This is a genomic window from Luteibacter flocculans (assembly GCF_023612255.1).
GTDB classification, from domain to species: domain Bacteria; phylum Pseudomonadota; class Gammaproteobacteria; order Xanthomonadales; family Rhodanobacteraceae; genus Luteibacter; species Luteibacter flocculans.
Genome location: NZ_CP063231.1, coordinates 2631397 through 3092769 on the forward strand (window position 1 = coordinate 2631397; position 461373 = coordinate 3092769).

The window sequence follows — 461373 nt, forward strand, 5'->3', positions numbered from 1 at the left end:
CCACAGGAACAGGAAGGCGAAGAGGAATGCCTTGATGAACAGCCAGTGGAAGCCGCCGTGACCGATGAGGCCCCAGGACTCGGGGAACGGCGACAGCCAGCCGCCCATGAACAGGATCGAAGTGAGGAAGCTCACCAGGATCATGTTGGCGTATTCGGCGAGGAAGAAGATCGCGAACGCGGAGCCCGAGTATTCGACGTGGAAGCCCGCGACGATTTCCGACTCGCCTTCCGCCACGTCGAACGGTGCGCGGTTGGTTTCAGCCACGCCCGAGACGAAGTAGATGACGAAGACGGGCAGCAGCGGCAACCAGAACCAGTCGAAGAAATTACCGCTCTGCGCGTTGACGATGGCCGTGAGGTTCAGACTGCCGGTCAGCACGAGCACGCACACGATGGACATGCCCATGGCCAGCTCGTACGAAATGACCTGAGCCGCAGCGCGCATGGCACCGAGCATGGCGTAGCGCGAGTTGGACGACCAGCCGGCGAGGATGATGCCGTACACGCCCATCGAGGTCATCGCGAGCAGGTAGAGCACGCCCGCATTGAGGTTGGCGAGCACGGTTTCCGGACCGAACGGCACCACAGCCCACGCTGCCAGCGCCGGCACGAGGGCCAGCATCGGTGCGAGGTAATAGAGGAACTTGTTCGCGTTGGTCGGAAGGATCACTTCCTTCAGCAGGAGCTTCACCACGTCCGCGAAGGCCTGAAGCAGACCGAGAGGACCGATCTTGTTCGGCCCCATGCGCACGTGCATCCAACCGATGACCTTGCGTTCCCAGTACACGAACATGGCCACCGCGATGATCAGCGGCAGCACGATCGCCACGATGAACAGCACGGGCATCAACAGGTGGTCCCAGAGTTGCTGACCCATGGTTTATGCCTTGCTCAGAGTGATGGCCGCGCCGTACGGAGGCAGCATGGCGGTTTCGGAATGCGCAGCCTCGATCCACGCCGCACCCGTCGGCACGGCGGCATCGATCGCCACCGGCAGCACGGCGTCGCCGATGCGGGCGTTGCCGCCCTCGACGAGGCCCAGCTTGCCGGCGTCGTCCGCGTTGATGCGGATGGCCGGCGCGCGATTCAGCGGATGCGCGTTCAAGGCGCCGGCGCGGCGAAGTACCGCGTCGGCACGATAGATCGGCAGCGTGGCGAGGCGGGAGAAGGACACACCCGACGCACGCGAACCGAGCTGCTGGCGACCGTCGGTCGCACGCTCTGTGATGCCTTCGCGGAGGCCGACGAGATCGTCGAACTCGAAGCCCGGCAGACCAAGCGAGCCACCCAGGGCGCGCAGCACCTTCCAACCCGGACGCGCTTCGCCCGGTGCCTTCGCACCCGCAACCACGGCCTGGGCATTGCCCTCGACGTTCACGAGCGTGGCATCGATTTCCGGCGTGAGGCCGATCGGCAGGATCACATCCGCCGAGTCCTTCAAGGCGTCGCTCGCGTAGGCCGCAAAGGCCACCACGGTCTGCGCCGAGTGCATCGCCTGCAACGCCAGACCACCGTCGGCGAAATCGTGCGGCGGCTCCACGTTGTAGAGCACATAGCCCTTGCGCGGCTGTGCCAGCATGCCGCGCGCGTCGAGGCCACCCGCGCTCGGCAGCACGCCGACGGCGGAGAGGCCCAGCGCATTGGCGCCGACCGGGATCTCGTTGAAGGCAGCACCGGAGGCCTGCGCGATGAAGCGCGCGATGGCACGCAGCCAGGAGGCTTCCGGATGGGTCGCCGCGGCCTGACCGAACACCACCACCGAACCGTCGGAAGACAGCGCCTTGAAGGCGGCGCGGTGGTCGTCCGTGGTCTCGACACCGGCAAAGGCGCCCGCGAGCGTATCCGGTACCGACGCACCGCCTTCGCTGGCGGCCTTCGCCAGCACCAGCAGTTCGTTCACCAGCGCGTGCGGCGCGGCGACCGATTCACCGGCAAGCGGATAATTGAAGTTGAAGTGCGCCGGATTGACGGCGTAGACCTTCGCTCCCTTCTTCACCGCCTGACGGAGGCGGTGATTGAGCAACGGGACTTCGTGGCGCAGGTCCGAACCGACCAGCAGCGCGCTCTTCACCGTCTGGAACGACGCGATAGTCGAAGCGAACGGCTTGGCAAACGCGTTGTCGGCGAAGTCGAGCTGACGCAGACGGTGATCGACGTGCGCGCTGCCGAGGCCGCGTGCGAGGCGAACGAGCAGTTCGCCTTCCTCGTTCGAGGTGGCGCCGTGAACCAGGAAGCCGAGATCGGAACCGGCAACGCTCTTCAGCGCTTCGCGGGCGACCGAGAGGGCATCGTCCCAGGTGGTCGCAGCCCACTGACCGTTGCGCTTGACCATCGGGGTCTTCACGCGGTCGGCAGCGTACAGGCCTTGGTGGCTGTAGCGGTCACGGTCGGACAGCCAGCACTCGTTGATCGTTTCGTTGTCGCGCGGCACCGTGCGCAGCACTTCGCCGCGGCGGGTGTGCAGCCACAGGTTGGAACCGAGCGCATCGTGGTAGCCGATGGACGGACGCGCAATCAGCTCCCAAGCGCGGGCCTGGAACTGGAACGGCTTGTTGGTCAATGCGCCGACCGGGCAGACGTCGATGATGTTGCCCGACAGTTCGCTCTCGATCGTCTTGCCGATGTAGGTACCGATCTCCAGGTTCTCACCGCGGCTCATGCCGCCGAGTTCGTAGGTACCGGCGATTTCGCTGGTGAAGCGCACGCAGCGCGTGCACTGGATGCAGCGGGTCATCTCGGTGGCGACCAGCGGCCCGAGATTCTCGTCGGCCACGGTGCGCTTGCGCTCGTTGAAGCGCGACACTGAGCGGCCGTAACCGAGCGACACGTCCTGCAACTCGCACTCGCCGCCCTGATCGCAGATCGGGCAGTCGAGCGGATGGTTGATGAGCAGGAACTCCATCACGTTGCGCTGCGACTTCAATGCCTTGTCGGAACGCGTGAAGACTTTCATGCCCTCGCCGACCGGCGTGGCGCAGGCCGGTGCCGGCTTCGGCATCTTCTCGATTTCCACCAGGCACATGCGGCAGTTGGCGGCGATCGGGAGCTTGCGGTGATAGCAGAAGCGCGGGATGGGAATACCGACGGCATCGGCCGCCTGGATGATCATCGACCCCTTGGCTACCTGCACCGGAACGCCGTCGATCTCGATATTGACGAGGTCCGGCGCGGCATTGGCTACGGGCTGCGCACTCATGCAGCGACTCCAGTGGTGACCGTGCCAGCGGGACCGTCCACGATGGAACGGCCGTGCTGCACGTAGTATTCGAATTCGTGCCAGAAGTGGTACAGGAAGCCCTGCACCGGCCACGCGGCGGCTTCGCCGAACGCGCAGATGGTGTGTCCTTCGATCTGACCGGCGACGGCCTTCAGGCGGTGCAGGTCATCCTGCGTGCCCTGCCCTTCGACGATGCGCGACAGCACGCGGTACATCCAGCCGGTGCCTTCGCGGCACGGGGTGCACTGGCCGCACGATTCCGCCTTGTAGAAGCGCGAGATGCGATGGCAGGCACGCACCATGCAGGTGGTCTCGTCCATCACGATCACGGCACCGGAACCCAGACCCGAACCCGCCTTCTGCAGCGAGTCGTAATCCATGGTGCATTCCATGATCTTGTCGGCCGGCAGCACCTTCATCGAGGAGCCGCCGGGAATGACCGCCTTCAGCTTGTTGCCGTTGCGCACGCCACCGGCCAGCTGCAGCAGGTCGGCGAACGACGTGCCGAGCTTGATCTCGAAGTTGCCGGGGTTGTTGACGTGACCCGATACCGAAAAGATCTTCGGGCCGCCATTGTTCGGCTTGCCGATGTTGAGGAACCACTCCGCGCCGTTGCGCAGGATGGCCGGCACCGAGGCATAGGTCTCGGTGTTGTTGATGGTGGTCGGACGGCCGTACAGACCGAAGCCCGCCGGGAACGGCGGCTTGAAGCGGGGCTGGCCCTTCTTGCCTTCGAGCGACTCCATCAACGCGGTTTCCTCACCGCAGATGTAGGCACCCGCGCCGAGGGCGTTGTAGATGTCCACGTCGATACCGGAGCCACCGATGTCCTTGCCGAGCAGGCCAGCCGCATAGGCTTCCTTCAGGGCTTCTTCGATGTGCTCGAACGGCTCGTGGTGGAATTCGCCGCGCAGGTAGTTGTAGGCGACCGTCGAGCCCGTGCAATAGCAGGCGATGGCCAGACCTTCGATCACCGCATGCGGGTTGAAGCGCAGGATGTCGCGGTCCTTGCAGGTACCCGGCTCGGATTCATCCGAGTTGCACAGGATGTACTTCTGCCCCGGCGCATTGCGCGGCATGAACGACCACTTCAAACCCGTGGGGAAGCCGGCGCCGCCGCGACCGCGCAGCGAGCTCTTCTTGATCTCTTCGATCAGCGCGGCCGGATCGGGCTTCTCGGCGAGAATCTTGCGCCACGCCTTGTAGCCGTCCACTTTCTCGTAGCTCTCGAGCGCCCAGGGCTTCTCGAAATGCAGGGTCGTGTAGACGACCTGGTGTTCCTGCGGTGCGGGTCCAACCGGACCAGTGGTGCTAGCCATTGCCCTTACCTCACTTCAGACCGTCGAGGATCGCGTCGACCGATTCGGTCGTCAGCTTCTCGTGGTAATGACCGTTGACGACCATCATCGGCGCGCCTGCGCACGCAGCGAGGCATTCCTCTTCCTGCTTGAGATAGATGCGACCGTCCGCCGTGCTTTCGCCGGTACGGATGCCGAGCTTCTTCTCGCAATGGCGCACGATGCCCTCGGCACCGTTCAGCCAGCAGGAAATGTTGGTGCAGATGGCGACGTTGTTGCGTCCGACGGGCGACGTCTCGAACATCGAGTAGAAGCTCGCGACCTCGTAGGCCCAGATCGCGGGCAGGTCGAGATACTTGGCGACCGCCGTGATCAGTTCGTCCGTGAGGTAACCCTGGTTCTGTTCCTGCGCGCCCATCAGCGACTGGATCAACGCCGAGCGCTTGCGATCCGGCGGGAACTTCGAGACCCAGTGGTCGATGTGGGCGCGGGTGTGATCGTTGAGCACGACGAGAGGATCGACGTCCTTGACCTGCTCGAAATGACCGGTGGCTTTCATGATTCAGTTCACTCCGTCGACTTAGCGGTCGACTTCGCCGAAGACGAGATCGTAGGTGCCGATCATCGCGACGACGTCGGCGAGCATGTGGCCCCTCACGATGGCGTCGATCGAGGACAGGTGCGCGAAGCCCGGTGCACGCAGGTGCACGCGGAACGGCTTGTTCGCACCGTCGGACACGAGATAGCAGCCGAATTCGCCCTTCGGCGCTTCCACCGCGGCATAGGTTTCGCCCGGGGGCACGCCGTAGCCTTCGGTGAAGAGCTTGAAGTGGTGAATCAGGGCTTCCATGTCGTTCTTCATCTCTTCACGACTGGGGGGCACGACCTTGTAATTGCGCACCATCACCGGGCCCGGGTTGGCCTTCAGCCATGCCACGCACTGCTGGATGATGCGATTGGACTGGCGCATTTCTTCGATGCGCACGAGGTAACGGTCGTAGCAGTCGCCGTTGACGCCGACCGGAATGTCGAAGTCCATCTTGTCGTACATGGCGTACGGCTGCTTCTTGCGCAGATCCCAGGCGATGCCCGAACCGCGCAGCATGGCGCCGGTCATGCCCCAGGCCTGCGCCTGTTCCGGCGAAACGACGCCGATGCCGACGGTACGCTGCTTCCAGATGCGGTTGTTGGTGAGCAGCGCTTCGTATTCGTCCACGCGCGCCGGGAAGTCGTTGGTGAACTCCGTGAGGTAATCCAGCATCGAGCCTTCGCGCCAGGCGTTGAGGCGCTTCAGGTCACCACCCTTGTGCCAGGGCGACTCGCGGTACTTCGACATCTGCTCCGGCAGATCGCGGTACACGCCACCCGGGCGGTAGTACGTGGCGTGCATGCGCGCGCCCGACACCGCCTCGTACACGTCCATCAATTCCTCGCGCTCACGGAACGCGTAGAGGAAGACGGCCATGGCGCCAAGATCGAGCGCGTTCGAACCCACCCACATAAGGTGGTTCAGGATGCGCGTAATTTCGTCGAACATGGTGCGGATGTACTGCGCACGGATGGGCGCTTCGATACCGAGCAGGTTCTCGATGGCGCGCACATAGGCGTGCTCGTTGCACATCATCGACACGTAGTCGAGACGGTCCATGTAGCCGATGGACTGGTTGAACGGCTTCGACTCGGCCAGCTTTTCCGTACCACGGTGCAGCAGACCCACGTGCGGATCGGCGCGGACGATCGTTTCGCCGTCCATCTCCAGCACGAGGCGCAGCACGCCGTGCGCAGCAGGGTGCTGCGGGCCGAAGTTCATCGTGTAATTGCGAATTTCTTCCACGGCTTAATTCTCCCGCCAGTGGTCGGCGGATTCCGCCCTGGCCTGATCGAGGTCGGCGTCGTTGCGGATCGTGCGAGGCACCAGCACGCGAGGCTCGATCGATACCGGTTCGTACACCACACGCTTCTGCTCGGGGTCGTAGCGGACCTCGACGTTGCCGATCAGCGGGAAATCCTTGCGGAACGGATGGCCGACGAAACCGTAGTCCGTGAGGATGCGACGCAGGTCGGGATGGCCGTCGAAGATGATGCCGAAGAGATCGAAGGCTTCGCGCTCGAACCAGTCGGCGCCCGGCCAGATCGGCGTGATGGACGGTACGACCGGAAACGTGTCGTCTGCGCACGGAACGCGCAGGCGGATGCGCTGATTCAGTTCGATCGACAGCAGGTGGATCACCGCGGCGAAGCGGCGCTGCTGCTCGACGAGGCGCGGACGCTCTTCCCACGTGAAGCGGCCCATGGCCTGCCCCTCCACGCCGCGCGAGAAGCTCTCGCCGTGCGCGGTATCGGTGTCCCACTCGGTCTTGCCGTAACCGAGGTAATCGATACCGCAGACGTCGATGATGGTGCCGAAGCGGAAGCCGGCTTCATCGCGCAAGGCGGTGGCGACGGAAATAAGGTCGCCCGAAGCCACCTCGGCGGTGACTTCGTTGCGCTCGACCTTCACGCTCAGCATGTCGCCGAAGCGCGCGGCGAGCCGTTCGACCAGCGAGGTCTCGTTAGTAACGCTCATGATGCCCTGGCCCTGTTAGCGCGCGATCGTGTGAGTGCGGCGGATCTTCTTCTGCAACTGCAGGATGCCGTGGATCAGCGCTTCGGCCGTCGGCGGGCAACCCGGCACATAGATGTCGACCGGAACGATGCGATCGCACCCGCGCACGACCGAATAGGAATAGTGGTAATAGCCGCCGCCGTTGGCGCACGAGCCCATCGAAATGACCCACTTCGGGTCGGGCATCTGGTCGTAGACCTTGCGCAGCGCCGGAGCCATCTTGTTGACCAGCGTGCCGGCCACGATCATGACGTCCGACTGGCGCGGGCTGGGACGGAAGATCACGCCGTAACGATCGAGGTCCAGGCGCGCCGCACCCGCATGCATCATTTCCACGGCGCAGCAGGCCAGACCGAAGGTCATCGGCCACATGGAACCGGTGCGTGCCCAGTTCATCAGCGCGTCGATGCTGGTGACGCCGAAACCACGGTTGACGACCGGGGCATCGCCATTCGGACGAAGGATGTCGTCGACGAGGTTGAGCGGTTCCGGGTTGTGCATCACCCGGTCGATGCTGGTCATCACTCCCATTCGAGCGCTCCCTTCTTCCAGACGTAAGCGAAACCGACCACGAGCAGCGCGAGGAACAGCGCCATCTCGATCAGCGCGATGGCACCGATCTTGGCGAAGACCACCGCCCACGGGAAAAGGAAGGCGATTTCGAGGTCGAAGATGATGAAGAGGATCGCGATGAGGTAGTAGCGCACGTCGAATTTCATGCGCGCATCCTCGAAGGCTTCGAAGCCGCACTCGTACGGTGCGAGCTTGTCCGCGTCGGGACGCTTCGGACCGGCGAGCATGCCGATCGCCAGGAGGACGATGCCAAGGCCTATGGCGACGGCGATGAACAACAGGACGGGCCAGTATTGGGCAAGCACGATGCTGCGTACCTCCGCGCCTCGCTGGGCGCATCAGTGACCGTCGGCGGGGACGAGCGGTCCGGCTAGTGTCGCCGAAGCTTTTTTCGAATCGATCCAAACGGCCCGACCCGTGTCGGCGCGGCAGGCACGCCAACGACTCCGGATATCCACAATCTCACGTTGGGGAACCGAACTATTGTACCAGTGCGTGCAGGTATGACGACAAGCCTTAATGAGGGAAAAACTGCATCCTCATGGTGCAATCGGCGGCTTTGTCGCCTCGTCGGCTCACGATCGACGCCGGATGCGTCCGACGGTCACATGGTCTGGGTCGGTCGTTCCGAGGACAGCGTGCCGGCCAAAAGGCCCTCGATGCGCTGACGCGCCGCCTCGCTCTCGGGCGATTCGTTGAATTGCACGCCGACGCCGGCAGTGCGGTTGCCCTGGGCCCCCACGGGCGTAATCCAGACCACTTTGCCGGCCACGGAGACGCGCTCGTTCTCGTCGATGAGGGTGACCAGCAGCGCCACTTCGTCGCCCAGGCTGTAGCGCTGCGCGGTGGGCGCAAACAGGCCGCCGGTCTTCAGGTAGGGCATGTACGAGATGTACAGGGAGTTCACGTCCTTGATCTTCAGCGAAAGGATGCCCTGTCGCGGCGATGAGCTGATGGCGGTCATGGACGTCGGATTCCCTGGGTAGATTGCATCCTAGCTAGCCCACGGGCCGTGCGACAAGCCCGACAGGCTCGGGTTCCTGCCCGGCCCACCCGTAGCGGTCGTAGATCCACGGGGTGGAAAGGTCGGCTGTGAGCTTCACGAAGGCGGGGCCCGGCGCATCGCGCAACGGCAGCAACCAGTCGTCGCCGGCCCGCTCGACCGGCGCCTTCCGCCAGAGCCACTCGGCCACGCCATGCCCATCCGCCAGGACGAGTCGCACCCGCGAGCGAGCGAGCGGACCCGGCCGCCATGGCAGGCGAAGCATGCCCTCCCCGGGAGCGAGCGGCGGACGGTCGAAGCGTTCGGGGCGCGAGGCGATCCGGAGCATCCGCTTGCGGCTCAAGGCCATCTGCGTGTGATGTTCCAGCACAGCCTCACACTTCGTGGCCTGCCGCTCGGGGTCGGCGTCCGGCACGAGGAGGTCCTCCTGTGCGGACCGCTCGATGCCGTGGACCATGTAGGTCAGCACGTCCGCCGTGGAGCCCACCGCGGCCAGCGCCAGGCGCGCGAGGACATGCGCGGAGCCGTGATCCGGGTGCGTGTCGCCCAGGTCGGGAATCACCGCCAGATTGGGTCGCGTGCGTTCCAGCACGCGGCGGAACGCCTCCAAGGCCGAGGCGTGGCGCCGACGCAGCGCATCGGTCACCTGCATGTCGTGCCAGCCCAGCGCATGCAGATGGTCGGGGCCGACACCCAGCCGGGCCAGGGCCGCGGCGACCTCGCCCCGACGACGCGCCCCCCAGCGCGCGCGCGCAGCGGCATCGATAACAAGGCGGCGTTCCAGCCAGCGCTGCGGCCACGGGTTGTCGTCGCCATCCGTGAGCAGGAGCACGTCGACGCGTCCACCGGCGGCCAGCGTGCGCTGGATCAACATGCCGGCTGCGAGCGATTCGTCGTCGGGGTGCGGCGCAACGACCAGCAGCCGGGTGCTGCTGTCGATGACGGGATGGCGGGACACGGTGGATTCCTTAGGAGATCGAGACGTCGACTCGATTAAGACCGATAGCGCGATAAAAATGCGTCAACGCCACGCCGCAAGCAGTTCCAGCAGAACGAGGTCAGTGCGCAGCGGCCCCCGTAAGGCGTCGCGTGCACGGTTGGCCTTGGCGTACCAGCCGTCCAGCCCCTCGTCGTCGAGCTGGCTGTCCAGCGGGAGGGTCTGACCCGAGGCGCGGGCCCGCAGTTCATCGGCCGCGGCCTGCGCAGCGAACCAGAGATAGCGGGCCGGGTCGGCGGCTTGCCAGCGCTTGACCACTTCCATCGCATCGCCCCGCCCCGCCGCCAAGGCCTTGAGGTCGTGGCGAACCTCGCCGCGCTGCTTCAGCGCCCCGTCGGTCGCCCAGGTACGGGCCATACCCGGGTTGCCGCCCGCGGCGTCGAGCGCAGCGGGCGCATCGGTCACGCCTTGGGCGCGCAGCCAGTCCAGGGCCACCTCGCGCGAGGGCGGCAGGAAATCGATGCGCTGGCAGCGGCTGCGGATGGTCGCCGGCAGCCTCGCCGGCTCGTCGGCCACCAGGGCCAGCAGCGTGGCGGGCGTTGGCTCTTCGAGCGTCTTCAACAAGGCGTTGGCAGCCGCCGCGTTCATCGCGTCCGCCGGGTCGATGGTGACGACCTGCCAACCGCCGAACTGGCTCGCCATCGACAGGCGCTGCGACAGGTCGCGAATCTGGTCCACCACGATCTCGCTGCGGGTGACGCCGTCCTTGCGCAGGCCGAACGACAGGCCGATAAGGTCCGGATGTGTGCCGGCTGCGACCAGCTCGCAGCTACGGCAGGTGCCGCAGGCCACGCCATCCACGGGGCGCTGGCAGAGCAGTCCCTTGACGAAGGCGGCGAGGAAATCGCGCTTGCCCAGCCCGGCCGGGCCGGCCAGCAGCAATGCGTGAGGCAGCGCGTCGCGCTCACGCCGCGCCTGCAGGCGCGCCCACGCATCGGCGTGCCACGGACGCAGCGTCATGGCGCGTGTCCCGCGAAAAGATGCGCAAGGCTCGCGATCGCCTGGCCCAGCACATCCTCCGGCGCGGCACTGGCGTCGAGCAGCCGGAAGCGTGCGGGTTCGGCCGCCGCACGTGCGCGATACGTGCCGCGCACACGCTCAAAAAAGGCGTCACCTTCCACTTCGATGCGATCGGCCTCGCCACGCCCGGCGGCGCGCGCGCGCCCGGTGCTGACCGGCAGGTCCAGCAGCAGCGTGACATCCGGCTTGAGGCCCGCCGCTGCCCAGCGTTCCAGTTCGGCAATGCGCTCGGCGGGCTGCCCACGGCCGCCGCCCTGATACGCGTAGCTGGCGTCGGTGAAGCGATCGCAGAGCACCCACTGACCGGCAGCCAGCGCAGGCTCGATGACCTGCCGCACCAACTGCGCGCGCGAGGCGAACATCAGCAACAGTTCCGACTCCGCGCACAGTTCGTTGTTGGCAGCGTCGAGCACGACGCCGCGCACGGCCTCCCCTACCGCCGTACCACCTGGCTCGCGGGTGACCACGAGATCCACGCCCTGCGCGCGAAGGTGCGCCTCCAGGCCGCGCAGCAACGTGCTCTTGCCGGCACCTTCGCCGCCTTCGAGGGAGATGAAACGGCCACGCTGGGAGTCGTTCACTTGCATCGCTTCAACTGGTAGCAGGCCACGGCCCGGTTGTGTTCCTCGAGGGTGGACGAGAAGACGTGGCTCCCGTCGCCGCGGGCGACGAAGTAAAGCTCGCTGCCCGCTGCCGGATGCAGCGCCGCCTCGATCGCGGCGCGCCCGGGCAATGCGATCGGTGTCGGAGGCAGACCCGCACGCGTGTACGTATTGTAGGGAGTGTCGGCGGTCAGATCGCTCTTGTGGATGTTGCCCACATAGGCGGCACCCATGCCGTAGATCACGGTGGGATCGGTCTGCAGAAGAATGTGCTGTTGCAGGCGGCGCACGAACACACCCGCGATGCGCGGACGCTCATCCGCCCTGCCCGTCTCCTTCTCCACGATCGACGCGAGGATCAGCGCCTCGTACGGCGTGGCGAGCGGCAGGTCTGGTGCGCGGTTCTTCCAGGCCTCGTCGAGCGTGCGCGACATCGCGACATACGCTCGCTTCAGAATGGCTGAATCGGGATCGCCCTTCACGTACGCATAGGTCTCGGGAAGAAAGCGACCTTCGGGGTGCTCGTCCTCGGCTCCCATGCGCTTCATCAGCGCGGCGTCGTCGAGATCCGCCGTATCGTGGGTGAGCGTGTCTACCGCCGCGAGCGCGCGGCGCAGATCGGCGACCGTCCAGCCATCCACGATGGTGAAGTTGCGCTGCATGACCTTGCCGGCGGCCATGTCGGCGATGAGATCGCGCGGCGACATGCCCGGGCGCAGCGCGTACTCGCCGGCATGCAGGCGACCGGAGGCATGCATCTGCATCACGAGCAGGCGCCAGTAAAGCGGCGAGGCCTGCGAGGCTTTGCGGTTGCGCAGGTCGCGCACGATGTCCTTGAAGGACGCACCGCGCGCCACGTCGATGCTCTGCCCGGTGCCAGCGACAGTCAGCGGTGAGCGCGCGAAACGCGCCCAGTCGAACCACAGCCAGGAACCCGCCGCGATCGCCGCAAGCAACAGCACCAGCAAAATGACACGCCAGAGGGCGATGCCGCGCGCTTTCATCGATCGGAATCCTTGGAACCAGTGGGCAACGGCAGCCCGATCTCACGCCAATGCGCCTGGAGGGCACGGGCGACGGGGCCGGGCTGCCACGAGCGGGTCGCGAAAACCCGAACCGGGAGAATGCCGCGAACGGCGGACGTGAGGAAGACCTCGTCGGCCTCGATCAGCGCTGCCAGCGAAAGGCGCACCTGGGCAACCTCGCGCACGGCGCCCACTTCGGCCCGGGCGACGCCTGCCACCCCGCAACGATCCACCGACGGCGTGACCAGCCGGCCGGCGACAACGGCGAAGAGGTTCGCTGCCGTGGCACAGACGACATGACCCTCGGTATCGAGCATCAGGCCCTCGGCGATGTCCGGGGTGTTCCATTCGGCGCGGGCCAGCACCTGTTCGAGGCGATTCAGGTGCTTCATGCCCGCCAGCGCGGGCTGCACCGCGAGTCGCATGGCACATTGCCGAACGACGATTCCCTCGGCATAAGCGCTCGCATCGAGCACGAGGGACGACACCGTCACGACGACCGTCGGGCGCGCATCGTCAGAAAATGCGTAGCCACGCGCGCCGACGCCGCGGGTGACGGTCACGCGAGCAACGGCATCGTCGAGCCCGTTGGCAAGGCGCAGCACTTCTGCATGGATCGCGGCCATGTCCGGCGGCGATATGCGCAATCGCGCACAGCCCTCCGCAAGACGCTGCGCATGACGCGACCACAACGGCGCGCACCCACCGACCATCCGCAGCGTCTCGAACAGTCCGTCGCCGTAGGTGAATCCACGATCCGCAACGGACACCCGATCCGCATCGACGAAGTCGACCGAGGTGCGCGTGAGGCTCATGCCACGCCGAACACGCGCAGCAAGCCGCGTGCCTTCGCGCGGGTTTCGTCCAGTTCGCGCTCTGGCACGGAGTCGGTGACGATGCCAGCCCCCGCGCGCAGCGACACCGCGTTGCCTTCGACGGCAAAACTGCGAATGAGGATGTTGAGATCCATGTCGCCGCTGTCGTCGAGATAACCGAGCGCACCGGTATACGCACCGCGCGCCTCGCCCTCCAGCGCGCCGATGATCTCCATGCAACGCACCTTCGGGCATCCGGTGATCGTGCCACCCGGGAAGGTCGCAGCAATGACCTGCCCTGGCGTCACGTCGTCGCGCATGCGTCCGCGCACGTTGGAAACGATGTGGTGAACGTGGGCATAGCTCTCCACGACCATGAGCTCATCGACTTCCACGGTGCCCGGCACGCAGACCCGGCCGAGGTCGTTGCGCTCGAGGTCGATCAGCATCACGTGCTCGGCCCGCTCCTTCGGGTGTGCGGTGAGTTCGCGAATGCGCGCCGCATCGTCGTCACCAGCGACGCGCGGCCGCGTGCCCGCAATCGGACGCGTTTGCAGCATGCCGTCGCGCGACGCCACGAGCCGTTCCGGCGACGAGCTGACGACCGCCCAGCCAGGCTGCTGGATAAGACCGGCGAACGGCGCAGGGTTGGCCACACGAAGCGCCAGCATGAGTTGAGCGGGCGTCGGCGCCTCCGCGAAGCGCGCCGTCCAGCGGCGCGAGAGATTCACCTGGAACACGTCACCCGCGCGCAGATGCTCGTGCACACGATGCACGCCTTCGATGAAACGTGCCGGCTCGTCTTCATCCACCGTCAACGGCACGGCGAGCGGTGTCACCGCCATCGACGCGTCGAGGTCCGCAGCCAGCACATCGAGCCAGTGCTCCGCTCCCGCCTCAGCAACGAGAACGGTGCGCTGCTCCAGGTGATCCACGATGGCGGCCGCGGGCGCACGCAGCGCGAACGCGATGGGCGCACTCCCCTTCGCGACGGGAAGACGCAGACTCGGCTCGATCTGCCCGACAAGTTCGTAGGAAAGGTAGACGATCCAGCCGCCGTGGAAAGGCAAGCCGTCTGCCACGCGAGCCTTGCGCCGCGAAGACCACGCGCGATCCAACGCGTCAAGGAAACCACCCGACTGTACGACGCTGTTCTCGTCGCGCGTCAGGCCATCGGCCGAGAGCGTGAGCGACGCCTCGCCAGCGGCGAAGAGGATGTCGAAGCGGCTCTGCGGCGTACCGTTGACGGTGCTGGCGAGCAGCGCGGCATAGCGATCCGGATACGACGCGGCCGGCGCGAGAAGATCGCGCCGGCCGGCCAGGGTTCGCGTGACGAAGGCCAACGCGTCAGACGCGACGGAATGCGAGCGTGCCGTTCGTGCCGCCAAAACCGAACGAGTTGGAGAACACGACGTCGATCTTCGCCTCTTCCGCCTTGTTCGGCACGAGATCCATGCCGAGGGCCGCCACTTCCGGATCGACCTCTTCCAGGTTCATGGTCGGCGGAATGATGCCGTCGCGCAGCGCGAGGATCGAGAAGATCGCTTCCACGCCGCCCGCCGCGCCGAGCAAATGACCCGTCACGGACTTGGTCGAACTGACGGCGAAGCTGCCCTTGCGCGTGGCATGGTCGCCGAACACGCTGCGAATGGCCTTGGCTTCGCCGAGATCGCCCACCGGCGTGGACGTGCCGTGCGCGTTCACGTACTGCACGTCGGACGCGTTCAGGCCGGCGTCGTGCAGCGCGTTGCGCATGGCCAGTTCCGCGCCATCGCCGCTCGGCGCGGTGATGTGGTACGCGTCGCCGCTCATGCCGAAGCCGATGATCTCGGCCAGGATGTTGGCACCGCGCGCCTTGGCGAATTCGTATTCCTCGAGCATCAGCATGCCGGCGCCGTTGGACAGCAGGAAACCATCGCGGCCCACGTCCCACGGACGGCTGGCATGAATGGGATCGTCGTTGCGCGTGGACATCGCCTTGGCCGAGCAGAAGCCCGCCATGGCCGTCGGCGTGGTGGCGAACTCTGCACCGCCAGCAAGCATGGCGTCGGCATCGCCGTACTGGATGAGGCGCATGGCCATGCCGATGTTGTGCGCCGCCGTCGTGCATGCCGAGACGAGGGCGATGTTCGGGCCCTTCATCCCGTGATAAATCGACAGGTTGCCGGCGACCATGTTGATGATCGAACTCGGCACGTAGAACGGCGACACCTTGCGCGGTCCCTTCTCGGCCAACTCGATGGCCGTCGCCTCGATGGTGTGCAGACCACCGATGCCGGCGCCCGCGGCGACGCCGATACGTCCCGCGTTTTCCTCGGTCACCACCAGTCCGGACGCCCGGAACGCATGGGTACCCGCGACGATACCGTAGTGGATGAACGGATCCATCCGCTTGAAGTCCTTCGCGATGGAGCGACGCTCGTCATCCGGCGTGTCGGTGCCGGCGAAATAGGCGTCGACCGGATCGAAGTCACGAACCTCACCGGCAATGCGCGTGGCGTACGCGGTGGCGTCGAAAGCGGTAACAGGGCCGATGCCGCTGTTGCCTTCGACGACGTTCTTCCAGGCGGTGGCGAGATCGTTGCCGACCGGCGAGACGATGCCCATGCCGGTCACTACCACACGTCGCTTAGTCATGCGTTCTCATCCTTCACTTGTTCCGCGCAACCATACGCGGGCGCAGGTTGCGTTAGACGCAAACAAAAACTGCGCCATGACGGCGCAGCTTCCGTGTCGCTCGGAGATCGACGGGAGGCGGCGCCTCCGATCGACAACCAGTCGCTCGATCAGGCCTTGACGTGAGCCTTGACGTAATCGATCGCCTGCTGGACCGTCGTGATCTTCTCGGCTTCCTCGTCCGGGATCTCGCACTCGAACTCTTCCTCGAGCGCCATCACGAGCTCGACCGTGTCCAGCGAATCGGCGCCCAGATCGTCAACGAACGACGCGGTGGTGGTGACTTCCTCTTCCTTGACGCCCAGCTGTTCCACGACGATCTTCTTGACGCGTTCTTCGATGGTGCTCATGTTGCCTTTACCTCCCGAGGGAAAATTCCGGCGGCATTGTAGTGGCTGAGGCCTGAGCCCGCCAACACACACCGCCACGTTGATGACGCCCGGTTTTTCTTAAAGCCGGGCGCGAAATGACGATTGTCTCTCAAAATCGGGCCGGTGGCGACTGCCGCCATGCCCGCCGGTACTGCCCCGATCAGGGCATGTACATGCCGCCGTTCACATGCAGGGTCTCGCCGGTGATGTATTTGGCCGCCGGGGACGCCAGGAACGCCACGGCCTCGGCGATGTCGTTCGCTTCGCCCAGATGGCCCAGCGCAATGCCCGAAAGGAGCGCGGCACGCTGCTCTTCGGGCAGAGCGCGGGTCATGTCGGTATCGATGAAGCCGGGGGCCACCACGTTCACGGTGATGCCACGGGACCCGATCTCACGGGCCAGCGACTTCGAGAACGCGATGATGCCGGCCTTGGCTGCGGCGTAGTTGGCCTGCCCTGGGTTGCCGGTGACGCCCACCACCGAGGCGATGCTGACGATGCGACCCTTGCGCGCCTTCATCATGCCGCGCATCACCGCCTTCGACGTGCGGAACACGGAGGTGAGATTGGTCTCCATGATGGCGCTCCAATCGTCTTCCTTCATACGCATCAGGAGCTGGTCGCGCGTGATGCCAGCATTATTCACGAGAATGGAAACGGCGCCCGTCTGTTTGGCAATGTCGTCGACCAGCGCCTCGATCGCTGACGCATCCGTCACGTTCAGCACGCGGCCGTGACCACCGTGGGCAGCGAGACGCTCGCCGATGGCGTCGGCTCCGGCCTGGCTGGTGGCGGTACCGAACACGGTGGCGCCCAGTGCGGCAAGCTTGTCAGCGATGGCGGCGCCGATACCCCGGCTTGCGCCGGTGACGAGGGCAATCTCGCCCTTCAGGGGATGAGTCATGATAGTTCCTTGCGAGGGAGCGGGGATTCAGGCCTGCAGCGCGGCATCGAGTTCGGCAGGCGTACCGATCGCCTTCGCCTCGATGGACTTGTCGATACGCTTGATGAGGCCAGCGAGCACCTTGCCCGGGCCGCACTCGAGCGCCTGGGTGATGCCGTCGGCAGCGAGCACTTGCACGCATTCCGTCCAGCGAACCGGCAGGTAGAGCTGACGCTGCAAGGCACCACGAATCGCATCCACCGAGTCGTGCACCTTGGCGTCGGCATTCTGCACGACGGGAATCGTCGGCAGGCGCCAGGCAATGGCGGCCATGCGCTCACCGAGCGCATCCGCGGCATCACGCATCAGCATGGAATGAGAGGGCACGGACACGGCCAGCTTCACGGCCTTCTTCACACCGAGCTCGGCGAGGCGCGCGAGCGCGCGATCCACCGCTTCGGCATGACCGGCGATAACCAACTGACCAGGTGAGTTGTAGTTGGCAGGCGCCACGACCTGGCCTTGCGCAACCTCTTCGCAGACCTGGGCGATCTGCGCATCGTCGCCGCCGAGGATGGCGGCCATGGCGCCGACGCCAGGAGGCACGGCCGCCTGCATGAGGCGCCCACGCTCGGCACCCAGTCCGGCGGCATCCTTCAGCGACAGGGCGCCAGCAGCGACCAGCGCGCTGTATTCGCCAAGACTATGGCCCGACAACCGGGCCGGAACGCGACCGCCCTGCTTCGTCCACACGCGCCAGACGGCCACGCTCGCCGCCAACAGGGCGGGCTGCGTGTTTTCCGTGCTGTTGAGCGTTTCCTCGGGCCCGTTCTGGCTGATGTCCCACAGATCGATACCCGCCCCTTCCGAGGCTTCGTCGAAGGTAGCGCGCACCTCCGAATGGACGGCAGCCAGTTCGGCGAGCATCCCGACGGACTGCGAACCCTGACCGGGAAAAACGAAGGCAAGCGAGGCGCTGGTTGAGGTCATGCGTGGCGATTCCGGTACTTCAAACCGCGCATGGTGCCAGCAAGCCGGGGGCTAATGCACCATTCGCAGGCGTGTGGTGCCGGGGATGCTGGGTGATTCCGATGGTGCCGGGGGTACAAGCGGTGTCAGGTGTACGCGTGGTGGCAGGTGTACCCGTGGTGTCAGGTGTACCCGTGGTGTCAGGTGTATCGGTGGTGTCAGGTGTATCGGTGGTGGGAGCCAGCCTGCTGGCGATGGGTGCTCGCGGCAAGCACCCATCGCCAGCAGGCTGGCTCCCATCCGACAAGGCAATCAGTAGCGCGGCGGAGCAACTGTGGGAGCCGCTATGGCGGCGAGGGGAATTCACCTTGCCGCTTCACTGCTCCGCGGGCTTCTCGCCGCTATAGCGGCTCCCACCGTGTCGGTACTTTTCGCCGCTATAGCAGCTCCAACATTTTAATTAGTAGCGCAGCAGCGCCGAGGCCCAGGTGAAACCGCCGCCGAAGGCTTCCAGCAACAGGTTCTGCCCGCGCTGGACCTTGCCCGAACGCACGGCATAGTCGAGCGCCAGCGGCACCGAGCCGGACGAGGTGTTGGCGTGTTTGTCCACCGTGACGATCACCCGATCCATCGACATGTTCAGCCGCTTGGCCGTTGCCTCGATGATGCGCAGATTCGCCTGATGCGGAATCAGCCAGTCGATCTGGTCTTCCGTCATGCCGGCGTCTTCGAGCGTTTCGCCCACCAGCGCATCGAGCGTCTTCACCGCGACCTTGAATACTTCTCGGCCGAGCATGCTGATGCGCACGCCGTGGTTGGGGGCGTCGGAGAAGCCCACCGACACACCCACCGGATTGAACAACAGATGCTTGAAGCCACCATCGGCACGCATGCGCGTGGTGTAGATGCCGGGTTCGTCGGAGGCTTCGAGCACGACGGCACCGGCGCCGTCACCGAACAGAACGCAGCTCTCGCGCTCGGTCCAGTCGACCATGCGCGTAAGCGTCTCGGCACCGATCACCAGCGCCTTTTTCGACTGGCCGCTTCGCATGAACGCATTGGCGACACCTAGCGCGTAGACGAAGCCCGAGCAGGCGGCGTTGACGTCGAAGGCCGCGCAGCCGTTGGCACCCAGGCGGTGCTGCACGAGACAGGCGGTGGACGGAAAAATGAGATCGGGCGTGGTCGTGCCAAGCACGATGAGGTCGATGTCGGTCGCTTTGACACCCGCCGCTTCCAGCGCGCGCTGCGCGGCGAGAAACGCGAGATCGCCAGTGGTTTCACCTTCCGCCGCGATGTGGCGCTCGGTGATACCCGTGCGGGTACGGATCCATTCGTCGCTGGTTTCGACGATCTTTTCGAGGTCGGCGTTCGTCAGCACTTTCTCGGGAAGCGCGCTGCCGGTGCCGATGATGCGGGCGTATTTCAGAACCGTATCCCCATGCAAGGGAGGATTCACCCGGACGGCATGAACCGGCCCGGGGCCGTAACCATGGGAAGCCACAAACGCAAAGCGGCGCGTTACCGCGCCGCCTGCGTCGTGATCATCCCTATGGGAGGGAGATCAGTCTTCGACTTCGACCGCACCGCGGGTGTCGATGACCTTCTTGCCACGGTAGAAGCCGTCCTTCGTCACGTGGTGACGCAGGTGGACTTCGCCGCTCGTCGGGTCGGTCGACAGCTGCACGGTCTTCAGCGCATCGTGCGAACGACGCATGCCGCGGGTGGACGGGGTCTTGCGGCTCTTGGCAACGGCCATGACAAATCTCCAGCGAAATTACTTTATGAGTCCGCGGAGTGCCGCGAACGGGTTTTCAGACTTTTCCTGCGAGGTGGTGTCTTCCTCGTCGGATCCTTTCACGTCGTCGGGCAACTCGTAGTCCGGATTGACCGGAACCAGGGGCAGCGCCAACAGCAGTTCATCCTCGATCGTCGCGACCGGATCGAGCTTGCCGTCCTGTTCGACCAGCAAGGCTTCGTACCCGGGAGGCAGCGACGCTTCTTCGCTTTCCTCGACGATCAATCCGAGACGGGCATCGACTTCCACCGGCATCTGGAAGGGTTCGAGCGAACGCTGGCAAATCAGCGTCAGGTCGGCCTTCGCGCGCACGGCGACATAGGCAATACCGAATTCGTCGCGACCGAAATCCAGAGCGTAGGTTACGTCACCTTCGGTGGACGCAATCACCTCGCCCAGGCGCGAGAACGCCGACACGGGGAGCTGACCCTGGAACGAACGCCGCGCACGAACCTCGCGCCAAGCGTCCACGGACGATGGCAAAGTCACGGACATAATCGGGAAATGGTAGGCATCAACACCCTTGAAGTCAACCGGTTAGGCATGTGAAGGCACCGATGCGGTCATTTTGCGTGGAGCGCCGACTTTCGGGCAGACTCGCAGGCACAGGGCCGGGGTGCGGCGACCTGCCCACGACGGAGAAGAGGCCAGGTGTTTTCCTTTGCATATTATGGGCTTGCCGCGGTGGCTTGCATAGCCGTCGTGTTGTGCACGTGGCTGCTCCGCCACCAGCGGTCGCGGCGACGCCACGGGGCGCTGCAGGATCTCATGGACAACGCCGATCGGCTCGAGACCGATCTCAAGGATTGCCGTGACCGCCTGCAGCGGGCCCACGCCGTCATGTCGGTCAGCCCCGACCTTCCCGCCACAGGTGAGGTGGAGGCCCAGCAGGCCGTCGATTCGGGATTGCGCGCCCTGCTCCAGCAGCGGCTCTGGATTCGCGACCGCGCGCCTGACGCCAGCCAGCGCGAGTTGGACGAAGCAGTGGACGCCCTGGTCCGCGCGCGGCATCAGCTCGAACCCCGGTTGCGCGCGCTGGACGACGCCCAGGCCGCGCTGGACACCGCCGTACGCGAACACATCCACAAGGAATTCTGACCGTGTCACCGCAGGCCACCATCATTCTCGCTTCCACGTCGCATTACCGGGCCGCCCTGCTCCGCCGCCTGCTCGAGCACTTCGAACAGGCGGCGCCCGGCACCGACGAGTTCGCTATCGAGGGCGAGGCACCGGCGGTGCGGGCCGCGCGGCTTGCCGAAGCGAAGGCACGTGCGGTCGCGGCAACGCGACCCGGCGCCGTGGTGATCGGTTCCGACCAGGTCGCCGATCTTGAGGGCACGGTGCTCGACAAGCCCGTGACCGTGCATGCGGCGCACAAGCAGCTCGCCGCCAGTTCCGGGCGCGAGGTGGTCTTTCATACGGCGGTCTGTGTGGTCGATCTGCGTGGCGACGCAACGACGCATGTGGACGAGACGCGGGTGCGCTTCCGCGAGCTTTCCACCGAAGACATCGCGCGCTATGTGGAACGCGAACGCCCGCTGGACTGCGCGGGCAGCTTCAAGTGCGAAGGTCTCGGCATCGCGCTGTTCGAGCGGATCGACAACGAAGACCCGACGGCGTTGATCGGGCTTCCGCTCATCGCTACGGCCCGCCTGCTGCGCCAGGCGGGCGTCGTGCTGCCCTGAGCCTCAGCGCGCACCTGCGTCCAGGGCCTGGATGGTGCGATAGGCGTTCGTCCAGACCACGCAATCATCCGGATTCCCCATCGGGCCACGGCGGCTTCTGGCAGTTGCCTCGTAAAGCGCAAAACGGCGACGCCCATCGAAAGCCTCAACGCGCGCGAGCGGTTGGCTCACGACCACGCGCACGCAGACCGAACCCAGCCATGCCTTGACCTCACGCTCGCGCAGCGCGGTCTCGTCCACAACCAGCAGCACGCGCTGGCCTGCATGCGTCGCGAGCCCCGCTTCGTCGAGCCCCCACGCCGCGAGCTGCGCGGCGCGACCATGTTTCACGTTCAAGGGACTGTCGAGCGAATACACGACGCGCGAACCACCGAGTTCGAAGCGCAGTTCCGCCGCGAGCATGAAGTTGTCGGCAACGAGGATGTCCTCGGGTCCGGCTGCCATCCGTACCGCCGACGCGCTTTCGCGCCAGCCCGTGAAAAGAGACGGGAAAGCCTTCAGGTCGCTGAGTACGGTCGCGCCGTGCGCGGATGCGGCGAGCCCGAGATAGACGAAACCGGTCGCGAGGCCTACCCCGGCCAACGCGAAACCGCCATGAACGATGCGCCGCCACGTAGGGGCCGCATCGCGCAGCAGAGGCGGCAGGATCGCGCAGAGCAGCACGTAGCCCGGCAGCGGCCAGTGTGCGCGGAAACGGATGTCGTCGGCGAACAGCCCAAGCGCGAAATAGCCCACGACGAATGTGCCGGCGATGGCAGCCACTGCATCGAATGGCGGCTGCGACCTCGCGCGCCATGCGCGCCAGAGCGCCCACAGCAGCACGCCCCAGGCGATCGGCGTGCAGGCGATGGCCTGTTCAAGCGGCTGCACGAGCGCGTCCGCATGAAATTGCCACGGGTTCCGCTCCACGAGTTGGAACGCCACGCCGGCGCCACCGGCGGAGACGTTGTAGAGCACGATGGGCAGCAAGCCGAGCGCAGCGATACCCATTGCCAGCCAGAGCCCCGGCCGCCGCCATTGCAGACGTCCGCGAGGCATGACGAGCAGGAATACGAGACCGGCCAGCATCGGCATCGCCGCGCGGTAATGCGTGGCCCACGCGACAGCGAGACCCGTGCCCAGCAGCGCCCAATCGCGCAGGCGATCGCGGTCCAGCGCCGCAAGCAGTCCCTGCGTGGCGAGCAGAATCGCGAAGGTCAGCGGCACGTCGGGCAGCGCCAGCACGCCGAGGCTGCCGACGAGCGGCAGGAGCGACGCGAACGTCGCCGCCTGCCAGCGTTCGACCTCGCCACCGTAGCGCCTGGCGATGGCACCGACTTGCCACGGGATCAGTGCACCGATGAGCAGGAACGGCAGGCGCATGGCGAGCAGGCCGTGGCCGAAGCATCGCTCGGACAACGCGATCAGCCATGCGGTGAGCGGCGGAAGATCGCTATAGCCCCATGCGGGCGAAAGGCTCTCCTGCCAATAGAACGCCTCGTCACCGAAAGGCGACAACGTGCGAGCTATCACGAGCTTGATCGCGAGGGACACCACGAACACGCCGAAGAAGACGCCTCGCCAGGATCGCGCAGGCACGGCTACACTCGAACGCTCACTCATCGGCAGGCCAGGGGGCAGGTGCATCGATCATGTCTGCGACGAATCCACTCCACGATGAAATGCTCCGGCATCGCCTCGATGCAGCGCTTGCCCAGGTCAACGGTGTACTGCTGGGCAAGCCGCGCCAGGTGAAACTGGCCTTTACCTGCCTCATCGCAGGCGGACACCTCCTCCTGGAGGATGTACCGGGCGTGGGCAAGACCACCCTCGCCCACGCGCTGGCCGCCACCTTCGATCTCGAGTTCCAGCGCATTCAGTTCACCAGTGACCTGCTGCCATCGGACATTATCGGGGTCAGCGTGTACGAGCGCGAGACCGGGGAGTTCCGCTTCCATCCCGGCCCGATCTTCACCAGCCTGCTCCTCGCCGACGAGATCAACCGCGCCACACCGAAGTCGCAAAGCGCCCTGCTTGAAGCCATGGCCGAAGGCCAGACCACCGTGGACGGGGTCACGCGCGCATTGCCCAAGCCGTTCTTCGTCGTCGCCACGCAGAACCCGCTGGATCTTGCCGGCACGTTTCCCCTGCCCGACTCGCAGCTCGATCGCTTCATGCTCCGGCTGAGCCTCGACTACCCCGATCCCGCGGCCGAACGCGCGCTGCTGACCGGCGAGGATCGCCGCGCCATGATGGCGACGCTCACGCCTCGGCTCGACATTGCAGCCATCGACCAGTTGCATGCCGCGGCCCAGGCCGTTCGCACGAGCGGTGCCCTGCTCGACTATCTGCAAGCGCTGCTCGCCGCCAGCCGCAAGCACGGCGAGGTGCGCGTCGGCTTGTCGCCGCGCGCCGGCCTTGCGCTGCTCAGTGCATCGCGTGCGTGGGCCCTGCTCAGCGGTCGCGATTACGTCATTCCGGAAGACCTGCAAACGGTGTTCGTTCCTGCGGCCGCGCATCGCCTGGTACCCGCGCGCGGCAGCCAGCGCGAGGCGATCGCGCGGGCGATCCTCGCCGAGACGCCGGTGCCCTGATGTGGGCGCAGGCAACGCGGCTCATCGCTTGGGCGGAGCGGCGACTGCCTTCGTTGACGCGCCTGCGCCAGCGCGAGCCGCTGCCGATCCATCTGCACCGGCGGCGCATATACATCGTGCCGACCGGTTTCGGCGTGGGCTTCTCGGTGCTGCTGGCGGTCATGCTGGTGGGCTCGTTGAACTACGCGAACAACGCGGCCCTGATGCTCACCTGCCAGTTGGGTGCCGCCACGGCGGGCAGCATGCTCGTGGCGTTTCGCGTGCTCAACGGACTCACCATCGGCGGCCTGCGCGCCGGTACCGCGCGCGCTGGCGAACCGATCCACGTAGCGCTCGACGTGAGCGCCAGCCAGCGCGAGCGCATGGCGGTGCGGCTCGACGTCGGCGAGCGCGAGCATGTGTTCGTCGTTCCTGCTGGCGGCACCGTCACGGTGGAGTTCGATCTGCCCACCGACTTTCGCGGCTGGCTGCCGCTGCCGCGCATGCGTCTGCACAGCCGCTGGCCACTGGGCCTGTTCCGCACGTGGAGCTGGCTGCACCCGGACCGCGCCGTGCTCGTCTATCCGCGTCCCGAAGCCTTCGGGCCGGATCCGTTCGAACCGCAGGGGGATGCAGACCGCGGCCGCCCGCGCCCCGGCGACGAACTGGCCGCCCTGCGCGAATACCGTCCGGGCGATCCGCGCCGACAGATCGCCTGGAAGCTCAGCGCGCGCCATCACGGTCTGCTCGTAAAGGATCTGGAGCAACCGGCTCCGCAGGAAGATTGGCGACTCGATTGGGACGGCATGCATGGCCTGGACGACGAGTCGCGCATCGCGCGGCTCGCACGATGGATCGATGAGGCGCGAGAGACCGGTCGCCGCTGGAGCCTCCGCTTGCCCGACGGGTATTTCGACGTGGCCCAAGGCGACGAGCATTATCACCGCTGCATGACCGCGTTGGCTGTACGCCCATGACCGGCGCTCGCCCGTCCTTGCGCGATCGTCCGGATGAGGCCGTGCTGGCCCCGCGCACGTTCGACTTGCTGTGCCTCACCATGGGTTTCGTACTGCTGGTGCATGCGAGCCATCTGCCCCTCTGGCTCACGGGTGCGCTGGCGGTCGTGCTCGCGGCGCGCTGGCGCCAGCGCCGCCTCGGTCATCGCAAGCCGCCGCTCTGGATCAAGCTGCCGCTGGTCGGCTTGCTGCTCGGCGCGGTGATCGTCCAGAACGGCACGCTGTTCGGACGCGAGCCCGGCAGCGCATTCGCCGTGGGTCTGCTCGTGCTCAAGCTGCTGGAAAGCGAACATCGCCGCGATGCGCGGGTGGGTGTCGCCTTCGCCTGCTTCGCGCTCATGAGCGCACTGCTGTTCGATCAAGGCTTGGTCGCCAGCCTCTTCGTCAGCCTGGGTATCGTTCCCGCGCTGGCGACGCTGCGCTCTCTGGAAGCGGTCGATCCGCAGGCCACGTCGTGGAAGCGAGGCTTCGTGCCGGTACTGCTGGCGCTGCTCGCGGCCGTGCCGTTGTCCCTGTTCGCGTTCCTGTTCATTCCTCGGCTGAGCACGCCGCTATGGGGCACGCCACAAAGCGGCCAGGCAATGACCGGGCTGTCGAACCGCCTCTCCCCCGGCACCATGCTCGATCTCATGACCGACGACACGCCGGCCATGCGTCTGACCTTCGACGGACCGCCGCCGCCGAACGAGGCACGTTATTTCCGCGCTTATACGATGCAGTGGTTCGACGGCGAGGGCTGGAGTCCCGGCTCGCGCAGCACCCGGCGCCCGCCATCGACGGCCGACTACGGCAAGCGCGTGAGCTACCAGGCGTCGCTGGAGCCCACGCACGACCGCGTGGTGCCGATGCTCGACCTGGCGACGATGGCACCGGCCGAAACTGTACTGCGGCCGGACCACACGGTACTGGCGAACAAGCGCATCGACGAGGTGATGACCTTCTCGGCACTGGCGGCCACCAGCTACCGCTTCGAGCCCACGCTCGACGACGGCGTGCGGCGCGACAACCTGCAATTGCCCATGGGCGTCGGCTCGCGCGCCCGCGCGCTCGCCGCGTCCTGGTCGCAGCAACATGCCGGTGACCCATCGGCCGTGATCCGCGCCGCGCTTTCGATGTTTCACGGCGACTTCTCCTACACCCTCGCCCCTGCGCCGCTCGGCCGCGACCGCATCGACGACTTCCTGTTCGGCACGCGCGAAGGTTATTGCGAGCACTACGCGTCCGCCTTCACGTTCCTCATGCGCGCGGCCGGCCTGCCCGCCCGTGTGGTTACCGGCTATCAGGGCGGCTACTGGAACACTACGGGCAAATACCTGTTGGTGCGACGCTCCGACGCGCATGCATGGTCGGAGGTATGGCTCGAAGGTCGCGGATGGGTACGTTTCGATCCCACGGCAGCGGTGCGGCCGGAGCGCGTGCACCTGGGCGCCAGCGCGGCCAATGCCGGACACGGCGGCGATGAAGGTCTGTTCGACATGCCCTGGCTGCGCAACCTCCGCGACCGCTGGGACGTGGTCAACCAATGGTGGAACCGCGGCGTTATCGGCTTCGATGCACTCCGTCAGCAAGGATTGCTGCAACCGTTCGGCATCGCCCATGCCGAGGTCACCGACCTGGCGCTGGTCTTTGCGATCGGTTGTGCCTTGCTGGTGGCGGGCGCATTGGCCTGGGCGCTGTTCCAGCGGCGCGAAGGCGACGCACTGGACGCATGGATGCGTCGTCTGCAACGGAAGCTGGCCCGGACGGGCGTGGTGCGGCGCACCGGCGAAGGTCCGAAGCATTTCTTCGCCCGTGCCGCGCGCGCGCTGCCCGGACAAAGAAATGCCTTGGAAAGGTTAAGCGAGCTTTACTTGCGTTTGCGCTACGGGCATGACGAACCGCCGCCTGAACTCGTCACTGAATTCGGACGCGCAGTGAAGGAATTAAAGACGCGCGGCGTGGTCAAATGACGCATGGCTCCGGCCATGCCCGGTATCTCCAGGAGACGTGACATGTCGATGTACAAACCGCTGGCCATCGCCGCGGCGACCCTCGCACTAGGCGCCTGCGCCACCGTGCCTCAGCCGCTGCAGGGCCAGTTCAACGATGTATCCACGGCGGGCGCCCAGCAGGGCGGCGCGCCGGGCGCCAAGGTCCGCTGGGGCGGCGAGATCATCAAGACGGAGCCAGGTCCGCAGCAGACCTGCTTCTTCGTCTTGTCCGAACCGCTCGACAGCGAAGCGCGGCCAACCGCCGGCAAGACTGAAAGCCAGGGCCGCTTCGTGGCCTGCCGCGACGGCTTCTACGATCCGGAGGTCTTTACCCGGGGTCGCGAAATCACCGTGACCGGCACCCTTCGCGGCGCCGTCACGCAGAAGGTCGGCGATTTCGACTATGCCTACCCACGCGTGGAAGCAGACGTGGTCTACCTGTGGCCCAAGCGCGTACCCGTAAACCGCTACCCGCCAGGCTTCTACGACCCGTTCTGGGGCCCGGGCTGGGGTCCGTACGGTTACGGCCCGTGGGGCGACCCGTTCTGGTACCGCCCGCGTACGATCATCGTGCCGCGGCCCGTGTACCACGCGCCGCCCCCGCCCCGCGGCAAGTAGAGGGAATCCGGCACGTCGGTGCTGGCGTTCTAACAAAAGCGCCCCTCGAAAGAGGGGCGCTTTTGTTGCTCGCAACTAAACCGATTCGTTGGCCTCTCGCCGCTATAGCGGCTCCCACAACGGCTATGGCGTTGCAGGAGTCACCCATCGCCAGCGGGCTGGCTCCCACCGCCCATAGAACGGAACTCTGCTCGGTGGGAGCCAGCCTGCTGGCGATGCGAGCTTGCGTCAGTGCCGCATCGCTTCGTAGGCCGCTTGCCGGTGTAGCGGCTTTCGCAATCTCAGCCTGGAGGCCAATGCATCTGGCGGCCGGCAAGAAGGTGTACGTGGATGTGAAACACCGTCTGGCCGCCGTGATCGCGCGTGTTGATGACGGTGCGGTAACCGTCCTTTTCGAAGCCTTCTGCGCGTGCATAAGCGGCAGCGGCGAGCAGCAATTTGCCGAGGAGTTCCGCGTCATCGGGAATGGCATCGTCCAGGGTGGCGATCGGTCGCTTCGGAATGAACAATACGTGCACCGGCGCCTGCGGATTCAGGTCGCGGAAACCCAGCACCTCGGTGTCTTCGTAGACGACATCGGCGGGAATCTCGCGGCGGACGATCTTGGAAAAGATGGTGTCGGTCATCGGAGTCCTAGAGGGATTGGCGGCTGCCGAAGGCATGCGCCAGCGTGCCGCGGTCGACGAATTCCAGTTCTCCGCCCAGCGGTACGCCGTGCGCAAGACGCGTAGCGCGGATGCCGGCGGCGCGGGCGAGCTGGCCGATGTAATGCGCGGTGGCTTCGCCTTCGACGGTGGGATTGGTGGCGATGATCATTTCTTCGACGCCCCCCTCGCCCAGGCGCTCCGCCAGGAGCGGCAGGCCCAGTTCGTCGGGGCCCAGACCATCGAGCGGCGAGAGGCGGCCAAGCAGCACGAAGTAATGGCCGCGGTATCCCGTGGCCTGTTCGATCGCGGCGAGATCCGACGGCGACTCCACGACACAGAGCACGTGGCCATCGCGGCTGGCGCTGGCGCAGAGGCTGCACACCGGCGTCTCGCTGAAGTTGCGGCAGCGGGTGCAGTTGCCCACGTCGCGCATGGCGGATTCCAGCGCGGAGGCCAGACGCAGGCCACCCTGCCGCTCTCGCTCGAGCAGATGGAAGGCCATGCGCTGGGCGCTCTTCGCACCGACGCCCGGCAGGCAGCGCAGGGCGTCGATCAGTTCGCCAAGAAGGCGGGAGCCGTTACTCATGGTGAGGGCGGCGTTCCGTCAGAACGGCATCTTGAAGCCAGGCGGCAGATTGAGCCCGGCGGTAACGCCACCCAGCCGGCTACGGCTGAGTTCGGCGATCTTGTTGACGGCGTCGTTGATGGCGGCGGCGACGAGATCTTCGGCCATTTCCGGATCGTCCGCGAACGCCTGGCGATCGATATGCACCGAGCGCACTTCGTGCCCACCGGACATGGTGACCGTGACCAGACCGCCACCGGCGCTGCCGGTGATTTCCGCCTTGGCGAGTTCTTCCTGCGCGCGCTTCATTTCGTCCTGCATGCGCTGCGCCTGCTGCATGAGCTGACCGATTTGACCTTTCACGTTCCTGGCTCCACGGGTTTGATCGATTGCGGGATGACGCGCGCGTCGAATTCGCGCTTGAGCGTCTGTACGAGCGGATCGGTCTCCATCGAGGCCTCCGCATGAGCTTGCGCATCGCTGAGCGCCTGCGCGCGACGTTCCGCGGGTGTGCCGAGATTGCCGCGATCGGCAACGAAGCGGAAACGCACACGACGCCCGAGAGCGTGCGATACCTTTTCTTCCATCTGGCTGGTCAAGGGCTCCACGGCCAGATGCATGTGCGAGGGCGTGAGTGCGAGCACCATGCTCTCGCCGTCGATCTCACGCAATGAGCAGTTCTGCGCCAGCTGCCCGATGGGGCCGCGCAGGTTCGCTCGCTCGACGATATCGTGCCAATCGGGCAGGCCGTCGGCACCGATGGCAATGGGACGCTGCGGTGCCGGTGCCGGGGCGGGCGTCGGCGCAGCCACGGGCGCCGGTGCCGCTTGCGCAGGTGGTGCTCGGGGGGCCGGCGCAGCAGCCGGTGCCGGCGGTGCCGGACGAGCACGCGGCGCGGCGGACGGTGCCGGCGCGCTCTCACGCACGGTCGAGGCGCCCTGCGCCGCATCGGCGGGGCGGAACGCGTGCATGCGCAACAGCACCATCTCGAAGCCGATGCGCGCATCCGGCGCCATGGGCAGTTCGCGGCGGCCGTTGGTGGCGATCTGGTAGTACAACTGCACGTCTTCGGGGCTCAAGCGTTCGGCGAGGGACGCGAGACCTTCGTCGCTTTCCTCGCCGCGATAACCCGGTACCAGTTGGAGCAACTGGACACGGTGCAGCACGGTGGCGAGATCGTCGAGCACACCGGCAAAGTCCGGCGAGAACGAAGCGATGCGATCGGCTTCCGCCATGAGCGCCGCACCGTCGCCGGTCGCCAGTGCTTCAAGCACGCCTAGCACCTGCCCGCGCTCCACGCTACCAAGCATGGCGCGCACGTCGGCCGCGCGCAGCGCACCACCGCCATAGGCGATGGCCTGATCGAGCAGCGACAAGCCATCGCGCAGCGAGCCGTCGGCGCCGTGGGCGAGTTCACCGATGGCGTCGTCTTCGTACTCTATACCTTCGGCCGCGAGAATGTGCCGCATCTGCCCGGAGATCTGCTCGGGCAGCAGACGCTTCAGATTGAACTTGAGACAACGCGAAAGCACCGTCACCGGCAGCTTCTGCGGGTCGGTGGTCGCGAGCAGGAATTTCACGTGCGGCGGCGGTTCTTCCAGCGTCTTCAGCAGCGCATTGAACGCCGGCTTGGAGAGCATGTGCACCTCGTCGACGAGGTAGACCTTGAACCGCCCGCGCGATGGTGCGTACTGCGCGTTCTCGATCACTTCGCGCACGTCGTCCACACCGGTGTTGCTGGCCGCGTCGATCTCAAGCAGGTCGACGAAACGGCCGGCATCCACCGCCGTGCAGACCGCGCACTCGCCACACGGATCGGCCGATTCGCCACGCTCGCAATTGAGCGACTTGGCGAAGATGCGCGCGATGGTGGTCTTGCCGACGCCACGGGTGCCGGTGAACAGATAGGCATGGTGCATGCGCCCGGAGTCGAGCGCATTGGTGAGCGCTCGAACCACGTGTTCCTGGCCCACCAGCTCTGCGAACTTGCGCGGGCGCCACTTGCGTGCGAGGACCTGATAGGACATGCGTTGTACCTTGGAACGGCCAGGAAGCCCTGGCCCGTTATCGTAAGCGCCATGGCGTCCGTAAAGGTCGCCAAGGTGTCTGCGTCGCGCCGGGAAGAATGGCTCTCTGTCCAAGAGATGCGGGCATCCAGGCGGCCCTTCCAGAGGTCACCCCATCATTCGTCGCTGAGGGCCGGGTCTGTCCGCCGATTGTGCCAAGGAGCGAGGGGTCGCGAAAGCGCGCCCCGAAAAGGCGATGACCCTGCCAGCCACACCCCGGCACCCGAATCGTCCGCTACCGTTGCTTCCTTCCGGACCTGGCGGAGTTTACGGACTATCGTCGCGGGGGGACCGACAGGGTCACCATAAAACGTTGTTTACTGCTCGCTTCGCATCGCGAAAAGCAGGTTACCTAAATTGTTCACGCCGGGCGGGATTGCTCGGGCTTTCCTGCCCTCGCCCCTCCGGGGTCGGCCTGCGGCCGACCGAATTTGTTCCAGACAAATTCGTCGAACCCGCGCGGGTTCAAATCCCGCCCCCCCCACGTCGAGGCTTCGTTAAACGGAGCCGCAGCGTCGGGATGACCACAATCTTGCAACTGGCGGAGAGGGCGGGATTCGAACCCGCGATACGCTATTAACGTATACACACTTTCCAGGCGTGCTCCTTAAACCACTCGGACACCTCTCCGCACTGGTACTTCCTCTTCCCCGGCATCCTGTCCGGCAAAGAAGCGGAAGGATAACGGGACGGGCGAGGTGAAACAAGCGTCGCGACTGGCGCGAGACCGGCTTCGTCAGCCGGCGGTGGGCCGCGGAGGCTGCGGTTCCGGCAGTGCGACGCGGTCTCCCGGGCGCGCGATACGGTAACCACGCGCGACCAGTGCCTCACCGTCCTCGGCGCTGCCGTAGTGGTAAAGCGTCATGCGTTCGCGCAGCCCGGCCGGGTATTCGCGCTCCAGGTCGTCAACGCCGGTATGCGACGGATTGCCGACCAGCCCGCAATCGTGCGCGATCTGCTCCCCGTTGACGGCATGGAGGGCCAGCGCCTCGGGCACGGGACGCGTGTCGCCGGTGAAGACAAAGCTGCCGCGCAAAGCGAGGCCATAGGACGTGCCCTGCACGTGGTGCCGCGTGGGAAACACGTCGAACCAGAGGTCTTCATGCCAGAAGCCGCGCGTGCACGGCACGAGCCGGAACGCCTCCCAGTAATTGACGCCGCCTTCGGCGAGCGCGCCGGGATAGTCCGCCACCCTGCCCTGCAACCATGGCAGCAATCCCGCGTGCAAAAAGACCTTGGTGCGCCCACGCAATGCGTCGTCGAACCACAGCCGGAAGAACAGCCGCTCCATGCCGGCCACGTGATCCATGTGCGTATGCGTGATGTACAGCGCGGACGGTGGCGCGCCGTACGTGTCGGTGAAGCGGTCGAGGGTATCGGGGCCGCAATCCACCAGCAGCAGCGGGCGACCGTCACGCTCCAGCACCACGGCGGAGGAACCCAGCGCCACGGCATGCGCGGCACCGGTGCCAAGGAAACGCAGATCCCAGCTCATGCGTGCAGGCTCCGTTCGTACTGCTCCATCAGGGCCGGCCACCACTCCGCATCGAAGGTGTCGCCAGCGGCATCGCGTGCGCCGAGCTTTATCAGCGAACGCTTCAGGCGAGCCAGGTTCGCGTGGCGCCAGCGCGCCGCGGGCGTGCGCAGACGACCCCGATCGAAATCGATCAGATACAGACCGCTGTCGTTGACCAGTACGTTGTGCGCGTTGAGATCGGCATGCCACGCGCCCTCACGATGAAACCGCGCCACCAGTTCGCCGACCCGCCGCGCGAGCGCCGCATTGAACGCGCCATCGGCCAGGCGCTCGGCCAGCGTGGCGGCGTCGGGGATGCGTGCGGTGATGAGATCGGCCGAATAGCGCATGCCATGGCGCACGAAGCGCGACGCCAGGGGCGGCGGCACGGGCAAGCCACGTCGGCACAGCTCGACCAGCAGGCGGAATTCACGCGCGCTGCGGGTGCGCCGCGCGCCCGTGAACAGATAACGGTCGCCCAGCAGGCGCGCGACCATGCCGCCGCGGCGATAATGGCGAAGCACCGCCTCACCGGCTGGGGTGTCAATGATCGCCACGCCGCCACGACCACCGGGCTGCGAGCGCAAGGCATCGCGCTCGCGCCAGTACTGAGGCGAGAACCAATCGGCGTCGACTTGAGGTATACGGGCCGCGTCGAACAGAATCGTTCCGCCCGCACCCTCCTCCACTCGTTGCTCTGTCATTTGCCGGCCGCCTTCCGCGGCCACCCATCCGGTAACCCGATCGTGCCCAGTCTAACAAGCCGCCCCCTCCCGCCGGGAGATTCCAGCCTCTGCATCCTGCGCACTTCGGCCATCGGCGATGTGACCCATGTTGTTCCGCTTATCCGTACCTTGCAGGAAAAGGCGCCGGATACGCGGCTGACCTGGATCGTCGGCAAGCTCGAACGCCGCCTCGTGGGCGACCTTCCCGGCGTGGAATTCGTGACCTTCGACAAGGCCGCGGGACGTGCAGGGGTGAAGGCCGTGCGCGATGCGCTCACCGGACGCCGCTTCGACGCCCTGCTGCACATGCAGGTGGCGCTCCGCTCGAATTTGCTGAGCCTGGCGGTCAAGGCCGATCGGCGTATCGGCTACGACAAGGCGCGCTCAAAGGATCTGCACGGCCTGTTCGTCAACGAGCGCATCGAAGCGCGCAGCGGCGAGCATGTGTTGGATGCGATGGCGAGCTTCATCGAACCGCTGGGCCTGAAACAGACGGCCGTTCGCTGGGACATTCCCGTGCCCGACGAGGCGCATGCGTGGGCCGCAGAGCAATTGCCTGGCGAGACACCGACCTTGCTGGTCAGCCCGATGTCGAGCCATACCGTGCGCAACTGGCGCGTGGAGCGCTATGCGGCGGTGATCGATCACGCGATGGCGCGCGGCATGCGCGTGGCGCTGGTCGGCGGTCCTTCCGAGGGCGAACGCGCCCTTGCCGACGCGATACTCGCGGCCGTGCGCCAGAAGCCGCTGGACCTGACCGGAAAGGACACGCTCAAGCGCTTCATGGCGTTGCTGGCGCGCAGCGCCATGATCCTCACACCCGACTCCGGCCCGATGCACATGGCAAACGCGGCCGGCGTGAAGGTGCTGGGCCTGCATGCGGCGAGCAATCCGCATCGGTCCGGTCCGTACTCCGACCGCCGCTGGTGCGTGGACAAATATGACGAAGCGTCGCGCAAGTTCCTCGGCAAGCCCGCATCCGAGATTCCCTGGGGCACGAAGATCGAGAAGCCCGGCGTGATGGATCTGGTGCGGGTGGACGAGATGATCGAGCGCTTCGAAGCCTGCGCAACGCACCTCGGCCTTCATCTGGCAGGCTGAGGGACAGCGGCACCGCCACCGCGGCGCCGCTGCCGACGATCAGGCCTGCGGCGCGCGGTAATCCTGATACGACTTTTCTTCGACCAGCGTGGAGCCCAGCTTCAGGTTGATCTCGCGCTTGATCGCCGCGCGCTCGTCGTTCTCGAAGTACACCGAGCGAGCGAGCTGGATGAAGTCGTTGTCGAATTCCTGCGCCTTTTCCTTCAGGCGGATGCGGTCTTCGATGTCCCAAAGACGCTTGTTCACCGCGAGCAGCCGCGCCGTCTCGTCGGCGATATCGGTCTCGGAGGCCTTGTCGTTCTTCCAGGTGGCATCGAGCAATTCGAGCTCGTTGCGCACGTTGGCAAGCTTGGCCTCGTCCGTGATTTCCTGCAGTTTGATCTGGAGGATCGTCATCTTGTCGATGAGTTCGCCGTAGGAAACGGGGGTCTGAATGAGGCTCATGGTCGATCTCCGGTCGGTCAGGCGGCGGAGGTTACCAGCTTTGCCGTGCGGTCGGCGTCGCGTTAGGCCTCAAGCGAAATCAGGCCGAACGCGTCCAGTAGCAAGACCACGTTGAGCCCCAGCACCACCAGGGCGGCGGCGACGGCAGCGATGCTCACCGCAGGTCGGTTGCGGAACGGGCCCATCAGCTCGCTGCGACTGGTGAACCAGACCAGCGCGATCATCGGGAATGGCAACGCAATGCTCAGCGCCACCTGGCTCAGTACCAGCGCCCGCGTGGCATCTACACCCATCAGCACCACGGCAAAGCTCGGCAGCATCGTGACCGAGCGGCGCAGCCACAGGGGGATGTGGAACTCGACGAAGCCCTGCATGATCATCTGCCCCGCCATCGTGCCGACCACGGAGCTGGAAAAGCCCGAGGCGATCAGCGAAACGAGGAAGATGGTCGCGGCGGCGCCGCCCAGCAACGGCACCAGGGTCTGGTAGGCCGTCTCGATCTTCGCCACATCCGGATGGCTTCCATGAAACGCACCGGCCGCCATGACGACCATCGCCAGGTTGATGAGGCCCGCTAAGGACAGCGCGAGAATCACCTCGAGGTTGGACAGGCGGATGATGCGCTGACGCTCGTCGCGGGTCTTCGGTCGCGCGCGCCGCTCGGTCAGCCCCGAGTGCAGAAACAAGGCATGCGGCATGACCGTCGCGCCGATGATGCCGACAGCGATCGCGATGGCGGCGCTGTCCGGCAGACGAGGCACGAAGATCTGCTGACCGAGCGATGCCCAACCGACGGGCGCAATGAACAGCTCGGCGAGATACGACAAGCCCACCACGCCCACCAGCGCACCAATGGTGAGTTCGAGGCGTCGATAGCCCTTGCCTTCCAGCAGCAGCAAGGCGTACGTGACCACCGCGGTGATGCCCATGCCGACCAGCAGCGGCATATGAAAAAGCAGCGCGAGACCGATCGCCCCGCCGAGAAATTCCGCGAGGTCGGTCGCCATCGCCGCGAGTTCGCTCACCACCCACATCACGTAGACCAGCGGCCGGGGCAGATGGGCACGGCATAGCTGGGCAAGGTTGAATCCGGTGACGATGCCGAGCCGCGCAGACAGGCTCTGGAACAGCATCGCGACAAGGTTCGCGAGCACCACCACCCACAGCAAGGCGTACCCGTAGCGTGCGCCGGCCTGGATGTTCGTGGCGAAGTTGCCGGGATCGATGTATGCCACCGACACGACCATGGCGGGCCCGGCAAACGGCAGCAGACCGGCGAAGCCACGGCGGCGCCCATCGAGCACCTCGCGCATGACCGGTTCTTCGGGAAGCTCCGGGGAGACCTTCTGGAGCATGCTCACCACCCCGTGGCGGCGGGGATCGCGCCACTCGCGGTCACCATACTACAGATGCCCTGCGTGGCTGGACGCACGTTTCCGGGGCTCTTCCGGCGGCAATTCCGCGGGTGCGGCCTCGATCTTGACCGCGTGCTCGCTCGGGCGGATCGGCTTGCCGCGTGCTTCCGCCACGCCCCGGGTCAATTCCGCACCCAGGAGGACGATGATCGATGAGTAGTAAGTCCATGTCAGCAGCACGATGAAGGCTCCCGCCGGACCGTACGCACCGCCGACGTTCGAGTATTGGATGTAAAGGCCGATGGCGTACTTGCCCGCCAGGAACAGCACCGTGGTAAGCACCGCACCGATGAGTGCCTCGCTCCAGTCGATCAGCGCGTCCGGCAGCACCTTGTACATGGCACCGAAGGCGGCGATGAACACCAGCACCGAGACGACGTATTCGGCGACGCTCCAGACCGTTGCATCGTCACGGAACAATGCGTGGATGACCGCACTGACAACGAACGACACGATCAACATGAAGGCGATACCGCCCAGCAGCGCGAACGCCCGAGCGCGGGCACGCAGCCATGCGCCCACCGCCTCACCCGGCTTGGCCTTCACCCGCCACACGCGGTCGAGGGTGCCCTGCAACTGTGCGAATACTGCAGAAGCACCGAAGAGCGTCACGCCAATGCCGATCACGCCGGCCAGATCGCCCAGCCGAGGATGCGACTTGGCGCTGGCGATCACGCCGTTCAGGGCCTCCGCAGCGCGGTCGCCCACGACACCCGCTAGCGCCTTGGACAATTCGTCCTGCCAGGCCGGATGCAGCATCGAGACGACCCACACCAGCAGAAGCAGCAACGGCGCGAACGACAGCGCGGCGTAGAAGGACAGCGCCGCCGCGCGGGTCATCAGTTCGTCGTCGCTGAATCCGTCAACCGCCGATACGACCGTTTGCTTGACGGCACCAAAGGCCTTCTTCATTTCGTCTCTCCTTAAGTCCACCACCATCGCGGGCAGCCGATAAAGACGAAGCGCACAGGATGTGAACGGGACAGCAAGAAACCGGAGCGAATGCATCGCGTGGGCCCTAGAATGGCGCGATGGCCTTGAACCTGCTGATCGCCGACGACCACCCCATGTTCCGCGCCGCCTTGCTGCATGCGCTCGCCGAGCCCCTGCGCGGTGGCACGGCACGGGAAGCGGCCAGCCACAGTGCCATGGAGGCGGTGCTCGCCGAGGGCCACCCCATCGACCTGGTCCTGCTCGACCTGACCATGCCCGGGGCGATGGGGTTCTCGTCGTTACTGTGGCTGCGCGGGGAACACCCGGACATTCCCGTGCTGGTCGTCACATCCAACGACCACCCACGCAACGTACGACGCGCACAACAGTTCGGCGCGGCAGGTTTCGTGTCCAAGTCCGCATCGGCCGAGGCGTTGCGCGAGGCCGTCGCCCAGGTGATGGCCGGCGGCACGGCCTTCACGGCCGCCCGTGCGGAGCGCAGCGACGAGGACGCTCGTCTGGCGGCACGTCTGTCACGGCTCACGCCGGCACAGTTTCGTGTGCTCATGCTGATGGCCGAGGGGCTACTCAACAAACAGATCGCGGCCGAACTCGGGCTCGCGGAGAACACGGTGAAGATTCACGTCACCGCCGTGCTGTCCAAGCTGGAGTGCCGATCGCGCACGCAGGCCGCGGTGCTGGTGAAATCGCTCGACGTCGACGAAGGCGTCGACGGTTCGCACCCTGGCTAATCGGACGTCATCAGCAGACGACTCATGACCGCACGCAGGCGCGCCGGGGCCAATGGCTTGATGAGATAGCGCAGCCCGAGGCCACGCGCATGTTCAATGGCCGCCGCGGACGGCGCGACCGATAGCAACACCGTCGGTGGCGAGCGTCCCCAGCGGGCGATCAGCGCCGCGCGCAGTTCGTCGCCGCTCGCACCGTCGAGCGGATCTTCCTGCAACAGGATGGCCGGAGCCTCGTCGGTCTCGGCATGGCGCAGTGCGGCTTCGGCGCTGCCGACGGTGACCACATCGCAGCCCCACGACGACAGCAACGCAGACGTCACCCGCCGCGCCGCCGCATCGCCATCGATAAGCAGCACGCGCTTGCCGCGAAATGGTGAATCGTCCACCCCGTAGTCGGCAGAGCCACTGTGCCCGATGCCTTCGAGGGCGAGCGGCAAGGTGATCGAGAACACACTGCCCCGCCCAGGCCAAGAGCGTACCGTTACCGGCGCGCCGAGCAGACGAGCGATCCGGTCCACGATCGACAGGCCCAGCCCCGCGCCGCGGCGCTCGCGATCCACGCCGTTGTCGAGGCGCAGGAACTCGTCGAAGATCGCCCGCGTCTTGGTCTCGGGAATGCCTATGCCGGTGTCCCAGACCTCGACCCTGGCCTGCCCGTGCTGGCGCCGCACGCCGATGAGCACGCGCCCGCGTGGCGTGTAATGCACGGCATTCGACAGAAAGTTCTGCAGCACGCGACGCAGCAGCAAGGGATCGCTGCGCACCACCACGGTCGTTTCGACCTGGCGGACGTCCAGCCCGCGCGCCTTGCCGAGCACGGCAAACTGCCGCCCCAGTTCCGCAAGCATCGGCCCGAGCAACACCGCGCTGAAACGCGCTTCGACCGCGCCGCCTTCCAGGCGCGACACGTCGAGCAGGCTCGCGAGCATATCGTCCTGCGTATCCAGCGCCGAGCGGATCTGTTCGACCAGTTGGCGTTCCGCGGGTGCCAGCGCGCCATCCGCCAGTGCTCCGATGAACATGCGCGCGGCGTTCAACGGTTGCAGCAAGTCATGCACGGCCGCGGCGACGAAGCGGGTCTTCGAGCGACTCGCGCGCTCGGCTTCGGCCTTCGCCTCGTGCAGATCGCGGGTTCGCTCATCCACGCGCTGTTCGAGGGTGCTCGCCAAGGTGCGCAGTTCACGGGCGGCGGCCTTGTAGGCCGTGATGTCGGCATAGCTCGTGACGAAGCCGCCACCCGGCAAGGGATTGCCGCGAATTTCCAGGATGGTGCCGTCCGGCCGTTCGCGCTCGTACATGTGCGGGCTGCCGGCACGCAGGTAATCGAGACGTCGCTGGATGGCCTCCTCGACGTCGCCCGGTCCCAACAGACCGCGGCGCGCATTGAAGCGAAACAGCGCCTCGATGGGCTGCCCTACCTTCAGCAGCTCGTCGGGAAAGCCGAAGATCTCGCGGTAGCGGGAATTCCAGGCCACGAGACGCAGTTCGCCGTCGATCACGCTGACCCCTTGCGGAAGGTGATCGAGGTTGCTGTGTCCGCCCTGGCTTGCCTCGTGTGCCGCAGCGACGACGCTGTCCTGCGCGGTACGCAGTGCGGCGGCATGGTGCGCCACCATGCGTTCGAGTTCCTCGCGACTGCGCTGCCGCAGGCGCGCGAGGCCGATGCGCTGCTGGATGAACAGGCCGAAGAGGATCAGCGGCAACCAGCCCGCCAGCACAATCAGGGCGGCGTTGCGTCCCGCCTCCCACGCTGGCCGAGCATCGGCCAACAGGTGCAGGGTCCAGCCCTGTCGTGCGAGTGACATCGTGCGCCAGAGCACCTCGTGCGACACCGGCGGCGCATCCACGATGGCGCGCAGCGCACCGTCGCTCAACGTGCCAAGCACGCGCCGTTCCACCGGCATCAGCGTATGTCCGCCGTATTGACGCGTGGCATCGATGGCCGTCATTTCTTGAGGCGCCAACGGCCTAAGCGTGCGATAAAGCCAGCCATCGCGGTTGGCGAGGAAAACCACGCCATGCTCGTCGGCCAGTGCCACGGTATCGTCGCTGAGCGCCCAATCCTCGCGCACCTCGTCGAGCGTGATCTTCAGCACCACCACGCCCAGGTGACGCCCCGCGTCGTCGTCCACGGCGCGCGCAATGAAGTACCCGGGCACGCGCGTCGATACCCCCAAGGCGTAGAACGTGGCGCGACCGTCGCGCATGGCATTGTGGAAATAAGGGCGGAAGCGGTAATCGAGCCCGACGTTGCTTCCTGGCGTATCCCAGTTGTTCGCCGCTATCGCGCGACCATCGCGATCCAGCAGCGTCAATGTGGACGAGTGCACGACGCCGTTGGCCTGCGCGAGCTTCTCGTTCAGCGCCGCCACGGTGCTCGGGGACAAAGGGCCACGCAGGGCCTCGCGCAACTCGGGGTCCAGCGCCAGCACGTCAGGCAGGACCGTGAAGCGGTCGATCAGGCGCCGTACCGCCGACGCGCGCAGGTGCAAGCGGTCCGCTGAGGCATGCGCGATATCCGCCAACTCGCGATGCCAGGCCCACCAGCCGGCCAGGGCCGAGGTGGCGAGCATGGTCGCCGCCAGCAAGGCGATCAGGGCGGGCTTGGGAATACGGAAGAATCGCGTCATCAGGCCGTCAATGGTCGCACAGCCCCAAGGGCCTCTAGCCGGAATGTGTTATGGGCCGGGGAGGCATCGCGGGCTACAACACGACACCGCCTTCGAGGCGACCACCACGTGCCGCCATGTCCTCCCCACGCCCCGAAACCGCCACGCCCTTCTATCGTCAGACCTACGTGCAGGTACTGGTTGCCATCGCGCTCGGCGCGCTGCTGGGCCACTACTCGCCCGCCTTCGCCGAATCGCTGAAGCCGCTCGGTGACGCCTTCATCAAGCTGGTGAAGATGGTCATCGCGCCAGTGATCTTTCTCACCGTGGTCACCGGCATTGCCGGTATGCCCCACCTCAATGCGGTGGGTCGCGTGGTGTTCAAGGCGATGGCCTATTTCCTCGTCTTCTCCACCCTCGCGCTGGTGGTGGGGCTCATCGTCGCCAATGTCGTGCAGCCCGGCGCCGGATTGGACGTGGATGCCGCCACGCTTTCCACGAAGGAGATCGCCAACTACGCCTCCAAGGCGCACGACATGACGCTGACGGGCTTCCTGCTCGACATCATTCCCGATACGGTCGTCGGCGCGTTCACCTCCGGCAACATCCTGCAGGTGCTGCTGTTCGCCGTGTTGTTCGGCATTTCGCTGACCCTCGCAGGCGAGCGCGCGCGCCCCGTGGTGGACTTCTTCGATGCACTGACCACGCCTGTCTTCCGCCTGGTCCACCTGCTGATGAAGGCCGCGCCGATCGGCGCCTTCGGAGCCATTGCCTTCACCATCGGCCGTTACGGCATCGGTTCGTTGTCGAATCTGCTCTATCTGGTCGCCACGTTCTATCTCACCTCGCTGCTGTTCGTGGTGGTGGTGCTCGGCACCATGGCGCGCATCGCCGGGTTTTCCATCTTCCGCCTGCTGCGTTACCTCAAGTCGGAGCTGCTGCTGGTGCTTGGCACGTCCTCGTCGGAGGCAGCACTACCCTCGCTGATGGAGAAGATGGAACGCGCGGGCTGCGACAAGTCTGTGGTGGGTCTCGTGGTGCCCACGGGCTACTCGTTCAATCTCGACGGCACCAACATCTACATGACGCTCGCCGCGCTGTTCATCGCGCAGGCCACGAACACGCCGTTGTCGCTCGGCGAGCAGATCGCGCTTCTGCTGGTGGCGATGGTGAGTTCCAAGGGTGCGGCCGGCGTCACCGGCGCCGGATTCGTGACGCTGGCGGCGACGCTCTCGGTGGTGCCTTCGCTTCCCGTGGCAGGCATGGCATTGATCCTTGGCATCGACCGCTTCATGAGCGAATGCCGTTCGCTGACCAACTTCATCGGCAACGCCGTGGCAACGATCGTGGTGGCTCGCTGGGAAGGCGCACTCGATCGCGGCACGCTGGCAGCGACGCTCGCCGATCGTACCGACGGCGTGCAAACCAGCAACGGCACGAGCCTCAACCACGGCAACGCTACGCCCTGACCACGACGAGACGGACTGCATGACGACAAGGACATCCCTCCCCCGTGCCACGCTTGCCGCAACGTTGCTCGCCGGCACCTCTCCGGTTTGTTTCGCGACGGACGATCCGCCAACGGCCGAATTGCTGACGCGTATCGAACAGCAGGCGGCGAAGATCGATGAACTGACCGCGCGGCTTGCACAACTGGAAAAGTCGATGGCCGCCAACGGCGCCCCGCGTTCGGATAGCGGCATGACCGCGGCCGTGGCCTCGTCGCCTTCTGCGCCCGCAAGGAAGGCGTCCCAGGACCTCGCCGGCAACGTGCGCTGGAAGCGCAGCGACGCCGCGCCAACCTTTGCCAGCGATGACGGCCAACACACCTTCAAGCCGCACGGCCGGTTGCTCATGGATTTCAGTCGCACGCACGGCTCGAGCCACGCGACACGGAACCTCCATGGCTCCGAGGTCGCGAATCTTCGCCTCGGTGGCGAAGGCGCCATCGGCGCGCTGGGCTATCGCATCGAGGCCGAATTCGCCAACGACAGCGTTGCCCTGCAACCGGCTTACCTCAGCTACAACACCACCGTGGCGGGCAACGAGGCGACGTTCTACCTCGGCAACTTCCTCAAGGATCTGGGTACGGAGGGATCGTCCGATCTCGCCCGCGTGCCGTTCCTGCTGCGCAACGCCGCCGTTGCCGTGGCAAGGCCGTTCGTCAGTTACTTCGGCATGGGCACGCAGGTGCGCGTGTACGGCGACCGCTGGCACTACACGCTATCCATCACGGGCAACGCCCCCAAGACGGGCACGTCGGGTAAGTATTCGGAGACGGTGACCTATCTCACGCGTGCGCACATCAACCCGTGGAAGACCAAGAACGGCTTCGTCCACGTCGGCGGATGGTACTACTACGAAAGTCTTGGTGGCGGCGTGTCTTCCATCGACACCACCATGCCGCTTACCGCATTCAATAAGCTTCTTATGGTAAGTGCGGGCCCGGTAGTCGATCCGACACGTGACCGAGGCACCGGCCTCGAACTCGGCGGCGTACATCGCAGTACCTGGGCGATCGCAGAGCATGGCAAGCGCACCATCCACACACGGCACAACGGGCGCGTCCACCGTCAAGGCACGAGCGTCGCGGCCGGCTGGATGATCACTGGGGAAGCGCCCGGATTTTCAAGCCGCTCGGGAAGCTGGAAGGCGGTGAAGGTCGCCAATCCCGTCTCGTCCGGCGGCACGGGCGCGTTCGAAGTAGCCGGCCGCATCGATCACTACGACTTCACCGACGCCCCCGGAGGCGGCACCGGACGAAGCGCCACGATGGCACTCAATTGGTACCTCAACGACTGGTCGCGTCTGATGTTCAATTACATCCGTTGGGAAACGAACAACCGCATCGGCACTATGGCTGGACGCGACGACGGACACTCGCTGGCGCTTCGCGCGGAGGTTCTGCTTTAAGGATGCGAAGGCGTGCTATCGCACGCCCTCGTCGCGCTTGCTCAGGTCGTCCATTTTCTTTTCACCCTCTTCGATCTTCTTGTCGCGTTCCTTGTGGATGGGACGATCCTTGTCAGCGACATAGTTATTGTTGCGATCGCCGGATTGCACGCGGTGCTTACGGTCGTCGTTGACGTTCGGCGTTGTCATGGTCTCTCCAATGGCGGACGTGCCCTTACGTGGCACGCTGAAGAGGCTCGACCCGCCGGCCGTTGCGTACCGTCGCGAAGATGTCACGGCGATCCTCACATCTGGCGCTGATCGCCCTTCTGCGCTCGCCCCGATTGACGATGTCGCCGACAGCCAAGGGGCCAACGCGCGTCGATCATGAGGCCCTTTTGCAGGGGCTAGGCATGGCATCGATCCTTTCGTTACTGGTGATGGCGACCGCGTCGGGTGGCGCGTTTCCCGAGCAAATACCGTCCGCAAGGGCGCCCGTGGTCTACACAAAGGCCTCCCACCACCGCGAACCTCCCGCCCCCGAAGGTCCCTTGCACATCGCGCTTTCCCGGCTGAAAGCGCATGCCGAAGCCGGAGACGGCAACGCCTCGGCTGCCATCCACGCAGGTCTGGCGAAATGCTTCGCGCTGCGCGAGCGCCCATTGACCGACCTCGCGTTCACCTATTGCGGAGGCGTCTCGGACGACGAGGTCAAAGAGGCCGGCTCATGGCTCATGCGTGCCGCCGACCAGGGCAATGAAGCGGCGATGTTCGTGTTCGCTACGACGCGCACGGAAGCGTCGACCCGTGACGCACCGCATACCGAACGCCACCCCACGCCGACGGACGGCCGGCAACATGCCGCAAGGCACCTCTACACCCTGGCAAGCCGATGCCACGTAGATGCCATCGCCGCGCTATACCGCCAACGATTGAAAGGCGGCCCGCTCTTCGCCCAGGATTTGCGTGCTGCGTACGTTCTCCAGCGCGAGCTGCTGGAGTTATATGTCGGACTGATCGCTTCTGGCGAGCAAGCCGCGCTCACCGGGAAGCTATCGGTGAGCGAGCTTAGGGAGGCGCGTGACGAAGCTGAAGCATTTCTCACAGAGCGATGCCGCTGATCCGATGCGCATCACGTCATCTTCTTAGAAAGACGATACCGCGACCTCAATGCCCCGCTTCAGCGGATGCACCTTCCTTGTGGTGCGTACCCAGCCGGTCCACGAGTCCAGCGCTTGCTGCGTTCAATCCGATGACTTCCACGTGCTTGCCCTCCCGGCGGAACTTGAATACCACGCGATCCAAGGCATTGACGGCGGTGAGGTCCCAGAAGTGCGCGTCCGTCACATCCAGACGCACATGACTGATGTCCTCTTCCTTGAAATCAAACAGTTCGCCGAAGGCTTCGGACGAGGCGAAGAAGACCTGGCCGGTGACGGTATAGGTCCGCACGTGACCATCCGATGCCACGGAGCTATCGACATCCAGCGCCTTGCCGACCTTGCGCGCGAAGAAGACGGCCGAAAGCAGCACACCCGTGAGCACACCCTTTGCGAGATCGTGCGTGGCGACCGTCACCGCGACCGTGCCCAGCATCACGACGCTGGATACCGTGGGATGGGTTCGGAGACTCTGGATGGAACGCCAGTTGAAGGTGCTCAGGGAGACCATGATCATCACCGCCACCAGAGCCGCCATGGGAATCTGACGGACCAGAGGCGAACCGAAGACCACAAGCACCAGCAAAAGCGCGCCAGCGACCATGGTGGAAAGGCGACCACGGCCACCAGATTTCACGTTGATTACGGACTGGCCGATCATGGCGCAGCCGGCCATGCCACCGATGAAGCCCGTCACGATGTTCGCGACGCCCTGCCCGATGCATTCGCGATTCTTGTCGCTGCGGGTATCGGTCATGTCGTTGACGATCTGCAACGTCATCATCGATTCGAGCAGACCTACCACCGCAAGCGTCGCTGCCGTCGGCAAGATGATCCTGAGCGTATCGAGAGTCCACGGAATGTCCGGCATCGATAAGCTCGGCAGAGCGTCGGGCAAGGCACCCATGTCGCCCACGCGGTGAATATCCATGTGGAAGTACATCGCCACGCCCGTCAGGACCATGATCGCTACCAGTGGCGACGGAATGGCCTTGGTGACGTACGGAAACAGATAGATGATCGCCAGGCCGGCAGCGGTCATCGGATAGACCAGCCACGGCACACCGATCAATTCAGGCAGTTGGGCCATGAAGATAAGAATGGCCAGTGCGTTGACGAAGCCGGTGATCACAGAGCGGGATACGAAGCGCATCAGCGCACCGAGCTTGAGCGCGCCTGCCACGATCTGGATCAACCCGGTCAGTATCGTGGTGGCAAGCAAGTACGCGAGCCCGTGCTCCTTGACCATGGTCACCATCAACAGCGCCATGGCACCGGTCGCCGCTGAAATCATCGCGGGACGCCCACCAGCAATCGAAATCACCACGGCCATGGAAAACGACGCGTAGAGTCCGACCTTAGGATCGACCCCAGCAATAATGGAAAACGCGATGGCTTCGGGAATGAGAGCGAGCGCCACGACCATGCCGGACAGGATGTCGCCACGCACGTTGCCCAGCCACTGCTGGCGCAGTTGCGAAAAAGAATTCAAGACCATTTCCTCGGAGAGGCAGCAAGCCTCTCACCTAAAGACACACGAATACACCGCTCCTTTAGCAAGGAGTGCGAGCCAGGGCAGCTAGCGTTACGGTGGCGTGGTCAAGGCAGGTCTCAGGGGGAAGCGTTCGCTGATTATAACGTCGTTTTATTGGATCGTGGGCTTGGCCTCCAGAACCGAGCACTTCGCATGCTCCAAGCGTGCGTCATGCGCTTATTGGCGGCTACGACAACCACGCGCTCTGGCGTCTGTCCCCATGGGAAGGCATCGAGGCAAGCGGGCGCAGCGCATCAAGGCGACCTCACATACCAAATCGTATGCTTAGGCGATCGCCCGATGACAAGGTTGTCAGCGCATTACGATTGATCGGCTCCGAGCCTGCCAAATTCGACTTGACTGCGGCAATAGAAAACATCGATGTTCTCTTCCGCAATCGCGGCCATCAGTGCCTCGCAGGTTGGCTCATCGGTGACCACCGAAACCGTCATGGGGCGGTCGGCCATTTCGAAGAAGCCCGCCGAGTGGATCTTTCCCGAGTGCCCGAAGCCCTCCCCTCCCGCGGTCATGGTGCCGCCCGCAGCCCCCAACTTCCGTGCGCGCTGAAGGATCCATTGGGCGACCGTATCGCCGTGGATGGTGCGGTTTTCTTGAGTGAAAAACAGAATCCGATAACCTTTCATCGTGGGGGTCTCCTAAGCGGGGGTAGCAGCAAGATCAGGTGTCTCACACGAAAGTATCAGCACCCGAACTTGCTGAAGTTCGGCCGCATGATCGACCAGGAACGACTCCACGATCTCGCGGCGATCCACCAGTTCCAGACACTGCGGATGGTCCATCGAGACAGCATCCGGATGATGGTGTGACAACCGTTGCCCCTTGAGGTATCCCATTTCTACGTGGTGAAGAATGGCCTGCTCAATGCCAGCCCGCCGCGCCACCTTAAGCAGATGGTGTGCGAGCGCCGGCGCGCTTAGGCGATGCCAAAACCGCGAGCGACTGGCGCGGGCCGAGACAGGAAAATAAAGACGGGCGACAACGAGATCGCGCATGGGCACTCCGCTCATGATTTGGGGACTTCCGTGGGTTGCGTATCGCGCTGGCGACGCCGGTAGGCCGGCAGGTCGCTTAGCCGAAGGTCTTCGGGCAGGTGGCGCAGGTGCTTGGCGCGACCCAGCCGCTGTGCGTGGTAGATGCCGTTGTGCCCCGAAAATAGGTAGCTGGCCACGCAGGCGATGGCTGCAAAAGGAGCGATCGCAGAACCGAAGAGTTCAATGGCCATGACGGTGGTGGCCAAGGGCGTGTTGGCGGCCCCTGCGAAAACGGCCACAAAGCCCAGTGCCGCCAACATGCCGAATGGCAGATGAAGCAACGGGGCGAGGCTGTTGCCCAGAGTGGCGCCAATGAAGAAAAGCGGAGTTACCTCCCCACCCTTGAACCCAGAGCCCAGCGAGGCCGCGGTGTAACCAAACTTGCCAATGCTGTCCCACCACGGCAGCGGATGGTCGAAGGCGGCGACGATGGTGGGGATGCCCAACCCGATGTAGGCCTGGGTGTGAAACAGATAGACCGACCCCGCAATGACGGCGCCGCCGATAAAGGGCCGCAACGGTGGGTAGCCGATCAGCCGCTTCATCCAAGCCCCTACCCGATGGGTCGCTGTAGCAAACAACAAGCCCACCAAGCCAAAAATGATTCCCGCGACGATGACGGAAAGCACCGTCCAGCCCGTCACGGGGGCCACAGAGCCCATGACATATCCAGTGTGATGGACACCCCAGGCCAGGCACACCCGGTCGGCAACGATGGCTGCAATGACGCAGGGAAACAGGGCGTCGTAACGGAGCCGTCCGATGGCCAGGACTTCCAAGCCGAACAGTGCGCCGGCCAGTGGCGTGCCGAAGACAGCGGCGAAGCCGGCGCTCATGCCTGCCATCAACAATACCCTTCGGTCCTCTGGACTGAGCCGAAATGCGGCGGTCAGTTGGTCTGCGAGGGCGCCCCCCATTTGGACCGCGGTCCCTTCGCGGCCTACCGATGCTCCAAATAGGTGAGACATCACCGTACCGATGAAGACCAACGGCACCATGCGCAGAGGAATGACCTTCTTGGGGTCGTGGATCTCGTCAATGATCAGGTTATTGCCGGCCTCGACCGGCTTCCCCAGTCGGAAGTAGACCCAGCCCACGACGAAACCCGCGACTGGCAAGAGCGCCAAAAGCCAGGACGTGGCCTGCCGGGTCCGTGTGGCCCAGTCCAGACTCAGGAGGAACCAGGCAGATGCCGTTCCGGCCAACACCGCGGCAACCATGGCAATCAGCAGCCATTTGCCGATGTAACGGAGGAGTTCCCATTGTTCGAGAGAGCTAAGCGCGCGCATGGAGTATCCAGGTCGGAGGAATCACCTGGGCCGGGCGTAGCACGCGTGCCTACATCCCCGGAAGCCAGGACATGTAGGCATCATCAGCCCCGTTACGGGGCGGTTCGCGGAGGAATGCCATCTCCGTGCCGAGCAGCGTAGGGGCTGACCGAAAGGTCGTCAACTCGGCACGGCAAGCCGCCGGAGCGCCGGTGCCGTAACAAACACGTGGCGCTGGTGGAGTTCTGTCCGCGCTCAATGTGATCAGCACGGACCTGCACGTCAAAAGTTGAAACACGTGGGACCATCATCGCGACGGTGCGACGGGAGATGCCTGATAGTCGGAGCTACGCCGCACAATGATCCGGAATTTCCACATGCCGGATTTTTCCCGATGCGGATGATGGAGTAGACGCATATGCGTGTTGACCTACCCAGAATCTTCAAAACGAAAAACGCCCAGCGATCTGAGATCACCGGGCGTTCGACGACTTGTATCAAGTGGCGGAGAGGGAGGGATTCGAACCCTCGGTACGCTTACACGTACGCCTGATTTCGAGTCAGGTACATTCGACCACTCTGCCACCTCTCCGGGAACGGTCGACGGCGAGGGGTTAGCCTTGCCGGGCCCGCAATGATAGTGGGTCTTCTGTGCCGTGACAACAGGCTTTCTATGGGGCATCCTGCCCGGGCATCGGGCGCCATGGGCGCCCTCTTCCAGCGTTTCGCAAGGCCACCATGATCGAGTTCGGACACGGCACGCATACGGGACTTCGCCGTACGCGCAACGAGGATACCTACTATGCCGATGCCGGCTTGGGGTTGTTCCTGGTCGTGGACGGCATGGGTGGGCATCGCCATGGCGAGGTGGCGTCGGCCACGGCGCGCGATGGCGTGGTGGCTCAGGTCACCGCCGGTCAGTCGCTGGTCGATGCGGTGCAGCGGGTCAACGAGGCATTGATCGCCCGTTCGAGCGGTCAGGCAGCTGCGCGGCCTATGGGCACGACCATCGCCGCCGTACGCATGACCGGTCGCCGCTACGAAGCGGCCTGGGTCGGCGACAGCCGGATCTATCACTGGGATGGCGCGCTGCGACGGCTCTCGCACGACCATTCCATCGTCGAGGCGCTGGTCGAGGCCGGCGAACTGACCGAAGCGCAGGCGCGCATCCATCCGCAACGCAGCGTGCTCACCCAAGCGCTGGGAATCACCGCGCCCGATCAACTGCACATCGGCCTGGCTCGTGGCGAACTCGCACCGGGTGCGCGTCTGCTGCTGTGCACCGATGGTTTGACCGATGAGGTGGACGACAACCGCATCGCTGAGATCGTCGCGCGCAGCGACATCGCAGCGCAGGAGTGCGTGGATCACCTACTGCTGGAAGCACTCGCTGGCAGCGCGCGCGACAACATCACGGCGATCCTGTTGCGCGTCGCCGCCTGAGTTTCAATGCACCAGCTCGGCGTCCGCAGCGCGGGCGTCGTCCGCCGTCAGTTTCCGCCAGATGCTCTGCCCGCCTGCCGACTTGTCGATGGCATCGAGACGTTGCGCGTGTCGTTCGAGTTCCTCGGTCGAGGCGCGCAACACGATCGGTCGCCGCGTGATGACGATGTCGCCCAACACGTTCGCATGGCGATCATCGGCACCGGCATCGAACGCGAAGTCGAGGGCCACCTGGCCCGACGTCATTGCGATATAGACGTCCGCCAGCAACTGCGCGTCGAGCAGGCCGCCGTGCAGATCGCGATGTGCGTTGTCCACGCCCAGTCGCTTGCACAGCGCATCGAGGCTGTTGCGCTGCCCCGGATACATCGCGCGCGCCATCAGCAACGTATCGAGCACGGTGGCGTGATCGGCGATGCGGCCGTATTGCGGGCCGGCCATCTTCAGTTCGGCATCCAGGAAGCCGACGTCGAACGCCGCGTTGTGGATGATGAGTTCGGCACCGCGAATGAATTCGAGGAACTCGTCCACCTTGTCGCGGAAGAACGGCTTGTCGAGCAGGAACGCGTCTTCGATGCCGGTGACGGCGCGCGCACCTTCGTCGATGGCACGCTCGGGATTGAGATACGTGTGGAAGGTACGACCGGTCGGGCGCCGCTCGATCATCTCCACCGCACCGATTTCGATCAGGCGATGGCCGAGGTGTGCCTCGAGACCCGTGGTTTCCGTATCGAGGACGATCTGCCTCATGCCACCTTCCCCTTTGCCTTGTACGCCAGGGCCTGGTCACGCGCGGCGACGTCCACGCGCTCGTTTTCCACGTGGCCGTTGTGACCCTTCACCCATTCCCAGGTCACGGTGTGCGCGGCGGCGGCGGCATCGAGCCGTATCCACAGATCCTGATTCTTGACCGGCTTCTTGTCCGCTGTCTTCCAACCGTTCATGCGCCACTTCGGCACCCATTCCTGCACGCCTTGCATCACGTACTTGGAATCGGTCATGAGGTGTACGTTGCAGCGCCGGTTCAAGGCTTCGAGGGCGGAGATGGCCGCCATCATTTCCATGCGGTTGTTGGTGGTATCGGGCTCGCCACCGGCGATCATTTTTTCGACGCCCTTGGCGCGCAGCAACGCGGCCCAGCCACCCGGGCCAGGGTTGCCCAGGCAGGCGCCATCGGTAAAGGCTTCAACGGTATCGGTCATGGGTACGTCTAGAGAGTTTCGCGGGCATTGCGGCGGGCGCCGGAGGCGAGCGTGCCGGGTATAGGCGACGGCACCACCGCGGCGCGGGGGCGCAAGGGTACCGCTGCCGGGCGTTTTTTGCGCGCCACCAGCAGATAGCCGCCGCCGACCAGGGATTCGCCAGTCGCGGTGCCGCCCGTGCGCGGCCAGGCGCTGCCGACGCGGCGCGGCACCGACAGATCGAACTCGTCGCGCACGAGGCGTTGGCTCCACCACCAGGGCCAGGTCAGCCGCGGGCGCGGGCCACGACTCTGCCGGGCCACCCAGGGCGACCACAGGCCCACGGGGTGGATGCCCGTGATGGCGAGCATGCCGCCCGGCGCCAGCACACGGATCGCCTCGTCCAACAGGTTGTCCTGGCGCGACGTGGTTTCCAGCGCATGGCGCAGCAGCACCACGCCGAAGGCCTCGTCGACGAATGGAAGCGGTTCCAGCCCGCTGGCAATCACATCGCCGCCCAGCGCCTTGCCAGCCACCCTCACCGTGGCCCAGTGGCCGAGCAACGGGATGGCAGGCGGCTCGGCAGGGGCCGAGGTCGTGAGATGCAGCCCGTGGTCTCCTGTGCAGCGAGACAGCAAGGGCGCCAATACCCGCGCTTCATCCGCCAGCAGCTTGCCGACCTGGGGCGTGGTGTAAATGTCGGGTGCGAAGTGAGGCATGCCCACCGAGTGTAGTGTGGTTGAACGGGGGGCGCACCGTTAACGACTAGCTAACGAGCAGCCCGGAACCGGCTGATATAGTCCGGCGCGCCCCGCCCGGTCTTCACACTTTCCCGGCGGCCATTCCACGGGTGTTCGCGCCCCATCGACGTCACGGAGTTCGCCCGATGCATTGGGTCCCCGTCGCGGCCTTGAGCGACAACTACATCTGGCTGGTCGCCGACGACGAGGGCAATGCCTTCGTCGTGGATCCCGGTGAAGCCGCCCCTGTCGAAGCCGCGTTGGCCGAGCGCGGCTGGCGGCTGACGGCGATCCTGCTGACCCACCACCATAACGACCACGTCGGCGGCGTGTCCGAGCTGGTGAGTCGCCACGACGTCGAGGTCTATGCCTCGGCCGATCCGCGCATCCAGCCGAAGAACCAGATCGTCGGCGACGGCGACACGTTCACCCTGGACGCGCCACGCGCGAGCTTCAAGGTCATCGGCGTGCCCGGGCACACCTCCTCGCACATTGCTTATTACGGTGAGGGCTTCCTGTTCTGCGGCGACACGTTGTTCAGCGTCGGCTGCGGTCGCCTCTTCGAAGGCACTCCGGAGCAGATGCTCGCGTCACTGGACCGATTTGCCGACCTGCCGCCGGACACCCTGGTCTGCTGTGCGCACGAATACACCGCGTCCAACATCCGCTTTGCCCTAAGCGTGGAACCCGACAACGACGCCCTGCTGCGTCGCCGGGATGAAGTCGCTGAGCTCCGCGTAGCGGGAGCACCCAGCGTGCCCTCGCGCCTCGCCGACGAATACGCCACCAATCCCTTCCTGCGCGTGGACAGCCCATCGGTCGCTCAGTGGGCCGATCTTCAAGGACACGATCAGGCCGCACGCGTCGCGCGCTTCGCCGCGTTGCGCAAGGCCAAGGACACATTCGCCGCATGAACCTGCCCGCTCGCCGCCTGCTTCCTGCACTCATTTCTTTGTTTCTGACGGCGTGTGCCGGCGGCGTGCCGAAGCCGGTACCGCAGGCGGCAGCCCCCACCGTCGCGCCCGTGGCGCCGGTGGAGGACGTGACGATGGCACCGAAGCTGATGCGCCCCGACCAGCCGGCGGACTTCTGGGCCGACATGCGCGACAGCTTCGCCATGCCGGGCTGCGAAGCCGACCCGCAGGTTCTGGCCTGGGCTCGCATGTATACCCGGCAACCGAATCGCTTCGAGCAGCAGGTGAACGAGGTACTGCCGCTCATCGTCTATGCGCACAAGTCGGCGATGAAGCACAGCGTGGCAGGCGAGTTCGCCCTGCTGCCCTGGGTGGAAAGCCAATATCGGCACGTGCCGGGCGGCAAGAATCGCCCTGCCGGTATGTGGCAGATCATGCCGCAGACCGCGCGCACGCTCGGCCTGCGTGTGGACAAGAATTACGACGAGCGCCTGGACATCACCAAGTCCACCGAGTCGGTGATGAACATGATGCGCCGCTATTACGACGACCTCGGCGACTGGCGCCTGGTCGACGTGGCCTACAACGCGGGCGAGTTCGGGCTGAAGAAGACGATCGACAAGCACGGCGGCCCCAGCGGAGACGACGGCCTGCCCGATGTGCCCATGAAGGCCGGCACGAAGGAACACCTGGTGAAGCTGATGGCGATGGCGTGCATCGTGCGCGATCCCGCCCGCTTCAACGTCAGCCTGCCGCGGCAGGATCGGGAAAACACCTTGCAGGTCGTGACCGTCTCGGGGCCGCAATCGCTCGCGCAGGCCGCGAAGCAGTCGGGCCTGTCGATGAACGACCTGCGCGATTTCAATCCTGCGTATCGCACTACCAAGGGCACCGTCAGTTCGAGCCTGCTGTTGCCGAAGTCGGCCGCCGATCAGTACCGCCTGGGGCCTGTCGATCCGGTGGCTGACGTCGCCGATGCGGATGTAGACGAGGCAGACGCCGACGTCCCGACCAAGACCGGCAAGCGCGGCAAGACCGCCAAGTCGACCAAGAGCGGCAAGACGCCTTCGCGCACGAAGGCTGCCGATGTCGCGAAGGCACCGGTGACGAGCAAGACGAAGGCAGACGACACGAAAGTCGTCATCCACAAGGTCAACAACGGGGAATCGTTGTGGTCGATCGCTCGCCGTCATCAGGTGAGCGTCGAGCAATTGATGAAGTGGAACGACCTGCAGACCCAGGCGGTGAAGCCTGGGCAGGTTCTCAAGCTGACGGCGTCGCGCTGAGTCGCCTTAGAGCTGCACGACGTCCCATTGGACGTCCGGGCTGATGTCCGCTTCGTAGTTCACGCCGTTCGCTTCGAAGCCGAACAGCTTGATGAAGTCGTGCTTGTAGCCCGCGTAGTCGGTCACTTCCCAAAGGTTCTCGGTAGTGACGTTCGGCCACAGCGCCTTGCATTCGCTCTGCACGTCCTCGCGCAGCTCCCAGTCGTCGAGGCGCAGGCGGCCTTCAGCATCGGTCTCGGGTACTGCACCGTCGGCGCGATAGAGGCGATCGTGGAACAGACGGTTGATCTGCTCGATCGTGCCTTCGTGAATGCCCTTGGTCTTCATGATCTTGAAGACCATCGACACGTAGAGCGGAATCACCGGAATCGCGGAGCTGGCCTGGGTGACCACCGACTTCATCACGCCGACATAGGAGCGCAGACCGCTCGCCGCATGGCGCTCGCGCAGCTCCTTCGCCGTACGATCGAGGTGCTGCTTGGCCTGGCCCAGCGTGCCGTGCCAGTAGATCGGCCAGGTGATCTCGGTACCGACGTAGCTGTACGCGATGGTGGTGGCGTTGTCTGCCAGCACGCCCGCCTCGGACAGCGCATCGATCCACAGGGCCCAATCCTCGCCCCCCATGACGGTGACGGTGTCCTTGATTTCCTGCTCCGTCGCCGGATCCACCGTGGCCATGACCACGGCGTCCTTGTTCGTGTCGACGGACGACGCGGTGAACGTCTCGCCGATCGTCTTCAGCGCAGAGCGCACGACTTCACCGGTCTTCGGCAGCTTTCGCACCGGCGACGCCAGCGAATAGACGACGAGATCGACCTTGCCGCCCATCTCGTTGCGGATGATCTCGATGGCCTTGGCGCGCGTCTCATCGGCGAACGCGTCGCCGTTGATCGAGCGGCTGAACAGCCCCTGCTCGCGCGCAAGACGATCAAACGCCGCCGAGTTGTACCAACCTGCCGTACCCGTCTTCGCTTCGCTGGACGGCTTCTCGAAGAACACGCCGAGCGTGGCAGCACCGTGGCCGAACGCCGCGGTGATGCGTGACGCCAGACCGTAGCCAGTAGACGCGCCGATCACCAGCACGCGCTTCGGGCCATCCGCAAACGCGCCGCTGGCACGCGTGATGGCAATCTGTTCTTCGACGTTCTTCGCGCAACCCACCGGATGAGCGGTGGTGCAGATGAAGCCACGGACCTTGGGCTGGATGATCACGGGTCGTTCCTTTGCGAGCGAGACGGTCTTACATGCGGTCCTGCGCGATCTTGATGTCCGCGCGAGCCTTCAACGAGTCGATGTATTCGAGCGCGGCGGCCTGGGCCATGGCGTCCATCATCTGGCCACGCAGCGCGTCGCGCTGAGCCTTCTCGACCTTCGACGGATCGCCTTCCACGACCTTGTCCACCGACACCAGCGCGTAGGTACCGTTGCCGGTCGGCACGGTCGCCCACGACGGCTTGTTGGCGACCGGATGCGGCAGCGTGAATGCCTGCTGCAGAATGGCCGGCGGGACGTCAGTGATGGCGCCGATCTTGTTGCGATCCAGACCCGTGAGGCTGCGTACCGGCGCCTTCGTCAGGCTGGCGATGTCACCGCCCTTGGCGAGCTGCGCGACGAGTTCGTCGGCCTGCTTCTTCGCCAGCGCATCCACGCGCTCGTCGAGGATGCGCTGGCGCACGCTGTCCTTGACGTCTGCCAGCGCCTTCGGCGCGGCCGGATTGTGCTTGGCGAGGTGCATGACCACAGCATCGCCCTTGCCGACCTGAACCAGCGAAGAGTTGTTGCCCTGGTTAAGCACGTCGTCGGCGAACGCGGCCTGCACGAACTTCGGATCGTCCGGAATGCCGGCACCACCGTCACGGCTGAACAGCGGCGAGGTCTTGATCTCGAGACCAAGCTCCTTCGCAGCCGGTTCTAGCGAGCCCGGGTTGCGTTCGGCAAGATCGCCGAGCTGACCGGCGCGCTCGTTGTACAGGCGCTCGCCTTCGTTCTTCGCCCAATCGGCGGCGAGCTGGCTGCGCACTTCGTCGAACGGCTTCGCGTCGCCTTCGCGGGCATCGCGCAGCCAGATGATGTGATAACCCTCTTCCGGCGACAGCACGGGTTCCTTGGTGATTTCGCCCTTCTTCATGCCGAACAGCGCGGTATCGAACGCCGGGTTCGCCACGCCTTTCTCCAGCCAGCCGAGATCGCCGCCACCGCGCTTGGAACCCAGGTCGTCCGAATTCTCGGCGGCGAGCTTGGCGAAGTTCTCGGGCGTGGCTTCCGCCGCGATCTTCTTGGCCTTGTCGAGCGCGGCCTTCTGCTGCTCGGGCGTGGCGTTCTTCGGCACGTTGATGAGGATGTGCGAAGCCTCGCGCTGCTCCGGCTGCGCGTAGCGCTGCTTGAACTTGTCGTAGAACTCGTGAAGCTGCGCGTCGGTCGGTTCGCCGAGCTTGAGGTCGGACTGCTTCACTTCGAGGTACTGCACCGAGACCTGCTCGGGCGTGGTGTAGTCGGCGATGTGCGACTTGTAGAACGCTTCGATCTCCGCGTCGGGCACGTTCGCATCGGTGAGCGACGGTCGCGGGAGTTCTACGAAACGCAGGTCGCGCTGCTGCAGGCGCAGGCGAAAGAACGTATCCACGTCGGCATCGCTCACCAGCGTGGTGTTGGAAATCGCGCTCGGAATGAGCTGCGTGGCAAGCGACGCACGCACCTTGGCCTCGTACATGGCGGGGCTCATGCCCTGCATCGAGAGGATGGCGCGATAGGCCTCCGGGCTGAACTGCCCGTTGACCTGGAAGCCTGGATCGCCACCGATGGCGGCACGCACGCTGGCATCGGAAACGGTGAGACCCAGATCGCTGTTCGCCTGCAGGAGCAACTGCTGGCTGATCATGCCGTCGAGTACGCGCTGCTTGAGCTCAGGCTTTTCGAGGTCTGCGGCCGTGAACGGCGAACGCGGATCCTGCGCGGCCTGCTGGCGCAATTCGTTCAAGCGTTGCTGCCAATCCTGCTGCGAGATCTCGTGATCTCCCACCTTCGCAACGTACGTATCGACGCGCGATACGAAGTACGACTCGATGCCGAAGAACGCGACGGCGAAAACGCAGACGCCGAGCACGATGGCGGCGGGCCAGCCGTGGATCTTGTTACGCAGGGCTTGCAGCATGATGCGACTCGCAGGGTTGCGCCGGTAAAACTCCTTACCGGCGTTAGACAAAGCAAAGGCGCCACGCGGGCGCCTTTGCGGACCAATGGCGGAGTGGACGGGACTCGAACCCGCGACCTCCGGCGTGACAGGCCAGCATTCTAACCGACTGAACTACCACTCCACTTTCCGTTGGTGGGTGCTGAGGGGATCGAACCCCCGACCAGCGCCGTGTAAAGGCGACGCTCTACCGCTGAGCTAAGCACCCCTACGGTAAGACCAGTTAGTTTACGTGATCCTTGAGCGCCTTGCCAGCCGTGAAGGCCGGAACCTTGGACGCCGGGATCTTGATCTCTTCGTTCGTACGCGGGTTGCGGCCGGTACGGGCAGCGCGGCTGCGCACCTTGAACGTACCGAAGCCGACGACGGCGACGTCGTCACCCTTCTTGAGGGCATCCTTCACCGCTTCGATGAGGCCCTGCAGAGCGCGGCCAGCGTCGGCCTTCGACAGTTCGGCCTTTTCGGCGATGGCGTCGATGAGCTCGGATTTGTTCATTACGTAACTCCCTTCAAAGGTAATTCGAATCGCCGGACGGCGATCCTTCACGAGAAGACTTCGGGCTGCTGATGCCGCCCGGGGACAACAAGGCAACCCCGCGATCCAGGGCGCCCTTGCGGCGCGGGCGATGGCGGTGTGGCCTTTATACCAGTGCCCCCCAACCATCGCAATACAAGCAATACCAAGGCTTTCAGCTTGAAGCATGGACTTCGGAGGCTTGCGCGAATGCCGAAAAAGCATTATCGCGAATGCTCCGTGACAGGACGACGAAAACGAAAAGGGCGCACACAAGTGCGCCCTTGTTCGTGTGGTTGAACGATGAACAATCAGTGCGTGAGCGACGGCGAGGCCTTGCCCTTGCGCTTGCCCTGCCCCTTCGGCACCTCGACGACATTGCCGCCGTCAGTTGCTGCCTTCGGCCCCAGCGGGCGTTCGAGAGCGAGGTCGAGCACTTCGTCGATCCACTTCACCGCATGGATGTCGAGCGAGCTGGTGATGTTCTCCGGCAGGTCCACGAGATCCTTCCGGTTTTCTTCCGGAATGATCACTGTGGTGATGCCGCCGCGATGCGCCGCAAGCAGTTTCTCCTTGAGGCCACCGATCGGCAGCACGCGACCACGCAGCGTGATCTCACCCGTCATCGCCACCTCGGAGCGCACCGGCACCTTGGTGAGCGCGGAGACGAGCGCCGTGCACATCGCGATACCCGCGCTCGGACCGTCCTTCGGCGTGGCGCCTTCGGGCACGTGGATGTGGATGTCGAGCTTCTCGTGGAAGTCCGGCTCGATACCCAGGCCCGCTGCGCGTGCGCGCACAACGCTGAGCGCCGCCTGGATCGATTCCTTCATCACATCGCCCAGCTGGCCCGTATGCACCAGCCTGCCTTTACCCGGCACCACCGATGCCTCGATGCTCAGCAGATCGCCGCCCACCTGCGTCCATGCGAGACCGGTAACCAGACCCACCTCGTTCTGCTGTTCCGCACGACCGAAGTCGAAGCGGCGCACGCCGAGGTAATGATCGAGATTGCTACCATCGACGCGAACGTGATCGGGCGCGAGCGCCTTACCCTTGCGCGCCGTCTTGGCAACCTTCGCCTTCGCATGTGCGGGCACGGTACCGAGAGCGATCTCCTTCACCACCTTGCGGCAGATCTTCGAGATTTCGCGCTCGAGATTGCGCACACCGGATTCACGCGTGTAATAGCGCACGATGTCACGCAGCGCATCCTCCGCGATCGCCAGCTCTTCCGCCTTCAGGCCATTGGCCTTGAGCTGTTTCGGCAGCAGGTACTTCTGCGCGATGTTGAGCTTCTCGTCCTCGGTGTAACCGGGGATGCGAATGACTTCCATGCGATCGAGCAGCGGCCCCGGAATATTCAGCGAGTTCGCCGTGGCGATCCACATCACCTCGGAGAGATCGAGATCCACTTCGAGATAGTGATCGTTGAACGCGTTGTTCTGCTCCGGATCGAGCACTTCGAGCAGCGCGGACGACGGATCGCCGCGGAAGTCCATCGACATCTTGTCGATCTCGTCGAGCACGAACAGCGGGTTCTTCGTGCCGACCTTGTTGAGGTTCTGCACGATGCGTCCCGGCATCGAACCGATGTAGGTACGGCGATGGCCGCGGATTTCCGCTTCGTCACGTACGCCGCCCAGGCTCATGCGGACGAACTTGCGATTGGTCGCCTTCGCGATCGACTGGCCGAGCGACGTCTTGCCCACGCCAGGCGGACCGACAAGGCACAGGATCGGGCCCTTCATCGTGTTCACTCGCTGCTGGACCGCGAGGTATTCGAGGATGCGCTCCTTGACCTTCTCCAGGCCAAAGTGATCGGCGTCAAGGGTTTCCTGGGCCAGCGCGAGATCCTTACGAACCTTGCTGCGCTTTTTCCAGGGCACGCCGACGACCCAGTCGAGGTAGTTGCGCACGACCGTCGCTTCGGCAGACATCGGCGACATCTGCTTGAGCTTGTTGAATTCCTGGCGCGCCTTTGCGAGCACGGCCTTGGGCATACCGGCCGCATCGATCTTCTTCTGCAGTTCCTCGATCTCGTTCGCGCCTTCCTCACCCTCACCCAGCTCCTTCTGGATGGCCTTCATCTGCTCGTTGAGGTAGTACTCGCGCTGGCTCTTCTCCATCTGCGACTTGACGCGACCGCGGATGCGCTTCTCGACCTGCTGGAGATCCATTTCGCCATCGACGAGGCCGATCAGCAGTTCGAGACGCTGACCGACGTCAGCGGTTTCGAGCACGCGCTGCTTGTCCGCCATACGCACGGAAAGATGCGCCGCGATGGAGTCGGCAAGCCGCGACGGATCGTCGATGCCCGAGAGCGTGGCGAGGATTTCCGGCGGAAGCTTGCGGCTCTGCTTCACCAGCTGTTCGAACAGCGACACGAGCGAGCGCGACACGACGTCCAGCTCGCGTTCGTTGTTGCTATAGATCGGTTCGATGACGCGTGCGCGGCCGCTCATCATGCCGGCTTCGTCTTCGAAGGCGTCGACCTGCACGCGCGACTGCCCCTCGACCAGCACCTTCACGGTGCCATCGGGCAACTTCAGCAACTGCAGGACACCCGCCAGCGTCCCCACGTTATGCAGGTCGGCAATGGTGGGATCGTCGATGTCGGGGCTCTTCTGCGCCACGAGCAGGATCTGCCGCTCGCCTTCCATGGCCCGCTCCAGCGCGCGCATGGACTTGTCGCGACCCACGAACAGCGGAATGACCATGTGCGGATAGACGACGACGTCTCGCAGAGGCAGGACCGGCAACAGGTCCAGCTCGGATCCGATCGGGGTTTGGCTGCGATTCTTCGCCATGTGCTTGGGGTTTCCCTCGGATGGATGGGGCGCGACTCGACACTGCGCCGGAGCCGCCATACACGTCAAGTGGTGGTTCGCAAAGGACCGATCAAGAGCGCAGCCCCACAAGAAAAAACGGCCCCGGCGTCATGAGACGCCAGGGCCGCCGGAGTCGCTCTTGCGGGACGCAATCAGGCGGCGTCGCCACCCTCGCCCGCGATCCGCTGCTGCTGCAGATTGCCGCGATAGATCAGATACGGCTCAGCCTGACCGTCGATCACGGCGTCGTCGACCACAACCTTGCTGACGTGTTCCAGCGAGGGCAGTTCGAACATCGTGTCGAGCAGCACCTGTTCGAGGATGGTACGCAGGCCGCGTGCGCCGGTCTTGCGCTTGAGCGCGCGACGAGCGATGGCAGACAGCGCCTCGGGGCGGAATTCCAACTCCGCGCCTTCCATGTCGAACAGCTTGCGGAACTGCTTGGTGACGGCGTTCTTCGGCTCGGTGAGGATCTGTACGAGTGCGGCCTCGTCGAGCTCATCGAGCGTGGCAACAACCGGCAGACGACCGACGAATTCCGGAATCAGACCGAAACGGACCAGGTCCGCCGGCTCCACTTCGGAGAGCATCTTGCCGACGTTCTCGGTACGCTCCTTGGAGCGAACCTCGGCGCCGAAGCCGATGCCAGTGGTTTCGGAACGCTGCTGAATCACCTTCTCCAGGCCGGCGAACGCGCCGCCGCAGATGAAGAGGATGTTGCGCGTGTCGACCTGCAGGAACTCCTGCTGCGGATGCTTGCGACCACCCTGCGGCGGCACCGAGGCAAGCGTGCCTTCGATGAGCTTGAGGAGGGCCTGCTGCACGCCTTCGCCGGACACGTCGCGGGTGATCGACGGGTTCTCGCTCTTGCGCGAGATCTTGTCGATTTCGTCGATGTAGACGATGCCGCTCTGCGCCTTCTCGACGTCGTAGTCGCACTTCTGCAGGAGCTTCTGGATGATGTTCTCGACGTCCTCACCCACATAGCCCGCTTCGGTCAGCGTGGTGGCGTCCGCGATGGTAAACGGCACGTTGAGCAGCCGCGCCAGCGTTTCGGCCAGCAGCGTCTTGCCCGAACCGGTCGGACCGATCAGGAGGATGTTCGACTTGCCGAGTTCGACCTCGTCGTTCTTCTGACGCGACTCCATACGCTTGTAGTGGTTGTAGACCGCGACGGACAGCGCCTTCTTGGCGCGCGTCTGGCCGACCACGTACTGGTCGAGCGCTTCCATGATCTCGCGCGGCTTCGGGAGTTGAGTCCGGCCGGAGGCCGCCTTCTCTTCCAGTTCCTCGCGGATGATGTCGTTGCACAGCTCGACGCATTCATCGCAGATGAACACGCTGGGGCCAGCGATCAGCTTGCGCACTTCGTGCTGGCTCTTGCCGCAGAAAGAGCAGTAAAGAATCTTGCCGCCGTCGTTGGAACGGCTCTGCCGCTCGTCGCTCATGCTTTGGGCCCTACTGAGAATCCAGGTGCGCTTTGAGAATAGCACAGCACTCCGCCCCGGGAATCGGGGGCGGAGTGCTGGTTTTCACAAGCGAAAAGTACAATCAAGCTGAACGGACAGTCTCGACCGTGCGCTTGTCGAGCACCGAATCGATCAGGCCATAAGCCTGCGCTTCCGCGCCGCTCATGAAGCGATCACGCTCGGTGTCGCGAGCGATCTCTTCCACCGTCTTGCCGCTGTGGTGGGCGAGGATCGCGTTGAGGCGCTCACGCATCGTGAGGATTTCACGTGCGTGGATCTCGATGTCCGTGGCCTGGCCGGAGATACCGCCCGCCCACGGCTGGTGGATCATGATGCGCGAGTGCGGCAGCGAGTAGCGCTTGCCTGCCGCACCAGCGGCCAGCAGGAGGGCGCCCATCGAGGCGGCCTGGCCGATGCACATCGTGCTGACGTCCGGCTTCACGAACTGCATCGTGTCGTAGATCGCCATGCCCGCGGTGACGGAGCCGCCCGGGCTGTTGATGTACAGGCTGATGTCCTTGTCCGGGTTTTCGGATTCAAGGAACAGGAGCTGCGCGACGATGACATTGGCCATGTAATCGTCGACCGGGCCGACCGCGAAGATCACGCGCTCCTTGAGAAGGCGCGAGTAGATATCGTACGAACGCTCTCCGCGAGAGGTCTGTTCGACGACGATGGGCACCAAGTTGAGGTTCTGGATCGGAGCCATGGACATGCGGTCTCTCCTTCGTATGGGGCCCGGTTATTGCGATGGATCGGCGCTTAGGCGCCGATCGGCCGCATTACCTCGTCGAAGCTCAGTTCCTGGTCGGTGGTCTTGGCGTTGTCCGCCACCCACTCGGCCACCTGATCTTCCATGACGCGGTTCTGCAGTCCCGACATCAGTTGGGGGTCACCGTTATACAGTTCAATGACCTTCTCCGGCTCCTCGTACGTGGAGGCGATGGCGGCCAGCATCTCGTTCATGCGCTTACGGTCCAGGCGCAGCTCGTTCTTGCGGGCGATTTCGCCCATGAGCAGCGCCGCGGTGACGCGCTTGCGGGCAAACGGCAGGGCTTCTTCCACCATCTGCGGGCTCGGCTCCTGGCCGCGCGGCAGGTTACCGGAGGCGAGGCTGCGGGCTTCGGCGTTGGCCATCAGCTCCGGCACATCGAGGTCCGGGTAGGCCGCGGCGAGCTTTTCGGCCACTTCCGCCTTGAGGCGAGCCATGAGCGTCGCCTTGAGCTCGCGCTCGAGGTTGGCGCGGACTTCCTTGCGGAAGGTCTCGATGTCGCCGTCGGCGACGCCGAACATCTTCACGAACTCGGCGTCCACGGTCGGCAGGTTGGGCTCCTGCACCTTCACGATCTTGAAGGTGACCTTGGCGGTCTTGCCGGCCAGATCGGGGTTGCGGAAGTCGGCCGGGAAGGCGACGTCCTGGACCAGGTCTTCGCCCGCGCTACGGCCGGTCAGGGCCTCGTCGAGCGCCTTGAACAGGGTGCCGGAGCCGAGCACGCTGCCAGCGCGCTCCAGGCCTTCGGCCGGGAAGCGGTAATCGCCGGCTTCGGCGGCGTATTCGAACATCACGAAATCGCCGTCCTTGGAGGCGCGCGACACGTCGTCGAAGCTGCGACGCTGGGTGCGCAGGGTTTCGATCATCTTGTCGATGTCGGCGTCCTTCACCTCAGCCTTCGGGCGGGCGATCTCGATCGCGGCGACGTCGATGGCCGGGAATTCCGGCATGACTTCGAAGGTGGCCGTATACGCGATCTCGCCGTTCTCGGCGTTGCCCGTGGTGTCGACAGACGGGTTGGCGATCGGCTGCAGTTTCTCCTGCTGGAACGCGTCGCGCAGCGTACTGCCGATGAGCTCCGACAGCGCTTCGCCACGGACCTGCGCGCCGAAGCGCTGCTTGATCACGTTGGCCGGCACCTTGCCGGGACGGAAGCCCTTCAGGCGCACCGTGCGACCCATTTCCGCGATGCGCTCGCTGACCTGCGTCTCCAGACGCTCAGCCGGGAACTTCACCGTGAGCTTGCGCCCGAGCTTGCCGACATTCTCAACCGAAACCTGCATGACCTCTCCTGAAACCACCACGGACGTGGCGCGATGGCGAACATCCGTCGCCGTAACCGAAACCAAGGGATCCACCGCGAAACCGGGCCGGTCGCCGCGACCTGTTCCCCAGCGGCGAAAAACCCCGCAAATGACTGCCCATTCTACGTTTTGGCCTCCTGCCGCCGCAACCTGCCTCAGCCGGCGCTCCAACGCCTCGGGCCGGCTCCCTCGACAGCCAGCGCGTCCCCCGGATTCGCGAGGCTGCAGGCCGTCAGGGACAGGCAGCCGCAGCCGATGCAGTCGGTCAGCCGATCCTTGAGATTGAGCAACTGGTCGATGCGCGCCTCCAGCTCGTCGCGCCACGCCGCCGACATCTGCGTCCACTCCTCGCGCGTGGGGGTGCGTTCGTGCGGCAGCGTATCGAAGGCCCGCCGGACCGCCCCCAGCGGCATACCCACCCGCTGGGCTACCCGGATGATGGCGAGGCGCCGCAGCACGTCGGCTCCGTAGCGACGCTGGTTGCCTGCCGTGCGGAGGCTGCGAATGAGGCCCTTGCGCTCGTAGAAGTGCAGCGCCGACACGGCGAGGCCCGAGCGTTTCGCCGCTTCTCCGACGGTCAGTTCCCGCATCGCTTGACCTAAATAATGGTTGAGGTTGCATCCTGCATCGGCCTGACCGCCCGCGCAAGCGTGCGACACTCCCCGCCCCGCCAGGAACCCGAATGAACGTGGGAACATCCGACCCGAACCTCCTTGCTTCCCCTGCCACACCGCGGGCCGAGGGGATTCTCGCGCCGCCCTACCGGGCCGCCACCCTGGGCATGGTCGCCCTCATTTCCTTGATCGCCTTCGAGGCATTGGCAGTCACCACCGCCATGCCAACCGTGGCGCGCGAGCTGAACGGTCTCAAGGCCTATGCGCTCGCCTTCGGCGGCGTGCTCGCCACGAGCGTCATCGGCATGGCGCTGTCCGGCCGATGGAGCGATCGACGTGGCCCGGCTCCGGCCATGTGGACGGGCCTTGCCGGTTTTGTGGTCGGCCTACTGCTCGCCGGATTCGCCCGCGACATGCCCACCCTGCTCCTGGGCCGGCTCGTCCAGGGCCTGGGCGCCGGCTGCCTGTCTCCGGCGCTGTATGTGATCGTGGGTCGGCTTTATCCCGAAGCGCTGCGCCCGAAAGTCTTCGCGGCGTTCTCCGCTGGATGGGTGGTACCTGCTCTCATCGGCCCGGCGCTCAGCGGCTTCGTGGTCGAGCACTTCGGCTGGCGCTGGGTCTTTCTGGCCGTGCCACTGCTGGCGATTCCCGCTGCCGCGGGCCTGCGCGGTGCGATGCATAACCTCGGCCCCACGGATCACCAGGCATCGGGCACGGCAAGCCGCATGGGCAACGCCATCGGAGCGTCGCTCGGTGCCTGCCTGCTGTTCGTCGCCGGTCAGGAGCACGGCTGGACGGTAGCCGTCCTGCTGGTGCCGGCGCTGGCATTGCTGTTCGTCTGCGGCAGACGGCTGCTGCCCCCAGGCACGCTACGCGCCGCGCGCGGCCTTCCGGCCGTGGTCGCGCTACGCGGCGTGGCCGCTTCCGCCTTCTTCGGCACCGAGGCCTTCCTGCCGCTGGCCTTCTCCCGCGAGCATGACCTGTCTCCGATGTGGGCCGGTCTGGCAATCAGCGTCGGCGCCATCGGCTGGTTTTCGGGATCGTGGTATCAGGGTCACTACGCGAAGGTCTCGCGGCAGACGCTGCTACGCCGGGGCACGGTCTTGATGGTGTTCGGCTCGATCGCGGCTGCAATGAGCACCTTTCCGTGGATGCCGGTCGCAGCGTCGGTCGCGGGTTGGCTTCTCACCGGGCTCGGCATGGGCATGCTCTACGGCACGGTCGCCGTGCTCGCTCTGTCGATGTCCAGCGAGCATGAGCAAGGCACCAACAGCTCCGCGCTGCAGCTTTGCGAATCGCTCATGGTTGCGACGACGCTCGCCATCGGCGGGTCGTTGTTCGGCGTGTTGCTCGACGTGTCGGCAACGGCTGCGTTCGCGGCGAACTTCGCCATTACGGTGGCGCTCGCCGTGGTGAGCACGATCGTTGCGCGGCGGACGGAGCCGCGTGCGTGAGATGCGCACGTCGTACCGTCAGTGACATTGACGTCTTAGAACGATGGTGCGAGAGGCGGGACTCGAACCCGCACGCCTTGCGGCGTCAGAACCTAAATCTGGTGCGTCTACCAATTCCGCCACTCTCGCGCGCCGTCATTCTAGGGCGCCAGGGTGAACGGGGTCCAGAATCGCGTTTGCATTTGATGCATTCCAGCCTTACGCCTACACGCAAATTCCCCTATCCGAAACAAAAAAAGACCCGGATTTCTCCGGGTCTTTCGAATTGGTGGGCCGTGTAAGATTCGAACTTACGACCAATTGATTAAGAGTCAACTGCTCTACCAACTGAGCTAACGGCCCGTTTGAAACTTGCGTTGTAAGTGGGGTGGACGATGGGACTCGAACCCACGACATCCGGAATCACAATCCGGTACTCTAACCAGCTGAGCTACGCCCACCATAAAACACCATCTGGCGCGCCCGACAGGAATCGAACCTGCAACCGTCGGCTTAGAAGGCCGATGCTCTATCCGGTTGAGCTACAGGCGCAGGCACTGTACGTAGAACGCCAACTGGTCGGGGCAGAGGGATTCGAACCCCCGACATCCAGCTCCCAAAGCTGGCGCTCTACCAGACTGAGCTATACCCCGAAACTTCAAGCACCATCCCGATACTGCTGGGGTGAAGCTTTCAAATGTTACGGGTCAAAGCCAAGCCCGTCAATCCGCATGAACACACCACACTTTCAACTACCGCGACCTTTGCGCTAGCGCATCGGTCTTGCTTAAAGATGGTGCGCCCGGAGAGATTCGAACTCCCGACCACCAAGTTCGTAGCCTGGTACTCTATCCAACTGAGCTACGGGCGCACACTTTAAACCTTTGACCCGGTGACTTTCGCCGCGAAGCGTTGCCGCCGTGTCGAGAAGCGGAATTATTCAGATATCCGGCGTGTGCGTCAACACTTTTTGCATCTTTTTTTTCGCGAATCGGTAACACGACGGTAAATAGCCGTCCGAACGCGGACGCGTGCAGCGATTTCACCGAGGCTGTGCGGACAAAGAAAAGGCGGCACATGGCCGCCCTTCTCTCTTAAAGCTGCGTGGCTGGCTTGCCGACCTTGTCCGGTGCGGAGCCTGCATCACCACGCGGCGGCGGAGGCGGCGTCGGACCCGGCTTCTGCCAGTCGGCCGGCGGACCCGGCTCGCGACCATTCATGATGTCGTCGATCTGACGTGCATCGATGGTCTCGTACTGCAGCAGCGCCTCGGCCATCACGTGCAGCTTGTCGATATTCGTGGTGAGCAGTTCCTTGCTGCGCGCGTAGGCGCGATCGAGGATGGTGCGCACCACTTCGTCGATCTTGCGTGCGGTCTCGTTCGAGACGCTCTTGTGCTGCGTGACGGAGCGACCGATGAAGACCTCGTCTTCTTCCTCGCCGTACGTGACCGGACCGAGCTCGTCGGACAGACCCCACTTCGTCGCCATGTTGCGCGCCATCTTCGTAGCGCGCTCGATGTCGTTGGAGGCCCCGGTGGTGACCTTGTCGTGACCGAAGATGATCTCTTCCGCCACGCGGCCGCCGTACAGCGAGCAGAGCTGCGATTCAATCGCCACCTTGTTCATGCTGTAGCGGTCGCCTTCCGGCAGGTACATCGTCACGCCCAGCGCGCGACCGCGCGGGATGATGGTGACCTTGTAGACCGGATCGTGTTCCGGCACGAGGCGGCCGATGATGGCGTGGCCCGCTTCGTGGTAGGCGGTCAGACGCTTCTCTTCGTCGTTCATCGCCATGGAGCGGCGCTCGGCACCCATGAGGATCTTGTCGCGGGCGCGGTCCATGTGGCTCATGCGCACTTCGCGTGCGTTCTCGCGCGCGGCGAACAGCGCGGCCTCGTTGACGAGGTTCGCGAGGTCGGCACCGGAGAAGCCCGGCGTGCCGCGTGCGATGGTCATGGCATCCACGTCCGAGGACGTAGGCACCTTGCGCATGTGCACTTTAAGGATCTGCTCACGACCCTTGACGTCCGGCAGACCTACGACCACCTGGCGGTCGAAGCGACCGGGGCGCAGCAGCGCCGGGTCGAGCACGTCCGGACGGTTGGTGGCGGCAATGACGATGATGCCTTCGGTACCCTCGAAGCCATCCATTTCCACCAGCAACTGGTTCAGGGTCTGCTCGCGCTCATCGTGACCGCCACCCATGCCGGCGCCGCGATGGCGACCGACGGCGTCGATTTCGTCGATGAAGATGATGCAGGGAGCGTGCTTCTTCGCTTGCTCGAACATGTCGCGTACGCGGCTGGCACCGACGCCGACGAACATTTCGACGAAGTCGGAACCCGAGATCGAGAAGAACGGCACCTTGGCTTCGCCCGCAATCGCCTTGGCGAGCAGCGTCTTGCCGGTACCGGGCGGGCCCACCATCAGCACGCCGCGCGGGATCTTGCCGCCGAGCTTCTGGAACTTGCCCGGATCACGGAGAAACTCGACGAGTTCGCCGACTTCTTCCTTGGCTTCGTCGCAACCGGCGACGTCGCTGAAATTGACCTTGACCTGGTCCTCGCCCTGCAGCTTGGCGCGCGAGCGGCCGAAGCTCATGGCACCGCGACCGCCGGAGCCTGCCTGCATCTGGCGCATGAACCAGATCAGCACAGCCACGAAGATGATGATGGGCAGCCAGTTGAAGAGCAGACCGAGCAGCGAGAAGCCGTTGTCCGCGGGCTCCTGGCGAAGCTCGACGCCCTTGTCGCGCATCTGCTTCACGAGGTCGCTGGTCGACATGCCGACCACCGGCACCACGGTGCGGTAGGCGCTGCCGTCTTTCAGCTTGCCCGTAATGGTCGGGGGAGCCGTCGAGGTGATCGTGCTGCTCGCGACGTTGCCGTTGTCCACCTGTTGCGCGAAGGTCGTGTAGGACATGTCCTGCGACGAACCGGCGTGCGGGTTGAAGGTCTGGAACACGGTTAGCAAGACCACCGCGATGATCAGCCAGAGCAACAGGTTTTTTGCCATCTCATTCATGCGCGGTTCTCGCCAGGTTGCCGGGACGCGGACTTGAGGCCGGTCGCCAGAGCATAGACCTCTCGCGAACGCGCGCGGGAGGCCTTCGGTTTACGCATCGTCACGCGACTGAAGTCCGCGCGCAAGTTCTTGAGGTACTCATCGAATCCCGCCCCCTGGAACAGTTTTACCAGGAACGATCCCCCGGGTTTCAGCCAATCGAGGCTGAACTGCCGGGCGAGGTCGCAAAGGTCCATGGCGCGAATCTGGTCGGCGAGTGCCACACCGGACATATTGGGGGCCATATCGGACAGGACAAGATCGACTTTCTGACCGTCCAGCTTGGCCTCGAGCTCGTGCAGCACCGATTCCTCGCGGAAATCGCCCTGCATGAAATCCACACCGGCCAGCCCGGCCATGGGCAGAATGTCGAGGGCGATGACCTTGCCGGTGTCGCCGAGCCGCTGACGGGCGAGCTGCGACCAGCCGCCGGGTGCGGCGCCCAGGTCGACGATGGTCATGCCCGGCTTGATCAGGCGGTCGCGGTCGATCAGCTCTTCGAGCTTGAAGACCGCGCGGGAGCGCAGCCCCTCTGCCTGGGCACGCTTGACGTAAACGTCGTCGAAATGCTCCCGAAGCCAGCGGGAACTGCTCTTGCTGCGTGACATCGGAGTCCGACCGGCGGGAGAAGTGTTAGGGCCACGCATGATACCCTTTGCCGCCTATCCGCCGCACATCGAACCTGAACGCAATGTCGCTTTCCCCTACACAGCGCCGCTACCTGCGCAGCCTCGCCCACGACCTCCGTCCCGTGATCCTTCTGGGCAACAAGGGCGCCACCGAGGCTGTCGCCAAGGAACTGGGCCAGGCCCTGGACATCCACGAACTGGTCAAGGTGAAGCTTTCCGGGGGCGACAAGGACGAGCGCCAGGAACAGATCGCCTTTCTCACGGGCCAGACCGGCGCCGAAACCGTGCAGGAGATCGGCCACGTGGTCGTCCTCTTCCGCCGTAACGAGCAGGATCCGAAGCTCGCCCTGCCCCGGTAACCCCCATGGAACTCTCGTTCGAACATCCCGGTGAGTACCTCTTCGTGCGCCGCGTCGGCGCCGACACCATCACCATCGTCGATCGCGACTTCCACAAGAGTCTCCTGCTGACCCCCGAGAAGGTGGTCGAGGACTGGAGCGTTACCGACGCCTCCCAGCTCGGCCTCGCCGATATCGAGACGATTGTCGCGCTGGCGCCCGAGCTGGTTCTGCTTGGTACCGGCCAGCGCCAGGTCTTTCCGCCCGCCGAGGTCATGGCGGCCTTTCTTCGCCGTGGGATCGGCATCGAAGCCATGACCAACGGTGCCGCGGCACGTACTTATACGTTGCTGGCCGGCGAAGGCCGGCGCGTCGTGGCGGCGTTCATCCTGCCCTGAGGGCATCCATGCGCATTCTCGTTCTCGGTGCCGGCGGCACAGGCGGCTACTTCGGCGGCCGGATGGCCCAGGCGGGCCTGGACGTCACCTTTCTGGTTCGCCCCGAGCGCGCCAAGGTGCTGGACGACAAGGGCCTGGTCATCCTGAGCCCCTTCGGCGATGCGACTGTGCAGATAAAGCACGTCACAGCGGACACCGTGTCCGAGGCGGGTGCGTTCGACCTCGTGCTGCTGTCCTGCAAGGCCTATGACCTGCACGCCGCGATGGAAGCGATCGATCCCGCGGTGGGCGACGCCACCGTGATCCTGCCCATCCTCAACGGGCTGGCGCACTACCCCATGCTCGACAAACGCTTCGGTCCCGATCGCGTGCTGGGCGGCCTGTGCGTCATCAGTGCGGCGAAGGGCCCGCACGGCGAGATCGTCCACTTCGGCAACGGCGCGTCGGTCACGTTCGGCGAACGCGACGGTCAGCTTCAGGACAACCGCTGCGCGGCCATCGCCGATGTGTTCGCGGCCGCCAAACTCGACCACACGCATTCCAGCGATATCCAGCGGGATCTCTGGGCAAAGTTCTCGTTTCTCGCCACGCTTGCGGCTACCACGTGTCTGTTCCGGGCCAGCGTCGGCGACATCGTCGCGACAGACGACGGGCGCGTGCTTATCGAACGCACCTATGAGGAATGCCTTGCCGTCGCACGGGCGTCAGGGCACGCAGTGCCCGACAACGCACGTGCGTTCGCCTGGAAAACGCTGACCCAGGAGGATTCGCCGCTCACGGCGTCCATGCTGCGCGACCTCGAGTCAGGGCAACGGATCGAATCCGATCACATCATCGGCGACATGCTGAGGCGGGCACGCGATGCCGGTATCGCAGCGCCCCTGCTGGAGGTGGCATTCGCGCACCTGCAGGCGTTCGACGTGCGCCGCGCCCGCGAGTCACGCGCGCCCTAGGCGCGCAGCATCACTTCGACGGCAGATACTGCAACGGATCGACCGGATTGCCGTCGCGGCGAATCTGGAATTGCAGCTCGTCCCGGGTCGCGCCCGTGGAACCCATCTCGGCTACCGTCTGCCCTGCCTTCACCTTCTCGCCTTCCTTCACCAGACGCTTGCGGTTGTGGCCATAGGCCGACAAGAAGCTGTCGCTGTGCTTGATGATGACGAGTTCGCCATAACCCACCAGGCCATTGCCGCTGTAGACGACGACACCGTCGGCGGCCGCGCGCACGGGATCGCCCGCCTTGCCACCTACCTCGATGCCGGGAATGGCGTCGCTCGATGAGAACTTCTTGAGCAGCGCGCCGTCTGCCGGCCAGCGCCAGGTGATGCCGCCCGCACTGCGGGTGGCACCACTGGCGACGATCGGCGTCGAAGCCGGCGGATTTTCGACCGGTGCGGGCGGCTGTGTGGCCGGGGCGCTGGGCGCGGGAGGCGGCGGCACGAGCGATTCGCCCGGCTTGCCGGCCACCACGACCGGGGTGTTGGTCGTCGTCGCGGGAGCCGGCGCCATGGCCACGGCCGACGGTGACGGGGCCGACGCAGGCTCCTTCACCGGCACGACCGGCGAGGGAGCCGGATGCGTGGCAGGTGACACAGGCGCCGCAGCGGCGACCACTGGTGCGACCTGCGTCGCGGCAGGCGCGGCCTTCGTATCGCGGCCCGGCGGCGACAGGCGCAAATCCTGACCCGGCCAGATCGTGTAGGGCGAGGCAATGCCGTTCCAGCTCGCGAGGTCGCGGAAGTCCACCTTGTTGCGGAACGCAATGCTATAGAGCGTGTCGCCCTTCGTGACCCGGTAGCTGCCCCCGGGCGGTGGCGGCGGCGACGGTACGCGCGTGGTCGTGTATGTGCTCCCCGGACTGCGCGTGACGACGACCGAGCTACGGGTGAGGTCGCATCCAGCAAGCACACCCGCAGCCGCCACGACGGCAATCAGGGCAAGCGGACGGATCGTGAGCATCGCGGATCTCCCTTCACGGTCACTCATCGCAACAAGAACCACCAGGCGGCAAGCAGGACGAGGGCTACGATAACAGCCCAACCTATCCACTCGATGTGTTTACGCAGCATCTGTTCGGCGCGTTCACCGAAGATTCGAATCAGCAAGGCAAGCAGCCACACCCGCTTGCCGCGGCCGATCAGCATGCACAGGAGGAACGGCAGGAACGGCACGCCCACGATGCCCGAGGCCCAGGTCACGAACTTCATCGGCACCACGGGCTGCAGCGCCGCCATCGCCAGCACGATGTACAGGCCCAGCGAATGCGCCTGCATGTCCTGGCGCAGGTTCTCCACGCCCTTCTGGATGGGTGCCAGCAGGTGCAGCGATTCGAGCAGCGGCTTCAGCGCCTCGTAGGCGAAGTGACCCAGCGCATAGCCCACCAGCGAGCCGAGCAACGAGAACAGCAGGCTCCAGTTGGCGAAACGGAACGCCTTGCGCGGTTCCGCCAGCATCATCGGCGCCAGCATCACCTCCGGCATGACCGGGAAGATAAAGGCTTCCACGAAGGAAAGCCCGGCCAGGTAGCGGACCGCGTGACGGTGGCGTGCCCAGACGATGGCGCGCTCGTAGAGCGAAGCGAACATCCGCATGCGGCGGGTTTCCTTGAAGAGTTGACTAAACGTGCGGCGGCATCAGCCGATGCCGCCAAGCAAGGGCACGAAGCTCACCGCGCAGAGATCCTCGCGGGTTACCGCACCCTGCTCGTCCTTGCGCAGACGCACCAGCACCTGCTGGCTCGGACTGCCCACCGGCGCCACGAGAACACCGCCGGGCTTGAGCTGATCCAGCAGCCGGGTCGGGATGCGATCGCCGGCAGCCGTAAGGATGATGCCGTCGAATGGGGCATCGGATTCCCAGCCGAGCTTGCCGTCATCGTGCCGCGAGCGCAGGTTTTCGATGCCTAGCTGACGGAAGCGACGGCGTGCCTGACGCAGCAGTTCTTCGATGCGCTCCACGGTGTAGACCGTGGGCACCACGCCTGCGAGCACCGCGGCCTGGTAACCCGAGCCGGTACCGATTTCCAGGACGCGCTCGGGCACCCCGTGCTCGATCAGCGCCTCGGTCATCCGCGCCACGATGTAAGGCTGCGAAATGGTCTGTCCGTGCCCGATCGGGAGCGCGGTGTTCTCGTAGGCACGCGAGTGCAGCGCCTGGTCGATGAAGTGATGGCGAGGCAACTGGCGGATCACTTCGAGCACGCGCTCGTCGCGAATGCCCTCTTCCGCAAGCTTCGCCACAAGCCGATCGCGTGCCCGTTGCGAAGTCATGCCTTCGCCGCGCAACGCGGATGGCGGAAGCGCATGCATGTTCACCATGTCAGGCCGCCTCCTCGCCATTCATTGCCGCCGAGAGCGGCAACATCCAGCCGCTGACCTTTTCCAGCGCCTGCACGCGCGTGAGGTCGGTGTGAATCGGCGTCACGGAAACATAGCCGCGGCGCACGGCATCGAAATCGGTACCAGGGCCGTCGTCGTCGATCTCGCCCGGCGGGCCGATCCACCACATTTCGCGGCCGCGCGGGTCCAGTGCGCGAACGGCGGGCGCCGAGCGGTGGCGCTTGCCCAGGCGCGTGACTTCGAAACCGCGCACGCGCTCCCAGGGCAGATCCGGCACGTTCACGTTGAGAATGGTGTCGGCGGGCAGCGGATCGACGATGAGGCGGCGCATCAGCATGAGCACGGCATGGGCGGCGGTGTCGAAATGCCGGCCGCTGTCGTCGCGCGTGACGAGCGACACGGCTATCGCGGGCAGACCGAGGAAGCGGCCTTCCATCGCGGCGGAGACCGTACCGGAGTAGATAACGTCGTCGCCGAGGTTGGCGCAGTTGTTGATGCCGGAAACGACGATGTCGATCTCATGCGCCAGCAGACCGGACAGCGCCAGATGCACGCAGTCGGTCGGCGTGCCAGCGACCCGGTACGTGCTCGGGTCGAGGCGCTTCACCCGGATCGGCGAATCGAGAGTGAGGGAGTTGCTCGCGCCCGAACGGTCACGGTCCGGTGCCACGACCGTCACCGTGCCGAATTCGGCGAGGCGCTCGGCCAGCACCTGGATGCCAGGAGCCTCCACGCCGTCGTCGTTGCTAACCAGAACTTGCATGCTGATCCAGATCGAAAATCGGGTGCGGCGGCCCCATCGTCATTGAGCCGCCCGACCGGCCAAGTCTACCGGACCGGGCAGCGGGATTCACGGAACCCGGACACGCCCCACAACCAGCCACGCGTAAGCCGCCACATCCAGCAAGGCATCCCGTAGGATGGTGGCATGACGCGACGCCCGCCCAAGGTCAACGAGGACGATAGCCGTCTCTTTCGCGAGGCCATCGGCGACGTGCGCCCCATGCTCGTCACGGAAACGGTGCCGGAGAAGCCACGCCCCGAACCGCATCCGCACATGCGCGATGCCGACGAGGCGGCCGTACCCGCCGAGTTGTTGGTCTTCGACTACGATCCCGCCGATCTGGAGGTGGGCGAAGAACTCTCGTACCTGCGCGACGGCTACCCGCCAAAAGTCTTGAAGCAGCTCAAGCGCGGCCAGTTCAGCATCCAGGCCGATGTCGACCTGCACCAGATGAACGCCGCCGCGGCCCAACTCACCATCGCGGAGTTTCTCGCCGAATGCCGCCACGATGGCCTGCGCTGCGTGCGCATCATCCACGGCAAGGGACTCCGCTCCAAAGCGGGCGGCCCGGTGTTGAAAGGACTTACCGATCGTCTCCTGCGCCGCCGTGACGACGTGGTGGCGTTCGCGTCCGCACGACCCATGCAAGGCGGCACCGGCGCGGTAGTGGTGCTGCTGAAAGCGTGACACCCCGCCACCTTTGTGGGAGCCGCTATAGCGGCGAGAAGCCCCCGAAGCAAAGGTAGGAGCCACCCTGGTGGCGAAAAGCCAACGAAGCGATATAGCCGCGAGGCAAGCTCCCATCGCCAGCAGGCTGGCTCCCACCAGCAAGCTCCCATCGCCATCAGGATGGCTCCCACCGTCAAGCTCGCTCGCGAATGGCTGAGAGAGCCGCTTTCGCAACTACAGCGGGCGGAGGCGGTCAGGTAACGGCCAGTTCGCGGATCACCGTGGTGGCGTATGCGCCGGCCGGCAGGCCGAAGGAAACCTCCAGCGCGTCGCCGTCGAGCCATCGCCAGGCGAACTCGCGCGGTTGCAGGCGCAGCGCGCGGCGCTCCTGATCCATGCGTGCATCGGCGAGGCCCTTGGCAAGATCCTCGTCGCGCGCGGCCACGGCGCGTTCCAAGTCGCCCGCGGCATCGGCGGCGGGCGTTTCGCCGCGTCCCCACAGCGGGCCGGACGGATGAATATCGAAACGGGCCAAGCGCTCAGCCAGCGCATCGGAGAACGGCTCGGGGCCGAACCAGGAACGCGAGCCTTCGAGCGACCAGATCTCACCATCCATCGGCGCATTCCACGTGCCCGAGATAACGCGCTCGGCCAGCACGCCGTTGAAGATGTGCGAGCGCGCGGCCGAAAGCAGGATCGAACGCTTGTCGCGATCGACGCGACGGCCACCGAACATCGCCCTTGCCTGCGCAACGTTGTTGCCACCCAGTCCGAAGCGCTGTTCGCCGAAGTAGTTCGGCACACCATGTTCGGCGATCTGGCGCAGGCGCGTTTCCGCCGCCGCGCGATCGCCGTCGAGTTCGCGCAAGACGAGCACGAAACGATTGCCGCGCAGCGCGCCGCGCTTGATCTTGCGCGAATGCCGGCCGAGGGATTCCACACGCACGTCGGCATGCGGGAACGCGGACCAGTCGGGATCGGCCCGCCCAGGCAACTGCACCGTGAACACCTGGCGGGTGACCGCGTGGCGATCCTTCATGCCTGCGTAACCGACGTTCATCGGAGCGGTACCGGCGAACTTCGCCAGCTCGCGCGCCACCCAGTCGGTGTTCGCTCCGCGCTTTTCCACGCGCAGAAAGGCGTGCTCGCCTGTGCCGTCGGCCTCGTAGCCGAGGATCTCCTCCACGAAGAAGTCTTCGGGCTGGGTACGCAGATGCGCGCGCAGCGGAGGCTCGCCAAAGGCGAAAGGGAGTTCGTTGTCGGTCATGGGGGTACTCAGGGTGTCTCTAAAGCAGGAAGACCGTGGCCAGGCCGAGGAAGATGAAGAAGCCGCCGCTGTCGGTCATCGCCGTGATGAGCACACTGGAGCCAAGGGCCGGATCGCGCCCCATCTTGGTCATCAGCATGGGGATGGCGACGCCCATGAACGCCGCGAGGAGAAGATTCAAGGTCATCGCCGCGGTCATCACCAGCCCGAGCGACGCGCTGCCGTAGAGCAGCCACGCCACGGTACCGATGGCGCCACCCCACACGATGCCGTTGACCAGCGCTACGCCCAGCTCCTTGCGCCAGAGACGTTTCACCTGTGCCACGCCGATCTGTTCCAGCGCCATGGCGCGCACGATCATGGTGATGGTCTGATTGCCCGAGTTGCCGCCGATACCGGCGACGATCGGCATCAGTGTCGCGAGCGCCACCAGCTTTTCGATGGAGTGCTCGAAGAGACCGATCACACGCGACGCAATGAACGCCGTGACCAGATTGATCGCGAGCCACGCCCAGCGATTGCGCACGGATTTCCACACGGAGGCGAAGATATCCTCTTCCTCGCGCAGACCGCCGCGTGACAGCGCCTCGGTCTCGCTCTCCTCGCGGATGAAGTCGAGCATGGCATCGACGGCGATACGGCCGATCAAACGCTGGTGCGCATCGACGACCGGTGCGGTAACGAGGTCGTAGCGCTCGAAGGCCTGCGCCACGTCGTACGCGTCGTCTTCGGGATGGAACGTGTTTACGTCCGGCGCCATGATCTCGCGGACCATCTTCTCCGGCGAGTTCACCAGCAGCCAATGCAACGGAAGGACGCCGGTCAGCACGTTATCGGCGTTGACGACGAACAACTTGTCGGTCTGCGCGGGCAATTCGTCAAAGCGGCGCAGGTAGCGCAATACCACCTCGAGGCTGATGTCCTCGCGGATGGTGACCATGTCGAAGTCCATCAGCGCGCCGACCTGGTCGTCCTCGTAGGACATGGCCGCCTGCACGCGCTCGCGCTCCTGCGCGTCGAGGCTCGCCATCAGCTCAGGCAGCACCTCGGTCGGCAGATCGTCGACGAGGTCGGCGAGTTCGTCGGCATCGAGCGGTTCGACGGCGGCGAGAATCTCGCGATCGTCCATGTCCGCGATCAACGATTCGCGAACGGAGTCGGATACCTCAAGAAGAATGTCGCCGTCGCGATCGGAGCGCACGCGCTGCCAGACCGCGAGGCGGTCGTGCAACGGCAAGGATTCGAGCACGTCGGCGAGGTCCGCCGGGTGCAGTTCGTCGAGACGCACCTGGAGTTCCGCGTCCGTGGCATTCAGCGCGGCGTCGTCGGTCTCAGGCGCGGCGCCCGCGAAGGCAAGCAGACCTTCGCGACGACGCAACAGATCCGTGATCGCCTCCAGCCTGTCGTGCAGGCGAGGCGTAGAGGCGCGCGCTTCGATCTCGCTCATGGGCGCACGACCAGCACCGTGGCGAGCGCGGCGATGCCTTCGCGACGCCCGGTGAAGCCGAGCGTCTCGGTCGTGGTGGCCTTGACGCTGATGCGGTCCAGCTCGACGCCGAGGTCCGTGGCAATCACCTCACGGATGGCCTGCGCGTGCGGGCCGACCTTCGGCGCTTCGCAGATCACCGTGATATCCGCATTGCCGAGCACGTAGCCGCGCTCGGCGAGCATCGCTGCGACGGCGCGAACGAACTGGCGGCTGTCCGCCCCGCGCCAGGTCTCGTCGGACGGCGGGAAATGCTTACCGATGTCGCCCAGCGCCAGCGCGCCGAGCAAGGCGTCGCACAAGGCATGCAGCACCACGTCGCCGTCCGAGTGAGCGAGCACGCCCCTGGCGTGCGGCACGCGCACGCCACCCAGCATCACGTGGTCGCCTTCGCCGAAAGCGTGAACGTCGAATCCCTGGCCGATGCGCACTACCGTGTCCTCCTGAGCAGGAACTCTGCCAACGCGAAATCCGCGGGCGTCGTCACCTTGATGTTGTCTTCCGATCCTTCCACCAGCAGCGGCGATGCGCCTGCCCGTTCCATCGCCATCGCCTCGTCGCCCGGTACGATACCGGCCTCCGCGGCAAGACGAAGTGCACGCATCAGGTCACTCCGGCGGAACATCTGCGGCGTAAACGCCCGCCAGCGACCTTCGCGCGGTTCCGTGGCGACGCTGTGACACTCGGCGTCGGCACGCTTGAGCGTGTCCCGCAAAGGCGCACCCAGCAGACCGCCGCCAACGGGGCCAGCACGTTCGATCAGGCGGGTGATGTCGTCGAGTCGCACGCACGGCCGCGCCGCGTCATGCACCAGCACGAAGTCGTTGTCGCCGACGGAAGCCGGCAAGGCCATCAGTCCGGCGAGCACGGAGTCGCTGCGCTCGCCGCCGCCGATGGCGGTCTTGAGCGGCTTACCGCCGATCGAATCCATGGCACCAAAATGCCGGTCGTCCGCCGCGATCACCACCATGAAACCGGCGATGCGCGGATGCGCGGACAGCCGTTCAAGCGTGTGATCGAGCATCGGCCGGCCGTCGATCAGCTGGTATTGCTTCGGCCGATCGCCGCCCGCCCGGACGCCCTTGCCAGCCGCCGGCAACACGCACCACAGCGCATCCATCACTGGCCGCCGGGAGCGACGGGCGGCGGAGGCGGCGGTACGCTGGTCGCGGCCCCCGGCTCCACCACCTGGTAGAACGTCTCGCCCGGCTTGACGAGACCCAGTTCCTGGCGCGCACGCGCTTCCGTCGCCTGCTCGCCGTGCTTCAGATCCTCGACGTCCGCCGCCAGGGCCTGGTTGCGCTTCTGCAGCAACTCGTTTTCATCGGCCTGTTTCTTGACCGACTCGCGCAGCGAATCGACCTCGGCCATGCCCCCACCGCCGACCCACAGCTTGAGCTGCAGCGCGATGAGGACGATGACGAGGATCAGGCCGATCCAGCGCAGGAGTGCCGCGTTGCTCAAGGCACGACTCAGCCGGGCAGCTTCGAAAGGCTGGGGAATGCGTTGCGGCCGGCGTAGCGGGCCTTGGCACCCAGCGCTTCTTCGATGCGCAGAAGCTGGTTGTACTTGGCCACGCGATCGGTGCGGCACAGCGAACCGGTCTTGATCTGCGTCGCGGTGGTGGCTACGGCGATGTCGGAGATCGTGGTGTCTTCGGTTTCGCCGGAGCGATGCGAGACGATAGCCGCGTACTTCGCGCGATCCGCCATGGCGATGGCTTCCAGCGTCTCGGACAGCGTGCCGATCTGGTTGACCTTGATCAGGATGGCGTTGGCGATCTTCTTTTCGATGCCTTCGGCGAAGATCTTCGGGTTGGTCACGAACAGGTCGTCGCCGACGAGCTGGATGCCTTCGCCGATGGCCTTGGTGAGGTGCGCCCAGCCGGCCCAATCGCCTTCGGCCATGCCGTCCTCGATCGTGACGATCGGGTACTGCTTCGACCACGAGGCCAGCGTGTTCACCCATTGCTCCGGCGTGAACACCTTGCCCTCGCCTTCGAGATCGTACTTGCCGTCCTTGAAGAACTCGGAGCTGGCGACGTCGAGGCCGAGCAGGATGTCGCTGCCGACCTTGTAGCCTGCCTTGTTCACCGCTTCCAGGATCGTGTCGAGCGCTTCGACATTGGACTTGAGGTTCGGGGCGAAGCCGCCTTCGTCACCCACCGCCGTGTTGAGGCCGCGGCCTTTCAGCACCGACTTCAGCGCGTGGAAGATCTCCGCACCGTAACGCAGCGCCTCGGCGAAGCTCGGCGCGCCCACCGGCAGCACCATGAATTCCTGCACGTCGACGTTGTTGTCGGCATGCGCGCCGCCGTTGATGATGTTCATCATCGGCACCGGCAGCGAACCGCCACCATCCACCATCAGGTACTGCCACAACGGCTGCTTGCGCGACGCTGCGACGGCATGGGCCGCGGCCATGGACACACCAAGCAGCGCGTTGGCGCCGAGCTTGCCCTTGTTGTCGGTGCCGTCGAGGGCGATCAACTTCGCATCGAGCCCCTTCTGGTCGGCGGCGTCGAAGCCGTCGAGTGCCTTGGCGATGGTGGTGTTGACGTTCGCCACCGCGTTCTTCACGCCCTTGCCGCCGTAGCGGCTCTTGTCGCCGTCGCGCAGCTCGACTGCCTCGCGCGTGCCCGTGGAGGCGCCGCTGGGTACGGCGGCACGGCCGAACGAACCGTCGGCCAGGGTGACCTCGGCTTCGAGGGTGGGATTGCCGCGGGAATCGAGGATTTCGCGAGCGTGAATGGTGGTGATGGACGTGGTCATGCGCTTCCCGTTACGAGTTGGAATGACTGAAGAAGGTGCCGACCAGCACGAGACCGGCGGTACCGACGAGGATGAATGCATTGAGCCCGAGCCCGATCGCACCGAAGGTGCGACGGCGGTCCTGGCGGCGCACGGCGATGAAGCCGAGGATCAACCCAGCGAGCGACAGCGCCAGAAAGAAACAGAGCACGAGGCCGATGAGCCCGAAGACGAGGAGGTTTTGCCCCGCTTCCCCGGCGCTGACGAGCAGGGCGGAAAACGCGATGCCCGTGAAGACCGCAGCGCCGGAAACCAGGGCGATGGCGAACGACGCGATACCGTGACCGGACTGCGGCATGCGTGCCGCACGTTGGCGCGACACGCCGACGTCGTCGATCCCGTTGTCATCTGTCATCCGGCCCGTCTCCCCGGGAGCCTCGCGGCTCCACTGTTGGGTGCCGGCGCGAAGGGCGCCGGATCCCGTCAATCATACCGTCCCGCGGGAGCGATCAAGCGTGATGGGCGAACCCGCGGCGCTTTACGGCCTGGTCGAGTTCCATCAGGGTCTCGAGCAACTCTTCCATCTGGTCGAGCGGCCAGGCGTTCGGGCCGTCGCTCAGCGCCTTGGACGGATCGGGGTGGGTTTCGGCGAACAGACCGGCGATGCCGACGGCCACTGCCGCGCGGGCCAGCACGGGAACGAATTCGCGCTGGCCGCCGGAGCTGGTGCCCTGCCCGCCCGGCAACTGCACCGAGTGGGTGGCGTCGAAGACCACCGGGCAACCGGTTTCACGCATCACGGCGAGCGAACGCATATCGGATACCAGATTGTTGTAGCCGAAACTGGCACCACGCTCGCAGACCATGATGTCGTGGTTGCCCACGTCGAACGCCTTCTGCACCACGTTCTTCATGTCCCACGGCGCGAGGAACTGGCCCTTCTTGATGTTCACCGGCTTGCCGGCGCGCGCCACGTTCTGGATGAAGTCGGTCTGTCGGGCGAGAAAGGCCGGTGTCTGCAGCACGTCGACAACAGCCGCCACTTCGTTCATCGGCGTGTATTCGTGCACGTCGGTGAGAACCGGCACACCGATCTGCTTCTTCACCGCCTCGAGCACCTTGAGGCCTTCTTCCATACCGGGACCGCGGAAGCTGGAGCCGGACGAACGGTTGGCCTTGTCGAAGCTCGACTTGAAGATGAAGTGGATGCCCAATCGATCGGTGATTTCCTTCAACTTACCGGCGACGTCGAGCTGCAGTTGCATCGACTCGATGACGCAGGGGCCAGCAATGACGAACAGGGGCTGGTCGAGACCGGCTTCGAAACCACAAAGCTTCATGCGGCAGACTCCTCGGAACGGGCGGCCAGTTTTTCGCCGTCACGGACGGCCTTGTATTCGCGCGCGGCACGGACGAATCCGATGAACAGCGGATGCCCTTCGCGCGGCGTGGAGGTGAATTCCGGATGCGCCTGGCAACCGAGGAACCACGGGTGGACCTGGCGCGGCAACTCGACGATTTCCACCAGCAGGTCGTCCATCGACTTGCCCGAGATCACGAGGCCCAGATCCTCGAACGACTGGCGATAGCGATTGTTGAACTCGTAACGATGACGATGGCGCTCGCGCACCACGTCTTCGCCATAGAGTTCGCGGGCGAGCGTACCGGCCTTGAGGCGGCACTCCTGCGCGCCGAGCCGCATGGTGCCGCCGAGATCGGAGCGCTCGGTGCGTATCTCGGTCTCGCCGCTGGCGGTGGTCCACTCGGTGATGAGCGCGATGACCGGGTCCGGCGTGTTGCGATCGTTCTCGCTGGAATCGGCCTGAGTCAGGCCCGCGGTGTTGCGCGCGAACTCGACCACCGCGGCATGCATGCCGTAGCAGATGCCGAAGTACGGCACGCCTGCCTCGCGAGCGAACTGCGCAGCGAGGATCTTGCCTTCGAAACCGCGCTTGCCGAAGCCGCCCGGTACGAGGATCGCGTCGGCGTCGCCGAGCACGGTGCGGGCGCCACGCGCCTCGACGTCTTCGGAATCGACCCAGCGCAGGTTGACCCGCGTGGATTGCTTGATGCCGCCGTGGCGCAGCGCCTCGCCCAGGGACTTATAGGCGTCCTTGTGCTCCACGTACTTGCCGACGATGGCAACGGTGATCTCGTCACGCGGGTGCTCCACGGCTTCCACCGTGCGCTCCCAACTGGACAGGTCGGCCGGGCCGGCATCGAGGCCGAGACGCTTGATGACCAGTTCGTCGAGGCCCTGCTCGTGCAACCACATGGGCAGCTTGTAGATGATGTCGACGTCGATCGTGCTGATGACGGCGTTCTTCGGCACGTTGGTAAAGAGCGCGATCTTGTGACGCTCGCCGTCCGGCAGCGGCTCTTCGCAGCGGCAGAGCAGCACGTCGGGCTGGATACCGATCGAGCGCAACTCCTTCACCGAGTGCTGGGTCGGCTTGGTCTTGATCTCGCCCGCTGCCTTGATATACGGCACCAGGGTAAGGTGCACGAACATGCACTTCTCCGGACCATGCTCGATGCGCAACTGGCGGATGGCCTCCAGGAACGGCAGCGACTCGATGTCGCCGACGGTGCCGCCGATTTCCACCAGCGCCACGTCGAAGCCGCGTGTGGCTTCGTGGATCGAGTGCTTGATCTCGTCGGTGATGTGCGGAATGACCTGCACGGTGGCGCCGAGGTAATCGCCGCGGCGCTCCTTGCGGATCACCGATTCGTAGATCTTGCCGGCCGTGATGGAGTTCTTGCCGGTCAGGCGCGTGCGGACGAAGCGCTCATAGTGGCCCAGGTCGAGGTCCGTCTCCGCACCATCGTCGGTGACGTAGACCTCACCGTGCTGGAAGGGACTCATGGTGCCCGGATCCACGTTGATGTACGGATCGAGCTTCATCATGGTCACGGAAAGACCGCGCGCCTCGAGAATGGAGGCGAGCGACGCCGCCGCGATGCCTTTCCCGAGGGAAGACACCACACCGCCGGTCACGAAAATCAGGGGAGTCATGCGAGCAGCCAGTGCTGGAAATTTGTATTTTACCTAAGCGGCGCGCCGCTCGCGAGTGGCACCTGAACGATACCGCCAGCGGCGATGCGTCGCGGGGCGCTCGCCGGCTCGATCCGGTGCCCAGTCAGCCGCCCGCGCGCTTCCCACCGGCGTTTCTCTCGCTACCATGGGGCGATGAACGCATCCCCGATCGCCTCCCGTCTCCAATCGCTTCGCGCCGCCATGGCCCGCGAAGGTGTCGCCGCCGTCGTCGTCCCCTCGGCCGACCCGCATCTTTCGGAGTACCTGCCGCCGCGCTGGAAGGCCCGCGAGCGCTATTCCGGTTTCACCGGGTCGGCCGGCACGCTGGTCGTCACCACGACCGGGGGTGGCCTATGGACCGATTCCCGCTATTTCTCCCAGGCCGAGGCCGAACTGGCGGGAAGCGGCCTGCCGCTGATGAAACTGAACGTGGCGCACACGCCGGAGCACGTGGCCTGGCTGGCCGACCAGCTGGAAACCGGCGACGTGGTGGCCGTGGCAGGCGACAGCCTCTCCGTGGCCGGCGCGGAGGGCTTGGCGAAAAGGCTGGAGGCCGTCGGCGCCACGCTGCGCACCGACCTCGACCTGCCGAGCGTTGCCTGGGACGACCGCCCCTCCCGCCCGGCGGCGCCCGTGTTCGCGCATGGCGCGCCGTTCGCCACGGTCGAACGTGCCGACAAGCTGCGCCACGTGCGTACGGCGATGCGCAAGGCCGGCGCCACACATCACCTGTTGTCGAGCCTGGACGACATCGCCTGGCTGACCAACCTGCGCGGCGCCGACGTCGAGTACAACCCGGTGTTCCTGGCCCACCTGCTGATCGGCGATGCGGGCGCCACCTTGTTCGTCGACGCGGCCAAGGTGCCTGCCGACGTGAAAGCGGCGCTGGCCGCCGATGGGATCTCGCTGGCCGACTACGCCACCGCCGCGTCCGCGATTGCCGCTCTGCCGGACGAGGCCACGCTGCTGTACGACCCGGCCCGCGTCGTCGTCGCGCTGCTGGAAGGCGTGCCGGCCAGCGTCAAGCATGTTCGGGCGGCGAATCCGTCCACGGCGCAGAAAGCGCGCAAGACCCCGGAAGAACTGGACCACATCCGCGATGCGATGCGGCGCGATGGCGCCGCGCTCGTGCGCGCCTTCCGCCGCATCGAGATCGGCCTCGCCGCTGGTGAGCCACTGAGCGAACTGGACGTGGACACCATCGTCCGCGAGGCGCGTGCGGCACAGACCGGGTTCGTCGGCGAGAGCTTTTCGACCATCGCCGGCTACGAAGCAAACGGCGCGCTGCCCCACTACCGGGCCACCGAAGCGGGCTTCAGCGCGCTTGCCGCGAAGGGGCTGCTGCTGGTGGATTCGGGCGGCCAGTACCTGGGCGGCACCACCGACATCACGCGGATGCTGGCCCTGGGCCCGGTGACGGACGAACAGCGGCGTGACTCCACCCTCGTGCTGAAGGGCATGATCGCGCTGTCCCGCGCTCGCTTCCCCAAGGGTGCCAGCGGCCCGCAACTGGATGCCTTGGCACGGGCGCCGCTGTGGGCCGCCGGTATGGATTTCGGCCACGGCACCGGCCACGGCGTGGGCTACTTCCTCAACGTGCATGAGGGCCCGCACGGCATCCGTCCGCCCGTCGCGGGCGGCGCACTGGTGCCGCTGGAAACCGGCATGATCACGTCGATCGAGCCGGGGCTGTACAAACCGGGCCGTTACGGCATCCGCCATGAGAACCTGGCCGTGGTGACCCAGGCCGACAGCACCGAGTTCGGCGAGTTCTACGCGTTCGAGACCCTGACACTCTGCCCGTTCGACCGGCGCGCACTCGAACCGCGGCTGCTGGAACCGTCCGAGCGCGCGTGGTTGGACGACTACCACGCCACGGTGCGGGCTGCCCTGTCGCCGCTGCTCGATGGCGCCGATCGCGAATGGCTCGAGTGGCACTGCGCGCCGCTGTGATCCCCCTTGCAACGCGCCCCAGCGGTGGAAGCCACCATGCGGCGAGGGAAATTCCGGGTGGGGACTACTTGCCGGTGGGACCACTTGCCAGTGGGGACTACTTGCCGGTGGGAGCCAGCCTGCTGGCGATGGGAGCTTGCCTTGCCGCTACACCGCTTCGTTGGCTTATCGCCACCAGGGTGGCTCCCACCATGCTCTGACTTCGCCACCAGGGTGGCTCCTACCCTCGCTTCGTAGGCTTCTCGCCGCCATGGCGGCTCCCACAATTTCGTGCCGGCCGATCTCACCGCGTGACATGGGATCCAGCCAAACTTGACCGTCTCTTGCCCTCGCCCCATCCTGCCCGGCTACGAACGAGCAACGCATCCGATGAACACTCGCTACAACGCCTCAGACATCGAAGTCCTCAGCGGCCTTGACCCGGTCAAGCGCCGCCCCGGCATGTACACCGACACCTCGCGGCCGAACCATCTGGCCCAGGAAGTCATCGACAACTCCGTGGACGAGGCGCTGGCCGGTCACGCCAAGACGATCGAGGTCACCGTCTTCAACGACGGCTCGGTGGAAGTGAGCGACGATGGCCGCGGCATGCCGGTGGACATCCATCCGGAAGAGAAGGTGCCCGGCGTCGAGCTGATCCTCACGCGCCTGCATGCGGGCGGCAAGTTCTCCAACAAGAACTACGCCTTCTCGGGCGGCTTGCACGGCGTGGGAGTGTCCGTGGTCAACGCGCTTTCCACGCGCGTCGACGTCACGATCCGCCGCGACGGCCAGGAATACCGCATGGCCTTCGCGCATGGCGATCGCGCCAGCGACCTGGAAGTCATCGGCAGCGTGCCGAAGAAGAAGACCGGCACCACGCTGCGCTTCTGGCCTGACCCGAAGTATTTCGATACGCCGAAGATCCTCGTCTCCAAGCTCAAGCACCTGCTGCGCGCGAAGGCCGTGCTCTGCGCGGGCCTGACCGTGCGCTTGACCGAGGAAGGCGGCGAGACCAGCGAGTGGTACTACGAGGACGGCCTGTCCGACTATCTCCGCGGCGAACTGCAGGGCGCGGAAGCATTGCCGTCGGATCTCTTCGTGAAGCATTTCGCGCGCGATACCGACGCGCTGGACGTCGCCCTGGCCTGGTTGCCCGAGGGTGAACTGGTCCAGGAAAGCTACGTCAACCTCATTCCGACGGCGCAGGGGGGCACGCACGTCAACGGCCTGCGTTCGGGCCTGACCAATGCCATCCGTGAATTCTGCGACCTGCGCAACCTGCTTCCGCGCGGCGTGAAGCTGGCGCCCGAAGATGTCTGGGAGCGCCTCGCCTTCGTACTCAGCGTCAAGTTGCAGGACGCGCAGTTCGCCGGGCAGACGAAGGAGCGCCTCTCGTCGCGCCAGGCCGCCGGCATCGTCGAAGGCGTGGTGCACGATGCTTTCAGCCTGTGGCTCAACCAGCACGTGGACCTGGGCGAGAAGATCGCCCAGCTCGCGATCGAGCGCGCAAGCGCGCGTTTGAAGGCCGCGAAGCAGGTCGTTCGCAAGAAGATCACCCAAGGCCCCGCCCTGCCCGGCAAGCTGGCCGACTGCGCCGCCACCGATCTGACGCGTACCGAGCTGTTCCTGGTCGAGGGCGATTCCGCCGGTGGCTCGGCGAAGCAGGCACGCGACAAGGACTTCCAGGCGATCCTCCCGCTGCGCGGCAAGATCCTCAACACCTGGGAAGTCGAATCCGGCGCCGTGCTGGCATCGCAGGAAGTGCACGACCTCGCCGTCGCCATTGGCTGCGACCCCGGCAAGGACGACCTCTCCGGGCTGCGCTACGGCAAGGTCGTCATTCTCGCCGACGCGGATTCGGACGGCCTGCACATCGCCACCCTGCTCTCCGCACTGTTCCTGCGTCATTTCCCGTCGCTCGTCCGCGAGGGCCACGTGTTCGTGGCGATGCCGCCGCTGTTCCGCGTCGACGTGGGCAAGCAGGTGTTCTACTGCCTCGACGAGGAAGAAAAGCGCCTCATGCTCGAAAAGGTGGAGCGCGAGAAGATGAAGGGCGCCGTCAGCGTCACCCGCTTCAAAGGCCTCGGCGAGATGAATCCCGCGCAGCTGCGCGAATCCACCATCCATCCCGACACGCGCCGCCTTGTGCAGCTCACGGTCGACACCGACGACGGCACGCAGAAGCTGATGGACATGCTCCTGGCGAAGAAGCGCGCGGGCGACCGCAAGCAGTGGCTGGAAGACAAGGGCGACCTGGCGACATTGGAAGTCTGAGCGTTCACGGTTCCGGCGTATCAGGCGGCTCCGGGACCGCCTGATCTTCCTTGCGGTAGGTGAACTTCGCGGGTTTTGTGCTCTCGGTGGCGGGCGTCCAGAGGATGACCGGCACCCAGCGTCCCGTCTTTGTTAAAAAACGGCTCTGATCGTTCATTGCGGCTGCACGACGATACGTTTCGGCTTTCTTGGGCGACATCTGCTCAGCGACCGGCAATTTGGCGCCGCAATCGTCGTCTGTATAAAAGCAGTTGGTTCGATAGAAGAACGCCTCGACCGGCATCTTTTCGCCTACGTCTTGCGGCCATGCGGCGATGATCACTTCGTTGCGCGCAAAGATATTCAAGTCTCGGCGAACGTCTACGACCTGCATCCAGGCTTCGGCCGTATCTCGTTGTCTAGAATCCTCAACCCCAAACGCGCACTGATTCTTGTCGTCTTTGAAACCTTTCTTGACCCACTGCCCATCCGAATAGATGCCCTGGTCCTGGCAAATCGTCTGATGTGTCTGACAGCGATCCGGCTTGTCGGTCCATGCATCGCGGGGATAAATGCAGCGCACCATCAGTTGGACGTATCCCTTGCCCTTCGGGTAGGCGAGCCACGGATAAACGACGAACCCGTTCCCCGACGGAAAGTTTTCTGGGAAGTTGGAATCCTGGCGCAGCCATGAGAACGACACGCCGGGTGGCGCGGTGGCGGGGTTTGGTAGCCACGAGTCGTACTCCGGCGAATAGTGGGTCGAACGCATCAGGATGCCCGAGCAGAGAAAGGCTGGACGCTTATGTCCATTCGCAGCCACCCCGCAATAATAGCTCTTATCTCTAAAACGCCTCTGCAGGTTTTCCGCGACCGCCTGGCCCGAGTAATCCTTCGATTGCGGGGACGGCATCGCATGCGATGCGGCGTCCCACGTCGTCAGCGTCAATGACGCGAGCAAAAGCAGCCATTTGAGCGGCGTAGCCATACGCACCCCCATCCGTGGAGAAACGACCATCCTGACAGCCCATCCCAAGGCGCCCGTCACTATCTTGCGCCGACCGCATATGTGATGCGATAGCCCTGAAGACGTAAGCGCAAGCGGCGTATTTGCGGCACGCTTCGCATGCAGGAAGACTTGAGATATTCGCGCGCACCAGCGAACGTTCGAGTGCCGCCGCTATCAACCGATCACTGAAGGATGGCCTGATCCGCGTCCCGATAAGCGAACGTTGCGCGGCCCCCGATCGCCGTGGCCGGCGTCCACGCAATGACAGGTACCCATCGCCCGGCGGTGGCACGGAAGTCCTTCTGGTCCTTGCCTGCGTCCGCAAGTCCGGATGCACTTCCCGTTCTATAGAAGAACGCTTCCAACGGCATGTCCGTGTGGGTGTTCTGTGGCCACTCAGCCACCATGATCTCGTTCCAGGTGAAAATTTGGCGTGCCACGCGCACGTTCACTAGTTGCATCCATGCGAAGGTCGGATCGGGCGCGGCATCACCAGGGGCGATCTTGAAGGCACAACCGTAGCCGCTGGGATACTTGCTCAGCCATTGCTCTGCGGTGATGACGCCTTGCCGATGGCACGGCGTCCTGCATTTATCAGCCAGGCTTCCCGTAGACGCGTTCACCACATATCCACATTCGACGATGAGCTGGTAGAAGTAGGGATCATCGGAATAATAGTGCGGGTAAACGATGAACCCGTTGACAGTAGCCGCCGTGGCGAAGTTGCTGTCCTGACGCAGCCAGGAGAATGACACGCCACCTGCGGAGGTCCCTGGATTGGGAATCCAGGAGTGATAACCCGTAGACCATCGCGTCCCTCGCATAAGAACACCCGAGCAAAGCACGGCGGGGGTATTCGACGGTGCGCAAGCCGTAACGATTTTGTCGTAGCGAGATTGAAGGTGCTCCGCGACTTCTGGCCCCGATTCGGTCGGAGGAACGAGGCGGCGCGCATCCCCGGTGCCCTGATGCGATGGCAGGCAACCCGCCAGAAGTGAGAAGACCACGCTAAAAGCAAATGATCGGGCTATCCGTTGCACGCACCTTCTCCCTTCCTTGGGATGTCGGTTCAAAGCGTGCGTCGCTTTGAGGGTGCCGGCAATATTTCATCGGTTGTAGGCGTCAAGCCCCCCGAAAAAAAGAACCCCGCCGTAGCGGGGTTCGTCACCGCCTGGTCCAGCTGACCGTCGACACCGACGACGGCACGCAGAAACTCATGGACATGCTGCTGGCGAAGAAGCACGCGAGCGATCGCAAGCAGTGGCTCGAGGAAAAGGGCGATCTCGCGACCCTCGAGGTCTGATCGCCACCATCCTCAATTGAGGATGGCCTGGTCGGCGACGTTATAGGTGAACGTCGCACGGGCCGCGCCAACGGTCGGCGTCCAGCGGATGATGGGCACCCAACGGCCGGCCGTAGCCCTAAAGTCCCTTTGATCGGACCGTGCGTCGTTCAATGCACTTCCCACCCCGTTCGTTCGATAGAAAAAGGCTTCGAGCGGCATCCTCGCATGGGTGTTCTGCGCCCATGCGGCGAGGATGATTTCGTTGCGGTCGAAACTGTTTTTCAATTGCCGCACCGTGACCATCTGCGTCCACGCGAACGCCGTGTCCGGCGCACTGGGATTGACGTCGAATGCGCATTGATTGGAATTGTCGGTGTACTTCGCGATCCACTGAAACGCGTTCGTGACCCCGTGCTTCTGGCAAAGACCGGGATGACCGGACGTATTGCAACGATCGGGGGCACCGGTCCACGCATCGAACGGAAATGCGCAACGGACGGTCAGCAGGTCGTAGTTGCCGTCGTCCGCATAGAAACGCGGATAGACGATGAAACCATTATCCGAGGGATAGTTTTCGTCGAAGTCCGAGTCCTGCCTGAGCCAGGAAAACGAGATGCCCCAGGGCGCGGTGTTCGGGTTGGGTATCCAGGAGTGATAGGTGGCCGAATACTCCGTCGATCGCATGAGAATGCCCGAACACAGAAATGCCGGCCGCGTGGCCGAACCGCAATCGTCCAGCTTTGCGTCGAAACGTCTCTGCAGGTGCTCGGCCACCTCAGCCCCAGTCTCCGTCGGTCGCGCCTTCGCCCGGACACCGTCGCCACGCCACGCATCGTGCACGCTACAGGCCGCGAGTAAACACGCCATCGCTACGACAGCGAACGAGCTGAATCTGAAGCCATCCATGGCGCAATCTCCGTTCATTGGTTCTCCGCGATTTAAAACCGGGCGCCTGGCCCGGACGCTCTTCGCTCGTCAGTTGGGGATGACCTGATCGGCCACGCGTTGTACGTGAACGTCGACCTGGCGGTGCACAACACCGCCGGCGTTCCCCGGCAATCGTGCGTCGCATCGTCGTATCGAGATTGCAGATGGGCCGCGAAGATCGGGCCACTTTCTGCGGGCGGCGTCGCACGGCCGCTGCCGTTCGGGTGCAGACGGCCGGTGGCGCATGACGCGAGCAGGCATGCCAGCGCGATGATGACGAGCCATCGGTGCAGGCGGCCATCCATGGCGCCGTCTCCTTGACGAGTAATCCCCGTATCCAGACTGCGCCCGAGTGACGGGAGCTGCCATAGGTCATCGGTTGTAGGAATGCCGACGAAAAAAAGCCCGGCAAGCCGGGCTTTTTTTCAATGCCTCGACATCGAAGGATCAACGACGGCCGCGAATCGCCTCGATCAGGCCGCGCGTGGCACCGTCGAACTGGCCGAGGTCGCCCGCGCTCTTGTCGTTGGCGAGTGAGGGGTAGATCTGCTTGGCGATGACCTTGCCCAGTTCCACGCCCCACTGGTCGAACGCGTTAATGCCCCACAGGTGGCCCAGCATGAACACCTTGTGCTCGTACAACGCGATCAATGCACCCAGCGAATGCGGCGTAAGCGCGTCGAGCATGAACACCGTGCTCGGGCGATCGCCCTTGAAGGTGCGCTGTGCTGCGAGGGTGCGGCGCTCGGCCTCCGTACCCGTCTTCGCCTCGGCGAGCGCCTCGTCGAAGGTCTTGCCCAGCGAGAGCGCGGCGGCTTGTGCAAGCAGGTTCGATAGCAGCACATCGTGGTTCTCGCGCAGCGGATGCGCCGGCTTCACCAGGCCAATGAATTCGAGCGGCACAGTATCGGTGCCCTGATGCAGCGCCTGGAAATACGCGTGCTGGGCATTGGTGCCGATGCTGCCCCACACCACGGGAACCGTGGGCTGCTGCACCTCGCTGCCGTCGTCCGGATGCACGTGCTTGCCCAGGCTCTCCATCTCCAGTTGCTGGAGGTAGGAAGGAAGATCGGCCAGCGAATCGACATACGGCACGACCGCGCGGCTGTTGCGGCCCAGGATGTTGCGATTCCAGACTTCCGCGATGGCCAGGAGCACCGGGAGATTGTCCTGCCACGCCGCGGTACGGAAATGATCGTCGGCCTCGGCGGCACCGGCGAGAAGCTCGCGGAAGCCCTGCATGCCGATGGAGAAGGCGATCGAGGCGCCCACGGCGGACCACAGCGAGAAGCGTCCGCCGACGTAATCCCACATCGGGAGCACCTGCGACGCGCCCCACTTCCGCACCGCCTCGACGTTGGAGCTGACTGCGATGAAATGCCTGGCGGTCTTCTTTTCGTCGCCGTCGTTGGCCTTGAGGATCCAGTTACGGAAAACGCCACCGTTGAGCAGGGTTTCCTGCGTGTTGAAGCTCTTGGAGACGAGGATGACCAGCGTGTGCGCGGGATCGAGCTTCTTCATCAGGTCGGTCGCGGCCTGACCGTCGACGTTCGTGAGGAAGTGGCTGGTAATGCCCTTCACGTGGAACTGTTCCAGCGCATGGACGGCCAGGCGCGGGCCCAGGTCGGATCCGCCGATGCCGATGTTCACCACGTCGGTGACGCCGTCGATCAGGCCGACCGAATGGCCTTCGCCCTTGTGCACGGCATTGACGAGGGCTTCCATCTTGTCGAGCGCGTCCGCGACGTCCTTACGAACGTCGGCCGGCGCCGCAGGATGCCGCGATGCGCCACCGCGAAGTGCGGTATGCAGCACGGCGCGGTCTTCCGAGGTGTTGATGTGCTTGCCTTCGAACATCGCATCGCGCGCGGCTTTCCAGCCGGTGCTTTCGATGTACTCGCCGACCGCATCCAGCGCGGGCACGTCGAGCTTCTGGCGAGAGACGTCGAGAAGGATGGGGCCCATGCGGCGGCGCAGACGCTCTCCGCGGGCCTCGTCTTGAACGAGGTCACGGAGGTGCGTCTTGGCAAGGCGAGAGGCGTGTTCCTCGAACGAGGGCAACGGGACGTGCTTTGATTCCATGGCTTCCACTTGGCTGCAACGGAGGGAAGACGGAATCTTACCGCAGTGCAGCGTAAGCGGATTGTATGTTCCGGGAGTCGGCGGCCACGGGCCGCCTGTAAGTCGGCCGCTGCGCGGCCTGTGAACCGTAAGTAAGAGCTGATCGTCGCGCGCTCTGCTTACTGTTCACTACACGTAGCGCGACTTACAGGCAGGGCGCAGCCCGCCGACTTACGCCGCCTGCTTCGGAATCGCGTGATTCGTGTGCGTGATGATGTTGTTCGAATCGACGTACACGAGGTCGGGCTGGTACTTGGCCAGCTCCGCTTCGGACAGGCCGACGAAAGCGGCAATGATGATCAGGTCGCCGGTCGACACGCGGCGGGCCGCACTGCCGTTCACCGAGATGATGCCCGAGCCCTCTTCCGCACGCAGTGCGTAGGTCACAAAGCGCTCGCCATTGCTGATGTCCCAAGCGTGGATCTGCTCGTATTCGCGAATACCTGCGGCGTCCAGCAGGATGCCGTCGATGGCGATCGACCCTTCGTAGTTCAGCTCGGCGTGAGTCACCGTGGCGCGGTGGATCTTGCACTTGAGCATGTTGAGGTGCATGGCGGTCTCTGGGGTGTTGTTGCAAAAAAACGCCCATTCTAACGGAGGGTGGCCCGTCCGTCGTGAGGGCTGCCTCTGTCGGTGCGCTTTATGGGGGAGACGGCCCGGAAACGCAAGTCCCGGGCCGTGAAGGGATTCAGTCGAACGAGAGGTTGTCGATGAGCCGCGTGCTTCCCAGTCGTGCGGCCACCAGGGCGATCAGGCCCTCGCGATCTTCCTCGCCAGGTTCGGCCAGATCGTCGGCCCGGCGGATCGCCACGTAATCCGGCACGAAGCCAGCCCGCTCCAGGCGTGCCCGGGCGGCCTGCTCCAGAGCCTGCCAGGCATGCCCCTGACGGAACAGCTCGCGCATCTGGACCAGCGTGGCGTGGATCTGTGGCGCGCGGGCACGTTCGGCCGTCGACAGGTACTGGTTGCGGGAGCTCATCGCCAGACCGTCCTCATCGCGCAGGGTCGGTGCGGACATCACCTTCACCGGCAGCGACAGGTCACGGACCATCCGCTCGATCACCTTCAGCTGCTGGAAATCCTTCTGGCCGAACACCGCGAGATCGGGCTGGACGAGGCTGAAGAGCTTGGCGACCACAGTCGCCACGCCATCGAAATGACCCGGTCGGTGGGCGCCTTCCAGTGTCTCGGTGATGACCGGCACGTGGATGCTTACGCTGGCCGCGGCACCGAACGGATACATGGTGCTGACGTCCGGAGCGAAGAGGATGTCGCAGCCCGCTTCGGCGAGCCCTGCCTGATCTTGGGCCAGCGTGCGCGGGTAACGCTCGAAATCCTCGCCCGGACCGAACTGGGTAGGATTGACGAACACGCTCGCGACCACGCGATCGGCGCGCGCACGCGCCAGCTTCAGCAACGAATGATGGCCGGCGTGGAGATTGCCCATGGTCGGCACGAAGCCGACGGTCTGCCCGGCGGTACGCCAGCCCCTGATGGCGGCGCGCAGCGCGGCGGCATCGGTCACGGTCTGCATTGGAATGTCCTCAGGTAAAGCTGTGCTCGACGCTGGGGAAGCGCTTTTCGCGCACGTCGGCAACGTAGGCGCCGATGGCGCCCTGGATGGAATCGCGTCCAGCGAGGAAATCCTTGGAAAAACGGGGTCGCTTGCCCGGGGTAAGGCCCAGCAGGTCGTACACCACCAGCACCTGGCCGTCGCAATCGACGCCTGCGCCGATGCCGATGGTCGGAATGGACAATTCGGCCGTGATGCGCGCGGCCAGCGCGGCCGGCACGCATTCGAGCACGAGCAGATCCGCCCCGGCGGCCTCGACCGCCTTGGCGTCGGCCAGCAGCGCGGCAGCCGCTTGCTCGGTCTTGCCCTGCACCTTATAGCCGCCGAACTTGTTCACGGACTGCGGCGTGAGGCCCAGATGCGCGCAGACCGGAATGTCGCGCTCGGCCAGCGCAGCGATCACTTCGCAGATACGCCCGGCTCCTTCGATCTTCACCATCGCCGCGCCGCCCTCGGCGACGAGGCGGGTCGCGGCGTCCATGGCGGTCGGGACGTCGCGATCGCTCATGAACGGGAGATCGGCCACCAGCAGCGCGGACGACAGACCTCGCGCCACGGCGGCGGTGTGGTAGACCATGGCATCGACCGTCACGGGCAAGGTGCTCGACCGGCCCTGCACCACCATGCCCAGCGAATCGCCCACCAGCGCCACGTCGACACCGGCGGCATCCAGTTGGGCGGCGAAACTCGCATCGTAGGCGGTGAGCATCACGATCTTCCGGCCTTCCGCTTTCATTGCTTTCAGGCCCGGCACGGTCACCGGCTTGCGCGCCGGCGCACTCGTTTTTTCGACGTACACGCTCTTGTCGCCTCATGGGTAGAAAGACGGATTGTCCGCCTACCCGGCCGCTATCTCAAGGAATCCACGGCGCGGCGCGCAGGCGCGCCTCCCAGGCCTCTTCGTCCAGCCCCTGGTCCGCGTCGCTCGGCGCGAGACGGGCAAGCGTTTCCGGGGTCGCTGCCCGCCGGGCGAAGCAGAGGCCGGCATACCGTTCGTACTGGGCGAGCGTGCGCCGGGTGCCCAGCCACGGCACGGTCACAGGCGGCTTGTTGCCCATGCCGAAGGCCGCTTCCACGGCGGCCATGGCGCGCACACCCAGTTGACCGCCGTCCAGGGCGGTTTCACCGCGAGCGCGCGCCAGCGACTGGTCCTCCCAGACTTTCGGCGCACCCTCGCGGCCGTAGTAGTGCCAGAGCACGTGACGGTGGGGATGAAACAGGTCGTAGCCGTGGGTATAGGCACGCACGGCGAGCGTGATCTCTTCGGTATTGAAGTAGTGATCGGGATCGGCCGGCACGTCGCGCACGATGCTGCCGTCGGCAAAGGCGAAACCGCCGCTGAAGAATCGCGCGCGCACAGGACGGGTCGCCGACGGATGGATGGGCGTGGAACGGGTACGGACGACACACAGCCCACCGAAGGCGACGAAATCCATCTGATGGCTTTCCTCGCAGCGTTCCGGCATACGCTCGCCCGGCACATAGGCCGGCGGATGCCCGACCAGCACGGGGCGTGGATAGGCCGAACAACGCAGGTCTTCGAGCATCTCGATCAGGTCACGATCCCAGTGCCGTGCGAAGCGGTGATGAGAATCGATCTGCAGGGAATAATCCTCATCGCAGAAGCCTTGCTGGGCCATCGCCCGCGCCCAACCACAGCCACGCGATTCGTCCATGGCGTAGTCGAACAGCTGGATCGTGGCGCCCCGCCGGCGCAGCGTATGCCGCAGGCGCCCCTTGAAGACGTCGCGGGTCACGCTGAAGCCGCCATCCATGAAACGCGTGGGATCGTCGAAGGTATCGTGCTGCCAGCAAACGCTTACACGCAGTCGCTGCGGGCTGCTCGCCCGTTCGATCATATCGACCAGCGTGGGCAACAGTTCGGCATCCCGGTAGGCGGGAATCTGCACAAAAAGGGTCTTGCGATCCGCTGCGTCCATGCGCTTCCTTGCACTCGCCTTCCTGGCGTCGGAGCGATGCTACGCCGGTGGCGGGAGCCTAAGGAAGCGGTTCGCAGCCCTGCGTACCAAGCGTTTCCAGCAACGCCGACACGGAGCCTTGTCCGGCAACGACATATCCCTCGTCGATATCCGCCAGAGGCAACAGTACGAAGGCGCGCTCGGCCATGCGCGGATGAGGCACATGCAGACGGTCGTCGTGCAGCGTGACGTCGCCGTAGGAAAGCAGGTCGAGATCAAGCACACGGGGCCCCCAACGCTCGCCATCGCGCACGCGGCCGAAGGCACGTTCGGTATCCAGCAATACGTCGAGCAGACCATGCGGCGCGAGGTCGGTCTCGATCCGGATCGCCGCGTTGACGAAATCCGGTTGCGGCACCGGGCCCCAGGGCGGCGTGCGGTAGAACCGCGAGCGCCCCGTGATCCGGATACCCGAGTGCTCCCCGAGTCGAGCGATCGCTGCATCGAGGATCTGCCGGGTCTCGCCGAGATTGCCCCCCAGGCCGATGAAGGCGCGAACGCTCACGCGCCGCCCGAATCGCCCTTGCCGCGCCCGGCAGGCTTACGCCGACGCCGACGCTTGCGCACTGCGGCAGCCGGGGCGGTCGCTTCGTGCGCGGGAACCCCGCCGCCGCCAAGCGCGGCGGCGAGCATCTCGGGCGGCAACTGCTGGGCATGCGCCCACCACTCGCCCAGTTCGCGCATGCCCGGCGATTCGTGCGCACGCAGCAGCAGGAAGTCGAACGCAGCGCGGAACCGGGGATGCGACATCAAGCGAAAAACGCGCTTGCGGTGGATCTGCTCGAAGCGCGGCTGCAGCGCCCAGATTTCTTCCATCGTGAAGGTGAAACGGCGCGGAATCGCGACTCGCTGGCACTGCTCGCCCACCACGTGGACCGCCGCCCGCTGCCAGGCCTCGTTGGCGTCGTAGCCCTGGGCGATCCAGCCCTGCGCCTGATCGCGGACCTCGCCCCACAGGAGCACCGCGTACAGGAAGGCCGGCGTGACGGACTTGCCTTCGGCGATGCGCGCATCGGTATTGGCGAGGCCCTGCTCCACGAGCGCACGCAAGGCGTTGTCGCCGCGTTCGAGCGCACGCGCCGTGGCGGGAAAGAGGAACTTGAGCAGACCGCAGGCCTCAAGCATCTTGAAGCTCTTGAGGCCATGACCGCCAAGGAACAGCTTCAGCGACTCGTCGAACAGGCGTGCCGGTGCCGCTTCGCCCAGCAGGTGCCCGAGGGTGGAGAAAGGCGCCGCCGTCGCGGGATCGATCGTGAAGCCCAGCTTGGCCGCCAGGCGAGCCGCGCGAAGCATGCGTACCGGGTCTTCGCGGTAACGCTGCTCGGGATCGCCGATCAGGCGCATGCTGCGGTCTTCGAGGTCGCGCATGCCGCCGACGTAGTCGCGCACGCTGAAATCGGAGATGTCGTAGTAGAGGGCGTTGACGCGGAAGTCGCGGCGCACCGCATCCTCCTCGATCGTGCCCCATATGTTGTCCCTGACGATGCGCCCGTCGACGATGTGACGGTCGCCCTCGCCCCCTTCCTCCCCCGTGCCGCGGAAGGTGGCGACCTCGATGATTTCCGGGCCGAACACCACATGAGCCAGCCGGAAGCGCCGGCCGATCAGGCGGCAGTTGCGGAACAGCCCCTTTACCTCGTCGGGCGTGGCGTCGGTGGCGACGTCGAAGTCCTTCGGGTGCCCGCCCAGCAGCAGGTCGCGTACCGCCCCGCCGACGAGATACGCGGCAAAACCCGCGTCGTGCAGGCGATAAAGCACGCGCAGCGCGGCCTTGCTGATGTTCTTGCGGGAAATGGAATGCTGTTCACGCGGGATAATGCGCATTACCGGCGGAACGTCACTCCTGGTATCGGGATTCAAGCGGTCGAAGTCCTGGCGGACGCTCCGGCGTCCGTTCAAGTGGCTGCCCCCACCGGCAAGCGGTGTCGGGATGAATGGGTCAAATGTAACGAATTAGACTCAATTCCACGAGCGGCCCGGAAAGCCATTGCCGCCTGCGCGAATTTGGATATACTAGCGCGCTTCGTACTCTCAGTACGACCCGCTCCCTTCGTCTAGTGGTCTAGGACACCGCCCTCTCAAGGCGGGAACACGAGTTCGAACCTCGTAGGGAGCGCCACTTTATCCGGCATCGAACCCTTCGCATGACCTTTGTCGTCACCGATAACTGCATCAAGTGCAAGTACACGGACTGCGTCGAAGTCTGCCCGGTGGACGCCTTCCATGAAGGTCCGAACTTCCTGGTGATCAATCCGGACGAGTGCATCGACTGCACGCTTTGCGAGCCGGAATGCCCGATCAACGCCATCTACCCCGAGGACGACGTTCCCGCGGGTCAGGAGGCGTTCGTTGCGCTGAATGCCGATCTGTCGAAGGACTGGCCGGTGATTACCGAGCGCAAGGATGGCCTGCCCGACGCCAAGGAATGGGAAGGCAAACCGGACAAGCTCAAGCTGCTGCAGCGCTGAGCCCAAACGCTCCGATACATCCAGATCCAGCCAGCATCGCGGCTGCGAACGTATCAATCGATCAAGGAATGGCCTGGTCTTCCGGCCGGTAGACGAACGTCGCCCGATCGCCAGGCGTTCGCGCCATCATCAGGCGTATCACCGGCACCCAGCGCCCCGTCGTGACGTAGAAGTCGCGCTGATAGGCCATGGCACCGGTCGGCCCGTCGTGCCCCGCCACGTAGAAGAACGCTTCGATGGGCAGTTGCGCGCCCTCGCCAAAGCCCCATTCCTCGATGACCAATTCGTTCTGTTCGGCAAACGACTCATCCTTGATCGCGCGCATGGCCGCGAGGACAGCCTCGAAGATCGCCGACGAACCGACGGTACCCGACACCATCGTAAAGCCGCACTGATGGTTGTGCCGCTCGAACTTGTCCGAGACGACGTTGTAGTGAGCTACCCACGCCGCCGCACTGACAATGCCCTGCGCCTGGCAGGGCCCGCTCTGTGTCGGGTACGTTTCATGGGCACCGCATCCGCGACGGTTGCGCTGATCGGTCGCAGCGTCGATGGGAAACGCGCATAGCACTTCCATGTTCCGAAATGGCCTGCCGCCATATTTCAGCACGGGTACCAGCACGAACCCTTGCGCATAACGATGCGCAACCTTCTTGAACTGCGCGTCGCGGCGCATCCAGGAAAACGATATGCCTCCCGGCTTCGGGTTAGACGAGCCCTTGGGGTCCCAGACATGGCCGTCGAATGGATACGCCGTGCTGCGCAGGATCACCCCCGAACAGAGAAACGAAGGCGCCGTGTCGGAGCCTGCACACATCGTCGTCCGCTCGTCGTCGTAACGCGCCTGGATCGCCGCAGCCACCTCACTGCCCCTGGCGTCGCTCTTGTGCTCCACCTCGTGCGCATGGCCCACGTGGAAGCTGCCCAGCAACAGCGCAACGGTTATCCCTATGAGATGGCGCGCCCAGAGCTTCGAGCCTCTTACGACCATGGTCATACCTTCCTGGTAATAAGTGTCTATGCCCGCCATGCGGCGCTTTAAGGTGCGCGTAACTACGGCTGCGGCACCTGTTGATCCTGAGTATTGAACCGAAACGACGCGGCACCCCCGAGGGCCGAAGGCAAGGTCACCTGAATGATCGGCGCCCAGCGATTCGTAACCGACTTGAACTCCGACTGGTTCTGCCTTGCCTCACTCAATCCAGGCGCAGAGCCTGCGAGATAAAAGAACGCTTCGAGAGGGATCCGGGCATCGTCTTGCGCCCACGCACCGATCATGATTTCGTTCTGTAGGTCAAAGCGCTTATTTAGTTGCGACCGGATCTGCCCGATAGACTCAAACGCCTGGGTGGCATTGGGGGTGCCGGGGAGCAGTCCGAACCCGCACTGCTCCCCATAAAAGTTCCGGTGGCCGAACTGCGCTATCCAGGCCGCCGAATTTTGAATACCCTGCGCCTCGCACGGCCCACTGTCAGCGATGCCGACATACGCACCGCACCCGTCCAACTTTCCGGTGGTTCTACCCACCGTTGCGGCATCGTACGGATACGCACAAAGGGCGAAGAGCTGCGTATAGCCATCCGAAGGCGAGTCGGCGTAGTAACGCGGCAGGATGATGAAGCCGTTCGTGTAGCTGAAGGCCAGGCTACTGAAGCCCGCGTCACGCCGAAGCCAGGAGAACGATACGCCCTGTTTTACCGGCGAGCCAGGATTCGGATTCCAGACATAGTAACCGACCCCCCGCCTCGTCGCCCTCATCAGAACCCCGGAGCAAAGCAGCACGGGCTTCGGGTCAGGATCGCCTGGGTATTGCATGCAAGCGCGAAAGGTTTCGTCGTAGCGCTCCTGGAGGTGCCGCGCCACCTCCGCACCGGAAGCACGACCGTACGAGCCATGCGGACGATACCCCTGCCCCGCACACGCCGCGAGAAGAACGACCGCGACAGCGACGCCAAGGGAGCGCCACGCATACATGAGTCGAGCTTTCATCCAACACCTCCCTGTGTCGGCCTGCCTATCGCTCTCTCTACTTCAGCACCGCATCACCAGCATGCACATGCTCAGTGCTTGGCGGAAGGTATAGAGGCGGTCCGCGTCGCGGGCACCGCCTGGTCCTCGGGTAAGTAGCGGAAGTACGCGTCGTTCCCTTCACTCTGCGGCAGAACGATCTGGACGACCGGCACCCAACGCCCTATCACCGCTTTGAAATCTCTCTGATTCGCCATGGCCTCACCGCGCCCTTTCGCGCTTCCGCCGATATAGAAAAAGGATTCCAGCGGCAGGCCAGGATCATCCTTCCGCCACGCACGCAACATGACCTCGTTGTGTAGCTTGTGCAAGTCTGGCCGTTTGAGTTTGGACCTGACTTCCCATCCCTGATAAACGGGCCACACCAGATGGGCATCGAAACTGCACTGACTCCCGTACATGCCACCAGCTCCGTAGCGGGCGATCCACTCATCGGCGTTGGTAATGTTCTGTGCCTGACAAGGTCCGCTGCCAGGGATACCCGGATACGCACCGCATCCATCGTCGCTGCGATTCCATGTCGCTGCGTCATAGGGGAAAAGGCAGAGCGCACTGACCGGGTCGAGACCTGCTTGCCAGGCCTGGTCGGAGGGCAGGAGGGTGAACCCGTTGTCAGAGTCGAACGCGAGGCCACCGAAAGAGCCTCGCTTGTTCAGCCAGGAAAACGACACCGAGTTCTTATTTGGCGAGTCCGGATTGGGATTCCAGACATGAAAGCCCTCTCCGCGCTTCGTGGCACGCATATACACGCCATTGCACGTCAGCCTGGGATTGGTGCCCCCTCCACACTGGATGTCTAGGTTGTTGAAACGCGCCAGCATGTTCGTCACCACCTCGCCCCCCGAAGGGGACGCCGTCACTCCGCCTGAATGGCGAGGCTCCTGGCCTGCACATGCCGCAAAGAAGGCGACCGCTGTCGCCATGGATACGATCCGAAACGCGCGAGCAATCATCGTGTCCATCGCTTACCTCCATGTAAGCCGCATGCAATCTCCGGTGAACCGCAGTCTGGCACCGGGCGAAGCGGCCCGATATCGACCCTCGGTCGTAGGCGACCGCAGACGATATCCGGCACAAGCTGCCGAGGCATCCAATGCACAAAGACTTTTTCTTGGATGCACCCCTCGGCGCGGTCTCGCCCCGGTCAGCTTGTAGTGCGACCAGAGCCGATCGCCTCGTCGCGCAGCTCAGCGCAACGACAAAAAAGGCGACCCTCTTTCGAGGGCCGCCTTTGTCGCATCTCGCCATCCCACGATCTACGTGGGCGTGATGCTCAGTTGATAGATCGCGTTACTTGCTGCCCATCCGCGACTTCAGCGCGTCCACGACACGACGGACGCCATCGGCATCGCCCTGCGCGCGAACTTCGCTGCCGGTGCCGCTCGGCATGACGGACAGCACGACACTGTGCGTGCCGCCCTGCGACGACGGAGCGTCCTTCGCATCCTGATCGGCGTTCTTGCCGCCACCGAACATGCGACGGAACAGGCCCGGACGGCCTTCCGGCTTACCGCGATTTACGGCGATCTGATAACTGTGTGCAGTGTCGTCGTGGCCGACGACCTTGCCCAGGTCGCCCACGCTCAGCAGCTCACCGATGCGGCGGTAGGCGGCGTCGGGGGCATCGGTCAGCACGAAACCGTCGGAGACGGGCGCCGCCGAAGCGTTCCCGTTGGCGTCAGCGCCGGCGCCCACGTCCGGAATCACAAGGGCGGCGCTGGTCGAGGGCGTATCCAAGCCCGGCGGGATTTCCAGGGGAGCTTCCTGCTGGGCCTTCTGCCATTCCTTCGTGGAGCGGAACGCGCCGCAACCGGAAACGACCAGGACGGACAGGAGCAGTGCCGGGACGACCAGCGCGTACGAGGTTTTCTTCATGAACTTTGGGTTCCGTTGGGAAGGTGAGCGTCAGGCGGCAGACGCCAATGGTGCCAGAGCCGCGAGGGTTTCGTGCAGCCTCGCCAGCGCCGGGCCAGATTCCAGCTCGACCAGGGGCAGCCGCGGAGCCGCGGAACCGAGCCCCAGGGCGGCCAGGCCAGCCTTGACCGGGATCGGATTCGGCGCGCAATTCAAGGCATCAATGAGCGGGGCCAGCCGTTCCGCAGCCTGCCGCGTGCGCTGCGCGTCGCCCGATCGGGCGGCGTCGCACAACTCGCGAAAAGCCTTGGGTACCAGGTTGGCCACAACCGAGATAGTCCCCGCGGCGCCGGCCAGCATGGCCTCGGGAGCCGAACCGTCGTCGCCGCTCAGGTAGACGAAATCCGGCCGGATAAGTTCCGCGACGGCGCGGATGCGCTCGGCGTCGCCACGGGCTTCCTTCACGCCGATGATGCCGGGGTGGTCGCGCAGCACAGCCAGGGTCTCCGGAGCGATGTCGCAGCCCGTGCGTGGAGGCACGTTGTACAGAATGACGGGCAGGCCACCCTGATCAGCCACGGCGAGAAAATGCCGGCGCAGGCCCTCCTGCGTGGGGCGCACGTAGAACGGCGCGACGACCAGCGCGGCATCTGCGCCCAGCGCAGCCGCGCGGCGCGTGGTGGCGATGGTTTTTGCGGTGCCCGCCTCGCCGGTGCCGGCGACGACCGGAACACGCCCGCCGACGCGCTGCACCGCGAACGCCAGCAGGCGCTCGTATTCGTCGTGTTCCAGGAAGTGCGACTCGCCGGTCGAGCCAGCCACCACGACGGCCTGGGTCCCGCCTTCCAGTTGCTGGTCCAGCAACCGGCCGAACGCGTCCAGATCGAGGGAACCGTCGGCGGCGAAAGGCGTCGCCAGCGCGGTGATGCTGCCTGAGATATCCAAGGTGAAACCCGTTGTGCAATCAACGCTTCGCATGTTACCGGGGCGTTTCGGGCTAGTCCATTCGGCCCTATCCCCTCCGGCGGGCGTGCCGTGTCTTGCTAGCGTGCGACGGGGCCAAGTAAGCTGCCCCCAAAGCGTTGGTCCCGCGCCCCGCGGGATGCGCCATGGGTAGTCCCGCCTTGAATCGTTCTGCAGCACGCAACGCCGCCACCGATAACCAACTTCTCATTTCGACGCTGTCGCCGGCGCATCGCGCGCCGATCCTCGCGCTGGCCAAGCGGATCGCCGACTCCGGCTGCAATCTCGCCGATGCCCGGGTTTCCACCATCGGCAACGACACCTCGGTGATGCTTTTGGCCGTCGGCGCATGGGATGCGGTGGCGAAGCTGGAGACGTCGCTCGGCAAGCTCGGTCGCGATGAAGAACTGCAGATCGTCCACTACCGCACGACACCGCGCGAACCCACCGCGCACCTGCTGCCTTATCTGGTGGAGGTGATCGCTGCGGATCGCCCGGGGATCCTGGTGAAGATCATCGAGTTCTTCTCGCGGCGGGACATCAGCGTCGAACAACTGTCGTCGATGCGCTACCAGGCGATGCAGACCGGTGCCGAGATGTTCCAGGCGCAGATCACGATCGGCATTCCCGCGGAAACGCACATCGCCGCGCTGCGCGACGATTTCCTCGAACTGTGCGATGGCCTCAACCTCGACGCCATCATGGATCCCGTCAAGTTCTAAAACCGCGAGGAGCAGCGGACGTACGCATGACCGGCAAGAGCATGAAGCTACCGAAACTCGAAGGCACGCTTGGCGACGGCTCCACGCTGTCCCTGTCTTCGCTCCAGGGCCAGTGGGTCGTCGTCTTTTTCTACCCCAAGGACAACACGCCGGGTTGCACTAACGAGGCCCGGGATTTCCGCGACCTCTACGCCGCGTTCAAGGCGCGTAACGCCGAAGTCGTCGGCGTGTCCCGCGACTCCGTCCGTTCGCACGCCAACTTCGCGAAGAAGCACGAGTTGCCCTTTCCTCTGGTCTCCGACGCCGACGAAACCTGGTGCCGTGCGTTCGACGTCATCCACGAGAAGGTGCTCTACGGAAAGCGCTACCTGGGCGTCGTGCGCAGCACCTTCCTGATCGATCCCCGCGGCAAGCTCGCCGCGGAATGGCGCGGCATCAAGATCCCCGGCCACGCGCAGGCCGTATTAGAGAGTGTCCCCGCCGCGTGACGGCTACCGCGTCAAGCGGCACCCTCCCCCCGGTCGTCGCCGCGCGACCGGGTTCCGCAACCTCCGCATGAGGTCACTTCCGCATGACCGGAAGCAAGCGCATCTACGCCCTCGACACCAACGTGCTGCTGCACGATCCGACGTCGTTGTTCCGCTTCGAGGAGCACGACGTCTTCATACCGATGACGGTGCTGGAGGAACTGGACGAAAAGAAGAAAGGTGGCTCGGAAGTTTCGCGCAACGGCCGTCAGGTCAGCCGCTTCATCAACGAACTGATCGAGCGCGGCGGCGGCCAGGGCCTTCGCGACGGTCTGGAACTCAGCAACCCCCAAGGCGTCAAGCTCAAGCGTGGCGCGGTGGGCCGTCTGTTCTTCCAGCAGCGCGCAAGCCACGGTAACGGCAAGGCGGACAATCAGATCCTGGCATCGGTCATCGACCTGCGTGACCAGCATCCGGATCGCCCGGTGATCCTCGTCACCAAGGACATCAACCTCCGGATCAAGGCGTCCATCTACGGCATCACCGCCGAAGACTACGAGAACGACCGCGCGCTGGACGATTTCGCCCTGCTCTTCACGGGCTCGGACGCGCTGCCGGAAGACTTCTGGAGCCGGCATCCGGAGCTCCGTTCCTGGAACGAGCGAGGCCGGACGTTCTACGAGGTGAACGTCCACGAGGACGAGCAGTGGTACCCGAACCAGTGCCTGTACATGCCGGGCGAAAACGACGTGGAGCTGCGCGTGCTGCAAATCTCCGGCGACGAAGATGCACGCAAGGCCCGGCTCGTTCTGCTCGACGACCACACGCATGCGGCCCACAGCGTGTGGGGCATCGCCGCGCGCAACCGCGAGCAGAATTTCGCCCTGAACCTGCTGATGGATCCGGACGTCGACTTCGTGACCCTGCTGGGCACCGCGGGCACGGGCAAGACGCTGCTCGCGCTCGCCGCCGGCCTGGCCCAGGTGATGGACCAGCAGCGCTACCGCGAGATCATCATGACCCGCGCCACCGTGCCGGTCGGCGAAGACATCGGTTTCCTGCCGGGCACGGAAGAGGAAAAAATGACGCCTTGGATGGGCGCGCTGACCGATAACCTCGAAGTGCTCGCCAATCCCGAGGAAGGCGGCTCGTGGGGGCGTCAGGCCACTAACGATCTGCTGGCATCGCGGGTCAAGATCCGTTCGCTGAACTTCATGCGCGGGCGCACGTTCCTGAGTCGCTACCTCATCATCGACGAAGCGCAGAACCTCACGCCCAAGCAGATGAAGACCCTGATCACCCGCGCCGGACCGGGCACGAAGATCATCTGTCTGGGCAACGTGGAACAAATCGACACGCCGTATCTCACGGAGACCACCTCGGGCCTCACCTATGCGGTGGACCGCTTCAAGATGTGGGCGCATTCGGGACACATCACGCTGAAGCGCGGCGAACGGTCGCGCCTGGCGGATTTCGCGTCGGAAGCGCTGTAACCGCTGTAAACAAAGGGGCGCGGGCGCCATGCCCGCCCCCTGGGACATCGTCGGCCGCTGGTCAGAGCAGCGGCTTCGGCTGTGCCGGCTCGGTGGGCCAGGAGTATCCTATGGCCGTTGATACGGCCGCGCTCGAGTGCGGCCATCGAAAGGTTCCCATCGAGTCCCTTCCATGAATTTCCTCGGACCTCGCTTCATCGTTCTGTATGTGCTGATCCTGTTCACGCTGTGCGTGTTGCTGGTGCACCTCCGCGGCCGCTCGCGCCTCCGCTTCGATCGCCAGTTGGTGGATCATTCGGCGATCTTCGCGCCGTACAACCTGTTGATGTACGCGTTTTCCGCTGTACCGGCGCGCCCCATTCTCGACCGCCGCGGGTTTCCGCAGCTCGACCTGCTGCAGAACAACTGGCAGAAAATCCGCGAAGAAGCCCTGCATCTTTTCGACGAGGGCTTTATCCGTTCGGCCGAGAAGCATAACGATGCCTCGTTCAACTCCTTCTTCAAGCAAGGCTGGAAGCGCTTCTATCTGAAGTGGTACGGCGAACCGCTGGCATCCGCGGAAGCGCTCTGCCCGGAGACAGTGAAGCTGCTGAATGCGATCCCGAGCGTGAAGGCGGCGATGTTCGCGTTGCTGCCGCCGGGCAGCAAACTCAACCCGCATCGCGATCCGTTCGCGGGCTCGCTGCGTTATCACCTGGGCCTGATCACACCCAACTCCGACGACTGTCGCATCTTCGTCGACGGCGAGATGCATGCCTGGCGCGATGGCAAGGACGTCGTATTCGACGAGACCTATGTGCACTGGGCGGAGAATCGCACGGACCAGACGCGCGTCATCCTCTTCGCGGACGTGGAGCGCCCGCTGAAGAGCGGACTCATGACGGCGATCAACAAGCGCGTGGGCGCGTTCATGGGGTCGATCACGGCCTCGCCGAACAGCGACGACGGCAAGGAGCAGGTCGGTTTCGTCAATCGCATGTTCGCGCTCAACCAGCGTGGGCGCGAACGCACGCGGCGTTTCAAGAAGGCCAATCCGAAGCTGTTCCGGGTGCTGAAGTACGCAGGCATCGTGGTGATGATTTGGCTCATCTTCCTGGCGCCCTACCCGTTTTTTCGCGGATGAGATCGGGCTGGGGCTAAGTCGCTCGTCGCTCGGCTTCGCCATCGGTGTAGCGCTGGGAGCTTTGAGGGAACGCCATCGGCCGCAGCCCTCGGCGCCTCGGCTTCACCGTCGCTCGGGTAAAGCGGCCACTGCGCGGCCGTGTGTGGCTTATGGCTGCGCCCCACGCGCCCGGATACCGTGCACGCGCCCGGATACCGTGACAAAGCAGCCCCTTGCGGGAGCCGCCTCAGCGCCCTTGCAGGAGCCGCCATGGCGGCGAGGGAATCTTGCCGGTGGGAGCCAGCCTGCTGGCGATGGGAGCTTGCCTCGCTGCTACACCGCTTCGTTGGCGTCTCGCCGCTATAGCGGCTCCCACGGGAAACCAAAAAAAAACGGCATGCCGGAGCATGCCGTTTCGGAAATATACGTTGAAGGGTGCCCGTCAGATCTTGGCGATACCTTCGGGGCGCTTGGCACCCACGAAGTGCTTGGCCCAGTAGGCCTCGTTGAGGCTATCGACGCGTACGGTCTTGCCGGCCGACGGCGAATGGATGAACTGGCCGTTGTCGATGTAGATGCCGACGTGCGAGACGGCCTTGCCGCGGGTGCGGAAGAAGACCAGATCACCCGTCTTCATTTCGTTGCGCTTGACCTTGAGGCCGGCGAGGAACTGGCTGGCCGAGTTGGTCGGAAGGTCGAGGCCGATGCTGTGCATGAACACGTAGCGGACGAAGCCGCTGCAATCGAAACCGGTGGAAGGAGCCCGGCCACCGCGGTGATAACGGATGTCGCGGAGCTTCATGGCGAAGGCGAGAAGCGCCTCGCGGGCATGGCCATCAACGTGACCAGCGAGTTTGTCGGTGGCGGCGGCGACGAGGCTGTCGTCGTCATCCGCGTCGGTGTCGGTATCGGCCGTGGCCGCGAGCGGGGCGTTCGAAGCGGCCTTCGGAGCGGCGATCAGCGAGGTGGCGTCGGGAACCGCTGATTGGGCCAGCGCCGTGGCGGGCGCGAACACCGGAAGATCGGTGAGGAGAAGCGTGGCGGACTGGTCGAGACCTTGTGGAGCCTGGATCGTATCGGCAAAAGCGGGTGTTACGGCGGCGGTACAGCAAGTGGCTAACGCGAGAGCGGTCAGTCGCTTTAAATACATGAGCGGAAAGGCCTATTCATCGTGGAGTTAAGCCGCCGTGAAGGTGAGACGACCGTGAACGAGGGGTGAAGTTACCAAACCGAGTCACCCTTGTTGTTGGCATAAAGTTAAAAACGGCCATTCCTAGGAAACATTCATAGAAGTCGCAGGAAACTGCGGGCTAGAGGCCGAAAACATGAACAAGCTTAGGTACTTGCCTTCACGAATGTGAGGGCCGATGACCTTGTTCGGAGCGAATGAAAGGCATCACGCCTTGTACGAACGTGCCCCGAAGATCGCACTGCCAATGCGCACCTCGGTACTTCCCTCGGCAATCGCCAGTGCGAAGTCGCCACTCATGCCCATGGACAGGCGATCGGCCGAATGGCCAGCCTGACGGGCGGTGTCACGCAGGCGATACAGGCTCTGGAAACAGGCCCGTACGCGGCTTTCGTCCTCGGACGCCTCAGCCAGCGTCATCAGCCCGCGGAGGCGCAGCGAGGAGAACGCCTTCAGTTGATCCAGGAAAGAAAGCAGGTCGTCGGGCGCCAGTCCGTGCTTGGTTTCCTCGGGCGAGGTCTTGACCTGCACCAGCACGTCCAGGCTGCGGCCTTGCGTCTGCAAGGCCTTGTCCAGAGCGACGGCAAGGTCCAGGCGATCGAGCGACTGAACCTCGCTGGCCAAGGCGGCGACCGCCTTGGCCTTGTTGGTCTGCAGGTGGCCGATGACGACCCACGACACGTTCTCGTCGGCGAGTGCCGCGGCTTTCGCCTGGATCTCCTGCACCTTGTTCTCACCGAAGCGTCGCCAGCCCAGGCCGATGGCTTCACGGACGGTGTCGGCACCGAAAGTCTTGCTTACCGGCAGCAGAGCAACCTCGGAAGGGTCGCGCCCCGCACGCACGCAAGCATCGGCGACCGACGCCTGCACGATGGCGAAGCGACCCGCTAGCGTGGCCGGGGCGTCGCTCATGCCTTCGACGCTTCCTGGAAGTGCCGAGCGACGACATCAGCCACGACCATGCTCACCCGCTTGCCGGTGGGAATGTGCAGGAACTCGTTCGGCCCGTGCGCGTTGGAATGCGGGCCGAGCACGCCCGTGATGAGGAACTGCGCCCGCGGGAACTTCTCGCCGAGCATGCCCATGAACGGAATGCTGCCGCCTTCGCCCATGTAGGCCGCCGGCGCGCCGAAATAGTGGTTCGACGCGTCGGCTACGGCCTGCTCCAGCCATGGCGACAATGCGGGCGCGTTCCAGCCGCTGCCGTCCTTCTCGAGGTCGAACGTGACCTTTGCGCCGTACGGCGGATCCTTCTCAAGCAACTCCTTCAGGAAGCGACCCGCTTCCGCGCCCGACAAGGTCGGCGGCACACGCAGGCTGAGCTTCACCGACGTACGTGGCCGCAGGACATTGCCCGCGCTGTCCAGGGGCGGCATGCCGCCGACGCCGGTCACGGCCAACTGCGGGCGCCAGGTCCGGTTGAGCACCAGTTCGGTGAGATCGTCGGTCACCGGCTGCATGCCTTCGACGAACGGAAACTTGTCGTAGACAGCGGTGCCCAGCACCTCGGCGGAGCGACGCGCCTGATCGACGCGCTGCGCCGGAATGTCGACGTACAGTTCCTTCGGCACGATGGTGCCGGTGTGCGGATCTTCGAGACGGCTCAGGAGGTCGCGAAGAATGCGGAAGCTGGAGGGCACCACGCCTGAGGCGTCGCCCGAATGCACGCCCTCTTCCAGCACCTGCACGGTGAGGTTGCCGCCGGTCATGCCGCGCAGGGACGTGGTGAGCCAGAGTTGATCGTAGTTGCCGCAGCCGGAATCGAGGCAGACGACGAGCGCCGGATGCCCGATGCGATCGGCCAGATGATCCACGTAGTACGGGAGGTCGTAGCTACCGGACTCCTCGCACGCCTCGATGAGAATCACGCAGCGCGCATGCGGCACGCCCTGTTCGCGAAGGGCGAGCAACGCAGCGAGCGAGCCGAAGATGGCGTAACCGTCGTCCGCGCCGCCGCGGCCGTAGAGCTTGTCGCCCTTGATGACGGGCGTCCACGGGCCGAGGTCATCGGCCCAGCCGGACATTTCCGGCTGCTTGTCGAGGTGTCCGTAAAGCACCACGGTCTCGTCGGTGCCCTTCCCCTGCACGCCCTGCGCGGGAATGTCGATGTAGATGAGTGGCGTGCGACCTTCCAGTTGCACCACTTCCAGTGACGCGCCTTCGAAGGCACCGAGTTTCGAGCGCGCCCACGACGCCATCAACGTCACGGCCTGATCCATGTAACCGTGCTCTCGCCACTGCGCGTCGAACATCGGCGACTTGTTCGGGATGCGGATGTATTCGACCAGTTGCGGCACGATTTCCGCGTCCCAGAGGCCGCTGACGAAGGAAGAGATGCGGGAGGTATCCATGAGGAAAAGGCTCGTCGGGTCAAAGGCCGATTGTAGCAGCGACGACAGCGACGCCCCTTTCGATGTGGTCCCCGCCGGTTGCGCCGTCACGGCCGTGCCGCACGTGCTTTCCCTCGGCGCGCCGGTTCGCGGACAACCCGCGGACCCGCAGAGTGATCCGGCGTCATTCGACGCATCCTCAAAGGAGACGCTCTTGAAACGCTATCTCATTGCCCTGGCCGGGCTGCTGCTCTCGCCGCTCGCTCTCGCTTCGACGCCGGTGAACATCAATACGGCGGACGCCGCCACGCTCGCGGAGTCGCTCGACGGCGTGGGCCTCGTGAAGGCACAGGCGATCGTCGCGTGGCGCGAGGCGAACGGCGCGTTCGAAAACGCCGACCAGCTTGCGCAGGTCAAAGGCATCGGCGCATCGCTGGTGGACCGCAACCGCGATGCGATCCAGGTCGACGGCGGCAAGACGGTGAAGAAGGCCAAGGCGCCCAAGACCCCGCGCGCCCGCGCCGGTGGCGACGAGGACTGACCGCTCGTACCGTCACCGATCCCCTCAAGCGCGTTCGGCCCCGGCGATCCGCCACCGGCCGCCGAACGCGCTACACTCGCGCCCCATGTCGGGTCGGCACTCGCCCTCCCGTACGTCACAGGGGCTTGATGTCGCAATGATCCTGCCGCGTTACCGCATCGCCGCTTCGGGCATTCCTGGGGCCGGCAAGGGCTTGTTCGTGGACGAGTTCGTGGCCGCCGGGCGCGTCGTAACGGCGCCCGACCAGATCGATCGCACGCATGGCTGGGACGAGATCCTGGCCACCCCCGCCCTCGCCGCCAACCTGTACTCAGCCGCCCGCTGGTTCGAGGACCGCTACACGGTCTCCCCGGAGTGGCCGGACGAGTGCTACGTGAACCACAGCTTCGAGCCCACCGGCCTTTGGCACCTCGGCTTCATCTTCGCCGCGAAAGACCTCCCGCAAGGCACTGAAATTACGGTGGATTACCGTCATCTCCTCGCCCCTGGGCAGGACGAGAGCTTCCAAGACGCGGCGACTGGTGAGAAAATAACCGGCTTGTCCTGGCATGAGAGCCTCGCGCAAAGCACCCGCGCCCTGGCCCGCCTGCTCGGCTGACACCTGGTCACTTCGATGGCAATTGCAGACATTCCCGTCCTGGAAACGCCGCGCCTGCGGCTCACAGCCCTCACCGAACGCCACTTCGACGATTACGCGGCCATGCTCGCGGACGCCGAGAGCACGCGCTGGATCGGCGACGGCCAACCGCTCGACCGGATGAACGCGTGGCGTTCCATGGCGATGCTGCTGGGCCACTGGGCGCTGCGTGGCTGCGGCATGTGGGCCATCGAACTGAAGGACACCGGCGAATTCATCGGCCGCGCCGGCCTGATGAAACCCGAAGGCTGGCCCGACCTGGAACTCGGTTGGATGTTGAAGCCGGAACACCGCCACCACGGGTATGCCACCGAAGCCGGCGAAGCGATCCTCGATTTCGCCTGGAACCAACTGCACGCGCAGCGCGTGATCAGCATGGTGCGCATTGGCAACGAAGCGTCCGACCACGTCGCGGAGCGGCTTGGCGGCGAGCACATCGACAACATCGATTTTCTCGGCGGCGCGACACACCTGTTCGCGTACTACCCGCCACACCGCGAAGTCCGCCGCGCCGGTTGACCGGCGCGCGTTCGCCCAGGCGCTAGAGCGCCGGGGCGAAGTCGGTGCGACGCCGACGCGGATTCACCGCCACCAGACCCGCCAGCGCCAACAGGCGCGCCGTGCGCATCCACGCCAGCACAACCACCCCTAGCTGTACGATCAGAAAGCCGGCCAGCCACCCGCTGCCCACGGCGGTCGTATGCCCGCGCCATGACGCAATCGCCACGGCCAGGACCATGCCCACCAGGGTGATCACGCCATAGACGAACAACGTGGCGAACGGTCGCCTCAGCGCAGCGACAGTACCGCGGCCGAGGGCGCGGAAGGCGGAACGAAGACTGCTGTCCGCCATGAATTGCGCACGCGCCGATTCGACGATCGCCTGGGCTATCACGAAGATCAGCAAGGTTACGGCCAGCGCGGCATGCTGGTAGGTATCCGCACGTACGACACTCAAAGCGGCGTCGACCTTGTCATCCGCGAAGGACGACACGCCATGCGCGAGCGCGATGAAGATGCCATAGGGAATCAGTGACAGGATCGAGAGCCGAAGCATCCGCCCGTACTCAGCGGCACCGCCTTGCAGCAGGCCGCCGAAACCGAGGGCCCGCTGCGCCCGCCCGCTCGCGACCACCATGGCGGCCAGGAACGGTGCCGTCAGCAGGGTGACCAGCGCACCCGCCGCAAAGGCCATGCCTATCCAGCCCTTCCCGCCGCGAAACGCTGCCATCACGTCGGCGAACATGAGCCCGTCGAAATGCGTCGCCCACGCGTCGGCATGCACGCTGTGCCCGAGCAGGTTGTCGAGCAGGCCCCACAGGGGCAAGGCGACGACGAGAGTCGGCAACAGCGTCACAACGATCCACAGGAGCATGAGTCGCCACTGGAGCGCTCCCACGGCGGCCGTGCCGAGTGCAGCGAAAGGCGAGCGTCGTTGATGAGCGTTCATAGCGTCCCCAGAACCGAAAAGAGACCTTGCAGCACGGCGGCCAAATCGGCGGTCCAGCGTTTCGAGGCAGCGTGGTTGGCTTCCACGGTACGGCTGTCGTCGAGCTTGTTGGCATCGAGGTAGATTTTGCGGTCGGGATCGAGCTCGGCGGAGGCGCCCTTCACCGGCTTGGTGAAGGCGAAGCGCGCCCAGCGACGATCATCGTTCCAGCGAACGGTTTCCACCGAGCCGTCCATGAAGGACACCTTGAGGGTCTGCGGGACCGACGCGCCATCACGCCAGACCGTGACCGTCGTTTTCCACGGGAATGGCCCTGTGCCGGGCGCCGCATCCGGATGGGCTTTCTTCCACGCTTCGCGCTGCTTTTCCACGGCCTTGTCGTTGTCGTCGGACGACACCTCTGTCCGACGACCGTCTTTCATCGACACGCCCGCCAGCGGCAGCACTTCCTCGCTGACGATGTCGGTCACGCTGTCGTCGATGCGCGCGGTGCCATATACGTATTGATCGAATACCTGCGCCACGATCTCCGGCTTGCCCGAGGACTCGGCCACGGCTGCCTGAAGGTCGGCGATGGACGGATGGCGGAAATGCCACAGGTCGTAGTAATGACGGAAGGCCTTCTCCATCACCTCCTTGCCGAGGCGTTCTTCCAGATCGTGCATCGCCGTGGCCGTTCGCGAGTACACGGTGGCGTAGTCGGCACTCGACAGGCGATCCCAGGAGTTCTCGCCGAGCGGGTCCGACGGCTTGCGCAGGCGAGCGGTCATGCGTTCGAGCATGAAGGACGGCATCGGCGGCTCCACGCCGAAAAATTTCCAGAACGGCGTGGTCATATAGAGCACCTGCTTGCGCTCGCGCAGCATGCGATCGTCCCAGTACTCGTTCAGACCCTCATCGAGCATCGGTTCCTCGAATTCGTTCGAGGCCAGCAGGCCATAGAAGTAACCGTGACCGAATTCGTGGATGGTGACGAAGTCCAGGAGATATTCGTTCGTCGTCTTCGGCTCAACCTCGCGGTAGCTGTCCGCGGTGAAGAAGGTCGGGTACTCCATGCCGCCCGCTTCGGCCGCATTGAACGGCGGCACCACGGCCGTGAGCGTCTTGTACGGATAAGGACCAAGCGTCGAGGAGAAATATGCCAGCGAATCGATCGACGCCTTCAACACCGGCTTGGCGCTTGCCGCGTACTCGGCGGGATAGAGTACGCGCACCTTGACCCGAGGGCTGCCGGGACCGGTGTACTCGCCGTCGATCGACTGGTATCCGGGTGCTGCCATCCACGCGAAGTCATGCACGTCGGCCTGCACGAAGTGCCAGGTCAGCTCGCTGCCTTCCGGCGCCGGCTCGCCCTGTTGCTCGCCGACCGCACCGATGACGTAGTCGCGCGGTGCGGTGATGCGGACGTCGAACTCGCCGAAGTCCGCGTAGAACTCGCTGTTGAAGTGGAACTCATGCACGTTCCAGCGCGGTTCCGTCGCCCCGCGCTCGCCCGGCAGTTCCAGCACGCCGATCTTCGGGAACCATTGCCCCACGAGGTGGAACGAGCCCACATAGCCCGTGCGCTCGATGACGCGCGGCAACTGGCTGTGAAAATTCATGTCCAGGGTGACGCTGCCACCTGCGGGTACCGGCTGCGCCAGGTCCACGCGCACCACGGTGTGGTCGGTCGCGGGGCCGCCGTCGGGATGCACGTAGTGCCACTTCAACGCAGCGCCGTCCTGCTCGACGTTGCCCAGGTCGATGTAGCCCCACTCGCCCTTCTTCACTTCGGCGATGCCGCGCGAGCCGCCTTGCGATGCGAGCACGCGGCGCTCGCTGAAGAACGTACTGCCCTCGCTTTCGAACGCGTTGAGATAGAGATGGAGAAACACAGCCGACACCGGCCGGTCGCTGCGATTGCGCCAGGTCAGTTGTTGCTGGCCGTCCACCGTGTGCTTGGCCGGGTCAAGGCGCGCCTGGATCCGATAGGACACCACGCGGTCGGACAGCGTGGCTTCGCTGCCGCTACGCGGGCCGCCCCATGCCGTCGGCGCGCTGGGTGTGCGCACGAAGCCCGCACGCGGCGAGGCGAAGGGAGTCTCGCCGGCTGCCGCGGGAGATGCGGCCGCGGGAGGTACTGCCGTGGAAGGGGCTGCCGTGGAGGACGCGGCTGGCGGTGCCGAGGGAGGCGGCGACGCTACCTGCGCCGAGCTGCCGTACGCAAAAAGCAGCGTGCTGGCCGCGACGAAACGAACGATTCTGGCTGCCTTGCGGCGCATCGGTGCATCCTCCCCTTGATGCCGATGAGAGTGCGTTGACGTGGCGGCGCGCCGATATAGGCCAAAGGTCACGCTTCCCCGTCACGCCAGGGCGCGCATGCATTCAGCCGGGGAACGGTCGCTCGCGCATCCACTTGGTGAGGATCCACTTCTCCCCCGAGAGCACGGGTGCCCCACCGTGCAGCGAGAGCAGATCGAGCGAACCGTCCGGCGCGTTGTATTCGAAATACAGCGCCTGCCCTTGCCGGGGTACGTAGCTGAAGTCGATCCGCGGAAAGATGGTCTCGCCGCCTGCTTCCACGTCGTTGAGATACATGATCAACGTGGAGACCCGCTGACCGCCGTTGCGAAGATGCGCCTGACTGCCGGGATCGTCCGGTGGGAAGTAGTCGAAATGCGGAAGGTATTCCGCGGCCGGGCCATAGCGCATGGCTTGCAGTCCTTCGCCGTGTTCCTGATCCAGGTTCATGATCGCCGCGGCACGTGCGTCGATCCGCGCAATCAGTGGCGTCTCGCCGCGGCCGAAGTTGGCGCCCTCGCTGGTGCGGATGTCCTGCACCACACCGACGCCCGTGCCCGGGTTGACCACCTGGGACCGCGCCAGGCGGGTGGTGGCGAGCGCGCGCAAGGCCTCGCATTCGGACGGATCGAGCACGCCATCCAGCACGGCGATCGTGGGGCGTGCCACGCGAACCAACACTCTGACCTGGCGATCTCCCGCATCGAGCACATGGCCGGCACGCAGGTGGCTGCGGAAGGTACTTGGTTCCGGTGCGTTCGACGGCGGCGCCGGGCTGCCGAACAGCGCGTCGGCGATAGCATCGCGCGAGGCGCGCTCGTCGAAGCCGTTCTCCTTCATCGTCGTCAGCAGATCGGGCGCGGCGTATCCCGCGGCGACGGCCTCGGCAAGCCAGCGATGCCAGTCCGGGGTAACCTTGGTGTGCAGGCGGGATCCCATGGCATGGCCTCTGTCGTTCATCGAACTCCCTTTCGCCATGAGGCTCCGATCGGAAGGAATCCTGCATTCATGGCATCGGAGCGTGCGTGTCGCATTCATCCTAAGTCAGTCCAACGCATAGGGGTACCCCAATGTCCGATCACCACGCGCACGGTACGTTCGACGTGTCCATCACACCTGCCGGGGCGCCCGACGAGGGCGAGGGTTCCGTGCTCGGTTCGATGGCGCTCGCCAAGGTGTTCCACGGTGAGTGGGAGGGCACCTCCAAGGGCACGATGCTCACCGCATCCAGCAGCGGCACGCCCGGCTCCGCCGCCTATGTCGCTGTGGAGCGCTTCTCCGGCACTCTCGGTGGCCGGATCGGCAGCTTCGCCCTGGTGCACCGAGGTGTGATGTCCTCCGCGGGCCGTGAGCTCACGATCAGCATCGTTCCCGATTCCGGCACAGGACAGTTGCAAGGCATCGCAGGCCGCCTGTCGATCGACATCGCCAAGGACGGCACGCACCATTACGAGCTCGACTACACCCTGCCTTAAGAACACGCCCTAGGCGTCGTCGCTAGAAAGCAGCCAGGCGAGTTTCCTGGCTTTCGGCAGGCGCTTTACCTCGTACTCCGCGCGCGAGGCGGCCGAACGGTCGGCGAAGGGGCGCGCACCGAGCAGCCTGACTGGCGGATTTGCACGCGTGTACCGAGCGCCCTTCCCCGCCACGTGCGCCGCGTAACGCGCGTCGAGGTCATTGGTGATCCCGGCGTACCAGGCACCATTGCGGCATTCGATGAGATAGACGCACCACATGCGCGAAGTCTAGGCCCTGGCAGCGGCCTCGTCGCCCTCCTACAGTGTCGGCATGACGCCCACCTACGATCTGGCCGTGAATCTGCCGCTGCGAACCGACGTCGCCGCAGCGCTCGGACACGCCGTTGCCAAGACGGCTATCGCCGTGGAAGACCTCGGCTACCCCGATCCGGCCGGCGCGTTGGCAGTGCGCCGATCCATCGCTGGCTGGCTGCGGCGCGTTGGCGGCCACGGCGCGGTCGACCCGTCACGCATCGCATTGACGCTCGGCGCCCGGCATGCGTTGCGCCTGGCGCTCCTGCAGGCGCGCGCGCCGAACGGCGTGCTGCTTGTGGAAGACCATACCTACCAGGGCGTGCGTGCGCTCGCCGACGCCATGGGGCTGCGCTGCGTGGATGTGGGCATGGACGGCCAGGGCATGCGCCCCGATGCGCTTGCCCTGGCAGCGGAGCGCAACGGTGCCACCGTCGTCTACGTCCAGCCCACGCTGCACAACCCCACGACCGCGACCATGCCGTTGTCCCGGCGCATGGACATCGCTGCCGTGGCGGAGGCGCTCGGACTCACCCTGATCGAAGGCGACGTGTACGGTCCACTCGCCTGGCATGGCCGCGATGCCGTGCCGCCGTTTGCGGTGCTGGCGCCCGAGCGCACCCTGCACGCGGGCGGTGTGGGCAAGATCCTCGGGCCGGGGCTACGGGTCGGCTGGCTGCTGCATCCCGATGCACCGACCTGCGCGCTCACCGCCGTCACGATGCAGTGCGAACATGACGGCATACCTACGCTCTGGCCGTCCATCGTCGGCCGCTGGATGGATGACGGCACGGCAGAGGCGCTGTTGGAGACCCTGGCCCTGACGATGGCCGAGCGCAACGCGACGGCACGTCGCATCCTTGGCCCTGAGCTGGTGACCCACGGATCGAGCCTGCATGCCTGGCTACCTTGCGCCGATCCGGTCGCGACGGAGGAACGCCTGCTCGCGCACCGCGTACGCATCGCCGCATCGCGCGGATTCGTGTCTGCCGATCGCCAACCCGCGGGCATTCGCCTTGCGCTAGGCGCCGAAGAGGATTCCGCACGGCTGGAAAAGGCGTTGCGGCTCGTGGCGCAGGTACTCTGACTCAGCGCTTGGCGCCGGCTGCCGTCAGCTTTTCCAGCGCCTTGCCTACGGCAGCGAAAGCGAAGGCACCCGTGACGTGCGTAGCCGCGCCGAGACCGCCACCGCAATCGAGTTTCAAGGCATCGCTGCCCGGAGGCCGCACGCCGCAGACACTGCCGTCCGCCTGGGGGTAGCGCACGTTCTGCAGCGAGTACACCGCCGACACGCCGAAGAACCGATCCGGATTCCGGGGAAAGCCGTGCTCCTGGCGGAGCTTCTTCCGGATCATGCTGAGCATGGCGTCGTGCTCGGTGCGCGACAGGTCGCGAACGCGGATCTGCGTGGGATCGGTGCGCCCGCCCGCCGCACCCACGGTCACCAGCGGCAGCTTGCGCCGCCGGCACCAGACGATGGTCTCGAGCTTCACCTTGAGCGCGTCGCAGGCGTCGATCACCACGTCGTAGTGGCGATCGAGCAGCTCATCGAGCGTGGAGGGCGTGAGGAACCGCTCCATGGCTTCGAGCCTCAAGCTGGGATTGATCGCATGGGCACGCTCAGCGATGACACCGACCTTGGGCTTGCCGTACTGGCCGTCCAGCGCGTGCAACTGGCGATTGGTGTTGGACAGGCAAACATCGTCCCCGTCGATCAGGGTCAGGCGGCCAATGCCGCTGCGAGCGAGGGCCTCGGCGGCCCACGAACCGACGCCACCGACCCCGATGACGCAGACATGGGCCTCGCCAAGGCGGTCCAGGCTGCCACGCCCATAGAGGCGTTCGATACCGGCGAAACGTTCGGCCTGTGCCGTGCTCACGGAATGCTCTGGAGGAAAAGGGTCCGCCGATTGTCTCATATCGACGGAACGCGACCGTGGGCTATGCTGGCGGCATCCGCACACCCGGGCCTCCGCGTGTCTTCCGACCTTTTCACGTCCACGTTATCGCCCATGTCCACCAGCCCGGACAAACCGGCTCGAACCAGCGCTGCCCTCCGCCTGCGGCTCTGGCTGCTGCGAGTGATGTCGCGCTTCGAAAACACGATGTTCCTGCGCACGCGCTATTCGCAGCCGAAGATGGTCGCGATCGGAGTGGTGGGCAGCTTCTGCCTGGCCGTGTATTACCCGGTCTGGGCCTACCTCTTCCCGCAGCCCTACGAAAACCTGCCGATGCGGCTGCTGTGCAGCGCCACCTTCATTCCGCTCGCCCTGCTGCCTTGGTGGCCGCGCAGCCTGCGCGCGCACCTGCCCACCTATTGGTATTTCGCCATGACGGTGGCGATGCCGTTCTTCGTCGGCTATATGACACTGCGCAACGCCACGCCGGCATGGCTGATGACGCACCTCGCCTGCGTCATGCTGCTCATGATGCTTTTCGACATCGCGAGCTTCCTCGTGGTCTTCACCATCGGCAGCATGCTCGCAGGACTCGTGTTCGCCCTGTCCCCGGAAGCCCACCTGCAGACGCGGACGATGCTGGAATACATCCCGCTCCTGCTGTTCGCGATGGTCGGCGGGGCCACCTGCACGGTCTCGGCGAACATGGCGGAACAGTCGCGCATCGATGCCCTGACGGCTGCGTCGAACAACATCGCCCACGAGCTGCGCACCCCTCTGGGCTCGTTGCGTATTGCCGCGCGGGCGGTAGCGCGGTTCATGCCCGACCTCATTCGCAGTCATCGTCTGGCCGAGCGCGAGGGGCTTCCCGTGCCGGACATGCGAGCACAGAACCTGCATGCCCTGGAGCGCAGCATCGGCGTGATGGAACGCGAGGTGACCTATGCGAACACCATCATCGACATGCTCCTGCTTTCGGCACGACCGATCGGCGAGGTACCCCTGACGACGCTGGGGGCGCGCGAGTGCGTCGAGCAGGCGCTTCGACGTTTCCCCTACGGCTCCCGGGCCGAGCGCGACCGCATCACCCTCTCACCCACGGGCGACTTCACCCTGCTGGGCGAAGAGGCATTGGTCGTCCACGTGGTGTTCAATCTCCTGCGCAACGCTCTGTTCCATACCGACCGGGCCGGCAAGGGCGAGATCCAGATCTTCATCGAACCCGACGAAATCGCCAACCGCATCCGCATCTACGACACCGGCCCCGGCATCCCGCCCGACGTCGTCCCGCGCATCTTCAACCGTTTCTATTCCTATGGAAGCGACAGCGCGGGGGCCGGTACGGTCACTGGCCTCGGCATAGGGCTCGCTTTTTGTCACGCGGCGATGGAGCATATGGGCGGTGGCATCGCATGCCGTACCAATCTGGGCGAATTCACCGAGTTCACCCTCTCCTTCCCGCATCCGGAGACCGGGGACCGGCAGTGATGACGTTGAACTCTCAGGGCGATATCCAGCCCTTCCATTTCCCGACCACGACCGTACTCGTCGACGACCACGAGGAGTACCTGGAGGTCGTGCCGCTGCTGCTCGACCCGATGATGCGCGTGCGCACCTTCAGTTCGCCCCGCAGTGCGCTGGCCACGCTGGGCAACAACGGTAGCCGTCCCGTGCCGGGCGGCGGCTGGCTGTACCGCTGGAAGGACCGCCCCTCCGAAACCCAGGAACTGGTCGCGCTGGACATCGATTCCATCCACCGCGTCGTATACGACCCGGAGCGCTTCGCGGAGATCTCGGTGGTCGTGGTCGACCAGGCGATGCCCGAAATGGACGGCATCACCTTCTGCAAGCGCTTGCCGAATCCGCATATTGGCAAGATTCTTCTCACGGGCCGCGCCGATGACGCGACGGCCATCGACGCCTTCAACTCCGGCGTGATCGATCGTTTCATACGAAAGAACGACCCTGCGGCGATCGAAAAGCTGCAGACCGCGATCGCCGAGCTGCAGCATCGCTACTTCGAGCGCGCCAGCGCCTTCGTGGCGGAAACCCTCGCCTTGGGCAACTTCCGTTTCCTTCGCGATCCTGCCTTCCGCGAGGTGCTGCAAGGGGTCACGGCTACCTTCCAGCCGGTGGAATGCTATGTGCACTGCAACCCGACCGGTCTTCTGCTGGTCGACGCCTGGGGCATCGGGCGGTTCCTGCTGGTCCAGACCGACGAGGACCTGCGCACGCACTATGAAATTGCGGCAGATCTCGGTGCGCCAACCGCCGTTCTTGAAGCGTTGAAGCGGGGTTCCGCGCTGCCCTGGTTCAATTCGCGCGACGGCTTCTATCACAAGGGCGTGATCGATCCGGAATCGCAATTGCATCCCGCTACGGCGGTGTCGGGCGAACAGTGGTACTACTACGCACTGATCGACGAGGTGCAGCGCTTCCGCCTGCAACACGTCAAGTCGTACCGTGCATGGCTGCGCGAACAGGACCTGAGCCTCGCCGCGGACAGCCGTTCGCGGTTCCTCTAGACGACCGGCGCCTCCCGCGCCAACGGCAGCAGCACCGTTCCGACCGTCGCCACGCAGCGCGGTCGGTCGTCTGGAAATCGTCTCGTTCGGACCCTACGGTCCGTCATACGTCTCTCTGGTAATGGCCTGAGGCGCGGCGCCCTTCACAGGGCTTCCGGTAAACGCCTCTTCCTGTGATTTCGCGCCTGCCTGGGCGAGGCCGGCGCGTGCCTGTTCGCTTTCTGGTGGCAGGTATGGACTTCGCCCGCCCTCAACCAGAGAGAGAATCCCATGGAAAACGTTTCCATCCTCCACCCGATCGCCAAGGCGCCGGCACTTCCGGATTTCGTTGCACGCAGGGTCGATCGATTTCACAACGAACGCGTCGCCATCGATTGGGGTGGCCGTCACATTTTGCGCGGGCGGCAGCCGGGGCCCGACGCCCTCATGCTCCAAAGCAACGACTATCTCGCCATCGCGGGCCACCGGGAGATCGTGGAGGCCCAGCGTGACGCCCTCGCGGAAGGGGGCCTCGGCATGATGATGTCCGCTCTCTTCCAGCAAGACGACGGTCAGCCGTTGCACCGTGTGGAAGCGGAGCTGGCACGCGCGGTCGGCAGCGAGGACGGCATCCTCGCGCAATCGGGCTTCGCCGCCAACGTGGGCTTGATCCAATCCATCGCGGCCGAACGCGTGCCCGTGTACATCGACGTGCTGGCACACGCCTCGCTGTGGGAGGGCATCCGCAGCGCGGGCGCAAAGGCCGTGTCGGTGCTGCACAACGACCCGGCGCACCTCGAGCGCCAGGTACTGCGCAACGGCCCCGGAGTGATCGTCGTCGATGCCGTGTACAGCACCAACGGAAGTCTGGCCCCGCTGGTCGACATCGCGGACATCGCCCAGGCGCACGGCTGCGTGCTCGTGGTGGACGAGTCCCATTCGCTCGGTACGCACGGTTCGCGTGGGGAGGGGCTGGTGGCCAGTATGGGCCTCAACGACCGCGTACATTTCATCACGGCCAGTCTGGCCAAGGCGTACTGCTCTCGGGCGGGCTTCATCGCGTGCACGACCCGCTTCAAGGACTACTTCGGTTGCGAAGCCTTGCCCGCGATCTTCAGTTCCTCGTTGCTGCCCCACGAGCTGGCCGGGTTGTCGGCGTCGCATCGGGTCATCCAGACCGAGGGTTGGCGGCGGCAGCGGCTGCGCCAGATCACCCGATACGTGCGCGAGGAACTCACGACGCTTGGTTACCCGATCGGCGACGGCACCGAACAGATCGTGGCGTTCGAGGCTGGCCAGGAAATCCTGACGGGGCACGTGCGCGACGTGATGGAACGGCACGGCGTGTTCGGGTCCGTATTCAGCGCACCCGCAACGACGGTCAATCGGTCACTCCTTCGCCTCACTCTTAACGCAGGCATGAGCGACGATGACGTCGAGCGCCTGATCAGTGTGTGCCGGACCGCACGAAGCGAGCTGCAATTGGACGCGTGGAGCGCCACGCGCCGTTCCAGGAGGGACGCGGAGCGCGCACTCGCAACGGCGGAAGTGGCGTGAGCCCGACGGCCGGCGACCCAGGGAGGCTCTGAACAAGTTCTCACAAGCGCCAATCCCTAGCGCAGCGACACCCGGCCACGCAGGATGTCGGCGAACATCACCCAATCGCCCATCAGGCTGTAAACGGGATAGCGAAAGGTCGCCGGCCGGTTCTTCTCGTATACGAAGTGACCGACCCAGGCAAAACCGTAGCCGCCCACCAGCGCAAGCACGAGCCACAGAAACTGACCGGTCGAGACGAGCATGGCGACCGCGAAGAGCACGACCCAACTGCCGACGAAATGCAATCGCCGGCAGCGCGGGTCGGCGTGCTCGCCAAGGTAGTACGGATAGAACTCGCGAAAGCTGGCGAAACGTTCCACGTCGATCTCCGCTCACTCCGGCAAGGGAATCCGCTCGTATTCGTCGCCCGGAACGAGCGGGAACCGGCCCGCCGCCCAATCCGCCTTTGCGGCGTCGATGAGCTCCTGGGAGCTGGCGACGAAATTCCACCACAGATGTCGCTCGCCATCGAGCGGCGCGCCACCGAACAGCATGATCAGCGAGGGTTCCTTCGCCTCGAGTTCCGGGGGTGCGCCGTCATGCGCCACCGCCATGTCCAGGGCGCCCAGCTCCACGTCGCCAAACCGCGCGGCACCCTTCACCACGTACGCGCCCCATTCGGCGTGCTGCTCGGGCATCTGGAGACGCGCGCCGGCTTCGAGACGTGCCTCGACGAAGAACATGGGGGCAAACACGCGAACGGGCGACGTCGCACCGAACGCCTCACCTGCGATCACCACGAGCCGGGCACCGTCGCGCTCCACCTTTGGCAGCTCGGCCGCAGGATGGTGGTGAAACTCCGGCTCGATGCGCTCATGCGAGACAGGCAAAGCCACCCAGACCTGGATGCCGTGCAGGGTCTCGTGATCGTGCCGCGCTTCGGGCGGCGTGCGCTCGGAATGGACGATGCCGCGCCCGGCAGTCATCCAGTTGACGTCGCCGGGGTGGATGTCCACGGCGCTGCCCAGACTGTCGCGGTGACGAATCACCCCGTCGAACAGCCAGGTGACGGTCGCCAGGCCAATATGCGGATGCGGACGGACGTCGAGGCCGGCGTCGTCGTCGAAGGCCACGGGGCCCATCTGATCGAAGAAAACGAAGGGGCCGACGTGGCGGGCCTTCAGGTGCGGCAGCATGCGTCGAACGACGAAACCGCCGCCCAGGTCACGCGTCTTGCCGTCGATAGAAATGGCGGTCATGGCGGGCCTCGATAGTGAAGCGCAAAGCCTACCCGACTGCCGGAGGTACGTCTTGACGGTTCGTCCGCTGGCGCGGGACTGCTCGGGGAGGAAGCGGGGCCGGCGTGCAGTGCCTGGATGAGGCAGCTGCGGATCCCCTCGCCGCCATGGCGGCTCCCACAAGGCCGACCGAGCGCGCGCCCACATACGAGACGACTTGCGCGCCTCGGGTCAGCCGCTCATAAAAACTCCTCCGACGCGTAGCGCCAGAGGAGCCAGGTTTAATCGGGCCGGCCGCCCGCAGGCAGCCGACCTGAATAAATCACTTCGGGACGACGTTGTCCGCCTGCGGACCCTTCTGTCCCTGGGTCACGGTGTATTCCACCTTCTGACCTTCGGCAAGCGACTTGAAGCCGTTGCCCTGGATCGAACGGAAATGCACGAACACGTCCGGACCGCCTTCATCCTGAGTGATGAAGCCAAAGCCCTTAGCGTCGTTGAACCACTTCACAGTACCAGTTGCCATCACACACACCTCTATCCAACACACGAAAACCCGGCTCGCGAGCCGGCGACTTACTGAGCATGCAGGACCGGGGTGAGGCGATGGAGCGCTAAAACTGCTCGCTTACATCGGGTCACTCGCGTGACCGCGCAGACACAGTAGGTCCGATGATAACCACATTTGCCCAAAGTTCTGTAGGGGAAATCTTACATAGGTCGATTTTTTGACGCGGATCACGCGAAATCATGCGCAGAAACGGCGATTTGCCGCAGCCGCGCCACGACTCGTCCAAAACGATGGGCAAAAAAAAGGCCGGGCGTCGCCGCCCGGCCTTCTTCGACAAAGTCAGTTCGGCTGATTAGACCGGCTGAACTTCCTCAGCCTGCAGACCCTTCTGGCCATTCACGACCTTGAAGGAGACCTTCTGGCCTTCCTGCAGGGACTTGAAGCCGTTGCCCTGGATGGCGCGGAAGTGAACGAACACGTCCGGGCCATTGTCACGGGAGATAAAGCCGAAGCCCTTGGCGTCATTGAACCACTTGACGGCGCCGATTTCACGATCCGACATAGAAACACTCCAAAACTATTTACGAATGAAACCAGCAGCTTGGAATAAGCCGCTGCATTACTGGTGTGCAAGGAAACGCGAGGAGCGAAGCGATGTTGCGGATACGTGATCAGCTGCATCGGGTCAACGTAACTCTATGACCCCGGCAAACACAGTCCGGGAACTATACGCGTCAATTCATTAAATAGCGATGGCGGCCGAAACCGTGCCTGACCTCGCTGACATCGATTTCACCCCCGGTGGGCTCATCCTTGCGCCGCGTCGCATCGCCGATGCGACTTTGGCTACCATCCGTTCCACGCTCGCCAAGGGGACCGACGTCCATGAACCAAACCACCATCCGCCTCGTTCCGCTTCTTATCGGCGCGCTGACGCTCGCCGCCTGCTCGGACCATAAGACCAAGCCCGCCGCGGAGCCCACGCGCACCGTGAGCTCCAGCTCGACGAGCACGACGACGGGTTCGACCAAGCCGCGCACGGCGACGACGTCCACGACGACCACCAAGAGCACTCGCTCCGCTGCCGCTCAGGGGGCCTTGCCCGAGAGCACCGGCATCGCCTCGTGCGACGAGTACCTCGCCAGCTACAAGAGCTGCCACCTCGCCGCCGGTATCTACGCCCGTGACCAGATCGACAGCCGCTACGACATGATGCGCACGAGCCTGCTGCGCCAGTCGCAGGACCCGGACATGCGAGATCAGCTCGGCAACCGCTGCACCTCGCTGGCTACCCAGTTGAAGGAAGCGCTGCACGGCAAGTCCTGCGCCGACGTGCCGGCACCGGCTTCTACGCGCTGATCAACGCGCCAGGTGCTTTGTGACGAGTGCGGCCAGCGACCTCGGCTGGCTTCGCTCGATCACTGCGCGCGGCGTGCCATGCCACGCCGCGCATTCGCCGATGGCTTCGGCGATCCCTTCGACCAGAGCCGTTGACGTGGCCACACCGGCCTCCAACCATAGTCCGAGCACCTGGAACAGGCCCCTTTGCCGATGCGCCTTCGCGTCCAGCCGCCCCACCAGACGGCCGCGATGCAGGATGGGCAATACGTAGTAGCCGTAGGTGCGCTTCGCTGCCGGCGTGTAGCACTCGATCGTGTACTCGAAACCGAACAGATCCAGCGCGCGGGCGCGATCCCACACGACCGGATCGAACGGCGAGAGCAGCGTGGTGCGGGTCGCGCGCAGGGCGTTTCGCTGCGCATCCCGCAGCAGGTCTGCATGGTCACGATGGACATACCCTGGCACCTCCCAACCTTCGACGGCCACACGGAGCAACCTGCCGTCGGCCACCATCGGCGCCAACTCGGCATCCGTGACCCTTGGCCGCAGCCGGAAGTAATCCGCTACCCAGCGGGCTTTCGCGATGCCCAGGGCACGCACGCTCTCCGCGATGAAATGCTGGCGTACGGCCGCCTCGTCGAGAATCTCGGCCGAAGGCTGCTCCGGCCAACGCGCGATTACACGTTCCGCAAGGTCATACACACGCTGGAAGCGGTCCCGGCGCGCGACCATCAAGCGCCCGAGCGCGAACCACGCTTCGAGCCAGCGCTTCTCGGGTTTCCAGCCCCACCATCCCTTCGTGGCCGGTCCCTCGCGTTCGAAGTCGGCGGCACGGAGCGGCCCCTCGAGACGGATGCGCTCGAGCAGTGCGTCCATGTCGCTGCGGGCCTCGACATGCATGCGTTCGGCGCTTTTATGCGCCCAGTGACCGGCACGACCCGCCCGGTAATCACGGTGATAGCGGTATTCCGACGCAGGCACGAAGCAGGCCTCGTGCGCCCAGCATTCGGCAATGACGCCCTCGGCAAGCAGTTCGTCGAGCCATTCGTTGCGGTAGGTACCCAGGCGCGAGAACAGCGTCATGTAAGGGCTGCGCGCCACGACGTTGATTGTGTCGATCTGCAGCAGCCCCATGCGCGCGATCGTCGTGCCGACGTCCGGCTTGCGCGCCTTGCGGGTGCCGCGCTTCAAAAGGCCCTGCGCAGCGAGATGCAGCAGTTGCGCCGCCCGTGCGCCAAGACGAAGCACGTCGTCCGTGCAGGGCGTGTCGGATACGCGTGACGGCACGGTGGAAGCCTTATGTCAGTTGGGGCGCCATTAAATCGCTACTTGGTAGCGTCGGCAACGATGTCGCCGCGATCGCGTGTGCGACGCCACCACCACCTTGAAAGGAGGCCTTTCGATGAAGAAGAAAGTAAGCGCCATCGCCATGGGTGCATCGCTGCTGCTTGCCGGCGCGGCGTTCGCGCAAGATGTCCCCGCCTCGCGCCAGGTTCCGCCTCCGCCGCCGGGCGAAGCCACCCCGCCGCCGCCCCCGCCGCCCGGCGCGGTGCCGCCTCCGCCGCCGCCCCCGGCAGGCGCCATGCCGCCTCCGGCGGCCGACGCACCGCCTCCGCCGCCCCCGCCGGGTGAACCCGCGAGCATGGCACCGCCGCCGCCCCCGCCCCCGCCGCCGGCAGGGGAAGCAGGCTCATCCGGCGCCACCATGGCTACGCCGCAGGGTCAGGTCACGGTGAACAGCGGTCCTGCCCCGGCCAAACCGGCCGGTCCCGCGCCTGATTTCGCGACGCTCGCCGGTAAGAAGAGCTACATCACGGAGTCGGAGGCGTCTGCCTATCCGCTGCTCGCCAACGATTTCCAGTACGCGGACGCAAACCGCGATGGAAAAATCTCCAAGAGCGAGTATCAGCGCTGGGTCGCCAAGTCCGGCGCTGCTGGACAGTAAGCATCGCTAAGCGCAGCAGGTGCACACAGAGGGACGCCACCATGGCGTCCCTCTGCTTTTGTACCGCGTCCTTACCGCGCCGCTGCACGTTCTTCACACATGTGAGGCCGTTACACTCCCCGCCTTGCCGGAACAGCCCGGTCAGCAGGGAGTTACACGAGAATGAAGTCCTACCGCGCCCCCAGCGTTGTCGCGCTGGCGTGCCTGCAAGCGGGCGCCGTCTACGCGCAAAACCCCAGTCCGCTGGACATCCGCGCCTGCGCGGGTATCGAAACCGATTCGCAACGGCTGCTTTGCTACGACAAGGCGGTCGGACGCGATCGGCTACCGCAGGCATCGAAAAAGCAGGACCCGGACGCGAACTCGGTAAGCGTCGATCTGGCGACACGCGATTCTCGTGACGTGGCCCGTCCGCTCTCGCTGCTCGACAGCCGCTGGGAACTGTCGCCCGAGTCGAAGCTCGGCACCTTCAACCTGCGCGGCTACAAGCCCACGTACGCCTTGCCGGTGTTCGCGACGACCAAGCAGAACACCACGCCGCACAGTCCGGCTCCCGACCATACGGTCACCACGCCGCAGGAGCTGGACAACGTTGAAGCCAAGTTCCAGATCAGCCTGAAGACCAAGGTCGCGGAAAACCTCTTCGGCGACAACGGCGACGTCTGGGTGGGCTATACCCAGTCCTCGCGCTGGCAGGTCTACAACAAGGAAAACTCGCGCCCGTTCCGCGAGACCAACTACGAGCCCGAGGCCATGCTGGTGTTCAACACCCACTACGAGATTCTCGGGTGGACGGGACGACTGGCCGGGATCGGCATCAATCATCAGTCCAATGGCCGCGCCGATCCGCTGTCACGCAGCTGGAATCGGGTGATCGCCGATGTCGGACTGGAGCGCGAAGGCTGGACCATCATGCTTCGTCCCTGGTGGCGCATCCCTGAAGGCGCCCGGGACGACGACAATCCGGACATCAAGGATTACATGGGCCGGGGCGAGATTCAGATCGTGCACGAAGTGGGGCGGCAGGAATTCGCCCTTACGGCGCGTCACTCATTCCGCGGCGGCGACCGCTCGCATGGCTCGCTGCGCGGCACCTGGAGCTTCCCGCTCGCAGGCAACCTGCGCGGTTACCTGGAAGTCTTCAACGGCTATGGCGAAAGCCTGATCGACTACAACCACCGGGCATCCTATCTGGGCCTCGGCGTCTCGCTGCTGGACTGGTACTAAGACGACGGGGAGCCGCAATGGCGACTCCCCGTCAAACCGCGATCAGTGGTGGTGACCACCCTCGCCGTGCACGTGACCATGCGACAGTTCTTCGTCGGTGGCCTCGCGAACGCCGGTGATTTCGACGGCGAAATGCAGCGTCTGCCCGGCGAGCGGATGGTTGCCGTCGACCGTGACGTTGTCACCCTCGATCTTGCTGATCGTGACGTTGATGGCGCCCTGGTCGTTGCGGCCCTGGAACTGCATGCCTGGCTGGAGATCCTCCACGCCCTGGAACGCCGCGCGCGGCACGACCTGCACCAGTTCCGGATGACGGGGGCCGTAACCTTCCTCCGGCACGACGTCGACCTTGAACTGGTCGCCGACCGAGCGGCCTTCGAGCGCCTTTTCCAGACCCGGCACGATGTGGCCTTCGCCATGGATATAGGCAAGCGGTTCGCGGCCATCGGAGCTGTCGATGACGTTGCCCTGCCCGTCGGTGAGCGTGTAGTGGAAGGAAACGGCGTGGCGATTGGCGATCTGCATGGGATTCTCGCTGTGGGAGGGGTGAAGGAAGACGATGGACGCCCTCCCGGACCCTCAAGGCTAGGCGACCCGTTCCCGTACTGCAAATCACAACGCCTTCGCGATGCTGCGGCGCAACCCGCCGCGCGCCCGCAATCTGCTAGTTTTCCCGCTTTTCCCCCTCCCTCATTCGACCTCGCCGGAGCCGCATGTTCGACTGCATTCTGATCGCCAACCGTGGCGAGATCGCCTGCCGCGTGATCCGGACCTGCCGCCGACTGGGCATCCGCACCGTCGCCGTCTATTCCACCGCCGACGCCGACGCGCAGCACGTCCGCCTTGCCGACGAGGCGTACCCGATCGGCGGCCCGCGCCCCGCGGAATCGTATCTGCGCGGCGACGCCATCATCGAGGTGGCGAAGCGCAGCGGTGCCCAGGCGATCCACCCGGGCTACGGCTTTCTTTCCGAGAACACGGACTTCGCCCGTGCCTGCGCGGCCGCTGGCATCGTCTTCATCGGGCCGCGGCCGGAAAGCATCGATGCGATGGGCTCCAAGGCCGCGGCCAAGGCGCTCATGTCGCAGCACGCCGTGCCACTGGTGCCGGGCTACCACGGCGAAGACCAGGATCCCACGCGGCTCGCCGACGAAGCCGGGCGCACCGGCTTCCCGCTCATGATCAAGGCCGCCGCGGGCGGTGGTGGCAAGGGCATGCGCATCGTGCGCGACGCCGCGGCCTTCGCCGACGCGCTCGCTTCGGCGCAGCGAGAAGCTGCCAACGCCTTCGGCGATACCCGGGTGATCCTGGAGCGGTACGTCGAGCATCCTCGTCATATCGAGTTTCAGGTCTTCGGCGATACCCACGGCAACATCATTCACTTGAACGAACGCGAGTGCTCGGCGCAGCGCCGCTACCAGAAGGTGCTGGAAGAGACGCCCTCGCCGTTCCTCGACGACGAACGCCGCACACGCATGGGTGTCGCCGCCGTGGCCGCGGCGCGTGCCGTGGATTACGTGGGCGCCGGCACGGTCGAGTTCATCGTGGGTCAGGACGGCGAGTTCTTCTTCATGGAGATGAACACGCGACTGCAGGTCGAGCATCCGGTCACCGAGGAAACCTTGGGGCTGGACCTCGTCGAGTGGCAGCTCCGTGTCGCCTCGGGCGAACCGCTGCCGCTGACCCAGGACGCCATACACGCCGTCGGCCATGCGATCGAGGTGCGGCTCTACGCCGAAGATCCCGAAGCGAATTTCCTTCCGGGCTCCGGACGCCTCAGCGCGCTCGCCCTGCCCCCCGTTTCCCGCCACGTGCGACTGGATGGCGGCGTCGTTGCTGGCGATACGGTCACCATCTTCTACGACCCCATGATCGCGAAGCTGATCGTGCACGATCGCGATCGCACGCAAGCGCTGGAGCGTCTGCGCGAAGCGCTGGCGCAGACCGAGATCGTCGGTCCGAAATCGAACGTGGCGTTTCTCGAGCGCCTGGTACGCCATCCGGTGGTGGTCGAAGGTCGCATCGATACGGGCTACCTCGACCGCCACCTCGAGGAATTCCTGGTCGGCGACGCCGAGCCTGGCGATGCCGACTACGCCGCTGCGGCCACCGCGCTGCTGCTGGCCGACGAGGCGTCGCCCCACGTCGTCGAGGCCGATCCGTATTCGCCCTGGGCGGCTGCCGACGCATGGCGCCTTGGGCATCACGGCAAGCGCGTGGTCGCGCTGACCGAGAACGGCCGTCGCCACGAAGTGGATGCACACGGTCACGCCGGCCACTACGTACTGCACCACGAAGGACGCGCATGCACCGTCACCGGGGCGCGCTTCGCCGATGGCGTGCTTTCCGCGCGCTTCGACGATCGGGCACGCCGCGTGCCGCTCGTGCTGCACGGAGACCGGGTGCGCTTGCACGACGAGCAAGGCCGCCGCTGGACCTTCGAGCGCTCGCCCGCCTATGCCTGGGCCAGCGAAGAAGCCGGCGGCGCCCGACAGCTCGCTGCGCCCATGCCTGGGCGCATCGTTCTGGTGCGTGCCCAGCCCGGCGACGTGGTGGCGGAAGGGCAGGAACTGCTGGTCATGGAAGCCATGAAGATGGAACTGGCCTTGAAGGCGCCGCGTGCCGGCACTATCGAGTCGATATCCGCTACCCAAGGCGACTTCGTCGAGGCGGATGCCATCCTCGTCCGCTTCGCCGAAACGACCTGACCTGCGAGTTGCCATGAACGCTTCCCATCACGTACGCATCGTCGAGGTCGGTCCTCGCGACGGACTGCAGAACGAGAAGACGCTGCTGCCCGCGTCGGTGAAGATCGAGCTGATCGATCGCCTCTCGGCGACCGGCCTTACCACCATCGAGGCCACCAGCTTCGTCAGCCCGAAGTGGGTGCCACAGCTTGCGGATGCCGCCGAGGTCTTTCGTGCAATCCACAAGGCGCCGGGCGTGAGCTACCCCGTGCTGGTGCCGAACCTGCAAGGCTACGAACGCGCGCGCGAGGTGGGCGCGTCCGAAGTAGCGGTGTTTACGGCGGCGTCGGAAGCGTTCAACCGCGCCAACATCAACGCCAGCATCGACGAGTCCATCGACCGCTTCCTGCCGGTGCTGGAACGGGCGCGCGCGGATGGCGTCGCGGTGCGCGGCTACGTATCCACCGTACTGGGATGCCCCTACCAGGGTGAGGTCGCCATCGCGGACGTCGTCCGCGTAGCGCGTCGGCTGCACGACCTCGGCTGCCATGAAATCTCGCTGGGTGACACGATCGGCGTCGGCACGCCCGCCAAGGCGCGCGCGATGCTGCGTGCCGTGGCCGACGAGGTGCCGATGGGCGCCCTGGCCGTGCATTTCCACGACACCTACGGGCAGGCGCTGGCGAACATCCTGGCGTGCCTTGAAGAAGGTGTACGTGTGATCGATAGCGCGGTATCCGGTACCGGCGGCTGCCCTTATGCCAAGGGCGCAACGGGCAACGTGGCAAGCGAGGACGTGGTGTACATGCTCCACGGCATGGGCATGAAGACCGGCGTGGATCTCGATCGCCTGGTGGAGACCGGCGCATGGCTCGCCGCGCGCCTGGGCACCCTCACGGCCAGTCGCGTGACGCGCGCCCGCACGGCGGCCTGACCGCCAGCTACGACACACAGCCCGCGCAGCGCAGGCAACGCGCGGCGCGGGCTTCTTTGCCGTTGATATACGTGGCAGCATCCGACCATGCCTGCCGACTTTCTCATCCGCCCCATCGAACCGCGCGACGATGCCGACATCGCCGCGGTGATCCGCCAGGTCATGCCCGAGTTCGGTGCCGACGGGCCTGGCTTCGCCATTCACGACACCGAAGTCGCGACCATGTCGACCGCCTACACGCGTCCCCGCACCGCGTATTTCGTCGTCGAGATGAATGGCCGCGCCGTCGGTGGCGGCGGTATCGCCCCGCTGGAAGGCGGCGACGACGACACCTGCGAACTGCGCAAGATGTATTTCCTGCCCGAGGCACGCGGTACCGGCGCCGCCTCGCAGCTCATGCGTCGCTGCCTCGATGCCGCCCGCCGCGCGGGATTCTCGCGTTGCTACCTCGAGACACTCACCGGCATGGACGCGGCCCAGGCGCTCTACGTGCGTCATGGCTTCACCCGCATCGACGCGCCGATGGGCGGCACCGGCCACTTCGGTTGCAACCGCTTCTACGTGCGCAGCCTCAACGACGGCGACCTGCTCGTCGCCCCCAAGCCGCCGTCGCTGGTGTTCGCCATCGACGATCCCGGTCGCGAGGACGTGCTGCCTCTGATCGAGCAGTTGCATGGATACCTGTCCGAACTCGACAGGCATCTCCCGCCGCCGTCGGTAGGTGTGGAAAGCCTGCGCCAGCCGCATACGACCTTCATGACCGCACGTGTAGATGGCCTGCCGCTGGCATGCGGCGCCAGCGTCGATCACGGCGACTACGTGGAACTGAAATACATGTACGTGTTGCCCGCCTGTCGAGGCATGGGCCTGGGCAAGCAGATGCTCGAAGCGCTCGAACAACAGGCGCGTTCGGCGGGCGGCACGATGGTGAAGCTGGAAACCGGTACGGCGCAGACGGAATCGATCGAGCTGTACGAACGCGCCGGTTACAGACGCTGCCGCGCCTTCGGCGAACATCGCCAGCAACCGGGCAGCATCTTCATGGAGAAGCCGCTGTGATCCGTGTCGCCACGGTGTCCGACGCCGCAGCTTGCCACGCTATCTACGCGCCAGTCGTCGGGACCAGCGCGATCACCTTCGAAACCGCGCCGCCGGGCGACGACGCCATGGCAGAACGCATCCGGACCCGGCTGGCGAACCATCCGTGGCTGGTGTGGGAAGAACAAGGCATCGTGTTGGCCTACGCATATGCCGGCCGCTTCCGCGAACGGGCCGCGTACGACTGGGTCGCGGAGACCTCGATCTACGTGCATGAAGACGCGCGCCGCCGCGGCATCGCCCGCCGGCTGTATGGTGCCCTGCTCGACACGATGGCGATGCAGGGCATCAACCAGGCCGTCGGCGTCATTACCCTGCCCGGCGACGCCAGTGTGGCGATGCACGAAGCCATGGGTTTCGCACCGGCCGGTGTGTGGCCGAAGGCGGGTTACAAACTAGGCCAGTGGTGGGACGTCGGCGTCTGGAGCCGGTTTCTTTCCGAGCCGGTCAACCCGCCGTCCCCGGTCGTCCCCTTCGCCCGGTTGATCGGCACGCCGAACCTGGACGCGCTGCTGGCGCGCGGCTGACACGAGCACGGTCATCGCGGCGCTGCGGAAAGCATCGCTACCCGCCCTCCGCTAAGATGCGCTTCTTTGCCATTCGCACACAGCGGAGTCTTCATGCAGCTCGAAGAAGTCAGGGCCGTCGTCACCGGCGGTGCCTCCGGACTCGGTTATGCCGTCGCGCAACGCCTCGTCGCCGCGGGCGCCAAGGTGGCGCTGTTCGACGTGAACGAGGAGAAGGGCCAGGCCGCGGCAGCGACGCTCGGCGCGAACGCGTCGTTCCAGCGCACGGACGTCACATCCGAGAACGGCGTGGCCGCCAACGTCGCCGCCGCACGCGACGCGATGGGCGGTCTCAACGTGGTGGTGAACTGCGCCGGCATCCTCGGCGCCGGGCGCGTGCTCGGCAAGGAGGGCCCCATGCCGCTCTCGACATTCGCCACGACGGTGATGGTGAACCTCGTCGGCAGCTTCAATGTCGCCAAGGCCGCAGCGCAACTCATGCAGGCCAACCCGGCCGGTGAAGACGGCGAGCGCGGCGCGATCGTGAACACGGCTTCCGTCGCCGCCTACGAAGGCCAGATCGGCCAGGCCGCGTATTCCGCATCGAAGGGTGGCGTGGTCGGCATGACCCTGCCGATGGCGCGCGAGCTGGCTCGCTTCGGTATTCGCGTCAACACGATCGCTCCGGGCATTTTCTGGACACCGATGGTCGATGGCATGCCCGCGCAGGTGCAGGAATCGCTGTCGGCGTCGATCCCGTTTCCGTCGCGCCTCGGCAAGCCCGAGGAATTCGCCGAAACCGTGGCTTTCATCCTCGCCAATCGTTACATCAACGGCGAAACAATCCGTCTCGATGGCGCCGTGCGCCTCGCCCCGAAGTAATCCCCTCAACGACATCGAAGTCGAACCGACATGAAAGCATCCGACATCAAGAAAGGTAACGTCGTGGAACACGACGGTACCGTGTACCAGGTCCGCGACATCGAGCGCAGTGCTCCGACCGCGCGCGGCGGCAACGTGACCTTCCGCTTCACCCTCTATTCGATTCCCGGCAGCCGCAAGTACGACCTCAGCCTCCGTGCGGACGACGATCTGAAGGAAGTCGAGCTGACCCGTCGCCAGGCCAAGTTCTCGTACATGGATGGGGGCAACTTCGTCTTCATGGACGACGAGGATTACACCCAGTACACCCTCGGCCCCGAGGTGATCGGCGACAACGCGGGCTACATCGTGGAAGACATGGAAGGCTATTACGTGCAGGTGATCGACGATGCGCCGGTGGGCTTGCAGGTGCCGACCTCCGTCGTGCTTACGGTGACCGATACGGCACCCGAACTGAAGGGCGCCAGCGCCACGAAGCGGACCAAGCCGGCGACCCTGCAGACCGGCATCGAAGTGCAAGTGCCCGAGTACATCACCACGGGCGAGAAGGTCACCGTGAACACGCTGACCGGCGAATTCGCGGGCCGCGCATCGTGACCGTTCGGACGGAGGCGCTCTTGCGTCTCCGTCCCTCGCTTGCCGTCCAGTCAGCGAGACTGCGGCAGAATATGCGGCTCAGAGAATGAGCCCGCAGACACCATGAACAACGGCTACTCGCTCCGCGCCAGCGTCATCCAGACGCTGCTCCGGACGAAACGACCGGACGTCCCCCTGCGGGTCGCCCTGCGCAATACGGCAGCGGTGGTGCTGCCGCTCGCGCTGGGCATGCTGGCCGGTTACCCGCAGGTGGGCATCGGCATCGCGGCCGGCGCGCTGGATACGATGTTCTCGGATCAGCCCGGCCCTTACCTCCAACGTCTCAATCGACTCTTCCTCGCCGCCCTGGCAGCGGGAACGGCCTCGCTCGTGGGCTTTTTCATCGGCGACTGGGTGTTGCCGATGGCGATCGCCTGCGCGATCTGCGGATTCCTTGGCGGCATGCTCGTCGTCTTCGGCCCGGACATCGCTCGCGTCGGCATGACCAGCATGCTTCTACTGGTTATCACTGCGGCGACACCGAAGGATCTCGGCGGCTCGTTGGCCGGTGGCAGCCTGATCTTCGCGGGCGGCATGCTGCTGGCCGTGTTCTCGATCGCGGCGTGGCCCCTGCAACGCTACCGCCCGGAACGGCAGGCGCTCGCCATCGTGTACCGCGGGCTGGCCGACCTGGCGCGCAAGCCCCACAAGGATGGCGAGGCACCTGGCCTGACCGACGCGATGAACGCGCTGCAGACCACCTTGCTCGGCCGACACCATGCGCGAGGGCGCGCCATGGAGGCTTTCCGCGTGCTGCTCGAACTGGCCGAGCGCATCCGCCTCGAACTCATTGCCATGACCGAGCTGGAGACCCGCCGCGACGGCATGGGCGAGATGTTCCGCAACGACACGGCTCGTGTGCTGGGCGCCGTGGCCGACGCGCTCGACGCCGCCGAGCCGCCCCAACGTGCGGAACGGGCACTGGCAACGTTGCAGGCCAGCGAGCGCGCCCTGCTGGCCGGTGGCGGCACGAGCATGGGCCTCGGCGCACATATCCAGGCGCTCTCCGGCCAGCTTGCCGCCGTGGTGCGCAATGCCAACTGGGCCGGCTCGCGCGGCGAAGAGCGCGCGCAGCGTGCGGAATCCGCGCTGCCGGAAACGCTGCGCAGTGCGTCCGCCCTTTCCACCTTGCGCGCCAACCTCACGCCCGATGCCGTGGCATTCCGCCATGCGGTTCGCTGCGCGGTGGTACTCACCCTTGCCTTCGTCGTCTCGCGGCATTACGCCCTGCCCCATGGCTATTGGCTGCCGATGACCGCTGCCATCGTGCTCCGCCCGGACTTTGCGGCCACCTTCAATTTCGGTCTGCTCCGCGTGGTGGGCACCGTGCTCGGGCTCATGCTCACCACCTTCGTGTTGCGCCTCGCGCCGGACGACGTGTGGGCGCATATCGGCGTAATGGGCGCGCTCTGCGTCGCGTTCCGTTATCTCGCCGGAGCACACTACGGCATCGCCGTGGCGGCGCTGACCGGTACCGTGGTGGTGCTGCTTTCGTTCGAGGGCGTGGACCCGCATGCGGCCATGTCGGATCGCGTCGTCAACACCGCGCTGGGAAGCGGCCTGGCCTTGCTGGCCTACGTGCTGTGGCCGTCCTGGGAGCGCCACCGCGCGCGCACGGCGCTTTCCGAGATGCTGTGTGCGTACGCCGATTACCTCGATGCACTCGTCGCGCCGGCGGACAGCCACGCACGCTACGCGGTTCGGACGGGCACGCGCACGACGCGCACCAACGCGCAGGCCTCCCTGGATCGCATGCGCGCCGAACCCGGTACGCCCGCCGTGCTTCAGGAGCTGGCGGAAACCCTGTACGCGAATGGCAACCGCCTCGCGCGTACTGCGATGGCACTGGAGGCCCTGATCGACGATGGCGAGGTACCGGAAGCCTGGCCCTCCGTCGGCGCCTTCATCCATGAAGCCTCGGTGACGCTGCGCCAGCAAGCGGACGCACTCAATCAGGGCGTTGGCATCGGCATGCCGCAAGGCCTGCGCGAGCACCAGCGCACCGTGGTCGAGGCGGTATCGCGCACCCGGGATCGCGAGCTGGCCGAGGCCGTGGCACGCCTGACGGACCGTCTCACCGACAACGTGGACACGATCGCTCACGTGGTGAATCGTCGCTCGACCGCGCCGGCCTGAGCTTGCTGCAGCGCGAGAGGCTCTGGGCGCGGGGCGGCGCTACACTCGGCCGCATGCTCAAGATCGACACCCACGCGCACATCCTGCCCCGCGACTGGCCCGATCTGGCCACGCGGTACGGCGACGATCGGTTCCCGGTCATGACCCATTCCAGCGGCCACCACCGGATCTACAAGGACGGCAAGTTCTTCCGCGAAGTCTGGGAGTCGGCCTTCGATGCGGAGCACCGCATCGCCGACTACGCGCGCTTCGGTGTGGGCGTTCAGGTGATTTCCACGGTGCCCGTCATGTTCTCGTACTGGGCCAAGGGTCACCAGGCACTCGAACTGCATACGCATCTCAACGACGCCATGGCGGACATATGCCAGGCGCATCCGCGCCACTACGCCGGCATCGGCACGGTGCCGCTGCAAGCTCCCGCACTGGCGATCCGCGAGATGGAACGCTGCATCGATGAGCTGGGGCTGCAAGGCGTGCAGATCGGTTCGCATTGCAACGAGTGGAACCTGGATGCACCCGCGCTATTCCCGTTCTTCGAGGCAGCGGCAGACCTCGGCGCAGCCATCCTCGTGCATCCGTGGGACATGATGGGCGCGGACACGATGCCGAAATACTGGCTGCCATGGCTCGTGGGCATGCCGGCCGAGCAATCGCGCGCCGCCTGCGCGCTGATCTTCGGCGGCGTGCTGGAACGTCTGCCGTCGCTCAAGATCATGCTCGCGCACGGCGGCGGCAGCTTCCCGTATACCATCGGACGCATCGAACACGGGTTCCGCATGCGCCCCGACCTCGTCGCCACGGACAATGCGCGTAACCCGCGGGAATACCTGTCCCGGCTCTACTTCGACTCCTGCGTGCATGACGACGCCGCGCTGCGTTACCTGATCGCCGCGGCCGGCAGCGAGCGGATCATGCTCGGCACCGATTACCCCTTCCCGCTCGGCGAACAGGAGCCGGGCAGCGGCATCGATGCGCTCGGCCTCGACGACGTCTCCCGTGCACGGTTGTTCCATGGCACCGCGCTGGAATGGCTCGGCGTGCCGCTGTCGCGCTTCCAGGCCGTGGCTGCCGTGGCGTGATCTGGCGCACACCGCAAGCGCGATAACCGTTCGCGCCCTGTGCCAGAATGCCGCGGATTGCGCGCCGACGCGCTCCAACAGGGAATCCCACGCCGTGAACCGCCCTCTGCGAGTCCTCCTGACCGCCCTCGTGTTCGCCAGTCCCGCGCTCGGCGCGACAGACGTCTCGATGATGGGAGGCGCCATTCGTTTCCCGGTGCCGGATCAATGGGTGCCGATCATGCAGTCGGAAGGCGAGACGGAAACCCAGGTGTTCCAGGTGCCCGGCTCCAGTGCGGCGGACGCCACCCTGGCCCGTGTTTCCATCACCGCGCAGAAGGTGCCCAACCTCAACGGATTCCAGCAGTTCGCGGGCAACCTTCGCAGCCACGCCACCGGCCTCACGGAATATACGCCGGGCAAGGCGGCAGCGCCGACCGAGAACGTCTACACGGCAAAGGAAGGCGCCGTGACGCTCGCCTATTTCGAACGCTATTTCTACAGCAACGGCTATGCGATCCAGTTGCGTTGCGTACGCCCCGCGAACGACGCGCGTTTCGGCGCCTCCTTCGACAAGGGCTGCGCCGAACTCGCTGCACGCATACCCTCCTGACGGTCGATTCCATGAATGATTTCGAAGCGACGCGCGCCTGGGCCGAAGCCCAGGACGCCGCCGATCCTCTCCGCTCGTTCCGCGACGCCTTCCACATCCCGCCGCACGACGGCGGCGACGCGCTGTATTTCTGCGGCAACTCGCTCGGGCTGCAACCGAAAACCGTGCGCGCCGCGATCGAGGCCGAGTTGGCCGACTGGTCGGAACTGGCGGTGGAAGCGCACTTCCGCGGTCGTTCGCCGTGGATGCATTACCACGAGTACGTGCGCGACGCGATGGCCGAGGTGGTGGGAGCGCAGCCGCACGAAGTCGTGGCGATGAACTCGCTTGGCGTGAATCTGCACCTCATGATGGTCAGCTTCTATCGCCCGACGGCGGAGCGTCCGGCCATCCTCATGGAGGCTGGCGCATTTCCCACCGACCGCTATGCGCTGGAATCGCAGGTCCGCTTCCATGGCTTCGATCCATCGCGCGACCTCGTCGAGATCGCGCCGGACGGCCCTGGCGGCATCTTGTCCTTAGAGGCGATCGAACGCGCCATCGCCGAGCACGGACACCGGGTGGCCTTGATCCTGCTGCCGGGCGTGCAATACCGCACCGGCCAGGTATTCGACCTCGCGCGCATCGTCCAGCTCGGCCACGCGCAGGGTTGCGTGGTCGGTTTCGATCTCGCCCATGCGGTCGGCAATCTCGCTCTCGCGCTGCATGACAGCGGCGCCGACTTCGCCGTGTGGTGTACGTACAAGTACCTCAACGCCGGTCCGGGCGCTGTGGCAGGCGCCTTCGTCCACGAACGACACGCGCGCGCCGAGCTTCCGCGCTTCGCCGGATGGTGGGGCCACGACAAGGCCACGCGCTTCCAAATGGGGCCGCAGTTCGTGCCCACGCCGGGTGCGGACGGTTGGCAGTTGTCGAACCCGCCCATCCTCGCGCTCGCGCCGCTGCGGGCATCGCTGGAGCTGTTCACGCAAGCGGGCATGGCGCGGCTCGCCGCGAAGAGCCGTCGTCTTACCGGCTACCTCGACTGGCTTATCCGCACGCGTCTCGCCGAGACCCTCGACATCGTTACGCCCAACGATCCTGCACAACGCGGCGCGCAGTTGTCCGTCCGCGTACGCGCCGGGCGCGACGCCGGCCGTGCCTTGTTCGCGCATCTCGAACGACATGGCGTGATCGGCGACTGGCGCGAGCCCGACGTGATCCGGTTGTCGCCGACGCCGCTCTACAACCGCTATCTCGATTGCCTCGGTGCCGTGGAAACCATCGCATCCTGGCAGGCGACGTCGGCATGAGCGAGCAGGAACTCTACCCTCTGCCGTACAGCGAGCGCGGCGATGGATTCGCGGTGCAGGCCGTGACGCATTGGCTGCGCATCGCACCCGGACGGGTCCTGCTGGGTCTCAAGGCGGGCGGCCTGCCGGTCGCTCTGCCCGACCGCCCTGCGACGGTCTCGCACGGCGGCATCGTGGCGAAGGTCGATGGTCACCTCACCGCGGTGGACGACGTCAGTAGCGTCTGGCTACGCGACCGCCCCAAGGTGATCGACCAGTACGTCGCCGCACTGCGCACGGTGCTCAAGCACCCACGGTTGCGCCTCGACGGCTACGCCACGCACATCATCTTTACCGGCTCGGTCGAACTTTTCGTCGGATCGCGCATGGACCGCGTGGACCTCGAACTCGACGACGAAGACGGTTCCTTCGCCCGTGCATTGGAACTCCTGCGCGAGGCGCCTCACGACACCCGCACCGCCTTCGCCATGCCGCCCGAACCGGGCATGGGCGCGTACGATGAGCCCCTCTACCTCGCTGGCGAACAAGCGTGGATCGATGGACGACGCGTGCTCATCGAATACTCGCCCGACGAAGGCGGGCGCACGGAAACCGTAGCCCTCGACCGCGATCCGCTCGCCAACGCCATCGAGCGGGCGTGGTACGCCATGATCGCCGTGTCCGAACGCATCCGCAGCGGCTTGGGTCAGATGATGTGACGTGGGATTTGCGTTCAAAAGCGCAGAATGCTTCCACCTGGCAGGCTCTCCAACCTATGCCTACGTAGCTCGGCTCGCTCAAGTACGGACGGTTCGTGGCACGTTAGAACGATGAGCCGGTCGGCAGGCTGCGTACGGATCAATTCGACTAGAACACTTACGGCATCCCGATCCAATCCGACGGTCGGCTCATCGAGAACGATGAAATCCGCGGCGGTTACCAACGCCATATGCAACAGCACACGCTTGCGCCAACCCAAGGACAGGTCGCCAAAGCAAACCTCCGACACCTGATGGAGCCCAAACGGATCGGCGACATCGAGCGGATCGGCTACGCAGCGCGCCCCCTGCAAGGAAAGATAAAGCTGTAAGGCGGACGACACCGTGACGCCCTCGAAGAACGTTGGCTCCGCGGGCACGAAGGCGAGCTGCCTCCGATGCTTCGGGCGCTTGGCAAACATGTCCCTGCCATCGAGTAAAACGCGTCCAGCTGTCGGCGCCAACGTGCCCGACATGATGGACAGCAGCGTGCTCTTGCCGGCGCCATTGTTCCCTTCGATCAGATGCAAGCCGGGTCGCAAGACGGCCGTGGCATCGCGGAGGACACAACGCGACCCATAGCCCTTGCGAACGCCGGCCAGGATCAGCTCGGCCATGCGAGCCTCGCCATGCCTGCAATCAAGGGACTGAATGCAGCAAGCCAGTCGGCGGCCCCGTCCATGCGAAGGTGCCGAAGCACACCGAGCAGGGTTGCACCCCCAACCAATCCCGACAGCAGCACGGCGATGGAAGCGAAACCGCTCGACACGAACATACCAACGAGCAGCACAATCACGGAGGCGAGTATCGTCAAGACAAGCAAGCGCGCCACACATAGCGCATGCAACGAGCGTGTCGTCGAGAGCATCGGCACCAGGCGATGGGTCTCCACGCGGAGAACATCGGCCACGCCACGCAAAACCCACACGATGATGCCAGCCATGCCGCAAAGTACCTCGGGCGCGCTGATGCCGCCCTCGTTAATCCATCGAAAGCTGCACATCGCACATAAGGCGATGAGCAGATAGCGCATTGCCAACCAGGGCTTACCCATCGGTAGCGCGTCCACGATCGCATGACGCCCCAAGACACTCCATCGAGAGGCACCACCATGAATCCACGCCGCGCATCGATGCCTGTAGCGCCATCCCAGCGCGTCGACGATGAAACCTGAGGCAGCGGAGAGAAACAACGCCGCCGCATACCAGGGCAACCGCTCCGGACGACCGACGAGCGCGGCGCCAAACAAAAAAGGAACCAATGGCCATCCTGTAATGACCAGCGGCACCGCGGCATTGATACGAGCGAACGATGGCGACACTACCACCGACAGCGCTACAAAGTGCGTCGTACAGGCTTGAAACGGACGATTCACTCCAACCCAGGTCGACCAGAGAAGCAAGACCAAAAAAAATGCGCCGACACGAAGCCGAATATCGGCGGTATCGTCGCCCATGATGAGAATGGGCGACATGAGTAATTCGGGCACCGACGCAAGAGGAACCAAAACAAACGCAACGGTGAATAGGGTGCGCCTCTGCCTTGCGAAGTAAGCGACGGATCGATACCGATAGGTGAGCCAACTAGCTCTCGCGGCAAGGAGCACTGTCACAGAATTCACTGGCTTATCCCTCTGAACTCGAAGGGAGAGGCTTTCGTCCAAACGAGGTAAAACCCGGGGTCATTGCCCCCATCAAGCGCTTCAACGCCGCCAAGGCGAACTCATCCCACGCATCCCTTCTCGGCGGGCTAGCTAGTAGCTCATTCAAATCGACAATGCGATTGGCACGAAGGGATTCCTTCGCTCCATCCACAAACAGAACCGACAGAAGAAAGTGCATGGAATACGCTGTGAATCGATCGATATCGTCAACGCCGAACGCACGAAACGAAACAGGCATATCCTCCTTTCGATCCGAGCAAACGCCCTGGCACGACTCGAGGTCAATCAATCGCAACGATGATCCGGTCACGACGAAGTTGGATAGCTTGACGTCCCCAAGAACGAACCCCGCGAAGTGCGCCTTGGAAATGATATCGACTGCCTTATCGACCCATGAAACGTCAGATGACAAGGAACTTCTGGCGGCAAACAGGTCTTCACCGCTCAACCTTTCAAGAAGCAGGATTGATGCATCAGCCTCGTCCGAAAATTCGATGACATGAGGCAAGTGCGTGCCCATCCCCCTCGCCGTCATCAACGCATACATCCGTGCCTCATGACGCACGAAATGCGCACCGTCTCGACCATCGGGCAACTCCGCACCATGCCGTAGGCCTAATTTCGCGATGCATTCATCGCCCGAACGAACGTCCGTCGCTATAAAGACTCCTCCTTTTCCGGATCTGCAGATCACCGAACGGACAGGGTATCGAGCCAGCAGCGATGGGCTGTCATGCCTACTTGGAGGTGCTTCCCTATGTCTCACAACATCCCACAGTGCGTACTGGTCCAGAACGTCAATCACTGCCTTCGGGTCATCCCTGTCGTCGACTACGTCGCGACCATCGATCGACAACGTCGTACCGCGATAGGCCCCGTACCTAAGGAAAGCTGGTATCCCCCGCCAAAGCTGCTGAAGTCTGGGAACGACCGGACCGAAGTGCCCACTAACACCGAGCCATTGGCGCAATGCAGTCAAAGCTTCTGCACTGCTTTCCGGGGTCTCAAGGTAGGCAACGAGATTCTTTCCAACCTGCGAAAAGCCGAACAAGCCAATATTGGCTTGGCAGAGATGATCGATGGAACGGAGATACTTGAACGCAATTCCATGGCGAAGGAAGACGGGAGCCGCATTCAGAATCAGACTTATGTAGTTTGCGGGAGTTGCAGACACATAGAGCTTCCAGCCCTGGCTCACCTGTCGTGACGGAGTTCCAACTCCATACCAGTGAGGCGTTTCAGCCCAGTCGACGTCACCAAAGTCGCGTGGCGATGGAAACCGCTCGATAGCCTCAGTCCGCTCGAAAACAACATCAGTGCCTTCCATGGCCGAAGCTCCCTGATAGTGATTAGTGCGCCTTACCCGGCCAGAGAACGGTGGTGAGCGTGATAGTCACGGTAATCGGAAGTACGTTTGCTCCTTTGTCGCCTCCAGCCATGTTCATGGCCTCAAGCGGCGAGGTTGCAAGGACGGGTTGAATCGGTGCGGTATCCGCGATGGATACGCAAACGGCATCTACTTCCCGTTGGACCATGCGGTACATGTCGAACTCCTGTCGGTTAACCCGCTTGCGGACTTGCAAGCGGTCCTGCACGGTAGTCCGGAACAAGAGCACGCCATATCAGTGTTTTCCGACATTCATGTGGGCCGCCTGGGATAGCATCCGCAATAGCTCTCAGCGGCACACCGAAATCAGCTACGCACCACGTCATCGTGACTGACCCGTCGCGCAGGGTATCCAACATCGGGATGTGAACGCGTTGCCATCCCACTAGGGATGACGGACCTGCCCGGTGCCTCGCACGACGAAGCGTTCCACTGTGAGCGCCTCGGCGCCCATGGGGCCGTAGGCGTGCAAGCGCGTTGTGGAAATGCCGATTTCGCTGCCCAGGCCTAGCTCGCCGCCGTCGCTGAAACGCGACGATGCATTCACCATGACGACGGCCGAGCGCAACGCATGGACGAAGCGATCCGCGGCGGCCTCGTCCTGCGTGGCGATGACTTCTGTGTGGTCGGAGCCGTAGCGACGGATGTGCGCGATGGCGGCCTCCAGATCGTCCACCACGCGTACGGCGATGACCAGGTCGAGAAACTCGGCGGCGTAGTCGTCGTCGGTGGCACTGGCGACATCCGGCACGAGCGCGCGTGTCGCGTCATCGCCGCGAATCTCTACCCCAAGCTCGCGCAAGCGTGCGATAGCCGTGGGAAGGAAAACGGCCGCCGCGTCGCGGTGTACCAGCAGGGTCTCCAGCGCATTGCATACGCCCGGCCGACTGGTCTTACCGTCCACGAGCAGGCGCAATGCCATCGAAGGATCCGCCGCACGATCCACGTAGAGATGGCAGACGCCCTTGTAATGCTTGATTACCGGCACGCGCGCGTGCTCCGTCACGAATCGGATCAAGCCTTCGCCGCCGCGAGGGATGGCGAGATCGACGACATCGGTCAACTGCAGCAACTCGACCATCGTCTCGCGGCGCGTATCGTCGATAAGCGTGATCGTGGCCTCGGGCAGCCCTTCCGCCATCAGCGCACGCTGCAATGCTTCGGCGATGGCAGTATTGGAATGCAACGCGTCCGAGCCCCCTCGCAGGATCACGGCGTTGCCGGCCATCAGGCACAGCGCAGCCGCGTCGGCGGTGACGTTGGGTCGGGCCTCATAGATCATGGCGATGACGCCGAGCGGAATGCGCACGCGTTCGACGACGAGGTCGTTGGGCCGCGTCTCACGCCGCGTCACCACACCGACCGGGTCGGGCAGCGTTGCCACGTCGCGAATCGCGACGACTATCTTGGCGATGCGCGGTGCATCGAGGACCAGTCGGTCGAGCATGGCGGCGCTCGTCCCGTTCGCCTTGGCGGCGTCCATGTCGCGCTCATTGGCATCGAGCACATGCGTTGCGGATGCTGCGAGTTCGTCGGCCATACGGTGGAGCAGTCGCCGCTTGCTCGTCGTATCCAGGGCGGCAATCGCCGCCGTCGCGTCACGGGAGGCCAGAGCGCGTTCGCGAAGAGGCGTTGTCATGGTTCTGTTCCCAAAGTAACGAGGTCGTCGCGATGGACGACGGTCTCGCCGTAACTGTAGCCGAGCACGGCTTCGATATCGCGCGTATGCAGACGCGCGATACGGCGAACGTCGCTCGCGGCGTACTGCGCTATACCGCGGGCGAAGACCGTCTGCCCATCGCCGATCTCGATCACGTCGCCGCGTGTAAATTCGCCTTCGGCACCCACGACACCACCGGGAAGCAACGACGCGCCACGCGTCTGCAACGCCTGCGCCGCACCGGCATCGACCAGCACGCGTCCGATCGGAGGCGTATGCCGCAACCAGTATTTGCGCGCGGCCATGCGGCTCTGCGGAGCACGCAACCGTGTGCCGGTGAGCGTGCCGGCAGCGAGCCGCGCCACGCAGGCGGGGTCACGCCCGTCGAACAGCACGGTTTCGATGCCCGCAGCGGCGGCCTTGGTGGCCGCTTCCAGCTTCGTACGCATACCGCCTGTACCCGCCTTGCTCCCTGCCCCACCGGCGGTGGCGAACGAGGACGTGGCAAGCGCTGGTATGTCCTGCACGGGCCGCGCTTGCGCATCCGTTCGGGGATCGGCGGTGAACAATCCGGCGACGTCGGAGGCGATCAGCAGCACATCCGCATCGACGAGCGCGGCGACGATCGCGGCAAGGTTGTCGTTGTCGCCGAGTTTCAACTCGTCGACGGCCACGGTGTCGTTCTCGTTGACGACGGGCACCGTGCCTAGCGCAAGCAACTCGCGAAGCGTAGCGCGCGCGTTGAGATACCGACGACGATGGCGCAGGTCGTCGTGTGTCAGAAGCACCTGCGCCACGGGTACGGAGAGCAGACCCTGCCACAGTGCGACGAGCCGGGTTTGCCCCAGGGCGGCGAGTGCCTGCCGCCCGGGGAGTCCCGTACTGCGATCCGGACGCGCCAGACCGCGGCCGGCCGCGACTGCACCGGACGATACGATCACCACCTCGCGTCCCGCGTCCCGGCTACGCGCAACGAAGCTCGCGAGCGCTTGTGCGTGGACTTCCGTAAGCGCGCCGTCCGGCGTCGTCAGCAAGCTGCTGCCGACCTTGAGCACGGCGCGATGCCACGGAGGCAGCGGCTGTGGCGTGAATCCTTGCGCTTGGTCCATCACCTCTCGCCATCCTCTTCGCCGAAGGGGTCGGCGCCCGCGAAACGTCAGTCCGCCATCGCGGCCAGCCTGTCTCGCAACATGTCCAACATCAGGCCATGCCCTGCGCCGGGCGACGTGCGCGCGGCGAGGCTGGACTCGGGAGTACGCCCCTCACCCGCCGAGGCCGCAGTAGCCGCTGCGGCGCGATAGGCATCGCGGAACGGCACGCCCGCGGCCGCCTGCTCGATCGCCACGTCAGTGGCGTACATCGCCGGCTCGATGGCGGCGCGCATGGTCTCGGCCTTCCACTCCAGGCGCGCGAGCATATCCGGCAGCAGTTCCAGAGCGCCCAGGCCCATGGAGAAACCATGGAACAGCGAGCCCTTCGAAAACTGCAGGTCGCGCTGGTAGCCCGAGGGAAGCGAAAGCAACTGCTCGATCTCGGTGCGCGCGGCAGCCACCGAGGCGTAGCTTGCGCGGAGCAGTTCCACGACGTCGGGATTGCGCTTGTTCGGCATGATCGACGAGCCGGTGGTGTACTCCGGCGGCAGCTTCACGAAGTCGAATTCCGCCGTGGTGAACAGCGAGAGATCCCAAGCGAGGCGGCGCGTATCGAGCAGCGCTGTACCAACGGCATCGAGCGCCGCCATTTCGAACTTGCCACGAGAGAGCTGGGCATAGATCGGCGACACCTGCATACGCGCGAAGCCGAGCGCCGCTGTGGTGTGCGCGCGGTCGAGCGCGATGTTGACGCCATAGCCGGCGGCCGTGCCCAACGGATTGGCATCGATCAGGTCGAGAGCCTGGCGCGCGCGCAGCGTGTTGTCGATGAAAGCCTCGGCGAACGCAGCAAACCACATGCCGGTGGACGAGACCACGGCGCGCTGGATGTGCGTGTAGCCAGGCATCGGCAGCGACTCGCGTTCCGCACGTGCGAGGCAGACTTCGGCCACCTCGCGGCAGAGCGCCTGCAGCGTGCCCAGCTTTTCCTTGAGCCAGAGCCGCGTGGCCACCAGGACCTGATCATTGCGGCTGCGGCCCGTATGCACGCGGCGGCCCGCATCGCCCAGGCGCTCGGTCAGGCGCGCCTCGATCGCCGAGTGCCCATCTTCATAGCGGTCGTCCAGAACGAAACGGCCTTCGGCAAAATCGACGGCGAGCGTATCGAGTTCGCGCAGCAGCGCAGCCTGCTCGTCGGACGAAACGATACCGATATTGGCGAGCCCTTCGACGTGCGCCTTGCTGGCGGTGATGTCGTGCAGGAAGAACTCGCGATCGAGTACGACGTCGTTGCCGGCGAGGAAACGCATGATGCGGGCATCGACGTGCGTGTCGGACTTCTGCCAGAGCGGTTGAGTCATGGGGGCGTCCTTTCTCAGAGCGGGATGGCGGTGAGCTCGTCGAAGCCGAGCGCGCGGTTGACGTTCTGCATCGCCTGGGTGGCGGCGCCTTTGAGCAGGTTATCCAGCGTCGCCACCACAACGACACGACGGCCGTCGGTCGACAAGGCGAAACCACCCACGTCGAGATGATGCCGATGCGCGATCTGGCTCACCCAGGGCGCCTCGTCTACCACGTGGATCAGCTTCTCTTTCGCATAGCGTGCCTCGAACCGGCGCACGATGTCCTCGCGCTTGGCCTGCTTGGCGAGATAGAGGTTGGTAGTCACGGTAAGGCCACGGAAATGCGGCGCCACATGGGGCATGAACTCCACAGGCATCCCGAGGTGCCGGCTGGCTTCCTTCTCATGCATGTGGCCCGTGAGCGCGTAGGGCATGAGGTTATCGCGCAGCTTCTCCGGGTCGTTGCGGTCGGATGGCGTCGTGCCCGCGCCGGAATAACCGGAGACACCGAAGGACACCGGCGGCGCGGCCAGCAGATCCTTGATCGGAGCGATGGAAACCTGGATCGCCGTGGCGTAGCAGCCGGGGTTGCTGATCCGCTTCTCGCCGCGCCAGCGATCCCGGTACAACTCCGGTAGCCCGTAATACCAGCGCTCGTCGAAGCGATAGTCCGCGGAAAGATCCACGATCACGGTCCCGGTACCCGCCTTGTCGATGGCGTCGACATAGGGGGCCGCCTTGCCGTTGGGCAGCGCCAGCACCACCACGTCCACCGCAGTCGCGGCGACGGCGGCCGGGTCGAAGTTGACGAAGGCGAGATCGCCTCGATAGGCATCGCTGTGCGCATCGAGGCGCTGGCCGTCCAGTTCGCGCGACGAAACGAAGGCCAGCTCCAGGTCCGGATGGCCGGCGATGAGCTTGATGAGTTCGGCGCCGGTGTGACCGCGTGCGCCGACGATGCCGATGGTCTTGGTGGCCATGAGCGTTCAGTCCTGCAAGGTGGGTTCGCGGGTGGCGCAATGCGCCACGCAGCGTTCGATGTCGGCAAAACTGTTCAGGCCGTACCAGAACACCTTCCAGCGCGCCTGCTTGAAGCAGCCGTCCGATTCCGCGTAGTAGAAGTGGTTGATCGGGTTACCGTGCCGCGAACGCCAGAACAGCCGGGGGTTCTCGTCGCGCATTACCTGCCACACCGCGCGCCCCAGGCCTTCGCCCTGCGCATCGTCGAGCACGGCGAACTTGTCCAGGTACGCGAAACCCTCTTCCTGGGTCAGCACCATGGCGGCGCGATAGTTTTCCGAAACGTAAAGGCGATACAGCCTGGTCCGCTCGAAGTAATTGCCGACCAGCGCACGACCGAAGCTCGATTCGATCAACTGCTGCATGCGCGGCAGGTCCACGCCGTCCCACGACTCGAAGCGCAACACGCGTTCGCCGCGGCGTACGAGCGTGCCGGAGCCCTTGTGCGTGAACAGTTCCTTCGCCAGTTCGGCGGGGCGCGTGATCGACACCGACGAGGTCAGCGGCAGATCGTCCAGCAGATCCTTGATCTGCTCGATCTTCAAGCGCATGCCGGAATGCAGCCACGGCTGACGCAGAAGTTGCTCGTATTCCGTGGACAGGTTGATCGAATCGATGACCTTGCCGTCACCGTCGAGCAGGCCGCCCGTGCCCGTGAGGAACACGATCTTGTAAGGCTGCAACACGCGTACGAGTTCGTTGGCGGCGAAGTCGGCGTTGATGTTGAGGATCTGACCCGCGTCGGTTTCGCCGAGGCTCGCGATGACCGGAATCGAACCAGCGCGCAAGCTGGCCTCGATCGGCGCGAGGTTGATGTCACGCACACGCCCTACCAGGCCGAACGTACCCTGATCGAGGTAATCGGCAGTGAAGACGCCGGACGGCACGGACGTGGCCCGCGTGTCGGCTTCCTGCAAGGCTTCCACCAGACGAAGGTTCTGCGCCTGGAAGACCCGGCGAACGATCGCCAGGGCTTCGGGCGAAGTCACGCGCAGACCGTTCACGGTCTTCTTCTCGATGCCCGCCGCCGCCAGGTCCTCGTCCAACTGGGGACCGGCGCCATGCAGCACGATAGGCGTGAGGCCCACCTGCTGAAGGAACGCCAGCGACGAGGTGAGATCCGGCAGTTCGTCGCGCAGCACGGCGCCACCGACTTTCACCACGGCAAAGCGAGCGGCATCCAACTGCGAGAAGCGCTTGAGGTACTGCTGGATTTCCCGTGCGCTGCCCATGGAGGACAGCAGCCGGACGATGGTCTTGCGAGTGTTCTTATTAGCGTCCACTGTCGACGATCCGATGGATGACCTTGGCGTAGTCCGCCAGTTGTTCGAGGGCGACCCATTCGTCGGCGCTGTGCGCCTGGGCGATGTCGCCGGGGCCGTAGACAAAGGACGTATAGCCGGCCATGGAGAACAGCGCCGCTTCGGTCCAGAAATCGACGGCATTACCGACCGGGATGCCCAGCTCGTCGGCGAGATCGCGCGCGGCGAGGCGTCGGTTCTCGGCCGTGGCCGTTTCGCCCGCCGGCAGCGAATCGCCGCGGAAGGTCTCGCCGAATTCGATCGGCAACGGCTCCACCAGCGTGCGGAAAGTTTCCAGCAGGCCGTCGGCGTCCATCGAGGGCAGCGGACGGAAGCCGAAACGCACATCCGCCGTCGGCGCGATGACGTTCGCCTTGATGCCGCCCTCGATCTTGCCGATGTTGAAACGCAGGCCGGTCAGGCCGCCGAAGCGCTCGTGCGCCTGCGCCTGCACGTGATCGAGCGCTGCCGCACCCCAGCGAATGGCCTGGTGCAAGGCGCTGTCGGAAGGCTTCTGCTCGCCGGAGGCATGTCCCGCACGGCCCTGGAAACGCATCTGCACGGAATGGATGCCACGATGCGCCAGCACCGCTTCACCGCGCGTGGGTTCGGCGACGATGATCGCCTCGTAGTCGCGTGGCTTCTTCAGGAAACCATCGATGCAGCGTGCGTCGTTGGCCTCTTCGTCCGTGGAAAGCAGAAGGGCCATGTCGCCCTGCGTCGCATTGGCGACCGCCACGAGCGCGGCAGCCGCGCCCTTGATGTCACACGCGCCCAGACCGACCGCGCGATCCTGACCCACGCGCAGCTCGAACGGGCTGGCCGTCCAATGCGGCGAATCGGGCACGGTGTCCAGATGCACGTTGAACAGGTATTTCGGCTTGCCGCGCACGGCGTACAGATTCACGGCACCGGCGCCGAAGTCCGTTACCTGTACGTCAAAACCGGGGAGGTTCGAACGCAGGTAATCGAAGATCCCGTCGGTGCCGATCGTTCGTGGCGGGTTGCGCGTGTCGAAGCCGACGAGCGCGCGCAGATGGTCGAGTGTGTCCTGAAGGAGCTTATCCATGAGCCTGTATCAGTTCCCGTTGGCGCGATCGACTTCGGCCCAGAGCGTGGAGCTCATGCCGTAGAGCTTGATGAAACCTTCCGCCTCGGCCACGCCCCAGTCGGCCGCCTGGGCGTAGGTCGCCTTCGACGACTGCAGGATGTGCTTCGATTCGACCTTCACCGCATACACCGTGCCGCCGCGGGTTTCGATGATGACCTTGCCGTCCACCTTGCGCTGCGTGGAGACGAGGAAGGCTTCGAGATCCGCCTTGATCGGATCATTGAAGAAACCTTCATAGGCGACCTCGGTCCACTTCCGACCGATCTCGGGCTTGAAACGATTCTGCTGCTTCGACAGCACCGTTTCCTCCAGCGCACGGTGTGCCGTGAGCAGCGCGGTCAGTGCCGGCGCCTCGAACACGATGCGGCCCTTGAGACCGATGTTCGTATCGCCCGTGTACATGCTGCGACCAACGCCATACTTGGCGAGTTCGCGGTTGAGGAAGCCGAGGATCTCGGGGCCCGAGGCCGGTTTGCCGTTCAACGAGACGGCCGTGCCCTTCTCGAAGCCGAGTTCGATGCGCAAGGGTTCGGACGGCCATTCGGCACGAGGCGCGCACCAGGCGACCGCGCCCTCTTCCGGAATCTCCCACGCATCGATCTCGCCGCCCGAGATCGTCACACCGAGCACGTTCTCGTTGATCGTGTAGTGCTTGGTCTTGGCCCGCACTTCGAAGCCCTTGTCTTCCAGGTACTTCTGTTCGTACGCACGCACCTGGGTGTGCTCGCGCTGGATCTCGCGGATGGGGGCGACGATCGTGTAATCGCCGAGTGCCTTGACGGTGAGATCGAAACGCACCTGGTCGTTGCCCATGCCAGTGCAGCCGTGCGCGAAGAACTTGGTGCCGAGTTCGTCGCAACGCTCCAGCGAGGCTTTCACGATGAGATAGCGATCGGACACCAGCAGCGGATACTGCCCCTGGTAGAACTCGCCGGCCCAGATCAGCGGGGTGACGAAGCTGTCCCAGATGGCCTGCGCGGCGTCTACCGTGCGATGGGACGCTGCGCCCAGCTCATGAGCGCGCTGCTCGATGTATTCGCGCTCTTCCGCCGAGACGCCGCCCGTGTCCACGAAGACGGTATGCACGGCATAGCCGCGCTCGATCAGGTAGGGGACGCAGAAACTGGTGTCGAGGCCGCCCGAAAAGGCGAGGACGATATCGTTACTGGACATGCTGGCTCCGGAGAAAGTCATGGAATCGAAAGGGGCGAGACGAATCAGAAGCCGAGGCCGGACGGTGCGCCCGACGACTGCGAGATGAGCGAGGCCATGACCGCCTTCTGCACGTGCAGGCGGTTCTCGGCTTCGTCGATGGCGATGCATGCGGGGGAATCCATCACGGCATCGGTGGCCTTGATGTTCCGGCGCAGGGGCAGGCAGTGGCTGAACAACCCGTGGTCGGTCAGCGCCATCTTGGCCTCGTCGACGATGAAATGTCGGTGCGCGTCGCGGATCGCCTTTTCCTCATCCCATCGGCCGAAATACGGAATGGCGCCCCAGCTCTTGGCGTAGACGACGTGCGCGTCGCGGTAGGCCGATTCGATGTCATGCGACACGCGCAGCGATCCGCCGTTCTCGCGTGCGTTGGCTTCGGCGAAATCCATGTAGCGCTGGTCGAGCACATACTCGGGCGTCGGGCACAGCAGTGTCACGTCCATACCCATCTTCGTCGCGATCAGCAGCGCCGAGTTCGCCACAGCGGTGTTAAGCGGCTTCGGATGGTAGGTCCAGGTCAGCACGTACTTGCGGTTCTGCAGGTCGCCGAGGTGCTCCTTCAGAGCGAGCGCGTGGGCAAGCTCCTGGCACGGATGCGTGATCGTCTCCAAGTTGATCACCGGGACCGTGGCGTACTGCGCGAACGCGGCAAGCACCTTGTCCTGGCGGTCCACCGACCAATCGACGAACTTCGGAAAGGCGCGCACGCCGATCATATCCACGTACCGCGAGAGCACCCGAGCGACCTCGGCGATGTGTTCTTCGGTCTCGCCATCCATCACGGCGCCGACCTCGAACTCGATCGGCCATGCGTCCTTACCCGGCGACAGCACTACCGCATGGCCGCCGAGCTGGAAGGCACCGAGCTCGAAGCTCGTGCGCGTGCGCATCGACGAATTGAAGAACAACAGTGCGATCGACTTGCCTGCCAGCTGCTGGCCCTGGGGCGAGCGCTTGAACTCGGCCGCCTGGTCGAGAAGGGCGTCGATCTCGGCGCGGCTGTAGTCCTGGGTGGAAAGGAAATGGCGAACGGTCATGGCGATCCAGATGGGTCGATGGCCCGGAGGCGGTGGAGGAAAGAGAAATCGGAAACGAAAAAACCCGGCACGTGGCCGGGTTTTTTAGTCGGTACGAATGAAACGCGCGCGACAGCCTACCCGGCCGATGGTCCCATGTACGGTCGACGAGCACGCGACGTCATTCCGGCGGCCATACGGGCGCTGGTCAAGACAATCGCGGTGTAAACAGTGTGGGACACGGCTGGGCCTGGAAACGTTGAACCGCGATCATGCCGGGATTTGGTGCGACGCGCAACAAGTCAGGCGGGCGGGGACCACACGGCGCCGGCATGGCCGGAAACGAGAAAGGCCGCGGTCTCCCGCGGCCTTTCCAAGAGCTTCACCGACCGGGTCAGTCGGCCGGCGCGACGCTCACGCGAACACGCAGGCGCTCGCCCGGGTCGTAGTTGAGCCGCGAGACGTAGACCTCGCCGCGATAGCGATATTCCACGTCGTAGCCGGCGATGCGGCGCTGCTCGGAGATCGAGCTGACGTCGCGGCACCGGGTCTCCGTGCCTTCGTAGGTACGGTCGCCGTTGCGGGCAATGCCATTGCCGACCGCGCCGCCGGCCACCGCGCCGACCACGGTAGCGGCCTTGCGGCCGTCGCCCTTGCCGACGGTGTTACCCAGCACGCCACCGACCACGGCGCCGAGAATGGTGCCGGCCGTGCTGTTGCCGCTCGACTCACGGCGGACGACGGGTTGGTCGTAGCACTCCTGGCGAGGCGTTTCGACACGAGCCACACCGTAGACGGGGTCGACCCGCAGGACGTCCGCCCAGCCGAAATGGGTGTTGTCGTCGGGCCCGGGCGGCGGACCGTAACGACCATCCTGCGCCATGGCGCCACTGGCGAAGACCGCGAGAACGAGAGCGGGGATGAACAACAGGCGAGACATGTGGGAGAACCTCCAGCCAGGCGCAAAAGGAGCGCCTACTGGCGTGCATTTCAACAAGTTCACGCTGAATCCACGCTTAGAACGGACGGGTGCGGCAGCGTGCCGCGTGTCAACCGATTCGGCGCATGCGCGTGCGCCGGGATGCGGGCAGGCTTGGTACTATCGGCGACCGGCCGCCCGCCGCGCTCGTCCACGGATTCACGATGCAGATTTCGCTCTACAACACCTTGTCTCGCCGCACGGAAGCGTTCACGCCGCTCGATCCCCAGCGGGTGACGATGTACGTCTGCGGGCCCACCGTCTACAACTACATCCATATCGGCAACGCCCGGCCACCGGTCGTCTTCGACGTGCTGGCCCGGCTCATCCGCCGGCATTACCCAAAGCTGGTTTACGCCCGCAACGTGACCGACGTCGACGACAAGATCAACGCCGCAGCGGCCGCTGCGGGCGTGCCGATCGTGGAGATCACCGACCGCTACGCCAAGGCCTATCGCGAGGACATCGCGCGGCTGGGCGTGGCCCCGCCCGACGTCGAGCCCCACGCCACGGCGCATATTCCGCAGATCATCGCGATGATCGAGCGCCTCATCGCCACGGGCCATGCCTACGAGGCCGAAGGGCATGTGCTCTTCCACGTCGAATCGTTTCCGGCTTACGGCGCACTGTCGGGGCGCGATCCCGACGAGTTGCTCGCCGGTGCGCGGGTCGAGGTCGCGCCGTACAAGCGCAGTCCGGGCGACTTCGTGCTGTGGAAGCCCTCCGATGCCACCCTGCCCGGCTGGGACAGCCCCTGGGGCCGCGGGCGCCCGGGCTGGCACATCGAGTGCTCCGCCATGAGCGAGGCCCACCTCGGCGACACCATCGATATCCATGCCGGCGGGGTCGACCTGACCTTTCCGCACCACGAAAACGAGATTGCCCAGAGCGTCTGCGCCCACGGCGGCAAGCCCTTTGCCCGCTACTGGCTGCACAACGGCATGCTCACGTTCGAGGGGCGCAAGATGTCGAAGTCGATCGGCAACGTGCTCCAGTTGCATGAACTGCTGGAGCGGCATCCAGGTGAGGCTCTGCGCCTGATGCTGCTGCGCGGCCATTATCGGCAACCGCTGGACTGGTCGGACGCCGCAATGACCCAATCCGTACGCACGCTCGACGGCTGGTACGGCGCCCTGCGCGACCTCGCCGACGTGGATGCTGGCGAACCCGTCGTGCCCGCGGCGGTGGAAGCCGCCCTGTGCGACGACCTCAACACGCCGCAGGCTCTGGCCGAGCTGTCCCAGCTTGCCGACGAGGCGCGGCGCGCTCAGGGTGACGCCCGTGCTGCCGCCAAGGCCGCGTTGCTGGGCGGCGGTGCCCTGCTCGGCCTGCTCCAGCAAGATCCCGAAGCGTGGTTCCGGCAGGGCAACCCCGGCGATGCGATCGACGCTGCCGCCATCGAGGCGCTGCTCGAAGAGCGTCGTGCCGCCCGCGCGGCAAAGGATTTTTCACGTTCCGACGCGATCCGCGATCAGTTGAAAGCCCTTGGCATCGCCATCGAGGACAGCGCGCAAGGCACGCGCTGGAGCGTGGTGAAGGCATGACGACCGCACGCGAAGCCACTGCCGCCGAAGCCCAGGCCGCCATCGCGGAGGAGTTCGCCTTCTTCGGCGACTGGACCGAGCGCTACCAATACCTCATCGACCTGGGGCGCCAGTTGCCCGTGTTCCCCGATGAGCGCAAGACCGAGGAAAACCGCGTGCATGGCTGCCAGTCGATGGTCTGGCTGGTGCCCTCGGGCGACGCCTCGAGCATGCACTTCGACGCAGCCAGCGACTCCGCTATCGTCTCCGGCCTCATCGCCCTGGTGCTACGCGTGTATTCCGATCGCTCCGCCCGAGAAATCGTTGAGACCGAGCCGACCTACATTGAGCAGATCGGCCTCGCCAAGCATCTCTCCCCCACCCGCTCCAACGGCCTGGCAGCGATGCTGGTGAAGCTCAAGGCGTACGCAGCAGAAGCGCTGGCGAAGGGCTGAGAGGGGTCGCCCTCGCGGCGAAAACCCAAAAACGCGAGTGGGAGCCACAACCGAAGCGCCGGTGGGAGCCACCCTGGTGGCGAAAAGCCAACGGAGCGGTGTAGCCGCGAGGCAAGCTCCCATCGACAGCAGGCTGGCTCCCACCGACAAGCTGGCTCCTACCAGCAAGCTGGCTCCCGCCCGCAAATTCCCATCGCCGCCTTGCTGGCCTCACCAAACGAAAGAGCCCCGCGTTGCGGGGCTCTTTCGTTACCGGGTGCCGGAAAGAACGATCAGTCGCCCATCTGCTTCTGCAGGTGTTCGCGACGCTCCTGCGCGTCGAGCGACAGCGTGGCGATCGGGCGCGCGTCGAGACGATCGACACCGATCTCCTCGTCGGTCTCCTCGCAGAAGCCGTAGCGGCCTTCCTCGATACGGCGCAGGGCCTTGTCGATCTTGGAGATGAGCTTGCGGTAGCGATCGCGCGTGCGCAGTTCGAGCGAATTCTCGGTCTCGCGCGTGGCGCGCTCGGCCTCGTCGCCGACGTCGCGGACTTCCTCGCGGAGGTTGTCCATCGTCTGGCGCGATTCCTCGACCAGTTGCTCACGCCATTCCTTCAACTTGTTACGGAAATAGGCGAGCTGACGGGGATTCATGTACTCCTCGTCGTCACCCGGCTTGTAGCCCTTCGGGAGGTCAATGACGGTCGAAGCGGGCAGCGCATAGCGGCCGTCTTCGCGCGTGATGCCGTTGTCGGCGGTATGGGAGGCAGTGCTGTTCATGCTTGCTTGAGCGGACTTCTCGTTTCTGGATGGGTTGGTGCCGGCCACCGCGGACGCAGTCCTGGGTGGCGCGGCGGCAACTGCCGATGCCGAACGACCCTTTTCAGGGCTGGCGGCGGGCACGGCGGTTGCGGCTTTCTTGGCGGGTGCAGGCGCCGGGACGGGCGCCGACTTCACCGGTGCCGGCGGCGCTTTCTTCGCAGCGGCCGGCGGCGTTGCTTTCTTGGCGGCGACCGGAGACGCCTTTACGGGCGCCTTTGTGGCCTTCGCCGGAGTTTTCGTGGCGGTTTTTGCCGGTGCCGCCTTGGCAGCCTTCACCGGGGCAGCCTTCGCTGGCGCCTTCTTGGCGGCCGCTTTCGGTGCAGGCTTCGCTGCGGCGTTCTTCGCCGGCGCAGCCGCTTTCTTCGGGGCAGGCTGGGCCGCCGTCTTCGCGGGCGACTTCGCGGTTGTTTTGGTCGACTTCACCCCGGCCACTACCGTCCTGGCCTTCTTCACGTCGCCGGCTCCGCCCTTCTTGGCGGCGCCCTTGGCGGTTGCGGAACTACGAGCGTCTTTCGCCATTTCCTTCACCTCGGTGGCCGTGGCGGCGGGGTGTTATAGCCCAGATGCGTTACCCCAGCAACCTATCTTCTGGGATACTGTGGACTGCTTATGCCGGCGAACACCGACACACAGTGACCCGCCTCCTCCTATTCCTGCTTTCCCTCTACAAACGCTGGCTGAGCCCCCTGCTCGGAGCCCGCTGCCGGTTCCATCCCTCCTGTTCCGATTATGCCCGGGTCGCCATCGCCCGCTTCGGTCCGCTGCGCGGCGGCACGCTCAGTGCGTGGCGCATCCTGCGCTGCCAGCCGCTTTGCGAAGGCGGCCACGATCCCGTACCCGACCAATTCGTCCTGCGCCGCTGCGGCGCTCAAGGAGCACATACCCATGACTGACGCCTGGCTCATCAAGAACGCCGAACTCGTCAACGAAGGCCGACGTTTCACCGCCGACGTCCGCGTCAGCGGCGGAAAAATCGAAACGATCGCGCAAGGCTTGGAAAATCGGCGTGACGAACAGGTCATCGACGCCACCGGCCTGTGGCTGCTGCCGGGCATGATCGACGATCAGGTGCATTTCCGCGAACCCGGCCTCACGCAGAAAGCCGACATCGCCAGCGAATCCCGCGCGTGTGCGGCAGGCGGCATCACCAGCTTCATGGAAATGCCGAATACGAAGCCACCGGCACTGGACCGCGACTCGCTCGAAGCCAAGTACTCGCGCGCTGCCGAAACCTCCGTGGTCAACTACGCGTTCTATCTCGGCGCGAGCAACGACAACCTCGAGGCCATCCGCGCACTCGATCCTAAGAGCGCACCGGGCATCAAGGTCTTCATGGGCGCTTCCACCGGCAACATGCTGGTCGACAACCCGGAAACCCTTGACCACATCTTCCGCGATGCGCCGACACCGATCATCACGCATTGCGAAGACACGCCGATGATCGATGCGAACCTCGCGAAGGCGCACGAAAAGTACGGCGAGGACATCCCCGCCTGGGAACACCCCCATATCCGTTCGCGCGAGGCCTGCATCAAGTCCACGCGCCTCGCGATCTCGCTCGCGAGAAAGCACAACACCCGTCTCCACGTGCTGCACATCTCCACCGCCGACGAGCTCGCCCTGTTCGAACCGGGTCCTATCGAAGGTAAGCGGATCACGGCGGAGACCTGCGTGCACTTCCTGCATTTCGGCGGCAAGGCCGATTACGACGAGAAGGGTTTCCTCATCAAGTGCAACCCGGCGATCAAGGACGAGGCCGATCGCGAGGCGATCATTAAGGCGCTGGCCGAGGGCCGTCTCGACGTCCTCGCCACCGACCACGCGCCGCATCTGCTCGAAGAAAAAGCACAGAAGTACGACAAGGCGCCGTCGGGGCTGCCGCTGGTCCAATTTGCCTTGCAGGCCGCGCTGGAACGCGTGTTTGAGAAAAAGCTCACCCTGGAGCGCGTGGTCGAAACCGTCTGTCACGCGCCGGCAAAGCTGTTCGACGTCGAAAAGCGAGGTTTCCTGCGCGAAGGCTACGCCGCCGATCTCGTACTGGTGGATCCGAAGCGCAAGCACACCGTGACGCGAGAAGAGGTGCTGTCCAAGTGCGGCTGGTCGCCATTCGAAGGCACCACCTTCAGCAGCAGCATCGTCTCCACCTTCGTCAACGGCCAGCGCGTGTGGGATGGCAAGACCGTGGACGGCAACGTACGCGGCCAGCGGCTGGCGTTCGATCGATGAGGCAATGGTTCGGCGCGCTCGGCGCGCTACTGCTCTCCGGCCAGGCGCAGGCGGCTGCCCAGGACCTTCCGACGAGCGTGTCCCAGGGCGCACTCGTGGTCGCGCATGCCAAACCCGGCGCCCGCGTCTTAGTCGACGACAGACCGGTACACGTAGCCCCCGACGGGGTCTACGTCTTCGGCGTGGGGCGTGACGAGAAAGGCCCTGTCGTCGTGACGGTAGGCGACGTGCGACATAACCTCGCCGTCGTCCCGCGCGACTGGCCGATCGAGCGCGTGGAGGGCGTGCCGCCCGGCACGGTGAACCCGCCGCCGGCCGTGGCCGCGCGCATCGAGCGCGAACAGGCAGCGGTCGTCGCTGCACGTTCGCGGGACGACGCCCGGGAAGATTTCGCACATGGCTTCATCTGGCCCGTCACGGGCCGGATCAGCGGCCGCTTCGGCAACCAGCGGATCTACAACGGCGATCCAAAAGCACCGCACTCGGGCATGGACATCGCCGTGCCCGAAGGCACGCCGGTCAAGGCGCCCGCAGACGGTGTAATCACCTTCGCCAACCCCGATCTCTACCTGACCGGCGGTACGGTGCTGCTCGACCACGGCTTCGGGCTGTCGTCCAACTTCCTGCATCTGTCGCGGATCGACGTGAAGGTCGGCCAGCGCGTTCACCAGGGGCAGATCATCGGCGCGGCGGGCAAGACGGGCCGCGCTACGGGCCCGCACCTGCACTGGGGCTTCAACTGGTTCGGTGTGCGCCTCGATCCCCTGCTGCTGCCAGGCATCGAACCCAATTCCTAGGGCCTGTCCAGGGCCTGTAACAGGCCCTGGACGCGAACCGCTTCAGCGCGCCTTGGAAGCGAACGCCACGGCATCGTGCGGATGCAGGCTTTCGTGATGGGCCACGCGCAGGTGGAAATCGGCGATCCGCGGATCGACCTCGAGCGTTTTCTGAATGCGCCGCGCCGCGTCCTCGCAGAACATCAGGTTCTGCCCGTTGGCGAGGGCGAAGGCCTGCTCGTCGGCGCGCTTGACGGCCGTCTGCACGGGCGTACCGAGCGCAGCTTCCACGTTATCGATCATGTCCACGAGGGGAAACACGCCCTCGCCCACGGGACGAACGCGAATGGTGGCGGTGCTGCGCTGCGCATGCGGCGTGGCGACGATGCCCTGCTCCGTACCCAGCCATGCCAGGATCGTCTCCCGATCCAGCGGCTCACCGGCCGCAAAGGTCTTGGCAAAGTTGTCCTGAATCAGCTGCCGTGACAACGCTGCAGAGGCCGGGCACGTCGACGAATAGACCACGTCCGTGGTGATCTCGATGCGGAAGTCGTCACCGTTGAGCGTGGCGTCGATGGTGACCGGGTACGCACGCCAGCCGCTGTTCTCGCTGCGCAACGACTTGCGGCGCACGAGATGCTCGAAGCGGATCGTGATACGCGCGCGATCGGACAGGCCTTCATGCGAGGACAGGAACGACTGCAACAGGCCGCGTACGCCGGCAACCGTCAACGGGGCCGCCGACAAGGCGTCGGAGACCAGCAGATAGAGCCGCGACATGTGAATGCCGCGCGCTTCCGGCTTCTTGAGATCGACGAAGGCACCGACACGCGCGCCGGTCGAGCGGACGTCGCCGTCGCCGGCATCGAACGCCACCGGCATTTCCATGCCGTCCATGCCTACCCAGTCGAGCGTGCCGACGGCCAGGGCATGTTCCTGCGAAGCGACGTCCGGCAGCAGGCGATGGGGAGAATCGTGGATGTACATCAGGGAAAATCCTTGGGACGTGCCGCGGGCGGCTTACCGTGACCACATGGGGGCCCGGGGAGGTGGCTCAATGGTGAGTGCCGGGAAACGGTCCGTTCAGTTGAATCGCTCTGCATGCCGCGCCGCAAGCCATGCCCGGATCGCCGTGGCGGGGCCGGTGCGCGACTGGCGTCGATGCAACTCGGCGAAAGGCTCGCCTGCGCGGGCGGCCGAGCGCGCCGTGGACAGCGAGGTCCGCCCCTCCAATCCGCGGAAGGTGCTAATCGGCTCCCCCTGCGCCAGCGCCTCACGCAGGCCGTCGGCCAGTTCGCCCAGTTGCGCACGCAACGCGTCGCGACGGCTTGGCGAATCGATCTTGAGTTGCGCGCGCGCGAGGCCGTGCCGCGCCAGTCGCGCCATGGGCAAAGGCAGGCGCTCGCGTTCCGCATCGAGCTCGAGCCGCGACAAGGCGAACACCAGATGCGACAGCGTCGCCACGCGAGACGCGGCCTCGGTCGGCGCGTCGGGACCGAACCACCACATGTTCTCGAGGCGCGCCAGCGCGCCGTGCAGCCCTTGCGAGGCCGCGACCTGTGCCGCGAAATCCGACGGCGTGCCCTGCTCCAGTTGCGCCATCGCTGCCAGCACCGGCGCCAGCCAGATGTCCGCGGGAATCGCGCGAGCCCGCTCGCTCGCGAACAGTGCCTGGGTCAACGGATGGCGACCGCCGCTGGCCGGGGCACCGGACAATTCCTCCGCCCACCATTGCAGCTTCGCCGCGGCCACGCTCGGCTCACGGATGCCGTAGGCCGTCGCGACCAGTTCCTGCTCGAAGGCTGCGAGCGCCACGCGCTCGTCGCGCACCGACGGCGCGACGAAACCGAGCGCCACGCGCTGCTGCGGCTGGACCGCCAACCACTTGTCGATGAAGCTCTGGGTAGCGCTGTCGCTCACGCCGCAGCCTCCCTGACGCCCAGCAGCGCGGCAAGATCGTCCGGGTGATCGAGCACGGCATCCGCGCCCCACGCGTCCGGATCGCCGCCATCGAGGTAACCCCAGCGCACCGCCACAGTGAACAGCCCCGCCGCGTTGCCCGCAAGGATGTCGCGACGGTCGTCCCCGACGAACACCGAGCGTGCCGCCTCGCACCCGGCGAGTGCGCACGCGTGCAGCACCGGCGCGGGATCGGGCTTCTTCACCGGCAGCGTGTCACCGGAGACCACCGCTGCCGGCTTCCAGTGCGGCACAGCCTGCGGCAACAGTGCGTCCGTCAGGAATCCAGGCTTGTTGGTGACGATGCCCCAACGGATCGCGGCGTTGTCGAGACCCGCGAGCAGGGCTTCCACGCCATCGAAGGCCACCGTGTGGCGAGCCATCGCCGCCTCGTAGATGGCGAGATAGCGCGGCACGAGCGCCAGCAGCGCCTCCGCGGTGATCTCGGGGAACCCCACGCCGATGATGGCGCGAGAACCACGCGATACCACCGGTCGCACTCGCTCGTACGGCGGCGGGGCGACGCCCTCCTCCGCGCACAGATCGACCAGCGCAGCGTGGAGATCCAGCGCACTGTCGAGCAGCGTGCCGTCGAGGTCGAAGAACACCCCGTCCGGCCGGAACGGCAGGATGCTCATCCCGCTTTCCTCGCCGCCAGCACGTAGTTGACCGCGGTATTGGACGAGAGGCTGGCGTTGCGCGTGAGCGGGTTGTACGCCAGCCCCTTGATGTCTTCCAGTTCGAGGTCGAAGCGACGCAGCATCGTGGCGACTTCGGACGGCTTCAGGAACTGCGCGTAGCGATGCGTGCCCCGCGGCAGCAGACCCATGACGTACTCCGCCCCGACGATCGCGGCACCGAATGCAGCAGGCGTGCGGTTGAGCGTGGACAGGAAGAGCTGGCCACCGGGCTTCAGCATCGCCGAGAGGTCGCGGATCAGCGCCTGCGGGTCGGGCACGTGCTCGATCAGCTCCATGCAGCAGACCACGTCGAACGAGGCAGGCTCGGCCTCGGCCAGTGCCGTCGACGACTGCACGCGGTAATCGACTTGCAGGTTCGACTCGAACAGATGCAGCTTGGCGATCTCGATGAGCTTGTCGCCCAGATCGATCGCCGTGACGTTGGCGCCTGCGCGCGCCAGAGCCTCGCTCAACAGGCCGCCACCGCAGCCGACATCGACCACACGGGCGCCACGCAGGTTTGCGCGGCCCGCCACATAGGCGGCGCGTACGGGGTTCAGGTCATGCAGCGGTCGCGATTCGCCATCGGGATCCCACCAGCGGGCGGCGAGTTTTTCGAAGCGGGCGATTTCTTCCGCGCTGACGTTGGGGTTGGCTTGGGTCTGCATGGTGTTACTCCTTCGCCGCAAAGCGACGCACGCGCCACTCATGGACGGTAAGGGTCGACGATCCGGTGGTGTGCAAGGGATCGCGGTGGGCAAGTTCGGTAGCGGTCGCGAGATCGGCCGCACGCAGCAGATAGGCACCGCCACTGCCATCGGTGAACGGACCGGTGGCGTCCAGCACACCTTGTTCGGTCAGCGCCGCAAGAAACGCCTTGTGCGCCTCGCCAGCCTCTGCCTGGAAATGCGGCGTGCGCATCGCGAGCACAAGGTAGAGGTGCACCGGTTCGCTCATGCGGCATCCCCCGCTGCAATGCGTTCGCGCCACGCGCGCGCCTTGGCGCGGATGGCCGCGGTATCGATATCGACGAGATCGCCATCCGTGAGCTTGCGCCGGCCGTCGATCCACACGTCGCTGACCTGATGCCGCCCCGTGGCATACACCAGCTGCGACGCCACGTGGTACAGCGGCTGCGTTTCGAGCGCATCGAGGCGAACGGCGACGAGATCGGCACGCTTGCCGACCTCGATGGAGCCGACCCGCTCACCGAGACCGATCGCACGAGCGCCATTGAGCGTGGCCGCACGCAGCGCGTAGGCAGCGTCGAAGGCGGCTGCGTCACCCGCCACGGCCTTCGCCAGCAGGGCGGCGGTGCGCATCTCGCCGAACATGTCCAGATCGTTGTTCGAGGCGCAACCGTCGGTGCCGATGCAGACGTTGACGCCGGCCGCGCGCAGCTTCTCGGCGGGGCAGAAGCCCGAGGCGAGCTTGAGATTCGACTCCGGGCAATGCACCACCGACACGCCGGCCTTCGCGCACGCCGCAATCTCCGCGTCGGTCAACTGCGTCATATGCACGGCAACCAGGCGATCGTTGACGATGCCGAGCTTCTGCAGGCGCTGGAACGGACGGATGCCGTCCTTCTCCACCGCCTCTTCCACCTCGTGCGCCGTTTCGTGCGTATGCAGGTGGATGGGAATATCGAGCTGATCGGCAAGCACGCGGATGCGTTCGAAATTTTCGTCCGACACCGTGTACGGCGCATGCGGCACGAACGCCGTGGTAAGCAGCGGCTCGCCACGCAGCGAATCGTGCACTTCCAGCGCGCGGCTGAAGTACTCGTCGGACGTCTTCGCCCACGCGGTGGGAAAGTCGATCACCGGAAGACCGATCACGGCGCGGAAACCCATGGCGCGATAGGTCGCCGCGATCACGTCGGGGAAGAAGTAGTTTTCGTTCGCGCAGGTCGTGCCGCCGCGGATCATCTCCGCCACGGCGAGTTCGACGCCATCACGAATGAAGTCGGGCCCCATCACCCGCCCTTCCGCGGGCCAGATGTGCTCGCGCAACCAGGTCATCAGCGGCAGGTCGTCCGCCAGGCCCCGCAACAGCGTCATGGGGTTGTGTGTGTGCGCGTTGATCAGGCCGGGAATCAGCGCATGCTCCGGCAGTTCCACTCGTTCGCGCGGGGCGTAGAGGGCACGGGCTTCCGCGATGGGCAGGATCGCCACGATCTCGCCGCGGTGGACCGCGACGGCGTGTTCGTCGAGCACCACGGCATGGGGTTCGACGGGCACGACCCAACGGGCCTCAAGGAGCAGATCGATATCGGTAGGGCTGGCGGTCATCGGGGCCTCGGTAGGAAAAGCGGGAGCCTCATGCAAGAGCGGCACGGCCCTCGGAAGTGCTCCGAGGCTGCCGTGCCGCGATATCAGGGCGAAGAGTGGCCTTACTTGACGCGGCTGTCGTACTCGCCCGTGCGGGTGTCGACCTTGATGATCTCGTCCTGGTTGACGAAGAGCGGCACGCGAACCACGGCACCCGTCTCAAGCGTGGCCGGCTTGCCGCCGCCGCCCGAGGTGTCGCCGCGCACGCCCGGATCGGTCTCGACGATCTTCAGCTCGACGAACTTCGGCGCCTGCACGGCGATGATCTGGGTTTCATTGAAGATGGTGATGACGCATTCCTCGTCGCCCTTGAGCCACTTCCACGCGTCGCCCATGGCGGCCAGGTTCGCGCGGTACTGCTCGAAGGTCTCCGAGTGCATGAAGACCCACTCGCGATCGTTGCCGGTGCCCTCGACGTACGAGAACGTGGCGTCGGTATCCGTGGCGTTGGCTTCTTCGTACGAATCGCTCGACTTCAGCGTGAGTTCGGTCGTGCGACCGTCCTTCAAGTTGCGGACGCGAATACGGGTGAACGCCTGGCCCTTGCCCGGCTTGATGAAGTCGGCCTCGGTGATGACCCACGGATCGCCATTGTGAAGGATCTTCTTGCCCGTTTTGACGTCATTGAGGCCAAGACTCGCCATGCGCTTTCTGCTCCAGGGTTAAATCCGCCCCGTGGGCGGCTAAAATAGGGTCCGTCACGGGCATTACGGCCCGATCCAAGGTCCGCAATGATAACCGCAAGCCCCACTCCCCGCCTATCGCCGCCCACCGCAGGCTGGCGCGAGCTCTGGCGGGACGCCATCACGGATGCCGGCGAACTCCTGGCCGCTGTCGGCCTCGCGCATCGCCCCGACCTCCTGCCGCCGGGCGACGAGGGGTTCCCTCTGCGCGTGCCCCGTGGCTTCGTCGCACGGATGCGTCAGGGCGATGCGGCCGACCCCCTGCTGCTCCAGGTGCTGCCACGCGCCCAGGAGGCCGCCACGGCCGACGGCTTTTCCGTGGACGCCGTGGGCGACATGGCCTCGCGCGCCGGCCATGGGGTGCTGCACAAGTACGACGGGCGGGTCCTGCTGATCGCCAGCGGGAGCTGTGCGGTCAATTGCCGCTACTGCTTCCGCCGCCACTTCCCGTACGGCGAGGAAATCGCCGCCGCGGCGCAATGGCGCGAGGCGCTGGCGCACCTGCATGCCGACCACTCCATCCGTGAGGTGATCCTGTCCGGGGGCGACCCCCTGTCGCTCGCCACCCACAAGCTCCAGGAATTAACCCGGGGCCTGGCCGACCTGCCGCATGTGATCCGCCTGCGTATCCATACGCGCCTGCCCATCGTGCTGCCGGAACGCGTGGACGACGCGTTCATCGACTGGCTATCGGCCTTGCCTGTGCAGAAGGTCGTGGTGCTGCATGCCAATCACGCCAACGAGTTCGACGCCGCCGTGGATGCGGCCTGTGCGCGTTTGCGGGCCGCGGGCGCCACGCTGCTCAACCAGTCGGTACTGCTGCGTGGCGTGAACGACGATGTAGACGCGCTGACGGCGCTGTGCGAACGCTCCTTCGCGGCCGGCGTGCTGCCCTACTACCTGCACCAGCTCGACAAGGTGCAGGGCGCAGCGCACTTCGAGATCGACGACGACCGCGCGCTGGAGCTGCTCGAAGGCCTCCGGGGCCGCCTGCCGGGCTACCTGGTCCCCCGTCTGGTCCGTGAATTGCCGGGCGATCCCTCGAAACGTCCCATTGCCGATTTCGCGCGTTAGTATGGGCAACACCCGGCAGACATGAACCTGCCGGGCCGCGCTATGGGGGAGCGGTACGGCCAAGCCGCACCGCGGGATGAGCAAGCGGCAACCGGAACGGCATGAAACACGACAACGTCATCAGGATCCTCTTCATCGAGAACTCGGTCGAAGACGCCGAACTCTTGATCAATGTATTGCGCAACGGCGGCATCGCCGTGCGACCCGCCCGCGCCACCAGTCCGGACGAAATCCAGGCGGCCCTCGGTGACACCGTGCCCGACCTGGTACTGATGAATCCCGGCGTGCCAGGCATCGATCCTGCCGCGGTCATGCGGCAGCTCGACGCCAGCGGCCGCGATCTCTCCCTCATCGCCGTCGTCGACACCCTCGACGACGAAACGATCGCCGACATGTTCGCCAACGGCGTACGCGGCGTCGTGCTGCGTAAGCGCGCCGATCAGGTGCTGACCGTGGTGCAGCGGGAATTCGACGCGCTGTCCACACGCCGGCTCGTTCGCCGCCTCGAAACCTCGCTGCGCGAAACCGAGCGGCGCTGCGACGCGCTGCTCGACTCCTCCCGCGACGCCATCGCCTATGTCCACGAAGGCATGCACGTGCGCGTGAACCAGGCCTACCTCGAAGCCTTCGGCTTTGCCGAGGTCGACGACATCATTGGCCTGCCCATCCTCGATCTCGTTGCCGGCACCCATGCCGACGACTTCAAGAGCACGCTGCGCGGGCTGTCGAAGGGCGACAAGGTACCACCCCCCATGGAACTGCTCGCGCGCCGAGACGACGGCAGCACGTTCAAGGCCATGGTCGAGTTCGCCCACGCGACCTTCGAAGGCGAGGCGTGCCTGCAGATCGTGTTCCGCCAGCAGACCGTAGACCCGGCGCTCGTGGCGCAGTTGCAGCGCGATCCGGTCACCGGCCTGTTCAACCGCGCACACACGCTGGAGTGCATCGACGAGGCCGTGGCCGCTGCCGCGGCCGGTCGCGCCGGGCAGGCGGTGGTGCTGCTCGAACCGGACAACTGGAAGGATCTCGTCGCCAGCGCGGGCATCGGCAACGCCGATCACCTGCTCGCCGCCATCGCGGCGAAGGTCAACGAGTCCATCGACGACGACGACATTGCCGGCGTGCTCGGCGACCACACGCTCGGCCTGGTGCTGTCGCCGCGCGGCGACCTGGAACACGCGGCGCTCACCGAGCGTCTGCGCACCACCATCGCCGAAACCATCTTCGACGCGGGCTCCCGCTCTCTCACCGTTACCGTCACCCTCGGCGGCACGCTGCTCGCCGAGAAGAACGCCAACACGGAAACGGTGCTCGATCAGGCCAGCACCGCGCTGCGTGCGGCACAGAATCAAGGCGGAAACCGCGTCGAACTGCACGATCCGGCGGCGCGCGAAAAGGCCGACGCCGAACGCGAGCAGTACTGGCTGGATCTGGTCCGTCAGGCGCTCTCGGAAGACGGCCTGCGGCTTTACCACCAGCAGATCATCAGCCTGCAGGACGCCGCCGGCGAGTTCTACGAGATCCTTGTCCGCATGCGCGGGCCCAAGGGCGACGTGCTGCCTTCGTACTTCTTCCCGGTCGCCGAACGCAACGGCCTCCTACCTGCGATCGATCGCTGGGTGCTCGGCCATGCCATCGATGCCCTCGCCCACCGCGAGAACGATGGGCTCACGACCACCTACTTCGTAAAGATGACGCTGCAATCGCTGGAAGACCCGGAACTGCTGCCCTGGCTCATCCGCCGGCTACAGACGGCCAACCTGCGTCGCAGCAAGCTGGTCATCGAGATGCCGGAATCGAAGGTACTGACCAGCCTGCGACCGACCCAGGAATTCGTCACCGGGTGGCGCAAGGCGGGTGGCGGCTTCGCCATCGAGCAGTTCGGCTCGGGCCTCAACTCGTTCCAGATGCTGAACCACGTCGAGGCCGACTACCTGAAGATCGACCGCAGCTTCATGACCGACCTGCCGCAGCACCCGGAAAACCAGAAGAAGATCGCCGAGATCTGCAAGGAAAGCCACTCGTCCGGCAAGCAGACCGTCGCCGAATGGGTCGAGGACGCTGTGAGCACGTCGCTGCTGTTCGCCTGCGGCGTGGACTTCATCCAGGGCAACTTCCTGCAGGAACCCGCCAAGGTGCTGGCCGAGGAATACATGCCCGTGTGAGGCCACGGCCTTCTTGTGGGAGCGGCCGCGGCGGCAACGTAGGCTTGCACTGGTGGGAGCCAGCCTGCTGGCGATAGGTGCTTGCCTCGCGGCTACACCGCTTCGTTGGCTTTTCGCCACCAGGGTGGCTCCTATCTTTGCTTCGTAGGTATCGCGCCGCTATATGGCGGCTCCCACAGTGTTTCTTCGGCAACCCCAGAAACAAAAAAAGCCCGCGATCGCTCGCGGGCTTTTTCGTGCACCTTGCAGCGGATTACTCGGCGGCAGCGGCGGCCTTCTTCGCAGCCTTGGCGGCAGCGGCGGCGGCGACGTCTTCCTTGATGCGCGCAGCCTTGCCTTCCAGACCACGCAGGTAGTACAGCTTCGCGCCGCGGACCTTGCCCTTGCGCTTCACTTCGACGGAGTCGATCGAGCGGCTGTGGCTCTGGAACACGCGCTCCACGCCCGTGCCGTGCGAGATCTTGCGCACGGTGAAGGCGGAATGCAGACCGCGGCTGCGCTTGGCGATGACGATGCCCTCGAACGCCTGGACGCGCTCGCGGTTACCTTCCTTCACCTTGACGTTGACGATCACGGTATCGCCAGGACCGAAATCCGGCAGCTGGCGGGTGATCTGCTCGGCTTCGAACTGTTGGAGGAGTTTGTTCATGGCGCACCTGTCAATTTTCATTACGGCGGTCGTTACCGACCGCACCGTTTGGCCGCGTGTACTCACGGCGGAATTCATCCAGCAATGCTCTCGATTCGTCATCGAGCGCACGCTGCGTTAGTAGATCCGGCCGGCGCAGCCAGGTACGACCCAGCGACTGCTTGCGACGCCAGCGGCGTATGGCCGCGTGATCGCCGGAAAGCAGCACCTCCGGCACGCCGCCCCACACATCGTGATGCACGGGACGGGTGTAATGCGGGCAATCCAGCAGACCATCCGAGAAGGAATCCTGCTGGGCGGACTGCGCATCGTTCAACGCGCCTTCCTGTAGACGACCCACCGCATCGATGATCACCGCTGCGCCGAGTTCACCGCCAGACAGCACATAATCGCCGATTGAGAGCTCCTCGTCGACCTCGTGCTCGATCAGGCGTTCGTCCACACCCTCGTAACGTCCGCAAATCAAGGCGATTCGCGGCATGCCTGCCAGCGCTTCCACCTTTTTCTGCGTCAGCCGCGCACCTTGCGGGCTGAGGTAAATCACATGCACCGGTTCCGGTGCCGCCTCACGAATCGCCGCGAGCGCCGCTCGCAGGGGGTCGATCAGCATCACCATGCCGGGTCCGCCGCCAAAGGGGCGACCGTCCACAGTGCGATAATTGTCGGTGGCGAAGTCGCGAGGATTCCAGGTTTCCACCTGCAAAAGCTCGCGCTGCTGCGCCCTTCCGACCACCCCGATCGCAGCCGACTGGCGGACGAAATCGGGAAAAAGCGAAACCACGTCGATACGCATGATCTTCAGGTTTCGCCGTCAGAACTCGGGATCCCAGTCCACTACGATGCGCCCGGCGTCGAAATCGACCGAATGCACGTAAGGGCCCTGGACGAACGGAACCAATCGCTCCCTGTCGCCATCCTTCACCACCATGACGTCGTTGGCGCCGGTGGAAAAGAGATGACTGACCCGACCCAGATGGGCGTTCTCTGTGGTTACGACCTCAAGGCCTTCGAGATCGGTCCAGTAGAACTCACCCGGCGCGGGCGGCGGCAGCTTGTCGCGCGAGACCGTGATCTCGCAGCCGACCAGGGCAGCCGCCTGATCACGATCCTCGATGCCCGGCAGGGTGGCGACGATGCCCTTACCCTGTGCGCGACCGCGGATTCCGTCCATTTCCCGCTCAACGCCCGGCGCGGTCAGCAGCCAGGGCTGGTAGCGGAAGATCTGGATGCGGGGCTCGGTCCAGCTTTCGAGCTTGACCTGTCCCTGCACGCCATGGAGCCCGACAATGCGTCCCACTCGGACGCGCTTACCGGACTCCGTCGACATCAAGCAGCCAGCTTGCCGGCTTCCTTCACCAGGGCACGGACCTTGTCGGTCATCTGCGCACCCTTCGCGATCCAGGCCTCAACCTTGGAGACGTCGAGTTCGAGGCGCTTGTCGTTGCCCGAAGCGACCGGGTTGTAGTAGCCAACGCGTTCGATGTTGCGACCGTCGCGCGGGCTGCGCTGGTCGGTCACGACGACGTGATAAAACGGACGGCCCTTGGCGCCACCGCGCGAAAGACGAATCTTGACCATAAGTTACGAGCTCCAGAATGCCGAAGACCGGCAAGGCGCGCGCGAGAAGCGGGCGCGGTAAAGCCGGACATTGTAGTGAAAATTTCAGGAAATGGAAGGGCTGAGCGTGAACCGTGAAGCGTAAACCGTGAGCTGCCGCCGCGGACGTGGGGACCGCCGCTCCTGCTTACTGTTCACGGCTCACTCCGAGCGTCCTAGCGGCCCGGCGGCAACATGCCGCCCATGCCACCCATCCCCTTCATGGCGCCACGCATCTGGCGCAGCAGGCCCTTGCTGCCGCCCTTGGACAGCTTGGACATCATCTTTTCCATCTGCATGTACTGCTTCAGGAGGCGATTCACGTCGGCCGGCTGGGTGCCAGAGCCGCGCGCCACACGGGCCTTGCGCGAGCCGTTCAGGAGGTCCGGATGGCGGCGCTCCTTCTTGGTCATGGAGCCGATGATGGCGACCATGCGCTTCAGTTCGTTGTCGTTGACCTTGGACTTGACGCTATCCGGAATGCTGGCCATGCCCGGCAGCTTGTCCATGAGACCGGCGAGGCCGCCCATGTTGCTCATCTGCTCGAGCTGGTCGCGCATGTCGTTGAGATCGAACCGCTTGCCCTTGATGACCTTCTCGGCCAGCTTCTGGGCCTTCTCCTGGTCGACCTTGCGCTCGACCTCCTCGACCAGCGACAGCACGTCGCCCATGCCGAGGATGCGCTGGGCCACGCGGTCCGGATGGAACGGCTCGAGCGCGTCGGACTTCTCGCCCGCGCCAAGGAACTTGATCGGCCGGCCGGTGACGTAGCGCACCGAAAGCGCAGCACCGCCGCGCGCATCGCCGTCCGTCTTGGTCAGCACTACGCCGGTAAGCGGCAGCGCATCGGCAAAGGCCTTGGCGACGTTGGCGGCATCCTGGCCCGTCATCGAATCGACGACAAACAGCGTCTCGATGGGATCGAGCGCCCCGTGGAGCGCCTTGATCTCGTCCATCATGGCGGCGTCGACGTGCAGTCGGCCGGCGGTATCCACCAGGAGCACGTCGATGACTTCGCGACGGGCGGCCGCCACGGCAGCCTTGGCGATGTCGACCGGGTTCTGTCCGGCTTCCGACGGGAAGAACGAGACGTCGACCTGCGACGCCAGGGTGCGCAACTGCTCGATCGCAGCCGGACGATAGACGTCGCAGCTCACAACCATGACGCGCTTTTTCTTGCGTTCCTTCAGGAAGCGGGCGAGCTTGCCGACGGTGGTGGTCTTGCCTGCGCCCTGCAGGCCGGCCATGAGCACGACTGCCGGCGGCTGCGCCGCCAGGTTCAGTTCGGTATTGGCCGCCCCCATCAGGGTGGTCAGCTCGTCGCTGACGACCTTGACCAGCGCCTGACCCGGCGACAGGCTCTTCAAGACCTCCTGACCGACGGCGCGAACCTTCACGCGCTCCACCAGCGCCTTCACCACCGGCAAGGCCACGTCGGCCTCGAGCAGGGCGATGCGGACCTCACGCAGGGTTTCGCGGATGTTTTCCTCGGTCAGCCGCCCGCGGCCACGCAGGCGGTTGACGGTGTCGGACAGGCGCTGGCTGAGCGATTCGAACATGGGGATTCGGTCAAGATGCAATAAACCAGGGATTATAGCTGGTCGGGGGCGGGGATGGGAACGAACTGGGGCGGCACGGCCGGCGAGAGCACCAGGGCGCTGGAACGCAGCAACAAGCATCGCCATGGCGAGAGGAGGGTCGCCGGTGGGAGCCAGCCTGCTGGCGATGGGAGCTTGCCTCACCGCGACACCGCTTCGTTGGCTTATCGCCACTAGAGTGGCTCCCACCGGTGATTTGGGTTTTCGCCAGCAGGGTGGATCCACCTAGGCTTCGTTGGCTTCTGACCGCCATGGCAACTCCTACAACGCCTGTTCTCTATGCCACACTGCGCGTCCATGACCGTCACCATCCTGTCCCTGGCCGCCATCGTCTTCTACCTGACCGCTGCCGGCGTCCTCGCCCGGCCGCTCGCGACAGGTGGACAACCGCTTGCGCGCGCCGGCATGGCGCTGGCGACCGTCGCCGCGATTGCGCACGGCGCAGTGCTGCTCTCCGCGCATCGCGGCACGCTCGACCTGCACTTCTTCGCCGCGCTCTCGCTGGTCGCCTGGATCGCCTCTGCGCTCACCATTGTGGTGAACCTTTCGCGCCCCATCGCCGGCCTGGGCATCCTGATCTTTCCGTTGTCGGCGGTGTTCCTGGCCATCGACACCTTCCTCGCCCCGCGCACCGCGCCTGAGGCGATGACCTGGCAGATCGAACTGCACGTCACGATCGCGATCTTGGCCTTTGGCATCCTTTCACTCGCCGCCGCGTTGGCAGTGCTCCTGGCGATTCAGGAACGCGCCTTGCGCCGCAGCCGCTTCGGGCACTGGCTACGCGCCCTACCCCCGCTTACGCTGACGGAAGTGCTGCTGTTCCGCTTGATCGCGGTCGGCTTCGTACTTCTCACCCTGACGCTGGTCACCGGCACGCTGTTTGTCGGCAATCTCTTCAGTCAGCATCTCGTCCACAAGACCGTGCTCTCGATCGCCGCCTGGATCGTCTTCGGCGTGTTGTTGTGGGGCCGCTGGCAATACGGCTGGCGCGGCATCCGCGCGGTGTATCTCACACTGATCGGCATGGGCATCCTGTTGCTCGCGTTCTTCGGTACGAAGGCCGTGCTCGAGCTGATCCTGCACAGAACGCCCTAACCCGGAACGGCGCACCGAGGCGCCATGCGTCTCGCTACGGGACCACGAGTCCAGCGATAAACGCATTTACCCGTTCGGTGTAGTCGGAGTGCAGCCCCAGCGTTCGGTTGATCTCGGCGTGCGAAAGGTCCTGCGGCAACACGTCGACACGTACGCCGAGTCCTGCCGCCTTCTGCGCGAAGCGCCGTGCCTGTGGGCACGCATCGAAACGCTGACGGGAACACACCGCCAATACCGGCAGCGCGCCCGCCCGCAACTGATGATAAGGCGACGCAGCCGTCCATTCGCGCGGATCGTCGCCGAAGGCGCGGTCGTAGAGCCTGGGATGACGCGGAAACTCCATGATCTGCACCACGTCCATCGCGGCACTGTCGAGGGAAACGACACCCCGCGGCCGAACGGCGCCAGCAGCCGTCAGCATGTCGGGATCGGCACCCAGCAAGGCGACCAGGTGCGCGCCTGCCGAGTGCCCCATCAGGACGAATCGATCGCGGTCTGCGCCCCACGACGCGGCCATGCGTTGCGCCGTAGCCAAGGCGCGGGCGACATCCCGAGCCTGCTCCAAGGGTTGAGCCACGGGCAGCATCCGATAGTTCACCGAGACCACGACATAGCCCTTCGGCAACCAGTACGCCACCTTATTGTCGGCCACGCCCGGATTGGACTTGTCGCCGATCACCCAGGCTCCTCCATGCACCATGAAGATCACCGGCGCATGGCGCGGCGACGGCGGCAGATAGACGTCGAAACGCTGCTGAGGGTCGTCGCCATAAGCGACGTCGCGCAGCACCCTTGCCTCGGACCGCGGCGCGTCGTCTTGCGCGGCATGCGCGATACCGCCAAGACCCACGGCGATGCATACCGCAGCGAGAATCCCATGCATTCGTTTCATGCCCATGATGTCTGCCCAATCGGTGGAGTCGTTCAACTTCCGCGCAACACAAGCGTTGCCATCAACCCATGAGGTCGGAGCGGCGCGAGCCGCAGCTCGCCGCCATGCTGTCGCGCGACGCGCTCGACGATCGCCAGCCCCAGGCCGGTACCGCCGCCATCGCCATGCACGAAGGGCTGACGAGCGCGCTCCGCAACCTGCTCGGGTAAGCCCGGGCCGCGGTCGACAACGTCGATGCGCCAGGCATCCTCCTGACGAGAAAGTGCCAACGCGTACGGTGGCGCACCGTGCCGTTGCGCGTTGACGAGCAGGTTGCCCACTGCGCGTAAAAGCGCCATCGGTCTGCCTGTCATCGGCGCGTGGGCAGGCGTGTCGACCTGCCACTCGCCCTCATACGCGCTGATCGCATTGCGACAAAGCACGGCCAGGTCGAGCGGTTCGCTCGCTTCGTCGCGGCCATCTCGCGCGTAAGCAATGAACTGCGAAAGGATGGCGTCGATATCGGCGATATCGCGATGCATGCCGGCGCGCAGTTCCGAGTCGACGCCGGGCACCAGTTCGATCGCGTACTGCAGCCGTGTCAGCGGCGTGCGCAGGTCGTGCGAGATGCCGGCAAGCATCAGTGCGCGTTCCTCGGCGGCCTCGCGTACCTCCTTGCTTGAATCGGCAAGCGCGCGCGCCAGCTCCTCCACTTCCTGCGGCCCCGCCAGAGTCCCCGGCGATGGCGGTTCGCCACGTACGATCGCCGGTGCGGATTGCGCCAGGCGCCGCAACGGCACCACCAGGCGGTGTGCGTAGTACGCCGCCGCGAGCCAGACCAGCACGGCACCCACGATCAACATCAATACCGAAAAGCGCAACACGCGACTGGCGCGCTGATCGAGAGCGAACGACACCCACAAGGCCGGCTGCGTATCGAGCTTCAGCCACACCACGTTCGCCGTTCCGATGCGCCCCAGGCGCGCCTCGCGACCGTGTGTGAGCTGTTGCGGCGCCTGTTCGATCAACTCGCGCATGACCGGCACGGCACGGAGGTCCCGCGATGGCGGCGGCAACTCGCTCACTGCCAGCCCGGCGTCGCGCAAATGGGCCACCACGCGTTCATGGGGCTGGGTGCGTGCCAGTTCCTCGGCGACATCAGCAAAGCCGTCCATCGCTTTCAGCAATTGCACGGCAGCCGGGCGGGTGGTCATCTGCCGCCCCATCGCCACAGCCAACACGGCCGCCCCGAGCAACACCAGCCCGATCACCAGCACGAGTTGCCCGAACACGCTGCGCGGTAGCGGAAGGCGGATCATGCGTTTTCATCCGGCGGCACGTACACGTAACCCACGCCCCACACGGTCTGGAGGATGCGTGGGTTGCGCACGTCGTCTTCCAGCAGCCGGCGAAGGCGAGCGATGGTGACGTCCATGCTGCGTTCGAACGCATCGTGTTCGCGGCCACGTGCGAGGCTCATCAGGCGATCGCGGCTGAGCGGCTGTCGCGGGTGCCGCAGCAGCACCGTCAGCACGGCGAATTCGCCGGAGGTCAAACGCCGCATCTCGCCGTGCTTGCTCAATTCGCGGCGCCCGAGATCCAACCGAAACGGACCGAAACGAACGATGCCACCGTCGGGCTCCGGCGCCCCCGGCGTCGGGCGTGCTCGCCGCAACACCGAGCGGATGCGCGCCAGCAGCTCGCGGGGATTGACGGGCTTGGGCAGGTAGTCGTCGGCACCGATCTCCAGGCCGACGATGCGATCGATCTCGTCGCCCTTGGCCGTGAGCATCACGATCGGCGTGGCGTCGCCCTGACCGCGCAGGCGACGGCAGATATCGAGGCCGTCTTCGCCGGGCAGCATCAAGTCCAGCACGATGAGGTCGTAGTGGCCTCGGTCCAGCGCCTGGCGCATCTGCGCGCCGTCGCCCACACCTTTGACTTCGAAGCTCTGGGATTCCAGGTAGCGCAGCAGCAGGTCGCGCAGGCGAGCGTCATCGTCGACCAGAAGGATGCGGGCAAGGTTTTCGTCCATGGGGCCACTATCGCGGCTGGCCGCGAGCCGGCGCAACGCCCTTTCGGAGCCGTTTGTAAGCAAATGTTTCCGAGGCGCCTGATCGAAACATCTGGTGGCGATGGCGACATACGTTCGGTCCGGGGCGGGATTAGCTTGGCCTCACCGCGAGGATGCCTCGCGCCGACCCGAAGGAGATACCCATGAACAGAACGACCCTGCTGATGGCGACGTTTGTGCTGGCCGGCGCTTCCGTTGTCGCCATTCCCGACGTCTCGGCCCAAGGCCGCGTCCGCGGCCACGCCGTGGTCCACACCGGTGATGGCGGACGTACCGCCGTCACCGGTGCGGCCGCCCGTGGCGATCGCGGTTCCTATGAGCGCGGACACCGTGTGGACAGCGATGGTCAGGGCAATGTCAGTGGCCGCAGCGGCGCGTATGCCGCCGGTGCCGACGGCGGCACTGCGCAGCGCCAAGGCAGCTTCTATCGCAATGCCGACGGGAGCGCCGGTCGCCAGGGCAGTGCCTCGGTCAACGGCCCCAATGGTGGCAACGCGACCACCAGCGGAAGCATCGCGCGCGACGCGTCCGGCAACGTCAACGGCAACCGCAGCACCAGCGCCACCGGCCAGAACGGAAACACCTACAACGGTTCGACCACCGTCCAGAACGGCACGGTTACCCACACCGGCACCTGCACCAACGCGGCAGGCGAGACGATCGCGTGCCGCGGTAACTGATGCCCAACCCTCCCCCAGGCCAGGGATGGCCACCCTTTCAGCCCACGAGGTATCCCATGCCGAAACTTCGCTATGTACTTGCCGCGACGCTGCTCGTCGCCTCCACCTCCTCCTTCGCGCAGAGCGAAGGCGCCGCCCAGGCCAAGCAGGACATGCAGGCACGCCTCAAGGCCGCCGATGCCAACGGCGACGGCGTAATCGATCGCCAGGAAGCCGAAGCCAGCCTGCCGCGTGTCGCCAAGAACTTCGACAAGATCGATACCAACCACGATGGAAAGCTGTCTGCCGCCGAACTCAAGCAGGCCGTCGACGTCGCGCGACAGCGCTTCGGCCGCTGAACGAGCAAGGCGATCACCATGGATACCTCGTCGCTCGGCTTGCTGGTGCTACCGCTGCCGCTACTAGTACTCATCGCCGCCGCCGAAGGTTGGCTGCGACAACGACGCGGACTCGGCCACGATTGGAAAGCCTACTGGGCGTCGCTCGGGGATGCAGCAGGCCGCGTGCTGATCAACGGACTGCTCGGGCCCGGCATTATCGGAGCGTTACTCTATGCAGTATGGCCATGGCGCATCGCCACCTTCACGATGGACCGATGGTGGCATTGGGCCTTGCTCTTCGTGGGCCAGGAGTTCTGCTACTACTGGATGCATCGTGCCGATCACCGCATCCACTGGTTCTGGCTCAATCACTCGGTTCACCACTCGTCGAACCAGTACACGCTGTCGTCTGCCTATCGCCTTGGCTGGACCGGAAAGATCACCGGCGCCACGATCTTCTTCGCACCGCTGGTATGGCTCGGCTTTCCGGTGCCCGTCGTGCTCGCCGCGCTGGCGGTGAATCTGCTGTATCAGTTCTGGTTGCATACGGAACTGGTCGGACGATTGCCGCGACCGATCGAGTTCCTGTTCAACACGCCATCGCACCACCGCGTGCACCATGCCAGCAATCCGGATTACATCGATTGCAACTACGGCGGCGTGTTGATCGTGTTCGACAGGATGTTCGGTTCGTTCCGCAGAGAGCGTGAGGACGAACCGCCTCGGTACGGCTTGGTGAAGCCGATATACAGCCACAACCCCGTCCGCATCGCCTTCCATACCTGGCTACAGATGTTTCGCACCCTGAAATCCGCGCCGACGTGGAAGGAACGCGCGCTGGTGTTGTTCGGGCCACCGCAATAGCGGGTGCTCCGCCGTGCGATGCGCGATTGCGTGCCGTGGCGGCTCACCGCCACGGCCGCGTCGGTATCATTCGCGACTGGCGTCGATCGCCTGTGACAGGCGCTCGACACCGATCACTTCCATCTCGCCCACGCGGCCACGCTTCGGCGCGTTCGCCGCTGGCACCACGGCGCGACGGAAACCGTGCGTGGCCGCTTCTTTCAGGCGTTCTTCGCCGTTGGGCACGGGGCGGATCTCGCCGGACAGACCGACCTCGCCGAAGGCGATGGTCTTTTCGGGCAGCGGACGATCGCGCAAGCTCGACAACACGGCCATGATCACCGGTACATCGGACGCGGTTTCCTGCACACGGATGCCGCCCACCACGTTGACGAACACATCCTGGTCGTATGCCGCCACGCCACCATGCCGATGAAGTACGGCAAGCAGCATCGCGAGACGGTTCTGTTCGAGGCCGAGCACCACGCGGCGCGGATTGCCCAGCGACGACTGGTCCACCAGCGCCTGCACCTCCACCAGCAGCGGGCGGGTGCCTTCGCGCGTGACCATGACCGCACTCCCCGGCGTCGGTCCGGCGTGCGCGGAGAGGAAGATTGCAGAAGGATTGGGCACTTCGCGCAGTCCTTTCTCGGACATGGCGAACACGCCGAGTTCGTTCACCGCACCAAAGCGATTCTTGAACGCGCGCAGCACGCGGAAGCGGCTTCCGGATTCCCCTTCGAAATACAGCACGGCATCGACCATGTGCTCGAGCACGCGCGGACCGGCGATGCCGCCCTCCTTCGTCACGTGACCCACGAGGAAGACCGAGGTGCCGGTCTCCTTCGCAAACCGCGTCAGCTTCGCGGCGGACTCGCGCACCTGACTCACGGAGCCCGGTGCTGCGGTCAGCATTTCCGTCCAGATGGTCTGGATCGAATCGATCACCAGCACGCGCGGCCGCGCCGACGCAGCCTGTTCCAGAATGCGCTCGATGCAGGTCTCGGCCAGCGCATGCAACGGCCCTAATGGAAGATCGAGACGCTGGGCGCGACCGGCCACCTGCCCCAGCGATTCTTCGCCGGTGACGTAGAGGCTCGGCAGGCTGGCGCCCAGCGTGCCCAGCATCTGCAGCAGCAGCGTGGACTTGCCGATCCCGGGGTCGCCACCGATCAGCACCACCGAGCCATCGACCAGACCGCCGCCCAGCACGCGATCGAGCTCGCCGATGCCGGTGTTGGTACGCGCTTCCGCGGTCAGCAGTACCTCCGTGAGCGGCGTGATACGCGGCGCGCCGGCCGCTTCACCCGCATAGCCGCCACGACGCGCGCCGGTCGATACCGCGGCGGGCTTCGCGGGCTGCACGACGAACTCGGATAGCACGTTCCATTCGCCGCACTCGGCACATTGGCCCTGCCATTTGCTGTGCTCGGCGCCGCACTGGGTGCAGACGTAGGCGGTCTTGGCCTTGGCCATCGGGGAGATTCCTGTTGCGAAGGTCGATATATAGCGCGGGCGTGTCGCACAGTGCGATACGCGTCACCGTGGCGCAGCTCAGTTCTCGTCTTCGACGAACAGTACGCGTCGGGTCATGCCGCAGGTGAGGTCGTAGGAGATCGTGCCGGCCGAGGCGGCGACGGCTTCCACCGGCAGGCCCTCGCCCCATAGCGTTACCTTGTCGCCGACGCGGGCGTCGGGCACGCCACGCAGGTCGAGCGTGATGAGGTCCATCGACACGCGCCCCACCAGCGGCGCGAGGCGATCGTTGACCAGCACCGGCGTACCGGCCACGGCGCTGCGCGGATAGCCGTCGCCGTAGCCGATGGCAGCCACACCGACAGGCATGTCTTCGGGGCATTCGTACGTGCCGTTGTAGCCGACCCGCTCGCCCTTCACGAGGTGATTGATCGCCACCAGCCGGGTGGCGAGCGACATGGCGGGGCGAAAGCCGAAATCGATGCCCGAGCGACCCTCGACCACCGAAAGGCCGTACAGCAAACCACCCGTGCGCACCCAGTCGGCGCGTGCATCCGGCCAGCCAAGCAGCGCTGCGGAATTGGACAGCGCGCGGTCCCCCGGCAGATCCGCCGTGGCGTCCTTGAAGCGCGCGATCTGCAAGGCCGTCTCGCGCCCCTCGAATTCCTCCGACGAGGCGAAATGGGTCATGAAACCGATGTCCCGATCGACCGCCGGCATCGCCAGCAAGGCGGCGTGGACCGCGCGCGCGCGTTCGGGCGGAAAACCCAGGCGATGCATGCCCGTGTCGATCTTGAGCCAGACTCTCAGTGGCCCGCGTGCCGGATCGGCGGCCGCCAGCCACGGCAGTTGCACATCGTGATGAATAAGCGCCTCCAGGCGGAGGCGCTGCATTTCGGCGATGTCGAACGGCGTATCGGGTCCGGACAGCACGACGATTCGCTGCCGGTGCCCCGCCGCTCGCAGGCGCAGTCCGTCCGCGATGGCGGCCACGGCAAAGGCCTCGGCGTCCGCGTCCAGCGCACGCGCGACGCGCTCGAGGCCGTGGCCATAGGCATCCGCCTTGACGACGGCCATCACCTTGGCCGCACCCGCCATGGCGCGTACGCGAGCCAGGTTGTGACGCAGCGCGCCGAGGTGGATCGTGGCAACCGTGGTACGGCTCATGGCGTTGGCTGGCGGAAAGTGGCGACCCCACAGTTTATCCGCAACGGCCGGGCAATCGCGTGGCAACGGCATGGCCGACCTCGGCAGGCGTGGCGCGACTACTTCGCGAGATCGAAGTCCGCAGAGGAAACCCAGCCGCGATTGCCGTGCTCGTCCTCCACTTCCCACATGAGACCGATCCTGTCGCCGGTGGGATAGACCGTCATGCCCGGTTCCAGCCCGCGCACGACCTTGCCCTTGCCGCTGGACTGCGCCCACAGGCGCGTTGCGACGGCCACCGTACCGGACTGACGACTGTTCGCCGCGGACGCGTCGCCGGGCATCCCGCCCAACTCGGCCACGAGTTTCGTGTACGCGTCGAGATACGCCATCGTGATGACCTGACCCTGCGTAGTATTCGTGTAGCCGCCGAGACCGGCCGCGCCGAGGCTTTCGCTGCCCCACAGCTGCCCACGCCCGCCGAAGCTGAGGTCGTTCTTTTCACCGTGTCCCTCGACCAGGGCCACCTGCTCCGAGGAGCGCACATCCGTGACCGTCAGCGTGACGTCCGCCGTCTTCGAATCGAACTTGACCGCGCCGGCCACGCGTCCCGCGGTGCCGCCGAGCAGGCTCTGCGCCAGCCCGGAGATGCCGCCACCACCCGCGTCACTGTTGCTGTCCACGAGATCGGGCACGAGCACGTAGTCCGCGGCTTTCACCTGTCCCTTGCCGACGTTGGAGCCTCCACGGAGCTGGCCGCCCGACGCCAGCGCGCGCTCGCGCATGGCCGCATCCATGCCCGCGTTGCGATCGACCAGGGTGAAGCAACCGGACTTTGCGACGAACACCTTGATGAGCTTGGTCGGCGCCGGAAGCTGACGCCCCGACCACCAGTTCTGCGACGCCTCCGGCTCGATGACCGAGAGGGAACCGAGCTTCTTCGCGCATTTGGGAATCTGCGCGACCTTTTCGTCATGCGCCTTGTTCTTCTTGTTGAAGAACGGAAGGCCCGCGGAGACGGGTGTGCAGAACGAAGCGCAGAAAGCCGAGGCTGCCACGAGGGCAACCGCTTTAAGGGAAAAGTCCATGTTGGTGGTTCCTGAAGGGCCCGATTCGTCGTGCCCTCGCGCGCCCGGGCGCATGCGCACGAAGGCCGTCACGCAACGGCCCATGCTAGGTAACGCCAACAGGAACGTCTTTAGGATGTCATCCTAAAATGGGCGAGCGATTTGCCACGCCAGATCGTCAGTGATCGTCGTGCAATGCGTGGTCGATGGCCGTCTGCGCCAGCGGCGCCATCACCGCATACCCCGCCGCGTTCGGGTGCAACCCGTCATCGGTGAGATCTTTCCGCAGCGCGCCTTGCGCGTCGGTCATGGCGTCGTAGTAGTCGATAAAACCCAGACGCTCTCTCGCGGCGTAGGTGCGCATCCATGCGTTCAACGCACGGATGCTCTCGGGCGGTCGACGCGTTGTTTGCTCGGCATCCGCAGCCACCGGCAACAGCGAGGCCAGCACGACGCGGATACCGTGCGCACGGGCCAGCTCCGTCATCGACATGAGATTGTCTTCGATCATCGCCAGCGACGAAGGGCCCGTGTTGCCGGCGATGTCATTGGTACCGGCCAAAATCACGACGACCGATGGTTTCAGCGTGATGACGTCCGCGCGAAAGCGCACGAGCATCTGTGGCGTGGTCTGCCCGCTGATGCCGCGATTGATGTACGGCTTCCCCGGAAAAAAGACACCGGTCGGGCGACCCCAGAAATCGGTGATCGAATCGCCCATGAACACGACACGCCGTTCGCTGGCCTTCGGCGCGGGCAACCGTGCGTTGTCCGCGGCGTAGCGGCCCTGTTCCGCCCAATCGTTGAGCCGCGCTTCGATACCGCTCCGTTGCTCGGCTGTGGGGCGCTCCGGGATCTCGATACGCGTCGTCGCGCCCGCTTGAGTCATGACCATGCAGGCCGCGAAGATCAGGTAACGACGGGTCATGGGGATCCTCTGCCTGGACGATGCAAAACGACGTTGCCAGTACTGCCGCCGATCCTCAGTCGAAGCTGCCGACGTAGGAATCGGGCGCCCAGTTCTCGAACTTGGTGTAGTGACCGAGGAAGGCCAGCTTTACCGTGTCGGTCGGACCGTTTCGCTGCTTGCCGATGATGATCTCGGCCAGGCCTTTGTCCGCCGATTCCTTGTTGTAGTACTCGTCGCGGTAGATGAACATGATCACGTCCGCGTCCTGCTCGATAGCGCCGGATTCGCGCAGGTCGGACATCATCGGCCGCTTGTCGGCACGTTGTTCCAGCGAGCGATTCAACTGCGAGAGCGCAATCACCGGCACGTTCAGTTCCTTGGCCAGCGCCTTCAACCCGCGTGAGATCTCCGAGATTTCCGTGGCGCGGTTTTCCGAATTGCCCGGCACCTGCATGAGCTGCAGGTAGTCGATCACGATCATGCCCAGGCCGTGTTCGCGTTGCAGGCGTCGCGCACGCGAACGCATTTCCACGGGCGACATCGCGGGCGTGTCGTCGATGAAGATCTTGGCGTCGGAAAGCATGGTGATCGCGGAGGTGACGCGCGGCCAGTCTTCTTCCGCGAGATCGCCGTTGCGCAGGTGCTGCGCGTGAACGCGACCGAGCGATGAGATCAGACGGAACGCCAGCTGCGATGCCGACATTTCCATCGAGAACACGGCGACGGCTTTCTTGCCGCGCATCGCCGCGGCTTCGGCGAGGTTCAAGGCAAACGCGGTCTTACCCATCGACGGTCGCGCGGCGATGATGATCAGATCCGACGGCTGCAGGCCCGAGGTGAGTTCGTCGAGGTCGGTGAAGCCCGTGGACAGGCCGGTGAGCTGGCCGCGCTTTTCGTAGCGTTCCGTGAGCATGCGGAAGGCCTCGGCCGTGGCTTCGCGCACGGATACGATGTCCTTCTTGCCACGCGCGCCGGACTCCGCGATGCGGAACACGCGCTGTTCGGCGAGTTCCATCACTTCCTGCACGCTCTTGCCTTCGGGACGGAAGCCGTCCTCGGTGATCAACGTACCGGCGTCGATCAACTGGCGGAGCACCGATTTCTCGCGAACGATGTCGCCGTACGCGGCGATGTTGGCGGCACTGGGCGTGGAGTTCGCCAGTTCCATGAGGTAGGTGGCACCACCGACCATTTCCGCCATTTCATTGGCGACGAACCAATCGCCGAGGGTGATGGCGTCGCAGGGCATGCCCTTGTTGGCGAGCTCGTTGATGGCGCGCCAGATGAGGCGGTGATCACGCCGATAGAAATCGTCGTCGACAAGCTTGTCCGCGACCTTGTCCAGGGAATCCGGCGACAGCATCAGACCACCCAGCACGGCCTGCTCGGCCTCGATGGAATGGGGCGGAATGCGCAATGCGTCGATGGCGGAGGGTTCGCGTCGGCGCTTGCGGTCGCCGCGCTCGCTTCGCTCGGGATTGAAGGACATGGATTACCTCGTGTTGCGGACGGCGCCGACCGGAACGGCGGGCCGTGGAGCGATCATACGCGCACCTGTCTCACCCGTTGAGAGGATAAGTCTGTGGATAACCTGTGCGTATAAACGAAAACGGGCGCCTTGCGGCGCCCGTCCGGATCGCAGGTGACTCGGGCTTACGCGCCGATAACCTTGACCTTGACCGTCTGCTGCACGTCGGCGTGGAGGACGATGACGACCTCGTACTCGCCCACATTGCGGAAGGGGCCTTCGGCCTGAATCACTTCGCTCTTGTCGACTTCGAAGCCCTTGGCGGTCAGCGCTTCGGCGACGTCGCGCGGCGTGACCGAACCGAACAGCTTGCCTTCCGGCGAAGCGTTCACTTCGATCGTGACTTCCGCGCCTTCGAGCTTGGCGGCACGACCCTCGGCACCGGAGAGCTGCTCCTTGGCCTTGGCTTCGTACTCGGCGCGACGAGCTTCGAACGCGGCGAGGTTGTCGGCGGTGGCGCGGGCGGCCTTGCCGGTCGGAAGGAGGAAGTTACGGCCGTAGCCCGGCTTGACGTTGACCTTGTCGCCGAGATTGCCGAGGTTCTTCACCTTCTCAAGAAGGATGAGTTCCATAGGATGTTCCTTTTCGTTAGCACGGAATGGGCCCCGTGCAGCCAGGACGGTTGTCCGAAATATCTTTCACGGCGCGCCCTCCCGGTGAGGAGGGCGCGTGACGATCAGACGTCGTGGTTGTCGGTGTACGGCAGCAGCGAGAGGAAGCGAGCGCGCTTGATCGCGGTCGCCAGCTGACGCTGGTAGCGGGCCTTCGTGCCGGTGATGCGGCTCGGGACGATCTTGCCGTTCTCCGTGACGTACTGGCGGAGGGTGTTGAGATCCTTGTAATCGATCTCCTTCACGCCCTCAGCGGTGAAGCGGCAGAACTTGCGGCGGCGGAAAAACTTGGACATGGCTGTGATCCCCGATTAGTCGTCGCTGTCGCGATCGTTGTCGTTGTCGCGACCGCCACGGCGGTCGTCGCCGTCGCTGTCGTCGTCACGGCGACGCGAACCCTTCTGCTCGTCCTTTTCCTTGCTCTTAAGGATGAAGGACTGCTCGGTGTCGGCCTCGTCGCGACGGATCACGAGGTGGCGCAGGACGGCGTCGTTGAAGCGGAAGCCCGTCTCGAGCTCGTTCAGGACGTTCTGCGAAACCTCGATGTTCAGCATCACGTAGTGAGCCTTGGCGAGGTTCTCGATGGGATAGGCCAGCTGACGACGGCCCCAGTCTTCGAGGCGGTGGATCTTGCCGTTGTCGCCTTCGATCAGCGTCTTGTAACGCTCGATCATGGCGGGCACCTGTTCGCTCTGGTCCGGATGGACCAGGAACACGACTTCATAATGACGCATGGTGGCTCCTTGTGGATGCACCCCTGACGGGGATGGCAGCCTCCCGCGCAGTGGCGGTGAGGCAAGAAGACCCTCCTGAGAGAGGGCCAGCCGCGCATTCTAAGGAGAAACCGGGGTTCAGAGCAAGCCGAGGCGGCTTGTAGGAGCCGCCATGCCGGCTCCCACAACATTAAGCGACCGTGAAGGACTCCCCGCAACCGCATTCACCCGTGGCGTTGGGGTTGTGGAAGACGAACGAGGCGTTGAGCCCCTGACGTTGGAAATCGATCAGGGTGCCGTCCACCAGGGGCAGGCTCTTGGGGTCCACCACCACGCGGATGCCGTCGATGTCGAGCACCCGGTCGTCTTCCGCGATGCGGTCGGCGAGGTCGACGACGTAGCCGAAGCCCGAACAGCCCATGCGCTTGACGGCGAAACGCACGCCGGCAGCCGCGGGGGCCCGATCGAGGAAGGCGCGCATCCGGTCGGAGGCGGCGGAAGTGATCTGAATGGTCATGAAAACGTTTTCTAGCCGTGGTATACCGACGAACGGTGCCGTTCACGCGACCCTTACACTATCATGCGAGGTCGCGTCTTACGCGCCTGACATGCGGCGCCTTTTCTGGAGTTTCAATCGATGACGGTGGTAAGCGTCAAGCAGGCCCTCGCGGGGGGCACGGCAACGGGCGAGCACGAAGTAACGGTTCGCGGCTGGGTACGCACCCTGCGCGAGTCCAAGGGTGGACTCTCCTTCGTGAACGTGAGCGACGGCTCCTGCTTCGCGCCCATCCAGGTCGTCGCCACCGCCGATCTCGCCAATTACGAGACCGAGGTCAAGCACCTCACGGCCGGCGCTGCCGTGATCGCCACCGGCAAGCTCGTGCCCTCGCAGGGCAAAGGCCAGGCCTTCGAGATCCAGGCCACCCGGATCGAGGTCACCGGCTTCGTCGAGAACCCGCTCACCTACCCCATCCAGCCCAAGCAGCACTCGATGGAGTTCCTGCGCGAGGTGGCTCACCTGCGTCCGCGCACGAACCTGTTCGGCGCGGTCACGCGCGTGCGCCACACCATGATGACGGCGATCCACCGGATCCTGACCGAGCAGGGCTTCTTCTGGATCAACACGCCGATCATCACCACCTCCGACGCCGAGGGCGCGGGTGACATGTTCCGCCTGTCCACGCTGGACCTCGCCAACCTGCCGCGCGACGACAAGGGCGGCATCGACTGGCGCAAGGACTTCTTCGGGCGCGAAGCCTTCCTCACGGTGTCCGGCCAGCTCAACGTCGAGGCGTACGCGCTCTCGATGAGCAAGGTCTATACCTTCGGCCCCACCTTCCGCGCCGAGAACTCCAACACCACACGCCATCTGGCTGAGTTCTGGATGGTCGAGCCCGAGGTGGCTTTCGCCGACCTCAACGACAACGCCGATCTCGCGGAGCTGTTCCTGAAGGGCATCTTCAAGGCGGTGCTCGACGAGCGTCCCGACGACATGGCCTTCTTCGCCGAGCGCGTGCAGCCCGACGCGATCACCCGACTGGAAGCCTTCGTCGCCAAGCCGTTCGAGCGGATCGACTACACCGAAGCGGTGTCGATCCTGCAGAAGTCCGGCAAAAAGTTCGAACACCCCGTCGCCTGGGGCATCGACCTGCAGACCGAGCACGAGCGCTACCTGGCCGAGGAACATATCGGTCGCCCCGTGGTCGTCATGAACTACCCCGAACAGATCAAGGCGTTCTACATGCGCCTCAACGACGACGGCAAGACCGTGGCGGCCATGGACGTGCTCGCGCCCGGCATCGGCGAGATCATCGGCGGTGCGCAACGTGAGGAACGCCTCGACTACCTCGACCGACGCATGGACCAGTTCCACCTCGACAAGACCACCTACGACTGGTACCGCGACCTGCGCCGCTATGGCACGGTGCCGCATGCCGGTTTCGGCCTGGGTTTCGAGCGCCTTCTGGTCTACGTCTGTGGTCTGTCCAACATCCGCGACGCCATCCCCTACCCCCGTGCGGCGGGGAGCGCCGAGTTCTAGTACAGCGAAACCATCATGCCCCCTTCCCCGTCCCGTCTTCTTCCGCTCGCCCTCGCGCTCGTCACGCTGGGCGCTTGCCACGCCATCGTGCCGCCGAATCTCCGCCCGCCGGAGAGTCCGACGAACACGGTCGTCATCGCGCGGAAGACGCTCGAAGGGGCCGCACCGTGCTGCGGCAGCTTCGCCGACCTTTCCTATCAGGACATGCTGCCCTGGCAGCCGAAACGGTTCGAGCTGAGCAAGGACAGCCCGGTCGCCAATCTCAACGGCGACCGCAGCTATTTCCTTGCGTTCCGACTGCCCCAGGGCGCGCAGGTGCCGTACACCATCGCGTTCAAGTCGGAACTCAACGGACGCTGGCTCAGTGCCAGCTATCTTTTCGCTCCCACCGTCGTGCTGCTCGACGATGCCTTCCAGCCGCTGCATTCGGAAGATATCTCGCTGTGCGAGTACATCGGTTGGACCAGCGAGACGACCGGTGCCTTCGGCAAGTTCAAGGTGATGGACGACAAGGCACGCTACCTCGTGGTGTACTCGTCGGCGAAGCAGCAGCAGGGCCAGACCTACTGGGAGCAGTCGCCCACCACGTTCTCGGCCGAGGCGCCGGTGAAGATGAACTCCGCAGGCAGCTTCAAGATCCCGCATGGCCCCGATGGCGTGCTGTTCGTCGGCATGCAGAACGACACGTACAAAAAAGCCATCAACAACGCCGTGTGCTCGAAAGCCGAGCAAGGCAACGGCGTGATCTCCACGATCCGCAGCGTGGTCACGACCGACATCCTCGGCGACGATCCGGAACAGAAGAAGAACAAGAGCAAGGAAAAGGGCTCCTGATCCATGCAGATCGCGGTCTACCTCTATCTGCTGCTCCTGCTCGGCGCCGTCGCGTTCTTCCTCCTGCACTTCGTGGCGCAATGGCGTTTTACGAGCCTGCTGCGCAAGCGCTATCCCGACCAGTGGAAGACCATCGTCGAGGCCGACACCGGACGACCCAACGGTATGGCGAACTGGCTGCGCGTGCGTCGTGTGCTGCGCTCGGATGCACCGGCCCTGTTCAATGACGATGACCTCAATCGCTGGCAGCGCGTCTGGCGACTCACGCCCTGGTTTGCATGGCCGTGCTGGTTCGCCGCAATGGCGATACAGTGGTGGGCGATGAAACCGGGCTGACCCGCCCGCCCACCGTTCGAGGGGAGCGCTGCATGGATCTACGTCTCACCGGTCGTCACGCGCTGGTCTGCGGCGCCTCGCAGGGCCTGGGCCGGGCCACGGCCTTCGAACTGGCCGAACTCGGCGCCAGCGTCACCCTGCTCTCGCGTTCCGCCGATGCCCTCGCGGCCCTTGCGGCTGAACTGCCCGCACGCCAACCCGGACAGACGCACAGCCACGTCGTGGCCGACATGCTCGACACCGACGCCTTGGCGGCGACCGTGGGCGAGGTGATCGGAGATCACGCCGTCCACGTGCTGGTGAACAACAGCGGCGGCCCGCCGCCCGGCCCCTTGTGGAATGCAGAGCCGGAGGCCTTCCTCACCGCCTACCGGCAGCACGTCATCGCTGCCCAGGTGCTGACGCAAGCGTGCCTTCCCGGCATGCGCGAGGCCCGATATGGCCGTATCGTCAACATCATTTCAACCTCCGTGAAGGAACCGATCCCGAACCTGGGCGTCTCCAACACGACGCGGGCCGCGATGGCCGGCTGGGCAAAGACCCTCGCGAGCGAAGTGGCGCCCGACGGCATCACCGTCAACAACGTGCTGCCCGGCTACACCCGCACGCCGCGGCTGCAGTCACTGGTGGACGCCAGCGTGAAAGCGGGCCGCACGCGTGAGGAAGTGGAACGCGGGCTGCTTGCCAGCGTGCCCGCCGCACGCTTCGCGGAACCGTCGGAGGTCGCTGCGTTGATCGCGTTTCTCGCCAGCCCGGCGGCGGGTTACATCAACGGCACCAGTATTGCCGTCGACGGTGGCCGCACCCGCGGCCTCAGCTGAGGCCGCCTCATGCACATCCTGGCCAACCTCATCGACGGCCGGCAGCGCGCGCCGCGCGAGGGCCGGTATCTCGACGTTGTCGACCCGGCGCTGGGAAGCCCGTTCGCTCAGTGCCCGGACTCCAGCGGCGACGACGTAAGCGACGCTGTCGCGGCTGCCGCACGCGCGGCGCCCACCTGGGCCGCCTTGCCGGCCGAGGCGAGGGCGCGCTGCCTGTACCGGCTTGCGGACGCGATCGAGGCGCGCCTGGATACCTTCGCCGAAGCGGAATCGCAGGACAGCGGCAAGCCCGTCGCCCTCGCCCGTTCGCTCGACATCCCGCGCGCCATTGCCAATCTGCGTTTCTTCGCCGCAGCTGCCGGCCAATGGAGCAGCGAATCGCACGCCATGGAACACGGTGCGATCAACTACACGCTGCGGCTGCCTCTCGGTGTCGTGGGCTGCATCAGCCCATGGAATCTGCCGCTGTACCTTTTCACGTGGAAGATTGCGCCCGCCCTCGCGGCGGGCAATGCCGTGGTAGCCAAGCCTTCCGAGGTGACGCCGTATACGGCGTGGCTGCTCGGCACACTCGCGGATGAAGCAGGATTTCCTGCGGGCGTCCTCAATATCGTGCATGGCAACGGTCCCGCCGTCGGCGAAGCCATCGTCACGCACACGCAGGTCAAAGCCGTTTCGTTTACCGGTAGCACGCGCACCGGGCTCGCCATCGCTGCGGCGGCAGCGCCCCAGTTGAAGAAGGTGTCACTGGAACTCGGCGGCAAGAACCCCACCATCGTGTTCGACGATTTCGATGTCAGCGACGCATCGATGGCGACGATCGTCCGCTCCGGCTTCGCCAATCAGGGCGAGATCTGTCTCTGCGGGTCGCGTCTGCTGGTGCAGCGATCGATCTATGCGCGCTTTCGCGAGCTTTACCTCGAGCGCGTGCGCGCGCTGCGCGTGGGCGATCCGCGCGACGCCGGCAGCGATCTCGGCGCGCTTGTCTCGCGAGCGCACTTCGACAAGGTCATCGCCTGCATCGAGCGCGCGCGCCGCGAAGGCGGTCATATTCTCACGGGAGGCGAACGGGTGGTGGTCGAGGGCCGCTGTGCCGATGGCTGGTTCGTCGCTCCCACCGTGATCGAAGGCCTGCCGCCGGAAGCTGCCACGAACCAGGAAGAAATCTTCGGCCCGGTAGTCAGCCTCATTCCCTTCGATACCGAAGAGGAAGCCCTCGCCATCGCCAACGGCACGCCTTATGGCCTGGCGGCCTCCGTGTGGACCCGCGACGTGTCGCGCGCGCATCGCTTCGCCGCGCGCCTCGATGTCGGCATCGTCTGGGTCAACTGCTGGATGCTGCGCGATCTGCGAACGCCGTTCGGCGGCACGAAGCAATCGGGCGTCGGTCGCGAAGGCGGCGTCGAGGCCATGCGTTTCTTCACCGAAGCCAGGAACATCTGCATCGATCATGGACACTGACGTCATTCGCGTCGACGGCGCCCCTGCACCCGTGGGCGCCTACCCGCATGCCCGCCGTGTTGGGGCGCTCTTGTTTCTCTCAGGCATCGGCCCGCGAGACCCTGCCACGAATGCCATTCCCGGCAACGTGCTCGATGCGGAAGGCGCGCTGCTTTCCTACGACATCGAGGCGCAGTGCCGGCAGGTCTTCGCCAACGTACGCGCGGTGCTCGAAGGCAGCGGTGCAAGGTTCGAAGACCTGGTCGACGTGACCGTCTACCTGACCGACATGGCGCGCGATTTTCCGATCTATAACCGTCTATATGCAGAAGCGTTCGCGGGCGTCGATGCCTGCCGCACCACGGTGGAGATCAACGCCTTGCCGACGCCGATCGCCATCGAGTTGAAGTGCATCGCCGCACTGGGCTCCTGACGACACGTTGCATGCCATGCGCCGAGCCCGCGGCGTTCAACCTGCGCGGGCGTGATCCAGGCAATGCTGCAGCATCTCGCCAATGAGCACCTGCACGTTGGCTGCCTTCTTCGGCAGATATTCGAATGATTCTTCGTCCATGTAGTTGAGCTGGGCGAGTTCGAGTTGCACGGCATCCACGCCCTGGTCGGGCCGGCCGTAATGGCGCGTGATGTAGCCGCCCTTGAAACGTCCGTTCACCGCGAACGAATAGTCGTCCTGCCTTTCGAGCACGGCCGCGAGCGCGGCCTGCAAACCGGGGGAGCAACTCGCGCCGTCGGCCGTGCCCAGGTTGAGGTCCGGCAGGCGACCTTCGAACAACATGGGCACGTGGCTGCGAATGGAGTGGCCTTCCCACAGCACCACCCGACCGAATTCCTTCCGCAGGCGACCCAACTCGTCGGCCAGCGCGCGGTGATAAGGCCTCCACCAGCGCTTGACCCGATCCCCGATGTCCTCGGCGTCGGGTTCCGCGCCGCCACGGTAGATCGGCTCACCACTGAACTGCACCGTGGGCACGAGACCCGTTTCGCTCTGCCCGGGATACAGCGCGTGTCCATCCGCCGGGCGATTCAGATCGACCACATAGCGCGAGGCGAACGGCTTGATGACGCTGGCGCCCAGACCGCGCGCGAAATCGTAGAGTTCGGCCACGTGCCAGTCGGTGTCCGGTGAGCGCCGCGCGGGGCGCTTCATGCGCGCGGCCAGATCGTCGGGAATGGCGCTGCCGTTATGCGGCAGGCTGATCAGAAGCGGTGCAGTGCCGCGGTGCAGGGTATACGGGCTCATGGCCGCAGTGTAACGCTCAACCGGGCACGCGATCCCCCATCAGCACCATCTCTTCGGCGGAGGTCGGATGGATCGCGAGCGTCGCATCCAGGTCCGCCTTGGTCGCCCCCATCTTGATCGCCACGGCGAAGCCCTGGAGGATTTCGTCCACGCCGGGGCCCAGCATCTGCATGCCGACGATGCGCGACTCTGCGCCCACGCAGATCAGCTTGAACCGTGTGGTCATGGGCCGCCCCGCGAGCGCCAGTTGCATCGGCACGAAGGCCTGCTTGTACAGGTGCACGTCCGCCCCATAGTGCTCGCGCGCCTGCTCCTCCGACATGCCGATGGTGCCGAGCGGCGGGTGCGAAAACACCACGCTGGGAATGTTCTGGTAGTCGAGCTTCGCCTCCGGCTTGCCGCCGAAAAGCCGGTCTGCCAGCTTGCGCCCTGCCGCCACCGCGACCGGCGTGAGCGCCAGCCGCTGGGTCACGTCGCCGACGGCATAGACGCCGGGCACGTTGGTGTTCTGGTAGTCGTCGATCTCGATGTGACCCTCGCTTCCGGTGCGCAGGCCGATGCGGTCGATGTCGAGCGTCGCGGTGTTCGCGTGCCTTCCCACGGCCCATATCAAGGCATCGTAGGGGCCGGGATGGTCGCCTTTGTCACAGTCGAGCAGGAGCATGCCGTCCTTCTCGTGTACGGCCTCGATCTGGCAGGTGTAATGCACGCGGATACCGTGCTGACGCATTTCTTCGCCCAGCCCGTAGGCCATTTCTTCGTCGAAGTCGCTCATGAGGCGACCGCGCACGTACATGTCCACGTCGCTGCCCAGGGCACGCAGCACGCCGGCCAGTTCGACCGCGATATAGCCGCCTCCGACAATGGCCGTGCGCCTCGGGCAGGCGCGCAGGTCGAAGAAACCGTCGGAGGTCATGCCGAGGTCGAAGCCCGGCTTGTCCAGCCGGTTCGGCGCGGACCCGGTGGCGACGATGACGTGGGGTGCGGTCAGTTCGCGCCCACCGGCCAGCACGCGGTCGGGCGCCAGAAAACGGGCCGTTTCGTGCACCAGCGTGACGTGTCCCGTATCGAGCAGTTGCTGGTATTTCCCATGGATACGTTCGATGTACGCCTGACGTCGCTCGATGAAACGGGGCCAGTCGAGGCTGCCGGGCTTGTCGTGGAACCCATAGTCCACGGCGATGTACTGCGCGTCGGCCATTTGCGCGGCGTACCACATCGCCTTCTTCGGCACGCAGCCGACGTTGACGCACGTACCGCCCAGGGCCTTCGGCTCGACGAGCGCGACCTTCGCGCCGTGTTTCGACGCCCGGATCGCCGCCGACAGGCCGCCCGATCCGCCGCCGATCACGATGAGGTCGAAGGTTTCCACGGTCATGCATCGCTCCTGGGTCGGGGAGGCGTCACCGTAACAGAAGGCCATGCGAAGGCCCGGTAGCGCACTCCGCCCATCCAGCTCGTGCGGTTTCCCAGGTATTCCTTGCAAGCCATTGATTTGATAACCTCGACCCGCCGTTCATCGATCGGACTTGCCGATGTTGCCCATCGACCGCCATCCTCGCCCGCTGGCATGGCTTGGCCACCTGACCATCGCCGCGCTGCTCTCGTTGCTTGCCGCCTGCGGCAGCGCCCCGCGCAAGCCATCCACCTCGCAGCAGCGCAACCCCGCCTCCGCCGTGCCGATTGCCAAGAATCTTGGCTGGTCGATGAAACCTGCCGCCGCGCCTCCTGCGGATGCGGCCAACGACGTGCTGTTCCGCGCCATCGGTCTGGTCGGCACTCCTTACCGCTGGGGCGGCAACACCCCGCAAGGTGGCTTCGACTGCAGCGGGCTGATCAACTACATCTATCTGACGTCCACCGGCATGCGCCTGCCGCGCACCTCGGCGGAGATGGCCGCGCTTGACAAGCCCAAGGTGGGTGAAGCGGACCTCGCCAGCGGCGATCTCGTCTTCTTTGGCCGCGGCCACGTGACCCACGTGGGCGTTTATGTGGGCGAGGGTCGTTTCGTCCACGCGCCGAACTCAGGCGGCACGGTACGATTGGACAACCTGGATGGTGCCTACTGGAAGGACAACTTCGTCTACGGACGCCGCGTCCTTAACTGAATGGATGCCAACGCCAGGGGTCACTCAGAATAATTCAATTGCGCGCGATTTAATTGTGTGCTTTCATACATTCAAGGCCGGTGTCGCCGGACCTTCCCTCACCTCACCGAAGGACTCACGACTATGAGCAACATCTCGAAAGTACAGAAGATCCTCTACACCGCCCACGCCAAGGTGTCCGGTGGGCGCGAAGGTCACGCCGAGACCGACGACGGCCTCATCAAGCTCGATCTGCGCCTGCCGAAGGAAATGGGCGGCAACGGTGGCGGCAGCAACCCGGAACAGCTCTTCGCGGTCGGCTACGCCGCCTGCTTCGAAGGCGCTGTGCGCTTCGTCGCCGGCCAGAAGAAGGTCAAGGTCGATGGCGCATCGGTCGCCAGCAGCGTGGGCATCGGTCCGCGCGAAGGCTCCGGCTTTGCGATCCAGGCCAAGCTCGAAGTGACCCTGCCGGGCGTCGATGACGCCACCGCGCAGGAGATCGTGAAGACCGCGCACGAAGACGTCTGCCCGTACTCGCATGCCACGCGCGGCAACATCGACGTGGATATCTCGGTCAACGGCAAGAAGGTCGTGTAATTCACGATCCACAGGCCGGAAACGAAACAAGGCGCCGTGAGGCGCCTTGTTTCGTTTGCACGGAAGGAACGGCAGCTCAGTGGGCGCCGTCACCCTGCGGGTGAGCATGACCGTGGGCGATCTCCTCTTCCGAGGCGTCACGCACCGTCTGCACGTCGACGTGGAAGTTCAAGGTCTTGCCGGCCATCGGATGATTGAGGTCCACATCCACCACGCTGGAGCCGATCTTCTGCACCACCACGACGCGATTGCCGCCTTCCTTGAGCGAAAGCACGGTGCTGTCGCCCGCCTTGAGGCCCTTGCCCTGCTTCGGGAAGTACTTCTTCGGCACGCGCTGGGTCAGGCCTTCCTGGCGCGGGCCGTAGCCCTGCTCCGGGGCGATCTCGACATCGAACGTGTCGCCGACCGACTTGCCTTCCAGACCGGCTTCCAGACCCGGGATGAGCTGGCCGTGGCCGAGCAGGATCCACAACGGCTCGCCGCCCTCGACCGAGCTTTCGACCTTCTCGCCGTCGACGGTGAGCGTGTAGTGGAACGAAACGACCTTGTCCTTGCCAGCCTGCATGTTGGTTTCCAACGGAGGAAAACCGGGGATTTTAGCCGCGGTCGGCCCCGGCGTCACGCGCGGCCCTGTGGCGGCCAAAGCCCACGCCGCGGGCTTCCGGGCCCAGCCAGGTAAGCAACGCCAGCAGCACCGCCACGGCGGCGATCCATGAGGACATCGCAAAGGCGAAATCGCCGCCACGACGCTCCGCCACCCAGGTCTGCGCCGTGGCGGTGATCGCCGCGAGCAGGTTGCCCATCTGGTAGGCGAATCCCGGCAACGTGCCGCGCACGGCGTCGGGCGCCAGCTCATTCAGATGCGTGGGAACCACACCCCAGGCGCCCTGCACCATCACCTGGATAAGGAAGGCACCCAGACCCAGCAGCAGAAGCGAACCCCCGTAGGTCCACAGCGGAATGACCGGTAGCGCGAGCAGCGCGGCAATGATGATTGCGCGGCGCCTGCCGATTCGCTCCGAAAGCGCACCGAAGCTCAGGCCACCGACCAACGCACCGAGATTGAGCAGGGCCGTCAGCAGGAACGCTGTGCTCGACCCCGCGGGGAGCTTCAGCGTCGACTGCACGAACGTCGGATACATATCCTGCGAGCCATGGCTGAACATGTTGAACGCCGCCATCAGCAGCATGAGGTAGACGAACAGCTTCCAGTGCCCGCGCATCGATACGAAGACGCTTTCCCGCGCGTGATGACGACGCGATTTCCACACCGGCGACTCCGGCACCTTGCGGCGGATGTAAAGCACCAGAAGCGCGGGCAGCGCGCCGACGACGAACAGACCGCGCCACCCGATGTGATCCACGAGCAGCCAGTTGACGAGCGCCGCCAAGAAGAAGCCGCAGGGATAACCGCTCTGCAGCAAGCCGGAAACCATGCCACGCGACTTCGCCGGGATGGACTCCATCGCCAGCGACGCGCCAATGCCCCACTCGCCCCCCATGGCGATACCGAACGCAAAGCGCAGGCCGAGCAGCACGGCCAGGCTAGGCGCAAACGCACAGGCCACTTCGAGCACCGAAAACAACACGATGTCGACCATCAACACGGGACGGCGTCCATAGCGATCGGCGAGCCGTCCGAAGATCAACGCACCGATCGGTCTGGCGGCTAGCGTCAGAAACAAACCGTAGGTCACATCCTGTTTCGACGCACCGAACTCGTGTGCCACGGCGAGGATCACAAAGGTCAACAGAAAGTAATCGAACGCGTCGAGCGTCCAGCCTAGAAAACTCGCGACGACGGTGTGCCGCTGCGTGGAATCCAGGTCGCGCAGGGCGGCGGGAAGTTGCATGAGAATTTCCTCAAACTCGGGCCGCGCCGAGGCTAGCACAGCGCTACTATCCGACACGCGCCTCACGGCGCCATAACGCTGCGGCACTACACTGGCCGCCACCACGACACACGGAGGAATCGATGAAGCACTCCCGATCGTTCGTTACATTCGCCCTGCTCGGCACGCTGGTTTCCGGTGCCGCCCTCGCTCACGGCATCGCACCGCAGGATGCATCGGGCGACAGCGGCGCTCCCGCCTTCTCGGACATCAGCAAGGACGGCAAATCCATCAAGCGCAGCGATATCCCCAAGGACGTCGATGCACTGAAGGAACTGCGAGCGCATTTCCCGGAAGCGGACCTCAATCACGATGGGCGCGTCGACAAGAGCGAATACGACGCCTACATCAACAAGAACAGTCAGCGGCCGCAGTCGCAGCAGTAATCGTTCGGCCGGGGCGCATGCGCCCCGGCCATCCTCGCAAGGACAGCCGCCATGATTCCCGATAGCCGCACGAGGCGACGCATCGCCGCCCGGTTCCGCCGTCGCGGCGATCGGATCTACATCCACGGCAAGCTCGCTACCGACCCCGTCTACGCCGCCACCGCTCGCGCGATCGCCGGCCGCCGTCTTCCGCTGCTCGACATCGGCTGCGGTCTGGGACTGCTCGGTCATTACCTGCACTCATGCGGTGCGCTCGACGAATACGTCGGCCTCGACCACGATCAGCGCAAGATCGCCATGGGCCGCGATGCGGCCGAACGCGCCGGTCTCGGCGATGCCATCGCCTTGCGCGAAGCGGACGCCGCCACGCCACAACCCGTACGCGGGCACGTGGCGATGCTCGATGTACTGCATTACCTGCCGCGCGAACGTCAGAGCGAACTGCTTGCCTTTGCGGTGGATCATCTCGCCGACGACGGCGTGCTGGTCCTGCGCAACGTGATCCGCGACGGTTCCTGGCGCTATCGCGCCACGGTGTGGGAAGAAAAATTCATCGAGGCGGTGGGCTGGATTCCAGGCGGCGCGCAGTATTTTCCGACCGAGGACGACATCCGCCAGGTACTGGAACCGCGTGGCATCCACGTCGACTTTCGCCCGCTGTTCGGCCGCACGCCGTACAACAGTTGGTTGATGACGGCTTCGCGCGGGTAGCCGCAGAAAACCAGCCTCGCCGCTTCATTGCTTCGTCGGCTTCTCGCCGCTATAGCGGCTCCCACAGCATCATGTCGACCGGCGAACCTCCTTGTGGGAGCCGCCATGGCGGCGAGGAAAACCGCCCCACCGCATCGTCGGCCCGTCAGCTTCTGACCGCTACAGAGTCTCCAGCCGGTCGGTATCGATTCTGTTGCTCCCCATCGCCAGCAGGCTGGCTCCCACCGGCTCTTGGGGTTATCGCTACTCCCCATCGCCAGCGGGCTGGCTCCCACCGGCTCTTGAGGGTTGTTGCTACTCCCCATCGCCAGCAGGCCGGCTCCCACCGACTCTTGGGGCTTGTTACTACTCCCGATCGCCAGCGGACTGGCTCCCACCGCGGCACTGGTGGGAGCCAGCCTGCTGGCGATAACGGCTCTCGCAGGGCGGCCCCATTGTGCGGCGCAATAAGGTATACTCGGCGGGTCGTGCTGCGCTCCGACTCCCTTGCGGACCCTCGGCGTGGAAAGTTTCCCGCCCGTTCCCCCACCCCCGGACGCGCGCTCGACACCGGCCAGCCTGCTGTCTTCGTCATGGCGAGCGGCCGCCAATCCATAACTCGCAGCGCGGTTCCAGGGAACGCTCGGGTCAAGCAGGAGTTCCTCCATGTCTTTCGATTCGCTGGGCCTTGCGCCCGCGTTGCTGCGTGCGCTTTCCGAAGCCGGTTACGAAAAGCCGACACCCATCCAGGCCGCCGCCATCCCCGAGGTCCTCGCCGGCCACGATCTCATGGCCGCTGCCCAGACCGGCACGGGCAAGACCGCCGCGTTCTCGCTCCCCCTTCTTCATCGCCTGGCGCGTGAAGATCGCACCGAGGGCCGTCGGCCCATCCGCGCGCTGATCCTCACGCCCACCCGCGAACTCGCTGCCCAGGTGCAGGAAAACCTGCGCGACTACGGCAAGTACGTGCGCCTCTCCAGCACCGTGATCTTCGGCGGCGTCGGCATGGGCAATCAGTTGCAGGCACTGCGTCGCGGCGTCGACATCGTCGTCGCCACGCCGGGCCGCCTGATCGACCACATGCAGCAGCGCTCCGTCGATCTGTCGAAGGTCGACATGCTCGTCCTCGACGAGGCCGACCGCATGCTCGACATGGGCTTCCTGCCCGCGCTGAAGCGCATCCTCGCCGCCGTGCCGCGCCAGCGTCAGACGCTGCTGTTCTCGGCCACGTTCGCACCGGAGATCAAGGCGCTGGCGCAGCAGTTCATGCGCGATCCGCACGAAGTGTCCACCACGCCTGCGAATACCGTCGCCAACACCGTGACCCACGTGGTGCATCCGGTGGATGCCGCTGCCAAGCGCGACCTGCTGCTGCACATTCTTGCGCAGGACAGCCGCCGCCAGACGCTGGTGTTCGGTCGTACGAAGCACGGCGCGGACAAGCTCGTGCGTCATCTGGAACAGGCAGGCATTCGTGCCGCCGCGATCCATGGCAACAAGAGCCAGAACGCGCGCACGCGCGCCCTGTCGGACTTCAAGACCGGCCGCGTCACCGTGCTGGTCGCCACCGACATCGCCGCACGCGGCATCGATATCGACCAGTTGCCGGTCGTGATCAACTTCGACCTCCCGATGGTCGCGGAAGACTACGTGCATCGCATCGGTCGTACCGGTCGTGCGGGTGCGGAAGGCCAGGCCATCTCGCTCGTGAGTCACGACGAGTCGGGCCTGCTGCGCGACATCGGCCGCCTGCTCAAGACCGACCTGTCGATCCGCAACATCGAAGGCTTCGAACCCAGCACCCCGCTGCGTCTCGATGCCGGCGCGCCCCGTCCGAAGCAGCAGCAGCGCCAGCCGCGCTCGCAGAGCGGCGGTGGCCAGGGCCGTCCGGGTGGCAGCAGCCAAGGCCGCCAGGGTGGCAACGGTGGCGGTCGCTCGCCGTCGCATCGCCCGCACGGTCATGCCGCCGCAGGCACCGGCGAGAGCACCGGCAGCCACAAGCGTCGTCGCCAGCGTCGCGGCCCGGCCACGAACAAGGCCTGACGGCCTAGCCGCATGGGCGATAGCTGACCCATGCGGCAATCCGGATCATGCGGGGTGGCAGGCCACTCCATCAGGTATCCATTTCGCATGTCCCGCATTCACCGCTACAGCGTCGTCGTGTTGCGCACGGCTTTTGGTGCGCTCTTCACCTTCTCCGGCCTGAATCACATCTTCGGCTTCTGGCAGCCGCCCGAACCGCTGACGATCGCGGGACGCACCTTTATGGCAGGCCTCGAAGCGAGTGGCTTCGTCATGCCGTTGCTCGGCGTGCTGTTCGTCTATGCCGGCGTGGCGTTGATCGCCGCACGCCTCGTGCCGCTGGCCCTGCTTCTGCTGGCCGCCCCCGTGGTGACGATCTTCGGCTATCACTTCGTCACCGAGGGTCACACGCTCGGACCGCACATCCCCTTGCTCGCCGTATACCTGCTGCTGGCATGGGAAGAACGGGCCGCATGGCGTGCGATGTTCGATGCGGAACGGAAGTCGCGCGAACCGGCGGAGCCTGCGCCGCTCAGGCCTGCGTTCTGATCTTCGCGGTGAGGACGTGGTCCTCCCAGACGCCATCGATCTTCAGGTAGCGCTTCGCGTAGCCTTCCTTCTCGAAACCGAGCCGTTCCAGCAGGCGCCCGCTGCGGTCGTTGCGCGGCATGTAGTTCGCCATCACGCGATGAAAATCCAGCGGGCCGAACGCGTAGCGAATGGCGGCGTCCAGCGCCTCGTACATCAGCCCCTGCCCTTCGTGTCGGCGCCCGATACCGTAGCCGAGATGGCACGCCTGGAAGACACCGCGCACCACGTTCGCCAGCGTGAAGCTGGCGATCATCTCGCTGGCATCGGGCGTCAGCACGGCGAAGGGATAGCCCCGATCCGCACGCGCCGCTTCCAGCCCGGCTTCGATGGCCTGCTGGCATCCCGCCAGCGTGTAGTGCGAGTCGCTGCGCAGCGGCTCCCACGGCGCAAGATGCTCGCGGTTTTCCACGCGATAGCGTCGCAGCAGCTCGGCTTCCTCTACGTCGAGCAGGCGGATCACAGCGCGCGCGGTGCGCATGCGGATCGGCTCGCTCATGCGCAGAGGATCTCCGCATGGTGGCGCAGGTGCTCCTCCACGAAGGTCTGGATGAAGTAATAGCTGTGGTCGTACCCGGGGCGCATGCGCAGCGCCAGCGGCTGGCCGGCGTCCTCGCAGGCCGCTTCGAAGCGCTGCGGCTGCAACTGGTTCACGAGAAAGCCATCCGCCTCGCCCTGGTCGATGAGGATGGTGCCCGCGAAGCGTGCGCCGTCGGCGACCAAGGCCGTGGCGTCGTACCGGGCCCAGGCCTTGCGATCGTCGCCGAGGTAGCGCGGAAAAGCCTTCTCGCCCCAGGGCACGCTGGCCGGCGCCACGATGGGCGCGAAGGCCGAGAGGGAGCGGTAGCGGCCGGGATTGCGGAGCGCCAGGGTCAGGGCACCGTGCCCGCCCATGGAATGACCGAAGATGCCTTGCCGGCCCATGTCGAGCGGAAACCGGCCCGCGACGACGCGGGGCAGTTCGTCCACTACGTAGCTGTACATCCGGAAGCGCTCGCGCCATGGCGCCTCGGTGGCATCAAGGTAGAAACCGGCGCCCTCGCCGAACTCCCAGTCGCCCGTGGCACCTTCGATCCCGGTGTCGCGCGGGCTGGTGTCCGGCATGACCAGTGCCAGGCCCAGTTCGGCCGCGACGCGTTGCGCGCCGGCCTTGATCGTGAAGGTCTCCGCCGTGCAGGTCAGCCCAGCGAGGAACCAGAGCACCGGCACGGGGCCCTGCGTGGCCTTCGGCGGCAGGTAGACCGCAAAGCGCATCGGCCCGCCGCAGGCCTCCGACACGTGGGAATAAAAGCCCTGCACACCGCCGAAGCACTGTTGTTCCGAGATGGTTTCCACCGCCGCCATAGGCCTGTCCTGACAAAAAGCTGACTAAAGAGTGTAACGCCGACATGGACCTAGGCCAGGATGCACGGCGAAACGCGCCCATCGCTGCTACAATACGTCTACTGCCCGGCGCCGAATGTCGCCGCCGCGCCCCTCCCGAGGTCGCCATGTCATCCCCCGATACAAATAACGCTCCGGCCCTGCCCGGTTTCAGCGCGCTTGCCCTCGACGCCAACGTCGTGCGCGCGCTGACCGAGGTCGGCTATGAGACCCCCTCCCCCATCCAGGCCGCCACCATCCCGGCGCTGCTCGAAGGCCGCGACGTGATCGGCCAGGCGCAGACCGGTACCGGCAAGACCGCGGCTTTCGCGCTGCCAGTCCTGTCGCGGATCGATCTGCGTGCCGGCAACAAGCCCCAGGCCCTGGTGCTCGCGCCCACGCGCGAACTCGCCATCCAGGTCGCGGAAGCGTTCCAGAAGTACGCCACCTACCTGCCCGGCTTCCAGGTGCTGCCGATCTACGGCGGGCAGAGCTACGGTCCGCAGTTGCAGGGCCTGAAGCGCGGTGCGCAGGTCATCGTCGGTACGCCCGGCCGTGTGATCGACCACCTCGACAAGGGCACGCTCGACCTGTCCGGGCTGCGCTTCATGGTGCTCGACGAGGCCGACGAAATGCTGCGCATGGGCTTCATCGACGACGTCGAGAAGCTGCTGCAGGCGACGCCGGAAGGCCGCCAGGTCGCGCTGTTCTCCGCAACCATGCCGGCACCGATCCGCCGCATCGCGCAGACCTACCTGAAAGACCCTGCCGAAGTCACGATCAAGAACAAGACCACCACGGCGGCGAACATCCGCCAGCGTTACTGGTGGGTCAGCGGCGTGCACAAGCTCGACGCCCTGACGCGCATCCTCGAAGCCGAGAGCTTCGACGCCATGATCGTCTTCGCGCGCACCAAGTCGGCCACCGAAGAACTCGCCAGCAAGCTGCAGGCGCGCGGTTTCGCGGCAGCTGCGATCAACGGCGACATCGCTCAGGCGCAGCGCGAGCGCGTCATCGACCAGTTGAAGACGGGCAAGCTCGACATCCTGATCGCCACGGACGTCGCCGCGCGCGGCCTCGACGTGGAACGCATCAGCCACGTGCTCAACTACGATATCCCGCACGACACCGAGTCGTACGTGCATCGCATCGGCCGCACCGGTCGCGCGGGCCGCAGTGGCGAGGCGATCCTCTTCGTCACGCCGCGCGAGCGCAACCTGCTACGTCAGATCGAGCGCGCCACGCGTCAGCCGATCGAGCAGATGCAGTTGCCCACGATCGAGGCGGTGAACGATACCCGCGTCAACAAGTTCAACGAGCGCATCACCGAAACGCTGGCGACGGGCGATCTCGGCCTGTTCCAGCAATTGGTGGAAAAGTACGAGCAGGAACACAACGTACCGGCGATCGAAATCGCCGCGGCACTCGCGCGCATCGCTCAGGGCGACCAGCCGCTGCTGCTGGAGCCGCCGGCCAAGCGCGAGTACACCGAGCGCCCGCCGCGCGAGTTCGACCGTGAACGCCCTCAGCGCGACTTCGATCGCGAGCGTCCGTCGCGCGACGGCGGCGACTTCAACGATCGCCGTCCCGTGCGCGAAGGCATGCGCCAGCCGCGTCCTCACGTCACCGAGGCCGGCAAGCGCACCTACCGCATCGAAGTCGGCCACGAGCACGGCGTGAAGCCGGGCAACATCGTGGGCGCGATCGCCAATGAAGGCGGCGTGGAAGCCAAGTTCATCGGCCGCGTCAGCATCCGTGACGACTATAGCCTGATCGACCTCCCCGACGGCATGCCCGCGGAGACCTTCAACCACCTGAAGAAGGTGTGGGTCGCCCAGCAGCAGTTGAAGATCCGCGAATGGGACGGCACCGAGTCGCCGCAGAGCGGTGGCGGTGGTAGCGGTGGCGCGCCGCGTCCGCGCGGCAACTTCCGCCCGTCGGGCGGACGTCCGGGCGGTGCCAAACCGCCTCGCAAGAAGCGCGACGCGTAATGACAAAGGCCCCGGAAACGGGGCCTTTGTCATTTTGATCCCCGGCACGAGCGGGAAGGCACGGTTGAGAAGGCAAGGGTGGGAGATCCTATGTTGAGGCGCAAGCGGCAGCGAAGCGTTCGGGGTCGAAGGGCTGACCTTTAGTGAGGATGGCGTGGGCGAGTCGGATGATCTTCCGAGCCAGGATCACGAAGACGGCGGTGGCACTGAGTCCGCGCGCGCGGTAGCGCGCGTAGAGTGCTTGGCCGACCGTATGCCGAGCGAAGGTGGCCGCCGCCATGTAAGTCAGTCGTCGAAATTCCGCCTCGCCCCGCTTGGAGAGCTTACGCGTGCCGCGGTAGCTGCCGGACTCCCGGGGCCGAGGGTCCAAGCCGATATAGGCAATCAGCGCCTCGGCGCCAATGCCTGGCAGGCGCCAGAAAAGGCTCAGCAAGGCCGCACTGCTAAGCGCCCCCACGCCGGGAATGGTGCGCAGCAGTTCGCGTTGTTGTTGGCGCGCCCGATCGGCGGCGACCTGCTCATCGATGAGTCGGTCGATCTGGGCCAGGGCGGCTTTGTACTGCGCCAACAAGGCATCGATAGCGGGCAGCGGCGCGTCCTGGAAACCTAACCGCAGGCTGCCTTGCTGCCTCACCAGCAAGGCCCGTCGCCGCAGCAGCCATTCCAGGCTGGCCGCATGCTCTTCCGGCGCGGTATAGCGTCGTAAATGGTCCTGCTCGCGCTCCAGATAACGGGCAATGACTTGGGCGTCGACCCGATCGGTCTTGGCCCGTCGCCGCAGGCTCTCCGCGTAATGGCGCACGTCCCGCGGATTGAGCAGGTAAATGGCCACCCCCTTGGCCACCGCACGCTGCAACAACGTCTGATGGCAGGCGCCGCTGGCTTCCACGGCCAGCACGCTGCGCGGCGGCAACTCATCCAGCCACGCATCAATGGCCGGCGGGTCGTTGCCGATCCGCCGCGTCTGACCCGGCACTTGGTGGCAAGCCACCGTCAGAGCCGCCTTGTCGATATCGATCCCGAAATGACGTACTGGCTTCATGGTCCCACTCCTCGTAGTCTCAAGGACGGCTGGGGTGAAGCCCATCGACGCGTTAGCTTGTTCATCGGCGATCGGATCGCCAGATCCTTCATCGACGCTCACGATGGGTCGGGATGTCTCTCACTGTCGGTCTCGTTGGTCGAGCCGATACCACTAGCGTCCCTCACCCCAGCCCCTTATCCCTCGCCTTGCCGGCGAGAGAAAGGGGCGGACACAACATACAAGCCACCCTGGTGGCGATAAGCCAACGAAGCGGTGTAGCGGTGAGTCAGATCCCCATCGCCAGCAGGCTGGCTCCCACCGGCAAGCTCCCACCCGCAGGGTCTGATCGCCCTGGACCGGCGCCTACAAAAAATCCGCCGGCGTCAGCGGCTGCATGCCGTGCCTGATTCGCGCCTTGTCGCATTGCGGGCTGGGCTGGCCGTTTTCCCACGCGGGCTGCAGCTCGTGGCAGGGCGACGGGCGTACTGCATAGACGCCGCAATGCGCGGCGACCCCAACCTCACCTACCAGCGACTTGCAGCGCGGTTCGTACGCGTTCGTGCCATGCATCGCCACACGATGCGGATCGAGATGCTCGGTGAGCGCGGCCGGCGTGATGCCGCCGGCCGTGTCGGTCTCCAACCAATGGAACGCCACGCGATACGTCGCGCAGCAGGCGCCGCAGCGCAGGCAAGGATGGAGCATGGTTCAGATCGGTCCCGAGAACGTGTTGCACTTGCCGACATCACCGCTGTCCAGCCCCGTGCGGAACCAATGCACGCGCTGCGCTGATGTGCCATGCGTAAAGGAATCCGGCACCACCCTGCCCTGTGACTGCTCCTGCAAGGCATCGTCGCCAATGGCCGTGGCTGCGTTGATTGCCGATTCGATGTCACCCGGCTGCAGCCAGTGCTGTCGTTGCTGCGAATGATTGGCCCACACGCCTGCGAAGCAATCCGCCTGCAATTCCTGTCGCACGGACAAACCCGTAGCGCCCTCGAGGCGTGCGCCACGCTGACGAGCGTCACTCACCTTGTCGAAGACGCCCACCAGGTTCTGCACGTGATGCCCCACTTCGTGGGCGATGACGTAAGCACGGGCGAAGTCGCCGGCCTCGTGGAAACGCGACTGCATCTCCTGGAAGAAGCCGAGGTCCAGATAGACGCGGTGGTCGCCAGGACAATAGAACGGGCCGACCGCGGACGATGCCGACCCGCATGCGGTGCGGACGCCGTTGCGGAACAGCACCAGCTTCGGTTGTTCGTACTGCTGCCCATTCGCAGCAAAGATCTCGCTCCAGGTGTCCTCGGTTTCGCCGAGGATCGCGCGGACGAAGTCCACCTGCGGATCGTTGGCCGCTGCCTGATGAGGGGCCTGTTGCGTCGACGGCGGCGCCGCCGCGCCAGGGTCGCCCTGGCCCAGCAATGCGGTGGGATCCTTGAAGAAGACCAGACCGAGGATGGCGAGGACGATGATGCCACCGATGCCCAACCCACGGCCACCGAACGACGGACCTCCGCCACCGCCTTGACCGGCGTCTTCCACGTTGTCGCTTCTACGCCCTTTTTGCCAGAGCATGGTTCAACCCCTCACGTTGCGCCCCAAGCGAGACGCTGTAGGCATGTTCGCACAGACCGTTGCCGGTACACTCCGCGGTCGAAGTCGACCCACGGATCACTCATGACCAGCCAACTCCCCGCCGTCGTCACCCTTCTCACCCTGCTCCTCATGTTCGCTACGGTGTGGATGGTAGGCCGTGCCCGTGAACGTTATGGCATCAAGGCGCCTTCGATCTCCGGCGATCCGGCGTTCGAGCGCGCCTGGCGAGTACAGATGAACACGCTGGAAAACGCCGTAATGTTCATCCCGGCCCTATGGCTGGCCGCGCAGTACGTCGATCCCCTCTGGGCCGGCATCGCGGGTCTCGTGTGGCTGGCAGGCCGCGTCTGGTACGCCGCAGCCTACCTTCGCGACCCGGCGCGACGCGGCCCGGGTTACATCGTGTCGATGATCGCCTGGGCGGCACTGATGCTGATGGCCGCGGGCGGCATGGGCATGGCCATCATGGAAAACAACGCCACGCCCGTCGAGGAAGCGGCCGGAACCTGACCGCACGGTTCCCTGTGGGAGCCGCCATGGCGGCGAGGGAAGCGTGCAGGTAGGAACTACTACTTGCCGGTGGGGGGCTACTACTTGCTGGTGGGAGCCAGCCTGCTGGCGATGGGAGCTTGCCGGTGGGAGCCAGCCTGCTGGCGATGTGGCCTTCCTCACCGCTACACCGCTTCGTTGGCTTCTCGCCGCTATAGCGGCTCCCACAACCTTCCTATGGCAGCGTTATTCCTCGTCGCGTTCCAGCGCCAGCACGCGCAGGCGTTGGATACGGGCACCTTCCATGGCCGTGACCTCGAAGGCGAGACCATCGGTTTCGAAGCGGTCGCCGACACTCGGCAGACGACCCAGCTGCTGCAGCACGAAGCCCGCGAGCGTGGCGAAGTTGCCTTCGCCGGCACCCGGCAGTCGATGACCCAGCAGGTGCTCCACACGCCGCACGTCGAGGCTGGCATCGAGCAGCCATGCACCATCTGGCTCGCTCACCGCAGACGGATCGCCCTCGCGGGTTTCGTCGGGGAATTCGCCTGCAATGGTTTCGAGCACGTCGGCCGGCGTGACGAGGCCGAGGATGCTGCCGTACTCGTCCACCACCAGTGCGACCTGTAACGGCGCACGGCGAAATTCGTCGATCAACCGCAACACGCTGAGGGATTCCAGCACCGTGATCGGCTTGCGCACCACGGCGTCGTCGAGCCGGCCGTGATCGTTGAGACTCGCCAACAGATCGCGCGAGGAAACCACACCCACCAGCGCGTCGAGATCGCCGCGCGCCACCAGCATCCAGTGGTGCGAGGACTCGCGGGCCTCGGTAAGCAGAATCGGCAGATCCTCGTCGGGGTCGACCCAGACGATCTCCGTGCGCGGCGTCATGATCGAACGCACGGGACGCTGCGAGAGATCGAGCACGCCCTGGACCATTTCCAGTTCGTCCTTGCCGAAGACGGCGGCCTCGGCCGCTTCCGGCGCAGCCTCGCCCTTGCCGCCCTCGGCCTCGTCGTCCGCGGTACCGCCGAGCAGACGCAGCACGGCCTTGGCCGTGCGATCGCGCATGGCCCGGCCCCCGACCAGCAGCGAACGGCGTCGATTGCGCCGCATGGTCTGGTTGAACACCTCGATCATGATCGAGAAGCCGATCGCGGCGTACAGATACCCCTTGGGAATATGGAACCCGAAACCTTCTGCGATGAGGCTGAAGCCGATCATCAGCAGGAAGGACAGGCAAAGGATGACCACCGTCGGGCGTGCATTGACGAAGGCGGTGAGCGGCTTGCTTGCGGTGATCATCAAGGCCATGGCGATGACCACGCCGACCATCATGATCGAGAGGTGGTCCACCATGCCGACGGCGGTAATGACCGAGTCCAACGAGAACACGGCGTCGAGCACCACGATCTGCGCCACCACCAGCCAGAAACTGGCCCGGCGCCCGGCCTTGCCGTCGTCGTGCTCGGAGGCTTCGAGGCGTTCGTGAAGTTCCAGCGTGGCCTTGAACAGAAGGAACGCGCCGCCGATCAACAGAATGAGGTCACGCCAGGACAGGCTAAAGCCGTTCCATTCGACCAAGGGGCGAGTCAGGGTCACCAGCCAGGACATGGCGGCGAGCAGGCACAGGCGCATGACCAGCGCAAGGCCGAGGCCCAGGAGGCGCGCATGATCGCGCTGCCGGGCATGGAGCTTGTCCGCGAGAATCGCGACGAAGACGAGGTTGTCGATACCGAGCACGATCTCCAGCACGATCAACGTGAGAAGACCCGCCCAGGCTGAAGGGTCGGCTAGCCAGTCGAATGCGAACATGAGTCGGCGCGTCGAGGCGCCCGGTTTCCTCCTTAGGGGCGATCAACTATACAGGGGCGGCGTGACGTTCTGTGTCGGAAGCGTCGTTGCCCCTATCGCGTGCGTCGGCTAGGGTGCCGCATGGCTTACGACGACTCCTTCCCTCCCGCCCTGCCCCGCCCGCTTCGCGCACCGCCCGGCGTCATCGAGACGGTGCTCTGCATCGCGGCGTATTTCGTGATGCAGTTCGCCTTCGGCGGCCTGTTCGGCGGGATCTCGATGCTGATCGCGCGGCACTATCCGGAGCAGGTGCCGGCTGCGCCCGATCGCCTGATCCTGGTGGTCGTGGTTACCCTGCTGTGCTCCGCGAGCCTGACCTTCGCCTTGCTGCTGCGGCGCTGGGGCGTTGGACGTGCCACGGACGCCGGTGCTCAGGGCCTCGGCTTCACGCAGCCCGAGGGCCGTTACGTGGCGATCGGCACCGCGCTGGGCATTGCCGCGCCCGTCCTCGGCGGCCTGCTCACCCAGCTACTGGCCGGCGACCACGAGGTCACCCAGGCGGTCAGCGAGATCGCGGACAACGCCCATCTCGCCATGCGCATCGCCCTCTTGCCCGTGGTCGTTCTGGTGGGGCCCGCGGTCGAGGAACTGCTTTTCCGCGGGGCGCTGCTGTCCATCCTGCGCACACGCCTCGGCGACAACTGGGCCATCGTGCTCTCCGGGGTCATCTTTGGCACGGTCCACCTGCCCGACCTGGGCTGGCTCTGGTACGCCGTGCCCAATCTCATCCTGGTGGGCCTGTTCTGCGCCTGGCTGCGCGTGCGCAGCGGCTCGCTCTGGCCGGCGTTCGTGGCCCACGCAGCGAACAATGCGCTGGCGACCATCGCCTGGTTCACCGCTACCGCAAACCCCTAACGGTCAGAGTCGTTCCAGCGACGCCACGTGGCGGGCCAGCCGCGGGCTTGCATAGCACTGCGAACCCACCGGGATCAGGCCCTGGCTGGCAAACGCCTCGCGGTACCAGCGTGCCGGCCGGCCGATGAAGCCCTGGCGGTCGCCACCCGGATCGTCCTCGCGTGTATAGACCTCAAGGAACGCGAGGCCTTCCACCATCTCGCCGATGCCGATGAGGCCGGCGCGGATCTCCGCTGGCGTGAGGTAATGCAGCACGTCGGTGCAGACGATCAGGTCGAACCGCGTATCGAAACGCAGTTCCGCCAGTTGCCCAAAGCGCGCGTAACCGATATTCCGCGAACGCCCATAGCGGGCCACCGCGTATTCGCTGGCCTCCAGGCCGCGGTAGTCGATGCCGGGGCGCAGGCGCCGCAGCACGGCGCGCCAGGGTGCTTCGCCGCAGCCGACGTCGAGCACGTTACGCACAGGGCGACCAAGATAGAACTCGGCCTGTCCAAGTACCATCGCCACCTTGCGTTGGAGTTCTGCCGGGGAGCGCACCGCGTGCTCGGCACTGCGGTACCACTTGTCGAAGTACGCCTGGTCGTAGGTCTTGGCCATGGGATCGGCTCGAAAAGACCCATGGTAGCCGCTGCCTACACCTCCGGCATACATAGCCCGCCGCAGCATCGTTCGTTAATTGCCCAGGAGACACCCATGCCCCGCATCCACCTCCGCATCACCGGCGACCGCGACATCTTCGACGACGTACTCACCGCCATCCATGGCGTGGACAGGGTCGAGCGGGTCGAAGAGATCGACGACTTCATGAACGATTTCCGCGACGACTCCAGCTCGCAGAACCTGTCCGACGACATGAGTTCGCGTACCTACACCATGGAGATCGAAGTGCCCAACGAGAAGATCGGCGAGCGCGTGCGTGAGATCGCCGAGGAAACCGCGGGCACGCGCGAGGCCGCGATCGAGTTCGTGGATCCGGACGAGAACGAAATCTGATCCGCCGCTAGGGCTGCCACACCTGCCCGTCCGGATCGGAAAGCTGCCGGTCGAGGTAATACGCGGCGCTGACGAACGCCAGATGCGTCAGCGCCTGCGGGAAGTTTCCCAGCGGCTCCGCGCGCAGGCTCAGTTCTTCGGAAAACAGCCCGAGATGATTCGCGTAATGCACGCCGCGCGCCATCATCTCGCGCGCTTCGTGCAGGCGGCCGGCGCGTGCGAGACACTCCACATACCAGAACGTGCATGTGGTGAACGCGCCCTCGCCGCCTTCCAGTCCGTCCGCATTGCGATAGCGGAACACCAGGCCGTCGTCGGCGAGCTGTTCGCCGATCGCATCCAGCGTCGCCAGCCAGACTGGATCGGTGGCTGAGACGAAACGGACCAGAGGCATCATGAGCAACGCGGCGTCGAGATCCCGACCGCCGCGCGACTGCACGAAGTAGCCATGTTCCGGATGGCGATAATGCGTCCAGATGTCGTCGGCGATGAGGTCGCGCTCGTGCGCCCACTCCACCAGCGGCGCGGGTAGCGAGCGCTTGCTCGCCAGACGCACGGCGCGGTCCAGCGCCACCCAGCACATCAGACGCGAATGGAGAAAATGCCGCGGCGCATCGCGAATTTCCCAGATGCCTTCGTCCGGATCGCGCCAATGTGCGCGCACATGTTCCACCAGTCGCTTCACGTGCTCCCAGCCCGCATGACTGATCGCCGTGCCGTACTTGTTGGACAGGTAGATGCTGTCCAACAGTTCGCCGTAGATGTCCAACTGGGTTTGCGAGCGCGCGGCGTTGCCGATGCGAACCGGCTGCGATCCGGCATAGCCGGCCAGATGATCGAGCGTGTCCTCGTCACGAGCGTCCCGCCCATCGAGCGCGTACATCACTTTCAAGGTGGCGTCGTCATCCAGATTCACCATCCGCTCTTCGATCCAGCGCCGAAAGTGCTCCGCCTCGTCGATGTAGCCGAGGCGCATGAAGGCGTAGACGGTGAACGAGGCATCACGAATCCAGGTCGCCCGATAATCCCAGTTGCGCTCGGCGCCGGTGGCTTCCGGCAGTCCGAAGGTCGCGGCCGCCGCGATCGAGCCGTGCCGATGCGAGGTAAGAAGCTTAAGCACCAGCGCGGACCGCTCGACGTATTCGCGCCAGCGACCACGGTAGTTGGACTGTCGGGTCCAATGGCGCCAGGCGTCCGCGGTCGCGTCCAGCGCCGCTTTGCACTCCGCGGCGTCCAGCGGATCGCACTCCTCGTCGCAGAGTACGAACCAGGCTTCCTGGCGCGCGTCCAGCTCGAAGGTCGCTCGCGCCTCGCCGCCGCCCGTCGTCAGCGGCACCGACGCCCCCAGGCGCAGCGCGCTCGCACCGTCTACGAACACCACCGTGTCGCCGTATTCGTTCGCCTGGGGCGCACCGGCAGCGTAGTCGAGGCGCGGGCGGCAGCATGCCTCGATGCGCACTCGGCCGCGCGGCACGCGGACGCGCCGCACCACGCAGCGGGGCACACGCACCTTCGCCTCCGGATGCGGCATGAAGTCCGTCAACTCCACGCTGCCCTGCTCGCTCATCCAGCGAGTGACGAGGATGTTCGTCTCTGGCACGTACAACTGCATGCGTCGCGCGTCATCGAGCGCAGGCGTGATGGAAAACGACCCGCCCGTGTCGGGATCGAGCAGCGCCGCGAACGCGGTGGGGCTGTCCAGGTGCGGCCAGCACATGAAATCGAGGGTGCCGTCGCTGGCGATCAACGCCACCGTGTCGAGATTGCCGATGACGCCGTGCTCGCCGATAGTCCGCCCCGGCACCGGGTTCTCTCGCTGTGGCACGTGCCTCTCCGCCAATCGTCGTGGCGCGGAGAAATGCCACAGGCCGCGTGAAGCCTTCCTCTATTGATGACGGTGAGCTCTAGAACTCCAGGCGATAGGCGATCTTCACGAGGCCCTCGTTCACATCCTTGAGGCTGAAACCCTGGCGGAACTGCGATCCGAGATCGTCGTTGGTGTCGTCCACGTAGCCACCGCGGTTGTAGACGATGTACAGGTCCGACAGCGGCGCGATCTCGTAGCGGTAGCGGATCTGAAAACCGAGGTTAGCCACGCCCAGCGCGTCCACCGACTCGTCGCTCGGTACAGCGCCGCCCGTCGGCGTCACTTCCAGCGCCCGACGCAGCTTCGCCCCCACGGCAAGCGTCTGCAGCTTCACTCGAAGCTCCTGCTTGTTCCCGATGTTCCAGTTCACGCCACTGTCGATCCCGATGGTGCGTCCGTCGAAGGCGCCGACCAGATTGTCGTGCTGCCAGATCAACCAGTTGGGGTCCCACTCGTAGCTTGCGCCAGTGAACACGCTGAACGCATCGGTGATGAAGTACGTCGGCGTGAACTTGAAGTAGTAACCGAGCCGGTGATAGCCGCTGAGCGCATTGCCCTTGACGAACCCTTCGGCTTCCCACGCCCAGCGACCGACGCGCGGACGCTCACGCTCGTAGGTCAACTTGGCCGTCGGTGGCGTATGCAAGGCGTTGCCACCGCGGGTGAGCAGATCGTCGTACGCGGACGTGAACGCATCCAGGCGCCATGTTTCGTTACCACCGTCGCGACGGCGGCTGTCACGCTGGATGCGGAATCGCCGATGCACGGTGACACCGCGCGTGTTGTCGAGCGCCGATATCCGATATCGCCACAGGTGCGAGCTATAGGCCGAATCTTCCGGCAGCCCCGTCACGCGGCGACGCACTTCCCAGTGCAGGTAGGTCATGTCGTTGCGGGGGAGGTAACCGAAATCGTCGATCTCCAGACGGCGACCGAAGTACATCCCGAGCCATTGCTGGCTCCATGTGTCGTCCATCTGCCAATAGGCGATGCTGGTGGCGCCGAGCCCGCTGCTGTCGGCCTGTGGCTGGTCGATCCGGCTACCCACGACGTTGCTCGTGATGGAGAAGACGTCGTTCGGTTGCCAGCGATGATCGAAGCCGAGCACGTTCGCATCGCGGTCGAGATACGGGTGATTCACCCGTGTGGCGAGCATGCCGAAGGTCTGCGAGCCCAGGTTCTGGCTCAGGCGAAATGCGCCGAAGGTGCGGCCCGCGTCGCCTTTTTCCTGCGCGGTGAGAATGCCGTAGTTAGTGGAGCCCACGCTGCCATTCACCTTCACCGCGGCGGCGATATCCGCTGCGCCGTGCCCATCGTCGGATGCGCCTCCCACGCGGCGCGTGTAGACGAGCTGCGAGTCGTCATCGAGCAGGCTGAAATCGAAGATGCCCTGGTTCTCGGAGAAAAACGGGCGCTTGTCCGTGAAGAAGGTTTCCTCGGGCGAGAAGTTCACCACGAGGTCGTCGCTCTCCACCTGGCCGAAATCCGGATTGATCGTGGCGGTGAACTGGGTCTGCCCGTTCGGTTTCCAGAGAATGTCGGCGCCCTGCTCGAACGACGTACCACCGTGAGCGCGATCCACCCTGCCGACGAGATACGGCGTGACCGCGACCAGCGACTGCGAATACGCCGGCAGCTCCACCCGCTGGAAACTCGAAAGAAACCTCCCCTGATCGAAGGCGATGGTCGGCCAGCCCATGCGCTCGCCGGTGCTGCCGACGACGCGATCGAGATACAGCCCGATCGTGCGCACGTCGCCATGCGCCTTCTGCATGGGCGCGATGTACCAGGGGATAAGCAGTTCCACCGAATAGCCATCCGCATCCTCGCTGACGGCGTGGTCCCAGCGGCCATCCCAGTCGTAGCTGAAGTCGGATTCGTTGGTGATGACCTCGTCGGCCACGCCACCCTGCGACTTCACCTCGAAGTCGTAGCCGACGCGGCCGTCGCCATTGAAGTCGACCATCACGTTGATGCGATCGACCAGCGCGCTCTCGTCGCGACGTGCCTGCTGCCGGGAGCGCGGAATGTCCGGCGACTGCGTGGCGCGTATCGCCACCGCAAGACCCTTGGGCGTGGACAACACCCAGGCCTCGGTCGGTTGGCTGCCCGGCTTCCCCGTGAACGGCTGGGTCTGCCGGAAGTCCACGATGTGCTGGGCGCCACGCCATTCCGCGGGGTCGATATGCCCGTCGATCGTCACCTCCGCCTGCACGGGAAGCGCCACGACGGCGCCGAGGACGACGAAAAGGAGTGAACGCAAGCGCATGACGATCCGGGGCGTGAAAACCTGCGGGAAGGATGCCTGCGGAAGCGCAAGGGTTTGCCATGACCCATGGGCCATGCGCAAATTCTCACGATCAGGGCGGGATGCGCCCGGTGCGTTGGCTCAGCCGGTTTCCCTGATGAACTCGACCAGTGCGCGGAGCGTAGCCGGTACGTGGCGTCGGCCGGGGTAGTACAGGCACAGCCGATCGAACGGCGGCGTCCAGTCGTCGAGCACCCGCTTGAGCCGGCCGGCCGCCAATGCCTCGGCGACGTGGAATTCCGCGAGGTAGGCGAGCCCCAGGCCGGCCTCCGCGGCGTCGCGCATCAACGTGGGCTCGTCCAACGTCAGCGTCCCACCTACCTCGACCGCGAGCGCTTCGCCGTGGCGCTCGAATTCCCAGCGATACAGATGCCCGGCCGGCATGCGCGCGCGAATACAGCTATGGCTCGCGAGGTCGTTGGGCGTGCGCGGCGAGCCGCGCTCCGCGAAGTAGCCCGGCGAGCCCACCACCGCGAAACGCACGGGTGGCCCGAACGGGACGGCGATCATGTCGCCGGGCACGACGTCGGCGGTGCGGAAGCCGGCATCGAAGCCCTCGCGCACGATGTCGATCAGGCGGTCCTCGGTCACGAGGTCCAGGCGCACGTCAGGGTGGCGGCGCAGAAAGGGGATGAGCAGTGGCTCCATTACCCAGCGCGCAGCGCCCGCCGACGTATTGATGCGCAGGCTGCCGGAGGGCTCGCCACCATCGTCGCCCGCGCGTTCGATCGCGGCGCGGATGTCCGCCAGCGCCGGGCCCACCTCGTCCACGAAGCGCTCCCCCGCCTCTGTCAGGCGGACGCTGCGGGTGGTCCGGTGGAACAGCCGCGCACCGATGCGCGCTTCCAGCGACGCCACCGCCTGGCTCAACGCCGACGTGGAGAGGCCCAGCGCTGCCGCCGCGGCACGGAAACTGCCGTGGCGTGCCACAGCCACCACGGCTTCCAGTTCGGTCAGGCCCGAGCGCATTGTCCGCCTCTGCTTAATAGGTCATCCAGGTTTGTCCTTCTTATCAAACTAATGGCCCGACCGCATCCTTGGTTGGGTCTCCTCCCACGGAACTCCCTCATGTATTCCATCGACCAGATCTACATCGACGGCGCCTTCGTTCCGCCCCATGGCAGCGAGCGCTTCCCGCTTCACAGCCCTGCGACCGAAGCAGTGATCGGCACCGTACGCCTGGGCGACGAGGAAGATGCCCGTCGGGCCATTGCCGCGGCCAAGCGTGCGTTTCCCGCGTTTTCCCGCACGTCCGTCGACGAGCGCATCGCCCTGCTCCAACGCATGCACGACGCCGTGGCGGCGCGCGAGGACGAGCTCTTCGCCGCGATCGTCGAAGAATACGGCGCTCCCTCATCGCGCAGTCGCTGGATGGCTGCGCACGCCGCCAACGTGTTTCGCGATGCCATCGACACCTTGCGCGAGTTCGACTTCGAACGGCGTATGGGCAGCGCCACCGTGGTGATGCAGCCGGTGGGCGTCGCTGCGCTCATTACGCCTTGGAACAGCAACGCCGGCTTCATCTGCGGCAAGCTCGCCGCCGCCATCGCGGCCGGCTGCACGGCGGTGATCAAACCCAGCGAAATGAGCGCACGACAAACCCAGATCGTCACCAAAGCCCTGCACGAGGCAGGCGCAGCTCCGGGCGTGTTCAACATCGTGACGGGCCGTGGCGATGTGGTCGGCGAGACGTTCGTCACCAGCCCGGACGTCGCGAAGATCTCGTTCACCGGGTCCACGGCGGTCGGCAAGGGCATCGTCAGGGCGAGCGCCGAGACGCTGAAGCGCGTGACGCTCGAACTCGGCGGCAAGTCGCCCAGCGTGATCCTCGACGACGCGGACTTTGCGACCACGGTGCCCCTGGTGATCGCCGCAGGCTTCATGAACAGCGGCCAGGCCTGCATCGCCGGCACGCGCATCCTCGTGCCGCGCTCGCGGATGGGCGAGTTCGAGGCACTGGCCAAGGCGGCGGTTGAAGCCACGGTCTCCGGCGACCCGGCCGATCCACGCACCGAGATCGGACCGATGGTCAGTGCCAAGCAGTGGGAACGCGTGCAGGGCTATATCCGCAAGGGCATCGAGGAAGGCGCCCGACTGCTCGTCGGCGGCGAAGGCCGGCCCGACGGCTACGACCGCGGCTGGCTCGTGCGCCCCACCGTGTTCACCGACGTGCGTAACGACATGACCATCGCCCGCGACGAGATCTTCGGGCCCGTGCTGTCGATCATTGGCTACGACGACGAAGAGGACGCCATCGCGATCGCCAACGACACGGCCTATGGCCTGCAGGCCTATGTGCATTCCACGAACGCAGCACGCGCAGCTCGCGTGGCCGCGCGCATCGACGCCGGCCGGGTCATGGTCAACACGTTGACCCACGATCCCAAGGCGCCGTTCGGCGGCTTCAAGCAATCCGGCCTCGGCCGCGAATACGGACACTTTGGGCTGGAGGCCTATCTGGAGCCGAAGGCGGTGCTGGGGCTCTGATCGAGCTCCTACAACCGGCGTGCGTCTGATAACGTCCCCTGGGTCAATCAGCCCAGGGGATCTCATGCTCGCCCGTACCTGTCTCGCTCTCGCTCTCCTGCTCGCCCTGCCCGCGCTGGCAGACGAAGCGAAGAAATCGCCCACGCCCAAGGAACTGCTGGCGAAGTCCACGTCGGCCGAATGGCGCACGCCCGATCCGCAGAACCTGGTCTACATGGACCTGCCGCAGGGCCGCGTCGTCATCGAACTGGCGCAGGACTGGTCGCCGCTGCATGCCGCGAACATCCGCACCCTGATCCGCGAGCATTATTTCGACGGTACGCAGATCATCCGCGTGCAGGACAACTTCGTCACCCAATGGGGCGACCCCGACGGGGACGACAAGAAAAAGGCGAAGAGCCTCGGCACCGCGAAGGAAACCCTCGCCTCCGAGTTCACCCGCAAGGATGGCAAGCCCTACCCCTTCACGAAGCTGCAGGACGGCGACGTGTACGCGCCCGAGGTCGGATTCTCGGATGGCTTCCCCGTGGCACGTGACGGCAAGGGCGAGGCGTGGATCACACACTGCTACGGCACGGTGGGCGTCGCTCGCGACACCGGTGCCGAGAGCGGCAACGGCAGCTCGCTCTACGCAATCATCGGCCAGGCGCCGCGCAATCTCGACCGCAACCTGGCCGTGGCCGGTAAGGTCATCAAGGGCATGGAGATTCTTTCGGCCTACCCGCGCGGCGGCGAGCCCATGGGGTTCTACGACAAGCCCGGGCAACGCGTGATGATCAAGAGCGTGCGCCTCGCGGCGGACGTACCGGAAGCCGAACGCACGCCGATTCAAGTGCTGCGCACGGACAGCAAGACCTTCGCCGCCGTGGTCGAAGCCAAGCGCAACCGCCGCGACGACTTCTACACCCGCCCCGCCGGCAAGATCGACCTGTGCAACATCAGCGTGCCGGTGCGCGACCCGTCGAAGAAACCCTGATACCTGTTGTGGGAGCCGCTATAGCGGCGAGAAGCCAAAGCACCGGTGGGAACCAGCCTGCTGGCGATAACCCAAAGCACCGATGGGAGCCAGCCTGCTGCGATAACCCAAAGCACCGGTGGGAGCCAGCCTGCTGCGATAACCCAAAGCACCGGTGGGAGCCAGCCTGCTGCGATAACCCAAAGCACCGGTGGGAGCCAGCCTGCTGCGATAACCCAAAGCACCGGTGGGAGCCAGCCTGCTGCGATAACCCAAAGCACCGGTGGGAGCCAGCCTGCTGCGATAACCCAAAGCACCGGTGGGAGCCAGCCTGCTGGCGATAAGCCAACGGAGCGATGAAGCGGCCGAGGCAGATTCCCATCGCCACCAGGGTGGCCGCCACCGGCAAGCTCCATCACCACCAGGCTGCCCCCCCACAACTACCCCGCCGACGCGCCAGCAGGCGCGTCGGCCACAATCGCCTCGCGCAGCGCCCGCAGCTTCTCCTTCAACTTCGCCTCATTGGCCTTGCCCACGCGAATCATGAATTTCTGTCCCACCGACAGTTGCTCATAGTTCGGATCCGCGTACACGTAACCCACTTTCGCTGGAATCAATTGCAGCTTGCCTTTGGGCTCCGGCGCGGCCAGCAAGTGATCGATCACCTCGATCAGGCGGTCGTTGAAATACCCGCCCGTGCCGAGGTCGCGGTAGGCCTGCTGAAACAGCGGGTAGTTGCGCTTGTACCAGGCTGCGGCGGCCTGCGGGTTCATCCGGTCCGCCACGTACATGTAGGTTTCATAGCGATCGAGGTTCTTCTTCGACTCGACGAACATGCCGTCGTCGGACTGCACCTGGAAACGTCCCGTGGGCGTGCGCAACGGCAGCACGTTCATGCCGACCGTCTGCTTCGGCAACGCATCGATGGTGGATACCATGCGCGACACGATGGCGTCCTGGCGCAACAGCGATTTCAGTGCGTCGTCGCTGGTGAGCGCGAGCAAGCCCGCAAGGATGGCGTCGTCGCTCTGGTCCAGCGCCGGGAGCGATGCGGACCCCGCCGACGCGGGATCGACCGGATGCAGCGGAGCCGGCGCGTCGTGCCCGATGGGTTGTGAAGCCGCAGCGGTTGATGCGGCCTCCGCGGCCGGCGCCGTCACCGCGTCCCTCGCTTGCTTCTCGCGATACACGAAGATGCCAACGGCGACGGCAATCGCCACGACCAGCAAACCTGCGACCCATTTCGAACCCGACGACTGACTGCTCAACGTACCGCTCCCGCAACGACCAAGGCCCATGGGACTACGAATGGCGGGTCGAGTTCAAACTAACGCCGATGCAGCGCCCTCATGGGACCACACAATAATGGCCACGACGGGTACGTTGAGAGGGCAAATCAGCGTTTGGCGTAGCCGAATCGCAAGTTTGCTTCCAGCTCCCGTAAATATCGGCGGTGCAAGTTGCGCATTACCGTGAATTAACGGGTTCCGGCGTAAGAAGAACACACGGAGCACTACCACAAGGAAGCGAAAATGAATATCTACATCAAAACGATAACGGGTAAGACCTTTACGCTGGAGGTCGAACCGAGCGACACCATCGAAAATGTCAAACAAAAGATAGCCGATCAGGAAGGTATCGCTGTACCAATTCAGCGGCTCATCTTCGCCGGGAAACTACTCGAAGACCTTCGCACCCTCGCCGACTACAACATCCAGAAAGAAAGCACCCTACACCTAGTCCAGCGCCTAGAGAGTTGAGACATTCCTACCAAAGAGCGTCTCCAGCAAGAGGCGCTCTCTTTGCGGCGACGCGCGTTCGATGCTCAACGCGGCTCGACGCAGGGTCTCACGCACCATCGCTTCGGTTTTTCGGGCGTCTCCCTCCAGCCAGGCACGAAATGCGCCGCAACGCACCGGAAGGCACTCGTGTGCCCAACGCACCTGTCGCAGCATTTTACTATCCGGCAAGAGCGAGGCATCCCGATCCGCGGCAGCGCGCGAAAAAGCGATTTCCGCACGAACGTACAGGATCAGCTCCGCATAGGCTGAGCGAAGTGCGGCGTCCTTTGGCACGGCGGCGTCCAGAGCATGGCCCAGCGCGGCTGCCTCGCGCCATTCGCCGCGCTCTTGATGCAGGACGACCGCGCAATACACGGCATGCACCTCGCTCAGCCTGGCAAAGGCCGCCGCCTCATCCTGTGGCAAGGCGGACAATAGCGTGCCCGAGATCAGCCGCGACAAGGCTCGCATACCGAGCAGGTCCGACTCGGCGGGCGGATGGCGCCACCAGCGCCACGCGATGATGCCGTCGGTGTCCACCACGGCTTTTACGGGAAGCAGATTCACCAACGGCACCGCGCATACGCACAGCGCCACGCATAGCGCGATGGCGGCCTCGTCGCTGCGCACGAAAGCCAGCGCCGCGCCAAGTATCGACAGCAGCAGCACGTTCGCCGCAACACCGCCCAGGGCAAAGACGATGAAGGCGCGACGCCATGGCCTGTCCACGGCCGGCAGGGCCATTACGCTGCCCGTCGGGGTCTTGTGCGCGTAGCGTTTGATCCGGCATCGCCAGCCACGTTGCAGCGGCTCGATCTCCAGCCACCACAGACGCACGCGCAACACCTGCATGCCGAGCTGTCGCGCCGCGACGTAATGGCCGATTTCATGCACCACGATCGAGACGACGAACGCGCCGATGAGCAACAGCAAGGGATGAAACCGGTGTAGCAACCCAAACCCGAGCAGCGCGACGATGAAGGCGAAGATCATGCCCAGATAGAGGTACATCACCACCGTAAAGAACAGCCGCCACGCCGCTGATGGCTGCCACATCGACACCGCCAAACCGTCCTCCGCCATACATCCGCCCCTGCTTGCCCGGCCGTTAGCCTAGCAGCACGGATTGAGCGCAAGCGCGTGCGTCAGCCGCCCACCAGCACCGGCACGGCATCCTCGGTGACGAGACAGGTCCGCGGCGTCGCCGAGGTATCGATGTGCAACACGCCGTCCGGCTTCGGCGCATGATAGTGCAGCTCGCCGGCTACGCACGGCGCGGCCGCAGGCATCACATGAAAGATGGCACGCCATGTGCGCAACGCCATCATGGCCGTGGTGGCATAACCGGGATGCTGACCGTCCGCATGTGTCCACGCCATCTCAGGACGCGTCAACATGAGCTTCCGGCGCGGCTTGGCGATCTCGATGTACGTAGCGTCGCTCGCCTTGGCAATGGCCCTCTCCCCAAATTCCAGCGCTTCGTTCGTCTCTTTGCTGGATTGCCAGGTGCCTAGATAGAACACGCGTGCACCGCTGGCGCGCGCTCTGCGCGACAGCTCTCTGGCCGACTGCATCGCCGGCAAGCTGGCGGCATTGTTCTGCTGGCAGGCTGATGGGCAGAAGGCTTCGCCACCCCGTTCCTGAAGGACCACGTCCGTGTAGCCGCCCTCGGCCAGCGCGCGACTGACCGACGGATTGCCCGTTGCATCCGCCAGCGTGGCGCCGCCACTGGCAATCATGTCGACCTGGATATGTGTCCCCGGTAGCGCAAGAGAGGCAAACGCATTGGGCAGGTCGTTGACATAGGTGAGGCTGTTGCCGATGAAGAGCACGCGACGTACCTGCTCATCGGCCCACGCCGTAGAAACCGTCAACGCGGCCAGGAGAACGACGAGCAAACGTCGACTCACGCGAACGCCTGAACAGGGTTCCCGCTCGAAGCGGTAACCCTGACCATCACATGTTGCGCCGATACTCGCCACCCACGTCGTAGAGCGCGTGGCTGATCTGGCCGAGCGAGTTGTTCTGCACGGCTTCCATCAGTTGCTCGAAGACGTTGCGGCGGTCGCGTGCGGTTTTCTGCAGGACCTTGAGGCTCTCGGGAGCCAGGCTGTTGCGGGCCTTGCCGAAGAGCCGCACGTTGTCGATCTGCTGGCCCTTTTCTTCCTCGGTGGAACGGATCAGCTCGATTTCCGTGGCGATCTCGCCGCCATGGTCCTTCGGCAGGAACGTGTTCACGCCGATGAGCGGCAGCGTACCGTCGTGCTTCAGGTGTTCGTAGTACATCGATTCTTCCTGAATCTTGCCGCGCTGGTACATCGTGTCCATCGCGCCGAGCACGCCGCCGCGCTCGCTGATCGCCTCGAACTCCTTGTACACGGCCTCTTCCACGAGGTCGGTCAGTTCGTCGACGACGAAGCTGCCCTGCCACGGGTTCTCGTTGAAGTTGAGGCCCAGCTCGCGATTGATGATGAGCTGAATCGCCACCGCGCGACGCACGCTTTCCTCGGTCGGCGTGGTGATCGCCTCGTCGTATGCGTTGGTATGCAGGCTGTTGCAGTTGTCGAACAGCGCGTAAAGCGCCTGCAAGGTCGTGCGGATGTCATTGAACTGGATCTCCTGCGCGTGCAGCGAGCGGCCCGACGTCTGGATGTGGTACTTCAGCATCTGGCTGCGCGCACTGGCGCCGTAGCGCTCGCGCATGGCGCGGGCCCAGATGCGGCGGGCCACACGGCCGATCACCGTGTATTCCGGGTCCATGCCGTTGGAGAAGAAGAACGACAGGTTGGGCGCGAAGTCGTCGATCTTCATGCCACGTGCGAGGTAGTACTCGACGATGGTGAAGCCGTTCGACAAGGTGAAGGCCAACTGGCTGATCGGGTTCGCGCCGGCTTCGGCGATGTGGTAGCCGGAGATCGACACCGAGTAGAAATTGCGCACCTTGTGATCGACGAAGTACTGCTGGATGTCGCCCATCATGCGCAAGGCGAATTCAGTGCTGAAGATGCAGGTGTTCTGCGCCTGATCTTCCTTCAGGATGTCCGCCTGCACCGTGCCGCGCACGGTAGCGAGCGTGTACGCCTTGATCCGTGCATAGGTCTCGGCATCGACCACTTCCGCGCCCGACACGCCGAGCAGGCCAAGACCGAGGCCATCGTTACCCTTAGGCAGCTCACCGTGATAGCGCGGACGGTTGCCGTCCGGATACAGCTCGGCGATGCGCTTGTTGGCCGCTTCCCAGCGCGAGGCGTCCTCGTTGAGGTACTTCTCGACGTTCTGGTCGATCGCCGTGTTCATGAACATGGCGAGGATGATCGGCGCGGGGCCGTTGATCGTCATCGACACGGAGGTCGTCGGTGCGGACAGATCGAAGCCGGAGTACAGCTTCTTCATGTCGTCAAGCGTCGCGATGGAGACGCCCGAATTACCGATCTTGCCGTAGATGTCGGGGCGCGGCGCCGGATCTTCGCCGTAGAGCGTGACCGAGTCGAATGCCGTGGACAGGCGTGCTGCGCCACCGCCAAGCGACAAGTAATGGAAACGGCGATTGGTCCGTTCAGGTGTGCCCTCGCCCGCGAACATGCGGGTGGGATCCTCGCCTGCGCGACGATACGGAAACACGCCGCCGGTGTACGGGTAATGCCCCGGAAGGTTCTCACGCATCAGGAACGACAGCAGGTCGCCCCAATCCTTCGTCTTCGGCGGCGACACCTTGGGAATCTTCTGGTGGCTCAGCGATTCGCGGTAGTTCTCCACGCGGATCACCTTGTCACGCACCTGATACTCGTTGAATTCGGCGGTGACCGATTCGAAGCGTGCCGGCCACTCGCGCAGCAGGCCGATGGCCTCGCTCGACAGCTCGCGCACCGCTTCGTTGTAGCGCTGGCGCAAGGTCGCCAGCGAGCGGTCGCCGCTGACGGTAAGCAGGCCGTGATCGTAGAGATCGAGCGCACGCGGCAGCGCCTCGTCGCCGATGTCCTTCAGCGACTCGTAGTAATGCTGCGCTTTGCTGGCCGCCTCGGCCTGCTTCGCGATGGCGCCGTTGACGCCACGCCCCTGCTCCGCGATCTCGGCCAGGTAGCGCACGCGCTGACCGGGAATCAGCACCGTGGCCCGCGGCTCGCGCAGGGTCGTATCGACATCGGGCGTCCACGCCGACTCTGGCAAGGCGAGCTTGTCGCGCAGCAGACGGCACAGGTTGGCGAACATCCAGGTCACACCCGGATCGTTGAACTGACTCGCGATCGTCGGGTACACCGGCACGGCGTCGTCGGCGAGCTGGAACGCCACGCGGTTGCGCTTCCACTGCTTGCGCACGTCGCGCAGGGCATCTTCGGCGCCGCGTTTGTCGAACTTGTTGAGGACCACCAGCTCGGCGAAGTCGAGCATATCGATCTTTTCGAGCTGGCTCGCCGCGCCGTACTCGCTGGTCATCACGTAGACCGGGAAATCGACGAGGTCCACGATCTCCGAATCGCTCTGACCGATACCCGCGGTCTCCACGATCACCAGGTCATAGGCCTGTGACTTGAGGAAATCGATGCAGTCGTGCAGCACGACGGACGTGGCGGCATGCTGGCGGCGCGTCGCCATCGAACGCATGTAGACGCGAGGGCTACGCAGCGAGTTCATGCGGATGCGGTCGCCCAGTAGCGCACCGCCGCTGCGGCGGCGCGTCGGATCGACGGCGAGCACGGCAATGCGCATCTGCGGGAACGCCTGCAGGAAGCGCAGCAGCAGTTCGTCCACGACCGACGACTTGCCCGCACCGCCGGTACCGGTGAGACCCAGCACGGGCGTCTTGCCACCGGCGAGCTTCCACGCCTTGCGCAGACGGGCCAGTTCCTCGTCGCCGAGGCGATCTTCCTCGATAGCGGAGAGCATCGCGCCGATGGATATCTCGTCTTCCACCGAAGCGGTCGGTGGCGCGACAGTGACACGACGGCCTGCGGCTTCGCGCGTGCGGGCCATCACGTCTTCGATCATTTCCGTCAGACCGAGCTTCATGCCGTCGTTCGGGTGGTAGATGCGCTCCACCCCGTACGCCTGCAGTTCCTTGATTTCTTCCGGCGTGATCGTGCCGCCACCGCCGCCGAAAACGCGCACATGGCTCGCGCCGCGCTCGCGCAGCATGTCCACCATGTACTTGAAGTACTCGACATGGCCGCCCTGGTACGACGACAACGCGATGGCATCGGCGTCCTCTTGGAGGGCTGCACGCACCACGTCTTCCACCGAGCGGTTGTGGCCGAGGTGAATCACCTCTGCGCCCTGGCTCTGAATGATCCGCCGCATGATGTTGATGGCGGCATCGTGCCCGTCGAACAGGCTCGCCGCCGTGACAAAGCGCAGCGGCGTTGCCTCCGCGTCCGTGCTGCTGGCGGGAATGTGCTTGGGCTGCGAACTCATGGGAACTCCGGGGAAGACGGCAACGGCGTGGGGAACCCCGGAATTCTACTGCGCGGGCGTCACCGCCCCATGCTGCGGCGCAACGCGAGTGCTCACACGGCCTCGGTGCCTGCGAGGAACGCGAGTGCCGTCTCGATCACCGCATCGTCGTCCACGATGGCGCGGTGACCCAGCCCTTGCGTGATCAGCAGGCGTGCGCCCGGCCAGTGCGCCGCGTACGCGCGTGCTTCTTCCACCGGTACCTCGCGGTCCTGCGCGTCGTGGATGACGAGCAAAGGCTGCCCTCGCCGCGGTGCGTGGTGACGAATGTGCAGCTCGTCGATGGCGATGCCGGTACGCGCGGCCAGCGCGTCGTGCAACGCGGGACGCAAGGCCTCACGAAGACGCACGAAGCGCGCGAAGCGTTGCGTCGCGCCCTGTGGATCGGCCGCGGCCGCAATCAGCACCACCCGCTTCGCTGTCCAGCCGTGATCTAGCGCCAGGGTCACCGCAGCGCCGCCAAGCGAATGGCCGACCACGCCTTCCGCATCCCCGTAGTGGCGTCCCATCGCCTGCACCGTGCGCACGAAGTCCGGCAGCGTGCATAACCCGCCCGTACTGTGTCCATGCGCCGGCTGGTCGAAGGCCACCGCAGCCCAGCCTCGGGCGAGCAGGTGCGGCACCCAGGATTCCCAACGCAGGCCGAGACTCGACCAACCGTGGGCCAGCAACACATAGGGCTGGTTCGCGGGGTCGCCCCATACATAGGTAGCGACAGCGTCGCCGTCCACCTCGACCGTTTCTCGGCGGGCCGACGTCGTCCTCAAGGCATGAGCCGCGCGCTCGCGACTGCTGGGTAGCGGCGTCTGGAAGACGCGCGCCGCATGCGCCACGGTGCGCGCGGGGGCGAACCGGCTACCCATGCGATAGGCGAGACGGAGGCCCAGGAGTGTCGCGACGGTGCGCACGCCGAAACGGCGAGGAGGTTTCATGGAGGCAGACGATGCGCTGATGAGACGGCCCATGGTAGCCGAGGCGTATCCGATGCCACGCCCTTCACGAAGCTGAATCGTCCAGGCGTAGCGAGGTCAACCCGTCGCAAGGCATCGCGTTTTGGCTCGCGAACCGCTCGCGATCGCGGGCTCGCCGAAGGAGGCACACGCCATGACCTTTCCCATCCGCACCCTCGCCGCCCTGGCCGCCGCTGGCCTGGCCTTTGGCGCCGCGACCTATACGCCGCCCGCCGCTGCGCGGGAGTACGTGTCGGTGACCGTCGGCACGCGCCCGCCTCCGCCGCGCTGGGAGCGCGTACCGCCGCCGCGCGCCGGCTATGTCTGGGCGCCGGGCTACTGGAACTGGTACGGCGGTCGCTACGTATGGGTCGGCGGCCACTGGTACGCCGGCCGCCCCGGGTACGTTTATCGCCCGCCCGTGTGGCGCCCTTATGGCCACGGCTGGCGCATCGAGCGTGAGACCTGGTACCGCGACCCGCATTGGCATCGTTGAGTGCGGCTCCCCATCGCTCTGTTGCGCCGCACCCACACGGAGCCCCGCAACGGTTTAAACTAGGCAGCTGACACGACATATCGCCCCCGCCTCCAAGGCCGGGGCGATTTTTTTGGACGGTCACCATCCACCCGGTGGTCCCCACCGCCGGTTTCCACCTAAAGGCGGTGCTGCCGCCGCTTGTCACCGGAGTAACGCGTTCGATGATTTTCGAAACCATCGCCAACACGGGCCACGAAGAAGTCGTCTTCTGCCATAACAAAGACGCCGGCCTGAAGGCCATCATCGCGATCCACAACACCGTGCTTGGTCCGTCGCTGGGCGGCCTGCGCATGTGGCCGTACAAGACCGAGCAGGACGCGGTCAACGATGTGCTCCGCCTGTCGCGCGGCATGACCTACAAGAACGCCGTGGCCGGCCTCAACCTCGGCGGCGGCAAGGCAGTGATCATCGGCGATCCCTCCAAGGACAAGTCCGAAGCGCTGTTCCGCGCCTTCGGCCGCTTCGTGAACTCGCTCAACGGCCGCTACATCACGGCCGAAGACGTCGGCATCGACGTCAACGACATGGAATACGTCTACCGCGAAACCGAATACGTCACCGGCGTGCACCAGGTGCATGGCGGTTCGGGCGATCCGTCGCCGTTCACCGCGTTCGGCACGCTGCAGGGCCTGATGGCCGCGCTGCAGCACAAGCACGGCAATGAAGACGTCGGCAAGTACAGCTACGCCGTGCAGGGCTGCGGCCACGTCGGCAGCGAGTTCATCAAGCTGCTGCGCGAACAGGGCGCCAAGGTATTCGTCACCGACATCAACAAGGACGCCGTGCAGCGCTGCGTCGATGAGCTGGGTTGCGAGGCCGTGGGTCTGGACGAGATCTACGACGTCGACGCCGACGTCTACAGCCCGTGCGCCCTGGGCGGCACGGTCAACGAGCAGACCATCGACCGGATCAAGGCGAAGATCATCTGCGGCGCTGCCAACAACCAGCTCGCCACGGACGCGATCGGCGACGAGCTGGCTCGCCGCGGCATTGTCTACGCCCCGGACTACGCCGTGAACGCCGGTGGCGTGATGAACGTCTCGCTGGAAATCGACGGTTACAACCGCGAGCGCGCCATGCGCATGATGCGCACGATCTACTACAACGTCGGTCGCATCTTCGAGATCGCCGCGCGCGACAGCATCCCGACCTACAAGGCGGCGGACCGCATGGCCGAAGAGCGCATCAGCGCGATCGGCAAGATCCGTTTGCCGCACATGGGCAACGGCGCACCGCGCTTCCAGGGCCGCATGCGCGGGCAGTAATCGCCACGCAGTGGACAACGAAAAGCCGCCGGGAAACCGGCGGCTTTTTCCTTTTTTGCGCCTGGCCTTTTGGCTGATTGACGGTGTATGCGAGTCGGCGCAGCGTGATCTCGGCGTTGCCGTGTTTTGCACCGCCACGGTCATTCATCGAAGGAGCAAAGGCGGTCATGAACAGCGGTGCACGTGAGACGGGTACGGTGAAGTGGTTCAACGATGCGAAGGGCTTTGGCTTCATCTCCAGAGAAAGCGGAACGGATGTATTCGTTCACTTCAGGTCTATCCAGGGGAACGGCTTCAAGAGCCTGGCGGAAGGCGACAAGGTGGAGTTCAAGGTAGTTCAGGGCCAGAAAGGCCTGCAAGCCGAAGATGTCACCAAGGTGAGCTGACCGGGCAGACGCCATCATCCCCAACGGCAAGGGAGGGTGCTGCAATGAGCAAGCGCAAATCGCGAGAGGGAAACGATCTGGGCCAGACGCATGTCCCCCCGGACCAAACGACCTCCTCCGAGCCGACGTTCCGCATGCCTCCCGGCGCCCCGCGCCTGAGGAAAGGCGACCGCGTCGAGTTCGACATCGGACAGGGCGTCGACGGACCGCCCTATGCCATGAACGTGCGGCTGATCGACGACGATTGAGCGGAACGCATTAACGGTCCCCTGCCGCGCTGGGCCGGGTTTCCTCGGGGCATCCCGGCCCCGGCAGGACGTCCGCGGACAACCACTGTCCGGGCGGACGCGCCTCCGTACGCGAGACGCAAATGTGAAGAACCCGTTGCTCGCGATCGTGATCTGTTACACTTTCCGAGCCCGAATGCTCATGTAAGGCTTTGCCTACGCGATGCTTTTGGGTCAGGGGAGTCGCCCGAGGGGGCGGCGACAACCAACGCATTCCGATCACTTCGTCGCCTCGGTGGTGGCGCGTGGCGCCGCTGTCCTTCGGGACGTGGACACGCCCGTCCGGGGATGAAATGGACTTACCGAGCTATGAGCGCGATCCCAGCCGAAACCTTCACCTCCGATGACGTGCTCGCGCGCCTGCGCTCCGTCCTCCATGAGACCTTCGAGATCGACCCTGCCAAGGTCACTCCTGATGCCAATCTGTTCACGGATCTGGAGCTGGACAGCATCGACGCGATCGATCTTGCCATCCAGGTGCAGGACATGACCGGCACCCGGATCAAGCCGGAAGACTTCAAGAGCGTGCGTACGGTAGGCGACGTGGTCGCCACCGTGCAGGCACTGCTCGTTCGCTGAGCGGACCCGTGGGGGGCAGGCCCGGACCGCGCGATGCGGCGCGAACGTTCGCGCCCTGCGCCGTCATACCGGTCTACAACCATGGCCGCACCGTCGGCGCCACGGCGAATGCGCTCGTCACGCACGGCCTTCCCGTGTTCCTGGTGGACGACGGGTCCGACGCAGAGACGCGCGATGCGCTCGACCGCCTGGTCGAAGGACGCGATGACCTGCGCCTGATCCGCCTGCCGGTGAACGGCGGCAAGGGCAAGGCGCTCACCGCGGGCTTCGTCGCGGCGCATGCGGCGGGGTACAGCCACGTGCTGCAGATCGACGCCGACGGACAGCACGACACCAATGACGTGCCTCGCTTTCTCGAGGCCGGCCGAGCCGCACCGAACGCGATGGTCTGTGGCCGACCGATCTACGACGACTCTGTGCCTCGCGCGCGCCTCTATGGCCGCTACCTCACCCACGCGTTCGTCTGGCTGGAGACGCTGTCCTTCGACATCGACGATTCGATGTGCGGTTACCGTCTTTATCCCTTGGACGAGACGCGGGCGGAAATCGCGCGCAAGCCCCTGCCCTCGCGCATGGACTTCGACACCGAGATCGCAGTGCGGCTCTTCTGGCGTGGCGTGCCGGTGCGTAACCTGCCGACCCGGGTCATCTACCCGGAGGACGGCCTTTCGCACTTCCGCATGTGGCGCGACAACGCTCGCATCACCGCCATGCATACGCGACTCGTGCTGGGCATGCTGCCGCGCGTGCCACGCCTGATCGCTCGCAAATTTACGCGGCAAAGAACCAACGCATGAATCGACCCATCGTCTCAAGGGAGCACGCGGCATGAAGCGCGTCGTCGTCACCGGCATCGGCGGCATCACGCCGCTCGGCCACGACTGGGTCACCATCGAGACGCGGCTGCGCCGTTTCCGCAACGCCGTGCGCCGCATGGGCGAATGGGATTACTTCGACAAGCTCAACGGCCGGCTCGGCGTCCCCGTGGACGATTTCTCGCTGCCGCCGCACTGGTCGCGCAAGCACGTGCGCTCCATGGGCCGCGTGGCGCAACTGGCCGTGGCGGCCAGCGAACGCGCACTGGCCGATGCCGGCCTGCTGGGCGACGAGCGCATCGGCGATGGCCGCATGGGCGTGGCCTACGGCTCCTCCGGCGGCAGCATCGAACCGGCGCGTACCGTGGGTCACATGCTGGAAACCGGGTCCATGCAGGGCGTGACCGCCACCAGCTACATCCAGATGATGGCGCACACCACCGCGGTGAACGTCGGCGTGTTCTTCGGCCTCAAGGGCCGTGTCATCACCACGTCCAGCGCATGCACGTCGGGCAGCCAGGCGATCGGCTACGGCTACGAGGCGATCCAGCAGGGCAAGCAGTTGCTCATGCTGTGCGGTGGCGCGGAAGAACTTTCCGGTCCCGGCGCAGCCGTGTTCGACACCTTGTTCGCCACCAGCACGCGCAACGACACGGCGGACCTCACGCCGCGGCCGTTCGACGCCGGACGCGACGGCCTCGTGGTCGGCGAAGGCGCCACCACGCTCGTGCTGGAAGAGTACGAGCACGCCGTGGCGCGTGGCGCGCGCATCCTGGCCGAAGTCGTCGGCTTCGGCACCAATTCCGATGGCGCGCACATCACCCAGCCCACGCGCGAGACGATGGCGGCCGCGATGCGCATGGCGCTCGCCGACGCACATCTGCCCGCCACGGCGATCGGCTACGTCAGCGCGCACGGCACGGCCACCGACCGCGGCGACGTCGCGGAGAGCCACGCCACGGCCGATGTGCTCGGCAGCGGCGTACCGATCAGCTCCATGAAAAGCTACGTAGGCCACACGCTGGGTGCGTGCGGCGCGCTGGAAGCATGGTGGGCTATCGAAATGATGCGCGGCGGCTGGTTCGCGCCGACGATCAACCTCGACACGCCCGATCCCGAATGCGCCGCGCTGGACTATCTCACCGGCGAGGGCCGCGAGATCCGCACCGAGTACGTGATGAGCAACAATTTCGCCTTCGGCGGCATCAACACCTCGCTGGTCTTCAAGGCGTACGCCTGATGCGGCGCGTGGTCGTCACCGGCATGGGCGCGGTGTCCTGCCTCGGTGCAGGCCGGCGCGCGCTGTTCGACGGATTGCGCGCGGGACGCGCGGGTTTTCGTGCCATGCCGGAGTTCACCGCGCTCGGCATGGGTTGCCAGGTCGGCGCGCCGGCCGATATCGCCGAGCTCGAACCACCGCCGCGCAAGCTCCGCCGCTACCTGCCGCAAGCCGGCGAGTTCGCCTGGCACGCCACACGCGAAGCGCTCGCCGAAGCCAGCCTCGATGCGGCACGCGTGCGCGAACGCGACGTGGGCGTGGTGATGGGCGGTGCCGCGGCGCTCAGCGAATACGAGGCAGGCCTCGACATCTTCCACGCGAAGGGCATCGGTCGGCTCTCGCCGTTCATCGTGCCGCGCAGCATGGGGAGCGCCATTACCGCCACGTTGACCCAGGCGTTCGGCTTCGGCGGTCGCGGTTTCACCGTCGGCTCCGCGTGCACCAGTGCCGCTCATGCGATCGGCCAGGCGATGGAATGGATCCAGCTCGGCCGTCAGGAGATCGTCGTCTGCGGCGGCGCGGAGGAACTGCACGACAAGGCCGCCATGTGCTTCGACGTGATGAACGCGCTGTCCACGACGAGCGTCGCGGGCCAGCGGGTGTCCACGCCGTATGCCGCGGATCGCGACGGCATCCTGCTCGGCGGCGGTGCCGGCGTGCTCGTGCTGGAATCGCTGGACCACGCGCTGGCGCGCGGCGCCCACATCCTGGCCGAGATGGCCGGCTACGGCGCAGCCTCCGACCCCGACGGCATGATCAGCCCGGCAGCCGATGGCATGGCCGAGGCGATGCATCAGGCCATCGATCTCGCGGGCGTCCTGCCCGACTACGTGAACACGCATGCGTGTGCCACCGTGGCAGGCGATCTCGCCGAATGGGAGGCGCTGCGCCGCGTGTTCGGCGAGCGCGGCGCACCCGTGCCGCCGATGTCCTCGATCAAGGGCCTGATCGGTCACGCGCCGGCCGCGGCGGGCGCACTCGATGCCATCGCCTCCATCGCCATGCTGACCGAGGGCGTGCTGCTGGGCGGTGCGACGCCGGTTCGGCGCGATCCTGCGTTTGCGGACGCACCACTGATCGAGGGCGAACGCGTCCTTGCCGTCGACACCATCCTGTCCAACACCTTCGGCTTCGGTGGCAGTTGCGCCGCGCTTACCCTCCGCCGTTTCGACGAGCAAGCCACGTGATCGAGCTTTGCATCGACGCATGGCGCGCCTGGGCACCCGGTGTGGAAGACGCCGCCGCCTGGGCCGCCTGGGCGGATGCACCGCACGCCATCGTCGATCACGGCGAACAACCGGCCTGCGATTTCGTCCCGCCGATGCAGCGCCGCCGGCTGAGCCGCCTGGCGCGCATCGTGATGCACACCGCCTGGCCGCTGTGCGACGACGACGAGCAACTGCCCTTCGTGTTCGCCTCCCGCCACGGCGAGACCACCCGCACCTTCGCGATGCTCGACGAGATCGGACGAGGCGCGCCGCTCTCTCCGACGCAGTTCGGCCTGTCCGTCCACAATGCCATTGCAGGCCAATGGTCGATCCTGCGGGGCCAGCGCGGGGAATCGATCGCCCTGGCCGGCGAGGCCGACACGTTCGAACACGCCATCGTCGAGGCCGCCGCCCTGCTGGCGGACGGTGCGCCGTCCGTCCTCGCGGTCATTGCCGAGGAGCGTCCTGCCACCGCCTATGACGGATGGATCGACGACGTACCGTTCTCGTATACGCTGGCGTTGCGGCTGTCGTTGGCCGGGCCCGGCCCGCGCTGGCGGCTGTCGCTGCGCGCCCATGACGGCAGCGCGGCGGGCAACGACCTGCCGCACGCCCTGCGCTTCGTCCGCGCCATGCATCACGGCGCGCCCCTCGACCACCCGTGGAAGACACGACGATGGACCTGGCAGCCGATAGCGTGACCCGCCGCCGCGACGCCTGGGCGTGGCGCTTCGTTTTCACGGCGCTGAGCTTCGCGCTGTTCGGCATCGGTGGCGTGCTGCTTCGTGTGCTGATTCTGCCGGTCGTGCTGCACTGGCCCGGTCCGCCGGCACGTCGGCGCCGCCGCGCGCGACGCACGGTGGGTCGCGCCTTCTGGCTGCATTCGCAGTTCATGTATCGCACTGGCGTACTCGACTACCGTTTCGAAGGGCTCGAACGCCTGGGTCGCCCGGGGCAGATGATCGTCGCCAACCACCCGTCACTCATCGACGTGGTGTTCCTGCTCGGCCACGTGCCCGACGCCAATTGCATCGTCAAGCACAGCCTGTGGAAGAACCCTTGCATGCGCGGACCGGTGACGGTGGCGCAGTACATCAGCAACGACGGCAGCGCCGAGATGCTCGACCGCGCTGCCGAAGTCCTGCGGGAAGGCCAGACGCTGATCGTGTTCCCCGAGGGCACGCGCACCACGCCCGGCGAGCCGCCCGTATTTCACCGTGGTGCCGCGGCCATCGCCGTGCGCGGCGCGCGCGTCATCACGCCGGTCTTCATCACCGTGCGGCCCACGACGCTGACCAAGGCCGAGCCGTGGTATCGCGTGCCGCATCGCCGCGTGCGCATGCATCTGCGCGTCGGCGACGACATTCCAGTGGAGGCCTTCAGCGAAGGCGCTCCCGCGCCGATAGCCTCGCGCCGCATCAACGAACATCTCCACGCGCTCTACGCCAGGGAACTTCAGGCATGACCGATCTCGAACGCGACATCGCCCGCCTCATCATCGATACGCTCGCGCTGGAACATCTCGCCGTCGACGACATCGCCCCGGACCAACCACTGTTCGGCCAGGGCCTGGGGCTGGATTCCGTGGATGCGCTGGAACTGGCGCTGGCGTTGCAGAACCGCTACGGCCTCGCCATCGCGTCGGACTCTCGCGAGGCGCGCCGCCATTTCGAAACCGTGCGCAGCCTCGCCCTTTACGTGCAGGCGAGCGAGTCGTCATGCGCAAGCTGAGCGATCTCATCCTGCTGGTGGTGGGGGTGCTCTACCCCTTCATCGTGTATTTCGGCATGGACCACGTGTCGACGCCGTTGTTCGGCCTGATCCTCGGCGCACTGTGGCTCGTGCGCGCCCCCGCGCTGATGCGCCAGCCGGGCGGACGCTGGATGCTCGGCATCACCCTCGTGTACTGCGCGGTGCTCGCCTTCGGTGGCGAGGAGCATCTGCTGCGCTGGTATCCCAGCCTCATCTGCGCGCTGCTGCTCGCTGCCTTCGGCCTGAGCCTGAAATTCGGTCCGCCGATGATCGAGCGCATCGCGCGTGTCGCCGAGCCCGACCTGCCACCGGTCGCTGTGCGTTACACGCGCCGTGTGACCTGGGTATGGGTGGCGTTCTTCGCCTTGAACGGCACCGTGTCGGGGCTGCTCGCCGCCTGGGGCCCCCTGTCGTGGTGGACGTTCTACAACGGCATCCTGGCCTACTCCGTCATGGGTGTCCTTTTCGTCGGCGAGTGGATCCTGCGCCAGCGCCTGCGGCGGCGGATCAACAAGGCGCCCATGGACGGCGCGGCGACGCGGCTCGCATCGCATCCCTGGGTGGCGGCAGCGGCGGGCGGTTATGCCGGCAAGGTCGGCCCGGGCATGGTGGTGGCGCTCAGTCCCTCGGGCCGAACCGCGCTGCTGCGCCATGGCCACGCGGGCCTGGTGAACGAACTGGGCCAGCACGCCGCAGGCGACGATCCCCTGTCCACCCCGCTGGCGTGGCGTTTCGTGGCGCAACTGCCGGAGCCGGGCGAGACCGATGCGCTGCTGCGCGCGCCCCTGCCGACGGTAGCCACGGTCATCTCCGAGCGGCGGGAGGACGACAGCTACGTCCTCGAATTGATGCTTCCGCTCGATCTCGCCTGCTTCGCCGAACACTTCCCTGATGCGCCGGTGCTCCCGGGGGTGATGCAGATCGGCTGGGCACTCGACTTCGCCGCAGCGCGCCTGGGTACGCCGCGCACGTGCCGCGCCATCGACGCACTGAAGTTCCAGCGCCTGCTGCGACCGGGCGACACGCTGCGCCTGACGCTTCGCCACGATGCCGCGCGCGGTCGACTGCATTTCGCCTATGCCGTGGGGGGTGCACCGGCGTCCTCGGCCCAGCTCCGCCTGGAGACGGCGCATGCCTGACGCCGCAGCGACGGGACACTGGGCCGCGCAGAAGGAACGGGGCAGCTTCGTCGGCATGAAGCTCACCGCCATGGCGATCCGCGTGCTCGGTCGGCGCATCGTGTCGCCGGTCATCGCGCTCGTGGTGCTGTATTTCTTCGCGACCGGACGCGCGGCACGCCGACACGTGGCGGAATACCAGCAACGCCTCGCCGCGTGGAGCGGCCGCAGCGATCTGTTCCCGCGTGTCCGCCCCGTGCTCGCGCAGTACTTCGCCTTCGGCGACTGCATGCTCGACCGCTTCGACGTATGGCGCGGCAAGCTGCGCCTGTCCTCGGTGGACATGGACGATCCGGACGGTGTGCGCGACGCGTTATTGTCGGGCGGGCGCGGGCAGTTGCTGGTGTGTACCCATCTGGGCAACCTCGACGTCTGCCGCGCCATGGCCGAACTGGGCGAAGGCGTGGTGCTGAACGTGCTGATGCACCTGCCCAACGCGGCGCATTTCAATCGGCTGCTCGGCGAATCGGGCGATCGTCGCCTGAACCTCATGCACGTGGGCGACCTCGACACCGCAGCGATGCTCGACCTTGCGCAACGTCTCGATCGCGGCGAATGGATCGCCATCGCGGGCGACCGCGTGCCGGCGCATGGCGGCCGCACCGTCGACGCGCCATTCCTCGGCGCCCCCGCGCCGTTCCCCCAGGGCCCGTGGCTGGTCGCGGCGATGCTGCGCTGCCCGGTCAACCTGGTCTGCTGTCTGAAGTACGGCAAGCGCTACCGCATCCATCTGCGCCGCTTCGACGACGCGGCCACCTGGGAACGTGGCCGTCGCAGCACGATCATCGCGAACGCCGTCAGCCGCTACGCTGCCTGGCTCGGCGACCGCTGTCTGGCCGCACCGCTGCAATGGTTCAACTTCCACGCCTACTGGCACGCTACCCACGGAGCCGCCGATGCGCGCTAAAGGTGTGTACGCCACCGAGATCGATATCGTGGTGCCGTTCTTCGACGTCGATTCGATGGAGGTGGTCTGGCACGGCCACTACGTCAAGTATTTCGAGGTAGCACGCTGCGTCCTGCTGGACGAACTCGGCCATAACTACGTGCGCATGAAGGATGCCGGCTATGTCTGGCCCATCATCGACCTGCAGGTCCGCTACGCACGCGCCGCGCGCTTCGGCCAGGCGCTTCGCGTGCGCGCCGAACTCGTGGAATGGCAGAACCGCTTGAAGATTCACTACACCGTCAGCGATGCCGCGACGGGCGAACGGCTCACGCGCGGCAGCACCGTGCAGGTCGCCGTGAGCCTTGCGAACGGCGAAATGCAACTGGTGTCGCCTGCCGTGTTCGTCGACGACATCGAGCGGCAACTCGCCGCCGTGTCGTCCCTCCCCGCCCCTGGAACCCACGCATGAAGTACGCCAGCGCCACCTACGTCGAGGAAACCCGCATCGGCTTCGTCTTCCTGCGTACGCATACCTGGCAACACCATGTGCTGCGGGTCGCCATCAACGATCTGAAACGCCTCGTCGGCGATCCGTCCGTCAGCGGCGGCACCCTGCTCGACGTGGGTTGCGGTCAGGGTCGCTCCTTCCGCCTGCTGCGCGATGCGTTCGCGCCGCGACGCCTGATCGGCCTCGACGCCGATCCGCACAGCGTGGCGCTGTCAAAGGCGGAGGCGGAGCGCGAAGGCATCGACGCCACGCTGCTACTGGGCGATTGCGCACGCATCGATCTTCCCGACGCGAGCGTCGACGTCCTGTTCTGCCACCAGACGTTCCATCACCTGGTGGAGCAGGAACGTGCGCTGGACGAATTCTGGCGTGTGCTTAAGCCCGGTGGCCTGCTGCTGTTCGCCGAGTCGACCAAGGCGTACATCGACACATGGGTGATCCGCTGGTTCTTCCGCCACCCGATGCACGTGCAGAAAAGCGCCGACGAATACCTGGCGATGCTGCGCCAGCGCGGTTTCGTGTTCGAGCAGGCCAACGTCTCGTTACCGTACCTGTGGTGGAGCCGCGCGAAGGACTTCGGCCTGCTGGAGCGCTGGGGCCTCAAGGCGCCACCGCCGCCCGGCCGGCGCGAAGAAACCCTCGTGAACGTGGCAGCACGCAAGCCGCTCGCCGACGCATGAGCCACGCGTATCTCAACGCGCTCGGCATCGCCTGCTCGCTGGGTGTCGGCAAGGCCGCCGTCGCGGAGGCGCTGTTCGGCGCCGCGACGCACGGTCTGCGCCCCACCGAAGGCTGGGTACCCGGACGTTCCTTGCCTCTGGGCGAGGTCGGCGCCGCTCTGCCGCCGGTGCCGGAAGGCCTCGCGCATCGCGACACACGAAACAACCGCCTGTTGCTGCTCGCCGCGCAAGAAATAGAAGGCGACATTCGCGCCGCCATCGCGCGCTTCGGCGCGGCACGCGTGGCTGTCGTCGTGGGCACGAGCACCACGGGCATCGAAGAGGCCACGGCGCAGATCGCTGCGCGCGCCGTCCATGGTTCCTGGGCGGACGATTACCGTTACAGCGATCAGGAACTCGGCGCACCGGCCGCGTTTCTCGCCGAGTGGCTGGGCGTGGCGGGGCCTTGCTACGGAATCTCTACCGCATGCACGTCGGGCGCACGCGCGCTCATCAGCGCGCGGCGCTTGCTGAAGCTGGACCTGTGCGATGCCGTGATCTGCGGCGGCGCCGATACGCTGTGCCGCCTCGCCACGCATGGCTTCCACGCGCTGGAAGCCACCTCGTCCGAACGGTGCCAGCCGTTCTCCCTGGAGCGCAAAGGCATCAACATCGGCGAGGCGGCGGCCCTGTTCCTGATGACCCGCGACGCCGCGCCGGTCGCCCTCGTCGGCGGCGGCGCCAGCTCGGACGCGTACCATATGTCGTCGCCTGCACCCGATGGACGTGGCGCCAGCGACGCCATGCACCGCGCCCTGGTCATGGCAGGCATCGACCCCGGAACGATCGACTACGTGAACCTGCACGGCACCGCTACCGAGCACAACGACGCCATGGAAAGCCATGCCATGGCGGAAACCTTCGGCCGGGCTGTGCCCTGCTCATCCACCAAGGGGCTCACCGGCCATACGTTGGGAGCGGCAGGCGCGCTCGAAGCGGGATTCTGCTGGCTCGCGCTGCACGACCCGCAGCGACGACTTCCGCCGCATGCGTGGAACGGCGAAGCCGATCCCGCCTTGCCCCCGCTCGCCTTCACCGAAAAGGGGGCGTCGCTGCCTTCGGGCCAGCGTTATCTCATGAGCAACTCCTTCGCGTTCGGTGGCAACAACGCGAGCCTGATCCTGGCGGGTGACGCATGACGCTTTGGCCGATCGAAACGCTGCTGCCGCACGCTGGCACGATGATCCTGCTCGACCGCGTCGTGACCTGGGAGGCGGAACGCATCGTCTGCGAGCGGACCGTGCGGCGTGGCGATGCCTTCGTGGAAGCCGCAGGCTTTCCCGCGTGGGCGGGCGTCGAATTGATGGCCCAGACCATCGCCGCCTGGAATGGCTGCCAGGTGCTTGCCGCCGGCGGTGACATCCGTCCCGGTTTCCTGCTTGGCACGCGCACCTACCGCGCGAACGTGGACGCCTTCCCGCTGGGCGCACGCCTGGTCATAGAAGCTGTGCGCAGCTTCCACGACGACGACGGCATGGGTGGTTTCGCCTGCCGCATCGATGCTCCGGGCATGCATGCCGAGGCGCGCCTCAGCGTCTTCAGCCCGCCTGACCCCTCGCCGTTCCTCGATCCCCGCAACAACCTCGACTCCAACGGAAGCCTTTCATGACCGATACCGTCCTCGTCACCGGTTCCAGCCGCGGCATCGGCCGCGCCATTGCGCTGAACCTCGCCGATGCCGGCTACGACCTCGTCGTGCACTGCCGTTCGCGTCGCGACGAAGCCGAAGCCGTCGTCGCCGAGATCGTGGCGAAGGGCCGCGCCGCGCGCATCGTTCAGTTCGACGTGGCCGATCGCGCCGCGACGGCGGCCGCCCTGGAGGCGGACGTCGCGACGCACGGCGCCTACTACGGCGTGGTCTGCAACGCCGGTCTGACCCGCGACGGCGCGTTCCCCGCGCTCAGCGGGGACGACTGGGATCAGGTATTGCGCACGAATCTCGACGGCTTCTACAACGTGCTGCATCCGCTGGTGATGCCGATGATCCGACGCCGAGCCGTCGGACGCATCGTCTGCATCACCTCCGTGTCCGGACTTGTCGGCAACCGCGGGCAGGTGAACTACAGCGCGTCCAAGGCCGGCGTGATCGGCGCCGCGAAGGCGCTGGCGGTCGAACTTGCGAAGCGCAAGATCACCGTGAACTGCGTGGCCCCCGGCCTCATCGATACCGACATGCTCGAACCCGAAGTGCCGGTGGAGCACATCCTCAAGGCCATTCCCATGGAACGCACGGGAACGCCGGAGGAAGTGGCCGCGGCCGTCCGCTTCCTGCTGAGCGCCGAAGCGGGTTACATCACCCGCCAGGTGCTCGCCGTCAACGGCGGCCTGTGCTGAAAAACGCGGCGAGATAGCCTTCCACGGTGGCGCGCCGCGAAGCGGCGCCGTCATCGCGATAAGCTACATCCATGCGTTTCCTTCATCGCATTGCCCAATCGGATCGTTTCGCCGACGTCGTCCGCGTCTTCCTGGCGCATGCCGGCATCGTCGCCCTGTGCACGTGGCAAGGCGACACCGGGGCCATCGTCCCGGCCCTGCTCGGTGCCATCGCATGCGCGCTGGCCGAAACCGACGACGCCTGGCGCGGCCGGTTGCGTGGCTTGCTCGTCACGCTAGCCTGCTTTGGCGCCGCGGCGACGATCGTCGAGGCCACCATCGGCTCCCCTCTCCTTTTTGCGCTGCTGTTGCCGGTCGGCACGTTCGGCCTCGTGATGCTCGGCGCCGCGAGCGGACGCTACGCGACCATCGCCACGGCGACCCTGATCCTCTCGGTCTATACGATGATCGCCTCGGACGCGGTGCACGCCGGGCAGCATGAAGGACTCGGCACACTCGCGATCCTCGGTGGCGCCGCGTGGTACGGGCTGCTCTCGCTGCTCTGGAGCGCCTTCGCGCCGCAACGGGCGCTGCGCCACGCGCTGGCCCGCCTGTTCGAGTCGCTTGCCGCGCTGATCGACGCCAAGGCCGCGCTGTTCGAACCGGTCCACGACCTCGACCGCGACGCGCTTGCCGTCGAATACTCGCGACGCAACCGGCTCACCGTCGATGCACTGGGCGCCACCCGTGCCGCGCTGCTGGATCGCATCGGTCACCGCCAGCCTCGCGGACGCTCCGCCGCGCGGTTGGCCATGTTCTTCGTGGCGCAGGACATCCACGAACGCATCACCTCGTCGCACTATCCGTACGACGAGATGGCGGAAGCGCTTTATCACAGCGACGTCATGTTCCGTTTCGGCCGCCTGCTTCGCCTGCAGGCCATCGCCTGCCGCGGGCGCGCCGATGCGGTACGCCACGGTGCGCCCACGGGCACGATCGCCTTGCCGCGCGCCGCCCTGGACGACCTGCGCAACGCCGTCGCGCACTGCCGCCGTACCCAGACGTTGGCGCGGACGCTCGATGACGCGCTCACCGCGCTCCTCGACAACATGGAACGGCTGCAGGAAGCCATCGGTGACGAAGGCGCCCTGCGCGAAGGCACCGACGTATCCCTGCAGGACAGCGAGCCGGAGTCCATGCGTGAGGCGTTCGCACGCATTCGCGTCCGCCTCGATCGCCGCTCCATGCATTTCCGCCATGCCATGCGCCTGGCGAGCGGCATGCTCGCCGGCTACCTCGCGATGCGTCTGCTGCATCCCACGCATGGCTACTGGATATTGATGACGACGCTGTTCGTCTGCCAGCCCAGCTACGGCGCAACACGTCGACGCACCTTGCAACGCATCGCCGGCACCACCGCCGGCCTCGTCGTCGGCTGGGCCATGCTGCAATTGTTGCCCGGCGGCGAGTGGCGACTCCCCGTGCTGGTGGCGACCGGCGCGGCGTTCTTCGCTTTCCGCCTGCGGCGCTACACGCTGGCGACCGCCGTCATCACCTTGTTCGTGCTGCTGTGCTTCGATCTTGTCGGCGCAGGCTACGACGCCATCGGGCCGCGGCTGCTCGACACGCTACTGGGCGCTTTCATCGCCATCGCAGCCATTCGTTTCGTGCTGCCGGACTGGCGCGTGCGTCGTCTCGAAGACATCGCCGCAGATGCCCTGCTAGCGTATGCGCACTACCTACGCGCCATCGCGGCGCAGTACGCCAACGGCAGGCAGGATGATCTGCCCTATCGCATCGTGCGCCGCGACGCGCATGCGGCGCAGGCGGCCGTAGCCGGCAACGTGGCGGAACTGCTTGCCGAGCCGGGCCACTCCCGCGAGCGCGGCGAGCAGGCCCTGCGCCTGCTCGCCGCGCTGCAGGCGGGCCTGTCGCATCTGTCGACGCTAGGCGTCCACCGGCGAGCGCTCCCCGCGAACGAATCGGCCGTGGTCGTTGCCCTGTGTTCGGCCGTTGCCGACCGCTTCGACGAGCTCGCGACGCGTGTTCGGCAGGGCGACATGCCCTCGATACCCACAACGCCACTCGCGCTGCCAGAGACCGCCGCGACCGATCCCTCCCCGGCCATGCGGCTCGTCGCCGACCAATGCCTGTTGCTGATCCGCGTGCACGAGAAAGTCGCAGCCCTGTTCGCGCATCCGGTCCGGTGACCCATGTCGATAACTAAGGTATTGAATAGATCGCGCAAACGTCCGGAGACTTTCATGATCAGGCAAACCATCGGCATGACGTTGCTCTGGCTACTGCCGACGATCGTCCTGGCGCAGGGCGTACCCGCCACGCCGAAAGGACCGGAAGCCGGCACCCGAACCCATGTGCAGAACTACAAGGACATGGTTCTCGCGACGTGTATCGCCACGGCGTACAAGAACGATCACGGGGCATCGATGGATGCCGGCAGCAGTGTCAGCGCGCTGCGTGATTGGACCGCTTACGACCTCGAGAAAGCGCCCTCGGCCACCTCGACGCTGGTGCGCGGCTATCTGGCCCGCGATTACCGTAACCCGCTTGCCGAAGACGAAGCACCGGGGGTGCGGTTCGATCTCCTCAAGTGCCTCGACCTCTATCACAGCAAGGCGCTGGATGATCAGGCCAAGGCGCTCGTCATCGACCCTGGCCAGACGTCTCGGGACGACCGCGGGAAGTAACGCCGCCAGCTTTCGCTGCCGCGCGCTGCCTGCTCGGGGCAGCGCGATCGAACGACCTTTGCTGCGTCGCGCCGTGGCTTGGCTGCCGCCGCACGCTACGATGGGCAGCTTTTCTCGCCTTCCGGAGTTCCACGCATGCGCCCGTTTTCCCTTGGTGAAGACCTCGACCTCCTGCGCGAAAGCGTGCACGCCTTCGCCGAGAAGGAAATCGCGCCGCGGGCGGATCGCATCGACCGCGAGAACGTCTTTCCGGAAGACCTCTGGCTGAAGCTCGGCGAGATGGGCCTGCTCGGCGTCACCGTGCCGGAGGAATACGGCGGTTCGGGACTGGGTTTCCTGGCTCACATGGTGGCGATGGAGGAGATCTCCCGCGCCTCTGCCTCGGTGGGTCTGTCCTACGGTGCGCATTCCAACCTCTGCGTGCAGAACATCTATCACAACGGTAACGAGGCGCAGCGGCGCAAGTACCTGCCGAAGCTCACCAGCGGCGAGTGGGTGGGCGCGCTGGCGATGAGCGAACCGGGCGCCGGTTCCGACGTCGTGGGTTCCATGAGCTGCCACGCCGAGCTGGTGGGCGACGTGTGGGTCGCCAACGGCACGAAGATGTGGATCACCAACGGACCCGATGCCGACGTGCTGCTGGTTTACATGCGCACCGCGCCGCGCCCTGCCGGCAGCCGTTGCATGACCGCCTTCATCATCGAAAAGGGCATGAAGGGTTTCTCCACCGCGCAGAAGCTCGACAAGCTCGGCATGCGTGGTTCCAACACCTGTGAACTGGTGTTCGAGAACTGCGAGATTCCCGCCGAGAACATCGTCGGCGAAGTGAACGAGGGCGTGCGCGTGCTGATGGGTGGTCTCGACACCGAACGTCTTGTGCTCTCGGGCGGCCCCATCGGCATCATGCAGGCCGCGGTCGATCTGGTGCTGCCTTATGTGCGCGAGCGCAAGCAGTTCAACGCGCCGATCGGTACCTTCGGCATGATGCAGGCGAAGGTCGCCGACATGTACACCGCGCTGCAGTCGTCGCGTGGTTTTGCCTACATGGTGGCGCAGCAGTTCGACAACGGCGTGAAGTCGCGCATCGATCCGGCAGCGTGCCTGCTCAATGCATCCACCAATGCGGTGAAGGTGGCGCTGGAGGCGATCCAGGCGCTCGGCGGCAACGGCTACATCAACGAGTACCCGGCCGGCCGCCTGCTGCGCGACGCCAAGCTCTACGAGATCGGCGCGGGCACCAACGAGATCCGCCGCATGCTGATCGGCCGCGAACTGTTCCACGGCAAATCCTGATCCGCCGCCGGGTAATGAGGGAGCCGCTATATCGCGGCGCGAAACCTCCGAAGCGAAGGTAGGAGCCACCCTGGTGGCGAAAAGCCAACGAAGCGGTGTAGCGGTGAGGCAAGCTCCCATCGCCAGCAGGCTGGCTCCCACCCGCAAGTCCCAATCGCCAGCAGGCTGGCTCCCACCCGCAGGTTCCCATCGCCCAGATCACCCAATATCAAGGAAACCGAACAGATGTGGGAGCCGCTATAGCGGCGAGAAGCGAACGAAGCGATGAAGCCGAGACCCACACCTCCCGGCTCCCCATCGCCCAACCTCAAGGCAAGTTTTTCCTCGCCGCCGTGGCGGCTCCTACGAGAGCGCCACTCGTTTACCAGGCCATGCGGAACGTGGCGCTTGCGGAACGCGAGTGATCGCGATCGGCGAAGCGCTGATCGACGTCCAGGCCCACCTGCGTGCGCTCGCTCACATCCCAGCCCAACGTCATGCCTGCGGTGCCTGCACGACGCGAAAGCCCGATACCGTCCACCGGCGCCCATTGCGCGATGCCCGTGTAGCGCGCGGAGAACACCTCACCCTTGGTGGCGAAAGCGTTCTGCCAGCCCAGCTTGGCATCGAGATGCAGCTTGCCTGCCGAGGTGAGCCACGACGCGCCGGCGCGCAGGCCGAAACCCGCCTGCCAGCGCGAGGTGGTCTGGCCGTTGGCGCTGAGGCCGAAGCCTTCGCCGCCGGATTCCTGGAACCCGTCACGCCGGATGCTCGCGTACTCCACGTTTGCGAAGGGCGACAGCGAGAACGCACCGACGTCGGTGCGGTAGCCGATCTCACCATAGGCCACGTTGTAGCGGCCGGTGTTGTCGCCACCGGCAAACGACGCCTGGTCACCGAAGCGCAGCAGTCGCTGCGTATTGCCGCGGAAGCTGCCGAAGCCCAGGCGACCGACGCCATACCAGTTCGCACCGCGCGAGCCCGCGTAGAACATGCCTTCGGTGGAACGGCTGCGCTGGCGATCGAACGTGCCGGAAAGCTGGCCGCTGCTCTGCATCTGCGCGACCGCGACGCCCGCAAAGCCGTTGCTGCCGAGACGCACATCGGTACCGGCGAGTCCACCGTCCAGGCTGAAGCCGACGTTGCCAAAACCGCCACGGCTCAAGCCGCCCTGGCCGTTGAACGCCTGCGTCCAGGCGCCACCGGCACCCTGCTGGTCGAGATGCGTCATCAAGGCATCGTTGCCGGCTTCGATGCCTGCCAGCGTCACGGCCGTGCTTGCCGCGTAGAGCTGGCCGGACAGCGATTCGAGCGACGCCTGCGCCACCTGGACGTTCGCCGCCTGCTGGATGCCACCCGCGGCCACGAGCGTACCGGTCGCAAACGACGTGCCGCTGGCCGAAGAAGACGAAAGGCTCTGGTCGATCTGCTGGAACGCGCCGTCGAGACGTTGGGCCGACGATTGCGCCGCTGCCGACTGGCTCATGCTGGTACTCGCGACCTGGCTGACGCTCAGCGTCGTCGTATTGATCCACACCTCGCTGGGCAGGTATTGCAGGGTGGCGTTGAGGAACACGCCGTTCGCCTTGGTCGTCGTAGCGAACGTGCCGGTGATCGACTGCGCACCGACGACCTGCTGGTGCGACGTCGGCACATACCCCGATACGGCACCGGCCACGTAGAAATCGCCTGCGAGCGAAGCGCTGCCGCTGACGATCAGCGGGGCGCCCAGCAACTGCGATAACCGCCCGGTTGACGTTTGCGTGTAATTGCCGTTGACGTGCGTGGTGACGTCGGCGGTCTGCAGAATGGACGAGACGAGGGTGTCGCCGCCGATGTCGCCGTGGACGATCGCCGTGGCGTTGCCCTGCACGGTGAGCGCTGCGGGAATGCCGTGCATCGCCTCCAGCGTCAGGGTCGAACCGACGGTCGTAGCGCCCGTATACGAATTCGTACCGCTTAGCGTGAGGCGGGAATTACCCGTGGCCTGCAGACCGCCAGCGCCGGAGATGTCGTTGGCGAAGGTCAGATTTCCGCCCGTTACGTTGACCTGGAAATCGCCCCAGTCGAACTTTGCCGGGCCGCGGATGGCGCGACCGAGATTGAGACGACCGTAGCCATAGATCGCGTCCGGGCCCGGATCGCCGAGGTCGTCCGCCGTGCCGAGCAGCACCTGGCGTACGTCGTCCAGCGAAAGCGACGGCATCGCCTGCATCACGACCGCCGCCGCACCCGAGACCTGCGGGGCGGCGAACGAGGTGCCCGCGCCGTAGACGAAGGACACCTTGCTGGTGGTCGAATCGGACGACGTGACGATGACGGTGCCCGGCGCTGCCAGGCAGTAGCTCTTGGCGATCCCGCAGCGATTGGAATACGAAGCGATCGTGTCGGTGTGGTCGCTGTCCAGCGCCACGACCGTCAGCCAGCCCTTCGCCAGCGAGGCGTCCAGGCTCGGCAGTGCGGCAACCGTGGACGGATTGGCGTCGGCACTGTTGCCCGCTGCGAAGACGAACAGCGCGGCGCCGGTCTTCGCCGCGCCATAGGCGTTGCTGAAGCTGGCGGTGGTCGCGGTATCGGCGGCATCCCAGTAGAGGCCGCCCCAGGAATTGTTGATGATGCGGGCGCCTGCGCCCACCATCTTCGCGTTGACGTCGCCCAGCGGATCGGCGGAGGTGACCTTGTTGCCTTGGCCCGAGCCGTCGTCGGTGGGCTCCTTGTCAGCGATGATGCGCGCCGAGACGAGCGAGGCATCCGGTGCCACGCCGCCAGTGAACATGCCGACCGGACGACCCGCCGCCACCTGCGCCACGAAGGTGCCATGACCCAGCACGTCGCCTACGCTGAGATTGTTGGTGGAGGGATCGACGTAGTTGTACTGCGGGCCCACGCGGCCAATGAGCGCCGGGTTGGCGGCGTTGATGCCCGAGTCCACGATACCGATAACGACGCCTGCGCCGGTAAAGCCGGCGTCGTGCGCGGCCTGCACATTGGTGGCCGTCAACTGCACGTCCGCGGGCGGCTGCTTGATCGTCGCACCCGACGATGGCGGCGTTTTGGGAATGTTGTACGAGGGGACGTCGTCCTTGGGAATGTTGCTGGACGGCACCGAGGGAATATTGCTCGACGGTACGGAAGGCACGTTCGAACTGCGGACGCCGCCGTTCCCTCCACCGCCGCCACAGGCGGTCAGACCGATACCCACACAGATGGCCAGCGCGAGGTCGCGCCGACGCGGCAGTTGCATCGTATTCATGTTGTCCCCTGACTCGACATCAATGTCATGCCCGCGATCCGTGGGCACCCTGGACCGGATGGTGCCATAAGACCCTACGGGAAAGATCAAGGCGATCGCCAAACCGTGCTCGAGCGCACGCCGGGCCCTGGCGGGACGGGCGGCGCCAGGCCGATCCCGCCACCCCGGGGCTTGGCAGAGCGGCCCATTGCCCCCATTCGGGAGGGCGGCGTGACGCGGCGCAGATTGCCCCGCCCCCAACGCCACTGCGATACTCGACGAGTTTTCCGCCCTCGAAAGGCGGCCATCCGAGTCCTACGGAGTCCCCATGTCCGACATCGTCATCGCGGGCGCGAAGCGCACCGCCATCGGTTCCTTCCTCGGCCAGTTCACCGGCGTCCCCACGCCGAAGCTCGGCTCCGTCGCCATCAAGGCCGCGCTTGAGCACGCCGGGGTCGCTCCCGCCGACGTCAGCGAAGTGATCATGGGCTGCGTGCTGCCGGCCAATCTCGGCCAGGCACCTGCGCGGCAGGCATCGCTCGGCGCGGGTCTGCCGGTGTCCACCGGCTGCACCACCATCAACAAGGTATGCGGATCCGGCATGAAGGCGCTGATGCTGGGCCACGATCTCATCAAGGCCGGCTCGGCCTCGATCGTCGTCGCGGGCGGCATGGAGTCGATGACGAATGCGCCGCACATGGTCAACGCGCGCACCGGCATTCGCTACGGTGACGGCCAACTGGTCGATCACATGGCGTGGGACGGCCTGACCAACCCCTACGACGGCCAGGCCATGGGCGTGTTCGGTGAGCAGTGCGCCGATAAGTATCACTTCACGCGCGAGGAGCAGGACGCCTATGCCATCGCTTCCGTCGAGCGCGCACAGGCCGCGCAGAAGTCGGGCGCGTTCGCCAACGAGATCGTTCCGGTGACCGTCCAGGGTCGCAAGGGCGAGCAGGCGTTCGCCGAAGACGAGCAGCCGGGCCGTTCCGACGTGGCGAAGATTCCCACGCTGCGCGCTGCCTTCCGCAAGGAAAACGGCACGATCACGGCGGCCAGTTCGTCCAGCATTTCCGACGGTGCCGCGGCGCTCGTGCTGCTTTCAGCCGACGAGGCGAAGGCCCGCGGCGTCACTGCCCTCGCGCGCATTGCCGCCCATGCGACGCATTCGCAGGAACCGGAATGGTTCACCACCGCCCCGGTCGGTGCCATCGCCAAGGTCGTCGAAAAGGCCGGATGGAAGATCGAGGACGTGGATCTGTTCGAGGTCAACGAAGCGTTTGCCGTGGTGCCGATGGCGGTCATGCGCGAACTGGGCGTCTCCCACGACAAGCTCAATGTCAACGGCGGCGCCTGCGCCCTGGGCCATCCGATCGGTGCCAGCGGCGCGCGCATTGTCGTCACCCTTCTCAATGCGTTGACGGCGCGTGGGGCAAAAAGGGGTGTCGCCGCGCTGTGCATCGGTGGCGGCGAGGCAACGGCGATCGCCATCGAATTGGTGTGAACCCGACGTCGACAGATATTGATGGATTAATCGTCACGCCATATCCATCGGCTTTAATGCGCCCTGAAGCGAAATGGCACAATGTGTAGCTAAGTATCAACAACTGAGCTATTAATACGCCCGCCTCACGGCATTCCACGGCTAAGGAGAAACACAATGAATTTGACGCGTACCCTTCTCGCCTCTGCGCTCGTCGCGCTTCTGGCAGCTTGCAGCAACGGCGCGCAGGATTCCGCGCAAGACGCCCAGAAGTCGGCCGCCGACGCTCAGCAGCAGGCGGACAAGGCCCAGCAGGCCGCCGACCAGTCGCAGAACGCCGCGACCTCCCAGGCCGCCGACCAGGCTCAGCAGTCCGCTGACCAGGCCAAGGACGCTGCTTCGCAGGCCCAGGCTGCTGCTTCGGCCTCGACCGCTGGCGGCGCTTCGGACGCCACCAAGGACGCTGCTTCCAACGCTGCCGACCAGGCTGACAAGTCTGCCGACCAGGCCAAGGACGCTGCCGACAACGCGAAGAGCGCTGCGGACGACAGCAAGAAGTAAGCCTTCAGGCTCGCTTCCGATGAATGAAAACGGCCACCTTCGGGTGGCCGTTTTTTTATGCGCGCTGCCGCAGCGCAGCGTTTTCGCCGAGGCCCTGCCCGCTATCATGGCCGTTTCGTCATTGCGCGAACGCCCATGCCCATTCTTCCATCGCAGATCGACACCCGTTCCGCCGAGTTCCAGTCGGCCAGCCAGCGCCTGCGCGCGCTGACTGAGGATCTTCGCGAAACGCTGCGCGTGACCGCCGAGGGCGGCGGCGCCAAAGCGCGCGAGAAACACGTCGCGCGCGGCAAGCTCCTTCCACGCGAGCGCATTCGGGCCTTGCTCGATCCGGGCTCTCCGTTTCTCGAACTGGCGCCGTTGGCGGCACATGGGATGTACGACGGTGCAGCACCTGCCGCGGGCATCATCGCCGGTATCGGCCGCGTCATGGGCCAGGAAGTGGTCGTGCTGGCGAACGACGCCACGGTCAAGGGCGGTACGTATTTTCCGATGACCGTGAAAAAGCACCTGCGCGCGCAGGAAGTGGCGATGGAAAACCGCCTTCCCTGCGTGTATCTGGTGGATTCCGGCGGCGCGTTCCTGCCGTTGCAGGACGAAGTCTTCCCCGATCGCGAGCACTTCGGACGAATCTTCTACAACCAGGCGCGCATGAGTGCCCAGGGCATTCCGCAGATCGCCGTGGTGATGGGCTCGTGCACCGCGGGCGGCGCGTACGTGCCGGCCATGAGCGACGAGACGATCATCGTGCGCGAGCAAGGCACCATCTTCCTCGGTGGCCCGCCTCTGGTGAAGGCCGCCACGGGCGAGGTGGTCGATGCCGAAGCCCTGGGTGGTGCGGATGTCCATACATCCGTGTCCGGCGTAGCGGATCATTTCGCTGAGAACGACGTGCATGCGCTGGCCATCGCGCGTGACATCGTCGGCTCGCTCAACCGGGTTAAGCCGCAGCCGCTGGCGTTGCGTCCACCGCGTGAGCCGCGCTTTGCTGCGGAAGAACTCTACGGCGTGATCCCCGAGGACACGCGACGCCCGTTCGACATCCGCGAGGTCATCGCGCGCCTCGTCGACGATTCCGAGTTCCACGAGTTCAAGGCGCGCTACGGCAAGACGCTGGTCACCGGCTTCGCGCACATCCACGGCTATCCGGTGGGTATCGTGGCGAACAACGGCATTCTGTTCGGCGAGTCGGCGCAGAAGGGCGCGCACTTCATCGAACTGTGCAACCAGCGCAATGTTCCGCTGGTGTTCCTGCAGAACATTACGGGCTTCATGGTCGGCCGCAAATACGAGAACGGCGGCATTGCCAAAGACGGCGCAAAGATGGTCACGGCCGTGGCGTGCTCCCACGTGCCCAAGTTCACCGTCGTCATCGGCGGCAGCTTCGGCGCCGGCAATTACGCCATGTGCGGCCGTGCCTATGGTGCCCGGTTCCTCTGGATGTGGCCCAACGCGCGCATCAGCGTGATGGGTGGCGAGCAAGCCGCGTCGGTGCTGGCGACGGTTCGCCGCGATGGCATCGAAGCGGGCGGCGGTACCTGGAGCGCCGAGGGCGAAGAAGCCTTCAAGGCACCGGTACGCGAGCAATACGAGCGGCAGGGCCATCCGTACTACGCCAGCGCGCGGCTCTGGGACGACGGCATCATCGACCCGGCCGATACGCGCCGCGTGCTTGGCCTGGCAATTTCCGCGTCGTTGAATGCACCGATCGAACAGGGCAGGTTCGGCGTCTTCCGTATGTGATCCGGCCATCAGGAATGTGCCCTAAGTCCCTACCCCATCGACATATGCGGCCGCCGTGCTAACCTCGGCGGTCCATGTCCGACCTAGACGACCGCGCCCCTCCCGAGATTTTCACGCCCTCCGGATTGAACCGGTTGGTGCGCGATCTGCTGGAAGACGCCCTGCCCATGGGTGTCTGGATCGAGGGCGAGTTGTCCAACGTGGCCCGGCCCGCCTCGGGCCACGTTTACTTCACCTTGAAGGACGCCAACGCGCAGGTGCGCTGCGCCATGTTCCGCATGGCAGCGTCGCGCCTGCGCTTCCGCCCTACGGATGGCATGCACGTACTGATGCGGGCGAAGGTCGGGCTCTACGAAGCACGCGGCGAATTCCAGCTCGTGGCCGACCATATGGAGCCGGCCGGCGAAGGTGCGTTACAGCGCGAATTCGAGCAGCTGAAGGCCCGGCTCGGTGCGGAAGGCCTTTTCGCTCCCGAGCGCAAGCGCACCCTGCCCCGGTTTCCGCGGCGCATCGGTGTCGTCACCTCCGCCTCGGGCGCGGCCATCCGCGACGTACTTAGCGTGCTTGGTCGCCGTCTCGGCCTCGCAGAGGTCGACGTGCTGCCCGTACCGGTGCAGGGACGGGACGCACCTCCCGCTATCGCGTCGATGCTGCGCCGGGCATCCGCCAGCGGTCGCTACGACGTCTTGCTCGTTACGCGTGGCGGCGGTTCGCTGGAAGACCTCTGGGCCTTCAATGACGAGAGTGTGGCGCGTGCGATCCACGCCAGCGCCGTCCCGGTCGTTTCGGCGGTGGGCCATGAGGTGGATTTCACCATCGCCGATTTCGTGGCCGATCTCCGCGCGGCAACGCCGTCCGCAGCCGCCGAACTCCTGGTTCCCGATGGTGCCGATCTTGTCCGGCAACTGGATCGCCTGCGCCAGCGCATGGCGACACTGACCACGCGGCGACTGCAGGCTGCCGCGCAGCGCGCCGACCATTGGCAGGCCCGGCTCAACGCGCAACGCCCACAAGCCCGCCTCGCGCGCGACGCACAGCGCCTGGAAGGCCTGCGCCGCCGCATCTATGCAAGTGTCGCTCAAGCGAATCACCTGCGACGCGCCCGCCTCGAACGACTGCAGGCCCGCCTCGCCGCGCAGCACCCGAAGCTGAGGCTCACGCCGTCGCGGATTCGCATCGCCGACCTGCGCCAGCGCATGGTCGTGGCGATGTCGCGCCGCGTAGAGCGCGACCGGCTGCGCCTTTCGGAACAAGCGCGCACACTGCACGCGGTGAGCCCTCTCGCCACCCTCGAACGTGGTTACGCCATCGTCTTCGACGAGCGCAACGCCGTGGTGCGTCGCTCGACGGACGTTGCCATCGGCGATCGTCTACGGATCATGCTGGGCAACGGCGAGATCGCGGTTCGCCGGGAAGACTAGCTCGGCTGGCGTACGTATACGGCGAGTGAACGTCTGGACCCTCATGCTTCGTCTCTTGCTTGCCGTACCGAGAACGCCATGCTCGCCAAAAGCTACCCGTACTACCTCGCCAACCGGCCCGTAAAGGCCGGCAAGAAGAAGCTCGACGTCGTCGACAAGTACACCGGCCAGGTTGCATCACGCGTCGCCCTGCCGGACAGTGCCGCACTGGAGCAGGCCATCGCGGCAGCTCACGCGGCTGCCGGTCCGATGAAGCGATTCCGACCGTACGAACGGCAGGCCGTACTCGAACATTGCATCAAGCGCTTCGCACAACGCCGCGACGAGCTGGCCTACGCGCTCTGCGTGGAAGCGGGCAAACCGATCAACGATTCGGTCGGCGAAGTGACGCGCCTGATCGAGACGTTCAAGATCGCCGCCGAGGAAGCCGTGCGCATCAACGGCGAAACGATCAACCTCGAGATCTCGCAGCGATCTGCCGGATACCACGGCTATACGCGCCGCGTTCCGCTGGGACCGGTGGCCTTCATCACACCGTTCAATTTCCCGCTCAACCTCGTGGCGCACAAGGTCGCACCCGCCATCGCAGCGGGATGTCCCTTTGTGTTGAAACCCTCGGAACGCACGCCGCTGGGCGCGCTGATCATTGGCGAGATCCTCGCCGAGACGAATCTACCTGTGGGAGCGTTCTCGATCCTGCCGCTGGACGGTAAGCACGCGGAACCGCTGGTGACCGATCCACGACTGAAATTGCTGTCGTTCACGGGTGGCCTCATCGGTTGGGATCTGAAAGCGCGCGCAGGCCAAAAGAAAGTCACGCTGGAACTCGGCGGCAATGCCGCCTGCATTGTCGACGAGGACCAGGAAGACCGCCTCGACGCAGTCGTGGATCGTCTCGTCTTCGGCGCGTTCTACCAGTCCGGACAGAGCTGCATCAGCGTGCAGCGCATCCTCGTTCACGACGATCTCTACGATGCCCTGCGGCGCAAGCTCGTGGCGAAGGTGAAGACCTTGAAGGCGGGCGATCCAAAGAAGAAATCCACCTTTCTCGGCCCGATGATCGACGAGGCCGCGGCGGAGCGGCTCGAAGGCTGGATCGCCGAGGCGAAGAAGGCCGGCGCACGCGTTCTTTGCGGCGGCGGGCGCAAGGGCTCAATGCTCGAAGCTACCCTGCTCGACAACGTACCGCGCAACGCGACGCTGCAGCGTAAGGAAGCCTTCGGTCCGGTGGCACTGCTCGAACGCTTCATGACGTTCGACGAAGCGATCGCCATCGTCAACGACTCCGATTTCGGCCTGCAGGCCGGCGTGTTCACCAACAACCTCAGCCACGCGATGCGTGCATGGGACGAACTCGAACAGGGCGGCGTCATCGTCAACGACGTTCCGAGCTTCCGCGTGGACAACATGCCCTACGGCGGCGCGAAGTCCTCCGGCATCGGCCGCGAAGGCGTGCGCTATGCCATCGAGGACATGACCGAGACGCGGCTGATGGTGATGCGCGACGTCTAGGGATGCTCCCTAGGCCGGCTTGAGGTCGCCGACCACGGTGGGGATGAGCTCCGACACCGTGGGATGGATGGGCACCGCCCACTGCAAGGTGTCGAGAGAGGCATCGGCGTTCATCATGTCGAGGATGCCGTGGATGGCCTCGTCGCCACCGGTGCCGAGGATGGCTGCACCGAGAATCTTCCTGGTTTCCGCATCCGCCACGATCTTCATGAAGCCGTGGGTTTCGCCTTTTTCCACGGCACGGCCCACGCGCGTCATGGGGCGCTTGGACACAAGCAACGGGCGGCCACTCTTGCGTGCCTGCGTTTCGCTCATGCCGACGCGTCCCAGCGGCGGATCGACGTAAAGCGCGTAGCCAAGGATGCGCTCGCTGACCTTGCGCTTGCCGCCGTCGAGCAGGTTCGCCGCCACGATCTCGTAATCGTTCCAGGCGGTATGCGTGAAGGCACCTTTGCCATTGCAGTCGCCCATCGCCCAGACCCCGTCGGCCGTGGTCGCCAGCGTATCGTCCACCACGATGTAACCATGCTCATCTACCGCGATGCCTGCCTTGTCCAGACCAAGGTCATCCGTGTTCGGCTGCCTGCCTACGGCAAGCAGCACGTGCGTGCCGACGACTTCGGGCTCACCCTCGTTGCAATCGACGCCAACGGCGACGCCACCCGGGTGCTGTGCGAGACGGATGCAGCAGGCGTCGGTACGCACGACGATGCCCTCGGCTTCAAGGAAGGTACGCACCTCGACCGAGACATCCTCGTCTTCGCGCTGGATCAGCCGTGGTCCCTGCTCCACGACGGTCACCTTCGCGCCGAAGCGCCGGTACATCTGCGCAAACTCCAGACCGATGTAGCTGCCGCCGACTACCACGAGGTGCTCGGGAACGGATTCCAGCGGAATGATCGTACTGTTGGTGAGGTAGTCCACCTCGTCGACCCCGGGAAAATCCGGAATGCGCGCACGGCCGCCCACGTTGAGGAACACCTGAGCCGCTTCGAGCGTCTCGCCGTTCACTTCAAGCCGTCGCGGGGCGGTAAAGCGTGCGTGGCCACGAACGAGCGTGAGGCCCGGCATGCTGGCCAGCCAGTCTTCGTTGCCCTTGCGCGAGTCGAGGATCACCTTGCGCGCCCGCGCCGCGATCGTCGGCATGTCGATGGCGATCGGGCCAGTGAGCACCCCATATTCGGCGCCACGCTGGGCCAGCCGGGCCGCGTAGGCGCTTGCGACCAAGGTCTTGGTGGGCTTGCAGCCGGTGTTGACGCAGGTGCCGCCGACCAGGTGCCGCTCGATGATCGCGACCGTCTTGCCCGCGCCCGTGAGGCGGTTCGCCAGGGCCGGCCCGGCCTGCCCAGCCCCCACGATGATGGCGTCGAAGGTACGGGTCATGGCGGGGCTCCGGGCGAGAAAAGTCCGTCCATGCTAGCGAAGCCGGGCGCTGGCGGCTTGCATGAGGTGTTGGAGGAACCGAGCAGCCAGAACTGTGCTTACTGTGCTAACGGAGGGCAATCCGACAGGGGCGGAGGTCCACACACTCCAGAAAAACGGCGGCAGATGGTGACCCCGGCCCGATTCGAACGGGCGACCTTCCCCTTAGGAGGGGGACGCTCTATCCAGCTGAGCTACGGGGCCATGCGATGTCGCTGCACAGGGACGATATTTTGCCCTGCCGAGCGCCCTGGGAATAGTACCGCATCTCCGGATGCACCTTTCGCGCAGATCGGATGATGCGCCGATAGCGGAAGGCGTGGATCTTCGAAAGCTCGTCGCTGCCGAAACAGCGTCACCTACGTCATGCAGCCTATGGGCAAGACCGAGCGATCGGCGCCCAATCGCAGGCAACCATCTCGCCGAAACGACAAGGAAGTCACATGAGCAGCAAGGATTCGAAAGATCAGACGGAAGCGGCGTGGAAGTCGCTCATCTACTTCAGGATCTATAAGGACTTCGCAGGCGAGTCACATTCGACCGCAAGGCTGTTCAACAATACGCGGCAGCAATGCGCGATCAGGATATCGATCATCGCAGCGAACGAATTCGACAGCCCCGTTCAATTGAGCGAGGCCGATCTGCGGACGATCGAACTGATCGAATACATTAGCAATCAGCCTTTGCCGCGCAGCGACGATCTCGCCAACCATCAGGCGTATCAGTACACCTCAAACCAAAGAGACTACGTCTGGGACGAGACGATCATCGCCGAGGCGCAGGACGACGTGCCCGATGCCACTGCACAAATGGCGGTTGAACCTCGCCAGGGCGCGCAGACCATCCAGTTGTTCGTCTCCACGAAAGCGACGTCTCGACTGCAGATTGCCGCTCGCATTCCCCTTCCCGGCGGAGCGGCCTATATATCCACCAATCACCTTGGCTTCGACGACACCGACGGCACCGGCGGCCCCAATAAGCTTTTCAACTCATCGGTCCTCTTGCAGCCCGCCACGTTTCCCACCCTTCCCGCCAGCGAATACGGAGAATTTGCCAGCGACGGCACCCTTCTCCCTTTCGACGTCGGCAACCGGGAAAATTTCTACTGGGCGAAGGAGCACCACATACACGTTCGGTTCAATGGCCGCCTGCTCCCGTTGAAGTCGGTCAGTGCCACGCCAACTGGCTCGGCGGGCTTCGCCGTCTATAAACAAGGCGGTTATTTCGACGACGCGAGATGGGGTATCAGCTACTACGGCCAACCCGGGGCCACTCAGCCGGAACACTTGCCCTTGCCACCGCTCAACAAGGTCGAACAGTACTTCGCGGGCAACCCTTCACGCAAAGCTTCAAAACCTTTGGGTCGGCAAAACAACATCTACTTTCCGCTGGATATGTTCAAGCGATGCGCGGGCCGAATCGAGGGTGCCGCCAGCACACGCGTCGTGGTCGGCCTTATCATGGGCAACCTCAGCGTCAGGTTTCTCAATGCGACTGGCCAGCAAGTGCCGGACAAAACCAATGCAGCGCTGCACATCGTCGACGAGTACGGCAACGCTCATGCTTTGTCGTTGACGTTCGGCACGAAAGCCAATCAGCTCCGGCTCACGGCCGCACGTGCCCACCCAAGCGATGAGATAGACGCGCCGATATCGCCTGAACCTCGCGCCGGCGACTGGTTCCTCCAGCGCATGAATGCCTCCATCGAGCAGACGCGGCTATACCGGAACGGCCGCCAGCAAGCCACGGTGCGGTTGTACGTAGAAGCTGAGCTCGATGGCGTCCTCGTCAAGCTCACCGAGCAAGAGCGACAGAATATCCGCCTGTTCAACTACTACGAAGAGGACACGATGCTGCCGTTCACCGACGATGGCCCGTCCAGCTCGTACAAGGGATGGTCGGCGCAACGCCGACACCGCGGCTACGAGCCACATCCTCTCGCCACGGGAACCGATGCGCGACAGGGCCCGGGTGAAACGCTGACGTTCCACGTTTCCGCAGATGATCTTGCTGCAGAACTCAATACTCTGACGCTCGCATTCGCCGTCAAAGGCGACGATGGCTCCACGTGGCGTTCCAATGGATGGATCACCAGGCCGACCGGCGATCGCTACTTCGCGGCGGCTTTCAACAATGGGTCGCTTACGGTGACCTCCGAACCCCCTCGCCAATACACCGCCGAGAGCTTTCGTCTCGACCGGCGGCCGCTCGCAGGCACGAGCGCAACTCGCAGTAAGGCGAAAAAGTCCGCCGCTCCGATCTTCGACGACATGGTCACGTTGTCGATCGCCGAACCAGGTGGCCAGTTAGTAAACATACGCCAGATGACATGCGCTCCAGCGGGAATGATTCACTGGATCAACAACCTGCCAGTCACATCCAATCCGTGTTTTACGGGCTACGCGTCGCCAGGCGAGTCGCAGGTCCACTGGAATCCCGAGGTGCCGAAGGGATCCCGCCCGCTACCGACACTGTCGTCACCGGAGGCGACCAAGGGAATGATTCTGCTTTGCGGTCGTATCGACATTCCACGCGCCGACCACGCCAACCCGCCGCGCGGACCGATGACCGTCAACCTCATCGACGCGTACGGCAGTTCGCAGACCTGCCGCATCGTATTCCTCGAAGGCACACGGGACGAGCTCGACGTCAGATAGCACCACTTATCAACAGGAAGGCCAAGCCATGATGGACAGGGACGTCCCGCACCCTCTGCAAGAGGGGGACATGTACTCGACCGCGTTTCAGTTCTACAGCCACATCAGTGCAAACGTCGATCCGCGCACGGGCGTGTTCAGCGCCAATGTCGAGCTCACCTCTGGCGAAGGGAACCGTCTGCGAGGACCCAGTTTCCCGTTCCGGCTCTCTTACAGTGCGCTCAGCGACGTCGACGAGGGCTTCGGGTCCGGCTGGCGCATGAGCCTCACCGAGCTCGACACGGCGTTGTCGATGCTTACCCTTTCGAGCGGCGACACTCACAAGGTGAGCGGCCTTCGCCCCGGTGCGCGGGCAAGCTTCCCGGACCGAAAGCTCGAAAGCTGCTCACTGACGATGATCGGCAGCCTTCTTCGGGAAGCCGTGGTGGAACACATCACGGGTGTGACCGAACACCTGGAGGCAAAACGCGGCAGCCCCGACTTTCTGATTCCCAGGCGCATCGTCAACGCCAGCGGCGACAGCTTGCAATTGCATTGGGATTACGTACCCAGCGGCCTTTATGCACTGACTCACATTACCGACGATGAGGGTGAGCTTGTCCTCGCCATCGACCACGCACTACCGGGCGACATCGGCGTAACCATTCCGCTGGGGCATGCCGAACTGACCGTGCGCTTCATCCGTCAGCAGGGCATGCTCAAACGCATCGTCGTCCCGGCGATCGCCGCCTTGAACAGCTTCCCCACCATCGAGGCTGACGAGGTGGTCTGGGAATTCGACTACGAAATCCTCGATGGCATGCCTCTGCTCGCCTCGGTCGTCTATCCCGATGGGATACGCGACACCGTCGATTACGATCGGATGGCGCTGCGACTGCCGACCGGTGCGCCGCGCGAATACATGCCAGCGGTCAGCAGGCGCAGGCGACGCCGTGCCAGCAACCAGGAAGTCATCCAGGAAAGCTCGTACACCTATAACCGCCACAACCAGCACAATTTCTACGGTTACCCGGCGGTGCGCAACTGGGAGAGTGCCCAGGACCAACTGCTGCACTTGATCGGCGCAGACGCATATCAGTACGGCTCTACGGAGACACAGTTCGACAACGGATCGGTGGTGTGTACCATCGCGCGCGACTACGATCAGTACCACCTCATCACGCGTGAACGCACCGTTCGCGGCTCGGTAGTGCAAGATATCGTGACCACCTACGGCGCTAAGCCGGGCACGCCCTTCGAGCAGCAGCCGACAACCTTCCAGCTTCCCCACAAGGTTACGACCAGTCTGTACGAAGCCGGGTCGCCGGAGGTAGAGCAGGCTACCTACGTGCAGAGCACATACGACGACATGGGTAACGTTTTGGTGCTCTACGACAGCGCCAACGACACCACCGAGCGTTCCACGTATTACCCTGCCGAGGGCGAGAACGACGACGACGGCATGGAGCATTGTCCGCCCGATCCGCTGGGCCTCGTACGGCGCCTGAAGAGCCAGTCGACGGAGCCCGGCGAGAAGGGCGGCCCGATCCGCCGCACACACTACCGATATGTACGCGTCCCGGTGAGGCAGAACGCCTTGGCGTGGACGGTCGACCGCACGTACTACATTCAGGCGTGCGACGAAATGAGCGAGGAGGTCGTGGACGGCAATATCGCGACGCTCGTACACAACGAACAGTTTTTCATCGTCGACCATGGTGCCCAGCACGGCAGCCTTCAACGCGAGACGCGCGAACAGGATGGTCTCACAGAGACCCGCGAGTTCACCTACACGTCAGACGATGCAGAGCGCACCGTCACCACGCACACGATCCACACCACGCACGACGGCATCGTCAGCCGGACGAGCGAGACGCTCCATCGCCCGAGTGGCTTGGTGCGAGCCACGCAGGACGCATTGGGCAACCGAGCCGTCTACACCTACGACGCGCTGGGCCGGCGCGTCAGCGAAGTGCTCGACCCCGACAATGACGAATACCGGGTCGAGACCCGTTGGCGGTACCAGTTGACGTTGAGCGAACGCTGGGTCGAGCGCATCGGCATCACCGGACTTCCGCACCGCGTGTGGATGGACGAACAAGGGCGGGTCATGCGCCGTGACGAGCCGCTCCCGAACGGCTCACTGATGACCGTGAACGAACTGGCGTACGACGTGTTCGGTCAGCTCGTTCGCCAAGTGGACAGCGATCGCCTTGCCGACCAGTCGCTGGTGCGCCGCGAGACCCTCTATGCCTATGACGACTGGGGACGTTGCAAGGCCGAGACGGCACCCGATGGCAGCCAGACCATCAGCTCGGTAACGCTCGTCGCCGATGCCGAGGCCGGGCAGGTATTGAAGCGGACAGAACAATGGCAGATCACGCCAGACGGCGCGCGGACAGGCTGGCGTTCCAGCTATCTCGATGCCGCCGGCAGGCAGGTACGCGCCGAAGCGGGCACGTGGTCCGAAACCGGGCTGCGTATACCGCACATCGCAACGCGCTGGGTCTACGACGGTATGGGTCGTTGCATAGCCACGATGGAATCGTTTCCACTGGCGCACACTGGCACGCGCATCGAGCGAATAACGCGACAGGCCTGGGATGCACACGACCGGTTGACGAGTACGGTGCTTCCTGACGGAACGATCGTGACGCGCTACTACGCCCCGGGGCACGAAGACGAGCTGATCGCACGATTGACCGTCACCGCACCGGGCAGCTCAGACGAACAGGTATTGGGAACCCGACTGTGGGATGGCCTCGGTCGGCTGGCCATCGAGCAGGCGGGGAGCTTGCAAACCCGGCATGACTACGTTCCGGGCCAGCTCAGCGCCGCCAGGAAAACGATGCCTGACGGCAGCCAGATTGCAATGAAGTACGACTTGCGCCTGCGAGAGGCGCTGCTTGGTTCCACGCTCACCGACGCGCGACACGCCACGACCTATGCCGTCACCGAGGCGTCGTACAACAAGCGGGCTGGGCTACCCGAGCGCATCCAGACGCCAGGTGGCAGCATGGATATCGGCCTCGACTACCTGGGACGCATGACCGATCAGGTCGTCTCTCTGACGGGCACCACGCCCCGCGAGTGTCACGTCGTCGTGACGCCAGGCGGGCTGGAAACGGAGCGAACCGGTGCAGACGGCATCCGCCGAATGTTCGCTTATGACAGCCTAGGTCGACTGATCGGCGTCGAAGACGAGGACGTATCGATCACACTGGCATACGACGCATTCTCGCGTCTTGAACGCCGTGCCGCGACGTCGGCCGATGGGCGTGCGGTGATCCAGAGTACGGAGTACGACGCGCTGGGCCGCGTGCTCGTCCAGTCCTGGGAACACGTCGCGCCGTCCTCCACCGAGCGATATCGGCTTGCGCTGAGCTGGCGGGCCGACGACAAACTGATCGGTCGCCGCTGGTACCGCAACGACGGTGCCCTGCTGCGCGAGGAAACGATGGACTACGACGATCGCGGTCGTCTCATCGACCATGTCATCGACGCTGCAGAGGCGGGAGAATATCCGCAGGATGAAATGCAGCACCCCTACGTGCGCCAACAGTTCGTGCACGACTGCATCGACAACTTGCTGACGGTAACGACCACACTGCTCGATGGGCGAGTGAACGTCACTACCTATGGCTACGATGCAATCGACATCGATCGGCTGGCCAGCGTAAGCAACAGCCTCGAAGGTTACCCTGGCCATGACATACCGCTTGCGCTCGTGTACGACGCGAACGGTAACCTCGTCGACGACGGCCAGGGCAGGCTCATCGAATGGGATGGCTCCGGCCGACTGATGTCGGTGACCTTGGCAGATCGCACCGTCATTCGCTACACACACGGCCCCGACGGGCGGATCAGCCAGGTACAGACGCCGGGACGAGCGACGTATCGCTATCGCGAAGACGGCGAGATTGCATTCGAAACCGATGCAATGGAAGCGCGTCGCTACATACGCGCAGAGGGCAGCGTCGTCGCCGAAACGCGACTTGCCGCATCCATTCGCGAAGTGCTTCTACTCGGCACCGACCCACAGGGATCGGTGGTGACCGAATCCGGCATGGACTGATCGACGACAAGGACGAAGACACGATGCACACGATCACTGCCATCCCTGTACCGCCACGCGCCTACGCTGCCTACGGGGCTGGCGTTCCCCTGCCCCACGCCCGATCCGCCTTTGCCGGCCAGGTGGCGGAGCCGGATACGGGCTGGTATCTGCTCGGCAACCGACCGTACAGTCCGACGCTCCGCTGTTTCCTGGCACCGGATACGTCGAGTCCTTTCGACAAGGGTGGCGTGCATCGCTATGCCTATTGCAGCGGCGATCCCATCAACCGCATTGATCCCACCGGCGAGGCGTGGACCGACTGGCTCATGGTGGGCATTGCATTGACCTTCGCCGTGGTGGGCACGGTGGTTTCGGCAGGCGCTCTTGCGGGTACGATCGCCGCCGCCGGATCCCTCGCCGCCGCCGCGGCCACCTCGGGCATCGTCGCCACCACGGTGGCCGCTGTCGCCGATGTCGTCGTGCTGTCGGCCACGATCGGCTCGACAGTTACCATGGCCACCCAGGACGCGAAGCTCAATGGCATCTTCGGCTGGGTGTCTCTCGGAGCCGGACTGGTCTCGGGCGCGGCCATGACTGCGGCCGTCAAACAAGGGGCCGAGTTCGGAAGAGGCGTCGGAAAAGCCGCGCAAGCGACCTCCTCCCGAGCCGCGTCATCCGCCGGCGCAGCATCGATGTTTTCGGCACGTGCGATCACCGCCGCTCGCTCGCCCACACGGATCGTGGACGACCTTACGATGCTTGCAACAGCCGCCGCGACGAGGGCCGTGCGAAACGTTACGACGCCAAAGAGCACAAGCGGTCGCGCCATCGTTTCCCTTGGCCGCCAGCTTCAGGCACCCGAACTCCGGAGCGCCGTACAGGGAGTGAGCGATAGCGGCGCACGCAGCGCCACCGTCTACACCGGCACGCCCGGCGCCCGGCGACAACCCGAGCGTGCCGGCGCCGTTATCGGTGCGCGAACGCCCGTGCGCAGCGATCCACACAATCTCGCGCGCCAGAGCAGAACGGCCAGCACAGACGTCAGCGTCGTGGAGACAGACCGCCTGACGCAGGAGCAGACACGACAGCGGTTGAACGAAAGCGGCGTCGCCGTGACCTCTAAAACATTCGGATTGCTCGACACGTCGGTGCTGGCCTCGTTGAACTTCCCCGAAGGCACGTCGAGCGACGCTCGCCGGATACGCGCGAGCATGTGACGAGCGGCGCGGAGTCTGCATGAACATCCCGTCCTCGCACCAAGCGGGCCCACCACGTGCCTATGGTGCTTATGGGGAAGGCCCAACGCTCGATTTGGCGCGGACCGCTTACGCAGGCGAAGTCCTCGAACACGACAGCGGTTGGTATCTACTCGGCGAACGACCTTACGCCCCCTTGCAGCGCCGCTTTCTTGCCACCGATCCAACGAGTCCCTTTGGCGGCGGCGGATTTAACCGCTACGCGTATTGCGTTGGCGATCCGATCAACCGCGTCGATCCGACAGGGAGCGTATCGATCCGCTGGTGGGCCGGGGGCACGGGGGACCGCGTCAGGATGCGCGGCGGCAGCCAGCAGTCCTCCTTGGGTGCCACCACCGGTGCCAGCCTGTCTTTGTCCATCGCCACGCCCGGCATGAGTACGCAGGTTGCCGCTTCCAACATCGACCTCGTGCCCAGCGTCGGCGTAGCCGCAGGATCGCGAGTACAGTCTGCGCGACCGAGCCAAGGCGTCCTCGGACAACTCGCACCGGGCTCGCCATCCTCGGCGAGCACAGCATTGACACCGCCGACACGATCCCTGCACGACGAGCCGTTCTTCGGACGCATGCCCACGATCTCGCACGAGAAGGCCCCGGGGAGGACGAGCCGTCGTGTGACCCAGGTCGTCGGAGACGCCATTCCGCCCGACATGATTGAACAGACCCGCTACGGTACGACGCGGGTCACCGAGGGCTGGATCGGTCTTCCTCACCGCAGGAATCCGGCGAGCACCATCTGGGCATCGGACACCGCCATTGTGGCGACGTACCTGCGCAGATTGATTGGCGAGCTGAGCACGCGCGGGGTCACGCGGGCCAACCTTTTCACGGGTGCGCACGGCGATCCGGAAGGCAAGCGAAACTGGAGTCGCACAACACGCCGTCGGAGAATGCGCGAGTCAGAGTTTTACCTGCACGACCTCAATACGGAAAGTGAGCTGGCCCGGGATAACCATGGCATCGAACTGGACGTCTACGACATGGCGATGATGGACAGGGAGGAATTCAGAGCAACGCTGGCGCAGGGCGGCATTCACATCATTGGCTGTTGCTTCGGCGCGGCAGATAGGGAAGTGATGGCGGCGCTGAATATCTGGCAGCTAACCGTCTACGTGCTGCCTTCATCGAGGCCGCCGACATGATTCCCCGGGCCTACGCTGCGTATGGTGCCGCGCCACGCGTGTCGGCTCGTGCAAGAACACGCTACGCGGGTGCAGTGGAAGAAGCATCCACCGGCTGGTACGTGCTCGACGAGCGTCCTTACGATCCGAAGCTCCGGCGCTTTCTCGCGCCCGATTCCAACAGCCCTTTCGATCGCGGTGGATTGAACCGCTATGCCTATTGCGGCGGCGATCCGATCAGTCGCATCGATCCCACCGGGCGTGCGTGGATGGACTGGCTGCGTCGACACTTCCGCCGTGACGTACCCGTACAAAGCAGTTCCGCCGGACAGGCAGCAAGTGCTTCGAGCGTGGAAGCGGCAGGCATCGCTTCCGGTGCGTCCACGCCGTCGACGGTCACCACGCTGGCTACCGGCGTGCGGAGCATCGTGGAGAACGTGGCGGCGGTCGGCGCGGCGACCCTCGCCGTTGGCGAAAAACTTCCCGATAACAGCGTGCTCGGGCTCCTCAAGGCGGCTTCCGCGCAATCCCTCGGTACCGACCCTCGCGCCAGCTACTACTACATCGGACGTCCACCGGGGCGCCTGTCGACGTACCCTGCAGGAACGCCGCAACAGCGACGGAACATCGTGGAGCAAGACGCGCCAGCTTCCATACGCAAGCTAAACGGTGCGGGCAAACCCGACCTCAAGAGGAGCTGGATCGGAATAGTGCATCCGAACAATCCAAGCAGTGTCGTCTGGGCAGCCGATACGAAGGTCAATTTACACAGCTACACCAAGGTATACCGCGAGCTATTTGATATCGGGTTTCCGGAGCTGACGGTTTATACCGGCACCCATGGGGAAATTGACGGACAAAACTGGAACCCGTGGACGGGTCGGCGACTCGATCCAGAGCCCGAAAGTTTCAATGTCGCTACTCGTCACGCGAATTATTCAAACCTCATTTCCGGCGGGCATAGACGGCTCAACATCGTGGATACCGCCGCGCTAAGTCGTGACGATTTCCAGCAGGCCCTGAGCAGGCGCGGCGTACACGTCATCGGATTCTGCTTCGGCATTGCGGACGAAGTCGTCGCTGAATCGCTGAACCTCAAGACCGTCACTCTTTACGTAAGGAAGACGCCATGAAGCGACCTGCATCGAACCCCACGGGGACACGGCGCTACGGTGCCTATGGCGTGCCGGCCGGTAGCACATCGGCGCGCACAGCGTACGCGGGAAGCGTTATCGAACGCGAGACTGACTGGCACATGCTCGGTGAGCGTCCCTACAGCCCTACATGCCGGAGGTTCTTCGCGCCAGATCCGAGCAGCCCCTTCGATCGCGGCGGCGTTAACCGCTATGCCTATTGCAGCGGCGACCCGATCAACCGCGTCGACCCTACCGGCAACGTATGGGAGCCTTGGTCGCGGGGCCCATTCCGCTTCAACGTCAGTTCGCATGCACCGATCCGCGGCCGCACCGCGCCCACCAGTCCACCGCTGGGCGCGACTGCAGTCACGCCGTCCGCCACGGCCATCGCAGCGACATCCACGGCTGACGTCGCGGGCGTTGCAGCGGCGATCCTGCCCGTTGCCCACCCTGCCGCGGGTCCATCGTCTACCCCGACGCTGGGCCCCACCGTGGGCGCCAGCGCAGCCGCGTCATCTGGTGCGGCGTCCACGCGGAGAGCCACGCCGCGGATAACGTTCATCGGGCAACAACCTTGGTTGAAGCGACGCGCACCGGGTGACATGAAGCCGTCCGAGGTCGTCTACGTAGGCGAGCTGCACATGCCGGCGACGAGAATGAAGATGAAGAAGGATCAAAAATCGCCAGGCACAAGGAAGAGCTGGATCGAGCTGCAACATCCCCAGAACCCGGCGAGCACCACCTGGGTGGTCGACAGCGTGATGAACCTGCTGAGCCTGAAGAAAATCTTCAAGCACCTCAGCAGCCAGGGCGTTGCCACGGCCAACGTTTATCACGGAGCCCATGGCGATTTGGCCGGACGGAACTGGGATCGGCAGACCGGCACACGATTGCTTCAGGTACCGGGAGACGCTGCGTGGGGCAAGGAGGCCCAGTCGCGTGCGGCAGACAACTACTCGATCGCCGTGACCCCAGTGGATATGGGGGGGCTTACCTTCAACGACATGGAAGCCAGGCTAGCCGGCGATGGAGTGCATATCTTGGGTATTTGTTACGGCCTTGCCGACCCTGTTGTGCTCAAGACGTTCAACCTATCTGTCGTGGCCGTCTTCGAACGGGAGTACGCGCGACAGAGTCGACTCTCATGACCGCGCGCAAACGCCCATAACGAGCGCACCGATCCGCCCGAGATATCGCCATACCATTCTATCGCCGCACGTAGCGAAGCACCCCCACGGGTTCGTTCACTCCGGCGGCGCGGTCGGCAGGATGATTCACCCCGTCGAACACCGGCACCTCCGCAAAGTCGAAGGGGCTGATGCCCTCCAGGCACGCCACGTTCACGCCGTACTGCGAAGGGTTCGAACGGCGCTGATGGAATGTGTAGATGCCGCACTTTGAGCAGAAAAAATGCTTCGCGGTGCGCGTGTTGAACTGATAGACGGTCAACGCGTCCTCACCCTGCTCGATCACGATGCCCGACAGCGGTGCCGATACCGCCACCGCGCCACGCATGCGGCAATACGAACAATTACAGCGCCGTGCGGAACGTAGACCGTCACTGAGTTCGACACGAAATTGCACGGCGCCGCAATGGCAGGAGCCACGAGAGGTGGTGATGTCTGGCAGCACGTGAACGCTCCGATGAAGGGTCCGCGCCATTCTACGCGCCCCAAGACGGGCTAATTCCGCCCGTGCCCTCCGTTATGCCCCCGTGCCATAGGAACGGGCATCGCGCCCACGGGCGCGGCGGCGTATCGGCCCACCGAGAGTTTTGGCAGCTCGGCCGGACGCTTCGCGTCGCTGCCAAAGGGGCGCCAGATGCCGTCCGCACCTTCGATGGCAATCCCGGTGCCAACGCCATCCGCGGCGGCCCGGTTCACCGCGGCCTGCAAGGCTTCGAACCGGGACGGAAACCGCCCCACCGGGCGCCCGTCGAGGCGCAAGGTCCACGACGTGCCGTCGTCGGGCTGATAGGTAATCTCGTAGACGCGGGTCATAAGGCGTTCCGCCGCTCGATAAGTTCAAGCACAGCTTGGACTTGCCGGCGTCATTGCCAGGTCGTCGGAGGTCGGGACAGCAGCGACGCCGCCGTGACGTTCGTCCCGCGCCGCACAACGAGTCGTGAAGGCGGTGTTTGCTAGAATCGCCGTTTTATCCGCGCGCCCCGGCATCCCGCCCGGGTGTCCGTCAAAGGAGTTCCCATGTCCGCCAAGATCCTCGCAGCGCTCGGTCTCAACGCCACCGAGTCGGGTACCTACCTCGGCCGCGGCCAGTGGGCCGGTACGAACGACGCCGGCACCATCACACCCGTGAATCCGGCCACCGGTGAGGTCATCGCTACGGTCCAGGCCTCCAGCGCCGCGGATTACGAGACCATCGTGCAGCGCGCGCAGGAAGCCTTCGCGATCTGGCGCACCACCCCCGCGCCGCGCCGCGGCGAAGCGGTGCGCCTGTGTGGCGAGGCCCTGCGCAAGCACAAGGACGCTCTCGGTTCGCTGGTGGCGCTCGAAATGGGCAAGATCAAGCCGGAAGGCGATGGCGAAGTCCAGGAGATGATCGACATCGCCGATTTCGCCGTGGGCCAGAGCCGCATGCTTTACGGCAACACGATGCATTCGGAACGCCCCGGCCACCGCATGTACGAACAGTGGCATCCGGTTGGCCTCGTCGGCATCATCAGTGCGTTCAACTTCCCGGTGGCCGTGTGGAGTTGGAATGCGTTCCTGGCTGCCATCTGCGGTGACATCTGCATCTGGAAGCCGTCGCCGAAGACGCCTCTCTCCGCCATCGCAACCATGAAGATCTGCAACGAAGCCCTGAAGGAAGGCGGTTTCCCGGACATCTTCTTCCTTTTCAACGATGCGGGTAACGAACTGGCACAGACCTTCGTCGACGACAAGCGCATTCCCCTGATCAGCTTCACCGGTTCCACCAAGGTCGGCCGTATGGTCGGCGAGCGCGTGGCGAAGCGCATGGGGCGCAGCCTGCTCGAACTCGGCGGCAACAACGCCATCATTCTCGACAAGTCGGCGGACTTGAAGCTCGCCATCCCCGCCATCGTGTTCGGTGCCGTCGGTACGGCAGGTCAGCGCTGCACGACCACGCGCCGTCTGTTCGTGCATGCGTCGCTGCACGACGCCGTGGTCGACACGCTGGTCAAGGCCTACGGCCAGGTCGAACAGAAGATCGGCGACCCTACCCTTTCCACGACGCTCATGGGTCCGCTGAACAGCCCGGAAGCGGTGCAGGGTTTCCTGAGCGCCATCGAACGCGCGAAGGCTGCTGGCGGCACGGTGCGCACGGGCGGCAAGGCACTCACTGACCGCAAGGGTAACTTCGTGCTGCCGACGATCATCACCGGCCTGCGCAATGGCGATGACGTGGTGCAGACGGAAACCTTCGCGCCGATCCTCTACGTCATGCCGTTCGACACGCTCGACGAAGCGATCGCCGAGCAGAACGCCGTGCCGCAGGGTCTGTCGTCCTCGATCTTTACCCAGGACCTCAAGGCAGCCGAGCAGTATCTGTCTGCTGCGGGTTCGGACTGCGGCATCGCCAACGTGAACATCGGCACTTCGGGTGCCGAGATCGGTGGCGCATTCGGCGGCGAGAAGGAGACCGGCGGTGGTCGCGAGTCCGGTTCGGACGCGTGGAAGGTCTACATGCGCCGCCAGACCAATACCATCAACTACTCCGATTCGCTGCCGCTCGCCCAGGGCATCAAGTTCGAGTTCTGAACCGCCCGGTGATGCCATGACTGACCTGCGCTCCACGGAACGTTTCTCCGATCGCGTCGAGGACTATGTCCGCTATCGCCCGGACTACCCGCGCGCGCTGGTCGACTGGCTGCATGGCCTCGGCGTCCATGCGGACTGGTCCGTCGCGGACATCGGCGCCGGTACGGGCATCTCCAGCAAGCTGTTCCTCGACGCCGGTCACCGCGTGACCGGCGTCGAGCCGAATGCGGCGATGCGCGAGGCCGCGGAACGGTGGCTTGCCGCGGACTCACGCTTTCATGCCGTGAATGGCAGCGCCGAAGCCACCGGACTGCCCGACGGCTCCATCGATCTCGTGATCGCCGGGCAAGCCTTCCACTGGTTCGACACCGAAAAGGTACGCGCAGAATTTACGCGCGTGCTTTCGCCGCGCGGGCTCGTCGCCGTCTTCTGGAACTCGCGCCGCCTCGTGGGTACGCCGTTCCTCGAAGGCTACGAGCGCTTGCTGCACGAATACGGCGTGGACTATGTGGGCGTCGCCGAGCGCTATACCGACGACGACAGCATGGCCCGCTGGTTCGGACGCGGCTACCGCGGCATGGCGTCGTTTCCGCATGGACAGAAACTCGACGAAGAAGCGCTGCGCGGTCGTCTGATGTCTTCGTCATACGCACCCAAGCCGGGCCATCCCAACCACGAGCCGATGCTGCGCGCCTTGCATGAGCTGTTCGAGGCGACACAGGACGGCGGCACCATCGACTTCGACTACGACACCCGCGTCTTTGCGGGTCGCCCGGAACACGCCTGATGTACGAACTGATCCGCCCCCTGCTCTTCGCATTGGATGCAGAGACCGCGCACGGTCTCACGCTCTACGCCTCGGACGTCGCGCAGCGCAGCGGGCTGTCGGGCTTCATTGCGAAGCCGCCCGCGGATCTGCCCGTGCGGGTGTTCGGTATCGACTTCCCTAACCCGGTCGGTCTGGCAGCAGGTTTGGACAAGAACGGCGCCCACCTCGACGGCCTCGCCGCGCTCGGATTCGGCTTCGTCGAGATCGGGACCGTCACGCCGCGGCCACAGGCTGGCAATCCCAAGCCACGCATGTTCCGCCTGCGGCACCATGAAGCCGTCATCAATCGACTGGGCTTCAACAACGACGGTATCGACGCGCTGGTACGCAACGTTGAAAAAGCCACATTCCGCGGCGTGCTCGGCATCAATATCGGCAAGAACAAGGACACGCCCAACGAGCGCGCGATCGACGATTACCTGATCTGCCTCGAACGTGCGTATCCGCTTGCCAGCTACGTCACCGTCAACATCTCATCGCCGAACACTCAAGGTTTACGCGACCTGCAGGAAGAGGAAACGCTGCGCCGCTTCATCGGCACGCTGCGCGAGGCGCAGGAACGCCTCGGTGCGCAGCATGGCAAGCGCAAACCGATGCTGCTCAAGATCGCGCCCGATCTCACCGAAACCGAACTCGACGCCATCGCCGAGGTGCTGCTCGCTTCCGGGATCGACGGCGTCATCTGCACGAATACCACCATCGACCGAGCCGACGTGGCGGGCGATCCGGCCGCGAACGAGACCGGCGGTCTTTCCGGCCGACCTCTGTTCGCGAAGTCCACCGGGGTTCTGCGCGGCATGCGCGCTCGTCTTGAAAACAGACTACCGATCGTTGGCGTAGGCGGCATTCTCGATGGCGACACGGCGGCCGAAAAAATGGCCGCGGGTGCCTCACTGGTACAGGTCTACACCGGGTTGGTCTACCGCGGCCCGGCACTGATCGCCGAGGCGGTCTCGGAAATTCGTCGGCGTGGGATCACGGCATGAACAACGCCCCGGTAGACATGGGCGGGTTCACGCTCGCCAGCGATGCCGCCCTGGGTGGCCGTAATACGCTGCGGGTGGATGCGCGGGCGCGCCTGCTCGCGGAAGTGCGCGACCCGACGAAGATTCCCGAACTGCTGGCCTACCCTGCCGTGAAAGCCGGCAAGGTGCTCGTGCTGGGCGAAGGCAGCAACGTGCTCATCAAGGGCGACTACGACGGCACCGTACTCGCCATGGCAACGCGCGGCGTGGAGACCTTCCAGCGCGACGATCGTGTATTGATCCGAGTCGCTGCCGGCGAACGTTGGGACGACTTCGTGCGCTGGTCGCTGGGCCAGGGCTTTGCCGGTCTGGAAAACCTGATCCTCATTCCGGGCACCGTGGGTGCGTCGCCCATCCAGAACATCGGCGCGTACGGCGTCGAAGTCGCGGAGTTCATCGACACGGTCGAAGCCTGGGATACGCACAAGGGCGAATTCGTGGTGCTCGACAAGGCCGCCTGCGCGTTCTCGTATCGCGATTCCACGTTCAAGCAGCAGGCGGGTCGGTGGATCGTCGTGGCCGTGACGTTCGCCCTTCCGCGCGAAAGACCGCTGTCGCTGGATTACGCAGGCATCCGCGAGGAAGTGGAGAAGATGGGCGTCGCGCGTGCCACGCCCTATCACGTGGCGGAAGCCGTCGTCCGTCTGCGTTCGCGCAAGCTGCCCGACCCGGCCGTGATCGGCAACGCCGGCAGCTTCTTCAAGAACCCCATCGTGCCCATGGCGAAGGCGGAAGCACTCGCGCTGGCGCACCCCGGCCTGCCGGTCTGGCCGCATGCCGGCGGCACAGCCAAGATCTCCGCCGGCTGGCTCATTGAGGCCGCAGGCTTCAAGGGCGAGCGCGATGGCGACGCGGGCATGTCCAACCGACACGCCCTGGTGCTGGTGAACCACGGCAAGGCCACCGGGCCACAGCTGTGGGCCTTCGCGCAGAAGGTCATCGCAGGCGTGCAGTCGACGTTCGGCGTGATCCTGGAGCCGGAGCCGTTGGTCGTTTGAATGGCGGCTTGCCAGGAGATTCCTTTTTCGCGTGCCGGTTCCACTCGACGCCGTATGAGGCGTCCGTTACCGTGACCCTGCCGGTCGTGGGAGTTCGGCCCCATGGAGCAGACCGCTTGTAGCGCTTGCGTGCGATACGTCCCGGCAGACCCCGGCGGACGCGTAGCCGAGCATGAACACGCGAACAGGGAGGTCGCACCGTGGTCTTAGAAGCACATATCTACGACGCTTATGGCAACCGGGCCGGCGCCATCGCGCACGCCCGTGCCGCGTACATCGGAGAAGCGCCGGAAGCGGCCACCGGCCACTACCTGCTGGGCGAGCGCCTGTACGACCCGACGCTTCGCCGATTTCACAATGCCGATTCCCTCAGTCCCTTCGACGAGGGCGGGGTCAACCGCTATGCCTATTGCAGCGGCGATCCGATCAACCGAACGGACCTGAGCGGCAATGCGTGGCGGGGATGGCCGTTCATCCCTCGCAGCCGTCTGAAGGCCGGCGGGGGCGCCGCAGACAACACAATCGTTTCACCTGCCGCACCGGACGCGGCGGTCATCGCCTCCGCTTCGGTGCTGGATGCAAAAATTGTGGCGGGAAGCGTTGCGTCTGGCGCCGCAATCGTCGACCAGGTTTCGGAAGCCATCTTCGGGACGCTGTCGTCGAGTCCCATCGACATCCGATATGCCGGATCGGTTCCACGGCGCGATCAGAACGGCGCTTTTTCCGGCAAACAGCGCGCAGGAAGCACCGACAATATGCGTTATCTGGGCAAGAGCCAGTCTCGTCACAAAGCGCCTGCCAGCAAACCCATTACCGTGATTTCCGACCCACAAGGCCGAGAAGTCTACGCTCACAGAAATGGCCGCCGTTATATCGAACCGAAGTGGCACGAGAGGCATATGAGCCTTGCTCACGGGGGAACCGTCAGCCACTGGTTGGCTGACGCCCCTATTGTCACCACACATGTTCTCGAGCCCTTACAACGAATTTCCGAGGCGACCTCGCAGGGACCCGAAACAAATATCTATGTCTACACTGGGGTTCACGGCGTGGACAACGGCCAAAACTGGGTCAATGGCAAACGGGCTTACAGTGCGCCGCTATCGCCGCCCGATATCCAGACCTTTGACATCTTTCGTAATCAGGTTCTGAACAACCTGGCCCTCCATAGCGAAGACATTTTCGGCATATCGACTCGATCGATGAAGGGTCGAATGCAGCGGCCAGGGTTCCACATACATGCCTACTGTTTTAGCGCGGTCGACTCGTTGGTCACCGATACGCTCAATGTCGACCCAATACCCATCTACCGCATTCCATAGCGAGCACGGTCCATCGTCCGATTTCGCGCCTCGCTTTCCCCGCGTTGCGCACGTCAGTAAAGGTAAGCTGCGACAGTTGAGAGGCGCGTCACGAACCTGCTGTCGTTACGCCGATCCGCAAGGAGGCACGATGCCATGGAACAGAATACCTACGGTGCCTACGGGCAAAGCGCCCCAACGAGCGACCACAGGCGCGCCGCGTACACCGGCGAGATTCGGGAAGACGGCACCGGCTGGTACGTGCTTGGAATGCGCGTGTACGTCCCGGCGATGCGTCGCCTCCTGAGTCCCGACGACACCAGTCCATTCGGCAGCGGCGGCATCAACAGATACGCGTATTGCGGTGGGGATCCCATCGGCAGGAGCGACCCCAGCGGCCGTTCCTGGTGGTCCTGGGTTGCCTCCACGATGGATCGGATCGAACTACCGATCACGACGGCGCGCCGCCCTTCGGGAAGTCACGACGCATTTACGACTCCGAAGTTGGCGGCAACGTTCGTGTTGCGCCCCGAGTCGGCTGCATTGCGCACTTCGATACGAAGGGGCGCTCCGTTGGACGAGCTCGTGGGAGAGATTCGCAGCTACGGAAATGCCCGCGTACCAGTCAGCGGACCAGGCAGTCAACAGACTCGCATGCTCTTCGGCACTGACTTTCCAGGTGTGCAGTGGCCGCGCGTCGGCAAGACCTTATCGGCCACACTATTCACGCCGGACAGGCGCACTATCCATGTCATTACGGGGCCAAGCGCGTTCAGCAACGACCCGACACGCGCAAGCCATGCGGCCCGTGGCGTCACATATCCACACTGGCTCGAACGCACCAACGACAACGGGGGTATTCAGTTCGCTGCCACCACTCCCGTCAATTTGAGCTACATGCGATCCCTGAAAAACTACATCGATGCTGCGCATCCCGGTGTTCCCATCACCATGTTTGCGGGAGCTCATGGTGGCCAGGGCATGAAGGTCTGGGAGAATGGCAGAAGGAAACATCTTGAGCAGCGATTCTTCGACTCGGTCGAAAGGAAAGTCAACGATCTCCGATGGTCGGTCACCTTGGTGAATTACGCTGATGTCAACGCCGAGGATATGCGTAACCACATGCAGTACGGCAAAGGTGTCGGCATTCACTTTACCTGTTACGGTGCTACCGACCATATGCTCATGCAAGCGCTCAATATCACCGACGTGACTTCCCGCTCCCTTTATCCGGTACCCGTCCCCGACGCCCCGTCGCCTTGACGTGAAACGGGCGGCACGCATTCGCAACTTGCGCAACCGGGAGCGGCCGTCGTCTGCGTTAATTGCTACGCACCGTAGCGGCGCGGCTTCGCGGTCCGTTCGCCATCGTGACGCATAGTCAGTCGATCAGGACGCGAGCCGCTTCAGATTGCCGAAATGACGCACCCTACGCTGATCGGCCTATGGTTGTCGCCACGCCAACGATGAAAAGTACATCGAACGGAAGCGAGGAGCGTGTCATGCCAAGGATCGGAATCGTACTTCTTGCCGTCATCGCTATCACGGGATGCATACGGCCCCAGACCCCGCCCACCGGTACGACCGGCAGGCTCGTGTTCTATGCAGGGAACGACGGCCAGGGCAAGGTCGTCTGCACCGTGCCCGTCAAAGACGGCACGTTCCTGAGGTCGACGTTCGCCGAACGGGGCTGCAGCAACGACGAGATCCATTCACTGCGGTACGAAAACGCAAAACAGGATGCCGCGCTCTGGATCTACGACGATGAAAACTGCGGCGACAGCAGCGACAACGCGGTAATCACCTTCACCGCGTCGGCCCCGTCGATCTTGGTGAAAACCTTCGATGAGAGCGGAACGCACAAGGGATATGACATCACCTACTCGCATCCCGACAAAGACAAGGGCGAGGCGTCCTGCTTTATCGTGAACGTGCCCGGGACGGGACCCCAGGCGAACACTGGCTTGGGTAAAGGCGCGAAGGCTGTGGGGTTCGTGAGGTTCTATGAGGGTTATAACGGCTCGCAGGACAATTTCTGTTCGTACACCATCAACACCTTGCCCTATTTTCGCCAGGGCAAGCCCTGCAAGAACGATGAAGCAAAGTCGTTGAAGTACGAGAACGTGCCGGCTGGCAGCACCGTCTACGTCTACGACAATCCAAATTGCGACCAAGGAGACGACTGGGCAGTCATGTCGACGATCCGGTTTGCCAACCCCCGTATCGTCGTGTGGAACTTCGAAGACAACGATCCTGATGACGCGTACGCCATTCGGTACCACAGGCAGGATGGCAATCTCGACGGGAAGGTATCTTGCGTCATCATCGACATCCCGTAACCGCCGGGCAGGTGAGGGGATGCGACGGTCCATCGACCTATGGGTTTCTTGAGGAGCGTGTCATGCCAAGGATCGGAACCGTACTTCTTGCCGTCATCGCGATCGTGGGATGCGTGCGGCCCCCGCCCACCGGTACGACCGGCAGACTCGTGTTCTATGCAGGAAACGACGGCCAGGGCAAGGTCGTCTGCACCGTGCCGGTCAAAGACGGCACGTTCCTGAGGTCGACCTTCGCCGAACGCGCCTGCGGCAACGACGAGATCCATTCGCTGCGGTACGAAAATGCAAAACAGGACGCCGCGCTCTGGATCTATGACCGGCCCGACTGTGGCGATAGCGAAGACAACACGGTGATCACATTCACCGCGTCGGCCCCGTCGGTCGTGGTGAAAACCTTCGACGAGAGCGGGACGCATCAGGGATACGACATCACCTACTCGCATCCCAACGATGTCAAGGGCAAGGCGTCCTGTTTCATCGTGAACGTGCCTGGGACGGGGCCTCAGGCGAACACCGGCCTGGGGAAAGGCGCGAAGGCCGTGGCTTTCGTGAGGTTCTACGAAGGCTACGGCGCCTCACAGAGCAATATCTGTACGTACACCGCCAACACGCTTCCATTCTTCCTGAAAGAGCGTATCTGCAAGAACGATGAGGCAAAGTCGGTAACCTTCGAGAATACGCCGCCGGGCAGCTCCCTCTACGTCCACGACGCCACCAACTACGCAACAAGCGACGATTATTCACACATAGTTACGCTTCGCGAAGCGAGGCCCCGCATCGTCGTATGGTACTTCGAGGTCACGGAAACCAAGCCGGACTACGCCATTCGGTACTACTGGGAAGACGGCAGACTTGACGGGAAGGTCTCCTCCATCATCATCGACCTCCCCAAGCCGCCGGGCAGGTAGCGGTACGCAGCAGGGACAAGGGCTCAACCATGGCAATATCAATCCGACGTTACGACGCGTACGGCAGCCTTGGCCACGTCCCGCGAAAGGCACTCACGGCGTTTGCTGGCAACCGCGTCGAAGAGGAGACCGATTGCTATGCACTGGATAGTCGCACTTACTCTCCCGCCCTACGCCGATTCCTCCGTGCCGACTCCGCCAGCCCTTTTGGCGACGGAGGCCTGAATCGCTACACCTATTGCGGGGGCGATCCCGTCAACCGCGTCGATCCCAGCGGCAGCTCCTGGTGGACGTGGTTGAAGACGCAGTTTTCGCTTCGAGGCTCCGACTTTAACTCGCAGACACCAACAACGTTCGCGCAGACGGTCGTGGCGCAGATGGATACAACGCCGAAGGCAAGGCTGGCCTGGGTCACAGGGGCAGGCGCCGGAAGCACAAAACATGACACTCTCGGCGTGCTGAGAACGGGTTTGGATGCCCGCAGAGGGCGCACCCTATCTTCGCCGCAGCGGGCGAAGCGTCTGCCCTCGAATCAGCCTCGCGCCAGGCGGGTAAATATCCTGAGACCTAACACGAGCCCTCCGCACAGCCGCGGGCACGCGCCGCAAGATAGAGTTCGCATCAAGCCTGCATGGAAGGCCCTCAGCGTCGACAACGGCAAATCCACCCACTGGGTCGTGGACAGTGCCATGCTGCACGACGATATCGATCCTGTGCTGAAAGAGATCGCCAAATTCCAGACTAACCCCGCTGACCCTATCCCTGTCTATATCCTCAGTGGCGTACATAGCCGGCGGGACGGCATGAACTGGCCTGACTACAAGCGTGCGTATCCGCTCGACGAATATGGACTTCGCAAGGAAGAGGAGCGACGCCCTTATTACGCCCACGTCGCACGCAGCGGAAAAAGCACCATCTTTGATAATCTGGCCGGTATCACCGAGCACGAAATGATCGAGAAGCTGCGTCGCCGAGGCCATACCATCCATGCGTACTGCTTCAGTGCCGCGGACGCCGTGGTGATGAACCATTTGCAGGTCGCAGAGGTCACGGTACGCGTGCTGTGACTTGTTAAGGCGCCGTGCCAACCGGAAGGGCGCTTCACCGAGCCCGCCCGCATATCATTCGGGATCAAAGCGATAGTTGGCGGGCCGTGGCACCCACGCCAGGCTGGCTGTCACACATCTGCAAGGCTACGGTCATACGCTCCCCGCCGGGCGGCGTACCATCGGGGCGTCGCAACCCGCGACGAGGATGTTTTTTGGACACGATGACGCCACCCACCGAATCCGCCATTCCCGCCGCCAAATCCCCCAGCAGGCCGCCGGTGCCCGCGGAGACACCGGACGTCGACCTCAACGATCCCAGCCTCTACGTCCATCGCGAGCTGTCGCAGTTGCAGTTCAACATTCGCGTTCTCGACCAGGCGCTGGATGAGTCCAAGCCGCTGATCGAGCGGCTGAAGTTCCTGCTTATCTTCTCGGCGAACATGGACGAGTTCTTCGAGATCCGCGTGGCGGGTCTCAAGCAACAGATCGCGTTCGACCACGAGGTGATCGGCGCCGACGGCATTCCGCCGCGCCGCGTGCTCGCCGAAATCTCGGAAGTCGCGCATCGGCAGATCGAACGCCAGTACCAGATCCTCAACGAAAAGATCCTGCCTGCGCTGGCACAGGAAGGCATTCGCATCGTCCGCCGCAACCAGTGGACGCACAAGCAGAAGCTCTGGGTGCGCCGCTATTTCCGTCACGAAGTGGCGCCCCTGGTCACGCCGATCGGCCTGGACCCGACGCATCCTTTTCCCCGACTGGTCAACAAGAGCCTGAACTTCATCGTGCAGCTCGAAGGCACCGATGCCTTCGGTCGCGACTCCGGCCTGGCCATCGTGCCTGCGCCGCGCATCCTCCCGCGCCTCATGCGCTTGCCTGCGGAGGTCTGCGAAGGTGGCGACAACTACGTGCTGCTGTCTTCGATCATCCACGCCCATGCCGACGACCTGTTTCCCGGCATGCGCGTGCTCGGCTCCTATCAGTTCCGTCTCACCCGCAACGCCGACCTCACCATCGATCCAGAAGACGTCGAGGATCTTGCGCGCACCTTGCGCGGCGAGCTGTTCTCGCGCCGGTACGGCGACGCGGTGCGTCTGGAGGTGGCGGACAACTGCCCGAAGCCGCTGGTCGACTACCTGCTCAAGCAGTATTCGCTCGAGGCGGACGCGCTTTACGAGGTGAACGGACCGGTAAACCTCGCCCGTCTGTTCGAAATGACCTTGCAGCCCGCCTATGCGCGCCTGCAGTTCCCTGTCTTCGTACCCGCCCTGCCCAAGGCGCTGGCCGAAGCGGAAGACATGTTCTCGGTGGTCGGCAAGCAGGACATCCTGCTGCTCCATCCGTTCGAGTCGTTCTCGCCGGTGGTGGATTTCCTGCGCCAGGCGGCGAAAGACCCGCAGGTGCTCACGATCAAGCAGACGCTCTACCGCAGCGGTGCCAATTCCGAGATCGTGGACGCACTGGTAGAGGCGGCGAGGGCGGGCAAGGAAGTCACCGCCGTGGTCGAACTTCGCGCACGCTTCGACGAGGAGTCCAACCTCACCCTCGCCTCGCGCCTGCAGCAGGCCGGCGCAGTGGTCACCTATGGCGTCGTGGGCGTGAAGACGCACGCGAAGCTGATGCTCGTGCAGCGCCGGGAGAACGGCAAGCTGGTGAGCTATGCGCACCTCGGTACCGGCAATTATCACTCGGGCAACGCGCGCCTCTATACCGACTACAGCCTGCTCACGTCCGACGAAGCGCTGTGCGACGACGTGCATCGCCTGTTCCGTTTGCTCACGGGCATGGGCAAGGCGTTGAAGATGAAGCGCATGCTCTACGCGCCCTTCACCCTGAAGAAAGGGCTGCTCGATCTCATCGCGCGGGAAGCGACGCACGCCGCCGCCGGCCGAAAGGCCGAGATCGTCTGCAAGGTCAACGCGGTCACCGATCCGAAACTGATCCGCGCGCTGTACCGGGCCAGCCAGGCGGGCGTGAAGATCGAACTCATCGTGCGTGGCATGTGCTGCCTGCGGGCCGGTATTCCGGGCGTGTCGCAGAACATCCGGGTTCGTTCGGTGGTGGGCCGCTTCCTTGAGCACAGCCGGGTCTACTGGTTCCACAACGACGGCGAACCGGCCCTTTATCTGGCCAGTGCCGACCTCATGGAACGCAACCTGGAACGCCGCGTCGAGACCTGCTTCCCGATCGAGGGCAAGAAGCTGCGCCAGCGCGTCCGCCGGGAGCTGGATGTCTACCTCAGCGACAACCACTCGGCCTGGGTGCAGCAGCCCGACGGCACCTACGTGCTGCTCCAGCCCGCAGCGGGACAGCCCGTACGGGATGCCCAGACTCAGTTGCTGGAGCGCTTCGGCGGGATCGCCGCGCCCACGGCTGGTTGAGCACCGCTCCGCAAGGCGCTCAACCAGCCGATTAGCCCGAACGGCCAAGGCGACAACGCGCCTCGCCCAGGGCACAATGCAGGTGCTGTTCCAGGGGATACGGGCTTTCGATCGAACGCTTCCGGATCCACGCCGAGCGCCTTGGCGCGCACGCTAGCCGCAGGAACCGGAATGAGCTTCTGCAACCGGCAGCACCCGTGGTTTCTTCGCCTTCTTCAGGCGATGGCCGTGTGCTGCCTGTGGGCGGCCGGCGCCGCGGGAGCGACGACGACGATCACCACCCACTGGCGCGAGGCCAGGCCGGGCGACGTACCGGCGGAGATTCTGCGGGAGGCCGCGGCCCGCCCCCTGCCCTCCTTCGATCCCGAGAATCTGCAGATCCTTCCCAACGCGCCCTCCGGCACCTGGGTCGTCGTCCGCACCCTGCCACCGTGGACCACCGAGGAGCGCGTGCTGAGCGTGCGCCATCCAGGGCTCGGTGCGGTCTCCCTGTACGACGAGAACCGGTTGATTGCGACGACGTCACTGGATGACTTCGGACCGCCGCTGCACGGACACGGGCGACTCATCTTCAACATTCCCGCCTCGATTCCGGCATCCCGGCCGCTGCTGCTGAAATTCGAGGCCAGTGCGGCACCGCCGGGCGCGGTGACCATCAAACTGTCGTCATGGCCGGACTACCTGCGCGACGACGGTAGCTGGATGGTATTCGCCACCGGCTGCTTTGCCGTGATGATGACGATGGCACTGATGGCGCTGTGCTTCACGCTGATCCTGCGCGACATGACCTTCGGCTGGTACGCCGCGTATCTGATCTGCTACGCCCTGATCCAGGGGCTACGCTCCGGCTTCGTCTATCACCCTCTGGAGTTGCAGGGCCTCGCAGGCATGGCGGATGCGCTGGGTGCGGCGGCCACCGCACTCTCCGTATCGTTCGCCGCCTTGTTCATGCTGCGCTTCGCGAAGGTGGACGAGTACGTACCGCTGTTGCGGATACCGGTGCTCGGATTTGCCGTGGTGATGCCCGTGCTGATCGTGTTGCGCGCGACCGGCGTCGAACTGCTCGCCGGCATGGCGCAACTGCTGCTCCAGCCGCTCGTGCTGCTCGGTGCCTTGCTGTTCGTGATAGCCGCCGCCATCGCCGCATCGCGCGGTTCGCGCTACGCCTGGTTCTTCCTCGTGGGGTGGACGCCGTTGCTGGTGCTTACCGCGCTTTGCGGCGCGCAACAGCAGGGCATGCTTGCCAGCGCCCCCTGGCTGCCTGACGCCGCGATCGCCGCAGGCGCGTTCGAAGCCATCGTGCTTTCCATCGGCCTGTCCGATCGTGCGCTCACGATCCGCCACGACCGTGACCGCGCACGCGAACTCGCGGACAGCGATCCACTCACGGGCTTGCTCAACCGCCGCGCCTGGACGGAAGCGGCACAGACGGTGCTCGAACAAGGGCTGGCGCGTCCCGTCGCCGTGCTGTTCTTCGACCTGGACCACTTCAAGGAACTCAACGACATGCACGGGCACGCTAGCGGCGATCGTGCTCTCGTGGCCGTAGCCGCCGCGCTACGCCACGAGCTGCGGCCGTCCGACCTGCTTGGGCGCTATGGGGGCGAGGAGTTCGTGGCGCTGCTGCAAGGCGTGGACAAGGAAAACGCCATGCAGATCGCTACCCGCCTGTGCCGGCGCGTGCACCGCCTCGAGGTGCACATCGGATCGGCGGAAGTGCTGCTCACCGTGTCGATCGGCGTGGCGATGCGCACGCCGTCGGACGGCGTGCAGTCGCTGGTCGAGCGCGCCGATACGGCGATGTACTCGGCCAAGCTGTCCGGTCGCAACCGGGCAGTGTGCGCGGGGCACGGCCCGGTGCTGGTGAAGCGAAACGACGCCAAGGCGGCGCAGTAGCGACACTGCTTCCTGCGGGAGCCGCTAAGGCGGCGAGCCTACGGAGCAAAGGTGGAGCCCCCTCCCTGGTGGCGAAAAGCCAACGAAGCGATGTAGCAGCGAGGCAAGTTCCCATCGCCAGCAGGCTGGCTCCCACCAGCAAGCTCTAACGCATTAGCGATATTGCGAGAAGCCACGCGGCACCGTCTTGTGGGAGCCGCTCTAGCGACGAGAAGCCAAAAACACCGGTGGGAGCCACCCTGGTGGCGATAAGCCAACGAAGCGGTGTAGCAGTGAGGCAGTTCCCATCGCCAGCAGGCTGGCTCCCACCAGCAAGCTCCAATCACCACCAGGGGGCTCCCACCGGCAAGCTCCCCTCGCCTCCAGGCGGCTCCTACAAGGCCGCCGCAGCAGCCACGATGTCGTCATCGCCCGGCAGGACCAGGAACGCCGCACCGGCCAATGGCGTGAAGGTATCCGCGCCCACCACGCGATGCAGCGGCAGATGCCCCAGGCCGGCTTCCACGATCGCCGTGATGACGCCCTCGCCCACGCCTGCACTCTTGCGCCCTTCGTCCACCACGAGGATGCGCTTAGCATTCGCGGCCTGCGCGGCGATGAAGGCATCGTTGAGCGGCACCAGCCAGCGCAGGTCCACCACGCGCACCTTCCAGCCCTGCTGTGCCTCGATGCGGCGCGCGGCACGCAGGCTCATCGGCACGCCGTTGCCGAAGGTGAAGATCACCAGATCGTCGGCGTCTTCAGCATACACGCGACCCTCGCCAAGCGGCATGGATTCACTCGGCGCGGGATAGGCGAACTGCCATTGGCCATCGCCTGCCTCGTATAGATCCTTGGTCATGTACAGCGCGATCGGTTCGAGGAACGCGGTGACGCGACCGTCGACCTTCGCCAGCGCGGCGAGCGTACGCAGCATGGTCGCCGCATCGTCGCCACGACTCGGGCACCCCACGACAAGACCCGGAATGTCACGCAGTGCGGCGATGGAATTGTCGTTATGGAAATGCCCGCCGAAACCACGCTGGTAACCCAGCGAGGCGACGCGCATCAGCATCGGATTGCGATACTGGCCATTGGAGAAGAATTGCAGCGACGCCGCCTCGCCGCGAATTTGATCGCAGGCATTATGGAAGTAGGCGAGGTACTGGATCTCCGGCAGAGGCAGCATGCCCATGTTGGCGTAGCCCTGCGCGAGGCCGAGAATCATCGTCTCGTCCAGCAAAGTGTTGAACACGCGCGCGTTGCGGAACGCTTTGTGCAACCCCTTCGTCACCGTGTAAACGCCACCCTTCTGCGCGACGTCCTCGCCGAACAGCAGGCTTTCCGGATACTTCGCCATCAGGTCGTGCAATGCCTGACCGATCTGGATCGCGAGATGGCGCGGCGGCTGGTTCTCCGGCAGCTTGTCGGCACCGCCGAAGACGCGTTCGCGCTCGGCGGCATCGGCGGTGCGCTCCGCTTCAGCGAGCACGGCATCCGGCGTATACGGCGCCAGCGGCGCCATCACCTCGTCGAGCGCGCCCAGCTTCGGGCGACGATCCGCTTCGTCCGCGGCGTCGAAACAACGCTTGCGGATGGCTTCATACAGATCGAGCAGCGACTGGCGATCGTAAAGACCGGAGGCGAGCGCGATGTCGGCGCTGCGCAGCAACGGGTCGGTGGCCTCCAGTGCTACCAGTTCCTCCACGGAACGCCATTCGATCTCGAAGTCGGTGCCCGCGTGGCCCATGATCCGCGTGGTGCCCAGGTGCAGGAAGGTGGGTCGGCGCGTCGTCCGGCAATGCGTCACCGCGCGTTCCACCGCACCGTAGCCCGCGGCGAGATCGAGGCCGTCGGCGTAGAAGTAATCGAGGTCGGCGCGATGGCGGAAATTGTTCGCTACCCAGCCGCTCGGCGTCTTCACCGAGATACCGATGCCGTTGTCCTCGCAGACGAAGAGCACCGGGGCCGGCAGCTTCTGGTACGCCGTCCAGGCGGCGGTGTTGAACGCGGTTTGCGCCGTGGCGTGGTTCGACGATGCGTCGCCGAACGAGCAGATGGCAATGGCGTCGTCGGGTATCGGCAACGCATGACCGATGCGACGGGCCTGTTCGATGGCGACGGCCGTTCCGAGCGCCTTGGGCAGATGCGAGGCGATGGTAGACGTCTGCGGCAGCACCCATAGCGGCTTGCTGCCCCACACCTTGTGCCGGCCACCGGACGCCGGATCCTCGCTGCTGGCGGCGAACGACAGCGCGGAATCCATCACGGGGTCCATGCCGGGCAGCTTGCGGAAGCGCTCGGCCATGAACCCGCCACTGCGGTAATGCAGAAACGCCGGGTCGGTGTGGCGAGTGAGCCGCGCCACCATGGCGTTACCCTCGTGACCCGAGGAACCGATCGTGTAGAACACCTTGTTCTGCACGCGCAGCACGCGCGCCATCAGGTCGAGGTGGCGACTGATCAACTGCGATTCGAACAGCTCGCGGAAACCACGCGCGTCCAGTGCGCTGCCGGGCAGCACGGGCTCGTCGTCACGCGGCGCAGCGGCGGCGTGCCCCTGCCACGACTGCACGAACTCCACGAAATTGCGATCGACGATCTCGGCGCGATTGAAGCCCTTGTGACGGGCGGCGATGGGTTGCGGGACGGACATGGGAGACTCGGAAGGAGAAAGTCAGGCCGCCATCGGCGAGAAGCCGGGCTGTGCGCGAACGCGCTCCAGCCAGGCGACCACGTGAGGCCAGCGGGAAAGCTCGAAGCCGCCATCGGCGGCGCAATGCGTGTACGCGAACAAGGCGATGTCGGCGATGCCGAACGCGCCGCCGCTGAACCAGGGCTCCTGCGCGAGATGGCCTTCCATCACGCGCAACGCATGTTCACCGCCTTCGATGAGCCGCGGAATTTCGGCTTGGCGCGGATGATCTTCGGGCAGCCAGCGGCGGACGAAGCGCGCCACCGCTACATAAGGTTCGTGGCTGTACTGCTCGAAGAACATCCATTGCAGCGTGCGTGCGCGTTCCCACGCATCGGCCGGCAGGTACGGTGTGCCTTCGGCGAAGTAACACAGGATCGCGTTGGATTCGGCGAGCCGCCGCCCGTCGGGAAGCACCAGCAGGGGTACCTTGCCGTTCGGATTCAGGGCGAGAAAGTCGGGCGTGCGCGTAGCGCCGCGCGTGCTGTCGGTCTCGACCCAGCGATAGGGACGACCCACCATATCCAGCAGCAGTTGCAGCTTGTAGCAGTTGCCGGACGCACGCAGTCCGTACACGGTGGGGAGCGATTCGGGATTCAAGACGAATTCTCGCGATGGGAATCAACGACGATGGGCCAGCCACTGCTCTCGCGTCTGGCCCCAGAGATCGACTACGTCACCTTCGAACGGGGCCGGCAAGGTTCCCGGGCCCAACCGCGTCGAACCGAGTTTCTTTGCTACGCCGATCGAGGCAAGGTTGTCGGGATTGATCGAGTGGATGATCTGGTCCCAACCGAGGTTCGCGAAGGCCCAGTCCATGGACGCCGCGGCACCTTCGGTAGCGTAGCCCTTGCCCCAGGTTTCGCGCATCAGGCCCCAGCCTATCTCGTGACCCGGCCACCCTTCCGGCTCCCACGGCCCGAGCCGACCGACCCAGCGTCCGCTGGCGCGCTCGATCACGGAGAACATGCCGAAGCCGCTGATGCTCCAGCACCCGGCCATCGTCATGAAGTTGCGCCAGGCCAGCGCGCGCGGCTGCGGACCGCCGAGGAACCGGCTGACCTCCGGATCGGCCATGCATTCGGCCCATGCATCGAAATCTTCCGCCGCCGTGGGGCGGAGGATCAGCCGGTCGGTCTCGATGCGGAGGCCGTGCATGGCGGCATCAGAACGCGTTGATGCCGGTAAGCTCGCGGCCCACCACCAACTGATGCACCGTCTCGGTGCCTTCGTAGGTGATGACCGATTCCAGGTTCAACGCATGGCGGATCGCGGAGTGCTCGGTAGTGATGCCCGCGCCGCCCAGCAGATCGCGGCACTCGCGGGCCACGTCCAGGGCCATGCGCACGTTGTTCCACTTCGCGAGCGAGACCTGGGTGGGTTGGAGGCGTCCTGCGTCCTTCAGCCGGCCCAGTTGCAGCGAAAGGAGCTGCGCCGTGGTGATACGGCGCGCCATGTCCGCCAGCTTGACCTGCACCGCCTGGTTCGCGGACAGCGGGCGACCGAACAGGATGCGCTGCCCGGTGTAATCGAGTACTTCCTTGAGGCACGCCTGTGCGGCGCCGATGGGGCCCCAGGTGATGCCGTAGCGGGCCTGGTTGAGGCAGCCCAGCGGGCCCTTCAGGCCCTTGACGTTGGGCAGGCGTGCGCTGTCGGGCACGCGCACGTCGTCGAAGAACAGACCGGACGTGACCGAGGCGCGCAGGCTCATCTTCTTGTGCACTTCCTGTGCGGCAAAACCCTTCGTGGAGGTCGGCACGATGAAGCCCTGGATGCCTTCGTCGGTCTGTGCCCAGACGATGGCGATGTGGGCGAGGTTGCCGTTGGTGATCCACATCTTGGCGCCATTGATGACCCAGTCGCCGCCATCCTTGCGCGCCACCGTCTTCATGTTGGCCGGGTCCGAACCGCCATGCGGCTCGGTCAGGCCGAAGCAGCCGATGACTTCGCCGCGCGCCATGCGCGGCAGGTATTCGCGCTTCTGCTCTTCGGAGCCGTAGGCGAAGATCGGGTACATGCACAGCGAGCTCTGCACGGAGGCGAAGCTGCGCAGACCGGAGTCGCCGCGTTCGAGTTCCTGGCAGATCAGGCCGTAGCTCACGCCGTTCATGCCGGCGCAGCCGTATTCCTCGGGCAGCGTGGCGCCCAGCAGGCCGAGGTCGGCGATCTCGGGGACCAGCTCGGCTGGGAAGCGGCCCTGGTCGAAGGCATCGCCGATGATCGGCAGGACCTTTTCGTCGACGAAGCGGCCAACGGCGTCCTGTACGGCGCGCTCCTCATCGGTGAGCAGCGAACGGACGTCGTAGAGATCGAGCGGGTCGAGACGTGGGGCCATGCGGGGACTCGTACGTTGGCAGCCGGAAAGCCCACGATTGTAACCACGCCGCCGCGTCCGGTCATGGCGGGGCGCAGCAATCGTCCGTGCCCGACCATGCGCTCCGGGGACAGGCGACCCGAGACCGGGTGGGGTGACGCAAGCCACGGACGTTCACGCCGGACGCGCCATAATGGACCGTCCCTCGTCGCCGGATCTCCCCATGTTCAAAGGCGTCATTCTCGGCTTCGCCTGCTACGCGGCTTATGCGTGGAGCGACGCCTTCGTCAAGTCGCTGGAAGGCACCCTGCCCGCCTACGAAGCCGTGTTCTTCGGCGCCGTGCTGGCCATGGCGGCGTTCCCCTTCCTGAAGAAGCCCGGCGACCGCTGGAGCGAGATCGTCATCTCGAAAATGCCAGGCCTGTGGCTGCTGCGCGCCATGGCCGGCGCCATCGGCAACGTCACTGCCGTGATGGCCTTCACCGCGTTGCCGATGGCCGAGGCGTTCTCGCTGATCTTCCTGCTGCCGATCTTCGTTACGATCCTTTCGGTCGTGTTCCTGCGCGAGCACGTCGGCTGGCGTCGTTGGTCCGCAGTGGTGGTGGGTTTCCTCGGCGTGCTGGTGGTGCTGAGGCCCGGCTTCCGGCACCTCGGCGTGGGCCACGTCGCCGCCATTATCTGCGGCATCACCGGCGCGCTGTCGATCATCGCCCTGCGCATGGCTGGTGCCACCGAAAAACGCATCACGCTCTACGGTGCCGGTGTCATCGGGCCCATGATTGCCGGCTTCATCATGATGCTGCCGCACTTCGTCTGGCCGAACGCGCACCAGTGGTTCCTGGTGCTCGGTTACGGCCTGCTCGCCGCCGCCGGTGCAGTGCTGCTGATGCTCGCGACACAGAACGCACCCGCCAACCGCGTCGCTCCCACCCAGTACAGCCAGATGCTGTGGGCGATCCTGTTCGGCTATCTGCTGTTCCACGACCATCTGGACTGGCCGATGCTGATCGGCATCGTGATGATCCTCGGCGCGGGTCTTTTCACCTTCGTGCGCGAGGAAAAGAAAACCAACTGGTGGCGTTGGACGAATATCGTCTAAGAGGCATTGTGGGAGCCGCTACAGCGGCGAGAAGCCCACGCGAGAAGCAACACAGCGCCGTCTTGTGGGAGCCGCTATAGCGGCGAGAAGCCAACGCAGCGGTGATGCGGTGAGGCAGATTCCCCTCGCCGCCATGGCGGCTCCCACAGGCAGGCTTCCCTCGCCGCCGTGGCGGCTCCTACAGGTTCGACACGCCGTGCGGTACGTGCCCGGTCGCCACATGGCGACGCGCGGACTCCACGTTCGCCGGAGAATCGTCGAAGAAGATGTCCGCGCCGAAGGCATCCAGGAACGGCCCCTTGTCGCGCCCGCCGAGGAACAGTGCCTCGTCGATGCGCACACCCCAGCGACGCAGCGTAAGAATCACACGCTTGTGCGCCGGTGCCGAGCGCGCCGTGACCAGCGCCGTGCGAATGGGCGAGGTTTCCGCGGGAAAAGCCGCCTGGAGACGATGCAACGCCGCAAGAAAACCCCGGAACGGGCCGCCCGACAGGGGCTCTGCCCAGCGCTCCGACTCATTGCGATGGAAAGCATCGAGACCCTCTTCTCGCGACACGCGCTCGCCTTCGTCGCCGAAGATGACGGCGTCGCCGTCGAAGGCGATACGGAGCTGTTCGCTGGACCGTTGGGGCGCGGTCGATGGCAGGATGGTGGCCGCCGCCACACCCGCGCGCAACGCGCGGCCAACGTCCTCGGCGTTGGCCGAAAGGAACAGATCGGCCTTGAACGGCCCGATGTAATCCGACGTCGGCGCGCCGCTGGTGAATGCGGCTCGCGAAATGCCCAACCCGTAGTGCTGGATGGCATTGAAGATGCGCAGCCCGGTGTCGCCGGAATTGCGCGAAAGCAGGATCACCTCCACGGCCGGCAGGTCACCCGACAACGCGTTCAAGCCCAACAGCTTCTGCACCAGCGGAAAGGCCACGCCGGGCTGCAGCAAATCGTCTTCGTGTTCGATCTGATAGGCGCGGTAGGCATCGAGGCCGTCGCGCTCGAACAGCTCGTGGCTGTCGCCCATGTCGAACAGCGCCCGCGACGAGATGGCGACCACCAGGCGGTTGTCGCGTACCGACGCATCGGCGTGGGCATTGGGCGGATTGTCTTCGGGCGAGTTCATGCGCGGGCGTTCCATCGAGACGAGCCGGTACTCATCGTACACCGGCCACCCGTCACCGATCCGCTAGGGCGCGAACTGCTCGTCGAGAATGCGCTGCTGCAGGTTGTGTTCCGGATCGAACAGCAGGCGCACCGCATGCCGCCGCGACTGCTTGACCTCCACCGAGCGCACGTCGCGTACTTCGTGGAAATCGGCGGTGGCGCTGATCGGACGCTTGTTCGGATCTTTCGTATCGAAGCCCACGCGCGTCGCGTGCGGCAGGATCGCACCCCGCCAGCGACGCGGCCGGAAAGGGCTGATCGGCGTCAAGGCCAGCACGTTCGCGTCGAGCGGCAGGATCGGGCCATGCGCGGAAAGGTTGTACGCCGTGGAGCCCGCGGGCGTGGACACGAGAATCCCGTCGCAAACCAGCTCGTCCAGCTTCACCTCGCCGTTCAGGCTGACGCGCAGATGCGCCGCCTGGTTGCTCTGTCGCAACAGCGCCACTTCGTTGAAGGCGAGCGCGCGGTGCTCCACGCCATCGCAGCACGTCGTGTGCATTTCCAACGGATGCAGCACCGCCGGATGCGCCTTCTCGATACGCTCGGGAAGGTGGTCGACGTCGTGATGGTTCATGAGGAAGCCGAGCCGGCCGAGCTTCATGCCGTAGAACGGCACGCCGAGGGTCCGATGGGCATGCAGCGTACGCAGCATGAAGCCGTCGCCACCGAGAGACACGATGATGTCGGCATCGCCAGGCCCCACCCCCCGATAGCGCTTGACGAGGGTGGCGCGGGCCCGCTGGGCCACATCGGTTTCGCTGGCAACGAAGGCTAGGCGCATTGAGGAGTGGGCATCCGGAACCAACCCGGAGCTTAGTGCCTAACGCCGTGCAGCGGATAGAGCTAGGGCATCTGCCTCACCGCTACACCGCTCCGTTGGCTTATCGCCACTAGAGTGGCTCCCACCAGCACGCGCCGCTACCGCGGCGCTTGGGACCTTCGGGTGGGAGCCGCCCTGGCGGCGATGGGAACCTTGCCTCGCCGCTACACCGCTTCGTTGGCGTCTCGCCGCCGTGGCGGCTCCCACAGGGTTGCTTACACCGGGATCTGCGCGAGCTGGGCCAGGCGACGGACGGCGACCGAGGCGATCGGATAGTCCGCGTTCTGGGTGAGGATTTCCGCCAGCATGGCGCGGGTGTACTTGAGCGTGGCGTCGTCGCGCTCAAGCCAGGCCTTGACCGGGCTGACATCCGTGCGATCGCCGGCCACGCTGAGCACCTGCAACGCCAGCGCACGATGCTGGGCATTGAGTTCGTCGAGCAACGACCCGCGCGCCTGTGCATGCCACGCGCCTTCGACGGGCAAGGCTTCGATCTGCCCGCGCAGCCAGTCGAGATCCAACGCCTCGGCCAGTTCGTAGAACACGGTGGCGACCATGGCGACGCCCTTGCCGCTCTGCTTGGACACTTCGACCATGTCCAGCGCCGAGCGCAGCACCGGAATGCGCGCCAGGCGCACAGCCAGCGCGTTCGGCACGCCCAGGCCTTCCCACTTCTCCTGGCTGGCGGCGAAGTCGCCACGACCCGTATCCGTGAGCGCATCCGGCAGTGCCTTGCGCAGCACGGTGACCTCGCTGGCATAACGGTCGACGTTCGCCGCGATGTCCAGCGAGCCGCCCGGACGGTTGAGCAACCAGCGGGTGAGATGGCGCAGCAGCGACCAGATCTGCAGGATCGCGTCGATCTGCGTGTCCTCCGCCACCTGGCCGTCCAGCGCCTCGATCTCAGCCCACAGGTCGCGGGCGTCGAGGATCTCGCGCGCCGCGGTATACGCCTTGGCAATGGAGGCAGGACCGTGGCCGGTATCCTCCTGCATGCGCATCATGAAGGTGGCGCCCATGCGATTGATCGTCGAGTTGGTCACCGCCGTGGCGATGATTTCGCGCTTCAGGCGATGGCGCTGCATGTGCTCGGCATACTTCTCGTGCAGCGGCACGGGGAAGTAGCGCACCAGTTCGCGCGACAGGTACGGATCTTCCGGCACGTCCGATTCGAGCAACTGCTGGAACAGGCGGATCTTGTCGTAGGACAGCAGCACCGACAGCTCGGGACGGGTCATGCCCTGCCCGCGCTGTTTGCGTTCGGCCAGTTCGGCGGAGGTGGGCAACGATTCCACCTGGCGATCGAGCAGGCCCTCGGCTTCAAGCGTGCTGATGAAGTGAGCCATCGAACCGAGGCGACGCACCGACTGGTGCTCCATCATCGTGATGGCCTGGTTCTGGCGATAGTTGTCCCACAGCACGAGGCGCGCGACTTCGTCGGTCATCTCGGCAAGCTGCCGGTTGCGACCCTCGAAGCTGAGCTCGCCACGCTGCACGGCGTCGTTGAGCAGGATCTTGATGTTCACCTCGTGGTCGGAGGTGTCCACGCCTGCGGAGTTGTCGATGAAGTCGGTATTGAGCAGCACGCCGGCCTGCGCGGCCTCGATGCGACCCTTCTGGGTCATGCCGAGGTTGCCGCCCTCGCCCACCACCTTGCAGCGCAGCTCGTTGCCATTGACACGCAGCGCGTTGTTGGCGCGATCGCCCACGTCGGCATGCGTTTCGCTGGTGGCCTTCACGTAGGTACCGATGCCGCCGTTCCAGAGCAGATCGACCGGTGCCTTGAGGATCGCGGAGAGCAGATCGGACGGCGCCATATGCGTGACCTCGGCACGGATGCCGAGCGCGGTGCGGATTTCGGGCGACACCGGGATCGACTTGGCGCTGCGCGGATACACGCCGCCACCGGCGGAGATCAGCGACTTGTCGTAGTCGTCCCACGACGAACGCGGCAGCGCGAACATGCGCTGGCGTTCCGCGAACGACTTCGCGGCGTCCGGGTTCGGATCGAGGAAGATGTGGCGGTGATCGAACGCAGCCAGGAGGCGAATATGCTCGGAGAGCAGCATGCCGTTGCCGAACACGTCACCCGACATGTCGCCCACGCCGACCACGGTGAAATCCTGGGTCTGGCAATCGCGACCCAGCGCGCGGAAGTGCCGCTTGACCGACTCCCACGCACCCTTGGCCGTGATGCCCATGCCCTTGTGGTCGTAGCCGTTGGAACCGCCCGAGGCGAAGGCGTCGTCCAGCCAGAAGCCATGCTCGGTCGAAATGGCGTTGGCGATGTCGGAGAACGTGGCCGTGCCCTTATCGGCCGCCACCACGAGGTACGGATCGTCCTGGTCGTGGCGCACCACGTCGTGCGGCGGCACGACCTTGCCCTCGACGAGGTTGTCGGTGATGTCGAGCAGGCCGTTGATGAACATGCGATAGCAGGCGATGCCCTCGGCAAGCTGCGCGTCGCGATCGCCACCGACCGGCGGACGCTTCACGAAGAAGCCGCCCTTGGAGCCGACCGGCACGATCACCGTGTTCTTCACCATCTGCGCCTTCACCAGGCCCAGCACTTCGGTGCGGAAATCTTCGCGGCGATCGGACCAGCGCAGGCCACCACGCGCGACCGAGCCGAAGCGCAGGTGGATACCTTCCACGCGCGGCGCGTACACGAAGATCTCGCGGAACGGCACCGGCTTGGCGAGGTCGGGCACGCGGTGCGAATCGAACTTGAAGCTGATGTACGGGCGGAATGTACCGTCCCAGGCCTGGAAGTAGCTCGTGCGGAGCGTGGCATGCACCAGCGCGATGAAGCTGCGCAGGATTCGGTCTTCGTCGAGGCTTGAGACGTTATCCAGCAGTGCGTTGATCGCCTCTTCCACCGCGGCGACCTGTTCCTCGCGCGGGCGGCTGAGCGCAGCGACGAGGTTGCCGATGAGGCCCGGATGCGCGGCCAGCGTCTCCGTGTCCATCAGCGTGTGCATCTCGTGCGAGAGCAGGCTTTCGGCGCGTGCGCGTTCGTCGCCGTCGAGGCTCTCGCGGCGGGGATCGAAGCGCGCGTTGAACAACTCGATGATGAGGCCGGCGATCGCCGGGTAATGATTGAGCGCGTCTTCCATGTACGCCTGGGAGAACGCCACGCCCGTCTGCAACAGGTACTTGCAGTAGCTGCGCAGCACGGCGACCTGGCGCCAGCCGAGCTTCGCGCCGAGCACGAGGCGATTGAAACCGTCGTTCTCCGCATTGCCACGCCAGATCTGCTCGAACGCATCTTCGAAGAGCGAACCGACCTGCTCCACCTCGAAGGCGAGGCGACCGACCGGCTGCACTTCGAAATCCTGCACGAACAGCGAACCATCGCCGATCTTCACCTCGTACATGTGCTCGGTGAGCACGCGCAGACCAAGGTTTTCAAGCTGCGGAAGGACTTCCGACAGCGCGATGTCCGAGCCCGAGCGGTAGACCTTGAAGCGGAGTTCTTCCGGCCGGTGCGGCGGATGGTAGAACGACATGCTGATGGCATCGGGACCGTCGAGGCCCGCGAGCGCGCGCACGTCCGCGGCGGCTACCTGCGGCGAGACTTCGTCCACGTAGCCGGCCGGCAGTGCCTTGCCATAACGGTTGGCGAGAATGATGCCCTGCTGTTCGCCGGCCACTTCGATGAGGCGATCGCGCAGGTCGTCGTACCAGTTGCGTGCAATGGCGACGATCTGGCTTTCGATGGCCGCCGCGTCGTAGACCGGGTGATCGCCGATGCGCGGGCGCACCACCACATGCAGACGCACCAGGGCGGCCTCGCCCATCAGCACGGCGGAATCCACGTGCTCGCCGTGGAAGGCCTCGCGCAGCACGCTTTCCACGCGCTCGCGCACATTGGTGTTGAAACGATCGCGCGGAATGTAGACCAGGCAGGAGAAGAACCGGCCGTAACTGTCACGACGGATGAACAGACGCGTGCGCGTGCGCTGGGCCAGTTCAAGCAGGCCCGTCGCCAGGACGGAGAGTTCATCGGTGCTGCACTGGAACAGCTCTTCGCGCGGCAGCGTGTCGAGGATGTGGCGTAGCGCCTTGCCCGAGTGCGAGTCGCGCTTGAGCCCCGAGCGGGTCATCACGGCTTCGCACTTTTCGCGCACGAGCGGCACGTGCTGCGGATGCGCCATGTACGCATTGGAGGAGAACAGGCCAAGGAAGCGCTGCTCGGCGACAGGACGGCCGTTACCGTCGAACTTGAGAACGCCCACGTAATCCATGTAGCCCGCGCGGTGGATCGGCGAACGGGCATTGGTCTTGGTCAGGATGATGGCGTCGGTGGAACCCGAGCGCGGCAGTTCGCTTGCCACCAGCGTGCGCAGCGAGCGCGGCGCCAGCGAGCGCTCTGCCGTACGCAGGATGCCCAGGCCCGAGCCTTCCACGGTCTTCAGCACCTGGTCGCCCGCGTCGGCCGCCACTTCGTATTCGCGGTAACCCATGAAGGTGAAATGGTCGTCGGCCACCCAGCGCAGGAACTCGCTGGCTTCGCGCACTTCCTCCGCGGTATACGGCAGCGAGCGCTTGCCGAGGTCGCCCGCCACGTCGAGCATCTTGTCGCGCATGGCGCGCCAGTCGGTAACGGCTTCGCGAACGTCCGCCAAGGCCGTTTCCACATTGGCCTTGAGCGTGTCGAGCTCGGTGTCGTCGAGGCGGTCGATCTCGAAGCGCATGATCGATTCGGTCGCCGAACCAGAGCCCATGGACTCGAGCACACCGGTCGCCGAACGCAGCACCGGCACCACCGGATGGATGGTGGCGTGGATGTCCGCATGAGCGGCCGCGACCATGGAGACGGTATCGACGAGGAAGGGCATGTCGTCGGTAACGACTTCCACCACGGCACGCGACCCGGACACGCCGGGGTTGTAGACGCGGACCTTCGCCTTGCCGGGGACCCGCTCGCGAGCGAAGGCCAGCAGGTCGGCGATCAGCGCGGCCCAGCGGTCCGGCGCATGCAGGGCATGGTCGGCGGGCGCGATCCGCTCGAAGAAGGCCTGGATAAAAAAGTGCGCCTCATTGAGGCGCTCCGCGGGGTAATCCAGCTTTTTCAGTTCATCGAAGACAACGGCCTGGAAAGAGCCGTTTTCGGCAGAGCGAATCGCATTCATGGGCGGATATCGATGTGGGGGAGTCGGAAATCCGCGAAAGCATAGCTCCCTGCGACGTCATGTAGCCACACCGAGGCGTGCTTACGGTACGGGAATTTTCACTGCGTCGCCGCATCCGCGCTCGTGCGTTTCGATCGAGCGGCGCGCCGTGCGCGAGTCGTCGCGATGGATGCATCGCAACAATTCGCACGCGAATGTCTCAAGGCACCGTTGACGCTGGTCCGGGGGAGATTCTAAACTGGACGGTATAGTCCAGCAGGGAAATCCCATGGCGACCCTGGATACCCGCCCCGTATCAGACCATCAGCAGCGGGTGCTCCAGGCGGCATGTGCGTTGTTCCTGCGTGACGGTTACCGCGTCAGCATGGGGGCGGTGGCACGCGAGGCAGGCGTGTCCAAGCAAACCGTGTATGCGCACTTCGACAATAAGGACACCCTGTTCCACGCCGCCGTCGAACAACTCGTCTTGCCTCTCCACGCCAGCCTGACCCCGGAGAGCCGCGACCTGCCCTCGACGCTGCATGCCCTGGCCCGGGCGCATCAGACCTACGTGATGGACCACGAGAACGTGGCCCTGGGCCGCATGCTGATCGCGGAAGCCCCCCGCTTTCCGGCGGCGGCAAGGACCTTCTTCCGGATCGCGATCGATACGGTCGCGACCCGGTTGTCGCGTTGTATGGCGGAGGCCATGGAGCACGGCAGGATGCGCAGGGAAGACCCGGACGTCGCTGCGGAACTGTTCCTGTCCATGCTGCATGGGCTGGAAGGGGACCGTCGCCTCTTTGGCATGCGCGCAAGAGGCCAGAAGGCGCAGGACGGCTGGGCGAGGCACGCGGTAACAGTATTTATGCATGCGTACGACATCTTGCCGGATGAACCGGCGCGAACGAACAAGAAACCTGGAAAAGGAACGGAGTTCTCATGAATCCCCTGCCCCTGCGCTCGTCCCTGCTGGCCCTCGGCCTCGCCGCGGCGCTTGCCGCCTGCCACAAGCAGGAAGCTCCTCAGCAGCCGCCCCCGCCGGAAGTCGGCACGATCACCGCCCAGCCGCAGGATGCCCCGCTGGTCCAGGATCAGGTCGGTCGTGTATCCGCGTTCCGCACCGCCGACGTGCGCGCGCGCGTACCCGGCATCCTGCTGCATCGTCTGTATGAGGAAGGCACGGACGTGAAGGCGGGGCAGAAGCTCTTCCAGATCGATCCGCAGCCCCTCAAGGCGGAACTGGACGCCCAGTTGGCCAACCTCGCCTCCGCCCGCGCCACGGCCGTGAACGCCAAGGCACAGGCCGATCGCAACCGCGGTCTCATCGGCAAGAACTACGTCTCGCGGCAGGATCTCGATACCGCCGAGGCCAACCAGCGCACGGCCGAAGCCGCCGTGAAGCAGGCCGAAGCCAACGTGCAGTCGGCCCGGATCAACCTGGGCTTCACCGACGTGGTCTCGCCGATCGACGGCCGCGCCGGCCAGCAGCAGGTCACCGAGGGCGCGCTGGTCGGCCAGAACGAGACCACGCTCCTGACCCAGGTGGACCAGATCGACAAGGTCTACGTGAACTTCAGCGTGTCGGTCTCCGATCTGGATGCCATGCGCCGCGCCGCGGCCAACGGTGCCGCCACGCTGTCGCCCACCGACAAGGCCACCGTCCGCATCCAGTTGCCGGACGGCTCGGACTTCGGCGAGCAGGGCGTGCTCGACTTCTCCTCCGCCACGGTCAATCCGCAGACCGGCACGGTCAATCTGCGCGCGCAGCTCGCCAATCCGGACCTGCGCCTGCTCCCGGGCCAGTTCGTGACGGTCAAGGCCACGCTTGGCGACCTGCACAACGTGTTCCTGATTCCTCAGGCCGCGGTGCTGCGCGACGCCAACGACGCCTACGTGATGGTCGTCGGCGAAGGCCACGCCAAGGACCCGCAGACGGGCAAGGACACGACCGTGCCCTCGGCCGCCGTGCGTCGCCCGATCAAGGCCGAGCGCATCAGCGGTTCCAACTGGGTGGTTACCGGCGGCTTGAAGCCGGGTGACCAGATCATCGTCCAGGGTCTGCCCAAGGCGAGGGAAAACGCGCCGGTGAAGGCATCGCCCGCCCAGGCCGCTCCGGCTTCGGCTGCGAGTGCCCCCGGTGCGGCTGCCCCCGCCGGTCAGCAGTAAGGGAGTTTCGTCATGCCGAGTTTCTTCATCGACCGCCCCATCTTCGCGTGGGTCGTGGCGATCCTGATCAGCCTGTGCGGCACGATCTCCCTGCTCAACATGGGTATCGAGTCGTATCCGAACATCGCTCCGCCGCAGGTCGTCGTCACGGCGACCTACCCGGGTGCGAGCGCGGATACCACCGAGAAGACCGTGACGCAGGTCATCGAGCAGCAGCTGACCGGTATCGATCACCTGCTCTACTTCAGCTCCGCGTCGAGCTCCAGCGGCACGGCCACCGTGACGCTGACCTTCGAGACCGGTACCGACCCTGACATTGCCCAGGTCCAGGTGCAGAACAAGGTGTCGCTCGCGACGCCCCGACTGCCGTCCGAGGTGACCCAGCAGGGCGTCGTGGTGGCCAAGTCCAACCCCGACTTCCTGATGTTCATTGCGCTCACCTCGTCCAATCCGGCGATCGACGGCAACCGCCTGACCGATATCGTGTCGTCGCAGGTGCTCGACCAGATCGCACGTATCCCGGGCGTGGGCAACACGCGTCAGCTCGGTTCCGAGTACGGCATGCGCGTCTGGTTGAACCCGGACAAGCTGCGCGGCTACGGCCTCTCGGCCACCGATCTGCGCAATGCGCTCAGCACGCAGAACGTGCAGTTCGCCGCAGGCTCCATCGGTACGGATCCCGCGGTCAACGGCCAGGGCTTCAGTGCGACGGTATCGGCCGAAGGCCGCTTCACTACGCCGAAAGAGTTCTCCGACATCATCCTGCGCGCCAACAACGACGGCACCGTGGTGCGCCTGAAGGACGTCGCGCGGGTGGAACTCGGCCCGCAGACCTACGGCTTCAACGCACAGTGGAACGGCACGGCTACCGGCTCCTTCGGCGTGCAGCTGCTGCCCGGTGCGAACGCGCTGGACGTGGCAAACGCGGTGCGCGCCAAGATGGCCGATCTCGCCCGCGGCTTCCCCGATGGCGTGACCTGGTTCGCACCGTACGACACGACCAAGTTCGTGACGATCTCGATCGAGGAAGTGGTGCATACCCTCGTCGAGGCGATCATCCTCGTGTTCCTCGTGATGCTGCTGTTCCTGCAGAACTTCCGCGCGACGATTATCCCGACCCTGGTCATCCCGGTGGCGTTGCTGGGTACCTTCCTGGGTCTGTCGCCGCTCGGTTTCACGATCAACCAGCTCACCCTGTTCGGCATGGTGCTCGCCATCGGCATCGTGGTCGACGACGCGATCGTCGTGATCGAGAACGTCGAACGCATCATGTCCGAGGAAGGACTGTCGCCGAAGGAAGCCACGCGCAAGGCAATGGGCCAGATCACCGGCGCCGTCGTGGCGATCACGGTGGTGCTGGCGGCAGTGTTCGTGCCGTCCGCACTGCAGCCGGGTGCCTCGGGCATCATCTACAAACAGTTCGCGCTGACGATCGCGGTGTCGATGGGCTTCTCGGCGTTCCTCGCGCTGTCGTTCACGCCGGCGTTGTGCGCCACGATCCTCAAGCACACCCACGACGAAAAGAAGAACATCGTCTATCGCAAGTTCAACCAGGTCTTCGACTGGGTTCAGCACACCTACTCCGGCCACATCGGCGGTGCGGTGCGTCGTGCCCCGGTCTGGATGGTGGTGTTCGTGCTGATCGCGGTGCTTTGCGGCTTCCTGTTCACTCGCCTGCCGACCAGCTTCGTGCCGGACGAGGACCAGGGCTACGCGCTCGCCATCGTGCAGTTGCCGCCCGGCTCCAGCATCGCCCGTACCGAGAAGGTGATGGAGCAGCAGCGCGCGATCCTGCTGAAGGACCCCGCCGTCGACGGCGTCTTCCAGATCTCCGGCTTCAGCTTCGTGGGCCAGGGCGAGAACGTCGGCATGAGCTTCATCCGCCTCAAGGACTGGGGCGACCGCGACATGACCGCTACCGAGTTCATCCAGCAGGCGAACGGCAAGATGCAGGCCGTGCGCGACGCCACGATCTTCGTCGTCAACCTGCCGACGATTCGCGGTCTCTCGCAGTTCGGCGGTATCGACATGTACCTGCAGGCACGCGCCGGCCAGTCGCGCGATGAGCTGACCCAGGCCCGCAACATCCTGCTCGGCGCCGCCGCGCAGAACAAGGCACTGGTCGGCGTTCGCCCGAACACGCTCGAAGACGCGCCGCTGCTGCAGTTGCACGTCGATCGCACGCAGGCGCAGACGATGGGTCTGTCGGTCAGCGACATCTACACCGCGATCCAGCTCACGCTGGCACCGGTCTATGTCAATGACTTCTCCTACGGCGGCCGCGTGAAGCGCGTGATGCTGCAGGCCGACGCGCCCTATCGCATGGGCACCGATGCCTTCCAGCACATCTTCACCCCGAGCACGCTCAGCACGGCATCGACGAACAGCAGCAGCACCTCATCGACCGTCGCCAGCGCTTCGACGGCCGTGGACAGCGCAATGATTCCGCTCTCCAGCGTCGTCAGCTCGAAGTGGTCGCTGGCCGCGCCGACGCTCAACCGCTACAACGGCTATTCGGCGGTGGAAATCGTAGGCAACCAGGCGCCGGGTTACTCCACCGGCCAGGCCATGAACATCGTGGAGGGCATCGTCAACGACAAGCTGCCGAAGGGCTTCGGCTATGACTGGACGGGCCAGTCGTACCAGGAAATCCTCTCGGGCAACTCGTCGACGCTGCTGCTCGCGCTGTCGGTGGTGATCGTGTTCCTCTGCCTTGCCGCCCTGTACGAGAGCTGGTCGATCCCGGTGTCCGTGTTGCTGGTGGTGCCGCTGGGCATCCTGGGCACCATCGTGTTCTCGATGCTGCGCGGGCTGCCGAACGACATCTACTTCAAGATCGGCATGATCACGGTCATCGGCCTTGCGGCGAAGAACGCGATCCTGATCGTGGAGTTTGCGGTGGAGCAGCAGCAGGGTGGCAAGACCCTGCGCCAAAGCGTCATCGAAGCCGCTCGCCTGCGACTGCGCCCCATCTTGATGACGTCGCTGGCCTTCATCCTCGGCGTGTTCCCGCTGGCGATCTCCACGGGCGCGGGTGCCAACTCCCGTCATGCGATCGGTACCGGCGTGATCGGCGGCATGCTGTTCGCGACGTTCCTCGGTCTGCTATTGATTCCGGTGTTCTACGTCAGCGTTCGCCGCATGCTGGGCGACAAGCTGGACGAGGTGTCGCACAAGCTGCCGCACCACGGCCCGGATGGCGATGATCACGGTCCGGACGGTGGCAGCCATGGACCGCAGGGTGGCGGAAATCCGTCGACCAACGTCGGCCCGCATGCACCGAATGTGGGCGATGTAAGAGCCTTCGATTCGGACCCTCGACGGGGTACCGAACGACCGTAACGAAGAAAACCCGGCGCAAGCCGGGTTTTTTTTGGGGTTGGTCTGGCGATGGGAGCTTGCTGGTGGGAGCCAGCCTGCTGGCGATAGTAGCTGGCCTCGCAGCTACACCGCTTCGTTGGCTTATCGCCACCAGGGTGGCTCCCACCGGTCTGCGCTTCGGCTGCACCGCTGCTACGGTGAGAACTTGCTGGCGGTGGGGAACTTGCCTCGCTGCTACGCCGCTTCGTTGGCTTATCGCCACCAGGGTGGCTCCCACCGGTCTGCGCTTCGGCTGCACCGCTGCTACGGTGAGAACTTGCTGGTGGGAGCCAGCCTGCTGGCGGTGGGGAACTTGCCTCGCTGCTACGCCGCTTCGTTGGCTTATCGCCACCAGGGTGGCTCCCACCGGTCTGCGCTTCGGCTGCACCGCTGCTACGGTGAGAACTTGCTGGTGGGAGCCAGCCTGCTGGCGATGGGGAACTTGCCTCGCTGCTACACCGCTTCGTTGGCTTATCGCCATCAGGGTGGCGCCCATCGGTCTGCGCTTCGGCTGCACCGCTGCTACGGTGAGAACTTGCTGGTGGGAGCCAGCCTGCTGGCGATAGTAGCTGGCCTCGCAGCTATACCGCTTCGTTGGCTTATCGCCACCAGGGTGGCTCCCACCGGTCTGCGCTTCGGCTGCAACGCTGCTACGGTGAGAACTTGCGGGTGGGAGCCAGCCTGCTGGCGATGGGGAACTTGCCTCGCTGCTACACCGCTTCGTTGGCTGATCGCCACCAGGGTGGCTCCCACCGGCGTCCTTGGCTTTTCGACACCAGGGGTGGCTACCGCCGAGCCTTACGCAGACCCGATCGATGCTGCGACGTCGAGCGACGCATGGTGGACGGCTTCGATGTTGTGGCCGTCCGGATCGAGGACGAAGGCACCGTAGTAGCCGGCGTGATAGTGGGAGCGCGGGCCGGGCGGGCCGTTGTCGCGTCCACCGGCGGCGAGTGCCGCCTCGTGGAACTCGCGTACGAGCTTCTGCGTTTCCACGCGGAAGGCGACGTGGACGGGCGGCTGGTTAGGCTGGCCCTCGGTGATCCAGAAATCGGGTTTGCCGTGCTCGCCGAAGCCGGCGACATTCGTGCGACCCGTTACCGAGGCGGGGAGAATCACGAGGAGTTCGTATCCGATCGCCGCGAGCGCCGCCTGGTAGAACTGCCTGCTGCGTTCGAAGTCGCTGACGATGACGCCGGTGTGGTCGATCATGAAAGTCCCCAGGAGAGATGGCCTGGAGAGCTTAACGCATTCGACGAGGGGCCCTGTCGGCACGGTGGCGCGCGGCATATCCGTACGAGCGATCGCATCGGCAGGTGCCGATGCGACCGCGATGGCTTACTCAGCGCAGGCCTGTCTCCGAACGGGCGATGACGAGGCGCTGGATTTCGCTGGTGCCCTCGTAGATCTCGGTGATCTTCGCATCGCGGAAATACCGCTCCAGCGGCATTTCCTTGGAGTAGCCCATGCCGCCGTGGATCTGCACGGCCTGGTGGGTGATCCACATGGCCGCTTCGGACGCCACCAGCTTCGCCATCGAAGCCTCGGTGCCGAAACGACCGCCGGTCTTCTCGACCTGCCCCTTCGTCCAGGCAGCGCGCAGCGTCAGCAGCAAGGCGGAGTCCAGCTTGCACTTCATGTCCGCGATCTTGGCCTGGGTCATCTGGAAGGTGCCGATCGGATGGCCGAAAGCCTTGCGATCGCGCGACCACTGCAGGGTGGCTTCATAGGCAGCGCGTGCGATGCCGACGGCCTGCGAGGCGATGCCGATGCGGCCTGCGTCGAGCACGCCCATGGCGATGGCAAAGCCCTTGCCTTCCTCGCCGAGCATGTCTTCCTTCGGGCACACGTAGTCGTGGAACTCGATCTCGCAGGTGGCCGAGGCGCGGATGCCGAGCTTGGGTTCGGTCTTGCCCGCGAGGAAACCGTCGCGCTGCGTGTCGATGAGGAAGGCCGACACCCCACGCGCGCCGATCCCCGGCGTGGTGACCGCGAAGAGCACGATGTAGCGGGCCACGGGGCCCGAGGTGATCCAGCTCTTCTTGCCGTTGATGACCCAGTCGCCGTCGGCGTTCTTCACCGCACGCGTATGCATGTTGGATGCATCGGAACCCGACTGCGGCTCCGTCAGCGCATAGGCACCGATCGCTTCGCCGGAGGCGATGGCGCGCACGTACTTCTGCTTCTGTTCTTCGGTGCCGTTCTTCAGGATGCCGTTGCAGAACAGCGAATTGTTCACCGACATGATGGTGGACGTGGCGGCATCGGCCGCTGCGACCTCGATCATCGCCAGCACGTAGGCCACCGGGTCCATGCCGGCGCCGCCGTAGGCCTCCGGCACCTCGATGCCCATCAGGCCCAACTGGCCCATCTCCTGGATGTTTTCCAGCGGGAATTCACCCTTGGCGTCGAACTCGGCGGCCACGGGCGCAATGCGCTTCTGTGCGAAATCGCGGGCGATGGACTGGATCGACAACTGGTCGTCGGTAAAGCGGAAATCCATGGGGTGTTCCTCACGCCGACCTGTAGGCGGCAGTCTTGGGGTGGAGACGAGCCCGACATTCTAACGGTCGTTCGAGCGCTTGCCGCCCTGCACTGCAACATGCGCCCTTGACGCCCGGCCATGTCGGCCGCATCCTACGTATCTCTGTATCGCGATATAAGGATGTTGGATGGATCTGTCGACGGCATCCACGGCCCTCCGGCTCCTTGCCGATCCCACCCGCGTCCGCCTCCTCGCCCTGCTGGACCGCGAGGAACTCACCGTGGCCGAACTGGCGGCAGTGCTGCACCTGGCCCAGCCGCGCGTGTCCACGCACCTTGCGAAACTCAAGGAAGCCGCGCTCGTGCGCGATCGCCGCGCAGGCGTGTCGGCCTATTATCGGGCCAACGCCGAGGCCGATCCCACCCTGGCGGCCCTGGTCGCCTCCTTGCGCGACACCTTGAGCGACGCCCTGCTCCGCGAGGATGCCGAACGCCTGCCTGCGGTGCTCGCCCAGCGCGCCCGCGCCGAGGGTTGGGCCGATACCGTCGCCGGCGACATGGAACGCCACTATTCGCCGGGACGCACCTGGGAAACCCTCGCACGCTCCCTTCTGCAGTTGCTTGCCACTGGCGACGTGCTGGACATCGCCTCGGGCGACGGCGTGACCGCGGAGCTGCTGGCGCCGCACGCGCATTCGATCGTCTGCGTGGACAGCTCCGAGCGTGTCGTCGAGGCCGCGCGCCAGCGGCTGTCCAGCTTCGCCAATGTGGACGTGCGCACGGGCGACATGCATGCGCTGGATCTCGGTGGGCGCCAGTTCGACCTGGTGCTGCTGTTGCACGCCCTCACCTACTCCGATCGGCCGCAGGCCGTGTTCGACGAGGTGAGCAAGGTCTTGAAGCCGGGTGGCCGCTTGCTCGTATCCACCCTGGGCGAACACGATCATCGCGCCGTCGTCGAGCCGTTCGATCACCGCAACCTCGGTTTTACCTGCGACGGCTTGACCGCCATGGCGCGGCAGGCCGGGTTCGAGGTGGTCAGTTGCGAACGCCTGAGCCGCGAGCGCCGCGCGCCGCACTTCGAAGTCATCAGCCTTCTTGCACGCAGGCCCTGAGGGAGCACGACCCATGAGCCAACTACCGTGGCTGCATCCCGAACGCGTCGCCCTCATCCAGAAGGGGCTGGCGGAACGCATCATGATTCTCGACGGCGGCATGGGCACCATGCTGCAAGGCCATCGGCTGGACGAGTCCGGCTACCGCGGCGAGCGCTTCGCGCAGGGGCGCGACGGGCTGCACGAGCACACTCACGACCACCCGGGCGAGTGCGACCTCAAGGGCAATAACGACCTGTTGCTGCTGACCCAGCCGGACATCATCCGCGGCGTGCATGACGCCTACCTGGAAGCCGGTGCGGACTTCATCGAGACGAACACATTCAACGCGACGCGCGTGAGCCAGGCCGATTACCACCTCGAACATCTGGTGCCGGAACTCAACCGCGAAGGTGCGCGCATCGCTCGCGAGGCCTGCGATGCCATGACGGCGCGCACACCTGAGAAGCCGCGCTTCGTGATCGGCGTGCTCGGGCCCACGAGCCGTACCGCGTCGATCTCTCCCGACGTGAACGACCCCGGCTTCCGTAACGTGTCGTTCGAAGAACTGAAGCAAAACTACATGGAGTCCGCCCGCGCGCTGATTGAAGGCGGTGCGGACACGATCATGGTGGAGACGATCTTCGACACCTTGAACGCGAAGGCAGCCTTGTTTGCCTTGAGCGAGCTGTTCCATCAGCTTGGCGCGCGAGTACCCGTGATGATCTCGGGCACCATCACTGACCGTTCCGGACGCACGCTGTCGGGGCAGACGGCGGAAGCGTTCTTCTATTCGGTCGAGCACATCCAGCCGTTGTCGGTCGGTCTCAATTGCGCGCTCGGTGCGGAAGACCTGCGTCCGCATGTGCAGATGCTTGCCCGCATCGCCGGCAGCGCCATCAGCACGCATCCCAACGCCGGGCTGCCGAATGCCTTCGGCGAGTACGACGAGACACCCGAGAGCATGGCCGAGACGATCCGCAGCTTCGCCGCGGATGGCCTCATCAACATCGTAGGCGGTTGCTGCGGCACCACGCCCGCGCACATCGCAGCGATCGCCGCCGCCGTGGCGCCCTACCCGCCTCGCATTGCCAAGGACGCCGCGCAAGCCGCATGAGCATTCGATATACGCGTCTCTCCGGTCTCGAACCGCTGGTCCTCACGCCGGACCTGAATTTCATCAACGTCGGCGAACGGACCAACGTCACGGGGTCGGCGCAGTTCCGCAAGCTGATCAAGGAAGGCCGTTACGAGGAAGCGGTGGAAGTGGCGCGCCAGCAGGTGGAGAACGGCGCACAGATCATCGACATCAACATGGACGAGGGCCTGATCGATTCCGAGTCGGCGATGACCCGTTTCGTCAACCTCATCTCGTCCGAGCCCGACATCGCACGCGTGCCGATCATGGTCGACTCCTCGAAGTGGAGCGTGATCGAAGCCGGCCTGCGTTGCATGCAAGGCAAGGGCATCGTCAATTCCATCTCGATGAAGGAAGGCGAGGCCGCCTTTCTCGAACACGCGCGGCGCGTGCGCCAGTACGGCGCCGCCGTTGTCGTGATGGCTTTCGACGAAGCCGGCCAGGCGGACACGAAGGAGCGCAAGATCGAGATCTGTTCGCGCGCCTACGAGTTGCTGGTGAACGAGCTGGATTTCCCTCCCGAAGACATCATCTTCGACCCCAACATCTTCGCCATCGCCACCGGCATCGAGGAACACAACAACTATGCGGTGGACTTCATCGAGGCCACGCGCGAACTGAAGAAGCGATTCCCTTCGTCGCACGTGTCCGGTGGCGTATCCAACGTGTCGTTCTCGTTCCGCGGCAACAACGTCGTGCGCGAGGCCATTCATTCGGTGTTCCTCTACCACGCGATTGCGGCGGGCATGGACATGGGCATCGTCAATGCCGGCGCCCTGGCGATCTACGACGACCTGCCGGAAGATCTGCGCGAGCGCGTGGAAGACGTCGTGCTGAACCGTCGCCCCGATGGCACCGAGCGGCTGCTGGAGATCGCCGAGCGCTACAAGGGTGGCAAGGGTGAAGCCGCGGTGGAAACCGCCGCGTGGCGTGAGAAACCCGTAGCCGAACGGCTCAGCCATGCGCTGGTGCATGGCATCGACCAGTTCGTGGTGGAAGACACCGAGGAAGCACGCGCCGCTGCACGGCGTCCGCTCGATGTCATCGAAGGCCCGCTCATGGCAGGCATGAACGTGGTGGGCGACCTGTTCGGAGCGGGCAAGATGTTCCTCCCGCAAGTCGTGAAGTCCGCACGCGTGATGAAGAAGGCCGTGGCGCACCTCATTCCCTACATCGAAGAGGAAAAGCGCATTTCAGGCGATGCCGGCAAGAACAACGGCAAAATCGTGCTCGCCACGGTAAAGGGCGACGTCCACGACATCGGCAAGAACATCGTGGGCGTGGTGCTCCAGTGCAACAACTTCGAGGTGATCGATCTCGGCGTGATGGTGCCGACGCAGAAGATCCTCGACACGGCGCGCGCCGAAAACGCCGACATCATCGGTCTCTCCGGCCTCATCACCCCATCGCTGGAAGAAATGAGCCAGGTGGCGCGCGAGATGCAGCGCCAGGATTTCCATGTGCCCCTGATGATCGGCGGTGCGACGACGTCGCGCGCGCACACCGCGCTGCGCATCGAACCGCACTACACCTCACCCACGGTATGGGTAAAGGACGCCTCGCGAGCCGTCGGCGTCGCGCAATCGCTGGTCAGCAAGGATCTCGTCGACGAGTTCATGGCGAAAGTGCGCGCGGAATACGCCGAAGTGCGCGAACGGCACAAGAGCCGCGGCACCGGCAAGCAACTGGTGCCGCTGAAGAAAGCGCGTGCTCAGCGCTATACCTGCGACTGGCAGGCTTATGAAGCACCCACGCCACGCGCACCCGGGCTGACCGTGTTCGACGATTACGACCTGGCGGAACTGCGCCGCTACATCGACTGGTCGCCGTTCTTCAACGCGTGGGAGCTGGCAGGCAAGTACCCGGCGATCCTCACCGACGAGGTGGTGGGTGCGCAGGCGACGGAACTGTTCAACGACGCGCAGGCGATGCTCGACCGCATCGTGGCGGAGAAGTGGTTGACCGCCAAGGGCGTGATCGGCTTCTGGCCGGCAGCGCAATCAGGGGACGATATCGAGGTCTACGCCGAACCGGGGCAGCGCAAGCCTATGGCCGTGCTGCACCACCTGCGCCAGCAGGTGGACAAGCCAGCCGACCGGCCGGACTTCTGCCTTGCCGATTTCATTGCACCGAAGGACAGCGGGGTTGCCGATTGGGTCGGCGGTTTCGCGGTGACGGCCGGCATAGGCATCGACGAGCACGTGGCCCGCTTCGAAGCGAACCACGACGATTATTCGTCGATCCTGCTGAAGGCGCTGGCCGACCGACTCGCCGAGGCCTTCGCGGAGCGTCTACACGAGCGTGTGCGCAAGGAATTCTGGGGCTACCAGCCCGACGAGACGCTGGATAACGAGGCATTGATCGCCGAGTCGTACCGCGGCATACGGCCTGCGCCGGGTTACCCCGCCTGCCCAGAACATTCGGAAAAGCGCACGCTGTTCGATCTGCTCCAGGCAACCGAACACACCACCGTGCAGCTCACGGACAGCTTCGCCATGTATCCCACCGCTGCGGTGTCGGGCTGGTACTTCGCGCATCCCGACAGCCAGTACTTCGTCGTCGGCCGCGTAAGCCGCGAGCAGGTCGAGGACTATGCGAAGCGCAAAGGCTGGGATCGCACAGAGGCCGAGCGCTGGCTTGCGCCGTATCTCGATTACGATCCGGATTGACTCGCCGCTGTTGAAGCTACTCGTTGTAGGAGCCGCTACAGCGGTGAGGGAAAGCTTGCGGGTGGGACTACTACTTGCCGGTGGGAGCCAGCCTGCTGGCGATCGGGACTTGCCTTGCCGCTACACCGCTTCGTTGGCTTATCGCCAGCAGGCTGGCTCCCACCTTCGCTTCGTAGACTTCCTACAACGAGCGCGCGGTCAGTCTTCGGCGCCGCCCGGTCGCACCGTCTCCTGCTTGTCCCGGTGCTTGAGGTGAGCGAAGACGTTGTAGAACGACACCAGCATCGGGAACGCCGTCTGGATGATGCCCACCGAATCGTTCTTGCCCCAGATGAAATAGGCCAGGGTCAGCACGCTGCCGCTGACCGACAGATACCAGAACGACATGGGCACGGTGACCTTCTTGTTCTTCTTCGTCGCATAGAACTGGACGAACCAGCGCGCGGTGAAGAGCAAGGTGCCGAGAAGACCAATGATCTTCCAGGGCGTGAGCGTCAGCAGGTGGAGATCGGCAAGGGCGTCGTGCATGGCGGTGTCCGGGCGTGCGTTCCACCCATTCTAAGCGGCGGTCATGGCTGAAGAGCGTAGCGCCCCGCACAACGGCAAGGCTCCAAGCCGGCCGCCACTCGCTGAGCGCACCAATAAAAAGCCCGGCACTGGGGCCGGGCTTTTAAATTCGATGGTGGGCGGTACAAGGATCGAACTTGTGACACCTGCCGTGTGAAGGTTCGCTGCTACACGAACGCTGTCCCCCGGGCTCACCACTTGAAGCAAAAAACAAACCCGGCAGAGCCGGGCTTGTGACATCGATGGTGGGCGGTACAAGGATCGAACTTGTGACACCTGCCGTGTGAAGGCAGTGCTCTACCGCTGAGCTAACCGCCCATCGAGCGGGGCATGATAACGAGGCGTACCGCCTCGGTCAATGCCCCGCCCTGCCCCGATCAGTCGAGAATTTCCCGCCAGTTGGTGCGCTGGAGCAGCGCCGAATTACCCGGCTGCACCATGTTCGCCGTCTGCGGCGACTGGCCCGTCTGGCCGTACAGCAGCACGAACTTGCCGTTGTTCGGTAGCTGAACCATCTGCAGGTTCGTGATCGCCGTGTTGGCGGTCAGGAACTTCACGGACTGACCGGTCGACGAGAGCAGGTTGCTCTGTCCCGAATCGTACGCGGCCGAGTAGACGGCACCACTCAATGCGCAGGGGTCGGCGGTCGGGATCAACGTACCCCAGTTGATCGAGAAGATGCCGGCCACCGCGTCGGGATCGACCACGATACGCTCCGTGGCGCCGCCAGTACCCGGCGCGGTTCCCGTCAGGTCGTAGTACCAACCGTAATCGGCATCCTGAATGTTGAGGTTGTCGACCAGGTTGTTCTGACGCAGGTTGGCGCGGGTGATTGGCGTGCTGATTGGGTTGGGCGATACGCCGGTCCCGTCGCGCAGTGCGTACATCGTCTGCGTCTGGGTATCGGTGAGGTCGCTGCTGTCGAGGAACTTGCCGGTACCGACGAACACCCAGCGACGCGTGCCGGTGCCGGTCGAGTCGTAGTTCAGTTCGATGCGCGGCGCCGTGGTGATCGGCTGCGCACCGCCGCTCGGATCGGTCAGCTTGGCGAGGATGACGGGGCTCGGATACGCACCGGTGCCGGAGAGATCGAAGCGCCACACATTGCCCTGCAGATCACCCACATAGACCTGCTCGACGGTGTTGTCCGTCACGTCCTTGATGTATGCGGACGGACGCGAGAGTCCGATCGGGCTCGTGGTCGACCCCGTGGTAGTCGCGATCTTTTCGAGCAAGGTACCGGTCTTGACGTTGATGACGTAGAGATAGCCCTTGCCGTCGGCGTTGTTGTAACCGGAGGTCGCGATGACCACCCAGCCGTACTTGCGTGTCTTGGCGATCAGCGGACGTGCATAGGTGTAACCCATCGTCGAATCCGTGAATTCCCAGAGCGACTTGGCGGTCGCGATGGTCGACTCGATGGTGGTGTCTTTCGTGGTCGTCGGCGCACTGGGCACCGTGGTGATATCGAGGCCATAGAAGCCCTTGCCACCCTTGCCGAGGCCGCCGACAAGCACCGTATGCCAGTTATTGGTCGTCGGTTTGGTGCCGGCAGTACCCGCCGTGTTGACCGTCCAGTCGAAATCGACGTCAGCCGCTTGCGGCGTCTGATCGACGTAGAAGTGGTGGTCGTAACCGTTCGTGGTCGCCCCCTTCAGGTTCGCCAGCGCGGCGAGACCGTCCACGGCAGGCGTGTTGTTCGGTCCGGCGAAGACGAGGTTCGGCACGTAGGCCCACAGTTCTGCACCGCCGCCACCCAGCGAGTTGGTGCCACCCGACGAGAAGTCGGCTTCGAACGCATGGACCATGCCGTCGTTGGCACCGACGTAAACCACTGGCATGCGACTCGACTGTGCGGTGACAAACGCGCTGTAGCCGGGATTGTTGCCGTCGGTATACGACGTGGACAGTGCGCCCTGCACCAGCGTGGCCTGCGAGTTCACGATGTCGCCAAGCAGGTGCGTGCGGATGTGGAAGCTCGTGCCTTCCTTCGAGCGGTCGCCGCGCAGGAAATCGAGCAGCGTCGAGTCGCTGGAAAGATTGCTCTGCTGCGTCGCGTTGAGACTTGCCCAGCGGAACGGCTTGCCTGCGCTCCCGACACGCGTAAACACGCGGCGGATGTCCCGCCAGCCAAGCGTGGAGCTGGTGCTGTCGGCATACGCGCCCAGCGCATCGAGGCGTGTCTGGGCACTCCACGTATTGCTACCCGTGGCGGCCTGCACGTCCGCGCCGACGGCGGCTGAAGCCACAAAACCGGTGACCTCACCACTCCAGGTGCCGGGGAAATAGGTCACCGTGTAGATCGGAAAGCCTGCGACCGGCGAGTTGTAAGGTGCCGCATTTGCCGTCACGTCGGAGAGCACGCGCGTGGGCGACACGCTGGGGCCCGAGGCGCTCAGCGATGCGGTGGTGCTGACGTTGGAGAAGATGCTCGCCAGGCCCGCCACGATCAGGTCGGGACGGTTACCGACGAAGTAATTGTCCGGACGAAGATCCTTCTTCGCCACGGTCGACGTATTCGTGTGCCAGGTGAGGAACGACGACGGCTTGCCATCGCCCTTGGTATCGGCGAAACCGCCGTACTTGGCCGCGAGCCAGTACTGGTTGGGGCCTGCACTACCGTTGCCTGTGTTGTAGATTTCCTGGCCATTCGCCCCCGAGAACACACCCGGCTCCATCACGTCCACCACGTAGGTATCGACGGTCTGTTTGCCCGTCAGGTCCGAGCGGATGTCATTGGTGTGCGCAAAGTAAGCGAGACCAGCGATGAAGTAGGTCGAGAGCTGCCCACTGTTGACGAAGCTGGTGCCTGCGGCGTTGCCACCCAGCTTGGCCGCGGAAAACGAGGCCGACGCCGTGCCGTTGTTGCCGTCAGCTTCGATCAGCGGCAGGTTGCCCATGTTCGTGGTGTACTTTCCGGCGTCCACGCCCTTGACCACCGTTTCGGTGGCCTGCATGGCGCAGTAACCGTTGGTGCCGGACGGGCCTGTCGAACTCGGCACGCGGCGATCGCAGTGCGTATGCGAGTCGCCGATCACGAGGATCGCGTTCGCTGCGCACTTGTACTGCATGGGGTCGTTCGAGTCGGACGAGTCCGCCTTGGTCCCCTTGAAGGCGGGGAAGGCCTTGTCGAGGCTGTTAGTGGCGTTGAGCGAACTGCTGTAAGCGGGGTCGAGTGGCGCGCGCATGAAATACGCAAGCGCCGACCAGTAAAGCTCGCTGATCGTGTCGTAGGTTTCGTAACCGTTCGTACCGAACTTGTTGAGGTAATTGATGACGCCGCTTTGCGAGAACGCGGTGCCGTCCGGTCCGGTCGCGAGGTTGGAATCGTTGGCCGCCGGATTGCTGTAGAGCGTACCGTCCGTCGCGCTCCACTCAGCGTATGCGTTGGGCTGGCGGGCACCGTTGCCGTTGTAGGTCGTAGGGCCGTTATCGCGCAGCAACGCACGAACCAGGCCATTGGGATTGGGAGCGCCCGAGGTATTGGCGTAGGCCGCCGCACCGACGCGGATGCGCTGATAGTTCTGCTGAATGAGGCCTTCCGGCTTGTAGTTACTGCCGTAGGCCGTGCAATTGTCTTCCGCGGTGTTCTTTTCGCACACCGAGACTTGCGCGTTATACGTCAATACGACGTTGTTGACGCCGTTGGTCTTGCCGGTCGAGGAGAAGGCCGGGTTGTTTGACACCCTGAACGTCGTGCCCAGGCCGTACGAACGGAAATACGCCACCGACCAGTTCTTGACGTCATCGCCAGCGACGTCCTTCAGACTGACGTTGTTATTGGCACCCAGACGCTTGTTCGGGAAGTTGCCTTCGTTACTCTGATTGTTGAGATTGGACCGGACCAGTACCGTGGCGGTCGCCGTGTCGACCGCGCGGTTGCCACCGGTGAGCGTCTTGCGGAACTCGTCCAGCGCCGTCATGGTCGCCCAGTTCAGCGCGTTGCCGCTCCAGTCGCCGCCGCAGCTATTGTCCGACGAAGTCAGCGTCTTGCTCGGCTTGAAATAGCCGTCCGACGACGAATACTGGTAGCACTTCAAGGGATCGAAGTAGCCCAGGTAGTTCATGGCGGGGAAGTAGCACACGCCAAATGACGCATTGGAATCGGTGACCTTGCCACCGCAGCTGTACGACGTACTTCCGGTCACCAGCGCCACACCGGCGTTGTCGGTATACGCCGCCACCGTGCCGGTCGGGAATTCGACCGAGAGCGCGAGCATCAGATTGGCCGGTACGTTGGACGCACTGTACAACGGCAGGTTCGACAGTTTGGTATCGGCTGCCAGGCCGACGGAAGCCGGAAATCCGAGCGCCAACAGGCCAACGAGGGCAAGCAACCGTTGAGCGACCTTGCGGAAAGAGTTCATGCGCGTATCCCGAGAGAGGCCAGGGTCATGGTCAGCGGAGGATCGTTTGGACGTAGGCGACCGCGTTTCGCTGGCCGTCCACGCGCACCGTCAGGCGAAACGCGGCGGCCGAGCCGGTCGTGTTGAACGGGATGCCGGGATCGGTCGTGAGATTCGAACTGGTGCCGCCACTGATCGCCGTACCCGGCACGATGCACGTGTTGATGGTCGCTGGCGTATTGGATGTAGGGCAGAGGCGCTCCACGACGTAGTAAACGTCGTTCTTCGTGTCACTCTGATCCATCTTCACGACAGCGCCCTGCGTCTTGTTGAGCAGGATGTCGGGGATGTCCGGGCGTGTGGTCGACGTATGCGCCTGCAACGACGCGTAGTACCCCATGCTCGGATTGTCCGAGTTACTCACTGGCGGCGCAAACGACGACTCGAGCTTGGTGCGGATGTCCTGGTACGCGCGCTCCGCCTCCTGCATGGCGCCCTGCCGGAAGGTCATGCTGCCCGCGATGGAATTGGCGGTGTCGACGGAACGCATGAGTGCCATGGCGGCGAGCAAGGTGGCAACCAACACCACCAGCGCGATCAACGTGGCGATCATGCCCTTCTGGCGCGATGCGGCGCCGAGGCGACTGTAGGAAGACATGGACTTGGACATGGGCCGGTCCTCAGAAGAACTTGGTGATCAGGTTGTTGCGGACGGGGATGACCAGGTCGTACACCTTGTAGCGATACGTGGGATCCGTCGTTACCGAGTACTGCAACGTCGCGTCGAGATCGCCGAACAGCGTCAGCGTCGTGGACCCGGTGTAGCCGATGTACGCCACGTCCGACGACGCCGCACTGGCAGGCGCCGCACGTTCCTGCTGCCGGCTACGCACCACCACGGCAATGCGGATGGCACGAATGCGCGAGCGCGCGTTGTTCGCGTCTTGCGTGTCGGGCGTCGGCGTCAGGGCGGCGATGCCCCAGGTCGTGCCGGTGGGCTTCACCCACGAATCCACCGTGACATCACTCGGTGTAGCCGCCAGGCCATATAGCGTCTTCAGCTGCACGACGTTGTCCGCCAGCGGATATGGCGCGATGCTCGCGCCTGACGCGGCGCCGCGCTGGAGCAGGTCGTATCCCACCAGCGAATTGTTGGTCTGATTCACGCTGAACAGCGTGACGGCAGGGTTCACGCCCATGTCGAAGATGTAGGCAGACAAGGAGGCCGTGTAATGCGCGGGCGCCGAGAAGCCATCCGATGCGCTGCCCGCCGTGTCGAGGCCGATCGACGTACCGTTGACCGTGCTGACGAGGCCGAACGTGCACTTGCCCGACTTGTCGGACATCAGCAGGTATTCGCCCGGGAAGATCGCCATCGTGTTGTCGACCGTGACTGTCGTGCCCGATGCGGAGACCATGTTGGTACGGAAGGTGCGCGCAATCGGATTGCCGCGCACGATGCCGATGACGTCCGCCTTGTCGCCCGTACCGGCAGCGACCAGCACGGGTACGGCGCGCGTGGTCAGCGGCCAGTTGTCGAACGGCGCGGCGAGGGCTGCCGTCAGCGGCAGGCGCTTCGTACCGCCCGACCAGGCATCGATCGCGCAGCCCCAGATGCCGTAGTTGCGCCCCTGGACGAGCGCCGAACCCGCCGTGCGGATCTCGCGCTCAAGCATGAAGGTGGAAAAGCTGCCGTTCTGCTGCGCATCGCTGCCGTTCGTGGTGGTGCGCTTCTGCGATTCATAGGCCGAGAAAGCGGCCATCATGCCGAGCGTGCAGATGATCGAAATGACGATGCCGACCATCAGCTCGATCAGCGAGAATCCGCGCGTAGCCGAAAGCAGACGCGAGTGCATACGAGAAGGTGTCATGTGCACGCGCCTATTGCTGGATCTGGGAGATGGTGATGTATTGATGCGGGCTCGTTTCCTGCGGAGCCTGCCACTTGACGGTGATCGTCACGAGATTGTTCGTGCCCACGGTGACGGTGGGCGGGTTGGCCGCCACGCCTGGAAGGCAATTGGTCAGCACCTTTGCCTTGGCGCAATCGACGAGGTTGTCGCGCCACGCCACATAGGCCGTACCGCCAGTCACGTAATCGGTCGCGAGCGTCGAAGGCACCGCGCCCCACATGTCGGCAATGAGACGGTCCGCAAGCAGCGCCGCATCGGTACGGTACTTGGCATCACCGCCGAGCTTGGTCGCACTGGCCTGCAGCGCCACGATGCCCAGAATGCCGAACGAAAAGATGAGCACCGCGATAAGGGCATCGAGCAGGACGAAGCCACGGGTGTCGGCGTGACGAGGACGATTCATGGCGATTCCTAGTTGCTCTTGCACGACTGCGCATTCGTGGCCGCGAGCGTCGCGTCCGGGTCGCACATGCGGACCATGCCGCCGGCCGAGATCAGAATGACCAGGCGACGCCCCGCGTCGTTGGCGCCGGCCACGTCGATGCGCTTCAAGGGGGTGGTGCCCGTAGCGAACGGCCGGGCCAACGGATCGAACGTGATGCCGCCCGGGATACCGCCCGTCAACGTCGTCGTGGTCGTCGTCTGGGACGCAGCGGTGGTGCTGCCGGTGAGCTTGACCAGGGCTTCGGTGCCACCGCGCTGCTCGATGAGGGTGGCGGCGTTAGGGGTGGTGTCGGCGCAGGTTCCCGTGCCCGAGGTTACTTGGCAGACCTGCCACGATGCCGAGTTGGCGGAAGACAATTCGAAACGCACCCAGGTACCACGCTGGGCGGCTTCGTTGCGCGCAACGCGCAACCCGTTCTGAATCGACTCGCTCGCCGAGCGAATCCGCGAGTTGTTCATCCAGTCACGAAAATTCGGCGTGGCGATGGCGAGCAGAATGGCGACCACCGCAATGGTCACCATCAGCTCGATCAGGGAAAAGCCCCGGGCCGCGCGCCGCATCACGAGCAGCTTCCGTCCCTGCGGATGGTCCAGCAGGTGGTGCTGGCCGTCCATTTGGGAGGCGTGCCAGTCGTCTTACGCGTATTGGTCTGGTCGATGTAATACTGGAATCCCGCAACGGCCGTGCCAGCAATCCCACTCGCCTGTGCCGACCATGTCTGCCCGTTGCTGGCGGGCGAGCAGGTATAGCTGAACTTCGTCGACGCGGGCATGGACGCGCCGCAGTCGCCGTTCGGCTTCTGATACGAACGATTGTCCTGGTAGTACTGCTCCTGTGCGGTGCGCACGGCCGACAGCCCCGCCTGCGCCTCGGTGAGATAACCGCGGATCAAGTAGTCCCGATAGATGGGCACGGCGATGGCTGCCAGGATGGCGATGATCGCGACCACGATCATGAGTTCGATCAGGGTAAAACCCGACGATGCGCGGCTGGCCCGCGACAGAATGCGTTGCTTCACGATGTCCCCCAACTGGGCCGGATCCGGCAGGCGTAACGTAGTCCGTCGCCGTGAGGCTATCCAGCGTCCGCGGACGAGCGGCGGGAATTGCCCGATGAATGGTCAGCCCTCGCCGTCATGCCGGGGCCACGCGTCCGGCACGGGACGTTCACGGCGCCTGCCGCTCCATGGTGGCGTCATCACAGAGGAACGCCGCCATGACCCACGACCGCCAGGACGTCAACCACCCCGACCACGGGAAGCCCAAGCATCCGGAAACGGATGTCGAGAAGAAGGAGCGCAAGCAGCACGCCGACGAGAACCAGGATCAGGCACTGGAAGAGACTTTTCCGGCGAGCGATCCGGTTTCGCCGTTCGTGCCGGCGAAGGCGCCAGACTGAACGGAACATTTCCGATGCGACACCACAACCTGCACCGACACACTGGCGTCGCGTCGGTATAACGCAGCGGTCACGGTATCGCGGTGAGAATGAGCGGGCTAAGACAGGAGTTCGTCCCCGTGCTCGCGCAGTATGTTTTCACTCCCGCTGACACCCCTTTCCGCATCGTGCGCCACGGTCATCGCTGGCGCGCCCTTCGCGACGACATAGAAGTCGGTCGCTATGAAACGCCGGAGGAAGCGATTCGCGACCTCCGCACGTTCTATCCGGAGGCTCGCCTGCCCCGTCGCCTGAGCGACTGGCGGTTTTTGCCCGACGCCCCGCTCGCCCACCTGCCGCCGCCCAGCGCCGCAGCGCTGGCTCGCCTAGCGATGGCTTAGTTTCTAGTAGTGGCGGGGCGCTAGCCGCCCTGCCACTCCGTCGCAAGCATCGCGAAGATGACGTCGTCCACCCATTCCCCGCGAAAGCGATAGCTCGCGACGTGATGCGCTTCCTGACGAAAGCCCAGCGAGCGCAGCAAGGCCATGCTGGCTGCATTGCGTGGGTCCACCGAGCCCACGGCACGGCGATAACCCCATTCGCGGAACGCCAGATCGATCGCCCTATCCAGCGCCTCGCGCGCATAGCCCCTACCCTGGCGGTCGGGATGCAATGTGACGCCAAACTCGATGGCGTCGTCGGTCGTGCCCGGGAAATGGATACCGATATCCCCGATCAGCTCGGACGAATCGCGATCCCGGATCGCCAGTTGGCACCAGCTCTCCGGTGAGCCGAAGACCTGCGCGGCTTGTGTCGCGATGAACGCTTCCGCCTGAGCGAGATCGGTAGGCCACCAGCCCTGATACCGCGCGACGTTCGCGTCGCTGCGGTAGTCGTACAGCGCCGTCGCATCCGCAGGCAGCAGGCGATTCAGGCGCAGGCGCGCGGTGAGAAACTCGGGAGACGTGGGCATGTTCATGCCGCCTATCGTCGACGACCGAGATCGGTCCTCGCAACTCATGCCGCCGAGTTGCGCTCCGCATAGGCAACACGCGCCGCCTCGATCTCCGCTCGATGCTTCTCGGCCCATAGCCACACGTTGCAGAAGGCCGCACCGAGACCGAGGCCGATGGGTGTGAGTTCGTATTCGACGCGAGGCGGCACGACCGGATACACCGTTCGCGTGACCAGCCCGTCGGCTTCCATCTGCCGCAAGGTCTTGGTCAGCATCTTCTGGCTGACGTCTCCAATCAACTCGGCCAGGCGACCGAAGCGAAGGCGCCCATGGTCGGCCAGCACCTCTAGGGTGAGCATCGTCCATCGGTCCGCCACGCGGTCGATGATGCCTCTTACCAGGGCGTCGAGTTCGGCGTCGGTGCGGGTCTCACCCAGGGCGCGGCAGGGTTCGTCGTAGGTTTTCTTAGCAGGCTTCGGTGCCATCGCACGCCCATAGTTTCCAAAAGGAAAGTATGGAACTTTTCGGCGCCTACTTTCCACGGGATCGTAGGCGGCCTAGCCTTGGCGCATCCCTTCCCACCAAGGAGCAGCGATGGACATCAAGGGCAACACTATTCTCATCACCGGCGGCGGTTCGGGCATCGGGCGCGCTCTCGCCGAAGCCTTTCACACGCGCGGCAACCAGGTCGTGATCGCCGGGCGTCGGCAAGCCGCGCTGGATGCCACGACGACAGCCAACCCCGGCATGCGGTCCGCCCTGTTGGATATCGAAGATCCGGCATCGATTCGCGACTTCGCCAGCCGCATGCGGCGCGACTTCCCTGCCTTGAACGTGGTCGTCCACAACGCGGGCATCATGCGTCCGGAACGGTTGACAGACGGCAACGTCGCCGACGCGGAAGCGATCGTCACGACCAATCTGCTCGGGCCCATTCGCCTCAACGCGGCGCTGATGGCGCACCTGCTCGCCCAGCCGAAAGCCACGATCATGACCGTCTCGTCTGGCCTCGCCTTCCTGCCGATGGCATTGACGCCCACCTATTGCGCCACGAAGGCCGCGATCCACTCCTATTCCGAATCGTTACGCTACCAGCTGAAGGACACGTCGGTGCAGGTGATCGAACTGGTGCCGCCTTATGTCCAGACGGAGCTGATGGGCGAGCGACAGAAAGACGATCCGAACGCGATGCCGCTCGATGCGTTCATTACCGAGGTGATGCAGCTTCTGGAGAGCACGCCCGACGCGCACGAGATTCTCGTCGAGCGGGTGAAGCCGCTGCGCTTCGCCGAAGCAAACGGTGGGTACGCCGGATTCTTCAAGCAGTTCAACGACAACGTGGCCGATCACGCGCCATGACGTGAACGACAGACATAAAAAAACCCGCGAGAGCGGGTTTCTTTATGTCTTCCGGGACCGCGCCAGCGGCAATCCGGGAAGCAATCTGTGGTGCCGGAAATAGGAATCGAACCTACGACCTCATCATTACGAATGACGCGCTCTACCAACTGAGCTATTCCGGCGAGAAGCGGAATTCTAGGGAACCCGGCGTCGTGGCGCAAGCCTCAGCTTGCCAGGCGGAGCTCCTTGGGCAGGGCGAAGGTGATGTTTTCTGCCTCGCCGTCCAGTTCCCGCACGCTGCCAGCGCCCCAGGATTGCAGGCGCGCGATCACTTCCTGCACCAGTTTCTCCGGGGCGGAGGCACCCGCCGTGACACCAATGCGCGAGGCGCCGTCCAGCCAACTGCGCTCGATGTGTTCGGCGCCGTCGATCAGGTAGGAGGTCACCCCCTGCTTCTCGGCCAGCTCCTTGAGCCGGTTCGAGTTGGAACTGTTCACCGAGCCCACCACGAGCACGAGATCCACGGCGTCGGCCAGGCGGCGTACCGCATCCTGACGGTTCTGCGTGGCGTAGCAGATGTCGTCCTTGCGCGGACCTTCGATGTTGATGAACTTGGCGCGCAGCGCGCCGATGATGGCGATGGTGTCGTCCACCGAGAGCGTGGTCTGGGTGACGAAGGCGAGGCGATCCGGCTGCGACGGGCGCAAGGCGGCCACGTCTTCCACCGATTCCACGAGATAGATGTGCCCACTGTTGGCGGGGTTCCACTGCCCCATCGTGCCTTCCACTTCGGGGTGGCCGGCATGACCGATCAGCACCACGTCGTGGCCCGCCCGGCCCAGGCGCGCGACTTCCATGTGGACCTTGGTGACCAGCGGACAGGTAGCGTCGAAGACGTTGAGACGGCGACGGTCGGCTTCCTCGCGCACCGCCTTGGGCACGCCGTGGGCACTGAAGATCACGGTGGCGCCGTCGGGCACTTCGTCGAGTTCTTCCACGAAGACGGCGCCATCGGCGCGCAGGCGCTCCACGACGTAGCGGTTGTGGACCACCTCGTGGCGCACGTAGATGGGCGCACCATATGACTCAAGAGCGCGCTCGACGATAGCGATGGCGCGATCGACGCCGGCACAGAAACCACGGGGGTTGGCGAGGAGGATGTCCAAGGGAACCTCGGGTGGCCGCAGAGGGCCGTGATAGCGGGCTGGGCGCCTAAGGGCGCGGAACGAGGCGATTATCGCACGACCAGCCAGTCAGGACCTGTGTGGGAGCCCCCATGGCGGCGAGAAGCCCACGAAGCGAGGGTAGGAGCCACCCTGGTGGCGAAAAGCCAACGAAGCGGTGTAGCGGTGAGGAAGGCCCCCATCGCCAGCAGGCTGGCTCCCACCGGCAAGTGGCTCCCACCGGCAAGTGGATTCCACCGCAAGCGTTTCCTCGCCGCCATGGCGGCTCCCACAAGGGATGCAATCAGGTCGCGGACTTCTGGCCGCCAAACAGGCTGAACACGATCAGCGCCACGGCGCCCACGCTGATGGCGGAATCGGCCACGTTGAACACCGGGAACGGGTAGCTACCGATGAATACCTGAATGAAATCGGTGACCTTGGCGGCGTGCAGCCGGTCGATGACGTTGCCAAGGGCCCCGCCCAGGATTAGCGCCAACGGCGCCGCGGTGCGCCAGTCGCCACGCGGCGTTCGCGACAGCCAGACACCCAGCGTGACGCTGACGCCGACGGCCAGCGCCACGAAGAACCAGCGTTGCCAGCCGGCGCTGTCCGCGAGGAAGCTGAAAGCGGCGCCGGTGTTGAAGGTGAGCGTCCAGTTGAGCAGGCCCGGAATGACCGGGTGCGGCGTCTCTGCCGGCTGCAGGGCCGTCAGGGCCCACCACTTGGTGAGCTGGTCGAACCCGATCATGGCGGCGGCGAGCCACAGCCAGGACAGGGCGTTAGGTTGGGGGCGTGCAGTCATTCGAAAAGCCAAGAGTGACGAAGGGCCCGCGCCGTTGCCGGCACGGGTACGGCAGAGGAACGCCGGATCAGAACCAGCGGCGATCCTCGCCCTGCCCCGTCACGTTCTCCACGCAACGGCCGCAGATCTCCGGATGCGCCGGATCGACGCCGACATCCGGGCGATGATGCCAGCAACGCACGCACTTCACGGCCTCGCTCACGGCGGCGGAAACGTAGACCTCCGCCCCCTCGAGTTCCACGCGCTCGGCCGTGGCCGGCCGGTCATCCAGCGGGGCTGGCGTGACGTCGGACGTGATGAAGAAGAAACGCAGTTCCGACGCAGAGGCCGAAAGCGCAGCCTGCGTGGCCGTATCGGCATGCAGGGTAAGCGTGGCATCGAGCGAGGCGCCGATCTGGCCGGTCTTGCGCATGCCTTCGAGCACGCGTGAGGCGGTTTCGCGGATCGCCAGCAAGGTGGACCAGTGACCGCGGGCGTCGCCATCCTGGCGCACGTCGAGCCCGTCGTAGAAGGTCTCGAACAGCACCGACTCACCGCGCGAGCCCGGCATGTGCGCCCAGACTTCCTCGGCGGTAAAGCTAAGGATCGGCGCGAGCCAGCGCAGCATCGCCTCGAGAATGCGGTACATCGCGCTCTGCGCGCTGCGTCGACCGTGGCTGTCGGTCGGCATCGTGTAGAGGCGGTCCTTCGTGATGTCGAGATACAGCGCGCCGAGCTCGTTGGTGCAGAAGTTCTGCACGCGCTGGACGATCTCGGGGAAGTCGTAGCGTTCGTAAGCCGCGACGATCGCCGCCTGCGTGTCCGCCGCCTGCTGCACGGCCCAGCGATCGAGATCGAGGCACGCGCCGGTCGCCAACAGGTGTTTGTCCGGATCGAAACCATCCAGGTTACCGAGCAGGAAGCGCGCGGTATTGCGGATACGACGGTACGTGTCCGCGACGCGCTTCAGGATCTCGTCCGAGAGCGACATCTCGTTGCGATAGTCGGTGGAGCAGATCCACAGACGCAGGATGTCCGCGCCCAGGGTCTTCATGATGTCCTGCGGCTCGATGCCGTTGCCGAGCGACTTCGACATCTTGCGGCCCTGCGCGTCCACGGTGAAACCGTGGGTCAGCACGTGGTCGTAAGGCGCGCGGCCGTGGATCGCCGCCGAGGTGAGCAACGACGACTGGAACCAACCGCGATGCTGGTCGGAACCTTCCAGGTACATCACTTTGTATTCGGCGGCATCGCCAGCCTGAAGCTCAGGACGCGCGCCGACCACGGCGAAGTGGCTCACACCGGAATCGAACCAGACGTCGAGAACGTCGGTAACCTTCTCGTAGCGGTCCGCGTCGTCGCCCAGCAGTTCGCGCGGGTCCAGCGTGAACCAGCAGTCGATGCCTTCGAGCGCGACCTTCTTCGCCACCTTTTCCATCAACGCGACGGAGTCAGGATGCGGTTCGTGCGTGTCCTTGTTGATGAACAAGGTGATCGGCACGCCCCAGGTGCGCTGACGCGAGATGCACCAGTCGGGACGTCCCTCGACCATGCCGGCGATGCGCTCCTCGCCCCAGCCCGGCACCCAGCGCACGGACTTGATCGAGGTGAGCGCGGTGCGGCGCAGGTCGGCCTGCTCCATGCCGATGAACCACTGCGGCGTGGCGCGGAAGATCACCGGCGTCTTGTGCCGCCAGCAGTGCGGGTAGCTATGGGTGAGCTTCGCCGACGCGAGCAGGACGCCGCGGTCGCGCAGCAGGTCGACGATCTGGTCGTTGGCTTTCCAGATGTGGACGCCTGCGAAGGACACGTCGCCCGCCAACGGCAGATCGGCGCGGTAGACACCGCGACCATCCACGTAGTTGAGTGTGCCGATGCCGTAGTTCTGCCCCACCGCGAAGTCTTCCGCACCGTGGTCGGGCGCAGTATGCACAGCACCGGTACCATCCTCGGCGGACACGTGGTCGCCAAGGATGATGGGCACCTTGCGGTCATAGAACGGATGGCGCAGCGGCTGGTTCTCCAGCACGGCACCTTGGACGTGCGCCAACACGTTCACGCTCTCGACGCCGTAGCGCGCGAGCGCCTTCTCCGCCAGCGCGGAGGCGATCACGAGCAGCAGCGGCTTGCCGTTGTGCACGGGGCCTTCCACGAGCGCGTATTCGATCTCGCCACCCAGCGACACCGCCTGGCTGGACGGCAGCGTCCAGGGCGTCGTGGTCCAGATGGGTACTGCGATGTCCGCATCGCCGGCGGCGACGCCGAACAGCGCACCGAAGGAGACCGGATCGACGGCGTGATAAGCGACGTCGACGGCAGGGGAAGTCTTGTCCGCGTATTCGATCTCCGCCTCGGCCAGCGCCGAGCCGCAATCGAAGCACCAGTACACCGGCTTGGCGCCGCGCACCACATGGCCATTGGCAACGATGCGCGCCAGCGCGCGGATCATGTCCGCTTCGTAGGTGAAGTCGAGCGTGCGATACGGCCGCTCCCAGTCGCCGAGCACACCGAGTCGCTTGAAGTCGGCGCGCTGCAGGTCGATCTGCGACATCGCGTATTCACGGCACTTCTGCCGGAACGCCGCGGCGTCGAGCTTGTCGCCCGCCTTGCCGAACTTCTTCTCGATGGCGATCTCGATGGGGAGACCATGGCAATCCCAGCCCGGCACGTACGGCGCGCGGTAGCCCGCCATGAGCTTGGACTTGACCACCACGTCCTTGAGCACCTTGTTCACCGCGTGACCCAGGTGAATGGCGCCGTTGGCGTACGGCGGGCCGTCGTGCAGCACGAACACCTTGTCGCGCGCGGCCGTCTTCTCCTGAATCTGCGCGTAGCGGCCCACCCGCTCCCAGGTCGCAAGCCAGCCCGGCTCGCGCTTGGGCAGGTCGCCGCGCATCGGGAAGTCCGTCTGCGGCAGGTTGATGGTGTTCTTGTAATCCTGGGTCATCGCTGGGAACCGTAGGTTTCGGGGCGAAAGCGCGGGACGCGCATTCCGTCATGCATCGACAAGTATGGGGTTCATCCCAAGGGCCTGCCGGGCGGCGATCTCGTCCTTGCGCATCTGGGCGGTCAGGGCGTCGAGGCCGTCGAACTTTTCTTCGTCGCGCAGCTTCCGCACGAACTCCACGCCGATGCGCTGTCCGTAGAGGTCACCGGAGAAATCGAACAGGTGCGCCTCGAGCAACGGCTCGCGAACCGCGTTGACCGTCGGGCGGTAGCCCAGGCTGGCCACGCCCGGCCAGCTGCACGGGCCATCGCCAACGCCGATCCGCACCGCGAAGATGCCGTGCACCGGGCTCACCCGTTCGTTGAGATGGACGTTCGCGGTGGGATAACCAAGGGTCCGCCCCAACTGCTGCCCCCGTTCGACGTGACCGTCGATCACGAAGGGTCGGCCAAGCAGACGCGTGGCACCCGCGAAATCGCTGGCCGCGAGCAAGCTGCGCACGCGAGTGGACGACACGCGCTCACCGTCGACGAGCACGGGCGGGACGGCATGCGCCGTGAAACCCAGCTCGGCACCCATCGCCTGGAGCAGGGCGAAATCGCCGGTGCGGCTGTGACCGAAGCGGAAGTCCTCGCCCACCCAGACCTCGCGCGCGCCCATGCGCGCCACGATCACCTGGCGCACGAAGGTCTCTGCGGACATTTCGGTCAACGCGCGATCGAAACGCAACGACAGCAGTTCGCGGATGCCAGCCGCCGTCATGCCTTCGGCTTTCTCGCGCACGCCGGACAGGCGAGGCACGGGTTCCTTGGAGAAGAACGCGCGCGGCAGCGGCTCGAACGTAATGACGGCCGGCACCGCGCCGCGTGCCGCCGCACGCCGGCAGACTTCCGCGAGGATGGTTTGGTGACCCAGATGCAGGCCGTCGAAAGCGCCAATCGCGAGGACGCTGCCCTCGGGCGCGAGGCAGGGGCCGTCGACGTCGCGATGGAGTCGCAGCGTCATGCCCGGGCGCCCTGGAATCGATGCGGAATAAAAGCCATCGGGCCAGTATAGCGGCCCGGTTGCGCCGCACAATGCGAGTCCAGGCGCCGCGCCTCGGGCACCTCAATGCGCGCGCAGGTCACGCAGCCGGAAGCCTAGCGCGAACAGCGCCACGAGATAGGCGCCGCCACCGGCCGCGACCAGCACCGCCAGGCGACCGACCCGCACCCACTTCTCCACGTCGGTCCACTCCGGCCAGATCCACAGGCCACCGAGCAATACCGCGACCATCACGGCGCATGCGACCGCAAGGCGAACCAGGTGCCGTGCCCAGCCCGGCTGGCGAGCGTACACACCGGCCTTGCCAAGCCAACGCCAGAGCAGCGCCAGGTTGAGGTAACTGGCCAGGGCGCTGGCCATACCCAGCGCCATGTGCAGACCGGGGATCGCGCTGAGCGCCTGCATCCACGACCCCGCCTTCTGCGCCGGGGTCGCCCAAAGGAAGAACAGCAGGGCCAGGAAAGCGACGTTGAAGACCATGTTCGCCACGAGCGAAGCCACGCCTGCACGCACCGGCGTGCGGGTGTCCTTGCGCGCATAGAAGGCCGGCAGCACGACCTTCACCAGCGCAAAGGCCGGCAGGCCGAAACTCAGCGCGGAGATCGACAGCGACGCCATATGCGTGTCGAACGCGGTGAAGCGGCCATGCTGGAAGATCGTCGCCACCAGCGGCGTGGCTAGAATCATCAGCGCAAACATCGCCGGCACGGCGATCAACAGGGTCGTGCGCAGGCCCCAGTCCAGTGCGCGGGAAAACGCGTCCTTGTCGGTCGCCACGTGGTGACGCGACAGCGAGGGAAGAATGACCGTGCCCAACGCCACCCCGAACACGCCCAGCGGCAATTCGAGAAAGCGATCGGCCTGCGACAGCCAGCTCTGCGATCCGGCGATCAACAGCGACGCGATCACCGTGTCGAGAAGGAGGTTGATCTGCGCAACCGACGAGCCGAACAGGGTCGGCACCATCAGACGCATGATCCGGCGCACGTCAGGCGAACCCCAGCCCCAGCGCGGCAGGGCCAGCAGGTCCAACTGCCGCAGTGCAGGAAGTTGGAAGGCCAGTTGCAGGATGCCGGCTACCAGGATCGCCCAGCCCATCGCCATGATCGGCGTGTGCAGCCGCGGAGCCAGCCAGAGCGCACCGGCGATCATGCAAAGGTTGAGGATCACCGGGGTCAGTGCCGGCAGGCCGAAGCGATGGAAGCTGTTGAGCGCGCCACCACTGAGCGCCGTCAGCGACACGAACAGCAGGAACGGAAAGGTCAGCCGCAGCAGGTTCACCGTGAGCCCGAATTTCTCCGGCGTTTCCACCGCGCCTGGGGAGAACAAGGCCGTGACCTGCGGGGCGAAGACGATGCCCAACGCCACCACCACGAGCAGCACGCCGCCCAAGGTGCCCGCCGTGCGCGACATCAGCGCCTTGAGATCCCCGTGCGGACGGGTCTCCTTTACCTCGGTGAACACCGGCACGAAGGCCGTCGAGAACGAGCCCTCGGCGAACAGCCTGCGCATGAAATTCGGTATGCGGAACGCCACCCAGAAGGCGTCGGTGGCGGCGTTGGCACCGAACGAGGCGTTGATCGCCATGTCGCGAACCAGGCCGAGGACGCGCGAGACCATGGTCATGCCGCTGAAGCTGAGCATGCCGCGAAGGAGGCTGGGGGCTTTCATCCGGTCGAAGCTTTCCTGGAGACGATCGAACGGCCCCAAAGGCCGCCGCAAACCCCTAGTTTGACAGCGGCGCCCGGGCGGAGGACAGTCCGTGCCCTGGAGATACCCGGGCAATCGCCCTACCCGCCCCTGGCCGCCGTGCCGGCGTGGGCCTAAGCTATTGACGCGCCCCGCCTTTGGCATCAAAATGGGCGTCTTTTTTAAAACCAACCGAACTCTGGAGCTTTACCTTGGCCAACATCAAGTCCGCGAAGAAGCGTGCGCGTCAGTCGGAGCAGCGCCGTCTGCGCAACGTCAGCGCGCGTTCCATGGTGCGTTCCGCACTGAAGAAGGTCGTCAAGGCGATCGACGCCAAGGATAAGGCTGGCGCCGTCAGCGCCTACGCCGTCGCCGTGCCGGTGATGGATCGTTACGCTGCCCGCGGCCTGATCCACAAGAACAAGGCTGCTCGTCACAAGAGCCGCCTGAACGCGAAGATCCGCGACCTGGCGTAAGCCTGCGCGACATCGCTGTTTGCAAAAAAGCCGGCGCAAGCCGGCTTTTTTGTTGCCCCATACTTAGCCGGACAGTGCTTCGTAGCAACCACCCCACCACACCAGTGAGAAACCAACGAAGCAAAGGTGGGAGCCACCCTGGTGGCGAAAAGCCAACGAAGCGGTGTAGCGGTAAAACCAACCGAACGGTGTAGCGGCGAGGCAGGTCCCGATCGCCACCAGGGTGGCTCCCACCGGCAAGCCCTCCTCGCCGCTATAGCGACTCCCGCAAAGGCGGTCTACAGACAGGGCAAGACCGGCTTTATTCGCCGCGCATGCGCACGTCGTCGGCCGCCTCGGTACGCTCGCGGCGTGCCGCGCGCTCCGCGTCGAAGAACTGCTGGACCTTGAGGCAGACGTCCCAGGTACCGATCTCGCCGGCCGCGGAGACAACGAACCAGGGAGCGGTCCATTCGAGGCGCGCCACGATGTCGTCGACCACCTGCTTCAGCTCGTCTTCGTCGTCGATGACATCGGACTTGTTGATGACCAGCCAGCGCGGCCGCTCGACCAGTTCCGTATCGAAGGCCTGCAGTTCGTGCTCGATGGCACGGACCTGCTCGACCGGATCGGAGCCGTCGATCGGGCGGATATCGACCACGTGCAGCAGGAGGCTCGTGCGCGAGACGTGCCGCAGGAACTGGATACCCAGACCCGCGCCGTCGGCCGCCCCCTCGATGATGCCCGGGATATCGGCGATGACGAAGCTCTGGTCGGTGCCGATGCGCACCACGCCGAGATTCGGATGCAACGTGGTGAACGGATAATCCGCCACGCGCGGCGTCGCCGCCGACACCGCTCGGATAAAGGTGCTCTTGCCGGCATTGGGAAAGCCCAGCAGACCCACGTCGGCCAGCAGGCGCAGCTCCAGCTTGAGATCGCGGACTTCGCCCGGCGTGCCCGGCGTGGACTTGCGCGGCGCGCGGTTCACCGAACTCTTGAAATGGATGTTGCCGAGGCCACCTCGACCACCCTGCGCCACCTTGAGGCGCTGGCCGTGAGCCGTGAGGTCGCCGATGACTTCATCGGTATCCACATTGGTCACCACTGTACCGATCGGCACGCGGACTTCGATGTCCTCGCCACCCTTGCCGTACATCTGGCTGCCCATACCACCCTGCCCGCGCGGCGCCTTGAAGGCACGCATATGACGGAAGTCGACGAGCGTGTTGAGACCCTCATCAGCCACCAGCCACACTGACCCGCCATTGCCGCCGTCGCCGCCGTCTGGGCCGCCGAACGGGATGAACTTCTCTCGACGGAAGCTGACGCAGCCGTTGCCGCCGTCACCGGCCGAGACTCTGATTTGCGCTTCGTCGACGAATTTCATAGGGGAGTAAACCGTGAAGGGTGAACAGTGAACAGTGAACGGTGAACGGTGGGCCGCGAATACCTGCTTTTACGGTTCACGGTTCACTCTTTACGCTTTAACGCTTTACGCATAAACGAAAAGCCCCGCCTATGGCGGGGCCTTCGCTATCGCGTCGAGCGAGACTTACGCCTGGACGACGTCGACGAACTTGCGGCCCTTGTCGCCACGGGTCTTGAACGACACGGTGCCGTCGACCAGGGCGAACAGGGTGTGGTCGCGGCCGAGGCCGACGCCCACGCCAGCGTGGAACTTGGTGCCACGCTGACGAACGATGATGTTACCGGCTTCGACAGCCTGGCCACCGTAGATCTTCACACCGAGGTACTTCGGGTTCGAATCGCGGCCGTTACGGCTGGAACCTACGCCTTTTTTATGTGCCATGACTTATATCCTCCGGCGACTCAGGCGTTGATGCCCGTGATCTCGATTTCGGTGTAGTGCTGACGGTGTCCCTGCGTGCGCTTGTAGTGCTTGCGACGACGGAACTTGACGATGCGGATCTTATCGGCGCGGCCGTGAGCGCGGATCTTCGCGCTGACGGTGGCACCGGCGACCAGCGGGGCGCCAACGGTGATCGACTCGCCTTCGCCGACGAGCAGAACTTCGTCGAACTGAACGGTGGAGTCGACTTCGGCGTTGAGCAGCTCGACGCGCAGGACTTCGCCTGCCATCACGCGATACTGCTTGCCACCGGTCTTGATGACTGCGTAGCTCATGGTGGTTTCCTGATTATGTAGTTCTTCTTGGGGTCTTGCGGGTGTTGCGAATCGCGAATTATAGCGGGAGCCAAAAGGCAAGGTCAATCAGGTGGTTAAGACACACCTGCGCGTCGGCGAGCAAGCCGCGGACAGCCCCATAAAACCTGGGCTCTCAATAGCTTACGGCAATCCCTGGCACAGTACCCCACACCGAGCGCCTGATCCGGCGCAGGATCACCTGTGCGGCAGCCCCAGGGGCGCGCGCAGGGCCGTCCCCGTGCGCACCCCGGGCAGGCTACTTTTTCTTCGCCGGAGCCGCGGGCGCGGCAGCGGGCGCAGGCGCGGGCTTGGCGGCGCCCGTCGCCGGGCACTGGCCCTGCTGGTTCAGGGTGCCCTGCCCCTGCAACTGGGCGATCATCTGCTGGCCACGCTCCTGGCCCCACTGCTTGCCGATCTGCATGCCCTCGGCCATGGTCGCCGGCATCTGCGTGATGACCTTCTGGCCCAGCGGCGAGCGGTAGAACTTGAGCAGGCCGTCGATATCTTCGGCCGTGAAATGCTTCTGGTAGACCGGCACCATGCGGCCGATGAGCTGGTTGGTGGCGTTGGCGTCCACGAAACCCTGCCAGTAGCTCGCCGGTACGCAGGGCAACGCGTTCTGCATCACGCCCGCCATCTGGCTGTTCATCTGACTGAGCATGCGGCCCATACCCACCGCATCCATCAGCTGGCGCACCTGCTGTTCGGTGGGCGGCGCTGCCAGCGCCTGGCCCGCAAAACCCGCCAGCACCAGGCCGGCAGCGATCCCTGTCCACTTACGCATGCGTGTCTTCCTCTTCGGATGAATGGCTTGTCGACCCCTCCCCGGGGCCGGGCCATGGTAGTCGCCATGGGCGCGCGGTGTAAGCCCGCGGGCCGCGGTTCCTACCCCTCATAACAAATGTGATGAACCGTCACAGGTCGACGTCGGATGAACGCCAAAAACCCTTGGTATAGTCATCGGCTTCCCCCATCTACGTCGGCACATGGACAGCATTCGCATCCGCGGCGCCCGCACGCACAATCTCAAGAACATCGACCTCGACCTGCCCCGTGACAAGCTCATTGTCATTACGGGGCTGTCCGGTTCGGGCAAATCCTCGTTGGCCTTCGACACCATCTATGCCGAAGGTCAGCGTCGCTACGTCGAGTCGCTGTCGGCCTATGCCCGACAGTTCCTCTCGATGATGGAAAAGCCCGACGTGGACACGATCGAAGGCCTCTCGCCGGCCATCTCGATCGAGCAGAAGTCGACATCCCACAACCCCCGCTCCACCGTCGGCACGATCACCGAGGTGTACGACTACCTGCGCCTGCTCTATGCGCGCGTCGGCACCCCACGCTGCCCGACCCACGGCATCCCGCTGGAGGCGCAGACCGTCAGTCAGATGGTGGACGCGGCGCTGGCGCTGGACGCCGACAAGCGCTGGATGTTGCTGGCGCCGGTGATCCGCGAGCGCAAGGGCGAGCACGTGCAGGTGTTCGACCAGTTGCGCGCGCAGGGTTTCGTCCGTGCCCGCGTCGATGGCGAGGTCTACGACCTGGATGCCGTGCCGCCGCTGACGCTACGCCAGAAGCACACGATCGAGGCGGTGATCGATCGCTTCCGTCCGCGCGACGACATCAAGCAGCGTCTCGCCGAGTCGTTCGAAACGGCGCTGCGGCTCGGCGACGGCATCGTCATCCTGGTGGACATGGACGATGCCAAGGCGCAGGAGCAACTGTTCTCCTCGCGCTACTCCTGCCCGATGTGCGACTACTCGCTGCCGGAGCTGGAACCGCGCCTGTTCTCGTTCAACTCCCCGGTCGGCGCCTGCCCGACCTGCGACGGCCTGGGCATCACCCAGGTGTTCGATCCGGCGCGTGTCGTGGGTCATCCCGAACTCAGCCTGGCCGGCGGCGCCATCCGCGGCTGGGACCGGCGCAATCCGTACTACTACCAGATGGTGCTTTCGCTGGCGAAGCACTACGGCTTCGACCCGGAAACGCCGTGGCGCCAGTTGCCCAAGTCGGTGCAGAACGCCGTGCTCAACGGTTCCGGCCGTGAACTGATCCCGTTCCGCTACATCACCGACCGCGGCGGCAAGGTCACGCGCGAGCACAAGTTCGAAGGCATCATTCCCAACCTCGAACGTCGCTACCGCGACACCGAGTCCGCGGCCGTGCGCGAGGAACTGGCACGCTACATCGCCGACCACCCGTGTCCGGACTGCGAGGGGCAGCGCCTCAATCCGTCCGCGCGCAACGTGTTCGTCGCCGATCGCGCCATCCCCGAACTGACCTCGCTCGCCATCGACAACGCCCTCGCCTTCTTCGAGAAACTGAAGCTCCCGGGCTGGCGCGGCGAGATCGCCGTGAAGATCGTGAAGGAGATCCGCGAGCGCCTTACGTTCCTCAATGACGTCGGTCTCAACTACCTCACGCTGGATCGCCAGGCGGACTCCCTCTCCGGCGGCGAAGCGCAGCGCATCCGTCTGGCCAGCCAGATCGGTGCTGGCCTCGTCGGCGTGATGTACGTGCTCGACGAGCCGTCGATCGGCCTGCATCAGCGCGACAACGAGCGCCTGCTCGGCACGCTCACGCGCTTGCGCGACCTCGGCAACACGGTGATCGTGGTGGAGCACGACGAGGACGCCATCCGCGCCGCCGATCACATCCTGGACATCGGTCCTGGTGCCGGTGTGCACGGCGGTGCCATCGTCGCCGAAGGCACGCTCGATCAGGTACTCGCCTCGCCCCGCTCGGTCACCGCGAAGTACCTGAGCGGCGAGCGCGGTATCGCGGTACCCGAGAAGCGCCGCGAAGCGCGCGACGATCAGTGGATCGAACTCAAGGGTGCGAGCGGCAACAACCTCAAGGACGTGGACGTCCGCATCCCCGTCGGCGTGTTCACCTGCGTGACCGGCGTGTCCGGCTCGGGCAAGTCCACGCTCATCAACGACACGTTCTATCGCCTCGCCGCCATGCAACTCAACGGTGCGGGCGAGCAGCCGGCGCCGTACGAATCCATCGAAGGCCTCGAGCTGTTCGACAAGGTGGTCGACATCGACCAGTCGCCGATCGGTCGTACGCCGCGCTCCAATCCCGCGACGTACACGGGGCTGTTCACGCCGCTGCGCGAGCTTTACTCGCAGGTGCCGGAAGCGCGCCAGCGCGGCTATACGCCCGGTCGTTTCAGCTTCAATGTGCGCGGTGGACGCTGCGAGGCCTGCGAAGGCGACGGTATGATCAAGGTGGAGATGCACTTCCTCCCCGACGTCTACGTTCCGTGCGACGTGTGCCACGGCAAGCGCTACAACCGCGAAACGTTGGAAGTCCTGTACAAGGGCCACACCATCGCCGACGTGCTCGACATGACCGTCGAGGACGCGTTCAAGCTGTTCGAGAACGTGCCGGTGATCGCGCGTAAGCTGGAAACGCTGCGCGCGGTGGGGCTCGACTACATCAAGCTCGGCCAGAGTGCCACGACGCTCTCCGGTGGCGAGGCGCAGCGCGTGAAGCTGTCGAAGGAACTGTCCAAGCGCGATACGGGCAGCACGCTCTACATCCTCGACGAACCGACCACGGGCCTGCACTTCCACGACATCGAGCAACTGCTCGACGTGCTGCATCAGCTCGTCGAGCATGGCAATACGGTGGTGGTGATCGAGCACAACCTCGACGTCATCAAGACCGCCGACTGGCTGATCGACCTCGGTCCCGAAGGCGGTGCCGGCGGCGGACGCATTCTCGTCAGTGGCACGCCGGAGAAAGTGGCTGCCACGTCCGCCTCGCACACGGGCCGCTTCCTGCTGCCGCACTTGAAACCCGTCAAGGCGACGAAAGCGGCTAAGCCCGCCGCCAAGTCCGCGGCCAAGCCGGCCGCGCGCAGCGCCAGCAAGGCCACGACCACGAAATCCGCCGCCAAGCCGGCGCCTTCCGCGAAAAAGAAAAAGACCGCATGACGACCGAAGCCTCGATCACGCCCGCACCTGTTCCGCTCTTCATCACGCCCATGGATGTGCGCTGGCAGGATCTCGACGCGTACAACCACGTCAACAACGCCAACTACCTCGTCTTTCTGCAGGAAGCGCGACTGAACTGGCTGAAGGACATTCCGGGTGACTGGTACAGCCCGTCCGCCGCGCCGGTCATGGCACACAGCGAACTCAACTACCGCCTGCCGATCGAGTGGCCGGCGGACATCCAGATCGAGCTGTACGTCAACCGGATCGGCAACAGCTCCATGACCATCGGCCACCGCATCGTCGACTCGCAGGACGCCACGCGCATCCATTGCGACGGCAGCATCACCATGGTCTGGATCGACACGAAGAGCGGCCGCCCCGTGCCGCTGCCGCAGGCGATCCGCGACGCCGTAGCGGACGCCACGCGCGCCTGATCCGCCAATCGCCGACAGGTCGGCTCCCACCAGGCATCGGCACCTTGGGTTTGGCAGAAGCGAAGCCGGCTCGATGGGAGCCGAGCCGTAGCCGGGTGGGAGACAACCTTGCCGGCTCAGTGGAAGACCAACTGAGCGATGCCACCTTGCCGGCACAATGGGAGCCGACTTCGCGAGCTTGGTGGGAGCCGACCTGTCGGCGATGAGCCTCGCAGAAGATCGCGAACGTTCACGTCTCCCCGGTATGATCCGCGAGGGTCTACATGGAGAGCATCATGCTGCAACGTTCCCTCGCTCTGGCGATCGCCTGCGCCGTCGCCCTGCCCGCCTTCGCGGCCGATGAGCGCACCGCGCTCACGCTGTACCGCGCCAACGGCGATCAACTGTTCTCCACGGGCGGCGACGCCGTTTCCAGCGATGGCTACGCCATCGTCCACGAGCGACGGACCTTCGACCTCAAGGGCGGCACGCAGGACCTCAGCATCGACGGTCTGCCGGCCGCGCTCGACAGCGAAGCCTTGTCGTTGCGCTTTCCCGGCAAGGATGCCCGCGTCGCCTCGCAGCGGCTGCTGCTCGGGCAGGGCTTCGACGGTGCCGTCGCCGGACTGATCGGTCGCAACGTCAGCGTCATCGGCGACAGTGGGCAACCCATCGCCAGCGGCACGCTCGTTCGTGGCGGCGACGCGCTCGTCGTCCGCGATGCCAGCGGGCAGGCCACGCTGGTGCGCCAGTACGCAGCGCTCAAGGCCGCCGACACCAGCGACTTCGCCCGGGGTTCGACGCTGCAGGTGCGCGTCATCGGCGGCAGCGCGGGCCGCGCGAACGCACAGCTCGATTACCCCACCTCTGGCCTCGGCTGGCGTGGCGCCTATGTCGCCACGCTGGTGCCCGGCAATGCCTGTCGCATGACCTTCGACGCTGCGGCGAGCATCGCCAACCGCAGTGGACGCGACTGGAAGGACGTATCGCTCAAACTCGTCGCCGGTGATGCGCGGCGCGCCAAGGCACCGCCGCAGGCGCCTCAGGCACGTATGGCCAAGGATAGGATGTTCGCGTTCGAAGCAGCCTCGTCCAATCCCATGCCATCCACACTCGGCGACCTGCGCACTTACGCACTGCCCACCGCTGTCGACCTGCCCGATGGCAGCGTGACGCAAACCCCGCTCTACGATCGCCAGACGCTCGACTGCGAACGCGAAGCGGTCTACGAAACGGGCGGCAGCTGGTTCCCACCCCAGCCAAACCTCGATCGGCAGATGATGGGGTCGCCCGACGGCACGCCGATCGTGTCGAATCTGCGCTTCAAGGCTTTCGATGCCCTGCCCGCGGGCTACGTCCGCGTGCTGACCACCGATCGCGACGGCAATGCCGAGCTGCTGGGTGAAGGTCACATCGACGATACGCCGAAGAACAAGGACACCAACGTGTCCCTGGGCAACGCCTTCGATCTGACGGCGACCCGCGAGCAGACGGCCTTTACGGCGGATACCAGCGCGCATCGTATCGACGAAGCTTTCCGCATCGTCCTTACCAATGCCGGTGACTCCGCCCGCACGATCACGGTCCGCGAACACCCGAACCGCTGGCGCGCGTGGACGGTCACGTCGTCGTCCGTGAAGCCGACGAAGGTGTCGCCGGAACGCCTGGAGTTCAAGATCGACGTGCCCGCGCATGGCAGCGCCACGCTGGACTACGCCGTGCGCTATACCTGGGTGGACGCCGATCTTCCCAAATAACGTGACCCGGTAAGGGCGCTACACCACGCGCGGCGCCCTTGCCGATCCTCTCTTCCAACGGAACCACGCCCATGCTCGACATCCTTCCGCACGACGGTGGCATCCACGAGATCCGCATGGCGCGGCCTCCGGTCAACGCGCTCACCATCGACCTCGTTCGCGCCCTGCGTGAAGCCATCACCGAAGCGCCCGCCAACGGCGCGCGCGGCATCGTGGTTTCCGGTGCGCAGGGCATGTTCTCCGCGGGCGTGGACGTACCCGCCCTGCTCCAATGCGATCGCGCAGGCGTGGAAGCGTTCTGGAACGAGTTCTTCGCGCTGTGCGGTGCCATCGCTGTGTCGAGCGTGCCGACGGTCGCCGCCATCACCGGGCACAGCCCCGCAGGCGGCGCCGTGATCTCGCTGTTCTTCGACTATCGCGTGATGGCGCACGGCGTCTACAAGATCGGCCTCAACGAGGTGCAGGTCGGCATGTCGGTGCCCGATCCGATCCAGTTCGCCATGCGCCGCATCGTCGGCGCTTATCGCGCGGAGCGGCTGATCGTCGCCGGTGCCATGGTCGATGCGGAGCAGGCGCACGCCATCGGTCTGGTGGACGAACTGGCCACCGTCGAGCAGGTCGTGACGCGTGCCGTGCTCTGGCTCAACGATCTGCTGAAACTTCCGCCGAACGCCATGCTGCGCACGCGCGCCATGGCGCGTGCCGATCTCGTGTCGGTATGGGGTGACACCACGAATCTTCTCGATCCCCGCTTCATCGACGATTTCTTCGCCGACGAAACCCAGTCCGTGCTCCACGCGCTCGTCGCCCGGTTGAAGTCACGCTAAATAAAGGTTCATCGCGCATTACCGGGGAAGGTTTTTCTCGCTGTTGCCGTTGACGACCCGCTTCGTCGGTTTGGCTCGCCTTTTGGCCTCGCATCGGCGCCTGTGCCGCTTCGGGTAGCCTGATGTCGTTGAGCTGGGGCTGTGGATTGCCTTGGCGATCGTTAGCGTGGATTCGATGGACGTCTCTGCCTTCGCGATCACTACGGTGAGGTGGCGCAGCGCTGCGGCTCTCCCGACACGCGACCTCAGTCATCGTGGGAGTCTTCGGTGTCCCCCTCGATGCGAGTTTCCGCACAAGAGAGCGGCCAAGGCTCTGGCCTCGTCGCACGAGCTAGCGGTAGCTCCAGCCGCTGGACACATGCAGTCACGCGGCGAAGGAATCGACGTATGCAGACAGCGCCCCGCACTTCCGCGATGAACCTAAATAAAGCGTGGCATGACGGTCCCGACGCGCGCGTCGGGACTGCGGGATCACGAGATGCCCGCGATGCCTTGCGCCGCGTGCATGCGCGCTTCGCCGAGATCGTCGGCGCCCACGCCACCAAGCGCGTACACCGGCAACGACGCGGCCTCCGCCAGACGGGCAAAACGCGGCCAGCCCAGTGGCTCGTAGCCCGATGCACTCCCGGCCAACACCGGCGACAACGTGGCGAAGTCGCACCCAAGGCGAACCGCATGGGCCAGATCGTCGGCATCGTGGCAGGACGCTGCCACCAGCATGCCCAGCGGCAACGGCCGTTCCGTCCATGCACGAAGCTGCGACGAATCCAGATGCACGCCCACGCTCAACGCTGCGGCGCCTTCGACATCGCCGTAAAGCAGCACGTGCGCGCCATGTCGGCGTACCTCGGCCAGCGCACCGGCGACCACGCTTCGGACGACGTCGTCGGGATGGCCAGGCAGATGCACCTGCATGAGGCGCTCGCCGCGTGCCAGCGTCTCCCCGATCCACTCGCTTACCCGATCCGGTGTGGCTCCCGCGGGAGAGACCATGTAATGCAGCGGTAGACGCAGTGCGGCAAGGATCGGTCGATCGGCGGGCGCCAGCATGGCCGGATCGATCGATGCGGGATCGCGCCATGCGATGGCGGCGGCATCCAGTGCTTTCGGCTCGCCCGTCCACGCACGCACGACCATCGCCTCCAGCAACATCGCGCGTTCGCCGTAGCGCCATGGGATGCGGATCAAGGCTTCGAACGTATGCGGATCGACCGCGATACCGAGTTCCTCGTCGAGCTCCCGTTCCAGCGCCGACACGGCGGATTCGCCCGACTCCAGCTTGCCTCCCGGAAACTCCCACAGGCCCGCCAGGTGCTTGCCCGGCGGACGCTGCGCAATGAGTACCCTGCCGTTGCCGTCGACGAGGACGCCGGCAACCACGTGCATCAAACGTTCCTGACGTATTCGACCATGTCGAATGCGTGCTTGTGCTCTGCGTCCACGCCATGGTGCACGCGGGACACCTCGGTCCATTCCTTGAAGTCGATGCCGGGGAAGAACACGTCGGCGCCATCCACGGCCGCATAGACCCATGTGAGGTACAGCGTGCGCGCGTACGGAAGTGCTTCGCGGAAGACCTCGCCGCCGCCGATCACCATCAGTCCCGTGTGACCGCAGCTCGCCTGGGCCTCCTGGATCGAGCGAACGGTCACCTGGCCGGGAAAGGGCGCCTCGCCCTTCCGAGTCAGCACGTAGTTCTTGCGATCCGGCAACGGCTTGCCGATCGACTCGGCGGTTTTGCGCCCCATCAGAACGGCGCGATCGAGGGTGAGTTTCTTGAAGTACTTCAGGTCGTCGGGGAGATGCCAGGGCAACCCGCCCTGCTTGCCGATGGCAAAGTTTTCGTCGAGCGCGGCAACCAGGTGAACGGCCATGGAACTTCCTTAGCGGGTGAGTTGAAACGATCGGGCAGCGTGGCCCTGCGCTGCGGATAGTAGCCTCATGCGCGCGCGGTGGAAAATCGCAGGTTTCCACGAAACCCCACCAGACGAAGACGGGCGCCCTCCTTCCGGAAGGCGCCCGTACCGATGGATCAACATGCGGTAGCGAATGGTCTAGCCGTGATCCTCGTCGTCATGTTCCTGCTGTGGGGATTCCGGTGACGTCGGCTTTTTCTCTACACGGTCTTTGGCGGACTGGTCGTATTCGCGAGGGTTATGGGTTGGCACGTCGTCTTTGCTCACGGCTGTCTCCTCGATGTATGGGTCTCCACGGTGCCGTCGTGCCGGTGGACGCCATCGCCCGCCAAGGTGAAGCCAGCCACACAAATGTGAAAAACAGGAATGGTTTTTCCTGTTGATCCAGGTTGCACGCGCCGTTCATGCCGCCGATGCGACACCTTGGTTTCCCAGGCGCGTCGCGCCCAAGCCACGGAGCCACCCACCATGAACCGCATGCCCCGCCGTCTTCTCGCCGCAGCTCTCGCCACCGCCGTCATCCTTCCCGGCGCCGCCTTCGCTCAGGATGCCGCCTCCGCCTCGAGCGGGCATGCAGCGGCCGACGCCGCCTTCGTGAAGCAAGCCAGCGCCGCAGGCCTTGCCGAAGTCACCCTGGGACAGCTCGGCGCATCGCAGGGCAACTCGGCGGATGTGAAGCAGTTCGGCCAGCAGATGGTTACCGACCACACCAAGGCCAACGACGAACTCAAGTCCATCGCCAGCGGCAAGAACCTGACCGTCGCGTCCGCGCCGATGCCCGCCGACGAAAAGGCCGCCGCTGCGCTCGGCAAGAAGTCGGGCGACGCGTTCGACCAGGCCTTCGCCAAGAAGATGGTCGCCGACCACCAGAAGGCGGTCGCGCTGTTCACGAAGGAATCCACCAGCGGCAAGGACCCGGAACTCAAGGCCTTTGCGACGAAGACACTGCCGACGCTCAAGGACCACCTCGAGATGGCGAAGAAGCTTCCCGGAGCCGCGGGTGGCAGCAAGTAAGCTCGCCTAGGCGTTAGCGAAAAAATCCACGGTCACGACAGCCGTCACGAGACGACGTCGTGGCCGTGGATGGCCGTAGGCCGAAACGCGCATCAGACCATTCGGCGCAGCGTATTGTCGCGACGAATGAAGTGATGCCAGAGCGACGCAAGAATGTGGGCGCCGATCACCCAGTAGAAGATTTCCCCTAGCGTCTCGTGTACCTCGCCAACGGCCTCCCGTGCCGCCGGGTCAGGAGCCACGATCGACGGAAGCGACCAGCCGCCCCAGGGCAGGGTCACGAGCTCGCCCGCATAGTTGACCTGAAGGATGCCGAGCACCGGCTGCACGAGCAGGAACGCATACAACGCCAGATGCGTTATCTGGGCGACCACCTTCGTCACCTTGCCGGCCGTCGGCACGATAGGCGGAACCGTACCCGAGAGCCGCGCAAGCATGCGCGGAATCAGCAGGACCAGCACCGCGAGTCCTGCCAGGTAATGCCATCGCATCATCGCCGATGCACCCTCGCTGTCGTCGCTCAGATCGACGAACACATAGGCCGCCACGATGGCGACGACGGTCAGCCAGTGCGTCCAACGGGAAAGTGATCCGTATCGATTAGCGGAGCGATGCATGGGGGTGTTCCATGGTCGTAGGGGTGTGGGAGCGCGGCGGCGGACCTGTATGCCCTGCCGCGTAAACGTCCACACACAGCTTTACCCCTCGGCCCCACCGGATGCTTGATCTCGATCAAGCCACCCTCGCGTAGTCGGACCGTCGGTTCGGCAGACGCTCAGGTCAAGCCATACCGCTTGATCTTGTACCAGAGCGCGCGCTCGCTGATCTTGAGCAAGCGGGCGGCGGCGGCCTTATTGCCGCCGGCCTGAAGCAGCGCCTCATGGATGAGATGGCGCTCGAGCTCGTCCACATGCGGGCGCAAGGCCAGGGAGTCGGGAGCACGCGACGCCGGCTTCGGGTCGGCGCCAGGCTCCTTGGCAACGGCGGGCAGCGGGCCGAGCCCCACGGGCAGGTGCGCGACGGTAATCAGGTCGCCGCGGCACAGCACCATGGCACGCTCGATGAGGTTTTCCAGCTCTCGGACGTTTCCCGGCCACGCATAACCTTCCAGGATCGCCATGGCATCGGACGAGATCCGCGGCGGCGTCCTACTGAGTTCGACCGAATATTTGTGCACGAAATACTCGACGAGCAGCGGAATGTCGCCATGCCTGTCCCGCAGCAAGGGCACGTCGACGCGAACCACGTTGAGCCGGAAATAGAGGTCGCGCCGCAGCAGGCCCGCATCCACCGACTGCTGCGGGTCGCGATTGGTGGCCGCGACGACGCGCAGGTCCACCGGCGTGACGGCGTTGCCGCCCACTTTTTCGATGACGCCTTCCTGCAACACGCGAAGCAGCTTTGCCTGGAGACCGATCGGCATTTCCGTGATCTCGTCGAGGAACAGCGTGCCGCCGCTCGCCAATTCGCACTTGCCGACACGGTCGCGCAAGGCGCCCGTAAACGCACCCTTCACGTGACCGAACAATTCGCTTTCGAGCAGTTCGGCGGGAATCGCTGCGCAATTGATCGGCACAAAGAGGCCGCTGCGTCCCGACGCGACGTGGAGCGCACGCGCCACCAGTTCCTTGCCGGTGCCGGTTTCGCCGACGATGAAGACACTGCTGCGCGTCGGCGCCACTTGCTTGAGCAGGTCGTAGAGGTCCTGCATGGGCTTGCTCGTGCCCACGAAGTCGCCCCATCCACGGGACATCTCTTCCTTCAGGAAGCGATTCTCCCGCTGCACGACCTGCATCGTCAGTGCACGGCTCACCGCCATTTCGATGGTTTCCATCTCGAACGGACGGATGATGTAATCGGCCGCGCCGATCTTCATCGCGGCCACGGCGGTCTCTATCGTGCCGTAGGCGGTCATCACGATCACCGGGATGTCGTTGTCCGCTTCCCGCAGTGCGCGCAGCAGCCCTATGCCGTCGAGGCGGGGCATGCGCAGATCCGTCAGCACCAGATCGAACGACCCGGTGTCGAGCATGGCCAATGCCTCCTGGCCGTCGCCCGCCTGCTCCACCTCGTGTCCCAGAGATCTCAGGGAGAGTTCCAGGATGCGACGCATCTTCGCTTCGTTGTCCACCACCAGGATACGTTTCGCTGTCATGTCTCGGGTTCTTGATGGGGGAAACGCAGGTTGAAGGAGGCGCCGCCCCAGGCGCTTTCGCCCACGGAAAGCGTGCCGCCATGCGCATGGACGATCTGCTGCACGATGGTGAGACCCAGGCCCACGCCCCCTTCCCGACGACTGAAGAAGGGATCGAAGATCCGCTGACGCAGTTCCGGCGGCACGCCGGGCCCGTCGTCGGCGACGCTGACCCATAACGCATCTTCGTCGCTGTGCGTACTGACGCGGATATGGCCCCCCTCGCCCACGAAGGACAAGGCATTGAGGATGAGGTTCAGGAAAACCTGCATCATCTGCTCCCTGTCACAGCGGAGCACGACGTCGCCACCATCGGACTGCCGCGACAAGGAGACTCCCGCGCGCTCCGCACGCGATTCGAGCAGGCCGATGACGCTGTCGACGATCTCCAGCAGATCATGCGACATGAAGTCCGGGGGATTCGGCCGGGCGCATTCCAGCAGCAGGGTCACCAGGCGGTTCAGTCGCTCGGTCTCGCTGAAGATGAATCCGATCAGCTCGCGCTGCCTGTCGTCGAGATCCGCCTGTCTTTGCAGCAACTGTGCGGCGCTGCGCAAGATGCCCATGGGTGTGCGCACCTCGTGCGCCATGATCGCTGCCATCTCGCCTACCACGGCCAACTTGCCCGCGCGGACGATTTGCTCTCGCGACTGCTCGAGTGCCTGGATCATTTCCATATAGGCGCGATGCAGTTCGTCGACTTCGGCGGTCGCGCGCGACGGCATGGCCGGAAGCGAAGACTCTCCCTGGCGGAAGCCTCGTGTGAACGCGGTCAACGCGACGATGGGGGACGCAATGCGATCGGCGACGCGTGATGAAATCCACAGCCCTGTCAGAAGGACCACGAGCAGCACGCCGAGCATGGCCCAGAGCAGGGTCCAGATAGGCCCGAAGGAGACCGAGGTCGGCTCGATCATGAGGACATGCCAGCCCAGGCCCTCGAAAGGCGGCGAGCCGCTGGACGTAGCGGCACCGACGAGCAGGTCACCATGCCCCAGCGCGGCGCCGTCCTGGATGTACGAAGCCGACCCCGCCCGCGGCAGCCGCCAACCTTCCAGGTGCAGCCGGGACAGTTCCGTTCGACGACGCAGATCGTCGGAGGCGCCTAGCACCTGGCCGTCGCTCCCTGCCAACACGAGGCTGCGCGTGCCATGGTTGACGGCAGTGTCGAGCAGGTGCTGCACGGCACGCCAGTCGAGGAACGCGTAGAGGTAGCCAATCGTGCCTTCGCCGAAGGCATTGGCGATGGGACTGCGCAGAACGATGGCGCTCGTGGCACCGGACTGGGACGCCAATGCCAGCGAGATCGTATCGAGACCCTGGCCCGGTACGGTACGCCACCCCGAAAGGCGCGGCGCCTCGCGACCGATGTACGAGGGATCGCTCGAGGCGACGACGTGCCCCTGGGCATCGGTGCACAGCAGCACGTCGTAGACCGTGTCCTGTCCGGCGCGCAGGTTCGCCAGAAAGTTCGACAGGCGCTTGTCGACGTCCTTCACCCGGATGTCCTGCATCACCTCCAGGCCTCGCCACACGCGCATGTTCTCGACATGCGCAAAGAGAAAGGTGTCGATGCGCTGCATCATGGCCGTGGCGCCGAAACGGAGGTTGCCGGCGATTTCGGACTGCAGGGCGCTGCGGAACTGAAAGAACGACAACGCGCCGACCACGATCATCGTGCCGAGCATGGTCCATAAAAGGAGCCGGAATAGGGCCGATCGAGTCGTCAAGGCGGGTCAGCTTTGCGGATGCCGCCATCAGTGTCGCAGAATCGGGCGCGGCCTATGCCATCCTTCACCTCCACGCGTTTCGTCCCCGGAAAGGTATCTCCCATGAGCCGGTACCCATGTCGTGCCCTGGGTCTGGGCGTGATCGCTCTCCTGGCGTTCCTCTGCGGCGCGCCACCGTCGTTCGCGGCGGATCCTGTGGACGAACACGCCTGGCAGCCCGCCCCCTACACCCTGGGCCAGGGACTCTACTTCCCGGCCCTCGGGCTCCGGATCGGCGGATACGCCGATGTCCACTACTTCGACCTGGACGGCTCACGCAGCGAGTCGAGCCTTCGCGACGTGAGCCTCTTCGTCACCAAGGACATCGGTAGCCGCTGGCAACTCTTCACCGAACTGGCGATGTCGCGCACGGTCAACGTGGCCGGCGCGAGCAACAATGGCGGCGACGCCGAAGTGGATGTGGAACGGCTGTATGCCGATTTTCACGCCAGCCCCGCCGTCACGTTCCGTTTCGGCAAGTTCCTGACGCCGATCGGCGAATGGAACCTGGTACACGCCGATCCCTTGACCTGGACGGTCTCCCGCCCGCTATCGACCTCGGCAGCGTTCGCCCGCCACGCCACGGGCGCCATGGCGTTCGGTACGGTCAGCGTCCAGGGCCGCGATCTCGACTACTGGGTGTTCGCCGACGACAGCCAGAACCTGGGACTGGGCCAGGACGCCGACGATGCGTTTACCGACTACACCGGGGACCGCAGCCCTCGAAACAACTTTCGCCACGCAGTGGGCGGCCGCGTGCTGTACCACTTGGCGGGCGACAGCATCAACGTGGGAGCGTCGTTCGTCAGCTACCAGTTGGAACAGCCGCGTCACGATTACCAACTGGCCGGCATCGACTTCACCTGGACGACGCGGTATCTGGAGCTGACCGGCGAGGCGATCTACCGCTCGGGTCCGTCACAGCTCTCCGACGAGCGTGGAGGCTTCATCGAGGCAGGCGTCCCAATCGCCCCACGGCTTTACGTCATCGGCCGCGTGGAGCGATATCACACCTCCATCCCCGAAACGACCACGACCGTCCGTACTGCGGGCATCAACTACCGGCCCATTCCCGGACTGGTGCTGAAGGTGGAACACCGCAACGGGCGCGGTGGCGATATCGTGCCCGCGGGCTGGCTGGCGTCCGTGTCGGTGTTGTTCTGAGCCATGCGAACCGGCAGACGCGTCGCGCTATGTTTCCTGGGCCTCCTGGCCGCGGGACAACAGGCATGGGCGGCGCAGGTGCAGATCGCCGTCATAACGGCACCTGCCGAACCGCATCTTTCGTTCGATCGCGACACCCTGCGCAACGTCTATCTCAAGCGCATCTTCGTGGACGCCGAAGGTACCAAGCTCACGCCGGTGAACCTTCCGCCGGGCACCCCCGTGCGTGATGCCTTCTCGCGCACGGTCGTACGCATGTCGGACGAACGGATGCAGGATTACTGGGACAAGCAGTACTTCCAGGGCGTCAGTCCCCCTTATGTCCTTGGGTCGGACGAAGCCGTGGTCAGGTTCGTCGCGACCACGCCCGGGGCCGTCGGCTATGTCGCGTCGTGTCATGTCGATGCGAGCGTCCACGTCGTGATGCTGCTGCCGTGGACGGGCGCGACGTCGACCTGCCCGTAACAGGCTGCGGCCTGGTCGATCCGACATTTCTTGCAGACATTTCCTGCGCACTGCAACGGATGCAGCCCCCGATATTGCCGTAATTGTTTCGTTATCTCCCACGTTATCAATGAGATGCGTCGTTGGCACGGTTCTCGCTCTATGAGGGTCAGTCCCCCCATCGCGAGCGATGCCCATGTCCGACTCCCTGTCGCCCTCCCCGTCCGACCCCTGCGTACTGGACACGGTCGAGCCACTGCTCGCCGAGCTTCGCAGTCCGGTACAGGTGAACGTCCTGCATGCGCAGCATCCTGACCGCCCCTCGGCCGAGACCTTCGTCAAGCACGTATTCGCACGCCGCTACGGTGCCGACGTACGGAGCTTTCATCCGACCCTGCTGAGCTTCCACGAACAAGCGAATCATCGTGCAGTCGTCGGCTTTCGCGGCGGTCACGATGGCGAACTGTTTTCCGAGCAATACCTTCCCGACACGGCACCGCGGATGATCTCGGATCGCCTGGGGGTGCAGATCGACCGCGACGAACTCGTCGAAGTCGGCCATCTCGCGCTAGAACATCCGGGCGACGCGCGCTGGGTCATCGCCGCCGCGACGCAGCACCTGCATGCGCGCGGTTACCGCTGGGTGCTTTTCACGGCAACGAGGGCACTGGTCAACGCCTTCCAGCGGCTAGGGCTTCACCCGATCGAGCTGGCGACCGCACACGCCTCCCGCCTTGCCGACGGCGGTCAGCACTGGGGCGACTACTACCGCACCCGGCCCGTCGTCTGCGCGGGCAACATCGAATCCGGCCACCGAAAGCTGCATCGGCACGTCGGCCCGGCGCAGCCGTGGCTTCGCGCCCTGCTACGTGAAAGCCGCGAGACCGCCGCGTCCGGCGTCTTCATGCGCGCCTCGACTTGCGGGGTGGAGTGATGCGCAACGTCTTGAAGCAGATGGCGCGACATGCGCTCACCCAGCCCGAAACAATCGCGCTGGCGGATGACGACACCACGCTGACCTACCGCGATCTCAGCCGTGCCATCAGCGACCTGGGTGCCCAAATCGCGGCCGAGCGCGTCGCCGTCATGATGGACAACAGCGTGGCGTGGGCCGTAGTGGATCTCACCATTGCCGCGTGCGGCGCGGTCTCGATACCCGTGCCCGCGTTCTTCAGCGATGCGCAGATCGAGCATCTGCTCTCGGACGCGGCACCGGATCTGCTCATCAGCGATCGTCCGACGCCGCCGGCAGTGCTGTCGCGCACGCGCTACCGCAAGACGATCAGCGTCGCCGGAACGGAACTGCATCTTCTCGCCCTGGAGCCAGGACACCCCAGGACGCTACCGTCCGACACAGGCAAGATTACCTACACCTCGGGCACCACCGGCCAGCCGAAGGGTGTGTGCATTTCCTATGCGGCGATGGATCGCGTCACCGAGTCGCTGGCGGATGCAGCATCCGCGCAAGCGGGCGACCGCAGCCTCACCGTGCTGCCGTTGTCGACGTTGCTTGCGAACATCGGCGGTATCTACGTGCCGCTCAGCCGCGGCGCGACCGCCCTGCTCCCCGCCATGGGGCGCTGCGGGTTCAGTGGATCGAGCGCGGTGCAACCGCAAGCGTTCCTCGGCGCGTTTCACCGCTTCGCGCCGACGGCAACCATCCTTGTTCCGCAGTTGCTGAAGCTTCTCGTCGAATGTGTCCAGGCCGGGAATCCCCTTCCACCCACGCTGCGTTTCGTCGCCGTCGGCGGCGCGCCGTGTTCCGCACCGCTGATCCTTCGCGCGAGAGCGCTGGGCATACCGGTATTCGAGGGGTACGGCCTGTCGGAAGCCACGTCGGTCATAAGCATGAACCGACCCGGTCGCGAACGACCGGGCAGCGTCGGCGTCCCGCTGCCTCACGCAAAGGTACGCATTGCGGACGACGGCGAGATCATCGTCTCCGGCGCGCTCTTCGGCGGCTATCTCGGACAGTACGGACCGCCCATCGACGCGTGGCATACCGGGGATACCGGCTGGCTCGATGCCGACGGCTTTCTTTACGTCAGCGGCCGTAAGAAGACGGCGTTCGCCACAGCGTTCGGACGCAACGTGTCTCCGGAGTGGGTCGAGAGCGAACTGGTCGCGACCCGTGCCGTTCTCCAGGCGGCCGTGTTCGGAGAAGGACGCGACTACAACGTTGCCGTGATCGTGCCGGCACCCGGCGTCTCTCCCGGCCAGATCGACGACGCCATCGAGACCGCCAATGCGCGGCTTCCCGACTACGCCCGCGTCCGCTCCTGGTGCGCGGCGGCGGCCCCCTTCAGTCCCCGCGACGGACTCGCCAGACCCAGCGGCGCGCTGGACAGGCAAGCCATCGCCACCCGTTACGCCACTCCGCTCGAAGCCCTTTACGAAAGAGAAGCTCCGCATGTCCACTCATGATCGTCTTGTGCGCGAAACCGAAGCGAGCCGACAGGCATTCCTGTCCATTCCCATCATCCAACGCGCGCTCGGCGGCGACGTCAACCGGAACGAATACACGGCCTTCCTGAGTCAGGCCTACCAGCACGTACGACAGACCGTCCCGCTCATGATGGGCATGGGCTACCACCTGCCCGAACGCCTTCGTTGGATGCTGCCCGCCGTAGCCGAATACATCGAGGAAGAGATCGGCCACGACGAGTGGATCCTCGACGACCTGCAGGCATGTGGCGAAGACCCGGAGGCGATTCGCCGTGCGCCTCCCCTGCGCTCCACCGAGTTGATGATCGCCTACGCCCACGACGGCATAGCGCGAGGCAATCCGGTGTCGTTCCTGGGCATGGTCTTCGTTCTCGAAGGCGTCAGCGTGGCGCTTGCCACGCGTGCCGCTGCCACGCTGCAAGTGGCGCTCGGACTGCCGAAGTCCGCGTTCCGCTATCTGGCGTCGCATGGCGCCCTCGATGTCGATCACGTGGGTTTCTATGAAAGCCTCGTCGACCGGCTGGATACCGAAGAGGACCGCCAGGTTCTCATTCACGCCGCGAACCGCTTCTACGCGCTGTATGGCGACATCTTCCGCGAGCTGGACCACCGCCCTTCCGAAGGAGACACCCCATGACCCTTTTCCGTTCGCTGACGGCCACGTTCGCCTGGGCGTGTCTGGCGCTCGTTCCTTCGCTTTCTCATGCCGACGATGTGGATGCGGCCATCAAGACCCTCAGCCAGGATTGGTCGCGCGTCACTTACACCCTGCCCAAGGCACAGCAGGACGACGCGTATGACGCGCTCGAATCGCGCGGTGCGGCCTTGATCGCACAGTACCCTCAGCGTGCCGAACCGCGCGTCTGGCAAGCCATCATTCTGTCGACGCATGCCGGCGAGCACGGAGGGTTGGGCGCGCTCGGCATGGCGAAACATGCGCGCGACCTGCTGCAGGAGGCCGAGAAGATCCAGCCGGACGTCCTGCATGGCTCCATCTACACCACGCTGGGCAGCCTCTATTACCAGGTACCCGGCTGGCCGGTGGGTTTCGGCGACAAGGACAAGGCCCGCACCCTGCTGCAAAAGGCATTGCAGATCGATCCCGACGGCATCGATCCCAACTACTTCTACGCCGACTTCCTCTACAAGACGGGCGACAAGGCGGGCGCCATGGAGCACTTGAAGAAAGCTCTCGCGGCGGCGCCTCGGCCCGATCGGGAGCTGGCCGACAAGGGCCGCCGGGCGCAGGTGCAGAAGCTGATCGACACCATCGACGCGGAGAAATGACGATGAGCCTCGATCTCCGCTCCAAACGCATTCTTCTCACGGGTGCCGCCGGCGGCATCGGCCGCGAACTTGCCGAAGCACTCGCCGCGAAAGGCGCAAGACTGGGATTGCTCGGTCGCACCGACGCGTCAGTGGCGAGCCTCGACCATCTCGTGGCGACACAGCGCCTGGATGCCATTGTCATCCAGGCGGACCTGACCGATGCAGCCGCGCGCAAAGCCGCCGTGTGGCGCATGGTTCAGGCCTACGGCGGCCTGGACGTCCTCATCAATCTGGCGGGCGTGCTCGACTTTCGTTTCTTCGACGAAGCCGACGCGAGCGCCATCACGCGGGCACTACAGGTCAACGTCGAAGCACCCATGCAGATGGCTCGCGAGGTGCTTCCGGCGATGCTGGGACGCGGCTCGGGTCGCATCGTCAACGTGGGCTCCACGTTTGGAAGCATCGGCTATCCGGGTTTCGCCGCGTACTCCGCCAGCAAGTTTGCATTGCGCGGGTTTTCGCAGGCACTTCGCCGGGAACTGCACGGCACGGGCGTCGGCGTCACCTACGTCGCGCCACGCGCCGTCCGCACGGCGTTCAATCCTCCTGCCGTGCACCTCATGGCCGAGCGCAGGCTCATGCACATGGACGAACCGTCATGGGTCGCGGCGCGCATCGTGCGCGCTATCGAGAACGAGCGGAACGAAGCCTACCTCGGCTTTCCCGAAAGCCTGTTCGCCCGCCTCAACGGCGTCCTTCCGTCGCTGGTCGATGGCGCGCTGAAGAAGGCGCTTCCTGGGCTCACCCGCTACGCGAGGGGCATACCTTGAGCACCCCGCACGTCCCCATTCGTCATGGGATCTACCGCATTCTCGTCTGCCGCCCGAACCATCGGCTGGGCAACACGTTATTGCTGACACCTCTCATCACGGAACTGCAGACGCTGTATCCGGGAGCGGAGATCGACATTGTGAGCGAAGGCGACATCGCTCACGACGTGTTCAAGGAATGGTTCAACGTGAAGCAGGTGTTCTGCCTGCCCCGCCGAGGATTCAAGCATCCGCTGGCTTTCCTGCGCATGCTCTCCCGGATCAGGCGCACCCGGTACGATCTCGTCGTCGATCCCAACGTGGGCTCCGGTTTCGCCAGGACGCTGACACGGCTATCGCGTGGACGATACAAGCTCGGGTTCAGCGACACGCCGACGAAAGCGCTCACGCATGCCGCGCCACGAGAGCTTGCAGGACGCCACATGGCGCTCCGCCCCATCCATCTGCTGCGCTGGGCATTCGGCGCGGCCGCCTCCTACCGCTATCCACCTTTGGCCATCCATCTGAACGAGGAGGAGCGCACCGAGGGACGCAACGTCGTCGCAGCGCTTGCCGCCGCCCAGCGTGCCAAGGGAGAGAACGGCCTTCGCATCGGCATCTTCGGCAACGCGACGGGTGCCAAGCGCTACACGACGGACTGGTGGGCGGATTTCATGGCGACGCTGTGCGAAGCCCATCCCACCGCGTCGATCATCGAGATGATCCCCGCTCACGGGCAATCCATGCTGCGCGAGAAATGGCCCGGCTACTACTCGTCGGACATCCGTCGCATGGCGGCCGTACTGGCGGGCCTGGACCTGTTCATCACCGCCGACTGTGGAGTCATGCATCTGGGCGCGGCAGCGGGCGTGACGACCATTGGGCTTTTTCGCGTCACCGCCATGGCCGTCTATGCGCCCTACGGCGGGCACAACGCCGGCGTCAACACCGGCGATTGCTCCGGCGGCGAGACCGCGCGACACGTGCTCGGCATGATTGCCACCACGCTCGGCTACCGCCGATGCGGCTAACGTCCCTACACCGCGACGTCCGCCTTGATGGCAGGGTGCGGCGTGTAACCGGATAGTTCGAAATCGTCGATGCGGTAGTCATCGATGCTCGCCGCGTTGCCGACGAGTTTCAGTGTCGGCAACGCGCGTGGCTCGCGGGTCAGCTGCAATCGCGCCTGGTCGAGGTGGTTGAGGTAGAGGTGGACGTCGCCCCCGACCCAAACGAATTCGCCGAGTTCCAGCTGCGCCTGCTGTGCCACCATCAGCATCAAGGCCACGGCCCCTACCCAGTTGAACGGCGCGCCCAGCAGCAGATCGCAACTGCGCTGGTACATCATCAGGCTCAGCTTGCCGTCGGTGCTGACGTGGAACTGGTAGACCATGTGGCATGGCGGGAGGGCCATGCTGGAAATGTCCGCCACGTTCCAGGCGTGGAAAAGCATGCGCCGGCTGTACGGATTGTTGCGCAGCGTCTCGATCAGTGCCTGGATCTGGTCGTGCACGACGCCATCGGCGCCTTGCCAGCGACGCCATTGTTTCCCGTAGACAGGACCGAGATCGCCCCAGGTTTCCGCGAAGCGTTCGTCATCGAGGATGCGCTGCTCGAACGCCTCCTGCGAGAGCTCTTCCTCGGTTTCACGACGAAATCTGGCGAGCGGCCAATCCGTCCAGATCCTTACGCCCTCTTTCAGTAGCGGGCGGATATTCGTCTGCCCGCTGAGAAACCAGAGCATCTCCTTGACCGCCAGCTTCCAGTGCACCTTTTTCGTCGTGAGTACGGGAAACTCGCCACGGCTCAGGTCGAAACGCGCGAACGCACCGAACACGGAAAGCGTGCCCACCCCGGTCCTGTCGATGCGCTTGTCGCCCTGTTCCAGGACGCGCGACATGAGATCAAGGTACTGGAACTCGGGATGGCGCATGGCAGAAGACCTGGCGGTGGTACCCCCGCGGCAGCATCCAACGGCCGCAGGAGTGAGTTAGGGTTGCAGGCGGCCCGCGTGACCAAGCCGCACGGCGTCGACGATGTCAGCCGGCCGCCGCCACGGGGGGCGCGACCGGCGCATAAGGCGCACGGTGCGAAAGGATGAGCAGCAGGATGCCGACGGCGATCAGCGGCAGCGACAGGATCTGCCCCATCGTGACCCAGCCGAAGGCGAGATAGCCGAGCTGCGGATCGGGCACACGGACGAACTCGATGGTGAAGCGGAACACGCCGTAGAGCAGGGCGAACATGCCCGACACCGCGTAGCGCGGACGCGGCTTCATCGAGAACAGCCAGAGCACCACGAACATCGTCACGCCTTCCAGCGCGAACTCGTAAAGCGGATTGGGGTGCCGGGGCAACGCGTCCGGTGCGTTCTTGAAGATCATGCCGATGGGCAGGTCGGTGGGCTTGCCCCAGAGCTCGCCGTTGATGAAATTGCCCAGCCGCCCGAGGCCAAGCCCCAGGGGCACCAGCGGCGCCACGAAATCCACGGTGTCGAAGAACTTGATGCCATTGCGGCGCGACCACCACAGTCCCGCGACGAGCACGCCGAGCAAGCCGCCATGGAAGGACATGCCGCCGTCCCAGACGCGGAAGATCGCCAGCGGGTCGGCCCAGATCCAGTTGATCGCGGTGTAGAACAGCATGTAACCCACGCGACCGCCGATCACCACGCCCATCATCGCGTAGAACATGAGATCGCCGAAGCGGTCCGCACTCACCGGCAGGCGACCCTGACGGCGGCGGTATTCGCCCAGCGCCCAGCCGCCAAGGAATCCACCCAGGTACATCAGACCGTACCAGTGAACGTGGACGGGCCCGATCGAGAAGGCGACGGGGTCGAAGTGGACGACAAACGGAGTGGCCATGGCGTGCCCGGATCGAAAGCAGACGCCAAGTGTACCGCTCCCCCCGTACGAAGATCGCCTTGTGGTCGCGCCGCGGATCGGCTATATCGACCCTCGGATGCCGTCCTGGGGGGACGGCACGATAGGGATCCATCGACCCAGGGGACTACCAATGACGTACCGCCTTGTGCGGCCCATGTTGGCCGTGCTTTGCCTTGCCTCGACCGCCGCTGTGGCCGCCGACCTCGTTCCGGTCGCCGACTTCGCCCGGCGCATGCCGCTGACCAGCCCGCGCCTCTCGCCCGATGGGCAGTACGTCTCGCTGGCGTACCACGATCCCGACGGAAAGACGCATGGCCTCGCGATCTATCGCGTAGGCGACATGACCAAGCCGGTGTCGCTGATCCGCATGCCGCCCTACGAGATGCCGGCCAACATGGTCTGGGCCAGCCCCACGCGCCTCGTCGTGGCGCGCGGCAAGGTGGACGGTTCGATCGGCGCCGCGTCCTACACCGGCGAGATCATGGCGATCGACGTCGACGGCAAGAACCCGGATTACCTCTACGGCTACGAGGCCTACGGCAAGCGGGCCGCCACGCGCGCGACCGACCGAGGCTGGGGCACCATCGAAGGCGTGCCGCCCCAGAGCAACGGGCACTTCTACATGCGCGCCACCTCGTGGACCGACCAGAACCGCAGCACGCTCTACGACGTGGACGCCAAGACCAGCGCGCGCAAGCAGATGGCCGACATCGGCCTCGGCGGCATGAGCTTCATGATCGCGCCCGACGGCACCGCGCGGTTTGCCTTCGGCACCGACGACAACTTCAAGTGGGTCGTCTTCCATCGCGAAGGTTCCGGCTGGAACAAGCTCGCCGGCAGCGAGGAGCGCCAGAACTTCGAGCCCGTGGCGTCGGTGGCCGGCAGTGACCGCATCTACGCCACGTTCAGCCCCAACGGCAAGGGCGGCGAGTTCGTGGAGCAGGACGAGAACGGCGGCAACCTGCGGGTGATCCGCAAGGACGATTTCAGCGAAGTCACGACCTCCGGCCTGTGGACGCCCGCGCCCCTGCGCCCCTTCGGCACGATCTCCACCACCGGCATTCCGCAGGTCACCTATATCGATCCGCAGGCGCCGATCTCCAAGCTGCACATGGCGCTGTCGCAGAAATTCCCCGGCAACTTCGTCAGCTTCGTGGACTTCAGCGAGGACGGCGGGGAGCTCATGTTCAAGGTCTCGGGCGATCGCGAACCCGGCCGCTACATGCTCATCGACACCAAGACCTACAAGGTCACCAAGCTCTTCGACGCGGTGCCCTGGATCGATCCGGCCAAGATGTCCGAACGTCGGCCGATGCGCTTCAAGGCCAGCGACGGCCTCGAACTGGAAGCCATCCTGACCTTCCCGAAGGGCCGCAGCGAAACGAACCTGCCGATGGTGCTTATTCCGCACGGTGGCCCGCATGGCATCTCGGACGACTGGTTCTACGAAGAAGATGCGCAGTTCCTCGCCAACCGCGGCTACCTCGTGCTGCAGGTGAACTACCGCGGCTCGGGCGGCCGCGGCAGCGCGTTCGAGCAGGCGGGCTACCTCAAGTGGGGCACGCGCGTGCAGGAAGACCTGATCGACGGCGTCAAGTGGGCCATTGCGCAGAACTACGCCGATGCCAAGCGGGTCTGCGTCTACGGTGCGAGCTTCGGCGGCTACGCGGCGATGATGACCACGGTGCGTGCCCCGGGCATGTTCAAGTGCGCCGTGGGTTACGACGGCATCTACGACCTGGACATGATGTACAACAAGGGCGACATCAAGGACAGCAAGACCGGCCGCAGCTACCTCACCACGGTGATCGGCAAGGATCAGGGCGACCTCGCCGCCAATTCGCCCACGCATCTGGCGGACAAGATCGACGTGCCGGTGTTCCTCGTCCATGGCGAGGATGACCAGCGTGCCCCGTTCGCGCAGTTCAAGGCGATGCGTGCCGCGCTCGATGCCGCACACAAGCCGTACGAGACACTGACCAAGCCGGACGAACGGCACGGCTTCGTCAAGCCGGAGAACATCGAAGAGTTCTATAACCGCCTGCAGGCCTTCCTGGACAAGAACATCGGGAGCGGCCAGGCAGCGACGGCGGCAGCCCCGTAACGAAGCCACGCCGCCGTCTCGCGCAACCGCCGGAGCCCATGCGTTCCGGCGGTTGCGCGGCTCGGGTGCAGGCGTTATGGTCGCGTGATCGTCAGGCCCGGATGGGGCATGGCGGGGGATTGGGAGGCTTGAGGATGCACGTCAGTACCGGGCACAGCCGCGACGTCGCGCGACGACGGATCGCGCTGGCCGCCGCGCTCATGGCCGCCATGTCCGGTGTGGTTCATGCACAAGAGGCCGCCTCTCCGGCGCAGATGCTCGCGCCGGTCAACGTGACCGTGACCGGGTCGCGCATTCGCGGCACCGATGTCGAAACTGCCCAGCCTGTATTCACGATGGATCGCCAGGCGATCCGTGCCACCGGCTTGACCAACCTCGGCGACATCGTCGCTCGCATGCCTTCCGCCGGTACCGCGGAAATCACCCCCCAGGACACGCTCTCTTCCGGCACCGACGCGGGCGGCCGCTATGCCAACCTGCGCCAGCTCGGCGCGGTACGCACGCTCGTGCTGGTCAATGGCCGTCGCTGGACGACGAGCCTGGGCGGGCTGACCGACCTCTCGACCATTCCCGTCGCCATCGTCGAACGCATCGAGGTGCTGAAAGATGGCGCGTCCTCCATCTACGGTTCCGACGCCATCGGCGGCGTGATCAACATCCTGACCACCGATCGCTTCGAAGGCGCGTCCGCCGATGTCCTCTACGGCGTGAATGGCCACGGCGACGGCACACAGAAAAATGGCAGCTTCACCTGGGGCAAGAGCACGGAGCGCGCGTCGCTCATCCTCGGTGCCACCTACGAAGACGCCGATGCACTCCGTGACGACAAGCGCGCCCTGACCCGCAGCCCATACGGCCCGCGCCATCCCGATGCCGGCTTCGGCATGGGTCCGTATGGCGGCGTGGTGGACCCGCGACCGGCCGGCACGCCCGCTGCCGGTAGCTACGCGCCGGGCGGCACGTGGGACGCCAATCGCTACGTGGTGAATCATCCCGGCGGCATGGTGGGCGATACCGCCGACCTCGCCAACTATCACCCGTACGACGTCAACGACAACGCAGACAAGTACGCCACCACCCAGGACATGACGTTCCGTTCGGGCAGCAAGCTGCGCAACCTGTTCGGCACCGGACGCTACAACCTCACCGACGACGTGGCACTGCGCGGCATGGCCAGCTATGGCGTGCGCGACACGCGCAGCCAGAGCGCCGGTTATCCGTTGCAGAGCAGTTCGGGACGCAGCGATGGTCTGAGCATCGATCCCGACAACGCGTACAACCCCTTCCCCGGTTACGCCACCTCGTTCTTCCGGCGCACCACCGAACTGCCGCGCGTGAGCTGGGCCAAGAGCAAGACCTTCCACGCGGACGGCGGCGCCGAGGGAAGCTTCCAGTGGCTGGATCATGCGTGGAACTGGGACCTCACCTACGCGTATTCCGAGACGCGAGCCAGCCGGGTCACCTCCGGCAACATCGATCTCGTGAACGCGCGCAAGGCACTCGGTCCGACTACCGTCATCGACGGCCGCGTAGCGTGCGCCGATGCCGCCGATCGCGCCGCGGGCTGCGTGCCCTGGAACATCCTCGCCGGCCCCGGTGGCACACCGGATGCGGTGTGGAACTACGTTGCTTCGACCTCCACCGCACGGCAGACGACGCGGACCAACGACGTCGTCGCGAATCTCACCGGTGGCCTGCTGGACCTGCCGGCCGGTACCTTGCGCGTGGCTGGCGGCGTCGAGCATCGCCGCGAGCATGGCCGTTATGAACCCGACGCCGCGGACTCCGCCGGGCTCACCACCCAACTCGCCAGCGATCCCACCGACGGTGGCTATATCGCCAACGAGGCCTATCTCGAATTCGACGTGCCCCTGCTCGCGGACCTGCCGCTGGCACGCGAGGTGGCAGTGAATGCATCCACGCGTTACTCCCATTACTCCGCGTTCGGTGGACGCACCAACACCAAGTACAGCCTGCGCTGGAAGCCGTTCGACGATCTGCTGCTGCGGGCCACCTATGCCGAAGGCTTCCGCGCACCGACGGTCGCGGATCTCTACGCTGGATCGAGCGAGACCTTCGAGAGCTTCGTCGATCCTTGCGACAGCGCCTACGGTGCCGCCGCCAGCGATGCCACCGTTCGCGCGCGCTGCACCGCCGGTGGCGTACCGGCGGGCTATCGTCAAGTCGATCAGTCCGGCGCGCAGATCGCCTCGGCGACCGGCGGGCAGAATCCGGTCGCCTTCCGCACAGGCGCGAATCCGCTGCTGAAGCCCGAGACTTCGATCACCCGCACCGCCGGCCTCGTCTACAGTCCCAGCTATATCGAAGGCCTCGACGTCACACTCGATTACTACAAGGTGGACATCCGGGACGTCATCACGCCGATCCTCGCGGGCGATATTCTGAATTTCTGCTACGTACGCAACGACCCCACCTGGTGCGGCCGTTTCACGCGTGCTGCCAGCGGCGAGATCGTGCAGCTCGACGAGAGCCTCGCCAACCTCGGTTCGTTGCGCACCGAGGGCTACGATCTCGGCATGCACTACCGCTTTCCGGAGACGCGCCTCGGCGAATTCACTCTGCTCTCGGACAGCACCTATCTCAGTGACTACACGCAGGTGAGCAGCCCGGGCGCAGCGCCCCGCCACCTCGCGGGTTACATGAATGGGGTGCAGGGGCTTTACCGCGTGCGTTCCAACCTGTCGCTCGACTGGTCGTGGCGCCGTTTCGGCGCGACCTGGACCACGCGCTTCTTCTCGGGTCTGAAGGACGCCTGCTGGTCGGCGGACGTCGAGTGCAATCGGCCCGCGGAGAGCAACGCGCTGACCGGCGCGACCGGCGTCAGCCGCAAGGGCGGCGTGGCCTTCCACGATCTCCAGTTGCGCTGGCAGGCACCGTGGAACGGCAACTTCCGCGTCGGCGTCAACAACATCTTCGGACGCCGTGGCCCGCTCTACTACAACGTGTCCAGCGCGGGCGGCGGAAGCCCCCCGTACGATCCTGCGTTCGATGTCGACCGCTACTACTACGTCGGCTACCAGCAGCGCTTCTGACACGGACGCAACGCACGTTCCTACGGGGCCGCAGCGCCTTCGCCCTCATACCGCGGTGACGAAATCCCCGGTTTATCACGAGCAAAACCGCTCGCAAGAACCGATGGGAATCATTCTCAAGTTCTTGCAGTAGCGTGACTGCCGCGTTATGTTCCCGTTACGTCGTTTCACGCTTTCGGGTTGGCGCGACGTGGATGTCCCCACATCCAAACCCAGTTAAACCCCCACAACGGGCGCCCTTCGCGGCGCTACTACAAGCTGTTCAGCCTTGCCGCAGTGCAGGGCCAGGGAGACTTTGACCTCATGACAAGCACCACCCTGCTCACGCGTTCGCGCGTGCTGAAGCGCACCGCCCTCGTCTCGGCGCTGGGCGCCTGCCTCATCGCGGGCACCGCGTATGCGCAGAGCACCGTCGGCGACATCTACGGTAGCGCTGCCGCCACCCAGACGATCCAGATCCAGAACCTCGGCTCGGGCGCCACGCGCACCGTCACCGTGGGTGAAGACGGCCGCTACCGCGCCTCGTCGCTGCCGATCGGCAGCTATCGCATCAACGTGCAGCAGAACGGCCAGACCGTTTCCAGCCGCGACATCAACGTCGTCGCCGGCCAGTCGGCGCAGGTCAACTTCGCCGCGCCCGCCGCGTCGGACGCCAGCGCGCAGGCACTCGACACGGTCACCGTGTCCGCTAACGCCCTCGCCGCGATCGACGTCGCTTCGGTCGAGTCGCGCACCAGCTTCACCGCCGACCAGCTCAACAGCCTGCCCGTGCCGCGCAACGTCGTCGACGTGGCCGCGCTGACGCCGGGCACGACCAAGGGCGACTCCCGCTTCGGCAACCTGCCCTCGTTCGGCGGCGCGTCGGTCGCGGAGAACAGCTACTACGTCAACGGCTTCAACGTCACCAACCTGTACAACAACCTGTCGTTCTCGGAAGTGCCGTTCCAGGCCATCCAGCAGCTCGACGTGCAGACTGGCGGCTACGGCGCGCAGTACGGCTTCTCGACCGGCGGCGTGACCTCGGTCATCACCAAGCGCGGCACCAACGAGTGGAAGGGCGGCGCCAGCTGGGTCTACACGCCGGCATGGGGTCGCGAGCAGCAGCCGACCACGTACACGAAGGACGGCAACCTCTACCGCACGTACCAGAAGAACAACGACAACGACAACGTCTACTCGGCGTGGCTCGGTGGCGCGCTGGTGAAGGACAAGCTGTTCTTCTACGGCATCTTCCAGTCGCATCGCGAAACGGAGACCAACTACCCGGGCGCCACGTCGTCGGCCGCCGCGCAGCGCAACACGTACAGCGATCCGTTCTATCTGATCAAGATGGACTGGAACATCAACGATTCGAACATCCTCGAGTGGACGGGGATGAACAACACCAAGCACACCACGAATCGTTACTACGACTCCCAGATCGACGCTGACGGCAAGCCGTTTACCGACGATTACCTGGGCCGTCGTCACGTGAAGACCGGTGGCGACATCAACGTCTTCAAGTACACCAGCTACCTGACCGATGACCTGACCCTGTCCGCCCAGTGGGGCAAGATGAAGAGCAAGAACTCTTCGGACTACGTCAGCGCCGACGGCACGGTGACCAAGTACAACGGCGACATCAACGGCGCCAACTCCGGTTGCCCGTACGTGATCGACCGTCGCTCCAGCACCCTGAGCGGCGCCACCGCACCGGTTCGCTCGTGCTACCTCGACAGCACCATCGACCGCTTCAACGGCGAAGACCAGCGCACGGCCTACCGCATCGACCTCGACTGGAAGATCGGCGACCACGACCTGGCGGGCGGCTTCTCGCGCGAGAAGTGGTCGTCCGACGCCGGCCAGAGCTATGCCGGTGGCGCGCTGTACTACTACCGCACGAACGCGGCGGGACGCGATTACGTCTCGCTGTACAACTACCGCACCGGTGGTTCGGTCGCGGTCGATCAGAAGTCCTGGTACCTGCAGGACAACTGGCAGGTCAGCGACAAGTTCCTCGCCTACATCGGCGTGCGCAACGACTCGTTCAACAACAAGAACGGTGCCGCCGAGAACTTCGTCCGCCAGGGCAACATCTGGCAGCCGCGCCTGGGCTTCTCGTGGGATCTGTTCGGCGATTCCACCACGAAGATCTTCGGTACGGCCGGCCGCTACTCGCTGCCGATCGCGGCCAACGTCGCCCTGCGCGCCGCCACCGCGTCGTACTACACGATCCAGAACTTCTCGTACACGGGCATCGACCCGGTGACGGGCGTGCCGACCCTCGGCGCCCCGCTGACCGGCCAGTCGATCGTCAACGGCGAGAACGGCAGCACGCCGGACCCGCGCTCGGTCGCCACGAAGGATCTCAAGCCGTACTCGCAGGATGAATACATCCTCGGCTTCCAGCACCGCATCACCAGCGACAACGACTTCCTCAACGACTGGGTGGTCGGCGCGAAGGCGACCTACCGCAAGCTCAACAACGCGATCGACGACACCTGCGACTGGCGTCCGTTCTACGCGTACGGCAAGTCGATCGGCCTCGACATGGACGCGAACGGCGACCAGTTCACGCCGCCGGCCACCATGCCGGGTTGCTTCATCTACAACCCGGGCAGCAAGGTCTCCGTGGACGTCGATCTCGACGGCAGCGGCGTGCTGCGCAACGTCACCATTCCGGGCAAGGCGTTCGGCGAGAAGGCCAAGCGCACGTACGAATCCGTCACGCTGTCGGCCGAGAAGGCCACCGACAAGTGGTACGTCAATGCGTCGTACACCTGGTCGAAGAACCGTGGCAACACGGAAGGCCTGGTCAAGTCCGACAACGGTCAGGACGACACCGGTACGACCAGCGCGTTCGATTACCCGGAACTGATGACCGGCGCCACCGGCTACCTGCCGAACGATCGTCGCCACAGCTTCAAGATCTACGGTGGCTACAAGATCACGCCGGAATGGTCGGTGGGTGTAAACGGTCTGCTTGAATCGGGTCGTCCGACCAGCTGCTTCGGTGGCGGCGACGAGACCGTCGGTGGCATCCCGAGCTACAACTCCGAGTTCTTCTACTGCGAAGGCAAGATCTCGGGCCGTGGCCGGGCCAAGCGCCTGCCGTGGACCTGGACGCTCAGCCCGAACGTCGTCTACACCCCGGCATACGCCAAGGGCCTGACGATGCAGCTGGACCTGATCAACGCCTTCAACAACGACAAGCCGATCGCGATCAACGAAATCGGCGAGAACGGCGCGGATCAGACGTACTACGGCACGACCTACCGCGTGCCGACCTACTACCAGACGCCGCGCTACATCCGTCTGATGGTCCAGTACGACTTCAGTCTGTAAGACGCTGCGGCGTCGCAGCCGCGACGCCAACGCAAAAGGGCCGCCCATCGGGCGGCCCTTTTTTTGGGCCTTTTGGGAGTCGCCGACGGAGCTAAGGTGGGAGCCACCCTGGTGGCGAAAAGCCAACGAAGCGGTGTAGCGGTGAGGAAGGCCCCATCGCCAGCAGGCTGGCTCCCACCGGCAAGTTTCCTCGCCGCCATGGCGGCTCCCACAACACCGCCGCGGTGCTAGAGAATCAGCGGACGATCCGGCAGCTCGTTCTCGCGCGGCTGTCCGTTGCCGGGGAAATGCCGCGCCAGCAGCGCACCGGCTTCGGCCACGCCCGTTTCTACCGCTTCGCGGAAACGTCCCTGTGCAAACGCGTCGCGCATGTGCGCGGTAATGGCTTCCCACTCTGTCGTCGCGACCGCTCTTCCGATACCGCGATCCACGACGATCTCGATGCGGTGTTCCGCCAGCAGCACGTAAAGCAGTACGCCGCAGTTCTCTTCGGTATCCCACACGCGCAGATGCGAGAACAGCAGTGCCGCGCGATCGCGGGCCGTCATGCCTGCCATCACGGCAGACACCGGCAAGCGCGATTCGATCGCCACACGCAACTCGCCGCGATGGGCATCCTCGCCTTCCGCGACCGTCCTGGCGATGGCGTCGAGCGTAGCGGGTGGGAACTGCCGTCCCATCTGGAACCACGCGCCGAACAGGTTTGCCATGATCCGTTGCATGTCCATCACCAGTTCCCCGACGCGCCGCCGCCACCGAAGCTGCCGCCGCCTCCGCTGAAGCCGCCACCGCCGCCTCCGCCGAAACCACCGCCGCCACCGAAGCCGCCGCCACCCCAGCCACCGAAACCACCCCAGCCACCACCGCCGATCGAGCGGCCGGCACCGAGGGGAATGGCCATGACGAGCGCACCGGCAACCAGACCGATCACGCCGCCGAAGAGCGAGCCCATGAGCAGCCAGCCCAGGCCTCCGGCAACGGCGCCACCGAGCGGCATGCGCAATCCCAGCGGCGCGCGGCCGAGGATGCCGCGCAAGAAGATGAAACCGAAGATCAACGGCAGCAGCAGGCTGCCGCCACCGCCACGGCGACGCTCGTGACTCTCGTCCGGTGTGACCGGCGCAGGCAAGGCCTCGCCCTGCACGATCTGGGTGATGGCATTCAACGCCTCGTCGATGCCGCCGTAATAATCGTTGGCACGCAGCTTGGGCGCCATGTACTCGCGAATGATCCGCGACGCGATAGCGTCGGGCAGCGCGCCCTCCAGGCCATAGCCGACCTCGATACGCACACGGCGATCATTTTTTGCCAGCAGCACGAGGACGCCGTCGTCCGGCCCTTCCCTGCCCACCTTGTTCGCTTCGGCCACCTTCAGCGAATAGCTTTCCAGGTCGTCGGGCTGGGTAGTCGGCACCATCAGCACCACGACCTGCGAGCCCTTCGCCTTTTCGAGCGCGACGAGGCGCGCATCGAGCTGGGCGACCTGCTCGGTCGTCAACGTACCGGTCAGGTCGGTGACGTGCCGGGTGAGCTTGGGCACCGCCGCCTCGTCTGCCCGGCTCGCCAGGGGCGAGACCAGGAGGACGACGGCGAACAGCAGCGCTGCCGCAAGACGACCCATCAGCGGCCGGCCGTGGAAGCCGGGGCTGGCGTGGAGCCGAAGTCGACGGTCGGGGCGGTGGAAATCGCCTTCTCGTTTTCCACGCTGAAGTTCGGCTTCACCTTATATCCCATGACCTTCGCGGTCAGGTTGTTCGGGAACGAGCGGATCAGGGTGTTGTAGCTCTGCACGGCCGCCACGTAGCGATTACGCGCCACGGTGATGCGGTTCTCCGTACCTTCGAGCTGCGCCTGCAGGTCGCGGAAGGAGCCGTCGGCCTTGAGCTGCGGATAGTTCTCGCTGACCACCATCAGGCGGGACAGCGCGCTGCTGAGCTGGCCCTGCGCGGCCTGGAACTTCGCCAGGGCGTCGGGATCGTTGAGCAGCTCGGGCGTGATCTGGGTCTGGCCGACCTTGGCACGCGCGTTGGTCACCTCGGTCAAGACGCGCTCTTCGTGCTGCGCGTAGCCCTTCACGGTGTTGACCAGGTTGGGCACCAGGTCGGCGCGGCGCTGGTACTGGTTGAGTACTTCGGACCAGGCGGCCTTGACCGCTTCGTCCTCGCGCTGGATGGCGTTGTAGCCACAGCCGGACAGGAATCCGGCAAGAAGGACGAGAGCGAAGGTGCGTAGGAGTGTCTTCATGGCGGCAATTCCTTGAGGTATGCCGCAACAACTTACCCTAAAACCGGCGGCTCGCCACCGGGCGCCCCTCAGCTCAGAAAGCGCGGGACAAGAATCAGCGCCCAGCTCACCATAACCATCACCAGCAGCAGGAATACCGCCGCCGAGCCCATGTCCTTGGCGCGGCCCGCCAATTCGTGGAATTCGGGACTGACCTTGTCCACCACGGCCTCGATGGCCGAGTTGAGCAACTCGGCGGAGAGCACCAGCATCGGGAAAGTGATGAGGACGATCTTCTCGATCGGTCCGTGGCCCACCCAGAGCCCGAGGGGCACGACGACAAGGGCGAGAAAGACCTCAAGTCGGAACGATGCCTCGTGCCGAAAACAGGCGCTCAGACCCTTCATGGACCATTGGAAGGCCGCGTAGATCTGCCGGGGCCCGCGCCGTACCTTCGATGCCATGGGCAGTCAGGCCGCCAAGGCCAGGGCCGAGCCGAAGGCTGCGGCGGAAGAAACGGACATGGGCTGCGGCATGAGGGCGGCTATGGGCTGGAAACGGCCTGATATCATGCCACAGCCGGCCTTGCATCCGGCTTAGGCCACCGGTGACCGTGGCGAATCGCCGCGCCCCTATGGCGCCGCAGCATAATCGAGCCGAGCATTTGTATTACGCTTGAACGGTTGTGACTCCGTTCAGCGTCACGGCGACGGGAGCGCGGTTTTTTACGACCCTAGCTCACTGTTCCAATCCGTCCGGAAAATACATGGCAATCCAGAACCCGCCCGTTTCACAGACCAAGTCCTTCAGCACCGTCTTCCTCATCGAAATGTGGGAGCGCTTCGGCTTCTACGGCATGCAGGTGTTGATGGTCACCTACATGGTGAAGAAGCTCGGCTTTGCCGACGTCGACGCCAACCTTGTCTGGGGCGCGGCTTCCGCGCTGATCTACGCCACCCCCGCCATCGGCGGCTGGATCGGCGACAAGTTCCTCGGCTCGCGCCGCACCATGCTCAGCGGTGCCGTGATCCTGATGATCGGCTACGCCCTGCTCTGGATCCCGACCAACAGCACGTACGCGCTGTACCTCGCACTCGGCGTGATCATTCTGGGCAACGGCCTGTTCAAGCCCAATGCCGGCAACCTGGTCCGCAAGATCTACGAAGGCGACGACGTCAAGATCGACAGCGCCTTCACCATCTACTACATGGCGGTGAACGTCGGCTCGACGATCTCGATGCTGCTGACGCCCTGGATTCGCGACTACGTCGGCGAGCACTACGGCGACGCGCTGGGCTGGCATACGGCCTTCGGCGTCTGCTCCATCGGCCTCATCCTCGGCCTCATCAATTACTACTTCATGCGCCGCACCCTGGCGCACATCGGCTCGGAACCCGACAACCATCCGCCGAAGGCGAAGAACATCCTCGGCGTGGTCGTCGGCAGTCTCGCCATCATCGCCGCCTCCGCTTACATCCTGCAGAACCAGAGCGTGGCCGAACTCTGCGTCTACGCCGCGGGCGTGGTGATCCTCGGCATTTTCGTGCACCTCATCCGCTCCAGCGAACCGGGCGAGCGCGCCGGCTTGGTCGCGGCGCTGGTGCTCACGATCCAGACGATCTTCTTCTTCATCTTCTATCAGCAGATGTCGACGTCGCTGAATCTGTTCGCGCAGCGCAACGTGGATCTGTCGTTCGGCATCTTCGGCTACGAGATCTTCCGCTGGATTCCCGAGCAGTTCCAGTCGCTCAACGCGATCTGGATCGTGATCCTCTCGCCGATTCTGGTGGGCATCTACAACTCCCTCGGTAAGCACGGCAAGGATTTCCCGGTCGCCGCCAAGTTCGCGCTCGGTTTCGCCGCGGTCGCCGTCGGCTTCTTCATGTACGGCCTGGGCGCCACCACCGCGGTGAACGGCGCGATTTCGTCCTGGTACATGGTCTGGGGCTACGGCTTCTACTCGCTGGGCGAAGTGCTGGTCAGCGGCCTTGGCCTCGCCATGATTGCCCGCTACGTGCCGGCGCGCATGGGTGGCTTCATGATGGGTGCCTACTACGTCGCTTCGGGCGTGTCGCAGTACATGGGCAGCGTGGTGGCGAACTATGCCGCCATTCCCAAGGACATCACCGATCCGCTGCAATCGCTGGCGATCTACACCAGCCTGTTCAACAAGCTGGGCTTCGTGGGCATCGGTTGCACGGCCATCGCGATCGCTATGCTGCCGTTGATGAAGAAGCTTTCGTTGAACCACGCGCTGGCCAACGTGCCGCCGGTTCCCCCGGTACACAACGAAGACCTGTAATGCGGCGAGGGCCGCTCCCGACGGAGCGGCCCTTCGTCATGAGAAACCTGCCGTGAGCGATTCTTTGCATAACCCCTCCGCACGCTCCGGCCCCTTCGCACTGGCCCGCACGCTCGCCTGGCTGAGGCTCTGCGCCATCGCCGGCCAGAGCGTGGCCATCCTTTCCTGCGTCACGCTGCTCAAGCTGGACGTACCGCTGCTTCCGCTGATGATCGGCGTCTGCGTGTTGGCTGTGTTCGCTGCAGCGGCGTCTTTCCGCCTCGGCATGCCGTGGAAGGTCAGCGAGGGCGAAGCGATCGTGCACATCGCCGCCGACACGCTGGTGCTCGGCTATCTGCTCTATTTCACGGGCGGCGCAGCCAATCCGTTCGTAACGCTGCTGCTGGTACCGATCGCACTGTCGGCGGCGGCGCTGTCCATCCCGGGCGTGTCGCTGGTCGCAATCCTTACCGGCGTGGCCTACGTCCTGCTGGTGCCCTATCACCTGCCCTTGCCGACGCTCGGCGACAAGAGTCGCGACTTCGATCTCTACGTGGCCGGCATGGGCGTCAACTTCGTCATCATGGCGATCCTCCTCGGCGTGTTCATCAGCAATCTCGCCAAGGCGATTCGCGTACAGCACAGCGAGGTGCAGCGCGTACGCGAGCGCGCACTGCGCGACGAAGGCATTCTCGCCATCGCCACCCAGGCGGCCGGAGCAGCGCACGAGCTGAATACCCCTCTGTCGACAATGCGTACGTTGCTGCCGGAGATCCGGCGCGAGCATGCGAGCGACAATGCGCTCGGTGAAGATCTCGACCTGCTCGACGGTCAGGTCGAGCGCTGCCGCACGATTCTTCGCGAGATGGTGGCATTCGGTCAGGCGCAGCTGTCGCAGGTGCCCGAACGGATCACGCTGGACCAGTTCATTCACAGCTGCATGGAGCGGTTCCAGCTGCTGCGTCCCGAGGCCGACGTCACCCTCGCGATCGAACCCGGCGCGGGTCGCATTGCCTTGCGCTCGCCACCGGGTCTGCGTCACGCGCTGATCAACCTGCTGAACAACGCCGCCGACGCCTCGGCGCTGAATGACAGTGCGGCGGTGTCCCTGCACGTGGGCATCGTCGGGCCGTGGCTGGAACTCGTCGTCACCGACGAAGGTCCCGGCTTCGACGAGTTCGACGAACTCGGCACGCTCGGCCTGTCGCAGAAGGCGACGGGCCTGGGCATCGGTCTTGCGCTCGCCGAAGCCACCGCCGAACGACTCGACGGCGAACTCGCCGCCAGCAACACCGGCCATGGCGCGCAGATGCGCCTGCGTCTACCTCTTACGGTCATTGGAGACCACGCATGAACGAGCTCGCCCCGCCCTCAGGCCGCCCGCTGCTGATCGTCGACGACGATGCCACCTTCGCCCGTGTACTGGCCCGCGCGCTCACCTCTCGCGGCTTCGAGGTCATCAGCAGCGACAACGCAGACGATGCCCGCGCCCTGGCACGCCGCCATCAACCGCGCTATTGCGTACTCGATCTGAAGCTGGGCGACGAGAACGGCTTGCGGCTCATCCCCGATCTGCAGGCGCTGGTGCCGGACATGCGCGTGCTGTTGCTCACGGGTTATGCCTCCATCGCGACCGCCGTGGAAGCGATCAAGCGCGGCGCGCACGACTACCTCGCCAAGCCGGTGGATGCGGATGCGGTGGTGCGTGCGCTGCTCGATGGCGACGGCTCCGCCGAGCCCGACGATCTGGTCGATGCACCGGACGCGCCACTGCCCCTGCGCCGGCTCGAATGGGAGCACATCCAGCGCGTGCTCACCGAATGCGAAGGCAATATCTCGGAAACGGCACGCCGCCTTGGCATGCATCGCCGTACGCTGCAGCGCAAGCTCAGCAAGCACCCCGTTCGCGAACGTCCTGCCGACCAGTGATCATGCGCCGACTCATCGCCCTCGCTTTGCTCCTTGTTTGCGCCGCTGCGGGCGCCCACGACATGGCCGGCATGGCGATGGGCCACGAAACGCCGCTCGGCTTCGACGCGACGCTCGATGCGCAAGGGCACCTCTGGGTCGTCGACACAATGGGCGAGCACGTGCGCGTGCGCCGGTCCGACGACATGGGGCGCAGCTTTCCGCTGTCCACCATCGTCAATCCCACGGGCGAGCCGCTCTACGCGGAAGGCGAGAATCGCCCCAAGATCGCGCTCGGACCGAAAGACGAGCTCTACGTCACCTGGTCGCAGCCGCGCAAGCTGCCGTGGACCGGCTTCGTGCGCTTCTCCCGATCGCTCGACGGCGGCGAACATTTCGATGCTCCGAAGACCGTGCATACGGACCGTGCCGAGATCACCCATCGCTTCGACGCGCTTGCGGTCGACGGCAATGGCAACGTGATCGTGGCCTGGATCGACAAGCGCGACGTCGAAGCCGCGAAGGCCTCGGGCAAACCGTATCTCGGCGCTGCAACCTACTACAGCTGGTCCTCCGACCGCGGCGACCATTTCGTACCCGAGCGCAAGATCGTCGACCAGAGCTGCGAGTGCTGCCGGATCGCGCTGGCGCGCGCTCCCGATGGCAGCATCGACGCCTTCTTCCGCGCGATCTACGGCGACAACATCCGCGATCACGCGTTTGCTTCCCTGCCGACGGATGGCAGCGCACCGAACGTGCAACGCGCCACCTTCACCCAATGGCACATCGAGGGATGCCCGCATCATGGGCCCTCGCTCGCGGTCGACGGCACAGGCGTGCGGCATGCGGTGTGGTTCAGTGCAGCGGACGGCAAGGCCGTGATCTGGTACGGCCAGTTGCAGCCGGGCAAAGCACCGGCACACCTCGCCACGATCGCCGGCGCGGGTGCGTCGCATGCGGACCTGGCCGTCGATGGCAAGCAGGTTTGGATCGCCTATCACCAGATGTCCGCCAACGGTCTCGATCTGATGTTGCGCGTATCGACCGATGGCGGCACCACCTTCTTCGAGCCTCGCGCCATCGCCCACACCGAAAGCGCATCGGGCTGGCCGAAGCTCGTCCTCTGGCAACACCGTGCGTTCGTGGCATGGAACCCGGGTGGCACCTTCCGGCTCGTTCCCACGGAGGCGTTGTGATGCGATACGGCGCCAGCGGGAAAGCACGTCGCGTCGTCTGCGCGCTGCTGCTCGCGGTGCTCGTATCGCCTACCTGGGCTGCGCCTCCGCAGCCGCTGCGACCAGCCGACGTGGCGACGCTGGTCGCCCCGCCGACGAAGGGCGCACGCGTGATCGCGCTGTGGTCGCTGGATTGTGCGTACTGCGAACAGAACCTTGCCGCCCTGCTCGCCTACCAGCGCACGCATCCCGACATGGATCTCGTTTTTGTCGCGACGGATACCATCGACCAGGCGACCGCGCTGACCGCCCGCCTGAAAGCAGCGAAACTCGACGCCGTGCCGTCGCGCGCCTATGCAGACGCCACACCGGATCGGATCAACTACCTGATCGATCCCAACTGGGGAGGCGAAACCCCGCGGACCCTCGCCATCAAGGCCGACGGCTCGCGCAAGGCCGTCAGCGGCGCTATGGATGCGGCGCGCGTGGCAAAGCTTGTGGAGTGATGCCGCCCCTTGGCGTGATCGCATCACGCCAAGGACTGCGCCGGTAGCGACTCAAGCCTCGATCGGCTGCGGATGCGGGAAACGTACGCTGGCGATACGGCTGGCGCCGGGGAGTGCCCGCAATTCCAGCGGCCACTGGAAGCGATCCGAGAGACGACGTGCGATGGCGAGGTCGAAGCCGTGCCGGTCCACGGACGCATGTCGACGGCTTCCTGCCTCCGGCGTGTCCAGCGCCGGATTGATCACGCTCACGCTGCCCGGCATCACCGTAACCACGATCCTGCCCTGGTCGGTCTGCTGCAGGGCATGGCGGATCAACTGACCGCAAAGCACGGCGAACACACGCGGCGATGCATGCAGCGCGAAGCTCGCCGGCTCGTCGAATACCAGCTCCACGGGACGGCCGGCAATCAATTCACGCGCGTACTCCACTTCCTGTCGCAGGACCGCATTGACGACGAAATCTTCTTCGGCCAGACCCTGGTCCGATTCGCGCGAGAGGATCAGGAAGGCTTCCACCAAGGCTTCCAGCTCGCGCGTGGAGCGGCGAATGCGTTCCAGCGAGCGGTGACCGAACTCCGACATCTCCGTCTCGTCGGCAAGCATGTCCGAGGACATCTTGATGACCGTGAGCGGACTGCGTAGCTCGTGGCTGGCGTCGCGGGTGAAATTGCGCTCTCGCTCGCTGTAGCCCTCGATACGCGTCACCAGCCCGCTCAGTCCGCGGATCAGCGTGGATACGTCGTTGTCCGACTGCTTGCCGCCTTCACGGCTCAGGCCATCAATGTCGGGGCGCTCCGGATCCCATGCCTCCAATAGACGCGCGAGCGCTGCCACGGGAATCCATTCCCGCGACACGGCGAGCCAGGCGAGTCCGCCCGAACACAACATGATGGCGATCGCGGCGCCCAATGGCGCCACGTTGTTGGCGGCCATCAGCGACGCGATGATCATCACGGCTGTCTGCAATGCGAAGACCATCGCCACGCGTACACGGAATGATCCGCGCCGTCGGCGAGTCCCCTGCGGTGCCCTGCCTTCCATCGATTAGATCCGGTGCTGCTCCCGCCTCATGCCGTCTGCGACGCGGCGACTTCGGAATCGAGGTCGGCCAGGCGATATCCTGCGGAGTGAATCGTATGCAGGAGAGGCCGATCAAACGGCTTGTCGATCACGCGGCGCAGGTTGTAGAGGTGCGAGCGAAGAGTGTCCGAATCGGGAAGCGTGTCGCCCCAGATCTCGCGCTCGATGTCCCGGCGGCTGACCACCCGCGGCGACTCGCGCATGAGGATCGCGAGGAGCTTCAGCCCGATCGGCGATACGGTGAGTTCCTGGCCGCCGCGGGTAAGGCGCAGCGTGGCCGTGTCGAGCGTCATATCGCCGACATTGAGAACCTCGGAGGAAACCTGACGGCGGTCGCGGCGGATCAAAGCGCGCAACCTGGCTTCGAGTTCTCGTACTTCGAAGGGCTTCACCAGGTAATCGTCGGCGCCGGCTTCCAGGCCGACCAGCTTGTCTTCCAGCGTGTCGCGCGCCGTCAGCATCAGGACCGGCGTGGACTTCTTGCCATCCTTGCGCAGCTTGCGGCAGACATCGAGGCCATCCATGCCAGGAAGCATGAGGTCCAGCACGATGACATCGTAACTGTTGGACACGGCAAGATGCAGGCCGCTGACGCCATCGGCAGCGTAATCCACCGAGTAGCCCCGGCGTTCCAGAAACTCGCCGACCATCTCGGCGATCTGGCGGTTGTCTTCGACGAGAAGGATCAACCCTGCCTGTTCGTCGCGTGTGCTCATCGCTCCACTCCTCTGTGATTCACAAATGTGAAGAGTTAACGGTCGGACCGGTGAGAACAGCGTGAAGACCGAAAACGAAGGTTCATTTTGAGTACGAGTACGTGCACGTGGCGTCTTCTAATCGAGCATCGGGCTAAGCGCTTTCCACACGTTCTCCGCGACCCGCGGCTCGCCGGCCGCCGTGGGATGAAGCCCGTCATCCTGCATCAGCGCCGGATCGAGCGCCACGCCGTCGAGCAGGAAAGGCACGAGGGCCACGCCGTGCTTCTTCGCGGCGTCCTGGTAGACCTTGCGCAAGCCATCACGATATTGCGGGCCGTAGTTCACCGGCAGTTCGATCCCCAGCAGCAGCACCTTGGCGCCCGCCGAGGTGGCCGCCCCGATCATCGCGTCGAGATTCTCCGCGAGCTTGCCCAGCGGCAGGCCTTGCAGGCCGTCGTTGGCACCCAGCTCGATCACCACGACCTGCGGCCGCTGCTTGGCCAGAAGTGCCGGCAAGCGGTTGCGGCCACTCAAGGACGTCTCGCCGCTGATGCTGGCATTGACCATCGTCCATGGCGTCGCCATCTTGCTTGTGCGAGCGTCCAGCAAACGCACCCACCCGGCCTCCACCGGAATGTTGTGCGCCGCCGACAACGAGTCCCCGAGCACCAGAACCTTGCGCGGCGTATCCGCCGCGGAGGCGATGGCGCACCAGACGAACAGCAACAGGACCAGGCAACGACGCATGAGCGATTCTTCCCGTGTTCTTCTCGAAGTGGCGGATGTTAGCAAGTCGGTTTTCGGTCCGGAGGGACGCCTGGATATCCTTTCCGGCGTGAACCTGGCGGTGACCGAGGGAGAAAGCTTCGCCATCGTCGGCGCCTCGGGGTCTGGCAAGACCACACTGCTCGGCCTGCTCGCCGGCCTCGACGTGCCCACGGCGGGCAGCATCCGCATCGACGGGCAGGCGCTCGAACGCATGGACGAAGAGGCCCGTGCGGCCATCCGCCGACGCCTGGTCGGCTTCGTGTTTCAGTCCTTTCACCTGCTCGCCGCGCTCACCGCCGAGGAAAACGTGATGCTCCCGCTGGAGTTGGAGGGCGACGACACGGCACGCGAGCGCGCGCAGGCCGCGCTGGAAGCGGTGGGCCTGGGGGCACGCCGACGCCACTACCCCGCGCAACTATCCGGTGGCGAACAACAGCGCGTGGCACTCGCGCGCGCCTTCGTACACCGACCGCGCATCCTCTTTGCCGACGAACCGACCGGCAACCTCGACCAGCACACGGGTGAGCACATCGGCGATCTACTGTTCGAGATGAACCGCCAGCACGCCACCACATTGATCCTGGTGACCCACGATCCCCGCCTCGCGGCGCGCTGCGCACGCTCCGCCGAACTGCACGAAGGTCGCCTCGGGGTGTCGGCGTGAACGTCGCGCGGCTGGCCTGGCGCACGCTGCGCCGCGAATGGCACCTCGTGGAACTGCGCACGCTGGCCGCGTCGCTGGTGCTCGCGGTCATCGCCTTGGGCGTGGTCGCCACCCTATCCACCCGCATCGAGCGCGGCATACTCGCCAGCGCGGCCGAATTGATCGGCGGCGACCTCGGCGTCTCAGCGCCCGCACCGCTGCCGGATTCCCTGCTGGCGTCCGCCAAGGCGGACCATCTGGCCGCGACGCGCGGCGCCACCTTCCGCAGTGTGTCCTTCGTAGGCGATCGCAGCCAGTTGCTCGACGTGCTCGCCACCGACGGCGCGTACCCCCTGCGGGGCACGCTGGAAATACGCGACGCACAGGGCGGCCAGCGCGTGGCGCATGGCCCCGCGCGTGGACAGGTGTACCTCGATCACCGCGCCCTGACGGGGCTGGGCATCCGCACGGGGCAAACCCTCCAGATCGGCGGCCGCGATCTCGTGGTTTCCGGCGAACTGCTGCGCCAGCCCGACGGCGGTGAGCTGTTCGCCCTGGCACCGCGCGCCGTGATGAATCTCGACGACGCCACCGAGGCGGGGCTGCTCTCCGTCGGCAGCCGCGCGCGGCATCGCCTGCTCGTCTCCGGCCCGCAGGGCGCCGTCGCAACGTGGCGCGCCGAAGCGGAACAGATCAAGCTGCCTCAGGGCGGCGAATGGATCACGCCGGAGAAGGTGCAGGAGCGCATGCGTACGGCGTTCGATCGCGCCAGTTCATTCCTGCGCCTCACCGCCCTGCTCTCGGCGCTGCTCGCAGGCGTGGCGATCGCTCTCGCCGCGGCGCGCTACGCGCGACGCAAGGCTGGCGAGGTCGCCCTCTTGCGCGCGCTGGGCACACCGCGTCGTCGCGTCGCTGCGCTGCTGGTGACGACGCTGGCTGCCCTGGCCTTGCCAGCGGCCGCACTCGGCATGGCGATCGCGCTCGCTCTCGCGCAGGGCGCGTGGTACTTCGCGCGGCAGTTGTTCGACAACATTCCGACCACCTTGCCGCTGGGCCCCGCCTTCGCCGCGGCAGCCATGGGTCTGGCCGTGCTCGCCGGCTTCGCCCTGCCACCGCTCGTACGGTTGGCGGAGGTGCCGCCCGTGGCGGTGTTCCGCGAATCGATGCAACGGCGCGTGCGTCGCTTCGACGTGCTCTATCTCGTCCCGCTCGTCACCGCCATCGCGCTGGTCTGGGTGCAGGCCGACTCGGCGAAGCTCGCCGGCATCCTGGCCGTGAGCCTGGCCGGTGTGGCAGTGGTCGCCGCGCTGTTCTCGGCCCTGCTGTTGGTCATTGCACGGCGCGTGGCGCCGGGGGCGCATCCGGCCCTGCGTCTTGGCCTGGCGGCGCTGGCCCGCCGACGCGGATTGTCGCTGGTCCAGGCCACGGCCTTGTCGCTGGGACTTTGTGCGCTACTCCTGCTCGCGGTCATTGCACCGTCGTTGCTCGATGGCTGGCGTCGCGAACTGCCGACGGACACGCCAAACTGGTTCGCCCTGAACCTGCAGGACGACCAGCGCGAGGCGTTCACGCATGCGTTGGATTCGCTGGGCGCCACGAAGGCGAACATGATGCCGCTGGCGGTGGGCAAGCTCACCGCGATCAACGGCAAGCCCATCGACAGCATCGCCTTTGCCAACGACGACGCGCGCGACAATGCGGACCGTCAATTGCGCCTGTCCTGGAGCACGGACCTGCCTCCGTCCAACCGTGTGGTAGCTGGCCAATGGCCGGGCGCCAAGCCTGCGCAGGCCGAAGTGTCGGTGGATACATCGTGGCGCGATCGCTACCAGTTGAAGCTGGGCGACACCCTGAGTTTCGAGGTGGGCGAAGGCACGCTGGACGCGCGCGTGAGCAGTGTGCGTCAGGTGGACTGGAGTTCGTTCCGGGTGAACTTCTTTCTGATGCTCGACCCGGCTCATGCCAGCGAACTGCCGCATACCTGGCTGACCAGCTTCTATCTGCCGCGCGGTCGCGGCGACGCGCTGGCGAAGGTATCGCGCGACTTCGGCAACCTGAGCCTCATCGACGTGGACGCCCTGCTCGATCGCGTTCGCGACATCGTGGACCGTGTCGGCGGTGCGGTGCGCTGGGTGCTCGGCTTCAGCCTGCTTGCCGGTGCGCTGGTGCTCGCCGCCGCGCTCGCCGCCAGCGCGCAGGAGCGACGCAAGGAGGCCGCTCTTCTGCGCACGCTGGGCGCCACGCGCAACCAGCTTCGCGCGGCGGCGGCCTGCGAGTTTGCCTTGCTCGGTCTCGTCGCCGGGCTCACCGCCGCGCTCGGCGCGACCGGCGCGGGCATCTGGCTCGGTAACGCGGTGTTCCGCATCGAGGGCTTCGTACCGCCGCTCTGGCCGCTCGTCGGCGCGGCAGCGCTCGCGGCGTTCGTGGTGATGATCATTGGCCTGTACGGCACGCGGCGCGTGCTGCGTACGTCGCCGATGGCGCTGCTGCGCGAGGGCTAGCGAGCCGTCGGCAACTCAGTCGCGAGGATGCATGTCCAGCGCCATCACGATGGCGTCCTCGCGACCGCCGCGGGCCGGGTAATACGCCGGCCGGCGGCCGATCTCGGCGAAACCGAGCGAGTCGTACAAGGCTTTGGCGACCGGATTGGACGGCCGCACCTCGAGGAATACGCGCTCCGCCCCATACCAGCGCGCGAGATCGAGCAGGCGGCGCAACATGCGTCGCCCGAAACCCAGGCCACGGTGGGCATCGCCGACGCACAGATTCAGCACGTGCGCTTCGCCCGCCGCCACGGAAAGGATGCCGTAGCCGGCGATGACACCGTCGTGGACGATCACCCAGCAGTTGTGACCGGCCTGCAGGCAGTCGCGAAAGATGCCGGCGCTCCAGGGGAATTCGTACGAGGCATGCTCGATCGCCACGACCGCGTCCAGATCTTCGCGACGCATCGCGCGCACTTCGGTGGAAGGATGGGCGACGGCAACCATGGTGTCAGGCGCCGCGAAGCGTAGGCCCCAACGCGCGGAGCCCGTTCCAGAGGCGCCGCTTCGCGGCGGGTTCGACGAGGATCGCGGAAGGTGTATCCACCAGCACGATCTGCGCGGCACTCATGACCGCCGCAGGCAAATCCCGGCCGAGCGCGCGAGCCTGGGCTTCGCCGAAGACGAGATACGCCCGCGCCGCGGGAACATCGCCCAAGCCGCGTTCGCCGACTTCCAGGCGCGCAGCGCGCCCCGTCACCGCGCCGTAGGCACGCAGCGCACGACCCACGAGATCCAACTCGCGCTCGCTGCATCCTGCGGGAAGTACGACTACGCAGACCGCCGAACCGCCACGAGCGGTGTCATTGGCTGGCGCGACCTCGGGCTCCGGCGCCACGCCCCCCACGCGCAGCCGCCACGGCGTGATGCCCATGGCACCCAGCAGGCGCTGGCGGCGGTCGGGGGCGGCAGCCATGCGAGTCAGTCCGCCGCCTTGGCGTTACGACGTGCGCGGCGACGCCGGGTGGCGCGGCCCCACAGCGTCATGACGGGGCCGGAAACCGTGTAGATCACCGCCACCGCGAACAGCACGCGGGCCGTATCGACGAGCAGCAGAACGACGATCAACACCGCCGCGATCAGCCAGATGAAGGGCACCCGGTCGCCCTTGGGCCATGCCTTGAAGCTGTAGTAGCGCACGTTGCTGACCATCAGCAGGCCAGCGATCACGGCCAGCGGAAGCGCGAAGAACGCTACCGACGGGCCCGAGATGTCGAACTTTTCCATGGTCCAGACGAACGACATGCAGAGGCCGGCCGCCGCAGGGCTCGCCAACCCCTGGAAGTAACGTTTGTCGGCCACGCCGACCTGGGTGTTGAAACGGGCCAGGCGAAGCGCAGCGCATACGGCGTAGATGAAGGCGGCGGCCCAGCCGATCTTGCCCCAGACCGGTCCGTACGAGGCCAACGAGGACAGCGCCCAGGTATACATGACCAGCGCAGGAGCGAGGCCGAAGCTCACCAGGTCCGACAGCGAGTCGTACTGCACGCCGAACTCGCTCTGGGTGTTGGTCATGCGCGCGACGCGCCCGTCCATGCCGTCGAGGATGCCCGCCACGAATACCGCCAGGGCCGCGACAGCGTAATGGCCGCCTATCGCGGAGACGATCGCGTAGAAACCCGCGAACATGGCGCCCGTGGTGAACAGGTTCGGTAGCAGGTAGATACCGCGATGGCGCGGCCCCCGGACTTGAATCGGATCGCTCATGGGCCATTCCGTGACATGGGCGGACAGTGTAGCCCAGTGGCCGTCGGGCGGTCAGTCGGGCCCGCGCCCGCACCTCGGCGAAGAACCGCGCCCCCCGTCGCTTGCGCGCCCCTCGGCCGGGTGGTACTTGTTGCCGCCACCCAACCCAACCGGCGGAATGCCCATGCGTCGTTGCCTCGTCCTCGCACTCCTCGTGACGGCCTGTCCGCTCGCCTTCGCCCAGGCCTACAAGTGGAAGGACGCCCAGGGCGTGACCCATTACGCCGACGCCCCGCCGCCGGGCAACGTTCGCTACGAGAAGATCAAGACCTCCGGCACGGTCGAGGCACCGGCTCCGGCATCCACTGCCGCAGCGGCCAAGACACCGTCGAACGGCGCGTCGGCGAACACCGACACGCCCGAGAACCGGAAGAAGCTGTGCGAGCAACTGCGTAAGAACCTCACGATCCTCAATAACGAGAAGGTCGTGACCATGGACGACGGCAAGGGCGGCATGAAGCAGGTGGACGACGCCGAGCGGCAGAGCCAGATCAAGACCACGCAGGCGCAGATGACCCTGTACTGCGGAAGTTGAGCGCCGACGCACGGCGGCGGCATGGACGAAACGGCCTATAATCGCGCCTTTACCGTCCGGACCGCTCGCCGATGCGCCTCAGCCAGTTCCACCTCGCCACCGTCAAGGAAGTCCCTGCCGACGCCGAAGTCATCAGCCACAAGCTGATGTTGCGCGCGGGCATGATCCGCAAGCTCGCCTCCGGCCTGTACACCTGGGCCCCGCTGGGCCTGCGTGTTTTGCGCAAGGTGGAGGCTGCGGTCCGCGAGGAGATGCTCCGCGCCGGTGCCATCGAAATGCTGATGCCGTCCGTGCAGCCACGCGAGCTGTGGGAAGAAACCGGCCGCTGGGAGAAGTTCGGCGGCCAGTTGCTGAAGATCAAGGACCGTAAGGAGCAGGAGTTCTGCTATGGCCCGACGCACGAGGAAGTCATCACCGATTTCGCGCGCAACGAGCTGAAGAGCTACAAGCAGCTTCCGCTCAACTTCTTTCAGATCCAGACCAAGTTCCGCGACGAGATTCGCCCGCGCTTCGGCGTGATGCGTGCGCGCGAGTTCCTGATGAAGGACGCCTACTCCTTCCACGTGACGCCGGAGTCCCTGGGCGAAACCTACAAGGTGATGTACGACGCCTACTCGCGCATCTTCACTCGCCTGGGCCTGGAATTCCGCGCCGTGGACGCCGATACCGGTGCCATCGGTGGCAGCGCCAGCCATGAGTTCCAGGTCATCGCCGATTCCGGCGAAGACGCCATCGCTTATTCCGATGCGTCGCCGTACGCGGCGAACATCGAGAAGGCCGAAGCCCTCGCCCCGTCGATCGAGCGTCCGTCGCCCTCGGCCGAGCTGGCACGCGTGGCAACGCCCACGCAGCGGACCATCGAGGAAGTCACCGCTCTCCTCGGCGTCCCCGCCGCACACACCGTGAAGACGATTCTTGTCCGCGGCCGTGAAGGCCTGGTGGCGCTGTGTGTGCGCGGCGATCACGAGGTGAACGAGGTCAAGGCTTCGCACCTGCCCGAGCTGCCCGACGAGTCGGAACTCGCCAGCGAGGACGAGATCCTCGCCGCTACGGGAACGCGCCCGGGCTTCATCGGCCCCGTGGGCCTGCCGGCAAACATCCCCGTCATCGTCGACCGCAGCGCGGCCGTGCTCGCCGACTTCGTCTGCGGCGGCAACCAGGACGGCACCCACTACACCGGCACCAACTGGGGCCGCGACGCGCAGATCAGCCGCGTGGCGGACATCCGCAAGGTGGTCGAGGGCGACCCGTCGCCCGACGGGCGCGGCACGATCCGCTTCGCACGCGGCATCGAGGTCGGTCACATCTTCCAGCTCGGCCAGAAGTACGCCGAGGCCATGGGTGCAGGCGTGCTCGACGACCAGGGCAAGATGCGCACGATGTACATGGGCTGCTACGGCATCGGCGTCAGCCGCATCGTCGCTGCCGCCATCGAACAGCGCCACGACGACGCCGGCATCGTCTGGCCCGAAGCCATGGCGCCCTGGCGCGTGGCGGTCTGCGTCATCAACCCGAAGAACGATCCCGTCGTGACCGAAGCGGCAGAGTCCCTCTACCAGTCGCTGTCGCAGGAAGGCATCGACACGGTGCTGGACGACCGTGGCCTCCGCCCCGGCCCGATGTTCGCGGACATGGAACTCATCGGTATTCCGCATCGTGTCGTGGTCAGCGCCCGTGGTCTGGAAAGTGGCACGTTCGAGTACCGCGCGCGCAACGAAACCGAAGCACGCAACGTCACACGCGAGGAGCTGTTCGGGCTGCTTGGCTGACCCGAACGGTCAACCAAGTCCCACGGGATGCTCTGGCATGGGTGCCTTCGTCATCGAAGGCACGTCGGTCAGTGCTCAGCCTCGTTCTCGTAGATTTCGGGCTTGAACGGCTCGCGGAAAACGTCGTTCGCCCGCGCAGGATCGTCGAGCGAACGCACCGAACGGGAATGGGGCCGATCCATGCCATCGATGGCCAGGGCCAAGGCCTCTCCCAATCGCCGCAGATCGTCCTGGGTGATCCAGTGATCGAAGCCGGCCCGGCCGTAGGTCGTCTCAAGGGTAATCGCGTTGACCTGTTCCTGCTGGTGATGCCACCACCACGATTCGACGAAAGCTGAGTTGAGGAAGCCAGCTCCTCCATCGGCAGGAGGCTGCTCGATGCGGCCGTCGTAATGGGAAGCGACGGCCCGGATGAACGACAGCTGCTTTCGCCACAACGCGCTCTGCTCGGATGAGTATCGTGCCGGATCGCCGCCAAAGTGCGGGAAGAAGAACGCCTGCGTGTTCGGTGCGGAGTTCGATGCATGCAGGTTGAGCGCGAGCACGGTCGGCGTTTCCTGGTCGCTTACCGCAGGGGCGAAGACCGCACGGTTGAGCTGTTGGTTTTCTTCTGGCGCCTCGGGCAGCAGGCTGATGGGAAACGCCACCGCCTTATCCATGAACCAACGGTTTTCCAGATTGAGGCTGCTGCCGTTGGTGCGGTAGTTGCCAAGTTGCACACCGTCGATGTTGTGCATGGGGACCATGTCGAAGACATAGCGATCCCGTAGTCGCTGCCCGAGCGCATCGTTCCGGGTCAATGCGTTCATGAGCCCTTCGACCACGTAGCTGGGCCCTGTCTCCGCCGCGTGGGTACGCGCATGGATAACGATGCGCTGGCGCTGTCCCTGCCGAGGCGAAGCGATTCTGACGGCGGGAATGGTCTTGCCAAGGATGGGCGATTTTCCTATGCCGACCCGTTTCACATACGGCGAAAATGTGAATTTCCTCAAGTACGCCCGCAAGTCGGCATAGGTGTACGGAAAGGTACGAGCGATCCAGACGACGGGGCGGTCGAATGCCTTTGTGATCGTCATGCGGCACGTGTCCGGCTCCGCAATGCGGCATCCGGGTTCGAAGCGGGCCTCGCCATCCTCGAAGTAATGCCATCGTTTGTTGTCGTAGGAATAGACCGGCCTGAAGTCGTAATTCCAGCCGATGCGCGTGAAAGCCAGGGTCATTGGCTTCGTTACACTGACGTCGTTCGCACGCACATACCACCAGGCGCGAAATTTATGGGGCAACGCGGCGTTATCGTTGTCGTCGCGCAAGGCAAGCTGCCAGTGAAGCCCGTCGGCATCGAGGCGAGTCACCTCGCCGATACTGCCCGACGGAAAATTCGCCTGAAATGTCGTTGCATGACTCGTTGTCGCGCAAAATGCGACAGCTAGAGTCAGCATGGCCCTGGGGTATTTCATCGGTGCATTCCCTTGAATATGACGTTTCCGTACTTTCTTGGGCGAGCACTGCGGGCGACATAAGGCCATTACGCCGCATCGTGTAGTATTAATCCTTACGAACGACGGCAATGGATGACAAATCGACGAATACGCGAATTACGTGGCTGACATTACCGAATCGATTAGGCACAATCCGGCCTCGCCCGTAAGCAATGATTGCCTGACTGATACATAGGCATTGAAAAGAACCACAACCGGAGTCGCCAATGGCCGTCGATATCAAGAACCTCAACCAAAACCAGCTTGCCGATCTGATCGCCAAGGCACAGGCCCGTCAGAACGAACTTTCCAAGGAGCGCGTCGGCAAGGTTCGCGAGAAGATCCAGGCCATCCTCAAGGCCGAGCGGATGACGATCGATGACGTTTTCCCCTCCCGCGGCGCCAAGCCCAAGCGCACTGGCGTTACGGTGGCCGCGAAATTTCGCGATCCCGCCAATCCGGAAAATACCTGGTCCGGTCGCGGCAAGCGTCCGCGTTGGTTCAACGATGCACTGAAAGCCGGAAAGAAAGAAAAAGACCTGCTCATCTGAATCACTGAGCGTTTCATCGAAAACCCCGGTATCCGTACCGGGGTTTTTTTATTGTCAGCAAACGATGGAACAGCCGTTCAACGGACGACGGTCACCGTCCGCGTCCGGATATGGGTGGCGCCTTGCGCATCAGTGACGGTCAGTGTGACGGGGTACGTGCCGGGCGCCGCATAGGTATGCGTTGGCGCCTCCCCCGTTGCCTGGGTGCCGTCGCCGAAGGTCCAGCGCTGCGAAGCGATGCGCGCGTCGCCGACCTCGACCTGTCCCGTGAAGTGACTGGTGAGGCCCTGGCTGCTTGCGCCAAAGTCGGCGCGCGGCGAGAGGGTCGCGACGGCACTGTTGATCGCAGCGGCATAGTCGGACGTCTCGCGACCTTGCGTCGAACAGGCCTGGATGTCGTCGTACAGCCACATGAAACCGCCGGGAATACCGGTGCTCTTCTTCCACGCGCTCATTTTCGTCTTCACCGACGACGGACTGTCGCCCGACCGGCACCCCGTCCCGTGCAACGACCACAATCCGGGGCGCACGGTCATGCCCATCGCGGTGGACCATTGCTTCGGATCGTTGCTCGCGCCTCCGTCGTAGACCTGCAGATAGATCCGGTCGACGCTGCCCGCGAGGTTGCTTTTGAGCGACGACCAGAACGCCTGGTTCGTGTACGGCACGAACGTGATGCGATAGCCCTGCCCTGCGAGCATCTGGCCGAACGCCGTGGCGGAAGCCAGGTCATAGGCGCTCTCGTCATCGAAGTTGGCGGCATCGGCACCGGTCAACTGCTTCAACACCGCGAAGTTCCGGTAGAGGATGCTGTCGGCTCCCGTACCACCGCCGGGTGCGGTGCTGTTGGCCAGATCGCGGATGTGTTCGAAATCCGCGACGCCGCCCGAACCGATGGACACCTCGATGCGATCGATCGAGGTCGGGGCCTGCTTGAGCATCTGCAACTGCGCCGACCAGTTCGTGTTGGAACCGATGTAGGTACCGTTGGAGATCAGCTTCTGATCGTTGAGGTTAAGGTCGCCGTTCGCGTCCACGTGGATGCTCCACAGCATGACCGTGGTGAATCCCGAGGCGCGAAGATCGTTCATCACGGCGGTGCCGCCGCTGTAGAAGGGTCCGCCGCCATAGATGGCGGAATCGGCGAAGGCCGGCGACGCGGCGGCAGTCGCTACCGCGAGTGCCGTGGCGAGCAGGGACGAACGAAATCCATATGTGGAGAGGTTCATGCTGGCATCGTCCTTTCGGTGGGGTGGGTCACCTTGGATCGATCCAACATCTCACCGCGAGATGCGGCCCGCTAGAGGGCGGAAAACGGTTCTGTGACGGGCTTGGCAGTGGTGCGCCGCGTCATTGCCACGATTCAAAGCGAGCGGCGGGGTGCCACCAGCAGATCGCCGAACAGTAACCCGGCAACCAGCGACACGAGGAGCGTGATGCCGAGCAGCCCGGTATCCATGCCCAGCGAGGCATCGCGGTCCAGCAGGTAGGACACGCTGCGGAAACTGACCGATCCAGGCACGAGCAGGATGATGCCCGGCTCGCGGACCACCGCCCCCGGCTTCTGCGCGTAACGCGCATAGATGTTGCTCAGCGAACCAAGCAGCAGGCCACCGACGAACACACCGAACGGCGCGCCCGGCAAGCTGCCGGAAATCCGGCCGCCCCAGGTCGTGGCGAGGTAACCCAGGATCACCGCGCCCATCACCACCAGCCAGTCGCGACGAGCGGCGCGGAACAGGATCGCGAACGAGAACGCGCCGAGCAGCAGCGTCGGCCAGTCCGTCCATGCCGGCAGCGGCGGGAGCGCGTAGTCGCGTGGCGTGATGCCGAAGGCCTCGCACAACTGGCTTGCCGCCACGGTGCCGAAGGTCAGCTTCAGCAATGTCGCTATCGCGCCGCCCATGCGGGCCACTCCCGCGACGAGGTGCTGGCTCGAAATCTCGCGCACCGCGGTGGTCAGCGCCATACCGGGCATCAGTACGATGAGGCTGCCGAGAATCACCGACTTCACCGCCAGCGGCACGATGTAAGCGCTGACAATGATGGCAATGGCCGTCGCGACCATGGCGCTGATGGCTTCGCTCGCCGCCGACAGTCGCGGCCGACTGCCCGATGCGACGGTGATAAGACCGATGATCGTGCCGATGATGCCGGCGGTGACGAGGTCGGGCCACGCGCTGTGCAGCAGCAAGGCCACGACGGCAGCGGCGCATAGCCCGTAGCTCGCAACGAGACCCACCTTGTCGCGGAGCGTTTCCGGCGCGCCGAGCTTGCGCAGGAGGTGAAACCCCTCGCGCATTTCCATCTGCCCGTCGATCACCGCATCGGCAATGCGATCGGCTTCGCAGAGGCGACCGAGGTTGACGTCGCCCGGGGGAAGCCGCATGACCTGCGTGACCTGGGCCACGCTCTCCTCGCCCTGCCCCAGGTCCGCGAAGGACACGATGATCGCGGTCGGGCTCGACCATACTTCTGCCGCCAGGCCCAGGCGCTGCGCTGAGCGGCCGATGGCCGTCTCCAGACGCGGCGCCGTGGTGCCGTACTGATGCAGCCGGCGGGCCAGCTCGGTCAGAAAGGCGATGCGGGTGTTGATCGCCGTGGTGGCGAAGCTCACCGGTACCGTCAGCGGCACAGCGTCAGCCAACGTCCACCGCCTTCACGCGCAGGGTGGTGCCTTCGATGCCGATCACTTCCACATTGGCGCCTTCGGGCAGGTCGGGCCCGGTGACCAGCCACATGCCGTCGCCGACGCGCGCCTTGCCGCGCCCGTTGCGAATGGCCTCGCAGAGCACGTAGCGCTCACCGAGCAGTTGCTCGCCGCGCCGATTGAGGCGTGCATTGCCGGGCGGCACACGTTCCAGCCGCGGACGCACGAATTTCCAGTAGACGAAGCACGAGACAAACGCGAGCACGCCGAAGACGATCGCCTGCGCGAGCGGCCCGAGGTCGGGCATCAGCAGCAGGACCAGCCCCGTCGCCGCAGCGCCGATGCCGATCCAAAGCATGAAGTAACCGGGGAGGATCACCTCGCCGCCAATCAGCACCAGCGCGACGATCCACCAGAGGTAATGCACGGCAACGTGTTCCATGGCGTCACCGCGGCATGGGTGGCGTGCGCGGCGCAGCGGAATCGCTGGTCGTACGCTGCTGCGACGACAGGGAGTCCTTCGCCAGCTCGGCGATGCCGGCCAGGGAACCGAGGATGCCGGTGGTTTCCATCGGCAGCAGCAAGGTCTTCTGGTTGGGCGATTTCGCCATTTCCTTCAGCGCCTCGACGTAGTTGTTGGCGACGAAGTAGTTCAGCGCGTTGACGTCGCCGCCCGCAATGGCCTGCGAGACCATGGTGGTCGCCTTGGCCTCGGCTTCGGCCAGGCGTTCGCGTGCTTCGGCTTCGCGGAAGGCGGCTTCTTTCTTGCCCTCGGCCTCGAGGATCGCGGACTGCTTCTCGCCGTCCGCCTTGAGGATCGCCGCCTGCCGGAAGCCTTCCGCGTCGAGGATGTTGGCGCGCTTCTCGCGCTCGGCCTTCATCTGTCGCGCCATGGCATCCACGAGATCGCGCGGCGGCGAGATGTCCTTGATCTCGATGCGGGTGACCTTGACGCCCCAGGGGTGCGTGGCCTCATCGACCACGCCGAGCAGCTTCGCGTTGATCGCGTCGCGCTGGCTGAGGCTTTCGTCGAGATCCATCGAGCCCAGCACGGTACGGATGTTGGTCATGATCAGGGCGAGCGCCGCGGCTTCGAGGTTGGCGACCTCGTAGGCGGCCTTGGCGGCATCCAGCACCTGGTAGAAGACCACGCCGTCGACGCGCACCACGGCGTTGTCCTTGGTGATGACGTCCTGCGAGGGGACGTCCAGCACCTGCTCCATCATGTTCATCTTGCGGCCGATGGCGTAGACGAACGGAATCAGGAAATGCAGGCCGGGGGTGAGGGTGCCGGTGTACCTGCCGAACATTTCAACGGTCCACTCGTAGCCCTGCGGCACGATGCGGATCAGCTTTGCCAGCACGATGACGACGACCACCACGATGACCAGCGCGACGAGACTTCCCATGGCCATGCTCACTCCCTTTTCCAATGTGTCTCGGGAGTATAGGCGAAGCGCTCAGGGCGGACCGGCGGGCAGGATCAAGGTCACGCGCAGGCCGCCGCCGTCGCGGTTCGCCAGGGCGATACGACCGCCGTGCGCCTCAGAAATTTCGCGCGCGAGCGCCAGCCCGAGCCCGGTACCGGAACGCTTGGTGGAATAGAACGGCAGCAAGGCCTGGGATAGCACCGTCTCGCTCATCCCGGGCCCCCGGTCGGCCACCTCGATCAGCGTGTCGCGCCCGAGCTGATGCACGGCCAGGGTCACCTCGTCCGGCTCGCCGCCTGCTTCGTGCGCGTTCTTGATGAGGTTGATGAGCACCTGCTCCACCTGGGTCGGATCGAACCAACCCGGCTTTTCCGGCGGCGGCGCCGCCATGCGAAAGCGCGCATGGAGCGCCAGCGCGTCCAGGAAGGCGGCCCAGGGCACCTCGCGGGCTTGCGGTGCGGGCAGCTTGGCGAAGCTCGCATAGCCGGCGATGAAACTGTGCAGATGCTTTGCGCGGTCGCCGATCGACGCAAACACGCCGGGTAGCCGCGCAAGGTCGCCGCGGCGCGCCAGCTCGGCACCCGAATGCGACAGCGAGGAGATCGGGGCCAGCGAATTGTTGAGTTCGTGGCTGATGACCCGGATCACGCGCTTCCACGTATGCACTTCCTGGCGGGACAGCTCGCGCGTCATCCGCCGATACAACTGCAGGCGATGCGGCCTGCCCTGCAGCCGGAAGCCGCGCTGCGAAAGATGGAAGGTTTCCTCGCTGCCGTCCATTTCCACGGAGAACAACGCGTCCTCGCCGCCGGCGGACGCATCGCGGAGGCTCTGCGGCATGCGGCTCAGCACGGTCTCGAAATCGAGCCCCGCCAGCGAGCGTCCTTCGTTGAACAGGTGCCGCGCCGCGATGTTGGCGTAGGTGACCTTGCCCGTGGGTTCGGTCAGCACGAGCGCCACCGGCGTGTTCTGCACCACGGTATCGAGCAGCAGCTCGCGCTGTGCGAGGTGCTGGCGCTGATCGCGCAAGGTCTGGCCGAGCGCGTTGTGCATGCGGATCAGGTCGCCCAGCTCGTCGCGCCGGTCGGTGCCGATCGACATGCTGAAATCGCCGTCGCGATAGCTCGCCACGGCGCTCTCCAGGGCGCGCATCAGCCGCCGCAGCGGCTCGACCAAGGCATGCGCCACGGCGGCGGCCAGCGGCACCAGCACCAACAAACAGATCAGCAGGGCCGTGCTGACGTCGAACGGTTCGACCACGCCACTCACGGGGAGCCGGCCCGCCTTGTCGGGCACCGCGCGCATCCAGGCCAGCATCTGCGGGAACGGCCAGATCGACACGCCCGCGAACACCAGCGCGCCCACGATGGCCGACGCGGCCACCACCAGCGTCATCCGCCCTTCGAGCGAGAACGTCTTCATGAGCGCGAACGTATCAGACCGCCAGCCCGTAGCGCTCCATGCGCCGGTACAGCGCCTGTCGTGACAGCCCCAGCGTGGTGGCCGCGCGGCTGATCACGCCGCCTGCGGAGGCCAGGGCCGCCTCGACCGACTCGCGGCTGGGCTCGTCGAGATTGCGGGTGGCGCTGGGTACCGGCGTGGGCAGGTTGAGGTGCACCGGCTCGATGCGACCGTCCGCGGCCAGCAACGCGGCGCGTGCGATCGCGTTCTTCAGTTCGCGCACGTTGCCCGGCCAGTGATGCGCCAGCAGCGCTTCCCGCGCGTCTTCGCTCAAGGTGGCCTTACCGTCGAGGAAGAATTCGGCCAGCGGCAGGATGTCGTCGGTGCGGTCCGCCAGCGGCGGCAGATTCACGTCGATGACGTTGAGGCGGTAGTAGAGATCCTCGCGGAATGTCCCTGCCGCGATCATCGCCTTCAGGTCCGCATTGGTTGCGCTGACCACACGCACCTTGGCATGCCGCGTGCGGCCCGAGCCCAGGCGTTCGAACTGGCCGGTCTCGAGCACGCGCAGAAGCTTCATCTGACCCGGCAGCGGCAGATTACCGATCTCGTCCAGAAACAGCGTGCCGCCGTCGGCCATTTCGAAACGGCCCTCGCGCGCCTTGTTGGCGCCGGTATACGCGCCCGCCTCGGCGCCGAACAGTTCGGCCTCGATCAGTTCGCCCGGCAGCGCGCCGCAGTTCACCGCCACAAACGGGCCGCGACGTACGGCGGAATTGGCGTGGACGATGGCGGCGATACGTTCCTTGCCGGCGCCGTTGGGGCCCGTGATCAGGACCGGCACGTCGGACCGCGCCACCTGGCAGGCCAGCTCGATCGTGCGGCTCATCGCCTCGGAGGCAAAGACCAGGCCGTCGAGGTCATACCGGCTTTCCAGCGCTTCCCGACGACGCTTGCGCTCGACTCGGGCGCGCGTGACCTCGCGCGTGGACTCGGACAGCTCGAGCAGGTTTTCCACCGTGGCGAGCAGCTTGGCATCGTCCCAGGGTTTGGCAAGGTAATCGGCGGCGCCGGCCTTCACCAGTTCCACGGCCGCCTCGAGATGGGTCCAGGCGGTAAGCAGGATCACCGGCAGGTCGGTATAGCGAGCGCGGATCTGCTTGAACAGCGCGGCGCCCTCTTCGCCCGACGTGGTGTCGGCAGTGAAATTCATGTCCTGGATGACGACATCCACGCGCTCGCGGGCGAGCGTGGCAAGCCCCTCGTCCGGCGTCAGGGCAACCAGCGGGCGGATGTCGTGCAGGCTCAAGGCAAGCGACAGCGCCTCGCCAACCGCGGGGTTGTCGTCAATGATCAATACGCAGCGCATCTGGTCCCTTCGCATGCAGGCATGGATGCCTCCCCCGGCAAAAAGGTTGCATCCTCCGCCGGCATTCCCCTCATTCTAAACACAGCGGCCACCCCGGGCGGGGTGACCGCTGTCGACTCACACGCTGCGCGTCGCCTCGACGGGAGGCACCCGGGAGGCACGGAGCGCAGGTGCAAAGACGGCCGCCTGACCCAGGGCAAGGAGGATCACCACGCCCACGATGAGGTACGTCATGGAAAGACGCTCCATCTCGAACTGCGTAAGCATCCACTGGTTCATGCCCAGCGCCAGGATCACGCCCACCGCCACGCCCGCCACGGCAATCAGCAGGTTCTCGGTCATGAAGTAGCTGAGAATGTCGCGCTTGCTCGCACCCAAAGCACGACGTACGCCAATCTGCCTGCGCCGCTGTCCCACCCAGAAGCTCGACAGGCCCACGATGCCCGCCGCGGTGATCGCCAGCAGCACGCCGCACACCACGCTCATCAGCACCGCCATGCCCCGGTCGGCCTCGTAGGCTTTCTGCCGCACCATTTCGAAGGTGCGTACGCCGCTCTTTTCCGGAAGCACGCGCATGCGGCTCACACCGTAGAGCTTATCCGCCACCGACTTGAACACCGCGTCCTGCTGACCCGGCTTGGTGCGGATGACGAAGGTCTGATAACCGCCGTCGAACGTCAGAGGCATGATCGTGACGTTGTCCGTGAAATCGGTACTGATCCAGGGCACAGTCAACTTCTCGACGATGCCGATGATCGTGGACGGCCGCCCCTTGATGTAATAAATGGTCTTGCCCAGCGCGTTGCCCTCGGGGAACAGCTTGTCGGCCATGGCCTTGGTAATGATCACCTGCGGCGGTGCCGGCTGCTGTTCGCGATTGATCGACGAGATTTCACTTGACGTGAAATTGCGCCCGGCAATCAGCTTCACGCCCAGCGTCGCCAGCGCATGCTCGTCGGCGAAGTAGAGCGCGCTCTGCACGCCATCCTTGGTAGCGTCGGCGGTCCTCTGCGCACTCGTGGACCATCCACCACGACGAAGAGGGAACGAATTGGTGGCGTAGGCGTTTTCCACGCCCGGCATCGACCGGATCGCCTGCAGGTCGGTCTTGATGAGCGGAAGATACGTCGACGGTGCACCCACGTAGAGGTTTTGGACGGCGACCACGTTGGCTTCGTTCATGCCGGTGGGGCGACTGACGCGTTCGACGCGCTCGTGCACGATGAACAGCGCATTGCACACGATGGCGAGCGTCAAGGCGATCTGCAAGGCGATGAGGATGGTACCGGCCTTGTGCCTGCGCAACGCGGCCAGGATAGGTTTGATCTGCATGGCGGTTACCTCAGTTCGACTTGAGCTGCCACGCGGGCTGCACCTGAGCGGCACGCCACGTGGGATAGAAAGCGGCCACGACGGAGGCGACGATCGCCACCGTCAGCGTAAGCAGCATGAGGGTCGGATCCAATGTAGCGAGCCGCGCGACTTCCTCGGGGAATACAAGGCCGACGCTGAGCACGCCAAGCCCCGTGAGCAACAACCCGAGCAATCCGCCGGCGATACCGATCGTGCCTGCCTCGATCAGGAACTGCGCATAGATGTCGCGGCGCGACGCACCGAGCGCGCGACGCACGCCGATCTCCGGGGCGCGACGCATGAACTTCGCAAGCAAGAGACCAATCGTATTGACCAGGCAGATGACCAGAAAGCCGAGCGATACCAGCAGTGACACCTGTGATTCGCGCGGTACGACCTTCTGCACCGACAACCAGTCCATCACGTCGCGCACGCGGACGTTCGGCGCCCAGCTGAAGCGGCCGGAGCGCTGCATTTCCGCTGCGTAGCCCGTGAGGAAGTCACGATAGGCCTGGGCATCCGCCTTGCTCGGCAGTTCCGCCCACAGGGAAAGCCAGATGCACTCGGAGCGCAGGTAGTTGTCCCAACCTTCGCCAGGATCCTTGATGCAATTGTTGTTGCCGTTGTTCGGAAGGCGTAAATCCAGTGCGCGAGTGAGGGGCACATACACCGTAGCGCCTTCGTTGAATCCCGACGTGTTGGGTACATCGAAGAACACTGGCTGCGGCGACCAATCCTGCATCACGCCCGTGATGCGGAACAGGTGGCCATCGAGGTTCACCTGCTTGCCGACGCTGGGGCCGCCGTTGAACAGCTTGTCGTTGAGCGACTTGCTGATCACGATGACGTCTGCATGCTTCTCGTCGTCGTCGCGGGTCCAGCCCTGCCCCTGCAGGAACGGCACGTCGAACATCGGGAAGAAATCCGCACCGGTGGCGTAGGCGCCCTGCCGCATCGGCATGCGCGAAGGATCCTCCGGAATGACCGAGACGCCCACGGGATAGGTCACGGTCTGCCGCTTCGCCTTGTTGGCACGCAGCAGCGCCGTCGCGTCCTTGTAGCTGAGCGCGGGCGGCGGCTCACCTTCCTTGGTGTTCTCCGGCCCCCAGTTGTCGATCTGTATGTTGTAGAGCACATCGGACTTCTGCGGGATAGGGTCGCGCGACGTGGCGCGAAACACCGAGTAGGTCGTCATCGACGCCGCCACACCGAACCCGATGGCCATCACCATGAGTGCGGTGAGCATCGGATTCCGGCGCAGACTGCGCAGGCCCAGTTGAAGGTAATAGCTGAACATGGTCGGCCCCTGGGGATCGGTGGGATCAGGAATGGGCGGCTTGAGTCTGCGCGTGGAAGCGCGGCTCTTCCGCGAGATCGACCACCTGACCGTCGATCACGTGGACGTTGCGTTGCGCTCGCGCGGCCAGTTCGGGATCGTGGGTCACCATGACGATGGTGGCGCCTTCGCGATGGATCTCCTCGAGCAGTTCCATGACGCCGCGCGCCATCTGCGTATCGAGGTTGCCGGTCGGCTCGTCGGCGAGCAGCAGACGCGGTGAGCCGGCGAGCGCGCGGGCGATGGCGACGCGCTGCTGCTGACCGCCGGACAGCTCTGCCGGATAGTGCTTGGCGCGCGAGGCCAGGCCCACGCGTTCCAGCGCGTCCATGATCCGCTGCTTGCGCTCTGCCGCCTTCATGCCGCGATAGCGCAGCGGCACTTCCACGTTGTCGAACACGTTGAGGTCGGGGATCAGGTTGAACGCCTGGAAGATGAAACCGATCTTCTCGTTGCGGATGCGCGAGCGCTCGTTGTCGTTGAGCTGGCTCACCTCCACGCCATCCAGGTGGTAGTGCCCACCCGTGAACGTCTCCAGCAGGCCCGCGATGGTGAGGAACGTGGTCTTGCCGGAACCCGACGGACCGGTCACGGCGACGAACTCACCTTCCTTCACGTCGATGTTGAAATCGCGCAAGGCATAGGTCTCGACGACGGCGGTGCGGTAGACCTTGGCGAGGTGGGTCATCTTGAGCATGGGGTGTCCCTCGGTGATGAGTGCGGCAGGTAGGGTCAGCGGCTGATGGAAACGTGTTTCGCATCGCCGAAGGTGTCGGCACCGGAGACGACGATCTTGTCGCCCTCCTTCAGGCCGTCCAGGATTTCGACCTTGTCGATGCTGCTGGCACCGACACGGATGTCACGGCGATCGGCCATGCCGTCGTTGACGACGTAGGCGTAGCGGCCCGCGCTTTCGTCCACGAACGAACCACGCTGCACCGTAAGTACGTTGTCGCGCCGGTCGAGCAGGACACGCACGGACAGGCGCTGGCTCTGGCGGAGCTGTTTCGGCGTCTCGCCATCGAAGCGCAGGCGGGCGGCGACTTCGCCGTTCACCACTTCGGGCGACACGGCGCTGACCTTGCCGTTCCACTGCTTGCCATTGCCGCTGATTTCGCCCGGCATGCCGATGGCGAGGTCGCGCGCGAAGCTCTCCGGCACCTTCATTTCCACTTCGAGTGCCGAGAGGTCGATGACGCTGAGCAGCTGCGCGTCCTTCGCCACCGTGGCGCGCTCGGCGATGAAGAGCTGACCCACCTGACCATCGACCGGCGACTTCACGTTCAGGTCCTCGACCTGGCGTTCGAGATCCTGCACCAGCAGCACCTGACGTTCGTGCGCCAGCTTCTTCGCCTGCACGTCGAACGTGAGGCTGTCGTTGTCCATGGAGAGATCGGTCTGCGCGTGTTTGGCGGTGACCTGCGCCTTGTCGAGCGTCGACTTGGCCTTGTCCACGTCCGCCACCGGCACCGCGCCCTTGTCGAACGCGGTCTGGTAGCGCTTCAGATCGCGCTCGGCGGCAGTCTGGTCGATGGACGCGTTGTCGTACGCCTTCTGCAGCTCGGAACGCTTCTTCTTCGCATCGATCTGCGCACGCAGGTATTCCACCTGCATCGCATCGGCCGCGGATTTCTCCTGCGCCAGCTTGCTCGTCAGTTCGGGGCTGGTGATGGTGGCAAGCACCTGATCCTTCCGTACCACGTCGCCCGCATGCACCTTGAGCACCACCGCACCGGCGGACGCGGCATACAAGGTGGGACTCACCGCCGCCACGACCTTGCCCTCGGCCGCAATGTCACGGACGAACGGCCCGCGCGTCACGGTGGCGAAGGTCAGCCGCGATGCGCTCACCGAACCGTCCGACGAAAGCATCGTCGCTACACGCGGCGCCGCCAGGGCAAGGAGAGCAACCGCCGCCACGCCCCCGCCGATGAGCAGCAGCTTGCGATAGCGGTTGGGGCGGACCTCGACGAGGCGGTCCTGAGCGGAAGTGTCGCGGATCATGTGAGAGTCCCTGAGCGGTTTGCAGGGATAGTCAGCAAGCCCCGTGCCAAGCCGGGAAATCGCTTGCGATCAAGGAGATGGAGCGGACCGCGCTACGCGGTCGTGTGTCCGCGGACAGCCTGTCCGGACACTCGACTGCTGTCCGCGATGCGGACAGTACAGGGGCGACGGCTCAGGCAGCGATGCCGATCGATTCCGAAACCGCGATGTCGCGCGCCACGCCCAGGCCCAGGGACGAGATAGGAGCGTCGCCTATACCGAGTACGGTCAGTCCCGCCCACTGGCGTCGCGTGAAGGAGACGACGCGGGCACGGCACGCGCGAAGCCACATGCGCTCGGGGCGGCGATGGTCCGGCGGCGCGCTCGGCAGGGCGTCGGCAAAAAGCCGATCCCAAGCAAGGTAATCGGTGTCGGGGAGCAGATAGATGCGCGCGACAATCCTGCCCTCTCCGCTCACGCAATCGATCCATTCGCGCGGTCCTTCCGCCGTGACCGCGCACGTGAGACCTACATGACGCGTCGCCAGTAACGGTGCCAGTTCCGCCGCCTCGACGAGGCAACCACGTGGCGCAGCCGGATCACCGTCGATCGGATGGGCCCCGGCAAGATAGAGAACGCCACCAAGCTGGCCGAGGCCTTCGAACAGGCCAGATGGCGACAGCGCCAGCCAGCGCGTCGTCATGGCGGTGGAACGGGCGCGCGAAGGCACGCCGAAACATGCAAGCCAGCCGAACACAAGCGTCTCCCGTGTGACGTGGACGGTCGGGAAGCCTGGCTGGGCGGTCCGGGGAGAGCCGCGTGGCTTGGCGTCGGGGAGCCGGTTACTTGGTGAGAATGAGCTTGTCGTTGCGGGTCAGGCGCAGGTGGTACTCACTGCCCTGATGCTCGATCACCAGTTCGCGCGAGCCATCGAGCAGGCTCTTGCTTTCGATGCGGCGGGCGGCGGCCGGCGCCGGGCGCAAGGCCACGACCTTGTCGCGGCCGCCGTTGTCGGTCAGAGGGAGCGTTCGAAGGTACATGATCGTGACTCCGCGTTAGGGTGCGGAGTTGATGATAATGATTCTCAATTACGAGTCAAGTCCGCATGGCGAAGGAGTCGCTACGAGCTGGATGGGGCCGGCTACGAAGCAAAGGTAGGAGCCACCCTGGTGGCGAAAAGCCAACGAAGCGGTTTAGCGGTGAGGCAAGCACCCATCGCCAGCAGGCTGGCTCCCACCGGCAAGAGGCTTCCCCGGCAAGTGGCCTCCACCTGCAAGTGGCTTCTACCGGCGGGCTTCCCTCGCCGCCATGGCGGCCACAAGGGTGCCGGCGTGCCGTCAGGCCACCGCCAGCATTTCGACCAACGTGTTTTCCAGCTCCTCAATATCCGGAATGACCGCCGTCATCGCGTACCACCAAGCAGCCTCTCACGTATTCAATAGATGAGAGACGACCTGATTCGCACCAAACCTTCGCCCTGATCGGCTCCTCGCGATCGGGATGCATCACCTCCACAACGCCGATAACGAATGTTGTCTGCCTCGGAAGCACTGGTAACGGCAGATACGGATTTCTACCGATCCCGCGCATCGCAAAAGTCACGTTGGCACCATCTGAAGAACGAGTTACCCGGCGGATCGCCTTAACCTGCTGCTCCCAGACATCCATGACACAAGGCGTCAGTCGCGCCGCAATCGCGTCCAAGATCATGCCTTCCAATGTCGATAGTCGAGCACGATCTTCCGCTCGCCTGATCCAACCAAGGAAAACTGCCGTCCCGATCAACAACAAGATGAAACCCAGTCCTATCTCGAACACCAGGAAGTCGAATATTTCTGGAACACCGAGTGCTGATGTTGCGAGGTAAAGAGCGAGCATGACCAGCGCCGAGGTAATACTTGCGCCCGTCGCGGCATGCGCCAGGCGACATGCATTCATCTCGAGTAGACGCATTCGGTCGCTACACATCCGCTACGCTTACAGAAACACGTCTGCGCACAAGACCAATTACCGCCCCAGCATCACGGAAATCGGTCAAATCGAGACGCGCGTTGAACTTCCTGCCGGTAAATGCGATCACGACACCCGTTTGATAAACAAGCTCAACGTCGCTCCAGAGGAGCTTGCGTTTGGTAAAAGTCAAATTGTTCCAGGTAAGACGCCTTTGTTCTATCCCTTCTTCGTCGAGCGCTATCGACGCGGACTCCAGGCAAGTCACCGCTGTCCACAATGCGTACAGACATAACGCAGCCGCGGCGGCCATACCGATAGAAGATGGCTGATACACGGATTTGTAAAATCCAACTATCCCAGCGGCGGCCATAAGCGACACGCCGCACAGTGAGGAAATTACGGAAAAGGCACTAGGCCTTAGTGGCACGCTCATTGGCTACTCGCTGCAACCACACGGCTGCGATTCGCTCCCCGATGGCATCGGCACACTAGGCGGAAGACCCGACGCGGCACTCCGTGTCAAGGATGAAATTCCCGTATTTAGGCGAATGTTCGCGGCTTCATTGCTCTTCCGAACCATCTCTGAATTTGCAGCGGTGCCGCCAACACCGTATGGGAAGCGCCGCTGGAACGCTCCGCCAGCAACGCCGCCCACCAAACCCGATCCAGCGGCCCATGCGACGCCGGAAGCGTCATACGTATCACCGTTTGCAAAGTAAACCCCGGTGTTCACTGCTGCCCCGAGGCCGGCCACACCTTTCAAACCATACGAAAATGAAGCGCCAGGCAAGAACCTTCCACCAATTGCACCTCCTATTGTCGATATCCCGAGTTGGCGCCAATTGAACTTCTTGCAGCCGTCACTTCGATAGATTCCGATTCCCTGCACGACAGCGTCGCCAACTGCCGAACTCAACGCACCAATGGCGATCGGGATCAAAGGCGCGAGCCATGCGACCTCTCCACTCGGATCAATAAACTTGAGCGGCGAACCATTCGCATACAGATACGGATTCAACCCACCCGCCAACCCAATCGGGTCGACCTGGACATACCGCCCCGTCGCGGGGTCGTAATCGCGGTAGTAGTTGTAGTGCAGGCCGGTTGCTGCGTCGTAGCGTTGTCCCGGGAAACGCAGGTCGAGGACGAAGCGCGTGCCGTCGCTGTCGGGGTCTCGTCCGGTGGAGACGTGCCGAACGGATCGTCGGTGGGGCGCAAGCGCCAGACCGTGGTGGTGCGCACGGGATCGACGACGGCGCGCGGCGTGCCCAGGTGATCCGGCTGGACATAGTAGAGTTTCGTGCCCTCGACGAGACCGACGAGGTAGTCACCCATCCACACGGCCTGTCGCACGATGCGGCCCTCCTGATCGCATATGTTCGTCGAGGAAATCAGATACCGTCTCATTATCGTCAAAGTAGCTTGCGTCAACGCGAATACAAACGTCTGCGTTTCTGAATTTGCACGTCGAAAGGAACGGCGGCATTTTTTGGGCGTCCTTCCATTCGATTCGGTGTCTGGCGAAAAATCGCCCACCATGAACGATCTTTATCTGCTCCAGGCCGTTACGATCCAAGACCACCGAGGAGGATTCGATAGCCCGACCGAACCATATAAACGACGCGATGATCATCGCAGAGCCCCAAACCCAAGCATGCGGATGACCGGTCAAGCTTTTCCCATAAGACGAAAGAGCGATGCCACCCAGAAGAACACCGAGCACGCAGAACCACGTACCGATAACGATCTTCTTGCTTGGACGTAGACACTGTGGCAGTGGTACTTTCAGCTTATCCGGGGGAAGGTGCGATTCCACATATCGCACGAACTCCTCTCCGTTATTGAATAAAGCAATATTCACTCTGACTTCGAAGTCGGCGCTCTTGAATCGATACAGAAGATTCTTCTGAGAAAACTTCTCTACGTCATCCCACGCTATACGACCTCGCTTTAGGAAGCTGCCTCTGCGGAACAACCGTATTTGTTCAATCCCGCATGGATCGATGACAAACGTCATATCCTCAATGATCGATATTGAAGCCATGACCATCATAGGAAGGCTGAATGCGCCGATGACGAAGCAGAGGATTGGATATCCCGCGCCAAGAGGTGCCCACAGCAAAAACCCCGAGAAAGTGATCACTACGCCAGCGATGAGCAGCAACGCCACGCCAACGATCATGTTTGTTTTCAGATGATCCTTCACCGATCAGAACTCACAGCCACAGCGGTCATCCGAACTGATTTCTCTTACGCAGCACACGTGTCGAAGCTGCGGTGCCGTACAGTCTGTATCCGCTCGCGGAATGAATCGTGTTGCAAAAGGTGATGTCAACGGATGGAGCAACGCTCATTTTCTTCCAAACCTTTCGGCAATCAATCGCGCCAGCAGTGCATAGGCCGTTCCGCAGGTGAACAGCAATAAACCTCCCAGGCGCCTTTGCAACGCCCCCTCAAAGAAGGCAAGCGGCACTAACAACCACGTATAGATCCATATTTTCCTCATTACTGACAGCCGCACGGGCTGGTATCAGGATCACTCATGACAGCTTTTCCAGCGGCCTTCGCTCCTTGCAGTCCCAGTTGAAGAATCACGAAATCCGCTATTTTGGACCAGTGCTTTGATATGCGTGCCTCAATCTTTGCGACTCCGTTTGCGGCTATGAAATGAATCTCACCGCCGCTCCCATCGAGCGCTCTGAGGAAGACGTCGCTGTAAAGACATACGTGCCTCGTCCATATTGTTGAAGGTGGATAGGTCGACGCGGACGTCCGAAGATGCACTCGTCAAATGCACCCACATACCTCGCACTCGACAAGAACGCACCCCGCCCCAAGCGATGCGTGTACGAACTATAAAGCCACCTTTATGGAAGAGTTTGAGTTGCTCAATGCCGCCGTCGTCGATGCTCACGGAGGAGAGCTCAATGGCCTCCCTCGCGATACCCAGGGAGAGAACAACGCACGGCATGCCGATCATGGCTGGCTGGATCACCTCGCCCGCGGAAACGCCATCCATAATGATCCAGATGCCAAAGCCGAGGACGCCAGCCGCCACAGTGAGGTAACACATAGCCACCAACCTGCTCGCCCGCAATGGATTCGATAAGCCACTCATTTGTTTAATCCGAACAACCGCATCCGTCGTTGCCGCCACCAACGGGAACGGGCGCATTTGCGACCGCGCCACCTGAGACAGATCGCAAGATTGACGACGCACCGGTGTTGAGACGAATAGCGGCCGCTTCGTTTCTCTTATCCAATATGCGAGTTCTTGCCATCGTGCCGACACACATGATGCCGCCGCCGTCCCGTATATGGGTAGTCCGACCGACCGGGGATCGGATGGTGCGGAAGAGCTGCCAATGCCGCGCGCATCTTCGTGACGTAACCCGTCACTATTCCTGCGCGAATCGCTGCGAGAAGTCGTCGTCGAGAGTGACAACGATATTCCAGCCCGCACGCACCAAGACTTCCCGAACAGTGGCCAGCGAGCGGCCTCCCACGTATTCGATGGACGAGAGACGACCTGACTCGAACCAAACCTTCGCCGCGATCGAGTCTGTCAGATCGGGGTGCATCAGCTCCACAACCCCGATGACGAACGTGGTCTGTCTCGGCAGTGTTGGCAGTGGCAGATACGGATTTCGACCCACACTGCCCAATTCAAAGCCGACGTTGGCACCATCCGAGGAACGGTTTATTTGTCGGATCGACTTCACCTGCTGATCCCATACATCCATGACACAAGGCGTCAGTCGTGCCGCAATCGCGTCCAAGATCATGCCTTCCAATGTTGAGAGTCGAGCGCGGCTTTCCGCTCGCCTGATCCAACCAAGGACAACTGCCGTGCCGATCAACAACAAGATGAAACCCAGTCCTATCTCGAACACCAGGAAGTCGAATATTTCTGGAACACCGAGTGCTGATGTTGCGAGGTAAAGAGCGAGCATGACCAGCGCCGAGGCGATACTTGCGCCCGTCGCCGCGTGAACCAGATGGCGGGCCTTCATTTCACACATCTACATGAAGTCCAGTTCCTTCGAGTAACTCGACTTTGTCTCACGGCATCGCCTGCGTTCAATTCAATGCCCGCTGTTCAACACCCGAACGAGCTTGACGATGTCGTCGCGCGCGAACGGCTTTAGGTTGATAACCATGATTGGCTTGCCAGCCGATCTAGCGAAAAGTCTCAAACCGATTGTTGGATCAAATGGTCCTCCCGTCGCTCCACCAGCCATGTCGAATTTATGGATTTCTCGCAGTTTGACACTATGTTCGAACAAAACACTTCGATACCACAGTGTTGTCGCGTTCCAAGAGATCCGATAACGCAGCGCAGGTAAAAACATGAGGAATCCAAACGGCAACACAATCAAACCACGGCTGTAACCCGACCAAAGCCAGTAAATGCCGGGCAAACCGATAACTGACGCCATGCCGACAAAAATGACAATCGTAGTCTTTGATGAGCGAATCGTCGTGTCGGCGACATCATCATTCATTGCAACTGCATCCGTTGTCGTCGTAGCCGGGAATGAACGGCTGCAAATATGTTCTGACCTGCTCCCACTGAGCCGTACCACATGAAGCCGTAAAGTCCGTCAACCACGAGGACGGATGTGAAGAAGAGTCGTTTCACCACCGAGCAGATCATTGGCTCCATCAAGCAGGCCAACGCGGGGATGCCGGGCACGCAGTGTCAGCCACATCGCAGGCATACGTTGCCGTGATGCAGCCATCGTGTCACGCCTCTCACCTGCCCTTAGCATGAGCCAATCGCTCGATAAGTGCGAACACCCCGTGCATATCGGCAAAAAATGAAAGGTTGATGCGAATCTCGGTAGATGCACTCTTTACGACCGCCCGTAGTCCGTCATCCACGACGGCCGGTCTGTCTTCCCATCTGACGCAGTCACGAGATAACACGCGACGTCGTCGCATAATCTTCCACTGACTGATACCCTCATCATCGATCCTTACCGAGCAAAGCTCGCTGATGTCTCGACCGAAGCCGAGGCCGATCGCCAGACTTACGGAACCGATGGCGTAACCAACGAACGCCCTGCCTTCTGGATGTTGACTTGTTAATGCCCAGAGGCCAAAACCGACGAGCGTGAAGGCGATCAACCCATAAAGGACAAAGACGATCAGACTCGGCCTCACATTGATCTTGGAGTCCTGGAAAGCCTTCATTCGTTACACCCGCATGGACCGCTCAAACCAGGCGCGCTCGCCACCGTCCCTCCGGCTGCGCCACGGAGCACATTTACGGTTCCAGCGTTTGCACGCATTGCGGCAGCTTCGTTACTCCTTTTTACCAAACCAGCTGAAGCTACCGTGCCCCCCATGCCATGCTTCGTAATGTGGGTAACATTTCCGCCGACGGCTCCCGCTGCAACTCCGGCACTTATGGCCCAAAGTCCTTCGATGTCTGTCACACCTCCTCCGTTTGCAAGATGCCCGCCATAACCGGCCAATCCACCGACAGCGCTAACTCCTACCAGGCCCCTCGTAGCGGGCAAAGCCACACCTCCTGTGGCGCCTAGAAGGGCGGATACGCCCAACTGGCGCCAGTTGAAGCTCTTGCACCAGTCACTCCGGTACATGCCAACAACCTGTATAAGCGCGTCGCCAACCGCACCTCCCGCTGCGCCGATAGCAGCCGTGATAACCGGCAACGGAATATTCCCACTTGGATCCGTGTACCTCAGCGGCGAACCATTCGCATACAGATACGGATTCAACCCACCCGCCAACCCAATCGGATCGACTTGGATGTACCGCCCCGTCGCGGGGTCGTAATCGCGGTAGTAGTTGTAGTGCAGGCCGGTAGCTGCGTCGTAGCGTTGTCCCGGGAAACGCAGGTCGAGGACGAAGCGCGTGCCGTCGCTGTCGGGGTCTTCGTCCGGTGGAGACGTGCCGAACGGATCGTCGGTGGGGCGCAAGCGCCAGACCGTGGTGTTGCGCACGGGATCGACGACGGCGCGCGGCGTGCCCAGGTGATCCGGCTGGACATAGTAGAGTTTCGTGCCCTCGATGAGACCGACGAGGTAGTCACCCATCCACACGGCCTGGCGCACGATGCGGCCCGTCCTGTCGTAGTCCGCCAACCAGTGTCCTTGTTCGTCGTAAAGCCACAGGCTCGGCGCCTTACCCGCATCGGTGCGCATGATGCGCTGTCCGGCAGCGTCGTATCCGTAGCTGACAAGCATGCGACCTTGGTCGCTGGCCGAGGCCAGTCGCCCCGACGCGTCGTAAGCCAGGGTCGCGCTGCCGATGCCGATCGTGTTGCCGGCGGCATCGTAGGTGCGGCTCGTGCCGTCCGCGGTGGTGAGACGATGGCTGCGGGGATCGTAGAGATAGGTCTGACGAACGCCGCCTGCCGTCATCGTCGCGCGGTCGCCTGTTCGGTCGTACTCGAAGCGACGCAACTCGTCGCCCGAACTGTATGACTTGACCGATGTCATGAAGCCAAGACCGTCGTGATCGAAACGGAAGGCGTGCGAGCGAGACACCTGCGTCGCGACCTCTCCGCCCGGCGTGTATGCCACGGTGTAAAGCGCATCGTCCAGGCCGCCCCATGAAACGACACGGCCACTCCGGTCGCGGTTGGCGTAGAGCTCCTTTCCGTTGCCATAACGCCAGCTCCCGATCAGGTCGAACGGGCGGTAAACCACGCTGGTGATGAGTGCTTGTTCGGAGGCGCCGGTCGGCGTTACCGAAACGGAAGTGACGGAACCATCCTTGTCGTACCGATAAGTGGTGCGAGCACCACCGCCGATCGCGACTTCCTCGACACGCCCGGCCTTGGAATAGCGATAGGACACGTCAACCGTGCTCGATGCCCAGCGCTGCAGCTTGCGCGTGATGTTGCCTGGGGCGTCGTAGCAGTAGACCGTGCGGCTATCGCCCTGGCTCATGGCTGCGAGCCGCCCCAGGGTATAACGCTGGCCTGCCGGGCACGCAGCATCAGCCACGTCGTAGGCATACGACGCCGTGATGCCGCCGTCGTATTGCACCTGGGTGGGCCGGCCGAGTGCATCGCGTGTGACGCGGAAGCTGCCGACGCCGCCCGCGCCTTCGTGACGCACGACGAGGCCCGCCGCGTCGTGCTCGTCTAGCGAGGGACCGGCATCGGGACTATCGATGCTGCCGAGATCGCCCAAGCCCGTAGTCAGGTAGCGCGTGCTCAATCCTTTGGGATCTTCCATGGCCGTGAGCTGGTCGAGTGGGTCATGGCTGGCCTTGCTCACAGCGCCGAGACCACCGACATCGCGAATAGCCTCACGCAAACGCCCCAACGCGTCGTAGGTGGCCGAGTCGCGCCGACCGTCGGCATCGGTCGCGCCGGTGGGGCGACCCAGCTCATCGTAGGTATAACGCGTGATGGCGCCGTCGTGCGTTTCCGTCTCCACGCGCCCCAGCGCATCGAACGTTCGCGTCAATTGCAGTTGTAGCGAGAAGCTGTCGTAGCCTTCCTCCTTGATGCGCTGACCCGCGGCATCGAGCTGCAAGCGAAGGCGGTGGTTCGACGGATTGGATACTTGGACCAGACGCCCTGCTTTGTCGTACTCGAAGCTCAGCGTGATGCCGTCGGGGTCGGTTATTGAGGCGATGTCGCCGCGTGGTGTGTGCGTGAACGAGTTGATGGCGACGATGCCGTCGGGGCGAGTTTCCCTGAGCTCCTTCAACCAGCCCCGCGCGGCGTAGGTGTAATCGAAGCGGATACCCTGCTCGCCCTTCCTTGAGCGCACGCGACCGGCCGCATCGTAAGCCAGGATTTCCACCGTATGGCCTAACGCGTTTTCGATCTTCCAGAGGTCGCCCTTGCGGTAGTCGCACGGCCCCGTGGCACAGTTCGCCGCGTCGGCGGTGCGATAGGTATAGCGCGCGAGCGTCGCAAGCCTGTCGCTGTCGCTGCGTGGCCCTTCCTGATGCAGCAGGCGCCCCTCGGCGTCGTACGTCATGCGCCATGCACGCGACAGGGTCAATGGCGCCGCGGGCACAGTGGGATCGACGGCGCCCCACACTTCGCTACCGAGCAGGTTGCCCGCGGCGTCGTAGCGATAGCGCTCTTCACGACCGGGCCGGGTCACACGCACGGGCAGGCGCAGCGTCGGATGCCACTCGGTGGTCACACGACGCGCAGCAGGCGTACCCGCAGCCTCGGTCCGTTCGAGTTCGTTGCCATCGACGTCGTGCGTGTATTCGGTTGTGCGTCCATCGAAGTCGACGCGGCGCGACATCAAGCCGTTATCGTCATAGGCGATAGACGCACTTGCCGCCCCGCAGCCTGCACCGCCCGGCTGATCCACACCGACGAGGCGCCGTACACCGCGTACGTCGGCATATCGATAGCGATGCGTCGCCTTCGTCGGGCCGGTCACCGCGACGCTTCCGTCGGCTTCGCGGGTCAGCGATACCGCGCCGACGCCACCGGCATGCTCGCTGGCGACGGCGCGACCGTCACCGTCATAGGTAAAGGTAGCGAAGCGCTCGCCGGTCTCGTCATAGATGGCGGTAAGCGCATGGGCGTCCGCGCCGCCGCCATGACCCTGCTCCTTGTAACGATAATCGTGGAACGTGTTGTCTGCGTACGTCGCGCGAACCAGGTCTGCCTTACGGTCCGCTTCCGATGCCTCGGAATAGCCGTACGTCACCGCGACACCGTTCCCATCGCTTACCGTGGCCATGCGGCCGGTACTGTCGTAAGTGAAGGTGAGCTTGCGGCCTTGCCGATCGATAGCTTCAATCAACGCGTCGTTGTCGTAGCGAAAGGTGATCTGGCGGCTCGTACCGGCACCCAGCGAAACGAGGCGCCCGTTTACGTCGTAGCGCTCCAACTCGCCGTTGCCGGTGCGGTAGAGCCATCCGTCACCCTCGCGGGTCAGTTGGCCGCGGGGGTCGGCCACACTGCGGAAGCGACCTTCGGTTTCGACGAAATCGAGCCGTTCGCCGGTATGCCGCTGTAAGCGAATCCGCTCGCCGTCCTTCGTGGTGACCATGGCGAGCGAGCGGTCATAGGTGCCACGCCAGCGACTGCCGAGGCGAACGGTGGCCGGCAACGTCTGTTTCTTGTCGTCACCGACGATACCGCTGTTGTAATAGCGCGACCAGCGAAGCGACGAGCCGTCGGTGGCGGCGACGTCTTCGACTTCCTGGTACTTGTTATTGAGGCCGACGTTGATGGGGTTGCCGGCGGTGGGACGCGTTTCGCAGTCGCCGGGGCCGAGATCGGATTGGTGGGTCATCTCTGCCTCAGGACCGGGATTCTCCGGCTGAGTCGCATGACGGCATATAACGTCGCCACCTGCAGTACCTACAACGATGTATCTATTCGGATACGGACCGTTAGAACCGAAGTTTGTGACGATGTAGAGCGCAGGGGGGTTGGGGCAGGAATAAAACTTGTTGCCGACAGTGAGCCGCGTGTATGTATTGCCACTAGGCAATGTCGCGAGATAGTACGCAGAGTACGAATGCGCACCATCGCCAAAGGATGTCAACTTGCAGCCGCTATAGTGGTGTTCGCGACATTCACTTTTTATCTGCGCGTCAGCGGCTTCGGGAATAGTCATCGAATAGACGTCAGGTCCGTCGAATACCTTGCCCCGGTACTCGACAAAGGGCTCGACATCTTGTGCCCTGACTGACAATGGCATGCTAGCGATAGCGCAAAAAATTGCGGCAGCCACCACGCATTGTTTGGACCACGTCGCGGGCTGGACCACAGAGGCAGCGAATGCGCGACGACCCAACACCAGATACGTATGCATGGGCTCGCTCGCGCCTGTAGGTAAGAGGGCGCGAGTCTATGCAGGGCGAATCTGACCGTCTGTCATCCCGAGACAGATAATCAGCTTTTTCAGAAAACTTCGAAGCCGAACTTATTTGGGGCGCGGGCAAACTATGCCGAAGCTCGACATGGCGAAGGAGTCGCTACGGAGCGCATGTGGGAGCCCCCCTGGTGGCGAAAAGCCAACGAAGCGGTGTAGCGGTGAGGCAAGCTCCCATCGCCAGCAGGCTGGCTCCCACCGGCAAGTGGCTCCCACCGGCAAGTGGTTTCCCCGGCAAGTGGCCTCCACCTGCAAGTGGCTTCTACCGGCGGGCTTACCTCGCCGCCATGGCGGCTCCCACAAGGGTGTCGGCGTGCCGTCAGGCCACCGCCAGCATCTCGACCAACGTGTTTTCCAGCGCTTCCAAATCGGGAATGACTGCCGTGTCGTCGCGGACCAGTACGCGAGCGCGCACGCCGAATGGCAGGTCGTGGCCGTCGTGGGTGGGCAGCAGGAGTTCGGCGTTGAGCGTTGCGAGGCGCGGGAAGCCGTGGATGAGCACGGCGAGATACGGCATGTCCGGATGCCGGCCCACGGCCTTGAGCACGGCCACGCGTGTGGCCTGCACTGGCGCATCGTCGGCGGGGCTCGCTACGTGATCGAAACTCACCAGTGGAATGCTCCAGCCGCGCCATGCGATGCGGCCGAGCAACCACGACGGTGCGTCCGCCACGGGCTCGACACCGGCCAAGGTGATGACTTCGGCCACCGCGGCATTGGGGAGCAGCAGGCGCACGCCGGCACTGGGAATCAGGACGCAGCGAATTTCGCGCGGTAACGGCTCGCTCATGGGAATTCCTCGACAAGTTTCTGGGCCAGGGCGTGCGCGTCGCCAGCGAAATCGGCCACGCGCTCCTCGCGGATACCCGTGACGATGTGCCCTGCTTCGTGCTCCACGGCGACCGTTTCGACCCACACGCGACCGCCAGCGTCGTACACGGCCTGCGCACCGGCAATGCCGTCGCTACCGTGGCCGGCGAAGACAATCGCCAGGGCATCGGCACCGAAGCCACCGGCAAGCGTGCTCAGGATGCCGTCGATGGAGGGACCCGTCGAGGCCATCGCACTGCCGTCCTCACGCACGGTCACGCTGCCGTCGCGGCGAATCTGCACGTGCGAACCGCGCGGTACGACCAGGCACTCGCCGTGCGCCGTATGCGCGCGGTCGGCAGCAACGCGTGCACGCGGCCCGAGACGCTGTGCGAAAGCCGTCGGATCGTCGGCATGGTGTGCCGCCACCAGCAATACGCCAGGCACACGTTCCGGCAGCGCGGCAAGAAAATTCGCGATCGCCGTCTCACTCTCGCGCGCGCCGCCCAAGGCGATCACGCGACGCACCGCGCGAGCGTTCGCTTCCAGGAACATCTCGTGAGCGAAGTCGCCATCGGTGCGAGGCGCCACGGCTTCTTCCATGGACACCAGCTCCAGGGTCAGCCCCGCTTCGAGCCCGTGGGTACCGTCGTCGACGACATCCTGCGCAAGGTATTCCGCTGCGCTGATCGTCTCGATGCCGAACGCCGCCGGGTCCGGCTTGTTGACGGGTTCGACGACTACCGTATCGTGATCGACGAGATCCCATTCCGGAACGGGCGGAGGCACGTATTCCGTGGCACGTCCCTCGATTTCGATGGGAGGCGTCGCGACGTTGGCAGCGGCATCATCATCGAGCGAGGCGAGGCTGAAGTCGGCGGCATTGAAACCGGGCTCCGGCTCGGGTGTCGGTGCAGGTGCTTCTTCGACCAGTTCGAACCCGGACAGATCGAGCGACGCGAGTTCCGTCAGCTCCACCGGCGACGACGGCACCATGTCGATGCCGTCGGTATCGAGCGGTCCTTCCGGCGTCTCTGCGAGCAAGGCTTCGAGCTCCGCGGCCAGATCGGCGGGCGGCACGTCGTCTTCATCGCCCGCGCCATCAAGCTGCGGCGTGGAGAACGCAAGTTCATCGAGCGCTTCGCCCGCCCTATCGGGGACGTCGTCAAGTACAAACGCCGTTTCGTCCGTGGATGAGGGCTCGTCGGCGGAAAACGCGAATGCCTCGAACGTCTCCGTCTCCGTGCCTGCATCGTCGTGGAGTTCGCCGTCGAGGTCGTTCGCAGACGACGGCGTTTCGGCGTAGTCATGGCTGCCGATAAGGGAAAGATCCTCGCTCAGCGGCTCGTCAAGCGGAACCTCCACAGGGGCCGCCGCACTCGCCAGCGGCGCGATGCGCGGCTCGATGGCGCGAGCGTCTTCGGGACGCGGCGGATCGAGCGCGATTTCGCCGACCAGCTTGGCGGCGAGATGACGGGCCCAGCGCGCACGGTCCCAGCCTTCGAGCTTGCGACTGGCGTCGGCATCGTTGAACACGAGGCGCGGATGACCGCCCTCGACGGTGTCGTAAAGACGATCCAGATCGTCGTCGCTCGGATCGTCAAGATCGACCACTACCACGTCGGCCGACGATCCGACGAGTTCGGCGGGCGCGAACGAACGCAGATCCGATTCGTAGACGATGCGCGCACCCTGCGCCACGAGAGCGTCGCGCAGGTGGGCGGAGAGGCTGGCGTCGTCGAACAGCAGCGCGACCGTCGCCTCGCGATCAACCATGGTGGACTCCGAGCACGTCGTTGATCTGCACGATGAGATCGTTCTCCTGGTACGGCTTGCCGATGTAGCGATCCACGCCGATGTCGAAGGCACGCTGCCTGTGCTTGTCGCCGGTACGCGAGGTAATCATGATGATCGGCACGCCTGCCAGACGCTCGTCGGCCTTCATCTGGGTGGCCAGCTCGTAGCCGTCCATGCGCGGCATCTCGATGTCCAGCAACATCAGGTCGGGCACGCGCTCGTTGAGTTTCTCCAATGCGTCGATGCCGTCCTTCGCCGTCATCACCTCGAACTCGTGACGTTCCAGGACGCGGCCGGTGACCTTGCGCATGGTGATCGAATCGTCCACCACCATCACCAGTGGCTTGACGCGCACTTCGTCCTGCGCGCGCGGAGCGTGCGGCACGCTGGCGTCCGCCTCGAACGCGCGACGGGCCACGCCGTGGCGAACCAGCGGCGCGAGGTCGAGAATCATTAGCACCGAACCATCGCCCATGATCGTCGCGCCGAGGATGCCCGGTACCGAACTCACCTGCGGGCCGACCGGCTTGACCACGATTTCGCGCGAACCGAGTACGGCGTCGACGCGGATCGCCGCACGCAGATCGCCCGAACGGGCGAGCAGCAGCGGGATATCGCCTTCTTCGAGAGACGACACCACATGCACGCCGAGCAACTGCGGCAGGTCGTGGATGCCGTATTCCTCACCCATGTAGTCGAAACTCGGCGAGGCGTCCGCCATGCGATGGGCCAGCTCGTTCGGCGCGACGCGAGCCACGCCGTGCACCGACGTCATCGGAATCGCGAAGTTGGTCTCGCCGATGCGCACGATCAGGGCCTGGGTCACCGCGAGGGTGAACGGCAGACGCATCACGAAGGTCGTGCCGCTGCCCTTCTGCGATTCGATCGCCAGCGTACCGCCGAGCTGCTTGATCTCGTTCGCCACGACGTCCATGCCGACGCCGCGACCCGCCACCTGGGTAACCTTCTCGGCCGTGGAGAAGCCGGGAACCTGGGTGAGCTGGAAGATCTGCTCGTCCGACACGCGCGCGTCCGGACGCAGCAAGCCGCGCTCGATGGCCTTGGCGCGAATGGCGTCGCGATCCATACCGCCGCCGTCATCGGATAGCCGCACGACGACCTCGGTAGCCTCGCGAGCCACCTGGATGCGCACGGTGCCTTCGGGGTTCTTGCCCACGGCCTCGCGCTGCTCGGGCGGCTCGATGCCATGCGCCACCGCGTTGCGCAGCATGTGCTCGAACGGCGCCTTGATGCGGTCGAGCATGTTGCGGTCCATTTCGCCGTTGGCACCTTCCACCACCAACTGCGCGCGCTTGCCGACGTCGGACGCCGCCTGGCGCAGCGTGCGGCGCAGGTTCGGTACCATGGCGTCGAACGGCAGCATGCGCGTCTGCATCAGGCCTTCCTGCAGTTCCGCGTTCACCTTCTGCTGCTGGAGCAGGAGGGCTTCGGACTGGCGGGTCAACTCGTCGAGGATCGTCTGCAGCGACACAAGGTCGGATACCGACTCGGCCAGTGCTCGCGAGTACTGCTGCAACTGCGAGAAGCGATCGAGTTCCAGCGGATCGAAGTTCGATACGCCGTTGTCGCGGTGTTCCTGGTGATAGCGCGCGATGATCTGCGCTTCGGTCTCGATTTCCAGCATGCGCAACTGGCTACGCAGACGACTGACCGTCTGTTCGTGCTCAGTGAGCGCCGAGCGGAAGCTCGCCGTCTGCTGCTCCAGGCGCGAGCGGTAGATCGACACCTCGCCCGCGTGATTCACCAGCGTGTCGAGCATGTCGGCGCGAACGCGGATCTGCTCCTGCGACGCGCGCTGGATTTCCTCTTCCTCGAACTCCGGCAAAAGATCCGGCAGATCGCGATCGAGGACGGGTGGCGGCGCCACTTCCGGCAACGGCGCGAATGGCATGGCCAATTCGACCACGGCAGCCTCGCGCTCTTCGCGATAGGCCTCGGCAGTCACGGTGTCGGGCGCGATCGGCGCACCGGCGAGGCGCGCGAACGGTTCGATATCGGCGTCGGTAAGCGCGATCGGCTTCCCTTGAGCCACGCTCTGAATCATGCCGTGCAGGCGGTCGAAACCCTTCTCTGTCGCTTCGATGGCCGGACGGTCGCTTGCACGTTGACCACCGGCCACCGCGTCGAGCAAGGCTTCCATCGCGTGCGAGAGATCGCCCACGGCGGCCACGCCGGCCATGCGTGCACTGCCCTTGAGCGTGTGCAGGTCGCGTTGCAGGGCAGCGACGTGCTCCGCCTGCTCCGGCTCGGCACGCCACGAAGCGAGCGCCGCATCGGCGTGATCGAGAATCTCGCGCCCTTCCTCCACGAATACTTCGAGAAGGTCCGGATCGATGTCCGCATACGGCGACAGCTCCGGGACCAGCGCGGGGGCCGGCTCGTCGTCGGGCGTGTGCACCGGCGGCGCAACGGGCTCGTGCGACTGATCCTCGATGACCACCGGCGCTTCCGCGTCGGCAAATGCCGGTGTGGATTCCTCGGCGTCGTCGAGGACTGGCTCCTCGACGGTCGGCTCATCGAACGACACCGCTTCGCGCGACGGTTCGGCGGCGACCTCTATGTCGTGCGACGGCACATCGGACGATGCTTCGTCGAGCGACGCCTCGAAAGCATGCGGTTCGGAGACCGGAGCGGCTTCGTCCTGGGTTTCGTCGGACGGTGCGTCCAGCGTAAGGTCCTGCGGCAGATCGAGGCGGAAGTCGTCGGCCAGGTGGGGCATTTCGAAGGCCGGTGCCGCCGTGTCGGCCAGCGGCTCGATCTGGCCGTCGTCGGTGTGCAGCACCTCGCCGTCGTGCGACATGGGCTGCGGCAGCGACGGCTCGTCGGACGGACGCGACGTCACGCCTTCGAGCTCGTTCATCAACGAGCGCCACGCCGCATCTTCCTCGGCATCGTAAGCCTGAATCGGCTTTATCTCGCCTTCCGGCTTCTCGATCTCGAAGGTTTCGAACGACGCCAGCACTTCGCTGGTCAATGCATCGCTTTCGCTCACCGGTTCCAACGGTGCCAGTTCGATACCCGGCAGGTCGTCCTCGGTCTCGCCATCTTCTTCGCTCTGCTCGCCAACGTTTTCCTCGGCGGACGCTTCGGCCAGCTCGTCGGCAAGCAAGCCTTCATCCAGGGTCGGCACGAGGTCTTCGGGGAGCTGCTCAGGCAGATAGGCTTCTGCTTCGTCGCGGGACGGCTCGGCAACGAGCGACGGTTCCTCCGCCACAGCCTCGGTCGCCTCGTCGTCCTGCGGCAACTCGGCAGCGACGAACGATTCGTCCGCCAGATCCTCAAGCGCGTCATCGTCGAGCGAGAGCGGATCGGGCTCGTAGAGAACGTGCGCGATGGTGGCTTCCGGCTGTTCGTCGCGAAGCGCACCGATGCGGGCGGCAAGGGCCGCCACGTTCGGCACGCGCGGTTCTGGTGTGTCGAACAGGTCCATCACGTGATCGACCAGGTCGGCGGCCTCCGTCAGCACCGCGATGCCTTCCGGACGCAGCGGCAGGCCGGTCGCGCGCACGCGCTTGATCAGGCCTTCCAGCGGCGCCAGCACCTGGATCAACACCGGGATGTCCACCATGCCGATGGCGCCGTGCAGCGTATGCACCGCGCGCAGCAGCGCGTCGTCCACCGGCAGTTCGCCCTCTTCGGCGCGTGCCAGGTGACCACGGATCACATGCAGGTACTGCGCGACTTCGGTGCGCAGGATATCCAGCAGTACCGCGTCGACGGGCGGCAGCGAAGGCGCGCTGTAGATCGGCTCGGCGGGGATATCCTCCATGTCGGCCATGTCGGGCAACGTCGCGAACGCATCCGCGCTGACGGGATCGGTCGATGCCGTCGTGCCGGCTTGTGGATGGCCGTACGAAGCGAACGCCGCGGTCGGTACGGCGGCAATGGTGTCGCGCGGGACGCGACGCTTGACCTTGCTGCGCACGCGCTGCACGGCGTTCCGCGCCACGTCTTCCACGAAAGCGACATCGCCCATGGCGAGGCGATCGGCGGTTTCCATGATTGCGGCGATCGGCGCGGCCGGCGTGGCGTCGCCTTCGAGGGCGGCCTTGAGCTGCGGAAGCGCGTCGACGGCGTGGCGCACCAGCGCCTGCACGCCTTCGTGCGGGCCGATCGTGCCGTCGAGCACGCGGTTGAGCATGTTTTCCACCTTCCAGGCGAACTCGCCCAGCAGGCGTGCGCCGACCAGGCGGCCGGAGCCCTTCAAGGTGTGGAACGAACGGCGGATCGGTACCAGAGCGTCGGAGCGTTCGGGGTCGGCCAGCCAGTGACCCAACGCAGCGCGCAGGTTGCCGATCTCTTCCTCGGTTTCTTCGAGGAAGATTTCGCGAATTTCGTCGTCGATACCATCGACCGTGATCTGGAAACCGGCGAACTCGGCCATGCCGGGACCACCGACTTCCTGTTCGACTTCTTCCTCGATCTCCACCCAGTCTTCTTCGCCGACAGCAGCGGCGACGGGCGGCTCGGCATGCACGTCCGGCGTGGTCGCGGCGGCGGCGGCGACGGCCGACGTGTCCTCGTCCGCGGGCGGTTCGTCGAGCAAGTCGAACGTATCGGCGAAGCTGGACACGGTCTCGCCTGTGTCATCGCTGCTCTCGGGCACGGCGATGTGTTCGATCGCCTCGGCCTCGATCGTCTCGATGGCTTCCTCGCCGAGCGCCTCGGGCTCGGCGACATCCTGCGGCACCGGCCAATAGCCAAGCTGAGCGAGGCTCTGCTGGGTGACGTCCAGAATATGTTCCAGGCCGCCCCGGTGTTCGCGTGCGGCTTCGAGGTAGTACTCCAACGCGGCCAGCGCGTCGGCGAGGCGATCCATCTGCGCGCCGTTCGGCACACGACGGTCGCCCAGCAACTCGCGATGGATGAACAAGCCGATGCCATCGGCAAGTTCCGCCGGACGTGCGGCGCCAAGCATGCGCATCGCACCGCCGATCTCGCCCATCAACTCGGGGGTACCGGCAAGCTGTTCGTGATCCCACGACGATTCGACGAAGCCGACGATCGCGTCCTTCACCCTGGAGGTGTTGGTCGTGGCCTCACGCATCAGCGTGGAAAGAATGTGCCGTGCCTCGCTGCGCGGCAGCATCGACGGACCGACGTCGCCCGACGACGGATGCTGGTCGCCTTCGGCGCCCAGCCGCTCGATGTGATCGTCGAGGGACGCTTCGACATAAAGCAGCGCACCGGCCACGTCGAGCAGGGCTTCCTCGTCGGCCTCGCGCGCACCCGTGGCGATCTCGCCGAGAATCCGGCGCTGTTCGCCCACGACGCGGCGCGGCACACCAAGCGCCAGCATACCCAGCGTGTCACCTACGCGATCGAGCACGTCGGTCTGCTGACCGAGCTGCGCCGGATCGCCGTCAGGACGGCGCAGGAAAAGATCGAGCGATTCCTTCACCCGGAGCAGGTCGTCCTTGATCGCCGCGGACACGGTGTCCAGCAGCGCGCGATTGTGGCCCGACATCGAGCCGCGCGCATGTTCCACCTCGGCTTCGCGCGGCAGGAGGCCGTCGAGCCGATAGGTCTGTCGCAGTTCTTCGATCCGGTCGCTGCCCGGCTTGGCCTGCGCCACGTAGTACAGGAGCTTGCGCGCCAGTTCGTCGGCGTCGCCGCCCAGCAGCGCTTCCTCGCCTCCGTCGAGCAGTTCGCGGATCGAACGGTCGACGCGGCCGATGAGCTGGCGCACGTCCTTCTCGTGCGCACGCAGGACGCCGCGCTCGAGACCTTCCAGCACGCCGGCTGCGATCCACCACAGGCGACGGCCGGCGATCGTGTAGCAACGCGCAGCGATGCCATCGAGGGTGGCACGCATACCCAGGAGTTGACGCTCGTTGCCCTGCCCGCGAAACCACGCCAGCAACTGCTGCTGGAAACGCGCGCGCAATTCGGCCAGCTCGCCGCGCCCTGCTTCTGCGGTAGCGGGATCGCCGGCACCCGGTGCGCCTGGCGGCAGCATCGCGTCGAGATTCGGCGTGAACAGCGCGGACTCGTGCAGCGACTGCTCGCCGCGGCTGGCACGCAGGTCGTTCAGCAACGGCAGCAGCACGATCGGCACGTCGCGATGGCCGCTCTGCAGGCGCTCCAGGTAATCGGGCATCTGCATCATGCCGCGCATCAGCGCGGCATAGGCATCGTCGCGGTGGGCGACGCGGTTGTCGATCAGTGCGGCGACCAGTTGCTCCATTTCGCCGACGACCATCGCGGCGCCGTAGAGCTCGACCATACGCAACGTGCCGTGGACCTGATGCAGGTCCGCGGCGCAGGTGTGCATGACGTAGGCGTCGCGCGAGTCCTCGACGTACGACTCGAGGGCCTGGCGTGCCTTGGACAAGGCGTCGTCGAGCTCGGCCTTGACCCAATGCAGCGTGGTGAAATCGGTATGGTCTTGAAGTCTCACTGCATTAGCCCGGCAGCTTGAAGTTCGCGACGGACAGGCGCAAGTCGTTCGCGAGCTGGGCCAGGTTACCGATCGACTCGGCCGTCTGGCTTGCGCCGAGCGACGTCTGCGAGGTGATCTCCTGGATGACGTTCATGGTCGCCGAGGTGTCCGTCGCCGCGGCCGACTGCTGGCGAGCAGCGGCCGAGATGTTCTGAATGAGTGCCGACAGGTCGTTCGACACGCGCTCGATGTCGCCCAGTGCCGTGCCGGCGTCCTCGGCCAGACGCGCACCGGCCACCACTTCCGCAGTGGTCTGTTCCATCGAACTCACCGCTTCGTTGGTATCGGACTGAATCGTCTGCACCAGCGTCTCAATGCGCTTGGTCGCGCTCGCGGAGCGTTCCGCGAGGCGCTGCACTTCGTCCGCCACCACCGCGAAACCGCGACCCGCCTCACCTGCCGAGGCCGCCTGAATGGCGGCGTTCAAGGCGAGGATGTTGGTCTGCTCGGCAATGTCGTTGATGAGTTCCACGATCGAGCCGATTTCCTGCGACGACTCGCCCAGCCGTTTGATGCGCTTGGAGGTTTCCTGGATCTGGTCGCGGATCGAATCCATGCCCTGAATCGTCTCGCGCACCACTTCGGCGCCGCGCGAAGCGATCTGCACCGAGCGCTGGGCCACGTCGGCCGATTCGGCGGAGTCCTTCGACACCGTATCCATCGAGGTCGCGATCTGGTTGATGGCCGAGGTCGCGGACGTGATCTGCTGCGCCTGTTGCTCCGCCGCGTCGGCGAGGTGCATGGCGGTGGCCTGGGTTTCCTGCGCCGCGGCGGAGACGCGCACCGCGGTCTCGTTGATCGTGGTGACGAGGTTGCGCATCTCGTCCACCGCGGAGTTCATGGCGTCCGCGATGGCGCCCGTGATGTCCTCGGTCACCGTGGCCTTGATGGTGAGATCGCCTTCGGCGAGCGTGCCCATCTCGTCCAGCAACCGCATGATCGCGGTCTGGTTACGCTGGTTGAGTTCAGAGGTGGTCTCGAAACGGCGGCGCTGGTCACGCACGAGGTTGTAGACCAGCAGCAGCGCGAACAGCACGGCGCCGATCGCACCGAGCAGACCCCACCAGACGTTCGGGAAGAGACGGGTCAGCGGCAGCTTGGCGATCTGGTCGGCGGACTCGTTCGCGCGCAGCAGCACGGTCTGCGAATCCAGCGAGGCCTGGTTGCCTGCGCGCTTCACGTCCTGGAGATTCGGCGACGCGGCGACCAACTGGTTCACAGGGTCCACGAGGTCGCCCCAGGAACTCTGCATGCCTTCGAGAATCTTCCGCGCATTCGCGTCGCTGATCGCACGAACGCCGCCTTCGGCGTTGCCGTCCACCAGGCCCTTGAGCACGGCGCCGTAGAGCTGCGCATCGCGGGAGAGACCGTCGGCGGCAGACTGCGCACCATCGCCGCCCTGCAGGATTTCCTGCACGCGACGGATCATGCGGTCAGCCATCAACATCCAGCGGGCGAGCGTGAAGGTCTGCTCCACCGAGGCATTCTTCTGCTGGACGATGTTCATCACTTCGTCCGTGCGTGCGTTCAGCAGCGGCATCTGCTTGGCGAACAGGTCGGCCCGCTCGCCCGAGGACAGCACCAGGTCCTTGTTCGAAAGGATCTTGCCGATGTCCGCGTCGAGCTGATGCCAGGCGTTCGCCAGAGCGCCGATGGAGCGTCCGGCCTGGTTGCCGTCGCCCGCATAGGCAGGCATGCCGGTCTTGGCATCGCCGTTCACGAGGCGCTGCACCGCCGAATCGATGGTGTTGCGTGTGGCAGACAATTCACGGAACGAGTCGCGATTGCCGTCGGACGCCTCCAGCGCGTACTTCGCGGTCTGCTGCGAAAGCACCTGCACCTGCGTCGTGAGCGCGATGGCTTCGCGGTCCTCGCCGTTCTTGTTGTTCAGCCACCAGAAGTCGACCGACGCCAATCCGATCGCCAGGAGCAGGAACACGATGACGATCGTGTAGCCACGTTCCCGGCCTGCGCCGCCTGCTGTCGTGCTCATATCCACCTCACCCAAACCTGGCAAAGCTAGCCGCCGACGCCTCAGTGGCCACCGGCATGACGAAGCGGTCCGCGGACCGCCCCTCCGTTCCCATCGCAGCATCGGCCGAAGCCGTTGCCGCCCATCCTGTAAAGGGTCGGCCTTCCGGCCGTCCCCTCCCCCATGGAGGCGTTGTTACAACGCCGCCTGCCGGAAGTCCGGCGCACGAACCAGACGGCTCATGCTGAAAAGCCCATACGTCTGCTCGCCGAGCTGGACGTTCTCGCTGACGAACCGCGTCAGGCGCGGGTCGTTCTCTTGCTCACCCGTGTCGCGCTGTCCCTCGTCCATCGTGCGCTGGCCGAACACTTCGTCCACCAGCAGCCCGACCGTACCGCCGTGCTGGCGAACCAGCAGAAGCCGCGCGCGTTCCGACGCGGGTGTGCGCTCGTCGAACAGAAAGCGCCCGAGGTCGATCGCCGGCACGAGATTGCCGCGCACGTTCGCCACGCCCATCAGCCAGGGCTGCGCGCCCGGCACGTGGGTCAACGGTGGGACGGCCAGCAGTTCGTTGATTTCTTCGATGCCGCTGACGAAGGCGCGGCGCCCCACGCGAAAGCCGATGCCGCGCCACAGACCCAGCGACTCCACGCTCTCGGGTGCGTCGGCGGAGTGCGCGAGGCATGCCCGCTCGTAGTGGGCGAGCAGTTCGAAAGGCGTGAGTGCCGCGTTCTCGCTCATGGCGTCCTCAATGCGTCGTGTTCGGCAGGAGGCTGGCGATGGTCGAAAGCAGCTCCTTCTCGTTCACCGGCTTGGTGATGAAGGCCTTGGCACCCTGTCGCAGGCCCCAGACGCGATCGGTCTCCATCGACTTGGTGGTGATCATCACCACCGGCACGTCGGCCGTCTTAGGATCGCGGCTCAGCGTGCGCGTGGCCTGGAAGCCGTTCATGCCGGGCATGATCACGTCCATGATCACGAGGTCGGGCTTGTTCGCGCGGATACGGTCGAGTCCCGCTTCGGCGTTATCGACGCTGGAAACGGAGAAGCCCGCCTTTTCGAGCAGCGTGGTGAACACGCGAACGTCGGTGGGCGAGTCGTCGATGATGAGAATGTTTGCCACACGTCCCCCTGGACGTCGTCATACGGTGGAATGCGGTCAACTGGCCGTCGCGTAGCGATGGATCGCGCCGAGAAGCTCGTCGCGTGTGAACGGTTTGGTGAGGTATTGCTCGGCCCCGACGATGCGTCCGCGGGCCTTGTCGAACAGACCGTCCTTGGAGGACAGCATGATCACCGGCGTACCGCGGAACTGCGCGTTGTTCTTGATCAGCGCGCAGGTCTGGTAGCCGTCGAGGCGCGGCATCATGATGTCGACGAAGATGATGTTCGGCTTCTGGTCGGAGATCTTTGCCAGTGCCTCGAACCCGTCGACGGCGGTCAGTACGTCGCAGCCTTCCTTCTTCAGCAGGGTCTCGGCCGTGCGTCGGATGGTTTTCGAATCGTCGATGACCATGACCCGCAATCCGGCCAGGTCGTTACCGCGTCCGTTTTCGTTCACTGCGCCCCCGGTGCCACGCAAAAAACCGCAAATACTGTCGCAGGATAGCCGGTTCTTGCCGACTATTCCGTGCGCCAGGTCGATGTCCGGAACCCCACGGTCCCGACGGCCCGCTCTTTCGGCGTTCCTCCCGATCGCTGTTTAATGGTTGGCTGGGGTCCCGTCAAGATGAATTCTTCTTAAAGGCCGCCATCGGCGGTTTCCCGCAGCACCTGACGTCCCCTGACGCCGGCCCGTGCCAACGGACGCCGCTCTTCACTAGACTTGGCGTTTTCCTGCTCCCGGGATATTCCCATGCCGCTTTCCGTCGCCGTCCTGATGGACCCGATCCGCGCCATCAAGATCGCCAAGGACACCACCTTCGCCATGTTGCTCGAGGCTTCGCGGCGTGGACACGCCCTGCTCTACATGGAACAGGGCGACCTCGCGCTTCGCAATGGCGAAGCCTGGGCCAGGCTGCGGCCCCTGACCGTCAAGGAAGACCCCGCCGGCTGGTTCACTCTGGGCGAGCCCCAGTGGCGACCGCTGGCCGAGGTGGACATCGTGCTGGCCCGCAAGGATCCGCCGGTGGATGCGCAGTTCATCTACGACACGATGGTGCTCGAACGTGCCCAGCGGGCGGGCTGCAAGGTGGTGAACGATCCCCGCTCGCTCCGCGACTGCAACGAGAAGGTGTTCTCCCTGGACTTCCCGCAGTGCATCGTGCCGACGCTGGTCTCGCGCGACGCCGCCGAGCTGAAAGCCTTCGTGGCGGAGCACGGCGAGGTGGTCCTCAAGCCGTTGGACGGCATGGGCGGTCGCGGCATCTTCCGGGTGAAGAAAGGCGATACCAACCTGAACTCCATGCTGGAGACGATGCTCAACGGCGGGCGCAACTTCACGGTGGTCCAGAAGTACATCCCCGAAATCACCGCGGGCGACAAGCGCATCCTGCTGATCGATGGCGAACCGGTGCCTTATGCGCTCGCCCGCATTCCGCAGGGCGACGAGTTCCGCGGCAATCTGGCGGCAGGCGGACGCGGAGAAGGCATCGCCCTTTCCGAGCGCGATCGCTGGATTGCCGCCCAGGTCGCCCCGGAACTGGTCCGCCGAGGCCTGCGTTTCGTCGGCCTCGACGTCATCGGCGACTATCTGACCGAGATCAACGTCACATCTCCGACCGGCGTGCGTGAACTCGACGCCCAGTTCGGCATTAACATCGCGGGGCTGATGTTCGACGCGATCGAGGCCCGATGACGACCCGTCCCACCGGCGCCGACCTGATCGGCGCCACCCTGCTGTTCTCGCTCCTGCTGCACGGCATCGTCATCCTCGGCATCACCTTCCGGGCAGAGCCGCCGCGTCCGAGCGTCCCGACCCTCGACGTGACCCTGGTGGACGTGGCGAACCAGGAGCCGCCGGACAAGGCCGACTTCCTCGCCCAGGCGAACAACTCGGGCGGTGGCGATCAGGACAAGGCAGCGCGCCCGTCGGAGCGCGTCTCCGGCCCGCTGCCGACGCCGCAGCGCAGCGATGCCGTGGAACCGAAAGAAGCCCGGGCGCCTGCACCGCAGGAAGCCCAGCCCGACACACTGCTGACGACGTCGGGACAGACGGCCTTCACCGTGAACACCGACAGGCAGCAGGTCGAGCGAAAGTCGCAGCCCCTGCCCGAGGCCGACGAGGACACCCAGCGCCAGACCGAAATGGCCAAGCTGGCGGCGGAAGTGCGGGACCAGTCGCAGGCGTATGCAAAGCGCCCGAAAAAGAAATACATCTCATCGAACACCCGCGAGTACGCGTATGCGGCGTACATGAAGGGCTGGGTGGGCCGGGTCGAACGCGTCGGTAACCTGAATTACCCGGACGAGGCGCGCCGCCAGGGCCTCTACGGCGAACTGGTCCTCACGGTGGGCCTGAACCGCGACGGCTCGATCAAGAGCATCGACGTCATCAAGAGTTCGGGACATCCGCTGCTTGACGAGGCCGCGCAGCGCATCGTGCGGCTGGCGGCCCCGTTCCCCGCCCTGCCCGCCGACAAGACGCGGGTGGATGAGCTCTACATCACCCGGACATGGCAGTTCCTGCCCGGTAACGTGCTGCGCAATTACTGAGCGCCGCGCTACTTCGGCAGCAACTGATCCGCCTCGCTGACGTAAGCCTTTTCCGCCTTGCGATCCCATACGCACAGCTCGCGACCGGGGCGATTCTTCATATGCGTCTGTGGATAACGGCCCGCCAATACCAGGGCCGTGACCGGTACCCGGTCGTCGTACTGGATGGGACCGCCCACCGGCGTCGCTCCCTTGAGGCCGCTGGCCGCGACGCAGGCCTTCACCAGTCGTTGGTTGTAGTCCTTCCAGGCATCGGGCGCCGAGGCGGCCGCGGCTCCTGAAACCAGCAGCGCAACAACGGCAAAACCCTTTGTAAACATAGGCTTCCTCATGGGAATAGCTCCTTGCAGTGGAGCCACACGGTAAGCGCTTCGAGCTTAACCTTCGCACACGGCTCATGGTCGTAGCGGCTACAATGCGGCCATGACGATCGCCAATACCTTCGCCGGGCAATTCCTCATAGCGATGCCCTCGCTTGCCGAGCCGCCTTTCGCGCGCGGGGTAGCCTTCCTTTGCCAGCATGGCGAAGACGGCGCGGTCGGGCTGCTGATCAACCAGATTTCCGAATACCGTTTGGGTGACGTGCTCGCCCAGATGAAACTGTCCTGCGACGATCCCGAGATCGCGGATCATCCGGTCCTGATCGGCGGACCGGTACAGCAGGAGCGTGGCTTCGTGCTGCATCGCGAGCCCGGCAACTGGGATTCCAGCTACCGCGTCAACGAGGACTGGTCCGTCACCACGTCGCGCGACATCCTCGTCGCCATGGCCGCAGGGGAAGGCCCTCGCCGCGCCGTCGTCACCCTTGGCTATGCGGGCTGGGAAGCCGGCCAGCTCGAGCAGGAAGTGATGGACAACGCCTGGCTCACCATCCCGGCTGACGAACGTATCGTCTTCGACACGCCCCTCGACGAGCGCTGGATCGCCGCCGCGCGCAAGCTCGGCGTACATGACCCATCCCAATTGGCCGGCTACGCCGGTCACGCCTGATCACCCCAGCACGATGAGCTGCCTGTTCGGCTTCGACGTCGGGACGAAGATCGTCGGCGTCGCCGTCGGCAATCGTCTCACCGGCACCGCGCGGGCCCTCGCGGCCCTCCCCGTGCGCGAGGGCGAGCCCGATTGGCAAGCGCTCGACACCTTGCGGCGCGAATGGCTGCCAGCCGAACTCGTGGTGGGTCTGCCGCTCGACAACGACGGCAAGGAACAACCCATGTCGCGCACCGCGCGCCGCTTCGCCGAGCGCATCGGCGAGCGCTACGGCCTTCCCGTTGCCCTGACCGACGAACGCATGAGCTCGCAGGAAGCCGCACGGCGCTTCGCCGCCGCGCGCGCCGCGGGCACGCGCAAGCGTTCGGACGCGAAGTCGATCGATGCCGAGGCCGCCGCGGTGATCCTGGAGTCGTACCTGGTCCAGGCATGAAACGCGCCGCCGCAGATCTTCCGTATCCATCACCTTGAGGACGTCATGTCACAACGCCTGCGCCATTTGACCACCCTCGACAACGTCCCGCGCGAGACGATCGAACGCCTGCTAGACCGCGCCAACAGCATGCGCGAAGCGACCGCGCACGGTACCCGCAAGCTCGAACTGCTCGCCGGCCGGACGGTACTCAACCTGTTCTTCGAGCCGTCCACGCGCACGCGCACGTCGTTCGAACTCGCCGCGCGCCGCCTCGGTGCCGACGTCGTCAATTTCGACATCGGGTTTTCCTCCACCGCCAAAGGCGAGGAACTGTTCGACACGCTGCATACGCTCGAGGCGATGCATCTCGACACCATCGTGGTGCGGCACAAGGAGTCGGGCACGCCGGAGTCGCTGGTCCGCCACGCGATGAGCGGCGTCGCGGTGGTCAATGCCGGCGACGGCAATCGCGCGCATCCCACCCAGGGCCTGCTCGATGCGCTGACCATCCGCAACCACCATCCGGATTTCCGCAAGCTGCGCATCGTCATCTGCGGCGACGTGCGCCACTCGCGCGTGGCGCGCTCCGACGTGCATGCCTTTACCGCGCTGGGCGCCCGCGACATCCGCATCGTCGGCCCGGCAGCGCTGCTCCCGTCCGAGGGCGAGCTGAGCAACGTGAGCTACCACGACGACTTCGACGAAGCCATCGAGGGCGCGAACGCCGTCATCATGCTTCGCTTGCAGAAGGAGCGCATGGCCGCCACGGACCTGCCGGACGAAGCGGCGTACTTCGAGCGCTTCGGTCTCGACACCCGCCGCCTCGCCCGCGCCGCCAAGGGCTGTCTCGTGATGCACCCGGGCCCGATCAATCGCGGCATCGAGATCGCCCCCGAGGTCGCCGACGGCGCCCAGTCGCGCATCCTCGAACAGGTCGGCAACGGCGTCTTCGTGCGTATGGCGGTCCTGGCCGAGGTCATGGGCCGATAGCCCGCGTAAGAATTTGCGCCGAGGGGGCGCGTCGGACGTCTTACCGTCCGACGCTTCCGGCATAATGGCCGGACCAAGGGACCAACTATATGGGATACAGAATGCGACCGACGAAGCGACTCATCGCGCTCGGCCTCGCCAGCGTGCTGCTGGCGGCCTGCGGCCACAAGGACAAGGACGCGCCTCTGGCTTTCGTGCCAGCGGACACGCCCTACGTCATGGCGAACCTCGACAAACTCGACGACGACGCCTATGAGGCCATCGTCTCGCAGGCCAATACCGAACTTCCCGGTCAGGTCGCGCAGATGAAGTCCCTCGCCCAGGATCTCGAAGCCAAGGGCAACGTGGACGGTGCGCGCCTGCTCAAGGCCTTCGCCGCGGAGTTCGACGGCAAGACGGCCGAGGCCGCGCTGAAGAACATGGGCCTCGACATCAAGACGGGCTCGGCCATTTACGGTCTGGGCCTCAGCCCGGTCGCTCGCGTGGCGCTGGCCGATCCCGCTGCGTGGGACGCCTTCGTCGGCCGCCTCGAAACTGCCTACGGCAAGAAGCTCGACAGCGCAGACGCCGGTGGCCAGGCCTACCGTCACGTGGCCCTGTCCGATTCCGGTCTGCAGCTGGTGATTGCCACCGTGGGCAAACAGGCCGTGGTTTCGCTGCTGCCGGCCGACGCCGCGCAGCCGATGATCCGCCAGGCGCTCGGTGCGGATCGTCCGGAGAAGAACCTGCAGGACGACGGTCGCCTCGCCGACCTCGCCAAGGACAAGGGCTATAAGGATTACGCCGGCCAGCTCGATCTCGTTCGCCTGCTGCCGCTCGTGGCCGCCGGCAAGGACCCGCTGTTCTCGACCTTCCTGAAGCACCAGGCGCAGCAGACTGGCGAGCCGGTACCGGCACTGCCGCCGAGCTGCACCACCGAGGCCAGCCGCATCGCCGCGCGTGTGCCGTCGATCAGCTTCGGCTACACGCGACTGGACATGCACCATCAGGAACAGCGCGTCGACGTGGCACTGGCCGACGACATCACCAAGGCCTTCTCGGGTCTCAAGGTGGAAGTCCCGGGGCTGGGCAAGGAAGCGGACGGTCCGTTCGACGTCTCTCTCGCACTGCCGATGGAACAGATCCGCACGTTCTTCACGGCGCAGGCCGAAGCCGTCGCCGCCAAGCCGTTCGAATGCCCGGCCTTCGCCAGCATGAACGACAGCTTCGCCAAGCTCGGCTCGACGATGCAGCAGGCGGCCATCCCGCCGATCGGCGACATCCGCGGTCTGCGCGTGGTGCTCGACTCGTTTACGCCGGCCGCCGCAGGTCAGCAGATGCCGAAGTTCACTGGCCGCGTACTGCTCGGCACGCGCAATCCGGCGGGCCTCGTCGCGATGGGTCAGGCCATGCTCGGTGGTGACTTCAAGCTCACCGGCGACGGTAAGCCGACGGCGCTTCCGCAGAACATCACCGGCATGCTGGGCATGCCCGGCTGGGCTGCGATGAACGGTCAGGCCATCGTGATCGGCGTGGGCGATGGCGAGGACGCCAAGCTCGACGACATGTTGATGGCCTCCACGGGCGACGCCGGTCGCCTGAGCCGCATGCATCTCAACGGCGACATGTATCGCAACTGGGTGGACCTGATGGCCGACAAGGCACAGTCCTATGCCGATGCGATGAGCCAGGCCGCTGGTGCGGACGGCACCGATGGCGCCGATGGCGCGACCGACGACTCGGCCAAGCAGGCCTCCGCGGCGGATCGCTCCAAGGCGCAATTCGAAGCGATGAAGGCACAGGCTGCCCGCATCGTGCAGGTCTCCGGCGAATCTCACATGGACGAGAAAGGCCTCGTGATTTCCGGCGCGGTCGAATACAAGTAATCCATCGCTACACGTGACAGAAAAAGGCGCTCTTCGGAGCGCCTTTTTCGTTGTATAGCGACCCACGTGCGCACTCGAGGAGGCGTGTACCGCCCTCCCCTGCACAAAGCTGAACAGCCCGAGCGGGCCGGCACGGATCGTTCACGGATGCGCTGTTTCCATAGGCCTCGCGAAACGGCAGCCACAGCGCGTGGCGCCATCGCCATCCATTTTTCAGTGCGAGAAAGGAGTTATCCATGAGCCATGCCAACCTTCGTAAGGCCCTGTTTGCCGCTGCCCTCGTTGCCGGTCTCGGCACGGTTCCCTTCGCGCAGGTCCATGCCCAGGACTCGGCTGCTGCCATGTCGAAGGGTGACAACCAGACGGTCGCCGGCAAGGCCGATGACACCTGGATCACCACCAAGGTGAAGTCCGAGTTCGCTGCCAACAAGTCGGTCAAGGCGACCGATATCTCGGTCAGCACCACCGAAGGTGTCGTTACCCTGACCGGTACGGTCGCCACGGCGAAGGAAAAGAGCCACGCTGAAGCGATCGCCAAGAAGATCAAGGGCGTGAAGAGCGTCGATGCGAGCGGCCTGACCGTCTCCGCCGCTGCCAAGTAAAAAAGAGTAAATGTGGGAGCCGCTATAGCGGCGAGAAGCCAACGAAGCGGCGAAGCAGCGAAGCCTGTTCCCCACCGCTACAGCGGCGAGAAGCCCACGAAGCCGTGAAGCGGCGAGGTATGTTGCCTTGCCCTTGTAGCGGCGAGATGTAAGAGGAGCCGCGTAGCGGTGAGGTATGTTCCCTCGCCGCTATAGCGGCTCCTACTTTTTTCAGCGATGCAGCATGCCGCCGAAGGTGTTGCGATCGGTGGTCTTGTCGATCTCCACGCCTTCCAGACCTTGCGACAGCGTATGCGCGTCGCCGCCCTGGGCGAGCTTGATGCGCAAGCGCACTTCGTTGGAGCTGTCCGCGTGGCGCAGGGCGTCCTCGTAGGAGATCTCGCCCTGGTGGTACAGCTCCACGAGGCTCTGGTCGAACGTGCGCATGCCAAGCTGGTTGGAATCGCGCATCAGTTCCTTGAGCTTGTGGACCTCACCCTGGCGGATGTAATCCTGGGCGAGCGGCGTACCGAGCAGCACTTCCACCGCCACGCGACGTGCCTTGCCATCGGGCGTCGGAATGAGCTGCTGCGCCACGATGCCTTTCAGGTTCAGCGAGAGATCCATGAAGAGCTGCTGGCGCCGATCTTCGGGGAAGAAATGCAGGATGCGATCCAGCGCCTGGTTGGCGTTGTTCGCATGCAGCGTACACAGGCAGAGGTGACCGGTTTCGGAGAAGTTGATCGCATGCTCCATGGTCTCCCGCGTGCGCACCTCGCCGATCATGATCACGTCGGGTGCCTGGCGCAGCGTGTTCTTCAGCGCGTTTTCCCAGCTGTCGGTATCGATGCCGAGTTCGCGCTGGGTGATGATGCAGCCCTCGTGCTTGTGCACGTACTCGATCGGATCCTCGATCGTGATGATGTGTCCCGTCGAGTTCTGGTTACGGTAGCCGATCATCGACGCGAGCGAGGTGGACTTACCGGTACCGGTACCGCCTACGAAGATGATGATGCCGCGCTTGGTCATCGCCAGTTGCTTGATGATCGGCGGCAGGTTCAGTTCTTCCGGCGTCGGGATCTTCGATTCGATCCGGCGCAGCACCATGCCCACGCAATTGCGCTGGTAAAAGCACGACACGCGGAAACGACCGATGCCCGAGGCACTGATCGCAAACTGGCACTCGTGGGTCTTTTCGAATTCCTCGCGCTGCGCAGGCGTCATCACGTTCAGCACCATGTCGCGCGACTGCTGCGCGGACAGCGGGCTCTGGGTGATGGGGACGATACGCCCCTGCACCTTCATGGAAGGTGCCACGCCAGCAGTGATGAACAAGTCCGATGCCTGCTTGTGCACCATCAGCTTGAGAAATGAGGTGAAATCGAAGTCGCTCATCGGAAGTCCGTAAGTTGGCCCCGGCTGCGCCGGGGCGTCGTGAAGCGTGAACCGTAAGCTAGCCCCTTTCGCCCCAGCTTACTCTTTCCAGCGGCCTTCGGCCGCGACTCCCAGGCCCAAAAGGCCGCTAGCGGAAGCCTTCCTTGTTCTTCGCGTAGGTCGAGGCTTCCTGGCGGGTGATGAGGCCGCGCTTCACCAGGTCGGCCAGGTTCTGATCCAGGGTCTGCATGCCGTACTGCTGGCCGGTCTGGATGGAGGAATACATCTGCGCGACCTTGTCCTCGCGGATCAGGTTACGGATCGCGGGAATACCCACCATGATCTCGTGTGCCGCCAGTCGCCCGCCGCCCACCTTCTTCAGCAGCGACTGGGAGATCACTGCGCGCAACGATTCGGAGAGCATCGAGCGGACCATCGGCTTCTCGCCTGCCGGGAACACGTCGATGATGCGGTCGATGGTCTTCGCCGCGGACGACGTATGCAGCGTGCCGAACACCAGATGCCCCGTCTCGGCGGCGGTCAGGGCGAGGCGAATGGTTTCCAGATCGCGCAACTCACCGACCAGGATGTAGTCCGGATCTTCGCGCAGCGCCGAGCGCAGCGCCTCGTTGAAGCCATGCGTGTCGCGATGCACCTCGCGCTGGTTCACCAGACACTTCTGAGAGGTATGCACGAATTCGATCGGATCCTCGACGGTGAGGATATGGCCGTATTCGGTCTTGTTGACGTGATCGACCATGGCGGCCAGCGTCGTGGACTTGCCCGAGCCGGTAGGGCCCGTCACGAGAATGAGGCCCTGCGGCTGCTCGATCAGCTCGCGGAAAATCTTCGGCGCACCGAGGTCTTCCAGGGTCAGCACCTCGGATGGAATGGTACGGAACACGCCGCCCGCGCCACGGTTGTGGTTGAAGGCGTTGACGCGGAAGCGGGCCAGGCCCGGAATCTCGAACGAGAAGTCGACTTCGAGGAATTCCTCATAGTCGCGCCGCTGCTTGTCCGACATGATGTCGTAGATCAGCGAATGGACCTGCTTGTGTTCCAGAGCCGGGATGTTGATGCGCCGGACGTCGCCGTCGACGCGAATCATCGGCGGCAGACCCGCGGAAAGGTGCAGGTCGGAGGCCTTGTTCTTCACGGAGAAGGCAAGGAGTTCGGCGATATCCATTGTGGTCCCCTGTCTTGGTCGGCATAGGTAACCATGCCCGGGGGGCCGCGACAAGGGACACACCCGCCGCGGCTCCGTATATCCTTCCAGGTTGTGAACGTCGTCGCCCACGGAGCACATACCCCATGAATCGGATCGCCTTCATCGGCGGCGGCAACATGGCCACCGCCTTGATCGCCGGGATGATCCGCCACGGCGCCCAGCCGGGCGGCATCGCGGTCTCGGAACCGCGCGCGGAAGCCCTGCAGGAGCTTTCCCGCGAGTATGGGGTGGCAACCTATACCGACAACCTGGACGCCGCGGAAGGCGCTGCCATTCTGGTTCTGGCGGTGAAGCCGCAGATGCTGGCCGAGGTATGCCGGAACCTGCGGCCGGCGGTCCAGAAGTACCGCCCCCTGGTGATCTCCATTGCCGCCGGCATCCGTGTGCACCAGATCGAGCGCTGGCTCGACGCGGCGCTTCCGGTGGTGCGCTGCATGCCCAATACGCCGGCCATGGTCAGCGCGGGCGCCACGGCGCTCTATGCCAATGCGCGGGTCAGCGCGCCACAGCGCGCCGAGGCCCAGCACGTGCTGGATGCTGCCGGCCTCACCGTGTGGGTTCCCGACGAGGAACAGCTCGACATCGTCACCGCCCTGTCCGGCTCCGGACCGGCCTATTTCTTCCTGCTGGTGGAAGCACTGGAAAACGCCGCCTACGACCAGGGTCTGTCGCGCGAAACCGCACGAGCCCTTGCGGCGCAGACGGCGTTCGGCGCCGGCCGGATGCTGGTCGAAAGTGGCGAAAGCGCAGCGACGCTGCGCCAGCGCGTCACCTCGCCGAATGGCACCACCCAGGCCGCGCTGGACAGCTTCCGCGCGGACCACTTCCCGGCCATCGTGGCACGTGCCGTGGACGCGGCACGCCGCCGTGGCCGCCAACTTTCCGAAGACATGGAATCCATGCTGTGAATTACCTGACCAATGCCGGCGTGCTGCTACTGCAGTTCGCCTTCGGAGCGCTCGTGACGCTGTTCGTGCTGCGGCTGCTCGCCGAGGCCAACCGCGCCGACTTCAACAACCCGATCTGCCAGTTCCTCTACCGTTTCACCAACCCCGTACTGCGTCCGCTGCGAAAGGTGCTGCCGCCGGTGCGCCGGGTGAACACGGCGGCGCTGCTGATCATCCTGGCGCTGGAAGGCCTGAAGGTCGTGCTGATCGTCGCCCTCGCAGGATTTGCTCCCGCGCCGCTTGGCGTGCTGGTGGCTGCCGTGGCCGAGACGCTCGACTTCTTCCTGCTGACCTGGATCGTGCTGGTCTTCGTCTGGTCGATCATGAGCATGCTCTCGACGGACCGCTATCACCCCGTGGCGCGACTGGTTTCCAGTCTGGCCGAGCCGCTGGTGCGCCCACTGCGTGGCCGACTCACGATCGGTGGGCTGGATTTCTCCCCCACGGCGGTGCTGCTGGGCTTGTTCCTGGCTCGCATCCTTGTGGCGCAGCCACTGTCGGACTGGGCCACGCGACTGCTGCTCGGCGCCTGACGCGTCATGGCACTCGCCGCAAGGCGAGTGCCAACGTACGACGAGCTAGCGACCGCCGAGGCGGCGCGCGTCCGTCACGTTCGGCAACGCCGACAGCCGCCCGAGCAGCGTCGAGAGCTGTTCGTAATCCTTGACGCGCAAGGTGAACCGCATCTCCACTTCGCCGGTGCGCACCTGCACGCGGCTGGACGACGCGACGATGTGCGGCCCCACGTTATTGATCGTGGTGGCGACGTCTTTTTGCAGGCCTTTCCGGTCGTAGCCGCGCAGCTCTACGTCCACTTCGTAGTTCTGCACGTCCACCCTGCCCCAGCTCACCTCGATCACGCGATCGGGATCGCGGCGTGCGAGGCGAGCGAGCGATACGCAGTCCGCGCGATGCACCGACACCCCACGACCACGGGTGATGAAACCGCGCACGGGATCGCCCGGTAAAGGCTGGCAGCAACGCGCGAGCGTCGTGAGCAAGTTGCCCACGCCTTCGATGGACAGTGCCCCGCGATCGTGTTGCGCGGCACGCGACGCCACCGGATTGCCCGACTGCGTGATCTCCGGCTCCACGGGCTCCTGTAGCGAACGGGCCACCTGGCCAAGCGTGACCTCGCCAAGCGCCACCGTGACGTACAGCTCGTCCACGCTCTTCAGGCGGAATTGGGCGGCAAGCTTCGCCAGATCGACGTCGTCGAGCGCCAGACGGCGCAGTTCCTTCTCCAGCGCCGCCTTGCCGGCCACGACGTTCGCCTCATGGGCCTCGCGACGGAACCACGCGCGCACCTTTTCCCGCGCACGCGAGGTCGTCAGGTAGCCATGATGCGTGGAAAGCCAGTCGCGGCTCGGCTCGGAGACCTTCGTGGTGAGGATCTCCACGCGATCGCCGCTGCGCGGCTGCGTCGACAGGGGCACGATGCGGCCGTTGACCTTCGCGCCGCGGCAGCGGTGCCCGACCTCGGTATGGATGTGATACGCGAAGTCGAGCACCGTGGCGCCGCGCGGCATGTCCACCACTTCGCCCTTCGGCGACAGCACGTAGACGCGATCTTCCATCAATTCGGTTTCGAACCCGGCCGCCAGTTCAGCTTCGTCCTCGCCGCGCGGTTCCAGCAGCTTGCGCATCCACGCGATCTTGGCCTCGAATTCGGCGTCCGCACCGCCGCCTTCCTTGTAGCGCCAGTGCGCGGCGACACCGAGTTCGTTCGCGCGGTGCATCTCGTGCGTACGGATCTGCACTTCGAGTGTCTTGCCTTCCGGACCGAGCACGGCCGTATGCAGCGAGCGATAACCGTTGCCCTTGGGTCGTGCGATGTAATCGTCGAACTCGCCCGGCAGATGCGGCCACAGGCTGTGCACGAGACCGAGGGCGGCGTAGCAGTCCGCCACGCTGTCCACGAGGATACGCACGGCACGGATGTCGTAGAGGTCGGAAAACTCCAGCCCCTTTTTCTTCATCTTCTTCCAGATCGAGAAGATGTGCTTCGGTCGTCCGGCGAGGTCGGCGCGGATACCCGCGCCTTCAAGCAGGACGCGCAACTGCGCGAGGCTGGTGGTGATGAAGCGTTCGCGGTCGGCGCGGCGCTCGTCGAGCAGGCGCGCGATACGCCGGTAGGTGTCCGGTTCGAGATAACGGAAAGCGAGGTCTTCCAGCTCCCACTTCAACTGCCAGATACCCAGACGATTGGCCAGCGGCGCGTGGATGTCCGAGGTCAGTTGCGCCAGTTCACGGCGCTCGTGGTCAGGCAACGCCATGGCCGTACGCATGGCAGCGAGTTGCCGCGCCAGCAGCACGAAGACCACGCGAAGATCGCGAATGATCGCCAGCAGAAGGCGGCGCAAGCCTTCGGCGCCGCTGCGCGGACCGTGCTGCGCGTGCAGGGCCCAGACCTTCTCCGCCTCGCCCTGCCCTTCGACCAGCCGGCGCAACGAGGGTCGCCAGGTTTTCGCGGCCTCGTCGGTCGCACCGGGCACGCCACAGGAAAGCGCGAACCACAACGCCGACGCGCAGGTCTCGTCGTCGCATCCAAGCGAGCGCAACAGCTCGATCACCGTCTCGACTTCGGCACGGGCAGTCACCGGCAGTGCGGCGCACGCCTCCCGCGCCTGCTCGGTCAACGGCATCGCCTGGTCCTTCACCTCCGCCGGGAGGGTCCCGCTCATGGCCTGCCTCCGTTCATCGTGCCGCCTGCGCCGCTTCCAGCGCCCGGGCGAGCCGCTTCGCCGATACCGGTTCGGCCGTCTTCAATTCCTGCGCAAACAACGAGACACGCCACTCTTCGAGCAGCCAACGCAGCTCGCCCCAGATGCCGTCGTTCAATCCCGTGCCGCCTGCGTTGAGCAGAGCACGCCAGTACGGCAGCACTTGCAGCATACGCGACTGGTCGCGTGCCGGGTCCTGACGCAGCCTTTCGCCGCGCAGGCGCATGGCGCGGAGGTAGCGAGGGAAGTGGGTGAGACGATCCAGCGGGAGTTCGCGCAGGAAACCGGGCTGCACCAGCGCCGCCAGTTGTTCCCTGAGGTCGTCGTAGCTCGCCTTGGCAAAGCCCATCAACGGCGGCTCCATCCACGGTTTCAGTTCCGCCTGCGCCTCGATGATCGGCTCGGCCAGCTTGAGTCGGGCCATGGCCGCACCGAACAGCTCCCGCGCCAGCTCGGCGCGCAACGCCTCGAACGTCGACTGGGTACGCACCTGCAACGACCGGCGTGCCACCAGATCGGCGAAGCCCCCTTCGACCAGATCCTCGCGAAGGCCGTCGATGCTGCCCAGCGGCGCATATTTCAGCGAAAGCGGATTGGCGATGGGCAGTTGGCGCCGTGCCCGCTTGAACTCGGGCGACAGCGCCTGCCGCAGCAAGCGCTCGACGCCGCCGACGTGCGCCTCGGCCGCCTCGTCGGCGCGCTCGAAAACTCGCAGCGCCACCGCTTCGCCGAGATCCACCAGCGCCGGATACGCCTGGAGGCCAGCGTCGGAACGCACGGCTTCCGGTATGGCGTCGAAATCCCACGCAACGATGCCCTCGCGCGTGAGTTCGACGTCCGTCTTGCGCGAGAACGCCTCGCGCGCCTTGCTTTCCCAACGTGTGCGAATCTGCGCCAGATCGCGGCCCTCGGCCACGCTGCGCCCGTCTTCGTCATGCACGCGATAGCGCATCAGCAGATGGGGCGGCAACTCCGCATCGGCGAACGCGTCCGCCCCCACGTCCACACCCGTGGTGCGCTTGAGGAAGGACGCGAGGGCCGCCCTCAGCGGCTCGTCGCGCGGCGCTTCCGCCTCGACGAAGGCGCGGGCGAAGTCCGGCGCCGGCACGAAATTGCGACGCAGCGCCTTGGGCAGCGTGCGGATCAACTCGGCGACCTTGTCGGCCAGCAGGCCGGTCACGAGCCAGTCGCCGCGCGCCGTCGGCAACGCGTTGAGGAACGCGAGCGGCACGTGCATGGTGACGCCGTCGGCGGGATCGCCCGGCACGAAGCGGTATTCGAGCCGGTAACGGTGCTGGCCAATCTCCAGCGAGGCGGGAAACGCCTTCGGATCGAGGCCGGCACCGGTATCCATGACATCAGCCAGCGTCCAGCGCAAGGCCGCCTGTTCCGATGGCGAGGCCTTGCGGTACCACGCATCCAGCGCACGCGTATCGGCAACGCTCTCGGGCAGCTTGCCGTCGAAAAAGGCCGCTAGGTCTTCGTCCGAGCGCAACAGACCCGCGCGGCGCTGCTTCGCCTCGATGTCGTGGGCCTGCTCCAGAACGCGCGCGTTCGCGCGCACGAAATCGGCGCGACTGTCGAGGTCGGCGCGAACCAGCGCCTCGCGCACGAAGATCTGATGAGCCAGTGCGGGATCCTGGCGGCGGAAGGTCACCGGGCGACGCTCGACCAGCACCAGCCCGAACAGCGTGACCTGTTCGTAGGCCACCACGGTGCCGCGCTTGCGCGACCAGTGCGCATCGCGCGCCGTCGATCGCACCAGATGGCCCGCCTGCGACTCGATCCAGGCCGGATCGACGCGCGCGCACATCATGGCCCACACCTTGCCGCCGATATCGATGATCTGCGCGGCGAAGATCCAGGCCGGCGGCGACTTGGCCAGCGCCGAACCGGGAAACACCTGGAAGCGACGCTCGCGTGTGCCGCGATAGACGCCCTTCTCGTCCTTGTGGCCGACCTGCGTCGGCAGGCCGGCTAGCAGGCTGCGGTGGACGGCTTCGAAGAGCGCGTCGCCTTCGGGGCGCGCGGGCGTTGCCGCGCCCTCCGACCAGGCGAGATCGCGCATGACCAGCACCAGTTGCCGGTGCAGTTCACGCCACTCACGCATGCGCATGAAACTCAGGAAATGCCGCGAGCACCAGTCGCGCAGCTTCGACGACGTGAGTTCCTCGGCGGCCTCCAGATAGGCCTTCCAGAGGTTCAGCACGCCGACGACATCGGACTTGGGGTCGGCGAACTGCGCGTGCGCAGCATCGGCCTGCCCACGGGCGTCGGGCGGCCGCTCGCGGGGGTCTTGAATACTGAGGAAGGCCACGACGGTGGTGAGTTCGGCGAGGCTGCCGAGCCGGCGCGCTTCCACCAGCATGCGCGCAAGCTGCACGTCGATGGGCAGCCGCGCCACGGTACGGCCGATCTCGGTCAGGCGGCGGTCTTCGCCGATCGCGCCGATCTCCGCCAGGCGCCGGTAACCGTCCGCGACGACGCGCGGATCGGGAGCTTCGAGGAACGGGAAATCCTCCACCTCGCCCAGATCCAGCGCGAGCATGCGCAGGATGACGTTCGCGAGCGAGGAACGCAGCAGTTCCGGGTCCGTGTATTCCGGACGCAGGACGAAGTCGGCTTCCTCGTACAGGCGATAGCAGATGCCGGGGCCCACGCGGCCGCAGCGGCCCTTGCGTTGGTTGGCAGCGGCTTGCGAGATGGGTTCGACATGCAACCGCTCGAGCTGGCCACGCTGGCTGTAGCGTTTGACGCGTGCCGTGCCCGAGTCCACCACGTAACGGATGCGCGGCACGGTCAGCGAGGTTTCCGCCACGTTCGTGGCGAGCACGATGCGACGCTTCGGACCCGGCCGGAACACGCGGTCCTGTTCGTTGGCCGACAGCCGCGCGTAGAGCGCCAGCACCTCGGTTTCCCGGTACTGCCTTCGCGACAGCAGCAGGTGCGCGTCGCGGATCTCGCGCTCGCCAGGCAGGAAGACCAGCACGTCGCCGCGCGGGTCCTCCCGGGTGATCTCGTCCATGGCGTCGGCGATCTGCTGGGCAAGATTGCCCTCGACCCGCTCGCCGGGCGGCCGGTAGCGGACCTCGACGGGATAGGTGCGTCCCTCGACCGCCACGACGGGGGCGCCACCGAAATGCTCGGCAAAGCGCTCGGTATCGATGGTGGCCGACGTGACGATGATCTTCAGCTCGGGCCGACGCACGGCGAGGCGCTTCAGATACCCCAGCAGGAAATCGATGTTGAGGCTGCGCTCGTGGGCCTCGTCGATGATGATCGTGTCGTAGGCGGACAGCCAGGGATCGGACTGCGTTTCGGCAAGCAGGATACCGTCGGTCATGAACTTGACCAGCGCCTGGTCGGACACCTTCTCGGTGAAGCGGACCTGGAAGCCCACCTTGTCGCCCAGCGGCGTGCCGAGTTCCTCCGCCACACGAGTCGCCACCGAGCGTGCGGCGAGCCGGCGGGGCTGGGTGCAGCCGATCATGCCCGCCTCGCCACGCCCGGCGGCAAGGCAGAGCTTGGGGAGCTGGGTAGTCTTGCCCGACCCGGTTTCGCCCGCGATCACCACGACCTGGTGCTTGCGGATCAGCTCGACGATGTCGTCGGCACGGGCGGCGATGGGCAGCGAGGCATCGACCGCGATGGCAGGCTTGGACGCGGCGCGGGCCGCGCGGCGCGCGGCCGAGACGGCGATATCGGCCTCCAGCGCCTGCAGCTTGCCGCTGTCCGGCTTGCGCGACAGCGCGCGCCAGCGGCCCAGGAGCCGGCCGAAGTCGCGGCTGGCGACCCTGTCGAGCGCGTCGCGCAGCTGGCGCAGGCGCGGATCGGGGGAGGAAGATCGGGCGGGGCTTGTGGAGGTACTCATGGGAACGCCAATAATAGCGTGCGCCTATCAACGGCATTGGAACGTTTCATTTCCTCTCGCCGTCTCCGTTCGTTAGCATTTTCGCTGTAAAGATCCGAGAAAATCCAAGGAGAATCGCAACATGGCCATCGATATCGGCATTGCCAAGAAGGACCGCGAGGCGGTCGCCAAGCATCTTTCCAAGCTGCTGGCTGACACCTATTCCCTGTATCTGAAGACCCACAACTTCCACTGGAACGTGACCGGGCCACAGTTCAACAGCCTGCATGCCATGTTCGAGACCCAGTACAACGCGCTGTGGCTGGCCGCAGACGAGGTGGCCGAGCGCATCCGCATCCTCGACGTGTTCGCACCGGGCTCCTACAGCCAGTTCGGCAAGCTGACCTCGATCAAGGAAGAGACCGGCGTACCCGACTGGAAAGATATGGTTGCCCAACTGGTGGAAGGCCACGAGATCGCCGCCGCTACCTCACGCGACACGATCAAGGCCGCCGACGCCGCCGGCGACGAGGGCACGGCCGACATGGTCACCGGTCGCCTGAAAGACCACGAGAAGACCGCATGGATGCTTCGCTCGCTGCTGAAATAAGCGCACATCCGACGCGCGTGCGCCCCGTTTCCCTGGGGCGCACGCCACCCTTCGGTCAGACCGACGCTGAGTTCAGCCTGACCGGACAGCCCGCTGCGCGTTGAGCCGTCACGCCCCGTTCGTTAAGCTCCCCCGGTTACCTCATTGATGTCATTCGGGGGCCGACCGGTCCGGGGATTGTTTTGAGCGCTGCCACGACGACCGAACGAAGCCATCCGATCCTTGCCGCGCTGATCCTCGCGATCCTCGTGGCGGCCCTGAATGTGGGCCTCTGGCTGGTAGCCAACCTGCCCAACGGACCGGACGACTGGCACGGCCCGATACCGGGTTTCGCCTTCACGGCCTACCAGCGCTACCAGAATCCGATGAAGGGCGACGTTTCGACCGACCCCGAAATCGACAGCGACCTGCGCCTCATCAAGCGCTACTCGCCGCGCATCCGCACCTACTCCATGCTGGAAAACCCCCAGGTCGTGCGCCTGGCGGACAAGGAAGGCCTGGACGTCATGGCCGGCGCGCAGATCGATACCCGCCTCGAGAACAACGAGCGCGAGATCGAGGCGCTGATCGCCCAGGCCCACCGCTATCCGAAGACCATCAGTCGCGTGATCGTGGGTAACGAGGTGCTGTTCCGCGGCGACCTGAAGCCCGAGCAGGTCATGTCCTACCTCGACCGCGTGCGCGCCGCCGTGCAGCAGCCGGTCTCGGTGGCCGAGCCGTTCCACGTCTGGGTGCAGAATCCCGAACTCGCCGACCACGTGGATTTCATCACGGTCCACCTGTTCCCCTACTGGAACGGCATCGAGGCGAAGGCGGGCGTCAACGATTCGGTCGAGAGCTACAAGGCGCTGCGCGCCGAATTCCCCGGCAAGCACATCACCATCGGCGAAATCGGCTGGCCGTCCAACGGCGACCGCTACAAGTACGCCTATCCCAGCGTCTCCAACGAAGCGATCTTCCTGCGCACGTTCTTCAACCAGGCCAAGGCCAACGGCATCGACGACTATTACGTCCTCGAAGCCATCGATCAGCCGTGGAAGGAAAACCTGGGCGAGGGCCGCACTGGCGCCTACTGGGGCATGTTCAACGCGGACCGCCAGTTGAAGTTCCCCTTCACGGGCCCGGTGACCGAGGACGTGGGCTGGCCGTGGAAGGCCTTCGCCGCCTCCCTGCTCGCGTTCTTCCCGATGCTTTGGTTCGGCATCCGTTTCAACCGCTTCAAGCTCGCCGGCCGCCTGTTTTTCATGGCGCTGATCCAGCTTGCCTGTGGCCTGATCGTCTGGTCGGCGACGCTACCGTTCAATTTCTACCTGAGCCCGTTCGACTGGGCGATGCTGATCCTGCTGTTCCCGGCGCAGATCGCCATTCTCGGCATCCTGCTCATCAATGGCTTCGAATTCACCGAAGTGCTCTGGCGACGCGGCTGGGTGCGCCACGCCGGCATGCTTCCGGCCGATCCGGTGGAGAAGCAGCCGTTCGTGTCCATCCACCTCGCCTGCCACAACGAGCCGCCGGAAATGGTCCAGATCACGCTGGACTCGCTGGCCGCGCTGGACTACGAGAACTTCGAAGTCCTGGTCCTGGACAACAACACCAAGGACCCAGCGGTATGGAAGCCGGTGGAGGAATACTGCAAGCAACTGGGTCCGAAGTTCCGCTTCTTCCATCTCGAACCCTGGCCGGGCTACAAGGCCGGTGCACTGAACTTCGGCCTCACCGCCACTGACGAACGCGCGGAAGTGGTGGCGGTGATCGACGCCGACTACGTGGTGCGCGCGGACTGGCTCTCGACGCTCACCGGCTATTTCCACGACGCCAAGGTGGCCGTGGTGCAGTGCCCGCAGGCCCACCGCGATTTCGAAAAGAACCGCTTCCGCCGCATGACGGCATGGGAATACGACGGCTTCTTCCGTATCGGCATGCACCATCGCAACGAGCGCAACGCCATCATCCAGCACGGCACCATGACGATGGTCCGGCGTTCCGCGTTGGAAGGCACGGGCGGCTGGTCGGAGTGGACCATCTGCGAAGACGCGGAGCTTGGTCTGCGCCTCATGCACGCCGGCTACGAGCTCGTCTACGTCGACGAGTTGATGGGCAAGGGCCTCACGCCTGCGGACTTCAAGGCATACAAGAGCCAGCGCTATCGCTGGGCCTTCGGCGCCATGCAGATTCTCAAGGGCCGCTGGAGCTGGATGACGCGCAAGGGCCCGCTTTCGGCCGGCCAGCGCTTCCACTTCCTCACCGGCTGGTTCAGTTGGTTCGCCGACGCGCTGCACTTCGTCTTCACGATGATGGGCCTGCTTTGGACTGCCGGCATGATCTACGCGCCGGAATACTTCAACCTGCCGATGCAGTTGTTCCTGATCCCCGTCATCGGCTTCTTCTTTGCCAAGGCGATATTCGGCATCGTGCTCTATCGGGCGCGGGTCCCATGCGGTTGGTACGACACGCTCATGGCCTCCGTCGCCAGCATGGGCCTCTCGCACGCCATTGCGCGCGGCATTCTTCACGGCCTCACTCGCGAGAAGACCGCTTTCGTCGTCACGGCCAAGAGTCGCCGCATGGGTGGCAGCAGCTTTGCCGCTTTCGCGCCGGTACGTGAGGAAGGTCTCATGGCGATCGCCCTGCTCCTGGCGGTGATCGGCATGGCCTTGCACTACGGCACGAACTACGTCGAAAGCGAACTGTGGATGTTCATCCTCGCTGCACAGTCCATACCGTACGTGTCTGCACTGGTGGGCGCGTGGATCGCTCATCGCGCGGGTGACGAGGCAGGCTGAGCGTTCGTTCACATTCGTGTATCGACCTGCCGCGCTACGCGCGGTAACTTACGGTTGATCTGACGTCGGGAGGCGATGGACGCCTCTCGCTGGCGGTCGCACCGCGCGGCCTTCGAATCACGACCGGAACGGGACGCTCATGCGCCTAACCAGACGCCATGGACTGCTGCTTCTGCCGTGGTTCCTGCTTCCATCGATCTCCCACGCGGGGATCGTGCTTCATGTCGACGGCGTCGACGAAAACCTGACGAACGCCGTGCGGGCGAACGTGGAGCTGAGCCAATACGCGCAGCGCGACGTCACCGCCGCGCAGGTCCGTCGTCTCTACGAAAAGGCACCCGACGAGGTGCAGGCGGCATTACGGCCCTACGGCTATTACGAAGCGACGGCCACCGGCGACCTCAAGCAGGTGGGTACGAACTGGGATGTCACGCTGCACGTGGTGCCCGGCACGCCGGTGAAGGTCACCGCCGTCCAGGTGAACATCGACGACGTCGCGGGAAAGGTTCCGGCCGTGCGTCGCGCGCTGCGTGGCGTCACCGGCCTGAAGGACCAGCAGCTCAATGACGGTGCCTACGACGGCGCGCGCGACGCCGTCAGCGGCGCGCTGACCGCCACCGGCTTTCTCGACGCCAAGCTCACCGTGCACACGGTGGAAGTGAATCGCGCCGAGCACAGCGCGGCCGTCAAGCTGACCTGGGACGCCGGACCGCGCTATCGCTACGGGCAGATCCATTTCAAGAACTCGCAGTTTCGCGACGGTTTTCTGGATCGCTACGTGCCGTTCAAGAGCGGCGACTATTTTAATCAGTCCCAGTTGCTCGAACTGCAGCAGGCCCTGAACGGCGCCGACTACTTCGCCGTCGTCAACGTCATACCCGATACCGACGACGCCAAGGACGGCACGATCGACATCAACGTGGAACTGGCCCCGGCCAAGCGCACGATCTACACCGGCGGCCCGTTCTTCGGCACCGATACCGGGGCCGGCCTGCGTGGCGGTATCGAAAAGCGCTGGATCAACGATCGCGGACACAAGTGGAAGAACGAGCTGGTGCTCGCACAGCGCCTGAAGACGCTGTCAACGCTGTACCAGATTCCGATGCCCGGCCCCAACCAGCGCAGCTTCAACTTCGGCGCCAATTTCCGCGACGCGGACACGGTGACCTCGAAGTCGCGCACCCTGCAACTGGTCGCGAACGAAACGCGCCTCTGGCACGGCTGGCAGCGGACCATCGGCATCAATGCGCTCTCCGGCACATTCACTGTCGGCAAGCGCGGTGGCGAGGGCGACAACGCCGAAGGTCTCGAGCGCGGCCGCAGCACGCTGCTCTACCCCGAGGTGAGCCTGAGCCGCAAGAAGGGCGACAATCCCACCTTCGTCCGCAGTGGTTGGTCCATCACGGTCACCGGCCGCAGCACCGCGGGTCCTCTGCTCTCGGACGCGAGCTTCTCGCAGCTCATCGGCGACGTGAAATGGATCCGCTCGTTCTGGGGTAACAACCGCCTCATCCTGCGCGGCAGTGCCGGCAAGATCTGGACCAGCAATTTCAGCGCGTTGCCGCCACAACTGCGTTTCTTCGCCGGTGGCGACCGTTCGGTGCGTGGTTACGACTACGAGAGCATTGGTCCGCGCAATGTCTATGGGCGCGTGATCGGCGGCGAAGGCTTGCTGGTCGGCAGCACCGAGGTCGAACACTACTTCACTCGGAACTGGGGCATGGCCGCGTTCGTCGACGCCGGTAACGCCTTCACCGGCACCGATTACAGCCCTCGCGTCGGCGCGGGCCTGGGTGTGCGCTGGCTGTCCCCCGTGGGCATGATCCGCTTCGACGTCGCGGTACCGGTCGGCGACAAGAACGAACACGGCATCCATCTGCACGTCGTCATCGGGCCCGACCTGTGAGGAGCACCGGCATGAAATGGTTGATCCGCGTCGGCATGGGTCTTGGTGTGCTGCTGGTTGTCGTTGCGCTGGGCGTGTGGTGGCTCGTAGGGACTGCGTCGGGCCTGCGCTTCGCGCTCGCGCGCGCGCAGGCGTTCACCAACGGCGCACTGACCGTGCAGGAGGCGCACGGCCGTCTCGCCGGACCCCTCGATCTCGCTGGCGTGCGTTACCGCGATGGCAGCGGCATGGACGTACGCGTCGCAAAGGCGCATCTCGACAGCTCGCTCGGCTCGCTCCTGCGCCGCCGCGCGCATGTCTACGATCTGTCGGCAGATGGCATTGCCGTGGAACTCGGCCCCACCTCCACCGAACTGGACAGCCCCGCGCAGCCCTTCTCGCTGAAGCCGCCGCTGGACATCGTTCTCGACCGGGTGAAGATCGGACGCGTCCAGGTCACGCAGCAGGGTCAGACGCTGTTCTCGTCGAACTCGCTGGACCTCGCCGGCTCGTGGACGAGCGAAGGCATCGCGTTGCGATCGCTGGCCTTGCGCTCGGACGACGGACACGTCGATCTCGGCGGTACGCTCGCCATCGGCAACGGATACAAGGGCGACGGCAAGGCAGGCTTCCGCTGGAAGCTGGGTGACATTGATTACGCGGGCACGATCGAGGCGCATAGCGACGGCGCGAAGGCGCATACCCTCGTGAACCTCACCCTGCCTTTCGTGGCGCAGGTAGACGCCAATCTCGTGCAAAGCGGCGATTTCCCGTGGGACGCGAAGATCGACGCGCCGCGTTTCGATCCGAAGCCGCTGCTGGGTGACAGCTCGCTCACGTCGCTCGGGCTTGCCTTGCAAGGTTCCGGCGACCGCTATGGTGCCAACCTCACCGGCGACGTGGACCTCAACGACTACCGCGTGCGTCTGGCACCCATCAAGGGCGAGTTCGATCACGCGTACAAACGCCTCACGCTAGACGAATTGACCGTGGGTTCGCCGCAGGTACGGGGATCGTTGACCGCGAAGGGAACAGTAGACGTCGCGGCACAACCGGTGTCCGCCGATCTTGCCCTGCACTGGACGGACGTCCTCGTGCCGGCCAACGTCGCGGGACAGGATCTCGCGAGCACGGGCCGTCTTACCTTCAAGGGCAGCGCAGAGGCCTATCACGCTGCTGGCGACGTCGATATCGGACCGCCCGGCCAGGTCGGTACGTTCACGCTCGATGTCGACGGCACGCCCCGACTCGTCACCTTGCACAACGTGCAGTTGAAACAACCGAAGGGTCAACTGGGAGCCCGCGGCACGCTCACGCTGCAGCCCGCCCTGGCATGGAATCTCGACGTGACCGGCGAGCGCTTCGATCCTGGCCAGCTGTTCGCGGAGTGGCCGGGCGCACTCGACCTCGACCTCAACACTGAAGGACAGATCGTACAGGATGAGCCGATTGGTACGTTCGACCTGCGCAAGCTGGACGGCACCCTTCGCAAGCGCCCGCTGCGCGGCAACGGCAAGCTGACACTCAAGCCGCATACGGTCGTCAACGGACAGCTCGACCTCGCTTCCGGTGGCAGCACCATTCGTCTCGACGCGCGCGGCGAGACCTCCAACGACGCGACGCTGAAACTTGCCATCGCCTCGCTCGGCGATTGGCTTCCCGACGCGGGTGGCCGCGTCAACGGCGACATCTCGGCCAAGGGCATCCCACCCAAGCTCGCCGTCAAGGCCAACCTCCGCGGCAATGCCATCGTCTACGCCGACCAGAAAGTCGACGCGCTCACGGTGGATGCCGACATTCCGGACATCAGTGCGCCCGGTGGCAAGCTCGATGTCGCCGGCACGGGTGTGGTAAGTGGCGGACTGGTGTTCGACCGCGTTGCCATCGCCGCCGACGGCAATCAGGAACGTCACCAGCTAAGCGTCTCCGCCAAGGGACGCCAGCTTTCGGCCGACCTGCGCCTTACCGGCGCCATGAAGAACGACGCGTGGAACGGCACGCTGTCCGCGCTGAACATCGACTACCAGGGCCTGCCCCCGTGGCGCCTGCAGGGCCCGAGCCAGCTCGCCTGGAACCAGGGCGCCGCGAGCATGAGCGACCTCTGCCTTACCGCAGGTGAGCCGCTGCTCTGCGTGGCAGCGAAGCAAGACAAGGGCGGCAACCTCGACGCGAGCTACCGCCTGCGCCGCGTACCGCTGGCGTTGCTGATGACCGCAGCCGAAGCGTCGAACAGCCCGATGCGCGCGGACGGCATCATCGAAGGCGATGGCAATGTGCGCCGCACGGCGGCCGGCGCGCTGTCCGGTCAGGCCACGATCACCTCGGCCCACGGTTCGGTGGCGTATGCGGATCGCACGGATCGACCGCTCGTCGTCTATGACAACCTCACGGCAAATGCGCAACTCGCACCCGACAACCAGCGCGTGATCCTGCGCGCCGCACTGAACGACGGCGGCAGCCTGGACGGCGACGTCACCGTCCGCGGCGCGCAACAGGCGCTCGGCGGAAACGTATCGCTGCGACTGAAGAACCTTTCGGTCATCGAACTCTTCACTACCGAACTCGCGGACGTGAAAGGCGCGCTGGACGCGCAGTTCAATCTGGGCGGCACCGTCGCCTCGCCCGCCATCACGGGACGTGCCGTCGTGGACGGATTCGCCGCGGAGGTGCCCAGTGCGGGCCTCAAGTTGAAGGACGGGCGGCTTGCCATCGATACAACCGACGCCAAGAACTATCTCGTGGACGGTACCGTGCGCTCCGGCGAGGGCAGCCTGTCCATCAAGGGCAACGCCGCGCTCGGCGCGGGCGCACAGATGCGACTCGGCATCGAAGGCTCCAAATTCACCGCCGTGGACATCCCTGCCGCGAAAGCGGTCGTGTCGCCGAACGTGACCATCGTGCAGGATGCCAAGGGCATGAACGTCAGCGGCAAGGTCAACATCGACATGGCCGACGTGAACGTCGAACGCCTACCCGGTGCAGGTGCCACCAAGGCGTCGCCGGATATCGTGGTGGTCGACGACGCGCAACGCGAAGCCGCGGAAGAATCCGCCCCCATCAGCGCCGATATCCGCGTCGATCTCGGACAGAAGGTGCATCTCGTCGGCTTCGGCATCGACGGTCGCATCACCGGGCAGCTCGACGTGCGCGAACGCCCAGGTCGCGCCACGACCGGACAGGGCCAGATCGGCGTCGACGGTACCTACAAGGCCTACGGCCAGGACCTGCGCATCGAACAAGGCCAGCTGCTGTTCGCCACCACGCCCATCGACAATCCGGGTCTGAACATCCGCGCCGCACGCACGCTCAATCCCAACGCCACCATCGACGAAGGCCAGAAGGTCGGTCTCTACGTATCGGGCACCGCACGTCGCCCGATCCTCACGGTGTTCTCCAACCCCGTGATGGAACAGTCCGACGCCCTCTCCTACCTCGTGACGGGCAAGCCCCTGTCACAGGTCAAGGGTGGCGAAGGCAACATGGTAGGCGCCGCGGCCCAGGCACTCGGCTCCGCCGCGGGCGATCTGCTCGCCAAGAGCGTGGGCTCCAAGATCGGCATCGACGACATCGGCGTCAGCAACAACGATGCCCTGGGCGGAACCTCCGCATTCACCGTGGGCAAGTACCTCTCGCCGCGACTCTATCTGAGCTACGGCGTCGGCCTCTTCGATCCCGGCCAGGTCATCACCCTGCGCTACCTGTTCAGCCGCCGCTGGAACTTCGAGGCGCAGAACGCGACGGATTTCAGCCGCGCGAGCTTGAACTATCGGTTGGAGCGGTAGTCAAGCCAGCGTCTCGGGATCAGCGTGGACGTCGATTCTGCGACGATTGAATTTAAGTACCGCTCTCACAAGAGCCGAGCAAGTTCGTGCTGATTGCGCGAACTCGCCAAATGCAGGCCCACTTAGTAACGCCTACCGGCGGCGAGACATATTCCTACACGCGAAGATGGCGCCGCCCGCGGGTGTCTGCACTGACGAGCTGGTGAAATGACACCTCCGCACAACACGTGCAATCAAGGAGGAAACAACCATGCGCGATCTGACCCATGAAGAACTTGCCTGCGTGAGCGGCGGCCAGATGAATCGTGTCGAGTTCTGTATCGGGGCTACTTCGCTGCTCTTCGGTGGCGCGGGCGCTGTCATCGGCGGCTCGGGGACTTTCGGATTTGGGGCCGGGATCGGCTTTAGCGCTGGCTTTGGTGTGGGAAGTGCCGTGGGACAGATGGCCTGCTCCTCGTTCTTCGCCCCCTGAACATGGATCCTTGGTCCACACTCGTTATTACGGGAAGCATCATCGGCATCCTTGTCAAACATAACCTGGCGAGAAACCTAATTCTCGGACTTCTCGTTTGTATTTCTCTAGCCAGAATGTTTGGCCTGCTCACAACGAACTAAAAGCAACTTGCGACGGAACGCCATGGCGGCCAATCTCTACAGGCAGGAAGCCATTGTCAACCTGAAATCCTTGGATTTTGGTGTGCCAATGAGCCCCCCGAAGGTGCAAAGGATTGCGGCGAGATTGGCCGTCGGCGTCACTATTGCTCTCGTCGTGTGGCTATGTATCGGCTCCTATACGCGGCGTGTTGCGGTCAAGGGCGTCCTGGAGCCACGAAACGGAGTGATACACCTTCGCGCCCCCATGCCGGGCAAGGTCGTGAAGATCCACGTATCCCCCGGCACCAAGGTCAAGGCGGGAGCTACGCTCCTCACGCTGGCCGCAGATCAGACAACAGAACGACATGGTGACGAGGTTGCGGCGAAACTCAACCGACTGCTCGATGACCGACGTCGCCTCCGCATAGAAGCATCCAGTGTGGAAAGGTCCTTCAAGGAACAGGAACGCACCTTGACCGATGAACTCCACACAGCGCGATCGAGGTCCGCACGAATGGCGACCCAGCGCGACCTGCAGGTTCGGAAGATCGCGATCAAACAAGATCTTCTGGACAGGATGTCACCGCTACTGGCCAAGGGGTATGTGTCGTCGCTCCAATACAAGGAAAGGGAATCCGAGCGTTTGCAGGCCGAATCCGAACTCGAATCGATATCGGCACAATACGAAGACGCTCGACAAGCGGAGGCCAGCCTGGCGTCCCGCCTAAAACGTCTTTCCGACGAGCTCACGGAAAAACTCGGGCTGGTCAATGACCGATTGTCAAACGTGGAGCAGGCCATCCTGCAGACGGAGACCCAGCGCTCCCTGCTGGTCAATGCGCCAACCGACGGCGAAGTAACCAATATCTTCATCGCCGAAGGAAGCGGCGCATCTCCCTCAGAGACCTTGATCACTTTCATTCCGAGTGAGTCCGATCTCGTGGCGAGAGTTCTCGTCGACAGCCGCGCCATTGGCTTCATTAAGCGCGGAACACCCGTCGCCATTCGTTATCAGCCCTTCCCCTACGAAAAATTCGGACTGCATCACGGGCACGTTTCGAGAGTTCCCGGATCGGCGATCGAGGCGAACGCGATATCCGCCTCGCGAGACCTCGGTTCGACGGGAGCGGCCTATCGCGTCGACGTCGACCTGCCGCATCAGACCGTTAGCGTTTACGGCAAGGAGGAACCTCTCATGACAGGCATGGAAGTAACCGCGGATCTTCTACTTGACCGCCGAACGCTCATCGAATGGATGTTCGAACCGCTGATAGCGATGAACAAGCGCATGGACAGCCAGGCGTCGACGCCATGAATGCCGTGAACGAGTCGCCATCCAACACCTGGGGGCTTGCAAAGCGGCTGGGATTTGGCAAGCGAACACCCATCATCAGGCAGTCCGAGCAGAACGAATGCGGGCTGGCCTGCATCGCCATGATCCTCGGCCACCACGGTCAGCACGTGTCGCTACGCGACCTGCGCAAGCATTCGGACGTTTCGTCACGCGGCGCCAGCCTTAACGATCTCATGGACGTCGCGGGGGAACGCGGGTTACGTTGCCGGCCATTGCGTCTGGATTTGGCAGAGCTAGGGCAGCTTCAGACCCCATGCCTCCTCCATTGGCGGATGGATCACTTCGTCGTACTCATCAAGGTATCCGGCAAGCATGCGATCGTTCACGATCCCGCTGCCGGTCGCAGGAGCGTTCCCCTAGCCGAAGTGTCGCGACTCTTTACCGGCATTGCCATGGAAGCCGTGCCTGCCGACCACTTCATCAGTGCGCGCAAGAAGCCGGACATTCCTCTGGCATCGATGCTTCGCATGTTGAATGGCTACGCGTCGTCGCTGTGGTCCATTCTCGGGTTCTCGCTGGCACTGGAAGTGCTCGCCCTACTCATGCCACAACTCGTGCAGACCGTTGTGGATCAGGTGCTCGCCAACGGCGACTATGACCTGCTGACCCTCGTGGGAATCAGCTTCGTTCTCCTTACGCTCATTTCGTCGGCGGTTTCCGCCTGCCGGAGTTGGTCCGTGGCCTGGCTTCGCGCTCACGGAGGCATGCGCTGGACGGGTGTGCTGTTCGATCGCCTGCTTCGTCTCCAGCAGAACTACTTCGAACGTCGGCACGTGGGCGACGTCGTGTCCCGGCTCGATGCCGTTCATTCTATCCAGCAAGCCGTCACCAACCAGCTCGTGGGTGCGCTGATGGACGGTATGGTGGGTGTCGCCACGCTCGCATTGCTCCTCGTCTACAGTCCGATGCTCGCTGGCGTCGTGGTCTGCGGCACACTGGCCTACACGATCCTGCGACTCTCGATATACAGGCCTCTCCGCGAGGTTGGCATCGATCAGATCGAGGCGGCGGCCGCGCAACGAACCGATCTCGTCGAGTGCATTCGTGGCATTCGCACCATTCGCCTGAACAACAAGACCGCGATCAGGTCTGCGCTGCATGCCAATAAGACGGCGTCCGTCCAGGCACACCAGTTTCGAAGCGACAAGCTTGGCATTCTCTTCGAGGCAGTCGGCAGCATCCTCGCGGGTGTCCAACGGGTGATCGTTCTCTGGGTAGGCGCGTCCCTCGCGATGCGAGGTCAGATGACCGCCGGCATGCTCATGGCATTCTCGGCATACGCCGACCAGTTTTCCCATCGATCGAACGCCCTCATCGACTACATCATCCAGCTACGGTTGCTCAAGATACAGGGCGAGCGTGTTGCGGATGTCGTCCTGGCACCGGAAGAACCGCACATGCACGGGTCTTATCAGGGGCCGGAGCATGCGCCATCCCTACGATTCGACGACGTCAGTTACCGGTACTCGAGTAACTCACCCTGGATCCTCCGACATGCTTCCCTATCCATCGAGCCGGGCGAATGCATCGCCATCGTAGGAGCATCGGGCGCGGGGAAAACCACCGCGCTCCGTCTGTTGCTCGGCCTCATCGATCCTTGCGAGGGGAGCGTGCGCATCGGTGACATCGATCTCGCCCATCTTGGCAAATCGTCGTTCCGAGACCGCACCGGCATCGTCCTGCAGGACGATCATCTCTTTTCTGGGACGATCGCCGACAACATCTGTTTCTTCGACGCCTCGGCAAACATGGAAGACATCTACGCCGCAGCATCTCTTGCCAAGATACACGACGATATCTGCGCGATGCCTATGGGTTACCGCACCCTCGTCGGGGACATGGGCTCCGGGCTATCGGGCGGACAGAAACAACGCATCGTCCTGGCCCGCGCCCTTTACCGAAAGCCATCGGTATTGGTGCTGGACGAGGCCACAAGCCATCTCGACCTGATCACAGAAAGCGAAGTCGCGATCCAACTGAAAGAGTTGAAGATGACGCGCATCACCGTTGCGCATCGCCCAGAAACGGTTCGCGCGGCGGATCGTGTTGTCGCGCTGGTAGACGGTCGGTTTACTGAGATATCCCCCGCAATCGTTGCTTGATCAAAAAGGTAACGCGATCCCTGGCCGCGACTTGCGTAAAAGTGGAATGATTCTACTTTCGACGAGTCGAGATCCTTACTGACTGATTAGTCACACGAGCAATGATTGGAAAAATAAGCCATGTCGAAGCAATCGAAAATTAATCCAAATTGGGTCACGGAGTGGATCTCCTCCTGCGTGGTGATTGCGCTTGTTCTCGTCATCGGCTTTCACGTCGGCCAATACGACAGCATGGAGCACAACGCCCTCTCTTTCGTCACCGGAGGCGTGTGCTATTTGCTTTGCTGCATCGTTTCAATCCGATACTTTCGGCAAAAAAGGTAAATGCGGCCACGCAAGACGAGAGAGCCGCGGCGCATCACGAGCGCCCCGGCTCTGCCCACTGTCCGTCACTGAGCGCAGACCGTCGATGTCATTTCTTCAGAATCGCCTGGAATCCGTGGCCCCGTGGCTTTACGCGGACTCTTCCGCATGGACGGCCATCGGACTTTTCGGAACCGCGCTCTTCGGCTCTCGTTTTGTCGTTCAGTGGATCTGCTCCGAACGCTCAGGCCGCGTAGTCGTACCGCCTGTATTTTGGCATTTGAGCTTCTGGGGAAGTCTCATCTCGCTCTTGTACGCGCTACATCTCGACAAGCTACCGATCATTCTCGGCCAAGCCCTTCTCCCCGTCCTACATGGACGAAACCTGTGGCTTCTTCGCAAGCGATAAGCCCCCAATCAGGTTTGTCATGTTCGAACGAAGAGAAAATCTGACGAATTTTTTAGCCGAATACCCGCGAACGGCGAGGTAATGCCTGCCCGCAATCCATTCTTATATCGCTGATAATCACAACCGGTTTTCCGCAACATCAACTTCGCAAGGAGACAACATGAGAAATCTGACTTACTCTGAATGTAATTTCATCGCGGGCGGAACGCCTCCGCCGCAAGCTGGGCTAACCCGCGACGCCGCTATGGACCGTGCGCTCGGCAGCGTTGTGAACACCATTTTCAAACACACTGTGCCTGGGGCGCTCTATAGCGCAGTTTTTGGTTCCACTGAGGGTCTCTCGGCTGTAGCCGGTCGTGTTGCCGGGACTATTATGCGCCAGACCCCAGCGGGGTTGCTGTTGAGCACTTTGCCTCAACGATGAAGCCATGAGTTAAAGAGTGGCTTTGGCAATGCGGCGGCTTCGCCGCATTGCTCGTGTTTGGATTCGCTGCTGGCCACTATGACGATGTCGAGCACGATGGCGCTTTCTATTCCTTTGCTACAACCACTTATCTGGCAGTTTGTATAACGTTCCTTCGATACGCGGGAAACCGCTACCGGGTCCGCAGACGCAGCGCGAAAAGCCTCTGAGCCACACGCACCTGGGCCGACCTCGTCATGGGAAACGCGGCTTTCAACAATGAAACGCAGTCGCAAGGCCATACCCCTTCCCCTCGGAACCGGCTCGGGCGATGATCCCCAGGGGAGCTAGCCAGGGGAAAGGGGTAACGCATGTCGCAAGCGCAGGATCAGCAGCTCGAACGGCTGACGTTCTTTTCGGACGCCGTTTTCGCCATTGCCATCACCTTGCTGGTGATCGAGATTCACGTGCCGCATCCTGAGGACCTGAGCGACCGGGCGTGGTTGCTGGCGTTGCTTCAACTCACGCCGCACTTTGTCGGTTTCATCCTCAGCTTTATCGTCATCGGCGCGCTCTGGGCGGCCCATCATCGCGTATTCGGACTACTGCGCCATTACGATCCGTCCATCGTATGGCCGAATCTGTTCCTGCTCATGGTCGTCGCATTCATGCCGTTTTCCTCGGCTTTGATGAGCTCGCATCCCACCGAGCGCGTACCGGAATGGTTCTACACCGGCACGCTGCTGTTGGCAGGTCTGCTTCAGCACCGCCTGGTCAAGCGCGTTCTGCGTGCGCCGTATCTTCGGGAAGACGTGACCGATGAGGTGGTCGCCACGCTTCGGCGCCGGACGATGGCCTTGCCGCTGATGGCGTTGCTTTCGGGTGTCCTCGCTATCTGGTGGCCAGGTCCGAGCAACCTGCCCCTGATGCTCATGCCGTTGATGGTCATGCTCTTTGTGCGGATGACAAAGTCGCGTGCTGCGGGACCGATCGCCGAGACGGAGTGACGGCGCAGGCCGAGGGGAATTCGGCGAAGGGGATGCTCGTCGATCGCCTCCACGGCGCGTCGTGCGCGTGGAGGGCAGCAGGGCCGAAGGCCACGTCAAGCCAACGTCGTCAGCTCGATCGGTACGATCGCATCGCCACTGATGACCTGGGCCTGGCCGTCCTGCACCATGAACTGGATCTGCATCGTGCGCTGCGTGAGTGCGGCGAGCGCTTCGACAGTCGCCGGGGCGATATCGATGACGGATACGTTCTTCGTCCGGGCCACGGCCGCCGCGGTCTTCTTCCACCAGACTTCCGCGCTGCGGCCGCTGTAGCTGTAGACGATCACGCGCTTGGCGCGACCGGCGGCGCGGCGGATACGCTGCTCGTCAGGCTGTCCGATCTCGATCCATAGATCGACTTCGCCGGTGAGTTCCTTCCGCCAAAGGTCCGGCTCGTCGTCGGAACTGATGCCCTTGCCGAAGACCAGCGCCTCGTCCGCATTCAGCGCGAAGGCCAGCACGCGCACCATCATCCGGTCGTCGGTTTCCGACGGATGCTGGGCGATCGTCAGCGCGTGGGACTGGTAATAGTGCCGGTCCATGTCGCTGACCTGCAGGTCAGCCTTGAAGACCGTGGATTTGAGTGCCATGGGGAGTCGCCTGGGGTCGCTGCCGGCCGCAAAGCGTACACGAACGCGGCGACCAGCCGCCGGACGCGTCGTGCTCCGGCGTTACTGGGGCGCGTGCAACCGGTGCAGGAGTTCGGCTTCCGTCAGCGAAATGCCGCAGGTCTCCGCGATGTTCTGCGGGGACGCCCCTTGCCGAGCGAGGCGCTGCGCGAGGGCCAGCGCGCGATCGGAGGTCGCGCCGTGGTCGCCTGCCGCCGACAACGTCGGCGTACGGCGGACCTGGTCCTCGATATCGCCCAGGCGGTGATCGAGCCGGCGAAGCATGTTCGCCAGTACGTCCTCCGCGATGACAGGCTCCGGTGGGGCGGCAGCCGGCGGGACGGGCTGAGCTGAGGGTTCACTGCGTGGGGCCGCCGAGGCGCCACCACCCACGCGGCGGAACAGGAGCAGCAGCCCGACGAGGTTGAGGATCGCAAGAGCGATCAGCACGTATCCGATGGCGGCGTTCATGCAGGCGGGACTCCGTGAGGTCGCGGCACACGGTAACCCAATGCGCGCGGTTTTCGAAGCGGCGCAGGGCGTACCCCGCGTACGTCGCAGGGACCGGATCGATGACAGCGAGCGCGGCACGGCGAACCCGCGGACGACGCCATCGTCTGCGGGACCATCACCGCCGCCTGCTCAGGCGCGGCACAACTTCGGCACGTCGACGAGGGCGATGAAGCCGTCGTCGCGGGTGACGACGCCGCTGACGGGGTCGTCGCGCCGTTCGGCGCGACCGGGCGGTGGCGGCGCCACGTCGTCGGGATCGAAGGTGAGCATCTCGCCGATGACGTCGATGCGCATGCCGACCACCGTGCCACCTTCGTCGAAAACGATCACGCGGCGCGCGTCATCATCGTCAGCCTCGGTGGCAAGGTCGAGTCCAAAGCGACGACGACCGTCGAGCACCGGCACGATCTGCCCGCGCAGGTTCACGATGCCGAGCACGTCCTCGGGGGCGCCCGGCACGGGCGTGATGCCGCCGGGGCGAATCACCTCGCGCACACTGGCGAGTGATACCGCATAGCGCTGGCCCTTCAACGAGAAGCCGAGCCAGGCGCCGCGTCCATCATGGAGGGATGAGGTCATGGTCCCAACTCCTTTTCCAGCCATTCGATCAACGCCGTGGTACCTACCACGCCGCACTTCGGTTCAAGCGACATACCCGCCAGCCAGGGGCGGGTGGTCGCACCGTCACGCCACTGGATGGCGTCGGGAGATATGTCCACCGTCTCCTCGTCGACCACGCAGGCCAGCGCCCAGATGCGGTCGCGCAGGATCACGAGCGTCGTCACCGGTGCGCCCGCCATGTCCGGAGAGAGCACGGCCGCGAGATCGACTACCCGGGCTTCGCCACTGGGATGCCGCCAGCGGCCGAGGCAGATGGGGTTCGTGATGTTCGGCGGGGTCAACGGAGGCATCGGCAGCAGATGCGTCACGTCGTCCATGGGTACGGCGAGTTTCACGCCCGCCGCCACGCACAGCAGATAGCGGCAAGCCTTTTCCGCCGTGGCGACGCTGCCGCGCCACGGCTCGATCGCCACGACCTTGACGTCGGACGATGGCGCGGGTGCAGGCACGGCATGCGCAGCCGGCGTCAGCAGCTCCGCGAGGTAGTCGGCGACGAGCTGTTCGGCGTCGTGCATGGTACGCATCACGCGGCAGCGTCCGTCACAGACGCGGACGGAAGGGCCAGCAGTTCGTCGAGCAACTGGCGATACGCCAAGCCGCCACGGCGCGCGGCAGGCCACGACGCCAACGGCACGCCGGCCGCGCTGGCTTCTCGGATCTGCGTATCCGTCGGAATCACAACCTGGCTCACGGCATCGCCGTACTGCTCACGCAATTGCGCGAGGCACGCCCGAGATGCGTGCGTCCGGGCATCGTAAAGCGTCGGCACGATCGTGCGCGGCATGGGTTTGCCACGGGAGCGCTCGATCATCGACAGGCTGCGCAGCATCCGCTCGAGGCCGGCCAGCGCCAACGCTTCGGTCTGCGTCGGCACGAGCAGCCGGTCGCTCGCCGCCAGTGCATTGACCATCAGGACGCCCAGCGTGGGCGGGCAATCGAACAGTACATGGTCGAAATCGGGCGCGAGTTCAGCCAGCGCTTGCGTCAGCACAAGACCCATGCCCGGACGGGTACCGAGCTGACGATCGAGGGTAATCATGGCCGCCGATGCCGGTAGCACGCTGAGCCTGTCCCACTTCGTGCCGTGAACGAGCGTGCGCACGGGAAGCGGGTTGCCGCCCACGCCGAACAGGTCGTACACGCTGCCGTGTGCCCCGCCTTCCACGCCGATGTAGCCGGACAACGATGCGTGCGGGTCCATGTCGACCAGCAAGGTGCGTTGACCGGACTGCGCCAACAGGCTTCCAAGCGCCACCGTGGTGGTGGTTTTGCCCACGCCGCCCTTTTGATTGGATATCGCCCAGATGCGCATCAGTGCGCCTCCGCCGAGGGCGCGAATCGCGCGGCACCGGCCGTCGGAGCGGCGGCACCCCGGCTCGCTTCCGTCGACGACACGCTGCTCGCGGCGGCGGCATGCTGGCCGACCGGCGTCGCCGTGAGATCGACGCGGTCCGCATCGCTGTAGAACCGGGCCGGTGCGGCCTTGTCGCTCATGACCACGATGAGTACGCGACGATTGCGATTGCGACCGTCTTCGGTTGCGTTGTCTGCACTCGGCCGAAACTCGCCCCAGCCGATGATGCCTACCCGGTGCGGATCGACGCCCGACATCGTGAGTAGACGCGCGACGGTCGCCGCGCGCGCGGCCGACAGCTCCCAGTTGGAAGGGAACAGCGCCGTCGCAATCGGCGTGTTGTCGGTATAGCCCTCGATGCGCATCGCATTCGGGAACGGACCGAGAATGCCCGCCAGTTTGCGCAGCACATCTTCCGCAGGCGGCTGGAGCTTGGCAACGCCGACGGGAAACAAGATGTCCGTGCGCACTTCGATTTCGAGCCAGTCGGCTGTCTGCCGCACGTTGACGAGGTTCTTGTCGATCAACGGACGCATCGCCCGTTTCACTTCGTCCGAGATCTGGCTGAGGCTGGCGTCTTCGGTCTTGCCCACGCTGGTGTTCGCGGCCGTGGCAGTGTTGACGTTCGCCGCCTCCTGACGCTCCGTCGCTGCGCCTTCGTGCCCGGGAAGAGGCAGATTGCGCGGCGGGATGGGCACGTCGATCCGTGCGATGGGGGCCGCAGCCGGCGCACGCGACTGGTTCGGCAACGGTACTTGTGCCGCCGGTGTGGCTTCGCGAATCGGCTCGATCACCTTGCCGGTGCCGTTGAAGGCCTCGTTGATCGACTGCGCCATGACGCGGAATTTCGTTTCGTTCACGGCCGACACCGCGTACATCACCACGAACAGCGCGAGCAGCAACGTGATCAGATCGCCATAAGGGATCGCCCAGCGTTCGTGGTTGATGTGTTCTTCCTGGTGCCTGCGTTTCACGACAGGAAACCCTGCAGCTTGCTTTCGATATGGCGCGGGTTGTCACCCTGCGCAATGGAAACCAGACCCTCGACGAGGATCTCGCGCATCTGCGAACGCTGCCGCGCCAGGCCCTTCAGGCGCGACGCCATGGGCAGAGCCAGCAGATTGGCAAGGCCGATACCGTAGATCGTGGCCACGAAGGCCGCGGCGATGCCGTGGCCCAGCTTGCTCGGTTCGGCGAGGTTCTGCATCACGGACATGAGACCCATGACTGCACCGATGATACCCATCGTGGGGGAATAGGCGCCCGCATTCTCGTAGACCTTGGCCGCCTCGATGTCGGTGTGCTCGCGCGCGAGCACTTCCACTTCCAGCACCGAACGCATCGCATCCGGCTCCGTGCCGTCCACGAGCAGTTGCAGACCCTTGCGGATGAAGGGGTCGGTCTCGCGCTCGATCGAAGGCTCGAGGCCAAGAAGGCCCGTGCGACGCGAAATCTCGCTCCAGCCGACGATGCGGCTGACGAGGTTTTCCGATTCGATATCCGGTGGCCGATATACCCAGGGCAGCATGCTCCAGGCGCGTTTGAGGACCGCTCCGGGCGTCTGCACCAGCAGTGCCGCGAACGTACCGAGGAAAACGATGACGAAGGCGGCGGGATTCCACAGGGCGTCGAGGCTCGAGCCCTTGAGGATGGTACCCACGATGATGACCACGAAGGCCAGGATCGTACCGACGACGCTCACGAGATCCATGTCAGACAGCCATCCTCAGCGAGGGCAGCACCTGCCCACTGTCATCGGCAAGACCGGAGAGGTCGAGCACCAGCGAGATACGGCCATCGCCCGTGATGGTGGCGCCGGCGATACCCGGCACGTCCTTGAGGAACGGACCCAGCGGCTTGGCCATGACGTCCTCGCGGCCGAGCACTTCATCGACGAGGCAGCCGAGCGTCTGATGCCCGATCTGCACCACGACCACGTGGCCGCCCTTCCCCGCCGCGCCCGCCCAGCGACCGAGATCGACGAGCGGGAGGGCGCGCTGCCGATGCGCAGCAACGACACGGCCGTCGAGTTCCTGGATTTGCCCGGGAGCCAGCTCGAAGACTTCCGCCACATTGGAAAGCGGCAACGACAGCAGCCGATGGCCGACGCGCACCATGAGGACGCGCAGGATGGCGAGGGTAAGCGGAACGGAGAGACGCACCGTGCTGCCGTGACCCACGCGCGAATCGATGGACAACGTGCCGCCGAGTTCCACTATCTTGGTCTTGACGACGTCCATACCGACGCCGCGACCGGAGATGTCGGAGACCTGACTGGCCGTGGAGAAGCCGGGACGGAACACGATCTCGTAGCATTCGCGCTCGTCGAGACGCGCCGCCTGCTCCGCATCCATCAGCCCTTTTTCTACCGCCTTGCGACGAAGCACTTCGGGGTCCATGCCCTTGCCGTCGTCGGTCACGGTGATGACGATGCGGTCGCCGAACTGACCCGCAGCGAGGCGCACGGTACCGTTGCGTGGCTTGCCCTCGGCAGCGCGGACGTCGGGCATCTCGATGCCGTGATCCACCGCATTGCGCAGCAGGTGGACCAGCGGATCGGCGAGGGCCTCGACCACCGTACGATCGATGTCGGTCTCTTCGCCCTCGGTCACCAGTTCGATGTCCTTGCCGAGCTGGCGAGCCAGATCGCGGACGATGCGCGGGAAGCGCGAAAACAGTTTGCCGACCGGCTGCATACGCATGCGCAGCACGGCGTTCTGCAGGTCTTCGGCCACGCGCTCGAGTTCGCCGATGGCACGCTCCATCGGGTCGTTCGTGCCGCGCGGCGCAAGATTGGTGAGGCGGTTACGCACGAGGACGAGTTCGCCCGCGGCATCCACCAGCCCGTCGAGACGATGCGTATCGACGCGCACCGTGGTGTCGGCAGTGGACGCGGTGCGCTTTTCCGTCGGCGCTGCGGCGCGCGCCGCGGGAGCGGCGGGTGCCGGTTCCGCGGGTGTCGGCGGCGGAGCGGGTGCGGGTGCGGGTGCCGGCGCAGCAGCAATCACGGCAGCACCTGGGACGACACCCGGTGCCGCGGTACCGTGCAGACTATCGAGCAAGGCTTCGAATTCGTCGTCGCTGATCGCGTTCGGATCGGCAGTCGTCGCAGCAGGTGCGGCAGGAGCGGCGGGTGCCGGTGCCGGGTTCGGCGAGCTCGCAGCGCCTTCGGCACCGGGAGCACCGGTGCCGTAGAGGGAATCCAGCAGCGCTTCGAATTCGTCGTCGGAGATCGGGCCAGACGATGCCGGAGTAGGCTCGCGCTCATTGCGCGCCGCGTCGAGCATCGCCTCGAATTCGTCTTCGATGGGATCGTAGGCGCGCGAAGTGGGCGCCGCACTGACTGGCGCGGCGGTGGGTGGCGCCAGGGCCACCGGAGGGGCTGTGGCAGCGCGGCCGGGAATGAGCAGGCGGTCGAGCAACGAGCGCGGCGCAGCTTCAATTGGCAGGCCACCATCGGCGGCCCGCATCATGTCGTTGAGCAGATCGAGCGATTCCAGCAGCGCGTCCATGAAACCGGCATTGAGCACGATCGCGCCGTTGCGGGCTTCATTGAGCAGATCTTCGGCGCGATGGCACAGCTCCACCATCGGGTTCAGGCCAAGAAAGCCTGCACCGCCCTTCACCGTGTGGAACGCGCGGAACACCGCATTCAACAGGTCGACGTCGCCGGGCGAGGACTCGAGGTCCACGAGTTGTTCGCCCAGGCTTTCCAGCAGCTCGCGCGCCTCGATCAAAAAGACGTTGAGCAGCTCGTTGTCCAGCTCCACGCTCATAGGGCGCTCAGAAGCCGAATTCGCTGAGCAGGCGGTCCACTTCGTCCTGACTGACCTTTTCGGCAGCAGGCGCGGCACCACCGGCCAGCGTGCCGGTCAGGCGCACCAGCTCCACCAGCGACGATTCCACCTTGGCCATGAACGCTTCGACCTGCGCCACGCGCTGGCCGGAGAGATCCTGCCAGGACTGCGCCTCGACCATTTCGCCAAAGCCGATGTCGCAGCTCTGGGCGAAGTCGCCCACGCGCACGGCAAGCGCCGTGGCGCTGGTGGCGAAGGCGGGGTCGGCGTGATCGAGCACCAGCACCTCGTCGGCCTGGCGGGCGAGCGCCTGTGCCTGCGGGCGCAGCTTTTCGCTGAAATCGAGGGTGCGATGGGCAGCCTGGGCACTCATCTCGAGCACGTCGCGCAGGTGCTTGCGCGCATCGCTCATGTTGCCCGGCACACCATCGTGCGAGATGTCGGCGGCAAGCCGGCGCGCGGATTCGTGCAGGTCGCGGGCCAAGTGGCCCAGCGCCATGAAGAGGTGCTGTTCACGGCTGCGCAGGAGGCGATCGAGGGCCTCCTCGACCGAGGCGGGATCGTTCGCATCCAGCAGCTCGCGCAGTTCGGGCGCCACGTCGTGGCCAGGGGAAATCACGGTGTTCATGGTCGTTCCTTAGCCCGCGGCCGCGGCGAGTCGTTCGAAGATCTTGTCGAGTTTTTCCTTCAGCGTGACCGCCGTGAAGGGCTTGACGACGTAGCCGTTCACGCCGCTCTGTGCAGCCGCGATGATCTGATCGCGGTTGTTCTCCGCCGTCACCATCAGCACGGGCATGGCTTTCAGGGCGGCGTCGGCGCGAATGGCGCGGAGCAGGTCGATGCCGGTCATGTTCGGCATGTTCCAGTCCGTGACCACCAGGTCGAACGGCTGCGCGCGCAGCATCGCCAGCGCGGCATTACCGTCTTCGGCTTCCTGGATCAGGGTGTTGGTGAAGCCAAGCTCCACCAGCAGATTCCTGACGATGCGTCGCATGGTGGAAAAATCGTCCACCACGAGAATCTTCATGTTCTTGTCCAAAACGTTCTCTCCGCCTTGCTACCGCGTGTTCTTTTTCGGCGACGTCACTACGGGTGCCGTCACTGCTTGTCTTTCCAGCCCGACATGCGTGCGCGGAGTCGAATCAGGGCCTGGCCATGGATCTGGCATACCCGCGATTCGCTCACTCCCAACACCGCACCGATTTCCTTCAGGTTGAGTTCTTCGTCGTAGTACAGCGACATGACCAGCTTCTCGCGCTCGGGCAATCCGTCGATGGACTGCGCCAGTGCGCCACGCAGGCCTTCCTGCTCGAACGTACCTTCCGGACCGGCCGCGTCCGGGTCGACCACGTCGATCGCCGCGCCTTCGTCGCCTTCGGGCGCCGTCAGGCTCAACAACCGCGCGCTCGCCGCGTCCGCCAGGATCTGGTTGTATTCCATGGCGTCGATGCCCAGCCGCTTCATCACTTCCGCGTCTTCGGCGTCGCCACCCGTCTCGTTTTCGATCTGCCTCGTCACCTCCGCGACCTCGCGCAACTTCCGGTGGACGGAGCGCGGAGTCCAATCCGTCTTGCGCAGTTCGTCCAGCATGGCGCCACGTATGCGGATACCCGCATAGGTTTCGAAGCTGGCCGCGCGAGTCGGCGAGTAATTTCTTGCGGCCTCAAGCAGTCCGATCATTCCGGCCTGCATCAGGTCGTTTGCATCCACGCTTGGCGGCAGCCGGCCCATCAGGTGATAGGCGATTCGGCGCACCAGCGGCGCGTGGGTCTTTACCAGTTCATCCGCTGGGATGCGCGTGATCTCAAGGTATTCGGTCGCAACGCTCACAGTGGTAGCCCCCCCCCCTGATGGGACCGTTCGGCGAAGAAGCCAATACGGCCCTGTGCACGGGGTTCGGGTTCACCCCATGTATCGACCGACCTGGCCAAATTCTTGAATCCGACCGCCGACCGGCTGCTGGGCCAGGCATCGACCACCGCCGACTGGCGGCGGATCGCCTGGCGCAGGTACTCGTCGTGCGGAACCATGCCCATGAAATCCAAGGAAACATCGAGAAAACGATTGGTCACCCGGGACAGTTTCTCGAAGAGCTGGCGCCCCTCCTGGGCGTGGCGAACCATGTTCGCCACGATGCGGAAGCGGTTAACCGCGAACTCGCGGCTCATGACCTTGATGAGCGCGTAGGCGTCGGTGAGCGAGGCCGGCTCGTCGCAGACCACCACCACCACCTCGTCCGAGGCCGCAGCGAACATGGAGACGCTGTCCGAGATGCCCGCCGCCGTGTCGACGATCAGGTACTCCGGCGCCAGCGGGTATTCGTCGAATGCCCGGATCACCGCCGCGTGTTCGATGTTCGGCAGCTGCGCCATG

422 protein-coding genes, 15 tRNA genes, 1 other RNA gene, 3 pseudogenes and 1 riboswitch (2 of these 442 cut by a window edge) are annotated in these 461373 nt (G+C 65.0%); of the genes and pseudogenes, 180 read left to right on the plus strand and 261 right to left on the minus strand.

The features are described 5' to 3' along the window. The 22 genes from nuoH to IM816_RS11230 form a co-directional block, all read right to left on the minus strand. Window positions 1–879: the 5' portion of an NADH-quinone oxidoreductase subunit NuoH gene (nuoH, locus tag IM816_RS11125; protein WP_250338129.1), read on the minus strand. Its footprint begins 144 nt before the window's first position; 879 of the gene's 1023 nt are visible here — the first part of the coding sequence; the start codon lies at window positions 877–879; its stop codon lies beyond the left edge, outside the window. Window positions 880–882: 3 nt separating this feature from the next. Then, window positions 883–3198 carry an NADH-quinone oxidoreductase subunit NuoG gene (gene nuoG, locus IM816_RS11130; RefSeq protein ID WP_250338130.1) on the minus strand — a complete coding sequence of 772 codons (2316 nt, stop codon included), beginning with the start codon at window positions 3196–3198 and terminating at the stop codon, window positions 883–885. Beyond that, the gene (nuoF, locus tag IM816_RS11135) at window positions 3195–4538 is read right to left on the minus strand and encodes an NADH-quinone oxidoreductase subunit NuoF (RefSeq protein ID WP_072321337.1); all 1344 of its coding nucleotides are present in this window, start codon (window positions 4536–4538) and stop codon (window positions 3195–3197) included. Before nuoF ends, nuoG begins: the two co-directional genes overlap by 4 nt. 10 nt (window positions 4539–4548) lie before the next feature. Then, window positions 4549–5076, minus strand: coding sequence for an NADH-quinone oxidoreductase subunit NuoE (gene nuoE, locus IM816_RS11140; RefSeq protein WP_072321338.1), 528 nt, complete (start codon window positions 5074–5076; stop codon window positions 4549–4551). A 21-nt stretch (window positions 5077–5097) separates the two neighbouring features. After that, window positions 5098–6327, minus strand: a complete 1230-nt coding sequence (locus tag IM816_RS11145) for an NADH-quinone oxidoreductase subunit D (RefSeq protein ID WP_250340746.1) — start codon at window positions 6325–6327, stop codon at window positions 5098–5100. 27 nt (window positions 6328–6354) lie between these two features. After that, complete coding sequence (locus IM816_RS11150) at window positions 6355–7083, minus strand: NADH-quinone oxidoreductase subunit C (RefSeq protein WP_250338131.1); 729 nt, start codon at window positions 7081–7083, stop codon at window positions 6355–6357. A gap of 15 nt (window positions 7084–7098) precedes the next feature. Next, complete coding sequence (locus tag IM816_RS11155; protein WP_072321341.1) at window positions 7099–7653, minus strand: NuoB/complex I 20 kDa subunit family protein; 555 nt, start codon at window positions 7651–7653, stop codon at window positions 7099–7101. Beyond that, the gene (locus IM816_RS11160) at window positions 7644–8000 is read right to left on the minus strand and encodes an NADH-quinone oxidoreductase subunit A (RefSeq protein ID WP_072321342.1); all 357 of its coding nucleotides are present in this window, start codon (window positions 7998–8000) and stop codon (window positions 7644–7646) included. Before IM816_RS11160 ends, IM816_RS11155 begins: the two co-directional genes overlap by 10 nt. 299 nt (window positions 8001–8299) lie before the next feature. After that, a complete protein-coding gene (locus IM816_RS11165; protein ID WP_072321343.1) occupies window positions 8300–8659 on the minus strand; it encodes a PilZ domain-containing protein in 360 nt (119 codons plus the stop codon). A gap of 34 nt (window positions 8660–8693) precedes the next feature. Continuing rightward, window positions 8694–9656, minus strand: coding sequence for a PIG-L deacetylase family protein (locus IM816_RS11170; RefSeq protein WP_250338132.1), 963 nt, complete (start codon window positions 9654–9656; stop codon window positions 8694–8696). A gap of 63 nt (window positions 9657–9719) precedes the next feature. Continuing rightward, window positions 9720–10655: a DNA polymerase III subunit delta' gene (gene holB / locus IM816_RS11175; protein ID WP_250338133.1), complete on the minus strand. Its 936-nt coding sequence runs from the start codon at window positions 10653–10655 to the stop codon at window positions 9720–9722. Beyond that, entirely contained in the window at window positions 10652–11296 is a 645-nt protein-coding gene (tmk, locus tag IM816_RS11180; RefSeq protein ID WP_250338134.1) for a dTMP kinase, read from the minus strand. Before tmk ends, holB begins: the two co-directional genes overlap by 4 nt. Beyond that, window positions 11293–12321, minus strand: coding sequence for an endolytic transglycosylase MltG (gene mltG / locus IM816_RS11185; protein WP_250338135.1), 1029 nt, complete (start codon window positions 12319–12321; stop codon window positions 11293–11295). Before mltG ends, tmk begins: the two co-directional genes overlap by 4 nt. Further along, a complete protein-coding gene (pabC, locus tag IM816_RS11190) occupies window positions 12318–13157 on the minus strand; it encodes an aminodeoxychorismate lyase (protein WP_250338136.1) in 840 nt (279 codons plus the stop codon). The genes mltG and pabC overlap by 4 nt, the downstream gene beginning before the upstream one ends. Then, window positions 13154–14500 carry an aminodeoxychorismate synthase component I gene (locus IM816_RS11195; protein WP_250338137.1) on the minus strand — a complete coding sequence of 449 codons (1347 nt, stop codon included), beginning with the start codon at window positions 14498–14500 and terminating at the stop codon, window positions 13154–13156. Before IM816_RS11195 ends, pabC begins: the two co-directional genes overlap by 4 nt. Window positions 14501–14504: 4 nt before the next feature. Next, a complete protein-coding gene (gene fabF, locus IM816_RS11200) occupies window positions 14505–15794 on the minus strand; it encodes a beta-ketoacyl-ACP synthase II (protein WP_250338138.1) in 1290 nt (429 codons plus the stop codon). Window positions 15795–15943: 149 nt separating this feature from the next. Beyond that, window positions 15944–16183 carry an acyl carrier protein gene (gene acpP, locus IM816_RS11205; protein ID WP_250338139.1) on the minus strand — a complete coding sequence of 80 codons (240 nt, stop codon included), beginning with the start codon at window positions 16181–16183 and terminating at the stop codon, window positions 15944–15946. 181 nt (window positions 16184–16364) lie between these two features. After that, window positions 16365–17108 (minus strand): 3-oxoacyl-ACP reductase FabG, encoded by a 744-nt coding sequence (gene fabG, locus IM816_RS11210; protein WP_250338140.1) that lies wholly within the window; start codon window positions 17106–17108, stop codon window positions 16365–16367. 27 nt (window positions 17109–17135) lie between these two features. Then, a complete protein-coding gene (gene fabD / locus IM816_RS11215; protein WP_250338141.1) occupies window positions 17136–18077 on the minus strand; it encodes an ACP S-malonyltransferase in 942 nt (313 codons plus the stop codon). A 439-nt stretch (window positions 18078–18516) separates the two neighbouring features. Then, complete coding sequence (locus IM816_RS11220; protein ID WP_305884051.1) at window positions 18517–19503, minus strand: beta-ketoacyl-ACP synthase III; 987 nt, start codon at window positions 19501–19503, stop codon at window positions 18517–18519. Between the two features lie 117 nt (window positions 19504–19620). Beyond that, a complete protein-coding gene (rpmF, locus tag IM816_RS11225) occupies window positions 19621–19815 on the minus strand; it encodes a 50S ribosomal protein L32 (RefSeq protein WP_072321355.1) in 195 nt (64 codons plus the stop codon). An 18-nt stretch (window positions 19816–19833) separates the two neighbouring features. Beyond that, entirely contained in the window at window positions 19834–20349 is a 516-nt protein-coding gene (locus tag IM816_RS11230; protein WP_250338142.1) for a YceD family protein, read from the minus strand. A gap of 273 nt (window positions 20350–20622) precedes the next feature. On the opposite strand from IM816_RS11230, the gene IM816_RS11235 reads away from it, so the two are divergent. Continuing rightward, entirely contained in the window at window positions 20623–20952 is a 330-nt protein-coding gene (locus tag IM816_RS11235) for a hypothetical protein (protein WP_250338143.1), read from the plus strand. Further along, window positions 20949–21539, plus strand: coding sequence for a Maf family protein (locus tag IM816_RS11240; protein ID WP_425602642.1), 591 nt, complete (start codon window positions 20949–20951; stop codon window positions 21537–21539). The genes IM816_RS11235 and IM816_RS11240 overlap by 4 nt, the downstream gene beginning before the upstream one ends. Before the next feature lie 3 nt (window positions 21540–21542). Here IM816_RS11240 and IM816_RS11245 read toward each other — a convergent pair whose 3' ends face one another. Next, window positions 21543–23117, minus strand: a complete 1575-nt coding sequence (locus IM816_RS11245; protein ID WP_250338145.1) for an ArnT family glycosyltransferase — start codon at window positions 23115–23117, stop codon at window positions 21543–21545. Between the two features lie 53 nt (window positions 23118–23170). Here IM816_RS11245 and IM816_RS11250 point away from each other — a divergent pair, with 53 nt between their 5' ends. Genes IM816_RS11250 through IM816_RS11265 form a run of 4 tightly spaced genes read left to right on the plus strand, consistent with a single transcriptional unit; the run spans window position 23171 to window position 27695 of the window. Beyond that, the gene (locus IM816_RS11250; RefSeq protein ID WP_425602575.1) at window positions 23171–24112 is read left to right on the plus strand and encodes an AAA family ATPase; all 942 of its coding nucleotides are present in this window, start codon (window positions 23171–23173) and stop codon (window positions 24110–24112) included. Further along, a complete protein-coding gene (locus IM816_RS11255; protein ID WP_250338146.1) occupies window positions 24112–25068 on the plus strand; it encodes a DUF58 domain-containing protein in 957 nt (318 codons plus the stop codon). The genes IM816_RS11250 and IM816_RS11255 overlap by 1 nt, the downstream gene beginning before the upstream one ends. Next, complete coding sequence (locus IM816_RS11260; protein ID WP_250338147.1) at window positions 25065–27056, plus strand: transglutaminase TgpA family protein; 1992 nt, start codon at window positions 25065–25067, stop codon at window positions 27054–27056. Before IM816_RS11255 ends, IM816_RS11260 begins: the two co-directional genes overlap by 4 nt. A 42-nt stretch (window positions 27057–27098) precedes the next feature. Continuing rightward, the gene (locus IM816_RS11265; protein ID WP_250338148.1) at window positions 27099–27695 is read left to right on the plus strand and encodes a Slp family lipoprotein; all 597 of its coding nucleotides are present in this window, start codon (window positions 27099–27101) and stop codon (window positions 27693–27695) included. Between the two features lie 281 nt (window positions 27696–27976). On the opposite strand, the gene IM816_RS11270 is transcribed toward IM816_RS11265, so the two are convergent. The 5 genes from IM816_RS11270 to ffs form a co-directional block, all read right to left on the minus strand. Then, window positions 27977–28321, minus strand: a complete 345-nt coding sequence (locus IM816_RS11270) for a histidine triad nucleotide-binding protein (protein ID WP_250338149.1) — start codon at window positions 28319–28321, stop codon at window positions 27977–27979. A 7-nt stretch (window positions 28322–28328) separates the two neighbouring features. Further along, window positions 28329–28928, minus strand: a complete 600-nt coding sequence (gene recR, locus IM816_RS11275; protein WP_250338150.1) for a recombination mediator RecR — start codon at window positions 28926–28928, stop codon at window positions 28329–28331. An 18-nt stretch (window positions 28929–28946) separates the two neighbouring features. After that, window positions 28947–29270 (minus strand): YbaB/EbfC family nucleoid-associated protein, encoded by a 324-nt coding sequence (locus tag IM816_RS11280; protein WP_072321366.1) that lies wholly within the window; start codon window positions 29268–29270, stop codon window positions 28947–28949. Continuing rightward, window positions 29267–30934 carry a DNA polymerase III subunit gamma/tau gene (dnaX, locus tag IM816_RS11285; protein ID WP_250338151.1) on the minus strand — a complete coding sequence of 556 codons (1668 nt, stop codon included), beginning with the start codon at window positions 30932–30934 and terminating at the stop codon, window positions 29267–29269. Before dnaX ends, IM816_RS11280 begins: the two co-directional genes overlap by 4 nt. 239 nt (window positions 30935–31173) lie before the next feature. Then, window positions 31174–31270, minus strand: an RNA gene (ffs, locus tag IM816_RS11290) — signal recognition particle sRNA small type. A gap of 109 nt (window positions 31271–31379) precedes the next feature. Between ffs and IM816_RS11295 the strand changes: the two genes are divergently transcribed. Next, window positions 31380–31457: transfer RNA gene (locus IM816_RS11295), tRNA-Trp, on the plus strand. 55 nt (window positions 31458–31512) lie between these two features. Here the strand turns inward: IM816_RS11295 and IM816_RS11300 are convergent. The 3 genes from IM816_RS11300 to IM816_RS11310 all read right to left on the minus strand — a co-directional run bounded on the left by IM816_RS11300 (window position 31513) and on the right by IM816_RS11310 (window position 33193). After that, a tRNA-Ser gene (locus tag IM816_RS11300) sits at window positions 31513–31603 on the minus strand. A 106-nt stretch (window positions 31604–31709) separates the two neighbouring features. Further along, window positions 31710–32468 (minus strand): MBL fold metallo-hydrolase, encoded by a 759-nt coding sequence (locus IM816_RS11305; RefSeq protein ID WP_250338152.1) that lies wholly within the window; start codon window positions 32466–32468, stop codon window positions 31710–31712. Beyond that, window positions 32465–33193 carry a 3-deoxy-D-manno-octulosonic acid kinase gene (locus IM816_RS11310; protein WP_250338153.1) on the minus strand — a complete coding sequence of 243 codons (729 nt, stop codon included), beginning with the start codon at window positions 33191–33193 and terminating at the stop codon, window positions 32465–32467. Before IM816_RS11310 ends, IM816_RS11305 begins: the two co-directional genes overlap by 4 nt. A 42-nt stretch (window positions 33194–33235) precedes the next feature. Here IM816_RS11310 and IM816_RS11315 point away from each other — a divergent pair, with 42 nt between their 5' ends. After that, window positions 33236–34315 carry a glycosyltransferase family 9 protein gene (locus IM816_RS11315; RefSeq protein WP_250338154.1) on the plus strand — a complete coding sequence of 360 codons (1080 nt, stop codon included), beginning with the start codon at window positions 33236–33238 and terminating at the stop codon, window positions 34313–34315. Window positions 34316–34354: 39 nt separating this feature from the next. Here the strand turns inward: IM816_RS11315 and IM816_RS11320 are convergent, their stop codons facing one another. The 3 genes from IM816_RS11320 to IM816_RS11330 form a co-directional block, all read right to left on the minus strand. Further along, window positions 34355–34759, minus strand: coding sequence for a DUF6165 family protein (locus IM816_RS11320; protein WP_250338155.1), 405 nt, complete (start codon window positions 34757–34759; stop codon window positions 34355–34357). A 62-nt stretch (window positions 34760–34821) separates the two neighbouring features. After that, window positions 34822–36114 (minus strand): Nramp family divalent metal transporter, encoded by a 1293-nt coding sequence (locus IM816_RS11325; protein WP_250338156.1) that lies wholly within the window; start codon window positions 36112–36114, stop codon window positions 34822–34824. 48 nt (window positions 36115–36162) lie between these two features. Beyond that, window positions 36163–37086 (minus strand): YihY/virulence factor BrkB family protein, encoded by a 924-nt coding sequence (locus IM816_RS11330; protein WP_250338157.1) that lies wholly within the window; start codon window positions 37084–37086, stop codon window positions 36163–36165. 119 nt (window positions 37087–37205) lie between these two features. On the opposite strand from IM816_RS11330, the gene IM816_RS11335 reads away from it, so the two are divergent. Then, window positions 37206–37859 carry a response regulator gene (locus tag IM816_RS11335; protein WP_072321373.1) on the plus strand — a complete coding sequence of 218 codons (654 nt, stop codon included), beginning with the start codon at window positions 37206–37208 and terminating at the stop codon, window positions 37857–37859. On the opposite strand, the gene IM816_RS11340 is transcribed toward IM816_RS11335, so the two are convergent. Further along, entirely contained in the window at window positions 37856–40489 is a 2634-nt protein-coding gene (locus IM816_RS11340; protein WP_250338158.1) for a hybrid sensor histidine kinase/response regulator, read from the minus strand. The genes IM816_RS11335 and IM816_RS11340 overlap by 4 nt on opposite strands. A 116-nt stretch (window positions 40490–40605) precedes the next feature. Between IM816_RS11340 and IM816_RS11345 the strand changes: the two genes are divergently transcribed. Next, window positions 40606–41937, plus strand: coding sequence for a dicarboxylate/amino acid:cation symporter (locus tag IM816_RS11345; protein WP_250338159.1), 1332 nt, complete (start codon window positions 40606–40608; stop codon window positions 41935–41937). 19 nt (window positions 41938–41956) lie between these two features. Beyond that, window positions 41957–43381, plus strand: a complete 1425-nt coding sequence (locus tag IM816_RS11350) for an OprO/OprP family phosphate-selective porin (RefSeq protein ID WP_250338160.1) — start codon at window positions 41957–41959, stop codon at window positions 43379–43381. Between the two features lie 15 nt (window positions 43382–43396). Here the strand turns inward: IM816_RS11350 and IM816_RS11355 are convergent, their stop codons facing one another. Beyond that, window positions 43397–43570, minus strand: a complete 174-nt coding sequence (locus IM816_RS11355) for a hypothetical protein (RefSeq protein ID WP_250338161.1) — start codon at window positions 43568–43570, stop codon at window positions 43397–43399. 341 nt (window positions 43571–43911) lie between these two features. On the opposite strand from IM816_RS11355, the gene IM816_RS11360 reads away from it, so the two are divergent. Next, window positions 43912–44481, plus strand: coding sequence for a hypothetical protein (locus IM816_RS11360; protein ID WP_250338162.1), 570 nt, complete (start codon window positions 43912–43914; stop codon window positions 44479–44481). Window positions 44482–44527: 46 nt separating this feature from the next. On the opposite strand, the gene IM816_RS11365 is transcribed toward IM816_RS11360, so the two are convergent. From IM816_RS11365 to IM816_RS11385, 5 genes are all read right to left on the minus strand, one after another. Continuing rightward, on the minus strand, window positions 44528–46012 hold the full coding sequence (locus IM816_RS11365; protein WP_250338163.1) for a SulP family inorganic anion transporter: 1485 nt from the start codon (window positions 46010–46012) through the stop codon (window positions 44528–44530). Window positions 46013–46374: 362 nt separating this feature from the next. Further along, window positions 46375–46698, minus strand: coding sequence for a DUF190 domain-containing protein (locus IM816_RS11370; RefSeq protein WP_250338164.1), 324 nt, complete (start codon window positions 46696–46698; stop codon window positions 46375–46377). Between the two features lie 12 nt (window positions 46699–46710). Next, complete coding sequence (locus IM816_RS11375) at window positions 46711–47067, minus strand: DUF190 domain-containing protein (protein ID WP_250338165.1); 357 nt, start codon at window positions 47065–47067, stop codon at window positions 46711–46713. Window positions 47068–47078: 11 nt separating this feature from the next. Continuing rightward, window positions 47079–48395: a voltage-gated chloride channel family protein gene (locus tag IM816_RS11380; protein ID WP_250338166.1), complete on the minus strand. Its 1317-nt coding sequence runs from the start codon at window positions 48393–48395 to the stop codon at window positions 47079–47081. A 67-nt stretch (window positions 48396–48462) separates the two neighbouring features. Further along, a riboswitch (Fluoride riboswitch) is annotated at window positions 48463–48529 on the minus strand. Window positions 48530–48876: 347 nt separating this feature from the next. Then, a tRNA-Ser gene (locus tag IM816_RS11385) sits at window positions 48877–48966 on the minus strand. A 146-nt stretch (window positions 48967–49112) separates the two neighbouring features. On the opposite strand from IM816_RS11385, the gene IM816_RS11390 reads away from it, so the two are divergent. After that, window positions 49113–49817 (plus strand): PP2C family protein-serine/threonine phosphatase, encoded by a 705-nt coding sequence (locus tag IM816_RS11390; protein ID WP_250338167.1) that lies wholly within the window; start codon window positions 49113–49115, stop codon window positions 49815–49817. A gap of 3 nt (window positions 49818–49820) precedes the next feature. On the opposite strand, the gene dnaQ is transcribed toward IM816_RS11390, so the two are convergent. Genes dnaQ through IM816_RS11405 form a run of 3 tightly spaced genes read right to left on the minus strand, consistent with a single transcriptional unit; the run spans window position 49821 to window position 51717 of the window. Further along, the gene (gene dnaQ / locus IM816_RS11395; RefSeq protein WP_250338168.1) at window positions 49821–50567 is read right to left on the minus strand and encodes a DNA polymerase III subunit epsilon; all 747 of its coding nucleotides are present in this window, start codon (window positions 50565–50567) and stop codon (window positions 49821–49823) included. After that, window positions 50564–51019 carry a ribonuclease HI gene (gene rnhA, locus IM816_RS11400; protein ID WP_250338169.1) on the minus strand — a complete coding sequence of 152 codons (456 nt, stop codon included), beginning with the start codon at window positions 51017–51019 and terminating at the stop codon, window positions 50564–50566. The genes dnaQ and rnhA overlap by 4 nt, the downstream gene beginning before the upstream one ends. 8 nt (window positions 51020–51027) lie before the next feature. Next, window positions 51028–51717, minus strand: coding sequence for a methyltransferase domain-containing protein (locus tag IM816_RS11405; RefSeq protein WP_250338170.1), 690 nt, complete (start codon window positions 51715–51717; stop codon window positions 51028–51030). A 167-nt stretch (window positions 51718–51884) separates the two neighbouring features. Here IM816_RS11405 and gloB point away from each other — a divergent pair, with 167 nt between their 5' ends. After that, window positions 51885–52652, plus strand: coding sequence for a hydroxyacylglutathione hydrolase (gene gloB, locus IM816_RS11410; protein ID WP_250338171.1), 768 nt, complete (start codon window positions 51885–51887; stop codon window positions 52650–52652). After that, entirely contained in the window at window positions 52649–53938 is a 1290-nt protein-coding gene (locus IM816_RS11415; protein WP_250338172.1) for a transglycosylase SLT domain-containing protein, read from the plus strand. Before gloB ends, IM816_RS11415 begins: the two co-directional genes overlap by 4 nt. Window positions 53939–53944: 6 nt before the next feature. Here the strand turns inward: IM816_RS11415 and fabV are convergent, their stop codons facing one another. From fabV to soxR, 10 genes are all read right to left on the minus strand, one after another. After that, a complete protein-coding gene (fabV, locus tag IM816_RS11420; RefSeq protein WP_250338173.1) occupies window positions 53945–55150 on the minus strand; it encodes an enoyl-ACP reductase FabV in 1206 nt (401 codons plus the stop codon). 28 nt (window positions 55151–55178) lie between these two features. Continuing rightward, complete coding sequence (locus tag IM816_RS11425; protein ID WP_250338174.1) at window positions 55179–57089, minus strand: SurA N-terminal domain-containing protein; 1911 nt, start codon at window positions 57087–57089, stop codon at window positions 55179–55181. 86 nt (window positions 57090–57175) lie between these two features. After that, a tRNA-Asp gene (locus IM816_RS11430) sits at window positions 57176–57252 on the minus strand. Between the two features lie 9 nt (window positions 57253–57261). Continuing rightward, window positions 57262–57336: transfer RNA gene (locus tag IM816_RS11435), tRNA-Val, on the minus strand. A gap of 15 nt (window positions 57337–57351) precedes the next feature. Then, complete coding sequence (locus tag IM816_RS11440; RefSeq protein ID WP_072321387.1) at window positions 57352–57624, minus strand: HU family DNA-binding protein; 273 nt, start codon at window positions 57622–57624, stop codon at window positions 57352–57354. A 329-nt stretch (window positions 57625–57953) separates the two neighbouring features. Then, complete coding sequence (gene lon, locus IM816_RS11445) at window positions 57954–60452, minus strand: endopeptidase La (protein ID WP_250338175.1); 2499 nt, start codon at window positions 60450–60452, stop codon at window positions 57954–57956. Window positions 60453–60625: 173 nt separating this feature from the next. After that, window positions 60626–61921: an ATP-dependent Clp protease ATP-binding subunit ClpX gene (clpX, locus tag IM816_RS11450; protein ID WP_072321389.1), complete on the minus strand. Its 1296-nt coding sequence runs from the start codon at window positions 61919–61921 to the stop codon at window positions 60626–60628. Between the two features lie 103 nt (window positions 61922–62024). Continuing rightward, entirely contained in the window at window positions 62025–62651 is a 627-nt protein-coding gene (gene clpP / locus IM816_RS11455) for an ATP-dependent Clp endopeptidase proteolytic subunit ClpP (RefSeq protein WP_425602643.1), read from the minus strand. Window positions 62652–62704: 53 nt separating this feature from the next. Beyond that, window positions 62705–63997, minus strand: coding sequence for a trigger factor (gene tig / locus IM816_RS11460; protein ID WP_250338176.1), 1293 nt, complete (start codon window positions 63995–63997; stop codon window positions 62705–62707). Window positions 63998–64173: 176 nt separating this feature from the next. Continuing rightward, window positions 64174–64608 (minus strand): redox-sensitive transcriptional activator SoxR, encoded by a 435-nt coding sequence (gene soxR / locus IM816_RS11465; protein ID WP_250338177.1) that lies wholly within the window; start codon window positions 64606–64608, stop codon window positions 64174–64176. Between the two features lie 98 nt (window positions 64609–64706). On the opposite strand from soxR, the gene IM816_RS11470 reads away from it, so the two are divergent. Next, on the plus strand, window positions 64707–66086 hold the full coding sequence (locus IM816_RS11470) for an MFS transporter (protein ID WP_425602644.1): 1380 nt from the start codon (window positions 64707–64709) through the stop codon (window positions 66084–66086). A 44-nt stretch (window positions 66087–66130) separates the two neighbouring features. Here IM816_RS11470 and IM816_RS11475 read toward each other — a convergent pair. The 8 genes from IM816_RS11475 to rlmE all read right to left on the minus strand — a co-directional run bounded on the left by IM816_RS11475 (window position 66131) and on the right by rlmE (window position 69738). Further along, window positions 66131–66215: transfer RNA gene (locus IM816_RS11475), tRNA-Leu, on the minus strand. A 137-nt stretch (window positions 66216–66352) separates the two neighbouring features. Then, a tRNA-Lys gene (locus IM816_RS11480) sits at window positions 66353–66428 on the minus strand. 21 nt (window positions 66429–66449) lie between these two features. Beyond that, window positions 66450–66526: transfer RNA gene (locus tag IM816_RS11485), tRNA-His, on the minus strand. Between the two features lie 14 nt (window positions 66527–66540). Further along, a tRNA-Arg gene (locus IM816_RS11490) sits at window positions 66541–66617 on the minus strand. A gap of 24 nt (window positions 66618–66641) precedes the next feature. Further along, window positions 66642–66718: transfer RNA gene (locus IM816_RS11495), tRNA-Pro, on the minus strand. 141 nt (window positions 66719–66859) lie between these two features. Further along, window positions 66860–66936, minus strand: a tRNA-Arg gene (locus tag IM816_RS11500). A 223-nt stretch (window positions 66937–67159) separates the two neighbouring features. Further along, complete coding sequence (gene ftsH / locus IM816_RS11505; protein ID WP_250338179.1) at window positions 67160–69091, minus strand: ATP-dependent zinc metalloprotease FtsH; 1932 nt, start codon at window positions 69089–69091, stop codon at window positions 67160–67162. Next, a complete protein-coding gene (rlmE, locus tag IM816_RS11510) occupies window positions 69088–69738 on the minus strand; it encodes a 23S rRNA (uridine(2552)-2'-O)-methyltransferase RlmE (protein WP_072321394.1) in 651 nt (216 codons plus the stop codon). Before rlmE ends, ftsH begins: the two co-directional genes overlap by 4 nt. 83 nt (window positions 69739–69821) lie before the next feature. Between rlmE and IM816_RS11515 the strand changes: the two genes are divergently transcribed. The 3 genes from IM816_RS11515 to panE are packed head-to-tail and all read left to right on the plus strand — an operon-like array spanning window position 69822 to window position 71448. After that, window positions 69822–70118 carry a YhbY family RNA-binding protein gene (locus IM816_RS11515; protein ID WP_072321395.1) on the plus strand — a complete coding sequence of 99 codons (297 nt, stop codon included), beginning with the start codon at window positions 69822–69824 and terminating at the stop codon, window positions 70116–70118. Between the two features lie 5 nt (window positions 70119–70123). Then, window positions 70124–70495, plus strand: coding sequence for an Mth938-like domain-containing protein (locus IM816_RS11520; protein WP_250338180.1), 372 nt, complete (start codon window positions 70124–70126; stop codon window positions 70493–70495). Window positions 70496–70503: 8 nt separating this feature from the next. Then, complete coding sequence (gene panE, locus IM816_RS11525) at window positions 70504–71448, plus strand: 2-dehydropantoate 2-reductase (RefSeq protein ID WP_250338181.1); 945 nt, start codon at window positions 70504–70506, stop codon at window positions 71446–71448. A 10-nt stretch (window positions 71449–71458) separates the two neighbouring features. Here panE and IM816_RS11530 read toward each other — a convergent pair whose 3' ends face one another. The 4 genes from IM816_RS11530 to surE are packed head-to-tail and all read right to left on the minus strand — an operon-like array spanning window position 71459 to window position 74599. After that, on the minus strand, window positions 71459–72457 hold the full coding sequence (locus IM816_RS11530) for a peptidoglycan DD-metalloendopeptidase family protein (protein WP_250338182.1): 999 nt from the start codon (window positions 72455–72457) through the stop codon (window positions 71459–71461). A gap of 23 nt (window positions 72458–72480) precedes the next feature. Beyond that, window positions 72481–73089 carry a YqaA family protein gene (locus IM816_RS11535; RefSeq protein ID WP_072321399.1) on the minus strand — a complete coding sequence of 203 codons (609 nt, stop codon included), beginning with the start codon at window positions 73087–73089 and terminating at the stop codon, window positions 72481–72483. 42 nt (window positions 73090–73131) lie between these two features. Beyond that, a complete protein-coding gene (locus IM816_RS11540) occupies window positions 73132–73815 on the minus strand; it encodes a protein-L-isoaspartate(D-aspartate) O-methyltransferase (protein WP_250338183.1) in 684 nt (227 codons plus the stop codon). A gap of 1 nt (window position 73816) precedes the next feature. Further along, window positions 73817–74599: a 5'/3'-nucleotidase SurE gene (gene surE / locus IM816_RS11545; protein ID WP_250338184.1), complete on the minus strand. Its 783-nt coding sequence runs from the start codon at window positions 74597–74599 to the stop codon at window positions 73817–73819. Between the two features lie 165 nt (window positions 74600–74764). Between surE and IM816_RS11550 the strand changes: the two genes are divergently transcribed. Further along, window positions 74765–75307: a Smr/MutS family protein gene (locus tag IM816_RS11550; protein WP_250338185.1), complete on the plus strand. Its 543-nt coding sequence runs from the start codon at window positions 74765–74767 to the stop codon at window positions 75305–75307. A 235-nt stretch (window positions 75308–75542) separates the two neighbouring features. On the opposite strand, the gene truD is transcribed toward IM816_RS11550, so the two are convergent. From truD to pyrG, 9 genes are all read right to left on the minus strand, one after another. Then, window positions 75543–76556 (minus strand): tRNA pseudouridine(13) synthase TruD, encoded by a 1014-nt coding sequence (gene truD / locus IM816_RS11555; protein WP_250338186.1) that lies wholly within the window; start codon window positions 76554–76556, stop codon window positions 75543–75545. A gap of 19 nt (window positions 76557–76575) precedes the next feature. Continuing rightward, window positions 76576–78003 (minus strand): magnesium transporter, encoded by a 1428-nt coding sequence (mgtE, locus tag IM816_RS11560; protein ID WP_250338187.1) that lies wholly within the window; start codon window positions 78001–78003, stop codon window positions 76576–76578. Further along, window positions 78000–78473 (minus strand): 2-C-methyl-D-erythritol 2,4-cyclodiphosphate synthase, encoded by a 474-nt coding sequence (gene ispF, locus IM816_RS11565; RefSeq protein ID WP_256470162.1) that lies wholly within the window; start codon window positions 78471–78473, stop codon window positions 78000–78002. Before ispF ends, mgtE begins: the two co-directional genes overlap by 4 nt. Beyond that, a complete protein-coding gene (gene ispD / locus IM816_RS11570; RefSeq protein WP_072321405.1) occupies window positions 78473–79162 on the minus strand; it encodes a 2-C-methyl-D-erythritol 4-phosphate cytidylyltransferase in 690 nt (229 codons plus the stop codon). The genes ispF and ispD overlap by 1 nt, the downstream gene beginning before the upstream one ends. Then, window positions 79162–79506: a cell division protein FtsB gene (ftsB, locus tag IM816_RS11575; protein WP_250338188.1), complete on the minus strand. Its 345-nt coding sequence runs from the start codon at window positions 79504–79506 to the stop codon at window positions 79162–79164. Before ftsB ends, ispD begins: the two co-directional genes overlap by 1 nt. 8 nt (window positions 79507–79514) lie before the next feature. Next, window positions 79515–80813: a phosphopyruvate hydratase gene (eno, locus tag IM816_RS11580; RefSeq protein WP_250338189.1), complete on the minus strand. Its 1299-nt coding sequence runs from the start codon at window positions 80811–80813 to the stop codon at window positions 79515–79517. A gap of 10 nt (window positions 80814–80823) precedes the next feature. Further along, the gene (locus IM816_RS11585; protein WP_250338190.1) at window positions 80824–81207 is read right to left on the minus strand and encodes a DUF6142 family protein; all 384 of its coding nucleotides are present in this window, start codon (window positions 81205–81207) and stop codon (window positions 80824–80826) included. Between the two features lie 94 nt (window positions 81208–81301). Beyond that, window positions 81302–82132, minus strand: coding sequence for a 3-deoxy-8-phosphooctulonate synthase (kdsA, locus tag IM816_RS11590; RefSeq protein WP_250338191.1), 831 nt, complete (start codon window positions 82130–82132; stop codon window positions 81302–81304). Further along, on the minus strand, window positions 82129–83808 hold the full coding sequence (gene pyrG / locus IM816_RS11595; protein ID WP_250338192.1) for a CTP synthase: 1680 nt from the start codon (window positions 83806–83808) through the stop codon (window positions 82129–82131). The genes kdsA and pyrG overlap by 4 nt, the downstream gene beginning before the upstream one ends. Before the next feature lie 174 nt (window positions 83809–83982). Between pyrG and IM816_RS11600 the strand changes: the two genes are divergently transcribed. After that, window positions 83983–85782 carry an aminopeptidase P family protein gene (locus IM816_RS11600; RefSeq protein WP_250338193.1) on the plus strand — a complete coding sequence of 600 codons (1800 nt, stop codon included), beginning with the start codon at window positions 83983–83985 and terminating at the stop codon, window positions 85780–85782. Between the two features lie 369 nt (window positions 85783–86151). Further along, window positions 86152–88038, plus strand: coding sequence for a DNA topoisomerase IV subunit B (gene parE, locus IM816_RS11605; protein WP_072321412.1), 1887 nt, complete (start codon window positions 86152–86154; stop codon window positions 88036–88038). A gap of 4 nt (window positions 88039–88042) precedes the next feature. Here parE and IM816_RS11610 read toward each other — a convergent pair whose 3' ends face one another. From IM816_RS11610 to pcnB, 10 genes are all read right to left on the minus strand, one after another. Beyond that, window positions 88043–89005: a hypothetical protein gene (locus IM816_RS11610; protein WP_250338194.1), complete on the minus strand. Its 963-nt coding sequence runs from the start codon at window positions 89003–89005 to the stop codon at window positions 88043–88045. A 203-nt stretch (window positions 89006–89208) separates the two neighbouring features. After that, window positions 89209–89781: a hypothetical protein gene (locus IM816_RS11615; protein ID WP_250338195.1), complete on the minus strand. Its 573-nt coding sequence runs from the start codon at window positions 89779–89781 to the stop codon at window positions 89209–89211. Between the two features lie 560 nt (window positions 89782–90341). After that, the gene (locus IM816_RS11620) at window positions 90342–91217 is read right to left on the minus strand and encodes a hypothetical protein (protein ID WP_250338196.1); all 876 of its coding nucleotides are present in this window, start codon (window positions 91215–91217) and stop codon (window positions 90342–90344) included. Window positions 91218–91685: 468 nt separating this feature from the next. After that, window positions 91686–93320 carry a glucose-6-phosphate isomerase gene (gene pgi, locus IM816_RS11625; protein WP_250338197.1) on the minus strand — a complete coding sequence of 545 codons (1635 nt, stop codon included), beginning with the start codon at window positions 93318–93320 and terminating at the stop codon, window positions 91686–91688. Between the two features lie 210 nt (window positions 93321–93530). Beyond that, entirely contained in the window at window positions 93531–93911 is a 381-nt protein-coding gene (gene panD / locus IM816_RS11630) for an aspartate 1-decarboxylase (RefSeq protein ID WP_072321415.1), read from the minus strand. Window positions 93912–94047: 136 nt separating this feature from the next. Next, a complete protein-coding gene (gene panC / locus IM816_RS11635) occupies window positions 94048–94893 on the minus strand; it encodes a pantoate--beta-alanine ligase (RefSeq protein ID WP_250338198.1) in 846 nt (281 codons plus the stop codon). A gap of 10 nt (window positions 94894–94903) precedes the next feature. After that, a complete protein-coding gene (panB, locus tag IM816_RS11640; protein WP_072321417.1) occupies window positions 94904–95731 on the minus strand; it encodes a 3-methyl-2-oxobutanoate hydroxymethyltransferase in 828 nt (275 codons plus the stop codon). Between the two features lie 55 nt (window positions 95732–95786). Then, window positions 95787–96872, minus strand: a complete 1086-nt coding sequence (locus IM816_RS11645; RefSeq protein ID WP_250338199.1) for a UDP-N-acetylglucosamine-transferase — start codon at window positions 96870–96872, stop codon at window positions 95787–95789. A gap of 58 nt (window positions 96873–96930) precedes the next feature. Next, complete coding sequence (gene folK / locus IM816_RS11650; RefSeq protein ID WP_250338200.1) at window positions 96931–97416, minus strand: 2-amino-4-hydroxy-6-hydroxymethyldihydropteridine diphosphokinase; 486 nt, start codon at window positions 97414–97416, stop codon at window positions 96931–96933. Next, window positions 97413–98735 carry a polynucleotide adenylyltransferase PcnB gene (gene pcnB / locus IM816_RS11655; protein WP_425602576.1) on the minus strand — a complete coding sequence of 441 codons (1323 nt, stop codon included), beginning with the start codon at window positions 98733–98735 and terminating at the stop codon, window positions 97413–97415. The genes folK and pcnB overlap by 4 nt, the downstream gene beginning before the upstream one ends. Before the next feature lie 219 nt (window positions 98736–98954). Here pcnB and IM816_RS11660 point away from each other — a divergent pair. Together IM816_RS11660 and fdxA are read left to right on the plus strand one after the other, a co-directional pair. Next, a tRNA-Glu gene (locus tag IM816_RS11660) sits at window positions 98955–99030 on the plus strand. Between the two features lie 25 nt (window positions 99031–99055). Then, window positions 99056–99379: a ferredoxin FdxA gene (gene fdxA, locus IM816_RS11665; RefSeq protein WP_072321420.1), complete on the plus strand. Its 324-nt coding sequence runs from the start codon at window positions 99056–99058 to the stop codon at window positions 99377–99379. A gap of 61 nt (window positions 99380–99440) precedes the next feature. On the opposite strand, the gene IM816_RS11670 is transcribed toward fdxA, so the two are convergent. The 5 genes from IM816_RS11670 to dapA form a co-directional block, all read right to left on the minus strand. Next, window positions 99441–100370, minus strand: a complete 930-nt coding sequence (locus IM816_RS11670) for a hypothetical protein (RefSeq protein ID WP_250338202.1) — start codon at window positions 100368–100370, stop codon at window positions 99441–99443. A 62-nt stretch (window positions 100371–100432) separates the two neighbouring features. Beyond that, a complete protein-coding gene (locus tag IM816_RS11675; RefSeq protein WP_250338203.1) occupies window positions 100433–101368 on the minus strand; it encodes a hypothetical protein in 936 nt (311 codons plus the stop codon). A gap of 71 nt (window positions 101369–101439) precedes the next feature. Beyond that, complete coding sequence (locus tag IM816_RS11680) at window positions 101440–102369, minus strand: hypothetical protein (RefSeq protein WP_250338204.1); 930 nt, start codon at window positions 102367–102369, stop codon at window positions 101440–101442. Window positions 102370–102697: 328 nt separating this feature from the next. After that, window positions 102698–103282, minus strand: coding sequence for a hypothetical protein (locus tag IM816_RS11685; RefSeq protein ID WP_250338205.1), 585 nt, complete (start codon window positions 103280–103282; stop codon window positions 102698–102700). Between the two features lie 30 nt (window positions 103283–103312). Next, complete coding sequence (gene dapA / locus IM816_RS11690; protein ID WP_250338206.1) at window positions 103313–104206, minus strand: 4-hydroxy-tetrahydrodipicolinate synthase; 894 nt, start codon at window positions 104204–104206, stop codon at window positions 103313–103315. 164 nt (window positions 104207–104370) lie between these two features. Between dapA and IM816_RS11695 the strand changes: the two genes are divergently transcribed. The 4 genes from IM816_RS11695 (at window position 104371) to IM816_RS11710 (ending at window position 108029) form a co-directional block, all read left to right on the plus strand. Beyond that, window positions 104371–104946: a glycine cleavage system transcriptional repressor gene (locus tag IM816_RS11695; RefSeq protein WP_072321426.1), complete on the plus strand. Its 576-nt coding sequence runs from the start codon at window positions 104371–104373 to the stop codon at window positions 104944–104946. A gap of 26 nt (window positions 104947–104972) precedes the next feature. Next, window positions 104973–105434: a peroxiredoxin gene (locus tag IM816_RS11700; RefSeq protein ID WP_250338207.1), complete on the plus strand. Its 462-nt coding sequence runs from the start codon at window positions 104973–104975 to the stop codon at window positions 105432–105434. An 83-nt stretch (window positions 105435–105517) separates the two neighbouring features. Continuing rightward, on the plus strand, window positions 105518–106906 hold the full coding sequence (locus IM816_RS11705; protein WP_250338208.1) for a PhoH family protein: 1389 nt from the start codon (window positions 105518–105520) through the stop codon (window positions 106904–106906). A gap of 172 nt (window positions 106907–107078) precedes the next feature. After that, complete coding sequence (locus IM816_RS11710; protein WP_072321429.1) at window positions 107079–108029, plus strand: aspartyl/asparaginyl beta-hydroxylase domain-containing protein; 951 nt, start codon at window positions 107079–107081, stop codon at window positions 108027–108029. 421 nt (window positions 108030–108450) lie between these two features. On the opposite strand, the gene IM816_RS11715 is transcribed toward IM816_RS11710, so the two are convergent. From IM816_RS11715 to IM816_RS11725, 3 genes are all read right to left on the minus strand, one after another. Continuing rightward, the gene (locus IM816_RS11715) at window positions 108451–109023 is read right to left on the minus strand and encodes a C40 family peptidase (RefSeq protein ID WP_345779947.1); all 573 of its coding nucleotides are present in this window, start codon (window positions 109021–109023) and stop codon (window positions 108451–108453) included. Between the two features lie 381 nt (window positions 109024–109404). Beyond that, the gene (locus IM816_RS11720; RefSeq protein WP_250338210.1) at window positions 109405–110109 is read right to left on the minus strand and encodes a YggS family pyridoxal phosphate-dependent enzyme; all 705 of its coding nucleotides are present in this window, start codon (window positions 110107–110109) and stop codon (window positions 109405–109407) included. Then, a complete protein-coding gene (locus IM816_RS11725) occupies window positions 110106–111548 on the minus strand; it encodes a M20 family metallopeptidase (RefSeq protein ID WP_250338211.1) in 1443 nt (480 codons plus the stop codon). The genes IM816_RS11720 and IM816_RS11725 overlap by 4 nt, the downstream gene beginning before the upstream one ends. A 193-nt stretch (window positions 111549–111741) precedes the next feature. Between IM816_RS11725 and IM816_RS11730 the strand changes: the two genes are divergently transcribed. The 3 genes from IM816_RS11730 to IM816_RS11740 all read left to right on the plus strand — a co-directional run bounded on the left by IM816_RS11730 (window position 111742) and on the right by IM816_RS11740 (window position 113224). Further along, a complete protein-coding gene (locus tag IM816_RS11730; protein WP_250338212.1) occupies window positions 111742–112068 on the plus strand; it encodes a ComEA family DNA-binding protein in 327 nt (108 codons plus the stop codon). Between the two features lie 136 nt (window positions 112069–112204). Further along, window positions 112205–112666, plus strand: a complete 462-nt coding sequence (locus IM816_RS11735) for an SET domain-containing protein-lysine N-methyltransferase (protein ID WP_250338213.1) — start codon at window positions 112205–112207, stop codon at window positions 112664–112666. A 21-nt stretch (window positions 112667–112687) separates the two neighbouring features. Beyond that, window positions 112688–113224 (plus strand): GNAT family N-acetyltransferase, encoded by a 537-nt coding sequence (locus IM816_RS11740; RefSeq protein WP_072322266.1) that lies wholly within the window; start codon window positions 112688–112690, stop codon window positions 113222–113224. A 22-nt stretch (window positions 113225–113246) separates the two neighbouring features. Here the strand turns inward: IM816_RS11740 and IM816_RS11745 are convergent, their stop codons facing one another. The 3 genes from IM816_RS11745 to IM816_RS11755 form a co-directional block, all read right to left on the minus strand. Further along, window positions 113247–114155, minus strand: coding sequence for a hypothetical protein (locus IM816_RS11745; RefSeq protein WP_250338215.1), 909 nt, complete (start codon window positions 114153–114155; stop codon window positions 113247–113249). Further along, the gene (locus IM816_RS11750; protein WP_250338216.1) at window positions 114152–116416 is read right to left on the minus strand and encodes a M1 family metallopeptidase; all 2265 of its coding nucleotides are present in this window, start codon (window positions 116414–116416) and stop codon (window positions 114152–114154) included. The genes IM816_RS11745 and IM816_RS11750 overlap by 4 nt, the downstream gene beginning before the upstream one ends. A 103-nt stretch (window positions 116417–116519) precedes the next feature. Continuing rightward, window positions 116520–117395 (minus strand): 2OG-Fe(II) oxygenase, encoded by an 876-nt coding sequence (locus IM816_RS11755; protein ID WP_250338217.1) that lies wholly within the window; start codon window positions 117393–117395, stop codon window positions 116520–116522. A gap of 110 nt (window positions 117396–117505) precedes the next feature. Here IM816_RS11755 and IM816_RS11760 point away from each other — a divergent pair, with 110 nt between their 5' ends. After that, window positions 117506–117910, plus strand: a complete 405-nt coding sequence (locus IM816_RS11760) for a DUF3224 domain-containing protein (protein ID WP_250338218.1) — start codon at window positions 117506–117508, stop codon at window positions 117908–117910. A 9-nt stretch (window positions 117911–117919) separates the two neighbouring features. On the opposite strand, the gene IM816_RS11765 is transcribed toward IM816_RS11760, so the two are convergent. Next, entirely contained in the window at window positions 117920–118171 is a 252-nt protein-coding gene (locus tag IM816_RS11765) for a GIY-YIG nuclease family protein (RefSeq protein WP_250338219.1), read from the minus strand. Between the two features lie 52 nt (window positions 118172–118223). Between IM816_RS11765 and IM816_RS11770 the strand changes: the two genes are divergently transcribed. Then, window positions 118224–119291, plus strand: coding sequence for an aminotransferase-like domain-containing protein (locus tag IM816_RS11770; RefSeq protein ID WP_250338220.1), 1068 nt, complete (start codon window positions 118224–118226; stop codon window positions 119289–119291). A 1-nt stretch (window position 119292) separates the two neighbouring features. On the opposite strand, the gene IM816_RS11775 is transcribed toward IM816_RS11770, so the two are convergent. After that, window positions 119293–120123 (minus strand): tRNA threonylcarbamoyladenosine dehydratase, encoded by an 831-nt coding sequence (locus IM816_RS11775; RefSeq protein ID WP_250338221.1) that lies wholly within the window; start codon window positions 120121–120123, stop codon window positions 119293–119295. A 93-nt stretch (window positions 120124–120216) separates the two neighbouring features. On the opposite strand from IM816_RS11775, the gene IM816_RS11780 reads away from it, so the two are divergent. The 3 genes from IM816_RS11780 to cqsA all read left to right on the plus strand — a co-directional run bounded on the left by IM816_RS11780 (window position 120217) and on the right by cqsA (window position 124163). Beyond that, entirely contained in the window at window positions 120217–121590 is a 1374-nt protein-coding gene (locus IM816_RS11780) for a sensor histidine kinase (protein WP_250338222.1), read from the plus strand. Next, window positions 121590–122627, plus strand: a complete 1038-nt coding sequence (locus IM816_RS11785; RefSeq protein ID WP_072321442.1) for a response regulator — start codon at window positions 121590–121592, stop codon at window positions 122625–122627. Before IM816_RS11780 ends, IM816_RS11785 begins: the two co-directional genes overlap by 1 nt. A 270-nt stretch (window positions 122628–122897) precedes the next feature. Further along, window positions 122898–124163, plus strand: coding sequence for an alpha-hydroxyketone-type quorum-sensing autoinducer synthase (gene cqsA, locus IM816_RS11790; RefSeq protein WP_250338223.1), 1266 nt, complete (start codon window positions 122898–122900; stop codon window positions 124161–124163). A 56-nt stretch (window positions 124164–124219) separates the two neighbouring features. On the opposite strand, the gene IM816_RS11795 is transcribed toward cqsA, so the two are convergent. The 5 genes from IM816_RS11795 to IM816_RS11815 all read right to left on the minus strand — a co-directional run bounded on the left by IM816_RS11795 (window position 124220) and on the right by IM816_RS11815 (window position 126781). After that, a complete protein-coding gene (locus IM816_RS11795) occupies window positions 124220–124525 on the minus strand; it encodes an Mpo1-like protein (protein WP_250338224.1) in 306 nt (101 codons plus the stop codon). Between the two features lie 12 nt (window positions 124526–124537). Next, window positions 124538–125404 (minus strand): pirin family protein, encoded by an 867-nt coding sequence (locus tag IM816_RS11800; protein ID WP_250338225.1) that lies wholly within the window; start codon window positions 125402–125404, stop codon window positions 124538–124540. Window positions 125405–125705: 301 nt separating this feature from the next. Further along, window positions 125706–125909, minus strand: coding sequence for a transcription antiterminator/RNA stability regulator CspE (gene cspE, locus IM816_RS11805; protein ID WP_036111837.1), 204 nt, complete (start codon window positions 125907–125909; stop codon window positions 125706–125708). Window positions 125910–126246: 337 nt separating this feature from the next. After that, window positions 126247–126456, minus strand: a complete 210-nt coding sequence (locus tag IM816_RS11810) for a cold-shock protein (protein WP_250338226.1) — start codon at window positions 126454–126456, stop codon at window positions 126247–126249. A gap of 172 nt (window positions 126457–126628) precedes the next feature. Then, window positions 126629–126781 carry a hypothetical protein gene (locus IM816_RS11815; RefSeq protein ID WP_250338227.1) on the minus strand — a complete coding sequence of 51 codons (153 nt, stop codon included), beginning with the start codon at window positions 126779–126781 and terminating at the stop codon, window positions 126629–126631. Between IM816_RS11815 and IM816_RS11820 the strand changes: the two genes are divergently transcribed. Further along, window positions 126780–127253, plus strand: a complete 474-nt coding sequence (locus tag IM816_RS11820) for a hypothetical protein (protein WP_250338228.1) — start codon at window positions 126780–126782, stop codon at window positions 127251–127253. The genes IM816_RS11815 and IM816_RS11820 overlap by 2 nt on opposite strands. Here IM816_RS11820 and IM816_RS11825 read toward each other — a convergent pair whose 3' ends face one another. After that, the gene (locus tag IM816_RS11825) at window positions 127254–128522 is read right to left on the minus strand and encodes a winged helix-turn-helix domain-containing protein (protein WP_250338229.1); all 1269 of its coding nucleotides are present in this window, start codon (window positions 128520–128522) and stop codon (window positions 127254–127256) included. It lies immediately after the preceding gene. Window positions 128523–128637: 115 nt separating this feature from the next. On the opposite strand from IM816_RS11825, the gene IM816_RS11830 reads away from it, so the two are divergent. Both IM816_RS11830 and IM816_RS11835 read left to right on the plus strand, forming a co-directional pair. Next, entirely contained in the window at window positions 128638–129180 is a 543-nt protein-coding gene (locus IM816_RS11830; RefSeq protein ID WP_250338230.1) for an EF-hand domain-containing protein, read from the plus strand. 162 nt (window positions 129181–129342) lie between these two features. After that, a complete protein-coding gene (locus IM816_RS11835; protein WP_250338231.1) occupies window positions 129343–130407 on the plus strand; it encodes a phospholipase A in 1065 nt (354 codons plus the stop codon). Window positions 130408–130449: 42 nt separating this feature from the next. Here IM816_RS11835 and IM816_RS11840 read toward each other — a convergent pair whose 3' ends face one another. Beyond that, window positions 130450–130932, minus strand: a complete 483-nt coding sequence (locus IM816_RS11840) for an FKBP-type peptidyl-prolyl cis-trans isomerase (protein WP_072321450.1) — start codon at window positions 130930–130932, stop codon at window positions 130450–130452. Between the two features lie 188 nt (window positions 130933–131120). On the opposite strand from IM816_RS11840, the gene IM816_RS11845 reads away from it, so the two are divergent. The 12 genes and pseudogenes from IM816_RS11845 (at window position 131121) to IM816_RS11900 (ending at window position 142947) form a co-directional block, all read left to right on the plus strand. Then, window positions 131121–133115 carry an acetyl/propionyl/methylcrotonyl-CoA carboxylase subunit alpha gene (locus IM816_RS11845; protein WP_250338232.1) on the plus strand — a complete coding sequence of 665 codons (1995 nt, stop codon included), beginning with the start codon at window positions 131121–131123 and terminating at the stop codon, window positions 133113–133115. Window positions 133116–133128: 13 nt separating this feature from the next. Next, window positions 133129–134028, plus strand: a complete 900-nt coding sequence (locus IM816_RS11850) for a hydroxymethylglutaryl-CoA lyase (protein WP_250338233.1) — start codon at window positions 133129–133131, stop codon at window positions 134026–134028. A gap of 87 nt (window positions 134029–134115) precedes the next feature. Next, window positions 134116–134601 (plus strand): annotated as a pseudogene (locus IM816_RS11855) (GNAT family N-acetyltransferase); the annotation flags it as partial. Between the two features lie 150 nt (window positions 134602–134751). Next, on the plus strand, window positions 134752–135087 hold the full coding sequence (locus IM816_RS11860; RefSeq protein ID WP_256470288.1) for a GNAT family N-acetyltransferase: 336 nt from the start codon (window positions 134752–134754) through the stop codon (window positions 135085–135087). After that, the gene (locus IM816_RS11865) at window positions 135084–135653 is read left to right on the plus strand and encodes a GNAT family N-acetyltransferase (RefSeq protein WP_250338234.1); all 570 of its coding nucleotides are present in this window, start codon (window positions 135084–135086) and stop codon (window positions 135651–135653) included. The genes IM816_RS11860 and IM816_RS11865 overlap by 4 nt, the downstream gene beginning before the upstream one ends. Window positions 135654–135746: 93 nt before the next feature. Next, complete coding sequence (locus IM816_RS11870; RefSeq protein WP_250338235.1) at window positions 135747–136514, plus strand: SDR family oxidoreductase; 768 nt, start codon at window positions 135747–135749, stop codon at window positions 136512–136514. Between the two features lie 30 nt (window positions 136515–136544). Then, entirely contained in the window at window positions 136545–137111 is a 567-nt protein-coding gene (efpL, locus tag IM816_RS11875; RefSeq protein ID WP_250338236.1) for an elongation factor P-like protein EfpL, read from the plus strand. Between the two features lie 102 nt (window positions 137112–137213). Beyond that, the gene (locus IM816_RS11880; RefSeq protein ID WP_250338237.1) at window positions 137214–139286 is read left to right on the plus strand and encodes an FUSC family protein; all 2073 of its coding nucleotides are present in this window, start codon (window positions 137214–137216) and stop codon (window positions 139284–139286) included. A 53-nt stretch (window positions 139287–139339) separates the two neighbouring features. Then, the gene (locus IM816_RS11885; protein WP_250338238.1) at window positions 139340–140365 is read left to right on the plus strand and encodes an amidohydrolase family protein; all 1026 of its coding nucleotides are present in this window, start codon (window positions 139340–139342) and stop codon (window positions 140363–140365) included. Window positions 140366–140459: 94 nt separating this feature from the next. Further along, entirely contained in the window at window positions 140460–140957 is a 498-nt protein-coding gene (locus IM816_RS11890; protein WP_250338239.1) for a hypothetical protein, read from the plus strand. Between the two features lie 11 nt (window positions 140958–140968). Beyond that, on the plus strand, window positions 140969–142249 hold the full coding sequence (kynU, locus tag IM816_RS11895) for a kynureninase (RefSeq protein WP_250338240.1): 1281 nt from the start codon (window positions 140969–140971) through the stop codon (window positions 142247–142249). Next, window positions 142246–142947 carry a hypothetical protein gene (locus IM816_RS11900; RefSeq protein WP_250338241.1) on the plus strand — a complete coding sequence of 234 codons (702 nt, stop codon included), beginning with the start codon at window positions 142246–142248 and terminating at the stop codon, window positions 142945–142947. The genes kynU and IM816_RS11900 overlap by 4 nt, the downstream gene beginning before the upstream one ends. Before the next feature lie 14 nt (window positions 142948–142961). Here the strand turns inward: IM816_RS11900 and IM816_RS11905 are convergent, their stop codons facing one another. The 13 genes from IM816_RS11905 to IM816_RS11965 all read right to left on the minus strand — a co-directional run bounded on the left by IM816_RS11905 (window position 142962) and on the right by IM816_RS11965 (window position 156733). After that, window positions 142962–143603 carry an ABC transporter ATP-binding protein gene (locus IM816_RS11905; protein ID WP_250338242.1) on the minus strand — a complete coding sequence of 214 codons (642 nt, stop codon included), beginning with the start codon at window positions 143601–143603 and terminating at the stop codon, window positions 142962–142964. Next, window positions 143591–144460, minus strand: coding sequence for a hypothetical protein (locus tag IM816_RS11910; RefSeq protein ID WP_250338243.1), 870 nt, complete (start codon window positions 144458–144460; stop codon window positions 143591–143593). Before IM816_RS11910 ends, IM816_RS11905 begins: the two co-directional genes overlap by 13 nt. Before the next feature lie 151 nt (window positions 144461–144611). Further along, entirely contained in the window at window positions 144612–145976 is a 1365-nt protein-coding gene (locus IM816_RS11915; protein ID WP_250338244.1) for a class III lanthionine synthetase LanKC N-terminal domain-containing protein, read from the minus strand. Between the two features lie 22 nt (window positions 145977–145998). Next, window positions 145999–146193, minus strand: a complete 195-nt coding sequence (locus tag IM816_RS11920) for a hypothetical protein (RefSeq protein WP_250338245.1) — start codon at window positions 146191–146193, stop codon at window positions 145999–146001. 228 nt (window positions 146194–146421) lie between these two features. Beyond that, window positions 146422–147675 (minus strand): glutamate-5-semialdehyde dehydrogenase, encoded by a 1254-nt coding sequence (locus IM816_RS11925; RefSeq protein WP_250338246.1) that lies wholly within the window; start codon window positions 147673–147675, stop codon window positions 146422–146424. Continuing rightward, the gene (proB, locus tag IM816_RS11930) at window positions 147672–148805 is read right to left on the minus strand and encodes a glutamate 5-kinase (protein ID WP_250338247.1); all 1134 of its coding nucleotides are present in this window, start codon (window positions 148803–148805) and stop codon (window positions 147672–147674) included. Before proB ends, IM816_RS11925 begins: the two co-directional genes overlap by 4 nt. A gap of 47 nt (window positions 148806–148852) precedes the next feature. Beyond that, window positions 148853–150148: an argininosuccinate lyase gene (gene argH / locus IM816_RS11935; RefSeq protein ID WP_250338248.1), complete on the minus strand. Its 1296-nt coding sequence runs from the start codon at window positions 150146–150148 to the stop codon at window positions 148853–148855. A 14-nt stretch (window positions 150149–150162) separates the two neighbouring features. Continuing rightward, window positions 150163–151110, minus strand: a complete 948-nt coding sequence (gene argC, locus IM816_RS11940; protein ID WP_250338249.1) for an N-acetyl-gamma-glutamyl-phosphate reductase — start codon at window positions 151108–151110, stop codon at window positions 150163–150165. 6 nt (window positions 151111–151116) lie between these two features. Further along, a complete protein-coding gene (locus IM816_RS11945) occupies window positions 151117–152433 on the minus strand; it encodes an acetylglutamate kinase (RefSeq protein WP_250338250.1) in 1317 nt (438 codons plus the stop codon). Then, complete coding sequence (locus IM816_RS11950; protein WP_250338251.1) at window positions 152423–153520, minus strand: acetylornithine deacetylase; 1098 nt, start codon at window positions 153518–153520, stop codon at window positions 152423–152425. The genes IM816_RS11945 and IM816_RS11950 overlap by 11 nt, the downstream gene beginning before the upstream one ends. A 9-nt stretch (window positions 153521–153529) precedes the next feature. Beyond that, window positions 153530–154735: an argininosuccinate synthase gene (locus IM816_RS11955; RefSeq protein ID WP_250338252.1), complete on the minus strand. Its 1206-nt coding sequence runs from the start codon at window positions 154733–154735 to the stop codon at window positions 153530–153532. Window positions 154736–154779: 44 nt separating this feature from the next. Continuing rightward, window positions 154780–155814: an N-acetylornithine carbamoyltransferase gene (locus tag IM816_RS11960; protein ID WP_250338253.1), complete on the minus strand. Its 1035-nt coding sequence runs from the start codon at window positions 155812–155814 to the stop codon at window positions 154780–154782. A 373-nt stretch (window positions 155815–156187) separates the two neighbouring features. Beyond that, the gene (locus IM816_RS11965; protein WP_072321472.1) at window positions 156188–156733 is read right to left on the minus strand and encodes a glycine zipper 2TM domain-containing protein; all 546 of its coding nucleotides are present in this window, start codon (window positions 156731–156733) and stop codon (window positions 156188–156190) included. A 203-nt stretch (window positions 156734–156936) separates the two neighbouring features. On the opposite strand from IM816_RS11965, the gene cysS reads away from it, so the two are divergent. After that, on the plus strand, window positions 156937–158316 hold the full coding sequence (gene cysS, locus IM816_RS11970; RefSeq protein WP_250338254.1) for a cysteine--tRNA ligase: 1380 nt from the start codon (window positions 156937–156939) through the stop codon (window positions 158314–158316). Beyond that, window positions 158313–158750 carry a SufE family protein gene (locus tag IM816_RS11975; protein ID WP_250338255.1) on the plus strand — a complete coding sequence of 146 codons (438 nt, stop codon included), beginning with the start codon at window positions 158313–158315 and terminating at the stop codon, window positions 158748–158750. Before cysS ends, IM816_RS11975 begins: the two co-directional genes overlap by 4 nt. 272 nt (window positions 158751–159022) lie before the next feature. Here IM816_RS11975 and dksA read toward each other — a convergent pair whose 3' ends face one another. Further along, the gene (gene dksA / locus IM816_RS11980; RefSeq protein WP_250338256.1) at window positions 159023–160072 is read right to left on the minus strand and encodes an RNA polymerase-binding protein DksA; all 1050 of its coding nucleotides are present in this window, start codon (window positions 160070–160072) and stop codon (window positions 159023–159025) included. A gap of 113 nt (window positions 160073–160185) precedes the next feature. Here dksA and yidD point away from each other — a divergent pair, with 113 nt between their 5' ends. The 3 genes from yidD to IM816_RS11995 are packed head-to-tail and all read left to right on the plus strand — an operon-like array spanning window position 160186 to window position 162576. Further along, the gene (gene yidD / locus IM816_RS11985) at window positions 160186–160446 is read left to right on the plus strand and encodes a membrane protein insertion efficiency factor YidD (protein WP_072321475.1); all 261 of its coding nucleotides are present in this window, start codon (window positions 160186–160188) and stop codon (window positions 160444–160446) included. Further along, entirely contained in the window at window positions 160439–161779 is a 1341-nt protein-coding gene (locus IM816_RS11990) for a dihydroorotase (protein WP_250338257.1), read from the plus strand. The genes yidD and IM816_RS11990 overlap by 8 nt, the downstream gene beginning before the upstream one ends. Next, window positions 161776–162576, plus strand: a complete 801-nt coding sequence (locus IM816_RS11995) for a M23 family metallopeptidase (protein WP_250338258.1) — start codon at window positions 161776–161778, stop codon at window positions 162574–162576. The genes IM816_RS11990 and IM816_RS11995 overlap by 4 nt, the downstream gene beginning before the upstream one ends. Before the next feature lie 42 nt (window positions 162577–162618). Here the strand turns inward: IM816_RS11995 and folE2 are convergent, their stop codons facing one another. The 7 genes from folE2 to efp form a co-directional block, all read right to left on the minus strand. Next, window positions 162619–163542, minus strand: coding sequence for a GTP cyclohydrolase FolE2 (gene folE2, locus IM816_RS12000; RefSeq protein ID WP_250338259.1), 924 nt, complete (start codon window positions 163540–163542; stop codon window positions 162619–162621). 96 nt (window positions 163543–163638) lie between these two features. Next, a complete protein-coding gene (locus tag IM816_RS12005; protein WP_250338260.1) occupies window positions 163639–164475 on the minus strand; it encodes a squalene/phytoene synthase family protein in 837 nt (278 codons plus the stop codon). After that, window positions 164472–165152: an HAD family hydrolase gene (locus tag IM816_RS12010; RefSeq protein ID WP_250338261.1), complete on the minus strand. Its 681-nt coding sequence runs from the start codon at window positions 165150–165152 to the stop codon at window positions 164472–164474. The genes IM816_RS12005 and IM816_RS12010 overlap by 4 nt, the downstream gene beginning before the upstream one ends. Continuing rightward, window positions 165149–165862 (minus strand): bifunctional 2-polyprenyl-6-hydroxyphenol methylase/3-demethylubiquinol 3-O-methyltransferase UbiG, encoded by a 714-nt coding sequence (gene ubiG, locus IM816_RS12015; RefSeq protein ID WP_250338262.1) that lies wholly within the window; start codon window positions 165860–165862, stop codon window positions 165149–165151. The genes IM816_RS12010 and ubiG overlap by 4 nt, the downstream gene beginning before the upstream one ends. A 4-nt stretch (window positions 165863–165866) precedes the next feature. Continuing rightward, a complete protein-coding gene (locus IM816_RS12020; protein WP_250338263.1) occupies window positions 165867–166151 on the minus strand; it encodes a YciI family protein in 285 nt (94 codons plus the stop codon). Beyond that, window positions 166148–167485, minus strand: a complete 1338-nt coding sequence (locus IM816_RS12025; RefSeq protein WP_250338264.1) for a TRZ/ATZ family hydrolase — start codon at window positions 167483–167485, stop codon at window positions 166148–166150. Before IM816_RS12025 ends, IM816_RS12020 begins: the two co-directional genes overlap by 4 nt. A gap of 101 nt (window positions 167486–167586) precedes the next feature. Beyond that, window positions 167587–168168 (minus strand): elongation factor P, encoded by a 582-nt coding sequence (gene efp, locus IM816_RS12030; RefSeq protein ID WP_072321483.1) that lies wholly within the window; start codon window positions 168166–168168, stop codon window positions 167587–167589. A gap of 87 nt (window positions 168169–168255) precedes the next feature. Between efp and epmB the strand changes: the two genes are divergently transcribed. Together epmB and IM816_RS12040 are read left to right on the plus strand one after the other, a co-directional pair. After that, complete coding sequence (epmB, locus tag IM816_RS12035; protein WP_250338265.1) at window positions 168256–169281, plus strand: EF-P beta-lysylation protein EpmB; 1026 nt, start codon at window positions 168256–168258, stop codon at window positions 169279–169281. Between the two features lie 101 nt (window positions 169282–169382). Further along, window positions 169383–171446: an EAL domain-containing response regulator gene (locus IM816_RS12040; protein ID WP_250338266.1), complete on the plus strand. Its 2064-nt coding sequence runs from the start codon at window positions 169383–169385 to the stop codon at window positions 171444–171446. 253 nt (window positions 171447–171699) lie between these two features. On the opposite strand, the gene rplS is transcribed toward IM816_RS12040, so the two are convergent. The 5 genes from rplS to ffh all read right to left on the minus strand — a co-directional run bounded on the left by rplS (window position 171700) and on the right by ffh (window position 175250). Continuing rightward, window positions 171700–172095, minus strand: a complete 396-nt coding sequence (rplS, locus tag IM816_RS12045) for a 50S ribosomal protein L19 (RefSeq protein ID WP_072321486.1) — start codon at window positions 172093–172095, stop codon at window positions 171700–171702. Window positions 172096–172105: 10 nt separating this feature from the next. Beyond that, complete coding sequence (trmD, locus tag IM816_RS12050; RefSeq protein WP_072321487.1) at window positions 172106–172888, minus strand: tRNA (guanosine(37)-N1)-methyltransferase TrmD; 783 nt, start codon at window positions 172886–172888, stop codon at window positions 172106–172108. Window positions 172889–172906: 18 nt separating this feature from the next. Beyond that, complete coding sequence (gene rimM / locus IM816_RS12055; protein WP_250338267.1) at window positions 172907–173422, minus strand: ribosome maturation factor RimM; 516 nt, start codon at window positions 173420–173422, stop codon at window positions 172907–172909. After that, complete coding sequence (gene rpsP, locus IM816_RS12060) at window positions 173422–173673, minus strand: 30S ribosomal protein S16 (protein WP_072321489.1); 252 nt, start codon at window positions 173671–173673, stop codon at window positions 173422–173424. Before rpsP ends, rimM begins: the two co-directional genes overlap by 1 nt. Before the next feature lie 194 nt (window positions 173674–173867). Continuing rightward, a complete protein-coding gene (gene ffh, locus IM816_RS12065; RefSeq protein WP_072321490.1) occupies window positions 173868–175250 on the minus strand; it encodes a signal recognition particle protein in 1383 nt (460 codons plus the stop codon). Between the two features lie 336 nt (window positions 175251–175586). On the opposite strand from ffh, the gene IM816_RS12070 reads away from it, so the two are divergent. Then, complete coding sequence (locus IM816_RS12070; protein ID WP_072321491.1) at window positions 175587–176384, plus strand: cytochrome C assembly family protein; 798 nt, start codon at window positions 175587–175589, stop codon at window positions 176382–176384. A 34-nt stretch (window positions 176385–176418) separates the two neighbouring features. Here IM816_RS12070 and IM816_RS12075 read toward each other — a convergent pair whose 3' ends face one another. The 3 genes from IM816_RS12075 to ompR are packed head-to-tail and all read right to left on the minus strand — an operon-like array spanning window position 176419 to window position 179290. Then, complete coding sequence (locus IM816_RS12075; RefSeq protein ID WP_250338268.1) at window positions 176419–177276, minus strand: alpha/beta hydrolase; 858 nt, start codon at window positions 177274–177276, stop codon at window positions 176419–176421. Between the two features lie 32 nt (window positions 177277–177308). After that, a complete protein-coding gene (locus IM816_RS12080; RefSeq protein ID WP_250338269.1) occupies window positions 177309–178574 on the minus strand; it encodes an ATP-binding protein in 1266 nt (421 codons plus the stop codon). Then, window positions 178571–179290: an osmolarity response regulator transcription factor OmpR gene (gene ompR, locus IM816_RS12085; protein ID WP_250338270.1), complete on the minus strand. Its 720-nt coding sequence runs from the start codon at window positions 179288–179290 to the stop codon at window positions 178571–178573. The genes IM816_RS12080 and ompR overlap by 4 nt, the downstream gene beginning before the upstream one ends. Window positions 179291–179472: 182 nt before the next feature. On the opposite strand from ompR, the gene IM816_RS12090 reads away from it, so the two are divergent. From IM816_RS12090 to IM816_RS12100, 3 genes are read left to right on the plus strand one after another with little or no spacing between them, the layout of a single operon-like run. Continuing rightward, window positions 179473–180009: a hypothetical protein gene (locus IM816_RS12090; protein WP_250338271.1), complete on the plus strand. Its 537-nt coding sequence runs from the start codon at window positions 179473–179475 to the stop codon at window positions 180007–180009. 56 nt (window positions 180010–180065) lie between these two features. Then, complete coding sequence (locus IM816_RS18880; RefSeq protein WP_250338272.1) at window positions 180066–180347, plus strand: EF-hand domain-containing protein; 282 nt, start codon at window positions 180066–180068, stop codon at window positions 180345–180347. Between the two features lie 18 nt (window positions 180348–180365). Next, a complete protein-coding gene (locus tag IM816_RS12100) occupies window positions 180366–181193 on the plus strand; it encodes a sterol desaturase family protein (RefSeq protein WP_250338273.1) in 828 nt (275 codons plus the stop codon). A 66-nt stretch (window positions 181194–181259) separates the two neighbouring features. On the opposite strand, the gene radA is transcribed toward IM816_RS12100, so the two are convergent. The 9 genes from radA to IM816_RS12145 all read right to left on the minus strand — a co-directional run bounded on the left by radA (window position 181260) and on the right by IM816_RS12145 (window position 189140). Further along, a complete protein-coding gene (radA, locus tag IM816_RS12105; RefSeq protein ID WP_072321498.1) occupies window positions 181260–182648 on the minus strand; it encodes a DNA repair protein RadA in 1389 nt (462 codons plus the stop codon). Between the two features lie 78 nt (window positions 182649–182726). Next, on the minus strand, window positions 182727–183815 hold the full coding sequence (gene alr / locus IM816_RS12110; RefSeq protein ID WP_250338274.1) for an alanine racemase: 1089 nt from the start codon (window positions 183813–183815) through the stop codon (window positions 182727–182729). A gap of 98 nt (window positions 183816–183913) precedes the next feature. Then, the gene (locus IM816_RS12115; RefSeq protein ID WP_250338275.1) at window positions 183914–184882 is read right to left on the minus strand and encodes a CsgG/HfaB family protein; all 969 of its coding nucleotides are present in this window, start codon (window positions 184880–184882) and stop codon (window positions 183914–183916) included. A gap of 157 nt (window positions 184883–185039) precedes the next feature. Continuing rightward, a complete protein-coding gene (locus IM816_RS12120; protein ID WP_250338276.1) occupies window positions 185040–185789 on the minus strand; it encodes an SGNH/GDSL hydrolase family protein in 750 nt (249 codons plus the stop codon). Window positions 185790–185844: 55 nt separating this feature from the next. Then, window positions 185845–187260: a replicative DNA helicase gene (locus IM816_RS12125; RefSeq protein WP_072321500.1), complete on the minus strand. Its 1416-nt coding sequence runs from the start codon at window positions 187258–187260 to the stop codon at window positions 185845–185847. A gap of 164 nt (window positions 187261–187424) precedes the next feature. Continuing rightward, window positions 187425–187871, minus strand: a complete 447-nt coding sequence (gene rplI, locus IM816_RS12130) for a 50S ribosomal protein L9 (protein ID WP_072321501.1) — start codon at window positions 187869–187871, stop codon at window positions 187425–187427. Between the two features lie 104 nt (window positions 187872–187975). Further along, a complete protein-coding gene (gene rpsR, locus IM816_RS12135; protein ID WP_029214018.1) occupies window positions 187976–188206 on the minus strand; it encodes a 30S ribosomal protein S18 in 231 nt (76 codons plus the stop codon). A gap of 15 nt (window positions 188207–188221) precedes the next feature. Then, window positions 188222–188644, minus strand: a complete 423-nt coding sequence (gene rpsF / locus IM816_RS12140; RefSeq protein ID WP_072321502.1) for a 30S ribosomal protein S6 — start codon at window positions 188642–188644, stop codon at window positions 188222–188224. A 169-nt stretch (window positions 188645–188813) separates the two neighbouring features. Beyond that, on the minus strand, window positions 188814–189140 hold the full coding sequence (locus IM816_RS12145; RefSeq protein WP_250338277.1) for a HesB/IscA family protein: 327 nt from the start codon (window positions 189138–189140) through the stop codon (window positions 188814–188816). A gap of 120 nt (window positions 189141–189260) precedes the next feature. On the opposite strand from IM816_RS12145, the gene asnS reads away from it, so the two are divergent. From asnS to IM816_RS12175, 6 genes are read left to right on the plus strand one after another with little or no spacing between them, the layout of a single operon-like run. Next, window positions 189261–190664 (plus strand): asparagine--tRNA ligase, encoded by a 1404-nt coding sequence (asnS, locus tag IM816_RS12150; protein WP_250338278.1) that lies wholly within the window; start codon window positions 189261–189263, stop codon window positions 190662–190664. A gap of 15 nt (window positions 190665–190679) precedes the next feature. Beyond that, on the plus strand, window positions 190680–191498 hold the full coding sequence (locus tag IM816_RS12155; RefSeq protein WP_250338279.1) for a MalM family protein: 819 nt from the start codon (window positions 190680–190682) through the stop codon (window positions 191496–191498). Window positions 191499–191501: 3 nt separating this feature from the next. Then, complete coding sequence (locus IM816_RS12160) at window positions 191502–191834, plus strand: hypothetical protein (RefSeq protein ID WP_250338280.1); 333 nt, start codon at window positions 191502–191504, stop codon at window positions 191832–191834. A gap of 32 nt (window positions 191835–191866) precedes the next feature. Beyond that, window positions 191867–192655 (plus strand): SDR family oxidoreductase, encoded by a 789-nt coding sequence (locus IM816_RS12165; RefSeq protein ID WP_072321507.1) that lies wholly within the window; start codon window positions 191867–191869, stop codon window positions 192653–192655. A gap of 9 nt (window positions 192656–192664) precedes the next feature. Continuing rightward, window positions 192665–194116 carry an aldehyde dehydrogenase gene (locus IM816_RS12170; protein WP_250338281.1) on the plus strand — a complete coding sequence of 484 codons (1452 nt, stop codon included), beginning with the start codon at window positions 192665–192667 and terminating at the stop codon, window positions 194114–194116. Continuing rightward, entirely contained in the window at window positions 194106–194528 is a 423-nt protein-coding gene (locus tag IM816_RS12175) for a RidA family protein (protein ID WP_250338282.1), read from the plus strand. The genes IM816_RS12170 and IM816_RS12175 overlap by 11 nt, the downstream gene beginning before the upstream one ends. 36 nt (window positions 194529–194564) lie before the next feature. On the opposite strand, the gene hutG is transcribed toward IM816_RS12175, so the two are convergent. Next, window positions 194565–195356: an N-formylglutamate deformylase gene (gene hutG / locus IM816_RS12180; RefSeq protein ID WP_250338283.1), complete on the minus strand. Its 792-nt coding sequence runs from the start codon at window positions 195354–195356 to the stop codon at window positions 194565–194567. Between the two features lie 16 nt (window positions 195357–195372). After that, window positions 195373–196734, minus strand: a complete 1362-nt coding sequence (gene gorA / locus IM816_RS12185; RefSeq protein ID WP_250338284.1) for a glutathione-disulfide reductase — start codon at window positions 196732–196734, stop codon at window positions 195373–195375. A 157-nt stretch (window positions 196735–196891) separates the two neighbouring features. Between gorA and IM816_RS12190 the strand changes: the two genes are divergently transcribed. Continuing rightward, window positions 196892–197464 (plus strand): C40 family peptidase, encoded by a 573-nt coding sequence (locus tag IM816_RS12190; RefSeq protein WP_250338285.1) that lies wholly within the window; start codon window positions 196892–196894, stop codon window positions 197462–197464. A 123-nt stretch (window positions 197465–197587) separates the two neighbouring features. Then, the gene (locus IM816_RS12195) at window positions 197588–198040 is read left to right on the plus strand and encodes an organic hydroperoxide resistance protein (RefSeq protein ID WP_072321512.1); all 453 of its coding nucleotides are present in this window, start codon (window positions 197588–197590) and stop codon (window positions 198038–198040) included. A 76-nt stretch (window positions 198041–198116) separates the two neighbouring features. Here IM816_RS12195 and IM816_RS12200 read toward each other — a convergent pair whose 3' ends face one another. Both IM816_RS12200 and IM816_RS12205 read right to left on the minus strand, forming a co-directional pair. Continuing rightward, window positions 198117–198605, minus strand: coding sequence for an FKBP-type peptidyl-prolyl cis-trans isomerase (locus IM816_RS12200; RefSeq protein WP_072321513.1), 489 nt, complete (start codon window positions 198603–198605; stop codon window positions 198117–198119). Window positions 198606–198636: 31 nt separating this feature from the next. Further along, the gene (locus IM816_RS12205) at window positions 198637–199893 is read right to left on the minus strand and encodes an MFS transporter (protein ID WP_250338286.1); all 1257 of its coding nucleotides are present in this window, start codon (window positions 199891–199893) and stop codon (window positions 198637–198639) included. 122 nt (window positions 199894–200015) lie between these two features. Here IM816_RS12205 and IM816_RS12210 point away from each other — a divergent pair, with 122 nt between their 5' ends. The 4 genes from IM816_RS12210 to IM816_RS12225 all read left to right on the plus strand — a co-directional run bounded on the left by IM816_RS12210 (window position 200016) and on the right by IM816_RS12225 (window position 203579). Next, complete coding sequence (locus tag IM816_RS12210) at window positions 200016–200318, plus strand: hypothetical protein (protein ID WP_072321515.1); 303 nt, start codon at window positions 200016–200018, stop codon at window positions 200316–200318. A gap of 51 nt (window positions 200319–200369) precedes the next feature. After that, window positions 200370–201029: a class I SAM-dependent methyltransferase gene (locus IM816_RS12215; RefSeq protein ID WP_250338287.1), complete on the plus strand. Its 660-nt coding sequence runs from the start codon at window positions 200370–200372 to the stop codon at window positions 201027–201029. Window positions 201030–201674: 645 nt separating this feature from the next. After that, window positions 201675–203051 (plus strand): DEAD/DEAH box helicase, encoded by a 1377-nt coding sequence (locus IM816_RS12220; protein ID WP_072321518.1) that lies wholly within the window; start codon window positions 201675–201677, stop codon window positions 203049–203051. An 87-nt stretch (window positions 203052–203138) separates the two neighbouring features. After that, the gene (locus IM816_RS12225) at window positions 203139–203579 is read left to right on the plus strand and encodes a hypothetical protein (protein ID WP_072321519.1); all 441 of its coding nucleotides are present in this window, start codon (window positions 203139–203141) and stop codon (window positions 203577–203579) included. On the opposite strand, the gene rimJ is transcribed toward IM816_RS12225, so the two are convergent. Next, window positions 203563–204117: a ribosomal protein S5-alanine N-acetyltransferase gene (rimJ, locus tag IM816_RS12230; protein ID WP_250338288.1), complete on the minus strand. Its 555-nt coding sequence runs from the start codon at window positions 204115–204117 to the stop codon at window positions 203563–203565. The two genes, IM816_RS12225 and rimJ, sit on opposite strands and share 17 nt — an antisense overlap. Further along, window positions 204114–204962 (minus strand): S-formylglutathione hydrolase, encoded by an 849-nt coding sequence (fghA, locus tag IM816_RS12235; protein ID WP_305884053.1) that lies wholly within the window; start codon window positions 204960–204962, stop codon window positions 204114–204116. Before fghA ends, rimJ begins: the two co-directional genes overlap by 4 nt. A 146-nt stretch (window positions 204963–205108) precedes the next feature. Here fghA and IM816_RS12240 point away from each other — a divergent pair, with 146 nt between their 5' ends. Further along, a complete protein-coding gene (locus IM816_RS12240; RefSeq protein WP_250338289.1) occupies window positions 205109–206971 on the plus strand; it encodes a DEAD/DEAH box helicase in 1863 nt (620 codons plus the stop codon). Window positions 206972–207059: 88 nt separating this feature from the next. Here the strand turns inward: IM816_RS12240 and IM816_RS12245 are convergent, their stop codons facing one another. The 3 genes from IM816_RS12245 to ypfJ form a co-directional block, all read right to left on the minus strand. Further along, entirely contained in the window at window positions 207060–208013 is a 954-nt protein-coding gene (locus tag IM816_RS12245; RefSeq protein WP_250338290.1) for an IS110 family transposase, read from the minus strand. Between the two features lie 345 nt (window positions 208014–208358). Continuing rightward, complete coding sequence (locus IM816_RS12250; protein ID WP_072321523.1) at window positions 208359–208700, minus strand: YkgJ family cysteine cluster protein; 342 nt, start codon at window positions 208698–208700, stop codon at window positions 208359–208361. A 3-nt stretch (window positions 208701–208703) separates the two neighbouring features. Then, on the minus strand, window positions 208704–209573 hold the full coding sequence (gene ypfJ / locus IM816_RS12255) for a KPN_02809 family neutral zinc metallopeptidase (RefSeq protein WP_250338291.1): 870 nt from the start codon (window positions 209571–209573) through the stop codon (window positions 208704–208706). A 102-nt stretch (window positions 209574–209675) separates the two neighbouring features. Here ypfJ and IM816_RS12260 point away from each other — a divergent pair, with 102 nt between their 5' ends. After that, window positions 209676–210104, plus strand: a complete 429-nt coding sequence (locus IM816_RS12260) for an MAPEG family protein (RefSeq protein ID WP_250338292.1) — start codon at window positions 209676–209678, stop codon at window positions 210102–210104. A gap of 225 nt (window positions 210105–210329) precedes the next feature. Here the strand turns inward: IM816_RS12260 and IM816_RS12265 are convergent, their stop codons facing one another. Beyond that, entirely contained in the window at window positions 210330–211901 is a 1572-nt protein-coding gene (locus IM816_RS12265; protein WP_250338293.1) for a TerC family protein, read from the minus strand. A 120-nt stretch (window positions 211902–212021) separates the two neighbouring features. Here IM816_RS12265 and IM816_RS12270 point away from each other — a divergent pair, with 120 nt between their 5' ends. Further along, a complete protein-coding gene (locus IM816_RS12270; RefSeq protein WP_250338294.1) occupies window positions 212022–212795 on the plus strand; it encodes a CPBP family intramembrane glutamic endopeptidase in 774 nt (257 codons plus the stop codon). 3 nt (window positions 212796–212798) lie between these two features. Here the strand turns inward: IM816_RS12270 and IM816_RS12275 are convergent, their stop codons facing one another. Beyond that, a complete protein-coding gene (locus IM816_RS12275; RefSeq protein ID WP_250338295.1) occupies window positions 212799–213395 on the minus strand; it encodes a class I SAM-dependent DNA methyltransferase in 597 nt (198 codons plus the stop codon). A 96-nt stretch (window positions 213396–213491) separates the two neighbouring features. Between IM816_RS12275 and IM816_RS12280 the strand changes: the two genes are divergently transcribed. Next, a complete protein-coding gene (locus tag IM816_RS12280) occupies window positions 213492–213791 on the plus strand; it encodes a hypothetical protein (protein WP_250338296.1) in 300 nt (99 codons plus the stop codon). Window positions 213792–213798: 7 nt separating this feature from the next. Here the strand turns inward: IM816_RS12280 and IM816_RS12285 are convergent, their stop codons facing one another. The 3 genes from IM816_RS12285 to IM816_RS12295 form a co-directional block, all read right to left on the minus strand. After that, window positions 213799–215616: a glycoside hydrolase family 15 protein gene (locus IM816_RS12285; RefSeq protein ID WP_250338297.1), complete on the minus strand. Its 1818-nt coding sequence runs from the start codon at window positions 215614–215616 to the stop codon at window positions 213799–213801. Between the two features lie 79 nt (window positions 215617–215695). Next, a complete protein-coding gene (locus IM816_RS12290) occupies window positions 215696–217927 on the minus strand; it encodes a DUF5916 domain-containing protein (protein WP_250338298.1) in 2232 nt (743 codons plus the stop codon). A gap of 120 nt (window positions 217928–218047) precedes the next feature. Beyond that, complete coding sequence (locus tag IM816_RS12295; RefSeq protein WP_250338299.1) at window positions 218048–218935, minus strand: LysR family transcriptional regulator; 888 nt, start codon at window positions 218933–218935, stop codon at window positions 218048–218050. 99 nt (window positions 218936–219034) lie between these two features. Between IM816_RS12295 and IM816_RS12300 the strand changes: the two genes are divergently transcribed. Together IM816_RS12300 and IM816_RS12305 are read left to right on the plus strand one after the other, a co-directional pair. Continuing rightward, the gene (locus IM816_RS12300; RefSeq protein ID WP_250338300.1) at window positions 219035–220453 is read left to right on the plus strand and encodes an aldehyde dehydrogenase family protein; all 1419 of its coding nucleotides are present in this window, start codon (window positions 219035–219037) and stop codon (window positions 220451–220453) included. 64 nt (window positions 220454–220517) lie between these two features. Beyond that, window positions 220518–221429, plus strand: coding sequence for a peptidylprolyl isomerase (locus tag IM816_RS12305; protein WP_250338301.1), 912 nt, complete (start codon window positions 220518–220520; stop codon window positions 221427–221429). Window positions 221430–221848: 419 nt separating this feature from the next. Here the strand turns inward: IM816_RS12305 and IM816_RS12310 are convergent, their stop codons facing one another. Then, window positions 221849–222676, minus strand: a complete 828-nt coding sequence (locus IM816_RS12310; RefSeq protein WP_250338302.1) for a DUF3014 domain-containing protein — start codon at window positions 222674–222676, stop codon at window positions 221849–221851. Window positions 222677–222940: 264 nt separating this feature from the next. Between IM816_RS12310 and IM816_RS12315 the strand changes: the two genes are divergently transcribed. After that, entirely contained in the window at window positions 222941–223168 is a 228-nt protein-coding gene (locus tag IM816_RS12315; protein WP_250338303.1) for a ubiquitin-like protein, read from the plus strand. Here the strand turns inward: IM816_RS12315 and IM816_RS12320 are convergent. The 4 genes from IM816_RS12320 to IM816_RS12335 form a co-directional block, all read right to left on the minus strand. Beyond that, window positions 223157–224245 (minus strand): site-2 protease family protein, encoded by a 1089-nt coding sequence (locus IM816_RS12320; protein ID WP_250338304.1) that lies wholly within the window; start codon window positions 224243–224245, stop codon window positions 223157–223159. The genes IM816_RS12315 and IM816_RS12320 overlap by 12 nt on opposite strands. A gap of 89 nt (window positions 224246–224334) precedes the next feature. After that, the gene (locus IM816_RS12325; protein WP_250338305.1) at window positions 224335–225099 is read right to left on the minus strand and encodes an SGNH/GDSL hydrolase family protein; all 765 of its coding nucleotides are present in this window, start codon (window positions 225097–225099) and stop codon (window positions 224335–224337) included. 46 nt (window positions 225100–225145) lie between these two features. Next, on the minus strand, window positions 225146–228598 hold the full coding sequence (locus IM816_RS12330) for a methylmalonyl-CoA mutase family protein (protein ID WP_250338306.1): 3453 nt from the start codon (window positions 228596–228598) through the stop codon (window positions 225146–225148). A gap of 92 nt (window positions 228599–228690) precedes the next feature. Next, window positions 228691–229569 (minus strand): alpha/beta fold hydrolase, encoded by an 879-nt coding sequence (locus tag IM816_RS12335; protein ID WP_250338307.1) that lies wholly within the window; start codon window positions 229567–229569, stop codon window positions 228691–228693. Window positions 229570–229741: 172 nt separating this feature from the next. Here IM816_RS12335 and IM816_RS12340 point away from each other — a divergent pair, with 172 nt between their 5' ends. The 21 genes from IM816_RS12340 (at window position 229742) to IM816_RS12440 (ending at window position 247304) form a co-directional block, all read left to right on the plus strand. After that, window positions 229742–230083: a YXWGXW repeat-containing protein gene (locus tag IM816_RS12340; protein ID WP_072322276.1), complete on the plus strand. Its 342-nt coding sequence runs from the start codon at window positions 229742–229744 to the stop codon at window positions 230081–230083. A gap of 203 nt (window positions 230084–230286) precedes the next feature. Continuing rightward, entirely contained in the window at window positions 230287–231390 is a 1104-nt protein-coding gene (locus IM816_RS12345) for a Glu/Leu/Phe/Val dehydrogenase dimerization domain-containing protein (RefSeq protein WP_072321540.1), read from the plus strand. Window positions 231391–231557: 167 nt separating this feature from the next. Next, window positions 231558–231776 (plus strand): cold-shock protein, encoded by a 219-nt coding sequence (locus IM816_RS12350; RefSeq protein ID WP_250338308.1) that lies wholly within the window; start codon window positions 231558–231560, stop codon window positions 231774–231776. 44 nt (window positions 231777–231820) lie between these two features. Continuing rightward, entirely contained in the window at window positions 231821–232024 is a 204-nt protein-coding gene (locus tag IM816_RS12355; protein ID WP_250338309.1) for a S1 domain-containing protein, read from the plus strand. 348 nt (window positions 232025–232372) lie between these two features. Next, window positions 232373–232642: an acyl carrier protein gene (locus IM816_RS12360; protein ID WP_072321543.1), complete on the plus strand. Its 270-nt coding sequence runs from the start codon at window positions 232373–232375 to the stop codon at window positions 232640–232642. Between the two features lie 8 nt (window positions 232643–232650). Then, complete coding sequence (locus IM816_RS12365) at window positions 232651–233439, plus strand: glycosyltransferase family 2 protein (protein ID WP_250338310.1); 789 nt, start codon at window positions 232651–232653, stop codon at window positions 233437–233439. A 31-nt stretch (window positions 233440–233470) separates the two neighbouring features. After that, window positions 233471–234697 carry a beta-ketoacyl-ACP synthase gene (locus IM816_RS12370; protein WP_250338311.1) on the plus strand — a complete coding sequence of 409 codons (1227 nt, stop codon included), beginning with the start codon at window positions 233471–233473 and terminating at the stop codon, window positions 234695–234697. After that, window positions 234697–235923, plus strand: coding sequence for a beta-ketoacyl-[acyl-carrier-protein] synthase family protein (locus tag IM816_RS12375; RefSeq protein WP_250338312.1), 1227 nt, complete (start codon window positions 234697–234699; stop codon window positions 235921–235923). Before IM816_RS12370 ends, IM816_RS12375 begins: the two co-directional genes overlap by 1 nt. After that, entirely contained in the window at window positions 235920–236645 is a 726-nt protein-coding gene (locus tag IM816_RS12380; protein ID WP_250338313.1) for a beta-ketoacyl synthase chain length factor, read from the plus strand. Before IM816_RS12375 ends, IM816_RS12380 begins: the two co-directional genes overlap by 4 nt. Continuing rightward, entirely contained in the window at window positions 236621–237409 is a 789-nt protein-coding gene (locus IM816_RS12385) for a lysophospholipid acyltransferase family protein (RefSeq protein ID WP_250338314.1), read from the plus strand. The genes IM816_RS12380 and IM816_RS12385 overlap by 25 nt, the downstream gene beginning before the upstream one ends. After that, window positions 237406–237675, plus strand: coding sequence for a phosphopantetheine-binding protein (locus IM816_RS12390; RefSeq protein ID WP_250338315.1), 270 nt, complete (start codon window positions 237406–237408; stop codon window positions 237673–237675). Before IM816_RS12385 ends, IM816_RS12390 begins: the two co-directional genes overlap by 4 nt. Further along, the gene (locus IM816_RS12395) at window positions 237663–238835 is read left to right on the plus strand and encodes an ApeI family dehydratase (protein ID WP_250338316.1); all 1173 of its coding nucleotides are present in this window, start codon (window positions 237663–237665) and stop codon (window positions 238833–238835) included. Before IM816_RS12390 ends, IM816_RS12395 begins: the two co-directional genes overlap by 13 nt. Beyond that, entirely contained in the window at window positions 238828–239781 is a 954-nt protein-coding gene (locus IM816_RS12400; RefSeq protein WP_250338317.1) for a lysophospholipid acyltransferase family protein, read from the plus strand. The genes IM816_RS12395 and IM816_RS12400 overlap by 8 nt, the downstream gene beginning before the upstream one ends. Then, entirely contained in the window at window positions 239771–240232 is a 462-nt protein-coding gene (locus tag IM816_RS12405) for an acyl-CoA thioesterase (protein ID WP_250338318.1), read from the plus strand. Before IM816_RS12400 ends, IM816_RS12405 begins: the two co-directional genes overlap by 11 nt. Further along, window positions 240229–240951, plus strand: a complete 723-nt coding sequence (locus IM816_RS12410; RefSeq protein ID WP_250338319.1) for a class I SAM-dependent methyltransferase — start codon at window positions 240229–240231, stop codon at window positions 240949–240951. Before IM816_RS12405 ends, IM816_RS12410 begins: the two co-directional genes overlap by 4 nt. Beyond that, window positions 240948–242129, plus strand: coding sequence for a beta-ketoacyl-[acyl-carrier-protein] synthase family protein (locus IM816_RS12415; protein WP_250338320.1), 1182 nt, complete (start codon window positions 240948–240950; stop codon window positions 242127–242129). Before IM816_RS12410 ends, IM816_RS12415 begins: the two co-directional genes overlap by 4 nt. Further along, complete coding sequence (locus tag IM816_RS12420; RefSeq protein WP_250338321.1) at window positions 242126–242599, plus strand: hotdog family protein; 474 nt, start codon at window positions 242126–242128, stop codon at window positions 242597–242599. The genes IM816_RS12415 and IM816_RS12420 overlap by 4 nt, the downstream gene beginning before the upstream one ends. Continuing rightward, window positions 242596–243324 (plus strand): 3-oxoacyl-ACP reductase FabG, encoded by a 729-nt coding sequence (gene fabG, locus IM816_RS12425; RefSeq protein WP_250338322.1) that lies wholly within the window; start codon window positions 242596–242598, stop codon window positions 243322–243324. The genes IM816_RS12420 and fabG (IM816_RS12425) overlap by 4 nt, the downstream gene beginning before the upstream one ends. A 71-nt stretch (window positions 243325–243395) precedes the next feature. After that, the gene (gene yccS, locus IM816_RS12430; RefSeq protein WP_250338323.1) at window positions 243396–245513 is read left to right on the plus strand and encodes a YccS family putative transporter; all 2118 of its coding nucleotides are present in this window, start codon (window positions 243396–243398) and stop codon (window positions 245511–245513) included. A 54-nt stretch (window positions 245514–245567) separates the two neighbouring features. Next, the gene (locus tag IM816_RS12435) at window positions 245568–246011 is read left to right on the plus strand and encodes a type VI secretion system amidase immunity protein Tai4 (RefSeq protein ID WP_250338324.1); all 444 of its coding nucleotides are present in this window, start codon (window positions 245568–245570) and stop codon (window positions 246009–246011) included. Between the two features lie 135 nt (window positions 246012–246146). Beyond that, window positions 246147–247304, plus strand: coding sequence for an isovaleryl-CoA dehydrogenase (locus tag IM816_RS12440; RefSeq protein ID WP_072321557.1), 1158 nt, complete (start codon window positions 246147–246149; stop codon window positions 247302–247304). 361 nt (window positions 247305–247665) lie between these two features. On the opposite strand, the gene IM816_RS12445 is transcribed toward IM816_RS12440, so the two are convergent. Then, window positions 247666–250536 (minus strand): S8 family peptidase, encoded by a 2871-nt coding sequence (locus tag IM816_RS12445; RefSeq protein WP_250338325.1) that lies wholly within the window; start codon window positions 250534–250536, stop codon window positions 247666–247668. Between the two features lie 307 nt (window positions 250537–250843). Between IM816_RS12445 and IM816_RS12450 the strand changes: the two genes are divergently transcribed. The 5 genes from IM816_RS12450 (at window position 250844) to IM816_RS12470 (ending at window position 257235) form a co-directional block, all read left to right on the plus strand. Beyond that, window positions 250844–252019 carry a thiolase family protein gene (locus IM816_RS12450; RefSeq protein WP_072321559.1) on the plus strand — a complete coding sequence of 392 codons (1176 nt, stop codon included), beginning with the start codon at window positions 250844–250846 and terminating at the stop codon, window positions 252017–252019. A 156-nt stretch (window positions 252020–252175) separates the two neighbouring features. Next, window positions 252176–252559 (plus strand): hypothetical protein, encoded by a 384-nt coding sequence (locus tag IM816_RS12455; protein WP_072321560.1) that lies wholly within the window; start codon window positions 252176–252178, stop codon window positions 252557–252559. 135 nt (window positions 252560–252694) lie between these two features. Continuing rightward, window positions 252695–254302 carry a carboxyl transferase domain-containing protein gene (locus IM816_RS12460; RefSeq protein ID WP_250338326.1) on the plus strand — a complete coding sequence of 536 codons (1608 nt, stop codon included), beginning with the start codon at window positions 252695–252697 and terminating at the stop codon, window positions 254300–254302. A 74-nt stretch (window positions 254303–254376) separates the two neighbouring features. Continuing rightward, on the plus strand, window positions 254377–255723 hold the full coding sequence (gene xseA, locus IM816_RS12465; protein WP_250338327.1) for an exodeoxyribonuclease VII large subunit: 1347 nt from the start codon (window positions 254377–254379) through the stop codon (window positions 255721–255723). A 78-nt stretch (window positions 255724–255801) separates the two neighbouring features. Beyond that, entirely contained in the window at window positions 255802–257235 is a 1434-nt protein-coding gene (locus tag IM816_RS12470; RefSeq protein ID WP_250338328.1) for an aldehyde dehydrogenase family protein, read from the plus strand. Window positions 257236–257244: 9 nt separating this feature from the next. Here IM816_RS12470 and IM816_RS12475 read toward each other — a convergent pair whose 3' ends face one another. Both IM816_RS12475 and IM816_RS12480 read right to left on the minus strand, forming a co-directional pair. Beyond that, a complete protein-coding gene (locus IM816_RS12475) occupies window positions 257245–258618 on the minus strand; it encodes an FAD-containing oxidoreductase (protein ID WP_250338329.1) in 1374 nt (457 codons plus the stop codon). 166 nt (window positions 258619–258784) lie between these two features. Beyond that, a tRNA-Arg gene (locus IM816_RS12480) sits at window positions 258785–258861 on the minus strand. 239 nt (window positions 258862–259100) lie between these two features. Between IM816_RS12480 and IM816_RS12485 the strand changes: the two genes are divergently transcribed. From IM816_RS12485 to IM816_RS12510, 7 genes and pseudogenes are all read left to right on the plus strand, one after another. Continuing rightward, entirely contained in the window at window positions 259101–261314 is a 2214-nt protein-coding gene (locus IM816_RS12485) for a hypothetical protein (protein WP_250338330.1), read from the plus strand. Between the two features lie 70 nt (window positions 261315–261384). Further along, window positions 261385–265368 carry an RHS repeat domain-containing protein gene (locus IM816_RS12490; RefSeq protein ID WP_250338331.1) on the plus strand — a complete coding sequence of 1328 codons (3984 nt, stop codon included), beginning with the start codon at window positions 261385–261387 and terminating at the stop codon, window positions 265366–265368. A gap of 23 nt (window positions 265369–265391) precedes the next feature. Further along, window positions 265392–266567 (plus strand): RHS repeat-associated core domain-containing protein, encoded by a 1176-nt coding sequence (locus IM816_RS12495; protein WP_250338332.1) that lies wholly within the window; start codon window positions 265392–265394, stop codon window positions 266565–266567. 19 nt (window positions 266568–266586) lie between these two features. Beyond that, window positions 266587–267747, plus strand: a complete 1161-nt coding sequence (locus tag IM816_RS12500; protein ID WP_250338333.1) for an RHS repeat-associated core domain-containing protein — start codon at window positions 266587–266589, stop codon at window positions 267745–267747. Continuing rightward, window positions 267744–268859: an RHS repeat-associated core domain-containing protein gene (locus IM816_RS12505; protein ID WP_250338334.1), complete on the plus strand. Its 1116-nt coding sequence runs from the start codon at window positions 267744–267746 to the stop codon at window positions 268857–268859. The genes IM816_RS12500 and IM816_RS12505 overlap by 4 nt, the downstream gene beginning before the upstream one ends. Beyond that, window positions 268856–269107 (plus strand): annotated as a pseudogene (locus IM816_RS18885) (RHS repeat-associated core domain-containing protein); the annotation flags it as partial. The gene IM816_RS12505 and the pseudogene IM816_RS18885, both read left to right, overlap by 4 nt. 411 nt (window positions 269108–269518) lie before the next feature. Further along, window positions 269519–270010, plus strand: coding sequence for a hypothetical protein (locus tag IM816_RS12510; RefSeq protein WP_250338335.1), 492 nt, complete (start codon window positions 269519–269521; stop codon window positions 270008–270010). A 58-nt stretch (window positions 270011–270068) separates the two neighbouring features. Here IM816_RS12510 and IM816_RS12515 read toward each other — a convergent pair whose 3' ends face one another. Together IM816_RS12515 and IM816_RS12520 are read right to left on the minus strand one after the other, a co-directional pair. Next, window positions 270069–270524: a GFA family protein gene (locus tag IM816_RS12515; RefSeq protein WP_250338336.1), complete on the minus strand. Its 456-nt coding sequence runs from the start codon at window positions 270522–270524 to the stop codon at window positions 270069–270071. Between the two features lie 20 nt (window positions 270525–270544). Then, on the minus strand, window positions 270545–270862 hold the full coding sequence (locus IM816_RS12520; protein ID WP_250338337.1) for a DUF2188 domain-containing protein: 318 nt from the start codon (window positions 270860–270862) through the stop codon (window positions 270545–270547). A gap of 204 nt (window positions 270863–271066) precedes the next feature. Between IM816_RS12520 and amaB the strand changes: the two genes are divergently transcribed. From amaB to IM816_RS12575, 11 genes are all read left to right on the plus strand, one after another. Beyond that, window positions 271067–272602, plus strand: coding sequence for an L-piperidine-6-carboxylate dehydrogenase (amaB, locus tag IM816_RS12525; RefSeq protein ID WP_250338338.1), 1536 nt, complete (start codon window positions 271067–271069; stop codon window positions 272600–272602). Window positions 272603–272618: 16 nt separating this feature from the next. Continuing rightward, on the plus strand, window positions 272619–273389 hold the full coding sequence (locus IM816_RS12530) for a class I SAM-dependent methyltransferase (RefSeq protein WP_250338339.1): 771 nt from the start codon (window positions 272619–272621) through the stop codon (window positions 273387–273389). Next, window positions 273389–274417, plus strand: a complete 1029-nt coding sequence (locus IM816_RS12535; RefSeq protein WP_250338340.1) for a quinone-dependent dihydroorotate dehydrogenase — start codon at window positions 273389–273391, stop codon at window positions 274415–274417. The genes IM816_RS12530 and IM816_RS12535 overlap by 1 nt, the downstream gene beginning before the upstream one ends. 17 nt (window positions 274418–274434) lie before the next feature. Next, window positions 274435–275454, plus strand: coding sequence for a UDP-N-acetylmuramate dehydrogenase (gene murB / locus IM816_RS12540; RefSeq protein ID WP_250340752.1), 1020 nt, complete (start codon window positions 274435–274437; stop codon window positions 275452–275454). A gap of 200 nt (window positions 275455–275654) precedes the next feature. Continuing rightward, window positions 275655–276776, plus strand: coding sequence for an RHS repeat-associated core domain-containing protein (locus IM816_RS12545; RefSeq protein WP_250338341.1), 1122 nt, complete (start codon window positions 275655–275657; stop codon window positions 276774–276776). Window positions 276777–276911: 135 nt separating this feature from the next. After that, the gene (locus tag IM816_RS12550) at window positions 276912–278018 is read left to right on the plus strand and encodes an RHS repeat-associated core domain-containing protein (protein ID WP_250338342.1); all 1107 of its coding nucleotides are present in this window, start codon (window positions 276912–276914) and stop codon (window positions 278016–278018) included. 239 nt (window positions 278019–278257) lie between these two features. Beyond that, window positions 278258–279094 carry a hypothetical protein gene (locus tag IM816_RS12555; RefSeq protein ID WP_250338343.1) on the plus strand — a complete coding sequence of 279 codons (837 nt, stop codon included), beginning with the start codon at window positions 278258–278260 and terminating at the stop codon, window positions 279092–279094. Between the two features lie 62 nt (window positions 279095–279156). Next, on the plus strand, window positions 279157–280002 hold the full coding sequence (locus IM816_RS12560; protein ID WP_250338344.1) for a hypothetical protein: 846 nt from the start codon (window positions 279157–279159) through the stop codon (window positions 280000–280002). 29 nt (window positions 280003–280031) lie between these two features. Beyond that, a complete protein-coding gene (locus IM816_RS12565; RefSeq protein ID WP_250338345.1) occupies window positions 280032–281069 on the plus strand; it encodes an RHS repeat-associated core domain-containing protein in 1038 nt (345 codons plus the stop codon). 203 nt (window positions 281070–281272) lie between these two features. Next, window positions 281273–283432: a polyphosphate kinase 1 gene (ppk1, locus tag IM816_RS12570; protein ID WP_250338346.1), complete on the plus strand. Its 2160-nt coding sequence runs from the start codon at window positions 281273–281275 to the stop codon at window positions 283430–283432. A 171-nt stretch (window positions 283433–283603) separates the two neighbouring features. Next, a complete protein-coding gene (locus IM816_RS12575) occupies window positions 283604–285328 on the plus strand; it encodes a GGDEF domain-containing protein (protein WP_250338347.1) in 1725 nt (574 codons plus the stop codon). 373 nt (window positions 285329–285701) lie between these two features. Here IM816_RS12575 and IM816_RS12580 read toward each other — a convergent pair whose 3' ends face one another. Genes IM816_RS12580 through IM816_RS12595 form a run of 4 tightly spaced genes read right to left on the minus strand, consistent with a single transcriptional unit; the run spans window position 285702 to window position 290337 of the window. Then, window positions 285702–287963, minus strand: a complete 2262-nt coding sequence (locus tag IM816_RS12580) for a thiamine pyrophosphate-dependent enzyme (RefSeq protein WP_250338348.1) — start codon at window positions 287961–287963, stop codon at window positions 285702–285704. Window positions 287964–287984: 21 nt separating this feature from the next. Next, on the minus strand, window positions 287985–288602 hold the full coding sequence (locus IM816_RS12585) for a glutathione S-transferase family protein (RefSeq protein ID WP_256470164.1): 618 nt from the start codon (window positions 288600–288602) through the stop codon (window positions 287985–287987). Window positions 288603–288623: 21 nt separating this feature from the next. Beyond that, on the minus strand, window positions 288624–289160 hold the full coding sequence (locus tag IM816_RS12590) for a GNAT family N-acetyltransferase (RefSeq protein ID WP_250338349.1): 537 nt from the start codon (window positions 289158–289160) through the stop codon (window positions 288624–288626). A gap of 7 nt (window positions 289161–289167) precedes the next feature. Continuing rightward, a complete protein-coding gene (locus IM816_RS12595) occupies window positions 289168–290337 on the minus strand; it encodes an acyl-CoA dehydrogenase family protein (RefSeq protein ID WP_072321584.1) in 1170 nt (389 codons plus the stop codon). Window positions 290338–290539: 202 nt separating this feature from the next. On the opposite strand from IM816_RS12595, the gene IM816_RS12600 reads away from it, so the two are divergent. Continuing rightward, window positions 290540–291415: a DMT family transporter gene (locus IM816_RS12600; protein WP_250340754.1), complete on the plus strand. Its 876-nt coding sequence runs from the start codon at window positions 290540–290542 to the stop codon at window positions 291413–291415. Window positions 291416–291593: 178 nt separating this feature from the next. Here IM816_RS12600 and IM816_RS12605 read toward each other — a convergent pair whose 3' ends face one another. From IM816_RS12605 to IM816_RS12615, 3 genes are all read right to left on the minus strand, one after another. After that, entirely contained in the window at window positions 291594–292532 is a 939-nt protein-coding gene (locus IM816_RS12605) for a 5'-nucleotidase (RefSeq protein WP_072321586.1), read from the minus strand. Window positions 292533–292595: 63 nt separating this feature from the next. Then, window positions 292596–293354: an NAD kinase gene (locus tag IM816_RS12610; RefSeq protein WP_250338350.1), complete on the minus strand. Its 759-nt coding sequence runs from the start codon at window positions 293352–293354 to the stop codon at window positions 292596–292598. 254 nt (window positions 293355–293608) lie between these two features. Beyond that, window positions 293609–298528 carry an NAD-glutamate dehydrogenase gene (locus IM816_RS12615; protein WP_250338351.1) on the minus strand — a complete coding sequence of 1640 codons (4920 nt, stop codon included), beginning with the start codon at window positions 298526–298528 and terminating at the stop codon, window positions 293609–293611. A gap of 268 nt (window positions 298529–298796) precedes the next feature. Between IM816_RS12615 and IM816_RS12620 the strand changes: the two genes are divergently transcribed. Genes IM816_RS12620 through IM816_RS12630 form a run of 3 tightly spaced genes read left to right on the plus strand, consistent with a single transcriptional unit; the run spans window position 298797 to window position 304018 of the window. Then, window positions 298797–299453 carry a TetR/AcrR family transcriptional regulator gene (locus tag IM816_RS12620; protein WP_250338352.1) on the plus strand — a complete coding sequence of 219 codons (657 nt, stop codon included), beginning with the start codon at window positions 298797–298799 and terminating at the stop codon, window positions 299451–299453. Beyond that, window positions 299450–300676 carry an efflux RND transporter periplasmic adaptor subunit gene (locus tag IM816_RS12625; protein ID WP_072321590.1) on the plus strand — a complete coding sequence of 409 codons (1227 nt, stop codon included), beginning with the start codon at window positions 299450–299452 and terminating at the stop codon, window positions 300674–300676. Before IM816_RS12620 ends, IM816_RS12625 begins: the two co-directional genes overlap by 4 nt. Before the next feature lie 12 nt (window positions 300677–300688). Further along, entirely contained in the window at window positions 300689–304018 is a 3330-nt protein-coding gene (locus tag IM816_RS12630; RefSeq protein WP_425602578.1) for a multidrug efflux RND transporter permease subunit, read from the plus strand. A gap of 816 nt (window positions 304019–304834) precedes the next feature. On the opposite strand, the gene IM816_RS12635 is transcribed toward IM816_RS12630, so the two are convergent. Both IM816_RS12635 and IM816_RS12640 read right to left on the minus strand, forming a co-directional pair. Next, window positions 304835–305248, minus strand: coding sequence for a VOC family protein (locus IM816_RS12635; RefSeq protein WP_250338353.1), 414 nt, complete (start codon window positions 305246–305248; stop codon window positions 304835–304837). 130 nt (window positions 305249–305378) lie between these two features. Continuing rightward, the gene (locus tag IM816_RS12640; protein ID WP_250338354.1) at window positions 305379–306539 is read right to left on the minus strand and encodes an acyl-CoA dehydrogenase family protein; all 1161 of its coding nucleotides are present in this window, start codon (window positions 306537–306539) and stop codon (window positions 305379–305381) included. A 169-nt stretch (window positions 306540–306708) separates the two neighbouring features. On the opposite strand from IM816_RS12640, the gene IM816_RS12645 reads away from it, so the two are divergent. The 3 genes from IM816_RS12645 to metH are packed head-to-tail and all read left to right on the plus strand — an operon-like array spanning window position 306709 to window position 311421. After that, on the plus strand, window positions 306709–307635 hold the full coding sequence (locus tag IM816_RS12645) for an ArsR/SmtB family transcription factor (RefSeq protein WP_250338355.1): 927 nt from the start codon (window positions 306709–306711) through the stop codon (window positions 307633–307635). Window positions 307636–307648: 13 nt separating this feature from the next. Beyond that, entirely contained in the window at window positions 307649–308731 is a 1083-nt protein-coding gene (locus tag IM816_RS12650; RefSeq protein ID WP_250338356.1) for a homocysteine S-methyltransferase family protein, read from the plus strand. Then, window positions 308728–311421 carry a methionine synthase gene (gene metH, locus IM816_RS12655; protein ID WP_250338357.1) on the plus strand — a complete coding sequence of 898 codons (2694 nt, stop codon included), beginning with the start codon at window positions 308728–308730 and terminating at the stop codon, window positions 311419–311421. The genes IM816_RS12650 and metH overlap by 4 nt, the downstream gene beginning before the upstream one ends. A gap of 198 nt (window positions 311422–311619) precedes the next feature. Here the strand turns inward: metH and IM816_RS12660 are convergent, their stop codons facing one another. From IM816_RS12660 to IM816_RS12695, 8 genes are all read right to left on the minus strand, one after another. Then, a complete protein-coding gene (locus IM816_RS12660; protein ID WP_072321596.1) occupies window positions 311620–311949 on the minus strand; it encodes a lipid-A-disaccharide synthase N-terminal domain-containing protein in 330 nt (109 codons plus the stop codon). A 282-nt stretch (window positions 311950–312231) separates the two neighbouring features. Then, window positions 312232–312306 (minus strand) — tRNA-Val (locus IM816_RS12665). Between the two features lie 59 nt (window positions 312307–312365). Continuing rightward, window positions 312366–316355: a pilus assembly protein gene (locus IM816_RS12670; protein WP_250338358.1), complete on the minus strand. Its 3990-nt coding sequence runs from the start codon at window positions 316353–316355 to the stop codon at window positions 312366–312368. A 31-nt stretch (window positions 316356–316386) separates the two neighbouring features. Then, complete coding sequence (locus tag IM816_RS12675) at window positions 316387–317004, minus strand: pilus assembly PilX family protein (RefSeq protein WP_072321598.1); 618 nt, start codon at window positions 317002–317004, stop codon at window positions 316387–316389. 10 nt (window positions 317005–317014) lie between these two features. Next, a complete protein-coding gene (locus IM816_RS12680; protein ID WP_083527327.1) occupies window positions 317015–318205 on the minus strand; it encodes a PilW family protein in 1191 nt (396 codons plus the stop codon). Window positions 318206–318215: 10 nt separating this feature from the next. Continuing rightward, the gene (locus IM816_RS12685; RefSeq protein ID WP_072321600.1) at window positions 318216–318650 is read right to left on the minus strand and encodes a type IV pilus modification PilV family protein; all 435 of its coding nucleotides are present in this window, start codon (window positions 318648–318650) and stop codon (window positions 318216–318218) included. An 8-nt stretch (window positions 318651–318658) separates the two neighbouring features. After that, on the minus strand, window positions 318659–319306 hold the full coding sequence (locus IM816_RS12690) for a GspH/FimT family pseudopilin (protein WP_250338359.1): 648 nt from the start codon (window positions 319304–319306) through the stop codon (window positions 318659–318661). Next, complete coding sequence (locus IM816_RS12695) at window positions 319252–319647, minus strand: type IV pilin protein (protein WP_305884082.1); 396 nt, start codon at window positions 319645–319647, stop codon at window positions 319252–319254. Before IM816_RS12695 ends, IM816_RS12690 begins: the two co-directional genes overlap by 55 nt. A gap of 260 nt (window positions 319648–319907) precedes the next feature. On the opposite strand from IM816_RS12695, the gene IM816_RS12705 reads away from it, so the two are divergent. Together IM816_RS12705 and IM816_RS12710 are read left to right on the plus strand one after the other, a co-directional pair. Then, complete coding sequence (locus IM816_RS12705; RefSeq protein WP_072321601.1) at window positions 319908–320090, plus strand: hypothetical protein; 183 nt, start codon at window positions 319908–319910, stop codon at window positions 320088–320090. Between the two features lie 89 nt (window positions 320091–320179). Next, on the plus strand, window positions 320180–320470 hold the full coding sequence (locus IM816_RS12710; protein ID WP_250338360.1) for a hypothetical protein: 291 nt from the start codon (window positions 320180–320182) through the stop codon (window positions 320468–320470). Window positions 320471–320490: 20 nt separating this feature from the next. On the opposite strand, the gene IM816_RS12715 is transcribed toward IM816_RS12710, so the two are convergent. Beyond that, window positions 320491–321048 carry a GNAT family N-acetyltransferase gene (locus IM816_RS12715; protein WP_250338361.1) on the minus strand — a complete coding sequence of 186 codons (558 nt, stop codon included), beginning with the start codon at window positions 321046–321048 and terminating at the stop codon, window positions 320491–320493. 38 nt (window positions 321049–321086) lie between these two features. Beyond that, window positions 321087–321509, minus strand: coding sequence for a winged helix-turn-helix transcriptional regulator (locus IM816_RS12720; RefSeq protein WP_256470165.1), 423 nt, complete (start codon window positions 321507–321509; stop codon window positions 321087–321089). Between the two features lie 109 nt (window positions 321510–321618). Between IM816_RS12720 and IM816_RS12725 the strand changes: the two genes are divergently transcribed. Then, complete coding sequence (locus IM816_RS12725; RefSeq protein ID WP_250338362.1) at window positions 321619–322383, plus strand: SDR family oxidoreductase; 765 nt, start codon at window positions 321619–321621, stop codon at window positions 322381–322383. Between the two features lie 88 nt (window positions 322384–322471). Here IM816_RS12725 and IM816_RS12730 read toward each other — a convergent pair. The 6 genes from IM816_RS12730 to murJ form a co-directional block, all read right to left on the minus strand. Next, window positions 322472–322547 (minus strand) — tRNA-Thr (locus IM816_RS12730). A gap of 42 nt (window positions 322548–322589) precedes the next feature. Then, on the minus strand, window positions 322590–323531 hold the full coding sequence (gene ispH, locus IM816_RS12735; RefSeq protein WP_250338363.1) for a 4-hydroxy-3-methylbut-2-enyl diphosphate reductase: 942 nt from the start codon (window positions 323529–323531) through the stop codon (window positions 322590–322592). Window positions 323532–323832: 301 nt separating this feature from the next. Further along, window positions 323833–324333 carry a signal peptidase II gene (gene lspA, locus IM816_RS12740; RefSeq protein WP_250338364.1) on the minus strand — a complete coding sequence of 167 codons (501 nt, stop codon included), beginning with the start codon at window positions 324331–324333 and terminating at the stop codon, window positions 323833–323835. A gap of 67 nt (window positions 324334–324400) precedes the next feature. Beyond that, on the minus strand, window positions 324401–327259 hold the full coding sequence (gene ileS, locus IM816_RS12745) for an isoleucine--tRNA ligase (protein ID WP_250338365.1): 2859 nt from the start codon (window positions 327257–327259) through the stop codon (window positions 324401–324403). A gap of 48 nt (window positions 327260–327307) precedes the next feature. Beyond that, complete coding sequence (locus tag IM816_RS12750; protein WP_250338366.1) at window positions 327308–328264, minus strand: bifunctional riboflavin kinase/FAD synthetase; 957 nt, start codon at window positions 328262–328264, stop codon at window positions 327308–327310. Between the two features lie 102 nt (window positions 328265–328366). Then, window positions 328367–329974 (minus strand): murein biosynthesis integral membrane protein MurJ, encoded by a 1608-nt coding sequence (gene murJ, locus IM816_RS12755; RefSeq protein WP_250338367.1) that lies wholly within the window; start codon window positions 329972–329974, stop codon window positions 328367–328369. Window positions 329975–330204: 230 nt separating this feature from the next. Here murJ and rpsT point away from each other — a divergent pair, with 230 nt between their 5' ends. Next, a complete protein-coding gene (gene rpsT, locus IM816_RS12760) occupies window positions 330205–330468 on the plus strand; it encodes a 30S ribosomal protein S20 (protein ID WP_072321609.1) in 264 nt (87 codons plus the stop codon). Between the two features lie 301 nt (window positions 330469–330769). Here rpsT and cgtA read toward each other — a convergent pair whose 3' ends face one another. From cgtA to IM816_RS12780, 4 genes are all read right to left on the minus strand, one after another. Further along, entirely contained in the window at window positions 330770–331837 is a 1068-nt protein-coding gene (gene cgtA, locus IM816_RS12765; protein ID WP_250338368.1) for an Obg family GTPase CgtA, read from the minus strand. 165 nt (window positions 331838–332002) lie between these two features. After that, window positions 332003–332260, minus strand: coding sequence for a 50S ribosomal protein L27 (gene rpmA, locus IM816_RS12770; protein ID WP_072321611.1), 258 nt, complete (start codon window positions 332258–332260; stop codon window positions 332003–332005). 20 nt (window positions 332261–332280) lie between these two features. After that, entirely contained in the window at window positions 332281–332595 is a 315-nt protein-coding gene (gene rplU, locus IM816_RS12775; protein ID WP_250338369.1) for a 50S ribosomal protein L21, read from the minus strand. Between the two features lie 277 nt (window positions 332596–332872). After that, window positions 332873–333400, minus strand: coding sequence for a DUF2059 domain-containing protein (locus IM816_RS12780; RefSeq protein WP_072321613.1), 528 nt, complete (start codon window positions 333398–333400; stop codon window positions 332873–332875). A gap of 202 nt (window positions 333401–333602) precedes the next feature. Here IM816_RS12780 and uvrA point away from each other — a divergent pair, with 202 nt between their 5' ends. From uvrA to IM816_RS12800, 4 genes are all read left to right on the plus strand, one after another. After that, window positions 333603–336560 carry an excinuclease ABC subunit UvrA gene (uvrA, locus tag IM816_RS12785; protein WP_250338370.1) on the plus strand — a complete coding sequence of 986 codons (2958 nt, stop codon included), beginning with the start codon at window positions 333603–333605 and terminating at the stop codon, window positions 336558–336560. Continuing rightward, entirely contained in the window at window positions 336557–336997 is a 441-nt protein-coding gene (locus IM816_RS12790) for an acyl-CoA thioesterase (protein ID WP_250338371.1), read from the plus strand. Before uvrA ends, IM816_RS12790 begins: the two co-directional genes overlap by 4 nt. Window positions 336998–337272: 275 nt before the next feature. Then, window positions 337273–338733, plus strand: coding sequence for a DUF4139 domain-containing protein (locus IM816_RS12795; RefSeq protein WP_250338372.1), 1461 nt, complete (start codon window positions 337273–337275; stop codon window positions 338731–338733). A gap of 71 nt (window positions 338734–338804) precedes the next feature. Continuing rightward, window positions 338805–339560, plus strand: coding sequence for an enoyl-CoA hydratase/isomerase family protein (locus tag IM816_RS12800; RefSeq protein ID WP_072321617.1), 756 nt, complete (start codon window positions 338805–338807; stop codon window positions 339558–339560). Between the two features lie 471 nt (window positions 339561–340031). Here IM816_RS12800 and IM816_RS12805 read toward each other — a convergent pair whose 3' ends face one another. The 3 genes from IM816_RS12805 to IM816_RS18715 form a co-directional block, all read right to left on the minus strand. Next, a complete protein-coding gene (locus IM816_RS12805) occupies window positions 340032–340946 on the minus strand; it encodes a Nudix family hydrolase (RefSeq protein WP_250338373.1) in 915 nt (304 codons plus the stop codon). Continuing rightward, window positions 340946–341434: a dihydrofolate reductase gene (locus IM816_RS12810; RefSeq protein WP_072321619.1), complete on the minus strand. Its 489-nt coding sequence runs from the start codon at window positions 341432–341434 to the stop codon at window positions 340946–340948. The genes IM816_RS12805 and IM816_RS12810 overlap by 1 nt, the downstream gene beginning before the upstream one ends. Before the next feature lie 180 nt (window positions 341435–341614). Beyond that, window positions 341615–341743 carry a hypothetical protein gene (locus IM816_RS18715; protein ID WP_256470168.1) on the minus strand — a complete coding sequence of 43 codons (129 nt, stop codon included), beginning with the start codon at window positions 341741–341743 and terminating at the stop codon, window positions 341615–341617. 201 nt (window positions 341744–341944) lie between these two features. Between IM816_RS18715 and IM816_RS12815 the strand changes: the two genes are divergently transcribed. Continuing rightward, window positions 341945–342490, plus strand: coding sequence for a DUF4142 domain-containing protein (locus tag IM816_RS12815; RefSeq protein ID WP_250338374.1), 546 nt, complete (start codon window positions 341945–341947; stop codon window positions 342488–342490). Between the two features lie 92 nt (window positions 342491–342582). Here the strand turns inward: IM816_RS12815 and IM816_RS12820 are convergent, their stop codons facing one another. The 3 genes from IM816_RS12820 to IM816_RS12830 form a co-directional block, all read right to left on the minus strand. Beyond that, window positions 342583–343107, minus strand: a complete 525-nt coding sequence (locus IM816_RS12820) for a cytochrome b (protein ID WP_250338375.1) — start codon at window positions 343105–343107, stop codon at window positions 342583–342585. 158 nt (window positions 343108–343265) lie between these two features. After that, the gene (locus IM816_RS12825) at window positions 343266–344645 is read right to left on the minus strand and encodes a sigma-54-dependent transcriptional regulator (protein ID WP_250338376.1); all 1380 of its coding nucleotides are present in this window, start codon (window positions 344643–344645) and stop codon (window positions 343266–343268) included. After that, window positions 344642–346372 (minus strand): sensor histidine kinase, encoded by a 1731-nt coding sequence (locus IM816_RS12830; protein ID WP_250338377.1) that lies wholly within the window; start codon window positions 346370–346372, stop codon window positions 344642–344644. Before IM816_RS12830 ends, IM816_RS12825 begins: the two co-directional genes overlap by 4 nt. Before the next feature lie 144 nt (window positions 346373–346516). Here IM816_RS12830 and IM816_RS12835 point away from each other — a divergent pair, with 144 nt between their 5' ends. From IM816_RS12835 to IM816_RS12870, 8 genes are all read left to right on the plus strand, one after another. Then, window positions 346517–347617: a porin gene (locus IM816_RS12835; RefSeq protein WP_250338378.1), complete on the plus strand. Its 1101-nt coding sequence runs from the start codon at window positions 346517–346519 to the stop codon at window positions 347615–347617. Window positions 347618–347620: 3 nt separating this feature from the next. Continuing rightward, a complete protein-coding gene (locus tag IM816_RS12840; RefSeq protein WP_250338379.1) occupies window positions 347621–348082 on the plus strand; it encodes a type 2 periplasmic-binding domain-containing protein in 462 nt (153 codons plus the stop codon). Between the two features lie 175 nt (window positions 348083–348257). Beyond that, window positions 348258–348995: a thermostable hemolysin gene (locus IM816_RS12845; RefSeq protein WP_250338380.1), complete on the plus strand. Its 738-nt coding sequence runs from the start codon at window positions 348258–348260 to the stop codon at window positions 348993–348995. Then, on the plus strand, window positions 348995–350485 hold the full coding sequence (locus IM816_RS12850; RefSeq protein WP_250338381.1) for an AMP-binding protein: 1491 nt from the start codon (window positions 348995–348997) through the stop codon (window positions 350483–350485). Before IM816_RS12845 ends, IM816_RS12850 begins: the two co-directional genes overlap by 1 nt. After that, a complete protein-coding gene (locus tag IM816_RS12855; RefSeq protein ID WP_250338382.1) occupies window positions 350472–351143 on the plus strand; it encodes an iron-containing redox enzyme family protein in 672 nt (223 codons plus the stop codon). Before IM816_RS12850 ends, IM816_RS12855 begins: the two co-directional genes overlap by 14 nt. Next, entirely contained in the window at window positions 351140–351793 is a 654-nt protein-coding gene (locus IM816_RS12860) for a tetratricopeptide repeat protein (protein ID WP_250338383.1), read from the plus strand. The genes IM816_RS12855 and IM816_RS12860 overlap by 4 nt, the downstream gene beginning before the upstream one ends. 2 nt (window positions 351794–351795) lie before the next feature. After that, complete coding sequence (locus IM816_RS12865; protein ID WP_250338384.1) at window positions 351796–352605, plus strand: SDR family oxidoreductase; 810 nt, start codon at window positions 351796–351798, stop codon at window positions 352603–352605. Next, window positions 352602–353615, plus strand: coding sequence for a glycosyltransferase family 9 protein (locus tag IM816_RS12870; RefSeq protein WP_250338385.1), 1014 nt, complete (start codon window positions 352602–352604; stop codon window positions 353613–353615). Before IM816_RS12865 ends, IM816_RS12870 begins: the two co-directional genes overlap by 4 nt. A gap of 5 nt (window positions 353616–353620) precedes the next feature. Here IM816_RS12870 and thyA read toward each other — a convergent pair whose 3' ends face one another. After that, window positions 353621–354517, minus strand: a complete 897-nt coding sequence (gene thyA, locus IM816_RS12875) for a thymidylate synthase (RefSeq protein ID WP_250338386.1) — start codon at window positions 354515–354517, stop codon at window positions 353621–353623. A 106-nt stretch (window positions 354518–354623) separates the two neighbouring features. Continuing rightward, window positions 354624–355451, minus strand: coding sequence for a prolipoprotein diacylglyceryl transferase (gene lgt / locus IM816_RS12880; protein ID WP_250338387.1), 828 nt, complete (start codon window positions 355449–355451; stop codon window positions 354624–354626). A gap of 151 nt (window positions 355452–355602) precedes the next feature. On the opposite strand from lgt, the gene IM816_RS12885 reads away from it, so the two are divergent. From IM816_RS12885 to IM816_RS12900, 3 genes are all read left to right on the plus strand, one after another. Next, window positions 355603–357576 (plus strand): alpha/beta hydrolase family protein, encoded by a 1974-nt coding sequence (locus IM816_RS12885; RefSeq protein WP_250338388.1) that lies wholly within the window; start codon window positions 355603–355605, stop codon window positions 357574–357576. A 134-nt stretch (window positions 357577–357710) separates the two neighbouring features. Further along, window positions 357711–360629 (plus strand): TonB-dependent receptor domain-containing protein, encoded by a 2919-nt coding sequence (locus IM816_RS18760; RefSeq protein WP_305884055.1) that lies wholly within the window; start codon window positions 357711–357713, stop codon window positions 360627–360629. A 303-nt stretch (window positions 360630–360932) separates the two neighbouring features. Continuing rightward, window positions 360933–363953 carry a TonB-dependent receptor gene (locus IM816_RS12900; RefSeq protein ID WP_250338389.1) on the plus strand — a complete coding sequence of 1007 codons (3021 nt, stop codon included), beginning with the start codon at window positions 360933–360935 and terminating at the stop codon, window positions 363951–363953. A gap of 227 nt (window positions 363954–364180) precedes the next feature. Here the strand turns inward: IM816_RS12900 and IM816_RS12905 are convergent, their stop codons facing one another. The 4 genes from IM816_RS12905 to IM816_RS12920 all read right to left on the minus strand — a co-directional run bounded on the left by IM816_RS12905 (window position 364181) and on the right by IM816_RS12920 (window position 366640). Further along, window positions 364181–364675: a TPM domain-containing protein gene (locus IM816_RS12905; protein WP_345779949.1), complete on the minus strand. Its 495-nt coding sequence runs from the start codon at window positions 364673–364675 to the stop codon at window positions 364181–364183. Between the two features lie 5 nt (window positions 364676–364680). Next, window positions 364681–365574 carry a TPM domain-containing protein gene (locus IM816_RS12910; RefSeq protein ID WP_250338391.1) on the minus strand — a complete coding sequence of 298 codons (894 nt, stop codon included), beginning with the start codon at window positions 365572–365574 and terminating at the stop codon, window positions 364681–364683. Beyond that, window positions 365574–366197, minus strand: a complete 624-nt coding sequence (locus IM816_RS12915) for a LemA family protein (RefSeq protein ID WP_072321636.1) — start codon at window positions 366195–366197, stop codon at window positions 365574–365576. The genes IM816_RS12910 and IM816_RS12915 overlap by 1 nt, the downstream gene beginning before the upstream one ends. A 68-nt stretch (window positions 366198–366265) precedes the next feature. Further along, entirely contained in the window at window positions 366266–366640 is a 375-nt protein-coding gene (locus IM816_RS12920; protein ID WP_250338392.1) for a diacylglycerol kinase, read from the minus strand. Between the two features lie 302 nt (window positions 366641–366942). Here IM816_RS12920 and IM816_RS12925 point away from each other — a divergent pair, with 302 nt between their 5' ends. Genes IM816_RS12925 through IM816_RS12945 form a run of 5 tightly spaced genes read left to right on the plus strand, consistent with a single transcriptional unit; the run spans window position 366943 to window position 372046 of the window. Further along, window positions 366943–368478 carry a peptide MFS transporter gene (locus IM816_RS12925; RefSeq protein WP_250338393.1) on the plus strand — a complete coding sequence of 512 codons (1536 nt, stop codon included), beginning with the start codon at window positions 366943–366945 and terminating at the stop codon, window positions 368476–368478. Between the two features lie 52 nt (window positions 368479–368530). Beyond that, window positions 368531–369811: an ATP-binding protein gene (locus tag IM816_RS12930; RefSeq protein ID WP_250338394.1), complete on the plus strand. Its 1281-nt coding sequence runs from the start codon at window positions 368531–368533 to the stop codon at window positions 369809–369811. Beyond that, complete coding sequence (locus tag IM816_RS12935) at window positions 369808–370386, plus strand: response regulator transcription factor (protein ID WP_250338395.1); 579 nt, start codon at window positions 369808–369810, stop codon at window positions 370384–370386. Before IM816_RS12930 ends, IM816_RS12935 begins: the two co-directional genes overlap by 4 nt. 2 nt (window positions 370387–370388) lie before the next feature. After that, window positions 370389–371561 carry an NHL repeat-containing protein gene (locus tag IM816_RS12940; protein ID WP_250338396.1) on the plus strand — a complete coding sequence of 391 codons (1173 nt, stop codon included), beginning with the start codon at window positions 370389–370391 and terminating at the stop codon, window positions 371559–371561. Then, the gene (locus tag IM816_RS12945) at window positions 371561–372046 is read left to right on the plus strand and encodes a hypothetical protein (protein WP_250338397.1); all 486 of its coding nucleotides are present in this window, start codon (window positions 371561–371563) and stop codon (window positions 372044–372046) included. Before IM816_RS12940 ends, IM816_RS12945 begins: the two co-directional genes overlap by 1 nt. Window positions 372047–372097: 51 nt before the next feature. Here the strand turns inward: IM816_RS12945 and IM816_RS12950 are convergent, their stop codons facing one another. From IM816_RS12950 to IM816_RS12960, 3 genes are all read right to left on the minus strand, one after another. Then, window positions 372098–373027, minus strand: coding sequence for a sensor histidine kinase (locus IM816_RS12950; RefSeq protein ID WP_250340758.1), 930 nt, complete (start codon window positions 373025–373027; stop codon window positions 372098–372100). Between the two features lie 89 nt (window positions 373028–373116). Further along, window positions 373117–373845 carry a response regulator transcription factor gene (locus IM816_RS12955; protein ID WP_029213612.1) on the minus strand — a complete coding sequence of 243 codons (729 nt, stop codon included), beginning with the start codon at window positions 373843–373845 and terminating at the stop codon, window positions 373117–373119. Between the two features lie 117 nt (window positions 373846–373962). After that, window positions 373963–374574, minus strand: coding sequence for an arylesterase (locus IM816_RS12960; protein ID WP_250338398.1), 612 nt, complete (start codon window positions 374572–374574; stop codon window positions 373963–373965). Here IM816_RS12960 and IM816_RS12965 point away from each other — a divergent pair. Beyond that, on the plus strand, window positions 374573–375259 hold the full coding sequence (locus IM816_RS12965) for an ABC transporter ATP-binding protein (RefSeq protein ID WP_072321643.1): 687 nt from the start codon (window positions 374573–374575) through the stop codon (window positions 375257–375259). The genes IM816_RS12960 and IM816_RS12965 overlap by 2 nt on opposite strands. Then, the gene (locus tag IM816_RS12970) at window positions 375256–377739 is read left to right on the plus strand and encodes an ABC transporter permease (RefSeq protein WP_250338399.1); all 2484 of its coding nucleotides are present in this window, start codon (window positions 375256–375258) and stop codon (window positions 377737–377739) included. The genes IM816_RS12965 and IM816_RS12970 overlap by 4 nt, the downstream gene beginning before the upstream one ends. A 15-nt stretch (window positions 377740–377754) precedes the next feature. Here IM816_RS12970 and rimI read toward each other — a convergent pair whose 3' ends face one another. The 3 genes from rimI to pssA are packed head-to-tail and all read right to left on the minus strand — an operon-like array spanning window position 377755 to window position 379488. After that, entirely contained in the window at window positions 377755–378228 is a 474-nt protein-coding gene (gene rimI, locus IM816_RS12975) for a ribosomal protein S18-alanine N-acetyltransferase (protein ID WP_250338400.1), read from the minus strand. A gap of 4 nt (window positions 378229–378232) precedes the next feature. Continuing rightward, entirely contained in the window at window positions 378233–378697 is a 465-nt protein-coding gene (locus tag IM816_RS12980; protein ID WP_250338401.1) for a hypothetical protein, read from the minus strand. A gap of 5 nt (window positions 378698–378702) precedes the next feature. Further along, entirely contained in the window at window positions 378703–379488 is a 786-nt protein-coding gene (gene pssA, locus IM816_RS12985) for a CDP-diacylglycerol--serine O-phosphatidyltransferase (protein WP_250338402.1), read from the minus strand. Window positions 379489–379651: 163 nt separating this feature from the next. Between pssA and IM816_RS12990 the strand changes: the two genes are divergently transcribed. Then, window positions 379652–380062 (plus strand): DUF4124 domain-containing protein, encoded by a 411-nt coding sequence (locus IM816_RS12990; protein WP_250338403.1) that lies wholly within the window; start codon window positions 379652–379654, stop codon window positions 380060–380062. Between the two features lie 71 nt (window positions 380063–380133). Continuing rightward, window positions 380134–381831 (plus strand): proline--tRNA ligase, encoded by a 1698-nt coding sequence (locus IM816_RS12995; RefSeq protein ID WP_250338404.1) that lies wholly within the window; start codon window positions 380134–380136, stop codon window positions 381829–381831. Between the two features lie 68 nt (window positions 381832–381899). On the opposite strand, the gene IM816_RS13000 is transcribed toward IM816_RS12995, so the two are convergent. Continuing rightward, on the minus strand, window positions 381900–383399 hold the full coding sequence (locus IM816_RS13000) for a M14-type cytosolic carboxypeptidase (protein WP_250338405.1): 1500 nt from the start codon (window positions 383397–383399) through the stop codon (window positions 381900–381902). A gap of 137 nt (window positions 383400–383536) precedes the next feature. Here IM816_RS13000 and IM816_RS13005 point away from each other — a divergent pair, with 137 nt between their 5' ends. Further along, window positions 383537–383860: an H-NS histone family protein gene (locus IM816_RS13005; protein ID WP_250338406.1), complete on the plus strand. Its 324-nt coding sequence runs from the start codon at window positions 383537–383539 to the stop codon at window positions 383858–383860. 77 nt (window positions 383861–383937) lie between these two features. Here the strand turns inward: IM816_RS13005 and IM816_RS13010 are convergent, their stop codons facing one another. The 28 genes and pseudogenes from IM816_RS13010 to pilG all read right to left on the minus strand — a co-directional run bounded on the left by IM816_RS13010 (window position 383938) and on the right by pilG (window position 419732). Next, the gene (locus IM816_RS13010; RefSeq protein ID WP_250338407.1) at window positions 383938–385089 is read right to left on the minus strand and encodes a PKD domain-containing protein; all 1152 of its coding nucleotides are present in this window, start codon (window positions 385087–385089) and stop codon (window positions 383938–383940) included. A gap of 134 nt (window positions 385090–385223) precedes the next feature. Beyond that, window positions 385224–386507, minus strand: coding sequence for a threonine/serine exporter family protein (locus IM816_RS13015; RefSeq protein ID WP_250338408.1), 1284 nt, complete (start codon window positions 386505–386507; stop codon window positions 385224–385226). Next, window positions 386500–386952, minus strand: a complete 453-nt coding sequence (locus tag IM816_RS13020; RefSeq protein WP_072321653.1) for an NfeD family protein — start codon at window positions 386950–386952, stop codon at window positions 386500–386502. Before IM816_RS13020 ends, IM816_RS13015 begins: the two co-directional genes overlap by 8 nt. A 4-nt stretch (window positions 386953–386956) precedes the next feature. Next, window positions 386957–387919, minus strand: coding sequence for an SPFH domain-containing protein (locus IM816_RS13025; RefSeq protein ID WP_250340759.1), 963 nt, complete (start codon window positions 387917–387919; stop codon window positions 386957–386959). A gap of 51 nt (window positions 387920–387970) precedes the next feature. Continuing rightward, window positions 387971–389362, minus strand: a complete 1392-nt coding sequence (locus IM816_RS13030; RefSeq protein ID WP_250338409.1) for a sensor histidine kinase — start codon at window positions 389360–389362, stop codon at window positions 387971–387973. A gap of 13 nt (window positions 389363–389375) precedes the next feature. Continuing rightward, window positions 389376–390710 carry a sigma-54-dependent transcriptional regulator gene (locus IM816_RS13035; RefSeq protein ID WP_250340760.1) on the minus strand — a complete coding sequence of 445 codons (1335 nt, stop codon included), beginning with the start codon at window positions 390708–390710 and terminating at the stop codon, window positions 389376–389378. A 117-nt stretch (window positions 390711–390827) separates the two neighbouring features. After that, on the minus strand, window positions 390828–392042 hold the full coding sequence (locus IM816_RS13040) for an ABC transporter permease (RefSeq protein WP_250338410.1): 1215 nt from the start codon (window positions 392040–392042) through the stop codon (window positions 390828–390830). Between the two features lie 10 nt (window positions 392043–392052). Then, the gene (locus IM816_RS13045; RefSeq protein WP_250338411.1) at window positions 392053–393360 is read right to left on the minus strand and encodes an ABC transporter permease; all 1308 of its coding nucleotides are present in this window, start codon (window positions 393358–393360) and stop codon (window positions 392053–392055) included. A gap of 25 nt (window positions 393361–393385) precedes the next feature. Continuing rightward, complete coding sequence (locus IM816_RS13050; protein WP_072321658.1) at window positions 393386–394096, minus strand: ABC transporter ATP-binding protein; 711 nt, start codon at window positions 394094–394096, stop codon at window positions 393386–393388. 35 nt (window positions 394097–394131) lie between these two features. Continuing rightward, window positions 394132–395403, minus strand: coding sequence for an efflux RND transporter periplasmic adaptor subunit (locus IM816_RS13055; RefSeq protein ID WP_250338412.1), 1272 nt, complete (start codon window positions 395401–395403; stop codon window positions 394132–394134). Between the two features lie 172 nt (window positions 395404–395575). Beyond that, entirely contained in the window at window positions 395576–396139 is a 564-nt protein-coding gene (locus tag IM816_RS13060) for a hypothetical protein (RefSeq protein WP_250338413.1), read from the minus strand. 85 nt (window positions 396140–396224) lie between these two features. Then, window positions 396225–396422 (minus strand): hemin uptake protein HemP, encoded by a 198-nt coding sequence (gene hemP, locus IM816_RS13065; protein ID WP_250338414.1) that lies wholly within the window; start codon window positions 396420–396422, stop codon window positions 396225–396227. Between the two features lie 340 nt (window positions 396423–396762). Then, window positions 396763–397335 carry a hypothetical protein gene (locus IM816_RS13070; protein WP_250338415.1) on the minus strand — a complete coding sequence of 191 codons (573 nt, stop codon included), beginning with the start codon at window positions 397333–397335 and terminating at the stop codon, window positions 396763–396765. A 7-nt stretch (window positions 397336–397342) separates the two neighbouring features. Then, entirely contained in the window at window positions 397343–397768 is a 426-nt protein-coding gene (locus IM816_RS13075; protein WP_250338416.1) for a hypothetical protein, read from the minus strand. Window positions 397769–397771: 3 nt separating this feature from the next. Then, entirely contained in the window at window positions 397772–398560 is a 789-nt protein-coding gene (locus tag IM816_RS13080; protein WP_345779970.1) for an RHS repeat-associated core domain-containing protein, read from the minus strand. A 102-nt stretch (window positions 398561–398662) separates the two neighbouring features. Then, window positions 398663–399517 (minus strand): hypothetical protein, encoded by an 855-nt coding sequence (locus IM816_RS13085; protein ID WP_250338417.1) that lies wholly within the window; start codon window positions 399515–399517, stop codon window positions 398663–398665. Between the two features lie 492 nt (window positions 399518–400009). Beyond that, on the minus strand, window positions 400010–400510 hold the full coding sequence (locus IM816_RS13090) for a hypothetical protein (RefSeq protein WP_250338418.1): 501 nt from the start codon (window positions 400508–400510) through the stop codon (window positions 400010–400012). A gap of 223 nt (window positions 400511–400733) precedes the next feature. Next, entirely contained in the window at window positions 400734–401348 is a 615-nt protein-coding gene (locus tag IM816_RS13095) for a hypothetical protein (RefSeq protein WP_250338419.1), read from the minus strand. Window positions 401349–401420: 72 nt separating this feature from the next. Further along, the gene (locus IM816_RS13100; RefSeq protein ID WP_250338420.1) at window positions 401421–401840 is read right to left on the minus strand and encodes a hypothetical protein; all 420 of its coding nucleotides are present in this window, start codon (window positions 401838–401840) and stop codon (window positions 401421–401423) included. Window positions 401841–402090: 250 nt separating this feature from the next. After that, complete coding sequence (locus IM816_RS13105; RefSeq protein ID WP_250338421.1) at window positions 402091–402531, minus strand: hypothetical protein; 441 nt, start codon at window positions 402529–402531, stop codon at window positions 402091–402093. Continuing rightward, window positions 402528–407114: an RHS repeat-associated core domain-containing protein gene (locus tag IM816_RS13110; RefSeq protein WP_250338422.1), complete on the minus strand. Its 4587-nt coding sequence runs from the start codon at window positions 407112–407114 to the stop codon at window positions 402528–402530. Before IM816_RS13110 ends, IM816_RS13105 begins: the two co-directional genes overlap by 4 nt. 379 nt (window positions 407115–407493) lie before the next feature. After that, window positions 407494–407964, minus strand: coding sequence for a chemotaxis protein CheW (locus IM816_RS13115; protein WP_072321661.1), 471 nt, complete (start codon window positions 407962–407964; stop codon window positions 407494–407496). Between the two features lie 173 nt (window positions 407965–408137). Beyond that, window positions 408138–409760, minus strand: a pseudogene (locus IM816_RS13120) (chemotaxis protein CheB); the annotation flags it as partial. Further along, on the minus strand, window positions 409753–416202 hold the full coding sequence (locus tag IM816_RS13125) for an Hpt domain-containing protein (protein ID WP_250338424.1): 6450 nt from the start codon (window positions 416200–416202) through the stop codon (window positions 409753–409755). The pseudogene IM816_RS13120 and the gene IM816_RS13125, both read right to left, overlap by 8 nt. Before the next feature lie 4 nt (window positions 416203–416206). Next, a complete protein-coding gene (locus tag IM816_RS13130) occupies window positions 416207–418237 on the minus strand; it encodes a methyl-accepting chemotaxis protein (RefSeq protein ID WP_072321664.1) in 2031 nt (676 codons plus the stop codon). Window positions 418238–418411: 174 nt separating this feature from the next. Beyond that, the gene (locus IM816_RS13135; RefSeq protein WP_250338425.1) at window positions 418412–418957 is read right to left on the minus strand and encodes a chemotaxis protein CheW; all 546 of its coding nucleotides are present in this window, start codon (window positions 418955–418957) and stop codon (window positions 418412–418414) included. A 7-nt stretch (window positions 418958–418964) separates the two neighbouring features. Further along, window positions 418965–419339: a response regulator gene (locus IM816_RS13140; protein WP_072321666.1), complete on the minus strand. Its 375-nt coding sequence runs from the start codon at window positions 419337–419339 to the stop codon at window positions 418965–418967. A gap of 36 nt (window positions 419340–419375) precedes the next feature. Further along, on the minus strand, window positions 419376–419732 hold the full coding sequence (pilG, locus tag IM816_RS13145) for a twitching motility response regulator PilG (protein WP_051944199.1): 357 nt from the start codon (window positions 419730–419732) through the stop codon (window positions 419376–419378). A 339-nt stretch (window positions 419733–420071) separates the two neighbouring features. Here pilG and gshB point away from each other — a divergent pair, with 339 nt between their 5' ends. Then, complete coding sequence (gshB, locus tag IM816_RS13150; protein ID WP_072321667.1) at window positions 420072–421013, plus strand: glutathione synthase; 942 nt, start codon at window positions 420072–420074, stop codon at window positions 421011–421013. Next, complete coding sequence (locus IM816_RS13155) at window positions 421010–421870, plus strand: cell envelope integrity TolA family protein (RefSeq protein ID WP_250338426.1); 861 nt, start codon at window positions 421010–421012, stop codon at window positions 421868–421870. The genes gshB and IM816_RS13155 overlap by 4 nt, the downstream gene beginning before the upstream one ends. A gap of 8 nt (window positions 421871–421878) precedes the next feature. Here IM816_RS13155 and IM816_RS13160 read toward each other — a convergent pair whose 3' ends face one another. Next, window positions 421879–422202 carry a hypothetical protein gene (locus IM816_RS13160; RefSeq protein WP_218184720.1) on the minus strand — a complete coding sequence of 108 codons (324 nt, stop codon included), beginning with the start codon at window positions 422200–422202 and terminating at the stop codon, window positions 421879–421881. A gap of 91 nt (window positions 422203–422293) precedes the next feature. On the opposite strand from IM816_RS13160, the gene IM816_RS13165 reads away from it, so the two are divergent. The 5 genes from IM816_RS13165 to IM816_RS13185 all read left to right on the plus strand — a co-directional run bounded on the left by IM816_RS13165 (window position 422294) and on the right by IM816_RS13185 (window position 426732). Beyond that, on the plus strand, window positions 422294–422860 hold the full coding sequence (locus IM816_RS13165; RefSeq protein ID WP_072321670.1) for a YqgE/AlgH family protein: 567 nt from the start codon (window positions 422294–422296) through the stop codon (window positions 422858–422860). 13 nt (window positions 422861–422873) lie between these two features. Next, window positions 422874–423293, plus strand: a complete 420-nt coding sequence (gene ruvX, locus IM816_RS13170) for a Holliday junction resolvase RuvX (protein WP_250340762.1) — start codon at window positions 422874–422876, stop codon at window positions 423291–423293. 45 nt (window positions 423294–423338) lie between these two features. Then, window positions 423339–424265, plus strand: coding sequence for an aspartate carbamoyltransferase catalytic subunit (locus IM816_RS13175; RefSeq protein WP_072321672.1), 927 nt, complete (start codon window positions 423339–423341; stop codon window positions 424263–424265). 101 nt (window positions 424266–424366) lie between these two features. Beyond that, window positions 424367–426130 carry a hypothetical protein gene (locus IM816_RS13180; protein WP_250338427.1) on the plus strand — a complete coding sequence of 588 codons (1764 nt, stop codon included), beginning with the start codon at window positions 424367–424369 and terminating at the stop codon, window positions 426128–426130. A 236-nt stretch (window positions 426131–426366) separates the two neighbouring features. Beyond that, a complete protein-coding gene (locus tag IM816_RS13185) occupies window positions 426367–426732 on the plus strand; it encodes a BON domain-containing protein (RefSeq protein ID WP_250338428.1) in 366 nt (121 codons plus the stop codon). A gap of 210 nt (window positions 426733–426942) precedes the next feature. Here IM816_RS13185 and IM816_RS13190 read toward each other — a convergent pair whose 3' ends face one another. Together IM816_RS13190 and IM816_RS13195 are read right to left on the minus strand one after the other, a co-directional pair. Beyond that, complete coding sequence (locus IM816_RS13190) at window positions 426943–428106, minus strand: PilT/PilU family type 4a pilus ATPase (protein WP_072321675.1); 1164 nt, start codon at window positions 428104–428106, stop codon at window positions 426943–426945. 127 nt (window positions 428107–428233) lie between these two features. Next, complete coding sequence (locus IM816_RS13195) at window positions 428234–429271, minus strand: type IV pilus twitching motility protein PilT (RefSeq protein ID WP_072321676.1); 1038 nt, start codon at window positions 429269–429271, stop codon at window positions 428234–428236. 125 nt (window positions 429272–429396) lie between these two features. Between IM816_RS13195 and proC the strand changes: the two genes are divergently transcribed. Beyond that, complete coding sequence (gene proC / locus IM816_RS13200) at window positions 429397–430221, plus strand: pyrroline-5-carboxylate reductase (protein ID WP_072321677.1); 825 nt, start codon at window positions 429397–429399, stop codon at window positions 430219–430221. Then, window positions 430218–430793, plus strand: coding sequence for a YggT family protein (locus IM816_RS13205; RefSeq protein WP_250338429.1), 576 nt, complete (start codon window positions 430218–430220; stop codon window positions 430791–430793). Before proC ends, IM816_RS13205 begins: the two co-directional genes overlap by 4 nt. A gap of 45 nt (window positions 430794–430838) precedes the next feature. Here IM816_RS13205 and IM816_RS13210 read toward each other — a convergent pair whose 3' ends face one another. Together IM816_RS13210 and hrpA are read right to left on the minus strand one after the other, a co-directional pair. After that, window positions 430839–432944, minus strand: a complete 2106-nt coding sequence (locus IM816_RS13210; protein WP_250338430.1) for a bifunctional (p)ppGpp synthetase/guanosine-3',5'-bis(diphosphate) 3'-pyrophosphohydrolase — start codon at window positions 432942–432944, stop codon at window positions 430839–430841. A 13-nt stretch (window positions 432945–432957) separates the two neighbouring features. Next, a complete protein-coding gene (hrpA, locus tag IM816_RS13215; protein WP_250338431.1) occupies window positions 432958–436854 on the minus strand; it encodes an ATP-dependent RNA helicase HrpA in 3897 nt (1298 codons plus the stop codon). 121 nt (window positions 436855–436975) lie between these two features. Here hrpA and IM816_RS13220 point away from each other — a divergent pair, with 121 nt between their 5' ends. From IM816_RS13220 to IM816_RS18890, 8 genes are all read left to right on the plus strand, one after another. After that, window positions 436976–437443: a Dps family protein gene (locus IM816_RS13220; protein WP_072321681.1), complete on the plus strand. Its 468-nt coding sequence runs from the start codon at window positions 436976–436978 to the stop codon at window positions 437441–437443. Between the two features lie 182 nt (window positions 437444–437625). Next, entirely contained in the window at window positions 437626–440226 is a 2601-nt protein-coding gene (locus IM816_RS13225) for a glycosyltransferase (protein ID WP_425602579.1), read from the plus strand. A gap of 139 nt (window positions 440227–440365) precedes the next feature. Beyond that, a complete protein-coding gene (locus IM816_RS13230) occupies window positions 440366–442132 on the plus strand; it encodes an autotransporter assembly complex protein TamA (RefSeq protein WP_250338432.1) in 1767 nt (588 codons plus the stop codon). Between the two features lie 11 nt (window positions 442133–442143). Next, a complete protein-coding gene (locus tag IM816_RS13235) occupies window positions 442144–445893 on the plus strand; it encodes a translocation/assembly module TamB domain-containing protein (RefSeq protein WP_250338433.1) in 3750 nt (1249 codons plus the stop codon). Between the two features lie 250 nt (window positions 445894–446143). After that, window positions 446144–446365: a hypothetical protein gene (locus IM816_RS13240; RefSeq protein ID WP_250338434.1), complete on the plus strand. Its 222-nt coding sequence runs from the start codon at window positions 446144–446146 to the stop codon at window positions 446363–446365. A gap of 165 nt (window positions 446366–446530) precedes the next feature. Further along, a complete protein-coding gene (locus tag IM816_RS13245) occupies window positions 446531–447802 on the plus strand; it encodes an HlyD family secretion protein (RefSeq protein ID WP_250338435.1) in 1272 nt (423 codons plus the stop codon). Continuing rightward, entirely contained in the window at window positions 447799–449943 is a 2145-nt protein-coding gene (locus IM816_RS13250; RefSeq protein ID WP_250338436.1) for a peptidase domain-containing ABC transporter, read from the plus strand. The genes IM816_RS13245 and IM816_RS13250 overlap by 4 nt, the downstream gene beginning before the upstream one ends. Window positions 449944–450352: 409 nt before the next feature. Continuing rightward, window positions 450353–450655, plus strand: coding sequence for a lipid-A-disaccharide synthase N-terminal domain-containing protein (locus IM816_RS18890; protein ID WP_425602580.1), 303 nt, complete (start codon window positions 450353–450355; stop codon window positions 450653–450655). A 414-nt stretch (window positions 450656–451069) separates the two neighbouring features. Here the strand turns inward: IM816_RS18890 and IM816_RS13255 are convergent, their stop codons facing one another. Continuing rightward, the gene (locus IM816_RS13255; protein ID WP_250338437.1) at window positions 451070–451360 is read right to left on the minus strand and encodes a hypothetical protein; all 291 of its coding nucleotides are present in this window, start codon (window positions 451358–451360) and stop codon (window positions 451070–451072) included. Between the two features lie 69 nt (window positions 451361–451429). Here IM816_RS13255 and IM816_RS13260 point away from each other — a divergent pair, with 69 nt between their 5' ends. Next, window positions 451430–452065, plus strand: coding sequence for a TMEM175 family protein (locus tag IM816_RS13260; protein WP_250338438.1), 636 nt, complete (start codon window positions 451430–451432; stop codon window positions 452063–452065). Between the two features lie 95 nt (window positions 452066–452160). Here the strand turns inward: IM816_RS13260 and IM816_RS13265 are convergent, their stop codons facing one another. The 12 genes from IM816_RS13265 to IM816_RS13320 all read right to left on the minus strand — a co-directional run. Next, the gene (locus IM816_RS13265; RefSeq protein WP_250338439.1) at window positions 452161–452697 is read right to left on the minus strand and encodes a YaeQ family protein; all 537 of its coding nucleotides are present in this window, start codon (window positions 452695–452697) and stop codon (window positions 452161–452163) included. A gap of 81 nt (window positions 452698–452778) precedes the next feature. Continuing rightward, a complete protein-coding gene (locus tag IM816_RS13270; protein WP_250338440.1) occupies window positions 452779–453186 on the minus strand; it encodes a DUF2802 domain-containing protein in 408 nt (135 codons plus the stop codon). Between the two features lie 171 nt (window positions 453187–453357). Next, entirely contained in the window at window positions 453358–453807 is a 450-nt protein-coding gene (locus IM816_RS13275) for a chemotaxis protein CheW (protein WP_250338441.1), read from the minus strand. Beyond that, a complete protein-coding gene (locus IM816_RS13280; RefSeq protein WP_250338442.1) occupies window positions 453804–454373 on the minus strand; it encodes a chemotaxis protein CheW in 570 nt (189 codons plus the stop codon). The genes IM816_RS13275 and IM816_RS13280 overlap by 4 nt, the downstream gene beginning before the upstream one ends. Beyond that, window positions 454373–455161: a ParA family protein gene (locus IM816_RS13285; RefSeq protein WP_250338443.1), complete on the minus strand. Its 789-nt coding sequence runs from the start codon at window positions 455159–455161 to the stop codon at window positions 454373–454375. Before IM816_RS13285 ends, IM816_RS13280 begins: the two co-directional genes overlap by 1 nt. Next, window positions 455161–456177, minus strand: coding sequence for a flagellar motor protein MotD (gene motD / locus IM816_RS13290; protein WP_250338444.1), 1017 nt, complete (start codon window positions 456175–456177; stop codon window positions 455161–455163). Before motD ends, IM816_RS13285 begins: the two co-directional genes overlap by 1 nt. Continuing rightward, window positions 456174–456914, minus strand: coding sequence for a flagellar motor protein (locus tag IM816_RS13295; RefSeq protein ID WP_072321696.1), 741 nt, complete (start codon window positions 456912–456914; stop codon window positions 456174–456176). The genes motD and IM816_RS13295 overlap by 4 nt, the downstream gene beginning before the upstream one ends. A 1-nt stretch (window position 456915) precedes the next feature. After that, on the minus strand, window positions 456916–458979 hold the full coding sequence (locus IM816_RS13300; RefSeq protein ID WP_250338445.1) for a chemotaxis protein CheA: 2064 nt from the start codon (window positions 458977–458979) through the stop codon (window positions 456916–456918). Window positions 458980–458986: 7 nt separating this feature from the next. Then, window positions 458987–459628, minus strand: coding sequence for a protein phosphatase CheZ (locus IM816_RS13305; protein ID WP_072321698.1), 642 nt, complete (start codon window positions 459626–459628; stop codon window positions 458987–458989). Between the two features lie 9 nt (window positions 459629–459637). Then, the gene (gene cheY / locus IM816_RS13310) at window positions 459638–460039 is read right to left on the minus strand and encodes a chemotaxis response regulator CheY (protein ID WP_072321699.1); all 402 of its coding nucleotides are present in this window, start codon (window positions 460037–460039) and stop codon (window positions 459638–459640) included. Between the two features lie 59 nt (window positions 460040–460098). Next, window positions 460099–460830 carry an RNA polymerase sigma factor FliA gene (locus IM816_RS13315; protein WP_072321700.1) on the minus strand — a complete coding sequence of 244 codons (732 nt, stop codon included), beginning with the start codon at window positions 460828–460830 and terminating at the stop codon, window positions 460099–460101. Continuing rightward, window positions 460827–461373 carry the 3' portion of a P-loop NTPase gene (locus tag IM816_RS13320; RefSeq protein ID WP_072321701.1) on the minus strand. It continues 329 nt past the right edge of the window, so 547 of the gene's 876 nt are visible here — the last part of the coding sequence; its start codon lies off the right edge, out of view; it ends in the stop codon at window positions 460827–460829. The genes IM816_RS13315 and IM816_RS13320 overlap by 4 nt, the downstream gene beginning before the upstream one ends.

Coding starts and splice junctions, on each gene's coding strand:
- nuoG (WP_250338130.1), bottom strand. CDS start 3,198: ATGAGTGCGCAGCCCGTAGCCAATGCCGCGCCGGACCTCGTCAATATC.
- nuoF (WP_072321337.1), bottom strand. CDS start 4,538: ATGGCTAGCACCACTGGTCCGGTTGGACCCGCACCGCAGGAACACCAG.
- nuoE (WP_072321338.1), bottom strand. CDS start 5,076: ATGAAAGCCACCGGTCATTTCGAGCAGGTCAAGGACGTCGATCCTCTC.
- IM816_RS11145 (WP_250340746.1), bottom strand. CDS start 6,327: ATGAACTTCGGCCCGCAGCACCCTGCTGCGCACGGCGTGCTGCGCCTC.
- IM816_RS11150 (WP_250338131.1), bottom strand. CDS start 7,083: ATGAGCGTTACTAACGAGACCTCGCTGGTCGAACGGCTCGCCGCGCGC.
- IM816_RS11155 (WP_072321341.1), bottom strand. CDS start 7,653: ATGGGAGTGATGACCAGCATCGACCGGGTGATGCACAACCCGGAACCG.
- IM816_RS11165 (WP_072321343.1), bottom strand. CDS start 8,659: ATGACCGCCATCAGCTCATCGCCGCGACAGGGCATCCTTTCGCTGAAG.
- holB (WP_250338133.1), bottom strand. CDS start 10,655: ATGACGCTGCGTCCGTGGCACGCCGATGCGTGGGCGCGCCTGCAGGCG.
- mltG (WP_250338135.1), bottom strand. CDS start 12,321: ATGAAAGCGCGCGGCATCGCCCTCTGGCGTGTCATTTTGCTGGTGCTG.
- pabC (WP_250338136.1), bottom strand. CDS start 13,157: ATGAGCCTCACGCGCACCTCGGTCGACTTCGTCGATGCGGATCGGGTG.
- fabF (WP_250338138.1), bottom strand. CDS start 15,794: ATGACTAAGCGACGTGTGGTAGTGACCGGCATGGGCATCGTCTCGCCG.
- acpP (WP_250338139.1), bottom strand. CDS start 16,183: ATGAGCACCATCGAAGAACGCGTCAAGAAGATCGTCGTGGAACAGCTG.
- fabG (WP_250338140.1), bottom strand. CDS start 17,108: ATGACTCATCCCCTGAAGGGCGAGATTGCCCTCGTCACCGGCGCAAGC.
- fabD (WP_250338141.1), bottom strand. CDS start 18,077: ATGACCTCAACCAGCGCCTCGCTTGCCTTCGTTTTTCCCGGTCAGGGT.
- rpmF (WP_072321355.1), bottom strand. CDS start 19,815: ATGGCCGTTGCCAAGAGCCGCAAGACCCCGTCCACCCGCGGCATGCGT.
- IM816_RS11230 (WP_250338142.1), bottom strand. CDS start 20,349: ATGTCCGTGACTTTGCCATCGTCCGTGGACGCTTGGCGCGAGGTTCGT.
- IM816_RS11235 (WP_250338143.1), top strand. CDS start 20,623: ATGGACAACGCCGATCGGCTCGAGACCGATCTCAAGGATTGCCGTGAC.
- IM816_RS11250 (WP_425602575.1), top strand. CDS start 23,171: ATGTCTGCGACGAATCCACTCCACGATGAAATGCTCCGGCATCGCCTC.
- IM816_RS11255 (WP_250338146.1), top strand. CDS start 24,112: ATGTGGGCGCAGGCAACGCGGCTCATCGCTTGGGCGGAGCGGCGACTG.
- IM816_RS11260 (WP_250338147.1), top strand. CDS start 25,065: ATGACCGGCGCTCGCCCGTCCTTGCGCGATCGTCCGGATGAGGCCGTG.
- IM816_RS11265 (WP_250338148.1), top strand. CDS start 27,099: ATGTCGATGTACAAACCGCTGGCCATCGCCGCGGCGACCCTCGCACTA.
- IM816_RS11270 (WP_250338149.1), bottom strand. CDS start 28,321: ATGACCGACACCATCTTTTCCAAGATCGTCCGCCGCGAGATTCCCGCC.
- recR (WP_250338150.1), bottom strand. CDS start 28,928: ATGAGTAACGGCTCCCGCCTTCTTGGCGAACTGATCGACGCCCTGCGC.
- dnaX (WP_250338151.1), bottom strand. CDS start 30,934: ATGTCCTATCAGGTCCTCGCACGCAAGTGGCGCCCGCGCAAGTTCGCA.
- IM816_RS11305 (WP_250338152.1), bottom strand. CDS start 32,468: ATGAGCTGGGATCTGCGTTTCCTTGGCACCGGTGCCGCGCATGCCGTG.
- IM816_RS11310 (WP_250338153.1), bottom strand. CDS start 33,193: ATGACAGAGCAACGAGTGGAGGAGGGTGCGGGCGGAACGATTCTGTTC.
- IM816_RS11320 (WP_250338155.1), bottom strand. CDS start 34,759: ATGAGCCTCATTCAGACCCCCGTTTCCTACGGCGAACTCATCGACAAG.
- IM816_RS11325 (WP_250338156.1), bottom strand. CDS start 36,114: ATGCTCCAGAAGGTCTCCCCGGAGCTTCCCGAAGAACCGGTCATGCGC.
- IM816_RS11330 (WP_250338157.1), bottom strand. CDS start 37,086: ATGAAGAAGGCCTTTGGTGCCGTCAAGCAAACGGTCGTATCGGCGGTT.
- IM816_RS11335 (WP_072321373.1), top strand. CDS start 37,206: ATGGCCTTGAACCTGCTGATCGCCGACGACCACCCCATGTTCCGCGCC.
- IM816_RS11340 (WP_250338158.1), bottom strand. CDS start 40,489: ATGACGCGATTCTTCCGTATTCCCAAGCCCGCCCTGATCGCCTTGCTG.
- IM816_RS11345 (WP_250338159.1), top strand. CDS start 40,606: ATGTCCTCCCCACGCCCCGAAACCGCCACGCCCTTCTATCGTCAGACC.
- IM816_RS11350 (WP_250338160.1), top strand. CDS start 41,957: ATGACGACAAGGACATCCCTCCCCCGTGCCACGCTTGCCGCAACGTTG.
- IM816_RS11355 (WP_250338161.1), bottom strand. CDS start 43,570: ATGACAACGCCGAACGTCAACGACGACCGTAAGCACCGCGTGCAATCC.
- IM816_RS11370 (WP_250338164.1), bottom strand. CDS start 46,698: ATGAAAGGTTATCGGATTCTGTTTTTCACTCAAGAAAACCGCACCATC.
- IM816_RS11375 (WP_250338165.1), bottom strand. CDS start 47,067: ATGCGCGATCTCGTTGTCGCCCGTCTTTATTTTCCTGTCTCGGCCCGC.
- IM816_RS11380 (WP_250338166.1), bottom strand. CDS start 48,395: ATGCGCGCGCTTAGCTCTCTCGAACAATGGGAACTCCTCCGTTACATC.
- IM816_RS11390 (WP_250338167.1), top strand. CDS start 49,113: ATGATCGAGTTCGGACACGGCACGCATACGGGACTTCGCCGTACGCGC.
- dnaQ (WP_250338168.1), bottom strand. CDS start 50,567: ATGAGGCAGATCGTCCTCGATACGGAAACCACGGGTCTCGAGGCACAC.
- rnhA (WP_250338169.1), bottom strand. CDS start 51,019: ATGACCGATACCGTTGAAGCCTTTACCGATGGCGCCTGCCTGGGCAAC.
- IM816_RS11405 (WP_250338170.1), bottom strand. CDS start 51,717: ATGCCTCACTTCGCACCCGACATTTACACCACGCCCCAGGTCGGCAAG.
- gloB (WP_250338171.1), top strand. CDS start 51,885: ATGCATTGGGTCCCCGTCGCGGCCTTGAGCGACAACTACATCTGGCTG.
- IM816_RS11415 (WP_250338172.1), top strand. CDS start 52,649: ATGAACCTGCCCGCTCGCCGCCTGCTTCCTGCACTCATTTCTTTGTTT.
- IM816_RS11425 (WP_250338174.1), bottom strand. CDS start 57,089: ATGCTGCAAGCCCTGCGTAACAAGATCCACGGCTGGCCCGCCGCCATC.
- IM816_RS11440 (WP_072321387.1), bottom strand. CDS start 57,624: ATGAACAAATCCGAGCTCATCGACGCCATCGCCGAAAAGGCCGAACTG.
- lon (WP_250338175.1), bottom strand. CDS start 60,452: ATGGCGAAGAATCGCAGCCAAACCCCGATCGGATCCGAGCTGGACCTG.
- clpX (WP_072321389.1), bottom strand. CDS start 61,921: ATGAGCGACGAGCGGCAGAGCCGTTCCAACGACGGCGGCAAGATTCTT.
- clpP (WP_425602643.1), bottom strand. CDS start 62,651: ATGGCTCCGATCCAGAACCTCAACTTGGTGCCCATCGTCGTCGAACAG.
- tig (WP_250338176.1), bottom strand. CDS start 63,997: ATGCAGGTTTCGGTTGAGAATGTCGGCAAGCTCGGGCGCAAGCTCACG.
- soxR (WP_250338177.1), bottom strand. CDS start 64,608: ATGCGGGAACTGACCGTCGGAGAAGCGGCGAAACGCTCGGGCCTCGCC.
- ftsH (WP_250338179.1), bottom strand. CDS start 69,091: ATGAATGAGATGGCAAAAAACCTGTTGCTCTGGCTGATCATCGCGGTG.
- rlmE (WP_072321394.1), bottom strand. CDS start 69,738: ATGTCACGCAGCAAGAGCAGTTCCCGCTGGCTTCGGGAGCATTTCGAC.
- IM816_RS11515 (WP_072321395.1), top strand. CDS start 69,822: ATGTCGCTTTCCCCTACACAGCGCCGCTACCTGCGCAGCCTCGCCCAC.
- IM816_RS11520 (WP_250338180.1), top strand. CDS start 70,124: ATGGAACTCTCGTTCGAACATCCCGGTGAGTACCTCTTCGTGCGCCGC.
- panE (WP_250338181.1), top strand. CDS start 70,504: ATGCGCATTCTCGTTCTCGGTGCCGGCGGCACAGGCGGCTACTTCGGC.
- IM816_RS11530 (WP_250338182.1), bottom strand. CDS start 72,457: ATGCTCACGATCCGTCCGCTTGCCCTGATTGCCGTCGTGGCGGCTGCG.
- IM816_RS11535 (WP_072321399.1), bottom strand. CDS start 73,089: ATGCGGATGTTCGCTTCGCTCTACGAGCGCGCCATCGTCTGGGCACGC.
- IM816_RS11540 (WP_250338183.1), bottom strand. CDS start 73,815: ATGGTGAACATGCATGCGCTTCCGCCATCCGCGTTGCGCGGCGAAGGC.
- surE (WP_250338184.1), bottom strand. CDS start 74,599: ATGCAAGTTCTGGTTAGCAACGACGACGGCGTGGAGGCTCCTGGCATC.
- IM816_RS11550 (WP_250338185.1), top strand. CDS start 74,765: ATGACGCGACGCCCGCCCAAGGTCAACGAGGACGATAGCCGTCTCTTT.
- truD (WP_250338186.1), bottom strand. CDS start 76,556: ATGACCGACAACGAACTCCCTTTCGCCTTTGGCGAGCCTCCGCTGCGC.
- mgtE (WP_250338187.1), bottom strand. CDS start 78,003: ATGAGCGAGATCGAAGCGCGCGCCTCTACGCCTCGCCTGCACGACAGG.
- ispD (WP_072321405.1), bottom strand. CDS start 79,162: ATGGATGCGCTGTGGTGCGTGTTGCCGGCGGCTGGCAAGGGCGTCCGG.
- eno (WP_250338189.1), bottom strand. CDS start 80,813: ATGACCACGTCCATCACCACCATTCACGCTCGCGAAATCCTCGATTCC.
- IM816_RS11585 (WP_250338190.1), bottom strand. CDS start 81,207: ATGACAGATGACAACGGGATCGACGACGTCGGCGTGTCGCGCCAACGT.
- kdsA (WP_250338191.1), bottom strand. CDS start 82,132: ATGAAGCTTTGTGGTTTCGAAGCCGGTCTCGACCAGCCCCTGTTCGTC.
- pyrG (WP_250338192.1), bottom strand. CDS start 83,808: ATGACTCCCCTGATTTTCGTGACCGGCGGTGTGGTGTCTTCCCTCGGG.
- IM816_RS11600 (WP_250338193.1), top strand. CDS start 83,983: ATGAACGCATCCCCGATCGCCTCCCGTCTCCAATCGCTTCGCGCCGCC.
- parE (WP_072321412.1), top strand. CDS start 86,152: ATGAACACTCGCTACAACGCCTCAGACATCGAAGTCCTCAGCGGCCTT.
- IM816_RS11610 (WP_250338194.1), bottom strand. CDS start 89,005: ATGGCTACGCCGCTCAAATGGCTGCTTTTGCTCGCGTCATTGACGCTG.
- IM816_RS11620 (WP_250338196.1), bottom strand. CDS start 91,217: ATGGATGGCTTCAGATTCAGCTCGTTCGCTGTCGTAGCGATGGCGTGT.
- pgi (WP_250338197.1), bottom strand. CDS start 93,320: ATGGAATCAAAGCACGTCCCGTTGCCCTCGTTCGAGGAACACGCCTCT.
- panD (WP_072321415.1), bottom strand. CDS start 93,911: ATGCACCTCAACATGCTCAAGTGCAAGATCCACCGCGCCACGGTGACT.
- panC (WP_250338198.1), bottom strand. CDS start 94,893: ATGCAGACCGTGACCGATGCCGCCGCGCTGCGCGCCGCCATCAGGGGC.
- IM816_RS11645 (WP_250338199.1), bottom strand. CDS start 96,872: ATGGACGCAGCGGATCGCAAGACCCTTTTTGTGCAGATTCCCGCCTAC.
- pcnB (WP_425602576.1), bottom strand. CDS start 98,735: ATGCGCATTATCCCGCGTGAACAGCATTCCATTTCCCGCAAGAACATC.
- fdxA (WP_072321420.1), top strand. CDS start 99,056: ATGACCTTTGTCGTCACCGATAACTGCATCAAGTGCAAGTACACGGAC.
- IM816_RS11670 (WP_250338202.1), bottom strand. CDS start 100,370: ATGGTCGTAAGAGGCTCGAAGCTCTGGGCGCGCCATCTCATAGGGATA.
- IM816_RS11675 (WP_250338203.1), bottom strand. CDS start 101,368: ATGAAAGCTCGACTCATGTATGCGTGGCGCTCCCTTGGCGTCGCTGTC.
- IM816_RS11680 (WP_250338204.1), bottom strand. CDS start 102,369: ATGGACACGATGATTGCTCGCGCGTTTCGGATCGTATCCATGGCGACA.
- IM816_RS11685 (WP_250338205.1), bottom strand. CDS start 103,282: ATGAAGAAAACCTCGTACGCGCTGGTCGTCCCGGCACTGCTCCTGTCC.
- IM816_RS11695 (WP_072321426.1), top strand. CDS start 104,371: ATGGGTAGTCCCGCCTTGAATCGTTCTGCAGCACGCAACGCCGCCACC.
- IM816_RS11700 (WP_250338207.1), top strand. CDS start 104,973: ATGACCGGCAAGAGCATGAAGCTACCGAAACTCGAAGGCACGCTTGGC.
- IM816_RS11705 (WP_250338208.1), top strand. CDS start 105,518: ATGACCGGAAGCAAGCGCATCTACGCCCTCGACACCAACGTGCTGCTG.
- IM816_RS11710 (WP_072321429.1), top strand. CDS start 107,079: ATGAATTTCCTCGGACCTCGCTTCATCGTTCTGTATGTGCTGATCCTG.
- IM816_RS11720 (WP_250338210.1), bottom strand. CDS start 110,109: ATGAGCGACGCCCCGGCCACGCTAGCGGGTCGCTTCGCCATCGTGCAG.
- IM816_RS11725 (WP_250338211.1), bottom strand. CDS start 111,548: ATGGATACCTCCCGCATCTCTTCCTTCGTCAGCGGCCTCTGGGACGCG.
- IM816_RS11735 (WP_250338213.1), top strand. CDS start 112,205: ATGATCCTGCCGCGTTACCGCATCGCCGCTTCGGGCATTCCTGGGGCC.
- IM816_RS11745 (WP_250338215.1), bottom strand. CDS start 114,155: ATGAACGCTCATCAACGACGCTCGCCTTTCGCTGCACTCGGCACGGCC.
- IM816_RS11750 (WP_250338216.1), bottom strand. CDS start 116,416: ATGCGCCGCAAGGCAGCCAGAATCGTTCGTTTCGTCGCGGCCAGCACG.
- IM816_RS11755 (WP_250338217.1), bottom strand. CDS start 117,395: ATGAACGACAGAGGCCATGCCATGGGATCCCGCCTGCACACCAAGGTT.
- IM816_RS11760 (WP_250338218.1), top strand. CDS start 117,506: ATGTCCGATCACCACGCGCACGGTACGTTCGACGTGTCCATCACACCT.
- IM816_RS11765 (WP_250338219.1), bottom strand. CDS start 118,171: ATGTGGTGCGTCTATCTCATCGAATGCCGCAATGGTGCCTGGTACGCC.
- IM816_RS11770 (WP_250338220.1), top strand. CDS start 118,224: ATGACGCCCACCTACGATCTGGCCGTGAATCTGCCGCTGCGAACCGAC.
- IM816_RS11775 (WP_250338221.1), bottom strand. CDS start 120,123: ATGAGACAATCGGCGGACCCTTTTCCTCCAGAGCATTCCGTGAGCACG.
- IM816_RS11780 (WP_250338222.1), top strand. CDS start 120,217: ATGTCCACCAGCCCGGACAAACCGGCTCGAACCAGCGCTGCCCTCCGC.
- IM816_RS11785 (WP_072321442.1), top strand. CDS start 121,590: ATGACGTTGAACTCTCAGGGCGATATCCAGCCCTTCCATTTCCCGACC.
- cqsA (WP_250338223.1), top strand. CDS start 122,898: ATGGAAAACGTTTCCATCCTCCACCCGATCGCCAAGGCGCCGGCACTT.
- IM816_RS11800 (WP_250338225.1), bottom strand. CDS start 125,404: ATGACCGCCATTTCTATCGACGGCAAGACGCGTGACCTGGGCGGCGGT.
- cspE (WP_036111837.1), bottom strand. CDS start 125,909: ATGGCAACTGGTACTGTGAAGTGGTTCAACGACGCTAAGGGCTTTGGC.
- IM816_RS11810 (WP_250338226.1), bottom strand. CDS start 126,456: ATGTCGGATCGTGAAATCGGCGCCGTCAAGTGGTTCAATGACGCCAAG.
- IM816_RS11820 (WP_250338228.1), top strand. CDS start 126,780: ATGAACCAAACCACCATCCGCCTCGTTCCGCTTCTTATCGGCGCGCTG.
- IM816_RS11815 (WP_250338227.1), bottom strand. CDS start 126,781: ATGGACGTCGGTCCCCTTGGCGAGCGTGGAACGGATGGTAGCCAAAGT.
- IM816_RS11830 (WP_250338230.1), top strand. CDS start 128,638: ATGAAGAAGAAAGTAAGCGCCATCGCCATGGGTGCATCGCTGCTGCTT.
- IM816_RS11835 (WP_250338231.1), top strand. CDS start 129,343: ATGAAGTCCTACCGCGCCCCCAGCGTTGTCGCGCTGGCGTGCCTGCAA.
- IM816_RS11840 (WP_072321450.1), bottom strand. CDS start 130,932: ATGCAGATCGCCAATCGCCACGCCGTTTCCTTCCACTACACGCTCACC.
- IM816_RS11845 (WP_250338232.1), top strand. CDS start 131,121: ATGTTCGACTGCATTCTGATCGCCAACCGTGGCGAGATCGCCTGCCGC.
- IM816_RS11850 (WP_250338233.1), top strand. CDS start 133,129: ATGAACGCTTCCCATCACGTACGCATCGTCGAGGTCGGTCCTCGCGAC.
- IM816_RS11870 (WP_250338235.1), top strand. CDS start 135,747: ATGCAGCTCGAAGAAGTCAGGGCCGTCGTCACCGGCGGTGCCTCCGGA.
- efpL (WP_250338236.1), top strand. CDS start 136,545: ATGAAAGCATCCGACATCAAGAAAGGTAACGTCGTGGAACACGACGGT.
- IM816_RS11880 (WP_250338237.1), top strand. CDS start 137,214: ATGAACAACGGCTACTCGCTCCGCGCCAGCGTCATCCAGACGCTGCTC.
- IM816_RS11885 (WP_250338238.1), top strand. CDS start 139,340: ATGCTCAAGATCGACACCCACGCGCACATCCTGCCCCGCGACTGGCCC.
- kynU (WP_250338240.1), top strand. CDS start 140,969: ATGAATGATTTCGAAGCGACGCGCGCCTGGGCCGAAGCCCAGGACGCC.
- IM816_RS11900 (WP_250338241.1), top strand. CDS start 142,246: ATGAGCGAGCAGGAACTCTACCCTCTGCCGTACAGCGAGCGCGGCGAT.
- IM816_RS11905 (WP_250338242.1), bottom strand. CDS start 143,603: ATGGCCGAGCTGATCCTGGCCGGCGTTCGCAAGGGCTATGGGTCGCGT.
- IM816_RS11910 (WP_250338243.1), bottom strand. CDS start 144,460: ATGTCGCCCATTCTCATCATGGGCGACGATACCGCCGATATTCGGCTT.
- IM816_RS11915 (WP_250338244.1), bottom strand. CDS start 145,976: ATGGAAGGCACTGATGTTGTTTTCGAGCGGACTGAGGCTATCGAGCGG.
- IM816_RS11920 (WP_250338245.1), bottom strand. CDS start 146,193: ATGTACCGCATGGTCCAACGGGAAGTAGATGCCGTTTGCGTATCCATC.
- IM816_RS11925 (WP_250338246.1), bottom strand. CDS start 147,675: ATGACAACGCCTCTTCGCGAACGCGCTCTGGCCTCCCGTGACGCGACG.
- proB (WP_250338247.1), bottom strand. CDS start 148,805: ATGGACCAAGCGCAAGGATTCACGCCACAGCCGCTGCCTCCGTGGCAT.
- argH (WP_250338248.1), bottom strand. CDS start 150,148: ATGACTCAACCGCTCTGGCAGAAGTCCGACACGCACGTCGATGCCCGC.
- argC (WP_250338249.1), bottom strand. CDS start 151,110: ATGGCCACCAAGACCATCGGCATCGTCGGCGCACGCGGTCACACCGGC.
- IM816_RS11950 (WP_250338251.1), bottom strand. CDS start 153,520: ATGGATAAGCTCCTTCAGGACACACTCGACCATCTGCGCGCGCTCGTC.
- IM816_RS11955 (WP_250338252.1), bottom strand. CDS start 154,735: ATGTCCAGTAACGATATCGTCCTCGCCTTTTCGGGCGGCCTCGACACC.
- IM816_RS11960 (WP_250338253.1), bottom strand. CDS start 155,814: ATGACCGTTCGCCATTTCCTTTCCACCCAGGACTACAGCCGCGCCGAG.
- IM816_RS11965 (WP_072321472.1), bottom strand. CDS start 156,733: ATGTCTCGCCTGTTGTTCATCCCCGCTCTCGTTCTCGCGGTCTTCGCC.
- cysS (WP_250338254.1), top strand. CDS start 156,937: ATGCAGATTTCGCTCTACAACACCTTGTCTCGCCGCACGGAAGCGTTC.
- IM816_RS11975 (WP_250338255.1), top strand. CDS start 158,313: ATGACGACCGCACGCGAAGCCACTGCCGCCGAAGCCCAGGCCGCCATC.
- dksA (WP_250338256.1), bottom strand. CDS start 160,072: ATGGCGAAAGACGCTCGTAGTTCCGCAACCGCCAAGGGCGCCGCCAAG.
- IM816_RS11990 (WP_250338257.1), top strand. CDS start 160,439: ATGACTGACGCCTGGCTCATCAAGAACGCCGAACTCGTCAACGAAGGC.
- IM816_RS11995 (WP_250338258.1), top strand. CDS start 161,776: ATGAGGCAATGGTTCGGCGCGCTCGGCGCGCTACTGCTCTCCGGCCAG.
- folE2 (WP_250338259.1), bottom strand. CDS start 163,542: ATGTACATCCACGATTCTCCCCATCGCCTGCTGCCGGACGTCGCTTCG.
- IM816_RS12010 (WP_250338261.1), bottom strand. CDS start 165,152: ATGAGCATCCTGCCGTTCCGGCCGGACGGGGTGTTCTTCGACCTCGAC.
- ubiG (WP_250338262.1), bottom strand. CDS start 165,862: ATGCAGACCCAAGCCAACCCCAACGTCAGCGCGGAAGAAATCGCCCGC.
- IM816_RS12020 (WP_250338263.1), bottom strand. CDS start 166,151: ATGAGCGAACCGGTGCACCTCTACCTTGTGCTCGCGATGCGCACGCCG.
- IM816_RS12025 (WP_250338264.1), bottom strand. CDS start 167,485: ATGACCGCCAGCCCTACCGATATCGATCTGCTCCTTGAGGCCCGTTGG.
- efp (WP_072321483.1), bottom strand. CDS start 168,168: ATGGCGAGTCTTGGCCTCAATGACGTCAAAACGGGCAAGAAGATCCTT.
- epmB (WP_250338265.1), top strand. CDS start 168,256: ATGATAACCGCAAGCCCCACTCCCCGCCTATCGCCGCCCACCGCAGGC.
- IM816_RS12040 (WP_250338266.1), top strand. CDS start 169,383: ATGAAACACGACAACGTCATCAGGATCCTCTTCATCGAGAACTCGGTC.
- rplS (WP_072321486.1), bottom strand. CDS start 172,095: ATGAACAAACTCCTCCAACAGTTCGAAGCCGAGCAGATCACCCGCCAG.
- trmD (WP_072321487.1), bottom strand. CDS start 172,888: ATGCGTATCGACGTGGTTTCGCTTTTTCCCGATTTCGTCCGCCAGTCG.
- rimM (WP_250338267.1), bottom strand. CDS start 173,422: ATGTCGACGGAGTCCGGTAAGCGCGTCCGAGTGGGACGCATTGTCGGG.
- rpsP (WP_072321489.1), bottom strand. CDS start 173,673: ATGGTCAAGATTCGTCTTTCGCGCGGTGGCGCCAAGGGCCGTCCGTTT.
- ffh (WP_072321490.1), bottom strand. CDS start 175,250: ATGTTCGAATCGCTCAGCCAGCGCCTGTCCGACACCGTCAACCGCCTG.
- IM816_RS12070 (WP_072321491.1), top strand. CDS start 175,587: ATGACCGTCACCATCCTGTCCCTGGCCGCCATCGTCTTCTACCTGACC.
- IM816_RS12075 (WP_250338268.1), bottom strand. CDS start 177,276: ATGAAACGAATGCATGGGATTCTCGCTGCGGTATGCATCGCCGTGGGT.
- IM816_RS12080 (WP_250338269.1), bottom strand. CDS start 178,574: ATGATCCGCCTTCCGCTACCGCGCAGCGTGTTCGGGCAACTCGTGCTG.
- ompR (WP_250338270.1), bottom strand. CDS start 179,290: ATGGACGAAAACCTTGCCCGCATCCTTCTGGTCGACGATGACGCTCGC.
- IM816_RS12090 (WP_250338271.1), top strand. CDS start 179,473: ATGAACAGAACGACCCTGCTGATGGCGACGTTTGTGCTGGCCGGCGCT.
- IM816_RS18880 (WP_250338272.1), top strand. CDS start 180,066: ATGCCGAAACTTCGCTATGTACTTGCCGCGACGCTGCTCGTCGCCTCC.
- IM816_RS12100 (WP_250338273.1), top strand. CDS start 180,366: ATGGATACCTCGTCGCTCGGCTTGCTGGTGCTACCGCTGCCGCTACTA.
- radA (WP_072321498.1), bottom strand. CDS start 182,648: ATGGCCAAGGCCAAGACCGCCTACGTCTGCACCCAGTGCGGCGCCGAG.
- alr (WP_250338274.1), bottom strand. CDS start 183,815: ATGAGCCGTACCACGGTTGCCACGATCCACCTCGGCGCGCTGCGTCAC.
- IM816_RS12115 (WP_250338275.1), bottom strand. CDS start 184,882: ATGGACTTTTCCCTTAAAGCGGTTGCCCTCGTGGCAGCCTCGGCTTTC.
- IM816_RS12120 (WP_250338276.1), bottom strand. CDS start 185,789: ATGACCCGTCGTTACCTGATCTTCGCGGCCTGCATGGTCATGACTCAA.
- IM816_RS12125 (WP_072321500.1), bottom strand. CDS start 187,260: ATGTCCTTCAATCCCGAGCGAAGCGAGCGCGGCGACCGCAAGCGCCGA.
- rplI (WP_072321501.1), bottom strand. CDS start 187,871: ATGGAACTCATCCTTCTTGAGAAGGTGAAGAACCTCGGCAATCTCGGC.
- rpsR (WP_029214018.1), bottom strand. CDS start 188,206: ATGTCCAAGTTTTTCCGCCGCCGCAAGTTCTGCCGCTTCACCGCTGAG.
- rpsF (WP_072321502.1), bottom strand. CDS start 188,644: ATGCGTCATTATGAAGTCGTGTTCCTGGTCCATCCGGACCAGAGCGAA.
- IM816_RS12145 (WP_250338277.1), bottom strand. CDS start 189,140: ATGACCATTCAGATCACTTCCGCCGCCTCCGACCGGATGCGCGCCTTC.
- asnS (WP_250338278.1), top strand. CDS start 189,261: ATGACGGTGGTAAGCGTCAAGCAGGCCCTCGCGGGGGGCACGGCAACG.
- IM816_RS12155 (WP_250338279.1), top strand. CDS start 190,680: ATGCCCCCTTCCCCGTCCCGTCTTCTTCCGCTCGCCCTCGCGCTCGTC.
- IM816_RS12160 (WP_250338280.1), top strand. CDS start 191,502: ATGCAGATCGCGGTCTACCTCTATCTGCTGCTCCTGCTCGGCGCCGTC.
- IM816_RS12165 (WP_072321507.1), top strand. CDS start 191,867: ATGGATCTACGTCTCACCGGTCGTCACGCGCTGGTCTGCGGCGCCTCG.
- IM816_RS12170 (WP_250338281.1), top strand. CDS start 192,665: ATGCACATCCTGGCCAACCTCATCGACGGCCGGCAGCGCGCGCCGCGC.
- IM816_RS12175 (WP_250338282.1), top strand. CDS start 194,106: ATGGACACTGACGTCATTCGCGTCGACGGCGCCCCTGCACCCGTGGGC.
- hutG (WP_250338283.1), bottom strand. CDS start 195,356: ATGAGCCCGTATACCCTGCACCGCGGCACTGCACCGCTTCTGATCAGC.
- gorA (WP_250338284.1), bottom strand. CDS start 196,734: ATGACCGTGGAAACCTTCGACCTCATCGTGATCGGCGGCGGATCGGGC.
- IM816_RS12190 (WP_250338285.1), top strand. CDS start 196,892: ATGTTGCCCATCGACCGCCATCCTCGCCCGCTGGCATGGCTTGGCCAC.
- IM816_RS12195 (WP_072321512.1), top strand. CDS start 197,588: ATGAGCAACATCTCGAAAGTACAGAAGATCCTCTACACCGCCCACGCC.
- IM816_RS12200 (WP_072321513.1), bottom strand. CDS start 198,605: ATGCAGGCTGGCAAGGACAAGGTCGTTTCGTTCCACTACACGCTCACC.
- IM816_RS12205 (WP_250338286.1), bottom strand. CDS start 199,893: ATGCAACTTCCCGCCGCCCTGCGCGACCTGGATTCCACGCAGCGGCAC.
- IM816_RS12210 (WP_072321515.1), top strand. CDS start 200,016: ATGAAGCACTCCCGATCGTTCGTTACATTCGCCCTGCTCGGCACGCTG.
- IM816_RS12215 (WP_250338287.1), top strand. CDS start 200,370: ATGATTCCCGATAGCCGCACGAGGCGACGCATCGCCGCCCGGTTCCGC.
- IM816_RS12220 (WP_072321518.1), top strand. CDS start 201,675: ATGTCTTTCGATTCGCTGGGCCTTGCGCCCGCGTTGCTGCGTGCGCTT.
- IM816_RS12225 (WP_072321519.1), top strand. CDS start 203,139: ATGTCCCGCATTCACCGCTACAGCGTCGTCGTGTTGCGCACGGCTTTT.
- rimJ (WP_250338288.1), bottom strand. CDS start 204,117: ATGAGCGAGCCGATCCGCATGCGCACCGCGCGCGCTGTGATCCGCCTG.
- fghA (WP_305884053.1), bottom strand. CDS start 204,962: ATGGCGGCGGTGGAAACCATCTCGGAACAACAGTGCTTCGGCGGTGTG.
- IM816_RS12240 (WP_250338289.1), top strand. CDS start 205,109: ATGTCATCCCCCGATACAAATAACGCTCCGGCCCTGCCCGGTTTCAGC.
- IM816_RS12245 (WP_250338290.1), bottom strand. CDS start 208,013: ATGAAGCCAGTACGTCATTTCGGGATCGATATCGACAAGGCGGCTCTG.
- IM816_RS12250 (WP_072321523.1), bottom strand. CDS start 208,700: ATGCTCCATCCTTGCCTGCGCTGCGGCGCCTGCTGCGCGACGTATCGC.
- ypfJ (WP_250338291.1), bottom strand. CDS start 209,573: ATGCTCTGGCAAAAAGGGCGTAGAAGCGACAACGTGGAAGACGCCGGT.
- IM816_RS12260 (WP_250338292.1), top strand. CDS start 209,676: ATGACCAGCCAACTCCCCGCCGTCGTCACCCTTCTCACCCTGCTCCTC.
- IM816_RS12265 (WP_250338293.1), bottom strand. CDS start 211,901: ATGTTCGCATTCGACTGGCTAGCCGACCCTTCAGCCTGGGCGGGTCTT.
- IM816_RS12270 (WP_250338294.1), top strand. CDS start 212,022: ATGGCTTACGACGACTCCTTCCCTCCCGCCCTGCCCCGCCCGCTTCGC.
- IM816_RS12275 (WP_250338295.1), bottom strand. CDS start 213,395: ATGGCCAAGACCTACGACCAGGCGTACTTCGACAAGTGGTACCGCAGT.
- IM816_RS12280 (WP_250338296.1), top strand. CDS start 213,492: ATGCCCCGCATCCACCTCCGCATCACCGGCGACCGCGACATCTTCGAC.
- IM816_RS12290 (WP_250338298.1), bottom strand. CDS start 217,927: ATGCGCTTGCGTTCACTCCTTTTCGTCGTCCTCGGCGCCGTCGTGGCG.
- IM816_RS12295 (WP_250338299.1), bottom strand. CDS start 218,935: ATGCGCTCGGGCCTGACCGAACTGGAAGCCGTGGTGGCTGTGGCACGC.
- IM816_RS12300 (WP_250338300.1), top strand. CDS start 219,035: ATGTATTCCATCGACCAGATCTACATCGACGGCGCCTTCGTTCCGCCC.
- IM816_RS12305 (WP_250338301.1), top strand. CDS start 220,518: ATGCTCGCCCGTACCTGTCTCGCTCTCGCTCTCCTGCTCGCCCTGCCC.
- IM816_RS12315 (WP_250338303.1), top strand. CDS start 222,941: ATGAATATCTACATCAAAACGATAACGGGTAAGACCTTTACGCTGGAG.
- IM816_RS12320 (WP_250338304.1), bottom strand. CDS start 224,245: ATGTGGCAGCCATCAGCGGCGTGGCGGCTGTTCTTTACGGTGGTGATG.
- IM816_RS12330 (WP_250338306.1), bottom strand. CDS start 228,598: ATGAGTTCGCAGCCCAAGCACATTCCCGCCAGCAGCACGGACGCGGAG.
- IM816_RS12335 (WP_250338307.1), bottom strand. CDS start 229,569: ATGAAACCTCCTCGCCGTTTCGGCGTGCGCACCGTCGCGACACTCCTG.
- IM816_RS12340 (WP_072322276.1), top strand. CDS start 229,742: ATGACCTTTCCCATCCGCACCCTCGCCGCCCTGGCCGCCGCTGGCCTG.
- IM816_RS12345 (WP_072321540.1), top strand. CDS start 230,287: ATGATTTTCGAAACCATCGCCAACACGGGCCACGAAGAAGTCGTCTTC.
- IM816_RS12350 (WP_250338308.1), top strand. CDS start 231,558: ATGAACAGCGGTGCACGTGAGACGGGTACGGTGAAGTGGTTCAACGAT.
- IM816_RS12355 (WP_250338309.1), top strand. CDS start 231,821: ATGAGCAAGCGCAAATCGCGAGAGGGAAACGATCTGGGCCAGACGCAT.
- IM816_RS12360 (WP_072321543.1), top strand. CDS start 232,373: ATGAGCGCGATCCCAGCCGAAACCTTCACCTCCGATGACGTGCTCGCG.
- IM816_RS12370 (WP_250338311.1), top strand. CDS start 233,471: ATGAAGCGCGTCGTCGTCACCGGCATCGGCGGCATCACGCCGCTCGGC.
- IM816_RS12375 (WP_250338312.1), top strand. CDS start 234,697: ATGCGGCGCGTGGTCGTCACCGGCATGGGCGCGGTGTCCTGCCTCGGT.
- IM816_RS12385 (WP_250338314.1), top strand. CDS start 236,621: ATGGACCTGGCAGCCGATAGCGTGACCCGCCGCCGCGACGCCTGGGCG.
- IM816_RS12390 (WP_250338315.1), top strand. CDS start 237,406: ATGACCGATCTCGAACGCGACATCGCCCGCCTCATCATCGATACGCTC.
- IM816_RS12395 (WP_250338316.1), top strand. CDS start 237,663: ATGCGCAAGCTGAGCGATCTCATCCTGCTGGTGGTGGGGGTGCTCTAC.
- IM816_RS12400 (WP_250338317.1), top strand. CDS start 238,828: ATGCCTGACGCCGCAGCGACGGGACACTGGGCCGCGCAGAAGGAACGG.
- IM816_RS12405 (WP_250338318.1), top strand. CDS start 239,771: ATGCGCGCTAAAGGTGTGTACGCCACCGAGATCGATATCGTGGTGCCG.
- IM816_RS12410 (WP_250338319.1), top strand. CDS start 240,229: ATGAAGTACGCCAGCGCCACCTACGTCGAGGAAACCCGCATCGGCTTC.
- IM816_RS12415 (WP_250338320.1), top strand. CDS start 240,948: ATGAGCCACGCGTATCTCAACGCGCTCGGCATCGCCTGCTCGCTGGGT.
- IM816_RS12420 (WP_250338321.1), top strand. CDS start 242,126: ATGACGCTTTGGCCGATCGAAACGCTGCTGCCGCACGCTGGCACGATG.
- fabG (WP_250338322.1), top strand. CDS start 242,596: ATGACCGATACCGTCCTCGTCACCGGTTCCAGCCGCGGCATCGGCCGC.
- yccS (WP_250338323.1), top strand. CDS start 243,396: ATGCGTTTCCTTCATCGCATTGCCCAATCGGATCGTTTCGCCGACGTC.
- IM816_RS12435 (WP_250338324.1), top strand. CDS start 245,568: ATGATCAGGCAAACCATCGGCATGACGTTGCTCTGGCTACTGCCGACG.
- IM816_RS12440 (WP_072321557.1), top strand. CDS start 246,147: ATGCGCCCGTTTTCCCTTGGTGAAGACCTCGACCTCCTGCGCGAAAGC.
- IM816_RS12445 (WP_250338325.1), bottom strand. CDS start 250,536: ATGAATACGATGCAACTGCCGCGTCGGCGCGACCTCGCGCTGGCCATC.
- IM816_RS12450 (WP_072321559.1), top strand. CDS start 250,844: ATGTCCGACATCGTCATCGCGGGCGCGAAGCGCACCGCCATCGGTTCC.
- IM816_RS12455 (WP_072321560.1), top strand. CDS start 252,176: ATGAATTTGACGCGTACCCTTCTCGCCTCTGCGCTCGTCGCGCTTCTG.
- IM816_RS12460 (WP_250338326.1), top strand. CDS start 252,695: ATGCCCATTCTTCCATCGCAGATCGACACCCGTTCCGCCGAGTTCCAG.
- xseA (WP_250338327.1), top strand. CDS start 254,377: ATGTCCGACCTAGACGACCGCGCCCCTCCCGAGATTTTCACGCCCTCC.
- IM816_RS12470 (WP_250338328.1), top strand. CDS start 255,802: ATGCTCGCCAAAAGCTACCCGTACTACCTCGCCAACCGGCCCGTAAAG.
- IM816_RS12475 (WP_250338329.1), bottom strand. CDS start 258,618: ATGACCCGTACCTTCGACGCCATCATCGTGGGGGCTGGGCAGGCCGGG.
- IM816_RS12485 (WP_250338330.1), top strand. CDS start 259,101: ATGAGCAGCAAGGATTCGAAAGATCAGACGGAAGCGGCGTGGAAGTCG.
- IM816_RS12490 (WP_250338331.1), top strand. CDS start 261,385: ATGTACTCGACCGCGTTTCAGTTCTACAGCCACATCAGTGCAAACGTC.
- IM816_RS12495 (WP_250338332.1), top strand. CDS start 265,392: ATGCACACGATCACTGCCATCCCTGTACCGCCACGCGCCTACGCTGCC.
- IM816_RS12500 (WP_250338333.1), top strand. CDS start 266,587: ATGAACATCCCGTCCTCGCACCAAGCGGGCCCACCACGTGCCTATGGT.
- IM816_RS12505 (WP_250338334.1), top strand. CDS start 267,744: ATGATTCCCCGGGCCTACGCTGCGTATGGTGCCGCGCCACGCGTGTCG.
- IM816_RS12510 (WP_250338335.1), top strand. CDS start 269,519: ATGAAGATGAAGAAGGATCAAAAATCGCCAGGCACAAGGAAGAGCTGG.
- IM816_RS12515 (WP_250338336.1), bottom strand. CDS start 270,524: ATGGCGCGGACCCTTCATCGGAGCGTTCACGTGCTGCCAGACATCACC.
- IM816_RS12520 (WP_250338337.1), bottom strand. CDS start 270,862: ATGACCCGCGTCTACGAGATTACCTATCAGCCCGACGACGGCACGTCG.
- amaB (WP_250338338.1), top strand. CDS start 271,067: ATGTCCGCCAAGATCCTCGCAGCGCTCGGTCTCAACGCCACCGAGTCG.
- IM816_RS12530 (WP_250338339.1), top strand. CDS start 272,619: ATGACTGACCTGCGCTCCACGGAACGTTTCTCCGATCGCGTCGAGGAC.
- IM816_RS12535 (WP_250338340.1), top strand. CDS start 273,389: ATGTACGAACTGATCCGCCCCCTGCTCTTCGCATTGGATGCAGAGACC.
- murB (WP_250340752.1), top strand. CDS start 274,435: ATGGGCGGGTTCACGCTCGCCAGCGATGCCGCCCTGGGTGGCCGTAAT.
- IM816_RS12550 (WP_250338342.1), top strand. CDS start 276,912: ATGGAACAGAATACCTACGGTGCCTACGGGCAAAGCGCCCCAACGAGC.
- IM816_RS12555 (WP_250338343.1), top strand. CDS start 278,258: ATGCCAAGGATCGGAATCGTACTTCTTGCCGTCATCGCTATCACGGGA.
- IM816_RS12560 (WP_250338344.1), top strand. CDS start 279,157: ATGCCAAGGATCGGAACCGTACTTCTTGCCGTCATCGCGATCGTGGGA.
- IM816_RS12565 (WP_250338345.1), top strand. CDS start 280,032: ATGGCAATATCAATCCGACGTTACGACGCGTACGGCAGCCTTGGCCAC.
- ppk1 (WP_250338346.1), top strand. CDS start 281,273: ATGACGCCACCCACCGAATCCGCCATTCCCGCCGCCAAATCCCCCAGC.
- IM816_RS12575 (WP_250338347.1), top strand. CDS start 283,604: ATGAGCTTCTGCAACCGGCAGCACCCGTGGTTTCTTCGCCTTCTTCAG.
- IM816_RS12580 (WP_250338348.1), bottom strand. CDS start 287,963: ATGTCCGTCCCGCAACCCATCGCCGCCCGTCACAAGGGCTTCAATCGC.
- IM816_RS12590 (WP_250338349.1), bottom strand. CDS start 289,160: ATGCACGGCCTCCGCATCGAGACCGACCGGCTGATCCTCCGCCCCACG.
- IM816_RS12595 (WP_072321584.1), bottom strand. CDS start 290,337: ATGGCCCCACGTCTCGACCCGCTCGATCTCTACGACGTCCGTTCGCTG.
- IM816_RS12600 (WP_250340754.1), top strand. CDS start 290,540: ATGTTCAAAGGCGTCATTCTCGGCTTCGCCTGCTACGCGGCTTATGCG.
- IM816_RS12605 (WP_072321586.1), bottom strand. CDS start 292,532: ATGAACTCGCCCGAAGACAATCCGCCCAATGCCCACGCCGATGCGTCG.
- IM816_RS12610 (WP_250338350.1), bottom strand. CDS start 293,354: ATGCGCCTAGCCTTCGTTGCCAGCGAAACCGATGTGGCCCAGCGGGCC.
- IM816_RS12615 (WP_250338351.1), bottom strand. CDS start 298,528: ATGAATGCGATTCGCTCTGCCGAAAACGGCTCTTTCCAGGCCGTTGTC.
- IM816_RS12620 (WP_250338352.1), top strand. CDS start 298,797: ATGGCGACCCTGGATACCCGCCCCGTATCAGACCATCAGCAGCGGGTG.
- IM816_RS12625 (WP_072321590.1), top strand. CDS start 299,450: ATGAATCCCCTGCCCCTGCGCTCGTCCCTGCTGGCCCTCGGCCTCGCC.
- IM816_RS12630 (WP_425602578.1), top strand. CDS start 300,689: ATGCCGAGTTTCTTCATCGACCGCCCCATCTTCGCGTGGGTCGTGGCG.
- IM816_RS12635 (WP_250338353.1), bottom strand. CDS start 305,248: ATGATCGACCACACCGGCGTCATCGTCAGCGACTTCGAACGCAGCAGG.
- IM816_RS12640 (WP_250338354.1), bottom strand. CDS start 306,539: ATGGATTTCCGCTTTACCGACGACCAGTTGTCGATCCAGTCCATCGCC.
- IM816_RS12645 (WP_250338355.1), top strand. CDS start 306,709: ATGGATCTGTCGACGGCATCCACGGCCCTCCGGCTCCTTGCCGATCCC.
- IM816_RS12650 (WP_250338356.1), top strand. CDS start 307,649: ATGAGCCAACTACCGTGGCTGCATCCCGAACGCGTCGCCCTCATCCAG.
- metH (WP_250338357.1), top strand. CDS start 308,728: ATGAGCATTCGATATACGCGTCTCTCCGGTCTCGAACCGCTGGTCCTC.
- IM816_RS12660 (WP_072321596.1), bottom strand. CDS start 311,949: ATGCACGACGCCCTTGCCGATCTCCACCTGCTGACGCTCACGCCCTGG.
- IM816_RS12670 (WP_250338358.1), bottom strand. CDS start 316,355: ATGAACTCTTTCCGCAAGGTCGCTCAACGGTTGCTTGCCCTCGTTGGC.
- IM816_RS12675 (WP_072321598.1), bottom strand. CDS start 317,004: ATGTCCAAGTCCATGTCTTCCTACAGTCGCCTCGGCGCCGCATCGCGC.
- IM816_RS12680 (WP_083527327.1), bottom strand. CDS start 318,205: ATGACACCTTCTCGTATGCACTCGCGTCTGCTTTCGGCTACGCGCGGA.
- IM816_RS12685 (WP_072321600.1), bottom strand. CDS start 318,650: ATGAATCGTCCTCGTCACGCCGACACCCGTGGCTTCGTCCTGCTCGAT.
- IM816_RS12690 (WP_250338359.1), bottom strand. CDS start 319,306: ATGGACGGCCAGCACCACCTGCTGGACCATCCGCAGGGACGGAAGCTG.
- IM816_RS12695 (WP_305884082.1), bottom strand. CDS start 319,647: ATGATCGTGGTCGCGATCATCGCCATCCTGGCAGCCATCGCCGTGCCC.
- IM816_RS12705 (WP_072321601.1), top strand. CDS start 319,908: ATGACCCACGACCGCCAGGACGTCAACCACCCCGACCACGGGAAGCCC.
- IM816_RS12710 (WP_250338360.1), top strand. CDS start 320,180: ATGAGCGGGCTAAGACAGGAGTTCGTCCCCGTGCTCGCGCAGTATGTT.
- IM816_RS12715 (WP_250338361.1), bottom strand. CDS start 321,048: ATGAACATGCCCACGTCTCCCGAGTTTCTCACCGCGCGCCTGCGCCTG.
- IM816_RS12720 (WP_256470165.1), bottom strand. CDS start 321,509: ATGGCACCGAAGCCTGCTAAGAAAACCTACGACGAACCCTGCCGCGCC.
- IM816_RS12725 (WP_250338362.1), top strand. CDS start 321,619: ATGGACATCAAGGGCAACACTATTCTCATCACCGGCGGCGGTTCGGGC.
- lspA (WP_250338364.1), bottom strand. CDS start 324,333: ATGACTGCACGCCCCCAACCTAACGCCCTGTCCTGGCTGTGGCTCGCC.
- ileS (WP_250338365.1), bottom strand. CDS start 327,259: ATGACCCAGGATTACAAGAACACCATCAACCTGCCGCAGACGGACTTC.
- IM816_RS12750 (WP_250338366.1), bottom strand. CDS start 328,264: ATGACGCTGCGACTCCATCGCGACGTCGACGGCCCCTGCCTCGCGCCC.
- murJ (WP_250338367.1), bottom strand. CDS start 329,974: ATGAAAGCCCCCAGCCTCCTTCGCGGCATGCTCAGCTTCAGCGGCATG.
- cgtA (WP_250338368.1), bottom strand. CDS start 331,837: ATGAAATTCGTCGACGAAGCGCAAATCAGAGTCTCGGCCGGTGACGGC.
- rpmA (WP_072321611.1), bottom strand. CDS start 332,260: ATGGCACATAAAAAAGGCGTAGGTTCCAGCCGTAACGGCCGCGATTCG.
- rplU (WP_250338369.1), bottom strand. CDS start 332,595: ATGAGCTACGCAGTCATCAAGACCGGTGGCAAGCAGTATCGCGTGATG.
- IM816_RS12780 (WP_072321613.1), bottom strand. CDS start 333,400: ATGCGTAAGTGGACAGGGATCGCTGCCGGCCTGGTGCTGGCGGGTTTT.
- uvrA (WP_250338370.1), top strand. CDS start 333,603: ATGGACAGCATTCGCATCCGCGGCGCCCGCACGCACAATCTCAAGAAC.
- IM816_RS12790 (WP_250338371.1), top strand. CDS start 336,557: ATGACGACCGAAGCCTCGATCACGCCCGCACCTGTTCCGCTCTTCATC.
- IM816_RS12795 (WP_250338372.1), top strand. CDS start 337,273: ATGCTGCAACGTTCCCTCGCTCTGGCGATCGCCTGCGCCGTCGCCCTG.
- IM816_RS12800 (WP_072321617.1), top strand. CDS start 338,805: ATGCTCGACATCCTTCCGCACGACGGTGGCATCCACGAGATCCGCATG.
- IM816_RS12805 (WP_250338373.1), bottom strand. CDS start 340,946: ATGCACGTGGTTGCCGGCGTCCTCGTCGACGGCAACGGCAGGGTACTC.
- IM816_RS12810 (WP_072321619.1), bottom strand. CDS start 341,434: ATGGCCGTTCACCTGGTTGCCGCGCTCGACGAAAACTTTGCCATCGGC.
- IM816_RS12815 (WP_250338374.1), top strand. CDS start 341,945: ATGAACCGCATGCCCCGCCGTCTTCTCGCCGCAGCTCTCGCCACCGCC.
- IM816_RS12820 (WP_250338375.1), bottom strand. CDS start 343,107: ATGCATCGCTCCGCTAATCGATACGGATCACTTTCCCGTTGGACGCAC.
- IM816_RS12825 (WP_250338376.1), bottom strand. CDS start 344,645: ATGACAGCGAAACGTATCCTGGTGGTGGACAACGAAGCGAAGATGCGT.
- IM816_RS12830 (WP_250338377.1), bottom strand. CDS start 346,372: ATGCTCGGCACGATGATCGTGGTCGGCGCGTTGTCGTTCTTTCAGTTC.
- IM816_RS12835 (WP_250338378.1), top strand. CDS start 346,517: ATGAGCCGGTACCCATGTCGTGCCCTGGGTCTGGGCGTGATCGCTCTC.
- IM816_RS12840 (WP_250338379.1), top strand. CDS start 347,621: ATGCGAACCGGCAGACGCGTCGCGCTATGTTTCCTGGGCCTCCTGGCC.
- IM816_RS12845 (WP_250338380.1), top strand. CDS start 348,258: ATGTCCGACTCCCTGTCGCCCTCCCCGTCCGACCCCTGCGTACTGGAC.
- IM816_RS12850 (WP_250338381.1), top strand. CDS start 348,995: ATGCGCAACGTCTTGAAGCAGATGGCGCGACATGCGCTCACCCAGCCC.
- IM816_RS12855 (WP_250338382.1), top strand. CDS start 350,472: ATGTCCACTCATGATCGTCTTGTGCGCGAAACCGAAGCGAGCCGACAG.
- IM816_RS12860 (WP_250338383.1), top strand. CDS start 351,140: ATGACCCTTTTCCGTTCGCTGACGGCCACGTTCGCCTGGGCGTGTCTG.
- IM816_RS12865 (WP_250338384.1), top strand. CDS start 351,796: ATGAGCCTCGATCTCCGCTCCAAACGCATTCTTCTCACGGGTGCCGCC.
- thyA (WP_250338386.1), bottom strand. CDS start 354,517: ATGCGCCATCCCGAGTTCCAGTACCTTGATCTCATGTCGCGCGTCCTG.
- lgt (WP_250338387.1), bottom strand. CDS start 355,451: ATGGCCACTCCGTTTGTCGTCCACTTCGACCCCGTCGCCTTCTCGATC.
- IM816_RS12885 (WP_250338388.1), top strand. CDS start 355,603: ATGACGTACCGCCTTGTGCGGCCCATGTTGGCCGTGCTTTGCCTTGCC.
- IM816_RS18760 (WP_305884055.1), top strand. CDS start 357,711: ATGCACGTCAGTACCGGGCACAGCCGCGACGTCGCGCGACGACGGATC.
- IM816_RS12900 (WP_250338389.1), top strand. CDS start 360,933: ATGACAAGCACCACCCTGCTCACGCGTTCGCGCGTGCTGAAGCGCACC.
- IM816_RS12905 (WP_345779949.1), bottom strand. CDS start 364,675: ATGCAACGGATCATGGCAAACCTGTTCGGCGCGTGGTTCCAGATGGGA.
- IM816_RS12910 (WP_250338391.1), bottom strand. CDS start 365,574: ATGGGTCGTCTTGCGGCAGCGCTGCTGTTCGCCGTCGTCCTCCTGGTC.
- IM816_RS12915 (WP_072321636.1), bottom strand. CDS start 366,197: ATGAAGACACTCCTACGCACCTTCGCTCTCGTCCTTCTTGCCGGATTC.
- IM816_RS12920 (WP_250338392.1), bottom strand. CDS start 366,640: ATGGCATCGAAGGTACGGCGCGGGCCCCGGCAGATCTACGCGGCCTTC.
- IM816_RS12925 (WP_250338393.1), top strand. CDS start 366,943: ATGGCAATCCAGAACCCGCCCGTTTCACAGACCAAGTCCTTCAGCACC.
- IM816_RS12935 (WP_250338395.1), top strand. CDS start 369,808: ATGAACGAGCTCGCCCCGCCCTCAGGCCGCCCGCTGCTGATCGTCGAC.
- IM816_RS12940 (WP_250338396.1), top strand. CDS start 370,389: ATGCGCCGACTCATCGCCCTCGCTTTGCTCCTTGTTTGCGCCGCTGCG.
- IM816_RS12945 (WP_250338397.1), top strand. CDS start 371,561: ATGCGATACGGCGCCAGCGGGAAAGCACGTCGCGTCGTCTGCGCGCTG.
- IM816_RS12950 (WP_250340758.1), bottom strand. CDS start 373,027: ATGGTCTTCGCATTGCAGACAGCCGTGATGATCATCGCGTCGCTGATG.
- IM816_RS12955 (WP_029213612.1), bottom strand. CDS start 373,845: ATGAGCACACGCGACGAACAGGCAGGGTTGATCCTTCTCGTCGAAGAC.
- IM816_RS12965 (WP_072321643.1), top strand. CDS start 374,573: ATGAGCGATTCTTCCCGTGTTCTTCTCGAAGTGGCGGATGTTAGCAAG.
- IM816_RS12960 (WP_250338398.1), bottom strand. CDS start 374,574: ATGCGTCGTTGCCTGGTCCTGTTGCTGTTCGTCTGGTGCGCCATCGCC.
- rimI (WP_250338400.1), bottom strand. CDS start 378,228: ATGGTTGCCGTCGCCCATCCTTCCACCGAAGTGCGCGCGATGCGTCGC.
- IM816_RS12980 (WP_250338401.1), bottom strand. CDS start 378,697: ATGGCTGCCGCCCCCGACCGCCGCCAGCGCCTGCTGGGTGCCATGGGC.
- pssA (WP_250338402.1), bottom strand. CDS start 379,488: ATGAGCGATCCGATTCAAGTCCGGGGGCCGCGCCATCGCGGTATCTAC.
- IM816_RS12990 (WP_250338403.1), top strand. CDS start 379,652: ATGCGTCGTTGCCTCGTCCTCGCACTCCTCGTGACGGCCTGTCCGCTC.
- IM816_RS12995 (WP_250338404.1), top strand. CDS start 380,134: ATGCGCCTCAGCCAGTTCCACCTCGCCACCGTCAAGGAAGTCCCTGCC.
- IM816_RS13005 (WP_250338406.1), top strand. CDS start 383,537: ATGGCCGTCGATATCAAGAACCTCAACCAAAACCAGCTTGCCGATCTG.
- IM816_RS13010 (WP_250338407.1), bottom strand. CDS start 385,089: ATGAACCTCTCCACATATGGATTTCGTTCGTCCCTGCTCGCCACGGCA.
- IM816_RS13020 (WP_072321653.1), bottom strand. CDS start 386,952: ATGGAACACGTTGCCGTGCATTACCTCTGGTGGATCGTCGCGCTGGTG.
- IM816_RS13025 (WP_250340759.1), bottom strand. CDS start 387,919: ATGGGAAGTCTCGTCGCGCTGGTCATCGTGGTGGTCGTCGTCATCGTG.
- IM816_RS13030 (WP_250338409.1), bottom strand. CDS start 389,362: ATGAAGACGTTCTCGCTCGAAGGGCGGATGACGCTGGTGGTGGCCGCG.
- IM816_RS13035 (WP_250340760.1), bottom strand. CDS start 390,710: ATGCGCTGCGTATTGATCATTGACGACAACCCCGCGGTTGGCGAGGCG.
- IM816_RS13040 (WP_250338410.1), bottom strand. CDS start 392,042: ATGCAGATCAAACCTATCCTGGCCGCGTTGCGCAGGCACAAGGCCGGT.
- IM816_RS13045 (WP_250338411.1), bottom strand. CDS start 393,360: ATGTTCAGCTATTACCTTCAACTGGGCCTGCGCAGTCTGCGCCGGAAT.
- IM816_RS13050 (WP_072321658.1), bottom strand. CDS start 394,096: ATGCTCAAGATGACCCACCTCGCCAAGGTCTACCGCACCGCCGTCGTC.
- IM816_RS13055 (WP_250338412.1), bottom strand. CDS start 395,403: ATGATCCGCGACACTTCCGCTCAGGACCGCCTCGTCGAGGTCCGCCCC.
- hemP (WP_250338414.1), bottom strand. CDS start 396,422: ATGTACCTTCGAACGCTCCCTCTGACCGACAACGGCGGCCGCGACAAG.
- IM816_RS13070 (WP_250338415.1), bottom strand. CDS start 397,335: ATGCGTCTACTCGAGATGAATGCATGTCGCCTGGCGCATGCCGCGACG.
- IM816_RS13075 (WP_250338416.1), bottom strand. CDS start 397,768: ATGAGCGTGCCACTAAGGCCTAGTGCCTTTTCCGTAATTTCCTCACTG.
- IM816_RS13085 (WP_250338417.1), bottom strand. CDS start 399,517: ATGATCGTTGGCGTGGCGTTGCTGCTCATCGCTGGCGTAGTGATCACT.
- IM816_RS13090 (WP_250338418.1), bottom strand. CDS start 400,510: ATGCGCCCGTTCCCGTTGGTGGCGGCAACGACGGATGCGGTTGTTCGG.
- IM816_RS13095 (WP_250338419.1), bottom strand. CDS start 401,348: ATGAAGGCCCGCCATCTGGTTCACGCGGCGACGGGCGCAAGTATCGCC.
- IM816_RS13100 (WP_250338420.1), bottom strand. CDS start 401,840: ATGAATGATGATGTCGCCGACACGACGATTCGCTCATCAAAGACTACG.
- IM816_RS13105 (WP_250338421.1), bottom strand. CDS start 402,531: ATGAAGGCTTTCCAGGACTCCAAGATCAATGTGAGGCCGAGTCTGATC.
- IM816_RS13110 (WP_250338422.1), bottom strand. CDS start 407,114: ATGCATACGTATCTGGTGTTGGGTCGTCGCGCATTCGCTGCCTCTGTG.
- IM816_RS13115 (WP_072321661.1), bottom strand. CDS start 407,964: ATGAGCGAGCCGTTACCGCGCGAAATTCGCTGCGTCCTGATTCCCAGT.
- IM816_RS13130 (WP_072321664.1), bottom strand. CDS start 418,237: ATGAGCACGACAGCAGGCGGCGCAGGCCGGGAACGTGGCTACACGATC.
- IM816_RS13135 (WP_250338425.1), bottom strand. CDS start 418,957: ATGAGCGAGAACGCGGCACTCACGCCTTTCGAACTGCTCGCCCACTAC.
- pilG (WP_051944199.1), bottom strand. CDS start 419,732: ATGGTCATCGACGATTCGAAAACCATCCGACGCACGGCCGAGACCCTG.
- gshB (WP_072321667.1), top strand. CDS start 420,072: ATGCCGCTTTCCGTCGCCGTCCTGATGGACCCGATCCGCGCCATCAAG.
- IM816_RS13155 (WP_250338426.1), top strand. CDS start 421,010: ATGACGACCCGTCCCACCGGCGCCGACCTGATCGGCGCCACCCTGCTG.
- IM816_RS13160 (WP_218184720.1), bottom strand. CDS start 422,202: ATGAGGAAGCCTATGTTTACAAAGGGTTTTGCCGTTGTTGCGCTGCTG.
- IM816_RS13165 (WP_072321670.1), top strand. CDS start 422,294: ATGACGATCGCCAATACCTTCGCCGGGCAATTCCTCATAGCGATGCCC.
- ruvX (WP_250340762.1), top strand. CDS start 422,874: ATGAGCTGCCTGTTCGGCTTCGACGTCGGGACGAAGATCGTCGGCGTC.
- IM816_RS13175 (WP_072321672.1), top strand. CDS start 423,339: ATGTCACAACGCCTGCGCCATTTGACCACCCTCGACAACGTCCCGCGC.
- IM816_RS13180 (WP_250338427.1), top strand. CDS start 424,367: ATGCGACCGACGAAGCGACTCATCGCGCTCGGCCTCGCCAGCGTGCTG.
- IM816_RS13185 (WP_250338428.1), top strand. CDS start 426,367: ATGAGCCATGCCAACCTTCGTAAGGCCCTGTTTGCCGCTGCCCTCGTT.
- IM816_RS13190 (WP_072321675.1), bottom strand. CDS start 428,106: ATGAGCGACTTCGATTTCACCTCATTTCTCAAGCTGATGGTGCACAAG.
- IM816_RS13195 (WP_072321676.1), bottom strand. CDS start 429,271: ATGGATATCGCCGAACTCCTTGCCTTCTCCGTGAAGAACAAGGCCTCC.
- proC (WP_072321677.1), top strand. CDS start 429,397: ATGAATCGGATCGCCTTCATCGGCGGCGGCAACATGGCCACCGCCTTG.
- IM816_RS13210 (WP_250338430.1), bottom strand. CDS start 432,944: ATGAGCGGGACCCTCCCGGCGGAGGTGAAGGACCAGGCGATGCCGTTG.
- hrpA (WP_250338431.1), bottom strand. CDS start 436,854: ATGAGTACCTCCACAAGCCCCGCCCGATCTTCCTCCCCCGATCCGCGC.
- IM816_RS13220 (WP_072321681.1), top strand. CDS start 436,976: ATGGCCATCGATATCGGCATTGCCAAGAAGGACCGCGAGGCGGTCGCC.
- IM816_RS13230 (WP_250338432.1), top strand. CDS start 440,366: ATGCGCCTAACCAGACGCCATGGACTGCTGCTTCTGCCGTGGTTCCTG.
- IM816_RS13235 (WP_250338433.1), top strand. CDS start 442,144: ATGAAATGGTTGATCCGCGTCGGCATGGGTCTTGGTGTGCTGCTGGTT.
- IM816_RS13240 (WP_250338434.1), top strand. CDS start 446,144: ATGCGCGATCTGACCCATGAAGAACTTGCCTGCGTGAGCGGCGGCCAG.
- IM816_RS13245 (WP_250338435.1), top strand. CDS start 446,531: ATGGCGGCCAATCTCTACAGGCAGGAAGCCATTGTCAACCTGAAATCC.
- IM816_RS13250 (WP_250338436.1), top strand. CDS start 447,799: ATGAATGCCGTGAACGAGTCGCCATCCAACACCTGGGGGCTTGCAAAG.
- IM816_RS18890 (WP_425602580.1), top strand. CDS start 450,353: ATGTCATTTCTTCAGAATCGCCTGGAATCCGTGGCCCCGTGGCTTTAC.
- IM816_RS13255 (WP_250338437.1), bottom strand. CDS start 451,360: ATGGCCTTGCGACTGCGTTTCATTGTTGAAAGCCGCGTTTCCCATGAC.
- IM816_RS13260 (WP_250338438.1), top strand. CDS start 451,430: ATGTCGCAAGCGCAGGATCAGCAGCTCGAACGGCTGACGTTCTTTTCG.
- IM816_RS13265 (WP_250338439.1), bottom strand. CDS start 452,697: ATGGCACTCAAATCCACGGTCTTCAAGGCTGACCTGCAGGTCAGCGAC.
- IM816_RS13270 (WP_250338440.1), bottom strand. CDS start 453,186: ATGAACGCCGCCATCGGATACGTGCTGATCGCTCTTGCGATCCTCAAC.
- IM816_RS13275 (WP_250338441.1), bottom strand. CDS start 453,807: ATGACCTCATCCCTCCATGATGGACGCGGCGCCTGGCTCGGCTTCTCG.
- IM816_RS13280 (WP_250338442.1), bottom strand. CDS start 454,373: ATGCGTACCATGCACGACGCCGAACAGCTCGTCGCCGACTACCTCGCG.
- IM816_RS13285 (WP_250338443.1), bottom strand. CDS start 455,161: ATGCGCATCTGGGCGATATCCAATCAAAAGGGCGGCGTGGGCAAAACC.
- IM816_RS13295 (WP_072321696.1), bottom strand. CDS start 456,914: ATGGATCTCGTGAGCGTCGTCGGTACGATCCTGGCCTTCGTGGTCATC.
- IM816_RS13300 (WP_250338445.1), bottom strand. CDS start 458,979: ATGAGCGTGGAGCTGGACAACGAGCTGCTCAACGTCTTTTTGATCGAG.
- IM816_RS13305 (WP_072321698.1), bottom strand. CDS start 459,628: ATGAACACCGTGATTTCCCCTGGCCACGACGTGGCGCCCGAACTGCGC.